Raw genomic sequence first — 461,373 nt, 5'->3', positions numbered from 1 at the left:
TGCCTCTTCTTTTGATATAATATCTGAATCCAGTCGATAGAGGTCCTTTTCTGCCACCTCACCATCTGATGTAACGCTTGTTTTTCCTATAAATCTTTTGTAATCGTTCTGATTACACTTGTTGAGTTTTGATGGATTGTTTTCTATTACCTTAACAGCACGCTCAATTTGTTTATTTCGAATTTTTCTTTGATAGTCTCTATATTTAATTGAATAAGTTACAATTAGCTTTTGTTCCAAACCATTTTCTTTAATCCATCGCTCTTTATAAAAAGTAATATCTGCAAAATTGTCTTCTTCAATATCAGAGATATCGAAAACCTTACTACTACCACTTAAACTCCATCCTTCGCTAGAAAGTGCCCATTCTTTAAGATGTTTTTTAAGTTTTTTGATTGACTGAGTGGTTATAAAAGCACGTCCACCTTGATCATTAAATTTCCTATTGTCATTTGACGCTAGTCCAACATCTGTGCATACGACAAACTTTGAGAGTTTGAAATCATTAAGTATCTTCTGTTCTAAAGGCTTTAAAGTGAGCTGTTCATTAGTATTACCTTTAGTAATGCTAAATGCTAGTGGAATACCATCCCCATCCATAAAAAGACCCATTTGTACGATAGGATTAGGTTTGTGTTCCTTTGAATACCCATACTGTTTTAAGCCTTGCTCTTGCTCAATCTCAAAGAAGTAATTCGTACAGTCATAATAAAGAATTCCTGAATTACGCTTAGAAAGTTTATAACTATTATTATAAAGCTCCGATTGAATATAATCAGTTTCCTTAGAAATAACTTCAAGTGCTCTATAAATATGTTGAATATCAAAATCAGGTTTTTCTAAAAATCTAGTAGATAGGTTATAGGTGGAAAGCTTAGAACCAGGAAAGATAATCCTACCATATAAAAGTCTAGATAGTATGGAGTCAAGATTAAAAGTGTGAATTTATGGCGATTGGAAATCTCTTTACAGATTTTGTGAATTCCTAGATCATGATAAATCTTTTGAAGAAATAGATAGCCTCCATTAAAAGACTGTTGCTTATCTTTACCAATAAGTTTTGTAGGCGAGTATTGAACCATGATTGTACTATTTTCTTCTTTTTCTTTTTTATTAAGTTCATCGATATATTTCTTAGCCCATTCAATAGGGTCTTCCCCGTTTAATTTGTTAAGAAGCTCATCATATGTACCTAGTTTTTCAACAATTTTAGTAGTACGCTTATTTTTTTCAATTATATCCTTTATCACATAAAGTGAAGTAGCATTTTTAGATTTAGAAAGTGATAATCTCATAATAACACCCCCAGTTATCTATATTATAACACAATACGATAAAATACGAAAGGAATATTTGAGAAAATTTACAAAAAAATAAAGCCTTTTCAAAGCTTTAGCGATTTTTTTTATTATTCAACTGTCAAAGACCCGGTTTTGTTTCACTTATTAATCTATTACATAAATGTAAATTATAAATATTATGGTAGCATAGCCAAATAGGCGATAAAACTTAAGTTTTATTAGTTGTAATTATATGAAAAAAAAATTATAATAAAATGGTATAAATAACAATTTTGGGAGGTAAAATTTGAAATATGATTAGATTAAGAAAAATTTCTATAGTCACAGTACTAATTCTTTCCATTATATTTTCTAGTGGTTCTTTTATAGGTTTTGCTAATGGTAAAGTTGTAAAAACAATTACAATAGAAAATGCATTAGAAATGGCTAGAAAAAATAATGCGAGTATTAAGTACACTGAGTTAAATAAAGACAAAATGGCTAATAATATAGGTAATTTATTAACATCATTGAATAATAGTGCATATCATCTAACTCAAGCAATTGAGTTAGAGAATACTAGGTTAAACTTAATCAGTAAACTAGAGGATGAGAGTCTTACATCGTTGCAAAAAGAAAATATACGGGATCAATTATCACAAGTTGAAGCTTTGCTTTCATCTACTACTACTTTAGGAAGTTCAACGAATCAATTACTTGATAGCTTAGAACAATCTAGAATAAGTCAACAGATGTTGATTGACAATGAAGTGCTGGAAGGCCATAAATTTGATTACAGTATAGAAAACCAATATATAGGATTATTAATACTGAATAGAAATATAATAAAACTAGAAAAGAACTATGAAATAACAAAACAAGTGCTTGAGATAGAGCGCCTCAAACAAAGTTTAGGACTATCTAGTTTGCTAAATCTAGAAGATACCTTTCTAAGATTTAATCATGTAGCTAGTCAGTTAAAGCAGCTTAAATTACAGCAAGAAGTTGTAATAAATAACTATAAGAAAATACTTGGTGTCAGTGAAGGTATAGAACTGATATTAGAACCAGTTAGTTATAGTGGGATTAAATACACTAATTACACAGAGGGATTAAAAAATGCCTTATCTGGAAGAAGCATTCAAATTGCAGAAAAAGAAATTCAACGGAGAGAAGAACACTTAATTAATGTAAATGATAGATATCCAGATGGCACAAATAAAAGTTATAACCCACAAGTAGATTTAAGAGAAGCAAAATATAGGCTAGAGGACCTTAAAAATAGCATTGAAATGAGTTATAAGTTATCATATAATGATTTGATTCAAAAAGAGAATGAAATAAAACTTGCTGAACAAAGTTATAATACAGCGAAAAGACTATATGAGTTATCTCAACTGAGATATACGATAGGACTTATGAGTATTGTAGAAGTAGACAATAGAAAAATTGACTATGAAACAAAGGAAATAGACCTTGAAAACGCAAAAGATGAATATTATAAGGCATATAGAGTTTATGAGTATATACAAAAAGGCATAATGGTCAATAGATAAATTACTCAAATGATAGTTTGAAATTATTATGAGACAATTTGACAATACTCCTATAAAATGTGATTTAGATTTATTATATTTTATCAGAGTTTTGTGATTGTCTCATCTTTTTATGCACAAAAATTGGTGCTTGTTATTAACACCATCTATTTAGAAGGCTATAATAGGGAATAAAAATTATAATTTTAATATGAAATGAAAAATTGAAAAAATACGTAGAAAAATGAAGGAATTAAAGATTTTTTGCCGAAAAAGTATATATATGAAAATAATGGAAAAGAGGATTGATTCTTGTGATTTATAAAAACTTAAGCAAAAATAAGATATTAATAGTTACAGTAGTTATTTTTTCATTTACAATTCAATTTGTTTTTGGACAATCTTTTACTGATGTGAGCATTAATCATTGGGCACATAATCATATAAATAAACTTTCACAAAATAACATTATAGGGGGATTCCCTAATGCTACGTTTAAGCCAAATGATTCTGTTAGTAAAGTTCAAATGATAGTAATGATATATAATTTAGTCAATAGATTTGACAATGTAGAAAATATCGACAGAGTAGTAGAACGTCAGAAATACATTTTGGATGCATTGCGTGTTGACGTATATGCCCCTTGGGCTAAAAATGCCCTTGCATATGCACTAGATGCAGAAATTATAAATTATGAAGAGTTAAATAGATTCTTTAGTCAGGGGACTCAAACAAATGCAACTAGAGAAGAGGTCTCGATTTATCTATCCAGGGCATTAAATAAGGGTAAAGAATATAGTAAAGTAATAGCATTACCTTATATCGACACTGAATTGATTCGTGCATCAAATGTAAAATATATTGATTTTCTTCTCAATAAAGGGATTCTAAACTCAAACGGTGACGGTTACGGAAGGTTTAACCCAAATAATACTATATCGAGAGCTGAAATAGCATCAATGCTTTCTAAAAGTTTCGACTATTTAGTGGACAACTCCCACAAAAATAATCTAAATAATGGTATCAATAGTGATAATAGAAATGTTATAACTGAAAAAAAATTAACTATGAAGAGTGGAGTAATAGAATTTATTGACAATAATAGTATACTTATAAAGTTTGATGGAAACGAAACTAAATTATTTCAGAGAAATACAGACGTGGAGATCTTTGTTAATGGAAAGAAATCAATATTTAATCAACTACCATTAAAACAACAAGCTAATGTTACCTTCACAGATGAATATAAGTTAGTAAAGATTGAAACTACTACTAGTTTTATTCCAGATATAGAAGGTATATTTAATGCAGTAACACCAAATGTAGGATTTGATTTAGTAGTATTAAGAAATGGTGCTACTAATAATACACAAACATTAAAGGCTTATCATAGAACTAAAGTACAACTAGATGGGGCTAACGTGTCACTTAATCAATTAAAATCAGGGGATATGATTAAGTTGAAAGTGAGTGGGCAGGATATTGACGAAATAGTAGCAACATCTAAAATTAAAACGTATCAAGGCATATTACAAAAACGAGTTGAATCGTTGCAAAAACCATTAATAACACTTAATATTAGTGGCGAGAGTATAACTATAGAAGCTAAGCCAGATGTAAGAGTTAGGAGGAATGGCGGATCAAACTTAGTTACCAATCTAAAGGTAGGGGATGTTATAACATTGTCAACCGAGTATGAAAAAGCAGTAAATATTCAAGCAACTAGCGTTATTACAAGAAATGTTGGTAGAATAGAAGCAATAAATATACTTAAAGACTCTAGTTCAATTACTATACTAAACGATAATAAATCAGAAACATATAATATTGATAGTTCTGTTTATGTTAAAGTTAACAACATAGAGAAAGACTTATATGATTTGAGGTTAGATCAGATTATAGAGATAGTATTAGAGAACGATGAGATTATAGCGATTGAATCTAGGGATGATTTAAACAGAACTCAAATAAATGGAACAGTAAGTAGTATTGATATCGGATCAAAGTATTTTGTTTTGGAATATTTAGATCGTAGTACTAATAAAATTGTATTTAAAACAGTTTACTATACAAATAATACTAGGATTACATCTTCTTTGGCACAGGTGCCAATTTCAATATATACATTACGAGTTGCTGATCAGGTTTTTGTTATAGGAGATGAGAAGTTTAATAAGTTTACTGCAGACAGAGTATTATTAATTGATTAATAAAATAATGTTACTTTAACAAGACCTCTTTATTTTATTCAAGGGGTCTTTTATTGCTATTAATTAGAAATATATTATCTGGATCAGGTGTTGCTCAATTCTTATGACTATTATAAAATATATATAAGGGGAGCAAAAATTTTGTTGTTTATATACTAAATTACATAAAATTGACACAATTTAATTGGAGGTTTTTATTATGGAAGAAATTAGCATCAGAGAACTAATAGAAATATTAATAAGAAGGAAAGGCATAATTATTGGAAGCACAGTTGTTTGCGTACTAGTGTCATTTATTATGAGCTTTTTTATTCTAGAACCAGTATATGAAACGAAAATGGTTCTTATGGCATCAAACTTTAGTGATAGATTACAGGCAAATAGTGTAGACAACTCAAATATCAACAAGATATTAGATTCACTATCTCAGTATCCATCAATGACGCTTGAAACTTATCGACAACAAATCAAAGCCCCAAGGGTATTAAGAGAAACCATACAGCTACTGGGGTTAGAAGATGAGTATGATATTGAAAGTTTGTCTAGGAATATTACCCTAGAAACGATTAAGGATACAAATCTAATATCGATTAAGATGAAACACAATGACCCTGAGAAAGCAGCACAAATAGTAAATAAAGTTGGCGAAAATTTTATAAACTTTGTATCCTCTAAAGCACAAGAGCATGCATCTAAATCATCCTTATTTATTGAAAATCAAATGGAAGTTGAAAAAGAAAAGTTAGAAGCTGCATTAGAAGAACTAAAAGAATTTTTATCAGAACCTAAAGGAGTTTCAGAACTAGGTTTAGAGTTAGATGCAAGATTATTACAAATAACAGATTATAAACAGAGATTAACTGATTTAGTTATAAGGAAAGAAGCTTTAATATCAGGAATTAATGTTGTAGTTTCTGAAAGTAACAAGGGTGGTAATCAAATTATAATTATGGAGTCCTCAGTTGACGGTGATACAAGTTTTGGGAGTACTGGAAAAATACATTTAGAAAGAACAGAAACACTGCTTAAAATCGAACTTGCTGAAGTTGAATCAAATATTACTCAGTTAGATAAACATATTGGGTTATTACAAAACCAAATAGAGGAACTTCAAGTAGAACTACAAGACAAAAAATACCATGAAAGATTAATAAATCAAAAAGTTGACTTTGCACAAAACACGTATGATGCTTTTATTAAAAAGTATGAAGAACTTAGAGTTACAGAATCCTCACAAGTTGGTGAGGCCACTATAACTGTTATTTCAAAGGCGTTTCCAACTACTACACCAGTCGGACCAAATAAAGCTTTAAATTTAGCTGTAGCGGGAATTTTAGGATTGATGATGGGGGTTTTCATTGCATTTTTCCTAGAGTATTGGAAAACATCAAGTCCTGTAAAAATTAATATTTAGAACTAGACAAGTTAGGAGTGTTTTGTTTTGAAGACAAGAGTTCTTAGTAAAAATAATAAAATAAGAGAAGAAGTAACTCCGAAGAGTAAAGGACTCATCATTTTTACTTTGCTTTGTATAGTTATTTTTTATCCCCCCTTCTTTAAAGGTCTATTCTTTGAAAAAGAGATTCTAATGACACATATTATATCTTTTTTATTATTCAGCATATACTTAGCTAATAAATTACTTAATGGCGAAAAGTTAAAAATCGATAGCCCTTTTGATATTATAGGAGTACTATTAATAATTGCATATATACTACCTATTGCAACTTTAAAATGGGCAAATCTTAGAGTAGCAATTGGATATGTTCTTAGATATATTAACTTCTTCGTTATATATTTAATGATAAAAGACTATGTGAATGAAAAGAAATACAAAAATATTATTATTGATGTAATTATTTGTAGTGGGGTAGTTACAGCTACAATTGGTCTTTTAGCAATTGCAGGATATGTTAACTATACAGACGCTGTTTTAACTGGCAACAGAATATCATCTACTTTTCAATACCCAAATACCCTAGCTGCCTTTATGATGACATTGTTCTTTTTATCTGCAACTATGCAATCAATAGAAGAAAAGCTTTGGAAGAAAAATTTGTATGCCATTAGTGGATATATAATGCTACTTACATTTATTTTTACTTACTCTAGAGCAGCATGGCTATTGTTCCCTATCTTTGCTTTACTATATTTCTTAGTTATAAGAGGGGAAGATAGAATAAAAGTTTTATTATATCTAATTACTGTGGGGATTTCTAACCTAGTCATTCTACAACCATTTATGAGTCAAACAAACTCTGTTATAGATAAAAATATTAAGTCGATAGCTACAGTTTTACTTGGATTAGTTATATTTTCTTTGATGTACAATGGCTGTAATTTGATTATTAAAAAGCTTAAAGATAAGCAATATAAGCTTATTTATGGTTTCGTCGGAATTCTTGTGGCTGTGTCACTAGCTTTTACAGTAGTTGCAATTAATATGACAGAGCCACTGGTTTTTGATAATACTAACGTGGAAGAAAATACAACTAACAGCGTACTTAGATCAATTAATAATATTGTACCGAATAATGAATATGTACTTAAAATTAATGTAGATGGATATAGTGAAGCGGAAGGACATTGGCCCTGGAGAATACATTTAGATAGCATAAATGAAGACGGGGAAAGTTTTAGGTTGCATGAAATATTAGGTGATGATACTAATAATGGGGAGTTAAATATTCCGTTTGCCACTCTAGAAGATACAAAACGCCTAAATATAAGATTAACCAATATGTACCCAAATACAAGAGTAACATTTTATGATGCATTCATATATGATAATGAAGACAACATAATTGAAGAAATAAAGCTTAGTTATAAGTATATACCTGAAGCATTAATTAGCAGGTTTAATTCAATTAATATTAATGAAAGAAGTTCATCTCTTAGGGTAGCCTTTTATAAGGATAGCTTTAAGATTTTCAGAGACTATCCGATATTTGGTGCAGGTGGAGGTGCTTGGAAAAGTTTATATCCAATGTATCAAACTCAACAGTATTTTACTACTGAAGCACATAATTATTATTCAGAAATATTAGTTGAAACTGGTACATTTGGTATATTAGTAATTTCTTCACTAATTTTAGTTATTTTGATTATCTTAATAAATAGTATAAAGATAAAAAACAACCTAAATACAACTATAGTTATAACTATATTGTCTTTGTTAGCCCATAGCGCATTAGATTTCAACTTCTCTTACTTATCAATACCGATTTATTTATGGGTTCTTATTGGTTTGTTAGCTAATGAAGACTTAAAGGAATTTAGCTTTATAAAGTTAAATAGGAATATATCAACAGTTATAGGGCTGTTAGTAATTTTACCTTTAACATTCCTATCTTTTTCGTTTTACGGGGCTAATAAATTAGAAGTGAGCGCAATTGAAAGTTTACAATCAAAAGATATTGAGAAGGGCATAAATAAGCTAGAAATTGCTGTAGTTAGAGATAGATTTAATGTCAATTTACAAAATATCTATGCCGAAATATTAATGTCATTAGGTTCAAGCAATGGGCAATATTTTTTATTTGATAAAGCTGAAGAAGGTCTACTTAGAGCTACTAGATTTGAACCTACTAATTCTAAATCGTTAGAGTTATTATCACGTCTATATATGCAAACAGGAAGATTTGATGAAGCGATAGAGTATGCAAATAAAATTATGGCTACAGAGCCAATGAGAACTTTTGGCTATGAATATATGACTACAACGTTTATGAGTTTGGGAGATTATTATCTACAAGAAGGAGATGAATTAAAGGCGTTTGAAATGTATAACAACACTCTAACAGTTATAGATGATATTTTAGAGACTAACGAAAGAGCAGATGCACCAATAATCTTATCCGACTCTACATTAAGTAATATAAATAAAGCTAGATATTTAGTGGAAAACAAAGAAAATCCTAATTTATTTAGTATATTAAATAACACTGAGTTTATAGCATATTTTGATATTGACTTAGATAACGATGGATTAACAGATAGCTGGAGAAAATGGCAAAGCGTAGATGCCAACTTAGAGACTAAGACTTCAGAAAATGGCATATTTGTTTCTAATAATGGGACAGATCTAGGTTTGATACATTCACAAAACTTTTCACTTGAGCCTGCTACAAATTATGTACTGGAATTTATATTGGAAGGCAATCTAGAGAGCAATGTTATTGTAGCAAGAATTCTTAGTAGAAATGGTACAAGTACTCAACTTGCTGAGAGAATTAATAATAGTTCAGAGGATAATATTTATAGATTTGCCTTTAGAACTAAAGATGATATTGAGCCAGGGGCACAGTATCTACTTTTTGATCACTTGGGCAATTCTGATGAGGTTTTTTTATTTAAAAAAGTGATTATTTATGAACCGGAGTAAGTATTATGCTTTTAATAGAAGTACCTTTACTATGTGAAGATATAATAATAAAAAAATATAAGCATTTAACCTTAATTTATTCATGACGCTTAGCCAAACAGACCTCAATCAAAGTATTTACAGTGGTTTTGTATTATTATTTCTTTCACTCGAAAAGTGAACCTAAAACAATAGAAAAAGAGTTCCAACTTTGTTAAAATTTAAGTGACTAAACCAAAATAATAACAGAGGAGGAACCCTTTATGTCTAGTTTAAGTACACTTAGATTAGAAAGCAATAGAAAAATCAAAATAAATTTTGATGGTGGAGATTTATCCTCTGATTCTGGGCTACTTTTAATTAAAGAATTTGCTCATAAACTTGGGTTTCATGAGCTAATTAAAAATATGTTCAAAACAAAAGATAAAGCTACACGTTTTCATAAGGATGATGAAAACCTTAATTAAATGATTTATCAAATCTTAGCAGGTTATTTTAATGATAATGACGCAGATGAATTATCTAATGAACCGGTATTCAAAAGCATTTTAGATAAAGAGTGTCTTGATTCACAGCCTACTTTGTCACGTTTTTTTAACCGTATGGACTCAGATACTCTAACTCAATTTAATGAAATTTCTAAGGAATTAAGAAAAATAGCTTATATGATCAAGAAGCCAGAAAAGGTACTCTTTGACCTTGATTCTACATTACTCAACACCTTTGGAGTCCAATAAGGTAAAGGATTTAACTTCCATTATAGTGCCAATGGCTATCATCTATTACTTTGTTATGACGGTTTAACTGGAGATCTTCTAAAAGCTCAACTGCGAGATGGTACAGTATACACATCCAATGGTGTTGTTGATTTTATGCAGCCTTTACTAGATGAATATGAAATTAATTATTCCGATAATAGCTTGTATATACGAGGTGATAGCGGCTTTGCTGTGCCTGAATTATTCAGGCAATTGAAACTAACTCGGTGTCGTATGCAATTCGACTAAAGGCAAATCAGAATCTCTATAAACTATCTCGATATGCTACTACTTTATTAGACGAAATTACAGCTCAAAATAAACTTGATTATGCTGTAGTATATGATGAATTTTTAAATAAAGCAGCTAGCTGGAATTATCCTAGACGAGTTGTAGTAAAAGTAGAAAAGAGTATGTGCTGCTAATCGGATGACAGTACAGAGATTGTTTGAGAGTTACCTATTTGAGAATGGTTATGACGTGGATGATTATGAAGATGGCAATCTTTTTAATCAATTTCTTCTTATTAACAATTCGATTCGACGTGAGTATGGTGAAAGGACCAAAACCACAAGATGTAGCATAATGATATATAATAATACACAATTTTATGCAATATATAGTATTTATCCTTTCCACAAACTAATATTGAAGATGAGTATAAGGTAAGGATGAGAGAAAAATGTAAAACACAAGATGTTGCAGAGGGGAAAAATGCTTCTGCTATATCCTGCATAATTTCCAATAAATGATAGCTGGGTTTTCGAGGTGAGTATGGTGAAAGGATAAAGAAGCCTTATCCCAGTGAAATCAATAGTTCCAACAGAAAAGCAAAAATGTACATTTGAAAAGGTCAACCAAATTACATAAATTAGGCAATTAAGGTGCTGTACACATAAGCACCTATACATTATATAGATGAAAAACACAAAAAAACTATTTAAGAGAGGGCGAATAAGATGACTGAATTGAGAAGCATTCCATTTTCACCACCAGATATTTCAGATGAAGAGATCAATGAAGTACTTGATACATTAAAGTCTGGTTGGATTACAACAGGGCCTAAAACCAAATTATTCGAAAAGCTAATTGCTGAGTATTGCAATACATCAAAAGCAGTTGCTCTCAATTCAGCGACAGCTGCCATGGAGATGACTTTGAGACTTCTTGATATTGGACCAGGAGATGAAGTCATTACCTGCGCTTACACTTATTCTGCATCTGCTAGTGTTATCACTCATGTTGGAGCAAAAGTCGTTCTTGTAGACTCAGGAAAGTACTCTTTCCATATTGATTATTATGGGATTGGTGATGCCATTACAGAGAAAACAAAAGCGATCATACCTGTAGACATAGCAGGTGTAATGTGTGATTACGATAAAATTTTTGACGTTGTAGAAAGCAAGAAACATCTATTTAATCCCTCAAATGATCTTCAAAGGGCGTTTGGGAGAGTTATTGTTTTGGCTGATGCAGCTCATTCAATAGGAGCTACTTATAAAGGGAAGATGAGTGGTGAGGTTGCTGACTTTACATCTTTCTCTTTTCATGCAGTTAAGAACCTTACAACTGCTGAAGGTGGAGCTGTTACATGGAAAGATATAGATGGCATTGATAATGAAGAGATTTATAAACAGTATATGCTTCTTTCAATTCATGGACAATCCAAGGATGCATTAGCAAAGACTAAGCTTGGAGCATGGGAGTATGACATAGTGGCTCCTTACTATAAATGTAATATGACAGATATCATGGCATCTCTTGGTCTGGCACAGCTTAGAAGATATCCTGGAATACTTGATAGAAGAAAAGAAATTATAGAGAAATATGATGAATTATTAAAGGGATTAGATGTAACTTCAATGACTCATTACGATGAGAATAATAAGTCTTGCGGTCATCTGTACTTGCTAAGACTTAATGGAAAAGATGAAGCGTTTAGGAATGAAGTGATTATAAAGATGGCTGAAAAAGGAATAGCGACTAATGTTCACTACAAGCCACTCCCAATGCATACAGCCTACAAAGACTTAGGGTTTAAAATGGAAGATTATCCGAATGCGTTTGACATGTATAAGAATGAGATTACACTACCGCTTCATACTTTATTGACTGATGAAGATATTGAGTATGTTGTGGAGAGTTTGAGAGATATATTAAATGAAACTAAGTAGTGGGGTGAAGGTGTGTATCGCAATTTTTTTAAGAGAATCTTTGATTTAGTATTAGCAATTATAGCGTTACCATTTTGGCTTATATTATTAGCGGTTATTGGTCCTATTATATACTTTCAGGACAAAGGGTCAATTTTTTATAATGCACCTCGCTTAGGCAAAGATGGAAAGATATTTAAAATGTATAAATTTAGATCTATGAAAATGAATGCTCCTGATATTAGAAATGAAGATGGTTCCACATTTAATGCAGAGGACGATCCAAGGCTTACAAAGATAGGTAAGTTCATTAGAAAGACAAGTATTGACGAAACGCCTCAGTTTCTTAACATCCTTAAAGGGGATATGAGTATTATCGGTCCTAGACCAGATTTACCAGAGCATATGGAGCTATATGAAGGAAATGAATCTAGAAAACTTGAGATAAGACCAGGTGTAACGGGTTTTAACCAAGCATACTTTAGAAATACAATTCCTTGGAAAGAAAGAATCAAGAATGATATTTATTATATTGATCATTTGACGATGTTGATGGATATCAAGGTATTCTTTAAAACGGTAATATTGGTTCTTAAAAGAGAAGATGTTTTTATAGAACAAAAATCAGATGACAAGAATGGTGAGAAAGCTAATGTCTAGTAAAAATTATGAGTTGAGACCACTACAATGGGATACAGATTACTTTGGCGTAAGCTCTGCTAGAGTTAATCTAAGTGGCATTGTAGATGAGAGAGGTCAAGAAGATATAATAGAGTTTTGCAAAGACTATGACTTTGTTACCATCTCTAATCTTGACAACATAAAAGAGAATAACCACTGGATAGGCAATAGAACAAATGCTTTTCTGGCTGATATGAACATTCAGTTCATAAAAATCTTTGAAGATAAGCCAAACTATCAAGATGAGAAAACCTATGTGGTGAATAGCTTATCAAGGAATGAGCAGATTGTTGATATAGCGAAGAAGTCATTTAATTACTCTAGGTTCTTTAATGATCCAAGGCTTCCTCAAAAACAAGCTGATAACATCTATCTTCACTGGACTGAGTGCGCTTTTGGTCAAGAGAACAAGTACTTTGTAATATCAGAGAGAGATGGAAATGTAGCGGGTTATATACTTTTTTCTTTTAATGAAGATAGCAGTGTAATTGAGCTCATTGCTGTTGACGAGAAGTATCAAGGACAAAAAGTTGGAAAGTCATTGATTCATACTATGGAATCATTTGTTATAGATAGAAGAATTAAAAAAATCAAAGTTGGAACACAGGTGAATAACATATTAGCAGCTCAGTTTTATAGTGCTATAGGATTTAAGTATGTGAGCTATGGGAGTATGTATCATTTGTGGAGAAGATAGTGGGAGCGAATGCAATGAAGAAAATTCTATTCATATGTACTGAAGGATTTGATACGCCAGGTCCCTCTAATCATTTAGTTGGAACCTTAATAGAAGATCTCTTAGAAAATGAATTTCATATTACTTTAATACAGAGTCGAAGGCAGAAAATTAATGGAGATATTCCAGATAATTTAATAGGCAAGTCGAATTTTGAAGCAATTACATTAGACAGGAAAGTAATAAAAAAGAGTTCGTTTATAAAGAGGTACATAGAAGAAGTAACTTATCACTTCAGAGCTTTTAAAAAGTGGAGAAAGGTCAAGGATATTGACGCGGTTTTCGTGCAATCATGCCCTACAGTTATGTTTTCAATATTATTATTAAAACTATTCACGAAATATCCAATCCTTTATAGCGTTCAAGATATGTGGCCAGGTAGTGCGGTAAATAGTGGTGTCCTAACGAACAAACTTATTGCTAGTTTTTTTTACAATCTTCAAAAGATAGCCTATAATTTTAGTGACGTTTTAACGGTTATTTCTGAAGATATGAAAAGAAAAGTTATTGAGCAAGGAGTCAAAGAAGCGAAAATTTACCAGATTGTCAATTGGTTTGATGACAGATCGGTTCATGAAGTTGCTTGGTCAGAAAACAGATTCGTCAATAAATACGATCTAAGTAGAAAAAAATTCTATGTTCAATACGCTGGAACTATGGGTTATGTTTTTGACTATAAAATGGTACTTAATGTTGCAGAAAAATTAAAAAGTTACAACAATATTGAATTTCATATGATTGGGCAAGGTAGTCATAAAGAAAGCTTCATCAAAGAGGCAAAAGAAAGAGGATTAAGTAATATAGTATTCTTTCCACTTGAACCACAACATATGGTTTCTGATGTGTACAGTGCATGCTCTATTTGTTTGATTCCTTTGAAAAGAGGTATTATAGGAAACTCTGTTCCAAGTAAAGCGGGGCTTTTGATGGCATGTAATCGAGCTATTGTGAACTCAGTTGATGAAAATTCAGATTATTATAAGATTTTTAATGAAAATGAAATTGGAATTTCAGTTTCTAATAATGATTCTGATGGTGTGTTTGAAGCAATAATTCGCTTATATGAAGATAAAGATAAACGTGATTCGTTCGCTCAAAATGGACATGAATTTGGTGAAAAGTATTACTCAAGAAGTGTTAATACTAAGAAATTTATAGATATCTTTCATCAAATGATTGAGGAGAATTAGAATGAAAGTACTTATTATTGGTTTTACGAAAATAGCTTACATGCCTTATATGAACTTCTACATTAATCAACTTCAAAAATCAAATTGCGATACTAGTTTACTTTACTGGGATAGAGATTCAAAGCCGGATTTAGAGTTACCAGCAGTAGATAAATTTTATTGCTTTAAAGAAAGCATGCTAGATAGCGAGCGAATGATAAAAAAAATTCCATATTTTATAAAATTTAGAAAATACGCTAAAAAAGTAATAAAGAATCATGATTTTGATCTTATTATAGTACTACATTCAACGCCTGGAGTATTATTATCAGATATTCTGAAAAGAAAATTTAAAGGTAGATATATATTAGATTATAGAGATTTTACTTATGAAAATATTAACTTCTATAAGAAAATTATTCATCAACTTGTCAACAATTCGAAAATGACTTTTGTTAGCTCTAAAGGGTATGTGAAAAATCTACCTGATTCTGACAAAATATACATTTCCCATAATCTACTCTTACATTCTAATGATGAAAGAAATGTTCGAAGAAAATCTCCTAGAGAGAATGACCCAATTAGAATACGATTTTGGGGATTCATAAGACATGTTGAGATAAACAAACAAATAATTGACCAATTGGGAAATGACTGTAGATTTGAATTACATTATCATGGTAGAGAACAAGAATCAGGTCAATTACTAAGACGATATGTAGAAGAAAAAGAAATAGCAAATATTTATTTTCATGGTGAGTACAAACCCATTGAAAGAGTTAACTTTGCTTCAGAAACAGATTTACTTCACAATATATACGAAAATGACACCAAAACAACGTATGCAATGGGAAATAAATACTACGACGGCCTAACTTTTTATATTCCGCAGTTGTGTAACAAGGACTCATTTATGGGTCAAGAAGTAGAATCTAATGGAATTGGTATTATGCTAGATCCATTAGAAAACGGCTTTACAGATGCAATTTTCGAATATTACAAAAGACTTGATTGGAATGATTTCAATATGAAGTGTGATGAAAAAATAGCTAGAATAACTGAAGAATACAATAGTGGAATAGATGTTCTTCATGAACTATTAAGTAGAGAGAAGGTATAGTTATGTTTAACAATAAAACATTATTAATAACAGGTGGAACAGGCTCTTTTGGGAATGTAGTTTTAGAAAAATTTTTACATACAGACATTAAAGAAATTAGAATATTTTCAAGAGATGAAAAAAAGCAGGATGATATGAGAAGATATTATCAGAATGATAAAATAAAATATTATATTGGAGATGTTAGAGATGTATCTAGTTTAAGAAATGCTATGCACAATGTAGATTATATTTTTCATGCAGCAGCATTAAAACAAGTTCCTTCATGCGAATTTTTCCCAATTGAAGCTGTTAAAACTAACGTTATTGGAACAGACAATGTATTAACAGCTGCTATAGATGGGGGTGTAAGGAAGGTAATTTGTTTATCAACCGATAAAGCTGCTTATCCAGTAAATGCAATGGGAATTTCTAAAGCGTTAATGGAGAAGACCTTTATTGCAAAGTCTAGAACAATATCGCCCGATAGAACCTTAATCTGTGGCACAAGATATGGTAATGTTATGGCTTCAAGAGGATCAGTTATCCCGTTGTTTATTGAACAAATTAAAGCTGGACAACCAATAACTGTTACTGATCCTAAAATGACAAGATTCATCATGAGTTTAGAGGATGCTGTAGATTTGGTTCTTTATGCTTTTGAAAATGCTGAAACTGGTGATATTATGGTTCAAAAATCTCCATCATGCTATATTGGAGATTTAGCTCAAGCACTTAAAGACTTGTTTAAGGTTGATAATGAAATAAAAGTAATTGGCACTCGTCATGGTGAGAAAATGTACGAAGTGTTATTGACTAAAGAAGAGGCAGCTAAAGCTATTGACAAGGTTAATTTTTACAGAGTTCCAGCTGATAATAGAGATTTGAATTATGAGAAATATTTAGAACAAGGTTCACCAAAGATTACTCTGACAGATGAATATAACTCAAATAACACAAAAATTCTATCTGTTGATGAGATAAAAGAACGTTTACTGTCTTTGGAGGAGATCAGAGAAGAATTACGTAACTGGGAGGCTAGATAATGAGGATTTTAGTCACTGGGGCAAAAGGATTTATAGGTAAAAACTTAATAGCGGAACTGAGAAATAAGAAGTACGATGTCATTTTCGAGCATGACAGAGATACAGATCCTTCTTTACTTGATGAGTTCTGTAAAGAAGCTGACTTTGTTTTTCATCTTGCAGGGGTAAATCGACCAAAAGAACAATCTGAGTTTATGGAAGGTAACTTTGGTTTCACCTCCGATCTATTAGGTTCTCTTAAGAAACATAATAACACCTGCCCAGTGATGATTTCATCGTCCATTCAAGCTGAGTTGAACAATCCTTATGGTGAAAGTAAGAAGGCAGGGGAAGACCTTCTGCTTTCTTATGGTGAAGAAACAGGCGCCAAAGTTCTTGTTTATAGATTTCCTAATGTGTTCGGTAAATGGTGCAGACCTAATTATAACAGTGCCGTAGCTACTTTCTGTTATAATGTTGCTCATGACTTACCTATTAACGTGAACAATCCAAGCGTAGTAATGAATCTTATATATATAGATGATGTGATTAACGAACTAATTAATGCGTTAGAAGGAAAAGAAAACAAAGTAGATTTATTCTGTGAAGTGGCTGTGATACATACTATTACTCTTGGTGAAATAGTAGATTTGATTAATTCATTCAAGAAGTGCAGAGAAGATAGGTCAGTTCCAAACATGTCGGATGCATTTGTCAAGAAGCTCTACAGTACATACTTAAGCTATTTGCCTGAAGACAAGTTTAGTTATGACTTAAAGATGAATGTGGATCAGAGAGGATCTTTTACAGAGTTCATAAAAACACCTGATCGTGGCCAGGTTTCAGTTAATATTTCAAAACCTGGAATTACAAAAGGGAATCATTGGCACCATACTAAAAATGAGAAGTTTTTAGTAGTTAGCGGTAAGGGCGTTATTCGATTTAGAAAAATAGATTCAGATGTAGTGCTGGAGTACTTCGTAAGTGGTGACAAAATGGAAGTCGTTGATATACCAACAGGTTATACCCACAACATTGAGAATCTTGGAGATTCAGATATGGTAACAATTATGTGGGCCAATGAGCCATTTGACCCTGAAAAACCAGATACTTATTATTTGGAGGTAAATTATGAATAGTCATATTCCAAGAATATCTATTGTGGTTCCAATTTATAAAGTGCAAGACTTATTAGATAGATGTGTTATCAGCTTAATTAATCAAACAAATAGAGATATTGAAATAATATTAGTTGATGATGGTAGTCCTGATGACTGTCCTAAAATGTGTGACTCATATGCAAAACAGGATTCAAGAATTCGAGTAATTCATAAAGAAAACGGAGGACTATCTGACGCTAGAAATGAAGGAATCAAAGCATCAGAAGGTCAGTATATACTGTTTGTTGATTCTGACGATTACATTGATCTAGATACTTGTGAAAAACTTATAAATCTAATTAATGAAAAGCAGTATGACATTATTACGTTTGGTGCAAAAAAAATAGTTGATACTGACGTCGATTTGATGTCACCCTCTAAGAATTTTTTTGACAAAGAATATCAAGGACTAGAATATTTTAAACTTGAGCTGAAAAATAAAAACATGAAAATGGCAGTTTGGCTGAACTTATATAAAAAAGACTTCCTAATTGATAATTCATTATTCTTTGAGGAAGGCCTACTTCACGAAGATGAGCAATGGACACCTAGAGTGTTTTTGAAGGCAAAATCTGTGAGAGTTATCAATGAATTCTTTTATAATTATGTGATACGAAATGAATCAATTACGATGAAGAAAGATAAGTCAAGAAATGGTTTACATATAATAAAGACATGTCATTATTTGGAGGGAATTGCTCGCGATGTAGATGATTATGAATTCAGAGTTTATTTTTATGACTATTTATCGATGCTTTATTTGCATGCAATAAATATTGGAAATTTATATGATAAAACAGAGTCGTATGATGTTAACTTTCTAAATAGAAAACCAAGGACATTAAAAAACAAATTAAAGGTAGTACTATTTAAATTTAACAAGAACATTTATAAATTTATTAATCCAAATTGAATTAAATGAGAACGTAGAGGAGGGCATATTTTGAGCTATATAACTGAGTTTCCATTGACAACACTTTTATACGTTTTTATGCTTAGTATGGTATTGATTAACTCGTATTTAGCTATGCATATAAAGGGTAGAAGGTCGAAACGAATCTTCCTCTTGTTAGTAATTGTATTGTTAAGTGCACTTTCGGGATTAAGAGATAGTACCGTTGGTAATGATACATGGGTTTATATTAGAGCAATCGAAAGTGCGAAACTAAATTATTCTGGTGAGTTATTCTATAATTATTACGATTTTGGATTCCAATTATTAATAAAAAGTTTAGTCAATATTTTTAATGATCCTCATATTGTTATTCTAATTATTTCATTCTTAATAAATTCTTTAGTTATACTTGCGCTTTGGAATTTCAGAACATATATAAATTTTTCGATATCTGTTTTTTTATATTATACAATTTATTATTTTGAGTCATTCAATATTATGAGGCAATGGATAGCTGTAGCTTTAGTACTTTATGGATTAAATTATTTGATAAATAATTGTAGAAACAAGTATATTTTCACTGTCATACTAGCAACATCGATTCATTTTTCAGCAATCATAAGTCTTACTTTTGTACCACTATATGATATTGTTGTAAAAAAGACAGTATTAAAAAAGAAAATAATCTATGTTTTTTCAACATTTATTTTTTCGGTCATTACTTATTATATATCATTGCAAATAGGGTTACTCAGTGAATTTGAAGCTAAATATCATTATTACTTTCAAAATTTCACTTTAGAAAATATACAGATTGGATTCTTTTTTATAATAAGATTAATTGTCATTTTGTATAGCATTTATGTACTAAAAGTCAATATTAGTAAATCAAACGATAAGGAATTGATTAGATTTTTCATTTTTCTAACATTGATAGGAACTTCGTTGACTATGGTTGGTTATGCAGTTACTTATGTTGGGAGAATAGGTTTGTATGCTATGGTATGTGAAGTACTTCTATTATCGATGATTGCAAAAAATAGATCTCATAGCATAATGTTAAAAGTGCTAATTATCGGAATCGGGTTATATGTTTTTGTTAACTCGCTAATGCTCTCAGGGCAAGGGCATGTACCTTACAGTACGTTTTTTAAATGGTAATAATAGGATAACTAAGAGAAAGGAAGGTAGTAAGAACAATGAATATAACTCTTATGATATATGGTTTATGTGGAGGGGGTGCTGAAAGAGTTCTGGTCAATCTAGCAAATAAACTAAGTGAAAATGGCAATGTTGTGAAAATTATTGTTTTTGATGAAGGGCAATCTGATTACGAACTCCAAAAAGGTATTGACGTTGTTTCTTACAAAACTAATACTTCAAACAAATTATTTACTTTTTTTTCAATGATAATAAATATGAGAAGGGCGATTTTAGATACGAATCCCGACTTGCTGATATCTTTTCTTACCACAACTAACATTTATGCCCTCTTAGGGAATTTACTTCATAATAAAACAATAATTATTTCTGAGCGGAATGACCCAAACCAAGATCCGGAGCAATGGTACTATAGGCTCTTAAGGAAATTTATATATCCATTAGCTAGTGGGTTTGTTTTTCAAACAAATGATGCAAAAAAATATTTTTCAAAAAATATACAAAACAGAAGTACTGTAATACCGAATCCTGTTTTTATAGACCTTATAGATAACTTTCATATTGAAAAGAAAAATACAATAGTATGCGTAGGTAGGTTAGAACCACAAAAAAATCAAAAAATGCTAATAGATGCTTTTGAAATAATAAAAGACGATTTCCCAGATTTTTCTTTGGACATCTATGGTGATGGTTCATTAAGAACTGAACTGCAAGAATATATAAATAATAAGAGTCTTCAAAACATTGTTACACTTAAAGGCAGAGTAAAAAACCTGCATGAGCAAATTATTGGAGCATCGTTATTTGTTTTGCCTTCTAATTACGAAGGAATGTCTAATGCTCTAATGGAAGCAATGGCATTAGGAATACCATGTATATCAACTGATTGTCCTATAGGTGGCTCGGCAGATTTAATAAAGAATAATGTAAATGGAATACTTATAGCTGTAAATGATGTTGATCAACTTATTTGCGCGATGAGGAAGATTCTAGGAAACAAAGATTTTTCGACGAAACTTGCTACTGAAGCCACTAAAGTGAAAACTACAAACAACATTTCAAATATCTATATAGAGTGGGACGAATATATAAAAAAGGTTATAAGTAATGAAAACAAGTAAAGGTGGGGGCGGATAGTGAATAAAATTGATAAGTTTATCAAAAATCCGAAGTTATTATGGATATATATATTAAATTCAAAATTGCTCAGAATTGTCCCGGATAAAATTTATCTTGGATTAAAATATAGAACACTGATGAATTCAAAGCTTAATCTTAATAATCCACAAACATTTAATGAAAAACTACAATGGCTTAAAATCAACGACAGAAAAGAATTTTATACAAGCTTAGTAGATAAATATTTAGTTAGGGAATATATTTCGAATAGGATTGGAAGTGAATATTTAATTCCACTATTAGGTGTCTATAAAAAATTTGAAGAGATTGATTTCAATGTTCTGCCAGACAAATTTGTTTTAAAACCAAATCACACCTCTGGAGATATATTCATTTGTGAAAATAAAAAAAATATTGATTATTCTTCACTAAAGAAAATGGTAGATGGATGGCTAAAAAAAGAGTATTTTTGGATTCATAGGGAATGGCCATATAAGAATATTAATCCTGTTATATTATGTGAGGAGTATATTGAATCTAATTCAAGTTACGGGCTAATTGACTATAAATTTATGTGTTTTGACGGGGAACCCAAACTATTATTTTTAGGTTTAAATAGAGGCAGCGAAAAAGGTTTAAATGTTGATTTTTATGATTTTGATTGGAATAAGCTACCTTTTGAGCGCTATTATCCAAGTAGTAATGACGAGGTTTCTAAACCAGAGAATCTTGATAGAATGATAGCATTGGCAAGAACCTTATCAAAAGGTATGAAATTTGTTAGAGTAGACTTTTATGAAGTTAATGGAAAAGTGTTATTCGGAGAACTGACATTTTATCCAGGTTCAGGTTTTGAATATTTTACTCCTTCATCTTATGACTATTTACTCGGCAGTTATATTAGTCTTTATTGATTGTTAAAGTTAAAAAATATCAGAATGAGGGATACTTAATGAAAATTTCAAATGGAGATTATACAAAAGTTGCTATAACAGCAGCTAAATGGTCAACAGCTTCAGAAATAGTAGCAAAATTAGTTAGCCCATTGACCAATATGATTTTAGCTAGAATTATGTCACCAGAAATATTTGGTGTTATTGCAACCATTACAATGATAACCAGTTTTGCTGATGTTTTTATTGATACCGGTTTTCAAAGATTTCTTGTGCAACATAATTTTAATAGTAAAGATGAACTATATAAAAACTCAAATGTTGCATTTTACACTAATATAATTCTTTCAATATTACTATGGGGAATTATTTCTTTATTCAATAATGAATTAGCTTCAATCTTAGGAGTCTCAGGTATAGGGGCAGCAATAATTGTAGCATGCGCCCAGCTTCCAATTACTTCGTTTTCGAGCATACAGATGGCTTTGTTTAGAAGGAACTTTGACTTCAGAATTCTATTTATTGTAAGAGTAATATCAATAATCATACCAATATTCGTAACTATACCATTAGCTCTAATGGGTAAAAGCTATTGGTCAATAATATGCGGGACTTTAATTATGCATTTTATAAGTGCTATTGTTTTGACAATCAAATCCGAGTGGAAACCAAAATTATTTTATAATTTCAATATATTAAAAAATATGTTTACTTTTACTATTTGGTCAATTGTTGAATCAATTTCAATTTGGCTCACTACTTGGGTAGATGCATTTATAATTGCGAGTGTTTTAAACGATTACTACCTCGGAATCTACAAAACTTCTACCACAATGGTAAATTCAATAATGGCATTAATTACAGCTACTATTGTACCAGTACTTTTTTCAACATTATCTAGACTGCAAGATGATAAGACTAAATTTAATGAGACATTTTTCTTAGTTCAAAGAGTTGTAGCGATAATCGTATTTCCTTTAGGGGTTGGTATATTTCTATATAGTGATTTAGCTACTAATATTCTACTTGGAAGTCAATGGGCTGAAGCAAGTAATGTTATTGGTACATGGGCTTTGACTAGTTCCATTGTGATAGTATTCAGTTACTTCTGCAGTGAAGTTTATAGATCTAAAGGCAAACCCAAGCTATCATTTATTTCGCAAATACTTCATTTGATAATACTTATTCCTGCGTGTATAATTAGCTCGAAGTTTGGATTTTGGACACTTGTTTATATCAGATCTTGGATTAGACTTCAAAGTACTCTCGTTCATTTTATCTTAATGAAGAAATTCATACAATTTCCAATAATGAATTCATTTAGCAATGTAATGCCTTCCGTAGTATCAACAAGTATAATGTTCTTTGTTGGTAATTATTTGATACAAATTTCAGACTCTTTAACATGGAGCTTAGTATCAATTCTAATATGTATTATTGTTTATATTTTGGTGCTTTTGAGATTCAAATTAGTGAAAACTGATATAAAAAATTTTCTTACTTATCGATAAATGGAGGAGGATTAAAATGAAAATACTAATAACAGGTGTAGCCGGCTTTATTGGGTTTCACCTTTCAAAAAAATTACTAAATCAATCCTATCAGATAATAGGAGTTGACAACTTGAACGACTATTATGATCCAAGCCTCAAGCAGTCTAGGCTTGAGATTTTAGGAAAATACAATAACTTTAATTTTCATAAAGTAGATTTAAAGGACAAGGCAGCGGTAGATAACATATTCGAAACTTACCAGCCAACTCACGTCATAAATTTAGCGGCTCAAGCAGGAGTGCGTTACTCCATTGATAATCCCTATGCTTATGTGGATTCAAATCTTACTGGTTTTATGAATATATTGGAGGCTTGTAGGAACTATCCTGTAGAACATCTACTTTATGCTTCATCAAGTTCTGTCTATGGTGGTAATAAGGTAGCACCATTTTCTACAAATCACAATGTAGATCATCCAGTGTCGCTGTATGCAGCTACGAAGAAGTCAAATGAGTTGATGGCGCATACCTATAGTCATCTTTATGGTATTCCAACAACTGGACTAAGATTCTTTACAGTTTATGGACCATATGGTAGACCTGACATGGCTTACTTCTCATTCACAAAGGACATTTTAGCTGACAAGCCTATTAAAGTCTTTAATCATGGAAAGATGGAAAGAGACTTCACTTACATTGATGATATTGTAGAAGGTATAGTAAAACTCATTGATAAAGCACCTGTTCCTAATAAAGACTGGGATGAAAGCAAGGATGATTTAAGTACAAGCTTCGCGCCTTATAAAATCTATAACATAGGTAACAACAACCCAGTTAAGCTTATGAGATTTATCAACGCGCTAGAATCAGCTCTTGGAAAAGAGGCTGAGAAAGTATATATGGATATGCAGCCAGGAGATGTTCTTAGAACTTATGCAGATGTGTCAGATCTTGAAAGAGATATTGATTTTAAACCGTCTACTAGTATTGAGGATGGACTAATGAAGTTCGTAGAGTGGTATGAACAGTATTATGAAGTAGAGAAACAGGTTATATGATAATGATAATCACATTCAAAGATGAAGCGGAATTTGTGAGATCTTAGATTAATTGAACTTACATAAATCAAGGGGGTAATCAGTCAATGAAAATAACAGTAGCCGGAACAGGTTATGTAGGATTATCAAACGCTGTTCTATTAGCACAACACAATGAAGTCACCGCTCTGGATATTATCCAGGAGAAGGTAGATTTGATTAACAATCGTAAGTCTCCAATTATTGATGCTGAGATTGAAGACTATCTTGCCAATAAAAGTTTAAACCTTAAAGCCACTACAGATAATTTTGTAGCATTTAAGGATGCGGAGTATATTATCATTTCTACGCCAACAAACTATGATCCAGAGAAGAATTACTTTAACACAAGAACAGTTGAAGCTGTTATTGCTAATGTACTTGCCATTAATCCTGATGCTGTAATGATTATTAAATCAACAGTGCCAGTTGGATATACTGAGGAAATAAAAGCAAAGTTTGACACGGATAATATCATCTTCTCACCAGAATTCCTAAGAGAAGGAAAAGCATTATACGATAATCTTTATCCTTCTAGAATTGTTGTTGGTGAGCAATCTGAAAGAGCTAAAGTGTTCGCTGAACTGCTAGCTCAAGGCGCAATCAAGAAGGACATTCCTATTCTTTATACAGATCCGACAGAGGCAGAAGCCATTAAACTTTTTGCCAACACTTATCTTGCACTTAGAGTAGCATACTTCAATGAGCTTGACTCATACTCAGAGGTGAGAGGACTGGACACTAAGCAGATTATCGAAGGTGTAGGACTCGATCCACGTATAGGTACTCATTACAACAATCCTTCATTTGGCTATGGTGGTTACTGCTTACCTAAGGATACAAAGCAATTATTAGCCAATTACCAAGACGTTCCAAATAATATAATAGGGGCAATTGTTGATGCCAACAGAACTAGAAAAGACCATATTGCGGATATGATCATTAAAAGGCAACCTAAGATTGTAGGCATCTATAGACTTACTATGAAGATGGATTCTGATAATTTCCGTCAGTCTGCTATCCAGGGGGTTATGAAGCGGATTAAAGCAAAAGGTATTGAGGTTGTGGTATTTGAACCAGCACTTCATGAAGACGAGTTCTACAATTCAAGAGTTATCAAAGACTTTGATGAATTCAAGAAAATCTCTGATGTTATTGTAGCGAACAGATTATCTGATGAGATTAAAGATGTTGTAGACAAGGTTTACACAAGAGATTTGTTTAGTAGAGATTAATAAATTAGTTTGTGGGGGAGGTGACCAAACAATATGCCAATACTAATAACTGGAGGAGCTGGCTACATAGGCAGCCATACGGTGAAATATTTTCAAAAACAGAATGAAGAAATTATCGTTGTCGATAATATGCAAAGTGGCCATGAAGCTTCTATAGACGTGGATCATCTTTATAAGATTGACATTAGAGATAAAGACCAATTAGATAAAGTATTTAAAAGGCATAATATCGAAGCGGTTATTCATTTTGCGGCAAACTCTCTAGTTGGAGAGAGTATGGAAAAGCCATATGAATATTATCATAACAATGTTTATGGGATGCTATGTCTTCTAGATGTGATGAAAGAGAACAACGTAAATAAGATTGTATTCTCATCAACAGCAGCAACATATGGAGAGCCTAAGAACATACCAATCATAGAATCTGATGAGACAAGCCCTACTAACACCTATGGTGAGACGAAACTCGCTATGGAAAAGATGATGAAGTGGTTTGACCAGGCTTATGGCACAAAGTATGTATCGCTTAGATATTTTAATGCTGCAGGAGCTTATGAGACGGGTGAAATAGGCGAAGATCATCATCCAGAGACACACCTTATTCCACTGATTCTTCAAGTCCCGTTAGGCAAGCGTGATAAGATTTATATGTTTGGAAATGACTATCCGACTGAAGATGGAACATGCGTAAGAGATTATATCCATGTTATGGACCTTGCTTCAGCTCACTATAAAGCACTTGAGTATCTAAGAGAAGGAAATCACAGTGATATATTTAACCTCGGAAATGGCAATGGTTACTCAGTAAGACAAGTAATTGAGACAACAAGAAAAGTAACTGGCCATCCAATTCCGGCAGAAGTGAAAGAAAGACGTGCTGGCGATCCAGCAACACTAATTGCTTCATCTGAAAAAGCAAAAAGTGTGTTGGGATGGAAACCTGAGTTTGATTCACTAGAGAAGATTATTGAAGATGCTTGGAGATGGCATAAGAGTAATCCTGATGGATATGAGAAGTAGATATTTTAAGCCCTAACACTGTTTAGGGCTGTTTAAACATAGAAGGGCGATCAATACAGCCCTAATTAATCAAAAGGGGAGGTCCAAATCAAATATGAAAGTACGCAAAGCAGTCATACCAGCAGCTGGCCTTGGAACGAGATTCTTACCAGCTACAAAGGCTATGCCAAAGGAAATGTTACCAATTGTAGATACACCTACAATTCAATATATTATACAAGAAGCAATCGATAGTGGAATTGAAGAGATCCTAATAATAACAGGAAAAAGCAAAAGAGCAATCGAGGATCACTTCGATAAAAATGTTGAATTGGAACTGGAACTTGAGAAAAAAGCCAATGAAGAATTATTAAAAGTAGTTAGAGATATCACTGATCTTGTCGATATCCACTATATAAGACAGAAAGAAGCCAAGGGATTAGGACATGCCATCTACCGTGCAAAGACCTTTGTTGGCAACGAGCCTTTTGCTGTTATGCTTGGCGATGATGTTGTATATAATGAGGAAAAACCATGTCTAAAGCAGATGATAGAAGTTTATGATCGGTATAAGACGAGTGTGTTAGGCGTTCAAACTGTTAAGGATGAAGACGTGTGTAAATACGGAATCGTTGATGGAGAGCGTGTTTCGGATAGAGTCTACACCGTCAAGGGGCTAGTTGAGAAGCCTGCTGTAGATGAAGCACCATCAAATGTTGCAATCCTAGGACGATATATCATCAATCCAGGTATCTTTGATATCTTAGCTGAAACAAAGCCTGGTAAAGGTGGAGAGATTCAGCTGACGGATGCTTTGAAAGAGCTGGCTCTTAAAGAAGACATGTACGCTTATGATTTTATAGGCAAAAGATACGATGTAGGAAACAAGCAGGGATTCCTTGAAGCTACTGTTGAGACAGCTCTTAGAAGAAGTGATTTGAGAGATGAATTCTTATCTTATTTAGTGAAGGTAGTTGAGAAAGAAGTAGGATCTTTAGCTGAGGTTGCTGCGGGGAGAGAAGATTAAGAGGATCCTGACATACTATTATGAGCCACTTCCCAAATCGCCAAGAAACTATCTCTCCACATAGGGTGGTGGGGATAGGGAGCGTCTAAACATTATTACCAGGTAGACATGATTACTTTGACACCGAGATATGCAGTGAAAGAGAACGGACATTTTAGTTGCAGAGATGTCCGTTTCTATACAAAGGAAATTTACAGAATAATTTGTTAATAGGTGAATTGTGGGAGGTGATTAACATGGATGTTGATGAATATAGAAATTTGATTAGCGAGTTTTCAGACTTACCATTATTTGATGAGAAGTGCAGCTTCTATTATGATGAGACCGGGAACGTCCGCAAGTTTAGATTGACAGAGGTTGGTGTGAATGCAGAAGAAGTCATTGCCAACGACTTTATTCTCGGTGGTGTGCTGTTTAAAGGTGATACTCTCCCATGCGATGTAGACAAGTTGTTTGATGAGTTGAAAATCAATGCATGGTACTATGTCAAGAAAAAGTACAAGTTAAATTAGGATTTTCTTAATATTTTCATCATTCAACATTATGTCAACTCGCTTCTTGGTATAATTTGCTTAGCTCCTTGTTATATTCAGCTTCATACTGATTTGGAGATAAATATCCACAATGGCTATGTATTCTTACTGTATTATAAAATGCTTCTATATAGTTAAAAACCAATCGATATGCATGATTATAATCTAATATCTTGAATCTATTTATCCACTCTCTTTTAATTAATGCATGGAATGATTCTATACATGCATTATCCCATGGATTAGCTTTCCTAGAATAACTATTTATAAATTTTTCTGTAGATTTTTGATATGCTGTACATGTATATTGCACCCCGCGATCTGAATGCATAACTAATGGTTTACTTATATTCCGTGATGCCTTGGCTTTATTAATTGCTTCTATTACCCATTTTGCTTCTAGGGTAGTACTAAGCACCCAAGATATTATTTTTCTTGAATACAGGTCCATTATACTAGTTAAATATACAAACCCTTCATAGGTCCAAATATATGTAATATCAGAACACCATACTGCGTTTGGTTCGGATGGGTTAAATTCCTTATTCAATATATTAGTAAGTTCCTCACTAAAATTCGAATCTATTGTTGTAACCGTATAAGGCTTTACATATTGGGCTTTTATTCCCATTTCTCTCATATAATTACCTACTGTTTTTTCTGATATGGTTTCTCCATTTTGTTGTAATCGCTGTGTTATTTTAGGAGCTCCATAGTTCTGATAAGACTCATCATGTATTTGCTTAATTTGAACCTTTATATATTCTTTTCTTTTATTCATATCAGAAGGAACCCTTCTCTTAAAGGAATTATAACCACTCCTAGAAACGCCTAGTATTTTAAGCACTCCGCTAACATTAAGCCGGCGTTTTCCCTCTTCATTTAATTCATCTTCCTTTTGGGATGTTTCTATAAAGAGAGCCTCTGTTAGTTTCCCAGAATGCTGATTGCCTTTTTTAGTATTTCTAATGCATCCTGCGCATCTCTTAACTCTTTACGTAGTCTTGCATTTTCTTTAGCTTCATCACTTTGGTAATTACCAGATCCTCTCGTAGGCACCTCACCATTATTTGACTTTGATTCTTTTACCCAAGCTGATAATGCTGTTCTACTTACCCCCAAATTCTTTGCACAAACCATTAATCCTAAGTCTTTATGCTCTAAATAGTACCTAGCTGCATCCTCTTTAAATTCTTTTGTATACTGTTTACTCATGTCTATTCCTCCATCTTTCACTAATTTCATTATAACTTTATTTTTGGAATTTTCCACTTTCAACTTGTACTATTTATATTCTAGCACCAGATTATTTCTAAAGTTAAAGTTGACATACTTATTAATGAGCAAAAATTTGATTTTATACTTTCTAGGGATACATTTGGCAATAAAGTTGTCCACTTCAAAAACTAAATCCGAGCTATTTTTGATATAATTTATAGCTTGTATTTTGGTTGGCACCAGTTTTCTTTATCACATCTTTGGGTAGCTATGAATATAAAATCTACAAAATATATCTGGGTCCAATATTTAGAAAATATAAAATTTGTAAAAAGAAGGAATTTTGAAGTAATTCATAGAATATACAGGTATTTAGTACTATAATGTAAAAACTTCGGTTATATACCGAGGTTCTCTTATGTAACCTCTTGGGGGGAGAAATATGGAAGCTAAAACTTTAGAAAAATATAGGATTTGGGTTGAAGAACCCTGTTTCGATTTAGATACAAAGAAAGAATTAGAGGATATTAAAGAGAATTATAAGGAAATTGAGGATAGATTTTTTAAGGAAATTGAGTTTGGAACTGCTGGACTTCGAGGAGTTATAGGGGCAGGGACCAATAGAATAAATAAATATATGGTTAGAAAGACTACCCAAGGATTAGCTAATCATATAGAAAGTAGTAGTGAAAAAGCTAAAACTAGAGGTGTAGTTATAGCCTATGACAATAGAAGGATGTCGAGAGAATTTACTGAAGAGGCAGCTAGGGTTTTAACTGCTAATGGAATTAAAGTGTATCTATTTAATTCCATTAGGACTACGCCTGAGCTTTCCTTTGCTATTAGGTATTTAAATTGTATTTCAGGAATTGTAATTACGGCTAGTCATAATCCACCGGAGTACAATGGGTATAAGGTATATTGGGAAGATGGAGCCCAAATATCCTCTGAGAAAGCGAAAGATATAATTGAATCTATAGGATTAGTTAATGATTTTGGATCTATTGCAATTATAAGTATAGGTGAAGCTACAGAACAAGGATTAATAGTCAACTTAGATTCTGAAATAGATGACGCATATATTGAGGAAGTAAAGAAGCAAAGTATAAGAGGAAAAATAGTAAAAAACGTTGGGCAAGAATTTAAAGTAGTCTATACTCCATTACATGGAACGGGAAATATTCCAGTAAGAAGAGTTTTAAAAGAAATTGGTTTTAGTAATGTTTTTGTAGTTCCAGAGCAAGAACTTCCAGATTCTGAATTTTCAACTGTCAAATATCCGAATCCAGAAGAAAAGGAAGCCTTTGAGCTAGCAATTAAATTGGCTATGAAGGAGGATGCTAACTTAATATTAGGTACAGATCCGGATTGCGATAGAGTGGGAGCAGTAGTTAAGGATAGGAATGGAGAGTATGTTGTTCTTACAGGAAATCAAACAGGTGCTCTTTTAGTAGAATATATTCTTTCAGGATTAAAAGAAACGGGTAGATTAGGGGATAAAGATGTAATAATAAAAACAATCGTAACTAGTGAATTGGGTACCGATATTGCTAGGAGCTTTGGTATTGATGTTATTAATACCCTAACGGGATTTAAATACATAGGAGAAAAAATAAAAGAGTTCGAAAAAACAGGTGAAAACTTTATATTTGGTTATGAGGAAAGCTTTGGTTATTTAGCAGGAACCCATGCTAGAGATAAGGATGCCGTAGTCACCTCTATGCTCATATGTGAGATGGCAGCCTATTATTACTCCAAAGGGATGAGCCTATATGATGCTCTTATGGAACTGTATAATAAATATGGTTTCTATTTGGAAGATTTAAAATCTATTACCCTTGAAGGTAAGGATGGATTAAATAAAATAGGTAGGATTATGGAGTTTTTTAGGAAAGAGAAACTTCAGTTTATTGACAGTAAAAAAGTTGTAGCTATTGAAGACTATAAAGATTCTTCTATAATATATTTAGATGAAGCTAGAGAAGTAGATGAAATAGACTTACCAAAAGCGGATGTTATCAAATTTATTTTGGAAGATGGAGCATGGATAGCCCTAAGGCCTTCGGGAACTGAACCCAAGCTTAAAATATACGGTGGGGTTAAGGAAGACTCTATGGAAGAAAGCAAAAGTGTTTTATATAAAATTATTTCCTTTGTAGATGACCTAATCCAAGGTGTAATATAGAAATATTACCAGATCCAATTTATAAAAATCAACCAAATTCCTTTAAATATTTGGTATAATTCTTGTTAAGGATATTATAATAGAAAAAATCTAAAATGTAATATATCATAATTGGAATAATTGGTTTAAATATTTATATTTTATAATAGGATGAAATTGGATTAAGAACTGGAAGTAGGTGATGAGGGAATGGAAAAGATAACTATAGATTATCGTAATGTGGTATCAGTATTAAGTAAAAATGATTTAAGTAGTATGGAAAAAAGAATAAAGCTATGCCACAATATGCTACATAGAGGAAATGGTGAAGGAAGTAATTATTTAGGTTGGATAAATCTACCCAGTAGCTATGAACAAGAAGAGACTAAAAAAATAAAGGAAGTTGCAGAAAAAATAAAGAAAGAATCTGATGTCTTAATTGTAGTAGGTATCGGGGGATCATATTTAGGTGCTAGGGCTGCTATTGAGATGCTTAACCACAACTTTTATAATGAGCTTCCTAAGGAAAAAAGGAAGGGCCCTAAAGTATATTTTGCGGGACACAATATTAGTCCAATGTACATAAAGAATCTCTTAGATGTTATCGGGGATCAGCATATATCCTTAAATGTTATATCCAAATCCGGCACAACTACAGAACCAGGAATCGTCTTTAGAATTTTTAAAGAGTATATGGAAAATAGATATGGTAAAAAAGAGGCCATGACCAGAATATATGCCACTACGGATAGAAGTCATGGGGCATTAAGGGAGTTAGCAAGTCAGGAAGGCTATGAAACCTTTGTAATTCCAAATAATATTGGTGGTAGGTACTCAGTGTTAACTCCAGTTGGATTACTACCTATGGCTGTATCCGGGATAAATATAGAGGATGTTTTAGAGGGGGCTAAGAGGGCTCAGGCGGATTTAAGTGATGATAGTTTAAAGACTAATAATTGCTATAAATACGCGGCCTTGAGAAATCTTCTTTATTCTAGGGGTAAAACAACAGAGGTTATGGTAACAAATGAGCCAAATCTATATTATATGGGAGAATGGTATAAACAACTCTTTGGAGAAAGTGAAGGGAAGGATGGAAAGGGTATTTTTCCAGCCTCAATGAACTTTACAACGGATCTACATTCTTTAGGTCAATACTTACAGGATGGAAAAAAGAACATATTTGAAACAGCTATAAATATAGAAAAGAGTCAGGAAGATATAGCTATAAGTAAGGATAAATTAAATTTAGATGGACTAAATTATTTGGAGGGAAAAACCCTGGATTATATTAATAGAAAGGCTATGGAAGGGGCATTGGCTGCCCATACCGATGGTGGAGTGCCTAACATAGTAATAAATCTACCAGAGATTACTCCCTTTTATTATGGATATTTAACTTACTTCTTTATGAAGGCCTGTGGCATGAGTGGATATTTACTAGAGGTAAATCCTTTTGATCAACCGGGGGTTGAAGCATATAAAAGAAACATGTTTAGGCTATTAGGTAAGCCAGGCTATGAAGAGGTATATGAGGAAATAGTTGCTACCTTAGAGAGGGTATAGTAAGGAAAAAAAGTGGGGATGACTTTTATGAAGAAAAAGGTAATGATAGGGTTATTGATGGGAATAGATGCTATTTTAATTAATATAGCATATATTCTAGCATTTTACATACGATTTGATGGACAGTTTAATGGAAGGGTAGCAGGTCCCTACTTTCAGTTATATATTGATAATTTAATTACTGTAACTATGATAAAAGTGGGCCTTTTATTTGTATTTGGCTTATATAGAAATCTATGGAAATACGCGAGTATACAGGAGTTATTTCAAATAGTTATATCATCTTTTGGGGCAAATACGGCAGTAGTAGCATATATGGTTTTAATGCAATATAAATTGCCTCGTAGTATTTACATACTTGCCTTTATTTTAGATGTTATCCTTATAGGTTGTGTTCGAATAGGCTATAGGGTATATTCTAATGCAAAGGAGCATATGTTTAAGGCAAAAGACTCGGATATAAAAAGAGTATTGGTAATTGGAGCAGGGCAAGCTGGGGCTTTAATAATTAAAGAATTAAAGAATCATGAGAATTTAAAAAGTAAGGCCGTGGCAGTTATAGATGATGATGATTCAAAATTAGGTAGTAGAATTAATGGGGTACCAATCCTTGGGGACAGATATCATATAAGAAAGATTGTAGATAAAAAGAAAATAGATGAAATAATTATAGCTATTCCTTCTGCTCCGAAAAGAATAATTAGAGAGATTGTTGAGGAATGCAGTAAAACTAAGTGTAGCTTAAAGATAGTTCCTGGGATTTATGAAATAATCGATGGAAATGTAAGTATTAAGCATGTAAGGGATGTAGAGATAGAGGATTTGCTAGGTAGAGAGGCAGTACAGGTGGATCTAGAGGATATAAGTGACTATTTGTCCGGTAAAGTTGTTTTAATAACTGGGGGCGGTGGGTCAATTGGTTCAGAGCTTTGTAGGCAAATAAGTGGTTTCAGGCCTAAGAAACTTTTAATTCTAGATATTTATGAAAATAATGCTTATGATATACAGAATGAACTCATTAGGATGTTCCCTGAATTGGACCTAGAAGTGTTAATAGCATCAATAAGGGACAGGAAAAGAATTGAGGAAATATTTGCAGTATATAAACCGGAGGTTGTATTCCATGCTGCAGCTCATAAACATGTACCATTAATGGAGAAAAATCCTCAAGAGGCAATAAAAAACAATGTTTTTGGAACTCTAAATGTTGCAGAATGTGCCCATGATTTTGGAGTAAAGAGGTTTGTACTAATTTCTACGGATAAGGCCGTTAACCCAACAAATGTAATGGGAGCAACTAAAAGGGTTGCAGAGATGATAGTACAGTCCCTAAATAAAACAAGTAAAACTGAATTTGTTGCTGTAAGGTTTGGAAATGTTTTAGGAAGTAATGGTAGTGTCATCCCCTTGTTTAGAAAACAAATTAAAGAAGGAGGACCGGTAACTGTAACCCATGAAGAGGTTACCAGATACTTTATGACCATACCGGAGGCAGTCCAGTTAGTAATTCAGGCGGGATCCATGGCTAAAGGTGGAGAGATATTTGTACTTGATATGGGTGAGCCTGTAAAGATTATTGATTTAGCAAGAAATCTAATAAGATTATCCGGATTTGAGCCTGATGAAGATATAGAAGTAAAGGTTGTTGGTTTGAGGCCTGGAGAAAAGCTCTACGAAGAACTTTTATTAGAGGAAGAAGGGCTTGTTACAACTAAGCATGATAAAATCTTTGTGGCAAATCCAATTTTCACAGACCTTAAATTACTACAAAGAGAATTAGCCATACTACAGACACTTCTCGTTAATGAACAAAGTGATATTAAGGAGTATATGACTAGAATAGTTCCTACATATGAGATCAGGAAGGCTTAGAACAATAGTATTCTCAAAATATTATACTATTTAAATATATAAGTTTTTGTGAACTAGAAATTTTTATTTATAAAAAAGCGATTAGTAAAACACTGCTCGGTATTTGTTGTATACAGATGAATACTGTAAATTTCTATATTAGTCGAGACTTTTTGTTTACTATCTTCTGATAAAACAAATATATTTTAATTGACTTTGTTTAAAAGTCGGAGTTTTAAAAATTAACAAAATAAGAAACAAAGAATATTACTGAAAAGGATATGAAATAAGGATTGGTATTGATATTTAAACCTGTTAGTGAAAGTAATATTTTTAATAAAAAACCACAAAACCTAATGAATATTTTAAGATTCAATGGTTTTGTGGTATAATTTTTTCATGTAAGAATATAAAAGAGAATAAAAAAATGAGCTTAATAATAGAGAATTAAAAAAATAAAGTAAAGGTTGACGCAAGAGATAACCAACCAAAACTAAGTGTAACGAGTTAAATAAGATAAGTGATTGGCTACTAAGAATTATTTGTAGAAAATTATTGATAGTTAATCCTTTATAAAATAGAAAAGTAAATGGTTCTTCAAAGTAACTACTAAACCAGGTGCTATTATTTTCATAAGCAGCAAAGAACAGTATCTAAAAATAGCTGAGTCTACAATATTTAGAGCTAACTTTACAAGAGCAAAGTAGTGTTTGAACGTAAGTTTGTAATAAATACTAGTGAATTATTGGTAGTATACAAATTTAAAATATATTTAAAAACATTTTTTCCTAAGTAACTTTTATATTACTTAGTGTTCTAGAAATATAATGTTATTTTTATGGAAAATTATCTAATGTATCTGGGCTGGGGTTTTTGGTATAACTAGGAGTGTAAAAAATAGCTTTTTTTAAAATTTTAGGGGGATTAAACAAATGGAAAAGATAGTAGATGAAGCTTTAGAGCTTAATGAACATCAACTCCAATTATTTATTAAGGGAATAATACTTGGTATAGGAATGACTCTTCCCGGCATAAGTGGGGGAACAATATTGCTGTTATTTGGTATGCACGAACGTATATTAAGTGGAATATTTAAAATCCCTATAAAGTCATACATATCTCTGGGGACAGGTACCCTAATAGGTGGTTTTACAGGCGTATATTTGCTCTCATATTTATTTGAGTTTCATAAAAGTGCTACCTCATCATTTATTTTAGGCTGCATTGTTATGTCAATCCCCTTTATTCTTAAAAGAAGTACAGGATTTTCAAAAAGAAATAACCTTATACTTGTTATCGGAGTAATTTTAGCATATATCATAATGTACATGCCAACTCTAAAAAATGTGGGAAGCATTACAATAGGACAAACCTTTATAGCAGGATTTATATCTAGTATAGCTATGATGATACCAGGAATTTCTGGGAGCTCTATTTTGGTTGTTTTAGGTATTTATGAAGAAATTCTATTAGTTGTAAGAGAGCTTAGGTTCGTAAGCATATCTGTTTTTGTAATTGGAGCAGGGTTTGGACTAATCACAATAAGTCAGGTGTTAAAAACCTTATTTGCTAAATTTCAATCTGAAATTTTGTTCTTTTTTTCAGGCCTTATTTTAGGGTCATCAAAAATCCTTTTTCCTGAACAGTTATCTATAATTTCAATTATTACTTTTATAGCAGGCGTAGGGATTGTATATAAGTGTGGGAACTATCGCTAAATGACAAAGAAATATTTTTAATAACTGCGATCCATATATAATCAATTGCTTTTGAGAAATTAGATTTAATATATATTAAATAGAATATCGTTATAAAAAAGCTTGATTGTTGAAGGTAAAATATATGTATCAGAATTTTTATTGGAAACTATATTATCAAAAGTAATTATTTAATACAATGAGTACCAAAAACAACTATTTGCAAAGTGTGTTGTTTTTGGTTTAAAAAAATATTTTGGCCAGCTTTAATATCCCTTGTTTCCAGGGTACTCTGTGGGATACGCCTGATTGGTTTTCAAAGTTTTCTAGATTTTCTATATACCATTTATAGTTTCTAATTAAAGCATCCTTATTAGAGTATTTAGTTTTAAATCCTAGTATTTTTTCTGCTTTTTCTATAGATACGAATGAATCCTTTGAAGCGGTTTCGTATACCCATTTATATAGGGGTGATAGATTAAGTCTTTCTAGCAATCTCAGAGTAACTATCATAGGAGCAGCTGGAAAAGGCTTAATTCTTTTTCCATAGCCTGCATAATCTAATACTACCTGATAATCCTCTTTCATTGTTGTAAATTCTTTAGCCCCTATATTAAATGTATCATTTACAATTTCCTTATCTAATGTAGCAGTTAAGTAGATTGCATTACATAGATCCTCAACATCTAAAAATTGATATCTATTTCTTCCACTACCTATCATTGGGAAGCCTTTTCCATCCTTTGCCCAATCATAAAATAGTGCAAAAACACCTAGACGTTCAGGACCTATAAAGGACTTAGGTCTAATAATTGGAACACACATCCCTCTTTCCCTATATTCTAAACAAACCTCTTCTGCTAATATTTTAGCTTCACCGTATGGTCCAACACCTACTAATTTATCATCCTCTAATAGCGGATGATGATCTGGAATTCCATATACAGCTGTGGATGAAATATGTACTACTCTTTCAACTTTATGTTTTAATGCGGATTCTAAAATATTTCTAGTACCGTCCACATCCGTTGAAAATATCTCATCCTTTGTATATAGAGGTAGGGCTGCTGCTGAATGGACAACTATATCTATATTTTCCATAGCCTTATCAACTATTTTTTTATCTCTAATATCCCCCTTTATTTCTTTTATTCTATTTTTCTCTTGATAATTAAAATCCTTTATGTCTAAAGAAGTTATTGTATGTCCTTTATCTAAAAGGTATCTAATTAAGTTGATACCTAGAAATCCCGAGCCACCTGTTACTAAGTAATGTTTCTTCTCCATAAATGGTACCTCCATTAGTTTAGTATCTGTAATATAGTTTGTCATAAATACTGTTCATTTATTAAATAAAAGCATAGTTGGGTCAACTTATAATATGTAAGTGTTTGCTTATTTTCATTTTTTATTTTGCTTTTTATTATGTTTTTTATTTTTACCTTATTTTTTATATTTGTTCATATTGAGTTAATATTCCACTGATATACTATGGAAGCATTTATTCCATAGGAAAGCAGGAGGTATTAAAGTGAAAAGAACCGTAATTTATATTATAGTAGTTATAGTTTTAATAGGTGCAGTACTAACAACAAGAAATTTAAGTAAAAAAAATAATGTGGTACAGGAAACGGTGACAGAGAAAGTAGCCTATGTTCCTGTTGAGGTTGAGAGTATAAAAAAGGATACCATAGGAAAAGAAATAAGTTTAAATGGTAAAGTATTTGCAAATGAAGAAGTTATGGTGATACCACAAATGCCAGGTACAGTAGTTAGTAAAAATGTAAATCTTGGTGACTATGTTAGAAAAGGTGATGTGCTATTTGTTTTAAAACAGGATGATATTTTAAGGAGCATAGAACAGGCATCTAATTCATTACAGACAGCGAAAATACAGTATGAAACAACTAGGGAAAGATACTTAGATGCTCTTCTAGCGTTAGAAAGAACAAAGTCACTTTATGAAGCAGGAGCTGTTTCCAAATCTCAGTTAGAGCAGGCTGAAATGGCAGCTTCAGATAAATCTTTACAAACCGCAGAAATTCAAGTTCGTCAGGCAGAGAAGGCCTATGATCAGGCTAGTAGTGCTTTAGATAATACATTAGTTATAGCACCTATAAGTGGTGTAATTTCTAGTTTAAGTGCTATAGAGAGCCAGTTAGTTAGCAGTGCACAACCTGTAGCAACTATAATTGATATAGACAAGGTTAGTTTACAGTTTGATGTAGCGGAAAACATGATTAATAGATTATATATTGGGCAGGAAGTAACCGTAGATATACCATCATCCTTAGAAGGTGAGCTAAAGGGGAAAATAGATTTTATTAGTACCGCTGCAGATGCTAGAACTCAATTGTATAAAGTAAAGGTAAATATTACAAATAAAGACCATAGAATTAAGCCTGGAATGAGTGGATCTATAAAGTTTAATATAGAAAGTCGTCAGGATGTATTGGTAGTAAGAAGTAGGGCAATTATTGACAGTGAAGGTGAAAAATTAGTATATGTTGTAGAAGATGAAAAAGCAGTTCAAAAAGAGGTTGTACTTGGTTTAGACACAGGCTTATATATAGAAGTAAAAGAAGGCCTAAAAGAGGGGGATGTAGTAATTATAAAAGGACAGCAATATGTTGTAGAGGGTCAGTCAGTGAAAGTAGTTAGGGGTGAGTAGTTATGAACTTTTCTAAGTTATCAGTAAAAAGGCCAGTTATGATCACAATGATTATGCTAATAATTGTTTTACTTGGTGGAATATCCTTAACTAAGTTACCCGTAGATTTATATCCAGCTATGGAAATACCCGTGGCTATAGTAAGTACGTCCTATTCAGGAGTTGGACCCCATGAAATAGAAAACCTTATAACTAGACCAATAGAAGGGGCCATATCTACGGTAAGTAATATAGATAATATTTCTTCCAGATCTTCTTTAGGAAGCTCAGTTGTTATAGTTCAATTTAACTATGGAACGGATATGAACTTTGCTACTTTAGAAATGAGAGAAAAAATAGATTTAATAAAAGGGTTTTTACCTGATGGTATTAATAATCCTATGGTATTAACTATAGATCCTAATGCCTTTCCAATTATTCAATTATCTTTAACTAATGGCGAAGATTTAGCTGCATTACAAATTTTAGCTGAAGACACTATTAAGCCTAGAATTGAAAGAATAGAAGGCGTTGCTTCTGTAGATGTAACAGGAGGATATACAAACGAAATTCATGTTAGGGCAAATCAACAGATGTTAAATAGTCTAGGTGTAAACTTAACACAATTAGCCCAGATTATAGGTGCATCGAATATGAATTTACCCGGTGGTAATGTTATTCATGGAGAGAAAGAGCTAACTATAAGAACAATGGGTGAGTTTAAAACTATTGAGGAAATTAGAGAAACTCCCGTAACTCTTCCAGGTGGAGCTATTGTTTTATTAGGTGATTTAGCAGAAATAGAATTAACACCAAAGCAAGTAAGTACAATTTCAAGAACAAATGGTAAGGATAGTATAAATATTTCTATACAAAAGCAATCTGATAGTAATACAGTAGCTGTAGCTTCTTTAGTTCATGAAGAGATAGAGAAGCTTAGAAACGAATATGGGAATGTGGAAATTACGATTGTATCAGATGAATCTAAATATATAACTGGAGCAATAGACAATGTATTTAAAAGTGTTATTTTAGGTGGAATCTTTGCCATATTAGTACTTTATTTGTTTTTAAGAAACATTAGATCTACCTTAATAATAGGTACATCTATTCCTATTGCTGTTATAGCAACCTTTGCACTACTATACTTTGGTAATATTACACTAAATCTTATGACTTTAGGGGGATTAGCCCTAGGGGTTGGTATGCTTGTAGATAATGCAATAGTTGTGCTAGAAAATATTTATCGTCTAAGAACTGAAGGATACTCAAGAAAAGAAGCCGCAAGTCTAGGGGCATCTGAGGTTGCAATGGCAGTTACGGCTTCGACCCTTACTACAATAGCTGTATTTTTACCAATAGTATTTGTAGAAGGAATGATTTCAAGCTTTTTCAAAGAGTTGGCCCTAGCAGTAACCTTTTCATTAGTTGCATCTTTAGTAGTCTCATTAACCTTAATACCGATGTTATCTTCTAAGATGTTAAAGGTTGATAATACTGATGTTAAAGAGAGAAAAGGCATAAGAAAGCTATTTAAATATTTTTACGATACTTTTGATAAAGTATTTATTGGATTAGAAAATGCATATAAAAATGTGCTTAATTGGAGCTTAGGCCATAGAAAAATAACTATTTTTCTAGCTATATTAATTTTTATAGGAAGTTTATCCTCAGTATTTTTTATAGGTTTTGAATTTTTCCCTCAATCTGATGAAGGGCAAGTAAATATAAGTGTGTCATTACCTACTGGGGCTGAGCTTCACGAAATAAATGAAGTACTTTTAGAAATAGAAGAGAATATAAAGTCCGTTGAAGAGATTGATATAGTATTTTCCTCTGCTGGTGGTGGAGGCCTTATGGGCATGGGTGGAGGCGGAGCTAATGTTACAGTTACTCTAACGAAACTTAAGGAAAGGGAAAGAAGCTCAAAGGAAGTAGCTGATGAGATTAGACAGCTAGTAAAGGATATTCCAGGGGCAGAAATAGCTGTATCCGAAGCCTCAAACGCCATGGGGGGTATGGGTGGAGATCCAATTAGTATTAGTATTAAAGGGGATAATCTAGAGACATTACAGGAAATATCAGAGGATTTTAAAAGGCTAGTGGAATCTGTTAATGATACAAGGGAAATAACTACTAGTTTTAGTGAAGGAATACCAGAGGTACTAATATATATTGATAAGCATAATGCTGCTACCTACGGTTTAACAACTGCTCAAATAGCAAATAGTGTTAGAAATGCAACTACAGGGATTACAGCTACTAGGTTTAAAAGCAATGGTGATGAAATAGACGTAATTATTAAGGGAGAAGAGAACGTAAAGGAAAGTCTAAGAAATCTTGAGCAAATGAGTATACCAACAAATACTGGGGGTAATATACCTTTAAATCAGGTTGCTAATGTAGCTGTAGAACTAGGACCTATAAGAATAAATAGGCAGGATCAACAAAGGGTTGTAAGCATTAGTGGGCAAATTGGTGATAGGGATTTAAGAAGTGTTACACAAGATATTGATAATTTACTGAAGACTTATGAAATGCCTAATGGATATAGCTATACTTTAGGGGGTCAAAATCAACAAATGAATGATGCCTTTGCTGATTTAACCTTAGCACTAGTTTTAGCTATAGTACTAATCTATATGGTAATGGCAGCACAATTTGAATCATTACTGCATCCTTTTACTATTATACTATCAGTTCCAATCGCTTTAGCAGGGGCCCTATTAGGACTTTTAATTACTGGGAAGGCCTTAGGTATAACTGCATTAATAGGGGTTATTATTTTAGCAGGTATAGTTGTTAATAATGGTATTGTACTGGTGGATTATATTAATACCTTAAGAGAGGCAGGAAAGGACAGAGCTGAAGCTATTACTACGGCTGGAAGGGTAAGATTAAGGCCTATACTGATGACGACTTTAACTACAATCTTAGGTTTATTGCCACTTTCAATAGGAATCGGAGAGGGAGCTGAGATGCAGGCACCTATGGGAATTGTAGTTATATCCGGATTACTATTATCAACGGTATTAACCCTGGTATTAATACCTATAGTATATACGGTTGTTGATGATATTTCAGTTAGAGTTAAAGCAAAGGTTAAAGGAAGAAAGAAAGAAGAAAAAGAGCTGCTTGGACATCAATAAATAATTATATTTACTATAGGTCTCCCTTAGCTAGCTAAGGGAGTTCTTTGTATGAATAAATTTTTTATTAAATTATATCATTAGTAGATGTGCCGTAAAGGAATTTAGGACATTAGTGTAGAATAATAAAAAATCTGTATTATTTTTCAAAATTACTCATATAAATACAAATCTAACTGTTTAAATTTAACCCATTGCGACTAAAGGAGAAATGACCATGGTGAAAAATGATTTATATAATGAGTATTCCAGTATAGGATATGGAGACCATATCTGTTTATTTTACGCAACAATTGAAGATTACAAATATGTTGCCATTAACTATATTATAGATGGATTAATAAACAACAATAAAGTTGTATGTGTAGTTCACGAATATCCAAAGGACTTATTAATACAGGATTTAATTTATAAAAACATTGATGCCAATAAATTTATTAATGTAGGACAATTAGAGATATTTAGTATTAATGATAAATATTTAGGGGAAAACGGATTTGTAATATCAAATTGGCATGAAAAACAACAATCAGCCATTAATGAGGGATATAAAGGTATTAGAGTAATGGGAGAAGCTATATTTGCCCTTCATGAAGATTATGGGCTAGATAAGCTTATGGAGTATGAACTTAAATGTAATAGTATAGATAGAGATAAACAAGTAGCTATGTGCATTTATAACAAAAAGGAGTTTCCTGAATATGTTTTAGAGGATATGGCTCATAAGCATAGCGTTATAATAAACGAAAGGCAGTTAATAAAGCCTAACCCCTATTTTATTGGATATGATAAGCTAGTAGAGCAATATATGAAAAAAATAGCAATGAAAAAACATCTATCACTGGGAGTGAGTAATAAGTACCCAATCGGAACAAATAGTATAAAGAAAAATAGGGAAGCTGCAATACTAAAGCATGTTATATCCTCAACTGGTGATGGTGTTTGGGAATGGGATTTACAAACAACAAAGGTTTTTCTAAACGAAAGCTTTTTACGTATGCTTGGATATCCAAATAAAGAGGTTATAGTTGAATCAAAAAGACTATTAAGATTAGTACATCCTGAAGATAGTTTTGCATTTAGAAAGCAAGTGGAAGAGTGCTTTAAACAGGAGGTAGAGAATATTGATTACGAGTTAAGAATAAAAGATGCAAAGGGTAACTGGGTATGGTTTAACATAAGAGGGACAGTTACAGAAAGGGATGATGTAAGCGGAGAAGCCCTTAAAGCAGTAGGCGTATTTATTAACATCTCAGAGAAAAGAAAAATTAAAGAAGAACTAGACTTAAAAAATAACCTAGATAAAATAAAAACTGATTATTTCACAAACCTTTCTCATGAGCTTAGAACCCCGTTAAATGTAATCTTCGGTAGTTTACAACTGCAAAATATGTATATGAAAAACGATGCATCCAGTGAATACATTGATAAATATATTAAAATTCATAAACGAATGAAGCAAAATTGTTATAGGCTTTAAGGCTAGTTAACAATATAATTGATATGTCTAGAATCCATTCGGGAGTTTACAATCTAGACCTATATAATTATAATATAGTGGGGCTAATAAATAACATTATTTTATCTATAAAGGACTATAGTAAAGCTCATAACCTGAATGTTGAATTTTTCTCGAATGTGGATGAATGTATTATTGCCTGTGATCCAGAGAAAATAGAAAGGATAATGCTAAATCTGCTTTCTAATGCTATAAAATTTACAGAATCAGGTGGACATATCAAAGTAGACATTCATAAAAGCGAAGATGAAATTAAGATTTCTGTAAATGACTCTGGTATTGGAATACCAGAGGACAAGCTTATGTATATTTTTAATAGATTTTCACAGGTGGATAAAGGCTTACATAGAAACCGAGAAGGAAGTGGTATAGGCTTATCTTTAGTGAAATCCTTTGTAGATATGCATGAGGGTAAAATTAATGTGAGTAGTAAATTAGGTGAGGGGACTGAGTTTACTATTGTACTACCTGTAAGGGAAATTGAGGATAGATCCGGTAATGAACAACCTATAGATATTTCTCAATCAAATGTAGAAATAATGCAGATTGAGTTTGCAGATATATATAGAACAAGCATATTGAAACTTAATAAATTTTTAGGGGGATAAAGGTGGATTCAAAGGAGTTATATAAACTAATTATAGAAACTCAAGATAGTTTGTATAAGGTAATTGACAGCAATAACAATCTAATCGAGCCGGAGGTTGTTAAAAAAAGTCAAGAATTAGATAGACTACTGAATGAGTATAAGCAGCAGAAGGATCTAGAAAGAAGAGCACAGCTATCAGGTAAATAGGTAGAATACCTTCTCTAGTTATTTAAAGAGTCATGGCTAGTATATTAAAAGCTACTAGTTATGACTTTATTTATTTTGGGTAAATAGATTATATGTAGCTATGTACGAGTATATCTAATACACAAGTAGTAGGCGGTACTATAAATAAGCCTCTATACATAAATTAAAGTAAAGATATTTTAGAGGAGGTATATTGAAATGATAAATTCTATTGTTTGCTGGGGAAGAAGCAAGATAGGAAAATGTCATTTATTTAGCCTTGATACAAATGATGAACATGAAATGAAGGAAGCAAAGATATTAAAAAGACATATCTCGCTTTTACAATCTAATTTAAACATATGTATAGATAAAAATAGCTTAGAAGATGTAATAGAATTTAATGGAGATTATATAGATAAAAATTATATAAAAGCGTATAAGGAAGGGCAAACTTATTTTAAAGACTCAGATAATTATTTAGTAGATAAGCTAATAGATAGCCCCTGTGGTGCAATGTGTAAAGTTGGGGAAGTTGAAATAAAAAAACTTATGATTGATATTAAGGAAAGCATTAAAAAGTACAATTCAGATTTATCTATAATAAAGAAAGTACAAAATTATTGTAAGGCTGTTAGTCATAAGGATCATAGTAATGATAGTGTATTTTTCAAATTTGGAAGAGATAAGAATAAGGATTTAATAGCCTTCTACTTTAATATAAAAAGCTTTATTTTAAATGACAGGTATACAGCTGTTGAGCCCGCATTTGTTTTTTCTGGTGATGGAGAATATCCATTTCATAAACATACAGTACTCCATCTAAAGCGAGAGGGAGAGGAACCCAAAGTAATAATATGGGGGTTTCAATCTAATAATAGTAAAAGAGGCCATGGTGCCTTTATGCTCCGAAATTTAGAGGATTTAATAAGAAGAATTAATGAAAACATAAAGGTAATGAATATGTTAAATGGAAATCGTACATATGTAAGGGGACCAATAGAGGTAATATCTGCAGATGTTATACCTGGAAACATTCCATATAACAAATTAGTCGCCTTTTATAACAGAAATGGATTACCGACTATTACTCGAATGAGTGACGGTTACGGAGTAACTATAGAAATATATAAGCATATTAATTAAGGAATAATATTAAATTTAAGTATTATTTTGGTATAATAAACAATGATAATTTATTTTATATTGACAGGAGGTAATCACATTGAATACAAAGGAAATAATGGATATAGCCTTAGAACTTGCTGGTTTAGACCAGGTGCCACCGGACTCTGGTGTTATTGTAGAAGGGGAAAATATTAAAAAGGTAGCTATAGGTATTGATATGGAACTAGCTGAAATGATGCTAGCAAGAGAATTAGGTGTAGATTTGGTTATTACACATCATCCAACAGGAGGAAGTCCAAGAATTGATTTACATAAGGTAATGGATAATCAAATAGATAGGATGGTTCAGGCTGGAGTTCCAATAAATAAGGCCCAGAAGGCTTTAAGTGAAAAAAAGGCAGAGATCCAAAGAGGCTTTCATGTATCAAACTACGATAGAGCTGTTTCAACTGCAAAACTGTTAAATATGCCATTCATAGGAGTACATTCACCAACAGATATTTTAGCAGAAAGAAAAGTCCAGGGGGTTTTAGATTCAAAGCTAGGGGTTAACCCTAAGTCCACACTTCAAGACGTTATTGACGCCCTAGAGACTCTTCCAGAATATAAAAAAACCTTAGCTAAGCCAACAATAATTGTTGGTAGTAAAAATGATTACGCAGGTAGAGTTTTTGTTACTATGGCAGGTGGAACCGGTGGGGGAATAAACGTAGCAAAGGCATATTTTGAAGCAGGAATCGGTACCCTAGTGGTTATGCATATGCCAGAGGATGTAATAAAGGCTATAAAAGAGCAAAATATAGGAAATGTAATTATTGCAGGACATATGGCAAGTGATTCTGTAGGAATTAATGAATTTGCAAATGCATTAGAAAATAAAGGTATTGAAATATTAAGAATGAGTGGATTAATCGATCCAAAATAGAGAATAATAAACCCTTCATTAATTTTTAATTAATTGAGGGGTTTTAACATTTCAATTGCATACTTTTCTTAGAAAAGTATTAAAATTTAATATAGACATTATTTTGAAAGGAAAGTTATATATTGAAAAAAATATTATGGTGGGGTTTTGTTATAGTCTGGGTTATGGTTATTTTCTATTTTTCTAGTAGACCAGGATATATTTCAAGAGATCAAAGCTTAAAAATTGCGGAGCGAGTAGAGGATGTGGCTGCTGTTATAGAGTATAGGTTTGAGCTAGATATTTTAGCTAGGTATAATCTCCATAATATAGTTAGAAAAAATGCACATATTTTTAACTATTTTATTCTATCAATAATTATTATATTTGCCCTTAACCACACAGGGATAGAAGGCATAAAAAAATACACCTACACTTGGCTTATAGGAAATCTAATTGCTGTACTAGATGAGCTATACCAAAGCTTTATTCCAGGAAGAAGCGGTGTTTTAAAGGATGTATTTATTGATAATATAGGGATAATCTTAGGAATTCTTTTATATTTTATTTTAGTAAATATTAGAAATTATAGACGTAAGGAGTTTATATAAAGCTGATTTAATTTTTGAATTTTATCCTTTCGTTAAATTTATATAAATTTATAAAATGTTATAGAAAAACTCTTTCTAACAATTTATTATTAGAAAGAGTTTTCAATTGAATAATTATTTACTTGTAACTATAACTCAGAGGCTTTAATAGCCACTCCTTCACTAAGCTTGTCGCTTGGAGATACAATAACTTCCTCACCTTCACTTAAACCACTAATTATTTCAACTAACCTTTGGGCTTCCATACCCTTTTCAATTTCTCTAATTACTGCCCTATTATTTTCATTTATAAAAACATAATCTTTTCCATCTAAAAAGAAAACGGCATTTTTAGGAACTAATAAAACATTTTCCTTTCTAGAAGTAACAATTTTCATATCTAAATTATAGCCTGGTCTTAGTTTTTCAAAATTATCCTTCATAGTAACTTCTACTTTTACTCTTTTTTGCTGGATACCTAAGTCAGAAACCTTACTAAAGGCCTGGGGATGGATTTTCCTAACAACTCCAGAAGCCCCGTCAATTCCTAAATCTTTACTGTGTATTTCAACGATAGAACCCTCGGATATATTTACTATTTCACCTACTAAAATATCTCCTTCTAAATAGAGCTCACCTTTATCCCCTATACCCATTAAATTAAGTCCTGGTTGAACAAAGCTTCCAACTTCAATAGGCTTTGAGATTACTGTACCATTTATAGTTGATACAAGAGTAAATTCTTTCATCCTTTGGGTTAATTCTTCGATTTGAACATCGATTTGACGAAGCTGTGACTCAAACTGCTTTGATTTATCACCAACAATATTTCTTTTAGCCATTTCTAAATCTAAATTTAAGCTAGTAAGAGTAGACTGTTCAACCTCAAGCTTTGTTTGTGCTAATTGATATTCTTGCTGACTTATAGCTCCTGCATCATAAAGTTTTTTACTATTATTAGCAGTCTTTTCAGCATCTGTCACCTTATTTTCCATAATGCTAATTTGTAATTTTAGCTTCTCAATTTCTTTATTCGTCATGTCAGTAACTTCGTTATATTGAGATAATAAGGCTAATTTACTTTGCTCAAGTATGCTAATTTGAGTTAATATAGACTGATTATCTATAGTTAATAAAATATCACCTATTTTAACTGTATCTCCTACATCTACGAAGACATCATTAACTTTTCCTGCAACGGATGAATATATATTAACTTGATTTTCAAGATTAACCTCACCTAGTTCTTCAACATACTCCGTAATATCACCAAGTACAACTTTAGTTGTATTTACTTCTATTGCTTTATTTTTACCACCTATTGCTATTGATACTACTGTTAGTACTAATATAATTCCAGCAATGACTATTATCTTTTTCTTATTTTTCACCTAATTCACACTCCTTTTTTAGAATAAGCTTCAAAACTAGGAAACTCTATTTTTTAGTGCATCTAAAAAGTTTATTTTATAAATCTTTCTAATTGTTGCAAGCTGAGCAGTCGTTACAAATACAAGTGTTGCAATGGCAGTTATAACATAGGTCTTAGGCTCAATAATTAGTGGTATACCAATCATATCTACTGATATTGAAGATACTATACCCCCACACATTACATATCCTACAGGTATGCCAAGTAAAATTCCTAGTATACTCATAAATCCATTTTCTCGGCTTACCATTTTATAGATTTCTTTTTTATCAAAGCCCATCACCCTTAAAGAGGCAAATTCCATAGTTCTTTCTGTAATACTAATAATTGTAATGTTATAAACTATGGCGAAGCCTAATATACCACCAAATAACATCATTATTCCTACAGAGTAAATAATCATATCCATAAACTCTAAGAAACTATTTATCATATCATCGACTGACTGTATTTGCCTTATATTTTTAACATCCCTAAGCTTTGAAACTACATCGTCCCGAGAGTCCATTAATACGCCTGTTATCATACCTTTTTCGCCTATTAAGTCATTTAAGGCATCAATGCTCATATAGGCGTTTGTTCCTAAATACTGTTCAATAATACCAGTTACTACGATATAAGTATCATCCTTATCAGGCATAAAATTTTTAATGAGTATTTTATCTCCAACCTTAACCCCTAAGGAATTAGCCAAACGATCAGCTAAAATTATGCCATCCTCTGGTAAGATAACAGTCTTTCCATTAGGACTTTTAAAATTGTAGAATTCTGTATTTTCTAATAAACCTACAGTAACTACAGTCTTTTTTCTCCAACCATTACGGAGTTCAAAAGGGACTTCCGCTTTGGGTTCTACCTTATCTATATCAACAATCTTTGATAACTCTCTTATGGCATTACTAGTCATAGGAACTGTGAAGTCAACACTATAACCCATAGTTTGAAATTCACCGTAATGCAGTGAAAATAAATTGGTCCACACAGAAGACATAAAGATTGGAACCATAGTTATACCATATGTTAGTGCAATCCCTAGCACTAAGAAAGCTGCTCTTTTTTTATTTCTCATAATATTTCGGATAACCATTTTCCAGCTAAATGTGATTTTACTCCATAATTTCTTAAATCGTTCTAAAAAGATTCTTCCACCAGACTTAGGGGCCTCTGGCTTCATAGAGTCTGCAGGTAAAATATTAAGTACACTTCTAGCTCCAATTAATCCTGATATTATACAAAAGGCACTTGTTAACAACACACCATAAACAAAATAAATATAATAGACCTTCATTTGAAACGTAGGAATATTCATAAACTGAATATACAGGCTAGTGAACGACATGGATAGTGGGATACTTAACAAAATCCCGAGTATTGATCCTACTAACCCTATTGCTAAGGAAAACTTCGTATAATGCAGCATTATTTGAAAATTCGAGTAACCCAAAGCCTTCATTACACCGATAGACATTCTATCGTTTTTCACTATTCTAGAAAGCATAATATTAATAATTATAGCTGCAACAACTAAAAATAATAGGGTGATTGCAGTGGACATCATATCTAATTGTTCTACTTCCTGCATCATCATACTGTGGCTTAACTGATCTTCTCTCTTTACTGTTCGCCTTACCCCATAGCGGTCTAATTCATCTTCAATTTCGTCAATAATACTATCGATTTTATGGGCATAACCTTCTTTAATCTTAATAACTATTTCATTATAGCTACCCTGGTACCCTAAGACTGTTTGAGCAAAATCCTCAGTTACATATATTACACCAAATTTCTCTGGGGCAGGTAGTAGACTTTGCTCATTTTCCATAAGATATATATACTCTGGGCTACCAACTATACCAACTACATCTAAAGGCACCTCCCGGCCACCTATATAGGGTGTTATTTTATCATCTATTTGAATACCCCTAGCATCGGAAAACTGTTTAAGTACCACTGCAGTTTTCGAGTCATTAGATATACGGTCCCCATCTAAAATATAGAAGTCGTTAATTATAAAATTCTCATCCGGAATGGATGTAAGTCTAACAGTCACCTTCTCCTCAGGATCCTCTACCCGTAAAGGTACGTCACTGCTGATTCTTCCTTGAGCTAGGTCAACCCCTTCGATATTGTGGAGCTGATCAATAGCGGTTTTTGGTACCCTTACAACTTCAACAAAAACATCTCCAAAGTTAGTTGCGTCATAAAACTGGAATATAGAGTCATATAGGTTATCTCCTACCATGCTAAAGGAAACATAGATTGTTAAAGCTAAAATAACCGTTAATGAGATTGAAATAAATTGTCCCTTTGAATTTTTTATTAGCCTTAATAGCCTTATATCTAATTTTTTCACTACCACTCAATCCCTTCAGGATGAATTGGATTCTTATTTATTTTAACTTCCGTAATTTCACCACTTCTCATTTTAATTACTCTATCAGCCATATCTCCAATAGGCACGTTATGTGTAATTATTACAACTGTTTTATTATATTTTTGATTAATTTCCTTTAATAGAGTTAGTATTTTAATACCTGTTTTAAAGTCTAGAGCCCCCGTAGGCTCATCACATAGTAGTAAAGCTGGATTTTTAGCAACAGCCCTTGCTATAGCAACCCTTTGTTGTTCCCCACCACTCATTTGGGCAGGAAAATGGTCTTTTCTATCTCCTAAGCCTACAGCTTCCATCACCTCATCAATATCTAATGCACCCTTACAAATTTCCGTTGCTAACTCAACATTTTCCTTTGCAGTAAGGTTAGACATTAAATTATAGAACTGAAATACGAAACCAATCTTCTCCCGTCTATATGCGGTCAGTTTAGAGTCATTATAATTAGTTATATTTTCACCTTCCATAATGACGGTTCCTTCAGAAGGTAAATCCATTCCACCTAAAATGTTTAGTAAAGTACTTTTCCCTGAACCACTGGGACCTAGAATAACAACAAATTCTCCCTTAAGCAGCTCTAAGGATATATTTTTTGCTGCTGCAACAGTCACTTCCCCCATTTGATATAGTTTACTTACGTTTTCTACTTTCATTATTACATTATCAGTCAACCTTGCCCCCTCCATTTCCAAATAATCCATATTTTAAGAAGTCATAAAAATCTTCAGCAAATGATTGTACTTCTTCCTGACTATTTATTTTACATGCGAACTTTTCTGAAAAGGATTCCACAATCATTGAAAGCATATCTATAGCAAATTCTACGTTTAAATTTCTAATCTCGCCCTTTTCAACACCTTCTCTAATAATGTCGCCGTATATTTTTTTAATAGCTCTTAGTTTTTCAGCCATAACTTTTTCAGTTATTAGGGGTATAGTCATAACATCCTTATAAAATGCCATGGAATAGTCCTGGGAAGCCTCTAAACTATGGGTTAATATATAGTCTATCTTTTCAATTGTCCCATTTTTAGTTTTAAGCTGCTCTTCTAGATAGTTAGTATGAATAGCCATTAAGGACATTAAAACCTCTAAAAATAACTCTTCCTTGGAATTGAAATGTTTATAGATAGTCATTTTACTAATGCCAGCTTCTTTAGCAATTTCATCCAACGTAATATTTTTATACCCATATTCTATAAATAGTTTACTTGCAGTTTCAATTAATCTATTATATTTAATTTCACTTTGCTTAATCATAAGTCAATCCTCCAGATTTAACTTTGTACTATTATAGTATTATAGTACAATTTTATAGTATCATAATTTTGGTGTTCATTACAATAATATTTAATTTAAATGTAAAAATATGTAGATAGTATAAACTTGCCTATATAGTAAGTATATTCTAGCTCGGTACATTTAACTTCCATTGGGTTTTAAATGTATGTTATTTTCTTGATCCTGAACTAAATTTTAATTTTATTCATAAAAAGGTACTAGCTTTGTAACTAGTACCCGTTATAAACACTTTACTAACTAAATTGATTGTTTTTTTTATGTCTAACTATGCTTTCAATCAAACACTTTTGAGTATGGAGAATTTCTTCTTTTAGTTTCTCTAAATCAGCTTTGGTGACTGGATAATCATAAGCAGTATTACTATTTGCTGAGTCCATAAATCTATGACATATGCTTGCCTGGGAATACCTCTTTTTAATAGTATCAACAGAATTTAGACTTTTAATTTTGATGCCATTGTTAAGATATATATAAGGCTTGCTACTACTTATCTCTTTTATTGAATAAAAGTTGATATAGCTTATGGAGGGGTCCTTAGGAACTATTGGAGTTTTTGTCTTTATAGGGATTAATAAGAGGGACTTAGTTATCGGTAAGGGCATGTAGTATTTATTGTGAATATATGTTTGTTGTTTTTTTCTAAGTAACTTTAAATCAATAGCATAGAATTCTGCAATTTCTCTTAAAACAGATGAAACGGATTTATGAATAATTATAGGCTTACCACAATTAAGAATCAGTTTTGTTGAATTGCCCACGTTATTAATTGTTTCTGTTAGAACACAAGCAATTGTTTCATTATTATCTAATATGTTTTGAATTTTAGTCAAAATCTCACCCCTAGAATTTTTAGTAATTACTTAAATTCGAAATTTCAAAATAATATAAGCAGAGCCCATTAGTTTTAACTAGTTGGCTCAATTTTTGATTTAAAGAAGAAGTGGAAATAAAGATTATTTCCTAATGAATTAGTAGATTTGCTAACTGAATTATTTCTAATCTAAAATATGACAATCCTATGGTTTTCGCTACAATATTGTTGCCGGCAAATATTAAAGATATATTTCTAAGGATGTGTAGAGATTGTCAGTTCAAGAATTGGTTGAAAAGGCACTGATCGGAGAACATGTCTCCGTAGAGAGTCTAATAGGGCATTTACGACCACTAATTTTATCTTCTATGAAAAGGTATGGAGGAATAGGTGGTTTTGATGAGGATGCATATAGCGAAGGTGTTCTTATTGTATTAGAAAGCTTAAAGGAATTTGATAAGGATAAGGGCGTTCATTATTTAGGCTTTATTAAAGTAAAGCTTAAGCACTACTTTTTAAATAGGAGTAGAAAAAATAAAAATATCTATTCTTTAGATGCTCCTGTGGATAAAGACGAGGAATTAACATATTTAGACACAATTGTTGATAAGCTTGTGGATATACCCGGGTATTGTGTTAACAAAGAAGAGGTTATCCACATAAAAGAAGCAATTAATGCCTTAACTAAAACACAAAGAGAAATTATTGAGGATTACTATTTTAATGATATGACCTTAAATGACATAGGAATTAAAAGAAATATACATTTAGTTTCAGTTGCAAAGATAAAGGCATCCGCACTAAAAAAATTAAGAAAAAAGTTAAAATATATATGCTAAAGATTATGTCTAGAAAACATTTATTAAGTAGATAGGAGGTGAAGGAATGCCAGTATCAGTAGTAAGTGAAACTTCAAGATTAAGAGTTCGATTAGTAGAAGCCATTGATGATAATGGAAATGAAAAGCTATCAACAAGGACTTTTGGAAACGTAAAACCTGATGTGGATAATGAAACACTATATAATGTAATGCTAGATATTTTAGGACTTCAAGAAAAGCCAGTTAACTCAATTTTTAGAGTAAAAGAGGAAGAGCTTAGAGGATAGATATAAAAGAGTATAAAGCTACTGGGAGGTGAGGGCTTGAGCAGGACTTTAGAGATGGTGTTTAAAAATAATCAAAATAAAATAGTAAGAATTAATATAGTTAACGCAAAGGAAAATCTTACAGGAGCTGAAGTAAAGGCTGTTATGGAAAAGATTATAGCTGAAGGGATATTTATACCGGGAGATCAGCAATTAATTGAAATAGATGGGGCTGTTGTAGTTAGTGTAAATAAAGAGGAGCTTGAATTAGCATAGATTTAAAAAAGCTGGAGAGTAATTTTCCAGCTTTTTTAAATAATTTATAAAACCATCTCGTATTTCAACATCCCTAAGCGCCTACTAGATCGGAAATAAAATAGCCGAAATGATTACATTAGTATCAATCATTATTCTCATATTTTTTCTCCTGAGCTTCTTTCCTCACTTCTTTAACTAAATTTGCAATATCTTCTTCTGAGTAAATACCGACTTATTCCGCCACACTCTTCATTTAATTTTATATTTTCTCGAGAGATATAATTGATGCGTTGGCAAATATAATTTTATCCCCCTCCTGAATAAAAAGAACTTTGTCCCCTTCTTTAAGTTTTAATCTCTTTCTTATCGCTATTGGTATTGTAATTTGTCCTTTTCATGTAATTTTAGCCATTTCCATAATTTTTTCCTCCTTCTTTTTATATTCTCCTTGCTTTCCTTACTTCCGTAATATCATATTATGTGGGATTTTTATTAATATATCTCACAAAGTTTTACTTCAATATATGTATAACGCCTATCTATACATTAATATTTTATAGTTTTTCTTCAAAAGTGAATAATCATTAGATATAATTATAATAATGTGATAATAACGATAGAAAAGAGGATTTAGATGTTTAATATAGATGATGAGCTTTTAAGAGATATTGCAAGCTACCAAGGAGCATACACTAAGGGCGTACAATACTATAGACAAAGAAAAGTAACTAAGCTTACATTTGATCCTATTAAAAATAAATTTAAGGCTCAGGTAAATGGAACATATAACTATAAGGTAGAGGCGGAGTTTGATACGGAAGGGTCATTTTTGGATGGAGATTGCTCATGTCCTGCTCATGATGGTTACTATGGCCACTGCAAGCATATTGTAGCACTATTGTTAGATATAAAGGAGAAGGATCAAAGAGGGCTATTCTCAGAGAAAAAGGTAGAGCTATATTCAAACGAAATATTAGACTATTTTAAAAATATTAATAATGATAGAATACCTGTTAAATTAGAAATTACCCTTGAGATAAGTAAGGGTGGCTTTCGAAACGAAGATTTTAAATGCTTTTTAAGTTTAAGAATAGGGATAGATAGACTTTACATAGTTAAAAATATGAGGACTTTTATAAGCGCTATATATCGGAAGTTACCTATTAATTTCGGAGTTAATTTTACTTTTAATCCTGGCGAACATAAATTTAAGGATAGTGATCAAAAATTAATTGATATGATTGTAGAGATGTATGAGCATGAGCAGCTTGTGGATCACGATTACTATGGAAATAGTTCTAATCATCTATTTATGGGAAAACATATACAGCTTAGTACTAAGTCCTTTGAACGATTCTTAAAACTTCTTCAAACAGAGAATTTTGATAATATTAAATTCGAAATATTAGGTAGACCATATGGTAATTTACCTATTTATGAAGGTGAACTTCCTGTTCAGTTTATATTAGATAAGAAGAATAAAGATATGGAATTAAATCTATCAATAGACAAGAAGCTAATTCCTCTAGATTATGAGTCCAAATTATTTTTAACTGAGGACGGAATTTGTATAGTACCAGAGAAACAAAGAATGGGCATTAGGCCCTTTCTATCTAAAAAAATTAACGAGGATTTTAAATTAAAAATTCCAAAGGAAGAGGAAGAATCCTTTATAACAAATATTTTTCCTAGAATATGTGAAATAGGGGAAGTTGAAATTAGTAGTAGCCTAAAGGAGCAGATTTATAGTCCTGAATTAAAAAGTGAAATATATTTTGATAAAAAAGAAGATCAAATTGTTGCAAAGCTTATATGGTCATATGGGGATATTAAAATAAATCCGTTCACTACATTTAAAAGAGAAGAAAATGATAGAAGAATTTTAATTAGAGATATAGATAAGGAAAAAGCAATACTTGATTACTTCGAAAAAAATGAATTTAAAGTAAGAAATGGAGAGGCCTATTTACAGGATGAGGATTTAATTTTTAGCGTAATTAATAAAGGGTTTAAGGAATTACAAAAAAATACTGATATATATTATTCTGAGTCCTTTAAAACTATGGAAATAAAAGCCCCTTCATTGTTTAGTGGCGGTGTGAGATTTGATTCTGAGCTTGATCTATTAGAGTTTCATTTTGATATAGAGGGTATAAGTGATAAGGAATTAAAGGGTCTATTAAAATCTCTTAGAAAAAAGAAAAAATACTTTAGATTAAAGGAAGGCAGCTTTATTCCATTAGATGATAACTACATGTTAGGTTTAAATCAATTAATGGAAAGACTAGATATAACTGAAGATGATATTTTAAATAAGGTTATAGAACTACCGAAATATAAGGCCCTGTATTTTGATGAATTACTTAAGGAAAATGACCTGAGCTTTATAAAAAGAAATAAAGGTTTTAAGAAATTTATAGAGGATATTAAAGATTTTGATGATGTTGAATATATGGCACCAAAGGAAGTAGAAGGTGTTTTAAGAAAATATCAGCTTCAAGGTATGCGTTGGCTAAAGACCCTAACTAGATATGGCTTAGGTGGAATTTTAGCAGATGATATGGGCTTAGGAAAATCTCTACAAATATTAAGTTATTTGCTTTCAGAAAAAAATGAAAAAGGGAAGTCTACAGCTTTAATTGTTTCTCCTACTTCATTAGTATATAACTGGCTTAATGAAATAGAGAAGTTTACTCCACAGCTAAAAGCACTAGCTATAGTTGGCAATAAGGGAGAAAGAGAAGATATCTTAAAAATAGTAGATGAATATGATATTGTAATAACTTCATATCCATTAATAAGAAGAGATGCTGATTTATATGAGTCTATAAGCTTTAACTATTGTATTTTAGACGAGGCACAGCATATAAAAAATCCACTTTCACAAAGTGCAAAATCCGTAAAGGGCATTAAAGCAAAACATAAGTTTGCATTAACTGGAACCCCAATAGAGAACTCATTAACTGAGCTATGGTCAATTTTTGATTTTGTAATGCCTGGATATTTAGCCTCACATAACAAATTTAAAAATAGATTTGAAAAACCAATTATAAAGGATAGGGATGAAAATTCCTTAAAGGAGCTAGGTAAACTTATAAGGCCATTTCTCTTAAGAAGGCTAAAGAAACAGGTTTTAACAGAGCTTCCTGAAAAAACAGAGAGTAAAATGGTCACAGATTTAACTAGGGAACAAAAACAAGTATATTTAGCATATTTAAAAGAAATAAAGGGAGAAATAGAGGACGAGATTAAAAGAAACGGATTTGAGAGAAGTCAGATTAAAATCCTTGCGGGCTTAACTAGGCTTCGTCAGATTTGCTGCCATCCAGCGCTCTTTCTTGACAATTACAAAGGGGGCAGTGGAAAAATGGAGCTACTAAATGAACTTTTAGAATCCTATATGGAGACTGATAATAGAATTTTACTTTTTTCACAGTTTACTAGTAATTTAGCTTTAATTAAAGAGAGACTAGATGAATTAAATATTGACTATTTCTATTTAGATGGAAGCACTCCAATGATTGATAGGGGAGAAATGGTTAATAGATTTAATGAAGGCAAGGGCAAGATATTTTTAATTTCCTTAAGGGCTGGGGGCACTGGCTTAAACTTAACTGGAGCAGATACTGTTATTCATTTCGATCCATGGTGGAATCCAGCAGTAGAGGATCAGGCAACAGATAGGGCCTATAGGATAGGACAAAAGAACAGAGTACAGGTAATTAAGCTAATTACTAAGGGAACTATAGAAGAGAAAATTTTTGACTTGCAAGAAAAGAAAAAAGAAATGATAAATGCTGTAATACAGCCAGGAGAAACAATGCTATCTAAAATTACCTCTGAAGAGCTGCTGGATATATTAGATACAATTCTAGTTGGAGCTTAAGGAGAAAAACAAAGTATTTTATTTTTTAATTATATTAAATTATAGATAAAAGAGGAGGGAAAAGCAATGGAAAGATCTTTTGTAATGATTAAACCCGATGGAGTTGAGAGAAGATTAATAGGTGAAATTATTAGTCGATTTGAGAAAAAAGGATTTAAGATTGTACAGGGTAAAATTGTAACTGCTGACATAGTTACTGTAGAAAAACATTATGAAGAGCATAAGGATAAGCCGTTTTTTTCTAAATTAGTAGACTACATATTGGAAGGTCCAGTAATGCCGATGGTCTTAGAAGGGGAAAATGTAGTGGAGATTATTCGTCTTATGGTTGGAAATAAAGAGCCAAGGTTGGCTGCTCCGGGTACTATCCGAGGAGATTTTTCACACAGTGTTACTAAAAATATTATCCATGCCTCCGATAGTATAGAAAGTGCAGAGAGAGAAATTAGAATTTGGTTTGCTGAATAAATGTAATCATTGTGAATCTTAAGGGAATTAAGACAATAAAACTCCATCCAGAATAATCTTGGGTGGAGTTTGGAGCTTTTTTGTTTTTTTATTGTTTTTATGTGAAAGTTATTTAGTTTTGAGACACTGGTAGTTAGATTAAGCCCTGTACGATTAAAAACACTTGTCCAAACTTAGTCATAAATGGAACTAATATATTCTTATTAATATTAACCTTACTGAAATCTGTTAAGGTAGTTGGTGGGGTTAGGTTAATAATATAGTTTTCATCAGCCATATTTAGTGTGAATAGTCCATTAGTAAGGTTAAGATACTCTGAAACCGCTGCGTCTGCTAATTCATCTCTTTGGGTAATATTAATTTTAGAGTATGCCGATGCAAATTTGATATATGTATTTTCATCCATACCTAAATATGTATTAAAGGTATAATCCCCAGTAATACCTTGTTTAGCAAGAATGATATTTTCAGGAATTGTGACGTTTGGTTCCGTGTTTAAAAAGCTTTCACTATCAACAAAACGAACTAATTTTCTATAAAATAGGGTTACAAAGTCACATACAATATCTAATGAAATAATTCCTGATAAATCGTATTGAGATTTAATCAATGGGCTAACTAATTCATAAGTGGGGCCCTTATCTAAATGGGTAAGAGAATTATCTTTAACTACATCCTCATTATATAAATTAAGTATCTCTTCTAGCTTTTCTATGGTGAAAATTTCTAAATCTAATAGACTTTGACTTAATTGAACAGTACCGATTTTTTGTTGCTTCAATAAATCTTCTACATCAGCTTCAGATAAATAACCTAACTCTACAGCAATTTCCCCGAATCTCTTATCTGTCTGTTTTTGAATATTGTGTATTTTGTTAACTTGCTCTGCATTCATAAAACCATTATCCATTGCTAATATACCGAGTTTTACCCTAGTCGAACGGTTTTTATCAAGAACCTTGTTTAAGGTCTCCGCATCTATAAATCCTTTATTTAACAAAAAGTTTCCAAAATATTGATGCAACATTTTCTCACCCCTGGTTACAATTTATAGTGTTTCTAGTACTTTTTTAACACCTTCTTCATTCCATGGTTTCTGTATGAAGTTCATAGCCCCCGCCTTTAGGGCTTCTCTTAGCATAACTTGGTTACCTATGGATGAAATAATAACAACTTTCGCGTCCTGATCATAATCTTTTATTCTTTTTAAGCATTCTAAACCATCTACCTGGGGCATTACAATGTCTAAAAAAACTAAATCAGGATTATTGTCAATATACTTTTCAACTGCTTGTTCACCATCTGAGGCCTCAATAATTTCAAATGAAGAATTATAGTTTAACAGAAATTCTTTCAATTGCACCCGAACTAATAAGGAATCATCACATAATAATATTTTCTTACTTAAATCACTCATTAAATACACCCCTCATAATTTTGGAATAATAATGTAAAATAAAAACATATAGTAACATTATCCATGTTTAAATGATCAAGGTTAATAGGTATATTATACCATGATTTTGGATAAATCGTAAATTTTTTAAATAATATAGTAGTAGTATGAGGAAAAATGATGAATAAGGGTATGATATAATTATTATAAATATCACTGTGAGGTGTAAGTAAATGAAAAAAACATTAATTGTTGTTGGAGGTGATGCGGCGGGTATGAGTGCTGCATCAAAGGCAAGGAGACTTGATCTAAATTTAGATATAATTGTATTTGAAATGGGAGAGTATGTATCTTATTCAGCTTGTAGCTTACCCTATTATATTGCAGGAGTAACGACATCTAAAGAAAAACTATTTTCCAGAACTCCAGAAGAATTCGAGAAAAGTGATATTTCTGTGTATTTAAACCATGAGGTTACTTCAATTGATGTGAATCAAAAAACTGTCGATGTTTTAAACCATAACACCGGAGCTACGTTTACCCGGCCATATGATTATTTAATGTTTGCAACAGGTTCCCATTCCTTTGTACCACCAATACCTGGTGTAAAATTAGAAAATGTTTTAACTTTAAAAAATATACCAGATGCTGATTCTATAAAATATATGGTCTCAAAGGATAATATTAGAGACGTAGTAATTGTAGGTGGTGGATATATAGGACTGGAGTTAGTAGAAACTATGCTTCATCTAAATAAGAAGGTAAGGATTTTTCAACGACCAAAAGAATTGATGAATGTTATGGATGAGGAGTTTGGAGAGATAATTCGTGAAGAGCTCGAGAAACATGGTGTAGAAGTACATACAGATGAATCATTGACTGAAATATTAGGGGAAGAAAAAGCCACTGGCATTAAAACTGAAAAGGGAGAGTATTCAGCAGATTTAGTAATATTAGCTTTAGGTATCAAACCAGCTACAGAATTATTAAAGGATAGTGGTGCTGAGTTTTTAAAAAATGGGGCATTAGTAGTGGATGGATTTTCAAGAACCACTATACCATACGTTTATGCAGGCGGAGATTGTGCGTCAATTTATCATAAAATAAAGAAGAAAAATGTTTATTTACCCCTAGGGACTAATGCCAATAAGCAGGGTAGGATAGCAGGAGGACATATAGGTGGAGAAAAAGTAGAGTTTAAGGGGGCATTGGGTACTTCAGTATTAAAGGTAGTGGATTTATCCGTAGGCTTAACTGGATTAACGGAAAGAGAGGCTAAAGATTTAGGAATTAATTATGACACAGTCTTAGTTAAGACATCAAGCCACGCGGGAAGTTATCCAGGCAGAAAAAGAATTACGATAAAGCTTGTGTATAACAAAGATACACTGGTTTTATTAGGGGCACAAATGGCTGGGGAAGATGGAGTCGCAAAAAGACTAGATATATTTGCAGTGGCTATAGATCAGGAAATGACAACGGAAGATATAGGATATTTAGACCTTTGTTATGCCCCACCTTTTGCAACTGTTTGGGATGCAGTACAGGTTGCTGCTAATGCAGCTAAATAACAATAATTATTAAAGTGGAATAAATACCTATTAAGCGTATATTTATTGCACTTTTACTTTTTATAATAATTTAGACCTTTGTCCATGAGTGGAGAAGAATTTTTTATATGCAAATAAGAGTTAAGTTATTAAGAAAGAAGGCTCTAATATGATTTAAATGTAATAGTATATCCTTCGTAGAGTCATGGTTTTAAACAAAACCTACTATTTATTGTAATCACTTAAGTAGAGATATGATATATTTATAGGTATAGTTGAGACCCTGTTCTAGCTGCTCAATATAGAACCCTAATCATCGCTTAGATTGCTCCTCAACATAGTACTACATCTTATTACTGAATTGCAATGTAACTTAATAATAGAAAAATGAAGACCATACTAAGAACATAATCTCCTCATTTTTCTAAACCCTAACAAAAACCTCGTACAATCCAATATCCAATGTTGAATTGTACGAGGTTATTTATTGCTTTATTATAGCTTTACCATATCAATAACGACATCTATAGGCGAATCCCAGAACTCTCCATACATCCGGCCGGTACCGGTCACGCTACCCAGCTTGACAGAAAGTTGTATTTCAATGGTCAGTCCTTCACTTTCATAATACAATTCATTGGTGTTTGCGTTGTAAGAGAGGATCGTTTCTTCTTCATCATCCGATATCCAGGTTACCGTTCCGTCTCCGTTATCTCTTAATGTAATGATTTCGGTTTGGGGTTCCTCATCCGCTACTTTCATTACACAGCTGTAGGTTCCGAAAATATCTTCTGCTACCATCACCGGAGGCTCTTCGGAAACCTCTTCAAAAATGGTTGCAGTCAGGACCTCCATTCGAGCTCTCATGACTTCAATATCCGGATTCCAGGTGTCTTGGATTAGATCAAGGATTTTCATAGACCCTTCAGGGAGCGGGTATCCGGCGGTTTCTAAGGTAGATTTTATAGCCTCCTCACTAAGGTCCGTGACGTCTATTACCTGACCGTTAATGGTTACTTTTCCATCTTTTGAAGTAGATATTTCCATTCCCAGTACCTTGTTTTCAAAGTACAGATCCATCAAGGAATCACTGATATACACCAGGGCATCCCCGGTTCCCTTGGTCTTCTCCTGCAGGTTGGTCAAATCAAAATTCAAAAGCCCAATCACTGAAGTAACAGGAGCTGTTTTTTTCTTTAGTTCATTGAAGCCAACGGATACTTTATTCTTCTCCCCCAGGATAATAGTGCTGCTGGTATCTGCCACTTCAATGGCACATTCAATGCCGCTGGCAATGAATCCGGCACCCTCCAGGACGGAAACGCTAGCGCCCCCTGTGGCTACTAGGGATAGGCCAAAAACCGCTACTTTTGAAGTGGTCTTGGTGGCCTGTAGGATATTGACCACCTTGTTGTTCCAATCTGCATCCGCCATAGCTCCTTCGTGGATGATCTTCTGAGCCACGGTCATCTGTTCATAGGCAGTCTTAGCATCCACTCCAAGCTGTTTGGCAAGCTGGTTGTAACGTTTGGCTCCCTTGAGGGCATCGTACTGCTTCGTCAGTTTTTCTGCCCAGGCTACCTGGTCGAATTCCTTAGATTTTTCTGCTGCATAGGCAACGGACAGGAAAGAAAAGGGGCTCTTTGTTGACATAGGAAGAGAAGCAGTGTTTCCAAGCTCTAGGATCGCCTGGTTGGTCAGCTTTTCCGCGCTGGTCGTGAATTTTGTTGCTGTCTCCCACGCAGATACCAGAGCATCAATCCTTTTTTTTCGTTCTGCTTCAGAAATCTGGCTAAAATCTTCCGTAGCCAGCTGTTCCGTCAGCAACCGGGCATACACATATTGCTTTAGGGCAATAGCAGTGGCTTCATTGCCAGTCTGTAGCACCGTTGGTTCTATCTCTCTCACCACAATGTTTATGTCAAATTTCTCGGAGTTGGATTCCGACGGCCCTCCGCAGGCAGTGAGGCTAAAAATCATTATAAAAGCTAATATTAGGGATATTTTGGATTTCATAAGGGCTCCTCCTTCTAGGATATGCTTTATGAGAATACTAACTAAATTTAAGGTAAGCTTTTAAATACACTGTTCTTCATGGACTTCTAGTTATATTCTGTAACTTCAGTCATTTTAATCATTTGATCAGATGCGTCAGTGTAAACAGCATAGAATTTTCCATCTATATTGACGATATACACTGCATTACTTCCTACTTCGATTTCATAAAAATCTTGAACGGTATCATTGTATTGAGCTTGAAGTTTGCCAGAGTTTGTTCCAACTACTACTATATTGGTACCATCGGTAGAAACGGATTTAACTGTTGAAACTGAGATGTTATTAGTATTAGTAAAGTCAATTGTGCCACCGCTGATTACTAATTCAGATGTTTTAAAAGTTCTTTCCTTATAGAGCACTATGGTCTTCCCATTTTTCGTAATAGAGTTATAGATATCAGCAGTATCTGTATTAGTACTAGATGTGTTCGTGGTTACTCCACTAGCTCCAAAAGTTTTTGCCTCTACTCCATAATGATGTGTTGTTACTGCTGGCATTCCAGAATCCCTATATTGAAAATATCGATGTAATGTGATTATATAATTCCCATCGGAATTTATAGTAATAGTTGATCCTTTTAAATATCTAAATATAAACCAAGGGGAAGTTGAATTATCCCTATATCCTTTTGTAATAACTTGTTTTACAAAGTTACCAGTAGAGTTATTTGCATACATTATATCTTCGTAGTCCCATAATCCATATAGTTCTCCTTTTGTATCAGTATAAGTTATATGTGCATGCCCGTTTCCATCAACAGCAATATCTGGTTTAGAACAAGCCCCACTATTATTGCTTTCAATTAATACTTCTTCTATCCATCCACTCACGTCATACTTTCTATATCCGATTTTATTCTCTGGTGTAGTATAGACCACATGAGGTTTGTCAGAACCATCAATGGCAAGTTTGCCCTCTAAACCTACCCCTATCAAAGCTTCTGTGTCCCAGATTCCATTGTTGTCTTGTTTATTGTAATAAATATTTCCACCCCTTGTGTAAAGAACACCTGTGAAGTTTGTTCCTGCCTCTGCATCGAGCAAGAGTCCTTGAGGAGACGCTATAGGTTCATCTTCAATTTCAACTACTACTGTAGCAGAAGCTGATGGCATTACAAATGTGTAGCTAGCCACCTCAGATATCTCTGTAGTAGCTATAGCTCCACCATTTACTAGGATAGATTTAAATTGTTTACCAGATTGTATGTTAGAGATAGTTACAGATACTATTTCACCTGCTGCAGCTACTGACTTATCTACATTAACCGTAGCTGTACCACCAACTACAGGAGATACGGTTACAGAATAAGTTACTATAGGCTCATCTTCAATTTCAACTACTACTGTAGCAGAAGCTGATGGCATTACAAATGTATAGCTAGCCCCTTCAGATATCTCTGTAGTAGCTATAGCCCCACCATTTACTTGGATAGATTTAAATTGTTTACCAGATTGTATGTCAGAGATAGTTACTGTTATTAACTCTCCTGCTTCTGCAGATGATTTATCTACATTAACCGTAGCTGTACCACCAACTACAGGAGATACGGTTACAGAATAAGTTACTATAGGCTCATCTTCAATTTCAACTACTACTGTAGCAGAAGCTGATGGCATTACAAATGAGTAGCTAGCCCCTTCAGATATCTCTGTAGTAGCTATAGCTCCACCATTTACTAGGATAGATTTAAATTGTTTACCAGATTGTATGTCAGAGATAGTTACTGTTATTAACTCTCCTGCTTCTGCAGATGATTTATCTACATTAACCGTAGCTGTACCACCAACTACAGGAGATACGGTTACAGAATAAGTTACTATAGGCTCATCTTCAATTTCAACTACTACTGTAGCAGAAGCTGATGGCATTACAAATGTGTAGCTAGCCCCTTCGGATATCTCTGTAGTAGCTATAGCTCCACCATTTACTAGGATAGATTTAAATTGTTTACCAGATTGTATGTCAGAGATAGTTACTGTTATTAACTCTCCTGCTTCTGCAGATGATTTATCTACATTAACCGTAGCTGTACCACCAACTACAGGAGATAAAGTTACAGAATAAGTTACTATAGGCTCATCTTCAATTTCAACTACTACTGTAGCAGAAGCTGATGGCATTACAAATGTGTAGCTAGCCCCCTCGGATATCTCTGTAGTAGCTATAGCTCCACCATTTACTAGGATAGATTTAAATTGTTTACCAGATTGTATGTCAGAGATAGTTACAGAAACTATTTCACCTGCTGCAGCTACTGACTTATTTACATCAACCGTAGCTGTACCACCAACTACAGGAGAAACATTTATTGCATAAGTTAAATCTGTTGCTGGGGAAATTGGACCAACTCTATCTGCAATTCTACTATTAATTACATCTTTTAATTTTGCACCAAAATCAATATGTTTTCCTATTATAGATGTACTTCCACCTTCATTTAGTTCAAATGTAGAAGGTATTGTCATCGTATTGGAATTAACAGTGATATAACCTATAGCATTTAGAGAATTCTCAGATTCTTGTACTGCTGCAAAGTATTCAACCCGATCACCCGCTGACTGCCCATCACTCATATAAATATCTAAAGTTAAAGTTTCTCCTACTTTGGCTGTACCAGAAACATTTACATTTAAAATACTTAATGCTGGAGGAGTTATTGTGATATGTTTTTCTCCAAAAACTGATGAATCATTTTTAGAGGTTGCCTTAACAGTTACAGTTCCTTCTTTTACTGCTGATAACAAACCATTTGAATCAATGGTTGCTTCTCCAGTTTCATTTGTTACTGACCATGTTACTTCTTTGTTTGTTGCATTTGTTGGTACTATAGTCAAACCTAATTGCAGTGTTTGACCATCAATAACGGTATCTGAACCGGTCACACTAATAGCACTAACTGGGACTTCTATACCATCAGATACGATTACATCAATGTATAGTGAATTAGTACTATTCATTAAAGCATCAGCATCCAAGGTAATTCTTCCAACTCCTGTATGTGTTAAATTTCCATATAGTGTTGCTGTTATTGTAGTATCATTAGTTCGATCTACATTACTAATGTTTATTCCTTCAAAGACCCCGCCTAATGAAATATGATTTGCATAAACCGAATTTACAACTGTATCATTTTGTATTGTCAATGTAAAGGCTTGATTAAAAAGGCTATCAATGGTTACCTGTGGGGGTGATACTATTAATTTTGGTTCATTATTTATAGGAGCAGTTACTGTTACAACACATGCGGCACTTTTAGTTATATCTGAAGAGGATGTTGCTTTTATTATTGCGGTTCCTTCTGCAACAGGTACTACCATTCCATTAACCACCGTTGCTACAGCCTCATTATCAGATGACCAGATAACATTTTTATTAGTAGCACTATTAGGACTTACTGTTGCTATAATTGTACCCGTTACTCCACCGGCTATTAATGTCATTGTAGTGGGACTAACACTAATAGCATTTACCGCAATTGATGAAGGCCCACCTCCGCCTCCACCACCACTTGATTGGGACGGTGGCCGTGGTTGTAAGTTATCCGGTAAATTACTTTTATAATTTGAAGCTTCAACTGCTGTACCTTCAGCACGAATTATCCTGCCCTCGTTTATAATATTAGTCAAGGTATCAGTTGTTACTAAGTCTATTACAGTATCTTTGGACGTAGAAATAGTTACATCTTCTGCTTTGTTATCTATTTTTATTTCCTTGATTCTGGTATCTCCTTGTATTTTAAGAAAAACACCACTTGTATTAATATCAACTTTATCAAAGGTTCCTTCTAAGATAATCTCCGTGTCTTTTGACTCTTCTGCTACTATTAATGATGCTCCTTTGTCATTTATCATCACTACGCGAAGTTTACCACCCTGTTTTTGTATAATTATATTTTTATAATCTCCACCGTTAATATATATACTGTCAGGGCCTCCACCTCTAATATAGGTGTTTCCCTCTACAATTACATTGTTTAATGTTACTTCTCCTTCTCCAACATCTTCTGTAATAGTTAAATTTCCAGTGATAATTATATTTTGCAGAATAGACCCATCGGCTTTTATTGTAACGTCTCCATAATATATATCCGCACCTGTACTAGGACCATATGTGCCGGTTTCATTAATAATCCAAACTCCAGGATCTAATACCCTATTTAAAGTTACCAATGCCTCAGCTCTGGTTATTGAATTTGAAGCTTTAAAGCTACCGTCTGGGTAGCCGCTCATATATCCTTCATGCACCAATGCTCCGATCTGTCCTTTACTCCAAGTAGGAATACTATTAGCATCAGTAAAGATATTTGAGTAGCTTGGATTATTTTCTAAACCTTTTATCTTTGCAATTATTATTGCTACTTCTTGTCGTGTAATTGAGTTAATAGGTTTTATTGTTCCATCTGGATAACCTCCTATATACCCGGCTGCCTTCGCTATTTTTATAGCCTTTGAATACCATGCATTTTCTGAAACGTCGGAAAAAGAAATTTCTTCTTCTTCTGTAAAACCAAAAGCCTTGTTTGTAAGTGTCATAAATTCTGCCCTGGTAATTAAACTATTAGGCTTAAAGTTACCATCGGGATAGCCATTAGCTAGCCCTTTATTAACCCACTCAGTTATTACCTCTTTTGCCCAATGGTCTTTCACATCCTTAGGCTGGGAAGCATAAGTACTAGTTAGCGGTGTAAGTACTAATATTGTTGATAAAAAAAGGCTTAACAGACGTTTTTTACTACTTAATATTAATTTTTTCATATTGCCCTCCTAACTATGCAAAATTGCATATTATTTATTTACACAGAACCAGTCTTCCTAAAGTTACACCTCCTCGTTTAATTAATATTTTTGAGCTCACATTATGGGTTTTGTTGAGTCTACAAAGCCACCAAATTAGTCCCGTAAAGATTTAAAACAGTTACTTGCGGTCGCATAAAATCTAGTTTTCTAGTCTGACTTTATATCCTACCTTTTTTAAAATTATATAGAAAATTATTAAAAAAATCTTATTCGTAATGGTTTTGTCATTGTCAAATTGATTGACATCAATCATGTCAAATAATGGGATGAAGATATTTTTTATGCTATAATCAAATTAAAGGGGGGATAAGAGTGAAATTTTATGAAAAGCTTGATTTTATAATGAATATAACTAAAACTACAAATAGCACACTGGCAATGTATACCTCATTGGATTCTTCACATATAAGCAGATTACGAAGAGGAGAAAGAAAGCTTGTAAAAAATGCCGGTTACTTAAATAAAATGGCTACATATTTTGCAAACCATTGTACAGAGGCATATCAACATAAGGCACTAGCAGAAGCACTAAAAAAGACACCAGACTTATTTTGTGAACCTGAAAAGGCGGCAGAGCAGATCTATCTTTGGTTAGTTGGTAACGATGAAGTAGAGCATGCTTCAATATCTGGTTTTCTAGATGGAGTATCCAAAATTCAATTATGGAAGAAGTCTGGAGATATTGAAGAATCCTCCGATTCAAATATAGGCAAGATGAAAACGAATATATCTTTGCATTATGGAATAGAAGGGAAAAGAGAAGCTGTATTGACTTTTTTATCTATGGTTTTAAATACTAAGAAACCGAATACATTATTATTGTATAGTGATGAGTCTATGGAGTGGTTAACAGGAGATTTGACTTTTACGGCTAAATGGGGAGAGTTGTTGTCTCGTGTTATCGCCCAGGGCAATAGAATTAAAATTATTCATAATGTAAGTCGTGATTTAAATGAAATGCTGGAAGCTCTCGCTAAATGGATACCCTTGTATATGACTGGTGCTATAGAGCCTTATTATTATCCAAAGAAAAGAGATGGAATTTTCAAACGCACCCTATTTATTGCACCTAAGATAGCGGCCGTAACATCCACTTCAATTGAAATTATGGAGGATAAGGCATTAAACATTTTATTGAAAGATGCAAATGCGGTAAATTCTTTGATTGAGGAATTTAATAGTTATTTTTCACTATGCAAACCCCTAATGCGGATATTCACCCATGATAATCAACAACAATACTTAGATTTATTAAGAGAGTTTGAAAAAGAAGATGCAGATGTTATCCTAAAATCAAGTGGGCTAAGTTGGGCAACGATGCCAAATGATGTAGCAGAATCAATAATAGGCAGATTGGCTGGTGGGGAAAAGGATAAATATACTAATTATTTTTACGAAAGAAAGGAAATACTTGAAAAAGGGTTAGAGCGATATAGCATATATGAGATTTTGCATATTCCAACAGTTTCGGAGGTTAGTAAAGGGAGAGTGAGTATTTCTTTTGCTGGAATTACAGAAACAACAAACATAAATTATACACTTGAGGAATATAAGGCTCATTTAGAAAATACTATTCAGTACTTAATAAAATATGAGAATTATCATATACGATTAATTAACAATAATATAAAAGGGAATTATAGTCTTTACGTCAAGGAGGATCTGGGGGCTATAGTTAGTAAGACAAACCCTCCACAGGCTATTTTTGCAATCAGTGAAAATAACATTACAGCAGCATTTTGGGACTATTTAAAAGATGAGATTGACACATCAGAATTAAGTAAAGAAGAAACGCTCAATAAATTACGGGATCTATATAACAGATTGTAATAAAAGAAGAAGAACACCTTATTTGTACGGTTATTCGTAAAAAAATAAATAAATTATATAATCCAAAATATATGATCAAACTAGATTTTTGACCAAGTCTAACTTGTTGGATGGACTTGGTCAAAAACCTAAACTTGTAGCTATTATTTAAAAGGCGTATTGATTTAGGTAAAAAGATTATTAATCAAAATCATTAAACTATATGCCGTGTGTTATGCTAACACTTCAACTCGATTTCTACCATTATGCTTTGCAAGATAAAGACCTTTGTCCGCCTTGTCTATTAAATCATTTCTATCAATTTCATTAGTAACAATAACAGTATTAATTCCAAGGCTTACAGTAATCACATCACTTACATGAGAATATTCATGAGTAATTCTTAAGTTTTCTATACTACTCCTTATTTTCTCCGCAAGTACTAAGGCACCGGAAGCCTCAGTTTCTGGAAGCAAAACAATAAATTCTTCTCCGCCATAACGGGCAACTAAGTCAGTGCTACGTTGTATATTTAACTGTATTTCCGTAGCTACCTGTTGTAGGCAGACATCACCCTGTAAATGCCCATAATTGTCGTTATAGTTCTTAAAGCAGTCTATATCAATCATAATGACTGAAATAGGTAGACTACTCCTATAGGCCCTTTCCCACTCATGAGAGAGCCTATTTTCAAAATATCGCCTATTATACAAACCTGTAAGTGGATCGAGATTTGAGGTTTGTTCAAGCTTTTTGTTTAACATTTGCAGCTCTGTTGTACGCTCTTTAATTTTTTTCTCCAGATCTTGATTAAGCTCTTGTATTTTTTCGAACATAGATTTATTTTCATTTGCTAGGCTTTGAACCTGTATATAAGAAGAATTGAATTCCCAAGCTAAAAATAAAGCCTGTATGGCAATAAAAATAACTACCCCAAAGGAGAATAGTTCAAAAGAATTTATAATGTCAAATTCTCTTAAAAGGTCGTTTACCGCAGTTAATAACAATACAACTCCACATATAATCATTATTTTATAGCCCTTAGATTTTTTAAATAATTCTTTAGTAGCCAATATATATATTAAATAGAGTGCATTTACAATAAGTAAGTATTGAGCATATTCAAAAACCATATCATATACTTTTACTGAGGTAAGAGCTACTAGAAATATTGAAAAAACAATTACGTATTTACAAAGATAATCAGAGATTAGATTTTCATTTTCTTTAAATAAATTTTTAATATATATAGAAATTAAAGGTAGCAGTATAAATACTGGAAGATACCCAAGTTTCGACATTAGTTTAGCTGAAATATTTGGCATTAACCGTATTAGAACCCTCTCGTTAACAATTATGCCCCTAATTGCAGTAGATAGGGAGATAAGGGCCAAATACAATGATGCCTTTTCTCGTTTTTGTATAAAATAATAAAGTATTCCATAATATATTGCAATTAAAATTAAGCTACCAAAAATAATACTTTCCTTTATAATTCCTAAATTGGTAAACCTTTTAATCTGTTCAGCTTTACCTAGTAATATTTCGTTAAGTCTAATTCTTCTATGATGAAAGTTTGCAATTTGAATTACTATTTCAACATACTCGTTGTTGGGTACGAAATATATCTCTGAAGGAATATATTTAGGAGTATATTCTAATTTATTAGTACCAACTACTCCAGAGGTAGATAGCAGTTTACCATTTATCCATATACTGTTTGAACTTGATAAATATTTAGCCTTTAATCCATATAGGGCGGCTGAATCCTTAAGTTTAACCACTGTTCTTAAGGTACCATAGCTTTCTGCGGGGAATTCCTCTCCATTGTATTGTTGAGCCGAGAGCTCACCTGGGATAGTTATATATTTAGGATCTAAATCGGAATTAGCAAAATCCGAGGGCTCCAGTAGGCTATTAGGATAATATTCCCAATAACCCTTTAATGAAAATATTCCATTTTCATCAAAGCTATAATTAGAGGCATCAAAAAAAGCCTGTGGGGTGGTGGCCTCGCAATATAAAAAAGTATGACTGAATATTAATCCTAAAATTAGTGTAAATATAATACTGACTGGTATACTGTTTTTGTGCATATGCCTACCCCTATCTCGTATTTATAGTTGTTTTAATAAGAAATCTATACCCAATAGTATATACTATAATCTATAAATAGTATAAATTAATGTATAACAAATTTAAAACTATAAATAGTAAAACCAGGACAGGTATTAACTAAATGGTATATTATGTATATAGAAGTTTTGAAATATTGAGAAAATTATAAATAAATATATATTGACAAAAGGGTTAAATAATATTAATATAATTTAAAATACTTTTTCGATTTATCACTTTAATTAATTAAAGTAGACAGGAGTGGAGATTATGGTTTCTAAAAGGGTTCTGTTACCTGAGGGGGTACAGGATATATTAATTGATGATTGCGCGTACAGAAGAAGCCTAGAGGATAGATTAATGGATAACTTTACAAAAATGGGGTATATGGAAGTAAGTAGTCCTACCTTAGAGTATTATGATATGTTTTCTTCAGATTATTTAGCAGCAAGTGGAGATAAGATGTTTAAGCTTATAGATACAAATGGTAAGCTTTTAGTTTTAAGGCCGGATTGTACTATTCCTATGGCAAGAATTGTAGGAACTAAAATGAAAGATTTTATTTACCCAATAAAATTATCCTATGTAGAAAATGTATTTAGAATAGATGAGGAGCAGGCAGGGAAAAAGAGAGAGTTTCGTCAGGCTGGAGTAGAACTATTTGGAATATCCTCATACAAAGGGGATGTAGAGGTTATTATTACGGCCATTGAAAGCTTAATAGATCTTGGATTAGAAAACTTTCAAATAGATATAGGCCAAGTGAAAATATTAAGAGAAGTTTTCAAAAGTATTAATATTGACGAGGAAGAGAAGGAAATAATTGTCCAGTTTATAGAGAATAAAAACTTTATTGAGCTAGAAGAATATGTGGAGGGCTTAGGTTTAGAACCGAATATAAGTTTAATTCTTGCAGAGATACCTAGACTGTTTGGGACTCCAAAGGAAGTACTGGAGTCATTAGTACAATTACCTTTAACAGAGGCAATGAAAGAGGCTGTAGAGGAGCTAAAATTAATATGCCAATCTATTGAAAGGTTGGGTTTAGGTAAATATATTTCTATTGATTTAGGTATGGTTGCAAGGCTTGAATATTATACAGGAATTATTTTTAAAGGCTTCACTAAATCCCTAGGAGTAGTTTTACTTAGCGGTGGAAGATACAATCAGTTAATGGAAGACTTCGGCATTAAATGTCCTGCCACAGGATTTGCATTTTTAGTGGACCAAATTATTAGGGCTCTAAAGCTACAAAACAAGTTAGATAATTCAAAAACTAAAAATTATTTATTAATAGATTCAGGGGATATAGATGGGGCTACATTGGACAAAATTAATGAAATAAGGGCTGAAGGTAATATCGTAGAGATTTGTCTTTTAGAAAATTCCGAGGATATATTAGAATATAGCAAAAGAAGAAAAGTAGATGAAATAATTAAGATTGTTAATGGGAATATAGAAAAGGTGTTCATATAAGGGGGCATAATTGTGGAGAAGGTAAAATTAGCTATAGCTAAAGGTCGGTTAGCTGACTTTGCTATTGATTTATTATCCCAGTCAGGAATGAACTGTGATGAACTAAAGGCAGGCTCTAGAAAGCTAGTGTTTGATATACCTGGGGAAGGCCTGGAGATTATACTTTTAAAAGCAGCGGATGTACCTACATATGTAGAACATGGGGTTGTTGATATAGGAATGGTTGGAAAGGATACTTTATTGGAGGCTGATAAACAGCTTTATGAGGTGCTTGACTTAAAATTTGGAAAGTGTAAATTTGCAGTAGCTGGAAAGGTAAATATGGATTACGACAGTAAAAAACACCTAACTGTAGCTACTAAATATACAAATGTAACTAAGAAGTTTTTTGCACAAAAAGGGCAATCCGTCGAAGTTATCAAGCAGGAAGGGTCCGTTGAGCTAGCCCCAATCATGGGGTTGGCCGATGTTATAGTAGATATAGTTGAAACAGGTAAGACATTAAAGGAAAATGGCTTAGTTGTTTTAGAGGATGTAGCACAAATTAGTGCTAGATTAGTAGTAAATAAAGTGAGCTTTAAAACTAAAAAGAAAAAAATCATGGAGTTAATCCAAAGAATATCCGATGAAGTTAACAAAGGGGAGTAAAATATGGTTGAAATAGTTAACATGAAGCAATTAAATAGAGAGAGAATATTTGAGTTACTTAGTTCAAGAGGCTCTGTTGATTTTACAGATTATAACGATGGGGTACAAATGATATTAGATAAAGTTAAGTTGAATGGAGATAAGGCTCTTATTCAATTTACTAAAGAATTCGATAAAGTAAATTTAGAGGACGTAGGTCTGAAGGTTACTGAAGAGGAATTCGAAAGGGCATATAAGTCAGTAGATGATGAATTTATAAGTGCTATAAGGGTAGCTATAGATAATATTAAAAGCTACCATATGAAGCAAAAACAAAACTCATGGTTTACTTCAGATGATGAGGATATTATTTTAGGACAAAAAATAGGCCCTGTAGGAAGTGCTGGTATATATGTTCCGGGGGGCACAGCACCATATCCTTCTTCAGTGCTTATGAATGCTCTACCAGCTATAGTAGCTGGCGTAAAAAGAATAGTAATGGTAACACCCCCATCTAAAGAAGGCAGTGTTAACGCAGGAATTTTAGTAGCTGCTAAGGAAGTAGGAGTAACAGAAATATATAAAGTTGGGGGAGCACAGGCTATAGCTGCCCTAGCCTTCGGTACTCAAACTGTACCAAAGGTAGATAAAATTGTTGGGCCTGGTAACATATATGTTGCCACTGCTAAACGACTTGTATATGGCTATGTAGACATAGATATGATAGCAGGGCCTAGTGAAATATTAATTTTAGCTGATGAAACAGCTAATCCTAGATTTGTAGCTGCAGATATGTTATCTCAAGCAGAACATGATGAACTAGCATCTTCCATATTAATTACAACTAGTGAAAGCTTAGCAGAGAAGGTGAAAGCTGAGCTAGAAATACAAACAGCACTTTTAGAAAGAAGTGAAATTGCTGAGAAATCCCTAGCTGACTATGGAAAAATAATTATAACTGATACAATGGAGCAGGCAATTGAGCTTTCAGATGAAATTGCTCCAGAGCATTTAGAGGTATGTGTTAAAAATCCTTTTGAGCTATTAAATAAAATAAAAAATGCAGGGGCTATATTTTTAGGAGACTATGCTCCAGAGCCTTTAGGGGATTACATTGCAGGGCCAAATCACGTTTTACCTACTAGTGGAACGGCAAAATTTTTCTCTCCTCTTTCAGTAGACGATTTTACAAAAAAATCAAGTGTAATTTATTATAGTAAGGATGCCCTAAGAAGAGTAAAGGATGCAGCCATGAGGCTTGCAGAGCAGGAGGGATTAACTGCTCACAAAAATTCAATCAAAGTGAGGTTTGAATAATATGATTGAAGGATTATTAAAGGAGAGCGTTAGAAGCTTGACTCCATATAAACCAAAAAGCTATAAGGTATTAGCAAAGCTTGATGCTAATGAAAATAATCATGTTGCATTAAAACTCAATGATAAAATAATAGAAGAGCTTAAAAACTTAAAAATAAATGAATATCCAGATAGTGATTCCACGGTAGTTAGAGGAATGCTAGCTGAAGATTTAGGTGTTTCTATAGATCAAATTATTTTAGGTTGTGGTTCAGACCAAATAATCACTTTAATAATTAATGCTTTTATAGACAAGGGAGATAAAATATTAATTCATACACCAACCTTTGATATGTATAGAATTACAAATCAAGTCGCTGGTGGGGTGACATTAGAGGTACCCTTAGGTGAAAACTTTGAATTTAATTGCGCTGAATTTATTAGGGTTATGAAAGAGGAAAAACCTAAAGTAATTTTTCTAACAAATCCAAACAACCCAACAGGGGGAGTAATTCCAAAGGATGACATTATACAGGTAATTGAAAATTCTACAGGAATAGTTGCTATTGATGAAGCTTATATGGAATTTTATAAGGATAGTGCTATCGACTTGGTTGAAAAATATAATAATGTGGTTGTCCTTAGAACTCTTTCTAAGGCCTTTGGTTTAGCTGGGGCTAGGGTAGGGTACTCTATAGCATCAACGGAGCTTACAGAGGCAATTAACAGGGTAAAACCACCATATAACGTTAGTAGCATTGACCAGTTAGCCGCAAAGGTATGTCTAGAAAATAAAGAATGGTCTAAGGAAATTATTGAGGAAATTATAGATGAGAGAGAAAGAGTGAAGGATAAGCTAAATAAACTTTGTAATATTAAGGTTTATAATAGCGAAGCAAATTTTATCCTATTTAATATAAAAAATGCAAAGGATATTTACGAGCATTTAATTAATAAAGGTGTCCTTATTAGACATTTTGGGGAACAAGGACCTTTAGCAGGCTGCTTGAGGGTTTCTATTGGAACTAAAGAACAAAATGATCTATTTTTAAAGCTATTAGAAGACTATGTTCTGCTTTAAACTTCAGGGGGTATAACAATGGAAAAAAGAGAAAATAGAGTTCAAAGAGAAACTAATGAGACAAAAATTGAAGTATATATAGATATAGATGGTCAGGGTGAAAAAAAGATTGATACTGGCATTGGTTTTTTAGACCATATGCTAGAGCAGGTTTCTAAGCATGGATTTTTTAATATGGATATTAAGGCAAAGGGTGACTTAGAGGTGGATTTTCACCATACGGTTGAGGATGTTGCTATTGTACTAGGGGAAGCAATTGGTAAGGCTCTAGGGGATAAACGAGGAATTAAGAGATATGCTACTGTATTTACCCCTATGGATGAGGCTTTATCGATGGTATCTATAGATATTAGTGGCCGGCCTTTTTTATACTTTGATGTAAACTTTATAAGTCATTCCACAGGAAACTTTGAAGTTCAATTGGTTGAAGAATTTTTTAGAGCCTTAGCCTTTAATAGTGGAATGACCCTGCATATAAAATGCATCCATGGAAGAAATGATCATCATATTATAGAGAGCATATTTAAAGCCTTTGGAAGAGCTTTAGATGAAGCAACTTCAATAGATGAAAGAATAAAAGGAGTAATGTCTACTAAAGGAAAACTTTAATAGAAATAAAAGAGCAATGTCTTATATACCCCCCGGTCTTATTATTCATTTCTTTGACATAAAGCTCTTTTATATAACAAACAGGGAATTATATATGCCAGTATAATTCCCTGATTATAATTATTCTATTTAACCTCTGGCATACAAACAATTTGGCCAATTAAAAGTCTGGTTGGGTCTACATTTGGATTAGCCTTTTGGATGGCATCAACTGTAGTCCTATATTTAATAGCTAAATTGTAGAATGTATCCCCTGCCTTAATCATATAAGACCTAGTGCCAGGTGGACATGTAACCGGTGGAGTTGCTACTGGTATACAAATAATTTGCCCTATTTCAAGTCTTGCAGGATCAAGTAATGGGTTAGCATGAATTAAATCATCTAAGGATATATTGTACCGTATAGCTATCCTATAAAGAGTATCCCCGGGTTGAATAGTATAGTAATTTCCTTCGGGACATGGGGGATGAACCTTTTGAGTAGGGATACAAATTGTTTCACCTATTTTAAGTTTTTCAGGATCTACTAGGGGATTAGCAGATATAATAGCAGCTACAGTAGTATTATATTCCTTTGCTAACTTATAGAAAGTATCTCCAGACTTTATAACGTATGGAATTGTTCCTGGGGGACATGTACGGGTGGTAGTTGCTTCATTTTCCATATAAATTCCTCCTTAAATAAAAAAATTAAAACATAGTTTATATATTTTATTCAAAAGTGCTAAATGTGGTTCAATAAAATTTTAATGGAGTTGATAAAGTAATGATTGCTATAGTAAATTATGGTATGGGTAATTTAAGAAGCGTTCAAAAGGCCTTTGAAACCGTAGGCTATGACGCTATCGTTACCTATGAAAAAGAAGATATTAAAAATTCAAAGGCCATCGTTATTCCTGGAGTAGGAGCCTTTTATGATGCAATGAATAATTTAAAAAACTTAGGGTTAGATGAGGTTATCCGTGAGGAGGTTAGCACCGGAAAGCCCTTTCTTGGCATTTGTCTAGGTATGCAAATTTTATTCTCTTATGGATATGAGGTTGAAAAAAGTGAAGGTCTCAATGTAATAACAGGGGATATAGTAAAAATCCCTGAGGGTAATAAAATACCCCATATGGGCTGGAATAATTTAAATATTAAATTTGAATCAAGTATATTAAAAGGTGCAGATCCTCAGTCGTATTTCTATTTTGTCCACTCCTATTATGCTAAACCGCAAAGTAAGGATGTAGTTATTGCGACAACAGATTATGGTATAGAAATACCTGCAATAGTTCAAAAGGATAATATATTCGGGATTCAATTTCATCCTGAAAAAAGTAGTAGTACAGGATTAAAAATACTAAAGAATTTTGGGGAGTTGATATAGTGGTTATTTATCCAGCAATAGATATTAAAGATGGGAAGTGCGTTAGACTAACACAGGGAAAAAAAGATGAAGAAATAATATATTTTGAAAAACCAGAGGATGTTGCTATTATGTGGGAGAAAAAAGGGGCTAAGATTCTTCACATAGTAGATTTAGACGGGGCCTTTGATGGGGTTTCTAAAAACCTAGAGCAAATCAAAAGAATAAGGGAAGTAGTAAATATTCCAATACAAGTAGGGGGCGGAATAAGAAGCCTTGAAGTTATGAATAACCTTTTTAATGTAGGAGTAAATAGAGTTATTTTAGGAACAAAGGCTCTGCAGGATAAGGATATGCTAAAGGAAGCAGTTAATTCCTATGGGGATAAAATAATTGTTTCAATTGATGCCCATAATGGTTATGTAGCTATTGATGGATGGACTAAAACCAGTGAAGTTTCTGCAGTAGACTTTGCTAGGGAGATGGAGGAATTAGGAGTTAAAACCATAGTATATACAGATATTGCTAGGGATGGGATGCTAAAGGGACCTAACTTTGAAGCTATAAACTATTTAAAGGATAGAGTTAATATCGATATTATAGCCTCCGGTGGAGTTTCTTCTGAGGATGATTTAGTTAAACTTAAAGAAATCGGTGTTGCGGGAGCAATAGTAGGAAAAGCCCTTTATGAGGGAAGGGTGGATTTAGAAAAGATAGAGGTGAAATAAATGCTAACTAAGAGGATTATTCCCTGTTTAGATGTTAATAAGGGTAGAGTTGTTAAGGGCGTAAATTTTGTAAATTTAATAGATGCTGGAGATCCAGTTGAAATTGCTAAGGCATATAATGAGCAAGGTGCGGATGAGATTGTCTTTTTAGATATAACTGCATCTAATGAAGAAAGAGATATTATTATGGATGTGGTTAAAAAAACTGCAGAGCAAGTATTTATTCCTTTAACCGTAGGTGGAGGGATTAGATCCGTAGAGGACTTTCGCGAGGTATTACAGGCTGGAGCAGATAAAGTGTCAATTAACTCTGCAGCTGTAAAAACACCAGAAATAATTACTCAATGTGCTAAGCTTTTTGGAAGTCAGGCTGTTGTAATAGCAATTGATGTTAAAAAGCAGGAAGATGGTAGTCACCATGTATATGTAAAGGGTGGAAGAGAGGATACGGGTCTAGAGGCTGTTAGTTGGGCAAAGAAGGTAGCTGAGCTAGGAGCAGGAGAAATACTTTTAACTAGTATGGATAAGGATGGTACTAAATCTGGATACGATTTAGAAATTACTAGACTTATAAGTGAAGCAGTTAATATACCTGTAATTGCATCCGGCGGAGCGGGTAAGCTGGAGGATTTTTATGAGGCCTTTTCAGAGGGTAAGGCAGATGCTGCCCTTGCTGCATCATTATTTCATTTTAAAGAGGTTGAAATTAATGATCTGAAGAGTTATCTTAGTAATAAGGGAATAGAAATAAGAAAGTAGGGATAGGGATGGCTTTAGAAGAGATGGCTTTAGACAATATTAAATATGATGATAAAGGGTTAATACCTGCAATTATTCAAGATATTAATAGTAAAGAAGTGTTAATGATGGCATATATGAATGCGGAATCTTTAGAGAAAACACTAGAAACAGGAACTACATGGTTTTGGAGTAGGAGCAGAGGAGCACTTTGGAACAAAGGAGAAACCTCAGGACATTTTCAATATGTAAAGGCTATAAACTATGACTGTGACGGAGATACACTTCTTATTAAGGTTGAGCAAATAGGAGTTGCCTGCCATACTGGAGCAAGAAACTGTTTCTTTAATGAGCTTGTAGAGCAAACTAATAGGGAAAATGAAGTGGATATTACTATTTTAGAAAAGATATATAATGTTATTAAGGATAGAAAGCTAAATCCAAAGGAAGGCTCCTATACTAACTACTTATTTGATAAGGGTATAGATAAAATATTAAAAAAAGTAGGGGAAGAAAATGCAGAGGTTATTATAGCTGCTAAGAATATTAATAAAGAAGAACTAATTTATGAAACTTCTGATTTAATATATCACTTATTTGTGTTACTTAATGAGAAGGAAGTTTCTCTTGAAGAAATATATAAAGAGCTGAATAAAAGACATAACTAAGTATAAAAGGTGTTGATTAAGATCAGCACCTTCTTAAATTTAAGAGAAAAGTAAAAAGCACCGAGGTTAGCCGGTGCTTTTTACTTGGTTTTGGGTTTATTGTAATTTTAAGAAAATTACGCTTTTGCTTTTTCAGTAGCTAATTTCTTTCTTGCATCATTCACAGCCCAAACTGCAAATAAGATAATTAATGAAAGAGATCCATAAGCTATTGGTCTAATATTTGGAACGATGTCTTTTAATTTATCAACTAATCCAGTTACCATAACTACAGAAACTGCGATAGGAGAAACATACATAATTAAAACATCAAACCAAGTACCTAATCTAATAGCAGATTTATTAATATTTGAATGTTCTCTAGTTTTCTTAGCTGACCATACATAACCAGCAAATATTGCTGTTAATAACCCACCAACAGGAAGTAAAATACTTTCTTGTAGGAAATCTAAGAAATCGAAGAAGTTATATCCTAAAATCGTGAATCCTGACCATCTACCCATTGATAAAGATGCAGGAATTCCAAGTATGAAAATTAAAGTACCAATAATAAGTGAAGCTTTTTGTCTTGACCAACCTTTTTCGTCAATATAGTAAGCAACAACTACTTCAAGAAGCGATATAGCAGATGTTAAAGCTGCAACAGCTAGTAATAAGAAGAATGCTGCTCCGAAAATCGTTCCACCAGGCATAGATGCAAATACTGCTGGAAGAGTAATAAATGCTAATCCACCACCTGCTGCTGGGTCAAATCCTAATGCGAATACTGCTGGGAAGATAGCGAAACCAGCGATTAAAGCAACAGCTGTATCTAATCCAACTACCCAAGCTGCGTTATCATTAATGTTTTCTTTATCATCTAAATAACTTCCGTAAGTGATCATACAACCCATACCTAAACTAAGTGTAAAGAATGCTTGCCCTACGGCACCTAATATAGACTGTGCAGTAATTTTGCTAAAGTCAGGTTTTATAAGGAACTCTACCCCTGCTCCAGCCCCTGGTAATGTTAAAGCTCTACCAACTAATGCTATTAAAAGTACAAATAATGCAGGCATTAAAATTTTAACAGTTTTTTCAATACCTTTAACAACTCCTAATCCGATAATTCCTAAGGTAAGACCCATAAATACAAAGTGCCAAAATAGTGGCGCCCAGTCACTTGTAATGTGACCAATAAAAGTGCCAACAAAATCAGTTCCAACTCCTAAATCACCAGCTAGTGTTTTAAAGAAGTAAGATAATGTCCAACCAGCAACTACAGAGTAGAATGACAGAATTACGAACCCTGCAAGTACCCCTAGGGCCCCTGCAACCCACCATGGTGTGTTTGGTGCTAAATCTCTAAAGGCACCAATTGCGTTTCTCTTTGTTTTTTGACCAATAGCCATTTCAGTTACCATCATAGGATATCCAATAAGTGCGATTATAAAAAGATAAATAATTACGAACGCAGCTCCTCCATTTGTACCAACAACATAAGGGAAACGCCAGATGTTTCCTAATCCAACAGCAGACCCAGCAGCAGCAAGAATGAATGCAACTCTAGAACCCCATTGTTCTCTTTGTTTCGTTTCTAAACTCATACAATTTACCTCCTTTTTTAATGATATAATAAAAATGATAGTTTATTTAAATTCAATGTTTATTCCATTGATTTAAAAACAGGTATTTAAGCAGAAACAAATATTCATAATGGAGAATATTACCACTCAAATTCGAATATTTAGAAAATTTAAAAAATAACTTTGTTCACTTAAATATTATATAATGGGTATGCCTATTATGCAAGCGTTATTTTATTAACAAAACCTGTAAATTTCAACGTTTATACTACCTATTATATTTTCGAAATATACTAAATATTCTTATAATTTACTCAAAATTACTTGATATCAGAAAGAAAGAGACTTATATTAGAATATAATATATATAAATCTTGTACAAAAAGAAGGATATAGAGGGTGAGTTGGTTAATATAGAAAATGGATATATATGGACATGTTTAAATGCTAACATTAAAATATATAAAGGAAATATAAATTTAGTAAATTGAGTATAATATAAAAAAGTTTAAATATACGATGATTAGAAGGGGGCAATAACAATGAAGTTATTTATTGATACAGCTAATGTTAGTGAGATAGAAGAAATAGCTAAGTGGGGGGTTTTAGGAGGGGTTACTACAAATCCTTCATTAATAGTAAAGGAAGGAAGAGATTTTAAGCAGGTTATTAAAGAAATAACTGAAATAGTTAATGGGCCTATAAGTGCTGAGGTTATTTCTGAAAATGCTGAAGAAATGATAGCTGAGGGTAAAGAACTATACAAAATCCATGAAAATATAGTAATTAAAGTACCTATGACTGCGGAGGGATTAAAGGCGGTATCAGAGTTTAGTAAACTTGGAATACCAACAAATGTAACTCTTGTTTTCTCAGGGACTCAGGCTCTTTTAGCAGCAAGGGCGGGTGCTAGTTATGTTAGCCCATTTTTGGGTAGATTAGATGATATAGGTCAAAGTGGATTAAGTTTAGTTGAAGATATAGTAAATATTTTTGATATTCACGGTATTGATACTGAAATAATTGCAGCAAGCATAAGAAACATAAATCATGTTACTGATTGTGCTAAGGCTGGTGCACATATTGCAACTATACCATATAGTATATTTAAGCAAATGGTTAGTCATCCACTAACTGATATAGGGATTAAGAAATTTTTAGATGATTGGAAATCAGTTAATTGACACAATATATGTTCTTTCGTATACTTAGATGAGTAAATTACAAAGGAGGAATTTTGTTGAATCGTAATCTGGCTGTTGATCTAGTAAGGGTGACTGAAACTGCGGCTTTAGGTGCTGCAAAGCATTTAGGTAGAGGTGATAAAAATGCTGCAGACCAGGCTGGAGTAGATGGAATGAGAAAGATGTTTGATACATTAGATATAGAGGGTATAGTAGTTATAGGGGAAGGTGAACTTGACGAGGCCCCAATGCTATATATCGGGGAAGTTGTTGGAAGTTGTGGACAAAGCTCTGTGAAGGTGGATATAGCTGTGGACCCTGTGGAAGGTACTAATGCTGTAGCTAAAGGACTTCCGAATGCCATAGCTGTTGTTGCAGTAGCCCCTAGAGGATGTCTCCTAAATGCCCCTGATATGTACATGAATAAAATTGCTGTAGGACCTAAGGCTGCAGGTAAAATACATATTGATGCTCCAGTAATCGAGAATTTAAAAGCAACTGCAGAGTCTTTAAATAAAAGCATAGAAGATTTAACTGTTACAATATTAGATAGACCAAGACATGAAGAAATTATTAGACAATGCCGGGAGGCAGGTGCGAGAATTAAGCTATTTAATGATGGGGATGTTGCAGCAGCTTTAGCAACATGCTTTGATCATACAGGTGTTGATATACTACTAGGCATTGGTGGTGCTCCAGAAGGTGTTATTGCAGCAGCAGCACTTAAGTGTATGGGTGGAGAATTTCAAGGAAAATTAATACCATATGAGGACGCAGAAATAGCAAGATGTATAAAAATGGGTGTAGATGTCAATAAAGTGTTATATATGAATGATTTAGTAAAGGGAGATGAAGCTTACTTTGCTGCTACAGGAATTTCTGATGGAGAGCTTTTAAAGGGGGTTGTTTATGCAGGGAATGGAAGAGTAAAAACCCACTCTGTTGTAATGAGATCAGAAACTGGAACTATTCGTTTTATTGAAGCAATTCATAAGTTAAATAAAAAGCCTAAGTATGCTTATTAATTGTTAGTAAATCTAGCAATTGACTGATAAATGTAATAGTGTTAGAATGTGCTAATGACAATTAAGAAAGGGACAAAAGGGATTAATCTTTTGTCCCTATTTATGGGGGGTGTTATATTGAATTTAGAAGAATTAGAAAATATGAAGCTACAGGAAATTAAGGATGTAGCTAAGGAAATGGGATTAACGAATCTATCAAAATATAAAAAGAGTGAAATTATCGAATGGATAGTCGAACAGAAAAAAGATGTTAAACTGGAAGAAAAAAGTAGCAATCTTATAAGTGAAAATCAAAATAGTGAAGTGGTAGTAGAAAAGGCTCAAGTCGATGCAAGAAAGCAGCATGCACTACCACAGCATTTATCAGATGAACTGCCAGAAAGCGGTGAAGTAGAAATAGTAGAGGGTATATTAGAAATTCATCAGGATGGATATGGATTTTTAAGAAGAGATAATTATTTATCTAGTGATAATGATATTTACATATCCCCTTCGCAAATAAGAAGATTTAGTATGAGAACCGGAGATAAGATTACAGGAATTACAAGACCACCTAAAAGTGGTGAGAAATTTAAAGCCCTTCTTTATGTTAAAAAAATAAATAATTTAAATCCAGAGTCTGCAATCCGAAGACCACATTTTGAAGATCTTACCCCAGTTTATCCCAAAGAAAGAATGAGTTTAGAAAAAAATTCCACAGAGTTAGCAACTAGGTTGATTGACCTAATCGCACCTATTGGAAAAGGTCAGAGGGGTGTAATTGTCGCGCCACCGAAGGCGGGTAAAACTATTTTAATGCAAAAAATAGCTAATAGTGTTGCAGAAAATCACCCAGAGATAGAGATTATAGTACTTCTGATTGATGAGCGACCAGAGGAAGTTACTGATATGCAAAGGTCTATAAAAGGTGAGGTTGTATACTCTACATTTGATGAACTACCAAGTCATCATATTAAAGTAGCAGAAATGGTATTAAATAGAGCCCAAAGATTAGTAGAGCATGGTAAAGACGTATTAATTCTTTTAGATAGTATAACAAGATTAGCTAGGGCATATAACTTAACAATTCCTCCTACTGGTAGAACCCTTTCAGGAGGGCTAGATCCTGGAGCACTGCATAAGCCTAAAAGGTTTTTTGGTGCCGCTAGAAAGCTAGAAGAGGGCGGTAGTTTAACAATAATAGCTACAGCTTTAGTTGAAACAGGAAGCCGTATGGATGATGTTATTTTTGAAGAATTCAAAGGTACAGGAAATATGGAGCTACATTTAGACAGAAAGCTTTCAGAAAAAAGAATTTTCCCTGCTGTTGATATTAATAAATCAGGAACAAGAAGGGAAGAATTACTATTAAGCCAAAGCGAAATGGAGGCTGTTTTAAATGTGAGGAGGGCCTTGGGTAATCAACCTGTTCAGGAAGTTACTGAAAAGGTAATTAGTCTACTATTACAGAGTAAGAGGAATGTTGATTTTGTGGAAATGATTAGAAAAACACTATAATGCTAAATACTCTTGCACTGATGAAATCCCTATGCTATAATATAGAAGTTAAATTTGACTAATTCAATTATTAAATATAGCCTTGATACATAGAAAGAGGTGATTAAAGTGAAAAAAGATATACATCCAAACTATAAAGAAGTAGACGTACATTGTGCATGTGGTAACAACTTCAAAACTGGTTCAACTAAAGATGAAATTAGAGTTGAAATCTGTTCAGAGTGCCATCCATACTTTACTGGTAAACAGAAGCAAATGGAAAAAGGTGGACGTGTGGAAAAATTCAAAAAGAAATTTGGAATGTAAGGTTAGAGCTTTTTCTAACCTTTATTTTTATCATTAGTATATCAAAAATTCCCTCTTATAGAGGGAATTTGCGGTTATATCATATTTAAAATTTAGTTGAATTAGTATCAAACTGTTACTTGGGGGAGATAAAATATGGTAGATTTAATGGAGTACTCTCAAGCTGGAAGTATTGAAATGATAGTAGGACCTATGTATGCGGGTAAAAGCGAGGAGTTACTTAGAAGAATTAATCGTGCTAATATTGCTGGTCTCAAGGTATTAGTTTTTAAGCCAGCTATTGATGATAGATATTCCGTAGATAATATTGCTTGTCATAATGGTAAACAAATGAAATGTATTGCTGTAGAGGATGCGCAGCGGTTACAAAGCTACATAAAAGAAAATCCAGACTATGATGTTTTAGCTATAGATGAAGTACAATTTCTTGGAGAAGAAATTATACAAGTATGTAAAGATTCTGCAGATAGCGGAAAAAGGGTTATTTGTTCCGGACTAGATATGGATTTTAGAGGGGAACCTTTTCAAGTAGTACCGCAACTAATGGCATTAGCAGAGTATGTAACAAAGCTAACTGCTGTGTGTGTGGTTTGTAAAATGCCTGCTACTAGAACCCAAAGGTTAGTAAACGGGAAGCCTGCTAAATATAGTGACCCTATAATTCTAGTTGGAGCAGAAGAAGGCTATGAAGCTAGATGTAGAAAATGTCATGAAGTGATAAAATAGAATATAAAAACTATATAACTCCTTTCACTGCGAAGGGAGCTTTTCTTTTACATGTTTAGCACTCAATACCATATTAAAATTGACATAATATGTAATATTAGATATAATTCACATGAGTTATGCAGTTGACTCCATATACTGGGAATTTTGCACAGTAAACCAACCTAACAATAAATTCTTCGGCCAAAATTTATCAATAAGTCTTGCAAATTGCCTAACTTCTGTGTCAAAATGTACTTGTATAGTTTGAAAGCATTGCTGTGCTTTTATAACGATACGGTATGTGGCGTTGAAAAAGTTTCGGACCATTTCGCCGTGGGTGAAGCCTTCTTCAGCGCCTTTATTATTGAGTTCCCATCTTGCATAGACAAGTAAAGTTTCTGCTGTAAAAATGAGCTCAATATGGGCGTAATGATGACTTTCCGACGTTGAGTGGCAAGAATTCAACCCCAGTTCTTGTTTTGCAGTTCTAAAAAACCTCAATGCTCCAACGCTTAATATATGCATCTAAAGCTTCTTCAGGATTATCGACCCTATTACTAATCAAAAGGTAAGCCCCACGATATGTAGCCGCAACCTCTTTGTTTTTCTCAAATTCATCCTTCATCATTTCAGTATCTTCTTTGAGTCTTGTAGCTACAACTGCTTTTGCAATAGGCGTATAACGATACTTAGTTACTACTTTACCCTGCTTTCCAACTAAACGGTAGGGTAACTTGATATAAATATTAGGTATGGATATAGCACTTACTTTATCTTTAAGACCACTAATAAGAAGTTTGAAAAAACTTCTTTAATAAGCATTGAAGGCTTTACAGGGATAAAGCGTTCTCGGCCTGTAATATTCTCAATTTCTTTTCGATAAAGTGCTGTATTACGTTTTGCCTTAGTAACCCAATCATATTGATGATCTGTGAGCCAATTAAAAAAGTCTTTGCATAAAAACCGGGTCCATGGCAACCCATAGTACCCCTGTGTAAATCCGGCGAATATCCATTAGCATTTCTTTTGAAAGATCTATTTTTGTCTGTTTTTCATCGCTATTTTCTACCTTACGCCAAATACGCCAAAACAATGGATATTTAAGTCCGTTCTTTAATACAACAGTTGTAGCAACTATATTCATACACCAGATATTTATTTTAATGGAGCTATCATATAACCAACAAAGGAAAGGGATTTTCTTTCCATGGGCATGAGCCACCTTTGTATCATCAAGTACAATAACATCTCCTTCAGTAAATGCAGTTTCTTCTTCTTGTTGTAGTCTTTGTACTCTTTTAAAACTAAATAAACCCCAATTATAATCAGTTGTAAAAAAGCGGCTAAAGGTATATTGAGCCATTTTAAGATTCCGAAACATCGGTTGTAATAAGCTATCCTTAGTAGCATAATCAGAAATACGTGAGACAGAATTTTTATTAGCAATAAGTCCTACCACATAAGCAAAAGCAATAAGCCAAGTGGGTACACCATTACGTTTTACAATACCCGATTGCGTAAGCAGAAGTGAAAAATCAAATTTATCCCAAATTGCTTTTAAAACTGGCGTTCCGCCCCCATTTCCTTGTTGTAAATTTCTATATTTCGGTTTCCCAAGAGTCATATTTATCACCCATTCATCAAGAGTAATGGCTATTAATACCATTCACTTTGATTATTGGGGCGGGTTTAAAAAGTCAAGTCTTTTTTGCTATTTCAAGACATATAAAACAAAAATATTTTTTAGTATATTATAATATACGATACATCAGTCTTATTTACATTTATTTACACGAACTGCATAACTCATGATAATTCACTTATGTGGTTCCAATGCTAGGAGGTAGAATATGAAATTACCCATACATAGAAAAGAACGTGTTATATTAACAGCAATAGAGATAATTAATGATTTAGGTATACAAGGTCTATCCACTAGAGAAATTGCAAAAAGGGAAGAAATTTCAGAGGGCACCTTATTTAAACACTTTAAAAATAAAAATGAAATATTATTAGGTGTTTTAGAGCACTACTCACAATATGATATGGATATTATTGAGTCTATAAAATTAAAAAAGCTTCCTTTTACTGAAGCAATAAAATATTTTATTGATTCTTACGCTTTATATTATGAAAATTACCCCGAAATAACCGCAATTACACAGATTTATGAAGTGTTAGCAAATGACCAAAATCTAGCTGTAAAGGTTATGGATATTTACAATGTTCGATATAAGTTTATGTATGATACTATTGAAAGTGGAAAACTATCAGGAGAGCTTTCACCTGACATTGATAGTATTATTTTATCTGATACAATTTTAGGTCTTTTTAATGCCATATGTTTAAGGTGGAGGTTTGAAAAATTTAATTTCTCTCTTCAAAATCAGACAATGTTGGCTATGGATATGATTTTAAAATGTATATATAAATAACTAGCATTACTAAATTAAATATCTTAATGAATCAATGAAGAAACTCCTTTTACAAAAAGGAGATTTTTTTGTAAAAAAATACAAAATATTGAAGGATTTTAAATAAATATGTCGAAAAAGAATTTTAAAGAGTATATAGGTATAAGGTACTAATATCACTGTAAAAGGCAAACCTATTTAAAGATAGGGACGCAAAGCCATGGGTCTAAGGATGATATCAATAAATATCTATGATTGCCAGGTTACCGAAGTGTGATTAATAATCTTTAAAATATAAATAAGATTATGTCATATGAAGGTATTTATTAAGTGAATACCTTCATTTTTGTTTTTTGAAAATCATAATTTGTTCTCCATTCAATCAAACAAATATATATGGTAAAGAGGTGAAATATTGAAAAAAGTACTTATTGTTGATGATGCAACCTTTATGAGGATTTCCCTAAGATGCATACTCGAAAAAAATGGTTTCGAAGTTATTGGCGAGGGTAAAAATGGTGTCGAGGCTATAAGTAAGTATATTGATTTAAGACCTGATATATTAACACTAGATATTACTATGCCTGAAAAAAATGGAATTGAAGTGTTGAAAGAAATTATTAATATTGACCCTAAGGCTAATGTTGTAATAATCTCTGCTCTAGGACAAGAAACTTTTGTTACGGAAGCAGTTAAACTTGGTGCAAAAGGTTTTCTAGTAAAGCCATTTAAAGAAGATTTTATAATTAGGACATTAAGTAAATTATAAGGGAACTAATATATACAAAATTATATGATGATGTAAAATAATAGGCGATGTGAAAAAAATAATGTAATGGGGTATTGGGATATGAGAAAGAAGTACGTATTGCTTAGAGATTGTTCAGAAATGGATGTATTAGCAGAGGATATTTTAAATAACTATGGTTTACCACTAGTTGTGAAAAATACTAATATCAACTCTTTTATTAAGGAGAGATTAGAACAGTTTAATGTTGAAAGAGTGTTGATTTATGAATTCGAAAGTGATATTTTTTGCAATGATATAAGTGAGAGAAATGAAATTTATGAACAATATAAAACAAATATTGACTGTTTAAAGGATTTGTTAAATAAGCTGTCATCTGGTAAAGAAATAGAAAAAAAGATGATAACCAATATATCTGATTCAATATATAGCTGGCAAGATGATCAAGAAAAAGTAATCAGCATGTTAACGAAGGTTAAAAGTGCTGATGTATATACATATACACACTGTCTCAATACCGCATTTTACTCAATGCTTATTGCTAAGTGGCTAAGACTTTCACAAGAGGACATAAAAAAGGCTATACAATCAGCTCTTTTGCATGATGTCGGGAAAATAAAAATAGATACAGAGATTTTAAATAAAAAGGGAAGCCTAACAGATGAGGAGTATAATGAAATAAAAAACCATTCATTGTATGGATACGAAATTTTAAAAACCATGGGCAATATTGATATTGATGTTATGAATGGAGTGCTCCATCATCATGAAAGAATAGATGGCTCAGGATATCCTTTTGGAATAAAAGGAAATAAAATAAATATTTTTTCAAAAATTGTTTCCATAGCAGATGTTTATGATGCAATGATTTCAGACAGAGTCTATAAAAGAAGAACTAGTCCCTTTGAGGTGTTTAAACTTTTTTTAACTACAGGAATCGGTGCCTTTGATCCTTCTATACTTGATGCATTTATTAACAATATTTCAGTATACTATACTGGATCAAATGTATGGCTAAATAATGAAAAGACTGGGGAAATAGTATTTATTCCACCTTATGATGTAAGTAATCCAATAATACATGTGGAGTCAGAATACATAGACTTATCTCTACAAAGTGATATGAAAATAGTATGTATTATCTAATTGGTATTAATAGATATTGAAGTAAAATTCAATGTCTATTTTTTATGTAAAAAACACAAACTATATATTATTCACTTTGCAAGTGTAAAAGAGGTGATAGATTGTTTGGAAGCAGTTTAGGAAAAATAGTTCTATTATTATTTCTATTAATTCTTTCAGCTTTTTTTTCTACTTCAGAAACTGCCTTGATGGCTTTAAGTAAAATTAGAGCAAGACACATGGTTGATGATGAGATAGTTGGAGCAGAGTTAGTAAGTAGATTGATAAAGGAGCCTAGCAAGCTCCTAGGTACAATTTTAGTAGGAAATAATATCGTAAATATAGCAGCCTCCGCCATAGCAACATCTCTTGCAATAGATTATTATGGAGACAGTGGTGTGGTAGTTTCAACTGTTATAATGACGTTTTTAGTTTTGGTTTTTGCTGAAATAACCCCTAAATCCTGGGCTGCACAAAATGCAGAAAGAGTTTCTGTAAGAGTTGGCAGACCTATGGCCTTTATTATTACAGTATTACATCCAATAGTTATAGTTTTTACATTTATCACAAGTGGATTAATGAAAATATTAAGAATAAATAATAATCATAATCGCCCTTTTATAACAGAGGATGAACTAAGGACTGTAGTTAATGTAAGTCAAGAAGAAGGTGTTTTGGAAATAGATGAAAAGGAAATGATACATAAAGTATTTGAGTTTGGAGATCTTCAAATTAAAGATGTAATGATACAGAGAACAGATATCGTAGCTATTGATGTAAGGCTTACCTACGAAGAGATTATACAAGTAATTAGGAATGAGAAATATACTCGTTATCCGGTTTTCAAAGAAGGAATAGATAATATAATTGGGATTTTAAATTTAAGAGATTTATTATTTACAGAAAATATAAATGATAATTTTGATATATATAATTATATAAGAACCCCCTATTACACTTTCGAATACAAGAGAATTGCAGAACTATTTAAAGAAATGAAAAAGAAAAAAGTACAAATTGCTATTGCATTAGATGAATATGGGGGAACTGCTGGGATAGTAACAATGGAAGATTTAATTGAAGAAATAGTCGGAGATATACAGGATGAATATGATGAACAGGAAAATGAAATTGAAGCTATAAATCATAACGAATATATTTTAAAAGGAAATATACGTCTAGAGTTAGTAAATGAATTGTTAGGAGTAAATCTAGAGGCAGAGGATATAGATTCCATAGGGGGCCTTATGATCAGTGAGCTGGGAAGATTACCAAAACTTGGTGAATCAATTAAGTATAGTAATACTAAGCTAGTCTTAGAGGAACTAGAAGGAAATAGAATAAAAAAAATAAGAATTTTTATTGAAAATTAATAAAACGGGTATTTTCAACAAATTGTTTGAAAATAACCCGTTTCATTTAAAATAGAATCGGAAGTAGCTATACCAATCTTCATTTAGCTTTGGTGGACCATCTACATTCATTTACCTTATCAACGCTCCTTTTTTATTTTCTTTTGTTAACTACATACTTACTTTTTTTACCTTACTTCTTTTACTACTAACTTACTTTTACTACTAACTTACTTTTACTACTAACTTACTTTTACTACTAACTTACTTTTACTACTAACTTACTTTTACTACTAACTTACTTTTACTACTAACTTACTTTTACTACTAACTTACTTTTACTACTAACTTACTTTTACTACTAACTTACTTTTACTACTAACTTACTTTTACTACTAACTTACTTTTACTACTAACTTACTTTTACTACTAACTTGCTTTTACTACTAACTTGCTTTTACTACTAACTTGCTTTTACTACTAACTTACTCTTACTACTAACTTACTTTTACTACTAACTTACTTTTACTACTAACTTACTCTTACTACTAATTTACTTTACTTACTACCTTTAAATTTGATTGGTAGGGAACTACCGGATTCTATTGTATTATATATATACCATGTTAAACAGGATTTAATCACTAATTTTTAAAAAAAATTAAAATTTTTTAAACTTTTTTTAATTTTCAAAGCATCTGTTAAAAATTAATGTTGTTTGTAATAAGTACATAATAGGTATATAATAATAAAAAGAACAGTTTAGAAAGGAAATTGATATGTCTAATTCAAATATTAAAAGTGTTGGTGGTCAGGCTCTTATTGAGGGAGTTATGATGCGAGGAACAAAAGATATAGCTATCGCCGTAAGAAGGCCTGATAGGACGATTGAAATAAAAAGAGAACCAGTAACTGGTATAGTACAAAAATATAAATTATCAAAAATACCTATATTAAGAGGCGGAATAGCCCTAATTGATTCTATGGTATTAGGTGTAAGGTCCCTTATGTATTCAGCAGAAATTGCAGAAGAAGGAATTGAAACACCAACTGAACCCGATAAATTTGAAAGTTTTATGAAAAAAGTATTTAAAGATCAGGCTGACGATGTATTAATTTATGTTTCAGTTTTCTTTGCCCTAGCCCTATCTGTAGGTATATTTATTTTTCTACCTACGTTGGTTTCAGGTTTTTTAACAACCTATATTAACAAAGGTCTATTCTTAAGTTTATTTGAAGGAATATTAAGGTTAAGTATGTTTGTTATTTATGTGCTTATAATTTCAAGAATGGACGATATGAAAAGAGTATTTCAATATCATGGTGCTGAGCATAAGGCAATTTACTGCTATGAAAATGGTGAAGCTTTAACTGTAGAAAATGCGAAAAAATATACAACTTTACATCCGAGATGTGGAACAAGCTTTGTTTTTATCGTAATGATGGTAAGTATTATTATGTTTTCATTTATTAGCTGGGAAAGTGCTTTAATGAGGATGGGACTAAGACTAGCCTTACTTCCCGTGGTTGCGGGTATTTCATTTGAAATTTTAAAGATTGCTGGAAAAAAACAGTCTTCAATTGTAAAAATCGTTAGCTATCCTGGTTTAATGATGCAAAAACTAACGACATTCGAACCTGATGATGAGCAATTAGAAGTTGCCTTAGAGGCATTAAGAAATGTATTGGAAGAGGAAGATATTGTAGTTCTATAAAGAATAAAGGGTGTATGATTACTTAATTAGTATCATATACCCTTATTTTTAATCAATTAGTTTATTTAAATGTGGAATAAGACCTCTTACACTATTAACTACTATTCCAAGATTCTCATATCCACTGTTGTGATGGTCAATATAAATAGTCTGACAAGATAATTGACTAGCCGGAAGAATTTCATTAATATAATTGTCTCCAATGCTTAATATTTCTTCATATGAAACCTTATATTTTTCCGACAAATATTTTATATGCTCTATAGTTTTAGTAGGTTTTGAGGCTGTGAAAATTTTCTCCGTAAACAAATCCTTCAGTCCTAATTTCTCTAAAATTACTTCACTATCTACTTGAGGGCTATTAGTCATTAAAACTAAATGAATTGTACTTTGAAGACTTGCTAAGCATTCTTTAAACCCTGGGACTGGAATCATATTAAAGTCAGGCCCCATCATATATTCTCTTGTTTTAAAAAACGATTGTTTCGTTTGCGTTCGATTCAAGCCATAATGAGCGGCTATAGCATTAGGAACCCACCATAAATCACCTATACTTAAGTAACGCTGCATATCGATGTTAACAGGTTGGGGGTATAGGTCCTGTATTTTTCCCTGTTCAAGTTGTGAACCACTCCAAGTATAAACATCTTCAATAGAATTATTAAATTGTACAATAACAAGGTCATTGTGAGTATCGTATATGCGACCAAATTTTAATGGATGCTCATTGTTTAAAACTGACTGGTAGTCCTTTAGAAAATTATCCTGTGTAGTTTCAGGGAGCAGACTTTTAATAGAATCTACATAATAATCAAAATGGTGTATATCCTCATATACAGTTCCATCTAGATCTAAAATTATCAGCTTAGGCTTGTTATTCATAAAATTTGACTCCTTTTATCCGTTTTTTTTAATGATACTACATACTCTTTGAAATTTAAAATACAAATTGTTAAATACATGCTTTATATTGCTTAAAAAAAAGCAAAATGTGATATAATAGCATTAAAATTAGCGAGTTGCAAATAATGTACTAATTGGAGTTGAAATAGATGATGAATATATCACAGCTTTTAAAAGAGGCTAGAGAACAATTTGAAAAGCTACAATTACCAACACCTCAGTTAGATGCTGAGGTACTCTTATGTTATTTTTTGAATAAAGACAGAAGTTATGTACATATATATCCGGAAAAGGAGATTTCCCGGGAAATATGTCGGAAATTTTGGGAAGCTGTTGATAAAAGAAAGAATCGGATGCCAATTCAATATATTGTAAACTATCAACAGTTTATGGGTTTAGATTTTTATGTGGATGAAAGGGTGTTAATACCCAGAGGAGATACAGAAATATTAGTTGAAGAGGTTATTGAAATATATAATAAAGAAAAGGCAAATGAGGAAGTAGATATATTAGATATCGGTACAGGTAGCGGAGCTATTACTATAAGTCTAGCTAAATATATTAATAAGGCCCAGGTATATTCAGTGGATATTTCAGAAAAAGCCCTTGAGATAGCTAAAATCAATGCTTTAAACAATGGGGTGTCAGATAGAATTGAGTTTTTATTAGGGAGCATGTTTGAACCTTTAAATAATAAAGGATTAGAAAAAAGCTTTGATTATATTGTATCAAATCCACCATATATTCCATCAAAAGATGTGTTGGAATTAGATGAGCAAGTTAAAAGCTATGAGCCTAAGCTGGCTCTTGATGGTGGAGAGGATGGACTAGATTTTTATAGAAGTATTATTGAAACTGCGCCTAATTATTTAAAAAATGGAGCGTGGCTAATCTTTGAAATAGGTTATAATCAGGGACAGGATCTTGTAAATTTAATGAGAGAGAAGGATTTTAGTGATATAAGTGTTATAAAAGATTTGGCAGGATTAGATAGGGTAGTAAAGGGTAAGTACAAATAAAAAAGAGAATCTCTTGGAGATTCTCTAAGTATAAACCTAAATTTAGCCAATTAATATTGCTTGGGGAGAAAACTCTGGCAAATTAGGTATATAACAATATTTACTTTTTAATCCTGTTTTCTAGGTCTCCAGCAAAGGCCACCCTCAGATTTTGCTATTGGCTGCTGTGTAAAAAGGTAGTTTTTTAGTTCCTTTTCCCATTCCTTTGAATTCCGTCTCAACCATTCTAATGTTAGACACACATGCTTAATTTTTTCATCTCTATTATTTGCTAAAACGGCTTTTAAATCTTCACTATTACTACTGCATACCCTTTGATTATACATATCTATAGATTCAAGGTCTTTTTTTAGACAATTTAATGCTCTAGCCATGTCCTTCGTGAATTCATCTAACTGCTCAACGGGTTCATAATAATTAGACATTTTAAAAACCTCCTTAATATTCTGAATATTAAAACTATTTATATTATTATATACTATTTTACCCGAAAATGGGCAAATATTTAATAAAAAGTTATATTATTTTTTTAGAATGGAAAAATAGTAAAAAAATATTAATTGTGATATAATAGATAAATGTGTAAAATATTCGTAGTCGAGGTGAATTTTAATGCTAGATAAACTAGCTTTTTTACAAGAGAAATATGAGGATTTGGGTAGAAAAATCAGTGACCCGGATGTTATAAACAATCAGAATGAGTGGAAAAAACTTGTAAAGGAACATTCAGATTTAGAGCCTATAGTGGAAAAATATAAGGAATATATTGACTCTGAAAAAGCTTATAAAGAAGCCAAAGAAATTTTGTATGACAAGTCCGCAGATGATGAGTTAAAGGAAATGGCAAAATTAGAAATTGGTGAATTAGAAGATAAAATTGAGCAGTATAAGGAAGAATTAAAAATCTTGCTTTTACCTAAGGACCCAAATGATGAGAAAAACGTTATTGTTGAAATAAGGGCAGGTACAGGTGGAGATGAGGCAGGATTATTTGCTGGAGACCTGTTAAGAATGTATTCTAGATATGCAGAAAAACAAGGTTGGCGTGTTGAACTAATGAGTTTAAATGAAACAGGAGTAGGTGGCTATAAAGAGGCTATCTTTATGATTAAGGGACATGGAGCTTATTCAAAATTAAAATATGAAAGTGGTACTCATAGAGTTCAAAGAATCCCCACCACAGAATCTGGCGGAAGAATACATACTTCTGCTGCAACAGTAGCTGTTTTACCAGAGGTAGATGATGTTGAATTTGACTTAAATATGAATGAAGTTAGAATAGATGTGTTTAGATCCTCTGGTTCAGGTGGACAGAGTGTTAATACGACGGACTCTGCCGTAAGAGCAACTCATATACCAACAGGTATAATAGTATCCTGCCAGGATGAAAAATCACAACATAAAAATAAAGAAAAGGCATTAAAAGTCCTTAAGGCTAGATTATATGATAGACTTGTACAAGAGCAACAGGCAGAAATCGCTCAAAATAGAAAGTCGCAGGTTGGTTCTGGAGATAGAAGTGAAAGAATTAGAACATATAACTTCCCACAGGGAAGAGTTACAGATCATAGAATTAATTTAACGATATATCAGCTGGATAGTTATTTAGAAGGTGAAATAGAGGATATGATAGATGCCCTTATTACTTCAGACCAGGCTGAAAAATTAAAAGAGGTTCAACAGTAATTAACAAGCTCCTGAGATTTCAGGAGCTTTATTAATATTAATATTTAAATTTAGAAATACTATCCTGTAACTCTTCTGCTAGGCGAGATAAAGCCTCAGAGGAATTAGCCAATTCCTGCATTGTAGCAGTTTGTTCCTCAACGGAAGCAGAAGCCTGTTCTGTCCCTGCAGCATTATCCTCAGATATGGAAGAAAGGTTTTGTATAATCTGAATAATTTCTTCCTTTTTATTATTCATTTCTTGGGCGGATCTATTAATTGTTTCAATAATACTCTTCATATTTTCTATAGAAAAACTAATTCCTTCAAACTTTGAATTTGTAACCTCTACTATTTTGGTTTGAGAATCAACTATTCTTCCTACACTTGCCATTGTGTTAACAGCATAGGAGGTTTTATCTGTTAGCTCTTTAATAATTTTTGAAATTTCACCGGCAAATTGATCAGATTGCTCAGCTAGTTTACGAATTTCCTCTGCAACTACTGCAAAGCCTCTTCCAGCCTCACCGGCTCTGGCAGATTCAATAGCCGCATTAAGTGCTAGAAGATTTGTTTGCTCAGATATGTTAATTATCATTTGACTTGCCTGCTCGATTTTACTAGCACTTTCGTTAGTTGTAATAATTATTTGACTAACCTCATGGGCAGCACTGCTACTTTCTTTAGTTTTATTTACTAAGTCCTTAAGAATGTCCAGACCCTCATTTTTAAGTTTAGTAACTTCTTCAGTTGAAGCATTTAAACTTTTAATGTAATTAAGGTCTTTTTCAATTAATTGTCCTAACTCACGGATATTTAAGGCACCCTTTTCTGTATCTTTAGCCTGTTCAGTAGAACCTATAGCTATTTGCTCTATTGTTTTTGCTACTTCTTCTGCGGCAGTTGCTGATTGATGGCTTGTTGCAGTAAGTTCCTCGGAGGATGCAGCTAATAATTGAGAGCTAAGGTATACATTCTTAAAGATATCTCTAATGGAACTTTGCATATTCCTAATGGCTATTGCTATTTCTCCAAATTCATCCCTAGAGTTAGTATATTCTTCAGATAATTCCCCAGAGAAATCACCGGTTGATAGAAGATTTAAATGGGATGTTGTTAATTGTAAATTCTTTAGAATATACTTAGAGATTAAATACATAATTATACCTAGCAATATAAACGTAATTAAACCAAACATAATCGTCGAAATAAGGTTACTTCTAATTGAGGACGAAACATTTCTCATTGAAAAACCAAGACTTAACGCACCTATTAGATTACCATATATAACAACAGGTACATAAACCTCGTAGACATCTATTTTTTCATCTCCATATACAAGCTGAGTGGAATAAATTTGTCCCTCTAATGCTGCTACTTTACTACCTTCATCAGTAAGTGTTAATCCTACTAATTCCTTGTTACTATGGGCGATTGAGTTAAGATCTTTATCTACGAATGATGCATAAATAACTTCCTCATTTTCAGCTAATTTATTAACTAAGTTTTGGTAGCTAAATTGCTCCGTTAGATTATTTATAGTGTTAGCCAAAACCCCTACTTGGACAAAATAACCACTTGAATTCCTTACATACCCATATTTATAGAAATCTTCTGAAGAAGCACTTTTTCTTATTTCTTCAAATAGCTCATTGCTATTTCCATTAAGAAAAATACGTGCCATATGAGTATCAGGTGCCTTCCAACCAATATTCTCTGGATAATTCGAATAAATAACTTCGCCGTTTTGGTTAAATACATTTATTTCATCAGCATCTAATGCTTGTGTTAGCTGAATTAAATAATTATTACTTAAATTATTTTGGTTTGACAAAACAACCCTTCCAACAGACCGAATGTTATTTTCTACAAGGTGAGATATTGTTTGTAAAGCTAAATGAGAATTCTGAATCTTTTCTGTGGCATATGTAGCGAGTTCAATACCATTTCCTTGTATTTGATCTAACAAGCTTGTTCTAGTTAAATACGAGGAAATTGCTCCATTTATAGAGATGGCAACAAGTACAATTATTAAAGGAAGAATAATTAACTTGAACTTAATAGAGCCTTTTTTTTCTTGTAGATTATTTTTTTTCATTGTCCTCCTCCATTCATATATTATTTTCAATAACATGAGTTATGCAGTTGACTCCATATACTGGGAATTTTGCACAGTAAACCAACCTAACAATAAATTCTTCGGCCAAAATTTATCAATAAGTCTTGCAAATTGCCTAACTTCTGTGTCAAAATGTACTTGTATAGTTTGAAAGCATTGCTGTGCTTTTATAACGATACGGTATGTGGCGTTGAAAAAGTTTCGGACCATTTCGCCGTGGGTGAAGCCTTCTTCAGCGCCTTTATTATTGAGTTCCCATCTTGCATAGACAAGTAAAGTTTCTGCTGTAAAAATGAGCTCAATATGGGCGTAATGATGACTTTCCGACGTTGAGTGGCAAGAATTCAACCCCAGTTCTTGTTTTGCAGTTCTAAAAAAAACCTCAATGCTCCAACGCTTAATATATGCATCTAAAGCTTCTTCAGGATTATCGACCCTATTACTAATCAAAAGGTAAGCCCCACGATATGTAGCCGCAACCTCTTTGTTTTTCTCAAATTCATCCTTCATCATTTCAGTATCTTCTTTGAGTCTTGTAGCTACAACTGCCGCAATAGGCGTATAACGATACTTAGTTACTACTTTACCCTGCTTTCCAACTAAACGGTAGGGTAACTTGATATAAATATTAGGTATGGATATAGCACTTACTTTATCTTTAAGACCACTAATAAGAAGTTTGAAAAAACTTCTTTAATAAGCATTGAAGGCTTTACAGGGATAAAGCGTTCTCGGCCTGTAATATTCTCAATTTCTTTTCGATAAAGTGTCAGATTACGTTTTGCCTTAGTAACCCAATCATATTGATGATCTGTGAGCCAATTAAAAAAGTCTTTGCATAAAAACCAGGGTCCATGGCAACCCATAGTACCCCTGTGTAAATCCGGCGAATATCCATTAGCATTTCTTTTGAAAGATCTATTTTTGTCTGTTTTTCATCGCTATTTTCTACCTTACGCCAAATACGCCAAAACAATGGATATTTAAGTCCGTTCTTTAATACAACAGTTGTAGCAACTATATTCATACACCAGATATTTATTTTAATGGAGCTATCATATAACCAACAAAGGAAAGGGATTTTCTTTCCATGGGCATGAGCCACCTTTGTATCATCAAGTACAATAACATCTCCTTCAGTAAATGCAGTTTCTTCTTCTTGTTGTAGTCTTTGTACTCTTTTAAAACTAAATAAACCCCAATTATAATCAGTTGTAAAAAAGCGGCTAAAGGTATATTGAGCCATTTTAAGATTCCGAAACATCGGTTGTAATAAGCTATCCTTAGTAGCATAATCAGAAATACGTGAGACAGAATTTTTATTAGCAATAAGTCCTACCACATAAGCAAAAGCAATAAGCCAAGTGGGTACACCATTACGTTTTACAATACCCGATTGCGTAAGCAGAAGTGAAAAATCAAATTTATCCCAAATTGCTTTTAAAACTGGCGTTCCGCCCCCATTTCCTTGTTGTAAATTTCTATATTTCGGTTTCCCAAGAGTCATATTTATCACCCATTCATCAAGAGTAATGGCTATTAATACCATTCACTTTGATTATTGGGGCGGGTTTAAAAAGTCAAGTCTTTTTTGCTATTTCAAGACATATAAAACAAAAATATTTTTTAGTATATTATAATATACGATACATCAGTCTTATTTACATTTATTTACACGAACTGCATAACTCATGTCAATAATACATAGTTCGACATTTTTTTACAAAAACCTTCTTTTGTACTAAACAAATTATTGCAAACTAAAAAATACTCCTTGAAATTGGAGTATCTTAGTTAAAATCAATGGGTCTATCTATCTCTTTTAGTATTTCTTCGTACGTATTTAATGTGGACCGAGTTGAGAAAAAATATAGAGGGAGGGATAAAATAGTAAGATATGTTAATTGAGTAGAAGTACCCTCTAAATTGAGTATATTGGCGAAGATTATAAAAGTAATTAAAGAAATTGCTAGTGGAATAGTATAACCAAATATTAATCCTATGTCACTTTTAGGCAGCAGTATATTAGACAAGAAAGGATTAAAAGTTAATATAGTGCTCGGAAGACTTAGAAGAAATGTTACTATTACTATACCTATATTAAGAGTTATGAAAAAATCAAATTGTTTTAAACTAAAAAAATATATTATAGAGCAGATAGTTACAAGAAGTAGTGATACAATCATAAATCTAATTATTTTGTAACATAAATTTTGTTTATCTAATGGAAGAGACTTGAGGAGAATTTCATTAAAATAAAAAGATTGGCCTTTGAGCAGTGTATTAATAGTTACTAAAACTACGCTTGGAATAAGAAATATTATAAAGTTATTGTGTAAAATAGCGAGATTATATAATAGTGCCATTAAAAGTATTTGTGCTATTTTTGTATAATAAAATTTAAGTAATTTATCCATTATTAATCTCCTTATTGATGAAAATCTATAGTATTAATTTTTTTAAATACCCAAACAATTTGAACTATTAGAATGATGATTAATAGCGAAGCTATTGTAATAAAAGGGTATTTTAAGCTAAGCTTAATTCTCGGAATATATGGTTGTAAAAAGTAATTTAGTATAATTAAAGCAAATAAAATTCCAGTAACAACTTTATTTCTTTTCTTATTTTCTTCGGATGTCCTTCCGTTTGAAATGCGAACTAACTCTCCTAATAATACACCCCAAACTATAAATAGATAATAACCTAAACCAAATAAAAGAATTTGCTTTGGACCAATGAGGTTTATAGGAAATCTATGTCGAATAAATAATATTGAGATAACACTAGGAGTCAATAGTATAGCTGTAATCAAATTTACTATTAGAATATATAGAACCCTACCCTTGACAAAATCATTTCTTGTAACGGGCAAACTATTTTGTAATATTATCGAATTGTTATTAAAGTCTCTAAAAGCTGAAGGGTTTGAGTAGCTACTTTCAGTATTATATAGGAAGCCAAATATTACAACGCTTCCTATGATATAAGTAAATGGAGCTAATAACATACTTGTTTCAGAGAGAATAGAGAGAGCCACAAAAACAAGATATAAAAAATAAATACCTTTTATTTCCTCGAGTTTTCCACTATATTTTAATAGAAAGAAATTCATCTTTATAAGCTTAGTAACCATAAATACCTCCTATATAGTCAGATTTTTCGATAAGTAAAACATAATATCTTCTATAGTTGGCTTTGCAATGATTATATCTTCCTCATGCTTATTTAAATCATCTCTATTTAAACAAAGGCCTTCGGAACCAAAGCTTCCATATTGAATACCAATAACATTAGCCTTGTTTCTGTCAAAGAAGTCCTTAGGCGCTTTTACTAATCTGTATTTTTCAATTATGTCAATATAGCTATCGGATAAAATAACTTTTCCCCTATCAATAAATGTAATAAAATCCGCAACCCTATCCAAATCCTGAGTTATATGGGTAGAAAATAGTACACTACAATTACCATCTTCAATTACTTCCTGAAGTATTGTCAAAAGTTCTCGTCTAAATATTGGATCTAGCCCTGAAGTTGGTTCATCCATTAAAATAAGCTCTGCTTTATGGGAAAGGGCTATTGCTAAGGCGAACTTAGTTTTCATTCCCTTTGATAACTCATAGATTTTTGAATTGGGATTAAGATCAAATCTATATAGATAATTATCAAAGGTCTGTTGATCCCAAGTTTTATAAAAAGGTGCAATAAGCTTACCTATATGTGAAAGTGGTAATTTTACAGGATAAATATTTTCGTCATAAACAAATCCAATTTTTTCCTTTACAATTTGTTCATTCTCAATATTATCTAAACCAAATAGTTTAATATGACCACCATTTTTAGCTAGTAGATTCATAATAAGTCTGATAATTGTAGTTTTTCCAGACCCGCTAGTACCAACTAATCCCATGATATAGCCTCTATCTAAACTAAAGCTTATATTATCAAGCTTAAAGCCTTTGTATTCCTTTGTAACATTTAAGAGCTCCAGTATTTTGTCCATTACATCACTCCTCATATAATAGTAATTAGTAATTATTTTTAATTATTTCAATAAGCTTATCTAAAGATATGTCCAGTAGCTTTGATTCCTCGATTATTTCATTTAGTTTTTCTTCAATGAGCTCAAGTTTTTTCAGTTTTAATACTTCGCCGTTTTGTGCCTTAACAAAAAAACCTTTACCCGGCACGGATTCTAATAATCCCTCACTTTCAAGTTGAGTATAAGCATTTTTTGTTGTAATAACACTGACATGAAGCTCCTTAGCTAGAACCCTTATGGAAGGCATAGCATAATTGTCATGGAGTTTACCTATTAATATTTGTTTTTTTATTTGATCAACAATTTGTGTATATATAGGCTTAGAACTGGAATAACTTATAAGTATATTCAAATGCTCACACCTTCCTTAAAGTGAGTTTTAACAAAATGAAAACTGTATATACTGTATATACACAGTATATTTTTAAATATTATTATTGTCAATCCTTAAAGCTAAAATCATTGTAATATAATGGGAACTATAATAGTATACATGAGTTATGCAGTTCGTGTAAATAAATGTAAATAAGACTGATGTATCGTATATTATAATATACTAAAAAATATTTTTGTTTTATATGTCTTGAAATAGCAAAAAAGACTTGACTTTTTAAACCCGCCCCAATAATCAAAGTGAATGGTATTAATAGCCATTACTCTTGATGAATGGGTGATAAATATGACTCTTGGGAAACCGAAATATAGAAATTTACAACAAGGAAATGGGGGCGGAACGCCAGTTTTAAAAGCAATTTGGGATAAATTTGATTTTTCACTTCTGCTTACGCAATCGGGTATTGTAAAACGTAATGGTGTACCCACTTGGCTTATTGCTTTTGCTTATGTGGTAGGACTTATTGCTAATAAAAATTCTGTCTCACGTATTTCTGATTATGCTACTAAGGATAGCTTATTACAACCGATGTTTCGGAATCTTAAAATGGCTCAATATACCTTTAGCCGCTTTTTTACAACTGATTATAATTGGGGTTTATTTAGTTTTAAAAGAGTACAAAGACTACAACAAGAAGAAGAAACTGCATTTACTGAAGGAGATGTTATTGTACTTGATGATACAAAGGTGGCTCATGCCCATGGAAAGAAAATCCCTTTCCTTTGTTGGTTATATGATAGCTCCATTAAAATAAATATCTGGTGTATGAATATAGTTGCTACAACTGTTGTATTAAAGAACGGACTTAAATATCCATTGTTTTGGCGTATTTGGCGTAAGGTAGAAAATAGCGATGAAAAACAGACAAAAATAGATCTTTCAAAAGAAATGCTAATGGATATTCGCCGGATTTACACAGGGGTACTATGGGTTGCCATGGACCGCTGGTTTTTATGCAAAGACTTTTTTAATTGGCTCACAGATCATCAATATGATTGGGTTACTAAGGCAAAACGTAATACAGCACTTTATCGAAAAGAAATTGAGAATATTACAGGCCGAGAACGCTTTATCCCTGTAAAGCCTTCAATGCTTATTAAAGAAGTTTTTTTCAAACTTCTTATTAGTGGTGCCAAAGATAAAGTAAGTGCTATATCCATACCTAATATTTATATCAAGTTACCCTACCGTTTAGTTGGAAAGCAGGGTAAAGTAGTAACTAAGTATCGTTATACGCCTATTGCAAAGAGTTGTAGCTACAAGACTCAAAGAAGATACTGAAATGATGAAGGATGAATTTGAGAAAAACAAAGAGGTTGCAGCTACATATCGTGGGGCTTACCTTTTGATTAGTAATAGGGTCGATAATCCTGAAGAAGCTTTAGATGCATATATTAAGCGTTGGAGCATTGAGGTTTTTTTTAGAACTGCAAAACAAGAACTGGGGTTGAATTCTTGCCACTCAACGTCGGAAAGTCATCATTACGCCCATATTGAGCTCATTTTTACAGCAGAAACTTTACTTGTCTATGCAAGATGGGAACTCAATAATAAAGGCGCTGAAGAAGGCTTCACCCACGGCGAAATGGTCCGAAACTTTTTCAACGCCACATACCGTATCGTTATAAAAGCACAGCAATGCTTTCAAACTATACAAGTACATTTTGACACAGAAGTTAGGCAATTTGCAAGACTTATTGATAAATTTTGGCCGAAGAATTTATTGTTAGGTTGGTTTACTGTGCAAAATTCCCAGTATATGGAGTCAATTGCATAACTCATGAGTATATTAATAGAATTCGCTATAGAAAATATAAGCATTAGAAAGGGGAAGAATATGAGAATAAAAAGTATTTGTGTTAAATTAATTGCTATTGGTGTTGCTATACTAATGCTAAATACACCTTTACTCCACTCCTTTGCCAGTGAATCTACACAGACTAATACTATAGGAGTAAGCCAATGGGCTATAGATGAAGTCAATATGGCCTCCTTATATGAAATAGGTTATGAAGGTATGTATTCAAATCTTAAAAGTGATATAACGAATGATGAACTAGTAAATTTGGCCGTAAACCTATACATTAAATTAAATGATAATATGGATAGTGAAGAGTTGGTATTTAAGTTTCAAAATAAAATAATTACAGATACATGGAAAAAGGAGCATGATCCACAGGGATTATCAACTAGAAAGGATGTTATAGAAGTCTTATATAATATCCTTAAAGAAACTGTACCTGATGCTGATGGTAAAGATTCGGTTAATTATTTATTAGAAGCAAAGATCTTGCGAGGAAGAGGAAATAGAGGGTTAGATTTAAATTCCCACTGTAATCGTGAAGAACTGTTAGTAATGGCGAAAAGAGCCTACGAGTTTGTACTCAGGAAGACTAACAGGGCTTCTAAAGGTTATTTTTATAAAATCCATGGGGGTAAAAGTGATGTATATCTGTTAGGCTCTATACATATGGCAGACATAAGTATATACCCACTTGAGGAAAAAATAGAGGATGCTTTTAATAAAGCAGATTATATTGCAGTTGAAGCTGATGTAAGTAATTTAGAAGATACAACAAAGTATATACAACAGAAGGCTTTATTCTATGATGGAACGACAATAGATAAAGTCTTAACACCTGAAACCTTTGAATTATATAAAGAACAAGTAGAACAATATGGCTTCGAGCCAGAGGTATATAATGTACTAAAGCCTTGGTACGCAGCAATGCTACTTCAAAATCTTAGTCTACAGCAATATGATTATGAAGCCGGATTAGGTATAGATTTATACTTTTTATTAAAATCAAAAAATAAAAAAATTATAGAAATAGAGGGTGTAAAGTTTCAAATAGATTTGCTTGATAATTTTTCGCCAGAAATACAAGAAATGTTTCTTTTAGATATATTACTATCTATACAAAATAACGATGAGGGCCAAAGTCAGAGCACTGAGGTAATGCAATATATGTTGGAAGTTTGGAGACAAGGATCTGAGGAAGAGTTAGAAAAACTTGTTGCAGTAGAGGGTTCAGAGTATTATAGCGAGTTTTCTCAGTTGTTTTGGATTCAAAGAAATAAAAATATGACCAAGAGAATTGTAGAATATTTAAAAGATAATAACAAAAAAACCTATTTTGTAATAGTAGGGGCAGGGCATCTAGTAGGTAATTCTGGAGTTGTAAAAGAACTACTAGATCAAGGCTACACAGTGAGTCAGTAGGGACGGTTCTTTTTGACTCATTATTGTTTCAACTAGTTAAGTGAGGTGGGTGTTATAAAAAGTATTAAAAGTGTTTTTGTAATCATAGGGAAAGTCCTTTTGTTTGTAGCATTATTTTTTATATCTTTTATAGTTTTAAGTAATGTTGTCGTCAGTGTATTGCCTGTTGATATAAACAGAGAGCTTATTCAAAAGCTTTCATTCATTCTACAAACTATTAGTGTAATTCTGTCAATCTTACTGATTTATGCAATATTTGATAGAAAGAAAGATCTATACATAGGATGGGGACAAAAAAATAAATTTAGATTATTAATAGAGGGCTGTATTTGGGGAATAGCATGTATAACAACAACTTTTATACTTTTGTGGGCATTAAAGGGCATTAGAGTAACTGCTATAAGTTTTGATAGAAATGTTCTATCAAGCCTATCATTTCCGTTTATATTATATATGTTTGTAGCAGTTAATGAAGAATTACTAAGTCGAGGTTACTTTTATGGTTTAATTAAAAGAGATTTTGGTTGGAGAATTAGTATAATTGCAAGCTCTATAATATTTTCTATTTTACATATCTCGAATCCTAGTATTTTACAAAGTCCATTTCCACTATTAAATCTTTTTTTAGCTGGAATTTTATTTGGAGTAGCTAGAGAGGTTACTGATGGACTTTGGGTACCAATAGGAATTCATTTCACATGGAACTTTTTTTTAGGGAATGTTTATGGATTGGCGGTTTCTGGTATGGATATAGGTGGTTCTATAATTAAAACAGAAGTTGTTGGTAATCAACTAATTACAGGCGGTGGGTTTGGACCAGAGGGAAGCATAATAGCAACTATAGTAATAACAATGTTTACAATTGCAATTTGGAGATGGTACAGGAAAAAAGGTTAAATACTTAAAAAAATTAGAACTTAAACAAAAGTTCTAATTTTTTTATATCTTTATATTTCTATTTTTTCAGGATAAATATAATAGAATATAAAAGAAATAAAGAAGCTTATAGAAGCTAAAATAGTAGTTAAATATATGCCCTGCAGCTGTACAGTACCAGTGCCCTTAACAATACTATCTATTAAATTAATATTCTCTCCATAGGTTAGTAATATTGGGACTAAACCTACAGAAACTAAAAAAGCCATTTTTAAGAAAAAGCCTTGTATACCAAAGTAAAAACCCTCGGACTGCAGATTGTTATCCCTTCTTGAATGGGCTACTATTTCACTAAGCATAGCTGGTGGAAAAATAAATGCAGCCCCGGACACTGGTATACCTATTAGTGCGAAAATTATGAAGCCCCAGGATGTGGGTATTGTCTTCCCAAGTTGAAATAATCCAATAGAAAGAATAATAAGTGCTATAAGGAAAACAAGCATTGGCTTTCTATAACCTATTTTCTTTGAAAGTCTATTGATTGGGTAAAAAAATAATGCTGAAAAGCCAAATAGTATAGCTGAAACTATAGTTAAATATTCCTTTCCTAGACCCATAACATCCTCAACAAAATAATTCATTACTGTTCTTAAGGTATTAAATCCTATGAAGAAAAAAAGCAAGCCTAGTAAGTAATAGATAAAAGATTTATCCTTAAATATAATCCTAAGGGCACGGTTTAAGTCGACTTTTTCTGCCTTCGCTTTAGAATAATTCATTTCTTTAATGGTGAAAACCATAAAAATCATACCTATTAATGCAAACAGGCTTAGGAATATAACCATTTTTCGAAGACCTAGTTCTGGGTTCTCATTACTAAGACTCTTCATTAGAATACCCGGGGAAATCATAGCTATAGCAGTGTAAAGTAGTCTAAAAACTGATTGCCATGTTGAAAGATTTAGTCTATCCTCATAGTTTTGTGAAATTTCAGGAATTAATGCGTTATACGGTGCCCCTACAATCGTATAGAAAATAAAAAATAGAGAGCCCACAATACTTAAATGCCATGGTATTAAAGAAGTATTAGACGGTGGATAAAACAAAGCAATGGTACAAATAACAAGAGGGATGCATCCCACAGCTATAAATGGAATTCTTCTGCCCCATTTTGAATGAAAGTTGTCAGAAATATAGCCAACTAATGGATCGAATATCATATCTACAAATCTTGAAATAATTAAAGCTAAAGCTATATAAATCGGCGCAATAAGTGGTCTTAATCCAGAGTTTTCTGGGGGTAGATAATAGTAAATAACCCACTGGGCAAATATTTGGTCGATAATTGCATAACTAACACCTATTCCATAGCACAATTGGACATACATAGGTAATTTTGTTTTTGAAGCTGCCTGCATTAGAAAACCCTCCTAAATAAAATAAATGCTTTGAAAAGTGAGTCAAGAAGAACCGTCCCTCTGACTCAATGCTCTTCTAAGGCCTTTTTCCTGTCCGTTCCTTATTCTTTGTATATTTGGAATATGATTATATATGCTTAATAGAGCTATTATTGAGGCTATAACTATTGGACCTACTCCATATTCTAAAAACACTGTAGAAATTGTAAAGAAAGTTACAAGTGCTATAGTTCCTAGTGCAATATAATCTGTTAAAACAGTCACTATAAATATTATTCCGATACCTAATAAACCCATAGGAATATTAATAGCTAAAATCATTCCAACTAGGGAAGCAGTTCCTTTACCGCCCTTAAATCCCATGTAGAAAGGATAATTATGGCCTAAAATAACAGAGAGGCCGTTTAGATAAAGCAAAAATATTAATTGATCAAAAGCTAAAGTAGTGTATATATGCCTTACTATCAAAATAGATACAATAGCTTTGGCTATATCTAAAAGAGCAACTAGGACGCCATATTTCCAACCTAAGCTTATGGTAGTATTTGATGCGCCGGCATTTCCGTTCCCTAGGTTTCTTATGTCAGTTTTTTTAATTAGTTTTACTAAAATATATGATGTTTGAAAGCAACCAGCTAAATAGCCAATTATCATAACTAAAATATAGGTCATAGTACAACCTCCTATAAAGACTTTAAATAATATTATTATACCAGAAAAGAGAAATGATCAAATATATTAAAAAGGATTTAATTATTCCCTAATATGCCATAAATTCTTCTCCTTAAGAATATATATATTAGAGATTTCTATAATTAAGCTTTTATTAGCTTGTATATTGGAGGGGAAATAATTGAATACATTATTACAAACCACCCTAATTGGTTTTTTTGTCGGTATTATTGGTACTGGTCTAGGGGGCACTATGTCATTTGTTTTAGATCATCCTACAAAAAAATTTTTAAGTGGTATTATTGGAATATCCAGTGGACTAATGGTAGCCATAGTAACTTTTGAATTAATTCCAGAGGCTTTTATGCTTGGTGGAATATGGGGTACAGCAATAGGGGTTGGACTAGGGACTATTATAGCGGCTTCGTTAGACTCCTTGGTAACGAACACTTATTTCAAAGCTGGGGGACAGTCATATATTAAAACATCATTATTGCTCGGAATAGGAATAGCTATGCATAACTTTCCAGAAGGATTAGCAATAGGATCAGGGTTTATGGCTCATCAAAGATTGGGAGTTGGCTTGGCTATTGTAATAGCCTTACATAATATGCCAGAAGGAATAGCTATGGTAACACCTCTAAGAGCCGGAGGATATTCTAAAATGAAGGCATTCTTTTTAACCTTGTTAGCTGGTGCACCTATGGGCTTAGGGGCATATTTTGGTGGATTAATAGGCGCCATTGCATATGAGTTTATAGGCTTATGTCTTGCCTTTGCAGGGGGGACTATGCTTTACATTACATTTGGAGAATTAATACCTAGATCGAAGACCCTTCACGATAGTAGAGCCACAACTGTTTTTTCTGTTATTGGCTTCATCGTTGGTATGGTTGTTTCCAAAACATTTTAATCTATGTTGTTTAATTACTATAAATTGGTATAGAATATATATATACCCTTAAGAGAATAGGTGATTGAAATGTTTAGATTATTTTCATGGGCTTTAAGCTATATATTTATATTTTTAATTTATTATTTTATATATAGCATTATAAGGCTCATTTATTTAGATGTTAAAAACATGAAAGAAAAGGAAGAAAAAAATGTGGGGGGTCCATTTCTCAAATTGTTAACTTCAATTGAGAAATTGGACTTTCCTGTAGAGTCTCTTTATGCTGTTGGGAACAATACAATTATAGGCAGAGGAACTGAGAGTAATATAAAAATTGAGGACAAGTTTATTTCTACTAAACACGCACAAATTATTATGGATGAAGAAGAATTTTTTTTAGAGGACCTTGGAAGTGTTAATGGAACCTATTTAAATGGAAATAAAATTGAGGATGCAGAGAGACTCAAAAACGGGGACAAAATCGGAATAGGATTGTTAGAATTTGTTTTTGTAAAGGAGACTGGTTGATGCGTCCTATAAATATTGTTGTAATTATTAATAGTTTATTTTTTCTTTTAATATATTTGTTTATAGACCCTTTAAATATAAATATACTTGGGGCAGGGGGAATTTTAACTGCCTTAATTGCTATATGCTCCTACATAATTAAGAAGGCTAAAATGGGTGACTCTTATATTTTTTTAATAATATCCCTTTTGTCAAGCTTAGGAATTATTATAATATATAGGCTAGATAGCGGATTTGGTATTAGACAAATTATGTGGTATGCCCTAGGGGTAGTTTTATTTTTCCTTGGCTACGTTATATTTAGATATATAAGGAATTGGGATGAATATATTTTCCTTTACGTCGGGACAAGTATTTTTCTTTTTTTATTAACTTTTTTTATGGGTACAACTATAAAAGGGGCAACTAACTGGATTAGAATAGGTGGGTTTACCTTTCAACCTGCTGAAATAATTAAGCTAATATTTGTTTTTTTTCTAGCCGCATATATTGCATATCCAGAGAAACTTAAAAATATATACACCTTTTTATTTTTAGTTTACGTGCATATATTATTTTTGTTTTTACAAAGAGATTTAGGCATGGCAATGCTATTTTTTGGTATATTTATAAGTATTTTTTATGTATCAAATAAAAATCTTAAATTACTTTTATATAATTTACTCCCGGCTTTTGGTATAATAGTTATCGGTTATTTTACGATGACACATGTTCAAGTTAGATACGAGGCCTGGGTAAACCCTTGGCGGGATATCGCTGGAAGGGGATATCAAATTACTCAATCCCTATTTGCTATAGCAGAAGGTGGTTTCTTTGGTACGGGTTTAGGTTTAGGAAGACCTGACTCTATTCCTGAGGTACATACGGATTTTATCTTTTCTGCTGTGTGCGAAGAGATGGGAATTTTCGGGGGCATTGGAGTAATTCTGCTTTATTTTATTTTAATTTATAGAGGTTTTAAAATTAGTTTGCAAATTAAGGATATGTTTAAGAAAACCGTAGCATTGGGTATAACCCTAACCTATAGTTATCAAACCTTTATAATAATTGGTGGGGTTACTAAACTTATTCCACTTACAGGTATAACTTTGCCATTTATAAGCTATGGTGGGAGTTCTTTGGTCTCTGCATTTATTGCCTTCGGAGTATTACAAGGTATTTCTAAGGATGTTTCGGAGGGGGCTGAATTGATTGAAGGCTGATTTTAATAAAAGAATAATTCACTTAATTATATTTAGTTCTTTATTGTTTCTATCGATGATCGTGTATTTGACATATTTTCAACTAATTACAGGGCCTAGAATTGTTGATAATCCTTACAACAAAAGGCAATGGGCAAGAGAGGATAATACAATTCGTGGTTTTATCTATGATAGAAATGGAGTAGAGCTAGCGACTACTGAGGTTGTTGATGGAACACCTGTAAGAAAATATCCCTTTGAACGGATATACAGTCATGTTATCGGTTATAGTAGTAAGCAATATGGAAAATATGGTATAGAAAACTATTATAATGATACCTTAATGGCAATAGGTGATAGCACTGTTGCCCGCATAAGGGAACAACTTTCAGGAGAAATGATTAGAGGGAATCATTTGGTTCTCACTATAGACCATGAGTTACAAAAAACTGCAGAGAGACTTCTAAGAGGTAAGAAAGGTTCGATTGTTGCGATAAATCCTTCAAATGGAGAGGTTTTAGCCATGGTTAGCAAACCGGATTTTAGCCCAGTTAATCTAAATCAACAATGGGAAGGATTAATAAACGATGAAAGAAGTCCTTTAATAAATAGAAGCTTGGCTGGATTGTATCCCCCAGGATCTACATATAAGGTTATTATGGCATCGGCTGTTTTAGAGAATTTAAGTATAGTTAATACAGAGCATAATTGTACTGGATCTATAATAATTGATGGGTATGAGCTGTCAGACTATGGAAGGACTGCCCATGGTCTAGTGGACCTAACTAGGAGTTTAGTTGTATCTTGTAATAGTAGTTTCGCTCAGATGGCTTTAGAGCTTGGAACACGAAGAGTTGTTAATGTATCAAACAGGTTTTTTATGGGACGGACTATTAATAGTGATATGCCTTTAAGACAAAGTAGAATTCCGCAAGAAGATGATATACCAACAACAGAGCTGGGGGCTATAGCTATCGGTCAGGGAAGATTACTTATGACACCTATGCATATGGCTTTGGTAGCTGCTGCTATAGGAAATGATGGGGTTATGGTGGAACCATATATAGTGAGAGAAGTACAAAACTTTAATGGTAGGGTATTACAACGGGGCGGTGGACAAAGCCATAGAGTTGTTTCGGATGATATAGCTAGGCAAGTAAAAGAAATGATGGTTGCTGTTGTAAGTCAAGGAACAGGGAGAAATGCGAGAATACAAGGAGTAAGAGTTGCTGGTAAAACAGGTACTGCTCAAACGGCTGGTGGAGCAGACCACTCTTTATTTATTGGATTTGCACCAGAGGATAACCCTAAAATTGCTATTGCAGTAATTTTAGAAAATGAAGGGAAGTCTGGAGGGCAGGCAGCAGCACCGATAGCAAGAGAAATGATGCAACTTGGCTTAAGAAGAGGTGGAGAGTAATTGGATACAAAAGTAATAAATCTATATAATGAAAATGATAATAATTACATAGAGGATTGTGCAAGTATTATAAAAGAGGGTGGAACTGTAGCCTTTCCAACAGAAACTGTCTATGGACTAGGAGCTAACGCCTTAAACGGAGAAGCGGTTAATAAAATATTTATCGCAAAGGGAAGACCATCGGATAATCCACTGATAGTTCATGTAGCATCTATTGAAGATGCAAGAAAACTAGTTATAGAAATTACGAAAGAAGCATTACTTTTAATGGAGTTATTTTGGCCAGGGCCACTTACGATTATTTTAGAAAAGTCAAATATAATTCCTGTTGAAGTAAGTGCAGGATTAAATACTGTGGCTATACGTATGCCTGCCCATTCTATTGCCTTAAACTTAATAAAAGCCGCTGGACTACCGATTGCTGCCCCAAGTGCGAACATATCAGGAAGACCTAGCCCAACAAAGGGAGAACATGTTGTAGAGGATCTTTTAGGAAGGATAGATGCAATAATTATCGGAGATGATTGTAAAGTAGGAGTTGAATCCACTGTTATAGACATGACTGGTAATGTCCCAACTATTTTACGTCCTGGTGGAGTGACAAAGGAGCAACTTGAGGAAGTTTTAGGAGAAGTAGCTGTAGATCCAGCTATTGATAAAGGTATAAATCTAGAAGAGGCTCCAAAGTCTCCAGGTATGAAGTATACCCACTATGCACCCAAGGCGGATGTAGTTATAATAAAGGGTTCGAAGGGATCTGTTATTAAAAAAATTAAAGAAATGATATTTGAAAATAGACAGCTAGGAAAAGAAGTTGGTGTACTTTGTTTTGAAGATACAAGTTTAGAGTACTTAAACGTTATTGTGAAAAGTCTAGGTAAACGAGATGAATTAGAAGTAATTGCATCAAATATATTCAATCTATTACGAGAATTTGACAAAACAAAAGTAGATATAATAATAGCTGAAGCAGTTGATGAGAGGCATATAGGACAGGCCATAATGAACCGATTAGTAAAGGCAGCTGGGTATAAAGTGATTTATGCTAAAGATAATACCTAGGAGGTTAAAAGATGAAAAACATTTTATTTGTCTGTACAGGTAATACCTGTAGAAGCAGCATGGCTGAGGCACTCTTGAAAAATAAAATAGAACAGCTTAGAAATAGTGGGACAAGTATAAACAACTGGGATAACATTAAAGTTATTTCAGCCGGAACTGCTGCTTCACCTAAACAAAAAGCTTCACCTCAGGCTATTGAGATTATGGCAGAAAAAAATATATCATTAAAAGAGCATCAGTCAAAACAATTAACTAAAGGACTTATTGATGAAGCTGATATAATTTTAACTATGACAACAAATCATAAAAAGGTTGTACTAGATATGGCACCTGAGGTGGAAAATAAAGTCTATACTTTAAAGGAATATATCTATACTCTTGAAAAAACTGATTCCATATTAGACCAAATGAATGATATATTTCAAAAGATTCAGCAGAAAAGAGAGCAGTTTATATTTAAAAACCAGAAAAGGCTGGATGATTTAAAGAAAAAAAGGGAAGGTTTAATAAGGGATTTAGATGTAATAACTTGGGAAATAAAAAAGATAGAGGACGATTTTTTAGATGAAATTGGAGAAGAGCAGGATAAACTTGTGCTTTTAAAGAGTAAATTACCAGACTTAGATATAGTTGATCCTTTTGGACAGCCTATTAATGTATATAGAAATAGTGCTAAAGAAATAGAGGAATGTCTTGAAAAATTTGTCGAAAAAGGATTTAATATATAAAGGAGTGTACATAGGAGGAGATTTGAATGAGAATTGCTATAGGAAGCGATCATGGAGGATATGACTTAAAAGAAGAAATTAAATCCTATCTGTCAGAAAAAGGCTTAGAAACTAAAGATTTTGGTACAGATAATAGAGATTCTTGTGACTATCCTGATTATGCCATAGAGGTAAGTGAAGCTGTAGCTAAGGGAGACTATGATAAGGGAATACTTATTTGTGGAACAGGAATAGGTATTTCCATAAGTGCCAATAAAGTACCAGGTATAAGATGTGCATTAGTAGGAGATTGTTTCTCAGCAAAGGCTACTAGACAACATAATGATAGTAATGTCTTAGCTTTAGGTGGAAGAGTTTTAGGTACTGGCTTAGCTTTAGAAATAGTTGATATTTGGCTTTCTACAGAGTTTGAAGGTGGAAGACATCAAAACAGAATTAACAAAATAACTGAGATTGAAAAAAAGTATTCTAAATAATAAGGAGGAATTTCAAATGAGTAAAGTTGTAGTAATTGACCATCCGTTAATACAACATAAATTAACGTTAATAAGAGATAAAAATACAGGTTCTAAGGCTTTTAGAGATTTAGTAAAAGAAATATCTATGTTAATGGGCTATGAAATAACAAGAGAATTACCTCTTGAAGAAATTGAGATAGAAACACCTGTATGTAAAACAAAATCTATGGCTATTGCCGGTAAAAAGCTAGGAATTGTTCCAATACTTAGGGCTGGATTAGGTATGGTAGATGGGATACTACAGCTTATACCTGCAGCAAAGGTTGGTCATGTAGGTTTATATAGAGATCCAGAAACTTTGATGCCTGTTGAATACTACTGCAAACTACCATCAGATGTAGAGGAAAGAGAACTAATAGTATTAGATCCTATGCTTGCTACTGGTGGTTCAGCGAACGCAGCTATACAGTTTTTAAAGGATAGAGGGGCTAACTGTATAAAGCTAGTTTGTTTAATTGCTTCACCAGAGGGAATTGAAGTAGTTCAAAAAGAGCATCCGGATGTTGACATTTATGTGGCTTCTGTTGATGAAAAGTTAAATGATCATGCATATATCGTACCAGGCTTAGGTGATGCTGGAGATAGATTATTTGGAACTAAGTAATAAATATCTAGGGGGATAAAAATGAGACCACCTTGGGATGATTACTTTATGGAGATAGCAGAGGTTGTAAAAAAGAGATCCACATGTATTCGTCGGCAAGTTGGGGCAATTATAGTTTCAGACAAGCGGATACTTGCAAGTGGATATAATGGGGCCCCTTCTGGTATTGAACACTGCGAACAAAGTGGATGTCTTAGAGATAAGCTAAACATACCTTCAGGGGAAAGGCATGAACTTTGCAGAGGACTGCATGCTGAACAAAACGCCATTATTCAAGCAGCCCTACATGGGGCATCAATAAAGGGCAGTACTATATACGTTACTCATATGCCTTGTATTATTTGTGCGAAGATGATAATAAATGCCGGTATTACAAGAATTGTTTTTAAAGGAGAATATCCAGACAGCTTCTCAGAGGAAATGCTTAGAGAGGCTGGTATCTTATTGCAAAAATATGATTGATATAGCAATATAATACATTGAAAGTTATACTTAAGTGATGTAAAATATACATTAGGTATTAATGAGATACTTTGGATAAGGGCCTATGATTAACTGGAGGTTATTTAATGTTAACTATATATTTTATATCATTTTTGATAGCGTTAGGAATTTCATATACATTAACACCGTATGCGAAAAAAATAGCATACAGAATTGGAGCTATAGATGTACCTAAGGACAATCGTAGAGTACATAAGAAACCTGTACCACGTTTAGGTGGCTTAGCTATATATATGTCTTTTATAGCAACAACGATTATAACTATTCTCCTAAATAGAAACTTGCTACAAATTATAGCGAGGGACTATATAGGAATATTTATAGGGGCATCAATGATAGTAGGTATTGGTATTGTTGATGATACTAAACAAATTTCCGCAAAGTTTAAGCTAGCTGTACAAATTGCTGCAGCATTAGTGGCTATATACTTTGGTGTAAGAATAGAATTTATAACTAATATTCTTGCAAAAACAACTGGCACAACTGCAGCAGTTGGAATGTTGAGTATACCTTTGACTGTATTTTGGATTGTAGGAATCACTAATACAGTAAATTTAATAGACGGGTTAGATGGTTTAGCCGCAGGGGTTGCTACTATAGCATCTATTTCCCTAGGTGTAGTTTCATATATTAATGGGATGTATCCTGTTGCTTTACTTTTATTTATCTTAGCTGGTGCAACTGTAGGGTTTTTACCATACAACTTTAATCCTGCTGAGATTTTTATGGGAGATACGGGTTCTCTATTAATTGGATTTTTATTAGCGACAATATCTGTAGAAGGGTTAATCAAAACTGCAACTACTATTGCTGTTGCAATTCCAGTATTAGCTTTAGGAGTACCAATTTTTGATACTGCATTTGCGATACTTAGAAGGTTAATAAACAAACGTCCGATTATGGAAGCTGATAAGGGCCATCTTCACCATAGGCTGTTAGACCATGGATTAACTCAAAAACAGACAGTTTTAACTCTTTACTCAATTAGTATTTTCTTAGGTTGTAGTGCAATATTTATTTCAGATACTCAAAATTCAATTGCCTACTTCGTAATAACAAGTATAGCTGTAGTAGTTGTAACTGGGGCATATTTATTTGGTTTAGTAAAACGTCCGAAGGAAGAAAAAGCAAATCTATAAGAAATTTAAAATACGAATAAAAAAATCTACGATATAAAGTAGGTTTTTTTCTTTTTTTGTAGAATATGTCATAATGGTACTAATATTTGGAATAACTATAATGTTAAAAAAGTATAATATATTTCATAATAAAAAATACATATAAAATTACTATAGAAAAAAAGAAAGCAGAGGATAAGAGATGAAATCAATTAAAGTTATGACTGTATTCGGAACAAGACCAGAGGCTATAAAAATGGCACCTTTAATAAAACAACTTGAGCAAACTCCAGGTATTGAGTCAAAGGTATGTGTAACAGCACAACATAGGGAAATGTTAGATATGGTTCTGGATCTATTTGATATAAAGCCAGATTATGATTTAGATATTATGAAGCATGGTCAAACAATCACTGATATAACTACAAGGGTATTAAAGGGCTTAGGAGAAGTATTCAAAAACGACAGACCTGATTTGGTACTTGTTCATGGGGATACTACAACCACATTTGTTGGAGCATTAGCAGCATTTTATGAAAAAATTCCAGTTGGACATGTGGAGGCGGGCTTAAGAAGTGGGAACGTATATTCCCCATATCCAGAGGAAATGAATCGTATATTAACTACACAACTGGCTACCTTACATTTTGCACCGACTGTTCAAAATTTTAACAATTTAAACAATAATGGAATTTCAACCGATAATATCTATATTACCGGTAACACTGTAATAGATGCGCTACTAAAAGTAGTTAAAGATAGTTATAAATTCAATAATGAAGTTATTGATAATATTGATTTTGAGCATAAAAAGGTAATTTTGATGACTTGCCATAGAAGAGAAAACTGGGGCAAGCCTATGGAAGATATATTTTTAGCAGTGAAAGAAATAGCTGAGACATATAGTGATGTGGAAGTAGTGTTTCCCGTACACTTAAATCCTCAGATACAAACCCTAGCCCAAAGCATTTTAGGGAATATTCCGACAATTCACTTGATAGAACCATTAGACTATGAACCATTTGTAAATATTTTGAACAAAAGTTATTTAATTTTAACTGATTCTGGTGGAGTCCAAGAAGAGGCACCATCCTTAGGAAAGCCTATATTAGTATTAAGAACAGAAACTGAAAGACCTGAGGCGGTTGAAGCGGGAACTGTTAAAGTAGTTGGTGTCAATAAGGATAAAATATTCGAAGAGGCTAGTTGTCTTCTAACAAATATTGAGGCATATAATAAAATGGCGAAGGCTCAAAACCCTTATGGTGATGGGAAGGCTTCAGAGAGAATTGTAAAGGCAATTATTGAGAAATTTGGTATATAGATATAAATTCCAGTAAATAGAATATTCATATAATTTAAAACTGTGTTATAATGATATAAAGTATTTAGGAGTTTTAATACCTAAATACAATAGAAGGAGTTGTTTGAGTTGGGTAGGAAAGGAAATGCCTTGGAAAATCTCTCTTTAATTAGCTATATAGGTATATCTATGGTAGTTCCTATTCTCGGAGGATTATATATTGGGAAGTGGATAGATGCACGTTTTGGAACTGATCCAACATTTCTACTCATATTTATTGTTCTAGGTGTAATTGTCGCATTTATGAATTTATTTAAGATAGGAACAAAGGACGTAAAAAATAAGACGAGGAAGTGAAGGAATGGTAGGAGACACAAAAGCTATTAACGTTCAAGTACAACTTCTAAAAGGTGTGATTATATTTAATGGTATAGTTGCATTATTTGCAGTACTTTTGTTTAAGTTAGGTGCTCCATTCTTAATAGGACTTACCTTTGGCACGCTAATTGCATTGTTAAACTTCAGATTATTACATATTACTTTAAATAAAGCAGTACAAATGCCACCAGGAAAAGCACAGGTTTATGCATCCTCTCAATATTTTATAAGGTACCTATTAACTGGTGTAGTAGTATTTGTTGCTATTAGAAATCCAAACTTGAATGTTATTGGAACGATTATAGGGCTTATATCCATTAAGCTTGTAATAATAAAGCAAAATCTATTAAACAGCAGAGAATTTTTCAAAAACATTTTTAGAAGGAGGGAGGAAGAATAAATGGAAGGATTTGGACCTAGGATTATATTTTATATAGGGAACATTCCTGTGACAGAAACTGTAGTTAATACATGGATAATAATGATTGGACTTATCATTTTTTCCTTAGTCATCACTAGGCAGTTTAAGAAGGTCCCTACAGGAAAGCAAAACGTCGCTGAAGCCTTAGTTGATGTAATGAATAAACTAACGGCACAGACCATGGGTGAAGATAAAAAGGCATTTGCTAGCTATATGGGTACGCTGTTTTTAGTACTTCTAATAGCTAACCTATTTGGTTTGTTAGGTTTAAGACCACCAACGGCGGATATAAATACAACTTTTGCTTTTGCTGGAATTACTTTCGTTATGATTCATTTCTTTGGTGCAAAACGAAAAGGCATTGGAAGATATTTGAAAGGTTTTTTAGAGCCATTTCCATTATTATTACCTTTAAACATTATGGGGGAGCTGGCAACACCCATATCCCTGTCGTTCCGTTTATTCGGTAATATAGTTGGTGGAATTATAGTAGTTTCATTACTATATGGTGGGTTATCATCAATAGGAGCATTTATTGGAATAAATAATATTCCTATATTCCAAGCAGGTATACCTGTAGTCTTTCATTTATACTTTGATCTGTTTTCAGGTGTTCTGCAAACCTTCATTTTTATTATGTTATCAATGGTTTTCATATCTTTAGCAATGGATTAATTTTAAATTTATCACCTAGGGGGGTGAGAATTTGCAAAACACAAACTTTATTATGCAGTTTTTAGAATGGTTAATGTCCTTTGATAGAAGAGCTTTAATTCTATCTGCATCAGCAATTGGAGCAGGATTTGCTATGATAGCTGGAATAGGCCCTGGAATAGGTCAAGGCTATGCTGCTGGAAAGGGAGCAGAGGCTGTGAGCTATAATCCTAAAAGCGGTAAGCAAGCAACAATGGTTATGCTTTTGGGAGCTGCAGTTGCTGAAACCTCAGGTATTTTGGCTTTAGTAGTAGCATTAATTATGCTTTTTGCTAATCCGCTGGTGAACTTAACAGGTAGTGCAATTGTTGTTGCTGCATCAGCAATCGGTGCAGGCCTTTCGATGATAGCTGGTATTGGGCCTGGGGTCGGACAGGGCTATGCTGCTGGAAAAGGTACAGAGATGGTAGGTAAAAGACCTAAACATCAATCTGCTATTGTTAGAACTATGTTTTTAGGTCAAGCAGTAGCACAAACAACAGGGATTTACGCATTAATTATTTCTTTAGTTTTATTGTTCGCAAATCCACTGATTAGACTATTGTAAAATAACTAAACTAAAATAAAAAAAATTCTATGTTAAATAAGGAGGAGTTTTATTATGGAACCAATTACAGGTAGAGCGTTAGTATTAGCTGCTTCAGCTATAGGTGCAGGTTTAGCTATGATCGCAGGTATCGGACCTGGTATCGGACAGGGATATGCTGCGGGTAAAGGGGCAGAGGGAGTAGGAAGACAGCCAGAGGCTCAAGGGGATATCGTAAGAACTATGTTACTTGGTGCAGCGGTTGCGGAGACAACAGGTATTTATGGGCTTATTATTGCCTTAATCTTATTATTTGCTAATCCTCTAATAGGATTATTATAGGCGGTAGGGAGGATATCCTCTCAGTTAAACCCATAAGAAAGGAGGCCGTATAATGCAGCAAGGATTAGTTCAATTTAGTTGGACCTTTGTGTTTCAGATATTTAATACAATAATTATATTTTTAGTACTTCGTCGTATTTTATTTCAACCAGTAACAAACTTTATGGATGAAAGAACGAAGAGTATTGAAAATGCTATAAATGATGCGGAATTAAAAAACCAGCAGGCTGATGAATTAAAAAACGATTATGAAAGTAAGCTGGATAATATTAAAGAAGAAAGAAATCAGATTATTAGAGAGGCTACTAAGAGGGCTGAGGAAAGAAGCGATGAAATCATTAAGGCCGCGCAGACTGAGGCTAAACTTATCATTGAAAGGGCAAATCTTGAAATAGAGAGAGAGAGACAAAAAGCAATAAATCTCCTTAAGGATGAGATTTCAGCTCTATCTATTATGGCAGCTACTAAAGTAATAGAGAAGGAGTTAAATGAAGAAGCCCATCAAGCAATGATCAAAAAGTTCATTGAAGAGGTAGGGGATGAGCAATGGCTGAACTAGTTGCAAAAAGGTACGCTCAAGCTCTATTCGAGGTTGCCTATGAGGAAAATAAGCATAAGGAAATTGAAGAGGAGCTATTGGCTCTAATAAATATTTTTGAAACGAATCCGTCTTTTTTTGAGCTACTAAAAACTCCACTTATTACAGTTGAGGAAAAAAAGCAGGTTTTAACAGAGGTAATTGGCGGAAGAGTTTCAACGGAGTTATTTAATTTCTTAAATATTCTCTTAGATAAAGGTAGGGAAGGCTTTATATTTCACATTAGTAGGCACTTTAAACTGTTAAGTGATAAGGTTGAAAACATTACTGAGGCTATAGCTATTACTGCTATCCCTATGAATCAAGATGACTTAACTAGACTTGAGCAAAAATTATCTGTTGTTTCCAAGAAGAAAGTGAAGCTTGTTAATGAGGTGGACTCTTCGGTAATTGGAGGTATTCTAATTAAAATTGGAGATAAGGTAATAGATGGATCAATTCGTAATCGATTATGGAATATTAAACAGCAGTTAACAGAAATGATAATTTAGGAATAGGGGTGATACTAGATGAATCTTAGACCTGAAGAAATAAGCTCCATAATAAAGGAGCAAATAAAAAGGTATGAAAATAAATTAGAAACAAAGGATGTAGGTACTGTAATTCAGGTTGGTGACGGGATTGCCAGAATTCACGGCTTAGAAAAGTGTATGGCCGGTGAGCTTCTTGAATTTGCTGGTGGAGTTTACGGTATGACATTAAATCTAGAGGAAGACAATGTAGGTTGCGTTCTTTTAGGGTCAGATGACAATATTAAGGAAGGTGATATTGTTAAAAGAACTGAAAGAATAGTTGAGGTCCCTGTTGGTGAAGCTCTACTTGGTAGAGTTGTTAATGCCCTAGGTCAACCTATTGATGGAAAAGGTCCAATCAATGCAACAAAATACCGTGAAATAGAAAGAGTAGCACCGGGTATTATTACAAGAAAATCTGTTCACGAGCCATTACAAACAGGCTTAAAGTCAATTGACTCTATGATTCCTATTGGAAGAGGACAAAGGGAGTTAATAATCGGGGACAGACAAACTGGGAAAACTGCCATTGCAATAGACACTATTATTAATCAAAAACAGACTGGTGTTATTTGTATATATGTAGCTATAGGACAAAAGAAGTCAACAGTTGCGGGTATAAAGGAAACCTTAGAGAAAAACGGTGCAATGGATTATACAATCATTGTATCTGCAACCGCAAGTGAGCTTGCTCCATTACAATATATAGCGCCTTATGCAGGCTGTTCTATGGGTGAAGAGTTTATGGATAATGGTAAACATGTATTAATCATTTACGATGACCTATCTAAACATGCGGTTGCATATAGAGCAATGTCTCTGCTATTAAGACGTCCTCCAGGACGTGAGGCTTATCCAGGAGATGTATTCTACTTACATAGTAGACTGCTTGAAAGGGCAGCTAAACTAAATGATAGTCTAGGTGGAGGATCTTTAACAGCTTTACCAATAATTGAAACTCAGGCAGGAGACGTTTCTGCATATATTCCAACAAATGTTATATCCATTACTGACGGACAAATATTCCTAGAGTCAGAATTATTCCACTCCGGGGTTAGACCAGCAGTTAATGCAGGTATTTCCGTTTCTAGGGTTGGAGGATCTGCACAAATTAAGGCTATGAGAAAAGTATCTGGTAAGCTTAGACTGGAGCTTGCTCAATATAGAGAGCTTGCTGCCTTTGCTCAATTCGGATCTGAGCTTGATAGAGAGACTCAGGAACGATTGGCTCAAGGTGAAAGACTAGTTGAAATATTGAAACAGCCACAGTATTCTCCTATGCCTGTAGAAAATCAGGTTATAGTCATATATGCTGTAACTAATAAATATATGTCTGATGTTAAGGTGTCAGATATTAGAGAGTTTGAAAGAGGATTACTTGAGTATGTAAGTACTTACTATTCAGAAGTAGGTAAGGCTATTGCTACTACAGGTAATTTAGATGAGGATATAGAGGAAAAGCTTAAAACTGCCATCGGTGAGTTTAGAAAACAATTCAATGAACAACAATAGTTCAGTTAAGCTTTAGTTTACAAACTCATTATCCCAGGAGGTGATACATTGGCTGGACTTGGTATGCGAGACATTAAAAGAAGAATTAAGAGTGTTAATAGTACTAAACAAATTACTAAGGCTATGGAATTGGTTTCTTCAGCAAAATTACGAAAAGCCCGTATAAGACTTGAAAAATCAAGACCATATTTTATATCCATTAGAAAAACTGTTGAGGAGTTAGTTTCTTCTGCCAAAGGAGTTAATCATGTTTTTCTAAATTCAAGAGACGTAGAAAAATCATTATATATTGTAATTACAGGTGACAGGGGCTTAGCAGGAGGTTATAACACCAATGCTATAAAGATGGCTTTAGCTCAAATTGAAAATAAGAGCAAGGCTACTATTATCCCTATAGGTCTAAAAAGCCGGGATTTCTTCCACAAAAGGAATTATCATTTATCAGCTGAATATACCCATATATCTGAAAATCCCTGTAGTTCAGATGCTAAAAACATTGCGGATTTATGTATAGACTTATTTAATAAGGGAGAAGTAGATGAGGTTATTTTGATTTATACAGAGTTCGTAAGTACTATAAGTCATAAACCTAGGGCTATTAAACTGTTACCACTAGATATAAAATCAGAGGAAAATGAAAAAACTGCAATTGGTGAAGACGAGTTTATGGAATTTCGTCCATCTGTTGAAGGCTTTTTAAATTACCTTGTACCAAAGTTTGTTCAGAGTGTAATTTATGGGGCATTAATAGAATCAGGGACTAGTGAACAAGGAGCTAGAAGGGTTGCTATGGAAAGTGCTACAGATAATGCATTAGATATGATTGACAAATTACAATTACAGTATAATAGAGCTAGACAGGCTTCTATAACGCAAGAAATTGCAGAAATTGTAGGAGGCGCTGAAGCCCTAAAATGATGTAAAAGAGGAGGTAAAGGAATGCCTGAGCAGAATGTAGGTAAGCTGGTTCAAATAATTGGACCGGTTGTAGATATAAGATTTAAAAGTGACAACCTACCGGCCTTATTAAATTCCATTATAATACAAGGAGCAGGGCGTACAGTTACAGTTGAGGTGGCTCAACATATTGGGGATGATACTGTAAGATGTATAGCTATGAGTTCTACGGATGGATTAGTGAGAGGTATGGATGCAATAGATACAGGAGCTGCAATTACTATTCCTGTAGGAAGAGAGACCTTGGGTAGAATATTTAATGTACTTGGTGAGGTAGTTGATGAAAAAGGAGATGTAAATGCTAAAAATTTCTCTCCAATTCATAGGGAGCCACCGGCATTCGATGAGCAGGAAGCTGCTACGGAAATATTTGAAACTGGAATTAAAGTAGTTGATTTAATAGCACCATATTCAAAAGGTGGTAAAATTGGACTTTTCGGCGGTGCCGGAGTAGGAAAAACAGTAATTATAATGGAGCTAATTAATAATATAGCTAAGGAACATGGTGGACTTTCAGTATTTGCTGGGGTAGGGGAGAGAACTAGAGAAGGAAATGACCTTTACCATGAGATGATTGAGTCTGGGGTTATAGATAAGACAACTTTAGTTTATGGACAAATGAATGAGCCCCCTGGAGCTAGAATGCGTGTAGGTTTAACAGGACTTACAATGGCAGAGTACTTCAGGGATAAAGAAGGACAGGACGTTCTACTATTTGTTGACAACATATTTAGATTTACACAGGCAGGTAGTGAGGTTTCTGCCTTGCTAGGACGTATGCCTAGTGCCGTTGGTTACCAACCAACACTTGCAACGGAGATGGGAGTTCTTCAAGAAAGAATTACATCTACTAAAAAGGGTTCAATCACTTCAGTTCAAGCGGTATACGTGCCTGCAGACGACTTAACAGACCCTGCACCTGCAACTACCTTTGCCCATCTAGATGCGACAACAGTTCTTTCTAGACAAATCGCTGAGCTAGGAATCTACCCTGCGGTGGATCCACTGGACTCTACTTCTAGAATACTGGACCCTGCTATTGTTGGAGCAGAGCATTACAAGGTTGCCCGGGATGTTCAACAGGTTCTTCAAAGATATAAGGAGCTTCAGGATATTATTGCAATCCTAGGTATGGATGAGTTATCTGATGAGGATAAATTAGTTGTATCTAGAGCTAGAAAGGTTCAAAGATTCCTATCACAACCATTCCATGTTGCTGAGCAATTTACTGGTATGGAAGGAAAATATGTTCCTATTAAAGAAACTATAAGAGGTTTTAGCGAAATATTAGAAGGAAAGCATGATGATATTCCAGAATCAGCATTCCTGTTTGTAGGAACTATTGATGAAGCCGTAGAAAAAGCAAAAAGAGGGTAGGTGATTTCAATGGCTTCTAAATTTCTATTAGAAATAGTAACTCCTGATAGAGTCTTCTTTGAGGAAGAAGTTGAAATGGTAATAGTAAGAACCAATGAAGGTGATCAGGGGATTTTAAGGGATCACATGAAAATGGTTTCTGAAGTTGCCGTTGGGAGGATAAAAATTAAAAAAGAAGGACAAATTTCAGAGGCAGCTATTGCAGGTGGGTTTATAAAGGTTGACTTGGATAAAACCACGATATTAACAGATGCTGCAGAATGGCCAGACGAAATAGATCCAAAAAGAGCGATGGCTGCTAAGCAAAGGGCAGAAGAGAGGCTTAAAAATAGAAGAGACGGCATAAATGTTTATAGGGCAGAGGTTGCACTTAATAAAGCACTGAACCGCATACAGGTTTATGAAAGTTTTAAAAGATAATATAAAGTATAAAAAAATCCGATTAGATTTACCTAATCGGATTTTTAATATGCAATAATATCAAAATCATGCTGAACCTCTGTTGATTCCTCTATAGAAATATATAGTTTAATAGGTAATGAAACAATCATTTGGTATGACTCGCTTATCCAGCCCATATCCGCATGAATAGATAAGGGGGAAATATTTTTTGAAAGTCTGTGTAATCTTACAGAGCCTTCTAATAGTTCAAGTCTTCCGGTGTACTCTTCTCCGTTAATAATAAACGGAAAATCTATAAACTTTGATTCCTCTGTATATTCAAGTGGAAAGCGATGTATTTCAGCTCCATCTATGTTAATTACTATCTCCTTAATCTCAGCACCACTTGTTAAAAGTCTAGGTATAGCAAATATTGAAGTTGTACTTAGTATAATAATAACGGCTATAAGAGCAATATCTGCCTTTGTAAAAACCTTCATAAAATCCCTCCATCCCTATATATTATATAATATTTCATTTGTTTTTGCATTAACCATTTAAGTCTAAAAAATGGCAGAAAAAATAAATAAAAAATTGGGCTTTCATATGTATATACTCTTTTTATCATGTCAATAATTAAAATACAAAGGGAAGAGCATAAAGTAAATAAGGAGATGTTTTTTGTCCCCCTTTAACATCAAACTTACATAACTTGCCTCTTCCTTTTTTCATGTAAAAAATTAATTAGGAGGTGTAATACATGAAAAGAACAAAGATTATCGGACTTATTTGTATAATAATAATAACTTCTTTTACAGCTACAACTGTATTTTCACAAGTATTTTCAGAAAAGGTTTATGGGGAGCAACTTTTATTACAGATGTTTGAAAAAAGCAATGCAAATATAAGTGAGACAAATGCATACACAAGCCTATACATAGAAGGTAAATATTTTGAAATGGAGCATATGAAAGCTATATTAGATGAATTAATTTCACACTTTCAATATGATGATGAAATTGAAGACATAGTGGAATTTGAATATATTATAGGAGTCCCAGAAGAGGAACATATAGACTATAAAGAGAATACACTTTATATAACAAAGATATCAGAAATTGGATTAAATAAAATTATTGCTAACTATTGTGATCAAGATAGGAATTTATCAACATTTATAATATATTCCTATGAATATGAAGGAAAAAGTGAGTCGTATATTATTATTGACATTTTGCAGAATAAAAGATATAAAGATATGGTGAGCTTACTAGGTAAGAGTAAAGAATTTCTATTAAAATATGGAGAAGACATTAATACTACATTAACAATTGTAGGGACTTATGATGGAAAGCTAAGTAATAGTGATTCTTATAAAATTATGAAGAAGCTTTTACGTAATATAGATGGTAAAATTGTTGAAGAAGTTGAAGATGAGTTTTATACATCAATAACGGCATATACTCCATATCTTGACGAAGCCATTCAGTTTTTCGATAAAAATATAAATTTGCATATGGCTATACGGTACAATGCTTATAAGGATTTAACCTATATTTGGATTGCAACACCTTTAATCACTACAACCTACTAAAATTAATTGCAGTTTGACAGCTGTTGGAAAGCGAGGAATTACTTTGGCTAAAATTATTGTTGAAAAAAGTGGACCTCTACAGGGGACTGTTCGCGTAAGTGGAGCAAAAAATTCAGTATTACCTATTTTGGCTGCATCCTTATTGTCGACTGAGAAATGTTTGTTGGAAGAAGTTCCTGCTCTAAGAGATGTAGATGTTATTTGTGAAGTTTTAATTAGCCTAGGAGCAGATGTAAAAAGACTGGATAGAGAAAGAATAGAAGTAAATGCTTTAAATATTGACAACTTTGAAGCCCCTTATGATTTAGTAAGAAAAATGAGGGCATCATTTTTAGTTATGGGACCACTATTGGCGAGAACTGGTGAAGCAAGAATCTCAATGCCTGGTGGTTGTGCTATAGGTACTCGACCAATAGATTTGCATTTAAAAGGATTTAAAGCCCTAGGGGCTAAAATAACAATAGGACATGGTTTTGTAGAAGCAAAGGCAGATAAACTTATTGGAAGCACAATATATTTAGATTTTCCAAGTGTTGGAGCTACAGAAAATATAATGATGGCAGCAGTTATGGCTGAAGGTGAAACTATTATTGAAAATGCCGCCGAAGAGCCAGAAATTACTGATTTAGCTAACTTTTTAAATAAAATGGGAGCCCATATTGAAGGGGCCGGAACAGATACTATTAGAATAGTTGGAGTAAAGAAGTTAAAGGGTGCTAAGCATAGTGTAATTCCGGATAGAATAGAAGCAGGTACCTATATGGTTGCTGCAGCAATATCTAAAGGTGATGTTACTGTAGACCATGTAGTAATTGATCATTTAAAACCTATGATTGCAAAGCTAAGGGAATGTGGTGTTGAAGTAATCGAGCAAGATGGAGCTGTAAGAGTTATTGCTACGGAAAGACCAAAGGCTGTTGATATTAAAACACTTCCTTATCCGGGATTTCCAACGGATATGCAGGCGCAGTTTATGGCCTTATTGAGTGTTGCTGATGGAACTAGTGTTATGATAGAAACGGTATTTGAAAATAGATACATGCATGTAAGTGAGTTAAAAAGAATGGGTTCAGATATCAAAATTGAGGGAAGAAGTGCGATAATTGAAGGTAAGGAAGGCTTACATGGAGCACCAGTAAAGGCTACTGATTTAAGAGCTGGGGCAGCACTTATATTATGTGGAATAATTTCTGAAGGAATTACTGAAATTTCAGATGTTTATCATATAGATAGGGGCTATGTAAACATTGAAAAAAAACTTAAAGATTTAGGAGCTAATATTTATAGAATAGAAGATGATAATAAAAAGTTCTAAACCTTAAAATTTGGACATATACCTTTATTAAATAAAAACAAAATCTACCTTTGAATTAGGTAGATTTTGTTAAATTTTATCTGCAGTTTAATGGATAAAATAAAAAATTATAAAGGTGGATGTCACAAATGAGGGGTATTTTTTTTGCAATATTTAGCTTTGTTGTAGTTGTTGTTTTAATTCCTTTAGTTATATTAACCAGTTGTGATATAAATATTTTACCCAGAAACAGGGTTGAGGAGAGAGCTATTATTGAGTCGGATTTATCTATTAAAATATATAATCATGAAACAAAGCAGACTATGGAATTATATTTAGAAGACTATTTATTAAATGTAGTAGCTTCGGAGATGCCCGCAGCTTTTGAAATCGAAGCATTAAAGGCTCAAGCTGTAGCGGCACGGACATATGCAATTTGGCGTTATATGAATCACAGTAAGCAAGGGGGCCATCCGGAACATCCTAGCGCAGTTTTATGTACTAGCCATACCCATTGCCAAGAATGGCTATCTACTGAGGAGTTATTAAAGAGACATGGACAAAAGTGGTTTGATCAATATTGGAGTAAAATTGAAGAGGCAGTTAACTCCACTACTGGAGTAGTCATGACATATAATATGAATCCAATTGAACCTTTATATCATTCAACTAGTGGTGGGGCTACTGAAAACTCTGAAGATGTATTTGCAACTGCTAAACCATATTTAAGAAGTGTATCTAGCCCTTATGAACAAGGATCACCAGTGTTAGTAGATAACAAAGTTATAACTGTAAAAGAGTTTATAAATAGAATGAAAAGAGAAAAATCCTCAATTAAAATAAGTGAGAGAAACTTGGCATCACAAATAAAAATAATACAAAGAACTCAAGGGGGCTCTATTAAAGAAATACAAATCGGTGATCAAACATTTACAGGAAGCCAAATTAGAAGAATGTTTGATCTTAGGTCTGCAGACTTTAATGTTGATATTAATGGAAGTTCTGTTGAATTTACAACAAGAGGCTATGGGCATGGTGTAGGGATGAGTCAATGGGGAGCTAATGGAATGGCAAAACAGGGTAGTGATTTCGAAGAGATTTTAAGTCATTATTATCAAGGAATAACATTAAATAAAATAAAAAGCTACAAATAGAAATATTAACCTTACCTGTATAAATTATGGAGTGATGGACATAATTACAGGTGGAGGTGGGATATATGCCCTTAGAAAACAATAATAACAATAAACGAGGAAAAAAAGGAATATATGCTTTTTTAGACAGACAGGGATTCTATATTATTTTATTACTTTGTGTCTGTATTGTAGGCGTTACCGGCTTCTGGGTAACTAGGCAAGAGCCAGATAATCACTATTTTTCAGAAGAGAATTGGAGAAATGAAGAAAATAACTATAACCGCCCGGATATAACCCTGGTTGAAGAAAATTCTGCTAAGGAAGAGGAAGAGGATGACCAGGTTGTAATGGGAAATGAGACGAAAGAACCTTCGGAAAAGCAAAAGGAAGAGAATAAAAATGAAAGTATTAAACCAGAAGAAAATAAAAATGATATAAAAGAAGAAACTGTGGTAGAAACTGTAGAAGAGCCTGTAGTGGAAACTTCGAATAAAGCAGTAATATACAATATGATTCTACCTGTGCAGGGAAGTATTGGAATGCCTTATGCAGAGGACCATCTGGTTTATCATAAAACACTAAATCAGTGGAAAACACATAGGGGAATAGATATTCATGCAAAGGAAGGAACTCCTGTGAGAGCTGCCTTAGATGGAGAAGTAATAGAGGTAATAACGGATAAACTTTTAGGTATAATTATTACATTGCAACATGATGAATATTTATTAACACGTTATAGTAATCTTGCTACTGGAGCCATGGTTTCTGTAGGGGAGTTTGTAGAAAAAGGACAGGTTATAAGTGCTGTTGGAAAAACTTCTTTAGCTAAATCAGAAGAAGGTCCTTTACTACATTTTCAAGTAATAAATGATACAAAATTAGTAAATCCACAATTATTTTTACCAAAAATTAATTAAATTAGGCGAATTTTAATGAATAATTAATTCTAAAACTATTTAACCCCTCATATTATAGAGTAAGACACTATAATTAGGGGGGTTGCTACGTTGAAAGACTATATAGAAAAGCGGGTTGTGCAGATAGCCAATTTTATTTTAGATGAGAAGGCTACGGTACGGCAAACCGCTAAAGTTTTTGGCGTAAGTAAAAGTACAGTCCACAAGGATGTAACGGAAAGACTTCCTAAGATAAACCCTTTAGTAGCGAATCAAGTGAAAAATATTCTTGATATTAATAAAGCTGAGAGGCATATTAGAGGTGGAAAAGCGACTAGGATGAAATATAAAAAAGCTGTTAATAGCAGATAAGATCATGAGAAGAGTGGATTGATCCACTCTTTTCAGTGTGCTAGCATAAAAATTAAACATTTATAATGGTGAAGAAACAAACTCATTTGAAAAAGTAAATACTGTGTTATACTAAAAAAGTAGATATATTTAATATCTATTTTTCTATTTTAAGCAGAGCATATTACACTTAGATTTATGTAATATAGTCAATAAAAGAAGGTAATAGATATCAAAATAGAATTATACAAAATAGGTTATATTTTTTTAACTTAAGATATATTGGTGGGTTGAAGAAGTTTGGTAGCAAAGTACAAGGAGGGTTATACGTGAATTTCGATAATATTGAGCAAGTTTTTGAAAATGATAATTTTAAAGAAATCATCGATAATCTTCATGACGAAATAATGGTTTTTGATAATAATTATACTCTAGTTTATATAAATAAAGCAAGCTATAGACATTATGGGGTCTCTCCAGAGAGTATGATTGGAAAAAAATTTCAATCTTTTGATGGAACGTATTGGGGACAATCAACTCTTCCGATAGTTTATAAAACGAAGAAAATGGTAGCTCGCAAACAAATTACTAAACTAGGTGCAGATGTTTTAACGGTTTCTGTTCCTATATTTGATGAAAATGGTGATATAAAATATGTAGCAATGAGTGTGAATGATATAGATAGTATTAATAAACTTTCCCATCAACAGTGCGAATTTAATGAAGTAGGGATAACTCATAAAAATTTAGTTGATTCAGATGTGAATTTGATTTATCAAAGTGATCAGATGAGAGAAATAACTTCTTTATGTAAGAAGATTTCTAAAGTTAAATCTCCTTGCTTAATACTGGGCGAGACAGGGACAGGTAAAAGTCTTTTAGCAAAGTATATTCATTCAAAAAGTGATAGACGAGATAAACCTTTTATGAATATTAATTGTGCAAGTATAAGTCATAATCTTATTGAATCAGAGTTGTTTGGATATTGTAAAGGAGCTTTTTCAGGTGCTAATAAGGAGGGTAAAAAAGGCCTAATAGAATTGGCTAATGGAGGAACCTTGTTTTTGGACGAGATATCGGAAATACCAATAGCTCTACAGGCAAAATTACTACAAGTAATTCAAGATGAAGAGTTTATTCCTATTGGTGGACAGAAAAGCATTAGGGTTGATATACGAGTAATTGCAGCAACAAATTGTAATTTATTGCAGATGGTAGACTTAGGGACTTTTAGGAGAGATTTATATTTTAGACTTAATGTTTTTGAAATAGAAATTCCTTCTTTAAGAGAAAGGAAAGAAGATGTACTGGCCTTAACTTATTACTATATTAATTTGTTTAATAAAGCATATAAAAGAAATCATACAATATCAAATGAAGCAATTAAGATAATAGGTTCGTATTCATGGCCTGGTAATATTAGGGAGTTATCTCATACAATTGAAAAGCTTGTAGTTCTAGTTGAGGATATTGAAATTACTGCGCAGCATATACCAAAACATTTATACGTATATGAAAAACCTAAAACTACAATTAATACAGACAACAAGTCTTTGGATGAAATGAAAGAAGAACTAGAAAAGCAAATTATTATTAAAACATATAATAAGTATAAAAATAGTGTTAAGGTTGCTCAAGAGCTTAAAATCAGTCAACCAAAGGCTTATAGACTTATAAAAAAATATATTGATAATGAATTGAATAAATAACTGTTAACAAAGATATTATTATTCAATAATAAAATTTTATTTTCGATTATTCATATTTGAAATCTATTCAAAATTGAATAGATTTTAACTACTTAGGTATTAGCTAATTATCAATATTTATAAGGTGATTTTGAAAAATAGTTATTCAAACTTGAATAACTATTTTTTTGTATTTAAATACTATTTGATTGTATACATGATAAATGTTGGAAAATTAACAATGTATAGATTGGCATAGTTTTTGCTCTATATACTTAACAAAGAAATATACTAGGACAAATATACTAAATGTCAATGTTCTTATAAAGTCTTAGTTAATATTACTATCTAAAAACATTTTAGAGAGGGGAGTTTTAAAATGAAAGCACTTGGAGGAGTTAAGGTACTGGATTTCACAGAAAACCTTGCAGGAAACCTTACAACAATGTATTTGGCTAGTTTTGGAGCTGAGGTAATAAAAGTAGAAAAACCTAACGAAGGCAATAAAAGCAGAAAATGGAAACCGCAAAAGGCAGGGAAAAGCTTATACTTCAATTACTTAAATTCTGGAAAAAAGAGTATGACTTTAGATATTAACAAAAGAGAAGAGATAGAGATATTGAAACAAATTATTGAAAAGGTGGACATAATTTGCGAAAGCTATGGTCCTGGTGTTATGGAGAGTTTAGGACTGGGTTATGATGATGTAATTAAAATAAATCCTAAAATAATTTATGCATCATACTCATACTTTGGACACACAGGTCCGTATAAAAACAAAGTAGGTTCTAGTTGTGTTGCACAGGCTTTAGGTGTTTCTATGGACATGACTGGAACTGTTAATAGTTACCCAATCAAAGCGGGAGTAGCTATGGGCGAGTATTATGGTGCTGGGTACCTAGCGACAGGGATAACGCTAGCGCTAATAAATAAACAAATCAATGGTAAAGGACAAAAAATAGATGTTTCATTATTAGATTCCCTATTCTCGATAATTGAAGCTGCTCCTGCTACATACTCTATGAGCGGAGAAATTCAGACAAGAAAAGGAAATTTTGATCCTGCCTGTGCTCCCTATGATACTTTTAAGACTAATGATGGTTTCGTTGCAATTGGTGTAGCCAATGAAGAACAGTGGAAAAACCTATGTAAGCATGTCATTTATATGCCAGAATTAATTGATGATCCTAGGTTTAGTACTAATGAAGGAAGATGTGATGATTACCTAAATAAATTAAGACCTATTGTAGAGTCGTATACAGTAACTACTTCAAAATACGACATCGAGAAAAGATGTAGAGCCGTAGGCATACCTAGTGGGGAAGTATTAGATGTACCGGGCATAGTAACCCATCCACATATAGTTGAAAATGACTTTATGGTGGAAATAGTAGATAATGAAGTGGGTAAAACCAAAGTACCAAAACTACCAATAGAATTAAGTGATACTCCTATTATACTTGATTCATGTGCACCAGAACTTGGAAAAGATACAGATGACATATTAAATGAATTTGGAATTAATAAAGAGTATATGGAAAGTGCAAAAAATTAAATGATCGGGTAAGTTTCTAAAATTTAAAGCTTTAAGGAGAGGAGAAATAAAATGAATCTTTTAGAAGGTGTAAAAGTAATTGATTTTACCCATGCATATGCTGGGCCATTTTGCACATTAAACTTAGCAGACTTTGGGGCAGAAGTTATAAAGATAGAAAGAATTGAAGGAGATGTTTCAAGGGGGTGGGGGCCATTTAAAAACAATTATAGTGGATACTATAGCTCTTTTAATCGAGGGAAAAAAAGCATTACTCTAAACATTAAAAGTGAAGAGGGTAAAAAGATTATTTTCGATTTAGTCAAAGATGCGGATATAGTATGTTCTAACTTTAAGGCAGGGACCTTAGAGAATTATGGAATTGGATATGAACAGATGAAAGAAATTAAACCAGATATTATTTATGCGTCTATATCGGGATTTGGTGATTCGGGTGTACTATCTAAATTTGCAGCATATGACAATGTTGTTCAGGCTATGAGCGGAATTATGGATCTGACTGGATTTCCAGAGGGGGATCCAACGAAAATTGGACCAGCGATTGGGGATAGTTATACTGGTTTGATGTTACTCTTAGGTATAACAACTGCATATTATAATAAGTTAGAGACTGGAAAGGGACAGAAGGTAGAGGTAACTATGTTGGGATCTCTTATTCAAATGGCAACAAATCCAATATTAGAATATACGGCATTTGGTAAAATAATTAGTAGAATGGGAAATATGAATGCCCACTATGCACCTTGTGATGTTTATAAAGTAAAGGATGGATATGTCAGTATCGCAGTAAAAAATGATAAGATGTGGAAAGAGTTTTGTAATGTATTGAATGGACCTGATATACATTCTGATCAAAAATTCAAAGATAATGAAGCACGTATTAAAAATAATCTTGAGCTGAAGGAAATTATTGAAGACAGTTTTACTGAGAAAACTAGAAATGAAGTAGTAGAGAAGTTGGAGAAAATAGGTATTCCAGTGGCATCAGTTCAGAATATACAGGAAGCTTTCGAAAATCCTCATTTGAAAGCTCGAGATATGATAATTGAACTTAATGATCCTGGATTAGGTAAGATAAAACTAGTTGGAAATCCAATTAAGTTATCCGAGAATCCTCCAGCTATAAAAATTTCTTCACCATTGCTGGGAGAACATACGGAAGACATACTTACTAAAATGGGGTTTACAGTTGAGGAAGTTCAAAATCTAAGAAGTAAAAAGGTAGTTTAAATTATAAAATATTGTAAAGGAGTTGTAATAATGAAAAATAAGAGTAATATAGATTATTCTTTAATGTTACCTGGAATTATTGTAACACTTCTTTTTTCAGTATCATTAGTGGTTAATCCAGAGAAGGGATCCGCTATGGTAAATTCGGTGTTTGCGTTTATAACTACTAATTTTAAATGGTCATTTTTACTATTTGGTTTGTTTTCTGTTCTGTTTCTTGTATGGCTTGGATCTAGTCGGTGGGGGAGAATAAAATTAGGTGCTCCTGAGGATAAACCTGAATTTTCTGATTACACCTGGGCTGCAATGGTGTTTTGTGCAGGTATAGGTATTGCTATAGTATACTGGGCGTTTATAGAGCCAGTTTACTATATGGGAGGACCACCTTTAGGAGTTGAGGCAGGATCAATTATGGCTGCAGAGTGGGCAGGGGTACTAGGTCAGTTTCACTGGGGAATTACGCCATGGGCAATATATGCATTGCCGACAATTCCAATAGCCTACGCTATACATGTTAAAAGGGCATCTACTTTAAGACTCAGCACTGCTTGTAAGGGAGTTATAGGTGGTAGGGCAGAGGGAACATTAGGTAAATTAATTAACACATTGGTAATTTTTGCTATGATTGGTGGGGTTGGAACATCTTTAGGTTTAGCAGTACCTCTAGTAACAGCATTAATTGCTAATATGTTAGGAATACCAGAGAGTTTTCAACTACAATTAATTACATTAACAATTTTCACAAGTCTTATTTCAATTACTGTATACGCTGGATTACAAAAGGGCATTGCAAAACTTGCTGATCTTAATACGTACATTGCTTATTTCTTACTGATATTTGTATTTATAGCAGGTCCATCTATTTACATATTAAATCTCTGGGTAAATAGTCTTGGTTTAATGTTTAATGATTTTATAAGACTTAGTCTATGGACAGATCCAATAGCCAACGCTGGGTTCCCTGAGGGGTGGACAGTATTCTACTGGGCTTGGTGGATTGCCTATGCACCAATGATGGGATTGTTTGTTGCAAGAATATCTAGAGGCAGAACAATTAGGCAGGTAGTATTTGGAGAATTAATTTTTGGAAGTTTTGGATGTTGGGTATTTTTCGCAATATGGGGCGGTTACGCTATAGATGTACAGACATCTGGTGCTTTGGATGTGGCGAAGATTGTTAGTGAAGTAGGTACTCCAGGTACAATTATAGCTATTTTGAGCACTCTACCAGCAGGTAAATGGCTAATTATACCTATATTTACTATTCTTTGTATAGTGTTTCTGGCAACAACTTTAAACTCAGCTGCATTTACTCTTTCAGCACAGGTTACAAAAGAAATTAGTGGGCATGAAGAACCAAATAAATGGAATAGAACTCTATGGGCAATCTTCTTAGGAGTTTTTGCTGTAGGACTTCTTGCTACTGGTGGGTTAACAGCTGTACAACTAGCGTCAATTGTAGTTGCTTTACCATTAATGCCAATACTTATAACTATGCTGTTTTCATTATTAAAGTGGTTAAAAGAAGATTATGGAGCTCAGTTAACACCTAAGACTGTTGTGTTAGAAACCAGTGAAATAATATCTATAGACAAAACAAGTACTGAAGCAAAATATAGCTAGTTGAATTTAGGAAAAGTTGATGTTATTGTAACGGTTAAAGATGAAGTAGCATGCTTTTAACGTTAACATTTTGACAAACCTACAAAAGTGGGTATGTCAATAATCTGAGTGGATTGATCCGTTCTTTTAAGAGTATAAAAATTTGTTTTTACCATTCATATGAATTAAATAATAGAACAATATAGGGCGATGAAAAAAATCCATCGGCCTATATTTTTTCTAAAAAAAAATAATAAAAAAAGTCGATATTTAGAGGAATTTGCAAAAATATATCGAAGTAATATTATTGGTGCTTTTATTAAGGCACAATAGTAAAAATTAAAGACTGTTTCGCTTCCATATAAATTTATCATTAGATATAACAGTCATCATATAAAAATCATAAAGGTGGGAAAGTAATGTTTGGTACGGATATTGGAATTGATTTAGGAACCGCTAGCGTATTGGTATTTGTTAAGGGTAAGGGTATTGTGCTTCAAGAACCTTCTGTTGTAGCTATTGATAATAATACTGGAGAAATACTGTCAGTTGGGCAGGATGCAAGAAATATGCTTGGAAGAACACCAGGAAATATTGTTGCGATTAGACCTCTAAGAGAAGGTGTCATATCTGATTATGAAATTACAGAAAAAATGTTAAAATACTTTATTAGGAAAACAGTGGGAACAAGATTGTTTTTTAAACCCAAAATAATAGTATGTGTGCCGAGTGGAGTGACTGAGGTTGAAAAGAGAGCAGTAATTGATGCTTCTAATGAAGCAGGAGCAAGAATGACCTATTTGATTGAGGAGCCTATTGCTGCAGCTATAGGGGCTGGATTAGATATTGCTCAACCAACAGGACATATGATTGTAGATATTGGTGGGGGAACAACTGATGTTGCAGTTATTTCATTAGGTGGTATTGTAGTTAGTACTTCAATAAAAATAGCTGGGGACAAATTTGATGAGGCAATCGTTCGTTATATGAGAAAGAAACATAAAGTGATGATTGGTGAGAGAACTGCAGAGGATATGAAAATTCAAATAGGTGCTGCATATCCTAGAGATAAAGAAACTAAGATGAATGTTAGAGGTAGAAATTTAATTTCTGGTCTACCAGTAAATATTGAAGTAGATAGTGAAGAAATGCTAGAAGCGCTAGATGAAAATGTCTCAGCTATTGTAGATGCTGTACATGCTGTCTTAGAAAAAACTCCACCAGAATTAGCTTCTGATATTGCAGATCATGGCATTGTTATGACTGGAGGCGGAGCATTACTGTGGGGACTTAACAAATTAATCGAGAAGAGAATAGGGATACCAGTATATATTGCAGAAGATGCTGTTTCCTGTGTTGCAAAAGGAACTGGTAGAGCATTAGACTCTATTCACCTTTTAGAGCAAAAAAATACCAAAAATAGATATAGAGGATAAGCTAAACTAAAAAAGTATAATAGTCGATAATATTATATAGATTTTAATGTGAGGTGAAGGTTGATGCTAAGGGGCTTATACACAGCAACTTCTGCTATGCAAACATCCCAGAAAAAGCTTGATGTTACGTCAAATAACATGGCTAATATGAATACAACAGGCTTTAAAAAGGATGTAGTTGTTACAGAGGCGTTTCCAGAGGTTTTTTTACATAAATTAAAAGGCTCAATTGATAATAAATCTGTGGAGAATAGATTATTTGTTGATGTTAAAAAGACAGGTAATGAATTTAGTTTATCTACAACTGGTGGATTTTTTTCAGCTGATAGTCTAAATGGGGTAAGCTTTAGTAGGTCAACTTTATTTTCTATAGATGAAGAAGGCTATCTAAGAACTTTTGTTAGAGATTCTGATGGAAACCCAAATTTCTCAGAAGGAAACTATATACTAAGCCAGCAAGGTAGTAGAGTATTCGTTGGTCAAGGAAATGTTGACATAAATGACAAGGGACAAGTTATGGTCAATGGACAACAGGTAGGTGACTTAGTTAAGGTTCCACCTAGAGGTGTCATAGGGACGATAAATAGTGGGCTTAGACTAGATAGAATTCAAACTAAGTTCAGGCAAGGAAGCTTCGAGGAAACTGGAAACCCCTTAGATTTTGCAATTGAAGGAAATGGTTTTTTTCAAGTACAAACTCCACAGGGGATTATGTATACTAGAGATGGTAATTTTACACTAAATAACAATGGTGAGATTGTTACGACAGAAGGTTATTTATTATTAGGTCAATATGGCTCCATACTTTTAGACTCTAAGGATTTTCAACTAGGCCTAAATGGAGAAGTAGTTGTTAATAATGAGGTAGTTGACCAGATTAATTTAGTAGGGATAAAAAATCTTCATGATTTAAGAAAGTACGGAGAAAACCTTTATTATATGGATGAAAGTAAGACTTTGGAAATTGAAGAATTTGAAGGGAAAGTAATTCAAGGTTTCTTAGAGGGGTCAAATATTAACCCTATAGAAGAAATGGTTAATATGATAAATATTTTAAGGCTGTATGAATCAAATCAAAAGGTAATTAGATCATATGATGAGATTTTGCAAAAGGCAGCCAATGAAATTGGTAAGTTGTAAAGGGAGGTTTAAATCATGAGAGCTTTATGGACTGCTGCATCTGGAATGAAGGCACAACAATTAAATATTGATACAATATCAAATAACTTAGCAAATGTTAATACAACTGCATTTAAAAAGCAAAAGGTTGAGTTTAAGGATTTACTATATGCAAATTTAAAAAAGCCTACCCTAAGTCAAGGGAATGGTAGTCCAGTTAATTTGCAGGTAGGACATGGGGTTATGCCTGCAGCCACTTCTAGACTTTTTACATCAGGTAATTTAGACAGAACTGATAGACCATTGGATTTAGCAATAGATGGAGAAGGATTTTTTGCAATTCAAGGGCCGAACGGAGACTTTTTCTACACAAGAGATGGTAACTTTAATTTAAGTGTAGATAGTGAAGAACTGAAAATAGTTACATCAGAAGGATACACAGTATTATCTGATTTTGATGATGAAATTATATTACAACAGGGTATGACCGACTTAACTATAACAGACAGTGGTGTAGTTATGGTAAAAAATGAAGATGGTGAGTTTGAAGAAATTGCTACGATTAAATTAGTAAAATTTTTAAACCCTGCTGGACTAGAAGCTGTAGGGCGTAATCTATATAAATCAACTGCCGCATCTGGGGATGAAATCCCTATGGAGGATGAAGGTAGAACTAGTAATATTCTTCAATACTATTTAGAAACATCAAACGTTCAAATTGTTGATGAAATGGTTAGAATGATTAGTGCTCAAAGGGCATATGAAATCAGTTCTAAAACTATCCAAACAGCAGATGAAATGTTGGGAATGGCTAATAATCTAAGAAGATAACATAATTTATTGCTAAGATGGTGATATTATGAAAATAAATGAAATGTTTGGACAACATATAATTAAAGAGCCTACTGATAAGCTTAATCGTGAAATTAAGTCTGATGATGAGAAGAAGATGATGCAGGCTTGTAAAGATTTTGAGGCAATTTTTGTAAACCTCATGTTGAAACAAATGCGTAGTACTATTTCTCACAGTGATTTAGTTGAAAAAAGCTATGCTAGAGAAATATTTGAGTCAATGCAGGACGAAAAGCTAGCAGAAGAAATGACTAAAGGGCAAGGCGTAGGTCTAGCCCAACAGTTATATAAACAGCTTTCCAGGAATATGAGAAAGGAGTAGTGTAGATGGAATTGAATAATATAGAAATACAAAAAAGAATTCCTCATAGATATCCTTTTTTGTTAGTTGATAAAATAATTGAATTAGAACCGGGAAAAAGAGCAGTTGGAATTAAAAATGTTACTTTTAACGAACCTTTTTTTCAAGGCCACTTTCCAGGAAATCCTATAATGCCAGGAGTTTTAATGACTGAGGCCTTAGCTCAAGTTGCAGGAGTATGTTGTATGGAGCTAGAAGAAAATAGAGGTAAGCTTGGGGTATTTGTTGGAATCGATAACTGTAAATTTAGAAGACAAGTTGTACCAGGTGATGTATTGAGACTTGAAATCGAAATGATATCCTTAAGAAGAGGCATCGGAAAGGCAGAAGTGAAAGCGACTGTAGATAACGAATTAGCTTGTTCTGCTACTTTATCATTTGCTTTAATTAATCCAAATCAGTAATCAAGAAGAAGATATTATTATTAAAGTAATATCTTCTTTTATTTCTGTAAATAATACAGTTAAAGGGTATTATTGATTAATATTTTGTATTTATTGATTCGTATAAAAAAATTTATCAGATTAATTTGAATTGCATTACTTTAATTAAAAGAAATAGTTAGCAATTTTTATTGTTTAATTCTTAAAAATACATGATTACTGTAAGATTAGAGGCTAGTTAATTGGCCTTATTGTTAGTTTTTGTAACTTTTACATATCGAAATAGGTTACCAAGTATAAAAGCTTATGGAGAGGCATAATAGGCCATATTGATTGGAAGTAGTGAACAACGAATTAAGAAAGCCCCTTAAAGTATAAATAAGTTTCGATTAAGAATTGTAAAGTTAGTAATAATACGTGTATTATAAAAATAAAACTACAAAACAATATAATTTATTTCAAAATAATATAAATATTGATAAATAATATAAAGATGTATAATTATATTCAAAGGGGTGTTCGTATAAAAAAGCCATTAAACCAAAATTTTTGCCTATTAATATTTCTGATAAAGATCTTATTGATATACTAAAGTTAGAAAATGATGCAAGGGCTAAAGTTGAAAAGTTTAGCTCTGTGCTGAAGATCTACTTAAGGAAATACCTATTTCTACTAGAATGTTTCTAAGATTACATAAAGTTATATTAAGGGAAAGTAGAGTAAAAACTAGAAGTCCTAGTGAATACAGGAAGGTACAAAATTTTATTGGTCCCACAACAAAAATAGAAGATGCTACATATATACCTCCAGAACCTCAATTTGTTACTCAGTATATGAGTAATTTAGAAAAATATATTAATGACGAATTCGAAGATAATTTTGGAGTTTTATCAAGAGCAGCTATAATACATGGTCAATTTGAAACTATTCATCCATTCTTAGATTGTAACGGAAGATTAGGTAGAATATTAATAATTATTTATCTGTTAGATAAAAAAGTAATTACTCATCCAACATTTTTTGTAAGTGAGGAACTCGAAAAGAATAAGTATAAGTACTATGTACTATTAAACGGTTTAAGGACTGAGAACCCAAAGTGGAAAGAATGGATAATTTTTTACCTACACGCATCAATAAAACAAGCGGAAAAATATATAGCAAAACTACTGGATATCGAAAATATGTACAATATATTAATAGATTTTGCTAAGAAAGTGAAGATAAGCTTAGATACGATTTTATTTATCTTTAAAAAACCAATTTTCACAGTAAATGGTATGAAAGATGATTTAGGTATAAGTTATAATATTGCTAAAAGATATACTAATAAATTACTTGAATCTGGTAAAATTTATGCTGATGATAAGAAAAGGAATACAATTTATAGATTCTATGATTTGATAGATAAATTGTAAGTTAAGAAATACAGGGCAAAACCCTGTATTTCTGTCTTATCATGCCTATATACTTAACACATCTTGAATAAATAAGTCACTATTTCTACTAAGGTCAATATACTTTTCGTTAGATTTGATTAAAGGCCTAGTTGGGCTAGTAGGAATTTTCATTATTATCTGTCCTACTTCACCAGTATTTAATACTACGGTAGACCCTATATAAAAGTCTGCAAGTTTTCTAATAAAGGTTGTAACTATGTATGGGTCTAACTCGCCAAAAGAATTCTCTTGAAGCTGCTCAGCTGTTCTAAATGGAGACTGCTTTCCTTTATATGCCCTTTCTGATGTCATGGCATCAAAAATATCTGCAACGGCAATTATCTTACCAAATAGGTGAATGCTTTTGCCTGAAAGACCTAAAGGGTAACCAGAACCATCTTCTTTTTCATGATGCTGTAGTACACCCATAGCAATATCTAAACTGAATTTTGTATTACTCCTAATTAGTTCGTATCCGTAAATAGGATGCTTTTTGATTTCGATATATTCAGCATTAGTTAGTTTTCCGGGTTTTTGAATTATATTTTTCGAAATTCTTTCTTTTCCTATATCATGAAGTAGGGCGGAGTATGAAAGTTTTTTTAGGGCAGACTTTTCTAAATTAAGCCATTTGCCTATAAACATAGAATAGATACTAACGTTTATACAGTGTTGGTACGTATATTTATCTTCTTGCCTTAATCTGTTGATTGTATCCATTGTGCGATAGATGTCTGTATATTGCATAATTTCATCGACAACTGATCTTATTTCATCGAGCTTTAGCTTACTACAACCCCTTAATCCATCGATAAATTGTACAACTTTTTCTGTTGAGCTTATATATCTGTTATCATATTCCTGATCTCTACTGATTTGTCGGCTTTCTTCAGGTATATTAGAATCTATTACTTCCATATCATTTTCAATATTAATGGCTGGAAGGTCCCACCTATTTAAATACTCGATTAGATTATCTGAAATAAAAGTTCCTTTAGGCAAAAGTTTAAGACCACTATTATTGTAGAGGTCTTCTTTTAAACGCATTCCTGAAGCAAGCATGTGAAAAGGAATAAATGGCATATAATATCTCCTTTATATAATGAATACAATTAAGGGAATAATAATTAAATGGAAATAATTTGTTTTATTGTATCACTAAAAACATATTTTTACAATTACTGATATGCTCTATATATACCCAAAATATAAAGGAAATAACTTATGATATAATTGAGAGTAAGTAAGAATAACAGGAGTGAAAAAATGAAAATTTTGCTTGTTGATGATGAGAAAATTTTAGTTAAAGGTCTGAAAAAAAGTCTAGAGACAGAAGGGTTTAAGGTAGTTGATGTTTATGATGGTGAAGAGGCCTTAAAAACCTTTGCAAGTGATGGCTTCGATTTTATAATTCTTGATTTAATGCTTCCCAAAATCGATGGTATTAGTTTGTGTAGAATTATAAGGCAAAAAAGTAATGTACCAATAATTATGCTTACAGCTAGAGATAGTGATATAGATAAAATTCTAGGTTTGGAGCTAGGGGCTGATGATTACATGACTAAGCCCTTTAATACTAGGGAGTTAATTGCAAGAATAAGAGCTATAAAAAGGCGATTGGAGTCAAAAACGAGTCTAGTTGATAAGGTGGAAGGAGAATATGCTGCTGGAGATTTGCATGTAAATGTTAATTATAGGTCAGTGAAAAAGGATGGGCAGGAAATAGATTTGACTCCAAAAGAATTTGAGATATTAGAGCTACTAATAAGAAATAAGGGGAGAATATTTCCTAGAGAAGAAATATTTCAAATAATTTGGGGTGAACCATGTTATGATACAAGAACTATAGACGTTCATATTAAAAACCTTAGGGAAAAGCTTAAGGATCCAGATGATGAGGAAATTCCTATGATTCAGACAAAATGGGGAGTAGGCTATTATTTTAGGAGGGATTAAATTTTGTTAGCAACAATTAGACGAAAGCTTATGATCATATATATTGTCTTAATAATGGTCCCTTTGCTATTAGTAAACTACTTATCTACTGCAAATATGAGAACTACCATCTTTAGAGACATTGAAATGAATCAATTAAAGACCGCAAATATACTATCAAATATTGCTAGGACTAATATCAATGATTTAATTGAGTTAAAGATGGCGATTAAACAATACCCTATACCTATGGATGGCCGTGTTATAGTCACAGATAATAATATGTTAGTCATCTCAGATAGTTTTAATTATTTTGAAGGTAGTCAAATTAATAATGCTGAAATAAGGGGTGCTTTAATTAAAGAGGAGAGACAGGGCTACTATTTTCAGGAAAAGAATATACTGCATACGGCAGTTCCTATAATAGAGGCTAGAGGTGAAGATAGATTTGTACTAGGTGCAGTGCTAATTTCGACATCTATGGATGAGCCCTTTACTCAAATAGAAGATTTTAGAAGACGATTAATGGGACTATCCTTTGGCGCTGCTTTTATAGGTTTTCTTGCTGCCCTTTGGGCAAGTAGAAGGATGGCAAAGCCAATTGAAGAACTTTCAAGAGTGGCCATTTTAATTGGCCAAGGTAATTTAGGTGAGGAAGTCAATATTACTTCTAAAGATGAAATTGGAAAGCTATCAGAAAATTTTAATAAAATGAGTAAAGAGCTACAGCGTATAGATAGGGGAAGAATGCAGTTTATTGGAGATGTGTCCCATGAACTAAGGACCCCCTTAGCTTCTATGAAAGCATTGATTGACTCTCTTTTATATGGTGAAAATGACATAGCAGTATATAAAGAATATTTAAGGGATATGGATAGTGAAATTGACAGATTGGCTAGTCTTGTTAAATCCCTATTAAACCTTACTAAAATTGAAGAGGTCGGCATTAACAAAGAATTTGTCCCTATACAAAAACTTATTAACAACTCAAATAAAGTAATATATCCACTTGCTGAAAAATTACAGGTTAAAATAGATATTAGCATAAATGATAAAATAAGTGTTAGCTGTGATGAACAAAATATAATAGAGGTACTTATAAATCTTATTGATAATGCAATTAAATATATGGATGTTAAAAAAGTTTTTCATATGTTAAGATTTATGATAAAAAAGAAAAAGAAGATTACTTTGTTATTGTTGAAGATAATGGGGTAGGAATAGAAAAGAAGGATTTAGATTTAATATTTGAGAAATTTTATAGGAGTGATTTTTCAAGGTCACGGGATACAGGTGGAGCAGGGATTGGTTTATCAATTGTTAGCAGAATTATTTCTGTTCATAAATGGACTATTGGGGTAGAAAGTGAACTTGGAAAAGGGACTAAAATAATAATTAAAATTCCTAAAAAATCTTTTAGAGAATCTTTATAATTTCTTTACAATTCTTTATACTAACTTTAAATTTGAGTTTTATAATATAAATGTACAATAAATTATAAACAAAAAGAGAGGAGCATAATAATGTTTAAAAAATTAGGAGCTTTGTTATTAATTTTTATAATAGTTTTTAGTTTAGCCGCATGTTCTACTAAAAAGGATAATCCACCCCCAAACGGAAATGATGTTGTAGTGGACCCTGATCCACAAGAGAGTGAAGAGGTAGAGGCAACTGTTTATTATGTAAGTGAAGAGTACATTATGACAGGAAGCGGAGAGCAATTAATTCCGACACAAAGGGTAGTTAAAATAGGAAAAGAATCCTTAGAAGAAGCGGTAATTGCTGAGCTTCAAAAAGACCCTGAGGAAGAAGAAATAACTACTATGATACAGGATATTAAAGTTATAAGTGTTGAGACATCAAATAATATAGCATATGTAAATTTATCTAGTGAAGGACTAAATTCAGTAGGTGGTTCGTTACAGGAAATAGCTATAATATCTCAAATTGTATATACATTAACAGAGATTGAAGGTATTGATAAGGTACAAATACTTGTAGATGGTAGTAAAAGAGAAACTTTAATGGGACATATAAGTATTGATACGCCAATAGGAAGATGATATAAACAAATATAAATTCTTATGAAATAAGGCTCTAAAAATGGAGTCTTATTTCTTTTTTGATATCCCCCTTAATATAATAGTAAAAATGGAGGGGATGCTTTGGAAACATTATTTGAGCTAATAAATAAAGAACTGTTAATAATATTAATAGCAGCTATGCCATTAATGGAATTAAGGGCAGCTATTCCAATAGGGGTTTCCCTAGGGATGAATCCTATTCATGCAACAATATTAAGTATTATTGGGAGTATATTGCCTGTACCCTTTTTACTAATGTTAATAAAACCTATTGCTAATTACTTTAAAAAAGTAAGGCTATTCAAATTTTTTATTAATAAAGCAGTTAGACGAACCTTAAGGAAGAGTGATAGAATTAAAAAATATAAAGTTATAGGCTTAATGTTATTTGTAGCAGTACCATTGCCGACTACAGGAGTATATAGTGGTTGCTTAGCTGCAATACTATTTAATATACCTTTTAAATATGCTTTCCCAGCAATTGCTATAGGAACATCAATAGCTGGTTTAGGTATGTTTATATTAAGTTATGTAGTGGTAAATTTATGGTAGGAAAAGCTTGACAGTAAATTTGTATGATGATATTATATAGCCAATTGAAAAAATCTTGATCCTTATCAAGAGCGGTGGAGGGATGGGCCCGATGATACCCGGCAACCATAGGCAGAAATGACGTATGGTGCTAAGTCCCACAGAATTTTTATTCTGGAAGATGAGGAGACGCAAAATATGCGGCCTCTTCTTGTGTGGAAGTGGTTTTTTTATTGTTAATTTGCTAATTCCAACTAGAGTCTAGGTTTGAATAGAAGGAATTAAAAAGGGTATAGTAATAAAAGAAAAAGTAAATGGGAGGTTTAACGAATGAAAAGATTATTTACTTCAGAATCTGTTACAGAAGGTCATCCGGATAAAATTTGTGATCAAATTTCAGATGCTGTTTTAGATGCCATATTAGAACAAGATAAAAATGCTAGGGTAGCATGTGAAACATCTGTAACTACAGGATTAGTTTTAGTAGCTGGAGAGATTACTACTAATTGTTATGTGGATATCCCTAAGGTAGTTAGGAAAACTATAGAGGAAATAGGATATACAAGAGCAAAATATGGATTTGATAGCGATACTTGTGCGGTGCTTACTTCAATTGACGAGCAATCAGCTGATATAGCAATGGGTGTAAACGAAGCATTAGAAAGTAAAAAAGGTGAAATGAATGATGAGATTGAAGCTATTGGGGCGGGAGACCAAGGTCTTATGTTTGGATTTGCTTGTAACGAAACTCCTGAATTAATGCCATTGCCTATTTCCTTAGCTCATAAGTTATCAAAAAGATTATCAGATGTAAGAAAAAATGGGACTTTAGAATATTTACGTCCTGATGGAAAAACTCAGGTTACTATAGAATATGACGGAGATAAGCCTAAAAGAGTAGACACGATCGTTATTTCAACGCAACATGGCCCAGAAGTTGACCAGAAAACTATCGAAAAAGATATGATTCAACATGTAATAAATAAAGTAGTACCAAGTAACCTATTAGACTCAAATACTAAGTATTACATAAATCCAACGGGAAGATTTGTTATTGGTGGACCTCAAGGTGATGCAGGATTAACAGGAAGAAAAATAATAGTTGATACATATGGTGGATATGCTAGACATGGTGGTGGGGCTTTCTCTGGTAAAGATCCAACAAAGGTAGATCGTTCTGCTGCTTACGCTGCAAGATATGTAGCTAAAAATGTAGTTGCAGCGGGATTAGCAGATAAATGTGAAATTGGACTTGCTTATGCCATAGGTGTTGCTAGGCCGGTATCTGTTTTAGTTGAAACCTTTGGAACTGCAAAGGTTGCGGAAGAGAAAATTGCAGAATTAGTGCAAAAACATTTTGATTTAAGACCGGCTGCAATCATTAGGGACTTAGACTTAAGAAGACCAATATATAGACAAACAGCAGCATATGGACATTTCGGAAGAACAGATATTGATTTACCTTGGGAAAAAACAGATAAAGCTGAAATTTTAAGAAAAGAAGCATTTTAATTAATATCCATAAAATATGAGCCTGGTGTTTATGCGCCAGGCTTTACTTATAGATTTTTGTGCTATAATTAAATAATATATCTAACGAAAGTTTTTAGGAGGGCACTAAAGTGATTGAATTAGAAGGCCAACTGGTTGAAATTATATTCTCTAATGATACTAATGGATATACTGTAGCCAGTCTGCTATTTGATGAGGATGAAGTTACTATAGTAGGATATATGCCTACTGTCAAAATAGGTGATAAGTTAGCACTTAAGGGAAAGTGGACTATGCATCCCATATATGGCCAACAGCTAGAGGTAAATCAATATAGACTTGTTATGCCCTCTACGGAAAATGAGATAGTTTCATATTTATCCTCTGGGATGATTCCAGGGGTAGGTGAAAAAATGGCTAAAAGAATAGTGGATCATTTTGGCCTAAAAACTATAGAGATATTAACTAAATCACCTGAAAAACTTCTAGAGGTTTCTGGGATTGGAAAATCAAAGCTAGTAGGAATTAAGGAAGCTTTTCTAGAGCAGCACGAATTACGTGAAATTATTTTATTTTTGAATAAGTATAATATTCCTACAAACTATGGGGTAAAAATTTATAAAAAGTATGGTGGACAGACTATAGATATAATTCAAGAAAATCCCTACAGGCTTGCGGAAGAAATACGGGGTATTGGATTTAAAACAGCAGATGAAATAGCTAGAACCCTAGGTATTCCCTTTGACTCAAAGTATAGAGTTTACGCAGGTACTAGGTATATAATTAACGCCTTTAATTTAGAAGGACATACTTATATCCCCGGAGAGATATTGGTTGAGAGGGCTAAGAAACTATTAAATGTGAAAGAAGATTTAATAGAAGAAGCAGTACAATACTTAGCTTTAGATCAAAAGATTCAATTAGAGAGGCTGTGTGACGAAATAATTGTTTACTCTATGCCCTATTATTATGCTGAAACTAATGTATGTAAAAAAATTATAGAGTTGTCTAAGGTAGAATTAGACGAACAAAAAATTGATAAAGAAAAGGTAATCGAAGAGCTAGAAAGTGTAACTATATCTTTAGCAAAAAAGCAAAGAGAAGCTATACTTCAAGCAGTTGAAAATGGTATTTTAGTTATTACTGGTGGTCCTGGAACAGGGAAAACTACGACTGTAAATACATTGATTAAAGTATTTGAAAAATTTAAGCTGAAAGTTATTTTGGGAGCGCCTACTGGAAGAGCTGCTAAGCGAATGACTGAGGCAACAGGTAAAGAGGCAAAAACAATCCATAGACTGCTAGAGCTGGGTTATGTCGGGGACGATGTAGAGATGACTTTTAATAGAAATGAAGAAAACCCCCTAGACTGTGATGTCTTAATTATAGACGAAGTATCTATGGTAGACATATTGTTAATGAATAGTTTATTGAAGGCTATAGCTCGAGGGACGAGAGTTATTTTAGTTGGGGATGTGGATCAGTTACCTTCGGTTGGTGCTGGTAATGTTTTGAGGGATATAATTGAAAGTAATATAGTTAAGGTCGTAAAACTAGATGAAATATTTAGACAGGCCCAAGAAAGTATGATAATAGTTAATGCCCATAAAATAAATCAGGGTCTCTATCCTGAATTGAATGTAAAAGATAAGGATTTTTTCTTTATGTCTAGGTTTGATGAGGATAAGCTCTTAAATACGTTAGTGGAACTGACGACTGATAGATTACCAAAGCATTATAAAATAGACCCAATGAAGGATATTCAAATATTAGCACCTATGAAAAAAGGTCGAATAGGAACAGTAAATCTAAATAAGCAGCTGCAGCAGTATTTAAATCCGCCTAATAAAAATAAGAAGGAAAAAACCTTAAAGGAAAAGTTATTTAGAATAGGCGATAAGGTAATGCAAATTAAAAATAACTATACTTTAAAATGGCATAATATTGATCCGGATGCAATAGAGCAACGGGGTGAAGGTATTTTTAACGGGGACATCGGTTATGTTTTTGATATTGATAAGGATGAAGATAAACTAACCATTGTATTTGATGAGTGTAGACTTGTAGAATACGATTTCTCCCAACTTGATGAAATAGAATTGGCTTATTGTGTAACTATACATAAAAGCCAAGGGTCGGAATTCCCAGTTGTGGTAATTCCTATGGGTTGGGGACCACCGATGCTACTGACTAGAAACCTACTATACACTGCGGTTACAAGGGCTAAAAGTTTAGTAGTATTAGTTGGGAATGAGAAGTATTTAAAGAGCATGGTCGATAATAATCAAATTACAACTAGGTATTCGGGTTTGGACTTTAGATTGAAAAAATTTCATGATTTTCATATGAATATAAAGAATAATTAAAAAAGAGGAAAATGTCAAATTATGTAGAATTTATTTAATTGGGTGATAGAAAATGTTAATTGATCAATTACTTGATTATTTTGATGTATTACTAGACCTCATATATCCTCGAAATGTCAAGTGTATAGTTTGTGGCGAGGAGTTAGTTGGAAGTGACATATTCGACATTTGTAAAGTATGCTATAGTAAAATTGAGTTTGTATATGGCTATGAAGACTCTTTAGATTTTTTATCCTTTGAAAGAATATATGCTGTAGCCATATATAAAGATGTTGTTAAGAAGATGATATATAATTTAAAATATTACGATAAAGTATACATTGCTAAAACCATAGCTGAATTAATGAAAGAAAAATTAATTGAATATAATGTTGAATTTGACGTAATAGTAGCCGTCCCACTACACTTTACTAAGGAAAAGCGGAGGGGCTATAATCAAACCCATTTAATATGTAAGCACCTTAAAAGGCTTTTAAATAAAAAATATAAAGCAAGAGTCATTGAGAGAATAAAAAATACAGAGGATATGAATAAGCTTTCTAGGATACAAAGGTTTGAAAATATAGAGGGTGCTTTTATAGTTAAAAACAATGAAGCTATTAAAAATAAAAGAGTGATTTTAGTAGATGATGTATTGACTACAGGGGCTACAGCAAATGCTTGTAGCAAAGTATTAATTGATGCGGGAGCTCAGTCGGTTAATCTATTAACCTTTGCAAGAGGATATTATTAGATATATTTAAAGGGAGGATAATTTATGGACTTAAGGAACTGTTCTAAATGTGGTAGAGTATTTTCTTATAATGGCTTTGATATGTGTTCTAGATGCTCCAGTAATACTGAGGATGATTTTAAAAAAGTTAAGGAATACTTATACGATAATCCTGGAGCCTCTGTAACTGAAGTTTCAGAGGGAACAGGGGTAGCCGAAAAACAAATTTTAAGGTTTTTGAGAGAAAATAGAATAGAAATTAGAGAAGAGAATAATTGTTTACTAGATTGTGAAAGATGCGGCGTTCCTATAAAATCCGGTAGATTTTGTGAGAAATGTGTTGCAGAGCTTAAAAAAGAGTTTCAATCTGTCATGAAAAAACCAGAAGACAAGAAACCAACGACTTCGAGCAATAACAATCGAATGTATGTTGCAGAAATGAGAAAAAAAAGATAAATAATTGTAAAGAAAAACCTCAATTTATCCGATAATAGTTGTAGAAGACTAAATATGGAAAGTTGAGGTGTTTTTATGAAGATTTTTAATAATCCGAACGTACAAAAAGTCATGAATATATATAATAAATCTAATAGCAAATCTGTTGAAAAGACTGAATCAACTAAATTAGCTAAGGATAGAATTGAGATTTCAGAAAAGGCAAAAGAATATCAAGTAGCGTTAAAGGCCTTTAAACAACTGCCAGAAGTAAGAGAAGAGAAGGTTAAAGAGTTGAGAGAAAAAATTCAGTCAGGCAATTATCAAGTTTCTGGAAAAGAGATTGCAGATAAAATAATTGAAGGACTTATAATTGATAAGAAAATATAAATTGCTCAGGCAGTGAGGTGAGAATCAATGAAGTCTATTGAACAGCTTCAAGAAGCATTAGAAAAAGAATTAAATATGTACAAAGAAGTAGCAAAGCTAGTTGATGGTAAAACTAACGTTATTGTAAAGGGTAAAGTAAAGGAACTAGATGAAATAACTAAAAAAGAGCAACAACTAATTTCTCAAATGGGTACTTTTGAAAAGATTAGAAGAGCTATATTTGTAAATATATCAAATGAAATAAATATTAAGGAGCCGACTAGTTTATCCGAGCTCCTACTTCATTTAGAGGAAAAAGGAATCGACTCTAATATATTAAATGGGATTGATAAAATAAGGAATGATCTATTAGAAGTAATAGGTCAAATAAATGAAATTAACAAATTAAACGAGAAGCTTATAAAACAAAGCTTGGATTATATAAACTTAAATATGGAATTATTGACAAGTTTGAATGAACAAGTTAACCATTATGGGAGCAAAGCAACTACTGAAAATACAAAGGCAAATAAAAGCTTACTAGATATGAGGGTATAGCTTTAATACTATTTATAGGAGTGTTTATATGCGTTCAACATTTTTTGGTTTTAATATAGCTAGATCTGGACTATTCGCAGCTCAAAGGGCTTTAGATATAACTGGACACAATATAGCCAATGTAAATACAAAGGGATATACTCGTCAAAGACTGGATCAGGCCCCAAGTAACCCATTATCACTACCAGGTGGACAAGGGATGATTGGAACAGGAGTAAGTACATTAGGCATAAAGCAAATAAGAGTAGATTTCTTAGACTTTAAATATCGTGGGGAAGCAAATGCTCAAGGACATTGGGAAGTAAGAAGAGATGGACTTCAATTTATTGAAGCTATAATGAACGAACCATCTAAGACGGGGATTTCTACAGTGCTGGATGAGTTTTTTTCTTCTATTCAAGAACTAAGTAAGAACCCACAAGAGTTAACTAATCGTTCTTTAGTGAGACAAAGGGGTGTTGCATTTACAAATTCTTTAAATCATATGTATAACCAACTAGAAAAGATGGTTAAGGATGTTAACTTTGACATAGTTACTACAGTAAACACAATAAATAGCTATAGTGATCAAATAGCAGTTTTAAATGAACAGATTCTAAGATCTGAAATTGGTGGTTCTAGTGCAAATGATTTGAGAGACCAAAGGAATTTATTAATTGATGAACTATCAAAGATAGTAAACGTTGAAGTTCTTGAAGTAGTTGACCCAAATGATCTTCAAAATGGTGGTAAAAAAACTGTTATACAAATAAATGGACAGCCATTAGTTAATCACAATAGAACTTTTAAACTTAGCGCAGAGGATAAAAAGTTAGATGACCCTGTAAGAAACGAAGTTAAATGGGCAAATGGGTCTTCACTTAATGTTTTAGCACTTAAGGGAGAGTTAAGGTCTTTATTAGATTTAAGGGATGAAACTGAAGGCAAAAATAAAGGCATACCTTACTATATGAATCAATTGGATGAGTTTGCAAGAAAGTTTGCAGAAGAAGTAAACAAACTTCATTTTAAAGGTTTTGGTTTAAATGGGGATACTGGAATACTTTTCTTTACTGCAAATGGTGTAAGTACTGAAGATATGATGGGTACTGCGACTCAATTAACTAATGCGATTCATCAAGGAATAACTGCGAAAAATATTGGTGTTGCCTTAGATTTAGATGATCCAAATAAAATTGCAGCATCCAGTGCTGCAACTCTGTTACCAGGGGATGGATCCATAGCTTTAAAAATAGCTCAAATAAGACATGATTCCGGTATGTATGAAAAAGGTAAGCCAGAGGACTTTATAAAATCTTTGATATCAAACTTAGGGGTAGATACTAAAGAGGCTATGAGGAATGCAACTAATCAAATACAATTAACAGAGTTAATAGATAATGAAAGACAAGCTATATCTGGAGTTTCAATGGATGAAGAATTATCAAGAATGGTAATGTACCAGCATTCATACAATGCTTCAGCTAGGATGGTAAACACAATGGATGAAATGTTAGATACTATCATAAATAGATTAGGTTTAGTTGGAAGGTAGGTAATAGGCAATGAGAATAACTAATAATATGATGATTACTAATATGATGAGAAACCTAAATCGTAACATGCAGCGTCTAGATCAACGGCAGATGCAAGTTTCAACGGGTAAACGTATTCACAAACCCTCTGATGACCCTATTGCTATTTCAAGAAGCTTGAAAATACGTGCAGATATTAGTGAATTAGACCAACATAGAAAAAATGTGGAAGATGCAGTATCCTGGCTTGAAACTACTGAAATTTCAATTAAAAACATGGGAGATGCTATGCAAAGAGTTAGAGAGTTAACTGTACAAGCTTCTAACGGAGTTTTAACCTCTGAGGAGACATTTAAAATTCAAAGTGAAATAAAAGAGCTTAAGACTCAAATAATAGGGCTATCAAATTCCACATATGCGGGGAAATATATTTTTTCTGGTAAAAATTCAGACAGACCTTTATTAGATAGTCAAGGAAACTATATTGTATACCCTTACAATACAAAGAATCCTAATTTAGTAGACCATAGAATGAAATTTGAGGTTGGGGTATCGGAGCTTATAGACATTAATATTTTAGGAATCGAAGTGCTAGAAAACATAGGAAGACCAAGTAGTTTAACACTAGAATTTCCTAAACAATTAGGGGAAGATAAGTCTACAACTTTTAAATTAGAGGGGTTAGAAGTAAATATTGAAATGATGGAAGCTGAAAGTGATGATCCTCCAGTCACTGCGAAATATAAAGCAACATATAAATTCACAAATGAAGATGGTAGTGTTTTAGAAAATGACATAAATATTTTCAATCTAGATGTGGATGGTAATATTGTTGGGCTTCCTACAGGTATACCGGGTGAAAAAGAAGCTGTTTCAAAAAGCATAGTGAAATTTATGTCAGAGTTTGTTTTAGATGAAAATATAGTAAGCATAGACCATCCCCTTAGAAATTATATGTTTGATGCAGTTGATTTAAAGTCGAATGTATTGAATTCTGACGGTGATTGGAATATAGTTGCTACACCTCAAAAGGCTGGATTAATAAATTTATTAGATAGAATAGAAAGAAATATGATTGATGGCAAACATGAACAGTTAAGTAAGCAGCTAGCAGATATAGATATATTCCTTAATAGATTGTTAAATTCTAGATCTGAGGTTGGTGCAAAGGTTAACCGTATGGAGTTAGTACATAATCGTATACTAGATGATAAAATAAACTTCAGAACATTACAGTCACAGTTAGAGGATGCGGATATGGGCGAGACTCTTATGGAATTAATGAACGAGGAAAATGTGTATAAAGCTTCCCTATCTGTTGGTGCTAGGATTATACAGCCAACTTTACTTGATTTTTTAAGATAAAATCTAAAAAAAATCTAGAAAACTAGAGTAAGATTAATAAATACAAATATGGGTATGACTAGACCAGCACAGAATTATTCTGCAGCTGGTCTTATAAGTACATATAACGAAAAAAATAGGAGGTAATCGAATGTTAATAAATTCAAAACATTTTGGTGAAATAGAGATAGAAAAAGAAAAAATCTTAAAATTTGTTGATGGTATACCTGGTTTGAATAACTTAACTGAATATGTGATTTTAGATAATGAGGATGCAGATATTCCGTTTAAATGGCTACAATCAGTGGAGGACGAAGATGTTACATTTGTAATTTTGAATCCATTTATATTTAAGCCTGATTATGATTTTGTAATTAACGATAGTACAATAACTAGACTTGAGATAGAGAATGAGAAAGATATAATAGTGTATAGTATAGTTGTGGTTCCAGAGGATATAACCAAAATGACTGCTAATTTGGCAGCTCCAATTATTATTAATTCAATGAACAAAAAAGCTAAGCAAGTAATATTAGAAGGAGATAAATATAGCATAAAACATTATATAATGGATGAACTAAATAACAACTCTACTAAAAATTCTGGGAATGATATATATGAAGAGAAGGTAGAGGAGGCGTTGTAGATGCTTGTTTTAACTAGAAAACAAAATGAAAGTATTGTGATAGGGAAAGATATTGAAGTTAAGATATTAGCTATAGAGGATGGCAAAGTTAAGCTAGGTATAGAAGCACCTAGAGATATAGAAATATATAGAAAAGAAATTTATGTTGAAATAGAGAAGGAGAATGTATCTGCAATTAATCAAAGTATTAATATGGATGCATTGAAAAAAATGTTAATAAAAAAATAAAAAAAATGTAGTAAAAGGTCTAAAGTTAGTTTAATTTATTACCGATAATATTAATGAAAGCGAAACTTCTTATTTCATTTAGCCGGCAAAAGAAAAAGGAGTTTTATAAATAACCTTACGGCAAGGATGCTGAAGGAAAAACTAAAATTCAAGGAGGAATTACAAATGAGAATTAATAACAACTTAATGGCAATGAATACCCACAGACAGTTGGGAGCTGCAGGTGCAAATGGTGCCAAATCAATGGAAAAATTATCATCAGGATTTAGAATTAATAAAGCTGGGGATGATGCAGCTGGTCTTGCGATCTCGGAAAAAATGAGAGGACAAATTAGAGGTTTAAATCAAGCTTCTAGAAATGCTCAAGATGGTATCTCTATGATTCAAACAGCTGAAGGTGCATTACAAGAATCTCACGCAATTCTTCAAAGAATGAGAGAACTTGCAGTACAATCTTCAAATGATACAAACGTATCAGTTGACCGTGGAGAGATCCAAAAAGAAATGGATGAATTAGCTAAAGAAGTAACAAGAATAGCTAATAATACAGAGTTTAATACTCAAAAACTTATAAATGGTGGAATAAAAGATGACGGAATAAAGTCAGCAAAATTCCATGTTGGAGCAAATTCTAACCAAGATATAACTTTATCAATTAATGCAATGGATGCTAAGTCTCTCGGAGTGTCTAGAGATGTATCAAAAGCTACGATTTCAGCGGCTACTGATGTAACAAGTGCTGAACTTTCTGGAACATTAGGTACTGCATTGACTGATGGGGCGAGCTTAAGCTTAACAGCTAATGCTACAGCAGCTAAGACTGCTTGGACAGCTGGAGCTTTGGGGATAACTGGAACATCTTTAGAGTCAACTGCAAACTCTTCACAATATAATGATTATACAATCACTGTTACAAAAACCGGTGGAGCTGGTGCTGATGTTACTGCCGCAATTGATAATACGACGAAGAAAATTACAATAAATTATTCATCAGATGTTGCTGCAGGAGCATCTACAGCGGCGAAGTTAAATACTGCATTAACTGGAGCTGGTATAGCTTTAACAGCTACAGGAGATGCAACTGCAGTTGCAGGTGCGGCAGATGCTGCAGCAACTACTGCTGGACTAGCAGCTGATGAAGTTAGACTTACAATTGGTTCAGAAAATGTAGTAGTTAAAAATACAGCTACATCAGCTACATTTACAAGTGCTGCTAATAAAGGGCTCACTGTAAATCTAGATGGAAGTTTAACAGCAGCTACAGCAGCTACAATAGCCATAGAAGTAGATGCAGCAACAGCAGCAACATTTGCTGGCGGAGAAAAAACTGCTGATGCAAACGCAGCCGCAGGTATTGATGTATCAACTCAGTCTGCTGCTAGTTCAGCAATAACAACTATTCAAACTGCAATTGAAACAGTGTCAGCTGAAAGATCTAAACTTGGAGCATACCAAAATAGATTAGAACATACTATTAAGAATCTAGATACAGCTTCTGAAAACCTACAAGCTTCTGAAAGTAGAATCAGAGACGTAGATATGGCGAAGGAAATGATGGAGTTCACAAAGAACAATATCCTTCAACAAGCAGCTCAAGCTATGTTGGCTCAAGCAAACCAGGCTCCTCAAGGAGTACTTCAGTTATTAAGATAAGCATTGAGCTATTTTAGAATCAGTCTAAAAATGATCAAGTGCTTACCCTGATGAACAATGTAAAGAAGGGTTTTATAACTAAGTCATAATAATTAGAGAGTCAGAGATATTTTCCTCTCTGACTCTTTTTTTATTCTATAGGAAATTATAAAATTAAAAATCTGTGGATAACATATGGTATGATTGAGATATGAATAGAAAAAAGATAACAGTTAAAGAGATATTGGTAGATAGATATGAGGACTTTAAAAACACATACTGGTCTAGAGTTCCTAAGGTTATGAGAGAACATATAGATGATCTAGTAAATAAGGCTATAAATTGTAGCGATGTTAAAAATGGATATGCCGAATATATATGTGAGGATTGTTTTAGTGTAACGAAAGTACCATTTACATGTAAAAGCAAGTTTTGCAATAAATGCGGAAGAGTATATACACTAAAATGGGCCGAAAAGCAAAGAACAGAACATGTTAAGGGTAGGGCATAGACATAGTGTATTTACAATGCCTAAGGAACTGAGAAACTTCTTTTATGCAAGGAGAGAATTATTAAAAGAATTGCAGGATGCAGTATACAACGTAATTTCATATTGGTATAAAAATAATAGGAAATGTGATTATGAAGTAGGTATAATAGCTGTAGTGCACACCTTTGGAAGAGATTTGAAATGGAACCCACATATACATGCATTAGTAACAGAGGGAGCAATAGATAGAAATAATAATTGGTGGAAGAGTGTTGAATATATACCATATCCATTTTTGAAGAAAGCATGGCAGAAGGTGCTACTAGAAATAATTAAGAAATATTTTAATAGTTATGAAACCAGGCAGCTAATAAGTGAGATGTATAAAAGATATCCAAATGGGTTTTATGTTAATGCAAAGAGAAAACTGAATGATACAAGACAAGCAGTAAAGTACATAGGAAGATATCTTGCTAGAGCAAATATAGCAGAATATAGAATAGAGGAATATGATGGAGAAAAGGTTACGTTTTGGTATGAAGATCATAACGATGGAAAAAAAGTAAAGATAACTATGGATGTGTTAGAATTTATAGGAAAAATAACACAACATATAGTACCTAAAGGATTCAAGACAGTAAGAAGATATGGACTGTATTCAAGGAGAAGAAATAAGATATCCAAGGATATAGTGCATCTATATAATTTTATGAAGGAAAAGTCTATAGAAAAATTGCTTAGGGATAAGAGAAAAAGTTTTGAAAAGAAAAAGACCTGGAAAGAGAGGATTATAGAGAATTTCGGAAGAAATCCACTTTTATGTGTAAAATGTACCACTGAAAAAATTTTATGGAGAATATGGCATAAAGACTATGGGGTGATATATGATATAAGAGAATCTAGGGATATGGAGGAAATATTATATGAGCCCATTAGTAGAGCGCCATTACAAAGAAAAGTTGTACAAATATCATTGTTTGAAGTGTAAGTATTTGGAGTGGGCTCCCGCAGATATTGTGGATGAGTTTGCAGATTTGGATACCTACTGTGACGAAGAGTACGACGAAGAACAAAATAAAAATAGAAAAGGTATGCCGATTATGGTATGCCCTAATTGTAATGAGGATTTTTATTATTTTGGTGAACAAAAAGAAGAAAAACACTCATACCTAGAAGAAGATGATGAGTGTATTCCTTTTTAAACACAGTCCCCGTCAGGGGATTTTTTTATGCATCCTCTGGTCTAAGCTTACCCTTACCTGGGAATGCATTTTCTCCATGGATGCTATATTGCTTTACCCATCTTCTGATACTTGTAGGGGTAACAACTATATCTTTAGCTACATCAGTTGGTTTTTTGCCTAATTCTGTTACAAGTTTGACTATTTCTTTCTTATAATCTTCAGTAAATTCATTTTTGTTACTCATTGCTGTAACACGTCCTTTCTAGGTTTATTATAACAACCTTTATACGTGTCCAGCAAATCTAATACACTCTAGGTCTCCGGTTGAACAAGCTAATTTTTTAGCTAGAAGTCAGGGATTCCGTATTATGATCCCTTCTTAAGTTTTAAATCTATACTTTTAAAAAAAGTCATCCAGCGATGGCTTGTTTTACTATACTCATTTATTTTTCGGACGATTCTAGCTACTTATTTCAGACTTTGTTTCCTTTAAAAAGTCTAGTCCGACCACTTTAGCAGTTTAAAATAGTATGGTCATTTAACCATAGAAATAAAGAATCCAAAGAGCATTATCAAGAGAGCATTATAAAGTTATTCCAATAAAAACAGATCTTATTACAACTATTTTGTATTGGTACAGATTCCATTATTAAATTGCTTAAAAACTATATTTTATCTAGTTTTATTGGACATAACGTTGAATTTATCTAATGTTGTGAAAATTTCAAAAAATATCCATAAAAAAATGTTTTGAAAAATCTAAAAATTTGTATTATACTTATAAATATTAAATATTTGTGAACATATGTATATGATATGTGAACAAACAAAAAGTTAAATATTTAAGTGGAAAGTACGTATTATTTCTTATTGACTATGAGCTTCCCTTTAGGGAAGCTACATATATAAAAATTATAATGAAAACGAAAAATCAAAAAAGGGGAGATTACGACATGAAAAAAGGATTATCATTATTAGTAATCCTAATGCTAGTTTTATCACTTGCGGTAACTGGCTGTGGCAAAAAACAGGAGGCAACAACACCACCACCAGCGGCGGCTGATGATGTAATTAAAATTGGTATCTTTGAACCAATGACTGGTGCAAATGCAGCAGGTGGAGCTTTAGAAGTAGAAGGTATTCGTTTAGCTAATGAACTTTACCCAGAAGTTTTAGGTAAAAAAGTTGAATTAGTTTTAGCAGATAACAAGTCTGACGTAGTTGAAGCAGCAAGTGCAGCAGCTAGATTAGTTGATAGAGACAAAGTAGTAGCTATCATTGGAAGCTGGGGAAGCTCTTTATCTATGGCAGCTGGAGATATCGTAAGAGATGCAAAAGTACCAGCAGTAGCAGCTTCTGCAACAAACCCACTAGTTACTCTAGGAAATGATTTCTATTTCAGAGTTTGCTTCTTAGATCCTTTCCAAGGAACTGTAATGGCTAACTATGCTTACAACAATCTTGGAGCAAAAAAAGTAGCTATTATTAGAGAAGTTTCAAGTGATTACTCAGTAGGTTTAGCGAAATTCTTTGAAGATGCATTTAAACAATTAACTGGAGATCCAAATGCAGTAATCGAAGTTTCTAACTATAATACTGGGGATAGTGATTTCTCATCTCAATTATTAAACATTAGTGCAAAAAATCCAGATGCTATATTTGCTCCTGGTAACTTTACTGAATCAGCTTTAATTATTGCACAAGCAAGAAAATTAGGAATTCAAACTCCATTCTTTGGTGGAGATACTTGGGAAACACCTGAGTTCTTAGAACTTGGTGGAGCAGCTGTAGAAGGCGCTGTGTTCTCTACATTCTTCTCATCTGATGTTCCTATAACTGAAGAATCTCAAATCTTCTTAGATGCTTATAGAGCAAAATTTGGTAAAGAGCCAGCGGCTGTTACAGCTTTAGGTTATGATGCATATTTAGTTATCTTAAAAGCTATCGAAAGAGCTGGAACAACAGATCCAGAAGCTATTAGAAATGAAATTGCAAAAACAGCTAACTTCCCTGGAGCAGCTGGTATGATCACACTTGACGAAAATGGAGATGCAGTTAAGAGTGCGGTTATCAAAGTTGTTAAAGATGGAGAATTTGTATATTCAACAACAGTAGAACCTTTCTAATTAGTAAAAATAAAATGTTATTGGCTTCCTTCCTATTCAGGAAGGGAGCCATAATTATGAATGAGAGTTTATGGGATATTTATGTAATTTAAGAAAACTAAAATTTTAGGTGGTGTACTTATGACGCTTGATTTGTTAATGCAGCATTTGACAAATGGTATATCTCTTGGAAGTCTTTATGCACTAATTGCAATTGGCTACACTATGGTATATGGTATATTAAGATTAATTAACTTTGCCCATGGTGAAATATTTATTATGGCATTATATTTTGCATTTTATGGTGTTGCAGTATTTTCACTGCCATGGTATGCAGCATTTATTATTGCAATAATTCTAACAGCATGTCTAGGTATGCTAGTTGAAAGGGCTGCATATAAGCCTCTAAGAAATTCGCCAAGAATTACAATAATGGTTTCTGCCATCGGTGCTTCTTTCTTTATACAAAATTTAGCAACAGTTATTTTTGGTGGAAGACCAAAGGCATTTCCTACAGTAGCATTTTTTACTGATGTAATTCAAATTGGATCAGTTTCTATGCAACAATTAACTTTAGTAATTCCAACTGTAACAATTACTTTATTATTTGCACTTTCATTTTTAGTTAACAAAACTAAAGTAGGTATGGCAATGAGAGCAGCATCTAAAGATTTTGAAACTTCAAGACTTATGGGAATTGATGTTAATAGAATTATAACTCTTACCTTCGCAATAGGATCTGTATTAGCAGCAGTAGGGGCAATTATGTGGGGGATGAAATTCCCAACAATCGAACCGGCAAGAGGGGTTATGCCTGGTCTTAAATGTTTTATAGCCGCTGTTGTTGGAGGTATCGGAAGTATACCTGGAGCAGTTATTGGAGGTTTTATACTTGGATTAGGAGAAATTCTAATTGTTGCATTTTTACCTCAGTTAACTGGATATAGAGATGCCTTTGCATTCATTTTGTTAATCATTATCTTATTATTTAGACCCACAGGTATTATGGGTGAAAAAATATCGGAGAAGGTGTAGACATGAAAAAGAGAAATATAATTTTAACTTTATTATGTATAGTAGCATTAATAGGCTTTATTGTTTATGCTAATGGAAATTTTGGACCATATCAAAGAAGGGTTTTAAACCTTTGTGCAATTTATACAGTATTAGCACTAAGTATGAATTTAATTAATGGATTCACTGGTTTATTCTCCTTAGGACACGCAGGATTTATGGCTGTAGGTGCGTATACCACAGCTATATTAACTATGTCTGAGGCATCTAAGCAGCAAAACTTTTTTATGACACCTATCGTAGGGCCTTTAGAAAGTATATCTTTACCTTTTCTACCAGCACTTATCATTGGCGGACTTTTATCAGCATTTGTTGCATTTTTAATTGGTGCGCCTACATTAAGGCTAAAGGGAGACTATTTAGCAATTGCAACATTAGGATTTTCGGAGATTATTAGAATTATTTTTACTAATACTCAAAGTTTAACTAACGGATCACTAGGATTAAAAGGTATACCAAACACTACTAACCTTTGGTGGAGTTTTGGGTGTGCTGCTTTCACTTTATTATTTATAGTTGCATTAATTAATAGTAGTTATGGTAAAGCATTTAAAGCAATTAGAGAAGATGAAATTGCAGCAGAAAGTATGGGTATAAACCTATTTAAACATAAAATATTATCTTTTGTTATTGGAGCATTCTTTGCAGGAATTGGTGGAGGACTTTTGGGAAATCTATTAGGTTCAATTAATCCAAATATGTTCAGATTTATTTTAACATTCAACGTTCTATTAATTATTGTACTTGGTGGAATGGGAAGTATAACTGGAACAGTTTTATCATCTTTTATTGTAACATCAGGATTAGAGTATCTAAGATTCCTAGATGAATCAGTTAATTTAGGATTTATTAAACTAGAAGGTGTTGCAGGTTTAAGGATGGTTGTTTTTTCAACTATACTAATGGTTGTAGTTATATTCTTTAATAATGGTTTGATGGGGAATAAGGAATTTAGTTGGGATAAGTTTATAAACTTCTTTAAAAGAAGACCCTTCCAAAAGAAAGGGGTGCAGCAATAATGGCCTTATTAAAAACAAATAATATGACTATGAAATTTGGTGGGTTAACTGCAGTAAAAGATTTTAATCTTGAACTGAATAAAGGTGAAATAGTTGCCCTAATTGGACCAAATGGTGCAGGAAAAACTACGGCTTTTAACATGATTTCAGGGGTATATAAGCCGACAATTGGAACTATAAATTTTAAAGACACGAATATAACGGGAGTAAAACCCCATGAAATAACTAAGCTTGGTTTAGCAAGAACTTTTCAAAACATACGTTTATTTAAAGAATTAAGTGTATTAGACAATGTACTAATTGCTAATCATTTAAATGTTAATTCTGGGATTTTATCTGCATGCGTTAACAATATGGCAGAATATGTTTCATATTTTTCACATTTACTACCGGAATCAGTTGCATCTAAAATCTTGAAATCTACTTCTGCCCTAGGCTATAAAAAAGAAGAAAATGAGATTTTAGAAAAGTCATTATTTTTACTCGAAAAAACTGGGTTAGTAGATTTGAAAGATGAGAAATCAAGCAGTTTACCTTATGGTTTACAAAGAAGACTAGAGATTGCTAGAGCACTAGCAACAAATCCTGAGATATTACTTTTAGATGAGCCAGCAGCAGGAATGAACCCAAAGGAAACAGATGATTTAACGGATTTTATTCAAGAAATTAGGGATGATTTTGAATTAACTGTATTTATGATAGAGCATCATATGCAGGTTGTAATGGGAATATCAAACAAAATATATGTTTTAGACTATGGTGTTACTATAGCTGAGGGTACTCCCCAAGAAATACAGAATAATGACAGGGTAATACAGGCATATTTGGGGGTGAGTGAAGATGCTTAAAATAAGGGATTTACATGTATCATATGGTGGAATAAAAGCTCTAAAGGGAATAGATTTAGATGTTGAAGAAGGAAAAATAGTTGCTCTAATAGGTGCCAATGGTGCTGGTAAAAGTACTACACTTAGATCTATAGTAGGTCTTACAAAACCTGAGAGTGGAACTATAACATACAACGGCGTAGATTTACTAAAAATGGATACAAAGGATATGGTTAAGTCTGGAATAACATTAGTTCCTGAGGGTAGAAGAGTATTTGCCAACTTAACTGTGCTGGAAAACTTAAAAATAGGTGCGTACTATCGTAAAGATAGTAAACAAATAAAGGAAGACTTAGAGTGGGTATATAGCCTGTTTCCTAGGTTAGAAGAAAGAACTTGGCAGTTAACGGGGACTTTATCCGGCGGGGAGCAACAAATGGTTGCAGTAGGTAGAGCCCTTATGTCTAGACCTAAACTTTTAATGATGGATGAACCTTCCCTAGGATTAGCACCTTTAATAGTTAAAGAGATCTTTAATATTATAAAAGAGATTCACAAACAGGGTGTAACAGTACTTTTAATTGAACAAAATGCTAATGTTTCTTTAAGAATTGCTGATGAAGCTTACGTTATGGAAACTGGTAAAATAATGTTAAAAGGAACTGGGCAAGAGCTATTAAATAATGCTGAAGTTAAGAAAGCATATTTAGGTGATGGTGCACATTAATAAAAGAAAACGATTATCTTAGTGAAATTTAAGATAATCGTTTTTCTAAATACTTTTCAGCAATATTTTTTAAAAATCAGGCTTTACTGCATTAAATAGATAATTTAATAAAGAGGAGGGACAGTATGAGTCAAAAAAATGAACAATGGGGTAGCCGCTGGGGATTTATTATGGCTGCAGTAGGTATGGCTATAGGTACAGGTAACATATGGCGTTTTCCTAGAGTAGCAGCAGCTAATGGTGGTGGACCATTTATAATTGCATGGACAATAGCCCTATTTGTGTGGGCCATACCATTACTTATGGGTGAAATGGTTATGGGAAGAAAAACAGGCCTAGGTACTATAGGTGCCTTTAGAGATTTTGTTGGTAAAAAGTACACTTGGATGGGTACTTGGATAGCCGTAGTTTGTTTAGGAATTATGTTTTATTATTCAGTAGTAATGGGTTGGTGTGTTAAATACTTTACTTTAGCAGTATCAGGTGAATTTAAACCAGGAATGGATACTGTAGCGACAAAGGCTATTTGGGATACATTTACTACAACACCATCACAAACAATTTTATTTCACTTCATTTCAATGTTAGTAGCTGGTTTTATTATTTATAAAGGGGTAACGGGTGGGATTGAAAAGGCATCTAAAATTATGATTCCAACTTTATTCGCCTTACTAATAATTGCGGTAGTTAGAACATTGACTTTACCTGGGGCTACACAAGGCCTAGAATATCTATTTAGCCCTAAGCTATATATGCTAAAGGATTATAACATATGGTTACAGGCTTTTGCCCAGGCTGCTTGGTCAACGGGAGCTGGTTGGGGCTTTATAATTACCTATGCAGTTTATACAAAAAAGAAAGAAGATATTGGTGGTAACTGTTTAATCATGGGCTTTGGTGATAATCTAGGTGCATTAATTGCGGGTATGACAGTACTTCCTGCTATTTATGCTCTTTCTCCAACTCAACAGTTTGCGGAGCAGGCCTTAGCTTCAAATAATACTGGTATAACTTTTATATATTTAGCACAGCTATTTACACAATTACCAGCAGGTAATATTTTAGCTGCTGTCTTCTTTGGAGCAATGGCAATAGCTGCCCTTTCATCTCTACTACCTATGATAGAAGTAGGGGTTAGAAACCTAATGGATATGGGAATGGACAGACAAAAAGCAACAATAATTATTTCAGTTTTTGGTTTTATTCTAGGAATACCTTCAGCGTATAGTTTGAACTTCTTAGATAACCAAGATTGGGTATGGGGAGTAGGTCTATTACTAAGTGGTCTATTCGTAGCGTTTGCTATGATGAAATATGGATTAGAAAGAGCAAGAGCTGTAATCAACCTTGATGGAGCAGACTTTAAAATAGGTAAATGGTGGTCGAATTGTGTTAGACTTTTCCCAGTTCTATTTACAATAATTGTAGGATGGTGGATATGGCAGTCAATTACTTGGTACCCAGATAATTGGTGGGATCCATTTGAAATATTTAGTGTAGGCACGATTATTGTTCAATTTGCAATACTAATAGTAGTAGCACTTGTAACTAATAGTTGGCTTGCTAAAAAAGTGGGTAAAGGTAGAGATATAACTGAAGGGGAAAGCAGTACGATTTCCTAAATAGGAGGTAATTAAGTATGTCAACAACATCAGTAATTATGATGGTTTGTACTTTGGGTTTTTATGGATTTGGATTTATATATTTATTAAATAAAGCATATAAATCTGGTAAGGAAGATAATGAGTAATCATAATATAGAAGAAGAGGGCGACCTCTTCTTTTTGTTATACATAATCTTTTATATAATTAGAAATTAAAAAATTATATTCATCTATTATTTTAAGGATTAACGGATGAACATTAGAATTAAATAGTAAATCATCTACAGATGCTATTGGAAGAACTTTAGGTGATGTGCCAGTCATAAATAAGCCTTCGGACTCTTTAAGGAAGTCTACTGCGATAGTTTTTTCAATTACGCAAATGTTTAGGCTATTACATAATTCAATAATTCGTTTTCTGGTTATACCTTTTAATACATCATCAGCCGGTGGTGTAAATACTGTATTGTCTTTAACTAAAAATATATTTGAACGGCTACCTTCCGTAATTTCATTAGAATGATTTACTAAGATAGCTTCATAAGCTTGGTGTTTATCGAGTTTTTCTTTTATGCTTTCTCTAAATGAAGTATGAATAACTTTAGCATTCGGATTATCTCTTACGGCTTTGAATAAAACAGCGTTAACACCATTTGAATATTCTTCTTTTGTAGGATAATTACTCACTATGAAATATATTAAAGAATTTGGCTCTTCATTTATATCTGTAACAACTATTTTTATGTTTTTGTTATAACAATCATTTAATTTAATTAAATTATCAATATAGCTAATTAATTGTTTTTTTTCTAAGGAATAATCACTTCCAATAAGTTTAAAAGATTCATTTAACCTGTCTAAATGCTCTTCAACAAAAAGTGGAACCCCATTTAATACCCTTATAACTTCATAAACGGAATTTTGTAAATTTATTTCATGATTAAATTTTTTAGTTTCATTTTTAGTGCCATTTAATATATAATATTTTTCTTGTATTTCATTCATTATTATCCTCTCCCTACGTACCAATTCATTAATAGTATTCTATCAAATAGCAATAAAATTATCTAAATATTTTTTATTAATTTTGTTTGTTTTACGACAAAATAATTAAACTTTTTATGAATTTCATCCGATAAATAAGTATAAAGTATGTTCAGGAGGGATCCGTATGAAAATTGAAAGTGTGAGCTCGAATCACTTAAGCCTTTCAAATAAAGTAGCTGGGCAAGGAAGTCGAGACGTTAAACCTAATATTGAAACACAGCAACAAAGTGGAAGTCAACTTAAGGAAAAAAAAATTGATGATGAGCAACTAATAAAAGCATTAGAAAAGGCTAATAAAAGCTTTGAAGCTTTTGACAGAAAATTTGAGAGGTCAGTACATGAAAAAACAAATACTTTCATGGTTAAAGTCATTGATTCGTCAACTGGAGAGGTTATTCGTGAGCTGCCACCTGAGAAGTTGTTAGATATGGTAGCTAACATGCTGGAAGTTGCAGGTATATTAATGGATAGAAAGCTTTAGGTTTAAGGGGGTAGTAAGATGAGAATTGGTGGCATAGCGTCTGGAATGGATACTGAGCAAATGGTTAAAGATTTGATGAAAGTTGAACGCGGCCGTGTAGATAGACTATTGCAACAAGAACAGAGGGTAAAATGGCGTCAAGAGGCCTATAACGATATAAATCGTAAAATGGCTAATTTTATATTAAATACAAGAAAAGCTTTTTCAGGTAATGAAAGAGCTATTACAAGAGGAACTGTTGAGAGATTTGACTGGGTAAAAAGTGCTAACTCATCAAATGAAGGTATAGTTAAAGCAACTGCTACAACTGGAGCAATAAATGGCACACATACAGTAAGAGTAGATCAACTTGCAGAAGTAGCATCTTTCACAACAAATATTAACGATATGCTAAACTCTGACGGCACATTTAATGTAAATAAAGAAATTACAATTGCTACTAAAATTGGCGATTCATTAAAGGAGGTCAAATTAGAAATTGACCCAGGTAAGATATCTAATATAGGTGAGCTAGTTTCGGCTATTAACAGTGCTACATATCAAGAAACAGAAAATTCACCTAAAATAAACCTAGGCTTACGTGCAGCATATGATAAGGATTTAGGTAAGCTAATGGTTACTACTAGAGAGACCGGTGCAAAGCAAGAAGTTTCATTAAAAGAAGGAACTGAATTTTTTGGCACTGCCGGCAATGCTAAACCAGGCAAAGATTCTGTTATATATTTTAATGGTTTGGATGCACAAAATCGTATAGAAAAAGGTACTAATAGCTTTTCAGTATTTGGTATAAACTTACAACTCGAATCTATTAGTCCTCCTGGGACTAGTATTAATATTAGTGTAAATGCTAATGTAGATGGCATATACAATAAGGTACAAGAATTTGTTAAAAGCTATAACGAAATGATAGATGAAATAAATGGATTGACAGGCCAGAAAATTTTTAGAGACTTTTTACCATTAACTGAAGAGCAAAAGAAGGCTATGTCAGAAGATGACATTAAAAGATGGGAAGAAAAGTCTAAAAGTGGTTTACTTAGACAGGATGAAGGTTTAACTAGAATTCAGCAAAGTATGAGATCTAGTCTATATAATCAAGTACAGGGAACTATAGGGCAGTTTAACCATATAACTAGTATAGGTATTACAACTGGTACATATCAAGATGGTGGTAAACTAGTTATTAATGAAGAGAAACTAAAAGCAGCTATATCTAATGACCCTGAGGGTGTTGTAAACCTATTATTTAAAACTTCAGACACTGTTGTTCCAACCAGTGGCAGTCAAGAGGAAATTAGGGCTGCTAGACAGAAACAGGCAAATGAATCTGGCCTAATACAACGGATATATAATGATATGATTACAGGCATGAAGGATATAATTAGGCGTTCAGGAACCAGTACTGATGCTTCCTTATTTAGAACAGTACAGTCTAATATGCTAATCGACTTTGTTACTTCAAACTCAAATATAAGTGTTATAGATAAAGATTTAAGCGATATTAATAAAAGGATTGCACGGGAAGAGCAAATAATTGCAGGAAGAGAAGATAGGTATTGGAAACAGTTTGCTGCTATGGAAAAAGCTATGAATCAAATGCAGCAACAAGGTAACTGGCTAATGTCTCAGCTTGGAATGGGTAAGTAAGAAAGGTGAGGTGACTTAATGTGGCAATGCAAAATCCATATAATAATTATAAAGAGAATAGTGTAAAGACAGCTAGTCCCGAAGAATTGACCTTAATGCTTTATAATGGAGCAATTAAATTTATTGGGCAAAGTAAAATACATATAGAGAATAAAAATATCGAAAAAACAAACGAGACAATTGTAAGAGCCCAAAGTATAATACAGGAGTTAAATGTTACACTAAACATGGATTACGAAATTTCGAAGAATTTAAGAATGCTATATGTATTTATTCTAGATAAGTTAGTTGATGGTAATATTAAAAAGGAAATTGCCCCGCTAGATGAAGCATTAGAAATAGTTACTTCACTAAGAGATACGTGGAAAGAGGCAATGAAGGTTTCTAAATTAGGAAATAGGTGATTAAATGGAAGAAATAGTTAGCTATTTAATAAAGCTAAGTGATGGAAAATTTCAATTACTTAATTCTATGTACGATATAACTTTAAAACAAGGAAAAGCCTTGAAAGAAAATAATGTTGAGTTATTAAATAAAGCTATAGGTGAAAAACAAGATATAATTGAAAGAATTGATATTCTTGATAAGGAATTTTTAGAAAAATATGAGCTAGTTAAAAGAGGTTTAGGAATAGAAAATATTGAAAAATTAACAGAACCAGTTATTGGTTTTAAATCTTTACAAAGTAAAATTAGAGATATTATGGATATGCTAAACAAGATTAGACAAGTGGATGATAGTAATGTGAAACAAGCTAAAATCAATATGGACGAGTCAAAAAAACACTTGCAAAATGTGCGGATAGGAAAGAAAGCATATAGTTCATATAATAGAAAACCTATGGAAGGTGCCTCTATTTTTTTAGATAAGAAAGAGTAGACTATTGTTTAAAATCTAAATTTCGGTTATAATTTATTAAGGTGCATAGAAGGTCTGTGGTTGTAAGTCCAGGCCAGTCGCAGGCAAAAGGACCCACGTAAGTTAGCAAAAAAGTTGCTATCGATCATGGTGCGGCTTAGAGGTAAGACCTGCCGGGTATACCGAGAGAGGTAATAGTAAGGCAACCCCGAGCGAACCCTCCAGCAGGCGAGTGTGGGGTCAAAGACCAGGTCAGCTTCACTGTACTTATTAAAAAAGCTTTGAAAAATTCAGAGCTTTTTTATTTTTTTGATTTTTCATTTTCGAAGGTAAATATTTGAAGGTAATTTATGTATTTTTGTCGAATGAAAAAAGTAGACATAATAGTGAAGGAGATGAACTAAATGATTAAGAAAATAATTATGGCGACAATAATGACCATATGTCTATTTACTACGTCTGTTTTTGCGAGTTCAAATAATTTATATATAAGAAATGGTATGCAAGTGACAAATAATCAGTTTACAAAACAAGATGATTTTAAAGTAATTATACCTGGAAGTACGAATGAATATATTGATTATTCAAACGGATATTCGATCAAATACCCAAATCATATGTGGGTGGATGTATCACTTTCGGATGTTAGAACAGTAATTGCTGATGGTGATACTCGTTTTGAAATATACTATGACAACTTTAACGGTACGATACATACGGCTAATAGCTATATAAGCTATAGTAGTAGATTTAAAAATAATAGAAAAGATCATATGATTGAAAAGGATGTAAATATAACCGTAAATGGATTTAGAACACATTTACTAAAATGGCATAGAGAAAAAATTAATAATATAACAAATGATAAAAACTATTATAAAAATGCCAAAATTGTTAAAAATCAGAAAGAGGTTTATACTATTTTTATTAAATCTTCAAAGCCAATAGAAAACTATATGGGTATAATTAATAGCTTTAAACTAGTTGATAAAAAGGCAACCCCTACAATTAATAGAACATTTAAATTATTAGATAAGAGTTTTAATGAAGAAACAGCAAGATTCTATAGAGAAAATTTTTTAGAAGCAGATAGGCTGAAGTGGGGAATTTTTGAATGGACATCTTCTACACACTATGATTTTTTAAATAAGCTAGAGGAAAGACTAGACTATCCCTTTGGGTTTCTTGTTAGATATCAAACATTAAAAACAGAATTTCCAATGAAAGAAATGCAAAGGGCTTACAATAATAATAAGTATGTTGAACTTACACTTCAAACTAAATATACCCATCATAGTGATACAGATAATACTAGCATCACATACGATATACTAAATGGTAAGTATGACGATTTTTTAATAAAATATGCTCAGGATATGAAAGAGTTTGGTCATCCTGTTTTATTTAGATTAAATAACGAAATGAATGGTGATTGGTGCATATACTCTAGTTATTTTACATCTAATGACACTGAACTGTTTAAGGCTAAATGGATATATATTTATAACATTTTTAAGAGTCAGGGTGTAGATAATGCTATTTGGGTATGGAATCCACATGATGGTTCTTTTCCAGGCTTTAAATGGAATCACTATTTAACCTATTATCCCGGTGATGAGTATGTTGATGTAGTAGGCTTAACTGGATACAATCCAGGTACTCATTTTAAAGGGGAAAGTTGGAAGGAGTTTCATGAAATTTATCCACATTTATATGAAGAGTATGCTAATACTTTTGAGCATCCTCTTATGATAACCGAATTTGGTTCTAGCTCTATAGGTGGGGATAAAATTAAGTGGATAAAAGATATGTTTAATACTATTGATCAATTTGATAGAATTAAAGTTGCTATTTGGTGGAATGGCATTGATTGGGATTCAGAAGGTAATCCTGGAAGGATATATAGATTAGATGAAACTGAAGAAATGTTGGATGTATTTAGAACTGGACTTTCAAAATATAAAGAGGTACAAGAATAGTAAAAATAACTCTCTGAATTAATTTAGAGGGTTATTTTTCATATGAGAACAAAAAATTAGCAATATATTGGGGATAAATAATTTCAAATCCAGGAATAAATAGGTCTAGAGACGGATATTTCAAGTTTTAAAGTTAAAAATATTTTTATTAATTCACATACATATTAACAATTAATTAACATATAAAATTGACTATTTTAAGGTTATCAACACGTTTATAAACATTATCCACAATATAAACATAAACATATCCACAATTAAAAGAAAAAAAACATTCATTTTTAAAATAAATGAGCATAACTTTTTAATATATAAACATTAAATGAAAATAGAACTCCATTAAATAATTAATGTAGATTATTATAGTTTAATTAATCTTATAAATGAAATACTATAAAAAAGCACTTCTTTATTTCTTAGAGACTTCTCATAAAGATTCAGCAAAAAAATGTTTTAAGGACAAACACTTGGGTAAATATGTTATAAGTAGCTATAATAGTTATACAATTAAGTTAATAATATTAGCTTAATTTTTATAGAAGTGAAGGGAGCTGAATTTATGAATATCATGATTAGTGGAAAAAATGTAGAAGTTACAGACGCATTAAGAGACGCTGTTGAATCAAAAGTTTCAAAGCTCACAAAATATTTCAGCAAAGGGGCTGAGGTTAAAGCTACTCTGTCGGTAGAGAAAAATAGACAAATTATTGAGGTGACTATCCCTATAAATGGCTCTGTTTTAAGAGCAGAAGAGGCTACTGAAGATATGTATATGTCCATAGATAAGGTTGTGGACAAATTAATTAGACAACTTAGAAAGCATAAAACAAAATTAGAAAATCGTTTAGTTAAATATGAGACTATAAGATTTGAAAATATACCTGCATTTGAAGAGGTAAGAGACGATGCAGATGCTAAAATAGTAAAAACAAAACGTTTTGCTATAAAGCCTATGAGTAGTGAAGAGGCCGTATTACAAATGGAGTTAGTGGGACATAACTTCTTCGTATTTGCAAATGCTATTACTGATGAAGTTAATGTTGTATATAAAAGAAAAGATGGTAACTATGGTTTAATTGAGCCAGAATTTTAAAGTAAAAGTATAAAAGAATATATAGAAGAACAATATCCATCCAGTGGATATTGTTCTTGTTTTTTGTCACAATTTATACTTATTTTTATACTAAAGCAGGAAATGTACTATTTTTATCGAAATATAGAGGATACTTGTGTTTTTATCGGTAAATTTAAAATAATCTATAATTTAGAAGGGCGTGAAAAAATGTTATTAGAGGCTCTATTATTAGGTATAATATTTGGGAAACTTCGGGGTGGAAGGATAAATAGAATAGGACATTTGTCTTTTAAAATACCTATACTTGCATATGTAGCTCTCATTATAAAGCTAGTTACATATATAATGATTACATTGGGACATGAGTTTTTTATTCAACAAAGATTAATTCTAAATATTGCATATTTCTGTTTTTTATTTTTGGCCCTATTTTTTAATTTACATTATAAGCCTGTCTGGCTAATTTTAATCGGTACAATATTAAATTTTGCTGCTACTACGTTAAACTCAGGTAGTATGCCAATAGATTTAGCTCTTTTAGAAAAATTAGAATTGAAGAATTTACTTACATCAATTAATTCAGGGGCACTACATTATTACATACCTTTAGAACAAGCTAAATCCTTTACTATACATTTAGGTAGAAAAATAATTTTACCGGATTTTTATCCCTTTAAGCCTATACTTAGTATCGGTGATATATTAGTATCCCTTGGTCTATTTTTCCTAATACAAACAATGATGGTTTCATCTATGCATCGCAGAGCTTCAAAGACAATTAAGTTTGATTACAAAAAAGGAATGTAAAAAGTCAGATAATTGTGTTAAAAACTAATTAATGATACAATAATAATGTTATACAGTAAACTAACAATGAGGTGGAAATTTTGAAGAGAATTTTTGAAAAGGTTTTTGGAACCTATAGTGAACGTGAATTAAAAAAATTAGATAAACATGTTAAGGCAGTACTTAGTCTAGAGTCAGAATTTGCAAAGTTAACTGATGAACAGTTAAAAAATAAGACAGTTGAGTTAAAAGGACGTTTAAATAAAGGAGAAACATTAGATGATATTTTACCAGAGGCCTTTGCCAATATTAGAGAGGCTTCTTGGCGTGTATTAGGAATGAAACATTATCCAGTACAGATTTATGGTGGTATCGTATTACATCAAGGAAGAATAGCAGAAATGAAAACTGGGGAAGGTAAAACCCTAATGGCTACCTTACCAGTATACTTAAATGCTTTAGCTGGTAAAGGGGTACATGTTGTAACAGTTAATGATTACTTAGCAAAAAGGGATAGGGACTGGATGGCAAAAGTATACAGTTTCTTAGGTCTTTCAGTTGGAGTAATTATACATGGACTTTCACCTCAACAGAGAAAAGATGCATATAATTGTGATATTACTTATGGAACGAATAATGAATTTGGGTTTGATTACTTAAGAGATAATATGGTTATCCACCAAAAAGATATGGCTCAAAGAGATTTAAATTATGCTATCGTGGATGAGGTTGATAGTATATTAATCGATGAGGCTAGAACACCACTTATTATTTCTGGACAGGGTGAAAAATCAACTAATATGTATGCTATAGTTGATCAATTTGTTCGAACCCTGAAAAAAGAAGTGGATTTTAATGTAGATGAAAAGGCCCATACAGTTACTTTAACTGAAGATGGTGTGGAGAAGGCAGAAAAGTTTTTTGGACTTGAAAATTTATCAGATATAAATAATATGGAAACATCTCATCATATAAATCAGGCATTAAAAGCAAATACATTGATGAGAATAGATAAAGACTATGTCGTTAAAGATGGGGAAGTAGTTATTGTAGATGACTTTACAGGAAGGCTAATGTTTGGTCGTCGATATAGTGATGGCTTACACCAGGCTATCGAAGCTAAGGAAAAGCTAGAGGTGCAAAGAGAGTCTAAAACCCTTGCAACAATTACATTCCAAAACTATTTTAGAATGTATAAAAAACTAGCAGGGATGACAGGTACTGCTAAAACTGAGGAAGAGGAATTTGTTGCAATCTACGGTATGGATGTTATAGAAATACCGACGAATAAGCCTGTTGTTAGAGAAGACAATGCAGATGTAATATATAAAACCGTTAAGGGTAAATTTAATATGTTAGCTGAAGAAATTGAGGAGAAGAATAAAACAGGACAACCGGTTTTAGTAGGTACTATTTCGATTGAAAACTCAGAAGAGATTTCTAAGTTATTAAAAAGAAGAGGCGTACCCCATGAGGTTCTTAATGCTAAGCATCATGAAAGAGAAGCGGATATTGTTGCTCAGGCTGGTAGAAAGGGTGCTGTAACCATAGCAACTAATATGGCTGGTAGGGGAACTGATATACTACTTGGAGGTAACCCAGAGTTTTTAGCTAAAAAGCAAATGAAGGCTAAGGGATATACTGATCATGTTTTAGCAGAAGTAACAGGTTTTGCAGACCTTCAAGATGAAGAAATTATTGAAGCTAAAAAAGTTTATGAGGAAACATATAAGTCATTTAAAGAACAGACAGATAAAGAGCATAATGAAGTAATTTCCTTAGGCGGACTTCATATTTTAGGTACAGAACGTCATGAATCTAGACGTATTGATAATCAGTTAAGAGGACGTGCTGGCCGTCAAGGGGATCCTGGTTCAAGTAGATTCTACATTTCCCTTGAAGATGATTTAATGAGGCTTTTCGGTGGAGATAGAATACAAGGAATTGTTGAGAAACTTGGTATAGAGGAAAACGACGCTATAGAACATTCACTACTTTCTAGGTCTATTGAAAATGCTCAGAAAAAAGTAGAGGGAAGAAACTTTGGTATTCGTAAACATGTATTACAGTATGACGATGTTATGAATAAGCAAAGGGAAGTAATATATACAGAGCGTAAAAAAGTTCTAGCTGGTGAGAATATGCGAGAGCATATCTTCAATCTGATAGAAAACATTGTAGAAGATGGTATTGCAATATATACAGAGGGTATTCAGTATCCAGAAGAGTGGGATTTAGATGGATTAGTTCATCACCTTGAGACTCAGTTTTTACCAAAGGGAGCTTTGAGCTTTGAAAATATTGAAGAGTTAACTATGGAGTCCCTAAAGGATAAGGTATTAGAAGTATGTGAAAAACTATATAAAGAAAAAGAAGAAGAAATAGGACAAGAACAGATAAGAGAAATAGAGAGGGTTGTATTGCTTCAAGTAATAGACTCTAAATGGATGGATCATATTGATGCAATGGATCAATTAAGACAAGGTATTGGGTTAAGGGCTATCGGGCAAGAAGATCCAATTAGAGCATATCAAATGGAAGGCTTTGATATGTTCCAAGAGATGATTAAGAACATTCAAGCTGATACTGTAAGATATATGTTTAGTATTGAGAAGGAGTTCAAAGTGGAAAGAAAAAGAGTTGCAACTCCAACGTCAGCTAGTCATGGACATGGTGAACAAAAACCTGTTACTAAAGAGGATACAGCTGGTAGAAATGAACCATGTCCTTGTGGAAGTGGAAAGAAATACAAAAAATGTTGCGGTCAATAAATGAGGTGTATTAATTGATACAAATTGAAGGAATAAAACAAAAGCTTTCAAAAATAAATGAAGATTTAAATGAATTAAAGGTGTCTCTTTGACATAGAAAGGCTAAATATTATTATTGAAGAATTAGAAGCAAAGATGTCAGAGGAAACCTTCTGGAATGACCCTGAAAAGGCACAGGATGTAGTGAAAACTACTAAAGCTCATAAAGATAAAATTGAGGAATTTAATAGTCTAGTTAAGATGCATGAGGACATAGAAATGATGATTAGCTTCATAGAGGAGGGAGACTCCTCTTTTGAAGCTGAAATGAAGGAAACTTTAGCTAAAATAGAAGATAACCTGGATATATTAAAGCTAGAAACTCTTCTAAGTGGTGAATACGATAGCAATAATGCAATATTATCTATTCATGCTGGAACCGGTGGCTTAGATGCACAGGACTGGGCTAAGATGCTTCTTCGTATGTATTTAAGATGGGCTGAGAAAAAGGGGTATAAGGTGAAAACCCTTGACCTAATTGATGATCCTGAGGCTGGAATTAAGAGTGCGACGCTTTTGATAGAGGGAATTAATGCATATGGTTATCTAAAGTCTGAAAAGGGTGTCCATAGGTTAGTTAGAATATCACCTTTTAATGCATCAGGAAAAAGACATACTTCGTTCGCTTCAATAGATGTTATGCCAGAAATTGATGACTCTGTACAAATAGATATTAATCCTGCACACTTAAGAATAGATACCTTCAGATCAAGTGGGGCAGGGGGACAACATATCAATACAACAGATTCGGCAGTTAGAATAACCCACATACCTACGGGTGTTGTGGTTGCATGTCAGAATGAAAGATCACAGCATAGCAACAAGGATACTGCAATGAAAATGTTAAAGGCAAAACTTTTGGAGTTAAAGAGACTTGAACAAAAAGAGAGAATTGAAGATATCCAAGGAGAATATGGACAAATTGCTTGGGGAAACCAAATAAGATCATATGTTTTTAATCCATACAATTTAGTTAAAGATCATAGAACAAATGCAGAGACAGGAAATTTACAAGTTGTAATGGATGGGGAAATTGATTTGTTTATAAATGCATACCTAAAGAGTAATATTAATATTTAAGCAAAAACCTAGATATTGGGTAACCAAAATCTAGGTTTTAACTTTATTCAAAGCTACTAATACTATTAATAAAAATTTCAACTAGGTTTGGATCAAACTGCTTACCTGAACATTTCTTAAGTTCTTCGAGTGCCTGTTCAGTTGACATTGCTTCACGATAGCTTCTTTTGCTCGTCATGGCATCATAGGCATCAGCTATTGATATAATTCTAGCCTGAAGAGGGATTTCTTCACCCTTTAGCCCCTTAGGATAACCAGTTCCATCCCAGCTTTCATGGTGAGCTAGAACATATTCAGCAATATCAGACATTTCATTAAGGGAACTTAAAAGTCTATAACCGATTTCAGGGTGTCTTTTTATTTCTTTCCACTCTTCGTCAATTAATTTACCAGGCTTATTTAAAATATCTCCCTCAATAGCAATTTTTCCTATGTCATGGAGAAGACCAACTATTTTTAATTCATGTATTTTCTCATCAGACAAATTAAGGGCTTCCCCAAATGATCTACATAAACTAGATACTCTATGGGAATGGGCCTCTTCACGAGCACATTTTTCATTAAGTGTTTTTATAATTAAATTAATATTTTTGCTTCTAATACTTGGGCTTTCATAAAGTTTTTTCTTGTACATATCATCTTCCGCATTTCTTAAAATCTCATGAATATTTTGGTATTTACATGACTTAGTTGAAATACCAAAGGAAATAGAAAGATTAATGGATTGGACAGTTTCGTCTAATGCATTTTTTTTCAGTGTTTTTACGATTTCTTCGGCTTCCTGAAAATGGGTGTTAGGAAGAATAATAATAAATTCATCTCCGCCGAGTCTTGCAAGAATATCACTTTGTCTACATCCTCTTTTTAAAACACTGGCTACTTTAATGAGCAGTTCATCACCAGCAGCGTGGCCAAAAGCATCATTAATAAGCTTTAAACCATTTACATCTGCCATAACTATTGTTAAAGGTAGGGCGCTTGGAATATCAACTTTTATTAACTCATTTTCGAAATATCTCCTATTATATAAGCCTGTTAATTGATCGTGGTAGCTTAAAAACTCAAGTCTTTGCTCCATTCGTTTTCGGTCAGAAATGTCTCTACATACTATATGTAATAATTTTTTATCTTTCATAGAAATAGAGGTCATTATAATATCCATAGGAAGGATTGTTCCATCTTTTTTCTTATGCCACCATTCAAATCTATTTTTACCTTCCTTATTGGCATGATCGATAATTTCTAAGGCTCTTTCCTGTGAAGATTCTCCGCAAAGCTGTCTCTCCGGGGATAGGTGCCAAGGGTTTTTACCTATTATGTCACCTTTTTTATCATAACCAAAGGTGGTAACTGTTGCTGTATTACAGTCAATAAATTTATTATCACTGTCCATTAGAAGAATAGGGTCTGAAGAGCCTTCAAATAGCATTCTAAAGTTTTCTTCACTTAATTTTATTAATTGCTCAATTCTTTTTCTTTCAGTTATATCTGACAGAATAATTGCAAACTTCATCGGTCTAGGCCTGTAGGCAACTATCTCGAAAAATTTATTTAAATCATTATTGAATTTTTCAAAGTGAGCTACGTTGCCTGTAAGGGCAACTTGTCCAAGTTTTCTAATCCAATATTTTTGAATATTTGGGAAAACTTCTGTAACTTTTTTTCCGATAAGATCTTCTCTATTTATACCAGTTAATTTTTCATAACTTCTATTTACATCCACAAATATATAATCTATAGGTTCACCATTTTCATCTACAACTATTTGATGAAGGGCTAGACCTTGATGCATTTCCGTAACTAGCTTTTTATATCGTTCTTCGCTATCCTTTAGCTTGTCATATTGATATCTTAACTCTTCTTCTGTTGCGAGTAATTGTCCTAAACTAGCTTCTAATTCTTCGTTAGAAGCAGCAAGTTCTTCTTGATTCTGCTGTAATTCTAGGTTGAGATTCATAAGCTCCTTTGTACGAGATGATACGACTTTTCTTAATAGTATATTCCATATAAAAAGCCCAAAAACTAACAATATAATAGTGTAAAGAAGCCAATAATACTTCCTAAAAAAACTCAAGATACTAGTATCTTCTGTGTAAACTCCTAACCATCTATTATATATCTCCCTATACTGACCAGTGGCATTTAAAATAACAAGACCTTCATTTAAAGCATTAACTAAATCATCATTCCCTATCTTAACTGCAAAGGAGTAGTTTTGAGGGTTCAGATGTAAACTATTAGACTTCAAATTATTAAGATTATGATGATTAATAACATAGTGTCCAGAAAGTTTCAATACGGCAGCATAATCGTATTCCCCTGCAGATATTAATCTTAGAGCATTAGATACTGTATCTACCTCTATAAACTCTATATCGAGGTTCTGAGATAATAGAAACTCGTGTATAATATCATTTTTCACAACAACTACTTCTAAACCCCTTAATTCATCTATAGATTTTATAGAATAGTCCATCCTAGTAAAAATGTCGCTACTAGCAACAGAATGGTTACTAGAAAAATTAAATTCCTTTTCTCTTTCGGCTGAGTAAAACATACCAGATATTATATCTATTTTCCCTTCTCTAAGATTATTCTTGGTCTCATTCCAATTACGTAATTGAAATTCAACTTCGAATCCCATAACTTTGGCAACTCCCTGAATTAACTCAATATTAAAACCTGTAGGACGATTATCCTTATCTAAATAACTAAAGGGTGGATAATCAATATCATCCCCTACAATAATAACTCTTTCAGAAATTTTGGGAGTAGGTTCATTATTTATACTATTGAGTGCTGAGGGCTGAGAGGATGTAATAATAATTGTAATAACACCAATAAAAAAACTAACTAGGAGTTTTGTAAATCTATTTAAATGCATAAACCCATCCCCCTTTTACCTATAACTACCATAACACTGATATAAGAATTTTACCCTAAATGTATAAGTTAAAACACTATTACAATAAAGAAAGGATAACATCCAGACCGATATTATCCTTTCTTTATTGTTTTATTAAATAGGTTTATTTATAGATTATTATCCCACGAGTTTGCCCAGGGTAGCTTAATAACATTATGGGAGGGCTAACCGTTCTAATGAAGTCTCCTTCTTTAATTGTATTTTGGAAAATAGTTTCTTTTGTTGCATGAATAATTAAATGTACTTCGTCTTCTTTATCATTAGATAGGTGATATTCAACTGTATTTTCAGCCTCATTAATTTTAGATACATAACCCATATGAGTAACTAAGGTATCTACATCTTCATTTGGATAAAAAGTGATTTGACTATTCTCTATTTCAAAATAGATATTTAAAACCTCATGGAAAAATTCTATTGGTACTAGGGTTCTTCCATCAACAATTATTGGTTCAGAGCTTAGGGTAAAGGGTGCCATTTTATGTTTAAAATATGAGTTTTTACCTATGAAAACCTTTGCATAGTTTACACCTTTACTTAATTCAACTGCTCTTTCCTCATTGTTCCAAGTAATTATATAATCCATTTTTTCTAGTGTCGTTCTAAGTGGGAGCATAAGCTTTCCATAAATGAATTGGGGTTGAACATCGAATTGAATAGATTGGCCTTCAACAAGTAATGTATATTCCGTAAGGCTAACATCGTCCTTTGAAGCAAATACAAAACTAGTAAATAAAAGCAGAAAAGTTATACATATAGTTATAGTTTTTTTCATTTACACCACTTCCTTTTATTATTTTAGTTTTATTACTTATATAGACGAACCTAAAATAGAATGGGTTCCATAATTATGCAAAAAAATAAAGCCTCGTTTATTAAAACTTAGCTTTTTCACATAAATATATCTAAGAGTAAACCCCTTATATCATCTAATCTTTTAACTATAGATATTCTATCATTTTCTTGGTTTAAAAAATCTTTAGTAAGAGATTCTAGTTCCCTATCCACTCTCTTTACAATTCCGTATACTCTATGACGGCCCCTTCTATCTAAAAAGTTTTGCTTAGTAAACTTATGGGAATTTTTTGTGGCAACATCAAGAAACTCTCTAACAAGCTGCTTGTATTTAACTACCTCACTAAGGTGAATCCTTTCTCCAACCTTCTCAGACTGTTCTACTATTTTAGTATAAAGAGACTCTAAATGAGCTCTAACCTGCTCTGACTGCACATTTTGAAACTTATTTATAAATTCCTGCTTCTGAATATCTTTTCGTTTTGGTGCATTGTCTATAAAACTAATTGGATCATTAGGATTAATAGCGTTAATTCCATTCATAGTTACTTATCACCTCTTTGCATATAATTCTACATTAAAGCATGATTTTAATCAACTCAATTAATATATCGGCAATATAGTACAAATTATTCAGTTTTTAAATATGAAAATCCATTTATTAAAGATGTAGAGTAGAACTGTCGATAAATATGTTGAAGGAAGGTGGTCTTTGATGAATCAGATTTTTGGTCAATCCCTTTTAAGGGTATTTAAACATTCCTATGATAAAATTCCTAGCTCCTCTAAAATAAGAGGGGTTTTAGTAGATATAAATGGAAGCAATGTAAAACTTGATTTAGGTGGTAACAAAACATTGGAAGTTAAACTTAAAGAGGAAATCTCTGCTGAAATTGGAGATACAGTAGTTATAGATAAAAGTAATATAGAAAAATCAGAGGTTGTAGATAAAGAAGCAAGTAATATAGAGGACGAAAAGTCAATTAATATATTAAGAGCTTTACAAGTACCAGAGACTAGTGAGTCTGAAGAGGCATTGAAGGCACTTGAAAAGTTTAATCTGACTATTAATAAAAGCAATATTCAGTCCTTTGTTGCAATTAAGAGACAGTTAAATAAATTAATAGATGGATTAGACTATGATACAGCAATTAAGCTAATAGAAAAGAATGTTAACATACAAAATGATTCTATTCAAAAGATAGCTGAGGAAATAGAGAATGTTAAAAATGAGAAAAAGAGTTTTTCATTTTCAGATTTATTTAAGTTTAAAAAGGAAATGAAAACAGAAGAGGCAGAGCAATTATCAATAAAAATATTTGGTAGTAAAATGGGTAAAGATGTTGTCGATGCTATTAAGTCCCTACATAAATCTGGTGTAGAAATAACTAAAGAAAATATATATAGAATTAATGATATTTTAAATAAAGTTGATGATATACAGTCGATAAAAGAAGAGACATTAATCGAATTAGTAAAAAATAAAGTTACTACTTCAATAGATAACCTTTATAAAATAAAAAATAACATTATTAAAGGTTCGATTCAATCAATTGGTACGATGGCTTCCTATGCAAATAGAGCATATGAAGGTTTAAATATTAGCCCGAAGGTTAGCGAAAAGGACTTAAGATTATTAGAGGATGATATTAAAACTTTATTGAGCAGAGAAGAGATAGAGATTTCAGAAGACACGGTTAATCTTTCAAAAAACATTGTAAAGCAGGGGCTTGATTTAACAAAGGAAAATATTAAATTAATAAAAGGGCTTAAGGATGCAGTTAAAGAACTTACAGGTCTGGTAAGTGGGGACAAGGCATCTATTTTAATAAAAGCTGGACTAGAAATAGAAAAGATAGATATTAGAGAAATAGCAGAAAAGCTAAAAAACATAGATCAGGAAATAAATAGACAGGAAGTAGTAGAAAAAGACAAATTAGATAAAACAATAGAGGTAGAAAAAATAGTAAAAGTATTGGAGAAAATGGATGATCAACAATTAATTAACCTTATCAAAAGGGGTGGAGATATAAAACTAGAGACCTTAAATAGACTATTGAAGCCACAGATAGAAAATAAGGTTGTAGAATCCATAGAGAATGAAAGCAGTGAAATAAAAGTAGGTATTCCATATAGCTTTAAGTTATCTAATTTAATTGATCGGGTTAAAAATGTAAATGATGAAACCATAGCTCGAGAGATCAATTTGAAAAGACCGATTACTTTAGAAAGCCTAAGTAATAGAGTGGTAGAAAATAAAGAAGTGATTAGTACAGAGCAAGAGCTAAAAGCATTAGACTCAAATGGTATGAGTGAGCTTCAAAGTACAAATAACAGTTTAAAGTATATAAAAGATAATTTATCAGTTCAAATGGCTATTAGGGCATCTAAGGAAAATATAAAACTTGAGGGATTAGAATTAGTAAAGCTCTCTCAATTTATTAATGAATATGAGCAAAATTTAAGTCCAGTTGTAAACCTAGATGAAAGTGATTTATTTAAGACAGGATTTGAAAAGCTTAATATTATTGAAACTATAAGTTCTATAGAGATTGATACCTTATCATATCAGATAAATAATAAGCTTCCGATGACCCTCAATGCCTTAAAACTAAGTCAACAGTTTTTAGACGGCCTAATATCTAAAGAAGACTATATAAAGCAAATGGATATGATAACTGAAACAAAAACAACTATTAATATGCCTAGAGTAATAAGCCCGGAAATAGAAAGTAGAATTAATGCCTATATAAATGAAAATGCAGTAAAACTAGGTCAACTATCTGAGGATATAAATATTAAGCAATATGCAAAGAGTTTAATTCAAAATAATATTCCTTTAAATACTACAAATTTGTTAAATTTACATGAAAAGCATAAACAATTAGAGTTTGCTCTAGAGAATATTACAGATAATTTTAATAAAATTACAATGGAAACTAAGGATATATTATCATTAGATATTAAAGAGCTAGCAAAACCATATGATAATGAAAAGAAACCAGACATCCAAAGCTTAATAAAAAATATCAGTAATATAAAGGAAGGTCATAGGGATAGTATTATATCTCTATTGATGAAAAATGCCCTGCCAGTAAATTTAAAAGAGGTAACTGGACTATTCAACTTTTTAGGTAACAAAGAGCAGATAGGGAGTAATATAAATGAAATTTTAAATATACTAAAGGGTGCTGAAGGTAAGGAAGGATTTAAAGAATTAGCTGCAAGCTTAAAAGATATACTAAATGATTTATCAATAAGCTTAAAAACAGGAAAAGGGATACCTGAAAAACCATATCATGATTTAGGGAAAGTATTGCAATCAATCGAAAGCAAGTCACACTTATTAGAAAAAGAAACAAAGGATCAGTTAAGACAAGTAGGAGAAAAGCTTTTTGATTCCCTAGAACTTCAGGTTAAACTTAATAAAGAGGATAATGTTTATCAAGTGCCATATATGTTTAACGACCAACTGAAAAACCTTCAACTTTATGTTATGAACAACAAAAAAGGCAGCAAAAAAATTGACCCTAATAATATGTCCATATTATTAAACTTTGACACAAACAATATGGGTAACTTGAATATATATGTAGGGGTTAATCATAAGAGGGTAGTTATGAAGATGGGTCTACAAGCCCATGAGGATAAGGCCTATATAGAGAAATATACCGATAAGATTTCTAATACCTTAAAGCAACTAGGATATGAGCTTAAGGATATTTCATATAACATAAGTGAACAGAACAATATACTAGAAATTTTACCAGAGACAAATGATAGCGGGAACCTCAATAGAACAAAATTAGACATTAAAATCTAGGTGATGATATGGAAAAAATGAAAAAAGCAGTTGCATTAAAATATAACTTAGCAAAGGATAATGCTCCTAAAATTACTGCAACGGGACAGGGTGTAGTTGCAGAGAATATTCTACAGAAAGCTAAAGAAAATGAAGTATTCATATATGAAGATGAAAGGCTGGTGAAGGAGTTGATTCAGTTTAAAGTAGGGACAGAGATACCAGAGGAACTGTATGAATTAGTTGCACAAATATTAGTTTTTGTAGAAGGAATAGATAAGGAGAAAGGTAGTAATAAGAAATCTTTCTTTTAATAATAATTAAAGATTTTTTAGAAATTAGTCGATATATGTAATAAGAGTTTAAAAGGTGAACATTAAATATCATAAATACTAATGAAAATGCAAGGGGGATAAATGTTAAATGAGAATTAATAATAATATACCAGCATTAAATGCACACAGACTTTTAAGTCATAATACGAATAAATCTTCTGGAGTATTAGAGAGACTTTCTTCAGGAAGAAAAATAAATAAAGCTGCAGATGATGCTGCAGGAATGGCAATATCTGAAAAGATGAAAGCTCAAGTAAGGGGTCTAAAGAAGGCATCTCAAAATACTTTAGATGGTATTTCTTTAATTCAAACTGCAGAGGGTGCAATGAACGAAGTTCACTCTATGCTACAAAGGATGAGAGAGCTTGCAGTACAATCTGCAAATGGAACATCAACTGATGAAGATAGAAAAGCTATTCAAGATGAAATTAACCAATTAACTTCTGAAGTAAATAGAATTGCAAATGGTACGGAATTTAATACAAGAAATATATTAAGAGGAAATATGGCACCTAATTCAAATACTACTGTACATAGAATGTCCACAGGAGCACCCGCAACTTTCACTTCTGGAAAACCCTTTGGTATAGCAGCAACTGGGGTATTCAGTGTAAATGCTTCTGATTTACCGCAAAATGGAGATACATTAACTATTAATGGATTCGTTATTGGTTTTCATGATTTAGGTACGCCAGTTACTGGAGCAAATGTTACTATAAATAGAACCGGACTTGCAGATGAAGAGGATTTTAGGGATGCGATTAGAGCTTTAACAATTCCAGGTGTAACTTTAAGTGCTGGGCCTGGAGTTGGTGATTTTAGGGTAACTGCTACAAGTATAGGGGCCAATGCTAATGATGTGGAGGTGGAAAGTTCAGCTGCCTCACGTTTTGGTGGTATTACTGTAGATAATACTCCTGTTACATTAGTTGGTGATAATGGGGACTCACAAGTAGCGGCATTAGGAAACCTAACATCCCAACAACTTTCAATTTGGGTTGATGGTAAGGAGAGAATTGTGAACCTTAATAAATTAGATGGTACAGCACAAAATGCAACTACTACTAGTTTATTAGAGGCCTTTAATAACGCTCTAGGGGATTTAGGGGATGCGGTTTGGACAGATGCAGGGACAATAGAATTTAGAACGACTTCCATTGGGGGGGCCAGTGAAGTAAAAATTACCGGAACTGATAATATATTAAATGCAATTTTCGGGACTACAGTTGCAGATAATCTTATTGTAAGAGGCGAGGCAGAAAGAGACACGGGAAATGCTGTCGGATGTTTTTATTTTAACGATGTACCTGAAATAGGGTCAACTCTAACAATAGGAAACGAAAAAATCGAGTTCTATGATAGTAGAATAGGGCCGTACACAGGTTCTAATAGACCTATTAACTTGGCAGATGGACAAAACTCAAAGACTATAGAAAGCTTAGTTAGTGAGTTATCTGGACTAGGGTTTGCTGGAGTGGATCTTGATGTTGATCCTGATGTTCCACAAAGATTAATAGTAACTGCAGATGCAGAAGGTTTTAAAGGACAAGCAATCTTTATTGAAGGTACACCAAAGGAATTTATAACTAATTTACAAATTGGACCTAATCAAGGCCAAGGCTTTAGATTGTCTATTGGAGACATTCGTGCAACTAAACTTGGGATTAGCTGGACTACTCCAGAGGGTAATACTGGAGTCAAGGGCTCAGCCTTCAGAAGTGTAATCGAGGTTACAAATGGTCTTTCTGAAGGAGTTATTGAATATGCCCTAGACGTATCCACAGAAGACAGAGCAACAGCGGCTATTACTGTATATGATAATGCTATCTTAAAGGTTGCACAGCTTAGAGGAGCTTTAGGAGCTATTCAAAATAGATTAGAATATACAGCAGCTAACTTAGATAATACTACAGAAAACTTAACAGCAGCATTATCTAGAATTGAAGATGCGGATATGGCTTTAGAAATGTCAGAGTTTACTAAGCTTAACATTTTAATGCAGTCTGGTACTGCAATGTTAGCTCAAGCTAATCAAAGACCACAGTCTATTCTGCAATTAATTGGTGGATGATAATATAATATTTTAAATTAAATACAAAGGGAGAGTGTAACTCTCCCTAAGTTTTTAAAAATTTCTAAGATTTTAGGAGAGGTGAACTAAATGATAGAAAAGGAGTACTTAGCTAGCCGAGTTGCTCAAGCTAATCCAGCTCAGCTAGTAGAAATTGTTTTTGAAGGGTTATTAGATACTATTAATGAAGCAATTGTTTCAATAAAAGATAACGATGAAAATAAACTAAAAAAGTCAGTATACAAGGCTAGAGAAATAATAGCAGAACTACTATCCACAGTTCAGGGTCAGTCAGAAATAGCTCAAAATTTAAAAAGTATGTATATCTTTTTAAATAAGCTAATAACTGAAGGTGAAATAGAAAGGGATATTGAGAAGCTAGAAAAAGCAGTAAAAATTGTCAATCCACTATATGAAGCATGGGGAGAACTAGGCGCTAAAGAGGTTGCTGTAGCGACTGAAAATAAGGGGCCATCAATTGTTGCTGGTGTAACATACGGTAAGGGTCAGTTAAACGATTATGTAGTAAATAATGAGGCCCGTTGGGAAAAAGGTTGATACCATTTCTTTGAAGTTTATTTGTTTATATAGTGTTTTATTAACTTGAATTTTGTATAAAAATTTAAATTTTAGAAAATAAAACTCCTCCACAATGTAGTTAGAAATAATTGCAATATTGGAGGCTGTTTTATTTATATGATTTATAGTATTTTTAGTAGTAATTATCGTAGATTAAGGTTATTAATATAAATAATATAAATATTCTATTACTTATGTTTTTCACTAGATTATATAATATTGATATATAAATGGACATGATGTATGATTAAGATATATTTCTAATGCAAAAAGGGAGTGTTTTGTTTGGGACAGGATAACTTATGGAAAATAATTGTTCTATTTTTACTTTTGGCTTTTTCGGCTTTTTTTTCAGCAGCAGAGACAGCACTAATGTCTTTAAGTAAAATTAGAACTAGAAATATGATGGAAGAGGGCGTAAAAGGCGCTGTTTTAATAAATAAGCTTGTGCAACATCCTGCTAAGCTACTAGGAACTGTACTCTTGGGAAATAATGCTGTAAACATTGCGGCCTCAGCACTAGCAACATCATTAGCAATAGAATATTTTAGAGATAGTGGTATTGCTATAGCAACAGCAGTTATGACTATTATAGTGTTAATTTTCTGTGAGATTACACCAAAATCTTTAGCAGCACAAAATTCAGAAAAGGTTGCACTCAAAGTTATAAAATTATTATCTTTTATTGTAACAATACTAAATCCAGTCGTAGTTGTTTTTACTTATTTAACTAATGGATTAGTAAAGTTAATGGGTGGAAATATTCAAAAAAAACATCCATTTATTACAGAAGAAGAATTAAGAACTATTGTAAATGTGAGTCAAGAAGAAGGTGTATTGGAAGTTGAAGAAAGAGAGATGATACACAACGTTTTTGAATTCGGCGACCTACAGGTTAAAGATGTTATGGTCCAAAGAACAGAAACTGTTGCTATTGATGTAGATTACAGCTATGAGCAGGTAATTAATATAATTAAGAGTGAACAATTTTCAAGATATCCTGTGTATAGAGATAAAATAGATGACATAATTGGAATTCTAAATGTTAAAGATATAGCTTTCAATGATGAAGCAAAAGAAAACTTTAGACTTGAAAATTTTATACGAGAACCTTATTATACCTTTGAATTCAAAAAAATTACTGAGGTTTTTAAAGATATGAAGAAGAAGCGCGTTCATATTTCAATTGTACTGGATGAGTATGGAGGCACTGCCGGAATAGTAACAATTGAAGATCTTATTGAAGAAATTGTTGGGAATATCGAAGACGAGTATGATGATAATATAAAGGATATAGAAGTAATTAAAGAGGACGAATTCATAATTAATGCTAGTTTAAGAATAGAGACAGTAAATGAAATGATAGGTACAAACTTTGAGTCACAGGATGTTGACTCAATTGGTGGGTTTATTATAAAAGAGCTGGGAAGATTACCTGAACTAGGAGAGAAGTTAGAGTTAGAAAATACCAAAATTATAGTAGAACGAGTTGACAAGAATAGAATTAAGTGCATTCGCATCCTCACGATACTATAGATCTAAATGATAAAACCATAATCCAACAATAAACTATGCAAGTAGTCAACTTTGTTCTACATGTGGCAATAAATCAAGTCAAATAAAGGATTTGTCATGTAGAACCATTACTGCCCTGAATGTGGCTTAGAAATAGATAGGGACTATAACGCAAGTCTAAATCTACTAAAATTAGCTATGTAAATATAAGATATGTAGCTAATCGGGGCAGGTACTGTTCTTAGAGCTTGGGTAAACTTGTAGCAACTGTGGGGATTTGTAAATATAAAGTAAAAGGTTCATTTATAATGAGAGGCAAAAACAAATGAGGGGGACATTATGCTCGAGTTTTATGAAAAACATCAAAAAAATATTCTGAAAATTGTGATTTTATTGGTTTGCTTAGCTATAACATATTATTTTGGTTCAATTTTTATTTCCGCAACTTTGCCTTTTGTTTTAGCATGGGGGATTGCGTTTTTTATCGAACCATTAATTAGATTTCTTCAGAAAAAACTTAGAGTATCACGTTCCATTGCAATATATTTTAGTTTATCTTTATTAGTAGGAACTTTTCTTTTAGTTATATTTATAATAGGAGGGTTAATAACAATTGAGACTATAGAGTTCTCTTCTATGTTATCTGAAAATAGAAATTATTTCTATGATGAAGCTAGACTTATATTTGATAAAGTTCATGCTTTTTATAATTTACTTCCAAAGGAAATAAGTCAAAGTTTACTAAATGGAATTAATATCCTAGCAGATAAGATAACTCTATATATGAGTGTTGTTTTGTCTTCTATTCTTAGTTTACTGACTTTTGTTCCGGAGGCTTTTGTATTTTTAATTGTTACAATTATAGCTGCCTTTTTCTTTGCAAGAGATAAGGAACAAATACAAAGTTTTGTGCTGAAGCATACTGAGCCATCATGGAGGGAAAAGGCAGGGGCACTTAAAAAAGATTTACTTCTTGCCTTAATGGGATATATTAAAGCCCAATTAATTCTAATGACTGTTACATTTTCTGTAAGTATTATTGGATTATATATTGTAGGGATTGAGTATGCGGCTATAATAGCTTTAATAGTAAGTCTAATTGATGCCCTACCGATATTAGGAGTTAGTGTTGTATATCTACCTATGATTGTGTGGAATATTCTGCAAAGTGATTATAGTGTTGCAGTATATATAAGTATTGTTTATGTAAGTGCTATGACTATAAGACAATTATTGGAGCCAAAAGTACTAGGTAAACAAATTGGTATTCATCCACTTCTTACTTTAGTATCTATGTATGTAGGATTAAAGACTTTGGGTGTATTAGGATTAATTATTGGACCTGTAGCAGTTGTAATTGTCATGGCATATTACAAAATAGAAAATAGTCCAGATAAAACAAAATTAGTCGAGTAGGTTATAATATATAAAACTTTATAGTAGAGAAAATTCACTGGTATAAGATAACTAGATTATCTTATACCATTTTTTTTAACATTAGGCATAGTACGTAAGCCACTCAATAATATCTATTTTTATCTTGTTATTAAATATTATTTTCTTTCCAAATGGATAGAATAAATGGAAAATCTATTTAAGGAGATATATATGACTAGAATTAGGTATTGATATGTGGGTGGATATATGACAAAATGGCTAACTATAGCAACTATTATGGGCTTATGTGGGGGGTTAGCTGCACTAATATTAAACTTTTCGATAAATATTGTAAGTAGATTAAGTTTGTCTCTTCCTCTATGGATTTCTCCAGCTATAGGTGGACTATTAGTTATTATAATTTATAGGTCTGATAACATAGCTTCAGGCTTTGGCCAGATAAATATATAGAAACCGTAAATAGAGGGTGTTAGATTAAGTTTAGAAACGCATGGAGTAAGATTGTAGCTACAGCCATAACCTTAGGTTTAAATTAAAGGGCGGCGTAGAAGGATCTATGCTAGTTATAGGAAGTTCAATGACAGAAGGAATATTAAAAATAATTAAAATAAACGAGTTATTTACTGATGAGGAAAGAAGAACTCTTATGATATGTGGAGCAGCTGGTGCTATTGGTGCAATTTTTAGATCACCCTTAGGAGGTGGGGTATTTGTTGTAGAGGTTTTATATCGTTCATCCCTACACTATACTGAACTTTTTCCAGCTATGTTATCATCTACGATGGGATATGTCATATACAGCATGGTATATAAATCCACACCATTTTTCCAATTGCCTAACTATTTACCTAATGTTTTTAACGTCCCTTTATTTATATTTGCGTCTATTTTGGCCGGGATAGTTTCGTTAATATTTATTAATATATTTAAGTGGACTCAAGATCTGTTTAATAATAGGATAAAGAGTAATATAAACCCTTTTATTTGGGGTTTATTAACTGGAATAGTATTAATATTTATCCCAAAAGTTGCAGGAAAAGGAACGGATATTATACAAGAGCTAATTACTGGTCAAATGACTTTAGGATTTTTAATGCTTATTATTATAGGTAAAATGCTTGCAACCTCATTTACAGTAGCTTCTGGTGGAAGTGCGGGATTAGTAATAACTGCTCTATTTTTAGGTGCAGCTACGGGTAACTGTTTATCTGTAATTGTAGGGGCTGAAAGTGGGTTATCATCCTCTTTAGTAATTGCTGGTATGACTGCAAGCTTAGCGGGTATTGCAAATGTGCCCTTAGCTGCTGCAATTATGTTAGTAGAGATGGTAGGTTTAAGAATTGCTATACCAGCAACCTTGGGAAGTATTATAGGATATGCAATTGGTCATAATCGCGTTATTTATGGAGTTACAAATCCAGACCATTGGCAATATGAATATATGAATAAATGGAAAGAGGATGACAGAAAATTAAAGGAACATTAGCTTTTTAAATAACTAAAACCAGTTATGGAAAAATTTATTTAAAACTCAAAAGAAAACCTACATCTTCTAAAAGTGGGGGATGAATTATGTAAATATGGGGTTGAGACACATATTTTTACTATGTTAAAATATAATCAGTCTTAACGAACAAAAAATATTATGGTAATTTGAAAATAGAGCCAAATAGTCAAATAATCACTCGGTATTTAGCATTCATCTGATTTTTGTAGTAAAGTATAGACGACAAGTTATAGATGATGAGATATCGTCTAGATTAAGAGAAGTGTTTGAAAGAGTAGCACCTAGCTACAACATAACTCTAACTGAGTGGAATCACGACAAGGACCATGTCCATGCTCTGCATAGCTGTCATCCCAACACCAACTCATCAAAGTTGTGCAAGAGCATTTTGGTTGGTCTAAAAGCTTTTGCTTGATTTCAACTGGCGGAGCCACTATCGAGGTAATCGAGCAGTACATCGAAAGTCAGGGAGAAAAGTAATTGTAGGAAATCAAAAAATATTAAAGGGGGGTGAAATCATGGAAAAGAAAAAAGATGAAGATAAAATTTTGAGAACTCAAAGCATTAGAATTAAGAAGGGACATAGGCTGTATACCTATTGCGATAGCATGTGTTTCCTATCTAAGAACCTATATAACACGACTAACTTCTATATTCGCCAAATTTTTAGTGGGCTAAAAAAAGATAAAGTAAGCAGACAAGATAATGAAGTTAAAGTGATAAAAGAAATAAATGATGTTATCCAGACTTTAAATGACATCAAGATAGCCTATGTTGAAAAAAGAAGATTAAAGGAACTTCAAAAACCTGAAAACCAAAAGAAGAAAATTGCAGATGCAAAGCTGTTCGAATCTTTGACTGAAGAAAACTCTTATCCAAGCTATGGTCTACTGGATGGTGTCTTTAAGACCAGAAATCAAGTTGATTACATAAGTTTACCATCACACAGCAATCAGCATGTGATAAAGTTGGTATTTCAAGACTGGAAGAGCTTCTTTGAGGCATCAAAAGATTACAAAAAGAATCCTGATAAATACAAAGGCAAACCAAAGCCCCCAAGATACGCTAAAAAAAATGGCCGAAAAATAGCTTTTTTCTCAAATCAGACCTGTGTAATTCAGGATAATAAGTATCTTAAGTTCCCTAAGACTAAGGAAAAAATCAATCTAGGTAAGCTGGGTCAGATTGAAGGCTCGTTAAAGCAGGTTCGCATAGTACCAGGGCATACATACTACACAATCGAAGTCGTATTTGAGCTTCAAGAGAAGCGGGTGCCCTTAAAGGAAACTCCTGAAAGAATTTTAGGCATTGACTTAGGTATTGATAATTTTGCAACCATCGTAAATAATGTTGGCCAGCAGCCAATTATTATTAAGGGCAAAGTGCTTAAGAGTATAAATCAATACTACAACAAGATGAGAGCTCATTATTATGGAATCCTAAGACAAGGTAAAACTGAGAAACAAGGGCCCTTCACCTCTAGTCGATTAGATAAGTTAGATAGCAAAAGACGAGATAAAGTAAAAGACTTTCTACATAAGGCTAGCTTTAATATTATCCAATATGCCGTAGGCTTAAATATTGACACCATTATTATTGGTAAAAACAAGGACTTTAAAGAAAATGTTAATTTAAGAAAAGACATAAAGCTTAATTTTAAGGGTATACCATATAGCATGTTCATTGAAATTTTGATCTACAAGGCTAATATGAAGTGCATAAAGGTGATAATAACTGAAGAGAGTTACACCTCAAAAGCGTCTTTCTTAGATAATGACCATATTCCTAGCTATAAAGATAAGAAAGAAGAGAAGTTACAATTCTCAGGTAAAAGAATTAAACGAGGTATGTACAAAACAAAGAACGACATTTTAATAAATGCAGATGTGAACGGTGCTGCCAATATCATTAGAAAAGTAGTTCCTGATGCCTTCGGCAAAGGGAATAGAGGCGTCGTGTCCACGCCACTTGTGTTAAGCGTTGCCTAGAGATAGTGAAATCTTAAATTCGATACACAAGAAACCCACACTTCAAAATCCGATAGGATTTAAGTGGTGGGAGGTTCATGCTATAATATCCTTAGTGTTGTAAAGGGGAGGAAAAGATAATGTCTATTTTAAAACAATTGATAAATGAGTTTAAACTTAAGGAATTTCAGGTTTCAAACACAATACAGCTTATTGATGAAGGGAATACAATCCCATTCATAGCTAGATACCGTAAGGAAATGACCGGTGAATTAAGTGATACTGTTTTAAGGGAGCTTTCAGAAAGATTAATATATTTATGAAATTTAGAAAATCGTAGAGATGAAGTTTTTAGACTAATTAGCGAACAGGAAAAAATGACAGAGGAAATAGAACAAAAAATTAAGAAAGCTGTTACTCTACAAGAGATTGAGGATATATATAGACCTTTTAGACCTAAGAGAAGGACTAGAGCTACAATTGCTAAAGAAAAAGGGCTAGAGCCCTTAGCGAATATAATAATGGAGCAAAAAATTGTTGATGGTCAAATAGAAACTATTGTTGAACCCTTTATCAATCCAGAATTGGATGTTAACACTATGGAGGATGCTATCAATGGAGCAATGGATATTATTGCGGAATTAGTTTCAGATAATAGTGATTATAGGAAAGTGGTTAGAGATATTACCTTGAATGATGGTCTTATAATTTCAAAGGCTACAGATCCAGAAAACAAGTCTGTTTATGAAATGTATTATGACTATAAGGAAAGGGTAAAAACTGTTCTAGAGCATAGGATTTTAGCTATGAACAGAGGAGAAAAAGAGGAGTTTTTGAAGGTTAAAATTGATATAGTAGAAGATAAGATAATTAGCTATTTAAGAGGTAGGCTTGTAAAAGCAGGAAACACTATAACCTCCCCATATGTAGTTTTAGCTATAGATGATGCATATAAAAGATTGATTTCACCATCTATTGAAAGAGAAATAAGATCCTTACTTACGGAGAAAGCTGAAGAGAAGGCTATTAAAGTATTTGGGGAAAATTTAAAAAAACTATTACTTCAACCACCGATTAAAGGGAAGGTAGTAATGGGCTTTGACCCTGCTTATAGAACTGGTTGTAAAATTGCTATTGTAGATGAGACTGGTAAACTTTTGGATACAACCACAATCTATCCTACAGCACCACAGAATGATGTGGAAGGAAGCAAAAAGGTTTTAAAAGCAATGATTGGAAAGTATGGTGTAGAAATAATTGCTATCGGTAATGGGACAGCCTCTAGAGAATCTGAAACCTTTGTAGCTGAAATGTTAAATGAAATGGATCAAAAAATATTCTACATGATAGTAAGTGAAGCAGGGGCATCGGTTTACTCTGCATCAGAACTAGCATCTAAGGAATATCCAGACATAAATGTTTCCTTAAGAGGTGCAATATCAATTGCTAGAAGGCTACAGGACCCATTAGCTGAACTTGTTAAAATTGATCCAAAACATGTGGGTGTGGGACAATATCAACATGATGTTAATCAAAAAAGACTAGATGAAACTTTAAAGGGTGTAGTAGAGGACTGTGTTAACAGTGTAGGAGTAGATTTGAATACTGCATCTGCTTCACTACTTCAATATATTTCGGGTATAAGTAAGTCTGTTGCTGATAATATAGTTAAATATAGAGAGGAAAATGGGAAGTTTGAATCAAGAAAACAACTAAATGATGTTAAACGTTTAGGACCATCATCCTTTGTACAATGTGCAGGCTTCTTAAGAATTTCCGACGGAGATGAACCTCTAGATAATACAGGAGTACATCCTGAATCATATAAGGCTGCTAAAAGCCTACTTAAAACTTTAGGCTATGACTCTTTACTAGATAAAGATGGAATTCGAGCTATAGATGAAAAATTAAAGGGGATATCCGAGGAAAAAATAGCAGAGGATTTAGGAGTGGGTATACCTACTCTAAGAGATATTATTAAGGAACTAAAAAAGCCGGGTAGAGACCCTAGGGAAGAGCTACCAAAACCAATTTTTAGAACCGATGTATTAAAATTAGAAGATTTAAAAGTGGACATGGTATTAACAGGTACTGTAAGAAATGTTATTGATTTTGGGGCCTTTGTAGACATCGGTATTAAAAACGATGGATTAGTACATATATCTGAATTAAGCGATAAATTTGTTAAAAATCCAATGGATGTAGTTTCAATTGGAGATATTGTACAAGTTAAGGTTATTGGCATAGATCATAATAAAGGAAAAGTAGCCTTAAGTATGAAAGGCATTTAGTTTACTTTTAAGTAAGGAGTACAAATGATAAAAGACCAAAATACAAGAAAGCTATTAAAATATAGATGGGCTATTTGGAGTGTATTAATACTTGCTTATATAATTGTTTTTTTTCATAGATTAGCCTTAGGGGTAGTAAGTGAACAGTTAACCACTACATTTAAAATGTCGAGCACTACCTTTGCTAACTTAGGTTCAATGTATTTCTATTCCTATATGGTTATGCAAATACCATCGGGTATTCTTGCGGATTCAATAGGTGCTAGAAAAACCGTAAGCATAGGTACGGTTTTAGCTGCTATTGGCTCTGTTATGTTTGGGTGGTCTCCGAATATTACTATTGCCTTTGTTTCAAGATTTATCGTTGGTATTGGTGTATCTGTAATATTTATATCTATTTTAAAGGTTCAGTCCCAATGGTTTTTAGAGCGGGAGTTTGCAACTATGGCAGGTTTGACAGCTTTCATGGGAAATTTAGGTGGAGTTTTAGCCCAGGCACCCCTGGCCTTTATGGTACTTTATTTAAGTTGGAGGGAAACCTTTATATATATAGGGATTGTTTCCTTATTTGTTGCGATACTCTGCTACATTATAGTTAGAAATACACCTTCACAAATGGGTTTACCTAAAATTGAAGAAATTGATAAGGAACGAAAAAAAGTAGAGATGATAGAAACGCCTCCATTATTTAAAGCCTTAATTCAAGTGCTAATGAATAAGCATATTTGGGCTCCATTCTTTTTATTCGTAGGAGTACATGGGGCATATATAGCACTAACCGGAACATGGGGTATAAAATATTTACAGGACGTTTATAAAATGACTTCTAGAACTGCTTCGAATTATACAAGCGTTTCAGTTTTAGGATTAGGAATTGGATGCTATGTCATAGGAAAAGTGTCGGACTCAGTTAAAAAAAGAAAGATACCGACTATAGTATATACAGGAATAGCAACAATCAGTTGGGCAGCTTTAGTTTTTATAAATGGAGGCAAGCCCCCAGTATTTATGTTATATCCTATCTTTTTCTTAATAGGATTTTCTTGTGCAGCCTTTGTTATGTGTTGGTCCTGTGGAAAGGAAACTAGTCATCCATCTATAACAGGTATTGCTACTTCTGTAGTAAACACCGGGGGATTTTTAGGGGCAGCTATACTGCCACCAATACTCGGAAAAACCTTTGATAAATATGTGGGCACTGAATTAGATGTTGTAACGATATACCAACGGGCCTTTATTTATTGCTTTGGATTTGCTTTTGTAGCTTTAATACTTTCCCTATTTGTTAAAGAAACTCATTGCAAAAATATTTATAATAAATTACAATAAAAGGGAAATATATGGAACTTTTTTAGGTTTAGTTTAGTCTAATAGTAAAATAGTTGCATTTGAAAAGGGGTATTTTATGATAGATCCTATGCCGCTTAATTTCCATCTACTTTGTTTAGTTCCAGAGGCTTTTTTAACTATCACTCTAGGGACGATGTTCATAGGTATTAATGTAAAATGGAGCAAAACACTAATTACTTCATTGGCACAAAGTATGTTTATGTATATATTAGTTGTAAATTATAATATTGATATCATAGCTATTTATAACTATATAACTCTAGTAATTTGCACAATATTAATAATGAGAATTGGAATAAAGAATTCTATAATTTCTATTGGATTTGCTATGGCTATAGGAATACTTTTAAAGGGAACTAGTACTCTTGTATTGTTATCAATAACCGATATCTCAGTTATTGAAATATATTTGAAGAATTGGGTAAGATTTATATTCCTTATTCCTTATTTTCTAGAGCTATTACTAATTATTATATTAGTTAGAAAATATAGGTTTAATTTAGAACCTAGGCTTAATCTTTAATAAATCCTTAAAACTAACATATACTAATGGTCTTAGATGGTTTAAGACCATTTTTATTTTGATAGTACAAAAGTATATACGAAGGTGATATCAGAAGATCGGAAATTATATGACTATTAGGAAGGAAAAAATAAAAGTCTTTTCCTTGAAGTTGTGTTAGAATAAAGAAGTGACTATAATTGAAGGTATAACAAAAGAGTAATTTAAGAAGGTGAAATATGTTATCAAAAAATATAAATAATTTAGAAGAGACACAAAAATTAGCATATAAATTAGGTAAATTAGTTAAATCTGGTGATGTTATTTGCTTGATAGGAGACTTAGGCGCGGGTAAAACAACCTTTACTCAAAGCCTAGCAAAGGGTATGGAGGTTAATGATTATGTAACTAGCCCAACATTTACTATTGTCCAGGAATATGAAGGACGATTACCCCTATATCACTTTGATGTATATCGCATATCAGATGCAAGTGAAATGTATGACATAGGCTTTGATGAATATGTATATGGACAAGGTGTATGTGTTATTGAGTGGGCTCATTTAATAAAGAATGTTTTACCAAAAAATTATTTGTGGATAGAGTTAACCCATGTTGAGGAAGACAAAAGAAAAATCCATTTGGAATATACCAATGATTATTATAAAAATCTAGCAGAGGAGATGTTAGCTGAATGAACATTTTAACAATAGATACATCTTCTATAGTTGCATCTGTTGCAATAGGTGATGAACAAAAACTTATAGCCGAATATACAATTAACCATAAAAAAACCCATTCTCAAAAACTATTACCAATGGTTGACGAAATGCTAAAGAGCTGTGATTTAAAAGCAAAGGATATTGATGTATTTGGGGTATCCTTAGGTCCAGGTTCCTTTACTGGATTAAGAATAGGTATAACTACAACAAAAGTAATGGCTCAGGCCTTAGATAAACCTGTAGTAGGCATATCTACATTAGAAGGCTTAGCATATAATGTGCCATACTTTGGTGGATTAATTTGTCCAATTATTGATGCCCAACGTGAATCGGTTTATAGTGCTATATATAGCTGGAAGGATAATGAATTACAGACCTCGCGGGAAGCGGATGTCCTTGAGATTAATGACTTAATAAACATTCTTAAGGATATGAATAGACAAGTAATCTTTTTAGGTGATGGAGTAGAAAAGTTTAAACCTATAATAGATGACAATATACCGGAAATAAGCTCCTTTGCTACTTCAAATTTAATGTTTCCAAGAGCAGGGGCTATACTTGAATTAGTAAGAAAAAAATACGAACATGGATTATTTAATAAAGCTCACGAAATACTTCCGATATATATGAGAAAATCACAGGCAGAAGTACAATATGAAGCGAGGATGATGAGCTGTGAAGGATAGAGTAAATATAAGGCCTATGGTCTTAGATGATATAGAGCAGGTTGTAGAGATTGAAAAACTTTGCTTTGCAATACCTTGGACTTTTCATGCCTTTAATCAGGAGCTTCGTGAAAATAAGCTAGCAATATATTTTGCTGCAGAACAGGACGATAAAATATTGGGATACGGTGGGGCTTGGCAGGTGTTAGATGAGTTTCATATAACAAATATTGCGGTACATCCACATTTTAGAGGACTTAGTATAGGTAGAGAGATAGTTGAACGAATAATAAAAGTTGCTTATGAAAAGCAGATTAAAAATATTACCTTAGAAGTCAGAAAGTCTAATATAGTAGCCCAAAACCTATATAAAGATTTAGGGTTTAAGCTTGGGGGCATAAGAAAAGAGTATTATGATGATAATCGTGAAGATGCATTTATAATGTGGAAGGAATTGTAGAATTAAAATACTCACTTGCATATTGAAAGGGGAGACAATATGGAAAGAAATAAGAAAAAGAAATTTATTTATGCTTCAATTTGTATTGTTATAGTGTTAATCGCTTCCTTAGGCATGGTATATTCTTCAAAAAACAATCAAAAACTTGTATCTGTAACTGCAAAGGTAGTTGAAACTGGAGATATTGTAGTTAGGGTTCCTGCTAATGGTGTTATAGAAGAGGTTAATCGTCATCTAGTAGTCCATGAAAGTGTTGCAAAGGTCCTGTCCGTTGAAGTTAAAGAAGGGGAATCGGTTGTAGAAGGCCAAGTGCTAGCACATTTAGAACCAAATGATGTTTCTGTTAGAAAACAAATTAAAGAAAGTCAGCTAGCTATGGAAAAGTTAGATCTAGAAAAGCTAGAGAATACTAGGGAAAGAACTAGAATAAATTTATCTCGTGCAAAAACAGAAGCTAAGGAAACTGCTGAGAGAAGTAAGGCCCTATATGAGGCAGGGGCAATTTCTAAAATTGAGCTTAACAAAAGTATTGAGGCCTTAGAAAATGCAGAAAGAGAATATTTAGATTTTAACGTTTTTAGAGACGGATTATCAATAGATATAGAAAAAATGAAAAGAAAGATTGATGTAACAAAATTAGAAATTAAAGAACTAGAAAAGGAGCAACAAAGGGCAGGTACACTGATTACTAGTCCTATAAATGGTATAGTGACTAAAGTTAATTTAGAGAGAGGGATGACCGTTTCTCCTACAAACCCTAGCTTTATAATCTCCGATTTAAGTGAACTAAAAATAGAGATTAATGTAAGTGAATATGATATATCAAAAGTGAAAGTTGGACAACTTGTTGAAATAAATTCAGATGCCATAGGGGACGGAACCCTTTTTGGTGAAGTTGAAAAAATAGCTCCAGTAGCTACAAGAATAGCCTCTGGACAAGTTAACGAGACCGTAGTTCCAGTAACTATTAAGGTAGATGGAACTCATGAAGGGGTTAAGCCTGGGTTTAGTGTTAGAACGAGAATTGTTAGTGAGCAAAAAGAAAATGTTATAATAGTGCCATTTGACACAATTGTTTCAGAACAAAACGGAGCAAAGATTGTATGGATTGTTACTCCAGATAATATACTGAAGAGAGTTGAAGTTCAGACAGGAATAGAATCAGACTTCGAGATAGAAATAATTTCTGGAATTAATAAGGGTGACACTGTTGTCTTGAATCCATCCTCTAATTTGAAAGAAGATATTAAAGTCAATGTTAATCTTAGGGACTAACTTATAGGGGAGGGGACCTATGAATATTATGGAAAATGTAAGATTAGCCTTATCTTCAATAGGTGCTAATAAAATGCGCTCCTTTTTAACAATGTTAGGTATTATTATTGGTATTGCAGCAGTTGTGGCTATATCAGCCATTGGAAATGGTGGTAAGTATCAAATACAAAAAAGTATGGAACAATTCGGTACAAATCGTTTAATGATATATATGAATTGGGCCAAGCAATCAGAGATTACTCGAAGGGACTTCCTTACGGACAGGGATATTGAGGCACTTAGAAAACTTGAGGGTATAGAGGCAATAACACCTATATTAGAGGAGAATTCTGCCTTAAGTGTAAAGGGTAATAGGATAAGTGTAATTCTAGTTGGAGCAAATGAAGATAGCCAGATTATTACAAATGTAGAGTTATTAAAGGGAAGGTTTATTACTGATGATGATGTAGCCCGTAGAACTAATAACATAGTTATCTCAGAAAGAGAAGCAAGAGAATTGTTTGGGACAATAGATGTTATTGGGGAGCAGGTTACTATGAATACCTTTAGGGGTCAAATAGAGTTAGTTATAGTCGGAGTAAGTAAGTATGAAGACAATATGTTCAGTGGTGCTATGAATAATGGCAGAGCCCAAATATATGTTCCTATTTCCACTATTATGCGTATATATAATTTAACGGATTATTACGGAGTAAATATTAAGGTTACAAATAAGGATAATATGGAGCAAATATCGGAACAAGCAATTAAGCTATTGGAAAGGCTTCATAACAATAAAGACAAATATACGGCCTTTAATATGGAGCAAATGCTACAGACTGTTAATAAAGTTCTGGGAACCGTAACAAGAGTACTAGGGGCTATAGCTGCTATTGCATTGCTGGTTGGAGGAATTGGAATTATGAATATAATGCTAGTTGCAGTTTCTGAGAGAATAAGGGAGATCGGAATTAAAAAGGCAATAGGTGCAAAAAGAAGTACTATACTTCTTCAATTCCTTACAGAATCTGCAATTATATCACTTTTAGGAGGCATTATTGGAATTATAATTGGATATATTATTGGTTTTATTATTTCTTCATTTTTAAATCTTCCACCACTTATTCAGCTAAAGGAAGTCCTTATTGCATCTTTTGTTGCTATTGGCATTGGAATTATATTTGGAGTTTATCCTGCTAATCGTGCTTCAAAATTAGATCCCATTGAAGCCCTTAGATACGAATAGTAAACGAAATAATTTGATTATGGGGGCGTAGCTATGATATTATTTGAAACTTTCATAATTGCCATATCAAGTATTTGGTCAAATAAATTACGTTCCAGTTTAACTATGCTTGGTTTAATAATTGGTATATTATCTGTAGTTGTAATTACTACTCTTGGTAACGCAGCTCAGGCGGATATGACAAATGCCTTCGATAAATATGGTAAGGGAAAACTAAATATGAATCTAAGATTTAACGCGGATAGGCCTGTAACCTATAGAGACTATTTTAGTGCTGAAGACATAGAAGCTATAAATCTACAACATGAAATAGTAGCCATATCTCCGGAATTAAGAAGGTGGATGACATTAAAATATAAGGATAAAGAAATTAGAATAGATATAATGGGTGTTAATGATAAATACGATCAAGTAGAAACCATGGATCTTATAAGTGGAAGGTTTCTGACAGACCAGGATTTAGTTGGTAGAAGAAATGTTATTATTATTGATGAGAGAACGGCTAGAAATTTGTTTGGTACTACAGAGTGTATAGGTGAAATAGTAACTCTAACAAGTTCAGCATATACAACGGAAATGATGATTATAGGTGTAGATAAAATGTCGGACTCAGCACTTATTAATATGGCACAAGGGGATTATTCTTACGGCTTTATGCCTTTAACCTTAGCTGCAAGACACTATGTAAATGATAGATATCCACGATTTATGATACAGGCTGTAGAGGGCTTAGATTTAGGTTACATTGGTGACCGAATATTAAATTTACTTGAACGTAGAAATAAAGAAAGAGCCATGTATAGAATCTTTACTAGGGAAAATGAATTCAGTCAAGTATCTACCGTAATTACTCTTTTAACTAGTATTATTGGTGGAATAGCTGCTATATCCTTATTCGTCGGTGGAATAGGAATAATGAATATTATGTTAGTGTCTGTAACTGAAAGAACGAGGGAAATAGGCATAAGAAAGGCTCTAGGTGCAAGACGGGGAGTTATACTACTACAATTTTTGGTAGAGGCCGTAATACTATCCTTTTTAGGAGGAGCAATTGGACTTATTTTAGGCCTATTGATTAGCTTAGGTATTGTAAATATATTTGGTTTATCCTTGGTTATTTCAGTTAAATCAATAGCATATGCATTTATTTTTTCTATAATGGTAGGAGTAATATTTGGTGTTTATCCTGCAAATAAAGCATCAAAATTAGATCCAATTGATGCCCTTAGATATGAGTAATAACTTAAATTAGATTGAGACTAACTATATGAAGTCAAGAAAAATTTCGTATTTAAAGAAGTCATGAAGAAAATAATTTTAAAGACATCTATTACAAAAAAATGCATGACAAACAGAGCAACTCAGTTGCTCTGAAAAAAATAGATTAAATTAGACTTGTGGAACAAATGCAGTATTGTTTTTTAGGAGGTAGTAAATTACCCTAATTAACTTTTTACCGACATGGCATCTGGCAACATTGAAGTGTTTGCCTTCAGAACGCTTTTTGACCATATAATCACTAAAGACTTTATCGCGCATAGCAACAAGTCTAGATGCTTGCATAATAGCCCACCTAAGGTATGTAGAGCCTCTCTTAACCATTGGAGTTTTAGATGCATTGTAAGTCCCAGATTGGTAAGTAGAAGGATCCATACCTGCAAATGCAAGAAGTTTAGTCAAGTTGGAGAAACGATCAATATGACCAATTTCGGCTAATATAATGGCAAATAGAGTATATCCAATGCCAGGAATAGTAATGAGTGGGGTATTGAGTTCTTGTACGACTAATTTAATTTGATTATCTAATGCATCTATTTCTGTTTGTACAGATTGTATGAGGCGAATAGTTTGTTGTAATTCGAAGGTCAGAGAGCGATTGCTTGACCCAATAGATTTGATAGCAAGCTCTTTTAAAGCAATTGCTTTCTCTTTGCTATATTTACCTTTAGAGGTCGTTCTTATTAGGTTTGTCAACTTTGTCAGATTGCAGTTGTAAATACTATCGGGGGTTGGTAATTCAATTAATAATGCATAGCCGAACTTTGGTGTATAGACCAAAATAAGCTTGGCAATTCAGGAAAAATGATATCTATTAAGCGACTAACTGAAAGTTTAAGTCTAGAACGGTAACTAACCATTCTATGACGGTGTCTTGTTAGTGACTTTAGCTCCTGAATCTGATATGATACTGGTGAATAGGATTTAGATTCATCAGTAAAGAGCATAGTTGCAATGACCTTAGCGTCGGTCTTATCTGTTTTAGTTTTCCTAAGGGTTTGAGCCTTACGGAAAAGATTAGTAGCCAATGGATTTAGGATGGTGACCTGAAAGCCTTTGGAATACAGATAATTTGTGATATTTGTCTTTGTAATGACCTGTTGATTCAAGTCCTATTTTTACGTTGTTAATACTCTTGGGCCAAGAGCAGAAAGGATAGAAGAATATAGGGTATCAAAACCTTCCTTAGAATTAGAAATACGTAAAGAATTAGTATGAATAACACCATCAGAGTCTAAGATACAGCAATCGTGTTTAGCTTTGGCAACATCAATGCCCACAAATAACATAGTAATCAACTCCTTAAATATAGTACGCTATGTTTCTACAAACCCTATGTTAAATGTATCCTTGCTATATATAAAACGTCAAAGCGTTATCTAACTAATTAACAAATGAACATAGAGCTGTGGTTATAGCCTCAAAAGAAACAGTCGGCTGTATAGGGACAGCTGCCGTAGGTGAACAAACTAATCCACAGCGCCTATAAAGATTATATAGAAAATAATCTAGAAAGGAAAATGTATAATGACTTCCCCTATGTTTTCATTATACAAGGTGAACTCATGATTGAAATTAAAAACTTATTTAAGACATATAAAAATGGAAGTATATCTGTCCAAGCCTTAGACGGAGTAGATCTAAGGATAGAAGAAGGTGAGTTTGTTGCTATTACCGGTCCATCCGGCTCAGGTAAATCCACATTTATGAATATTCTAGGTTGCTTAGATAGAGCTACTGAAGGATTGTATGTTTTAGCAGGAGAGAAAATTGAAGCATTATCGGATAATGAGTTGGCGGATATTCGTAATCGTAAAATTGGATTTGTTTTTCAATCTTTTAACCTATTACCAAGAACTACGGCCCTAAAAAATGTTGAACTCCCTATGCTTTATGCGGGAATAAATAAAAAAGAAAGAAAACAAAGATCCTTAGATGCTTTAGCTAGAGTAGGATTAGCAGACAGAGTAGACCATAAGCCAAATGAGCTTTCAGGTGGACAAAAGCAAAGAGTTGCCATTGCAAGGGCATTAGTAAATAATCCATCTATAATCTTGGCAGATGAGCCTACTGGAAACTTAGATTCAAAGTCAAGTCAAGATGTTATGGAGCTATTTAAACAATTAAATAATGAGGGGGCAACAATAATTATTGTTACCCATGAAGCAGAAATTGCTGAACAAACAAATAGGATAATTAGTTTTAGGGATGGTAAAATGCTAGAGGATATTAAGGTAGCAGAACCTGGAAAAGGATATGCTTTATAGGAGCGATATTTATAGTATATAATATATGGTGTTGGTAATTAAAAACCAGCACTTTTTTCATGTATTAAACATAAAATAAGAACTCCCCTAACTTTAAAAATAAAGTGGGGGGAGGTTCTTGAATGCAAGAATCAAAAATTGTTTTTTGTAAGGGAATATATTATAGAATCCATAGTTTATATATATTACTTTTTATCTTTACCTTGTTTGCTTTGATTTTCGGGGGAATGTTGTGCTATATTCATAATAGTTAAATCCGTAGCACTTATTGGATTTAGCATTCCATCAGATAATATATTATTTTCAGCAATTGCTTCAGTAAAGGATTTTTTATCATTATCATTTTCATCAAAATTACTCATAATATAAATACACTCCTTTTAAAAATATTTTGTCCTAATTTTAGTATTACAAAAAAACTAAAAATAGTTTATAGAAATTTTTGTTTAAATTATTTAATATGTAGGAGAGAGATAAATGGAACAGTTAAGTAAATGTAAAAAAGAAGTTATTACCTTAGCTATAGAGACTAGTTGCGACGAAACTTCAGTTAGTGTACTTAAAAATGGAAGAAGGGTACTTTCCAATGTAATCCATTCACAAATAGATCAGCATAAAAAATTTGGTGGTGTTGTACCTGAAGTTGCATCGAGACAACATATAGAACTCATAAATCAAATTATTGAAACTGCACTAAAAGAGGCTGAAGTTACCTTTGACGATTTAACCCATGTAGGAGTAACATATGGTCCAGGATTGGTTGGAGCTCTCTTAGTTGGTTTATCCGCAGGAAAGGCCATTGCCTTAGCAAAGGATATTCCTTTAAATGGAGTTAATCATATCGAGGGTCATATTTATGCGAATTTTATTGAACATCCAGAGCTAGAACCGCCATTTATTGCATTAATAGTATCCGGTGGACATTCTCATTTAGTGTATATGAAGGATTATGGTGATTATGAAATATTAGGGAGAACAAGAGATGATGCTGCAGGAGAGGCCTTTGATAAAATTGCTAGGGCATTAGAACTTGGCTATCCTGGTGGACCTTTAATAGATAAGCTAGCAAAGGAAGGGAATAAGGATAAAATAAAGTTCCCTAGAGCCTTTTTAGAAGATAACTCATTCGACTTTAGCTTTAGTGGCCTCAAATCAGCAGTATTAAACTATATTAATACACAAAAAATGAAAAACGAGCCGATTATTGTAGAAGATGTAGCCGCAAGTTTTCAACAGGCTGTAATAGATGTATTAGTTCATAAAACAGTACAATGTGCAATTGATAAAAAAGTTAAGCAAGTGGTTTTAGCAGGTGGCGTAGCGGCAAATAGTGGGCTTAGAACCAATTTAATTGATAAATGTAAACCCTATGAAATTGATGTTAAATATCCGTCTCTAAATTTATGTACAGATAATGCAGCAATGATTGGTTGTGTTGCTTACTATGAGTATATTAGAGGTATAAGGTCAGGATTAGATTTAAACGCAATACCTAATTTAAAATTATGATCAAAAGTAACATTACCATAAATTACAAGTTATAGATAACATTACTTGTATTATTCCCCTAACTATTCATATATAATTTACTATGTATAAAAATATCGGATTGGGGGAACTTTTTATGGAAAAATTGGCATGGATGCGAAAGATTGATGGAAGCATGGAAAAGCTATCATTACTACAATTAATTGATTCAATGCACGAAGTGATTGATGTCTTAATTACTAATAATCAAGAAAAAGAAGCCTTAATTAAGCAACTTAAGGAGTCATTAGAACAAAAGTCTTTATAACTACATATTATTTTGGTTTTATGTCAATTTTATTTTTCCCGTTCAATAATAGAATGGGATTTTTTATACCCAATTTTATAAAATTTATTCACAGTATTTTTGTTAACAAAAATGTGGATAATGGGGAAAAAATGTTATTAAACTTATATACACTATTCTATCTGTGGATAAAACTGTGGAAACTGTGGAAAAGATGTGGATTAGTGTGAATAAAATATTTTAGAGAAATTTGTAAAAAAATCAAACAAAAAAAAGAATATTGAAAAGTTAACATAAATTGCAGTATAAATAAAAAAACAGGGGTTAGATACTATTCTAACTCCTGCCATTCCTCATAAAGATTATCTATTTTTTCCTGTAACTGTTGAAATTTCTCGTGGGCTTCTTTGCTTCTATCAGGATTTGAATAAACCTCTTCTTCGCACATAATAGATTTTAACTCTTCTAATCCCGTTTCTAGTCTACTAATTTCATCTTCAATATCTTCTTTTCTCTTCTGCAACTGTCGTATTTTAGCTTTTTCTTCTTTTTCCTTTTTTCGGTCCTCTTTTATTTGAGTTTTTGTTTTCGATTCTGTGGATAAAGTGGAGTTGTTTAAAAGTTCCTGTTCTCTTTTTTTCTCAATATAATAGCTATAGTTTCCTAAAAACTCTTCACAGTTATTTGGAGTTAACTCTATTATTTTTGTTGTAACTCTGTCCAGGAAGTATCTATCATGGGATATAACAAATATAGTGCCATCATAGTCAATAAGGGCATTTTCTAAAACTTCCTTTGAAGAAATATCTAGATGATTCGTAGGCTCATCTAATAGTAGCAAGTTAGAATTAGAAAGTATTAATTTTAAAAGTGATAAACGGGCCTTCTCCCCACCACTTAAGGATTTGATTTGTTTAAATACATCATCTCCTGGGAACAAAAATGCTCCGAGAAGAGTACGAATTTCAGTTTGATCTAATTTTCTATATTCATCCCAAATTTCGTCTAAAACTGTATTCTCTGGATTTAAATTATTTAGTTCTTGGTCATAGAGGGAAGTTGTAACCTGGTGTCCAAAGGAAATGGACCCGGAGGTACTATTCACCTCATTTGTTAGTATTTTAAATAAAGTGGATTTACCTATGCCATTTGGACCAATTAATCCAACTTTTTCTCCTCGATATAAAGAAAATGAAATATTATCAAATAAATTATTTCCTTCGAAGGACTTGGATAGATTATCAACATTTAATACATCTCTGCCACTTTGACTAACTGATGAGAAACTTAGATTAACGGCTTTTTTTTGTGACATTGGAGTTTGAATATTATTTTCTAGTTTTTCAAGCTGTTTTTCTCTGCTTTGGGCCCTTTTAACTAGTTTTTCTGTTCCATGCTGCTTTAATTTTCTAATAATATCCTTTTGTCTCAAAATTTCACTTTCCAGGGCCTCAAACTCCCTGGCCCTTTGCTCTAACAGCTGTTCTTTCTTTTTCATAAATTGTGAATAGTTTCCGGTAAAGCTCAGTAGCCCCATGTTTTCTATTTCCATTATTTTATTAATTACTTGGTTTAAAAAGTATCTATCATGGGAAATTATTAAGACTGTGCCTGAATAATCTTTTAAGAAACCTTCCAACCATTCAACAGAGCTAATATCTAAATGGTTCGTAGGCTCGTCTAGTAAAAGAATATCTGGTTTAGAAAGCAATAGTTTTGCTAAGGCTACTCTAGTTTTCTGACCACCACTTAGGTGACCAATAGGCTGGGAATAGTTTTCCTCAGTAAAGCCTAAGCCCCGGAGAACACCTCTGACTTCACTACGAAAACCATAGCCGTTTAAATTATTAAATGTTTCTAAAATTGTAGAGTATTCTTCCATTTTTGCTTCCAAAAGTCGGGAGTTAGGATCCTGAACACCTAAATCAGCAATTTCATTTTCTAATTTTTTTATATTTTTTTCCATTTCTATTAAAGCAGAAAAAACTTTTTCCGTTTCCTCGTAAATAGTATTTGAAATATCAAATGTATGGTTTTGTTTTAAATATCCTATTTCTGTTGATTTAGAAACAAAAATATTTCCACTATCAGGTTTAAGTTCACCAGTAAGAATTTTAAATAAAGTAGTTTTACCTGCACCATTAGCACCTATTAAACCTACTTTATCACCGTGGTTAATACTAAAGGTTATATCTTTAAGTATATCCTGTATTCCATAGGATTTACTAAGTAAATGACAAGAAAGTACAATCATTATTTATAAAGCCTCCTAAAAATATGATATATATAGTTTACCAAAAGAAAATAAATAAATAAACTGCGGACTAAATACAATTGTTTAAATTGTGATAATTTTGGACAACATAATTTAGTAGGTAAACTATATTCATCATAAGAAGTTTAAGGACAAAAAAACAGGGGATAATACAATTATCCAATTGCAGGGATTTTACATGTTTTTAAAGTATGAAAACATTGATTTAAACGGTTTTTAGAGTACTAATTGATTAATCATTGTTACCATAATACAATTTTTTTGTCGAAATATGTGGAAAACCTGAGTGTAAAGTGTTAATATTATTATTGTCGTCTTATATCCTCTTGATTAAATAACTCCATAGAAAAAAACTAACATAAATTTTTCGTAGTTTTAGTTACAGTTAAGGAGGTGGAGATAGAGGGGTTAACTCGAGGTATGACAGAACGTATTTTTAAATTTTAGAGGAGGTTAAGTATATGTTATTGTTAACTGCATTTAGTGCTATAATTGCACCGTTTTTATTTTTAGTTATTCTAAGAATGCCTGCAAAAAAAGGGATGTTATATAGTGCAATTATCGTATTGTTACTAGGCTATATGGTTTGGGGAGTAGAAACTACTGTTATTGCAGCTTCATTTTTACAAGGTTTGCATAGAGCTATAACGATATTATTAATTTTATTTGGAGCAATTGTTCTATTAAATACTCTTAAAAATACTGGAGCTGTTGATAGAATTAATGAAGGTTTTAGAGGCATTTCTTCAGATATGCGTGTTCAAGCAATCATCGTAGCATATTTATTTGGTGCATTAATCGAGGGAGCTGCAGGATTCGGAACTCCAGCAGCAGTAGCAGGACCACTTCTTGTTGCACTTGGATTTACACCTTTAGCCGCTGCAACTCTATCTTTAGTTGCTGATAGTGTTCCTGTATCATTTGGTGCTGTAGGAACTCCAGTAATTGTTGGATTAAGTAATATTGAAGGGGTAAATCAATCATTTTTACAAGATATTGCTGTAAGAATTACTAGAATGGATTTTCTTGTTGGACTATTTATACCTTTTATGCTAGTATTCCTTTTAGTATTCTTCTTCAGTAAAGGTAAAAGAAATATGAAAGATGCATATGTAATGTTACCTTGGACTTTAATGGTTGGTGTTGTATATACTGTATCAGCTGCTATATACGCCGCTTTATTTGGACCAGAGTTTGTTTCTATACTAGCATCTCTTACAGGTTTAGCAGTAGCTTCTATTACTGCAAAAAAAGGTATTTTACTACCTAAAGAAACTTGGAATGATGCATTAGTTGAGGGGTTCAAAGTTGAAACTAAAAAATCAGATATGGGTCTAATAGCTGCATGGACTCCATATTTAATAGTAGTAGCCTTATTACTTGCTACAAGAATAGTTCCAGCAGTAAAAAGTTTTACACAAACATATGTAGATTTAAGCTGGAGAAACATTCTTGGAATTCAAGGTATCAACTCAGGATGGCAAGTGTTATATTCACCTGGAACAATTTTAGTTATTGCCGCAGTTTTAGCTGTATATATACAAAAGAGTTCTTTCTCAGCTTTTACAGAGGCTTCAAAAGTATCTATGGGTTCAGTAATGGGAGCTGCTTTAGCTTTAATACCAACATTAGCACTAGTACAAGTATTCACAAACTCTGGAATGAATACAAGTGGATTAATACCGATGCCTCAGTACATTGCTAATACAATGGCAGATACTCTTGGTGGTGTATGGTTATCAATTGCTCCATTCCTAGGAATTCTTGGGGCGTTTATTACAGGTAGTGCGACTGTTTCTACATTAACATTCTCACCAATTCAATACAGCGTTGCTCAACAAATGGGATTAAGTACAAACTTAGTATTAGCACAGCAGGTAATGGGTGGAGCTGCAGGTAATATGATTTGTGTACACAACGTTGTTGCTGCTACTGCAGTAGTTGGATTAGTAGGTAAAGAAGGAGATGTTATTAGAAAAACATTAGGACCATGCATCATCTACGGTATTTTAATAGGTATCGCTGGTATGGTAATGTCTACTATGATGTAATTCTATAGACATTGATAATTGTTTTAAAGATATAACAAAAAGGGAATTCCGTAAAAGGGATTTCCTTTTTTAAATTAAAAATATATTTTTTTTACAGGAGTATATATACAAAGTTATCCTTTTACTATCTCGGGCAAATTTTGTTAAATTTGTGGCATAATAAGTGATTATACTAATTTACACATTATTAAAAATTTGTTATAATCGGTATTAATTCGAAGAATAATCTTTATAATAAAGGTATGTGAAATGAATAGCTTGGACGGATTATAATAAGAATGTAAGGAGAAGATACACATGGGTAAACAATATGGAAAAATTTCGATGGCTGTAATTAGGCGTCTACCAAAGTATCATCGCTATTTGAGAGATTTACTAGACAAAGATGTGAACAGGATTTCTTCTAAGGAGCTAAGTATACTAACAGGCTTCACTGCATCCCAAATAAGACAAGACCTAAATTGTTTTGGGGAATTTGGACAGCAAGGTTACGGATATAATGTGGAAGAGCTATTTCATGAAATTAGAAAAATTATTGGGCTTACAAAAACATACAACACAATTATAGTAGGGTACGGTAATATGGGTAGAGCAATTTCAAAGTACACTAACTTTACTAAATCAGGTTTTACGTTACGAGGAATTTTCGACAATGATCCGGCAATGATAGGAAAAGAAGCTGAAAACATTACTATTCAATCTGTCGATGAGCTAGAAGCATATTTGAAAAATAATAAAGTTGATATTGCAATTATAAGTACACCTAGAGATTATGCTCAGGAGATTGCTACTAAATTAAGCAATGGTGGAGTTTCAGGTATATGGAACTTTGCTCCTGTAGATTTAAAGGTTTCAAGTGATATCTCAGTAGAAAATGTTCACTTAAGTGATAGTTTATATACATTATCTTATTTGTTAAGTCAAAAAGATGATAAGACAGAAAAATGATTATATATTGAACAATAACACAAGAAATTGATTGTTTTTTATACAAAGTATATTTTAATATACTTATTGAATAATAAAATAGTGTAATTTGCTTAGTGTAATTTGGAGAAGTGTCTGATTTTGCTACAAAAGTATTATAAAAAATTTTTTTTATAGTTTTATAACAAACCATTTACACATTATATAGTTTTATGTTAAACTATCTATGTTGTTATTTTTATATCAAACTTGCATTACATATTATTGTAAGGCTACATATTACAAAACAAATTATGTTTAGTTTATAATTGAATACTCAATTATTAGTGAGTTGAGTCCAGCCAGCCATAGTATTGACTTTAATTTATTAATGTTTTTATTATTAAAGGAGGGTAGATATACAATTCAACAAAAGACTAGTGTGCCAAAGGTTATGGTACTGAGTGTAACGATTTAAGCTATACAGCATAATAAAAAACAAACTCGAATTATTACATATTTATTTAATGGTTCGAAATATCTATTACTAACAATATTTAAGCAGAAACCTTTATAATAATGGCCATAACAGAGATTTTTAAAGGGAGTAATTAGTAGTACAAATTAACTCAAAAAATTCCTTATTTGATGTTTCTAAAATTGATTTCTCTATAGCTCACATTTATCAAATACTTAAGAAAGATTTGTATTATGTAAGACTAGAAATAATCTATCAGAGAATAGAATAGGGGTTTATAGCAATGAGGCGCTAGGTAGCTGAAGGGCTTAAAGCTAGGCTTATAGTTATTTTAGGTTAGAGGGTTAAATATGTTTGGGAAAGACAACAATTTAACAAACTTATATAGCCAAGTTAAGCTATCTATTGTAAAATTTGCAAAATATGAAAGTATTAAGTTTAAGCATATTACTTATTATTAAAGTAATAACTGTAAGGTAAGTAATAAGACTGTATAACAATTTAGCATCCTAGGCAAAACTATTTGCATCTGAAACTGCAATGTAGGTTACACTAATAGCTGTACATTTTACATGTAGTTTATAGATATACTGCAAGGTAATGGCAGGAAATGTAATTAAATAATAAGGGAGGTCATACAAGTGAAAATTATAGTTTGTGTAAAGCAAGTACCAGATACAAATGAGATTAGAATCGATCCAGTTACAGGTACATTAATCCGTGATGGAGTACCAAGTATATTAAATCCAGATGACAGAAATGCTGTTGAAGAGGCGTTAGTTCTAAAGGATAAAAACCCAGGTTCTCATGTAACAGTAGTAACAATGGGACCACCTCAAGCAAAAGAAATTCTTTTAGAGTGTTTAGCAATGGGAGCAGATAGAGCTATCCTAGTAAGTGATAGAGCGTTTGCTGGAGCAGATACATGGGCAACATCAGAAACATTAGCAGGAACAATCAAAAAAATTGGTGAGTATGACGTAATCTTCTGTGGAAGACAAGCTATCGATGGAGATACAGCTCAAGTAGGACCACAAATCGCAGAAAGATTAAACTTACCACAAGTAACTTATGTAGAGTCACTTGAAGAGCAAGGTGCAGAATTATTAGTGAAAAGAAAATTAGAAGATGGATACGAAATGATTAAAATAGCTAAACCAGCATTATTAACAGCTATTAAAGAATTAAACGTACCAAGATACCCATCAGTAGGTGGAATCGTAACTGCAGTACAAGAAAAAGAAATTGAAGTATGGTCAGTGAATGATATTCAAGTAGATCTTGATCAAATAGGATTAAAAGGATCCCCAACAAAAGTTAAAAGATCCTTTACACCAGAAGTAAAAGGAAAAGGTGTAATGTTAGAAGGTACGCCTCAAGAAGTAGCAGTACAATTAGTAGCAAACTTAAAAAGTAAGCACTTAATCTAGGAAAAGGGGAGGTTAAAGAAAATGTCAAAAGATCTAACAGCATACAAAAATGTATGGGTATTTGCTGAGCAAAGACAAGGCCAAATAATGCCTGTAGCTATAGAGTTATTAGGAGAAGGAAGAAAGCTTGCTAATGAAATCGGAGTAGAATTATGCGCGATGTTATTAGGAGATAACGTAGAAGGATTAGCTAAGGAATTAATAGCATTCGGAGCAGACAAAGTATACTTAGCACAATCACCATTACTTTCAACATTTACAACTGATGGATATGCAAACGTAATCACAGATATGATTAACGAGTATAAGCCAGAAGTAGTATTATGTGGAGCTTCTCATATCGGAAGAGACTTGGCGCCAAGAGTAGCTGCTAAAGTAGGAACAGGATTAACTGCAGACTGTACAAAATTAGAAATAGATGCAGAAGATAAAAAATTACTTCAAACAAGACCAGCATTTGGTGGAAATATCATGGCGACAATCATTTGTCCAAACCACAGACCACAAATGGCTACAGTAAGACCAGGAGTTATGCAAAAAGCTGCTAAAGACGAGAGCAGAACTGGTGAAGTAGTAACTGTAGATGTTAAACTAGCTAAAGAAGATATCAGAACAACTGTAGTAGAAGTTGTTAAAGAGAAAAAAGCTAAAGTTAATTTAGTAGAAGCAGAATTTATCGTATCTGGAGGAAGAGGAGTTGGAAGTAAAGAAGGCTTCGAACTACTTCAAAAACTTGCAGATAAATTAAACGGGGTAGTAGGAGCATCTAGAGCGGCAGTAGATATCGGATATGCTGAATATCAAAGACAAGTAGGTCAAACAGGGAAAACTGTAAGACCACAAATCTATATCGCTTGCGGTATCTCTGGAGCAATTCAGCATTTAGCTGGTATGCAAGAATCAGATTATATTATCGCAATCAATAAAAACCCAGATGCACCAATCTTTAAAATTGCTGATTACGGAATAGTTGGAGATTTACACCAAGTAATTCCTCAAATAATTGCAGCTTTAGATAACAAAGAAAATATTTTTCTATAAGATTTAAAGATTAATAAATAAAAGGTAGATATTCTTTTAAGAATATCTACCTTTATTTTTTTGCAAAATTCTAAAATATGGCATAAAATTTGCACAAACAACTGGTAAGACCAAAAATAATTATAAAAGTAATTAGTTTTAAGTATTAAATATTCTAAATATTTTTTTAAAATTTAAAGGGAGGGAAAATTATGAATTTTAATTTAACTGAGGAGCAAGAAGCAATTCGAGAGTTGATTAGAAATTTTTCGTTAAATGAGGTGAAACCTCTAGCTGCAGAGGTGGACAAAAATCATAGGTTTCCAGAAGAAACTGTTCAAAAACTTGCTGAAACAGGATTTTTAGGAATGGTTATTCCTACGGAATATGGTGGAGCTGGGACGGATGACTTAAGTTATATTATATCCGTGGAGGAATTGTCTCGTGTGTGTGCCACAACAGGAGTAATAGTATCGGCCCATACATCATTATGCTGTTGGCCAATATATAAGTTTGGTACTAAAGAACAGAAGGATAAGTATTTACACGATCTAGCATCGGGTAGAAAGCTTGGGGCCTTTGCCTTAACGGAGGCAAGTGCTGGTACAGATGCGGCGTCTCAGCGCAGTGTAGCGGTATTAGATGGTGAAGAATATATAATAAATGGTTCAAAGGTGTTTATTACTAATGGTGGGAAAGCTGAAACCTATATAGTATTTGCAATGACAGATAAAACTAAAGGTTTAAAGGGAATAAGTGCTTTTATAGTAGAAAGTACAACTCCTGGGTTCTCAATTGGTAAAAAAGAAGATAAACTTGGAATTCGTGGTTCCTCCACCACGGAGTTAATATTTCAAGATATGAGAATTCCTAAGGAAAACCTACTGGGTAAAGAGGGTGACGGGTTCAAAATAGCTATGCAAACTCTAGATGGTGGAAGAATTGGTATAGCAGCTCAAGCCCTTGGAATTGCACAAGGGGCTTTAGATGAAACTATAGAATATGTTCTTGAAAGACAACAGTTTAATAAACCAATAGCATCATTTCAGGCAATACAATTCGAAATTGCAAATATGGCAACACAAATCGAAGCAGCAAGACTTCTTACTTATCAGGCTGCTACGGCAAAACAAGAGGGTAGACCATACAGTAAACTAGCTGCTATGGCAAAACTTTTTGCAGCAGAAACAGCCATGTATGTTACTACAAAAGCAGTTCAACTTCACGGTGGTTATGGTTATACTACAGATTATCCAGTAGAAAGAATGATGAGAGATGCAAAAATTACCGAAATATATGAAGGTACTTCGGAAGTACAGAGAATGGTTATTGCAGGGAGCGTAATTAAGTAAAGTCCTATTCCTATTTGATTCTCTATAGAGTCTAACTATGGTAATAAGATTTAGGGGTATTTATATGATGAATATTAGTAAAACACAGATAGATATTCTATGAATATCTACTATAAAATAGCCTGTTGCATTATTGCAAACGTTTGCTTAAATGCAACGGGCATATAATTTATTGAAATATTAAGCTTTTATAATCTGGAAATAAAGTTTGTCCTAGTTTGGGTGCAAGTTTGCAACTTATTTGATTTGAATATTAATTGAATTACTTATTAGTAAAGCAGTAAAAAATGTTTAAAAATGTGTAAAATTCAGTATTGTCAACTACCTAATTTTTAAAATGACTAGATGAATTGATTATTGGCATACAAATTGCAACTCTTATTTTTATTAGTTTAAATGCTAATTATATATACTGGGTTACTTTTAAATAACTATATAAATAAGGGGAGGAAAAGTACATGAATTTTAATTTAACAGATCAACAAGAAGTAATTAGAAAAATGGTAAGAGACTTTGCTCAAAAAGAAGTAAAACCTATCGCATCTGAAATTGACAAAAACCATAGGTTTCCAATGGAAACAGTTGAAAAATTAGCTGAAATGGGCTTGATGGGTGCAATTATGCCTGAGGAATATGAAGGGTCAGCCCTTGATGATTTAAGCTATATTATGGCTATAGAAGAGTTATCCAGAGTATGTGGGACTACGGGATGTATTATATCAACTCATAACTCTTTAGTTTGTTGGCCAATATTAACATATGGAACAAAAGAGCAAATAGATAAGTATTTACCTGACGTGGCAAGTGGTAGGAAAATAGGTGCATTTGCGTTAACTGAGCCAAGTGCCGGTACTGATGCAGCTTCACAACAGACTAATGCTAGATTAGAGGGTAATCACTATATTATAAATGGTTCAAAGATATTTATAACTAATGGTGGTGTGGCTGAAACTTTTATTATTTCAGCTATGACAGATAAGTCAAAGGGTTTAAAAGGAATCAGTACATTTATAATTGAAAAATCATTTCCTGGATTCTCAATTGGAAAGATTGAGGACAAATTGGGAATTAGAGGTTCAAGTACTACAGAATTAGTATTTCAGGATATGAAAGTACCAAAAGAAAATCTATTAGGTGAAGAGGGACAAGGCTTTAAAATCGCTATGACTTCATTAGATGGTGGAAGAATAGGAATTGCGGCACAGGCCTTAGGTATTGCTCAAGGGGCATTAGATGAAACAATTAAATACGTACAAGAGAGACAACAGTTCAACAAACCTATCTCTAAGTTCCAAGCTATTCAATTTGAAATTGCTAATATGGCAACTCAAATTGAAGCAGCTAGACTTTTAGTATATCAAGCTGCTTCTGCAAAAAATGAAGGTAGACCATATGGTAAATTAGCTGCTATGGCTAAACTGTTCGCAGCAGAAACGGCAATGTATGTTACCACGAAAGCAGTTCAACTACACGGTGGATATGGATATACTACAGACTATCCGGTAGAAAGAATGATGAGAGATGCAAAAATAACAGAAATATATGAGGGTACGTCTGAAGTACAAAAAATGGTAATAGCAGGTAGTGTGATTAAATAGTAAAAAAATTTGAAGAAAAAGTTTGTGTGGTCTAGAAAGGAATTCTACAACCTTTAATGCAATTGATAATAATAAGAATTTTATACTATAACTGGAAAATATTGAAGGGCAAGGATTTGAGCCCTTTAATATTTTTTTAAAATATTTATTTGATTTTCAACTGCAAATAGATTATAATAATTATTGTAATTAATACATAACAATTAAGGGGGAAATATAAATGGCTTTTGTTATTAAAGATGCCTGTATTAGCTGTGGAGCATGTCAACCTGAGTGTCCAGTAGATGTAATCGCTCCAGGAGACGGAATTTACGTGATTGATGAGAACGGATGTATTGACTGTGGAGCTTGCGCAAGCGTTTGTCCAGTTGATGCAATTCACCAAGCGTAATTAAAAACAATTAATTTTATTAAAAGAAAAGGTATTCATATGAATGCCTTTTCTTATTTTTTTGTGTAAGACTTGCATTGTCATTAGCAAAAAAATAAATGTTGGACAATTTATCCAACATTTATTTTCAACTAATTCGGAACAGGTGCGTCAACAGGGCATACATTAGCACATGCGCCACAATCGATACAACCATCTTCGTCGATTACATAAATACTATCTCCTGCTGAAATAACATCAACTGGACATTCTGGCTCACAAGCACCACAACTAATGCAAGTGTCTTTTATTACATAAGACATAAATTACTTCCTCCTCTTAAAGATATAAAGTAAATTGTTACTTTATTAGTTAGTATAACAATATAAAACGATAATAATCATTAGATTAAAAATTTATGTTTAAAATATATTAAATTGCTAATTATGATACAATATATATAATATTTACCATTAATAGGGGTGTTTTAAATGAGAGTAGTTGTATTGGTTGGACCAAGTGGTACAGGAAAAAGTTATCAGGCTATGTCTTTAGCTAATAAAGAAAGAATAGAATATATAATAGATGATGGACTTTTGATTAGTGGAAACAAAGTATTGGGAGGTTCATCTGCTAAAAAAGAAAAGACTAAGCTAGCTGCAGTAAGAAGGGCCTTATTTTTGGATAATGAACATAGAAATAAGGTTATTTCAATCTTAGATAGAGAAAAGCCGGAATCTATTTTAGTGATAGGCACTTCTAATAAAATGGTTGAAATGATTGTGGATGCACTTAAGCTCGGTGAAATTAGTAAAAAGGTAAATATAGCAGATATTTCTACAAATGAAGAAATAAAAATTGCAAGTAAAGTTAGAAAAAAAGAAGGAAAACATGTTATACCAGTTCCAACATTCGAGATAAAAAAGCAATTCTCTGGTTACTTCTTGAATCCACTAAGAATTTTCAAACGTTTAAGCAAGGATGAAATACAGGAAATGGATGAACATTCTGTTGTAAGGCCTACATTTAGCTATCTAGGGAAGTACACTATTTCTGATCGCGTAATTAGGGAGCTTATACATTACACATCTAATAAAATAATTGGCATCTATAAAATTGAAAACATCTATATAACAAACTTTAATGTCGGTATAATAATAGAAATGGATACACATATAGTCTATGGAAACCCTATAAGACCTATAATAGAGCTTGTACAGGAAAGAGTAAAGGAGGAAATTGAAGAGATGACCTCCCTAAATGTAATTGCAGTAAATATATTTGTAAAAGGTTTAGTAGACCTATAGTCAAAAAATTCAATCATAATTACAAAAAAATTTATAGCCTACAAAAAACGCATTAATATTTTCTATGTTATTTACAAGTACTTAATTGGGGTGTATATTGAAGTTAGAAAGGAGCATATTTCATTTAAATAAAATAGCATTTTAATGCTAAGAATAAGTTTAGACAATACATATTTAAAATGGAGGTTTTAAAAATGTCTGAAAAAACTTTAAATCCTTTTGAAATAGCTCAACAACAAGTAAAAGTAGCTTGTGATAAACTAGGTACTGTACCAGCGGTATATGAAATATTAAAAAACCCATTGAGAGTAGTAGAAGTAGCAATCCCTGTCAAAATGGACGATGGTAGTATAAGGACTTTTATTGGCTATAGGTCCCAACACAATGATGCCATAGGGCCCTTTAAGGGTGGGTTAAGATTTCATCAGGATGTTCATATGGATGAGGTTAAAGCCTTATCAACTTGGATGACATTTAAGTGCGGAGTAGTAGGGATTCCTTATGGTGGGGGTAAAGGTGGGATTGCTGTTAACCCGAAGGAGCTTTCTCAAAGAGAACTTGAAAGGCTTGCTAGGGGCTATGCAAGGGCGATAGCCCCTGTAATAGGGGAGAGAAAAGATATTCCGGCTCCAGATGTAAATACAAACCCTCAAATTATGGCTTGGATGGTTGATGAATATGAAAAAGCTACGGGGCGTTTTGAACCAGGGGTATTTACTGGAAAACCAGTGTCCTTTTATGGTTCATTAGGAAGAACTGAGGCAACGGGTTATGGTGTTGCTATAATGGCAAGAGATGCAGCCAAAAAACTAAACATTCCTATTGAGGGTGCCAAAGTAGCAGTTCAAGGTTTTGGCAATGTAGGTAGCTTTGCGGCTTTGTATATGAGTAAAATGGGAGCAAAGGTTGTTGCTGTATCCGATTCATCATCCTGTATTATAAATAAAAGCGGTTTCCATGTAAAAAGCTTAATAGACTTTGTTAACAAGACAGGTCAAATATTAGGATATGATGGGGCTCATGAGTCACTTGAACGGGATGCTGTATTAACTATGGATGTTGATATTTTAATGCCTTGTGCCTTAGAAAATCAAATAACTTCAAAGAATGCCCATAATATTAATGCGAAAATTATAAGCGAAGGTGCAAATGGACCAACAACGCCTGAAGCTGATCAGATTTTAAATAATAAAGGGATTGTAGTTGTACCTGATATTCTTGCTAATGCAGGTGGAGTTACTGTATCCTATTTCGAATGGGTACAAAACCTAATGAGATATTCATGGTCCTTTGAAGAAGTTCAAGAAAAACAAGAAAAAATTATGGTAAAGGCCTTTGAAGAAATTTGGCAATTAAAATCAGAACATGGTGTAGATATGAGAACTGCAGCGTATATGATGTCAATTAAGAGGATTGCTGAAGCTATGAAATTAAGAGGTTGGTACTAATAAGTATATATAAATCGCCTACGATTAATATTTTTTGTAGGTGATTTTTTTATTCTATAGGAAATTATAAAATTAAAAATCTGTGGATAACATATGGTATGATTGAGATATGAATAGAAAAAAGATAACAGTTAAAGAGATATTGGTAGATAGATATGAGGACTTTAAAAACACATACTGGTCTAGAGTTCCTAAGGTTATGAGAGAACATATAGATGATCTAGTAAATAAGGCTATAAATTGTAGCGATGTTAAAAATGGATATGCCGAATATATATGTGAGGATTGTTTTAGTGTAACGAAAGTACCATTTACATGTAAAAGCAAGTTTTGCAATAAATGCGGAAGAGTATATACACTAAAATGGGCTGAAAAGCAGCAACAGAACATGTTAAGGGTAGGGCATAGACATAGTCCTGAGTTTAGAACTTAGAGGCGAATAAAACGGTATAAACGTTAATATATAAACATTTATACCGCTTTATACTTGTCCTATTATTTAAGATTTACTGATAAATCAAGTTTTGTGCAAGCTCTGAACTTCGTTAATGTCATATTACTTTTTAGTGTAGATAATTTTAGTATCTCAGCTAAGACAAGATAAGATTGAGAAATTCGTGTAGGTGTGACAACAACTTTTGGAAACTTGCCTTGAACCAAGACTAGTGGTTCTCTTATCGCTTCCATAATTTCAGCCACTGACACCTGCCTACCTTGTTCACTTGATAAAAGGTATTGCATATATCGTAAAATACATAAACATAGAAAGCACATTGTAAAATGCCCTTTAATATGATTATCACTCCACACGAATACTGGACGAGCTCTTAGGTCTGTCTTTAATATACGAAAGCTTTCTTCTATTTTCCAAAGTCCCCGTATATTTTCATTACTTCTTCTGTACTTAACTCTAGGTTGTTTGTTATTATTGCATAATAACCATCATAGCGTGATGCTTCATTTATTTTATTTTCATCTAATTTCCAGCCCTCTGTATCTAATTCCATTTCAAGATATTGATTACATCCTCTTCTTAGAGCTGCTTTTAATTGGTATGGCTTATCCAATTTCTTTTTTAATTTTTCAAGCATTCTTTCTCTATCTTGGTTATCTTTTTTAGCGCGTTTAGACGACCATGTCAGATGAATCTTTACTGGTATTTCTTCAATTCTATATTTTTAGGCCTACCCCGTTTGCCAATTTCTGAAATTTCATCTTCTTTTAGAGGAACTTTAACTTCTATATTTTGATTAACAACCTTACTGCGATATATGATTTCACCACTCATTGGATCTGTAGTGTTATTCCAGTTACTTTCATCCCAAACCATTTCTTTGAATCGTTCTTTAGAACGTTTCAAAGTATAACTAATTACAAAGTCTTGTCCACCTTTGATAAGGTATTCTAAGTTACTTCCACTATTAAGTCCTCTATCTGCTACCACGGTAATCTTCTCTAACCCATATAACTTTTTAGTTTTTCAACAGATTGTACTAAAGTATTTTGGTCCATTGTGTTCCCTGGAAAAAGCTCAAATGTTATTGGAATGCCGTTATTATCCATCAAAAGCCCCATTACTACTTGAACTTCATTATTTTTATGATCTTTTGAAAATCCAAACATTCTAAGTTCGCCCCATTTGGTACTTTCGAAGGAATATGTCGTTACATCATAGTAAGCTTCAGACTCTTTTCGGTTCGTTTTCTTTTGAAAAAGTCTGCTAAATGGGCTACCACACTTCTTTTTGGTCGGCAAGAACGTCTAAAACATCATAAAATATATCGTTTCCCAGAATTGGTACTCCAGCATAACGTTTTTGCTCTGAAGCCGCTAGATTAATGCTTGATGGGTGTGCGCAGCGATGAGCAATTAAATAATAAAGTGCTTGGGCCACAGTCTTTGCATTGCGCTTTCCAGAACTAACTTCAAAGAAGTTATCAAGGGCCATATTACTCCATAGTTGGTTGATTAGTGCATGACCGAAGTTATAGGAAGGAACAACATCAGTAGGAGACAAAATATCCATAACGGGTACTTCAAGAGCTAAAGGTGCAGTAGAAGTTTTCTTTGCCTTAGTAATTTCAGCTGCTTCGGCTTTTAATTTTGCAATAATATCTGGATCTTCTGCAAGCATACGTTCATAGTTGCCAATAGTTTTTACAACATGAGTTTTCTTGCGATTAGTTCCCGGAATGCGAGTATCTTCTCTAAATTGAATTACACGAGCCTTTCCTGAACCTGTTATTGCAACGTACATAACCTGTTCCCCCTGAATAATTATTTATATTCCTATTATACCATTTTTAAGTATAAATGGAAAGAAAATAATAGGAAATAACAGGACAAAATATATAAAAATTTTACAAATAAAAAGATCTCTGAAAACCGCTTCATTAGCAATCCTCAGAGATTCCTATTAAATTTAATGGGCATAATATCTTCTAAAGTCAGGAAGTACCATTTACATGTAAAAGCAAGTTTTGCAATAAATGCGGAAGAGTATATACACTAAAATGGGCTGAAAAGCAGCAACAGAACATGTTAAGGGTAGGGCATAGACATAGTGTATTTACAATGCCTAAGGAACTGAGAAACTTCTTTTATGCAAGGAGAGAATTATTAAAAGAATTGCAGGATGCAGTATACAACGTAATTTCATATTGGTATAAAAATAATAGGAAATGTGATTATGAAGTAGGTATAATAGCTGTAGTGCACACCTTTGGAAGAGATTTGAAATGGAACCCACATATACATGCATTAGTAACAGAGGGAGCAATAGATAGAAATAATAATTGGTGGAAGAGTGTTGAATATATACCATATCCATTTTTGAAGAAAGCATGGCAGAAGGTGCTACTAGAAATAATTAAGAAATATTTTAATAGTTATGAAACCAGGCAGCTAATAAGTGAGATGTATAAAAGATATCCAAATGGGTTTTATGTTAATGCAAAGAGAAAACTGAATGATACAAGACAAGCAGTAAAGTACATAGGAAGATATCTTGCTAGAGCAGCTATAGCAGAATATAGAATAGAGGAATATGATGGAGAAAAGGTTACGTTTTGGTATGAAGATCATAACGATGGAAAAAAAGTAAAGATAACTATGGATGTGTTAGAATTTATAGGAAAAATAACACAACATATAGTACCTAAAGGATTCAAGACAGTAAGAAGATATGGACTGTATTCAAGGAGAAGAAATAAGATATCCAAGGATATAGTGCATCTATATAATTTTATGAAGGAAAAGTCTATAGAAAAATTGCTTAGGGATAAGAGAAAAAGTTTTGAAAAGAAAAAGACCTGGAAAGAGAGGATTATAGAGAATTTCGGAAGAAATCCACTTTTATGTGTAAAATGTACCACTGAAAAATTTTATGGAGAATATGGCATAAAGACTATGGGGTGATATATGATATAAGAGAATCTAGGGATATGGAGGAAATATTATATGAGCCCATTAGTAGAGCGCCATTACAAAGAAAAGTTGTACAAATATCATTGTTTGAAGTGTAAGTATTTGGAGTGGGCTCCCGCAGATATTGTGGATGAGTTTGCAGATTTGGATACCTACTGTGACGAAGAGTACGACGAAGAACAAAATAAAAATAGAAAAGGTATGCCGATTATGGTATGCCCTAATTGTAATGAGGATTTTTATTATTTTGGTGAACAAAAAGAAGAAAAACACTCATACCTAGAAGAAGATGATGAGTGTATTCCTTTTTAAACACAGTCCCCGTCAGGGGATTTTTTTATTGAAAAAAATAAAATTAAACAAGTTTCTCTAATGGAAATTTGTGATATAATTCAACTATATAATTATTTTTAAAAGGGTTATAACATATGATGAGGGGGATTACTAATGGAGTACGTAAAGGAAAATTTGACCGGAGTAGAGGAAATAGAGATAGTTGAGTTTAAAATTGGTGACAATTATTTTGCAATAAATGTGTCTAAGGTGAGAGAAATAATCCCTTATTTACAAGTTACAAAGATACCGAATTCTCATCCGTGTATAAAAGGTATATTTAAAATTAGAGATTCAGTTATATCGGCTATAGATCTTCCAAAATATTTAAATCTACCGGTTATCGATACTAAGGATAGTTTTTATATTATAGCTCATTTTAATGGTACTTCAGTGGGTTTCGAGGTACATGAAGTTATAGGGATACATAGGCTTTCACCAGGAAGCATTGAGAAGCCAGATGAAAGTTTTTATGGTGCAGAAAGTGGTATTGCCTCAGGAATTGTTAAACTAGAGGATAAATTAGTTATATTGTTAGAACTTGAAAAAATACTATATGATATAAGTCCGAAAATGGTAAAGCAAGTAGCAAATATTTAAAATCTAATGATCTTAAAAATAGTTCTATACTTTAAGTATGTGAACTATTTTTGTGTAAATAACTATTATTATTAAAAATGTATATTATCCTTTTATCTAGGAGAAAATGTCTGTTGTTTAGGTGTGAAATTTAAACACTCTTTGCCTGAAGATTCATAAACAGCTATAGACGGAATTTTGGTTGTTTTAAAGTTGAAAAATTTACAGCCCTTTGGAAAGCGGGGATCCCAGGTAGTAAAATAGTATTTGCATTTTAAACAATTAATTCTTTGTTGCACATCACACACCACCTTAACTATTTGTTTATAAATAATTATATATAATAAACAAAATAATGGAAATAGGCTAAAGTGATACTGTATTGGAATTAATAGGGTTTTGTGATATGATTATATGTAAGTACCTAAAATAGGAGGCAAACATATGAAAAAATATTTTTATTTTTTCCTAGCAGTCTTATTGGTAGTTAGTATAACTTTTAATTTATCATTAAATACAAAATTGAATGTCGCTAATAATAAAATAACTGAGATAAATGAAAATACTGCTTTAATTGTTGAAAGAAATATTAGACAAAGCATTGTAAACACAAAAGAATTAATAGATACAAACTCAAAAGAGGCGTTGTTCGGGCTACAAAGAACAGTTGAGGACTTAGCTGTATCCCTTATGCAGTGGTACCAATTAAACCAAACTGAAGAATTGACTAGCAGTACTACTATTCAAAAAGGGCTAAATGGAATTGAAGCTATTAGAAGTACAATTATTCATCACTTAAACAGGCAATATATAGTAAATGGAGACCAGCTACAGGTTGAAGATATCGAAATGTTAGAACGATTCAATGAAAATATGAATCGATTGTTACTGGTATATCATAATATTTAAAATTCTAAAAATCCTTTTTCAGCAGATAGTGGTTTGTGGCAAATAGCTAATAACTTTGAGGAAATGAGTAGATTATATAGGCATAGTAGTATTCCAAACAAGCATCCTGAATATATAAGCTTTGAAAAAGCTGTAAATAGTATAGGAGAGCAGTTGACTGAGTTAAAGGATTATGATATTAAAGTAGATAGTAAAAATGTATTTGTTAAAGAAGGGGTACACTATTATCAATTTAACCTAGGAAAGGAAAATGAGTTAGTGTACACAGTTGCTATTGATGCTAGAAGTGGAGCAATTAGAAATTTAGAATATAAAAAAGCAATAGACGGAAACAAATTACTTTCTAGCTATGAAACCTTAAACATTGCAACTAACTTTCTGAAGAAATATTATACCGGTGATTTTCAAACGGAAATGCTTTATATAAAAAATGATAACGATAATACATCACTTTACTCATTCAGATTCATTCCTATAGAGGATAATATAAAAATTTTGTCTGATGCATATATTGTTAATGTGTGTCCGCAGTCTGGTAGAATCTTAAAGTACTCAAATGATTATAATAATACAAAAGTTGTTTCGACAGAACAATACTTTTCTCAACAGGAGATTCTTACAAAAAATCCAAGTGATTTGGGTGTGTTAACCTATGAGGGTTTGACCTTAGTTAGATCATTTAGGACTAGATTTAGGCCAACCTTAACTCATAGTTTTAGAACAACTCAAAAAGATCAACAATTAATACTATATTATGATGTAAGAACAGGAGTATTAGTTCACCAACTATATCATCTTTATGAACAAATGCAACTTTAAAACATGCCCCCGGGTTCCGAAAGGAAATACCGAGGGGTTTTCTACATGGCAGAAAGGGGATAAAACCTATGGAAATAACCTTTTCCAATAATAAAGCTATTATTGAAAATATAGATCATTTTGACTTGAAGCATACCTTTGAATGTGGACAATGCTTCAGATGGAATGAGGAAGAGGATGGGAGTTATACAGGAATAGCCTTTGGAAAAATATTAAATGTAAAAAAAGATAATAACGTATTTGTTTTTAGTGATACAAACAAAGAGGATTTTGAAAATATATGGTTTAATTACTTTGACTTAGGTAGAAATTATGGAGAAATAAAGAGCTGTATAAATAGGGATGAAATGATAGAACAAGCAATAGAGTTCGGAAGTGGAATTAGAATTTTAAATCAAGAACTTTGGGAGACTATAGTGTCCTTTATTATATCAGCAAATAATAATATACCTAGAATTAAAAAGAGTATAGAAATGATTTGTGAAAGGTATGGAGAGTATATTGGAACATACAAGGGGCAAAAAAGATTTTCTTTCCCTGATGCTAATATATTGAAAGAGCTAAGGGAAGAGGATTTGAAGGAATGTAATACTGGCTACAGAGCAGGATATATTATTGAGTCTGCTAAAATTTTTTCTAATGAAAGGACTACATTAGACTTATTCAAAGAGTTAAATTCGGAAATGAGTTTAAAGGAATTAACAAGGTTTTCTGGGGTAGGGCCAAAAGTTGCCCATTGTATAAATGTTTTTGCCTTAGGGAAAAGAGATGCTTTTCCAGTGGATGTTTGGATTAAGAGAATTGTAGAGCATTTGTATTTTAAAGAGATAACAACTCCTCGAAAAATTCAGGACTTTGCATATGAAAAGTTCGGTCTGAATGCAGGATATGCTCAGCAATATTTATTCTACTACGCTAGGGAACTAAATCTAGGAAAAGAGAAATAAGGGGGGATTTTTATTTATGCTTGGAACAGTGGTTAATTCATTAGCTATTATTATTGGAGGACTAATGGGTATTTTGCTTAGGAAGGGAATACCTGATACCTACAAGGAAACAATTATGCAAGGCCTTGGGCTTTGTGTTTCTGTAATAGGTCTTATGGGTGCTTTTAAGACTCAGAACCTACTATTAGTAATATTTAGTATTGTTATTGGTATTATTATTGGAGAGGCCTTGAAAATTGAAGAGAGATTAAATTCCATAGGCGGTCATATGGAAAGGGCTGTAATGAAAATAAGTTATTGGTATAAAGCAATCTTGAAAAGAATAGGTAAGGAAATAGGTCAAAATGGCGGGCAAAATGAAGGCAGAATCACTAAGGGCTTTGTTACGGCGAGCCTTATTTACTGTGTTGGGGCTATGGCTATAGTCGGTTCCTTAGAAAGTGGTTTAACAGGGAATCACGAAACTCTATTTGCAAAATCTCTATTAGATGGAGTATCTTCTGTAATCTTTGCTTCCTCATTGGGTATTGGAGTTGTATTTTCTTCAATCGCAGTTTTTGTTTATCAAGGGTTTATTACCTTAACAGCAACATATGTTAAGTCCCTTTTAGTTGAAAGTGTAATTATAGAAATGTCAGCTATCGGGGGACTTTTAATTGCGGGTATTGGAATTAATATATTGGAAATAAAGAGAATAAAAGTAGGGAATATGCTTCCGGCGGTATTTATACCTATTGTATTTATTATATTTCAGCCTTTTCTTATTACAATAAGTGAGTTTTTTAAAAATCTAATGTAAAAATGCAAAAAACAAAGAAAAATAGAAAAATAATTTAAAATAGCTAGATAATGATTAATATTTCCGCATAATTGGCAATAATAGCATATAATCGGATTTGCTACCATTTAAGAATTTATATAACATATAAATGTAATTAGCACTCGCTCTAAGTGAGTGCTAATAAAGTGGCAAAATATAATTTTAATATTATAAAAATATAAGGAGGGTACTTTAATGAGTATTAAACCGTTAGGAGACAGAGTAGTAATTAAAAAGCTTGAGGCTGAAGAAAAAACAAAAAGCGGTATAGTATTACCTGGTACAGCGAAAGAGCAACCACAAATGGCAGAAGTTGTTGCAGTGGGCCCTGGTGGAGTTGTAGATGGAAAAGAAATAGTGATGGAACTAAAAGTTGGGGATAGAGTTATCTTCTCTAAATATGCAGGTACTGAAGTGAAATTCGACGGAACTGAGTACACAATTTTAAGACAAAGCGACATTCTTGCTATCGTAGAGTAGTTATAAATAATACATAGAGAAAACGAGGAGGTTATTAAATATGGCAAAAGAAATTAAATTTAGTGAAGAAGCTAGAAAGTCTTTAGAGGCTGGAGTTAATAAATTAGCTGATACTGTTAAGGTTACATTAGGACCTAAGGGAAGAAATGTAGTTATAGATAAAAAGTTTGGATCTCCACTTATAACTAATGATGGAGTAACTATTGCAAAAGAAATAGAGCTAAGTGACGCTTATGAAAATATGGGAGCTCAATTAGTAAAAGAAGTTGCTACTAAAACAAATGATGTAGCAGGGGATGGAACTACAACAGCTACACTTTTAGCACAGGCAATTATTAGAGAAGGTTTAAAAAACGTTGCAGCTGGTGCAAACCCTATGATTATGAAAAAAGGGATTCAAAAAGCTGTAAATGTAGCAGTTGAAGAATTAAAGGCTATTTCTAAGCCAATCGAAAGTAAAGAAGCGATTGCACAAGTTGGAGCAATTTCTGCTGCTGATGAAGAAATCGGAAAACTTATTGCAGATGCTATGGAAAAAGTAGGAAAAGATGGAGTTATTACGGTTGAAGAGTCAAAATCCATGGGAACTACTTTAGATGTAGTTGAAGGGATGCAATTTGACAGAGGATATTTATCACCATATATGGTTACTGATACAGAAAAAATGGAAGCAGTTTTTAATGATGCATACATTTTAATTACTGATAAAAAGATATCTAATATTCAAGATATTCTACCTGTTTTAGAGCAAATTGTTCAACAGGGTAAGAGATTAGTTATTATTGCTGAAGATGTTGAAGGTGAAGCATTAGCAACACTAGTAGTAAATAAATTAAGAGGAACTTTTGAGTGTGTTGCGGTTAAAGCTCCAGGTTTTGGAGATAGAAGAAAAGCAATGCTTGAAGATATTGCTATTTTAACTGGTGGAACTGTGATTTCAGAAGAGTTAGGCTATGACTTAAAATCTGCAACAATTGATATGTTAGGTAATGCTAGAACAGTAAAAGTAGGAAAAGAGAATACTACTGTTATTGAAGGCAGTGGAAATCCAAAAGCTATTGCAGATAGAGTTAGTCAATTAAGAGCTCAAGTTGAAGATACTACTTCTGAGTTTGACAAGGAAAAACTTCTTGAAAGATTAGCAAAACTTTCTGGTGGAGTTGCTGTAATTCAAGTTGGTGCTGCAACAGAAACAGAGTTAAAAGAAAGAAAACTAAGGATTGAAGATGCATTAAATGCTACAAGAGCTGCAGTTGAAGAAGGAATCGTTTCAGGTGGTGGAACTGCTTTAGTGAATGTTATTCCAGCAGTAGAAGCAATCATCAGCACTGTAGAAGGAGACGAAAGAACTGGGGTTAAAATTGTAAGAAGAGCATTAGAGGAGCCATTAAGACAAATAGTTGAGAATGCAGGACTTGAAGGTTCTGTTGTAGTTGAAAAAGTTATGAATGCAGAAAAGGGCATTGGTTTTGATGCATTAAACGAAAAATATGTAAATATGATTGAAACTGGTATAGTTGACCCTACAAAAGTAACAAGATCTGCATTACAAAACGCAGCATCTGTTTCTGCTATGCTATTAACTACTGAAGCAGCTATAGTTGATATTAAAGAAGATGTGCCACCTATGGGTGGAGGAATGCCTGGAATGGGCGGAATGGGAATGATGTAATTCCATTAAAAATTAAATATCTTGGGATAGTTAAAATTAATAAGTCGGGTATTTTAGAATACCCGACTTTACAATTTATTTCAATTCAGTTTTCATTTGTTGGTACTTAGTTTTTGCACTTTGTACATCTTGTTGTTGGGCTTGTTTTGTTTGATACCAACCTCTTTGTTTCATCGCATCAAATAATTGATATTGAATTTCTTGAGTTTCAGTAAGACATTTTGTAAGCTCTTGTCTTAAATTAGGGCAAGAAGTCTCAGTAATACCAGTGTTATAAGCAGAAGTAACTTGTTTCTCTGAAGCAATTAGATCATTCATTAATTCTTTCTCTGAAAAAGCAGGATTATTTGTAGGCATATAAAAACCTCCTTAAAATTATTGGTGAGAATTTAAATAATTTAATAAGTTATTATAGTGTTGCTTATGCTTTTGCGCTGCCTGTTGACAAAGGTTTTTTAGCTCTGTGTCAGTACAGTAATCCGCATAATTATTAAATTTTTTATTCATTAGAGATTCGTAGTTTAATTGATCCTCTAGAACCTTCAGGTTATTAGAATCTAATTTTTTTTGACCATTATTGTTTTGCATTGTTTGATTATTATTCATATCTGTATTAAACAATGTATAAACCTCCTTTTAATGAATATCTAATTGTAATTATAAAAAATTGTTGTCTTGATCTAAGTTATCACCATATTTTTTTCTTAAACTTTCATCATTTATTACATTATTGTTGTTATTGTTCTCAAATCCATTTGAAGAATGCTCATATAGAGCATGCTCTGTAATTAAATTACTTAATGGATATTCAGAACGGGAAGCAGAATTTAGCGCATTGATTAATGAGACGCTTTGAAGATTATTTTTAGGCTCATTCTTATCACTTTCTTTCATTTCTCACACTCCTTTTGCTTTTTTAATAAATCGCCTTATTATTATTAGCATTTCGGAGAAAATAAATTATGCATTTATCGATTAGATAAAGACCATATTATGTTGTATAATGAAAAAAAAGTAAAAAACTTAAAAAAGGGGAGAAATACTTTGATATACCGGCAATATGGAAAAACAAATAAAAATATTTCTGTGCTTGGTTTAGGTGGTATGAGATTTGGGAATGATGAAGACTATGCTGTTGAAGTAATAAGAAAGGCAAATGATTTAGGAATAAATTATTTTGATACTGCGCCCTTTTACTGTAGTGATAGAAGTGAAGATATTTTTGGAAAAGCATTTAAAAATATGACCGGTGAATTCTATGTTTCAACGAAAAGTGGAATTTTTAATGAGCCAACAGCAGATGATGTTAGAAGAAGAATAGAAAAATCATTAAAGAGATTAGGAGTAAATAAAATAGACTTTTATCATATGTGGTGCATTATGGATTTACGACAATATGAGAAAGTTATGGAGCAGGGTGGACCCTATGAAGGCGCTGTAAAGGCAAAGGAAGAGGGTTTAATAGATCACTTAGTTTTTTCTACCCATTGCAGTGGAAATGATATACGTAAAATAGTGGAAGACAATAGTTTTGAAGGAGTTTTACTAGGGTATAATGTAGTTAACCATCCATACAGACAAGAGGGTATTAAGGCAGCCCTTGAAAATAATATCGGAGTAAGTGTTATGAATCCATTGGGTGGGGGACTTATACCTAATAGCCCAGAATATTTTAATTTTTTAAAAGAAACAGAAGATGAGACTGTCTGTCAATCTGCACTAAGATTTATTTTAGCAGAGCCAGGGGTAACAACTGCATTAATAGGAGCATCATCAATAAAAGAATTAGAAGAAAATATTGGGGTTTTAAATTATCCACTAGTAGTTTCTGAGGCTAAGCGTAAGGAGATTAAAAGTAATATAAATGAAAGTATGGATAAACTATGTACTACATGTGGATACTGCTTAAAATGCCCTAAAAAAATAAAAATAAATAGATATCTAGAAGCATATAATATGAGTATTTTTAAAGATCACAAGGAAATGGAAAAATATTTAGAGTTTTTAAAAACACAAGGTGCACTAAAGGATGAAGAGGTTTTTGCTAAGGATTGTATTGAGTGTGGCAAATGTGAGGAATTATGCACACAAAAAATACCTATAATTAAAAGGCTAAAAGAAATTAGTTGCCTAAATCCAGCACATTAAAAATATTTAATATATAGAATATCTATAATAAATTATGTTGAAAGGATGATAATTTTGGAATTTAATTTACAAACAGGTATGAAGGCAGAAGTTGAAATTACAGTAGAGATGAAGGATACTGCACTAGCATTTGGTAGTGGTGGGGTAAAGGTCCTTGGTACTCCAATAATGATAGGTTTAATGGAGAATGCTTCATTAAAAGCCGTAGATCCTCATCTACCAGAGGGATTTGCAACCGTAGGCATAGATTTAGACGTAAAACATATAGCTTCAACCCCAATTGGAATGAAAGCCTATGCTAAGGCTGAATTAATTAAGATTGAAGGTAAGAAACTTCTATTCAAGGTTGAGGCATTTGATGAAATGGAAAAAATAGGTGAAGGTCTGCATAATCGCTACATAATTGAGCTAGAAAAATTTATTAAAAAATCAGAAAACAAAGGGAAATAATTGTTTTGATTTTAGAATAGAATTAGATATGTTTTGATATGAATGGATGTGAATTTATGGAATTGATCGATGCCATTAGAGAAAGAAGGAGTATAAGGAAATTTTTATCAGACCCTGTAGACGAAAAGGATATAATAGAAATTGTAGAAGCCGGAACCCTAGCCCCTAATGCTGAAAATCATCAAATGTGTAAATTTGTTGCTGTAACTAATACAGACTTAGTAGAAAAAATAGGAAAAGTTGTATCAAACAGAGTAAATCCTATTATCATTGCATGTAAGGACGTTGAGTACGAAAATATTAATCATCACAAATATTTTTTAACATTTTTTTAAGGATGCACCTGCTGTTATTTTAGCTTTTTCACGGCCATCTGCAAATGAGGTTGATTTGGCTTTAGATAAGTTAAACATGAAGGTGAATACTCCTATTCCGATAGATCCAATGCAGCAAAGTATGGGAGCTGCTATTCAAAATATTTCTTTAGCTACTCATGCAAAAGGGTTTGGTACTACTTGGATGTATGCTCCAGTTATAGCATATAGAGAAATAGGAGAAATTGTTATGTTTCCGAGCCATGGGTATTAACTGCCTTATTACCAATAGGAAGACCTGCTCAACAGCCTAATGCAAGGCCTAGGAAACCCATTGAAGAGGTATTTTCAATAATTAAATAAACATGTAAGCTTACTTCAAAATACAAATGTAATCTAATTATGATTTCTGCTCCAAAGTGTACGGAGTAGTAGGGTTAGCTTTCTACTGCTCCAGTACTAAATTAAAGTAGATCAGAATATAAACTAACACTAATTAGAAAAAAATAAAAGTAGACATTTGGTTTTATGGTTGATACTTTGTTAATTTTTTAGAAAAAACTTAATAAATTGCTTGACATTTTTTAAATTATTTGATAATTTAGATAATGGATACACACTAAATATTACATAAAATATCCCAAATAGGGATTATTTTTATTATAACGGCGGGGTTGTGTAGAGAAGAGTTCTATGTGGTTTCGCTGAAAAAAATATTGACTATATAGCCAATATTTCCAACGAAGCGTATAAATATTTTACTTTGAGATAGACTTAAAAAGTAAAATACTTATGCGTTTTTTATTGCTAAAATTTAAATTTCAGAAAATTATATATATTCTAACATTAGTGTTTAACTAAATTTTAACTTGCTAAAAATTTTATCGAGCAGTATAATAAGTGATAATTTATTAAATAGGAGGGTTATACATGGAAGATAAAATTGTGAAAGAAGGATTAACCTTCGATGATGTGCTTTTAATACCTGGTAAATCGGACATACTTCCAAGTCAAGTACAGCTTTCAACATATTTAACTAAAAAGATTAAGTTAAATATACCACTTATGAGTGCGGGAATGGACACTGTTACAGAAGGTAAAATGGCAATATCTATGGCGAGGGAAGGCGGAATCGGAATTATTCATAAAAATATGACAATTGAGCAACAGGCCCTAGAGGTTGATAAAGTTAAACGAAGTGAGCATGGAGTTATAGTTGATCCTTTTTATTTAGCTCCGGACAACTCTGTTGCGGATGCATTAGAATTGATGGAAAGATATCGTATTTCCGGGGTTCCAATCACAACAAAAGGTAAGCTTGTTGGTATCATTACAAATAGGGACATCAGATTTGAAACTAATTACGATAGACCAATCAAAGAAGTTATGACTAAAGATAATTTAGTTACAGCAATGGAAGGCATTACTATGGACCAAGCATTAGAAATATTAATGCAAAATAAAATTGAGAAGCTTCCTATAGTTGATAATGAAGGATTTTTAAAAGGTCTTATTACAATAAAAGATATAGAAAAGGCTATAAAATTTCCTAATTCTGCAAAGGATAGTAAGGGAAGACTCCTTGTAGGTGCGGCTGTTGGTATTACGAAGGATATGATAGAGAGAATTGATGCACTATACAAGGCAAAAGTTGATGTGGTTGTTGTAGATACAGCCCATGGACATTCTCAAGGAGTTATTGATGCAGTTAAAAAGATTAAGGCTATCTACCCAGAATTACAGCTAATTGCAGGAAATGTAGCAACTGCTGAAGCCACTGTTGAGTTAATTAAGGTTGGAGCAGATTGCGTTAAAGTAGGAATTGGGCCAGGTTCTATTTGTACAACTCGTGTTGTTGCAGGTATAGGAGTACCGCAAATTACTGCAGTTTATGATTGTGCAAAGGCTGCTAAGGAATATAATATACCTGTTATTGCAGATGGTGGAATTAAGTACTCTGGGGAAATAACTAAGGCTATAGCTGCAGGAGCTAACGTAGTGATGATGGGTTCTCTGTTTGCTGGAACGGAAGAGAGTCCAGGGGAAACAATTATCTATAAGGGAAGAAGCTTTAAATCATATAGAGGTATGGGTTCCATAGCCGCAATGCAATTAGGGAGTAAAGATAGATACTTCCAAGAAGATGATAAAAAGCTAGTACCAGAGGGTGTTGAAGGTAAAGTTCCGTATAAAGGACCGGTAAAAGATACGATTTTCCAATTAATTGGTGGTCTAAGAGCGGGTATGGGATACTGTGGAACAGGTAGTATAAAAGATCTTCAAGATAATAGTAAATTTATTAGAATTACAAATGCTGGACTTAAAGAAAGTCATCCTCATGATATAGCTATAACAAAAGAGGCTCCAAACTATAGTTTACATGATTAATTTCAGCCGAGTAAAATACTCGGCTTTACCATATTTAACTAATTAAACAAAGAAGGGAAGAACGATATGACAAATGAAATGATTTTGATAATTGACTTTGGTGGACAATATAGTCAATTAATTGCTAGAAGAGTTAGAGAAAAAAATGTTTTCTGTGAAGTAGTTTCATATAAAACACCCTTAGAGAAAATCAAAGAGAAAAACCCTAAAGGAATAATTTTTAGTGGTGGGCCTGCAAGTGTATACAGTGAGAATTCTCCTACTGTGCCAGTTGAAATATTTAAAATGGGTATACCTATTTTAGGAATCTGCTATGGTGGTCAATTAATGGCCCAAGTATTAGGCGGAAATGTTAATAGAGCAAATAAAAAAGAGTATGGAAAAACAGCATTAAAATTAAACAGTAAGTCTTTATTATTCAATAATCTACCAAGTGAATTAGTGTGTTGGATGAGTCATACGGACTTTATTGAAATAGCACCAGAAGGCTTTGAAATAACAGCTACTACACTAGATTGTCCAGTAGCTACAATGGAAGATGAGGCTAATAAATTATATGCGGTACAGTTCCACCCAGAGGTTGAGCATACAGAATTTGGAAGGGAAATTATACAAAATTTCGTATTTGGAATTTGTCAGTGCGAAGGAACTTGGACAACTGAAAATTACATCAAGGAAGAAATTGAGAAAATAAGAAATGTTGTTGGTGACAAAAAGGTACTTTGTGCATTATCTGGGGGTGTAGACTCCTCAGTTGCGGCTGTTCTTGTTCATAGAGCAATTGGAGACAATTTGTCTTGTATATTTGTTGATCATGGAATGTTACGTAAAGGTGAAGGTGACCAGGTAGAAAAGCTATTCAAAAACGAGTTTAAAATGAATTTTAAAAGAGTTAATGCTAAGGAGCGTTTTTTAGGAAAATTGGCAGGAGTAAGTGACCCAGAGACAAAGAGAAAAATTATCGGTGAAGAATTTATCCGTTTATTTGAAGAAGAGGCGAGCAAAATAGGCCAGTATGACTTCTTAGTTCAAGGAACTCTTTATTCAGACGTTATAGAGAGCGGTACTGATACAGCAGCGGTTATAAAAAGTCATCATAACGTAGGTGGTTTACCAGAGGATATGACTTTTAAATTAATAGAGCCATTTAGATTATTATTCAAGGATGAAGTTAGAGCTGTTGGAACTGAACTTGGACTAGCTGATGAAGTGGTTTGGAGACAACCATTCCCAGGACCTGGTTTAGCTGTTCGTGTTTTAGGAGAGTTAACTGATGATAAGCTAGAAATAGTTAGAGAAGCAGATGCTGTAGTTAGAGAAGAAATTAAAAATGCAGGATTAGATAGAGATATATGGCAATATTTTGCCGTACTTCCAAATATTCAGAGTGTAGGGGTTATGGGTGACGAAAGAACCTATGCTCATACGATTGCCATTAGAGCAATCACTAGTACAGATGCTATGACCGCAGACTGGGCTAGAATACCTCATTCCGTATTAGAGAAAATTTCAAACAGAATAGTTAACGAAGTAAAAAATGTAAATAGGATTGTATACGATATTACTTCAAAGCCACCTGCAACTGTAGAGTGGGAATAAATGCAAAATGCCTAGACTTAAGTGTTCTAGGCGTTTTCACTATAAATACGAAAAAAAGAATAAAAATATAAAAAAATGTTTGACCTTTTTTAAAGCATTTGTTATTATATAGTTGTAAATTAAATATCGAAAAGAAACTCATATAATGTCGAAAATAAGGTTCGACAGTCTCTACAGGATGACCGTAAATCATTCTTCTATGAGTGAAAGTGTATCTAGGGTTCCGTTCATTTTTGAAGCTGGTCCGAGCGATACAGGCATCGTTGATCATCGTTGATGTCACACCGAAGGGACAAAAGCCCGGGCGGATAGGTTTCACTTATAAAATAACCTATCCATCCGAGCTTTATTTTTTTGTAAATCGGGTATTATATATACAATTGGGATTGTTATTCAGCTATGAGTTGACTTTTCAAAAAACTCAATGGGGTTATAAAAAAAAGGAGGCTACATCAATGAATGAATTTTTCAAGCTAAAAGAGCACAACACAACTGTAAAAACTGAAGTTATTGCAGGGATCACAACGTTTGTAACAATGGCTTACATTCTAATTGTTAACCCACTAATGTTATCTGAAACTGGTATGAACTTTAATGCAGTATTTATGGCAACTTGTTTATCAGCAGCAATTGGTACTTTAATTATGGGACTTTATGCTAACCTTCCATTTGCTCAGGCACCTGGTATGGGATTAAATGCTTTCTTTACGTATAGTGTTGTATTTGGTTTAGGTTACTCTTGGGAAGCAGCTTTAGCAGCGGTATTTATTTCTGGTTTATTTTTTATTTTTCTAACAGTAACTGGAGTTAGAGAGTTAATTGTTGAAGCTATACCAAATTCTTTAAAGCATGCGATTGCAGCAGGTATTGGATTATTTATAGCACTTATCGGATTCAAAAATGCAGGAATTGTTGTACCAAGTGGAGCAACTCTTGTAACTTTTGGAAACTTCTTAGAAGCACCTGTTTTATTAGCGGTTATTGGTTTAATAATTACAGCATTTTTAATGGCTAAAAATATAAGAGGCGGATTATTATTCGGAATCATTGCTACAACATTAATTGGAATTCCTATGGGAGTTACAGATACAACAATGACAAGTTTTTCATTAAATATTGGAGACACTTTATTTAAAGCCTTCAATCCTGGATTCAGAGATTTAATGGGAATGCAAGGTGGATTTGGACCTGTATTACTAAGTATTTCAACAGTAGTTATCTCTTTCGCATTAGTAGATATGTTCGATACAATTGGAACTTTAATTGGAACTGGAGCTAAAGCAGGAATGCTTGATGAAAAAGGTAAACTGCCAAACATGAATAAAGCATTATTGGCAGACGCAGTTGCAACTTCTGCAGGGGCATTACTTGGAACATCAACTGTTACAACTTATGTTGAGTCAGCAGCAGGGGTAGCAGAAGGTGGAAGAACTGGTTTAACAGCAGTAACAACTGGTATTATGTTTATTCTTGCAATCTTTATTGCACCATTTGCCCTAATGGTTCCAGGAGAAGCGACAGCACCAGCATTAATCATTGTTGGGGTTTTAATGATGAGTACAATTAAAAATATTAACTTCGAAGATTTTGAAGAAGCAGTACCTGCATTCTTTACAATAGCAATTATGCCGTTTTCATTCAGTATTGCAAATGGTATTGGAGCTGGATTAATTTTCTACCCTATCACTAAATTAGCGGCAGGAAAATCAAAAGATGTTCATCCAGCAGTCTATGTATTGGCTTTACTGTTCATCGCAAAATTAGCATTTTTACCTCGTTAAGTTATAGAGCAGCTAAGTTACTCTTAGCTGTCTTTTTTTACAAAAAATCAGGGTATTTTAAGTGGGGGTGTAGTAATCTATGCATAAAAAAATTGGAATAATCGGTGGTGGACAGTTAGGAAAAATGAGCATTTTAGAAGGTAAAAAACTTGGACTTAGCTTTGTAATACTAGATCCCTCTTCTGATTGTCCAGCGTCGACTATAGTTGACGAACAAATAGTCGATAACTACTTTAATGAAGAAAAAATTAAAGAATTAGCAGATAAGACAGATATATTAACCTTTGAATTTGAACATATTAATGCAGACTATCTTATGAGGTTAGAGTCAATGGGCTATAAAATTTATCCGTCACCATCTACATTAAAGATGGTTCAAGACAAATATCAACAGAAAACATTTTTAAATAAACATGATATACCTACCCCTAGGTTTATGAAAGTAGATTCAGTTAAAACTATTACTGAAGCTATAAAAGATTTTGGACTACCATTAGTATTAAAAAGCTGTACAGGTGGCTATGATGGAAAGGGTAACTATTTAATTAGAAGTCACAATGAAATAGAGCTTGCATACGAAACTCTAAGTAAAGGTTCAGAAAATCTAATGGTAGAAGAGTTTGTAAAATTTAATATGGAAATTTCCGCATTAGTTGCAAGAGACATTAATGGAAAAATGGAAATATACCCTCTGGCAGAAAATATTCATAAGGATAATATTCTAATAAGAACTATTGTGCCAGCAAGAATTAATAAAGAGATAGAGAAAAAGGCTAAAGCCCTTGCATTAAAAACTATGGAGCATCTAAAAGGTGTAGGCGTATTTTGTATAGAAATGTTTGTAAGTAATGACGGAGATGTTTTAATAAATGAAATAGCACCTAGAACTCATAATTCTGGTCACTATACAATCGAGGCCTGCAGGACATCACAATTTAGTCAGCATTTAAGAGCAATTCTGGAATTACCCTTAGGAAGTACAGAGCTACTAAAACCAGCCGTTATGGTTAATATTTTAGGGGAAGAGGGTTTTGAAGGAAAGACCGAAGTTATTGGTTTAGAGGAAACTTTAAAAATAGCAGAATGTAATGTCCATATATATGGCAAGAAAGATACCAGTGGAAAAAGAAAGATGGGACATGTAACAATACTAGAAGAGAATCTAGATAAAGCTTTAGAAATTAGTGATATGGTTTTAAATACATTAAAGGTAATAAGTAGTTAGGAGGAATTTTATGAGAGATCCATTAGTGAGTATTATAATGGGAAGCGATTCAGATTTACCTATTATGAAAGAGGCAGCACAAATCTTAGATGAACTTTCGGTACCCTATGAATGTACTATAGTTTCGGCTCATAGGACTCCTGACCGAATGTTTGATTTTGCTAAGGTAGCAGAATCTAGAGGAATTAAGGTTATTATTGCTGGGGCTGGTGGGGCTGCTCATCTTCCTGGAATGGTAGCATCTTTAACGAACTTACCGGTTATAGGAGTACCAGTAAAAAGTAAATCCTTTAGTGGAGTGGATTCACTATACTCTATAGTCCAAATGCCTCCAGGAATTCCAGTAGCAACTGTTGCAATTGATGGAGCAAAAAATGCAGGTATATTAGCAGCTCAAATTGTGGCCCTTGAAAATAGCAGTGTGAAGGACAAAGTTAAAGAGTACAAGGATAGTTTAAGAGAAATGGTTGAGGATAAAGCCCAAAATTTAGAGAAAATAGGCTATGAAAAGTATCTAAGTAATAACAAATAATTAAATATCAATATTTGTGGAGGTGTTAATATGGGAGAATTACAAAGGTTAGAGAAATTATATGAGGGTAAAGCTAAAAGAGTATATAAAACTAATATCGAAAAGCAATTTATAGTAGAGTACAAGGATGATGCAACAGCATTTAATGGTGAGAAAAAAGGTACAATCTCTAATAAAGGATTAATAAATAATGAGATGTCTGCACACTTATTTAAAATACTAGCTGATGCAGGAATTGAAAACCATTTCATCGAGCTTTTAAATGAAAGAGAAATGCTTGTAAAATCAGTAGAAATAATTCCGATTGAGGTAATGATTCGAAATGTAGTGGCAGGATCCTTAGCAAAAAGACTAGGACTAGATGAGGGGACTGAGTTAAGTAAAACAGTAATCGAATTTGCATATAAGAGTGATGAGCTTGGAGATCCAATGATAAATGACTATCATATTGATGCCTTAAACTTAGCAACTAAGGAGCAGTTAGATACTATAAAGTCCTTAAGTATAAAAATTAATGAGGTTTTAGAGAAGTACTTTTTAGAAAAAGACTTAAGATTGATTGACTATAAATTAGAATTTGGATTATTTGAGAACAGAGTTATTTTAGCAGATGAAATATCTCCTGATACTTGTAGATTGTGGGATGTTAATACTAATGAGAAATTAGACAAAGACCGTTTTAGAAGAGATTTAGGTAATGTTGAAGAGTCATATATAGAAGTATTAAGAAGATTAAAGGCATAGGAGGAATAAATAATGAAGGCTAAGGTGTATGTAACATTAAAAAATAGTATCGCTGACCCACAGGGTAACGCAATTAGAGGTGCACTTAATAAAAAAGGTTTTTCAAATGTTGAGGATGTAAGAATTGGAAAGCTAATCGAAATTGAATTAGGGGATATTACGAAAGAAGTAGCAGAAAAACAATTAAATGAAATGTGTGAGAAACTTCTAGCAAATACAGTAATTGAAAAATACGAGTTCGAAATAATATAAATTTAACCAATAAGCCTTATTATGAGGAGTGATAAAAATGAAGTTTGGGATAATTGTATTTCCTGGATCAAATTGTGATATAGATTGTTACCATGTTTTAAAGGATATTTTAAAAAAAGATGTTGAATATGTATGGCACGACACTGATAACTTAGATAAATATGACTGTATTGTAATACCTGGAGGATTCTCCTACGGGGATTATTTAAGATGTGGGGCTGTTGCACAGTTTTCTAAGGCTATGGAACAGGTTAAAGTCCATGCAAGTGAAGGAAAACTTGTAATAGGAATATGTAATGGATTCCAAATTCTAACAGAGGCTGGATTATTACCAGGAGCACTAGTTAGAAATAAAAATCTAAAGTTTATATGTGATACTGTAAGCCTTCAAGTTGAAAATACTTCAACACCTTTTACTAATCTTTGCAAAGAAGGTCAGATTATTGATATTCCAATTGCCCACGGGGAAGGGAATTATGTGGTTGATGAAGATATTTTAGAAAATATGAAGAAGAATAATCAAATCATATTTACCTATAAGGATAATCCTAATGGCTCTCTTTTAAATATTGCTGGTGTATGTAATGAGAACAAAAATGTTATAGGAATGATGCCACATCCTGAAAGAGCAAGTGAAGCACTACTTGGAAATAGTGATGGTTTAGTAATTTTTGAATCTATCATTAATTATTTTGAAGGAGGGGCAAAAAATGAGTAATGCATATGAATTAGTAGGACTTAAGAAAAGTGAATATGATAAAGTTTTAGAAGTTTTAGGTAGAGAACCAAATGAGCTCGAGCTTAATATGTATGGAGTTATGTGGTCAGAGCATTGTAGCTACAAACATTCAAGAGCATTATTTAGACATTTCCCTACTTCTAATGAAAGAGTACTTCAAGGTCCTGGAGAAAATGCAGGAATTATAGATATAGGAGATAACTTAGCTGTTGCTATGAAAATAGAAAGTCATAATCACCCATCAGCTATTGAGCCATATCAAGGGGCTGCAACAGGGGTAGGGGGAATTATTAGAGATATATTTGCCATGGGAGCTAGACCTATTGCATTACTTAACTCCCTTAGATTCGGTGAAATAGAAAATGATGTTAGAGTTAAATATTTATTTGAAGGTGTAGTAGAGGGTATAGCAGGTTATGGAAACTGTATGGGAATACCTACTGTTGGTGGAGAAGTATATTTTAATAAATCATATCAAGGTAATCCATTAGTAAATGCCATGTGTGTAGGTATTATTGAGCACGATAAAATCCATAGAGGTAACGCCTCTGGTGTGGGTAATTCAATTATGTACGTAGGAGCTGCAACTGGTAGAGATGGTATGGGTGGGGCTAGCTTTGCATCTGTTGAACTTACAGAGGAATCAGAAGAAAAAAGATCCGCAGTGCAGGTTGGGGACCCATTTATGGAGAAACTTTTATTAGAGGCTTGTCTTGAGTTATTAGCCACTGGGTGTGTAGTAGGTATTCAGGACTTAGGGGCAGCGGGACTAACTTCTGCATGTTGTGAGACAGCAACTAGAGGAGAAGGGGGCATGGAAATTGATGTCTTAAAGGTTCCAAGACGTGAAAAGGGAATGATTCCTGTTGAAATTATGATTTCCGAGTCTCAAGAGCGAATGCTTCTAATAGTCGAAAAAGGTCGTGAAAACGAAGTAAATGAAATAGTTGAAAAGTGGGGCCTACATTCAGTAGTAATAGGTAAAGTAACAAATGATGGAATGCTTAGGGTTATGGAAGGGGACAAGGTAGTAGGAGAAATGCCTGCTAACTCCTTGGATTCTTCAGGAGCACCTAGATATTATAAGGATTATGAAGTGCCAGCCTATTATGAAGAGCTAAAAAACTTTAAATCATCGGATGTTAAGGAGCCTGATAATCATAATGAAGTTCTATTAAATATGATAGGTTCTCCAAATTTGTGTAGTCGTGAATGGATATATAAACAATATGATCATATGGTTAGAACTAGTACTGTAGTAAAGCCTGGTTCAGATGCAGCAGTAATGAGAGTTCGAGGAACAAATAAAGGAATCGCCTTAACAACGGACTGTAATAGTAGATATTGCTATTTAGATCCTAGAGAAGGAAGTAAAATTGCTGTAGTTGAGGCTGCAAGAAATGTTGTATGCAGTGGTGCTTTACCATTAGCTATTACAGATGGACTTAATTTTGGTAGTCCTGAAAAGCCTGATAGATTCTGGCAATTTAGAGAGTGTATATTAGGAATTAGTGAAGCCTGTAGAGAACTAGACACTCCTGTAATAAGTGGAAATGTAAGCTTCTATAATGAAACAGAAAAGGATGCAATATACCCAACCCCAATGATTGGAATGGTAGGAGTACTTGAAGATGTTGAAAAAGCATGTACAATGGAGTTTAAGAAAGAGGGAGACATTATAGTTCTTTTAGGTGAAACGAAGGACGAGATTGGCGGTAGTGAGTATTTATCTAGAATACACGGGCTTGAGAAAGGTAAGGTTCCGTTCCTTAACCTAGCATTAGAGAAGAAAATCCAAAAAGTATTATTAAGTTCAATCGAAAAAGGGTTTATAAAGTCTGCTCATGATTTAAGTGAGGGTGGCCTAGCCGTAGCCTTAGCAGAGAGTGCAATAAATTCTGGACTAGGTACTAAAATTGCAATCAACTCAAACCTAAGAAATGATGTTGAGCTTTATTCAGAAAGTCAATCAAGATTTTTAGTTACTTTAGAAGATAGCAGTTTAGAACTTTTAAAGAAAGCATTAGAAAGTGAAAATATTCCTTATAGTATATTAGGAAAAGTTGAAGGAACAGAATTACAAATAGATATAAATAATAATAGTGTTGTTAAATTGCCTATTAATCAAATGGAAGAGGTTTGGAGAGGGGCTATCCAATGTTTAATGGAATAAATGACGATAAACTAAGAGAAGAATGTGGAGTAATTGGAATTTATAAAAGTGATACAGAAAGTGTTGCTCAGCATGTTTACTTTGGTCTCTATAGTTTACAGCATAGAGGACAGGAAAGTGCTGGAATTGCAACGAATAACGGAACACAAACCCATTATCATAAAGGTATGGGTTTAGTTCCAGAGGTTTTTAATGATGAAACACTAGGTAAGCTAAAGGGACATATTGGAATAGGACATGTTAGATATTCTACAACTGGGGAGAGTTATGTCGAAAACGCTCAGCCCCTATCTGTTAGATATAAAGGTGGGAGTATTTCATTAGCCCATAATGGTAATTTAGTAAATACTAAGGCAATCAGGAGTCAGTTAGAGGACGATGGAGTAGTATTTCAAACAACAATAGATAGTGAAGTAATTGTAAATTTAATCGCAAGATATAGTAATGATGGAATTGAATATGCAATAAAGAGAACGATGGATCAAATTAAAGGGGCCTACGCATTGGTTGTAATGACAGAAGATTCTGTATTTGGGGTAAGAGATCCTCTTGGTTTAAGGCCTCTATGTTTAGGTAGCATAGAAGGTGGATACGTACTAGCCTCAGAAAGCTGTGCACTAGAAACTATGGGTGCAACATTAATAAGAGATATAGAGCCAGGTGAAATAATACGAATAAGTAAAGAAGGCACATTTTCTATCTATTACACAAAAGAATCTAAAAAGAATGTCTGTATTTTCGAATATATTTATTTTGCTAGACCTGACAGTGTAATGGAAAACATCAGTATATATGAATCTAGAAAAAATGCAGGAAGAATTTTAGCTAAAGAGCATCCAGTTGATGCAGATATGGTAATAGCTGTTCCAGATTCATCCATACCTGCTGCAATTGGCTATGCAGAAGAATCTGGCATTCCTTTTGGAGAGGGACTGATGAAAAATAGATATGTAGGAAGAACCTTTATACAGCCAACTCAATCCATGAGGGAGTTAGCCGTAAGATTAAAGCTTACTCCACTAAAGCAAAATGTTAATGGAAAAAGATTAATAATGATAGATGATTCTATAGTAAGAGGAACAACTAGCAAACAAATAGTGGAGAGTTTAAAGGCTGCAGGAGCAAAAGAGGTTCATGTAAGAATAGTCTCGCCGCCAGTAGCTTATAGCTGTTACTTTGGTATTGATACACCGGATAGAACGCAACTTTTAGGTGCAAATAAAACAATTGAAGAAATTAGAAATTTTATTGGAGCGGATAGCCTAGCTTATATAAGTTTAGAAGGATTAGTTGAATCTACTGGTTTAAATAATGAACAATTTTGTTTAGCATGTTTTAACGGTAATTATCCGATAGAAGTTTCAAATATATAGACTATAGAAACACTATTAAACCAGGAGGGGAAGTCGGTAATGGATAATAATATGACATATAAGAGTGCTGGAGTTGATGTTGAAGAGGGTCAAAGAGCAGTTCAACTTATGAAAAGGCACGTTCAAAGTACTTTTAATGAAAATGTATTAGATGATATAGGTGGATTTGGTGGTCTATTTGCCCTAAATTTAGACGGAATTAAAGAGCCGGTTTTAGTATCGGGAACGGACGGGGTTGGAACAAAACTAAAGCTAGCATTTTTAATGGATAAACATGATACTATTGGTCAAGATTGTGTTGCTATGTGCGTAAATGATATTCTTTGTCAGGGTGCAACTCCGTTATTTTTTCTAGACTATGTTGCTACGGGTAGCCTGAAGGCTGAAAAAGTAGCAGATATTGTTAAAGGAGTAGCAGTGGGCTGTAAAGAGGCGGGTTGTGCTTTAATTGGCGGAGAGACTGCAGAAATGCCAGGTTTTTATGCAGAGGGTGAATACGATATGGCAGGATTTGCAGTAGGGATTGCTGACAAATCAAAGGTTATAACAGGGAGAAGTATAAGACCTGGGGATATAATTATTGGACTTAAGTCCAGTGGTATTCATAGTAATGGTTACTCATTAGTTAGAAAGCTACTTTTAGAAAAAGAACAAATGGATTTAAATAGCTATGTAGAAGTACTAAATGGAACTTTAGGTGAGGTATTACTTAAACCTACTAAGATATATGTAAAACCAGTGATAGAAGTAATTAGAAAAGTTGAAGTAAAGGGGATTTCTCATATAACCGGTGGTGGATTTTTTGAAAATATACCCCGCATCCTTCCAGAAGATGTAGACGCCCAAATAAATATTGATAGCTGGGACAAACCTGAGATTTTCAACCTTATCCAAGAAAAAGGTAATATATCTTTAGAAGAGATGTACAGTACTTTTAATATGGGTATTGGTATGATGCTAATTGTTAGCCCTGAGGATAAAGAAGATGTTTTAGATATATTGTTATCAAAAGGTGAAATAGGATTTGTTATTGGAGAAATAAGTGAAGGAAATAAACAGGTGAAGCTATGTCAAGAGTAAAAATAGCTGTTTTAATTTCAGGTAGTGGCTCAAATCTTCAAGCTCTTATGGATTCAATTAAACTAGGCGAAATTGATGGAGATATTAAATTAGTTATATCTAATAAAAAAGGCGTTTATGGATTAGAAAGAGCTGAAACTAATAACATCAAAACATATGTAATTGATAGAGAAACATATGCTGAACAAAAGCAACGGGATAATTTATTATTAGACTTATTAGAGAGTAATAAAATTGACTTAGTCGTTTTAGCTGGATATTTAGCTATGGTACCAGAAAACGTTATTAATAGATATAGGAACAAAATTATAAACATTCATCCATCATTAATTCCTAGCTTCAGTGGCAAAGGTTTTTATGGTGGGAATGTACACAGAGCCGCTGTAGAGCGTGGCGTAAAAATAACCGGAGCTACGGTACATTTTGTTAACGAGGAAACCGATGGTGGTCCAATTATATTACAAGAAATTGTTAAAGTTGATGTTAAGGATACAGCAGAGGATGTTCAAAAAAAAGTATTAGAAGTTGAACATAAAATTTTACCTTATGCAGTAAAGCTATTCATAGAACGTAGATTAAGGGTAGTTGATAACAAAGTTGAAATTTTACAATGATAAGTAAAGGGGTGCAGCTTTTATGATAAAAAGAGCATTAATTAGCGTTTCTGATAAGACAGGAATTGTTGAATTTTCTAAAAAACTTGCAGATTTAGGTATAGAAATTCTATCTACGGGTGGTACAGCTAATCTATTAAGGCAATCCGGAGTGGATGCAATTGATGTTTCATCGGTTACTAGCTTTCCAGAATGCCTAGATGGAAGAGTTAAGACTCTACACCCTGTCATTCATGGTGGGATACTTGCTATCAGAGATAACGAAGAGCACATGAGTACTTTGGAGAAACTTAATATTACACCAATAGACCTAGTTGTTATTAATCTATATCCATTTAAAGAAACAATTCTGAAAGAGGGAGTAACTTTAGAGGAGGCAATTGAGAATATTGACATTGGTGGGCCAACGATGCTAAGGTCATCAGCAAAAAATTATAACTTTGTTACAGTTGTTACTGACCCAACAGACTATTGCAGAGTTCTTGAAGAGATTGAAAAAGATGGTGATACTAAATATGACACTAGATATGATTTAGCTTTAAAAGTCTTTAGACATACAAGTCACTATGATACTTTAATTGCTAATTATTTAGGTAAAGATAAAGAAGCCTTTCCAAATACTTTAACTATGACTTATGAGAAGGTTCAGGATTTAAGATATGGAGAAAATCCCCACCAAATGGCTGCTTTTTATAGAGAAATTGGAGACAAAAGAGGAACATTAGTTGAGGGCGAACAATTACAGGGAAAAGAATTATCCTTTAATAATATTAATGATGCAAATGGAGCCTTAGAGCTTTTAAAAGAATTTACTGAACCAACTGTAGTAGCTGTAAAACATACAAACCCTTGTGGTGTAGCTTCTGATTTAAATATATATGAGGCTTATAAAAAAGCATATGAGTCAGATCCTCAATCAATTTTTGGTGGAATAATTGCAGCAAATGAAGTTATAGATGGAAGAACTGCAGATTTAATGAAGGATATATTTTTAGAGGTAATAATAGCTCCTGACTTTACTGAAGAGGCTTTAGAAATATTTAAAGCAAAAAGCAATTTAAGATTAATTAAAATTAATGATATTACCCTAAAACTTGAAAAAAATATGGACTTTAAAAAGGTGGCAGGTGGATTATTAATACAAGATTCAAATAATGAATTAGTGGATGAACAAAAAGTAGTTACTAAAAATATCCCAACAGATGAGGAAAATGAGGATTTAATATTTGCTTTTAAAATAGTTAAGCATGTTAAATCAAATGCTATAGTTATAGCTAAAAATAAACAAACCTTAGGAATCGGACCAGGACAAACTAGTAGAATATGGGCATTACAAAATGCTATAAGAAATGCTGAGCATAATCTTGTTGGATCAGTACTAGCATCTGATGCATTCTTTCCATTTAAGGATGTAGTTGAGGAAGCTATTAAATCTGGAGTAAAAGCAATCATTCAACCAGGTGGTTCTGTTAGAGACGAAGAGTCTATTAATGTTTGTAATGAAAATGGAGTTTCGATGGTATTTACAGGTAAAAGACATTTTAAACACTAATATAGTTTTGTATTTACTATTTTGAAGGCGGTGAGATAATGAAGGTATTAGTAATAGGTAGTGGTGGAAGGGAACATACCTTAGTTTGGAAACTAAGTCAAAGTCCATTGGTTACGGAAATATTTTGCGCTCCTGGAAACCCAGGAATCGCAAACTTAGCGAAATGTGTTGACATAGAGGTAGAGAATATTGAAAAGCTTGTAGAATTTTCCCGGGAAATGAAGATAGAGTTTGCTATTGTCGGCCCGGAGGCACCTTTAGTGTTAGGGATTGTCGATGCCTTTAGAAAAGTGGGTATTAAGATCATTGGTCCTTCGAAACACGCTGCTAGGTTAGAAGGAAGTAAGTCTTTTTCAAAAGATTTTATGATGAAATACGGTATTTCAACGGCTAAATATAATGAAGTAGACAATTATGATGAAGCAATTAAAGTATTAGAGAATTATAGCTATCCAGTAGTTATTAAGGCCGACGGTTTAGCTTCAGGAAAAGGTGTCCTTATTTGTGAAAATAGAGAAGAAGCTATTAATGGACTAACAGATATACTTAAAACAAAAGTATTTGGTAGTGCTGGGGATAAAGTAGTTATTGAAGAGTTTTTAGAGGGTATAGAAACTTCAATTTTGTGCTTTGTTGATGGAAAGACCATTGTTCCAATGGTGAGTTGTCAAGATCATAAAAGAATATTTGATGGGGACAAAGGACCTAACACTGGCGGTATGGGTACTTATTCTCCAAACTATGTATATACTGAAGAGATTTCAAAGATAGTGGATGAGGACATATTAAAGCCTACATTAAAAGGGATTCAAGAGGAGAATATGGATTATAGGGGAATTCTTTTTATAGGTCTTATGATAACCAAAGAGTGTCCGAAGGTATTAGAATATAATTGTAGATTTGGGGATCCAGAAACTCAAGTAGTTTTACCAAGACTGGATAGTGATTTAGTAGAAATATTTTTAGCCATGCTAGACTATAAATTATCAGAAATGAATATAAAATGGAATGATAAAGCAGCTGTATGTGTGGTTTTAGCCTCCGGTGGATATCCTGGGGATTATGAAAAAGGAATACCTATATATGGCCTAGAGAATAAAATAGACAATGCTATAGTATTTCATTCAGGGACAAAAATGTTAGATGGAGAAATTGTTACGAATGGTGGACGAGTTTTAGGTGTAACAGCATGGGGAGATGATATCGAAACAGCTCGAAAAAATGCCTATTATAATGTAGAAAAAATAAATTTTGTTGGAAAAACCTATAGAACAGACATAGCTACAAGATAATAAATTATAAACCCACTCTTAGTGGGTTATTTTTTTTATTTTTGACTATTTTTGTATTCTTCATATAAAGTATTAACTAAATTACTTGGATAAAAATGCTTCGAATCCGTTACATCCACATCTCTAACCATATCTAATGGCATAACATATGGATTCATACTTTTTTCAACTATTTTATAATCTCTCTTATTGTAAGTATCGTCAATGATGTCTTGTGGATTTCTACTATGATTAGGTGTTTTATTGTTCATATTAATTCTCCTTAAGGTAATTTAATTATAGTATTTACATAGTTATAAAAATTAGAAATGGGAAATAATACAAATGGTTGTCTAATTTAGAGCAAAAAAGAGGAAAAGTGCCAACAGTAGAGAATTATTAATAAATATAAATAAACAAACAAGAGGTGATTTTGGTGGCCTACGAATCAAAAATAAAAGATGAGTTTACTGAAGAGCTTTTTAAAGCTATTTTGAAACTAGAAACTATGGAGGACTGCTATCGTTTTTTTGAAGATATATGTACCATAAAAGAAATACAGTCAATTTCTCAGAGACTTGAAGTGGCTAAGCTTCTAAAGGGTGGAAAAACATATAATGAAATTGAGGATAAAACCGGAGCAAGCGCAGCTACAATTAGCAGGGTAAGCAGATGTCTTCACTATGGATCCGATGGTTATAAGCTAATTTTACAGAGACTTGAAGAAAACTAAAAAAGGTAAGAATAAGAGAATAAGTATATTTGAATTATATATTTATTCTCTTAATTATTTTTTGATACTATAAATAATTAATTATCATCTAGTGAAAATGCTTTGTGAAGTATGTTAACTGCTTTTTTTGCATGCTCTTTGGCTACTAAACAGGATATAGTCAAATGGGAGTCGGAACTTTGGAAAATTTGAATATTTTCACTTCCTAAGGCTTTTACTATTGTAGCCATTACTCCCGGAATTCCTGTAATTCTACTTCCAATAATGGTGACCTTACTACAACCATCTAAGTAAATATAGTTTAAAGTGAGGTCATTTAAAATATTCTCAAGGGCTTCTAGGTCCTTCGATTCTATAGTGAATACCTTTTTATCAATAAAGAAGTTTATCATATCAATACTAATATCACATTCCGTAAGTCTAGATAATAATGAAGATTCTTTGTCGGATTTACCTTCTGTATAGACTGTAACCTGTACGATATTATCCTTATGTGTAATTGCCGTAAGCAGTGTAGTTCTTAATTCTGAGACACTATATAGTTGTTTGTAGTGAGAGTGTATAGTTGTACCAGGATGATCAGATAAGGTATTTTTAATTTTTAGTGGAATATTGCCATACTGTGCGATTTCTACAGCTCTAGGGTGTATAACTTTAGCGCCTTTTTCAGCCATTTGGAATATCTCCTCGTAATTTATTTCCTCGATTATTTTTGCCTTAGGTACTACATTCGGATCCGCAGTCATTATTCCGTCCACATCTGTATATATCTCTACACATTTTGCTCCTAAGGCAGCCCCTAGGGCTGTTGCTGTAGTATCACTTCCTCCACGGCCAAGGGTGGTTACTTCCCCAGACTCTGTAATACCTTGAAAACCAGTTACAATAACAATATAGTTTTCATTTAAGTAGTTCATTATTTTACTTTGATCAATTGATATTATTCTAGCATCGCTAAAATTACTATTTGTAGTTATCCCTGCTTGAAAACCCGTGAGTGGCAATGATTTATATCCTAATTCTTCTAATTCTGATGATAGTACTACTGAAGAAATAGTTTCACCACAGCTCATTAAAAGGTCTAAATGCTTTAAATTACATTTGGGATTACTATCAGTAATTAATCCTCTTAAACTATCTGTAGCGTAAGGCTCACCTTTTCTACCCATAGCAGAAACAACAACCACTACTTTATTTCCCTCATCATATGTCTTTAATATTTTATCAATGGCCAGTTTTCTTCTCTCCTTAGTAGAAACAGAAGTGCCACCAAATTTTTGAACTATGATATTCACATTTATCACTCCAAGCTAATATAGGATCGTATAATACTAAATTATGCTAGTTTACTATAAAAGTGATTATTTTTTTAGTCTCAAATTTGCACACTTTAATATGGCCCTTCATAGTATGAATTGAGTAAATATAGTAAATGAAAGGAGATTGTGAATATGAGTAATACAGCATGCTGCCCACCAGGAGGTCCAATAACTAGTCCAATAACTAGCCCAATAACAAGTCCGATTACAGGCCCAGGAAGAGGAATATTTGGAGGAACAACAAGTTTATTATTCTTCTTCTTGTTGTTAGTGATTATTTTCTTAAATTGTAGATTGTTTACAGATTCAAGTAGTTTATTATTCTTCTTCCTACTACTTGTTGTAATATTCGGTGGAACTGGTTTATTCGGTATCACCATTTAAAGTAAAGCAACATAGTATATAGTGAGAATAAGTAAATCAATATTTTATATAAGGAGGTTAAATAAATGAGTGAATTAGTTAAAAAAGAAAGTTTAATTGGCGGTATTTTTGGTGGAAAGAGTAGTTTATTATTCTTCTTCTTATTGCTAGTTATTATCTTCTGTAACTGTGGAATTTTCAGAGGAACAGATGGCGATAGCTTATTATTCTTCTTCTTATTATTAGTATTTTTATTCAGCTATGGCGGAAGAGGATGCTGGTAGTTAATTAATAGGGTAGAGAAATCTACCCTATAATCCTAAATATAATTTTAAGGAGGTAAGATTATGGGTGCTGAAGGTTTAAGAGGTATATTTGCAGGTCAAAATACAGCTGTGTTATTCTTTTTCTTAATCTTAGTTATAATTTTCTGTAACTGTAGATTATTTACAGATTCAGACAGCTTATTATTCTTCTTCTTGTTACTTGTAGTTTTATTTACAGGCGGAACATTGTGGGGAATCTAGATTGTAAGGGGGGAATAAAGCCCCCTTGTACAATTTATAGTAGAAATGTAAAGGACGTAGGTCCTTTTATTTTTTGACTTCAAGCTATATCTGTATAGAATAAACCCAGTATATGGTATAATTAATTCAAATTCTAAATTTTTTTAGAAGGAAGTGAGATAATGGAAAAGGAAAAGGATATAAAGAAAGGGTTAAACCAATTAGCAGGCTCTATTAATAAGCATGATTTATTTATAGATAGTAAAGTAATTAAAATAATGGAAAAACTCTTTGACCCAATACCTGTACCAATTATCCTATTAGATAAAGATACAACAGTGCTTTTAATGAATAAGGCATGGTTAAGTTATTTAAAAATTAGTAGAAGAGAGGCTTTAGGAAAAAAAATACTTGAACTAGACAATAATTCAAGATTTCCATATGTATTACAAAATAAAAAGCAAGAGATCGCTTGGAAGCATACATTTCAAAATGGACATACAGGTATAGTACATAGAATACCGGTTTTAAATGAACAGGGGGAAACTATATATGGTTTTGGAATGATATTGTTTCAAGATATGGATGAAGTTCGCTCTATGGTTGAAAAAAATAAGCTTTTGGAAACGGAACTACATCATTATAAAAAGCAACTAATAAAAATGCAAGGGGCTATTTATAATTGGGATAATATAATTGGAGTAAGCAGAAGTTTAAATGAGACTAAAATCATTGGAAAGAAGGCGGCTAAAACAGAATCCACCGTACTATTAACAGGTGAAAGTGGAACGGGAAAGGAGCTGTTTGCCCACTCGATACATAATGATAGTAAAAGAAGTCATTATCCATTTGTTAAAATAAATTGTGCTGCTATACCAAGTGAGCTATTAGAATCTGAATTATTTGGATACGATGAAGGGGCCTTTACAGGTGCTAAAAAGGGTGGGAAAATCGGAAAATTTGAGCTGGCAAATAAGGGTACAATCTTTTTAGATGAAATAGGTGATATGCCAATAAATATGCAAGTAAAATTATTGAGAGTACTTCAAGAAAAAGAGGTTGAAAGAGTAGGGGGAACTAAGCCTATTAGTATCGATGTTAGAATAATTGCTGCAACCAATAAAAACTTAGAAAGTTTAGTGAAATCCGGAGAATTTAGAGAGGACCTATATTATAGAATAAACGTCATGGTCGTAGAAGTACCGCCCCTTAGGGATAGAAGGGATGATATTGAGCCTTTGGTAAAAAGCTTAATAGACAAAATCTCAAATAGATTAGGTAAGTATGTCGTGAAAATTTCATTAGAGGCTATGAACGTGTTAAAAAGCTATGATTGGCCTGGTAATGTAAGGGAGTTGGAAAATACAATCGAAAGAGCTATAAATCTAGTAGACGGGGATACAATTTTACCAGTACATTTACCTTTTAATATTACTAAAAGTGTTATTAAGGAATACATTGAACCCATAAGAGAGTTAAGTGATATAGTTGCAGAGGCTGAAAAAGAGGCTATAATTCAATGTCTAGCATATACTAAGGGAAATAAGCTTAGAACATCTAAAATATTAAATATATCCCGTTCAAGTTTGTACGATAAAATAGTAAAGTACAATATTGAAGAATAAAAAATGTTAAATAATTAAGTCTTATTTACATAAAAATATAAAAAAATGAAATATTAATTTAAATAAGTTGCAGTTTAACTAAAATTAGATGAGGTAGAGCTCTCCTTAAGGGAGAGCTTTACCTTTAAAACTAATCGTTCATATTGGAAATTTTAGTTATGGAATTCATTAGTCGATTAAATTTTTCTGGCTTAAGTGATTGGGCACCATCTGATAGAGCTAGCTCTGGTTCGTGGTGTACTTCAATTATTAGGCCATGGGCACCGATAGCTATAGATGCTTTAGATAATGGTTCAACTGTAGACCATTTACCAGTTGCGTGACTTGGATCAACAATAATAGGTAAATGACTTAGTTCTTGGATTATTGGAATTGCACTTATGTCTAAGGTATTTCTTGTGTATGTTTCAAAGGTCCTAATTCCTCTTTCACATAGAATAACATTTGGGTTTCCTTCAGACATAATATATTCTGCGGACATTAGGAATTCTTCTATAGTTGCGGATAATCCTCTTTTAAGAAGTATTACCTTATTACTTCTACCAGCTTTTTTTAGTAAAGGGAAGTTTTGCATATTTCTGGCACCAATTTGAAGAATGTCAGCATATTTTTCTACAGTTTCAAAGGTTTCTGTATCCATAACCTCTGTTACAATTGGCATACCTGTTTCCTCTTTAGCTTTAAGTAATAACTTTAATCCTTCCTCACCTAGACCTTGAAAGCTGTATGGTGAAGTTCTTGGTTTGTACGCTCCACCACGTAATAGTTGTGCTCCGCTTTCTTTTACTGCTCGAGCAATAGTTAATAGTTGGTCCTCACTTTCAACAGAACAAGGCCCTGCCATTATACAAGGTTTGTTTTTTCCACCTATTTTATGTCCTTCGATGTCGATAACTGTGTCTTCAGGATGGAAAAGTCTACTTGCTAATTTAAATGGATGTTGTACTCTAAGGACTCTATCTACATAAGGATTGGCTAATAACTGTGACTCCTGTATTTTACTTGTCTCGCCTACTAAGCCTAGTAAACAATAGTTTTCGCCCTGTGATTTATGAACCTTACATCCCAACTCAACCATTTTATTGTGAATCTTTTCAATTATTTCTTGTGGTGCAGCATGCTTCATTACTATTACCATTTTTAATTCCTCCCATTTTATATTTTAAACTATTTTTCCATAATTATCTTCAGTTTTGTAAAATATATAAAAAAAGAGAACCCATCTAAGAGTTCTCTTTTATCTTTCAATATAATGCTTAGTGATTAAGCATAACAATTTATATTTAGAACATATTTTCTTAGAAAGTTTTCATTCCTATTAAATTTTTCGTATGCAAAATAACCAGCGCTATAAAAATAAAAGCCCCAGTAAAAGTTAAAATAAAAGTTATTAAGTTTTGTAAGCTTTCTAAGATTCAACATGTTTTTCACCTCTTTTTTAATTTATTGTAATTGAGTATATAAGAAATAATTTTAAATGTCAACAGTAAATTTGTTAAAATTAGAAAAATAAAAAAATTCTGAATAATAATTATCTTGACATCTAAAATTTCATAAGTTAAAGTATTGTAAACATCAAGGTACAAAAATGTATTTTAGATAGGGGTAATATGATGAATGACTTTAAAAAAATTAGCATTATAGGTTTAGGACTTATAGGGGGATCAATAGCCTTAGCATTGAAAAATTCAGGGTTTAAGGGTCAAATCATTGGAAGAGATTTAAATTCTGATAATATAAAGGTTGCGAAGGAGTTACAGGTAGTTGACATTTTTGCTGATAGTATAAAAGAATCAGTCGAGCATGCAGATCTAATAATAATAGCTACACCCTTAAGATATTATGAATCTATATTTAAAGAAATGAGTACACATATTAAAGGAGATACAATTATAACTGATGTTGGAAGTGTTAAGGGCTATGTCCATAAGCTGGCGAATACATATTTACCAGCAAATACTAAGTTTATAGGCGGACATCCTATGGCTGGGTCAGAAAAATCAGGGATAAGTGCATCTAATCCTTATATGTTTGAAAATGCATATTACTTTTTGACTTTAGATAAGCAAGATGTTTTGTCAGAGGAATTAGATAAATTAAAGAAAGTTATAGAAGCCATAGGGGCCTATCCCGTAGTAACATCCTTACAAAAGCATGATAAGATTGTGGCTCGAATAAGTCATACGCCACATTTAATGGCAGTAATTTTAGCAAATTTATTAGATTTTGATAAAAATATTTCATATATACCCTATGTAGGTGGTGGATTTAGAGATACTACTAGGATAGCTTCAGGTAATCCAGATATGTGGAGAGATATATTTCTTTCAAATAAAGAGGAGTTAATTAGTAGTATTGAGTCTTGTGAAATTTTAATTAAAGAATTTAAGGATTTATTAGTTAAGGATGACTCAAGGACCATGGATGAACTTCTAAGAAAAGCTAAGCTAATAAGGGAAAGTATACCAAAACATAGAAAAGATTCAATGCCACAAGTATTTGAAGTATTTATAGGGGTAGAGGATAAGCCAGGTATGTTAGGTGACTTAACGAGATTACTTGGGGAACAGAAAATTAATATTAAAGATATTGAAATCCTACACGCTAGAGAAGATGAACAAGGGGCAATTAAGATAGGATTTAAAAATAAAGAGGAACAAATGAAGGCTTACACTGTGTTTAAAAATGCAAATTATCACTTAACTTTTATTAGGGAGGAGAATGAAAGTGCTAATAACGAGTAAGGTAAGTAAAATTCAAGGTAAAATAAAAGTTCCGGGAGATAAATCTATATCTCATAGGGCAATTATGCTTGCAAGTATAAGTGAAGGTAAAAGTGTGATAGATGGTTTTCTATTTGGGGAAGACTGTTTAAGCACAGTTTCTTGTTTTAGAAAATTGGGCATTTCAATTAATATTAATGAAGGTCAAATTGAAGTAGAAGGTAAGGGGCTTTATGGTTTAAGTGAACCTGAAGATATACTTGATGCAGGAAACTCAGGCACAACTATGAGATTGATGACTGGAATATTGGCAGGACAATCATTTCTCTCTATAATTACAGGAGATGATTCCTTAAGAAAGAGACCTATGGAACGTATTGCTTTACCATTAAGAAAAATGGGTGCTTCAATAAATGGTCGTAAGGGTGGAAAATTAGCCCCAGTGGTAATAGAGGGAAAAAACTTAGAAGGGATTGAATATATATTACCTGTTTCGAGTGCTCAAATAAAGTCTGCAGTGTTATTAGCAGGACTTTATGCTGATGGAGAAACAACTGTAGAAGAGGATGTTCAATCAAGAGACCATACAGAAAAAATGCTTGAGTTTTTCGGAGCAAAAATTACTAAAGATAATAATAGGGTAACCGTAAGTCCTTCAGTATTAAAGGCACAGAATATAACAGTGCCTGGGGACATATCTTCTGCTGCATTTTTTATGGCTGCGGCGGCTGCGATTCCGGGCTCATATTTAATAATTGAAGGAGTAGGAATTAATCAAACTAGAAGTGGGATTATTGATGTTCTAACGGAAATGGGAGCCAAAATTCAAGTTGAAAATATTAAGCATAGCGGTGGAGAAGAAATAGGAGATATTCATATTGAAGGTGTAAATCTAAAGGGTGTGAACATATCCAAGGCAATCATTCCAAGACTAATTGATGAGATTCCAGTGTTAGCTGTAATTGCAGCGAAGGCTGAAGGTATTACGAGAATTACAGGGGCAGAGGAGCTTAAGGTTAAAGAAACAAATAGAATATCAACTATGGTTAGTGAAATGAAGAAAGTTGGAATAGAAGTTAATGAATTACCAGATGGTATGGAGATCATAGGTGGTTCTAAAATAAATGGTGGTACTGTTGAGAGTCATGGTGATCACAGGGTTGCAATGGCAATGGCCATTTGTGGACTTTTAGCTGATGAGCCAATTAAAATTTTAGGTAATGAATGCATTGATATATCCTTCCCTGACTTCGAAAATATCTTAAAGAGTGTTTGTAGTTATTGAGAATATAAGGGGGACACTATGAATAGACTAGGTTATTTAGGCCCAGAAGGGTCCTATAGTTATATTGCAGCTAAACTGTATGATGATAGTAGCGAGCTAGTTGCTAAGTCAGATTTCTACGATGTTTTTGATGGGGTTGAAAATGGTGAACTTAACTATGCAATATTGCCAATAGAAAATTCTACTGAGGGGGCTGTTACCTTAGTTATGGACGCATTATTAAAAACAAAAAAGTCTACAATAGTTGGTGAAATCACTATTACTGTAAAACACCTATTATTAGGAGTTGGAGATAGAATTGAGGATATTAAATATATATTGTCCCATTCCCAGGCATTACAACAGTGCAGACAATTTTTAAAGGACAATTATCCTCATATTCAGCTAATTAATTGTAGTAGCTCATCCGAAGCATGTTTTATTGCGAAGGAGAAGGGGAAAGAATATGGGGCTATTGCTAACAGGCAGGCTGGAGAACTAAATAAATTAAATGTAATATTATCCGAATTACAGGACAATGAATTTAATCAGACTAGATTTATAGTTATAGGTAATGAAAAAGCTAAGCCAACAGGGAATGATAAGACTTCTATTGCATTTTCTCTAAGGGATGATTCACCGGGTAGCTTATTTAAGGTTTTAGAAATATTTGCAAAAAACGAAATTAATTTAACTAGGATAGAATCAAGGCCTGCAAAGGCTGAAATGGGTAAATATGTGTTTTATATTGATCTTTTAGGTCATGTAATGGAACATAAAGTAAGCGAAGTGTTAGGTATGATCGAGAAATATATTAGCTATTTAAAAGTTTTTGGATCTTACGCCATAGGTGAAATTAAATAGTATAAATAAAATAGGTAGGTGATCGGAATGCTAAGGGTTATGACAGCTGGGGAATCCCATGGTAAATGTTTAATTGGAATAATTGAAGGATGTCCGGCAAATTTTGAAATAAATATTGAAGAAGTGAATAAGGATTTAGCAAGGCGGCAAAGAGGATATGGTAGAGGTGGAAGAATGCAAATAGAGACGGATAGAATAGAAATTCTATCTGGTGTGAGGGGGGGACTAACCCTAGGAAGCCCTATTTCATTTATGATTGTCAATAAGGACTATGAAAATTGGGAACAGTTTATGAATCCTACTGAAGTTGATAGAGTAGAAAGAAGTGTTACTAAGGCTAGACCAGGCCATGCAGATTTATCAGGAGTAATAAAATATGATTTTGACGATGTAAGAAATGTTCTAGAAAGAAGTAGTGCGAGAGAAACTGCTGTAAGGGTAGCTGCAGGTAGCATACTAAAGCAAATAATGAGTAATTTTAATATAGAGGTCTATAGTCATGTTTCTGCTATCGGGTCTGTAAAGCTTGACGAAAAAGTAACAGATATAAATGAAATAAAGAAAGCCGATTCTTCAGAGGTAAGATGTATAATTAAAGACAAAGAGGCTTTAATGATTGAAGAAATACGAAAAGCAAAGGAACAAGGAGATTCAGTAGGAGGAATCTTTGATATACATGTAACTGGAGTACCGGTAGGTTTAGGAAGCTACGTTCAATGGGATAGAAAACTTGATGCGAAGCTAAGCTATGCTTTAATGAGTATTCAAGCAATTAAAGGAGTAGAAATAGGTTGGGGATTTGAAAGTGCTGTAACAAGCGGATCTTTAGTGCATGATGAAATATATTATGATGAACAGAATAAGAATTATTATAGAACAACTAATAATGCAGGTGGAATAGAGGGTGGAATGTCAAATGGTGAAAACATTGTAGTTAGATGTGGTATGAAACCAATTCCAACATTATATCAACCTCTTAAAACAGTTGATATTATAACAAAAGAGACAGTGAGTGCATCTATAGAGCGAAGTGACACATGTGCTGTTCCAGCGGCCTCAGTTGTAGGAGAAATGGTTGCGATTACTGTTATAGCTGAGGAATTTTTGAAAAAATTTGGCGGAGATAATAAAAGGGAGATTGAGAAGAGATGGAAAGACTATATATTAATTTAGGTAAGAAAAGCTATTGGATTAATATAGGAGAAAATCTACTAAGCTCTATTCTTAATTATACGGGCCACGCTGATAAATGGGTAATAATAACTGATGAAAATGTTGACCGAATTTACGGAGAGGAAGTTATGAAAGCCTTTAACGGAAAAGAGGTTTTCAAATATGTAATTCCCCCTGGGGAGTCTTCAAAAAATATAGTAACGGTTACAGAGATAATGTCATTTATGTTAGACAACCAATTAACTAGAAAATCCAAACTAATAGCTTTAGGTGGAGGAGTTGTTGGAGATTTAGCAGGTTTTTGTGCATCCATATATATGCGTGGTATGGAATGGATTCAGGTTCCTACAACATTGTTAGCACAAATTGATAGTAGTGTAGGTGGTAAAACGGGTGTTAATATGCCACAGGCAAAAAACGTAGTAGGAACATTTAGTCAGCCTAAGGCAGTAGTTATAGATTTAAACGTACTGAAAACTCTGTCTAACAGAGAATTGATTAGTGGAATTGCAGAGGTAATTAAATACGGAGTAATTTATGATTATCAATTTCTAAACTATGTAGATGAAAATTATAGAAACATATTGTCCCTTGAAGATGATGTTATAAAGTATGTAATCAAAAAATGCTGTGAAATAAAGGCGTATATTGTTTCAAAGGATGAAAGGGAAGATGATCTTAGAAAAATACTAAACTTCGGTCACACAATTGGTCATGCTTTAGAATCTATAACTAAATATGAGGATTATACTCACGGAGAAGCAGTTATTGTTGGGATGTACTATGAGGCTAAAATGGCATTAATAATGGGACTAATAAATAATGAGTATTTTGAAGAAATAGTTAAGGTATTAGAAAAAACTAATATAAATCCAGATATTAATAGATTTGATAAAAATACTTTAATAGATATAATGTCTAATGATAAAAAGAATCTTAAGGATAAGATTTCATTTATTCTCCCATACGAACCAGGGAAGGTAAATGAGTTGCTTTTGTCTAAGGAAGAAATAACCTGGGATAAGGAGTGATTTTTTGAAAAACCTAGATGATATTAGAGATCAGATAAATTCAATTGATAAGGAAATTGTAACTTTATTTGAAAAGAGATTAAATTTAGTCATTGATGTTGCAAATGTGAAAAAAGAATTAGGTATACCAATACTTCATTTAAATAGAGAGCAGGAGGTTTTAAATAAAGTAGCTGATGAGGTAAATAACAAAGAGTTTATTGATCCTGTTCAGAAATTGTTTGTTGAGATTATGAGAATAAGCAAAGGTGTTCAAACTAAGCTTCTTTTTCCTAACAATATTGTATTAGTTGGGTTTATGGGTACAGGTAAAACCTCTGTAGGGAAGCAATTAGCCTCGATGCTAGCTATGGAATATATAGATATAGATGAAACCATAGAAAAAAGCCAAGGAATGTCTATCGGAAGTATTTTTGAAAGTAAGGGCGAGCAATACTTTAGAGAACTAGAAAGTAAATGTGTTATAGAACTAGAGGCAAAGAGCTCCTCTGTTATATCCTGTGGTGGTGGAATAGTTTTAAATAACAATAATATTTTAAGCTTAAAAAAGAATGGAAAAGTTTTTCTGCTAACTGCTAAACCGGAGACTATATATACTAGATTGAAGCAAGATAGTAGTAGGCCTCTATTAAAATCAAAATCGGAAGATGAAATTAAAGAGTTACTGGAAAAAAGAAGAAAATTATATATGGATTGTGCAGATATTATAGTTAATACTGATAATAAAAGTATTGAAGATATATGTATGGAAATTGTGAGTCAAAGGGACGGTTCTTTTTGACTCTTTTTCTTTGAGTCAAAAAGAACCGTCCCTACTGTCTCATTGCTAAACCCGTATAAATAAGGTAACATATATATAGAAAAATATTAGGGATTTGAAAGGAAGTTAAAAATGAATTTAGATCATTTAAATAAAGAGCAAAAAGAAGCAGTTCTACATACTGAGGGACCCCTATTAGTTTTAGCAGGGGCAGGTTCAGGCAAAACTAGAGTTTTAACCCATAGAATTGCATATTTAATAAATGAAAAAGGTATTTCTCCAGACAATATACTAGCCATAACCTTTACAAATAAAGCAGCTAAAGAGATGAAAGAAAGGTTAAATTCCCTTCTTGGATATAACTATAGAAGCCTTTGGGTTAGTACTTTTCACTCAGCCTGTGTAAGGATTTTAAGAATGGAAATCGAAAAGTTAGGGTATGGAAAAAACTTTGTAATATATGATACTACAGACCAGCAAGTTGTTGTTAAAGACTGTTTAAAAAAGTTAAACATGAGCGATAAGGATTATGATCCTAAAAATATACTATCTGTTATTGGTAGTGCAAAGGATAAGCTAATAACTCCTGAGGAGTTTTTAAAGTCTGCTGATGATTTTAGAACTGAAAAGATAGGAAAAGTGTATGAAATGTATCAAAAAAGGCTCAAAAAAAATAATGCTTTAGATTTTGATGACCTTATTATGAAGACAGTTATTTTATTTGAACAATTTCCTTTGGTTTTATCCTTTTATCAAAATCAGTTTAAATATATACTAGTTGATGAATTTCAGGATACAAATATGGGTCAGTATAGATTAGTAAATCTATTAGCCAAAAAACATCAAAATCTATGTGTAGTTGGTGATGATGACCAATCAATTTACGGATGGCGTGGGGCTGATATTAGAAATATTTTAGGATTCGAAATGGATTTTCCTAAGGCAAAGGTAGTTAAACTTGAGGAAAATTATAGATCTACTAAAAATATTCTTGAAGCTGCTAATTGTGTTGTAGCTAAAAATATGGGTAGAAAAAGTAAGAAATTATGGACAAGCAATGAAGAAGGAACTGTTATTGGCTACTATTGTGCTGATAATGAACATGATGAGGCAAGATATATAGCCCAATCAATTGAGAGTATTATAAGGAAAGAAAATAAAATTTATTCTGACTGCTCTATTCTTTATAGAACTAATGCGCAATCCAGGGTTTTAGAGAATGCCCTTATGAAGGAAGGAATACCATATAAAATTTATGGGGGTACACCCTTTTACTCTAGAAAAGAAATTAAGGACATTTTAGCATACTTAAATATTATTGAAAATGCAATTGATGATGTAAGTATCAATAGGGTTATAAACGTACCTAAAAGAGGTATTGGAGCAAAGGCTATTGAAAAGTTAGAGCAATTTGCAGAAGAAAATGAAATTAGCTTCTTTGAGTCATTATTAAAGGCGGATAAAGTTGTTGGATTAAGCTCAGCCCAAAGAGAAAAGGTTATGCAATTTGCATTTTTAATGGTGGACTTACAAAAGAAAAAGGATAGTCTTTCAGTTACTGAATTAACTGAAGAAGTTTATTCAAAAACAGGGTATATTGATTCTCTAAAGGCTGAAAATACGGTAGAGGCCTTAGGTCGTATAGAAAACTTAGAGGAGTTTAAATCCTTAACATTAGATTATGATAAAAACTCAGAAACTAAAACTTTGGAAGATTTTCTAGCAAAAACTTCATTAGAGTCTGCTACTGATCATTTAAGTGAAGAGGATAATGCTGTTGTGTTAATGACAATGCATAGTGCTAAAGGTCTTGAGTTTCCAATAGTATTTATGCCTGGTATGGAAGAAGGAATTTTCCCTTCACCAATGTCATTGAGAGAAAATAATGAAGAAGAGGAAAGAAGATTATGTTATGTGGGCATAACTAGAGCAATGGAAAGATTATATATGACCCATACTAAAATGAGAACATTATATGGTAGAACAAGTTTTCATGAAATCTCTCGATTCATTGATGAAATTCCTGCTGAACTAATAGATAGAAACAAACCAACATACAATAGAAAGCAAGGGGTTAGGGATATGCAATTCTCGCCTGTTTTCAAAGGCCAATTGCATCATACTACTAATTTTACTAGTAACAAGGAGACTGCAAGTTCTAATACTTCTATTAAAGCAGGTACAAAAGTAAAACATCCGAAGTTTGGAATTGGAACCATTGTTTTATTAGAAAAAACTGTTGCTACTATCGCCTTTGATGGTATGGGACTTAAAAAGATAGATACTGCATTTGTAAATTTAGCAATTGTTGAATAGAGAGGTGCACTGATGGATAAGCGCGAAAGAATGAAGGAATTAGTTGAAAAGCTAAATAAGTATAATTATTCCTACTATGTCATGGATAATCCAGTTATTAGTGATAGTGAATATGATAAATTATATGATGAACTTGTGGTTTTAGAGAATGAAACTGGTACTGTATTAAAAAACTCTCCAACCCTTAGGGTAGGGGGAGAAATACTAAAAAGTTTTACTCAGCATACTCATTTGATGTCATTATGGAGTTTAGATAAGGCAAAAACCTATGAAGATTTAACGACATGGGATAACAGGGTGAAAAAGCTATTAGGCAGTTCTTTTGATATTGAGTATGTTGTAGAATACAAATTTGATGGATTAACTATTAACTTGACTTATGAAGAGGGGGAGTTAGTTCAAGGGGCTACTAGAGGAAATGGAGCAGTTGGTGAATCAATTTTAGAACAGGTTAAGACCATTAAAACAATACCATTACTGATAAATCATAAAGGCCGGATTGAGGTTCAAGGTGAAGGTATTATGAAATTGTCAGTTCTGGAAAACTACAACCAAACTGCAGATGAACCCTTAAAAAATGCAAGAAATGCTGCTGCCGGGGCGTTAAGAAATTTAAATCCAAAGGTTACAGCAAAAAGAAATCTAAGCGCCTATTGCTATAATGTTGGATTCTATGAAGAAATCGAGTTTAAAACTCATATGGAAATGATAGAGTTTTTAAAAGATAATAGTTTTCCAGTAAACAATTATATAAAGCTATGTAAAAATATTGAAGAAGTAATAGAAGAGGTTGATGCACTAAAGGAAACGGTTAAGGATTTAGACTATTTAACGGACGGGTTAGTTATTAAAGTAAATGATATAGAATTAAGAAAGCAGCTTGGATATACACAAAAGTTTCCAAGATGGGCTATAGCATTTAAGTTTGAGGCTCAAGAAGTGACTACTGAACTTAAGAATGTAATCTGGCAGGTTGGTAGAACCGGTAAGATTACTCCATCTGCTGAGCTTGACCCTGTTGATATTGGGGGTGTTACGGTTTCAAGGGCTACACTTAATAATTGGGATGACATACAACGTAAAAAAGTGAAAATAGGGTGCAATGTATGGCTAAGAAGATCGAACGATGTAATACCTGAAATTATGGGAATCGTTGACGACTGTAATGAGGGTATAGAAATAGAAAAACCTACATTCTGTCCTGCCTGTGGAAGTGAAGTAATTGATAAGGGACCTAATGTTTTTTGTCCGAATACATTATCCTGTAAACCACAGCTAGTGTCTTCAATTGTACATTATTCTAGTAGAGATGCTATGGATATTGAAGGGTTTAGTGAGAAAACAGCAGAGCAATTATATGAAGAGTTGGGAATGAAAGATATTTCTGATTTATATGAATTAACTTTTGATGATTTGATTAAATTAGACAGATTTGGTGAAAAGAAAGCACAGAACTTACTTCATGCTATCGAGAAAAGTAAGGACTGTAAATTAGATGCCTTTGTTTATGCTCTTGGAATACCTAATGTTGGTAGAAAAACTGCATCGGATTTGGCCAATAATTTTCAAACACTTGATAATATAAGTAAGGCTACTTACGAGGAATTAATAGGTATTCCTGATATTGGTGGGATTGTAGCTCAAAGTATTATAGAGTTCTTTAAAGACAATAAAGTTCAGGATATAATCAATAAGCTTTTATATAAAGGTGTTAAGCCTATATTTAATAAAAAGATGGAAACTAATAATTTATTATCAGGTAAAACCGTAGTAGTTACTGGTACTTTAACTCAATATTCGAGGAAAGAAATTAAGGAGTTATTAGAAGGCCTTGGGGCAAATGTATCAGGAAGTGTGAGTAAAAAGACTGATTATGTTATTGCAGGAGAAGATGCAGGTTCCAAGCTCGACAAAGCTAATGAAATTCTAAATTCTGGTGTGGAGACTGAGTTAAAGATTTTGACTGAGGAAGAGTTTATAAATATGATTAAGTAGAAAAAAATTATTGAAATACAGCAAAAATAGTCTAACTATATATGCTGTATTTTAAGAGAGTGTATTTAAATACAGAGGAATGTTAATGTTCAAACACAATAAGGAACGTCTAAGAGAAGTAAGAGTTGAAAGACCCAACCCTCATATGCAGCACTATTACGATAGCAAACTGAGAGCTAAAGGCGGCATTACAATACTTGTCTCAAAGCTTTAGAACTAAAAACCAGGGATTAAAGATTTATTTATGGATATTGGAGCGAAATGGTAGCTCAAACAATTAATCTATTAAATGGACATGATTTGAATGTTGAAGGTGTCGCATCAGGAGAAATTGAAAATCATGTTCTAAGTCGTCTGGCACAAATGCTGGTGAATGCATCAGGTGCTCCATTCACAGCAAACTATATAAATGTGACAGGGGATTTAGTTGCAGACCTGTTATCAATATTGCAGCTGAGCAAAGAGCAAAGGTAGTATATGAGTATTTATATAGACAAATTGATGATAGATATGTTAAGGAAACGATAGACTTCCTACTAAATAGAGAAGAAGCACATAATGCTTTATTTAGAGAAGCACTAAATAAAATTGAAGATACTGGTTTGAATAGGGACTTTGGAGTAACTGCGTATTCAAAACTATATTTTGATCTATCTTCTCCAGGTAAACACTTTAATGCACCAAATCCGAACCCACCAAGCTTTAATAATCCTAATAAATCTAATTAATACTGAATGTACAAAGTAATAAGCCATGCTATAGTATGGTTTATTATTTTTTTTTACTAAAAATGTTAATAATAAATAGGATTTAATAAGGTGACAAGGAGGAAAAAAATGAAGAAAATAAAATATGTAGTTTTAGGACTGTCTCTCTCTCTGTTTCTACTACTTACAGCAATGGAATTAGTTACATTCAATACAAATCACTTTATGAAACAATATGAAAGAAACAATATTTTTGAAACAGTGGTAATTGACGAATCAAATTTAGAGTATATAACTTTACAAATAATATCTTATTTAAGTAATGACTTAGACAGTTTAAAAATAGAAGCCCTATGGAATAACGAAATTAGGGAAGTTTTTTCCGAAAGAGAGTTAGAACATATGAAAGACGTTAAAAATTTATTTGTATTAGGGAGAAGAGTAAAACTTCTTTCCTTAAGTATACTTATCTTTGGGATCACATTTATATTAAGATATGATAGTCTATGGAGTAAAAATATAAGTAAAACCTTATTATGCACAAGTATATGTAATTATGGATTAATGTTAGGGCTTTATATATGCATTAAAAGTGATTTTACAAAATACTTTGATAAATTCCATTACGTGTTTTTTAGTAATGATTTATGGATGCTAGACCCAAACACAGAGATTTTGGTACAAATTCTACCTGAACCATTTTTCTATAATACTGCAATAAAAATAGCCCTCATGTTTTTTATACCATTAACAATCCTAGGGCTATGTTCAACATATTATTTATTTACTAGAAAAGTTTTTGAGTAAGGCTAAAAATTTTCTTTCATGCTCGGCCTCGATCTTTGCAATTTCTCTGAAAAACTTCGCGATATCTTCCAATCCCTCCTGTAGGGCTACACGCTCATATTCCTCATACATAGTATTGGCTTCATAGTTTTCACTTTGTGCTGAGATTTTTAAATTAGTCTCAGTATTATTTTTTTCATTCAGAAATTGAAATATTAGCCTAGCATGCTCTTGCTCTTGCTTTGAATTCTCCATAAAAACCTTAGCAACATCTTCTCGTCCTTCTCTTTTTGCCATTTCAGCGAAATAGGCATATTTATTTTGTGCCTGACTTTCACCGGCGAAGGCAAGCCAAAGATTTTTTTCAGTTTGAGTCCCCCTAAGCATAATTTAATTCCCCCATTTATATATATGTATATATATATTATAGAGAATATATACTGTTTTTTCTATATAAATATAAACATTTTTAAATTTTTACATACTATTTTCCGTGTTTTTGGCATAGAATATATTGATTTTTAAAGTTAATTGTGATAAAATTCTAGTATAAAATGATAATTATTTTCAATTAAGGGGTGATTTTATGCTACTATATAAATTAAAAACAAATAGTAAATGTATAATTGAGAAATTACCAATGGGTGGATTATTAACTTCTCTTGGCGTAAGGGAAGGAATTGTAGTTTCAGTAAAATCCAAACAACCATTAGGTGGGCCAATTGTTATTGACCTAGGCTTAAGAGATATTGCTATTGCAAAGGATGTTGCAGAGCACATTCAGGTTAAGGAGGTTTATTAGTTGAGTTGTCATTCAGATGAAGTAAAGGTACATAATGAAAAGGGAGAATTAAACGTATTATTAATGGGTAATCCTAACGTTGGAAAAAGTGTAATTTTTTCTAAATTGACTGGTAAAGAAGTTTTATCATCAAATTACGTTGGGACTACAGTAACTTTTATGTCAGGTAAAATAAGTCACAACGGTAAGCCTGGTCAAATTATAGATGTACCAGGCACCTACTCTTTAGAGGCTACTTCACCTGCAGAGGAAGTAGCCATTAAGTTTTTAGAGGAATATGATGCGGATGTAATAATTTGCGTGTTAGATGCAACAAATTTAGAGAGAAACCTTAACTTTGCTTTGCAGTTAAAGACTTATGGGATTCGGACAATATATTCTTTAAACTTAATTGATGTTGCTGAAAGAAAAGGGGTTTATATTGATATAGAAAAGCTCGAAAAAGAATTAGGAGCCCCGGTTATTCCAACTGTGGCAATTCGAAATGTAGGGTTGAACGAACTCTTATCAAAGGCTTGGGAAGTTTCAAACTCAGAAAATGAAGTAGAAGTTGAAATTGTTTTAGATCCAGATGAAAGATGGAAAAAAGTTGGAAGAATAATTCAAAAAGTTCAAAACGTTGAGCATAGACATCCAACTGCGATTGAAAAATTGGGAGACCTATGTCTAAAGCCTTTCCCTGGCATACCAATAGCTATATTGGTTTTAATAACTGCACTTGCAGTTGTGGTAGGTGGTGGTAAAGGACTACGTACTTTAATTTTTCTTCCGATTGTAAATAATGTAATAGCTCCTTTTTTCACTTCTATAGTTTCTAGATTTGTTACTGAAGGTATAGTTTTTAATGTTTTAGTTGGAGAATATGGAGTTTTAATTAAAGGATTTGAGTGGCCCTTTGGATTAATTCTACCGTATGTATTTTTATTCTATATTGTCCTTTCATTCCTTGAGGATAGCGGATATCTTCCAAGATTAGGGGTTTTAGTGGACGGTGTTCTTACTAGATTAGGAATACATGGGGGCAATATTGTTCCATTTATTATGGGATATGGATGTGCGGTACCAGCAATTTTAGGAACTAGAGCGTCTACTAGTAAAAAGGAAAGACTTATTGTAGCATCATTAGTTTCATTAGCAGTTCCTTGTGTAGCACAAACTGGTGCTTTTATATCTTTACTTGGAGATCATTCTGTATGGGCATTAATATTTGTATATATGATTTCTTTCGTAGCTATGGTTGCTGCAGGTTTAATTTTAAACAAGCTTATACCAGGGAAATCAGATCCGATGTTATTAGAAATACCTAACTTATTATTACCGGATAGACATTCGTTACTAAAGAAGATTTGGATTAGAACCAAGCATTTTATGACTGAAGCAGAGCTGCCTATGTTATTTGGTATTCTATTTGCGGCTTTTGTTGCGGAAACAGGTGTTTTAAATAAATTAAGTGTATATATTGCTCCGATAACTACTGGGTGGTTAGGCCTTCCAAAAGAGGCTACTGTAGGACTTTTACTTGGGGTTATTAGAAGAGAGTTAGCAGTTTTACCACTTTTAGAGTTAAACCTTACAACCCTGCAGCTAGTAGTTGGATCTACAGTAGCATTATTCTATATTCCATGTTTATCAGTTCTTGCTGTGCTATTTAAAGAATTTGGAGTTAAAATAGCAGTAATTATAGGAATAACAACTGTAGTAGGGGCATTTTTAATTGGTGGCTTAATTAATCATGTGGGAAGTTTATTAAGTATAATAGTTTAAAGTAACGAAGGTGTGATAAAAATGGATTTAGTATCGGTATTTACTAAAAAATTAGAAATATTATCGTCTTTTTTTCCTGGACTAATTGGTTTCTATAAATGGTACTATGAAAAAATTGTAGATGAAGAAATTAGTCTTGGATGTATTTCGGAAAATGACAGGGTTCTAGTTATAGGTGGGGGGCCATTCCCTTGTACAGCAATAGAGATTGCCAGAAAAACAAAAGCTAAAATCCATATAGTGGATAAGGACCCTGTGGCTGTAAATTCTGCTTGTAATTTAATTAAAAAATTAAATTTAGAAAAGCAAATATGTATTACATGTACTCAAGGTCAAGAGGTGGATACAGAAGACTATTCGGTTATCCATGTTGCTCAACAAGTATACCCTAAGGAAGCAGTTTTAGTTAATTTGTTAAAAAAGACTAAGATAGGAACTAGGATACTTTTAAGAAGTAGGGCTCGCGGATTAGATAGCTTTTATAATAGAAATTGTAATTTGTGCTTAGCAACAGACTGCAAAGAGATAAAACAAGGAAAATATTCAGAGAAGAGAACTTTCCTTATTACTAAATTAGGAAGAGGAAATGAAGATGAAGTCAAGATTAAAAAGGATAATACTATCTCTGATAGGGCTCATAATGATATTAGGGATATTAAGGCTTGCTGATTTTTCTGAATTAAAGATTCATTTAAAGAATTTTGGAATAGTAAACTTAGCTATAGTTTGTTTTTTACAAGTAATAACTATGGTACTAATAAATATTCAGTGGTTTACTATCTCTAAAGAAATAGGTCAGAAAATGCCTATAGGTAAGCTAATACATATTAACACTATCTCAACCTTTGTAGAGAGTATAACCCCTTCTGTAAAGGCTGGTGGAGAGGCTGTTAAAGTATACTTATTAAAATCAGATTTAGGATTCACTACTGCTAATGCCATTGCTTTAGTAACTATACAAAAAATAGTTAGTTTCTTTGCATTTTTAGTACTAAGCTTTATATCGATTTTACTAACAATAAATAAAATATACTATAACGAGTATTTTAACTATATTATTGTTGTGTTTGTTATATTGCTTTCAATTTTTGCTATGGTGTTGTTCACAGTAATTTTTAGTAACAGTACATTAAGAATAATTAAAAGGCTATCTATTAAGGATAGCATAAAGTTTAAAATAGAAAAGGGTATTAATCAGTTTAATATTACATTTAACTTGTTTACGAAAAATAAAAAAGGTTTATTTTTTCAAATATTTTTCTCTATAGTAATTTGGTCATTTTATGCTATAAAAAGTACTATCATCGCAAATATGCTTGATTTACAATTAAGTGTAATTACTATATCTGCTTTTACTTTTTTATCATATATGGCTGGTATGATTCCATTACTTCCCGGGGGACTAGGGGCATTTGAGGGAAGCATGGTATTTTTGTTGAGTATAATGCAGGTTCCGATGGTAGAAGGAATTGCATTTACTGTTATTTTAAGGTTTGTAACTTTTTGGTTTGTGTGTATTGTAAGCATTACGTATTTAGCAATATACTATTTGATTAATATTATTGATAGAAAAGAGTTTAAAAAGTGGTTATATAAAACCACATAATAAACTAATGAATGAAAAATACTATTGCTTGAGAGGTTTCCTCTCAGGCTTATTTTTTTCTTTATAATAGGCACAAATATTATTAGTAGAATTAGTAACGGAAGTAACATGAGTTAACGTACATTGTCCTTCATTTTCATACAAACATGATTGAGTACAATGAATGGCTATCATAAAGTCCGCCTCCTTCTTTTATATCAATATTATGTTTAAACAAAGCCTTAACAATACTATGTAAATATTTCATTTAGAGAGGAGATTATATGTTTTTCGATGATTACACAAAAACAGGTTATATATATCACATAGCGCCAATAAATGATTTAAATAAAATATTAAATGATGGAATAAGATATGATGATAAAGTATCATATATGGAAAAATATATTGATTTCCATAGGTTTATTGACGAGCGTAGACCAGATTATATACCAGAGTGGGTAGAAAGAAAGAAGGCTATATTTGCTTCAATGAATTATAGAGATAATCCGGGATTTCATTCTCATACGGTAGTTTTAGCCATAAAAGTTAATCCTGAGAGATGTTGGGTGGCAAATGAAAGCCGGGCAAACCAAATATATGAACCATTTGTTCTCAAAGATATTAGAGGTTTTGAGTCCGTAAAAGAGTACTTAAACAAAAAAGGGACTGACTTAATAAAGGAATATTGGGCTTCATCCTTAAGTTTTACGGATAATTTAAAGGAAAGAAAGGATCTAATTGATGGTTATGATGGAGAAGTGCTAATTTTTCATCCTATTCCACCGGAGGATATTAAACTGCTATTTATTGTTTCGGATCATAGAGTATTAACATTAGAACAATGGACAACAATTTTCGCTAGATAGATTATAATTATGGTATAATACGATTATATAAATTGGGGGGAAGTAAAGGGATGAAAGCAGGAAAACTACAAGCTCAGCAGTTAAAAGATATCGTATTTAAAAATATTAAGCATCAAAGACCTGAGGTTTTAATGAGAGGTAATATTGGAGAAGACTGTGCAGTAATTGATTTCGATAAATACGCCTGTGTTGTAAGTATGGACCCAATAACTGGTGCATCCAACAATGTAGGGAGTTTAAGTATACATATATCTTGTAATGACGTGGCATCAAATGGTGTAGCCCCATTGGCTATACTTTTAACTATATTAGCACCACCGGGTACAACTGAAAAAGAAATAGCTGATATTATAAAAGACGCAAATCAAACTGCAGCCTCTTTAAATGTTGAAATAGTTGGGGGCCATACGGAAATTACTGATGCTGTGAATAAAATTGTTGTAACCACAACCGCAATTGGAAGGCAGTTAAAAGAAGAAATGGTATTTACTAAAGGTGCACAAATTGGTGATGCAGTGCTTATGACAAAGCATGCAGGTATTGAGGGTACTTCCATATTAGCCCACGATTTAGAGGATAGATTAATAAAGCTAGTAAGTGAGGAAGTTATCAATAGAGGAAAAGCTTTTTCATCGGAAATTAGTGTGGTTAAAGAAGGGGTCCTTGCAGGTAAACTCGGAGTATCAAGTATGCATGATGTTACAGAAGGTGGAGTGCTAGGTGCATTATGGGAGTTAGCAGAGGCATCAGGACTGGGCATAGAAGTATACGAAGATAAGATACCAATAAGACTGGAAACTATAGAAATATGTAGGGCCTTATCTATTGACCCTTTGAAGTTAATTTCTAGTGGTGTAATGCTAATGACTATTTCTCAGGAGAAGAAAGAAGACCTAATAAAAGTTTTTCATAATTATGATATAAATATAAGGGAAGTTGGCAAAATACTGGAATCTGAAAGGATAGTAATTTCTAATAATATGTCGAAAAAGTTTGAATCAAACACTGAGGATGAATTATATAAAGTAATATGACAACGATATTACATCTTCTTAACAATTCTCTACATTCGTTGACATAAAACTCCACTTAAGTTATAAATAAGTTATAGAAGTAGTAGTTCATTTGTTATATACTCTAAATTAGCACTATTAAAGGATATCTAATATTACTACTAAATTAACTATTTTACTAGGGGGAGGCAACATGAAAAAAATTATTGCACTAATACTGACTATAAGCTTTTTATTTGCAAGTATAGTTACTTCTTTTTCAAATACTACAAATACGAAGTTTGCAGACAATAAGGACATCGCGGATTATGCTAAAAATGCTGTAAATTGGGCTGTAAATAACAATATAATAGCTGGCTATGAAAATAATACTTTCCGCCCTAGAGTAGAAATGCAGGAGGCCCACTGGACTATTATATTAACAAGATATGTTAGTTTAGGACAAGTTCCAGTAGCAAAGGGGAATGAACATTGGGCAGATCCAGCCTACAGAGTAGCACAGGACTTATTATTGCCATTTAAAGGGTTAAATAGTGCTAATGTAAGAAGTAATGCTATTAATCGTGGAGATGTAGCAAGAACAATAGCTGCAGCTTTTGGATTTAACTTAAACTTAGAGCAAGCTGTGGAGTTTATGTATGATAACGAGTTTTCGGCAGGAACAAATCCAAATCTAAGAAACTATAGTACATATGGAGTAAATAGTAGCTTAACACGTCAAGATGCGGTTGTATTTATACAAAGGATTAATAATCTTGTTGCCCAAAGAGGTGGAGTAAATTACCGAGGAACTTTTTATCCTATCCAAATAGGAAATGTTCCTGGGATTAAAAATGGCGGTAGTACATTTACTACACAACCTGATTTCACTAGATTTGCAATTAAAAGTGCAAATGAGACAATAAGTGATGTAGTAGTGCTTGTAAGAGATAATAAACCTGAAATTAGGTTAAAAACTACAAATGCATTAACTCATAAAGTGACAAATCTACCTTCAACTGATAAATCAGTAACACCAGATAGATTAGTATTCGATTTTGATAATGCTAAATTTGACATAACTAATAAAAGCAAGTTGCTTTCAAATAATACTATGGCAATAGATATAAATAATGAAATTGTAAGAAGGGTTCGGGCTTCTCAATTTGAAGTTAACCCATTTAAAACTAGAATTGTATTAGAAGTAAATACATTTGCTAATTACAGAGTTTTTTATGATGAAGTAAATAAAGAAATGGTAATCAGCTTTAATTTAACCGATGCTCCTCCGATAAATAGGGGACAAGATAGAACATATGGGACTTTAAATTCGATTAATTTAAATTATGTTCAAAATAGAGAGGTATTATCTATTGATGGATTAAGTATTGATGATATAAATGTGACTACTTTGGAATTTCCGAAGAGATTAGTTATTGATATTAAGAATACTGAAGTAGCAACCTCACTACTTAATTCTAATACAATGAATTTTAATGGTAGAGTCGCAAAAGTAGTGAGAGTATCACAATTCCAACCGGAACAGAACTATGCTAATACAGATAAGGTAGCTAGAGTGGTAATAGATTTAAGTGAAAATGTGGATACAAAAGACTTTACTTTTGAAATCAGTAAAAATAGTCTTGCAATTTATTTAGAAAAAGCAAACCAAGCAGTTATTTATAGGGAAACTGGTACAAGTAATTCGACATTAACTTTAAATGCAAACCAAACAACTAATTACACAACTAATTATGATCAGTTTTCAAATATTTTATCTATTTTCGTACCTAAAAATGACATTAATCTAGCTCCTACACTAACATCAATTAATGACTCGTATATTCAGCATATCAATATAGCAGACTTAAGTGATCAATTTAGAGTAGAGATTAAGCTAAAAAACAGAATAGAGCATATAATTTTATCTCCATTAAACACAAAAGAATTTACAATTCAATTTAATAGAAGTGCCACAAAGTATAGTGATATACTTATAGTAATTGACCCTGGTCATGGGGGAACACAACCAGGGGCTGTGTCACCTAACTTAAGATTATTTGAGAGCCATATAGTTTTAGACGTTTCACATAGACTAAATAATATGTTACTGAACGCAGGTTTCCAAACATATATGACTCGTGTTGGGGATACAACAGTTGGGCTACAAGAAAGAGCTGATATTGCAAATATGTTAAATGCAGATTTATTTGTAAGTGTACATGCCAATGCCTTTACAAGACCAGATGTAAATGGTATAGAAACCCACTATTATCCTAGTGAAAAGAATCCAATGGATTTTAGAGATAATAAATCATTAGCACAAATATTCCAAAATGAGATGTTAAAGTCACTCATAGGAAATAATAGAGGTATTTTTGCTAGAGAGAATATTGTTGTACTAAGAGAGACAAAGATGCCTGCTGTATTATGCGAGCTTGGATACTTAACAAATCCAATAGAAGAGGCAAGATTAGCAACAGACGATTATAGACAAAAATCTGCGGAAGCTATGTTTAATGCCATAATTAAATACTTTGAATAACAATAAATGCAAAGACCATAATTAATTATGGTCTTTGACTTTTATAATTTCTACATATTTTGTAAAATATAATTGTACGTAAACAAATTAAGCCGAAAGGGTGTTTTAATGGATTTATTATTTGGATATTTATTTATATTTTTTGCAAGAGTAACTGATGTAAGTATGGCAACAGTTAGAATGCTTATGGTTGTCAAAGGAAAAAGGATACAAGCTGCCTGTATTGGTTTTGTCGAAGTAACTATATATATTTTAGCCATAGGAAGGGTTTTAAGTGGCTTGGATAATCCTATTAATATATTTGTTTATGCCCTAGGCTTTGCCTCAGGTAATTTCTTGGGAGTTTTTGTAGAAGACAAATTAGCTCTAGGAAATAATATTATTCAAATTATTACACATCATAGCGCACAGCCAATTGTTGATAGATTTAGAGAAGAAGGTTTTGGTGTAACAGTAATGGAAGGCTATGGAAGGGATGGAATACACCATTTAATATACATAACAATTAAAAGAAAAGATGTTCGCAGAATATATGCAATTTTAGACGAGTTCGATAGTAAAGCATTTATCACAATAACAGATGCTAGGTCGATTCGTGGAGGATATTTTAATCCAGCTAAAAGAAAGTAGACATATTATGAATAGCCCCTATACATCATTAATATAATTATATAAATAGATGTATAAGGGGGGATATTAAACGTGCGACGTAAACCAATAATGCTAATATGTGTTATATTATTAATAACCATGCTAATTTCAGCCTGTGGAGATCCTATTGCTAAATTAACTGGAAAGCCAGCCGATGCAGGGGTGTTTACAGATAAAGAGCTATTAGAAGAAGAGGAAGCAGGATTAAGGAGTACGGTGCTTTACTATAGAGATAATAAGGGATTATTAGTACCTGTGATGAGAAGAATTCCTTGGGAAGAAGGTATTGCTAAGTCAGCAATAAACCAACTAATAGATAGTCCAGCCATAAGAGATTATTTATCATCCTTTGGACTATTGCCCGTATTACCTGCTAGTACAAATATACTTGGTATGTCTATAAATGAGGGTTTATGTAAAGTAGACTTTAATAAAGGGATTTTAGACTATTCCAATGAGTCAGATGAAAAGAGCATAGTAAGTTCTTTAGTATATACTCTCACGGAATTTGAGTCTATCGATCGTGTTCAAATTTTAGTAAATGGACAATTAGTAGATAAATTAAAATATGGAACTAAAATTAAGAATCCTCTAGAAAGAGAAAAAATTAATCTTAGCTATGAATTATCAAAAGAACATATACCTGTAATTGTATATTATAAAGGGACAGTAAATGGTGAAAATTCATTTTATGTACCCGTTACTAAAGGAATAGCTGTAATCAAAGCTGATGTTAAATCTGTGCTAAATGCTTTATTAGAAGGGGCTCCAGAGGGTAGTGGCTTATTTAGTGAGATACCAGCAGGAACTAATATAAATGATATATATGTAAAAGATGGTATCGCCTATGTGGATTTCTCGGAAGAGATTAAAAGGGTGCCTCAAAACAGCGAGACACAACAATCAATTGTGTACGAAGTAGGTCTAACTCTTAAGGAAATAGAGCCGTCTATAAGTCAAGTAAGGTTACTATCTGGAGGGCGTGAAATAGAGTTAGATAAAAGTGTAAGTCTAAATATACCTAGATATTCAAATAGCCATTAAAATTTGGATAGGAGTAAATCTCCTATCCTTTATTAATTAGTACAAATTTTTTGTCTGCAGTAATCACTTTTTTGTATTTTTTACTTATGTTTAGGAAAACTAAAAAAAGTATAGCAATAATTCGAATATTAGGATAAAATTTCATCTACAGGGACTGGCTACCCATGACTTCAGTCATGCAGGGGAAAAGTCTAGTTTTTAATAAAAAAGCATTGCTTTTTTCATTGATTATGGGTACTATTACCATAATAGTGAAAGAGGACTTGAGTTATGAGTAGTTGACAAAAGTAATATTTAAATATGGAAAGGGCGATTACATTGAACAATAGATATGATGGTAGACAATATGATCAAATTAGACCTGTGAAATTTACTAGAAACTTTACAAAGCATTCAGAGGGTTCTGTTTTGATTGAAATGGGAGAGACTAAAGTTATTTGTACCGCGACAATAGAGGATAAGGTACCACCTTTTATGAGAAACTCAGGAAAAGGATGGTTAACAGCAGAATATTCTATGCTACCTAGCTCAACTCAAACAAGAAAAGTTAGAGATTCGAGTCGAGGAAAAGTTGATGGAAGAACACAAGAGATTCAGAGATTAATTGGACGAGCACTTAGGGCTGTAGTAGATTTCAGTAGTATGGGGGAAAGAACAATTTGGATTGATTGTGATGTAATACAAGCAGATGGTGGGACAAGAACTGCATCTATTACTGGAGCATTTGTTGCTTTAGTAGATGCTATTAATAAATTACAGGAAAAGGAAGGATTTAAGCATTTTCCTATTAAAAATTTTGTATCTGCAATTAGTGTAGGAATCGTAAACGATATGGCGATGCTTGATCTTTGTTATGAGGAGGATTCAAAGGCTATTGTAGATATGAATGTTGTTATGACGGATGCAGAGGAGTTTATTGAAGTACAAGGCACAGGAGAAGAGGCACCTTTCTCAAAAGCTAGTTTAATGGAGCTATTAAGGCTTGCAGAAAAAGGAAATAAAGAATTAATAGAGCTACAAAAAAATGCATTAGGAGAAATTGCAAATAAAGTTGGAAAAAACCTAGAAGAAATGTTGGAGGCTAATTATGGAAAGGGAAATTGTGGTCATTGCAACTAGTAATACTCATAAGCTCGATGAAATAAAGGAAATTTTATCGGATTTTCAATTTGATATAAAATCTATGTCTGAAGTAGGTTTAGGTGGCCTTGAAATAATAGAAGATGGTAGTACCTTTGAAGAGAATGCAATGATAAAAGCAAAAACGGTTATGAATAAAACTGGCTATGCTTCTATTGCTGATGATTCAGGCCTAGAGGTAGATGCAATAAACAAAGCCCCAGGCATATACTCTGCAAGGTTTGCTGGAGAAAATGCAACTGATGCTCAAAATAACGAAAAACTTCTGAATCTTATAGCTAATGTTCCTGAAGATCTTAGAACTGGGAGATTTATTTGTGCAATTGCTATGGTATTTCCAAATGGGGAAAGTATAATTACTAGAGGTACTTGCGAGGGTAGTATTGGGTTTGAGCCAACAGGTAATGGTGGCTTTGGATATGACCCATTGTTTATCGTACCAGAATATAACAAAACCTTTGGGGAAATACCTGCTGAAATCAAGAATAAAATTAGCCATAGGGCTAATGCATTAAATGAACTAAAGTCTTCATTAAAAGTCTATCTTGAGAGGATTTAACATGCGAATAGGTATATTAGGTGATAGCCATGAGCAAGTTAAGGATATAGATAGATGTATAAAAAAACTAAATAATGTCAATATAATTATACATACGGGAGATATGCTTAAGGATGCACTGTATATAACTAGAAAGCATAATATACCAGTAATAGGGGTAAGAGGTAACTGTGATCCCTATAACGCTGGGGAAGAAGAAATATTGTATACTGCAAATAATTATAATATCCTTATATGTCATGGGCATAACTATGGAGTTAAGAGTTCTTTAAAGATGATATTACATAGAGGTAAGAATGCAAATGCCCATATTATTGTATTTGGGCATACGCACATACCATACTATGAGCAAGTAGATAGTATTCATTTATTGAACCCGGGAAGCCTAGCTTTCCCGAGAGGGTTCTCAAAAAAAAGTGTAGCAATTATTGAAATAAATGAAAGAATTTCCATTAAACATATTGAAGTTTAAATGATTACTGGGGTTGACAACCTACTACAAAGGTGGTAATATTATTAATTGTTAGGACATTGATGCGGGTGTAGTTCAGTGGTAGAACTTCAGCCTTCCAAGCTGACCGCGAGGGTTCGATTCCCTTCACCCGCTCCAACCTTTATTTTGTGCCCATAGCTCAGCTGGATAGAGCAACGGCCTTCTAAGCCGTGTGTCCGGGGTTCGAATCCCTGTGGGCACGCCAAAATAAATTATATACACAAAAAATATGCGGAAGTGGCTCAGTGGTAGAGCATCGCCTTGCCAAGGCGAGGGTCGCGGGTTCGAGTCCCGTCTTCCGCTCCAATATATTTTGTGCCCATAGCTCAGCTGGATAGAGCAACGGCCTTCTAAGCCGTGTGTCCGGGGTTCGAATCCCTGTGGGCACGCCAATCAAGAGTTAGATTATTCTAACTCTATTTTAAAATCTATAATAAAGTATGCGCCCTTAGCTCAATTGGATAGAGTGGCTGGCTTCGAACCAGTAGGTTGGGGGTTCGAGTCCCTCAGGGCGCACCAAGGTTTCTAATACTAGCTTAAACGCTTGTTATAAGAATGTAATAAATGTACGACTATTTTTTGGAAAATATCCAAATTGTTAGTGGTATTTTTTTATGCTCAAAACTCTATATTATTAAATATTAAATAAAGGACTTAAAAGGCTATATAGACATTGTAGCTCTATAGATAGTAAGCAAATTTTAAAAGGGAATGACACTGTCATCCCCTGAATAGAGTCTTTATACTTGTTTAAGAAAAGTAGGCTTAGGGTATATAAAGGATATTTTGTGGTTAATCTTCTGAGGTAAAGAAATAAACTATGTCAAAGTTTTTGTTTTCCAATTCATTCAGTATCGGTTTTAGGTTTGGTGTGTTTACTCTTAGCATAATCGTATCTCTGAAAAGTGCCATGTGGGTAATGTTTACGTCAAAGTTTGCAATTAGCCTAGTTATATCTGCCAGTACACCCGGCTTATTGTCTTTTACTTTTATATGAATTTTACTATCGTTATCTTCAAGTCCCAATACTTCTACAAATGCACCGAAAATATCTGTTTCTGTAATGATACCCACCAATTTATCATCTTCTACTACAGGAATACCTCCGAATTTATTTTCTTTCATAATTGAGGCTGCTACTTCTAGCAAGGTATCTGGTGATACGGTAATTACGTCCCTTGTCATCATTGACCCAATTTTTGTTTTTGAAAGGAGGTAATTCAACTCAAACACACTTAAAGTGGTAGCAGGAGAAGGTGAGACTTCTAAAAGCTTTCTTTCAGTAATGATTCCTACTAAATTATCCCCATCTAAAACAGGAAGTCTTCGTACGCCTTTTTCTCTCATAATTTCCAGTCCCTCTGCAATTGTTGTGTCTCGAGTAACTGTATAAGGATTTGTTGTCATAATATTTTTTACATACATTATTAAATCCCCCCATCATTATAATTTCCTAACATGAAAATCAATCCTATGTACTTAGATAAGCTTTTTGATTTCATCATCGCTTTATGTCGATATATATAGCATCAACGCAAAGAACAAAACCTTCTATTTGTAATATATACCCAAGGTGAGTAATAAATAACGCCATATATGTATTTTTTTTTGCAAAATTACTTGAGCTTTCACAATAGCCACTTGCAAAATACATGAAATATTTGAACTTAACAAGTTATGTGATATTTTTTTATTTTAGTAAAATATTTTACATTGGTCGCATATATATTGGATACAACTATTGATTCTTTTGATTTCTGCTTTGAGTTTTTCATTTTCCTTTTTCAGCTCATTTATACTAGAATTTAATTTTAGAAGTTCTAAGTGATAATTATCTGATTTAGCAACTTTTTGATTTTTATTAGGTCTCTTAGTAGCTAAAAATACACTACTTATAATAAACAGAATGGTACATATCCATAAGAAATTTAAATTACCGTCTAAGACAAACATTTTTTTAATTAACCCCCTTTTTTAATATATATGTACAAGTTAGATTCTAAATTCGATATAATTATAATAGGAGTTTACTAAAATTTTTTCTGAAGTTTATAATATTCTTTTTTTGTCTATTATGGATAAGGAAGAAAGATTAGTTAAATTGGTATAAGTTCAATATATTATAATATATGTACAAAATGGAAATTTTTATTATAATATGTTTCGCAATTGACAAATTTAGATGATAGAGATATATTATATAAGTAATTGAAAATACCTATCATTTAAGATGATAAGTGAGTTATATAATAAAAGGAGGGGTTAAAGTGAGTCACATTCATTTACCAGATGGCATTATTTCACCATTTTTGTGGATACCAGCATTTCTTATTACATTTTGTATAGTCTATTATATTATAAAGAGCATAAAGCAAGATGAAGTTAGGCATAAAATTCCTCATACAGGAGTAGCTGCTGCAATTATGCTACTAGGGATGTCCGTACCAATATTTATAGTTCCAGTACATTTGAGTTTAGCAGTTCTTACGGGTATCCTTATAGGGCCGAAATTAGGTTTTTTAGCAGTACTTGTAGTTAATTTTATACTTGCATTTATTGGTCACGGAGGCATAACTCTAGTTGGTATAAATACTTTGATAATTGGTTCTGAAGTTGTTGTTGGTTTTTATATTTTTAAATATGTAAGTAAACATGGTAATTATAGATTTGGGGCTATGATAGCTACATCCATGGCGGTAATTATTTCTATGACTTTAATGGTGAGTATGGTAAGTGCTACAGCAGGATTCGAAGAAGCCCTACCACATCATCATCATGGTGAGCATCATCATGAAGAGGTTAGTGAAGAACGTGTATTGAAAGAGGTTATAGCTGAACAAGAAGTTTCAGAAGAGAAAATAATTGAAGAGGAAGTTATCAATGAAAAAATTACTAATGAAATAGAAACTGAAGATACTGACCTTGACCATAACCATATGGAATTTCATACTGCTGTTAGCAATATTAAATATTTTGTATTTACGGGATGGACAGCTGTTACTCTAATACTATTTGTGGGTATATTACTTGAATCAATAGGAACTACGTTGATCGTTAATTATTTCGTAAAGGTGAGACCAGGAATTGTATCTTCTGTTCAAAATAAAAACATGTAGATGAAAGGACAAAACTATGCATTTAGCAGAAATAGATTATATATCAAATAATGGAGAAAGTATGTTGCATAGGTGTAGAGTTTTTTCTAAATTCATCCTAATTCTATGCTTATTAGCTAGTCTGTTGTTGACAAGCAGCCTTTTAAAGCTATCTGTACTTATTGCTATAATTTTAATGTTGTTTATAATAAGTAAAGTTTCTTTTAAAAAAATAGTTCATTTAGCCCTTTATCCTGTATTTTTTAGTTTAATTTTTGCCCTTATTATGAGCAGACAATCACTTGTTTTGGCAGGAGTAATAATCTTAAGGGCTCTAGGTGCAGGTTTAAGCATGCTTCTTTTAATTACTACAACACCATATGTTGACGTTTTTGCTTTTCTTTCTTTGTTTATGCCAAGCCTATTAGTAGATATTTTTATATTTACATATAGATCCTTTTTTATATTGATAGAAAAAATTGGAAGTTTAATGAAAAGTATTAAACTAAAAGGCGGTCACAAGCCACTAAATATTTGTAAAAACCTAAGTAATATTGCAGGGGCTATAGGAGTACTTATAATTCACTCTTTTGAAATGAGTGAGCGTATGTATAAAATATATACTTTAAGAGGATATAACGGACGTATTCCGTTAAATGTAGAGCTTTTTCCACTAAAGGCTTTTGATTTTGCTATAATTAGTGCTTCGATTATTATTTTAGTTGGGACGGTGATACCATGGAGCCTTTAATAAAAGTACAATGTTTAAAACATATCTATCCAGATAAAACTGAGGTTAATTTATGCGGTTTAGATTTTATTGTAAAACCAGGGGAACGGGTAGTGGTCTTGGGGCCTAATGGTTCAGGGAAAACTACATTAATCTCACATATATTGGGACTATTATCTCCAGTAGAAGGTACTGTGGAAGTTTTAGGTTTAAGCCCAGATAAAAACTTTAATAAAATACGAAAAGAAATAGGCGTTGTTTTTCAAAATGTAGATGAACAAATAATCGGGCCTAGAGTATATGACGATATTGCTTTCACTCCTCGAAACGAGGGATTGAAAAAAGATGAAGTGGAAAGGATAGTAAGTTCGGCTGCAAATATGCTAAACATAGAGCATTTATTAAATAAAATTCCTCATTATTTGAGTGGTGGCCAGAAAAAAAAGGTAGCTCTAGCCGGTGCTCTTGCTACAATGCCACAAATACTAATTATGGATGAGCCTTTTGATGCTTTAGACCCAAAATCGAAAAAAGAGATGGTTAATTTATTAAATAAATTAAATAAAGAAAAAAATATAACTCTAATTTTAACAACCCATGATATAGATGTAGTACCTCAATTAGCAGATACAATTTATGTTATCAACCATGGTAACATTGTAATGAAGGGCACACCTGAGGAAGTATTTTCTAATGTTGATGTATTGAGGTGTGCTAATTTAGAACCACCTATTTTAGCGGAATTATTCAGTAGATTATGTAATAACGGTTTTAAGACTAATATACCTAAGGAGATAGATGAGGCGGAGAAATTGTTAATGATGCTTTTGGAAAAAAGACAGATAGTGTAGATAAAGAAAATGTTAATAGATAAAAGATATATTTACGTTGGGTGGATATGTCTTTTTTATTGCTAAAAATCATACTATGATTTTAGTAGCTATACCATTAATAAACTCATTATGTTAAAATGGATTTTAGAAAAACATGTAAGGGGGATATTTGTGGATTTAATAGAGAGTTTCAATAGAAAGATTTTCAAGGATATTATACTACTTACTTTGTTGACTTCCATGAAGGTCTTTATATTTCATCATTTTATTGGAATAGAAAGTAATCTTTTGTTTATTAATGTAAAAAACCTTTTTATAATTTTTACGTTATATTCACTAGGGGCGCTACTTATGGAAGAAAAAAGAAAAGGGGCATTTATATGTATTAATTTTATAGTATCTCTACTATTGTTCATCGATGCCATGTATTTTAGCCATTTTTTTACATTAATACCCTTTCATAGCATTTTTCAGGCTAGACAACTTGGTCCAGTGTCAGATAGTATCTTTTCGCTGGTAAAGTTCAAATATCTTTTGTTTTTTGTTGACTTCTTTTTACTATGGTTTATTTATAGGTTTAAAAATAATCATGTAACTCAATACAAAACCGTAGAGAAAAGGTTTATGTTATATGTTTGTGTTATATTGATAATAGTTTCTGGAACAATGAATGAAAGCGTTATATCCTCTGCAAATGGGATATATACTCCACATAACCTGGGTATAGTTAATTTTCATATTTATGATGTATATAACTTTTTCTTTAGAAAGCCCTTTGATATTGCTAGGGCTGAGGCATTAATACCAGTAATAGCTGATGTTGAAGTCCCTACAAAACAAGGATTTGGTATAGGTAAAGGTAAAAACTTAATCGTAATACAAGCTGAGTCAATTCAAAATTTTGTAATTAACAGAGAGATTAATGGACAGGTAATTACTCCTAATTTAAATAAATTAATTAATGATAGTAGCATATATTTTGATAGGTATTATGAGCAGGTTGGATGGGGAAATACTTCCGATGCGGAGTTTATTTCTAATAACGGGTATTATCCTTCTACAAAAATTTTTAGTTACAAAGCATATGAGGGTAACGAATTTTATTCTTTACCTATAGCACTTAAAGAAAAGGGCTATTCTACCATGGCATTCCACGGGAATGAAGCGGGTTTTTGGAACAGGAATAATATTTATGAGTATCAAGGAATAGATAGGTTTATTAGTCTTGAAGATTTTGAAGCTGATGAATTAATAGGAATAGGATTAAGCGACGGGTCTATGTTTAGACAGTCTATGAAGTTTTTAAAGGAACAAAGGAAACCTTTTTATTCATTCTTTATTACGCTTACATCCCATCATCCATTTCTTATGGAAGAGGAATACTTAAAGCTTAATGTAGGAGAACAATATAAAGATACTATTTTAGATAATTACTTACAGACTGTACATTACTTAGATTTGCAAATAGGGATGTTTATAGAAATGCTAAAAGAAGAAGGATTATATGAAGATACAATAATTGTAATTTACGGAGACCATCAGGGACTAAATATGCAAAACGAAGAAGCTAATCAGTTGATGACTGACTATTTAGGTGAAGCATATGAAGAGGATGAAATGTTTAGAGTGCCTTTAATAGTACACATGCCAAATAGTGGATTTGAAAAGAGAATTAGTGTTGCGGCGGGCCAAATTGATTTCTTCCCTACTATTTTAAATATTTTAGGTATTGATTCCGATATAAGAATGAATTTTGGTAAAGATTTATTAAATACTGAAGATGGGTTTGTTGCAAAACAAGTTAAAGTTACTCGTGGATCATTTATTGATAATGAAAAGATATTTGTTATGTCTTCTGATGGAATCTTTGAAAATTCTAGGGCTTGGAATATCTATACAAAAGAACCTGTAGACTTAGAAAGCTGCAGAGAAGGATATGAGAGGGCTTTACTAGAAGTTGAGCTTTCTGAGTACATTATGCAAAATAATTTAATACCAGTTGTAAAAGAAAAAGGAATAGGCTATTTGATAGAGGAGTTTATAGAATAAGCTTAAATGTTAAACGGGATTATGGACATAATAGATATATAAATTTCTGTTTTTAAGGGGATGAAATAATGTCTGAAATAACATATAAAGATATTGTAAAAAATGAAGAAATAAGGACTTATCTTGAAAAGGGAGACGAGTTGTTAGGGGTATTAGGGTTTACTGAACATGCAGTGGTTCATGCAGGAAAAATAGCTGAAATTGCAGCTAGGATTTTAGTTAGATTAGGTTTTAGTGATAGAGAAGCAGAACTAGCAAGAATTGCTGGGTATATACACGATATTGGAAATATGGTTAACCGTGTGGATCATGCACAAACAGGTGCAATTATATCCTTTAATATTTTAACTAGAATGGGTATGAAACCTGAAGAAATAGCAACTGTTGTATCAGCAATTGGAAACCACGATGAAGGCACTGGAACTGCAATAAATAATGTGTCAGCAGCATTAATTTTAGCTGATAAAACGGATGTAAGAAGAAGCAGAGTAAGAAATAATGACTTTGCGAAGTTCGACATTCATGATAGGGTGAACTACGCAGTGGAACGTTCGGAGGTTAAAGTTGATGGGGAGCATAGAACTATTTTATTAGATTTAAAGATTGACACACAAATAATAACCCTAATGGAATATTTTGAAATTTTTTTACAGCGTATGATAATGTGTAGACGTGCAGCAGATTTTCTAGATGCAAAGTTTGAGCTTGTAATGAATGGCGCTAAGTTAATCTAAAATGTGAAGAATCTTAGAATAACTGAGATTTTTTGTTATTATTATAATATATTATAAAAAATAAATTATTGTAGGTGGGACTATTGAGTTTTAATAGTGAGAATATAATAGAAGAATATATTGTTAAGGAAACAGATACGTTGGTAGATATTGCTAGTAAACTGGATTTACCAATACTTGAACTAAGGCTTATTAATGGCTTGTATAATAATGATATTTATGTAGGACAAAGATTAAAAGTGTACCCAAAAAAAACTTATATAGTTAAACCTAATGATTCTCTATTTTCAATAGGGAAAAAATTTGGTGTAGCAGAAGATAAACTCAAGCACATTAATAATATAGATGAAGGAAAGCTATATGAAGGCAAAAGGCTGGTAATCAGTGATCCAATAGTAAAATACACTGTAAAACAGCATGATGATATAGAAAAAATAGCACAAACTTTTAAGATTTTGGTTGAGGAATTAATTGAATATAACGGTATTAATGATTACCAAATCTTCACTGGCCAAGAACTGTATATAAAGATGCCTTCAACTGTTAATAATCCAAGCTTTTTTCATGTACTAGTAAATAAAAGCTTTACTTTACCACAATATTATGTGCCAGAAAAATTAACAGTTCCTAATGTATCCTTTCCATTTGAGTATTTTCATGAGAAGAAACTTATGAGAGAGGATGGAGCCAGAGCATTAGAATGCTTATTTAAAAAGGCTAATGAAGATGGAATTGATCTATATGCCCTTTCGGGCTATAGATCCTATAGCAGGCAAAAATTCATATTTGAGTCAGGTGTTAAAGAAGAAGGCTTTGAAATTACTAATAGACTTAGCGCTAAACCGGGTAATAGCGAACATCAAACTGGATTAGCCATGGATGTAACTTGTCCACAGATAAAATATTCCTTAGATCAATCTTTTGAAAATACAAAGGAAGGTCATTGGATTAAAGAAAATGCACACAAATTTGGATTTATACTTAGGTATTTAAAGGGTAAAGAACATATTACAGGATACCAATATGAGCCATGGCATATCCGATACGTAGGAAAGGAAACTGCAATTAGTATAAAAAATCTAGGACTAACCTTTGAAGAATATTTAGGTATTGAGTAAGGAAGATATATATTAACTTACTCAATACCTTTAAATTTTATCTCTATATATTGGACAGTATCAAGATGCATAAATTCCCGTATCTTGGGCATATTAAAGGCTAAAACCACAACGAAACTCTCATCTGAGTACAATAAATTTGAAGCTATTTTTTCAACTGCTACTGCATCAGTTCTGGCACTAATACCAATTGCAACAACTTTTTCAGATAAAACTAAATATCTCCACCCTCAATTGGATGACTTTTATCCCTATTGTACCACCTTGCTACATCAATAAATCTAGGATGAAAATCAAATAGATATTTTGAAAAAAGAGTTTCTCTATTTGTCGTAGCGGAAGACATAACATTTAATGTTACACCATTTCCTATAGAAGCAAAGGGGTCTCTTTGAAAGTATAAATTAGGTATCGGATCTAAATAAAAGGGGTAAGGATTTTTTATCATATCAGCTAGAGATTTGTTTCTAACATGCCTAAGCTCTGTTTTTTGAATTCCTGAAATACATTTTTTAATCATATAAATTGCCGGATGCTCATAAAAAATTCTCTTAAAATCTCTCTTAAACCTTCAGTAGGTACTTTTCCTTCATTCATAAATTCTTCTAAAAACTTGATTCTTATATCTTTATCTTTTAATATTTCTTCCATCAAATTAACAAGATATAGAACTTCAACCCCTTTATCTGTTAATAATTTAGCAAATTGGTTGTGTTCCTTTTGAGCTTGGTGCTTGTATACTATTTCATCAAATAAAAGCTTACGTAAGTATGTAGGAACTATGTTTTCTACTTCGTTTCCAGGGCAGTGAAGTAGAACGCTTCTAAGTTTACCTATTTCACTGAAAATACTAATATTATTGTTATATTTCACAAAATCCACCTCCCCTTATAAAACTATTAATAGTTTTAGTTTATTCACAATTATTTATAGGCAGATTTCGATATCTTAAAGATATTGTAGCAAAACGGAATAAAAACTGGTTATATTAAAAAGGATTTATTGTATAGGCGAAATTATTAGATCAAAGCATAACCCATATTGGAAATCCATAGAATGGAAAGAGGTTTGTGAAAAAGCAAAGATTAATGTTGAAATAGAGATTAAAACTGAATTTTTGGTTCTATTTACTAATTAAGTTGCAAAATAATGCAGATTGAAATTGAAATAAACAGTTTGACTTAATAAAACTTAAGATACAAAAATGCAAGTTTTTTAAGAGGTTCAATAAAATATAATCTCTTTTCAAATTTAATAACAAGTGTTAAAAAAAATTGCACTATAGCTATAATATAAAAAAACTTAGATTTTCAATCTTTATAAAAAAATAGACATATATTTTATTTGAGTGCATAAAACTTAGTTAGACAACACTTGTGATTATTTATGAAATATGATATAATTAAAATTGCATAAAATAGCAAATTTAAAGTTAATCAATGCCTAATTAAATTTTATAATTTATTCAATTTAAATTAAATTACATCCTTAATTTGAAAAAAATATATAAATAAAATCCAAATAACAGAATTTTTTATAATTGGCATTGAAGAAAAACTATAATAACTAATTAGGGGGAGATACGAAAATGAAGAAGAGTAAAGTATTATCGTTATTACTTGTATGTATTATGATGACATCTGTAGTTTTAGTTGGATGTGGTGGAAGTAGCACTGGAACTAATAACAAGGTTGAGCGTTTATCTATTGCAACTGGAGGAACTTCAGGTGTGTATTATCCTTTAGGTGGTGCCTTTGCAAATATCCTTAACGATAAAGTGAGTGGTGTTACTGCAACTGCTGAGTCTACTGGTGCATCATTAGAAAATGTTAACTTATTAAATAATGGTGATGTTGATTTTGCATTAATTCAAAATGATATTTCACACTATGCCTTTAACGGAATTGAGATGTTCTCTGATAAAGAGGCTATGAAAAATATTAGAGCAGTAGCTTCTTTATATCCTGAAACTATTCAAATTGTTGCAAATACATCTGCAAATATTAATACTGTAGAAGATTTAAAAGGTAAAAAGGTAGCTGTGGGTGCTCCTGGTAGTGGAGTTGAAGTAAATGCACGTCAAATACTTGCAGCCCATGGTTTATCATATGATGACTTACAACCAGATTTCCTGTCTTTCGGCGAAGCTGCGGATGGAATTAAAGATGGACGTATCGATGCAGCGTTCTTAACAGCTGGTACGCCAACTGCTGCTGTAACGGATTTATCAACTACACATAGTGTTAATCTTGTACCTATTACAACTGAAAAAGCACAAGGACTAATCAATCAATTTCCATTTTATTTCGAAACAGTTATTCCTGCTGGAACATACAGAAATCAAGATGAAGAAATAAGTACATTAGCAGTAATGGCAATGTTAACAGTTAATGCTAATTTAAGTGATGACCTAGTTTACAATGCAACAAAAGCATTTTTCGAAAATCTTGATACTTTAGCCGCAGCACATAAAAGAGGAGAAGATATTAGCTTAGAAGGAGCTAAATATGGTATCTCTTTAGAGATTCATCCAGGTGCTCAACGCTACTATGATGAAGTTAAACAATAGATTATTAGGAGATGGGCATCGTTGTAATACATGCCCATTTCTTTTATTAATTGTTTTTACGGTTATAATTGTTTTGTCAATATATTTAGTTAAACCTGTATATGCGGTACAAATTATATATAATAACGAAGTATCCCAGACATTGGTTGTTGATCCTCATAAAGAAATATATATAGATTACACACACTCTGTTGCAAGAACGAACATTAGAGATGTCTTTGTTTTTAAAAAAAGTGAACGCTTCTTACTAATAAGAACAGAATATAGCTCCTTCGGAGCTGGCTTACCTACGGAGAGCTTTGGAAGATTTACTCATAGAGATGGATTATATATAAATGAAGGAATTAATTTAGAATTACAAGAGATACCTATAAGAATAGGTACAATAGCTAATCATAAGTTAACTTTCCAGGATGGAAGTAATATTGTTTTTTCAGATTTTTTTAAGACTGGAGAATTAGTAGTTTTGAAACCAGCAAAGATCAATAGGTTAGAGGCGTTAGTAGTTAAAGGAGGAATGTAAATTGGATAAGAAATTAATATCTGTTCAAGAAACTGTGGAAGAGCAGATTAACATAGAAGAAACCTTAGCAGAATATGATACTTCTTCTAATACCCGTAATTTAAAAGGAAACGTTGCAAAATTAGTGGGAATTTTAGCAATAGCTATGTCCTTATTTCATCTATATACTGCGGGTTTAGGAAGTTTATTAGTAATGAAACAACGTTCAACCCACTTGTTATTTGTTCTTTCAATAGGGTTTTTACTATACCCAATAAGCAAAACTAGAAATAAAAATAAAATACCGTTTTACGATTGGATTTTTGCAGGTGCTGGAGTTGTAGTTACATCGTATATTTTTCTTAATTTTGAAAGTATAGTAAGACGTGGGGGTATGCCTACAACATTAGATATTGTTTTTGGAATCACAGCTGTACTACTAGTCCTCGAAATGACTAGACGTAGTATAGGTCCAGAGCTACCTATTATTGCAGTAATATTTATTGCATATGCATTTGCTGGTCCATATTTACCAGGTGTTTTAGGACATAGAGGATATACCTTAAGAAGACTTGTAAATCAATTATATATGACAACTGAAGGTATTTTCGGTACACCTTTAGGTGTTTCAGCGACTTTTGTATTTATGTTCATTTTATTTGGTTCATTTTTAGAGATAACAGGTGTTGGTCAGTTTTTTATAGACCTAGCATTTTCTATAGCAGGACATAAAAAAGGTGGCCCTGCTAAGGCAGCTGTTTTAGCTAGTGGCTTTATGGGATCTATATCAGGTAGTTCTATAGCTAATACAGTAACTACTGGAGCATTTACAATACCTCTTATGAAAAAGGTAGGATATAAGCCAAACTTTGCAGGTGCAGTTGAGGCAGCAGCATCAACCGGTGGTCAAATACTACCACCGGTAATGGGAGCAGCAGCATTCATTATGTCAGAGTTTACTAGTATCCCTTATATTACAATTGTGAAAAGTGCAGTTGTTCCAGCCTTGTTATATTATTTAGGTGTAACTGTAATGGTTCATCTACAAGCATCAAAGCAAGGACTTGTTGGTATACCAAAAGAGGAGTTGCCAGATTTAAAGGCAACGTTTTCTAGTGGATTCCATTTATTACTACCACTAATTGCAGTAGTTGGATTCTTAGTAAAGTATTCGCCATTAAAGGCTGCATTTAATAGTATTATTATAGCATTAGTTGTTTGTTTATTTAGAAAGCACACAAGAATTAAACCGGCTGCGATTTTATATGCATTAGAAGATGGAGCAAAAAAAGCTATAAGTGTGGCTTCTGCATGTGCATGTGCAGGTATAATTGTAGGAATAGTTACACTAACTGGACTAGGACTTACTTTTGCTAACCTTATAGTAAGTTTTGCAGGTGGGAAGCTTCTACCAACATTAATATTAACTATGGTTGCTTCTATCATTTTAGGAATGGGACTTCCGACTACAGCTAAGTATATAGTGCTAGCTACAATGGCAGCTCCAGCTCTAGTTCAACTTGGAGTACCATTAATAGCAGCCCACTTATTTATATTATATTTCGGGGTAATTGCAGACGTAACTCCACCAGTAGCATTAGCTGCTTATGCAGGAGCAGGAATTGCAGGTGGAGACTCCTTTAAGACCGGTCTTCAGGCTCTTAAGCTAGGTTCAGCAGGTTTTATAGTACCATTTATATTTGCTATTAATCCATCACTACTGTTAATAAATGTTTCACCAATTGGAGCTATTGTAACTATTGCAACAGCATGTGTTGGGATAATTAGTTTTGGGGCAGGTATTCAAGGATATTTATTTACACATGCTAGACATTATGAAAGAGCCCTATTACTAGCAGCAGCATTAATGTTAATACATCCAAATGTTGTGATTGATGGTATTGGATTAGGAATATTAGCAGTTATAGCGATTACTCAACATAAAAGATATAAAAGTGAAAATGAAGATACAAGAGAAGTAATTGTTGAAAATAGAGTGATATTAAGTAATAGTGGAAATAAGTAGTTTAAATTAAGAATAAAAAGCTTTACAATATAAATGAGTTGACTTCGTATAATTGCGCTGTCAACTTTATTTTTTTATAAGTCATAGGAATTATATATTTAATGTTGAATTAATTTTTTATGGGCAAAAGGATATTATTAGAAAATAAAATACAATAAAAATCTGATAGAATATTGGCATGAGAATTTCTTTTTTAAGGGGGAAATAGTGATGAAAATACTTCACACTGGAGATTGGCATATAGGGAAGATAGTAAATGAATTTAGTATGATAGAGGATCAGGAATTTGCTCTAGGACAGATGCTGGATATTATTAGATTAGAGAAACCAGATGCTGTAGTTATAGCCGGAGATATTTATGATAGAAGTATTCCACCTGTTGAAGCAGTAGAGTTACTTGACAAAATATTTAGTACTATATTACTTGAATTAAATACGCCGATACTAGCTATTGCAGGCAATCATGACAGCGCAGAAAGATTGTCATTTGCTAGTAGGGTTTTAACTGAAAAGGGATTACATATTGCAGGTTTATTCGACAAGAATATAAAAAAAGTAAAGTTAACTAGTGATAAGTGTACAACAAATTTCTATTTAGTCCCGTATGCAGACCCTAGGGAGATAAAATCAGTATTAGAAGATAATGAAATATTTAATCATGATGAAGCCATGAAGAAGACTATACATAAGATCAAAGAAGGACTAGATAGTAGCTGTAAAAATGTATTAGTTGCCCACGGTTATGTTGCAAATATTAAACTTGATTCTGAGGAAAGTAGCACTCTAAAAGAAGAAATAGATGTTATAGTTTCAGACTCTGAAAGACCTTTAAGTATTGGTGGGACAGATATAATAAGAGCAGAACATTTTAACTGTTTTCACTACACTGCATTAGGGCATCTACATAGCCCTCAAAAGATTGGTAGTGAAAGGATGAGGTATTCAGGTTCTTTATTGAAATACTCCTTTTCCGAAACTAAACATAAGAAAGGATTTACATTAGTTGAATTTGATGAAAATGGTGAAGTTAATGTAAGGCTAATTGAACTTAAGCCAAGGAGAGATATGAGAATAATTAGAGGGCCTTTAAATAGCTTAATTGACCCCAAAGTATATAAGGATACAAATGTAGAGGATTATATATATGCCATATTAACTGATGATACAGAGCTAATAGATCCAATATCTAAATTGAGGGCTGTATATCCTAATATTATGGGGCTTAGTAAGGATATATCATCTAGTAGAGAGGAAAGTAGGACCTCAGCTGCAAAAGGATATGAACAAAAATCAAAATTAGATATATTCAATGAGTTTTACTATTCTATACATGGTCGCCAATTGGACGAGCAAAGAATTGAATTATTAAAAAGTGTTATGGAAGAAGCTGAGAGGGGGGAGAGATAATGAAGCCATTAAAACTGACAGTGAGTGCTTTTGGTCCATATTCAAACCTTCAAACTATTGACTTTACCCAATTAAATGGAAATAATATCTTCCTTATTACAGGTCCTACTGGAGCCGGTAAAACAACTATATTTGATGCTATTAGCTATGGTCTTTTTGGAGAGGCCTCAGGCACAAGTAGAACAAAGGATAGTCTTAGAAGTGATTTTGCGTCAGATAATATTTTGACCTATGTGGAACTAGAATTTGATTTAAGAGGAAAACAATATAAGATTAAGAGAGTACCTCAACAAGAAAGAAATAAGCTTAAGGGAGAAGGGACAGTAGTTAAAAACTCCGAGGCAGAGTTATACCTTCCTAATGGTGATTTAATTACTAAGGTAAATGCAGTTGATGAGAAAATAACTGAGATACTGGGTATAAATAAAAATCAATTTAGACAAATTGTAATGCTGCCCCAGGGAGAGTTTAGAAAATTATTGGAGGCTGATAGTCAGGAAAGAGAAACGATATTTAGAAAGATTTTTGGGACTGAGGCCTTTGAAAATATACAGAGAAGGCTAGATGATCACAGAAAATCCATTAATAAGCAAATAAGTGAAAAACAAACCCAAAGGGATACATATATTAAAAATATTGAATCTGACAGTGACGCTTTAGCTCAGCTTTTGAGCTCAAAGGATCTGAATGTTTTCGAAATATTGAATAGAACGTTACAACTAATAGAAGAAGATACAACTAAAAGTGAAGAGATTGCTGCCAAAGTAAAAGAAATAGAACATGAGCAAAATCATCTTCAAAAAATGATAGCTATAGGCAACGAGATTAATAAGAAGACTAAGAACAAAGAGGATATTGAAAATTCCATTGAAGAGTATATAAAGAGGAAAGACGAATATAGAAAAAAAGAACAAAAAGTTGTTATGGCAAGAAAAGCCTTGCCTTTAATTGAATTAGAAAGCACATTTATGCTAAGACAAAATCAATATAATAATAAAAAAATAGATTTAGAAATAGCAGAAAAGACTGTTTTTGACGCGGAAATCAATTTAGACAAGGCTATAATTCAACTAAAGGAAGAAGAGGAAAAGGAATCAGATAGAAAAAAATACTCAGATACTATTGTTACTTTAAGAAATCATGAAGGAAAGGTCAGGGAATATGAGCTAAAGAGTAAAGAGATAAATGAATATAAGAAGAAATTAGAGGTTAGAGAAAATTCAATAAGTGATTTAAGAACTAATATCAACAACGAAAAAATTAAAAAAGATAGTATAGTAGAGAGTATAAAAGTAGCTCAAAGAGCGGAAGTAGATTTAGAAAAATCTAAAACAGATATGGATTCAAAGCTAAGAGATGTTCAAGAGCTCTTGGATTTGAAAAAATATACAGAGCTCTATATAAGCAAAAAAAATAAATATAATATTGAGAGTAATAGGTTTGAACAGATCGATAGTGAATACAAAGGGTGTAAAGACATCTATGAAGCCATGGAAACACACTTTATGAGAGGACAAGCAGGTCTATTAAGTAAAGATTTAATAGAAGGTGTTGAATGTCCGGTTTGTGGGTCAAAAGAACACCCTAGAAAGGCACAGATTATAGAAGGGATGCCATCAGAGACTGAACTTAAATCTATAAGAGAAGAGCTGGATAAACTAGCTTCTAAACGAGAGAAAAAATTAAGAGAATTGATGGATATAAATGGGGATCTAAAAGCTAGCAAAGAAGAACTGGAGGAGCGTAAGAAGAAGATTTCGAAACTATATAGTGAAATAATTACTTTAGATAAGGACGCAGTTGTAACATTTAGTGGTTTAAAAATAGATAAAATAAATAATGACATATTTATTTTAAAGGATCAAATAAGTACACTGCAATTTAAAGTAAATAAAAAGGATAATTTAGAGGATGCTTTGAAAAAATGTGAAATTTGTATTACAAGTCAACAAAAGGAATTGGAAGAACTCGAGGAGATATATAAAGATGAGTTTAGCAGTATAAAGGTTCTAGAAGAGGTGCTCATACGCATAGAAAAGGATATTCCATTAGAAATAAGATCAGTTGATAAACTTCTTTTATCAATTAAAGAATATGAACAATTATATGATCAGTCAAATAGTAGCTTAAAAAATGCACAACAAAATCATATAAATTCGCTAAATATATGCTCTACCTCTAAGACAAACTTTGAGTTGCAGAAGGAGTCACTAGTAGAAATGCAAGGAGAATTAGAAGTATTAAGGGAGCAATTTTATAAAAGAATCCTTGACTCAGGATTTAAGGATATTAACGAGTATGAATCTTTAAAACTAAAAGATGATGAGAGGATTGAGCTAGAGGAAGATATAGCTGAATACAATCAGAGCCTTAGATCATTAAAGGATAGATTAGAAAATTCTATTGTGGAAACCCAGGATTTAAAAGAAGTGGACATTGAAAAGCTAAAAGAAGAGTTTAATAGTTTTAATAATATTAGACATTTACTTGATATTGAATCAAAAAAACTTTTTTCAAGAATTAGTAACAATACTAAGGCTATAAATGAAATAGAAAAAATAAATATGGATATAGGAAAGGACGAGGAAAAATACGGTATTATAGCAGACCTTTCTAAAACTGCTAATGGAGATAATAATGAAAGAATAACATTTGAAAGATATGTTTTAGCTGCCTACTTTGAAGAAATTATTAATGCATCTAATATAAGATTAAGTAAGATGACAGGTGGAAGATATAGACTTAGAAGAAAAGAAGAAAAGGGTAAGGGTAGAAGACAGGAAGGCTTAGAGTTAGAAGGCTTTGACAACTATACGGGAAAAGCAAGACATGTTAAAACCCTTTCCGGCGGAGAGAGCTTTAAAGCATCCTTAGCTTTAGCCCTGGGTTTAGCTGATATAGTGCAATCATGCGCTGGTGGAATAACGCTAGATACAATGTTTATTGACGAAGGGTTTGGAACATTAGATCCTGAATCCTTAGATAATGCTATTAATTGTTTGTTAGAGTTGCAGGAAGGTGGTAGGCTAGTCGGTATTATATCTCATGTACCTGAATTAAAAGAAAGAATTGATTTGAGACTAGAGATAACACCTGCAAAGGAAGGTAGTAGAGCAACTTTTATACTTTAGGACAAAAGCAGTTTTTTTATGCTGTGATCTTAAATAATTTAATTAATAATAATACAATCGGCTTAGGATTACTCCTAAGTCTTTTTGTATATATAATAATTTGTAATTATTTATTAATCTATAGTCATAAAAATTTTTTTTAATCATATATTGAATATTGTGTTGAAAGTAGAATTAAATTTTTATGAATATAAAATATGTAGATTCAACGTGGTTCAATTGTTTTGAATATTTTAGAAGAAAAAATAGACATTGCTTTAGAAAAATGTTTTAAATAAAAAAAATTTATTCGACACTAGGTTTTTACAAATTATTCAATATTTTTTTTATATAATAATTAAATGTAGAAAAATAATTAGGCAGAGCAAGCACTTGATAGAAAACAATTACAATTACAAAATGCATAATTATACATACGTAGTTATTTTTAAAACTTTTTATTAAAGATAAATTTATTGGGTATATAATAACAATGAAACATGATTGTCTGATTATTAATAGTAATTAGTAATCGAAAATAGTTTTTATTCGACAACATCATTTGACATTCTGGTTAATGGACTTTATGTATAATACAATAATAGAAAGGGGGAATAAAAAGAATATTTAGAAATTATATAAGGTTTATTAATTAAAAAAATATAAAAAAATATAAAATATTTAATTACAGGGGGATAAAAAAATGGCAACAAACCTTAATATGTTTAATCAATCAATAGAGGCACAAAAAAATATGTTTGAAGTGTGGCAAAAAATGTTTAATCCAATTAGTGAAGAAATACTAGAGAAAAATAGTAAAGACCTAATGAACTATAATCCATTGAATTACTTTAAAGAGATTATAGAATTAGGTAATAAGTTAAATAGCAACTATATGGGTGATCCATACCAAGTATTAAAGAAAATGAATGAAAGCACAGATGCGTACTATAGTGTATTTAAAATCTGGCAGAAGCTAAAAGAAGATACATTTGAGCCAACAGCAGAAGCTATGAAGGTAGCTTTTGAAGAGTGGAGAGAGCAATATTCAGAATACATGAATAAACACTATATACCACTGTTACCAGAGCCAATGAAAAAAGTACTAGAGCAATCCATGTCAGTAATGGAATCATATAGATCAGCAACAAATAAGTTCTGGGAACCATGGATAGGAAATGAAAAAGAATTAAGTGATGCATTTTTTAGAGGACTATTAAATGATCCTTCAGCATACTTAGAATACTTAAAGCTATGGAAAGAAAACTATGATAACTCCTTTAGTAAATTCCTAAACACACCAATGATGGGAATAAACAGAGAGCTATTAGAAAAACAATTTGATAGTCTAGATAAATACATTAGATTTAATGTACATTTAAATGAATACTTAGCAAATATATATAAATTAGGTCAAGAAACAATGAAAAAGACATTAAATGATTATGCAGCAATGTATAAAGAAGGAATGCAACCAAAATCCTTTGAAGAGTTTTATAAATATTGGACTAAAGAAATAAATAATGCCTTTGATAGATTATTTTTTTCAGATGACTTTAGTAAGTTAGTAGGCCATACATTAGATGCAATGACAAGTTTTAAAATAGAAGTAGATAAGTTATGGGAAGAGTACTTAACATTTATGCCAATAGCAAAAAAATCAGAGATGGACAGTTTATATAAAACAGTATACGAAATGAAAAAAGAAATAAAAAGCCTAAGAAAAGAGTTAGATGAATTTAAAGCATTAAAAGAAGTAAATAGCGAAAAAGAAAAAAGTAAAAAGTAATTAGAAAAAAATAGATAAAAAAGACTATAACAACAAATTAAAAGAGGTGGAGAATTTTGAATCAAGCTTCTAACACAGACATCTATCTTTGAGGCAATGTCAAAGGTATTACAAAAACAACAAAAGTTAATAGATGGAATAGATGTTTTAATGAATATAGAGTATGAGGACCATGATAAGACACCGAAGGAACTAGTGTATCAAGAAGATAAAATGAAGCTATACCGCTATATTTCAACAACAAAACCTAAAACCAAAATACCAACATTAGTAGTTTACGCCCTAATGAATAGATCCTATATAATGGATATACAAAGAGACAAAAGCTTTATAAAGAAGCTGCTAGATGAAGGTCTAGACCTATATATAGTAGATTGGGGATATCCGACAGCAGAGGATAGATACATAACTATGGAGGACTATATAGAGGGATATCTAGGAAATGCAATAGACTATATAAGAAAGACACACAACCTAGATAAAATAAACATAATATCCAAATGCCAGGGTGGAACCTTCTGTACAATTTACTCAGCCCTATACCCAGAGAAAATAAAAAACCTAGTAACAATAGCAGCGCCCTTTGATTTTAGTACAGATGACGGACTACTATTTAAATGGGCAAAGGATATGAATGTAGATGGGCTTGTGGATGCATACGGAATAGTACCAGGAACATTTTTAAATTCATGTTTTGTATCCTTAAAGCCATATAGCCTACTAGTAGATAAGTATATAGGATTAATAGATGGATTAGACGATAAAAACTTCTTATCAGACTTTTTAGGTATGGAAAAATGGTTATTTGATAGTCCAGGTCAAGCAGGAGAAGCCTATAGAAAATATATGAAGGATCTATGGCAGGATAACAAATTAATAAAAGGGGAATTTACATTAGGAGGCAAAAAAGTAGACCTTAAAAATGTAACAATGCCCCTATTAAATGTAGTAGGAGATAAAGATAATTTAATTGTACCAGCTGCATCAAAACCATTAAATGATGCAGTAGGAAGTAAAGATAAAGAATTAGTAACATATCCAGTAGGTCATGCTGGAATAGTAGCAAGTTCCCGTTCACAAAAGGAGATTGCCCCGAAAGTAGCAAAATGGCTATTAGATAGAAGCAAATAATAACTAAAGCATTTTAATAAAAAATAAAAAATAACTGCTATGAAAATGGAGACTTGTTTCTCCATTTTTCTATTTTAATCAAAATTTATGAACGATATAATAGAGTTTTTATATTACTTAACCTTTAGTACAATTATATTATTAGCATATAAGCATAGTTTTACGTATGGAAAATAGCAAGTGTCTATAGAAATCATTGCTATTATAAAAACAAAATAATTACAAACAATATATAGGAAGATTTAATCTTCAAATAACTATGGTAGGGGGATTTTTATGAAAATCAATAAAAGTATAGGCTGTACAATTGATGAGTGTAAATATCATGCTAAAAATGAATCTTATTGTAGTTTAGATCATATTAATGTAGTAAAACATGAAAATAAGGCAACAAGCCAAGAAGCAACAGATTGTGGAAGTTTCGAATCTAAGAAATAAGTTAGTCCCCGCTTAAATTATTAGGCGGGGATTACTTTTACAAAAATAAAAATATGAAAATTTTATACATTTAATATACAATTAGTTAATAAACAACTTAATTTAAAGAGGTGAAGGACACTGAATAAAGTACAAATAATTCTATTAGCCATCTTCAAATTTAGATGATTTAGGACTAGGTTTTTATCTAGGATTAAAACAACGTATATATAATAGATACATTTTAATTATAGCTTTAATATCAGCAATTACTATGCTGGTGGGTTTAATATTTGGACAGAAGGTATCTAGTTATATTACTGACACAACTGCATCATATATTAGTGCCTTAATTTTTAGGCTATAAATCAGCTATAAATCAGAAGATAAGGAAGAAGAAACTACCAAAGCTACAAATTGGACTTACAAAAGTGCTATTATGCTTGGATTAGCTTTAGGGATAGATTCTATTTCCCTAGGTGTTTCTGCTGGGTTTGCACATTATCCGATTCTATTAACTAGTTTTTTTGCTGGAATAACAAGTTTTTTATTTATATGGACTGGTTCAAACTTTGCAAATCGGATTACATTTACATTAATAAAAGATAAATCTGACATAGTATCTGGGATTCTACTTATTACACTTGGTATTTGGCAAATAATTTAACACTCAAAATTATTAATAAAAATATATAAAAAGTAAACAAAGTCTGAAATAGAAAATTAAATTTATATATAAGTAACATTGGATACAGATTAAAATGTTCTCTAAATGATATTATTATTACAAAATAGCAAGGAGGAAATCAAATGGAGCACATTATAAAAAATGTAGAACTTTCAAAAGTTCTAAATATGGAGTCATTAGTTGAATATCAAAAGGGACAGGTAATTAGCAGAACCTTAGCCCAGGGGCAAAATTTAAGTTTAACTTTATTTGCCTTTGACAAAGGGGAAGAAATTAGCTCTCATTCATCTAGAGGAGATGCAATGGTTTATCTACTGGATGGGGAAGCAGATATAACCATAGGTGATGAAGTTTTTAATGTAAAGAAGGGTGAAACCATTGTTATGCCAGCTGGTATACCCCATGCATTATTAGCAACGGAACAATTCAAAATGCTTCTTGTGGTTGTGTTTAAACCATAAAATTGTAAATAAAATCTATATTAAAGTAGTAGCCTTACATTTTGTAGGGCTATTTTCCATTCAAACTATTTAAAATAAAAAATAATGTTGACAATTAGCTTGACAATTGATAATATTTGCTTTATGAAAATTAGTATCAATATAATTGTTAATTTCTAAATTTTGATAAACCACTGATCTGATCCCCACACCCCGTATTAACCAGTGGAATAAAAGGTATAGGTCCTAAGACTTATGCCATTTTATTTTTTTTGAATTAAAAAAATTATATTGACAAACAAAATAACACATGATAACCTTTAACTAATGATAATGATAACTATTATCAAAAGTGAGTTGTCATATATCAATGAAAACAGAATTTGTAGTTGCAATAACAATAAATTAATGGAGGTACATAAAATGAAAAAAGTTGTGGTTATTTATTGGAGTGGAACAGGAAATACAGAAATGATGGCTAAATCAATTGTTGAAGGGGCACAAGAGGGCGGTAATGAAGTTAAACTTTTAAGTGTCGATCAAGCTACTTTAGAGGATGTAAATAAGGCAGATTATGTTGCACTAGGTTGTCCTTCTATGGGGGCTGAGGTGTTAGAAGAGGTAGAAATGGAACCTTTCGTAGAGTCATTACAAAGTGTTATTACAGGAAAATCTGTTGCACTATTTGGGTCTTACGATTGGGGTAATGGTGAATGGATGAAGGATTGGGAAAAAAGAATGGAAGATTACGGTGCTAGCTTAGTTGCTGAAGGGTTAATTTTACATTTAACTCCTGATGACGAAGGTTTAAAACAATGTAAAGAATTAGGGGCAAAGTTAGTTAAATAGTAATATGTAAATAAAGCTAAAAGTAAATCACTTCACTTTTAGCTTTATTATTTAGACTAATTACTTATTCTGCACAAATATCTTCAAGTCTTTCGGAAGAATGAATCTCAATAGTCTTTTTAGTAAAAGAGAGCATACCTTTTAGTTGCATATTTTTAAGCTCTCTTGATAAGGTAGGTCTTGAAACATTAATATGCTCCGCTAAAGTTTTCTTTGTGAATTTTAATTGAATCGTATTACTATTTTGCTTTTTCTGTTCTAATAATAAAAAATAAGATATTTTTGCAGGAACAGAATTTAAAGAAAGTATTTCAATTGTACTATTGAGAGCCAGGATTCTATTTGAAACAGATTCTAAAAATTTAGTCATAATGCGTTCATCCATAGTAAATAATTTTAGAAGATTACTTTTTTCTATTAATAAAATATTACTATTTTCAGTTGAAACAACTGTAGAAGGATAGCAGTCTATGTTTGCAAATATAGACGCCTCTGCAATTAGATCCTGTTGATACCTTCTACTTACAGTAACGGCTTTTCCTGAAGCGAATATTTTTTGAACATCAACGCTTCCAGTTAAAATTATTCCTAAAGTATCGGAGGACCTGTTAGGAGAAAAAACCATTTCATTTTTTTTATATGATTTAACAGTATAGCTAATATTAGACAAAAAAGATTTTAGCTCTTCAAATGATAGGTGGTTAAATAATATACAGTTAGTAAGTACATTTATATTTTCATTCATATATACCTCTCCATTTAAAAATTATATAAAAAGTGTATCGTGAGATACATTTTTAATTGATAGTTAATAGTATAATTTATTATAGCATATTGAAAATGATAATCATAGTCACAAAAATACTGTTATCAATGTAACTAAAAATGGAGGTATTGAATTGCATAGCTTAGGAATTGATATCGGATATTCTTCCATAAAATTCTTACTAATAGATGAAAAGATGGAAGTACAGTATAGTACCTATGTTTTACATAAAGGTAGAGTTAAGGAAGAAATAGATAAAAATATAAAACAATTAACTAGTAAATACGGAAATAGCATAAGATATGGAGCTGCAACAGGTCAGGGCAGTAAATATATATCAGAAAAATATGGACTGTCATGGATAAACGAAGTTACTTCTTTGGTAGAGGGTAGTAAACAAGTTAATTGTGATATAGGTTCTATTGTAGAGATTGGTGGTCAAAGCTCAAAGTTTCTAACTAATATAAGTGATTCGGACAATTCAAATATATTAATATCTATTAATTCTAATTGTTCTGCAGGTACAGGTTCGTTTATAGAGGAACAGGTATCTAGATTAGGAGTTAATTTAGAGAGTTACTCAAATCTTACTCAAAATGCAACCTTCATACCCCGTATAGCTGGAAGATGTAGTGTATTTGCTAAAACAGATATTATACATCATCAGCAAGAGGGGGTAGACTCAAAGGATATTTTATTAGGTTTAGCATATGCGCTTGTTAAAAACTACAGAGCTAATGTTGTAAAGAAATATCCAATACGAACACCTCTATTACTTACTGGAGGAGTTATATATAATGAATCGATTGTAAAGGCTTTAATCGATGTATTAAAACTAAATAATGAGGATGTAATAATACCTAAGGATTGTGGCAATATTTCAGCTCTTGGGGCAGCAATTATAGGACTAAAGGATAATCTATCCATTGATCTAACTAGTTTTGTTAATCTAAGTTTAGAAAACGAAAGGTTACTAGCATCCTTTGATAATACAGTTATTTTATCCTCTTTATCCCAGTATGGAAGCAATGATAGTAGCAACAAACACAACTGTAAAGCAATAGGCTCCGAAGGGGCTGTTAGTGGATATATAGGTATTGATATCGGTTCAACAAGTACAAATGTTGTATTTATGGATGAAAATAATGATGTTATTAGTTTTAAATATTTAAGAACCCGGGGTAATCCAATAAAGGTAGTAACCCAAGGCCTACAGGAAATACAAAATGATCTTGGAAAAAAAATAAATGTACTAGGGGTAGGAACTACTGGCTCTGGTAGGTATATGATAGGTAAGTTTGTAGGTGCAGATGTAATCATAGATGAAATAACTGCACAAGCAAAGGCCGCAAATTTTATCGACCCTGAAGTAGATACGATAATAGAAATCGGTGGTCAGGACTCAAAATTTATAAAATTAGAGAATGGTGTTGTTTCAGATTTTGAGATGAATAAAATTTGTGCAGCAGGGACTGGATCATTTATAGAAGAGCAGGCATTAAAATTAAATATTCCTATAAATGATTTTGGGGATTTAGCAATGAAGTCCAAAAGCCCTATAGATTTAGGGGATAGATGTACAGTTTTTATAGAAACAAATATAGCAGCAAGTTTGAGTAACGAAGCAAAATTAGAAGATATAGCCGCCGGATTAGCTTATTCAATTGCAAAGAATTATCTTAATAAAGTAGTTGGAAACAAAGTAGTTGGAAATAAAATATTGTTCCAAGGTGGAGTGGCATACAATCAGGCAGTAATAAATGCTTTTAAGGCCATATTAGGCGAAAAATTAGAAATACCTAAGTTTTTTAGCGTAACAGGAGCATATGGCGCAGCAATTTTAGCAAAGGAAGATATGAAAGGCCAGTCTTCATTTAGAGGCTTTAATTTAGATGAAAATGTAGTATATGAAAAAGAACGTAAGCATGAAATTGTAAAAGAAGCTAAAAGAACAGAAATATTTGAAGAGATTGAAAGACTCTATTTAGCAGGATATGACCGTAAGTTAGATCCTTCTAAAAAGACAGTTGGGATACCAAGAGTGCTTTTCCTACACAAACTATTTCCGCTATTTAATACTTATTTTAAAGAGCTAGGTTTTAATGTCATATTATCTGATAACAGTAGTGAGAAAACTGTAGAGCTAAGTCAAGAGTATTCAATGGATGAAACTTGCTATCCAATTAAACTTATAAATGGCCATATAGCTGAATTAATTGAAAAGAAAGTAGATTACATTTTTTTACCAAGCTTATACACTATGTCCCATTCAGTTTCAACAACTAGACAAGATTATGGATGTGTTTATATGCAATGTGTTCCAAAGCTTATAGATATAACCATGGACCTTGATAGAAAAGGAATAAAATTATTATCACCAGAGCTTTCCTTTAAGTTTGGCAAGAAATATTTGATGAAGACCTTAATGGAGTTAGGGAAACAGTTAGGTAAGAATCCAATTCGAACAGGCTCAGCCTTAACGAAAGGAATGAAAAGCCTAAGACGCTTTGAATTAAAGGTTGAAAAACAAGGGGAAGAAGTTGTTAGTAGCTTAGGGAAGGATGAAAAAGTCTTTGTGATAGTGACTAGGGGTTATGGCATAGTAGATCCAATATTGAATATGGGTATACCTGAAAAGCTAGAAAAGTTAGGTTATAAAGTGTTAACACTATCTAATTTGCCAGCTCATGATCATGATACATCTAAGGAACATCCTAATATGTATTGGCCCTTCGGGCAGCATATTTTATCTGGAGCTCAAATAATTAAGCAGCATCCTAATCTATATCCAATTTATATAACAAATCATGGTTGTGGACCTGATACTGCCTTAGTTCATTATTTTAAGGAAGAAATGAGTGGAAAGCCTTACTTAAATATTGAAGTAGATGAGCATTTTTCAAGTGTAGGAGTATTGACAAGAGTAGAGGCCTTTGTAAATAGCATTAAATCCGATAAGGTTGAAGTGGCTAATGATTTAACTTTAAAAGATTACTCAAATAAGGTTACTCACAAACCAACTTATATAAAAAATAACTTGGATGAAGTAGATAAGAACACTATACTATATTTGCCATTTTTATATCCTTACTCTGAGCTATTAGCAGCTTCGCTTCAAGGAAAAGCCTATGATGTACATGTACTTCCTATGACTTCAGGTAAAACACTTGATGTAGGACGTAAAAATACATTAACTAAAGAGTACCTATCCTTTACTAGCATTTTAGGGGATATTTTGTCCAAAGGTCTAGAGAGTAATGAGCAAAACCAGAATATTGGTTTTATAATACCTACCTGTGAGGGCGCGGAAATAGGTGGACAATACAATAGATTATTACGAGATAAGTTAGATAATGGAAATATGCAGAATGCAGAAATAGTAGCTCCTTTCATTGAGGATGTAATAAAAGATAGGCAATTGTCTGAACAGATATTTCTATTACTTCTGGGGGGAGATTTAGTAAATCTCTTACGAAGAAATAGAAGAGAAGAGTACGTAAATAAAATTATTTGTTTAATTAAAAATAATAAATTATCTATTGATAGTTTGCAGGATATAGCCATGGAAATTAGTAAAGAGCTAAAAAGTAATGCACATACAAGTAAGCTATTTGTTATAGGAGAAGCAAGTATTATTTTTAACGATTTCTTAAATAACAATAGATTTAAAGCCTTAGAGGAAAAGGGTATAAACCTTTTATTTGCACCTCTTAGCGAGTATATGTGGTTTTTATGGAGAGATTACTTAGCACATAACAAGACTCAAAAAGCGGATGAACTACTGAACAATTTAACAACGCTTTCTAATTATATGAAAGTAATATCTAATATAGTCGAGCCTATAAACATATTTGAAAAGGATATGAATGACCTTGTTAGAAGAGCTGATGAGGGATTAGGCTTATATACTGGAGGAAATGGTAGATATAGATATGCAAAAACTTTAGGTAATTTAGATTTTGTAAACGGAGTTATTTCTGTTTCTTCGATGTATGAAAATACAAACACTATCTTGAATATATTTACTCAAGATCAGAAAAGGTTATCAAAGCTACCGATATTAAATATGACCTTTGATGGAAATGAAAATGAAATAGATAACTCAAAAATAGATTCATTTATATACTATGCAATGAAGTGAAGTCTAAATAGTCAAAGTCAGGAAGGGGTGATTCTATGTTTCTAGATGGTATTTATAAAAGTTATGATGAAATAAATGTACTGCACAACTTTAATATGGAAATCAAAGATAATGAAATAACCTGTATTTTAGGTCCTTCAGGTTGTGGTAAGTCTACCTTACTTAATGTAATGGCGGGGATTATTAATCCAGATAAAGGTAGTATAAAAAATAATCATAAGAAAATCGGATATGTTTTTCAGGAGGATAGATTACTGCCATGGAAAACTGTATTTGAAAATATTAAAATTGTTAACAAAATTGCTTCGGATAATAAAATCCAAAACTTAATCGATATTGTAGGTCTGAGCAATTTTGAAAACAAATACCCTAATCAATTAAGTGGTGGCATGAGACAGAGATGTTCCATAGCCAGAGCTTTTAACTATGAATGCCAAATGCTTTTAATGGATGAGCCATTTAAATCTTTGGATTATGATTTAAGAATAAATATGGTAAAAAGCTTAATTGATATATGGCATAAATGGAAGAATTCGATTGTGTTTGTTACTCATGAAATTGATGAGGCGTTACTATTAGGGAATAGAGTTGTAGTACTTACGAAAAACCCTTGTACTGTTGAGACTGTTATAAAAATAAATACCCCACAAAATTTAAGGAGCCTAGATGATAGGGAGTTATTTGAAGTAAGGAGTAAGTTAATAAAAACTCTTTCTAAACAACAGGATAAAGGCACCTATAAAAGTGCTTAAAAATAAAAATATAAAATATAAGGAGTGTAAAACAATAATGAAAAAGGTGATTAGTCTTATTTTAATTTTAGGTTTAGCAGTAATGTTTTTAGTTGGATGTTCTTCAAAGGTTGACAATCCAAAGGTAGAAGAAGTTAAAGAACTAGAGAACTTAAGTTTAAATGTTGCTGCCCCAACTGGAGCTCCAAATTTAAGTATGATTAAAATGTTTAAAGAAAACCCTTCCTTTGGAGATCATATAGAAATAAACTATGAAACTATAAAGTCACCAGATTTATTAGCTTCTAGAATAATTTCAGGTGAAATCGATATTGCTGTAGTACCAACAAATTTAGCCGCAACTCTATATAATAGAGGTGTAGACTATAAAATTGCAGCATCAAGTGTATGGGGTGTTCTTTATTTAGTTGGAAATGAAGAAATTAATGGATGGGATGATTTAAGGGGAAAAGAAATACATACTATGGGTAGAGGTCTTACTCCGGATGTAGTTTTAAGATACCTATTAACTAGTAATGGTTTAGATCCAGAAAAAGATGTGACTTTAACTTATGTGGGTGAGGCTGCGGAGCTTGCTTCAACATTTATAGCAGGGAAAAGTGCCATATCCGTTATACCAGAACCAGCACTTTCAAATGTAATGATGAAAAAAGAGGGTACTAATATACTATTTGATTTACAAGAGGAGTGGGCTAAACTAAACAAAATCAATTCAAGTTATCCTCAAGCATCATTAATAATTAAAAGCGAGATTATTGAGAAAGATCCAGAGTTTGTACAAAACTTTTTAATGGAATATGAAAACAGCATTAAATGGTTACATTCAAATGCTCCTAAGGCAGGAGAATACAGTGAAGAACTTGAAACAGGATTATCAAAAGGAGCTGTAGTAAATGGCTTAGGAAGATCAAACATAGAGTATAGAGATATTAAGAGCGCTAAGGAATCTATAGAGAAATATTTAAACGTGCTATTTGAATATGCACCAGAAACAATAGGAGGGAAGCTTCCTGATGAAGGCTTCTATTTCCAAAAATAAAGAACCGAAGGAACCTTTATATACTCTATTGTCAGTAATTGTACTAATAATTATTTGGAATATAGCAGCTAATATAGTAGATAGAGAAATATTAATTCCATCTCCAGCAAGTACTTTAAAAGAATTAATTAGGATTATCAGCTCTCCTAACTTTATTACCTCCTTAATTAATACTTTGAAAAGGGCATTAATAGGATTTGTATTTGCCTTAGGGGCAGGGGTTAGCTTAGGGATGATGGGTGGTTTCTCAAGACCGATTTATTACCTATTAAGACCTATTATCTTAGTAAATAAAGCTGTGCCGACAATGGCTATGATTTTACTTGCACTTATCTGGCTACAGTCAGAAAAGGCACCAATTTTAGTAGGGTTTGTAGTTATATTCCCTGTTATATATGAGAGTGTTGTACAAGGGATTAGAAATGTTGATATAAAGATTGTTGAAATGATGGATATATATCATATTGGTATAATAGATAAGTTTATGGATTTATATATACCATCTATAAGTTCATATTTATACGGTGCAATGTCTTCTGCTATGGGATTGAATCTTAAAATAATAATAGCCGCAGAGGTTTTAAGTCAACCCAGAATCTCTATGGGTACAAATTTTCAAATCGAAAGGGCTAGTCTTAATACTGCTGGAGTATTTGCATGGTCTCTAATAACAATTGTATTAGCGGCAATGTTAGAACAAATAATAGAAGTAGCAAAAAAACATAAAGATTGAATAAATAATATTTATTAAAGAAACATAGTGAACAAACTGTAATACACAATAAATTCGCTTTTCATCCACATTTTAGATCGTGGTTGAAAGGCGTTGTTTTTTGTTTTAAAATGCCCTCTGAATTATTTGTTGACTATATGTGGTATAAGTGGTATATTATACTCTGTTAACGATAATGATTATCATTATTACTACTAAATAAGAACGGAGAGTGATGAGGAGTTGGGCTGCCATAGTGTTATTAATAATATAAGTAATACGGAAAAGGAAGAAATACGAATTCTATTAATCGGGAACCCTAATGTGGGTAAAAGTGTTATATTTTCAAAACTAACAGGTATGCAAGTTATGATTTCTAATTATCCAGGCACCACTGTTGACTATTCACAGGGCAAAATAAAGCATTTAGGTAAAACCGGCATTATAACAGATGTTCCAGGTATATATTCATTAGAGGCTACCTCAAGTGCTGAAGAAGTTGCAATAAAGTTTTTAGAGGAAGGCCGGCCTGATGTTATAATATGTGTGTTAGATGCAACATTCTTAGAAAGAAGCATTAATTTAGCATTTCAGGTTATGGAATATGAAATTCCAGTTGTATTTGTTTTAAACTTACTAGATATAGCTGATTCCAAAGGGATTAAAATAGATATTAAATCATTGGAAACAGAATTAGGTGCGCCTGTAATATCAACAATTGCAACAAGAAACATTGGAATTAAAGAAGTTTTACAAAAAACATGGGAGCTAGGGCAAAATGATTATTATGCACGAAGGGAAGAAGGCTTAAGTAAAGAAGAAATATGGGATAAATCAAAGGCGATTGTTAAAAAAGTTCATTTAAATTCAGTTGAATCGAGAGTATCCAAATTAGATAAATTTAGTGATTTATGTATTAATTTTTATACTGGATTACCTATTGCAATAGTTGTTTTACTATTTTGTCTAGCTATAGTTGTAGGTGGAGGTAAGGCTTTAAGGACTCTAATACTACTTCCTATATTGAATAACTGGTATGTTCCTTTAATTTCTAAGCTTATTGAAAGTATTATCTCGGAAGGTATAATTTTAAATATTCTTATTGGAGAGTATGGCATGCTAATCAAAGGAGTTGAATGGCCCTTTGCACTAATTCTACCTTATGTAGCCTTATTCTATGGAGTATTATCTGTATTAGAGGATACTGGATATTTGCCACATTTAGGTGTCATAGTGGATGGTATATTAAGGCGTATTGGTATTCAAGGGAGTAGTATAGTCCCTTTTATTATGGGTTATGGGTGCGCAATCCCAGCGATTTTGGGATCTAGGGTAGCTACATCTCAAAAAGAACGATTGATAATTTCTACTCTCGTAACATTAGCTGTTCCTTGTATTGCCCAAACTGGAGCTTTTATTGCCCTTCTAGGGAACCACTCAATGTTAGCAATTATATTTGTTTATTTAATTTCCTTTTGTTTTATTCTATTAGGCGGTATCGTACTAAACAAAATGTTAGATGGGTTTGTAAACCCAATGCTTTTAGAAATACCGTACTTGCTTGTACCAAATGCACAGGCATTATTAAAAAAGATTTGGTTTAGAGTAAGAAGCTTTATGATTGAAGCAGAACTTCCAATGGTATTAGCCGTAGGTATAGCTGCATTAGTCGCTGAGACAGGATTACTAAATTCTGTAGGTGTATTAATTCAACCATTGGTTGTCCAGTGGCTTGGACTACCTGCTGAAGCAAGTATAGCTTTAATCTTAGGAATTGTTAGAAGAGAAATGGCAGTTCTACCATTATTACAATTAAATTTAAGCACATTACAGATGGTTGTAGGCTCTGTAGTCGCATTGTTTTATCTTCCTTGCCTTTCAGTTTTTGGAATTTTAGTTAAGGAATTTAGTATAAAGGTAGCGATTCAGATTAGTATTTTTACAATTTTCACAGCTATTTTAGTGGGAGGAATTATAAATCAAAGTGTAAGTTTAATTAATGCTCTCCTCCATTAAATATGCAATAATCCGTACGGTATAAGGCCATTAGAAAGGTTTTATATCAGAAGCTACATTACTTATAATTTCAAAAGGAGTGTAATAGATAATGATGAGAAACTATAAGGTAAGAAATAAAATACTAGTAATTTTTGTTGTTACAAGCTTATTGCCATTACTACTAATAGGTTTTTTAACATATATAAAAATAAATAATTTAGAAAATATTATATTTAGTGTAATTACAATCTTTCCATTGTACGGAATGATTAGTGGAATATATTTATCAAAAGAAATAACAAATGGAATGGAAACAATAACTTTACATACAAAGCTTATTTCTAATGGTGATTTTAGTATAGATTTACCTAATGAATATCTAGATATGAAAGATGAACTAGGGGTAATGTCTAGAGGAATAGATACAATGCAAAAAGCCATGAAAAGTATCTTTATAAAGATTACTGATGCAAGTAGAGACCTAGAGAGTTCATCTGAAAAATTATTTAAGAGCTCAGATGAAACCAGTGAACTAGTAAATTCAGTAACGCAAGCTATAAAGGAAGCAGCCTCAGGGGCGGATAATCAGTTGTTTAGAACAGAAGTAAGCTCTCGAAACTTAGAAAACATGGTAAAGGATGTTAGTAAAGTTGCTCATACTTCAACTAGTATATTAAAATCTACTAATACTATAATTGACAAGACCGAAGAAGGGAGAAAAGCTGTAGATATTGCAATTGAACAAATGAACAATATTCATTTAAGTACTAATTTAACAGGGGGTGTAATTCAGGAACTTAAGAAAGACTCAGAAAAAATAAGTGAAGTGTTGAGGCTAATTTCTAATATATCAGATCAAACAAATTTATTAGCACTTAATGCTGCAATAGAAGCCGCTAGGGCAGGTGAAGCTGGCAGAGGTTTCGCTATAGTTGCAGATGAAATACGGAAACTTTCTGAACAAACCTTGAAAGCAACTGAGAAAATCAATTTGATAGTAGAAAAAATTGAAAGGAATTCAGAGAATGCTGTACAGTCAATTACTTTAAATACAAATAGCGTTGAAAAGGGAAGGGATATTATCGGAGTGGTTAATGAAACTTTTACTGGCATCTCTCATTCAATTAAAAGTACAACCTTAGAGATTAAAGAGTTAGCCACAGTAGCAGAGAAGATGACTATAGGGGTAAATGAAGTTAGCAGCTCAATAAATGAATTAGAAACTATAGCTAAAGAATTTTCAACTTTAATGCAGAATATAGAGGAATCCTCTAAAGAGGAGCAGACATTTATTTTAGGAATAAAAAGCTCTTCAGAAAACCTAGCAAAGATGTCAGATGAACTCCAACAACTAATACCAAAGTTTAAAATATAATTATCGATATATTTATGAAAAGATATAAAACTCCTCTAAGTACAGAAGAGGAGTTTTATAAGATTCGTTATATATAAAGAACAATAACTATTGTGCTTTTAAAAGATGATAGAAGCTATTGCATTGATTATAGAACTCTTCATGATCAAATGTTTTAAAAAATTCCCATTCTGGATAAAGCAACTTACAATCATTTTCCATTGCAAAGGATGATATAGATAGTTCTGGGTGAGATGGAATTATATCACCAGCATTTTTTAACTGTAATTGAAATTCTTTACCTAGTATATTATCAACAAATAAACTAAAATCCTCTTCAGAGACATTGTTTTTGCATGCAACATAGGAGGGTATAGGAATTGCACCTTCTTTTGGCCAGATTGCTTTTATTCCATTAACCCCCTTTCTAAGGGCAAAAATTGTTGGCACTATAGCGACTTCTACTTGACCAGTCATAACCTGTTGAAATGCCTGAGCTGGCATAGTAGTAATAGTAGCCCCAGATAGAAATTTCTCTACAGTTTTTTTTCCATACATATACCAGAGTGATTTCAATAAGGATCTACCTGCAGAGTTATGTATTCCACCAAATGCATATCTGTATTTAAAGTTAGGGCTTATTAAGTCTTCAAACGCTTTTGGCATTTCAGATTCTTTGACTAAATTACTGTTAACGACCATAACTAGAGGAATAACTACAAAGGGGTGAAAGTATTGTTCAGGATGAGGTATAGTAGTGTTAAATAGATGCTCATTAATAGGTAAAAGGGAAGAACTTTTTTTAAATTCATTCTGTAAATATTTAGCAATCGTTACATCTTGATATATATCTAAATCCGTTGAAACTATAATATCTCCACCTATGTTTCCGGCTTGTATATCCTCTTTAATTTTTACAGTCATTGATGAAGGTTTTCCTAAACCATAGTACTCAAAGGTGAACGGAAAATGCTTCTGTATTTTTTGTTGGGTGTTAATAAAAGCCTCTTCCATATTGCTTAATAAACATATATTATTCCAATAAACTTTATAAGACAAGGTCATTCACTCCTTTTAATGATTCTCCATTACGAATTTGTAGACGCATTTTTTCCATTTTATCATTTACTGCAATTAGTTGTTCCAATATGGCTTCTTCTTCAGATGAGCGTTCAATTATTTTACTCATACCACCGTTGCTTAGTACAATTCTTTTATTACCGTATAGAGCTAATAGTGGGTCATGGGTAGCTACTAAAACAATCTTCTCATGCTTTATTAATAAAGACATTGCCTTAATTCTATCTATACCAGCATTTTCAACCTCATCTATTAGTATAACTGGAGCTGAACTGTTTAGTGCCACATCAGTTATCATCAATGCCCTTGATTGTCCACCACTTAATTTAGTGAGGAGCTGCTGGGGTTGTATCTCTTCTCCACTTAATAAATTAGCTGTTTCAAGGGTTTTAATAGGGTTTACATTAAATTCTTTAGAAGTATGAAGTTGATTTCGTAAATTTAGAAATTCTAGTACTGGCATATCTAGAATATAGTTCATATTTTGAGAAAGGTGTGCTATTAATCTACTTCTGTATCCTACATAGAACGAATCACCAGGCTTTTCACCATCAATAAGAATTGTCCTCTTAGTTATTCCTTCACCATCGTTAAGGCATTCAATATCTTCCATTAACAATGTTTTACCTGAACCAGTTTTACCAACAATGGTATAAATTTGGCCTCTTTCAAATACGACAGACTCAACAGATTCTTTAATACCTTTTTTGTCATAGCCAGCTATTATTTCAAGTTTATTTAGCATATATTTTCCTCAACTTCCTCATTAAAAGCCATTTTATTAACTATACCTTGTTGATAACTACGGCCAATACGTATTTCCCCAACACAATAAGAGCAGTTGGCTGCAGGCATAGAGTATCTAAGCTGGTCTTCCTCTAAAGTATGAGTGGATTGACCTTTTTTCGCGATTAATTGAACTAGTCTTTGTACTCCAAAGCCAGAAAGACCGTTAACTTCCAGGATTATTGCTTTGGAATTTAAGCTAGATAGATGATATGATAATACTTCACGTTCAGCTTGAGAGACTAAATCAGATTTAGTTAGAACTAGAATATCTGCTGTTGTAACAAGGGGACCAAGCTTTTCTGGTCCTTTTATACTGCCCATACAATCTATAACGCATATATTTAAGGCCCTATTTATGAATGGAGCACAACGATTACACAGGCCTGCTGTTTCAATAAACAAATGACTTGATTTTTTCTTTATACCCCACTCAAAAATATCAATAATATTAGTAGCTAAAAAATGATCTGGGCATATATTTTGACTTAATCCTTGAATGACAGGAATATTTAATAATTTATAGTTTTGTTCATCATTACTTTCAATACAATCGATCTTACATACTGCAGGATAATCATTCTGAAGCTGTAAAAACTGTACAATATGTTTTACTACACTTGTTTTTCCAACAGCAGGGGCTCCACCAATAATAATTGTTACCATAGTATACTCCTCCTTTGAAACAATAATGAAATTCATTATTGTTTATCTGTTGTTATTATAATACAATCAAATTATAAAAAATGTATTATATAAGACATTTATAAAATAAATATATTTATATTTTTCTAGACGAGGGGGATAGAAATGAGCAATCAATTACAAAAATCCTTTCTTTTTAAGCATCTACATATTGATAAACTGACTAATATTTTTAAAGCGATTAATTATAGAACTGTAATATATGCAAAGGGTTCTTATATAGAAAACTGTGATAGAGAAATTGGTATAGTTCTTAGTGGTAAAATTGAAATACAGAAAAACCTTATAACAGGTAAAAAAATTATTATGAATAAAATAAAAGGTGGGGATGTTTTTGGCTTAGCCAATCTTTTTCAGGAAAGTGTTAGTAATGTAACGTCTTTATATGTAAAGAGTGAATCGGTTGTTATGTTTATTAATGAAGAAGGTTTATTAAAATTATTTCAATTAGATGAGAACATTCAAAGAAATTATTTAGGATATATAAGTGGGAGAATACACTTTTTAAATCAAAGGGTAGAGTGTTTTACGCAAGATAATATTGAAGAGAGAATTATTAATTATATAAAACAATTAAAAGTACAGCAAAATAATAAAAAACAAGTGACCTTAAACCTCAGTAAAAGTGAGTTAGCGGACTACTTGGGTATTAGCAGACCTTCTTTATATAGAATATTAAAAAAATTGGAAGAAGATAAATATTTAATACTTGAGGCAAATAAAATTATATTATATGATTGACAGAGAAACAATGTTGGTGCTAATATGAAAATGATTATCACTAATACTATCGGGAGGTTTTAAATTGACAAAATATGGGTTTAAAAAAGTGTTGATTTTAATGATTGTTATAGTTTTGACGTTAGGTACTGTAGTGGGCTGTAGCCCCAAAAATGAAATTGGTCAACAAACAACAGGTAATGAGAACATAGAGAAAGTAAAAATAAAAGTTACAACTCTTAAAGGTCCTACAGGGATGGGTATGGCAGAATTAATGGAAAAAAACGAGCTTGGAGAAACTGATTTAGATTATGAGTTTACTTTACTGGGAAGCCCAGATGATTTAGTAGGTAAAATTTTAAGTGGTGAGGTAGATGTAGCCGCAGTTCCAACTAATTTAGCTTTAGTATTATATAACAGGACTCAAGGAGCTATTCAATTAGCAGCTGTTAATACTCTTGGGGTACTTTATGTAGTAGAAAATGGGGCTAGCATTAATTCTGTAGAAGATTTAAGAGGTCAGTCTATATATTCTAGCGGAAAAGGTGCAACGCCGGATTTTGTATTTAATTATATTTTAAACGGGAATAACCTAACACCTGATAAAGATGTTATAATTGATTATAAATTACAGCATTCAGAGTTAGCAGCAGCATTGGTAGCAGGGGATGTTAAAATGGGACTACTTCCTCAGCCCCATGTGACTACAGCATTAATGCAAAATCCAAACCTAAGAATAGCTTTAGATATTACGGCTGAATGGAATAAGTTAACAGGAGATAGACAATTACCCATGGGGTCAATAATTGTTCAAAAGGAATTTGCTCAGAATAATAAAGAGGCTCTTAATATATTTTTGGATGAATATAAACAGTCAGTTAGTTTTGTAAATGAGAATAATGAAGAAGCTTCGGAATTAATTGAAAAATTTGAAATACTACCTAAGGCAGCCATAGCTAAAAAAGCAATTCCATTAAGCAATATTGTATACATAGATGCACAGGATGCTAAAGCATATTTAGAGGAATTTTATCAGGTACTATTTGATTTTGATCAAAAATCAATTGGGGGTAAATTACCAGATGAAGGGTATTACTACAAAAAATAAGAAATCAATTAAAAATATATGCATTTTTATATTTTGGGTTCTAATTTGGCAGATAACTCATGTGATTATTGGAAGGGACATTTATGTCCCTTCTCCATTTAACGTATTTTTAAGCTTGAGACAATTAGTTTTGCAGCCTTACTTTTGGAGATCTATTACTTTCTCCATATATAGAGTATTAAGTGGACTCGCTTGGTCAATTCTTTTAGGAATTACTATTGGAATAATCTCTGCTATGAATGAACATGTGCATGACATAATAAATCCACTTATTATTGTTATAAAATCAACTCCAGTTATATCCTTTATTATCCTTGCTGTAATATGGCTTAGCTCCTCAAATGTACCTATATTTATATGTTTCCTGTTGTGTTTTCCAATAATTTGGACTAATGTAGTTACGGGAATAAGGAATGTAGATATAAAACTTTTAGAGATGGCTAAGATGTACGGTATTAAAAGATTAACTGTAATAAGAAAGATCTATCTTCCATCAATCATTCCATATGTATCTGCTGCCTGTTTAACGGCAGTGGGGTTAGGGTGGAAGGCAAGTGTAGCAGCAGAGGTCCTAAGTCTCCCCAGAAATGGAATAGGTAGTTACGTCCATAGTGCTAAGGTTTATTTAGACACTAATGAATTATTTGCCTGGACATCCGTAGTAATAATACTAAGTGTTGTATTTGAAATTATGTTAAATAAACTAATCAAAAAGTCCACTTCTAACGGCTTTTGTACGGTTAATAATTCTTATAAAAGGGATGATTATAGTGAAGCTACAAGTAAAGAATCTGCATAAGAGTTATGGGAACCTTCAAGTTATTTCTAATTTTAATATAGATTTTTCATCTGACGGAATCCATTGTCTATTTGGTCCCTCAGGTTGTGGAAAAACAACATTAATAAATACCCTAGTTGGGCTTTGCTCATATGAAAAAGGTAATATTATTGGGTTTAAGGATAAAAGGATTTCATATATTTTTCAAGAAGACAGATTATTACCTTGGGCTACTATAGAAGAAAATATTAAGTTTGTGTTAGAGAATATAGAAAAGAGAAAAATAGATGAAATAGTGGATAAGTATTTATCCCTTGTGGATTTAATTGATTTTAAAAAATGTTATCCCAATGAATTAAGTGGTGGAATGAGGCAACGGGTTTCAATCGCTAGAGCATTCGCATATGATGGTGATATTTTGATAATGGATGAGCCTTTTAAGGGTTTACACTTTGATATTAAGAAAGTATTAATAGATTATATTATAGACTATTGGTACGAGAAAAAAAATGTAGTTATTTATATAACCCATGACATTGATGAGGTTTTGTATATGGCAAATCACATACATGTGTTATCTGGTATACCACTAAAGATACAAAAACAATTTACTATAGACATTCCTCATAATGATAGGGATGATGTGAATACAATGAATAAATATCGACTATTATTAGTGTAACTTGAATTATAACATTAACAAAATTTGCTATATAATATTGACAGCTCTATAACTAAAATGTAATATACAATAATAAATATTCTCATTAAAACATAAGTAAGCTTGGAGTGATTATTATTCTAAATTATCATATGCAAAATAAAGAAGTACATAGATTAAATAATAAAATTAAAGAATTAGAAGATAAACTAAGTGAGCAGTCCTTTCTTGTAAATATGACAAATTTATTAATGCGAGATGGAGATTTGAACACTACTATTAAAAGCACATTACAGCTTGCTATGGAAATTACTAATAGTGAGGCTGGTTGTCTATTTATGATAGAAACTAGTAGTTATAAAGTAAAAGCTGTGGAAATTAACGGGCAAATATCTGAGGAACTAGTTAAGGCTTTCAGTAAACTAAATAACATATTATCTAAGCAGCAATTAAATAGAATTGTTGAAGTGAATAAAAAAAATGAGTATTTTCACAGGTTTTATAAGTTAGATGAAAAACTAGAATCATTTATTTTTCTACCATTGGTAGTTGAAACCGACCCTATAGGATACGCAGTTGTAATGCATAGACATGAGGATAATGATAACCATTCTAGTAGCTATTCTGTCAGAGATCAAATAAATCTAAAAATATTCTCTCATCAGGCAGCATTGTTACTAGATAATATTCGAAAGAATATAGAGCGTAAAAAAAAGGAATTATATTTAAAAACAATTAGCAGTTTAGTAGCAGCTATAGATGCAAAGGATATATATACTCAAAATCACTCCTCTAGAGTAGCAATGATAACTGTTGAATTCGCAAAGTTTCTTGATTTTACAGAAGAAATGGTTGAACTAATTCATTATGGGGCAATTCTACACGATGTTGGAAAAATAGGTATTTCTGATGTAATTTTAAACAAAAATACTGCTTTAACTGATGAGGAATATGGGATAATAAAAGAACATCCAATAAAAGGTGTTAACATATTAAAACCTATGGATCTGAATAAAGGCATTGTAGATGTAATCAAATATCATCATGAAAGATATGATGGAAATGGCTATCCAGATAGGTTAAAAGGAGAGGAAATCCCTCTAACTGCTAGAATTGTTAGTATAGTGGATGCATGGGATGCAATGACAAGTAGTAGAGCTTATAGAAAAGGTTTATTAAAGGAAGAGGCTATAGGTGAATTAATAAAATGTAAAGGAACGCAATTTGATCCACATTTAGTAGATGAGTTTTTAAAACTATTATATAAAAATCCATTATATTAAGAGTTGAAAAGGTTACATATAAACATATGAAAATATTTAGCTAAAAACACTAAGACTGAATAGTGTTTTTTTACATTTAAGTATTAGGAAGGAGAAGTCCCTAAGTTTATAGAAAATAAAAATAACATATTGACATTTTAGGAACAGGGTGATACCATTTAATTAATGATAATGAAAACTAATATCATTAGATAAAGGAGTAATTCTATGAAATTGGTAAATATTAATTTATGTGTAGATATAAACGAAGAAATAACAGAGAATAATTGTAGCTGTACTGATTGTAGTTGCCATCAGTCCGGAGGTTGTGGCTGTAGTAACTAGAACTTATAAGAGGTTTTACATAGTTAATATAAGTATAAACCACTAAACTATACTCCCCCCTTTTTTGTTTATAGATAGTGGTTACAATATTAAAAGCGACAGTGAACTTAGAATATAGGTTTAATGTCGCTTGTTTTTATAAAACACCGCTTAAGAAGGTAAGTTTTGTTTTATTTTAATATCTTTATTTGGATGGGTCATTATAAAGCCATTTTTAATCTCAATTTCACTTCTATTTCTTCCATTCTTCTTTGCTATATATAAGGCGTTATCAGCTCGTTTATATATCGTATCTGTTGTATCATTTTCATGTAATTGGGTTACCCCGAGACTAATAGTTATTTGTCCAACCTGGTGAAAATTGTGTTGAGATACAATATTTCTAATCTTTTCTGCAAAACTAAAACCATCATTAATGTCACAATTAGTTAATACTATTGCAAATTCTTCGCCACCAATTCTAGCTAAAATATCACTTTTTCTAATGTTTGAGTTAACTAATTTAGCCAAGTCTTTTAGTATAATATCCCCTACATCATGACCATAGGTATCATTAACGTTTTTAAACCGATCAATATCTAGTATAACTAGAGATAGCTTAGAGGGGTACCTATTGAATTTTTCTATTTCCTTTAACAAATATTCATTAAAAAAGCGCCTGTTAAATATTCCTGTTAGATCATCATAATTCACTAAATATTCCAGGGTATCTTTGACATACTTCTTAATTAAATAAATTATAAAGATGCCAAATATCAAATTTATGGTTAACATAAAAAAACTATTATCAAGTTTTGCGACTTTGTTTTGTGAAGTTTGTTGATATATATAAACAAGATTGTTTGATCTAACCCAAGCTAATTCGCTCAACTCAATTATAATACTTGAATTAGTTGATGTTGGGTTAGTCCTATATGTATACATTGCTTCACTTAGGGAAATCCAGGTTTCTTCAAGTTGAGTTAAGTATAATAAAAGTTCATCATTTTTATCATAGACTCTATATTTATTATTTTGAAAATCACTAATGATAGTGTTAATATTACCAATTAATAGATCATCCTGAATACCATTTAGTTCCAGTTGAGTAGAACGTTGAATAGAACCTCTAATTATTCCTAATTTGTTTATTATTTCTGCATCAGCTTTAATTGTATGTGTTATATACATAGTGTATAATCCATTACTGCCGATTAGTATAAGTAAGCAAAAAAGAACAACTGTTAAAATTGTAGATCTCTTTTTCAAAACAGTCAAAATTATACACATCCTCTACAAGGTTTATAAGGAAATTATATTTGAAATATAGGTAAAAAACAACAGTTTCAATTTATACTTGTTTATAAAATTGTGATATATATCATATAACTATATATATTTGAGTGTTATATTTAAATTATCATTGGCAGGATAAATAAAACAAATATGGGAGGAATAAAAATGTCAAAAATATTAGGAAACGAAGTTCCACAGGAAGTTATAGAATTTATAAATAATGAGGAAGCGTTTTATATTTTGGCAACAATAAATAGTGAAACTGGATTTCCACATACTACACCTATAAATTTAGTTAAATCTACAACTCCATCAACTTTAAATGCATGTATAGCAACTGGGCATCAGGACTATGAAAATATTAAAAAGGATAAAAGAGCAATGATTTCCTTACTAGGCGCAGGGGATATAGCTATAAGTATTAAAGGGGAAGGATTTATAGTGAAGGAAAAAATGGAAGGTAATGAATTTATGGCTGGTATAAAAATAAATGTATTAGAAGTTAAAAATGATACAACTGCTCTAGTGAAAATTGAGCAGGGTATACAAGTAACACAGAGATCACAAAAAACACCTCAGTTATTCAGAGTACTTTATGATGAATTGGCAGCCCTATAATAATTAACTATAAATACTTAAAATATTAATATAAAATAGAGAGCCCTGGGCTCTCTATTTTATATTATAGCATTAGTAAACATGCTAGTTTAGTCTTTTTATTAGATTATTTTGTGTGCAAATATCTAAATCTATAATTTTTTCGCCTGTTGGAAAAACTATAGTAGCAATATGCTTATCTATACTCTTTATTTTTCCAATCCCAAACTTTTTATGATCTATTTTAGCATTTTCATAAATGGTTTTTAGCTTTGAACTGTCATTTATATTTAATATACCTTCGATTTCTTTTACAAACAGGGATTTATTAGCCATATTAGAGTTTTTATATAATAAAGAGAGGAAAAACAATTTTTCTTTGGCTCTTGTTATAGCGACGTACATTAATCTTCTTTCTTCCTCTAGCTCATCAAAGCTTTTTTCATCTTTAGCTTTTTTTATACTACTATAGTTTGGAAAAATATCTTCTACTATATCAACTACATATACATTATCAAATTCTAATCCTTTGGCTGAATGTACTGTTGAGAGTGTTATATTAGCATCTTTATTATAGCTTGATCTTTTAAGAAGAAGCTCTAATTCATTTAGTTTAGTTTTTACTTCTCTTATATTTTCTACATCTACTGTTATTAATTTAAAAGTACCTAATATATTTTTAAAATTCCCCAAGGAGTTGCTATTATTTTTAGAATGCCTTTTAAGGTAATTTTCATAGCCAAGTTGGTTTTCAATTATTTTAATAAATCGTTCACCGTCGGAAATTTTAAGGGCATTAAAATTAGATTTTACTTTAATAATATTAATTTTTTGCAAATCAGTTAAATTAGGATAAGAAAGCATTATATTAAATATGTTTTTCTGTGGATATGAGTTATTTTTAGCATAGGTCAAAATTTCTTTAGAGAGATAGCTGTTTGTCTTATAGTAAATATTAAAGAAACTGTTAATGTCTGAGGGGTCTATGGCTACATTTATGAAATTTAATATATCTTGTATTATCCAATGCTTAAAAAATTTATTTTTAAAGTCCTTTATATAAAAATTGAAACCATTTTTATTTAGTTGATCCATTAAATATATAGCTGATTGATTGTTTCTAAATAATATGGCGGTAGAATCATTTACCGAAGTTGATTTTAATTTATCTATAATAAACTCTATTTGTTTAACTTCATCCTCACTATATATAACCTCTGGATTTACTAATTCACTTTTTTCTGTAAAAATAGTTTTTTTGTATCGTTTTTCATTTTGTTTAATAAAAGAGTTAGCAAGGTTTATAATATTTTCTGTACTTCTGAAATTTTGCTCCATAAAATATGATTTAGTATTATTAAATTGTTTAGGGAAGTTTAACATTATCTCAGGTTTTGTTCCTCTAAACCTGTAAATTGATTGATCATCATCACCTACAAAAACTATGTTGTTTTTAGGGTAGGCTAGTAGCTTGATTATTTCGAATTGAATAGGGCTAGTATCTTGAGCTTCATCAACTTGTATATAGCTATACTTATTTCTAAGATAATCTAATAACTTCGGATTATTTAACAATATTTCATAGGATATAGTTAGCATATCGTCATAATCAATCAAATTGTTTTGGCTTTTAAATTGTTCATATTCCAAATATATTTCTTTAAAAGATGTAAAGGTAATATCATGATTTATAAAATCAGTTTCTTTAATCATCATATTTTTAACGTAACCGATATTATTTATTAACTCTTCTAATTGATCTTCAGTAATATATTCATTTAGATATTTAAAGGCTATTTGCCTAAGAATCCTATATTTATTTAGAGTATCATTCTCTTTATTCTTATCTTTTTCGTCCTCTATTAGAGAGAAACTTCGACCGGTTCTTTTAGAATATATGTACAGGATTCTGTATGTAAAGGAGTGTATAGTTGAAAACTCAACATTATTGGATCCTATATCATTTCCAAAGAGTTCATTAAATCTATTTTTCATATCCTTAGCTGAAGCTTTGGAAAAAGTCATTGTTAGGATAGTCTCAGGAGCTATTCCATAGTTAAAAATTAAATTACCAATTCGAGACACAATACTCGTAGTTTTTCCTGCTCCAGCAACGGCTAATACAACAGCAGGGCCATTAATATGATTTACTACTTGTTCTTGTTGTGCATTTAATTTCAAACCATATTTAGTTTTAAAGCTATTAAAATCATTCATTTAATCACCTAACTTATACCATTAATTTTTATTAACTATATATAGAATACCATAATATTTAAATGTTTTTGATATTGAATATTTATCACTATAAAAGGTGTTTGTCGATTAATACAAATACGTGACTATAACTATATTTTGACTAAAATACCAAAATATGATAAAATGTTAGAAATTTAAGAATATTTAGAATATATTGAAAATATCTATTAAAAATAGTATTTAAAATGAATTGGGTTAACAATTAAGCTTGAGGGGGATGGAGATGAGGATTGTTGTTTTGATCAAACAAGTTCCGGACATGGAGAAAGTAAAGTTCAATAGTGAAAAAGGTATTGTTGATAGGGCTTCGGCTGGTACGGAGATAAATCCATTTGATTTAAATGCCTTAGAAGCGGCTTTAGTTATTAAGGAAATCATTGGTGCAGAGGTTGTTGCCTTAACTATGGGACCACCCAAAGCAGAGGAAGCGCTAAGGGAAGCTATAGCTAGGGGTGCTGATAAAGCCGTATTAATTAGTGATAAATATTTTGGAGGATCAGATACAAAAGCCACATCTCATGTGATTTCCTCAGGAATAAAGAGATTAGGGAATTTTCATCTAATTATCGCAGGTGAAAAAACTGTTGATGGGGATACAGGTCAGGTTGGAGCTCAAGTATCAGACTATTTAGATATACCTTATATTACATATGTAAGTCGAATAGAAGAAGTTAGTGAAAGTGTCATTAGATCAGTTTCGGAAATATGGGGCGGAGAGTATTTAAAAGAAATGAAATTACCTGGGCTTATAACTGTAACTAAAGATATAAATACTCCTAGATTACCTTCATTTAAACAGAAAATGGCTTCACGTAAAGCTGAAATTATAAGGCTTAGTTATGAGGATCTAAAGGAGTACTTCTCATCAGATGAGGTCGGTATAAAGGGTTCTCCTACATGGGTAAGTAAAATTGAGGTGCCAGAAGTGATTAAAAGGGAGGGTAAGATTTATAGAGATGACATAGACGCTGGTTTGGAAACTATATTACATATTATTGCAGAAGAAAGAATTTAAATTGGTGGTGAGAAGATGAACATTAGCGAGTATAAAGGGATTTTAGTATTTGCAGAACAGAAGGATGGGATTATACATAAGGTAAGCTACGAGCTATTAAACAAAGCGTCCCAATTATCTAAGGAACTAAAGGCACCAATATATAGTATAGTGCTTGGACCTAATAACATGAAAGTAGATGAGCTTATCTACAGGGGCGCACAGGAGGTTTTTTATGTAGAAGGGGATGAATTTAACGAGCCTCAGGAGCTCCTTTACAAAGAAAATATAGTAGCTTTTATAAAAAAATTAAAACCTGAAATATGTTTATTTGGTGCTACCTCATTTGGAAGGTCCTTGGCACCTAGAATAGCTAGTGGATTAGGAACTGGATTAACTGCAGATTGTACGGATTTGATAATAGATAGTGATCGTAAATTAGTACAGATAAGGCCTGCCTTTAGTGATAATATTTTAGCACATATAAAAACCAAGACTTATCCGCAAATGGCAACTATTAGATATAAAGAATTTGAAGAGGCAGAGAGAAATATAGGGGCTATAGGAAAGGTAACAAAAATAGAATCTGTTGACTATAAAAATAATCTTATTAAAGTTATTAAAGAAATAAAAAGTGATACTACTGATATTACTGAAGCTGAAGTTGTAGTGGCTGGGGGAAGAGGAGTAAATACAACAGAAGGGTTTAACATGTTAGAAGAGTTAGCACGATTATTAGGGGGTGTAGTTGGGGCTAGTAGGACTGTTGTTGAAGAAGGATATATATCAAGTAGCCAGCAAGTAGGCTATAGTGGCAATCGAGTTAAACCCAAATTATATATAGCCTGTGGAATTTCTGGGGCTCCACAGCACATAGCAGGAATGAAGGAGTCCTTAAATATAGTTGCTATTAATACTGATCCTTCAGCACCTATATTTAATATTGCTAATGTTGGGATTGTAGGAGATATTTATGAAATTTTACCAAAGCTAATTAAAAAATTAAGTAGTCGAGTATGTGAAGCTTAAAAGTATAAGAGATATTATTAAAGGTATTTATGGGGGGATATACAATGAATGCAGGTGTAGTTGGAACTTTAAGGAAACTAATTGGTGAGGATTGGGTGTTAGATAATCTGGAGCAGACAAAGGGATATTTATATGACCAAACTGAAGAGTTAATACGGCCAAGGGCTGCGGAGGATTCAATAGTTGTAAAACCAGGTAATACAAAAGAAGTATCAGAAATACTAAAGTATGCAAATGAAGTAAAGATACCAATTGTACCTAGAGGTGGTGGTACAGGGCTTTGTGGAGCTGCAATACCTACAAAAAGTAGTATTATACTCTCCGATGAAAGGTTAAACAAAACTATTGAGGTTGATGAGCTAAATTTAATGGTGACATGTGATGCTGGGGTGACATTAGCAGCTCTTCTAGAGAAATTAAAGGAATACGATAATCTATTTTTTCCTGTACACCCGGGAGATGAGGGAGCACATATAGGTGGAATGGTAGTACAAAATGCTGGGGGTGCTAAGGCTGTTAGACATGGGATTATGAGAAATCATATTAAAGGCCTAGAAGTTGTATTTCCAACAGGAGAAATTACAAATTTAGGCGGTAAACTTATAAAAAATAATTCTGGATTAGACTTACTGCATTTGATGATCGGCAGTGAAGGTATATTAGGTATAGTTACAAAAGTTATATTAAAGCTATATCCAGAGCCAAAGTATAGTGGAACATTATTAGTATCATTTAATAACAGAGAGGATGCAATTGCAGTAGTACCGCAAATTCTTCAACGGGGTATCATTCCCTTGGCAATAGAGTATATGGAACGGGATGTAGCATTAGAATCAGCGGAGCATATAGGCGCAAAATGGCCTGCAGTGGATGGATCTGTTGATGTAATTATTATTCTTTCTGAAGATAAAGAGGATACCTTATATGAAAAAAGTGAGGAGATAGTAGAAATATGCGACAGTAACAATGCAGTATATACATCTATAGCTGAGTCTGCAAGGGAGCAAAATACGATTTTAGCAGTAAGAAGTAATGTTTATACAGCTGTTAAGCATAATGCTGTTGATGGGTTAGATATGGCAGTTCCTATAGGTTCAATACCAGATTTTATGAGAGAAATATTTAGATTAGCTGATAGATATGGGGCTAAAACTCCTTCAGTTGGTCATGCTGGTGACGGAAATATTCATAATTTTATTATGAGAGAAAATGGAGAAATTCCGCCATATTATGAAGAATTAAAAGAAGAAATGTATAAAACTGCCGTTAAGTATGGGGGTACAATAACTGCAGAGCACGGAATAGGTAAAACAAGAGTACCAAATCTAGCTTTACAGCTAAGCCATAAGGAGATAGAGCTAATTAAAGCTATAAAGAAGGCCTTTGACCCTAATGGTATTTTAAATCCTGGTACTGTTGTAAATATAGAATAATTAATAAAAGGGTGGGGGATTTATGAAAAAAGGTGAAGTATCGGGGATACCAGCATTTTTTGCAGTCGCGTTCGTATGGTTTACAACACATTTTGGAGGTGGGTTTGCCTCAGGGCGACAATTAATTCAGTTTTTTGTGAGATATGGTTGGTATGCATTGTTTACTCCAGTTATTGCAATTCTTCTAAATGCAATCGTATTTTATTATGCATGGGAATATAGTGTAGAACATAAAAAGTTCCAATATAAAAGTTGGTGTGACTCTTTCTATAGGCCCCACGAGAAAATTTTTTCAAATTTATATGAACTAGTTTTTAATCTAACACTAGTTACTGCTACTGCTGTAGCATTTGCTACTGGTGGGGCTACAATGACTAAAGTCCTTGGGACACCATATATTGTAAATACCGCTATTATTGCTATTATTATGTTAGTCCTTACAATATTCGGGGCGGACGTCATTAGATCCGTTGCATCTTGGGTTGCGATTGTTATAATACTAGGACTTTTAATCATTTATGGAACAAACTTTTTTGTCGTACTTCCAAATTTAAAGGATGTACTTAGTGCTCCTCCGGCCCCTTATGGATTTTTACCAGCATTATGGGAAGCTATTAAATATACCAGTTTACAAGCAGCAGTAGTAGGGACATATATTGCAGTAGCAGATGTATTGAAAAATAAAAGTGATATTAAAAAAGCAGCCATAACAGGATTTTTACTAAATGCAGTTATTATTACCTTAGCCTCGGCTGTAATATTAAGTCATTACCCAACTATTTTGACCGAAGCAGTACCAGTTATTTATGTTTTAAATAATGGTATAGGTGGTAGTATTGGAGAAATGCTTGTTTCACTTTTAATTTTTCTAGGTGTAATTTCAACAGGTGTGAATTTAATTTACGGGGGTACTAAGAGAATATTAAGTGTATATACTAAAGATGGAGTAAAGGAGGATAATAGGAAAAAAGACATTATCGCCTCTTCTATTTATGTACTAATAACATGGGGGATAGCATTATTTGGTTTAATACCACTAATTGCAAAGGGATATAGTTATATATCATATATAGCATTGCCAGTAGTTGTAATTCCAATAATTTATAAGGGCATTACAAGAAAAAGAAATGTTCAAGAAGTTCCTTCTACTAATTAGGAGATGTAGTATTTAGTATAGGTATTTAATATTAAATCATAAAAAAATGTAACAGGTCATAAGTATTTAATATCAACTTAAGTAAGGTGGTATAGCTATGACCTGTTTCTATATTTATAATTGTGAAAATAGTAAAAAAGTTGATTTCACAAGAGATAGTCAAAATATGCTTAACGATATACGTAGCTTTCAATTATTATTTTGGGAAAATTCTAACATATGTCTCAATATTATATGTGATGGCCCAGAAACGGTTTTATCGACATATGATCCCCAATTAGATGAGTGGGTACAATTTTCTTTTAGATTTTGCAATAATTATAGAGGAATAGAGTTGTTATTTCTAATACTACCTGACTACCTTAAAAGAAAAGGACTGGGTACATTTTGTGTTACATGGTTTAAAGAGTTTTGCTATAAATACGGCTTTCAATATATTATATTAAGGGCTTGTGATAAAGCAGTAAATTTTTGGATTAAAATGGAGTTTAGTAAAATAGAATGTGATGATGAAATTATATACCTTAGAAGTTATTCTAATTTATCAGGGTTTAAAAATGTAATGATTGATCAAAAAACATATGATAAAAAAACTGAAGGTAATGATAATAGAATTAATAAAGTAATAAAAAGAACATGTGTAATTGCATCTATTATCCTTGTTTTAATCTGGATAATTAAAAAGTTTTATTTATTAAGTAGCGATGGAATTGCGATATTAAACTATATAACTTTATAGAGTAAATCTGTAATCGCTTATTTTAAGGAGCTTTTTTTATTTCTTTTTTATTAATATTTATTTAATTAGTTTGCACATTGGACAAGTATGTAATAAAATTTCATGAGTTATGCAGTTCGTGTAAATAAATGTAAATAAGACTGATGTATCGTATATTATAATATACTAAAAAATATTTTTGTTTTATATGTCTTGAAATAGCAAAAAAGACTTGACTTTTTAAACCCGCCCCAATAATCAAAGTGAATGGTATTAATAGCCATTACTCTTGATGAATGGGTGATAAATATGACTCTTGGGAAACCGAAATATAGAAATTTACAACAAGGAAATGGGGGCGGAACGCCAGTTTTAAAAGCAATTTGGGATAAATTTGATTTTTCACTTCTGCTTACGCAATCGGGTATTGTAAAACGTAATGGTGTACCCACTTGGCTTATTGCTTTTGCTTATGTGGTAGGACTTATTGCTAATAAAAATTCTGTCTCACGTATTTCTGATTATGCTACTAAGGATAGCTTATTACAACAGATGTTTCGGAATCTTAAAATGGCTCAATATACCTTTAGCCGCTTTTTTACAACTGATTATAATTGGGGTTTATTTAGTTTTAAAAGAGTACAAAGACTACAACAAGAAGAAGAAACTGCATTTACTGAAGGAGATGTTATTGTACTTGATGATACAAAGGTGGCTCATGCCCATGGAAAGAAAATCCCTTTCCTTTGTTGGTTATATGATAGCTCCATTAAAATAAATATCTGGTGTATGAATATAGTTGCTACAACTGTTGTATTAAAGAACGGACTTAAATATCCATTGTTTTGGCGTATTTGGCGTAAGGTAGAAAATAGCGATGAAAAACAGACAAAAATAGATCTTTCAAAAGAAATGCTAATGGATATTCGCCGGATTTACACAGGGGTACTATGGGTTGCCATGGACCGCCGGTTTTTATGCAAAGACTTTTTAATTGGCTCACAGATCATCAATATGATTGGGTTACTAAGGCAAAACGTAATACAGCACTTTATCGAAAAGAAATTGAGAATATTACAGGCCGAGAACGCTTTATCCCTGTAAAGCCTTCAATGCTTATTAAAGAAGTTTTTTTCAAACTTCTTATTAGTGGTCTAAAGATAAAGTAAGTGCTATATCCATACCTAATATTTATATCAAGTTACCCTACCGTTTAGTTGGAAAGCAGGGTAAAGTAGTAACTAAGTATCGTTATACGCCTATTGCAGCAGTTGTAGCTACAAGACTCAAAGAAGATACTGAAATGATGAAGGATGAATTTGAGAAAAACAAAGAGGTTGCAGCTACATATCGTGGGGCTTACCTTTTGATTAGTAATAGGGTCGATAATCCTGAAGAAGCTTTAGATGCATATATTAAGCGTTGGAGCATTGAGGTTTTTTTTAGAACTGCAAAACAAGAACTGGGGTTGAATTCTTGCCACTCAACGTCGGAAAGTCATCATTACGCCCATATTGAGCTCATTTTTACAGCAGAAACTTTACTTGTCTATGCAAGATGGGAACTCAATAATAAAGGCGCTGAAGAAGGCTTCACCCACGGCGAAATGGTCCGAAACTTTTTCAACGCCACATACCGTATCGTTATAAAAGCACAGCAATGCTTTCAAACTATACAAGTACATTTTGACACAGAAGTTAGGCAATTTGCAAGACTTATTGATAAATTTTGGCCGAAGAATTTATTGTTAGGTTGGTTTACTGTGCAAAATTCCCAGTATATGGAGTCAACTGCATAACTCATGAAAATTTAACTATATATACAAAATTTTACATAAACATTACATGGATTTAAAAGGGAGTTAATACTGCTATTTTATACTTACATAAGAGATAATTAACAGAAGATAAGAACTGTGAGAAGTTTAAAAACAATAAAAAAATACAAATAACCGGGAGGAAAAGGTATGAAAACAAGTACAGGTATTAATATGTTCAGTCAGTCGATGGAGGCACAAAAAAATATGTTTGAAGTGTGGCAAAAAATGTTTAATCCAATTAGTGAAGAGGTATTGGAAGCTAGTAAAGACATAAATAATAAACCTTTAAGTTTTTTAAAGGATATAATGGAACTAACTAATAAACTAAATAGCAACTATATGGGTGATCCATACCAAGTATTAAAGAAAATGAATGAAAGCACAGATGCGTACTATAGTGTATTTAAAATCTGGCAGAAGCTAAAAGAAGATACATTTGAGCCAACAGCAGAAGCTATGAAGGTAGCTTTTGAAGAGTGGAGAGAGCAATATTCAGAATACATGAATAAACACTATATACCACTGTTACCAGAGCCAATGAAAAAAGTACTAGAGCAATCCATGTCAGTAATGGAATCATATAGATCAGCAACAAATAAGTTCTGGGAACCATGGATAGGAAATGAAAAAGAATTAAGTGATGCATTTTTTAGAGGACTATTAAACGATCCTTCAGCATACTTAGAATACTTAAAGCTATGGAAAGAAAACTATGATAACTCCTTTAGTAAATTCCTAAACACACCAATGATGGGAATAAACAGAGAGCTATTAGAAAAACAATTTGATAGTCTAGATAAATACATTAGATTTAATGTACATTTAAATGAATACTTAGCAAATATATATAAATTAGGTCAAGAAACAATGAAAAAGACATTAAATGATTATGCAGCAATGTATAAAGAAGGAATGCAACCAAAATCCTTTGAAGAGTTTTATAAATATTGGACTAAAGAAATAAATAATGCCTTTGATAGATTATTTTTTTCAGATGACTTTAGTAAGTTAGTAGGCCATACATTAGATGCAATGACAAGTTTTAAAATAGAAGTAGATAAGTTATGGGAAGAGTACTTAACATTTATGCCAATAGCAAAAAAATCAGAGATGGACAGTTTATATAAAACAGTATACGAAATGAAAAAAGAAATAAAAAGCCTAAGAAAAGAGTTAGATGAATTTAAAGCATTAAAAGAAGTAAATAGCGAAAAAGAAAAAAGTAAAAAGTAATTAGAAAAAAATAGATAAAAAAGACTATAACAACAAATTAAAAGAGGTGGAGAATTTTGAATCAAGCTTCTAACACAGACATCTATGCTGAGGCAATGTCAAAGGTATTACAAAAACAACAAAAGTTAATAGATGGAATAGATGTTTTAATGAATATAGAGTATGAGGACCATGATAAGACACCGAAGGAACTAGTGTATCAAGAAGATAAAATGAAGCTATACCGCTATATTTCAACAACAAAACCTAAAACCAAAATACCAACATTAGTAGTTTACGCCCTAATGAATAGATCCTATATAATGGATATACAAAGAGACAAAAGCTTTATAAAGAAGCTGCTAGATGAAGGTCTAGACCTATATATAGTAGATTGGGGATATCCGACAGCAGAGGATAGATACATAACTATGGAGGACTATATAGAGGGATATCTAGGAAATGCAATAGACTATATAAGAAAGACACACAACCTAGATAAAATAAACATAATATCCAAATGCCAGGGTAACCTTCTGTACAATTTACTCAGCCCTATACCCAGAGAAAATAAAAAACCTAGTAACAATAGCAGCGCCCTTTGATTTTAGTACAGATGACGGACTACTATTTAAATGGGCAAAGGATATGAATGTAGATGGGCTTGTGGATGCATACGGAATAGTACCAGGAACATTTTTAAATTCATGTTTTGTATCCTTAAAGCCATATAGCCTACTAGTAGATAAGTATATAGGATTAATAGATGGATTAGACGATAAAAACTTCTTATCAGACTTTTTAGGTATGGAAAAATGGTTATTTGATAGTCCAGGTCAAGCAGGAGAAGCCTATAGAAAATATATGAAGGATCTATGGCAGGATAACAAATTAATAAAAGGGGAATTTACATTAGGAGGCAAAAAAGTAGACCTTAAAAATGTAACAATGCCCCTATTAAATGTAGTAGGAGATAAAGATAATTTAATTGTACCAGCTGCATCAAAACCATTAAATGATGCAGTAGGAAGTAAAGATAAAGAATTAGTAACATATCCAGTAGGTCATGCTGGAATAGTAGCAAGCTCCCGTTCACAAAAGGAGATTGCCCCGAAAGTAGCAAAATGGCTATTAGATAGAAGTAAGAACTAGAAAAGAATTTATATTACAAGGCATCTATTAATAAAGATAGGTGCTTTTTTGTTTGGGTATTCTTTATCAATTTACTATCATAGAAGGGGTAATTAAATAAGTATTCTATAAGTTATACATTGAATAATTTGGGTATATACAAAAAATGAATTATCTTATGAATGATATAGGGATGTGGTGCATTTGGATGAAGATCATAGGAAAATCAAAGAAATGGCAATTATTGCAGTTGGTGTAGCTACAATAATTGGTGGTGGAATAGCTATTTTTGTAGCTAGTTCTATAATTCCGATGCCTGGTGTTAAGTATATACTTTTGTCTCCGTACTTATCTATGGTGACCTATGTTATCCAATTAAAAGCTAAATCAAAATTAATACTACTCAAGTTTGGAGTTGTTTTTGCAATAACCATGACTATGATAAGTTTATTTATGGGAGGAGCTATATTATTAACCGCTTTTCTTGCACAGTTTTCAATAATTGGTATAAAGAGCAATGAAATAAAGGTATTTTAGGGAAGTGTAATGTTTTCTGGGTATATGGGTGTATGTGCTTTAGCGATAACTAGATTGTTTACTAATAGTAGAGCTGATATTTTACCAAATTGGTGGATATTAGTTGTAGGCCTGCTTAGTGCAGGACTAGGTATAGTAGCCGTAAATCTTTCGAAATCTGTTTTAAAGCGCATAAATATATTGCAATCGGGAAATGAATAAAAATTTTAATTTGGAAAGGAGAATGTTATGAGTTCAGAAGTAAAATGTCCAGTTACAGGTACAAAGAGCAAAGAAAGGAAAGGGGGTACAACTAATCGAGATTGGTGGCCAAATCAGTTAAATTTAAAGGTATTGCAGCAACACTCTAGCAAGGTTGATCCAATGGGTGAAGGTTTTAATTACGCTGAGGAGTTTAAAAAACTAGATTACGATGCTTTGAAAAAGGATATTTTTGACCTGATGACAGATTCACAGGAATGGTGGCCTGCGGATTATGGGCATTATGGCCCGCTTTTTATTCGTATGGCATGGCATAGTGCAGGTACATATAGATCAGGAGATGGACGTGGAGGAGCTGGAACAGGTACTCAACGCTTTGCACCACTTAATAGTTGGCCAGATAATGCTAATCTTGATAAAGCCCGTAGACTCTTATGGCCAATCAAAAAAAAATATGGTAAGCGCATTTCTTGGGCAGATTTGATGATTCTAGCCGGAAATTGTGCATTAGAATCAATGGGCTTTAAAACCTTTGGGTTTGGAGGCGGACGTAAAGATGTTTGGGAACCAGAGGAAGATATATACTGGGGCGAAGAAAAAGAATGGCTTGGGGAAAAGAGATACAGTGGAGAGCGTGAACTAGATAATCCGCTGGCTGCTGTTCAAATGGGTCTTATTTATGTAAATCCTGAAGGACCAGACGGTGTTCCAGATGCAGTGGCATCAGGTAAGGATGTACGTGATACCTTCGCTCGCATGGGGATGAATGATGAGGAGACAGTGGCATTGGTAGCTGGAGGGCATACATTTGGAAAGTGTCATGGTGCAGCAAGTCCAACCCATATAGGTCCTGAACCTGAAGCAGCAAATATTGAAGCAATGGGGCTTGGATGGAAGAATAGTTATGGTACAGGAAAAGGTGATGATACAATCACAAGCGGTATAGAAGGACCTTGGAATTCTACACCGACAAAATGGGATATGGGGTATTTGAACACATTGTTTGAACATGATTGGAACTTAGTTAAAAGTCCAGCAGGTGCTTGGCAATGGGTACCAGCAGACCCTGAAACCCATAATATTCCTAAAGCCCATAATGCATCAGAAATACAACCCCCTATTATGACAACAGCTGATTTGGCCCTTCGTATGGATCCAATATACAAACCAATTGCGAAAAGGTTCCACGAAAGTCCAGAGACTTTCAGAGATGCTTTTGCACGAGCTTGGTTTAAGTTAACACATAGAGATATGGGACCTAAATCCCGCTATCTTGGGCCAGAAGTACCTGAAGAAGATTTAATTTGGCAAGATCCTATTCCAGCGGTGGATTTTGAAATTATAAATGATGATGATATTGAAGAGTTGAAGGAAGCTATTCTTAGAACGGGACTTAGGGTTTCACAATTAGTGACCACTGCTTGGGCTTCGGCATCGACCTTCCGTGGTTCTGATTACCGTGGGGGGGCAAATGGAGCACGTATTTGTCTTGCTCCGCAAAGAGATTGGGAGGTTAATCAACCAGAAGAATTGAACAAAGTACTGACTGCCCTAACTGATGTACAATTACAATTCAACGAAAAACAAAGTGGTTCAAAAAGAGTCTCAGTAGCAGACTTGATAGTTCTTGGTGGCTGTGTGGCAATTGAAAAGGCTTCTAAAACTGCAGGTGTTGATGTGAAAGTACCATTTACACCTGGTAGAACAGATGCAACTCAGGAGCAAACTGAAATTCAATCCTTCTCATTATTGGAACCCGTAGCCGATGGTTTTAGAAATTATCAAAAAAACAAATACTCTATAAAACCAGAAGAGTTATTAATTGATAAGGCTCAGCTTCTAGGGCTGACGGCACCTGAAGTGACAGCCTTAATTGGTGGTATGAGAGTGCTTAATGCGAATTATAAGGGTTTACCTTTTGGTGTGCTTACTGACCGTCCTGAGGTTTTAACAAATGATTTCTTTGTGAATTTACTTGATATGAATACTATGTGGAGGCCAGCCGATGATGATCAATATGTTTTTGAAGGAGTCGAACGTTCAACTGGAAAACATAAATGGATCGCAACACGTATAGATTTGATTTTCGGTTCACATTCACAGCTTAGGGCTTTCTCGGAAGTCTATGCCAGTGATGATGCCCATGAAAAATTTATTAAAGATTTCATAGGAGCATGGAATAAGGTAATGAACGCTGATCGCTTTGATATAAAGTAAAAGCATAAGTTTTTAGTGGCAAGACTTTTATGCCTTCTCTAACTAATAATAGTTTGAGAAGGCGCTATTTTATTAGCCCTTGTTTTAAAATTTAAGTAAAAAACGTATAAGAGCAATAGAGAAAGCTTAAAAAGAGCTAGACAAATTAAGTTTACTAATCTAATCCAAGCTCTCAAAATTTTGAAAAATAGCAAGTATTGAGTAATATTTTGAACTAAATATCAGTAAATTAGATAAGAAACTAAGGAGAGAATAGGTTTGATAGGTTTAATTTATTATGTGGAATATTCATATAAATTAAGTGGGTAAAACCAGTGGTGCTCAATCAATAATATTTTGGGTGAGATACTAATATAGCTAAAGATAGAGTAAATAATGGAGATCTATAATATCAAATACTCTTAAACAATATAAATTGAAGGGGCGAGCGGCTATTATAAAAAGAAAATTTTTAATATATAGACTGTTATGTTGTACGGAATTTTCTGAGTTTACTATAATTTACAGACCACTTAATAATAGAGTAGTCTTAAAGAAATATCATGATACTAATGAGTATGACGGTATTTTTGATGAAATTTTAAAAAATTCAATAGTAAGATATAGGTATAAAGCTCTATGTGAACCTTATACCTATGAAGTTGATATTTACCAGTGTGAAAAGAGTTTAATGGTTATTTGTGTAAATTTCAAAAACCTTGAGGAATCGAGAAATTTTCAGAAACCTAGTTGGTTTGGAAAAGAGATAACTGATATAGAAGACTTTAACCGTAAAGAATTTTTTATTATAGATTAAAGTATCTGAAGCTTACTAGTTAGTATTTGTGTTTTTATGATGGATTTATTTCTATAAAAAATGCTATTTTTTTATAGCTACTACAGTTCCGATTGGAAGGTTTGTAAATAACCATTCTACATCTTTATTGTGCATTCTGATACATCCTTGGCTTACATATTTTCCTATTGAGTAAGGCTCGTTTGTTCCATGTATACCGTAAATGGTTCCATTGGAATCCGCAACATCTAAACCTAACCACCTTGTACCTAGGGGATTTTCAGGTGAACCACCGGGTATGCCCTTTGGAGAATACCATGGATTCTGTATTTTGTTTACTATTTTAAAGGTGCCAGTTGGTGTTGAATTATTTTTACCAGTGGCGACTTTAAAAGTACGAACTATTTTATTATCACTTAAAATAGATAGAGAATTATTAGAGATACTTATTTCAACAATATACGATTCTTTTTGTTGATTAAGAGTATTTGCTGTGATTGTATTTATTTTAATTGGTCTTTTTTTTATAATAGTATCTTCAACAAAAAAGGGGTTTGGAATCTCTAACACAGTCCCAGATTTTAATAGATCTGGGGCAGTTATATTATTATGTTTTACAATATATTCCTGAAAACTTGAGAGTTCAAAGTGTTTTGAAATGATACTATATAGAGTTTCTCCAGGCTGAACAATATACTCTAAAGTATTGTTAATCAAGGGCAATTTTAATTTCATTCCCGCTTTTATGTCTGTATTTGGATTGTTTATCCCATTTGTACTCTGTATGAAATTAGTGTACAATGCTCGGCTAAAGTAATGCTTAGTTATACTAAAAATCGTATCTCCAGTTTTAACTGTGTACACATCTAAAATTTTAGGATTTAATATATTTAGTGTACTTCCTGCCTTTAAATCTACACTAGAGTTTTTAATGTTATTATCAACTTCTAATTTATTAACAAACTTCGCGGAGTTATAATGTTTTTTAGATAGACTAAATATTGTATCTCCCGGAGTTAATTGGTGATAAACAATAATTTGTTTATTTAAAACATCAATTGTTGAAATGCCTATTCTTTCCTCATCAATAAGTTTTTCCTCTATCTGTTCTACCTTGGACTCTATTTTAGTGGTAACAACAGGTACTGAGTTGTTAAATGCTGTTGTATTAACAGCATTACTATTACTATATTCCTTAATATTTTCAGCTTGCTCACTATGTGTATTAACTAGACTTTCTTCCTCTAAATTAGGGGTAAAGTTCTCTGTTTGAGGGTATGAGTTGGTTGAAGCTGAGGTTATACATACTAACGTAGTATCTTTAGTAAAGATAAATATAAAACTTAGAAGAGACAATGCAGTTATAAGTAGAAGGATACATAATTTATTACGCATTTTTTTCTTGAGATTTCTATACTTTCTAAAACGTGTTAATTCATTTTCTGTCACACTACTCATTAATTATGTCGCTCCATTCTGCAAATAATTTAAGCTTGTATAATTCGACAATATTTTAGAAACACCTTTACTTATTACTTCTAATATGTAAAATAGGAAAATAGTAGGATTAATTATTCATTAGTAAAAGAATTTATATATTGAAAATACTACAAGGAATAATAACAATAGAAACAAAGGTGATAAGGAGTTGATAATCATAAAATGAACGAAGACCATAAAAAAACTAATGATACTATAATTGAGCGAGGTACAATAGAAGACCTAAATAATCTATATAAAAGCTATTGTTCTGATTTTCCTGAAAATGAAAGGAAGAGCTTTGAATATTTAAAAACACTTATGGAAACAGGAAAATACAGACTATTATTAATTAAAAATTATGGTGAAAGTGAAAGAATAGGATATGCGTTTATATATACAATTGAACATGAGAGGACACTATGGTTAGATTTTTTTGCTATAGAAAAAAGATTTAGGTCTAAGGGATTAGGATCATTAATTATGGACCAGATCATTTCATATTTTGGAAGTGCATACCAGGGTATGTTTATAGAAGCTGAGATACCAAATGGCTTAGATTCTAACCAAGAAAGAAGGCTAGAGTTTTACAAAAGAAAAGGCGCGCAAATTTTATCATTAGAATATGAACTGCCAACATTAGAAGGTGGATTTCCAATGTATCTTATGTATTTGTCTGAAAATAAAAATTTACAAAGGGAAACTATCGAAAGGTCGATAAAATCTGTATTTGATGTAATACATTCAAATATTATGGACAGGGATAAACTATACAAAAAGGTTATTGGTACTATAAAAATAACTAATTAATTAAGTTCCATTTTGAAAAACTTTTTAATAAATAGTATTAAAAATGACAATCTATTTTCTTAACAGACTGGCATTTACTTTATTATTTTTATATTCTAATCATCGGGGTTTTCTTCAAAAATATAACTTAAAGCATTAATATCCATATAGGATACACCGTTTCTAACAAAAAAGCATTTTTCCATAGTTTTTTAACAACCTCATTTACTTGCTTTCACCACCTTAATAAATTTAGTATTATAGTAAAATTAAACCATTGGAGTCCAAGAAGGTAAAGGATTTAATTTCCATTATAGTGCTAATGGCTATCATCCATTACTTTGTTATGACGGTTTAACTGGAGATTTTCTAAAAGCTCAACTGCGAGATGGTACAGTATACACATCCAATGGTGTTGTTGATTTTATGCAGCCTTTACTAGATGAATACGAAATTAATTATCCCGATGCTAGCTCGTATTTACGAGGTGATAGCGGTTTTGATGTACCTGAATTATTTAAACAATGTGAAACAAGCTCGGTGTCATATGCAATTCGTCTAAAGGCAAATCAGAATCTCTATAAACTATCACGATATGCTACTACTTTATTAGACGAAATTACAGCTCAAAATAAACTTGATTATGCTGTAGTATATGATGAATTTTTATATAAAGCAGCTAGCTGGAATTATCCTAGACGAGTTGTAGTAAAAGTAGAAAAACCAGCTAATCAATTTATATATCAGCATACCTTTATAGTAACCAACATGAGTCTATCTCCAACAAAACTTTTCGCTTTTTACTCAAACAGGGGGAACATGGAGAATTTTATTAAAGAGTGTAAAAACGGTTTTGATTTCTGCTCTACCAGTAGTCAGAGTAAAATAGTTAACGCTAATCGACTGCAATTACATGTATTAGCTTACAATCTTTTTAATTTGTTTAGACGGCTGGTACTTCCTAAGCATATGAGAAAAATGCAGATAAATACCATACGTTTAAAACTTATTAAGATAGCTTCGAAAATCGTTAAATCAGCAAGATACCTTACATTTAAACTGTGTAGTAGCTGCCCGTATCAAAAGGAGTTTAATGAGATATTTGATAACATAATGAAAATCCCTAAGCTAGAGTAATAAAAAATAAAGTTCTTTACAACTTCAAAAATCATAATTGACTATTCGGGGATAAGTCTGCCCATTTTTAAGTCTCTTATAAATGTAGAGACCTTTTACATTAACAAACAAGTCATTTTTGAATTAGAAGTTGTATTAAATTTTTCTCATGAATAATTCAGGTTAAATATTAATATGATACTATGTGATACTAGGTTGCACAATATCTTTTTAAATGTTAGGAGTAGCTTATAGAAAGGTGATTAGATGAAAAATACAGTATAGACTTCGTCCAAATAACTATTGGGATATCCGTGAGCATGAAATATGGTTGTCAGCTATGGCATCAGAAGGCTTGTAAAAAGGAGAAAAACCAATAGAGCATTTGCCTTAGGATCTGCAGCCTATATTATATCAATTGTTTTTGTACCAAGTATATCTAATAGAATCTATCAGTTAAGGTTTTCATTTATGGTTAAAGGGCTAACTGAAAATCTAGCAAAGTTTTATGAAAGTGAATTTCTTAAACTTGAATATACGGAAATTTTGATAACTTAATGGTTTATGATACAGAAGAATTCAAGATTGTAGGTGCATTAAAAGGGAAGAGCGTAATGGAGTAATATATCTAGGTCATGAAGACGTTAATAATATAATAGAGAGTGTAGCTAATAAAATAAATATTATTTCTGAATAATTAAAGTAACAAAATAGTTTTAAAAAACTATTGTGCCAATTTGATTAATAATTGACTACAATAGTCTTTTTTTTATAAAAATTTGTAAATATATGAAATATTCTCATTCATTATGTATACTGTATAGTTAAGTTGCTTGAGCAGATAATAAAGTTAAGTATATTAATTTAAATTTGAGTATATTGTATTTTTATGGATATTAATTAAATAAAAAATTTAAAGGAGAAAAGGAATATATGATAAATAAAAATCATAGTGGGTGGAATTTAGACGATAGTTATACTAGTTTACCAAAACAGTTTTATTCAAAAGTAAATCCTACGCCAGTAAAATCCCCTGAACTTGTTATTCTTAATATTCCTCTAGCCTTGTCCTTAGGATTAAATCCAGAGTTTCTGGAAAAAAAAGAAGGTATAAATGTACTAGGCGGAAATCATGTAATTGAAGATACAACTCCAATAGCCCAGGCCTATGCTGGTCATCAGTATGGTGGTTTTACTATGTTAGGTGACGGTAGAGCAATACTTTTAGGTGAACAAATTACTCCAAAGGGGGAACGATTCGACATTCAGCTTAAAGGGCCCGGTGAAACTCCATACTCTCGGGCTGGGGACGGACGTGCTGCAATTGGTCCAATGTTAAGAGAATATATTATTAGTGAAGCCATGCATAGCTTAGGCATACCAACAACAAGAAGTTTAGCTGTAGTGACTACTGGAGAAACCTTATATAGACAAACTAAACAACTAGGAGCAATTTTAACGAGAGTGGCCAGTAGTCATATAAGAGTTGGAACATTTCAATTTGCTGCTGAATTTGCTGCTGATAATCTTAAAGCTTTGGCAGACTATACATTAGAAAGACATTTTCCAGAGTACAAATCACAGAGTAATCCGTACTTATATTTATTAAAAGAAGTTATAAATCGTCAGGCAAAGTTAATTGCTAAATGGCAGCTAGTTGGATTTATTCATGGTGTAATGAATACTGATAATATGACAATAAGTGGTGAAACCATTGATTATGGACCATGTGCATTTATGGATATTTACGACCCTAAAACGGTATTCAGCTCCATTGATAGATTTGGACGTTATGCTTATGTAAACCAACCCTATGTAGCTGGATGGAATCTTGCTAGATTAGCGGACGCTCTATTACCAATATTACATGAGGATCGGGATAAAGGAATTGAAATGGCTCAAGAAGCAGTTTCTAACTTTACAGAAATATATCACGGTCATTGGATGAGAGGAATGAGAAATAAGCTAGGAATAATTAATGAAGAAGGTCAGGATGAACCTCTAATTGAAAATCTTTTTAGCTTAATGCATAAGTATAAGGCTGATTTTACAAACACTTTTAGAGCCTTAACATTACAAGAACTTGAAGGCGCTGAAATTTTTGAAAGTAGTGGATTTAAAGAGTGGAATGAACTATGGCAGTCTAGATTAGATAGACAGCAGGAGTCTAAAGAAAAAGTATATGAGTTAATGAGAAATAGTAATCCTTCAGTTATTCCTAGAAACCATAGGGTAGAAGCTGCTTTAGAGGCTGCATCGAATGGTAATTATGATGTAATGAAAAGGCTATTAAGTGTTTTGTCGAACCCCTTTGCATATACAACTGAGCAGGAGGAATATACAAGTTTACCTACAGAAAATAGTTGTGACTATAGGACTTTCTGTGGTACTTGATAAAAAAAAGAAACAGAGGTGATGACTTTGAACAATAGTTTTATTCCAGATGAAGTAAAAGAAAGAGTTAAAAACTCAAATTATGAGATTTCAAAGGATATGGCAGATTTACCTTCTAGAAAAAATGGTTTTATTGGTGGAAGTCTGGGCGGCACAATGACTCGAAGATTAGTAGAAATGGCAGAAAAGGATTTAGCAGAGAAAAATAACTAGATTAAGATGGCCAATTGGCCATTTTTTTCTTCTATAGGAAATTATAAAATTAAAAATCTGTGGATAACATATGGTATGATTGAGATATGAATAGAAAAAAGATAACAGTTAAAGAGATATTGGTAGATAGATATGAGGACTTTAAAAACACATACTGGTCTAGAGTTCCTAAGGTTATGAGAGAACATATAGATGATCTAGTAAATAAGGCTATAAATTGTAGCGATGTTAAAAATGGATATGCCGAATATATATGTGAGGATTGTTTTAGTGTAACGAAAGTACCATTTACATGTAAAAGCAAGTTTTGCAATAAATGCGGAAGAGTATATACACTAAAATGGGTGAAAAGCAAAGAACAGAACATGTTAAGGGTAGGGCATAGACATAGTGTATTTACAATGCCTAAGGAACTGAGAAACTTCTTTTATGCAAGGAGAGAATTATTAAAAGAATTGCAGGATGCAGTATACAACGTAATTTCATATTGGTATAAAAATAATAGGAAATGTGATTATGAAGTAGGTATAATAGCCGTAGTGCACACCTTTGGAAGAGATTTGAAATGGAACCACATATACATGCATTAGTAACAGAGGGAGCAATAGATAGAAATAATAATTGGTGGAAGAGTGTTGAATATATACCATATCCATTTTTGAAGAAAGCATGGCAGAAGGTGCTACTAGAAATAATTAAGAAATATTTTAATAGTTATGAAACCAGGCAGCTAATAAGTGAGATGTATAAAAGATATCCAAATGGGTTTTATGTTAATGCAAAGAGAAAACTGAATGATACAAGACAAGCAGTAAAGTACATAGGAAGATATCTTGCTAGAGCAGCTATAGCAGAATATAGAATAGAGGAATATGATGGAGAAAAGGTTACGTTTTGGTATGAAGATCATAACGATGGAAAAAAAGTAAAGATAACTATGGATGTGTTAGAATTTATAGGAAAAATAACACAACATATAGTACCTAAAGGATTCAAGACAGTAAGAAGATATGGACTGTATTCAAGGAGAAGAAATAAGATATCCAAGGATATAGTGCATCTATATAATTTTATGAAGGAAAAGTCTATAGAAAAATTGCTTAGGGATAAGAGAAAAAGTTTTGAAAAGAAAAAGACCTGGAAAGAGAGGATTATAGAGAATTTCGGAAGAAATCCACTTTTATGTGTAAAATGTACCACTGAAAAAATTTTATGGAGAATATGGCATAAAGACTATGGGGTGATATATGATATAAGAGAATCTAGGGATATGGAGGAAATATTATATGAGCCCATTAGTAGAGCGCCATTACAAAGAAAAGTTGTACAAATATCATTGTTTGAAGTGTAAGTATTTGGAGTGGGCTCCCGCAGATATTGTGGATGAGTTTGCAGATTTGGATACCTACTGTGACGAAGAGTACGACGAAGAACAAAATAAAAATAGAAAAGGTATGCCGATTATGGTATGCCCTAATTGTAATGAGGATTTTTATTATTTTGGTGAACAAAAAGAAGAAAAACACTCATACCTAGAAGAAGATGATGAGTGTATTCCTTTTTAAACACAGTCCCCGTCAGGGGATTTTTTTATAGAAATATGGTGTTTTGTGACTGTAATCACGGAAATATATCCTTTTTTTCTTTACAATTAACTTAAAGAATAAAGGGGGCATAATAATGAAACAGTCGGAGCTATTAAAAAGACAGCATACAGAAATAATGGATTTAATAAATGAAATAGAAAGTAGTATAAAAGATAAAAGTAATAATCAAAATGAGAATATTGTAAAGCTAATAAATTCCCTTTCAGGAAAACTAAAGGTTCATCTTAGTATAGAGGATAAACATTTATATCCAGAACTATTAAATAGTACGAAATATCGAGAAATTGCCTTTAAATACATGGATGAAATGGGTAACTTAGTAAATGAGTATAATTCATTTAAAACAAAATTCAATACACCTAGTAAGCTAGCTCTAGGTATTAAGGATTTTGAAAAAGAATCAGAAAAAGTTTTTTCTCTCTTAAGAAAGAGAATTATTAAAGAGGACAATGAGCTATATCAATTATGTTCTGAATAAATAAAATTATATGAGGAGTGTTAAGTATGAAGAAATTAATTAAGAATATTGATTTATCAAAAAAGTATGAATTAGCTTCATTGGTGGATTATCAAGAGGGTAAAGTGATAAGTAGAACATTAGCCCAGGGAAGACCATTAAGCTTAACTGTATTCGCCTTTGATAAGGACGAGGAAATAAGCTCGCATACGGCATCCGGGGATGCAATGGTAGTTATTTTAGATGGGACAGCAGAGATAACTATAGGTGAGGAAAAACTAGTACTAACAAAAGGAGAAACAGTAGTAATGCCAGCGGGAGTACCACATGCCCTGCTTGCAGTAGAGCAATTTAAAATGCTATTAACTGTAGTATTTAGTTTAGAATAAAGGGTCAAAAGAGAAAAACGGATGCTTATAGCGTCCGTTTTTTCTATCTAGATCCTCTAATATATGTACTGCCCTTAATATGTACTTTAACTTCTGAAGTCAGATTTGTTATCATAATTGGATTTTCAACATTTGACTTTGGATACCTTATATCTACATCATGTTTAACATCTAGAAGATCTATACCCTTTTCTTTAAATTTAGCAAATAGAGCCTCTGTACCATCCTTAATTTTAACTGCAGCTAAATGCTCGATCTTCTCTATTGTCTCCTTATTCCAGTCTAAACCACTTTGTGCATCTGCAATAACAACATCTGTATCAATATTCACCTTCATCAGGATTCTTCGTCCATCATAATCCATTTTAGATTTTGTTTTACTTTTACGGATTTCTAATGTAAGGGTTTTATCCTCGTGTTGCGGATGTTGTATTTCTATAGCACCGGATTGTATTCTATCATATAAAAAATTACAATAAATTGTCTCATCTAATGTTAACATATCTACCATAATGTCATTCTCAAATACCGCCGCCCCTTGTGCAGATACAAATTGGTCAACAGTTTCCTGTTCAATTTTGATTGCATTCATTTTATCTATATGTTTACCCATTAATCTAGTATTTACATTATCGCTAAACCTATAATTAACAAGAATAGAAGATAGAAGACTATCTTGGAACAGCTCATATAAGTATATTCCAATATATTCATCCTGCTTAATTTCAGCTGTTAACAATTCTTCAGGTGGACCTAAATATACTGCTAAAAAGGCTCTTATTAAAAATTCCTGATCTCTTATAAGAAAATCAAGGAAATCAGCTATACCATTTTTTGCTGCCTTCTCTGTAAAAACGTACATCTTACACTGGCTATAATCTATTTTGTATCTAGAGGCAACATTTAGCTTACGTATCGTACCAAATAATGAGGGACCAGTTGCATGAAAAACAAGCCTTTGGCCTTGCTCCGTATTGTTTTTATTACTTCTATAGGAATGGAAGGCTTCAGCATATACTACTATATTATCCTGATCATCTATATCTATAACGAGCATTGTAACAAAAATTGCTCTATTTAAGTCCCTGTAATTAAAACAACCTGTTAAAATTATTGTTACAATAATTAGTAATATAGTTAAACGTACTTTTAACATCTATTTTTCATCTCCATGAAGAATATTATTTGAAATGTCCTTGAGTTTTTTTCTGTAAAATATATCTCTGAATTTAAAGGTTGTGAGTGTGCCTAGGGGATATAAAAATGGGTAACCACAAGTAGTTAGACCAGCTATATGAGATATAAACATTATAAAGGCAATATAAAAGCCAGGAAGCCCTGATAAGGCAGTAAATAATAAAAGAACGCTAGTCCATACAACCGTAGCATTAAATAAAGTCGGAATTAAAAATGTACAAATAGATGATAATGCAACAACTAATACGGTTATTTGTGACGTTAGGCCAGCGCCAATAGCGGCATCACCTAATATAAGTGCTCCGAATATACTTATTGCTTGTCCGATTGGGGATGGAAGTCTAATCCCTGCCTCCCGTAAAATAAGGAAGAAAAAATACATAATAAATATTTCTATAACTGTATTGAATGGTACACCAGACCTTAATACAGCTACCCTAAACACAAGTACCGTTGGTATTAGCTTGAAATGATATGTAGTTAGGGCTAAATATAGTGCTGGTAGAATCATTGCTATAGAAAATGCTAACCATCTTAAAATTCTATCGAAGCTACCAATGAACATATTGTTATAATAGTCATCCGGAGACATAAAGTGATCTATAAAAAAATATGGGGCAATTAAAACAAAGGGTGTACCATTGACCATAACACAAACTCTACCCTCAGATAGATTTGATGCTATTATATCCGGACGCTCACTATATCCAATTGTATTAAAAAAGGTATTTTTACTTCTTAGTTCCTCTTCAATATTGTTTATTGCAAAGACGAAGTGTCTATTTTGCATCATTTTAATTTTAGTTCTTATAAAGGTTACAAGCTTTTCTGGGGCATGCTGCTCAAGATAAATCAGAGCAACCCCTATTTGAGAGTGCCCACCTAAACGAAAATCTTCTATTTTTAAACCTGGATTCATAATTCTCCTTCTAATTAAAGAAATATTTATAGCTAAATCCTCTACAAATCCTTCCCTAGGTCCTTTGATTGTCGTTTCTGTTATAGGTTGTTCAATTGCTCTACGATTCATTCCTTTAACTTCACAGTAAAGTATTCCTTCGCAAAAGCTAAAGAAAAGAATTACATTACCTGAAAGAATATTAAGAATTGCTTCGTCTATAGTTTGTACCGTATCCGTAACATTGGATTCAATAACTTCTTTTTTTAGTTGTTCAATATTTTCAGGCAGAGTTTCAGAATCTAAAAGTGGAGCAAGAATATTATCACTTAAAAAAGCATGGTCAACCATATTATCTATAAAAATTGCACAGACAAATCCTTTAGAGGTAGTAATTTCCCTATATTTCACATCATACGCATTTTTAAGTTTTTCCTTAATTGTATTTATATTATTTTCATACTGATTTACTAAAATATGTTTTCGACTCATACAATCACCCCATGTATATTGTTTTACGTAGAAAGAATAATATGCATTTTTATGGCAAATAATGAAATATATGATTTTAACAGTAAGGGGGTTAGTCCATGGACAAATTTAATACTAAACATTTGGCATTTTTAATAGCTGCTACATGTATAGTTTCGCTTAAAACGTATCCAGAGGTGTTTATACGAAATAGTGGTAGAGACTCCTGGGTAGCTATGATAGTTTGTTCTCTTATAATTTTGGCTTTCACACAATTTATATTCAGAACTAATAAAAAAGGACAAGAATTTAATATTTTTAAAATTTACGAAGATGTATACGGAGAAAAATTAGGAAGATTTTTAATAGTCTTATATGCTTTAACATTATTTATAACATTAGTAGAAAGCGCTTCAGTTGAAGCAAATGCAATGCAAATAAATATGCTACTTGAAACACCATCTTGGTACTTTATGATTTTTTTAGTATTTCCAGCTATTTATACTATAAGAAAAGATTTGGTTGCAGTAGTAACTGTAGCCTTGGTAGGAATTACTTTGATTACTATAGCTGGTATACACTTAGCATTTTTAACTACAAGATATAAATCAGCGAGGCTACTACTTCCGGTTTTTGATGATGGTTTAACCCTAGGCTTTTTTGTAACTATGATAAAGATATTAGGATTATATGGCAGTGTAGCTATTGTTTTTCCTTTTTTAACACAAGTAAAAGATAAAAGTAAGTTAGTACTACATGGGGCAATAGGTTTAATCTATGTCATTCAAATGCAAATAGTATCTATTACAGGTGCTATTTCAACCTTTGAAATAACTAGGCTATACGAAATGCCATACCCTAAACTTCTCCAAACACAAATGATAAGCTATGCCAGATTTTATGAATTTGGTGAGTTGTTTGTTATGCTGCAAATAGTAGGAGGATGGTTTTTAAAATATGTTATAACCTTTTATGCTTTGCTTTTAACCTTGAAGCACTTGGGTATAACTCATAAGTATAGAATATATTTATTAAGTGTAATAATTTATGCAATTGGATTTTGGTTAGTATCCGATTTAGACCTTTTATTTGATTTTCTTAATTACTATACATATATAAGCTTTGCAAACTTCTTTGTTATACCTTTAATTTCGTTTATTGTGTTTTCGATTAAAATTAAGGGTAAAACTAGTAAGAGCTATTAATTATTTTTATTAAATGAAGGGAGTATTTACATGAAAAGACAGCATTGGATTATATTATTAATAATTGCTTTAATTGTTGGGGGTATTTTCTTTTATAATAGGGGCATTAGAGGACGAGATCAGGTTGGAGAGCAACCAGGTCCAGGACAAGTACAAGATGGTGATACAGAGGAGCCGGATGTTAACGGAGAGGAGAGGTTATCTCTAAGTAACTATTTTTTAACGGAACCTGGCTTACGCTTAAGTTTTAGTGGGGAAGGTTATGCCCATGCGGATAGAATAACATGGGTAGCTCACACAAATAATAATATAGTTCAGCATATGGAACAATCAGCAGCTACAACAATAGCTAAGGTTTATGATATAAGCGATACAGAAATTGTTTTAATATTTGCTCAGGAAGAGGTTTATGACGAGGAAGACTATACGGAAGTAGGTCAGAGAAATAGAAGTAAATCAATTTTAAGAAGCCCTATAGAAGTAGGTAATACATGGGAAGACGATGAGATGACCTATGAAATAGAGGCTGTAGATGAACCCTTAACAGTGCCCTATGGAACATTTGAAACTATAAGGGTTAGGGAAAGAAATATAGATGGTGAAAGTGAGTCAGTTAATTATTACGCAGTAAGATATGGTTTAATAAAAAGCATTTTTACTGGAGAAAACTATGAGGTAATAATTCAGTTAGAGTCAGTAGAAGAATAAAAAATGTAGAAAAATAAAAGAAAAAGTATGAGAGGGCTATATATGTGTTTACAATATGTGTTAGAATACTTATAATAAAGGACATAGACTTTTTGGTGAAATAAAAGGAGAGATTTTGGATGAGCACTATTGTAAATTTTGACCAGGATAAAAAGACTAATCAGCGAGGTAAGGCATTTATAGTGGTTGGTTCAGCTGGATCTGGTAAAAATACACTAATTAAAAGAGCTTTAGATAAAGGTTTAAAAATAACATTTATACCATCTTTCACAACAAGACAAATGCGTGCAGGTGAAAGTATGGGAAATCCATACTACTTCACAGATATTGAAACATTTCAAAAAATGATAGATAATGATGAATTTTTGGAGTATGAAAAGGTCCATGGAAGGGATTTCTATGGAACTCATTTAAAGACTTATCAATACGCTGTTGAAAACGGATATCATATTATAACGGATCTAGATGTTAAGGGAGCCACAAAGGTTAAATCTATTTTTAAAGATGATGCTGTATTAATTTTTATTAAAGTACCAAATACAGAAACCTTAAAGGAAAGATTAATTCACCGTGGAGAAACAACTGAAGAAATAGAAAAACGTATGGAAAGAGTTGCCTTCGAGGAGGCTAAAAGTGGTGAATACGATTATATAATTCTTAACGATGATTTGAATAAGGCTTCAGGAGAATTTTGTGACGTAATAGAAAAATATACAGAAAAATAGGTTCTAAATTGTTTTTTATTTCATATATTATATTTAACAACAAAAATTAAAATGTTGGGGTGTATACACTTCAGCATTTTTAATTTTTTCAACTGTAAACTAGGTTATTCAAACATGGGGAACAGAGGTTGGCTGAAAAACAATTTAGGGGGAATTAAAAATGAAAGAAGAAAAAATGCAAGAAAGTTTTGTAGGACAGTGGGTTAATAACCAGAAAAAACTTGTTGAGTACTACCAAAATAATAGCTTATCTAGGTCATATATAGATATGTATAATAGTTGGTACGAATCTGTAAGTGATATTTATAAGAAGAATTATTCTAAGTTTGTTGAGAAGAATGATTATTTTGACATTAATAATACACTAGTAACGGCAGAAAAGGCATACAGCAATTTAAAGAGATTTTATGAAAACATTTTAGAAAATGTAAGCTATAAAGATATAAGTACGGAAAATATAAAAATGTTTCAAGAGAATACAGAAGAGTATATAAAATATCTATCTATAAACTTCATACCTTATTTACCAAAACCTATACAAGAAATTTTTGCTGAGGCATTACAAATACAAAGAATTTTTATAAAGGGTACAGAAGAATTATACCAGTCACTTTATAATAACAGTAAAGAACTACAAAGTATTGTATTTAAGAGTATGCTCGGGGATAAAGATGCTGCTTTTAAATATATGAATTACTGGAATGAGAATTGGAAAAAGTCTATTAAAACTATGATGGCTTTCCCAAAAGTAATAACAAATAATGAACTTTATGACATGCAAATAAAAAGCATAAACAATTATATTAGTTACAATAATAGTTTAATCGAATTTAATGAAAAATTACTTAAAGTTGGATATGACTGTATGGAAGAGACTATTGAAAAATATCAAAGTCTTATTGAAAAAGGATTACAGGATACCACCTTTGAAGACTTTTATACATTCTGGTGGAAACTAAATGAGAAAGCATATAAAGAATTATTTAACTCCAGTGAATTTATTGATTTAACTGATAAGGTAACTGAAGCAATAAATGAGTTTAAGTCAAATTATGAAAATATTATAGATATGCAATTGAATATGCAACCCTTTGCTACTAAGAAAGACCTAGAAGGGATTAAAGAAGTGATTGGAAAATCTAGAAAGAAATAAATTCAGCCTGTTTAATCAAAATTTTACAATAAAAATAAAGAGAAATATATGGGGCTGTCGGGAAATAATTAGCTAAAAAAACAAAAAAATTATAATTCAAAAAGGAAATCCTCCTGCAAATGTCGAATATACATTGTAGGAGGATTTTTGCACGAAAAAAAGATGGTATCTGACCCCCATCTTAATTTCGATTTGCTATTGCAACATTCGTGCAAAACAAAAAACATGTATAATTTTTATAACAAATTTTTTGAATTTGGGCAACTCCGAATTAATTATAATTTATACCAAATTGGTGTTCCATTAGATGATCCTGTACACGTAGTGAAACGTATTATGAAAGAGCTAGATTTCTCTAGTTTGTTAAATCAGTACAACAGATTGGGACGAAAAGGTTATAATAACCCCATCATGTTATTTTCTGTATTAGTCTATTCTGCTCTTAGCGGTGTAAGAGCAGTAGATAGAATTGTAGAGTTGTGTGCTAGAGACATTGCCTACATTTGGCTTGCTCAAGGCGAAAGGCCACAGCGCGATACTTTCTATGACTTCATCAATAACAAACTATCGAAGGACATTCTTAAGGATTTATATTATCAGTTCATGAGACGTCTCCAAAAGGAAGGTTTGGTCTCTCTTGAAGCTCTTTTTATAGATGGCACCAAAATCGAAGCAAATGCTAGTCGTTACACTTTTGTTTGGCGTGGTAGTCTAAATTACCACCTTGTAGTGCTACTATATGCTATTGAGAATGGCTACCACCTCGCTTGTTTTTTCAATTCAATTTTAACATAATATTTATTGATTAACGATAAATATCTATTATTAAATTAATTATTATATTATTATCGATATTTTCCATACCAATAAATATGAAAGGTAAATATGAAAGAGAAATTTTGATTTATACAGAAATACTCTCCTAATGATAATAGGATGAGTATTCATAATGGGAGGCTAAATAGAAATAAATAAATAAAAACAAAACTAAAGAGAAACCTAAAATGGTTTCTCTTTGTTTTGATTATAGGTTTTTTATTAAGGCATCTGCGAATTCAGAAGTTTTAAGTTCTGTAGCTCCATCCATCATTCTTGCGAAATCATAAGTTACGGTTTTATTAGCTATAGTTTTTTCTATAGAGCTAATTATTAAATCTGCTGCTTCGTTCCAGCCAAGATGTCTAAGCATCATTTCAGCTGATAATATTACCGAAGAAGGGTTAACCTTATCTAAACCTGCATATTTAGGAGCGGTACCATGAGTAGCTTCAAAAATTGCATGACCTGTCATATAATTAATGTTTGCTCCAGGTGCTATACCAATTCCACCTACCTGAGCTGCTAAGGCATCTGATATATAGTCACCATTTAAATTCATAGTAGCAACTACATCAAATTCATCTGGTCTAGTTAATATTTGTTGTAAAAATATATCTGCAATAGAGTCTTTTACAATAATTTTCCCAGAAGCCTCCTCTTGTTTTTGTGCTGCATCTGCTGCAGCTGTTCCTTCAGCATCTTTAATTTGATCATATTGGTTCCAAGTAAAGGTCTTATCGGCAAATTCAGTTTCAGCTAATTCATAGCCCCACTTCTTAAATCCGCCTTCAGTAAACTTCATAATATTACCCTTATGAACTAGAGTAACACTTTTTCTATTTTCAGTAATTGCATATTCAATGGCAGCTCTAATTAGACGTTTACTTCCTTCTTCAGAAATTGGTTTAATACCAATAGCTGAAGTTTCTGGGAATCTAATTTTCTTAACTCCCATTTCATTTTGAAGAAAGCCTATTACTTTTTTAACTTCATCAGTTCCTTTAGCATATTCAATTCCTGCATAGATATCTTCAGTATTTTCTCTAAAAACAACGATATCTGTCAATTCAGGACGTCTAACCGGGGAAGGAACCCCAGGAAAATATCTAACTGGTCTTAAACATACGTATAGGTCTAATTCTTGTCTAAATGCAACATTTAAAGATCTAATACCCTCTCCGATAGGAGTAGTAAGAGGCCCTTTAATAGCAATTATATTTTCTCTAACTGCTTCTAAAGTCTCTTCAGGAAGCCAATCTCCTGTTTGGTTAAATGCCTTTTCGCCCGCAAGTATTTCCTTCCATGCTATAGATTTAGTTCCAGCGTATGCTTTATCCACAGCTGCATCTATAACTCTTACAGAAGCTGCCCAAATATCTGGACCTGTACCGTCACCTTCAATAAAAGGAATTATTGGATGATTAGGAACATTTAATTTTCCATCTACTACAGTAATTTTTTCTGGATTACTCATAACTAACCCTCCAATCCTTGTTTAGTGTAATTTAATTTACCACCTGCAAGTAAAATATCAACGTCTCTTGAAGAACCATTGAATTTAACTTCAAAAGTTATATCTTTAGTTTTGTTATATACTTTAATATTTTTACCTTCTTTTAATGAAGTAACCAAGTCATTAATTACTAACTCATCCATTTGATCTTGTCCGTCATAATCCTTCTCATTAACAAGCTCTAAAGGTACAATACCGCTATTAATTAGGTTTGCCTTATGAATTCTTGCAAAGGTTTTAGTTATAACTACTTTAATTCCTAGGTGAAGTGGTGCTAAAGCAGCATGCTCACGGCTTGAGCCTTGACCATAATTGTCAGCCCCTAGAATTATACCACCATTATTTTCTTCACATCTTTTCCAGAAGTTTTCATCTATAGTACTGAAACAGAACTTAGAAAGATGAGGGATATTTGATCTAAATGGTAGTAATGCTGCATTTGATGGCATAATATCATCTGTAGTTATATTATCCCCAGTTTTTAAAACAATTTTACCCTCAACTGTATCTGTTAATGGTCCATTGATAGGGAATGGTTTAATGTTTGGTCCCATTTTAACAACAGATTTTTTACCTTCTTCAGAAGGGAAGATAAAGTAGTTTTTATCAGTATAATATTTTTCTGGCTCTTCTATTTTAATATCAATATTAGTATCTAAAGTTCTTGGGTCAACCATAGTACCTTTAATAGCAGCAATAGCAGCAAGCTCTGGACTAGCTAAATATACACTTGCACTATTAGTTCCACTTCTACCGTAGAAGTTTCTATTAAATGTTCTTAAGGAAACTGCATCAGTAGCTGGAGCTTGGCCCATACCTATACAAGGACCACAGGCACATTCAAGTATTCTTGCTCCGGCTTGTATCATGTCTCCTAAAGCTCCGTTGTCAGCAAGCATTTGAAGGATATTACTTGAACCTGGAGATATTCCTAGACTTACATCAGGATGAACTTTATTACCTTTTAATATAGCTGCAACCTTCATTAAATCGTTATATGAGGAGTTAGTACAACTTCCAATTAAAACCTGGTCTACTTTAGTACCCTCAAGTTGAACAATTGAATCAACTGCATCAGGACTATGAGGTTTAGCTAAAAGCGGTGGAATATCTGATAGATCTATTTCAATTACTTCATCATATACTGCATCATTGTCTGCCTTTAATTCCTGCCAAGCATCTTCGCGGCCTTGAGCCTTTAAAAATTCATATGTTGATTTGTCACTAGGGAAAATTGAAGTAGTTGCCCCTAGCTCTGCACCCATATTAGTTATTGTAGCTCTATCTGTAACAGAAAGTGATTCAACACCTTCTCCAGAGTATTCAATAATTTTGCCTACTCCGCCCTTTACTGTAAGCTTTTGTAGAACATAAAGGATAACATCTTTTGCTGATACCCATTTGTTAAGCTTACCAGATAATTTAATATTAACGATTTTAGGTACCTTTACAAAGTAGCTACCACTTGCCATACCAATTGCAACGTCAAGTCCACCAGTTCCGATGGCAATCATACCGATACCACCGCCGGTAGGGGTATGACTATCAGAGCCTATAAGGGTAGCTCCGGGTTTTCCGAAATTTTCCAAATGAAGTTGATGACAAATTCCATTCCCAGGCTTGGAGTAAACGATACCATATTTTGCAGCAGCAGTTTTAATGAATTCATGATCATCAGCATTTTCGAACCCTGCTTGAAGCGTATTATGGTCAACGTAGGCAACAGAAATATCAGTTTTTATCTCATCAATATTCATTGCTTCTAATTGAAGATAAACCATAGTACCAGTAGAGTCTTGAGTTAATGTTTGATCAACTTTAATCTCGATTTCTTCACCGGTTTTAAGATTTCCAGACAGAAGGTGGTTTTCAAGTATTTTGTAGGTTAAGCTTTTTCCACTCATATTATCAAGCTCCTTTAATATATTTTTAATTTTAAAATAAATTTAAATATTCAGTATATTTCGGACGGATTTTGGCTATTGTACAAATAGTAGATAGGGGCTACCCGTGTTTATATTATACCATAACAAAAACATTTATGTATTATTATACTGTTTATGTTCGTGTCAGTCAAGAAAATACAAGTTAAGAAACTAATAAATTACTTGACATTGTTTAAAATATAATTATATAATTTTCTTTGATAATAAAAATTAAATTAACTATAATACTATGATAGGGAAAGTAGTAAAAAGTCCGTTGACTACAGAGAGATAATCCTAGGTTGAGAGATTATTGTAACGTTTTTTATGAATATCACCCTTGAGTTTAAGAACTGAAAAAAAGTAAGTTCTTACGTTATAACATGCGTTAACTGTTTTAAGTGGCACATTTTGTGCAAAAAGGGTGGTACCGCGATTATTTCGTCCCTAAAGTAATTATTTGCTTTAGGGACTTTTTATATTTAAAAATTTAAAAAATGAAAGGATGAATATAATGGATGGATTTAAATCCTTATCAAATTTACCTGTAGCTGAACGGGAAAATGCAATAGGAGAAAAGTGGAATAAAAATAATATACTTGAAAAAAGTATTGAAAATCGTGAAGGAAAAGAGCAATTTGTATTCTATGAAGGACCTCCTACAGCAAATGGAAGACCTGGAATTCATCATGTTATTTCTAGAACATTAAAGGACTCTGTTTGCCGTTATAAGACGATGAAGGGGTACCAGGTTAAAAGAAAGGCTGGTTGGGATACTCATGGTCTTCCAGTTGAAATTGAAGTAGAAAAGCAATTAAAGCTGGCAAGCAAGTTAGATATCGAAAACTACGGTATAGCTGCATTTAATGACAGATGTAGAGAATCTGTATTTACTTATGAAAAGCAATGGAGAGAAATGACAGAAAGAATGGGTTACTCTATAGATTTAGATAATCCATATATTACATTAGATAACGACTATATCGAATCAGTTTGGTGGATATTAGATAAGTTCTTTAAAGAAGGATATATTTATGAGGGTCATAAAATTCTTCCTTACTGCCCTAGATGTGGAACTGGTTTAGCATCCCATGAGGTTTCTCAAGGATATAAGGAAATTAAGACCAATACAGTAATTGTTCCTTTTAAAAGAAAGGATGCGGATGAGTATTTCCTAGTTTGGACAACTACTCCTTGGACATTAGCATCGAACGTTGCTTTAGCAGTTCATCCGGAAGTAACATATGTAAAAGTTAAATTAGAAGACGGAAAAGTATATATTCTAGCAAAAGATTTAGCTAAAAAAGTTGTTGGTGAAGAATTTGAAGTTTTAGAGGAATTAAAAGGAAAAGACTTAGAGTATGTTGAGTATGAGCAATTAATGCCATTCGTTACTCCAGATAAAAAAGCCTTCTTTGTAACAAATGCTGAATTTGTTACTACAGGAGATGGTACGGGTATAGTTCATATGGCCCCAGCCTTTGGTGAGGATGATTACCAAGTTGGAAGAAGATATGACTTACCAGTACTTCAACCTGTAAATGAAGAAGGAAAATATACTGCTACTCCATGGGAAGGTCGTTTTGTAATTGATAGCGATGTAGATATTATCAAATGGTTACACGGAGAAGGAAAACTATTTAAAAAGGAAAAAATGGACCATAACTATCCACATTGTTGGAGATGTTCTACTCCACTTTTATATTACGGAAAACCAAGCTGGTATATTGAAATGACTAAACTTAAAGACAAGCTTATAGAAAACAACAATACGGTAAACTGGTATCCAGATTATGTGGGTGAAAAAAGATTTGGAAACTGGCTAGACAACTTAAACGATTGGGCTATTTCTAGAAGTAGATATTGGGGAACTCCATTGAATGTTTGGAGATGTGACTGCGGCCATACCCAATCAGTAGGATCTAGAAAAGAATTAATCGAAAAGGCTGTTGATAAATTAGATGAAACTGTAGAGCTGCATAGACCATATGTAGATGATATTAAAATAAAATGTGATACTTGTGAAGGTGTTATGACAAGAGTTACAGATGTTATTGACTGTTGGTTTGATAGTGGGGCAATGCCTTTTGCACAACATCATTATCCATTTGAAAATAAGGATAGTTTCGATAAATTATTCCCTGCGGATTTTATTTGTGAAGGTATTGACCAAACAAGAGGATGGTTCTATTCCTTATTAGCTATTTCAACATTTGTTATGGGTAAATCACCATACAAAAACGTATTAGTGAATGATTTAATTTTAGATAAAGACGGAAGAAAAATGTCTAAATCTAAAGGAAACACTGTAGATCCATTTGAGTTATTTGATAAATATGGGGCAGATGCTTTAAGATGGTATTTATTATACGTATCACCAGCATGGACACCTACAAAATTTGATATAGAGGGATTAAAGGAAGTACAAAGTAAGTTCTTTACAACCCTACAAAATGTATATACATTCTTTACTATGTACGCAAATACAGATAATATTGATCCAAATAGCTTCTTTATTCCATTTAATGAAAGACCAGAGCTTGATCAATGGATTTTATCTAAGTACAATAGCTTATTAGTTGAAGTAGAAAAAGAATTAAATATATTCGATTTAACAAAGGCAGTTAGAAAGATACAAGACTTTGTTAATGAAGACTTATCTAACTGGTATATTAGAAGGGCTAGAAGAAGATTCTGGGCTTCAGATTTAACGGATGATAAAAAGTCTGTATACAACACAACCTATGAAGTACTAGTAGGAGTTACTAAATTAGTTGCACCATTTGCTCCATTTATATCTGATGATTTATTCCAAAAGCTAACAGGAGAAGAATCAGTTCATTTAGCTGATTATCCTGAAGCCAATAGGGAGTTAATCAAAGCTGAAATAGAGGAAAGAATGGATTTAGTAAGGGATCTTGTAGGATTAGGAAGGGCCGCTAGAGCTCAGTCTAAAATTAAAGTTAGACAGCCACTTAAAAAAATCCTTATTGATGGAAAATATGAGGAGTTAATATCAGATTTAGTACCTTTAATTCAAGAGGAATTAAATATTAAAGAAGTATACTTCGAAAAAGATTTAAAAGACTTTATGGATTTCAGTTTAAAACCAAACTTTAAGGTAGCTGGTTCTATATTAGGAAGTAAAATAAAGCTTCTTGGAAATGCTTTAAATCAACTAGATGCTTCTGAAGTAGTACCTAAGCTAGAGGCAGGAGAAACTATAGAAGTTGAATTAGATAGTGAGAAAATACAAGTTCAAAAAGACTATGTAATGATTTCAATTTCTGCTAAGGAAGGCTTTATGGTAGAAATGGAAAATAACCTGTTTGTTATATTAGATACTACTTTAACAGAGGAATTAGTAAACGAAGGCTTTGCTAGGGAGTTTGTGTCTAAAGTACAACAAATGAGAAAAAGTAGTGGATTTGAAGTAACCGACCAAATCAAAATTGCTTTCAATGGTGATGAAGAGGTTACGAGGGCAGTTAATGAATACAAAGATTATATAATGCAAGAAACATTAGCCGTATCTATAGATAGTGTTCAAGTTGCTGAGCTAGAACAACAAAACTTAAATGAGCATATGACTGGCATTAAAGTAGAGAAAATATAAATAAAAAATAGACTCATGACTTTTAAAGATATAATATAGGGATAGATAGTTAAATTTAAACTGTCTATCCTATTTTTATGCCAAGTAATCAGAAAATCTAATGGAGTGGTAGTTAAGAGGGTTTTAAAAAAGATGTCTTAGGGGTATATTCCATGTGCTGAAAAAAGGTTGGTATTTATATTTTCAAATTATCTTTCTTTTATGAGTACATGGAATTAGTAATGAATAAAAAAGGAGAGACGATATGAGAAATATAAGGATGGAAGAGTCGGTGGAAGAGAGTCAATTACAGCTTCTGGAGGAGCTGGATTATATTAAACTTTTACAAAATATGAGCACTGAACTCATATGGGAAAATAATATTCAAATACTGTTTGAAAAAATTATGGATATAGCAATACAAATAATGAAATCGGATTTTTCCAGTATACATATGCTACACGAGGATAATGACAAACTTGAACTATTAGCTTTCAGAGGATTTAATGAAAAAGCAGCTAAGTTTTGGGAGTATGTATATATTGAGGATGCTAGATCTTTCTGTGGGGAGTCCTTACGAAGAGGAGGACGTATTATTGTACCAAATGTTAATGAATGTGAGTTTATAAAGGGTTCAGAAGATTTAGATATATACCTTAACACGGGTATTAATTCCGTACAGTCCACACCATTATATTCACGCAGCGGTAAGATGTTAGGCATGATATCTACTCATTGGAGAAAACCTCATCAGCCTTCAGACCGTGAATTGAGACTATTTGATTTACTAGCAAGGCAGGCAGCAGACTTAATCCAGCAAAAAAAATCTGAGGAAAAATTGCGTGAGAGTGAAAAAAGGTACAGAGAACTATTTGAGTTTACAAGTGATGGTTTTTTCTTAGGAAAAGTTATTTATGATCAAGAGAACAAACCTATTGACTATAGTTACTTAGCAGTAAATCCAACATTTGAGACAATCACTGGATTAAAACGAGAAGATATTGTGGGTAAGAGTAGCCTCGAACTTTGGAGTTCTAATAGAATTAATGTTATTGAAGATTTTAATTTAGTCGCAACAACGGGTATTCCAACTTCTTTCGAGAGGCACTTTGAACCGCTTGATAGTTATTTTCTATTTAAGGTTTTTTCACCTAAATCAGGGCTATTTGCCTGCCTTATTCAGGATATTACGGAACGAAAGAAAGCTGAAAATAAAATGAAATGGGAAAAAGACAAAGCAGAAATTCTTTATGAAGTTACAGATAAGCTTCTTGCAAGCACTAATCCTCAAGAAATAATTGATGAGCTTTGTATAAAGGTTATGAAATTCCTTAAGTGTGATGTATACATTAATTATTTAATCGACGAGGTTTATGGAAAACTTTTTATTAATTCATGTTCGGGGATACCTGAAGAGACTATTAGAGATATGCAATGGCTTGACTTTGAAACTGCTATTTGTGGTTGTGTTGCAAGCACTGGTAAGAGAATAATTGCAGAAAACATTCAAATATCCACCGATAGCAGATTAGATATTGCAAGGTCCTTTGGATTAAAGGCTCAAGTATGTCACCCATTGATGTGTCGAAATAAAGTAATAGGAACTCTATCCTTTGGTACAAGATTAAAAGGTATTTTTAATGAAGACGAAATAGCTTTATTGAAAGATGTTTCTGAGCATGTTTCAATTGCTTTGAGTCGAATAAGAACAGAGCAAATGTTGAGAAGGCAGCAGGAAATGTTAATACAGGCTGAGAGTGAGAAAAGAGAAGCTCTAGAAAAAGCCATGGATATGAAGGATGAATTTCTTTCCTTAGTATCTCACGAATTAAGAACTCCTATAAATGTAATCAATACAGCAGTTCAGGCCCTTAACTCTATCTACGCCGATGAAATGTCTGATAAAGTTAAGAAATATATAAGAATAATTAGACAGAACACCTTTAGACAATTAAGACTTGTAAATAACCTTCTTGATATTACTAGAGCGAATGCAGGGCTTATTAACATTAATAAAAACAATATAGATATAGTATTTCTTACAAAAGCAATTACTGAATCCGTATATCAATTTGCCAACCAAAAGGGAGTAGAATTGACATTTGTAACATCCGTTGATCAGGAGATAATAGGAATAGATGAAGAAAAATATGAGCGAATAATCTTAAACTTGCTATCTAATGCTATTAAGTTTACACCTAAGGGAAAGGCAGTAAAGGTAAGTGTACATTCTTCAATAGACAATATAAAGGTTGATATAGAAGATGAGGGAGTAGGTATTCCAGAAAGTAAGTTGGAGTTAATCTTCGAGCGTTTTGGACAAGTAGACAATTCCTTATCAAGACAGGCTGAAGGGGCAGGTATTGGGTTATCTCTAGTTAAAAATTTTGTAGAAGCATTAGATGGAAGTATAGCTGTGAAAAGCAAATTGGGTGTGGGCAGTACCTTTACCATGCTACTACCTAATAAGCAAGTAATAGAGGAAAGACATGAGAAACAAATGATAGATTTATTAGATAATCGACTTGTGCATGTTACGAATGTAGAATTTTCTGACATATACTTATAAGAGATAGTCGTATTAAAATATATATAGTAAAACTAGAAAGTAAGAATTATAAAGTATATGGATGTTTACTTCTATATTTACTAATAATTGACAACTACTAGGTCTACATATATACTGTTTGTATATATTGGGTACGGTAGTTGTTTTTCTGTATATAACTACAATTTGAATAATATTATATATTAGTAGGGGGGACTTAATATGGTAATGGAAATGATAACATTGACAATTGATAATGTAAAAACAGAAGTGCCGAAGAATTACACAGTGTTAGAAGCCGCAAAAACTGTAAATATAGATATTCCAACTCTTTGCTATTTAAAGGGAATAAATGAGGTAGGGGCCTGTCGTGTCTGTCTAGTGGAAGTTCAGGGTTTTAAATCCCTTCAAACTGCTTGTGTTCTACCAGTTCAAGAGGGAATGGTTGTTAGAACAAATACACAAAACTTAAGACAAACTAGAAGAGAAGTATTGGAGTTAGCATTAGCTAGTCATAATAGAGATTGTCTAACTTGTAATAGAAATACAAAGTGTGAGCTGCAGAACTTAGTGGAAGAACTAGACATCAAAGATGTGACATTTGAAAATAGAATGACTACAAGTATTATAGATGATAAATCAGAAGCTGTTGTTAGGGATAAAAGCAAATGTATTTTATGTGGAAGATGTGTAAATGTTTGTAGGGATGTTCAAAAGGTAGGTATACTTGATTTTACAAATAGAGGGATTAAAACTGAGGTTTCAACTGCATTTAATAAAAATTTAAATGAAACCCCATGTATTTACTGTGGTCAATGTATTGTTGCCTGTCCAGTCGGTGCATTAACAGAAAAGGAAGATATAGATAGGGTTTGGGCAGCTATTGAAGATCCTGAGGTACACGTGGTAGTTCAAACGGCCCCGGCTGTTAGAGCAGCTTTAGGTGAGGAGTTTGGATTACCTATAGGAACTAGAGTAACAGGGAAAATGGTTGCTGCTTTAAAAAGACTTGGATTTGATAAAGTGTTTGATACTAATTATGCAGCGGATTTAACTATTATGGAAGAAGGCCATGAGTTTTTAAATAGGCTTGAAAACAATGGAACTCTTCCAATGATTACTTCCTGTTCTCCTGGGTGGGTAAGATATTGTGAGTATAACTATCCTGACTTTCTTGAAAATCTATCAACCTGTAAGTCTCCACACCAAATGATGGGTGCTATAGTTAAGTCATATTATGCAGAAAAAAACAATATAGATCCTAGTAAAATATTTGTAGTATCTATTATGCCATGTACTGCTAAGAAGGCAGAATCTAATAGACCTGAGCTTCAAATTCATGGTTTAAAAGATGTAGATGCAGTTTTAACTACTAGAGAGCTTGCAAAAATGATTAAACAGTCCAGATTAAACTTCTTAAAATTAGAGGATGAGAATTTCGACATAGATTTAGGTGAATATAGTGGGGCTGGAGTAATTTTTGGTTCTACTGGTGGGGTAATGGAGGCTGCCTTAAGAACTTTAGTAGATGTACTAGGTACAGATGTTGAGAAATTAGAGTTTACAGAGGTTAGAGGTATAGAGGGTATCAAGGAAGCAGAGATAAATCTAGGTGGTAAAGATGTAAAAGTAGCAGTTGCTCATGGTACTGGTAATGCATCAAATCTGTTAGAAATGATTCGTTCAGGAAAAAAAGAATACCATTTTATTGAGATAATGGGATGTAGCGGTGGCTGTGTTACTGGCGGTGGTCAACCACATATAAGCGCTCAGGAAAAAATGGATAAGGATATAAGGGTGCTAAGAGCAAAGGCCTTATATGAGGAAGATCAGTTAAAACTATTCAGAAAATCCCATGAAAACCCTTTAATAAAAAAACTGTACGAGGATTATTTAGATAAGCCGAATAGTCATAAGGCCCATGATCTATTACATACTCATTATAGTTCAAGGGAAAAGTATGCTATTAAGGGAGAAGTAAAAATTTAGAAAATTCAAAAAACTCTTTCTGAACTTTAAAAGATTTGATATTATATTAAAAATCAACTAAATGAATCAGGTAGATAAAAATCTACCTGATTTTTTAAATAGGGAGGGAAAGAGAATGCAAAAAACTAAGCTACTGGATACTACTTTAAGAGATGGAGAGCAAACTGCAGGTGTGGTATTTTCAAAGGGAGAAAAGATTTACATTGCACAGATGTTAAATGAAGTAGGAATTGAACAAATTGAAGTTGGAATACCTGCGATGGGCAATGAAGAGAAAGATACAATTAAGGAAATAGTTAAGAAGAATTTATCAGCTAGCTTAATTGGTTGGAATAGAGGGAAAATTGAAGATATTCAGCATTCTATTGATTGTGGTCTGAATGCAGTGGCTATTTCAATCCCAACCTCAGATATACACATTAAGCACAAACTAAAGTCAAATAGAGAAAAAGTAATCCATATGATGATAACTGTTTTAGAGTACTCAAAAAAAGAGGGCTTGTATGTTTCTATAAATGCAGAAGATGCCTCTAGGACAGATGATTTGTTTCTATTAGAATTTTTTAAAGTAGCGGAACAATTAGGTGCGAATAGGGTAAGGATAAGTGATACATTAGGGATACTAAACCCGATAGATACTTTTAATAAAGTTAAATACTTCAAAGAAAATTTAAATATAGAAGTAGAGGTACATGCACATAACGATCTTGGAATGGCTACAGCTAATGCTATAGCAGGGGCCATGGCAGGGGCAGATTATTTAAGTGTAACTGTTAATGGTCTAGGAGAAAGGGCTGGAAATGCAGCTTTGGAAGAAGTTATTATGGCTTTGAAATACTCAGTAGGTGTTGATACGGATTATGATATGAGAAGATGTAAGGAGTTATGCGAATATGTTGCAATGGCAAGTAATAGATATATTCCAGATTGGAAAGCTATTACTGGAGAAAAAATATTTTGGCATGAGTCAGGTATACATGTGGATGGGATATTAAAAAATCCACTCACCTATGAGTTTATGAATTTTGAAGATTTAGGTTTAAAGAGAGGGATAATACTGGGAAAGCACACAGGAACTTCAGCAATAAAATATAAATTACAAGAGTTAACGAATGAAGTAGTAGATGATATTAGTTTGAGAAAAGTCCTAGAATTATTAAAAAGCAAGGCTATTTTTCTAAAACGAGCATTAAGTGATGAAGAATTATTAGATATTTATCAAAAATTATAAAAAATTATAAAAATAATTTTATAGAGTTTAATAGGTGAACCCTTTCTCAAATCTAGCTTATAGAGAGAATGGGTTTTTTTATGGAAAATTAAATTGAAAAAATATTCTGAAAATTGTTGCGCAAAACATAAGTCTGTGCTATATTATTAAAATAACGAACTATAAATTAAAAATATTAAACATAGTTCGCATTAATACGAACTATAAACAACTAAAAACATCGACATAGTTCAGTTATTTTAAAATCTATAATTTAAATATTAAATTTAAAGAAGGGGGTTTTTATTATGAGACAAATAGCTATTTATGGTAAGGGTGGTATTGGAAAGTCAACAACTACACAAAATCTTACATCAGCTCTAGGGGAGATGGGAAAGAAAATTATGATAGTTGGTTGTGATCCAAAGGCGGATTCTACTAGATTACTTTTAGGGGGTCTGTGTCAACAGACAGTTTTAGATACTTTAAGAGAGGAAGGAGAAGATGTTGAATTAGATGATATCTTAAAACCTGGGTTTGCGGATATTATGTGTGTAGAGTCTGGTGGCCCTGAACCAGGGGTAGGTTGTGCAGGTAGAGGGATTATTACTTCAATCAACTTATTAGAAAGTTTAGGAGCATATGAAGCAGACCTTGATTATGTTTTTTATGATGTATTAGGAGACGTTGTATGTGGTGGGTTTGCGATGCCTATACGTGAAGGAAAGGCACAGGAAATATATATAGTTGCCAGTGGTGAGCTAATGGCCCTATATGCTGCAAACAATATAGCAAAAGGTATTCAAAAATATGCTAAAACTGGAGGAACAAGACTAGGGGGAATTATCTGCAATAGTCGTAAAGTAGATAACGAACTTGAATTACTTCAAGCCTTTGCTAATGAATTAGGTACTCAACTTATTTACTTTGTTCCTAGAGATAATTTAGTACAAAGAGCTGAGATAAATAAGAAAACTGTTATCGATTATGATCCTACATCAGGCCAAGCAGATGAGTATAGAAATTTAGCGAGAGCTATAGATCAAAACAAAATGTTCGTCGTTCCAAAACCTATGGAACAAGACAGATTAGAAGAGTTAATGATAACCCATGGAATATTAGGGTAAGTGAGAATTCAAAAATTCTAAAAAACATTTTGTGGAAGCTACGCCTAACTAACACAAAAGAACTTTGAATTCTCACCCTTAATACTAACATAAAGTTACATTCTAATCAAATATTTGATTATTTAATAAAAGTTTAATTAATAGGTTTAATCGATTATTAAAAGGAGGAGTACGGAATGAAAATGATTAGAGCGATTGTTAGACCTGAAAAAACAGTTGAAATTCTCAAAGAGTTAAATGATGGAGGATTTCCTGCTGTCACTAAAATAGATGTAGTTGGACGTGGAAAGCAAAGAGGAATAAAAGTTGGGGATGTCTACTACGATGAAATCCCAAAGGAGCTATTAATGCTAGTAGTTGAAGATTTATATAAGGATGATGTTATAGATATTATAAAACGAGTTGGTAAAACTGGTCAAAAGGGTGCTTTTGGAGATGGGAAGATATTTGTGACAGAGGTACTAGAAGCTTATACCGTAAGTAGTGGAGACAAGAAGCTATAAGGGGGTTAAGGATATGAAGGAAATTATGGCAATTATTAGGATGAACATGGTAAATAGAACTAAAGAGGCTATTGCAAAAGAAGGTTATCCTGGCATTACCTGTCGCAGGGTATTTGGTCGTGGCAAGAAAAAACTAGAAGATACCTTAACTGAGGAGATCCTACAGGGTGAAGTGGAGGTTTGTCATATTCTAGGTGAAACATTATCTGAAAACCATAGGTTATTACCTAAACGGCTAATAACCTTAATGGTTAAGGATGCGGATGTAAGTAGAATTGTTGAAACAATTATAGACGTAAATCAAACTGGAAACTTTGGTGATGGAAAAATATTTGTACTTCCTTTGGATGAGGTTATAAGAATTAGAACAGGGGAATTAGGAGAGGAAGCTATATAGAAGGGAGAGATTAGGATGAGTTGTAAAAAATGTCTAGATAAAGTCATTGATACCTACCCTAGTAAGGTTAAAAAGAATAGACAGAAACATATGCTAATAAAGCAATCGGATGAAACCCAAGAAATACAAGCTAATACTAGAACCATTCCTGGAATTATTACAAATAGAGGGTGTGCGTTTGCAGGATGTAAAGGTGTAGTTATTGGTCCACTTAGAGATATGGTACACATAGTTCATGGACCTGTTGGATGCTCCTATTATGCATGGGGAACGAGAAGAAATAAAGCTAAAACAAAAGGTGATGAGAAAAACTTTATAAATTACTGCTTCACAACGGATATGCAAGAAAGTGATATCGTATTTGGTGGAGAGAAGAAGCTAAAGGAAGCAATTCGCGAGGCTGTAGAACTTTTCAATCCTGCGGCAATCACAATATCAGCTACCTGTCCAGTAGGTCTTATTGGAGATGATATTAAATCCGTTGCAGCGGAAGCAGAAAAGGAGTATGGAATACAGGTGCTAGCCTTTGACTGTGAAGGGTATAAAGGGGTAAGTCAATCCGCAGGACACCATATTGCAAATAATATTTTAATGAGAGATGTAATCGGTAAGGTAGAAAAATCAGAAAAAGAGATTCCTAAATACTCTGTAAATATATTAGGTGAGTACAATATCGGTGGAGATGGTTGGGAAATCTCTAGAATATTAAACAAAATAGGCTATGAAATTGTATCTATTATGACGGGTGATGGAACCTATGAAGAATTAAAAAATACACATAATGCCAATTTAAATGTTGTTCAATGTCATAGATCTATAAACTATATTTCAGAAATGCTAGAAACTAAATATGGTACTCCTTGGCTTAAGGTTAACTTTATCGGTGTAAATGAAACTATTAAAACTTTAAGAAACATGGCAGAGTATTTTGGTGATCAGGAGCTTATTGATAGAACTGAGGAAGTTATTGCAGAGGAGTTAAGTGAAATAGAGGAAACATTTGAAATGTTTAAAAAGATGTGTGAAGGAAAAACCGCATTTTTATATGTTGGAGGTTCAAGAGCCCATCATTATCAAGGGTTATTAAAAGAAATCGGAATCGATACTGTTATGGCAGGATATGAATTCGGACATAGAGATGACTATGAGGGAAGAGATGTCATTCCATACATTAAATTAGATGCAGATACAAGAAATATTCCTGATTTACATGTAGAGAAGGATGAGAAGCAATATAGACTATATCTTTCACCTGAAAGATTGCAAAAGTTAAAGGAAAAAATGCCTTTAGGTCAATATGCGGGTTTAATAAAGGAAATGAAGGATGGAACTATGGTTATTGATGATTTAAACCATCATGAAACAGAAGCATTACTAAAGGCAGTAAAACCAGATGTATTTTGTTCAGGTATAAAGGATAAATTTATTTCTCAAAAAATGGGGATTTTCTCTAAACAGTTGCATAGCTATGACTATAGTGGGCCATATGCAGGATTTAAAGGGGCAGTAATATTCGCTAAAGACATTTCTGCAGGAATTAACACTCCAACATGGAGTTATATAACCCCACCATGGAAAAAAGAACCGATTATAGAAGGGAAAATAAATGAGGAGGTGAACGTACTATGTTAAATCATACCCCGAAGGAAATATATGAAAAAAGGGGCTTAGTAATAAATCCAGCTAAAACCTGTCAGCCTATAGGTGCTATGTATGCTGCACTAGGAATACATGGTTGTTTACCTCATAGCCACGGCTCTCAGGGTTGCTGTTCATATCATAGAATGCACCTAACAAGACATTTTAGAGATCCAATTGTGGCATCTACCAGTTCTTTTACTGAAGGCTCCTCTGTATTTGGAGGACTTTCTAACTTAAAAACAGCTATTAATAACGTGTTTTCAATATATAAGCCGGAAGTAATCGCTATTAATACTACCTATTTGTCTGAAACAATCGGAGATGATATTGGTTCAATTATACAAGATGCAGAAATACCTGAAGGTAAGGTTGTGTTACATGCTAATACTCCAAGTTATGTAGGTTCACATATAACTGGATTTTCAAATATGGTGAAGGCGATGGTAACGTATTTAGCTAAAAGTGAAAAAGGCATCAGCAATGGAAAGGTAAATATAATTCCTGGCTTTGTTAATCCAGGAGATATGAGAGAGATTAAAAGAATTGCAAAATTGTTAGAAGTTCCAATTACAATGTTTCCTGATACTTCTGGGGTGGTAGATTCCCCAATGACAGGAAAGTATGAGATGTACCCTAAGGGTGGTGCGAAGGTTGAGGAAATAACAGACTCAGGAAATTCAGATTTAACTATCGCTTTAGGTAGATTTGCTTCTGAAGCTGGAGCCTTCGAGTTAGAAAAGAAATGTAAGGTAAAACCAAGTATTTTAAAAACTCCAATTGGTATAGAGGCTACAGATAAACTTATTATGGAGCTTGTAAAGGCAACGGGTGTTGATGTTCCGTACGAGTTAGAAGAGGAGAGAGGTCAACTTGTAGATATTATGACTGATACTCACTACCACTACCACGGAAAGAGAGTTGCTATCTTTGGAGATCCAGATACTGTTATTGCCCTAACGGAGTTTGTGCTAGGAATAGGTATGAAGCCAATACATGTATTAACTGGAACTCCTGGTCAAAGCTTTGAAATAGAGATAAAAGAAATGCTTGAAGAGGCTGGGGTTGAAGGAAGAGTAAAAAGTGGTGGAGACTTATTTGAATTCCATCAATGGATTAAAAATGAGCCTGTAGACCTCATAATTGGTAACACCTACGGTAAATTTATCTCTAAGGCAGAAGATATTCCTCTAGTGAGAATAGGGTTTCCTGTTTTAGATAGAAGTGTTCATAGTTATCTTCCTGTAGTTGGATATAAAGGGGCCATGAGAGTTTTAGAGATGATTAGTAATGCCTTATTAGACAAGGTTGATATTGATTCCTCGGATGAGGATTTTGAATTAGTACTTTAGGGTTTATGAATGTGATAGTATCTCTGTCACATTCATAAAACATATTTTAAACTCTAGTTGAGAAAGCGGTGATATGTTATGAATAGAGGATGTTGTCTAGAAACGTTAGATGAAAGAAAAGAATTTATATTAGAAAAAAATAGCTCTGATAAAAACAAAATAATAGACTGCGAAAAAAATAGCATTGCTGGATCAATTAGTCAAAGAGCCTGTGTATACTGTGGTGCTAGGGTAGTTTTAAACCCGATAACCGATGCTTACCACATTGTACATGGTCCAATTGGATGTGCAGTCTATACTTGGGATATAAGAGGAAGTTTAAGTAGTAGAGAAGAGGTTTATAGAAATAGTTTTTCAACTGACCTGAGGGAAGAAGATATTATTTTTGGTGGAGAGAAAAAGCTGGCTGCCGCTATAGATGAAATAGCTGCTAAGCATAGTCCAAAGCTAATATTTGTATATGCTACCTGTGTTGTAGGGGTAATAGGGGATGATTTGGAAGCTGTGTGCAAAGAGGCAGAAAGAAAGCATAATATAAAGGTTGTACCTGTTCAGTCCTCAGGCTTTGCTGGGAATAAGAAAGATGGATATAAGGCGGCCTGTCATGCCTTACTACTGGGTCCTAAGGTAGAAAAGAAGAAAGGTATTAACTTTTTAGGTGATTTTAATTTAGCAGGGGAAATGTGGATTGTTACAAGTTATTTAAAACAATTAGGTATCGAGGTAAATGCGAAAATAACAGGGGATTCAACCTTTGAGGAAATCAAAAACGCTGCTAAATCTGAACTAAATATAGTTCAATGTGCTGGATCAATGACGTATCTTGCTAAGCAAATGGAGAAGGAATATGGAATTCCTTTTATAGATGTAAGCTTTTATGGTATTGAGGATACGGTAACATCCTTTGAAAAAGTAATCGAGGCCTTAGGGGATAAATATAATGAGGAATTTTTGGATCTTATTAAAAAAGAGGCTTTAGAGACAGAAAAATCCTTAATGACATATAAGGAGTTACTAAAGGATAAGAAGGCTGCTATATATGTGGGTGGAGGGTTTAAAGCAATTTCTTTAATAAAGCAATTTAATGAGCTTGGTATGAAAACTGTTATGGTAGGAACCCAAACTGGAAAGCGAAATGAGTATGAAACAATTAAATCTCTAGTGGATGAAGGGACTGTTATTTTAGATGATAGTAACCCTAGTGAATTAGAGAAGTTTATGAAAGAAAAGGGCGCAGATATATTGGTAGGGGGAGTAAAGGAAAGACCTCTAGCATATAAGCTTGGAATTGCTTTTTGTGATCATAATCATGAGAGAAAGCATCCATTAAATTGTTTTGAAGGATCTATAAATTTTGCTCAAGAGGTTCATACATCCGTTAATAGCCCCGTATGGAAATCAATTAGAAAAGAATTGAGGGATGTACATGAAGACTAGAAATTTTGTAAATTTAACTGTTAATCCATGTAAAATGTGTATGCCTATGGGGGCTGCTACAGCCTTTAAAGGTATTGAAAATACAGTAATTATTCTTCATGGCTCTCAAGGGTGTAGCACATATATTAGAAGACATATGGCAACTCACTACAATGAACCAATCGATATTGCATCATCATCCTTAAATGAAAAGGAAATAGTTTATGGGGGCGCAACTAATCTTAAGCAAGGTCTTAAAAATGTCATTAAACTATATAACCCCAAGGTAATTGGCGTAGCAACTACTTGCTTGGCTGAGACTATAGGTGAGGATATTAATTCGATTGTTACTGATTTTAAAGAACAGGAAAATATTAAGGATATATCTATTATTACAGTACCCACCCCTGGATATGGACCTTCTGAGCATGAAGGGTACTATTTAACTCTTCGTAGAATTGTTGAAAGTATAACTGTAAAGTCAACAACTACGGAAAAAGTAAATATTGTGGCTGGGAATTTAACACCCGGCGATATCCGAAGGATAAAAGAGATTTTAGAGCTATTTGATATAGGGTACACTTTACTTCCAGATATAAGTGATACATTGGATTCTGGATTTACAAGTAAATATAATAAGCTTTCTTCTGATGGAACTAAAATTGAAGATATAAAAAACATGTCAGGGGCAGTGGCAACCATTGAAATGGGAATGCTCGTTTCAGACAAATCATCACCAGGTAAATATTTAGAAGATAAATATCAAGTGCCTCTATATAGATGTCCATTACCTATTGGATTAGAAAATACTGATACTTTTATAGAATTAATTAGTAATATAAGTGGCAGAAAGGTTCCAGAAAAGCTATTAAAGGAAAGGGCAAGAATGCTTGATGGCATGATAGATTCCCACAAATACAACGGTGAAGGCAAGGCTGTAATTTTTGGAGATCCAGAACTGGTATATGCAGTTAGTAAATTATGTAGTGAGAACGGAATTAAACCTGTATTAATAGCTACTGGAGCTAAAATTTCAAACTTTAAATTGAAAATAGAAAATAATATTGACACAAAGGATAAACCGATTATTTTAAACGATACAGATTTTGAAACTATATATAGCTATGTTAAAAAGCTTGATGTGAATATTCTTATAGGAAACGGAGACGGAAAATTTATGGTGGAGAAGGAAGGAATACCATTAGTGCGTATAGGCTTTCCAATCCATGATAGAGTAGGGGCACAACGGAGGGTTTTTATAGGATATGAAGGCTCTATTAGTTTTTTAGATGATATAACGAATACATTAATTGAGCAAAAGTTTAGCTCCTACAGAGAAGATTTATTTGATAAATATTATTTAGGATAAGGCTAGGATTAAAGAAAGGGGGAGTCTTTATGGATGAAAGACATCCGTGTTTTAATAGTAATGCAGCTAATAATGCTAGAATGCATATTCCGGTGGCACCACAATGTAATATAAAGTGTAACTATTGTAATAGAAAATACGATTGTTTAAATGAGAGTAGACCTGGTGTAACTAGTGAAGTTTTATCTCCCGAACAATCCTTAGTTAAATTTAAAGAGGTAAAAAGTAAACTTTCTAATTTAACAGTGGTAGGAATAGCTGGACCGGGAGATGCTTTAGCAAATTTTAAAGAGACTAAAGAGGCTATTGAACTCATTAAAAATGAAAGTCCAGATATTATTATTTGTCTATCAACAAATGGGTTGCTAGTAGAAGAATATGCAGATGAACTAAAGGCTTTAGGGGTTTCCCATATTACTATAACAATAAATGCTATCGATCCTGTAATCGGATCCCAAATATATGATAGCGTGATTTATGAAGGGAAGGTTTTAAAAGGTATTGAAGGGGCAAGTTTACTAATCGAGAAACAACTAAAAGGTTTAAAAGCTATGAAGGAAAGGGACATGGTCTGCAAGGTTAATATCGTTATGATTAAAGGGGTTAACGATAGTCATATAGAGGATGTTGTAAAAAAGGTTGAGAGTTTAGGGGCCTTTATGACAAATATAATGCCACTTATACCTGCAGAGGGAAGTAAGTTTGAAAATATGCCCTTAACCAGTAATAGGGAGCTAAACCTAACTAGAATGAAGTGTAGCTCTTCAATTAAACAGATGTATCACTGTAAGCAGTGTAGAGCAGATGCAATTGGAATACTTGGGCAAGACTGTTCTATTGATTTTAGAAATGTTGGTTGTTCTGGCCAAAAGAAAGAAAAGATTGATAATAAAGAATATGTGGTTGCTGTAGCTACTAAAACAGGAAGACTAATTGATCAGCATTTTGGGCAAGTCGATAATTTTACTATATATAAATATAAGCAGAATGGAGAAGTGGAGTTTTTAAGCAAACGGTCAGTACCTCAATATTGTGGGGGACCTGAGGAGTGTCATAGTGAAAGTAAAATAGATTTAATTTTAAAAACAATAGAAGATTGCGATACTGTATTTTGTTTAAGAATAGGGAATAGCCCCAAACAGAAGCTTAAGGAAAAAAGTATTAAAGTGATTGAGACCTATGATTTAATTGAAAGCGGTATTAAAAAAGCTATGGATGGGATTAGGGAAGCTATTTAAAAGGAGGGGACTATTATGATACTGAAGCCAAAGTTTCATATTTTTGTCTGTGCTAGTTCAAGGCTTACAGGAGAACAAAAAGGAATGTGTATGACAAAGGGAACTGTAAGAATAGTGAATGAATTTATCTCAGAATTTCAGGAGCGAGAAATTGAAGATGATGTAATGATAACTACAATGGGTTGTCTAGGTATTTGTGGGAAGGGTCCGGTAGTTATTATATATCCAGAGGGTATATGGTACGGAAAAGTTACTCCTGATGACGTAGAAGAAATAGTAGAGTCACATATAGAGAAAGGTAAAGTTGTTGAAAGATTATTAATATGATAGTTAATACTTGTAAAAAAAATTATAATAAGATGTCTTATAAATAGAATGTGTAAGACATCTTATTTCATAGGGAAAGGAATACTCATGCATAAAAAAATATTAAAGATAATAATAGGGATGTTAGTATTAGGCATAGTTTTAACCGGATGTAGTAATAAAAAAGTAGAGAATATTCATAAAGAGGATTTAGAACTACATGTTGCTGCTGCATCTAATTTTAAATTTGCCTTTGAGAAGATAGGAGAATTATTTGAACAGGAATTTGGTTGTAAAGTTATTTTTCAGTTTGGTTCCACAGGAAACTTGACACAACAAATTATTAATGGGGCACCAATTGATGTTTTTGCTCCTGCTAGTGAAAATTTTATAGATGAGCTAATAGATAGAGGAGATATATTAGAGGAAACTAAAGATTTGTATGCTATAGGTAGAATAGTATTAGTTACAAATGAAAAGTTAAATGTAAAAGTTGAATCTCTTGAGGATTTGAAGTTAGATGAAATTACTAGTATAGCAATTGCAAACCCTAATCACGCCCCTTATGGATTAGCTGCAAAGGAGGCCCTTATAAGTTTTGGTTTATGGGATTTAATAGAACATAAAGTTGTATATAGTGAAAATGTTTCCCAAGCGTTGCAATTTGTTGAAACTGGAAATGCCCAAGTAGGTATTACTGCCTTGTCTTTAATTACAGAAGATATGAATTATCTATTAATTGATAAACAGCTTCATAATCCTCTAAATCAAATTATAGGTATTGTAAGTCATTCTAATAACCAACAGTTAGGAAAAGCGTTTACTGACTTTGTTAAAAGTCCTAAAGCAGAAGTAGTTTTAAAAGAATACGGGTATGACATACCATAGGAAGGGGGAGGCAGATGAATTGGTCGCCAATGTATTTATCAATAAAAGTAGCATCTTATTCAACTTTATTTACGGCTATTATAGGGATTTTAATTGGTTGGGTATTGGCCAAGTGCAAATTTTATGGTAAAAGTGTCTTTTCTGCCTTGGTAACATTACCAATGGTTTTGCCACCAACAGTTCTGGGTTACTACTTATTAATTACTATTGGTAGACAGAGTTTTATTGGAAAAATTCTTATTGAAAGGTTGAATATTAATTTAATATTTACGTGGAAGGCCGCGGTAATTGCTTCAATTATTGTATCTCTACCTTTAATGATACGGTCTGTCCAATCTAGCATAGAGAGCGTAGATACTACTTTAGAAGATGTGGCAAGGACTCTAGGAAAGTCAGAATTGAGCATATTTTTCAGAATTACATTACCTTTAGCATGGAAAGGAATAGTTGGGGGAATAGTACTTGCATTTGCTAGATCGATGGGAGAGTTTGGAGCAACATTAATGGTCGCAGGAAATATTCCAGGTAAAACTCAGACATTATCAATTGCAATATATGATGCGGTTCAGGGGGGAAAGTATGAACAGGCAAACTTTCTAGTTTTATTAATAAGTAGTATAACAATAATTGCATTACTTTTTATAAATAAGATTAATATGGAAAGGAAGGGATGAGGATGCTTAAAGTAAAAATAACAAAGAAATTCGATGATTTTAAAATTGATAAAGAATGGGAAGTAGGAAATGGAGAAGTAATAAGTCTTTATGGACCTTCTGGGTCAGGAAAGAGTATTACAATACAATCCGTTGCAGGACTTATTAATCCCGATTATGGTTTTATTGAAATAGATAAAAAAATAATTTATGACAAAGAAAAAAATATTTGTATACCACCTAAGGATAGACATATAGGTTATGTACCACAAAATTATGGTCTTTTCCCACATATGAAAGTCATAGATAATATTATATTTGGAATGAAAGATAAAGATAGAGATTTAAAGATAAGAAAAGCTATAGATTTATTAAGGATTACAGGATTGGATAATAAAAAGGACAAATATCCTATGGAGTTATCTGGTGGACAAAAACAAAGAGTAGCAATAATGAGAGCTTTGGCTACAAATCCAAAAGTACTACTATTAGATGAACCTTTTTCTGCTTTAGATATTAATGTTAAAGAAAATTTAAGAAAAGAGATTAAAAGATTTTTTTCTTATTGGAATATTCCGGTAGTATTAGTAACCCATGATAAAAGAGATGTAGAAGTATTGGCAAATAAAATAGCATATTATTAAATAATAAGCCGAGCAAGTAAGAATCTTGTTAGCACCCTTAAAGATATTTTACCACCTAAGTATGATCTTCCGACCATAAATAAGCAGAATCAACACCCGTAAGAATGGTTCACTCGACCCTAGAGGATATCTTAACAGCTATATAGAACCATACCCTTACGGCCATATATAACCATTAGCTCAATAAATAAGCCTGCGACACCCAATAGAATCTTAGCTCGACCCTATAAAATAAGTTGGGATCCCATTATAATCGAAAAAATCATTGAAACAGCTAGCCGACTATAATAAAACCTTTCCTAACCCTATAGAATCTTCCCTCCGACTATATACTAGCCGCCGTGACCAATATATAATCTTTGGCCGACCCATAGACACCTCTTTCAAAGCGAAATATGAATCTTGGCTTAACCCTTACTTACCCGACACTATTATATTGTCCAATTAGATAAGATAAAACACTGGTAATATAATGTAATTTTTTATTTAAATAGAATAATATATAACCAAAATGTTATCAAAAAATAGTTAAGCCGAGCAAGTAAGAATCTTGTTAGCACCCTTAGAGATATTTAACCACCTAAGTATGATCTTTCGACCATAAATAAGCAGATTCAACACCCATAAGAATGGTTCACTCAACCCTAGAGGATATCTTAATAGCTATATATAACCTTACGGCTATATATAACCATAAGCCCAATAAATAAAGCCTGCGACACCCAATAGAATTTTAGCTCGACCCTATAAAATAAGTTGGGATCCCATTATAATCGATAAAACAAACGGTATAAGTTAGCCGACTATAATAAAACCTTTCCTAACCCTATAGAATCTTCCCTCCGACTATATACTAGCCCTTATGTTGACCAATATATAATCTTTGGCCGACCCATAGACACCTCTTCCGAAGCGAATATGAATCTTGGCTTAACCCTTACTTACCCGACACTATTATATTGTCCAGCAATATAAATTAAAATACTGGTAATAAAATGCAATTGCTTTTCCTATATAAATAACTGCATATTACTTTCAATAGCATCATTTATATAATGTTTTGCATCTGAGACTTCCATCTCAGGAATAAGCTCTGATTCTTTCAATCCCATAATTTCTAAGGATAGCTTGCAACAAGAGAATTTAACACCTTTTTTTCTAGCACCATTTAAAAAATCAATTAAACGAGGTGCCTTGTTGTCTTCAATCATTTCTAAAAGCATTTCTTTTCCAAAGCCAGCAAAATTCATTTTTGATAAAGGTAAATCTTCTGCACCCTTAGGAGTCATCATACAAAACATTTTTTCATAATTTGTTTTATCCTCTAAAGTCATTTTTTCAGGGTCTCTAACTAAAAATAGCCCCCAGAATGCAAAAAACATAGAAACTTCTATATCCATTTCTCGAGCTGCATTAGCAATTATTAAAGCCGCCATAGCTTTATCATAATCACCACTAAACATTACTAAGTTAATTTTTTTGCTCAATCTTATGTACCTCCTTGTTTAAGCTTAAGTAGAATACTTCTGAATATAGTGTGCTTTATTTTTAATTATTTTATAAAGAATTTCTGTGAAAAAATCTATTTCTTCAATAGTATTATAAAGACCAAAACTTAGACGTACCATTCCAGGAATTAATGAATGCCTATTTTTAATATGTTCCTCTATTTCTTCTGGAGTAACTTTTAAAAGTTTTTGCACATAGGGATGAGCACAAAAACAGCCACTTCTTACCGCTATACCTACTTCATATGAAAGAATTTTTGACAGAGTTTCGTGATGAATCCCTTCCACATTAAAAGGAACTATAGCTACTCTATTTTCTTTAAATTGTTGATGTCCGTATATTGTTACATCGGGAAGATTTTTTATATTATTTTGTGCATAGCTAGTCAATTGCTGTTCATAATAGTGGATACTTTCAATATCTAAGCTGTTTAAAGTTTTAATAGCCGCAATTAAAGCTACAACTCCAAATATATTTGGGCTGCCTGCTTCTTCTCTAAACGGGGCATGATCCCATCTAACATAATCTGGAGTTACGATCTCTACAGTACCACCACCAACATAATCCGGGTCTCCAGCTTCAAAAGTATCCTTCCAACCAATTAGTATACCAGTACCGAAAGGTGCATACATCTTATGAGATGAAAATACTAAGTAATCTATATGTTCAGGCGAATCAACTGGTTTCATATCAACTTTGGAGTGGGGTACTAGCTGTGCTCCATCTACTAAAATTTTAGAGCCGTATTTATGAGCCATTGTAGCTATTGTATGAATAGGATTAACAATACCAGTAACATTAGATGCTCCAGTAACAGCTACAAGTTTAACTAATCCACCGTATTGGCTCAGTTTACTTTCTAAGTCCTCTAGGGATAGGTTGCCTTCATCATCCACTGAAACAAAATCTACTTTATATTTTCCTCTCCATGGCAAATCATTTGAGTGATGTTCCATTTGAGTAGTCAAAATAATCCCATCTTTTATATTATTTAGTAAGCTATAGGAGAGTTTATTAATGGCATGGGTTGTGTTGTTAGTGAAAATAACCGTTTTGTGATATAGGTCTGCACTAACAAAGTTTGCAATAATAAACCTAGCCTGTTCATAGAGGTTTGAAGAAAGTTGTGATTTATAACCCATTCCTCTATGTATAGATGAGTAAAGGGGAGCAAAATTCATTACTTCATTAATAACTGATTGAAAAGCTGGAGTTGTAGCAGCATTATCAAAATTTATACCTCTTACATGGTTACCGTCTATTATAGGAATCTCGATATTTGCCCCGCATATTAGATCTCTAAGATTAGAACCTGTATTGCCAAATTCCATATGGATCACCTTCTTCCAAAATTCTTCTTCTTATTATTTTATGAAATGACAAATAAATTGTTACTTGTAAATGAAGGTAGTATAAAGTATTTTGATTTAACTTAGATTTAATATTAAGTTAATCACTAATTAATAATTGTAAAATATAATCTAATTAGAAAATAGATAAATGGAGGTGCTCAAATGAAAGAATTAAACATTTGTATCGACATTGATGGAACCATTACTGAGCCATATTATTGGGTTGATTATGCAAATATGTATTTTAATTTAAATATTAAAGAAGCTGATGTAACAAAATATGAAATATGTGATGTCTTAGGAATTAGCAATGAAGAAGTAAATGAGTTTTACAAAATGTATGGAGAAGAAATGCTCTTTAATGCTCAAGTGAGAAGTAATGCAAGAAATATCCTTTGGGAATTATATAATAAACACAATATTTATTATGTAACGGCAAGAGACAATAGCTTAAGGGCTTTAACAGAAGAGTGGTTTAAGTATAATGACCTTCCAAAAGGTGAGCTATATATGTTAGGTAGTCATTACAAAGTAGATAAAGCCAAGGAATTAAATTGCAATATTTTTCTAGAAGATAGATATGAAAATGCAGTAGAACTGTCTGGAGCTGAATTTAAGGTTTACTTACTAGATTGTAATTACAATAGAGATAAGTTATTAAATGGAATACAAAGGGTTTCAAATTGGGAGCAGGTAAATAGACTTATTAAAATAGAAGAGAGAATTGAAAAAATTATTGCATAAGAAGAAGTATAAATACCAATTATAAAATTAAACCAATTTTGATATATAAATAAAAAACATATACTGATAACTTATAACTTCCTTTTTTAGAATTAAGATCTTAACTCCCCTAGACCTTAGTTCTTTTTTTTTATTCAAAAACTCTTTAAAATAGTCGAAATATATCGTATTATTATAAATAACTGAATATTCAAATATTTTTCGTTGGTTAATATTCGTGTTTTAGTGTATTATCTGGTGTGTTCGTAGAAAAAAATACAAAGGGGGAGGCAATATGTTGTTTAAAAATAGAAAAATTGAGGTTTTAATAGAACAGGTCAAAAAGTATGCTGAAGGAAATTTAAATGCTAATTTAAGAGAGGATGATTATCCACTGCAACTCAGATTACTAGTAAAATATATTATGGAATTAATAGAAACTTTAAGACGATTTACTGGAGAGGCACAGGTTGCATCGAGTAAAGTTTCTTCTGCGGTTAAACAAGTTAATTCAGTAATATCAGATTCAACTACTTTAGCACAAGACGTGAGGGTTGCATCTAATTATACAAAGGAGCTAACAAATAAAATTGCCTTTGGTGCGGAGCAGGCAACTATTAAGATAGAAGAAGTAAAAAAGGCATCAGAGACCATTACTGAGCTAGCAGAAACTATTTATGAAGATAGTATAGTTACGAAATCTATAGCTGAAAAAGGTGGTAAATCCGTAGAAGAAGTAAATAAAGCTATGATGAAAATTCAGCAATCCTCTCAGGAAGTTGGGGAAAGAATAAGGATATTAACTGAAAATACTAGAGAAATAGATGGATTACTAGCTAATATACAAGAAATTTCTTCAAAGACAAACTTACTTTCATTAAATGCTACTATAGAAGCTGCTAGAGCAGGAGAATACGGTAGGGGTTTTGCGGTAGTTGCCAATGAGATACAAAAGTTAGCAGAGGCCAGTGCAGTAGCAGCAAACTTAGCTAACCAACTATTAATAACAATAGAAAAGGGAGTGTCGGAAGCTGACAGAGCGATGATAAGTGGGACTGAATCTGTTGAATTAGGGATTAAGGCAATGTATTCTGCTAAAGGGAGCTTAGATGAAATAATACAATCTACAGCTAAAGTTGAAACTAAATTATCACGAGCTAGTGAGGCAAGAAAAATACAAGCAGAAACTAATGAAAGTATTTTAAATTTTATTAATGAGATGTCAATGATGTGTAATGAGGCAGATGCCCAGGTTTTTAAAGTAGTTGACTACATAGGAAAACAGGAAAAAAATCTAAAAACAACTGAGAAAATGGGAGAAATTTTAGTAAAAGTTGCAGACGATTTAGTTAATACAACCAATAGTATAACCTTAGTTGATTTATCAGATAGTGAAAAAATTAATTTGGAAAATAGAATAAAAATATTAAGAAAAACACTTGAGGTAATTGTATCTACTGAAGAAATAGTTTCAGTTGAGCCAAATAAACATGAACCTTTATTAACTGAGCTATTTAAAACAAATTCTGAATTTGAAGCAGTATGGTCAAACAATTTAAATGGTGAGTTTATTGTTTCGATTCCACCTGCTGGAATAGCAAACGCTTCTAATAGGGATTGGTTTAATGAAGCTATTAAAGATAAGTTTTATATTTCCTCAATTTATATATCTGCTATTTCTTATAGGCCATGTTTAACAATTTCTCTACCTATTAAAGACATAAATAATAAAGTTATAGGAGTTTTAGGTGTAGATTTAAAGATAGTTAAATAAATAAGATATAATATACAATTTAATAGATTTTTATATTATGTCAATTTGTAAAATAAACTGTTTTGTTATATGATAAACATATCAAAATTTTTAGGGAAGAAGGAGGAGATTTGGCTTGGAGTTATTAGTTATCGTTTTAAACAAGACAGAATTATTAACAGAGCTTTTAGATGGATTTATTGAAAAGGGAATATCTGGTGCTACAGTTATTGATAGTTCTGGTATAGGTCATTTAGTTGCTGACCATATTCCATTTTTTTCACAGTTTATTGATTTTGGTAGTGAAGATAAAAATCATAGTAAAACTATTTTTATGGTAGTTAGTTGCGTAGAAGAAAGAAATTTAGCAGTAAAAAATGTTGAAGAAGTGTTAGGGGATATTACCGAACCTGATTCTGCATTTTTATTTAGCGTTCCAGTAAACTTTGTTAAAGGTATTTCAAGTGATAAGTGTGGTGTATGCAAGTGAATTCACCATTGTATATAGCTGTAACACTACTAATTGGACTAATTGGTGGTAAAATCGCAGCAATAATAAAGCTTCCATCTGTTACAGGTTACATTGTTTTTGGAATGATAATTGGTCCTTCATTCCTAAATATTATAACAAAGGAAATGATAAAAAGTTTCTCATTTATAAATGACTTAGCATTGGCAATTTTAGCTTTCTCTATTGGTACAGAATTACACCGTGTTGTTTTTAAGAGATTAGGTAAGACATTATTCTTAGTTTCCTTAGGTGATATTTTATTAACATTTACCTTAGTTTGTGGTAGTGCGTTTCTTTTAGGAATTTCAATTAATTTTGCTATAATACTTGGAATATTAGCTATGACAGTCTCGCCATCAGGTGTATATTCGATTGTTAAAGAATACGGAGCAAAAGGGTTATTTACTAAAAATGTACTAGCACTAGTAGCTATTGATAACTTGTTGTGTATAATTCTATTCGGTTTGGCAACCGCAATATTACAAGGAGTTGAAACAGCAACGATTAGAGGAATGGATTTAGTAATAATATTAAGTAAAGAAATAGGTTTTGCTATTTTAATAGGAGTATTCTCAGGAACGCTTATTTCCATTATTCTTAAACGAAAACAAAATAATAATAAGTTTCTCGTATTATTACTAGGGATAATATTGTTAAATACCGGTTTGGCTATAGAGTTAAATCTCTCTGCATTATTAATAAATATTGTCTGTGGTGCGGTTGTTACAAATGTAATTAATCGTAAATTCATTATATCTTCTACATTAGAAAGAGTAGAGCTTCCTATATTTGTAGTTTTTCTTACTTTAGCGGGAGCAAAGCTAGATATAAATATTTTATCAAGTGTAGGATTTATTGGAGTAGCTTATGTACTAGGTAGACTTATTGGCAAAGTATTTGGCACCTACATCGCTTCTGGTTTTACAAATCTACCCGGTAAAATAAGAAACAATATAGGAATGGCATTAACTCCCCAAGCAGGTGTTGCAATTGGACTGAGTATTGTTGCGGAACAAAAACTTACAACCTCTAATGGAATTATTACTGGAATTGTTTTAAGTGGGGTTATTGTTTTTGAAATTATTGGTCCACTGTTATTAAAACAGGCATTGAGGAATACAGGTGAGATATAAAAGGTTAGGGGGCATGTTAAATGTATGTATTATTTGTAGTGTTAAATAAAACTGAGTATTTAGATGATATTCTTACTGAGTTTGTAAAGATTGGCATAAAGGGTGCAACAATTTTAGACAGCCAAGGGATGGCAAGTGCTTTAGTTGAAAATAGAAGTCAAATACCTATAATAGGGACCTTGCGGGGAATTGTAGATAACTATCATCCATATAACAAAACTATTTTTACAATTCTAGAAAGTGAAGAAATGGTTGATAAAACAATTAGGCTTGTAAATGATGTCGTTGGGGATATGAATAGCCCTGGAACTGGAGTAATGTTTACAATGCCTGTAGGTAACATATATGGAGTAAATAACTATATTAAGAAGTGAAGATAAAATAGGAGGCGCAGTATATTGAATGTATTAGTAAAAATAAGTATTGTCTTGCTAGTAGGTATTTTGGGTGGAAGATTATCGAAAGTTCTACATCTTCCATATGTTACGGGGTATTTATTAGGAGGGCTTTTAGTTGGACCATCATTTACTAATGTTATAACAGATCAAAATGTAAAGGTATTTTCCATTGTAAATGAAATTGCCTTAGCTACAATTGCTTTTACTATTGGCAGTGAGTTCGTAATAGAAGAATTGAAAAAAATAGGTAAAAAAATTTTTATTTTAACTTGCATGGAGTCTTTTGCATCTATTATTGCTGTATTCATTACTGCTTATTATTTGCTAAATCAATCCTTTGCATTAAGTATTATTTTAGCTAGTATTGCTGCTGCAACTGCACCTGCAGCTACCACAATGGTTATTAGACAATATAATACGAATGGACCTTTGACCAAAACTATACTTCCTGTTGTAGCAATTGATGATGCTATATGTGTTATGAGTTTTGGACTTGCTATGGCATTAGCTAAGATGTCTTTTGCTAGTTCGAATGTTTCATTTCTACGAATGATAAGCCATCCAATTGTTGAAATAACAGGTTCTATACTATTAGGTTTTATTGTAGGGTTACTATTAACTTTTCTTGCTAATAAATCAAATAGTGATGAGGAAATGTTAGGATTAGTGTTGGCATGTACTATAGCTGGCGGTGGAATTGCAATTGCATTTAATTTATCTCTGATTTTAACATGTATGACGATTGGTGTAACACTAACAAACCTTATGAGAAGTCATAATAGGGTATTTAATGTGCTTAGTAGATTTACTCCGCCAATATACTTATTCTTCTTTACTTTAGCTGGAGCAAGTTTACATTTAAATATATTAGGTAAAATTGGAGTAATGGGTGTGGGTTACGTAGTATCAAGATCAATTGGAAAAATTCTAGGTGCAGGTATGGGTGCTAAGATGGTTGGCTATGAAGATAAGATAGTTAATAACATTGGACTAAGTTTATTACCTCAAGCTGGGGTCGCAATAGGTCTTTCTATGATTGCTAAACAACAAATTCCACAAATCGGGAATACAATAAGTACAGTTATTCTAGGAGGGGTTTTTGTCTTTGAGATTATAGGGCCAATTGCAGCAAAAATTGCCTTAACTAGAGCTGGTGAGATAAATAATACAGATAACTTAGTATTAGAAGAGGTTAATGAAGCATAGAATAGGTATTTTAAAATTATTTAAGTAAGGACTATAATAAAAGAGTAGTTTATCTTTGTAAATATATAATAAATGGGTGTTGGAAATAAACCAACACCCATTTTAAATAAAATTTTTAAACTATATTAACCCTTTAGATTCTAAAAAGTCTCTTGCAACTTGTTCTTCAGTTAATCCTTGCTCATCTATTGAGTAATTTAATTGTCTCATTTCCTCATCGGTAATTTTTCCTTCTAATAATGAAAGAACTTCACGTAATTCAGGATGTTTTTCTAGACTAGCACCATTTATAAGTGGAGCGGCATAATACGGTGGGAAAAATTGTTTGTCATCTTCTAAAGGGTATAAATTAAATGCTTTAATCCTTCCATCAGTAGAAAATGCATCAATAACATCGACGTGCCCATTTCTTAATGAGCTATATGTTAGTCCCGGGTCAAATCCTTTTGTATCAGCAAATTGGAATCCATAATGCTCTTGTAAACCAGGATATCCATCGGATCTTTCTAAAAACTCGAAAGTAGATCCTAAAATCATATCTTCATCATGATCAATTAAATCAGAAAATCTATCTAAATTAAGTTCATTTGCCATCTCTTCTCTTACTGTTAAAACATAGGTGTTGTTAAATCCTAATTGTCCAAGCCATTCTAGATTATAGTCTTCTTGGAATTTTTGCTTAACAATATTATATGTTTCATCAGCATCTGAGATAGCTGGTAGGTCTAACATTACAGTATATGCAGTACCAGTATATTCTGGATATACATCCACATCTCCACCTCTTAAAGCTCTAAAAACTAATTGTGTCCCACCAAACTCTTTTACTTCTACACTCAAATCAGTTTTTTCCTCGATTAAAACTTGAAACATAGTTGCTAAAAGTCTTGACTCTGTAAAGTTCTTAGCACCTATGGTTATTTTGTCTTCCTTTTGACTACAACCAACTATAGTAAATATTAGTAATACAAGTGCTAATGATACAGTAATAATTTTCTTTCCTTTTGTAAAATTCATATAATATCCTCCTTTAAAATTCTCTTAATATATAAATAAGATTTTACAATTTTAAACCTTTCGGTGTTAAAAGTCGTTCTACTATTCCTAAAACCCAATCTACTAATAGAGCTAAAAGTGCAGCCGGAATCGCACCAGATAAGATTAGGTAAGCATTATCCATAGAAATTCCCCTAAAGATTAGGTCCCCTAACCCCCCGGCTCCAATAAGAGCAGCTATAGTAGTTGTACCGATATTAATAACAGTTGCAATTCTAATACCAGCCATAATTACAGACAGGGCTAGCGGAAGTTTTACCATTCTTAATATTTGTGAATTAGTCATACCCATACCCTTACCGGCTTCTATAATGGCAGGGTCAACGTTGTTAATTCCAGTGTAAGTGTTTTTTATAATTGGAAGCAGTGCATATAAGAATAATACAAAAATCGCAGGAACTCTGCCGATACCCATAATTGGGATTATTAGACCGAATAATGCTAAACTTGGAAGTGTTTGAAAAACATTAGCTATTCCTAAGATGGGGTTAGCCAGACGCTTATAGCGAGTAATTAGTATTCCTAATGGAACTCCTACTAGAATAGCCAGAATTACTGCAGTACCTGTTATTTGTAAATGTTCTAAAGTTAAATTTAAAACTTGATCTTTTCTGTTCATAAAAAACTCAAAAAATCCTACTTTCATATTTAATCATCTCCTTCAGAATCGTCAAATACCGAAATGGCATCTGTAAAAAGATTCAGAATGCTTGTTTGGGTTACTAAACCCTTTAAATACCCTGCTTCATCAATTACAGGTATATTTTTTACTTTTCTGTCCTTCATAATATTAAGAACTTCTACCATATTAGTTTTTAAACCAACAGTTACAAAGTTAGTATTCATAATTTCTTTCATTTTAGCATTTTCTTTAGCTCTAAGTTCTCTAGGTTTTACAAATCCTAATACCTTTTTAGGATTTTCGCCAGGTTTGTCCACAACAGGCAGGTATTCTACTCCTTTTTCCTTCATTATTTCAAGGGCCTTAGCTGTAGTTCTTTCTAAAGATATTGTTGCAGGGCGTTTAACCATAATATCTTCTGCATATAGTAGCTCTGGGGATTTCCATATTCGATCTTTACCTACAAAGTTTTCAACAAACTCATCTACTGGGTTTTTAAGAATGTTCTCGGGTGTATCGAATTGAACAATATTACCATCTCGCATAACGGCTATTTTATCACCTATTTTTAGAGCTTCATCCATATCATGAGTTACAAAAACAATGGTTTTGTGTAGCTCATCTTGAAGCTTTAATAGCTCTTCTTGAAGTTGTTCTCTAGTTATAGGATCTAAAGCACTGAAGGGTTCATCCATAAGGATGATATCTGGATTGACAGCTAGAGCTCTTGCAACTCCAACTCTCTGTTGTTGACCACCACTTAGTTCATTAGGGTAACGATCTAAGTAGATGTTAGGATCTAGATTTACCATTTCTAATAATTCATGAGCACGTTTACGTCTCTTTTCCTTATCCCATTTTTTTAAATAAGGAATAAGCTCAATATTATCTGCTATTGTCATATGTGGGAATAAACCTACTTTTTGTATAACATATCCGATATTTCGCCTAAGTTCAATGATGTTAGCATCCATAATGTCATGGCCATTAATTAAAATAGAGCCAGATGTCGGCTCATGAACACGATTAATCATTTTCATTGTTGTTGTTTTTCCGGAGCCACTTTCTCCAATCAAAACAACTAGTTCTCCACTATTTATTCTAAGATTTAGTCTTTCGATAATGTTAGTTTTTCCATCATAAGACTTGGAAACATTAATGAATTCTATCAAGAATATCACTTCCTTTCAAAGCTCATGTTATCCATGTTAACATAATACTTTTTTTATGTCAAATTAACCCAGGTATATTATTACAGTTGGCTGTTGGAATTACAGTAGTTTCAAGTAAATTAAATTTTAAAAAAATTATGGTTAAATCCATTAAATAAACTTTCAACTTAAATATTCGTAAAATATTAAAATTATAAGGTAATAATATTGACATTAGATTGCAAATTAGATACTATTAAATTTAAAGGAACAATATATGTTAAGACATCCAAAATCTATGGATGTCTTTGTTTTTAAATTATTTTTTTGTTATAATTATATTATGGTTGTCAAGAATAGGAATTGAGTGATTATTCTTACATAATATACAAAATCAAAAGTAAAATTAAATAGAGGAGGACCATTTACATGAGTTCAGAAATTATTAAAAAAGAAGATAATAAAATAACGTTAAAAATTGTTGTAGATGCTGCTAAATTTGAGGAAGCAACTAATATAGCATACAACAAAATGAAAGCAAGATTCAACATGCCAGGTTTTAGAAAAGGCAAAGCACCAAAAAAGATTATTGAAGCTAGTTATGGGGTAGAAATATTCTATGAAGAAGCTATTAATATTTGTTTCCCAGATGCATATGAAGCTGCTCTAGCTGAACATAGTATTGAACCAATTGATCATCCACATATAGATATCGTAGATGAAATTGAAAAAGGCAAAGATGTTGTTTTTACAGCAGAAGTAGAAATAATGCCGGAATTTACTATAGAAAACTATAAAGGTATAGAAGTAGAGAAAAAAGAGTATAATGTACAGGAAGAGGATGTACAAAATGAGTTAGATATGCTTGTACAAAATAGTGCAAGAATGGTTTCTGTTGAAGATAGACCGGTTAAAAATGGTGATATGGTTATCATTGATTTTAAAGGTATGGTTGATGATGTACAATTCCCAGGTGGAACAGCGGAAAAACAAACTTTAACTATTGGTTCAGGTCATTTCATTCCAGGATTTGAAGAACAGTTAATTGGTGCAAACATTGGTGATGATGTTGTAGTTAATGTAACTTTCCCAGAAAAATATCATTCTGAAGATTTAGCAGGAAAAGATGCAGTATTCCATGTTAAAATACATGAAATAAAAGAAAAAGAGCTACCTACAGTTGATGATGAGTTTGCTAAAGACGTTTCTGATTTTGACACAATAGAGGAATTAAAAGCAGATATTAAGAATAAACTTGTAGAGGCTGCGGAAAATAAAGAGAAACAAGAATTTGAAAATGCAGTTATAAACGCAATCGCTAGCAAAGTTGAACTTAACGTACCAAATGCTGCAATTGAAAAACAAATCGATCAAATGATTAGAGAGTTCGCGTTTTCTTTAAGTTATCAAGGAATGAAACTAGAAACATATTATCAAATTACTGGAACTAACGAAGAAGATTTAAGAAGTCAAATGAGAGAAGATGCAGCAAATAGAGTAAAAAATGACCTAGTTGTAGATAAAATAAGTAAATTAGAAAATATCGAAGTAACAGAAGAAGATTTAAATGCAGAATTTGAAAAAATGGCAACACTATATAAGCAAGAAGTAGAAGCATTAAAATCACGATTAAAAGAACAAGATATCAACAATATAAGAGATAATTTAGTAATGAAGAAAACTGTTGATTTCTTAGTAGATAATGCTAAAGTGATTTAATAAACGTATTGGGAGGAGATAGTATGGCTTTAGTGCCAATTGTTGTTGAACAAACGAATCGTGGTGAGAGATCCTATGATATTTTCTCAAGGCTTCTAAAGGATCGTATTATTCTATTAAATGATGAAGTAAATGATACAACAGCTGGGCTTATTGTTGCCCAACTATTATTTCTAGAAGCTGAGGATCCAGATAAGGATATTCAACTGTATATAAATAGTCCTGGGGGATCTATCACAGCAGGTATGGCTATATACGATACTATGAATTATATCAAGCCTAATGTCTCGACTATTTGTATAGGTATGGCAGCAAGTATGGGTGCATTTTTATTAGCAGCTGGGGAAAAAGGCAAAAGATATGCATTACCAAATGCTGAAATTATGATACATCAACCTTTAGGCGGAACTAGGGGTCAAGCTGAAGATATTCGTATTCATGCTGAACGAATTCTAAAAATGAGAGATAAGTTAAATGAAATATTAACTGAAAGAACTGGGCAGCCTTTAGAAAGAGTAAAGAGAGATACTGATAGAGATTTCTTTATGGAAGCTCAAGAAGCTAAGGAATATGGAATTATTGACGAAGTGATTACCGCGAGAAAATAGATTGTATTGCATTGAAAGAGGTGTATAAATGTCTAGATATGAAGATAAAAAACAATTGAAGTGCTCTTTTTGCGGTAAGTCCCAGGATCAGGTAAGACGTCTAATTGCCGGTCCCAATGTATACATTTGTGATGAATGTATTGAATTGTGTCAAGAAATAATTCAAGAGGAATTCGACGAAAACGTAGATATCGATCTGATGGATTTACCTAAACCTAAAGAGATTAAAGATATTTTAGATCAATATATTATTGGTCAAGATCAAGCTAAAAAAGCTTTAGCTGTTGCTGTATATAATCACTATAAAAGAATTAACTATGAAGGTAAGGACGATGTTGAGCTACAAAAAAGTAATATAGTAATGATTGGACCTACTGGTTCAGGAAAAACATTACTAGCTCAAACATTAGCTAAACTTCTTAATGTACCCTTTGCAATTGCAGATGCAACTTCTTTAACAGAAGCTGGATATGTTGGGGAAGATGTTGAAAATATCTTGTTAAAGCTAATTCAATCTGCTGATTATGATATAGAAAAGGCCGAAAAGGGAATTATCTATATTGACGAGGTAGATAAAATTGCTAAAAAATCAGAGAATCCTTCAATTACTCGAGATGTTAGTGGTGAAGGGGTTCAACAGGCTCTACTTAAAATTCTAGAAGGTACTGTTGCAAGTGTTCCACCTCAGGGTGGAAGAAAACATCCACATCAGGAGTTCATTCAAATAGATACTACTAATGTTTTATTTATTTGTGGTGGGGCATTTGATGGGATTGATAAAATAATTCAAAAAAGAACTGGCCAAACATCAATGGGATTTGGTGCAGAAATTAAAAGTAAGCAAAATCTAGACATTGGTGAACTTCTTAAAAAGCTTCAATCTGAGGATTTATTAAAGTATGGATTAATTCCTGAGTTTGTTGGAAGATTACCAGTAATAGTAACATTAGATGCATTAGATGAAGAAGCGTTAATTAAAATATTGACGGAACCTAAAAATGCTCTTACAAAACAATATCAAAAGTTATTTGAAATTGATGATGTAAAAGTAGAATTTGAAGGGGATGCTTTAGAATTAGTAGCAAAAAAAGCTATTGAAAGAAAAGCAGGAGCCCGTGGATTAAGAGGTATTCTAGAAAATATAATGATGGACATTATGTATGATGTTCCTTCAAGAGAAGATATTGAGAAGGTAGTCATTACAAAGGACACTGTAGAAAATGGTGTTCAACCTACAATTATACTTAAGAAGGCTTCATCTAAAAGAAAGAAAACAACAAAAGACGAAGAAGAATCAGCATCATAAAAATACTAAGTGCCTTTGATTAATATCTCAGGCACTTTTATTTAATTCAGGAGGGGATTTAAATGGACAAACTAGAGAAAAAGGTTCTATTTGATAGACTTAAAAATGAAGTAACAAGTTTATTCGAAAAAGAAAGTAATATGGATAACATATATAAGGGCATAGTGCATATATTAGACACAAATATTCCGTATTTTAATTGGACAGGCTTTTATATGATAGAAAACGGCAAACTAAAATTAGGGCACTACATAGGCGCCCCGACTGATCATGTAAGTATAGAAATTGGTCAAGGAATTTGTGGACAGGCAGCAGAAAAAAAAGAAACCTTTATTATAGATGATGTAACTAAAGAGAGTAATTATTTAGCTTGTAGCTTTGAAACTGCTTCGGAAATTGTTGTTCCAATAATGAAAGGTTCTGAAGTATTGGGAGAAATAGATATTGATAGTCATGAACTTGCAGCCTTTGATGACAACGATAAGGAATTATTAGAACTAATTGCAGAAATGATAGCTAAAAGATTATAAGGGTCCAGATTTGGACCCTTATAATCTTTAGCCTTATCTATTAATTTCAAATATTTCTTCCTTTGAATATAGCATTTTTATGTATTGAACTCGTTCAAATGCCCATGGATCCTTCATATTCTTTTTACTCAATTTCCCTTTGAAACTTTTAATAGAATTGTAATTCTTACTTTTCATCCAATTCTCTATGCCTTTAATAATAGTATTTAAGTACTCAATCTTATTTTTATATAATGTACTAACTATCTGAACAGATGCGGCTCCAGTCAATAGCATTTTCACTACATCCTCTGATGTCATGATTCCAGTGCTACTACTAATATCTGTTTTTAATTGATCACTTAAAAGAGCTGTCCATATTAGTGGCAGACGATTATCAGATTCATTAGATAAAGTAAAACTTTTTACCTCCACTTCGTTTTCTACATCTATATCAGGTTGGAATAAACGATTAAATAATACTACACCGTCCACCTTTGCATCATCTAATCTTTTTAAGAAATCTGTAATATTTGTATAGTAAGGACTTAGCTTTACAGAAACAGGGATCTTAACAGACTCTTTAACCTTTTTTAAGATTTGTACTTGTTTTTCTTCAATATCTTCTCCAGTTAATTGAGCATCCTTTGGAATATTGTAAAAATTTAGTTCTAAACCATCAACCCCTGTTTCTTCTAGAGCCTTTGCATAATCTATCCAAGTATGCTCATCTATAGCGTTTATGCTAGCAATAACTGGGATATCTACCGTCTGTTTAACTTGCTTTACCCAGTATAAATGTTCCTTTGCACCAGCATGTCTAATATTAGGGTAATGATTAAGCATTTCTGCGTGTAGATCATTATATCTATTTAAATATTCATCGAACTTTAAATTTTCCAATTGTATTTCTTCTTGAAACAATGATTTAATTACAATTGCAGCTGCACCGTTTACTTCTAATTCTTTTATTGATTCTAAATCACTTGTTAATCCACTGGCCCCTACAATAATCGGATTTTTAAGAGTTAAACCCATATAATTTGTTTGTAAATTCATTTTATCATCCTCCTAGAAAAATTAGTAATTTGCTATTATTTCTTTTTTACCTAATTTTATAAGAGGCTAAACATAGTTAAATAAAATTTTAATTAAGATGAATAAAGAAGAGTGGGGTATTTAAAACACTACAATCACTTATGGTTATAAGAATATAGTGGATTATTTATTTAATCAAAAAAATGGTGCTGGTTTTATTCCACCAACACCATTTATAATGTGTATTTTAACTATATTGAGTAAAAAAGAATTCCTAGGAAACCAGAAAAAATAATTGCACCAATTGGGTGTAGTTTGAATTTATACAGTGCTATTAAAACAATTACTGCTATTGCAAGACTTTTTAAATCTATTATAGAAGTATTAAATAAGGAAACACATGCGGCACCGATTAAACCTATTACCGACGGACGGATACCCTTAAATATACCTTCTATTATAGGTATATCTTTATGTTTAGTAATTAGTTTTGCTAGTGAAGTTACTAAGAAAAAAGAAACGATTACAACACTGGTAGTAGCTATAACTGCCCCTAAAATACCAAACTGAGTATATCCTACAAAAGTGGCAACATTAACAGAAATGGGTCCTGGAGACATTTGTGATATGGCTACAATGTCGATGAACTCACTTTCTGTAAGCCATTGATTTAAATTTACAACTTCTTCTTGTATTACTGGCAACATTGCATATCCGCCACCGAAACTAAATGCACCTATTTTCAAAAAAGAGATAATTATTCTAAATATGACCATTGGTATTCTCCTTATTTCTACTGTATAAGTATCCTATTGTTCCACAAATAATAATAACGAATATGGGATGAATTTTTAAAAGAATTATTCCAACTAATGCAATAACCATTATTAATACGTTAAATTTTGTTTTTTCAATAGGCTTAGATAATTTAACAGCAGATAAAAAAATTAAAGATACAATCCCTGGACGAACACCCATAAAGAACTGTTGAATAGCCTCTATATCCTTTATTCTATTATAAAACATTGCTAAGAGAATAATGGAAAGTAGAGAGGGTAGAACAGTTCCTACAAGTGCAACTAATGAACCTTTTCTACCTTTTAATTTATAGCCCACATAGACTGAGGTATTAACAGCTATTGGGCCAGGTAAGCTTTGGGCTAGAGCTGCTATATCTAAAAAATCAATTTCATCCAACAGTTTTTCTCTATCTACAAACTCTCTTTGCATAATAGCTAGCATTGCATAGCCACCACCAAAGGTAAATGCTCCTATTCTAAAAAAAATAAAAAAAAGCCTGAAATACTCCTGCATATCAAAAAACCTCCTATGAAATTATTCAGTTATGCCAATATTATTATTATAACATATTAGAAATAATGACAATTCCTATTATTTCATATAATAACAATCTTTTTTTAGTCGGATAAATCATTATTGGGTGCAAATAATAATTTTATCAGATGAAAAATCTATTACAGCTAAGTTAAACGGAGAGGAGATAGGAGATTGCCAAACATAATATTTTTAATTCAATTTTTCTTTGCTGTTGTTATAGGTCTCTATTTTTTAAGTTTACTTAAAACTCAACAGGGAAGTAAATTGGCTATAGAAAAGGAATCTAGAAAGGAAGTAGAGAGACTAAAACAACTAAGGGAAAATGCATTAACTGTGCCATTATCTGAACATACAAGACCAAGTACTTTTGATGATATTATTGGTCAACAAGATGGATTAAAGGCTTTAAAAGCAGCTTTATGTAGTCCTAATCCCCAACATGTAATAATCTATGGTCCACCAGGAGTTGGTAAGACGGCTGCAGCAAGAGTAATTCTTGAAGAAGCAAAAAAAAGTATCCATTCACCCTTTGACCACAAGTCAAAATTTATAGAAATGGATGCTACTACATTAAGATTTGATGATAGAGGGATTGCTGATCCATTGATGGGATCGGTTCATGACCCAATTTATCAAGGAGCAGGACCTTTAGGACAGGCAGGAATTCCTCAACCTAAGCCAGGGGCTGTAACAAAGGCACATGGTGGAATACTTTTTTTAGATGAAATTGGAGAGCTTCACTCAGTACAAATGAATAAACTCTTAAAAGTATTAGAGGATAGAAAGGTATTTTTAGAGAGTGCCTACTATAATTCTGAGGATTCCAACATACCTAGACATATACATGATATATTTCAAAATGGCCTACCAGCAGACTTTAGACTTGTTGGGGCTACAACAAAAGGCCCTGAAGATTTACCACCGGCCTTAAGATCTAGGTGCGTTGAAATTTATTTTAGACCCCTTTTGCCAAAGGAGGTTGGTATAATAGCAAAAAATGCCTGTGAGAGAAGTGGATTTGAAATAGATGCGAGGTCTATTGAAGAGATTAAAAAGTATGCAACAAATGGGAGAGAAGCGGTAAATATCATACAAATAACAGCTGGATTGGCCTTAACTCAAGGCCGAAAAACTATTGAAATTGAAGACGTAGAGTGGGTTATAGAAAGCGGACACTATAGTCCTAGGCCAGATAAAAAGATTGGACAGGAGCCCGCTATTGGATGTGTAAATGGACTAGCTGTTTATGGTGCGAATTTAGGCATGTTAATTGATATTGAGGTTACTGCAATTAAAATACCGAAGAAGCGAAAAGGAAGAGTAATAGTAACTGGTATTATTCAATCTGAGGAAACGAATACTCCTGGTCGAACTTTAAAAAGAAAGAGCACGGCTTCGGACTCAGTAGATAATGTATTAACCGTAATAAAAAAAATATATAGTTTAGATCCTAAGGACTATGAAATACATCTAAACTTTCCAGGTGGAATTCCGATTGATGGGCCATCAGCAGGTATAACAATGGTTACGGCTATATATTCCGCTTTAACTAACCAGCTTGTTGATAACGAAATTGCTATGACAGGTGAAGTTTCTATAAGAGGAAATGTAAAACCAGTTGGAGGTATATCAGCTAAAATAAATGCTGCAAAACAAGCAGGATGTAAAAAAGTATTAATACCTAAAGATAATTATCAAGATAGATTTAAGCTTCTAGATATAGAAGTTATACCTGTAAGTACTATCGAAGAGGTTATTAACTTAGCTATTTGTAAAGAAAAGGGAAGTAGCAAGCATAAACAAAATCCAGAAATTATTGATTTAGTCGCTGCATTAGGTAGGGATGATAGAAAAAATAGTATATAGATAGTAAAAAATACGGCTTGTACTTAAAAAAAATATAAGTATAAGTCGTTATTTTCATCCTATTATGATAAAATGTTTAAATCTAACTAAATTTTCCGAGTTAGCTGTGGTATAAAGTATAAATTAAGGGTAAAATATTGAAAAGAAACACAAGTAAAGGTATAATGTATTCGGCTAACTGTATTTAAATACATATGAGGAGTGAGTAAGATGGAAGAGAATCGTAAAAATAATAGAGTACGTTCAATTCCCTTAATTCCGTTAAGGGGTTTGACAATCTTTCCATATATGGTGTTACATTTTGATGTTGGGAGAGAAAGGTCAATAAATGCATTAGAAGAAGCTATGGTAAATGATCAATTAATTTTTTTAGTATCACAAAAAGATATAGAAATAAATTCTCCTAAGCCTCAGGACTTTTATCAAGTTGGTACAATTTCAAAGATTAAACAAATGCTAAAACTACCAGGGGATACTATAAGGGTTTTAGTTGAAGGTATATCTAGAGCTAAAATAACAAATATCGTTCAGGAAACACCTTATATTATGGTAGATATAGAGGAACAGGATTATACTCAAGAGACAGAAATGAGTCATGAAATTGAAGCCCTTATGAGAGGTGTACTTGAAAGTTTTGAAGACTACATAGACGTAAGCAATAGAATTTCCCCTGATGTCCTCATAGCAATGAATGAAATTGAAGTTCCGGGAAGATTAGCAGATACTATTGCATCAAATCTTGTTTTGAAACCAACACAGAAGCAAGATATATTAGAGGCTTTTAAAGTAGCTGATAGATTAGAGTTGATTTACAAATTTATTCTGGAAGAAATTCAAATTCTAGAAATCGAGAAAAATATCAATAATAGAGTGAAAAAACAGATTAATAAAGTTCAAAAAGAATACTACTTAAGGGAACAATTAAAGGCAATTCAAAAAGAATTAGGTGAAGATGAAGGTTTAGTTGAAGAGGTTGATAAGTATAAAAATGAATTAAAGAAATTAAAATTACCTAAGGACATACACGAGAAAATAAATAGAGAAGTTGAAAGACTACTAAAACTTTCTCCGTCCTCAGCAGAACTAGGAGTACTTAGAAATTATATAGATTGGATTTTTAATTTACCTTGGAATAAGGATACGAAAGATAGACTGGATTTGAAGCTTTCAGCTGAAATTTTAGATGAGGACCACTATGGGTTAGAAAAAGTTAAGGAAAGAATATTAGAATATCTAGCTATCCGTCAATTGGCTAAATCTATGAAGGGACCTATATTATGTTTAGTAGGGCCACCTGGAGTAGGAAAAACTTCAATCGCAAAGTCTATAGCTAGATCCCTAAATAGAAAATTTGTAAGAATGTCTTTAGGTGGGGTAAGAGATGAAGCTGAAATAAGAGGACATAGAAGAACCTATGTAGGAGCTTTACCTGGGAGAATTATTTCATCTATGAGACAAGTAGGATCTAAAAATCCAGTGTTTCTATTAGATGAAATAGATAAGCTAGCAAGCGACTTTAGAGGTGACCCAGCAGCAGCTTTATTAGAAGTTTTAGACCCTGAACAAAATAGCGACTTTACGGATCATTTTTTAGAGGTTCCATTCAATCTATCTAAAGTTATGTTTATAACTACAGCAAATTCTTTAGATACTATACCTAGACCTCTATTAGACCGTATGGAAGTCATACGTATACCAGGATATACAGAGGAAGAGAAATTAAAGATTGCTGAAAGATATCTATTCCCTAAGCAAATTAAAGATCATGGATTAGCTGAAGAACAAGTACAAATCTCTGAAAAGGCTACTCGAGACATTATAAACTATTATACAAGAGAAGCAGGGGTTAGAAATCTTGAGAGACAAATAGCAAATGTTTGCCGAAAAATTGCTAAGAGAGTTGTAGAGGAAAAAGTAAAGACTGTTAGGGTAATGCCAAATAATTTAGATAAGTATTTAGGAAAACCAGTATTTGCATATGAAATGATAAATCAAAAAGATGAAGTTGGAGTTGTTAGAGGCCTAGCTTGGACAGCAGTTGGAGGAGATACTTTATCTATCGAGGTTACACCTATGAAAGGCAAAGGAAAGCTATCCTTAACTGGACATTTGGGTGATATTATGAAGGAATCCGCCCAAGCAGCAATTAGCTATATAAGATCTCGAGCAGAAGAACTAAAAATTGACCCTGAATTCCATGAGAATATAGATTTACACATCCACGTTCCAGAGGGTGCAACACCAAAGGATGGTCCTTCTGCTGGTATAACTATGGCAACGGCTGTAATATCTGCATTAACAAACACACCAGCCAGAAAAGATGTAGCTATGACAGGAGAAATTACACTGAGAGGTAGAGTATTAGCTATTGGTGGAGTTAAAGAGAAAGTTTTGGCAGCTAATAGAGCAGGTATTAAGAAGGTTCTACTACCAATGGAGAATAAGAAAGATATAGATGATATACCTGAGAATGTAAAGAAAAAGATTGAAATGGTGTTTGTTGATCATATGGATCAAGTATTAGAGCACGCATTAATAAGGGGAGAAAATAATGAAGGTTAAAACGTCAGATATAGCAATAACAGCTGTTATGCCATCTCAGTATCCTGCAGATGATTTACCTGAGATAGCGATGATTGGTAGATCTAATGTAGGGAAGTCATCAACAATAAATACTATTTTAAATAGGAAAAATCTAGCCAGAGTTAGTGCAAATCCTGGTAAAACAAGAACAATAAACTTTTATATAATTAATAAAGAATTTTATCTAGTGGATTTACCGGGTTATGGTTACGCGAAGGTTGCAAGGTCTGATAGGGCAGCCTGGGGAAAAATGATAGAAACATATCTTTCTACTCGCAATGCACTTCAAGAGGTATTGTTACTAGTGGATATTAGACATACCCCATCAGAAGATGATGTGCTTATGTATAATTGGCTTAGACAATATGGATATGGTAGTATTGTAATCGCTACAAAGTCAGATAAAATATCAAAGAACCAACAGCAAAAGAGTATGAAAGTTATTAGGGAAACATTAGGAATGCCTACTAATGCCCAAATTGTACCTATATCTTCATTAAAAAAACTTGGAATTGATAAACTGTGGGGGGCTCTTGAAAGTCTATTCATAGAAAATCAATTAAACATAACAATTGAAGAACAGGGAGAAATATAAAAAAGAGTGGAAGATGACTATCTTCCACTCTTTGTCGTAATAGCTTGATTTTTTAAATTATTAGCTATTGAAATAAATAACTCCCTATTTTTTAAATAGTGTAATATATTGTTCCAATCTAACTCTGATATTAACATACCTGAAAGAATTAGTGCACTACCCAAAATGCCTCCAGAAGGTAGCATCTCGCCGGCTATTAAGAAGGCAAAGAAAGCAGAAAAAACTGGTTCGGCACTTAAAATTAGAGCTGTATGAGTGGCTGTTGTATACTTTTGCATAGTAGTTTGTATTAAAAAGGCAATTGTAGTAGCTAGAACTGCTAATATTACAATATTTATCCAAATATTTATGCCCGTTGGAATTGTGGGTTTTTCAAGCACAAAACTAAATAATAGACTTAAAATACCAACAACGAATATTTGAATTACAGCCAAATTTATTGAGTCACATTTCACCGTAAATTTACTAATTGAAATAATGTGTAAGGCAAATGCTAAAGCACAAATTAATGTGTAAAGGTCTCCTATATTAAGACTAATATTTGAATCTAAGGTTAAGAAGCCTAAACCAATAATTGCAAAGATTACTCCAATTATAGCAGGTTTAGTAGGTTTTGATTTTAGAAGAAATGCAGAAAAAACTGGTACGATAACCACACTAAACCCAGTAATAAATCCAGATTTTGATGCAGTTGTGTAATTTAATCCCACAGTTTGAAATGCATATCCGGCAAACAAAACTAAACCTGTTAATATACCGTATTTAATAGTGGGCGCATCAACCGATATAAGTTTTTTTCTAAATATTATTATGGATATGAAACTAGATATAATAAAGCGAATAGCTAAAAAATTATATGTGGGTAGGTGATTCAATGAATTTTTAGTTAATATAAATGATGAACCCCAAATTATTGTAATAAATAAGAGTGATAAATTAGCTTTCAGTTGTTTAGTCATGCAATGCCTCCTAACAGATTAAAAAATACAAAGCTTTTTAAGTACTGATACATTAAACCATATTCAGTATATTCTATACAAAAATAATAATATTGTAAATATTATTAAAAAATAAAACAAAGAAAATCCAAAAAAATAAAAAAGAAGAGAACATTCTCTTCCTTTCTAATTATTGAACTGGCTCAAACATATCCTTTGTAACTCCACATACTGGACAAACCCAATCATCTGGAATATCTTCAAATTTAGTTCCTGGTTGAATACCTGAGTCTGGATCACCTACTGCTGGATCATAGATGTATCCACATGGTGTACATTCATATTTCATATTGATTGCTCCCTTCTGTCTATAGATATATTTATTATATTTATTTACATGTGTAAGTATACCCAGGATTATTAGGTTAAAACAAAAAATGCATTATTGTAAATAACATACTAAAGATAATTTAATGCATTAATCGACAAAACTTTATTTTTTATCTAAAAACATGCCAAATAGGACAAAAAAATGACCACTTATGCACAACATATTGAAAAAAATGTAATAGATGTTATATTTAAATAAAAAACAGGGGGATTAAAATGATTGAATTTATCGTTAATGAAACTTTAAAAAAATTTAATGATAATCAAATTATAGATAATGACAATGAAGATATATACCGATATGGGCTACAGTTGTTAGTAGCAACTATAGTAAAGGGGATAGTAATACTCCTCATAGCTTTTATTCTAAAAGTAGTCCCAGAGACCATATTGTTTTTAAGTGTTTTTGCATCATTAAGAGTTAACGCTGGTGGGGTTCATGCAGATAACTACTTTACTTGTTTATTAGTTACAATAGTTTTTAATTTTGGATCTATATATTTGGCACCGCTGCTGACTAACGGGTTTATTCTTTTTGCCATATTATATATTTGCGGAATTCTTATATATATTTATGCACCAGTAGACACACCGAATAAACCTTTGAATAAAGATGAAATTATTATATATACAAAAAGAAGCAGAATGGTATTTATAATTTTACTCATTTTAATTACAACAGCCTTTTTTGCGAACCCAAGTTTAAATAAATACTGCAGCATTGCAATACTCGCTATATTAAGTGAAACATTTAGCATAACTCCCTTTGCAACAAACTTATATAAATGGGTTACAAAAACTAATATAAAGGAGGTGGAGTTAAATGAAAAATAAGAAATACTTATTAGGAAGTTTCGCCGCTTTAGCTTTAGTTGTAGCAAATTTAGGAGCGGGTATCAACTGTTGGGGATTCTATCATCAACCAAAGTTCCCAGAAAAATTAAGAAAATTTTAGTAGTAATCATTCAATAATAAAAGAAGTGGATTTTATTTAAATCTACTTCTTTTATTATTTTTATCTTTAATTGATGTTGGTCAGTAGTATTGGCTTATTTTTTAAAAAGACTTGAATACAAATGCAAAAAAGATTATTATTAAGATAAAATGTATAAATATAACATAAGGTGTAAAATATGTATAAATTGCTTTTCGAAGTACTTCAAGGACTATTGCTAATGGAGTGATTAGAATGTATCTTACTATAGCTATATGTGATGATGATCATGTACAAGTAGATTTAATTTACAAGTATATATTAAAGAGTCCAATTAAAAGATATGATAAAGAAATAATTAAGACATATGAAGGCGAAAAACTTTTAGAAATAATAAGGTGTAAGAAAATTGATATTATTTTTCTAGATATAGAAATGAAGGGTATGAATGGCATTGAAGTTGCTAGAGAGATTAGAAAAATAAATGATGAGATAGTTATTATATTTTTAACAGGCTATAAAGGGTATGCTTTGGACGCATTTTCAGTCAAGTCTCTAGACTATGTAATAAAACCTATATATGAGGATGAGTTTAATATTACGCTGGATAAGGCTTTAAGAAGAGTAGATGAAAGTAGGGCATACAAAGGTAAAAATGACTATTTTGTTGTTAGAAATAAAGATGAAATTATTCGTCTAAAATACGATGAAATTTTTTTCTTTGAAAAACAGCAAAGGAAGATAAAGATTTATTCTCATAAAGGAAATTTTATGTTTAATGGAACAATTCGAGATTTAGAATGTCAGTTAGAGGATGTGTGTTTTTTACAATGTCATCAAGGTTATTTGGTAAACATGAATAAACTTTTTTTGTTTAGAAAAGATGAGATTTTTTTTAGAGATATTGAAAAGACTGTCCCAGTAAGTAGAAGATATAAAAAGAGTGTAGTAATGCAACTTGAAAAGCAATTAATCTAAGGGGTGGTTCAGTGCCTAATTCTATCTTTTTTTCACTTTTAATAAGTATTATTGATGTAGCATTAATTTTCTACTTTCTAGTTATAATCTTTAATGTTAGAATAAACAAACTATTAAGTGCAGTATACATTGTATTACTTCAAGCTGTATTTAATACAGCTGTGAACGTTTTTTTAGGATATGCCAACTTTTTAGGGTTTGTTATCATGTACGTAACAGCAGGAATCATTTTTTATTTGTATTTTAAAAAAAACATATTAAAACTATACTTTTTTATTATTGTTGGATTAATGTTAAACTTTGTTATGGAGATAATTTCCATAGGATTAATTGTAGCAATATTTAGAATATCACCGAGTATATTAACAGAGTCAAATGTATATAGAATTATAGGCATAGTAATATCCAAATCATTATTTTTAATAGTAGTAAAATATCTTATTAGCAAATTAGATATTTTGCGACATGTAGAAAAAAAACAATTTTACCTATTTTTATCTCTATTATTTTTTAATATTTTAATAATATTTGTGGCTTTCTCTGTTTTAGTCAAGACTGGTTCGTTTAGTTTTACTTCTTTCATTAAGTTTACAGGAGTAATTATTGGGGTGATAGTATTTAGTGCATTGGTCTTTTGGAGTATAAGAAAAATCCTTATCCAATCACAAAAAGAAATGCTTTGGGAAATGAAAGAAAAGGAATATAAAAATCAGTTAGTTTACACTAAAAGTATAGAAGAGATGTTCGACACAATGAAGGCTCAAAAACATGATTTTAATAATTATATTAGTACAATTTACGGACTTATCTATTTAGATAAAATAGCTGAAGCTAAGGAATATTTAAAATCCTTAGCTGAGCGTGTTTCATGGAATAGTAGAATAATTGATATAAATCACCCTATTATAGCCGCCCTTATAAATGTGAAAATGGAAAGGGCATTACGTGATAATATAGATATGGAAATAGATGTAAACATACCTAAAGAACTACCCTACGATTTAATTGATTTAACTGTAGTATTAGGAAATTTATTAGATAATGCTATTGAAGCCTGTTTGAAAAAAGAAGAAAACGAAAGATATATTTTTGCAAATATCTATATAAAGGAAACAAATTTTATTATAAAAATAGTTAATAGTAAACTGGCAGATGTATTTGTTTGTAATGAGAATAAGGAAAGATATACTACTAAAGAAGATTCAACTAATCATGGTTATGGTTTGTTCAATATTAAGCAGGTCGTAAAGAAATATGAAGGTTCAATAAAAATTCAAGATTTAGAAAATGAATTTAGCGTTAAAATTGCATTGCCTATACAATATAATTATGAATATACACCGATTAAGGCTAATTAAAATTAAATTGACATAAAAACTGATTTTATATATAATATAACAAATATAATTTGATAATTGATAAATGCTTTGACGGAGAATATTAAAAAAGTGATGTTTTACAGAGAGTAGGATATTGGTGAAAGTCCTATAAACTTAACTTTTTGAACCCACTCTTGAGCATATGATGATATAAGTCATTACGAGGGTAATCACGTTACGATTACATAGAGTGAGCTATTTTAGCTACTCAGGGTGGTACCGCGGGTAATATAACTCTCGTCCCTGTTTTTTCAGGGATGAGAGTTTTTTGTGTCTTTAAAACAAATAATAAATTGGAAAAAGGAGTGAAGAAAATGTCACAGTTAATAGAGACCTGTAAGAAATTAAAAAAAGCAACTCAAGTTTTAGTTATTGCAGATACTAGGGAAAAAAATAAAGCATTAGCACAAGTAGCTTTAAGTTTACAAAAAAATACTGAATTTATTTTACAAGAGAATAAAAAAGATATAGAAAATGCTCGAGCAACGGGGATGAAAGAAAGTCTAATTGACAGGCTGAGTCTAGACAAAAAAAGAATAGAAGATATGATTGAAGGGATTAATACAATAATTGATCTTAAGGATCCAGTTTGGAAAAGTAACGATGTTTGGACTTTAGAGAACGGATTAACTATTAGCAAAATGACAGTACCAATTGGGGTAATTGGTATAATTTACGAATCAAGACCTAATGTAACTATAGATGCATTTGCATTAACTTTAAAAAGTGGAAACTGTATTTTACTTAGAGGAAGTTCAACAGCGATTCATTCAAATAGAGCTTTAGTAATGGCTGTTAAGGAAGGCTTAAGAAATAGCTCAATTACAGAAGATGTAATAGGATTTATTGATGATGTAGATAGAGCTGTGGTTAAAGAAATGTTAATATTAAATCAATATATCGATTTAATAATTCCTAGAGGTGGAGATGAGCTTATCCAGTTTGTAGTTAAACATGCAACAGTTCCTACAATCGAAACAGGGGTTGGGAATTGCCATGTATTCGTTGACGAATCTGGAGATATTGGGAAGGCATTAAATATTATAGAAAATGCTAAAACTCAAAGGGCAGGAGTATGCAATGCCTGTGAAACAATTTTAATTCACAAAAATATTGCTAATGAGATATTGCCAAAACTTAATAATAGAATTGCAGATAGGGTGGAACTAAGGGGTTGTGAGAAAAGTCGATCCATAGTGAATATGAATGAGGCTACAGAAGAGGATTGGTCTATAGAATATTTAGATTTTATAGTTGCTGTAAGAATTGTAGATAGTATCGATGAGGCGATCGAGCATGTAAATAAATATGGTACTAAGCATTCGGAAGCAATTGTTACAGAGAATTTAAATAATGCAAATAGATTTCTAAGAGAGGTTGATGCGGCGGCAGTATATGTGAATGCATCTACTAGATTTACAGATGGATCTCAATTCGGTTTTGGTGCAGAAATGGGAATAAGCACACAAAAAATGCATGCAAGAGGGCCTATGGGATTAAACGAATTGGTTACTGTTAAGTATACTATTATGGGTAATGGACAAATAAGAGAATAGAGGTTGAGTATGATAGCAGAGTTATTAAAGAAGAGCAGAAAAATTGTAATAAAAATAGGTAGCAATACTTTATCTAACGATGATGGTACAATAAATAAAGAGTTTTTAGATAGATTAAGTTCACAAGTTAATGATCTTATGAAGCTTGGTAAGCAAATCGTAATAGTTTCTTCTGGTGCTAGAATAGCAGGGGTATCAACTATTGGCCGTTGGCTAAGAAAAGAAGATATTCATTATAAGCAGGCTTTATGTGCAATTGGGCAGGTAGAGCTTATGGACGCCTATAGAAGAGAATTTGAAAAGCATGATATCCATATAGGGCAATTACTTTTAACAAGAGATGATTTTTCTTATGGGAGTAGAACATTAAATATTAGAAACACTTTATTTACTTTAGTGGATGAAGGAGTTATTCCAATAATTAACGAAAACGACACCGTGTGCGTTGAGGAAATAAAAATTGGAGATAATGACACATTAGCGGCATTAACTGCAAATTTATGGAATGCTGATTTACTTATTTTATTTAGTGATATAGATGGAGTATATAATAAAAATCCAAAGGTTTATGCAGACGCAAAGTTTTTGGAGATAGTAACTGATCCAGTAGAGTTACTAAAGAATATTGAAATTGGTGAGACAAATGGTTTTGGAACAGGCGGTATTGCCACTAAAATCGAAGCAGCAAAAACCGTAAATAGCTATGGTATACCGATGATCTTAGCGAATGGTAAAAAAGAAAATATTTTAGCAAATTTAATAAATGGTAATGAGAGAGCAACTGTTTTCCTACCAAAGGAATAAAAATAGCGGAGATATTGATGATCTCCGCTATATTACTATAGTTTATATTCTGTTAACTCCTCACAATAACTACATTTATATTTTCTTCTTGAATTTTTTGCTAAAGTAAACTCTGGTTCAACGTAAGTATCTATTGATGTAATACATCTAGGATTTTTACACTGAAATAGGCCCTTTACTTTTTGTGGGAGTTCAACTTTCTTTTTCTCTACTATTTGATCTTTTTCAATGATATTAATAGTAATGTTTGGATCAATAAGACCTAATATTCTAAGGTCAAGGTCGATAAAGTCTTGGATTTTTATAATATCTTTTTTTCCTAGTTCTTTGCTTTGTACATTCATTAATAGAACTACAGGGGTATTCAATTTGTCTAAACTAAGCTTTTGAAAAATCTTAAGCCCTTTTCCAGATGAAATGTGGTCTATAACAATACCTCTTTCTATACTAGTAACCTTTAACATTACTAAATCACCCCCAAAACTAATGCCATAAGTGCCATTCTAGCGTAGACCCCTAATTTTGCTTGCTCGAAATATTTAGCCCTAGGATCACTATCTACATCATAATTAATTTCATTAACTCGAGGAAGGGGATGTAATATTAATAAATCCTCTTTTGCATTTTTTAATTTATCCTTACACAATACATAGCTATCCTTTAGTTTAACGTATTCTTCTTCATTAAAGAATCTTTCCTTTTGGATTCTAGTCATATATAAGATGTCAACTTCATTAATATGATCTTCAAGTGATTGAGTTTCTATAATTTCAACATTGGTGTTTGAAATAATTTCATCTCTAAGATGAGAAGGTATTTTAAGCTGCTCAGGAGATATAAGAACAAAGCTTATATGTGGAAAACGACTTAAAGTTTTAAGCAATGAGTGCACAGTTCTTCCAAATAATAGGTCCCCACAGAATGCAACCTTAAGATTGGATATTTTTCCTCTATAATGCTGTATAGTAACTAAGTCAGTCAATGTTTGAGTTGGATGCTGATGACCACCATCTCCCCCATTAATTACAGGGACTGAGGAAAACTCAGAAGCCAGTTTAGGGGCACCCTCTCTAGGATGTCTCATAACTAATACATCAGCATACCCATCTAGTACTCTAATTGTATCTGCAATAGTTTCGCCCTTGCTAACAGAGCTAGTGTTTGAATCAGAAAAACCAAGCACACTACCACCCATTCTAAGCATTGCGGATTCAAAGCTTAAACGAGTTCGTGTACTTGGTTCGTAAAATAATGTACCCAAAATTTTTCCCCTGCAGATATCTGAGTAATTAGAAGGATTGTTATAGATATCTAACCCTAAGTCTATAACTTTTTGTAATTCTTCAATAGTAAAATCATTAGGGTCAATAAGATGTCTTCCTGTTAAGTTCATAAAAAAACCTCCCTATTTAGTATTGGGAGCGTACACTCCCTTATTAGCCTCTCTGGACTAATTTAAAGGTAAATTTAAAGAATTACATAGGTAATCGATTAAATTTATTAAAATATATCATCTTAATTTATAAAAGTCAATATAGTTAGATAACAAGTTATGAATGATACTTTTAATGTGGTAAATTTTAATATAATATATACTTAAGGGGCATAATGAAATAAGTCAGGGATAGTGCGGATAATTACTTAATTTAAATTATTATATTAGTTTAAGAGGTGCATAATATGTATTTGGAATTATTAGAACAATTATATAGTTTTTTGATTAATGAAATCCATATGCCTAAATTTTCTAATTTAATTGAAAAAAATAATTTGGTTCCAAAATCAAATATAGATTATTTAGATAAAATCCGAGGTGCATTTGTAGGACTTGCCCTAGGAGATGCCTTTGGTAATTTTATAGAAGGTCAAAATAGTAGTGAAATTGACTACGTATTAAACTTGTTTAAAAGTGATAAACATTCAATTTCTCTAGACGTTTCAGATGATACAGAAATGACTATTTTGTTTTCAGAGTCTTTAATCATTAATCAAGGATTTAACCCTGAGGATATAGCTAACCGCTTTATAAGGCAGCCTATAACTAGAACAGGAAAAACTATAAATGAATTCATTATTAATTACAGGGACCGTAAATTAGAGTGGTATAAGAGTGGAGTTGAATCGGCCGGTAATGGGGCTGCAATGAGATGTGCACCAGTGTCCTTTCTCAATTATGGCGACTACAATTCACTTAAGCTTATGGCAGGTATTCAGAGTACTATTACGCATGTAGACCAAATGGCTATTGCATCAAGTATTGCCCTAAGCTATTCTATTGCCTATTTAATGAATTTAGAACCGTTCTCTATAAAAGAAAGTGAACAGATTAATGACTTAATTAGTGCTGTCGGTGATAGTATTAAGGGCATCGAAACCTCAGTATATAGGTCAAGGACAGAGGATGAAATAGAGAATCTCTATACTAGAATTAATATTGTTCTACCAAAGATAATTAAACAGCAGGAAGATATGGATAAAGTGAAAATGAAATGGGGGAGTAGTGCTTATGTCTTAGAGTCGCTTCCTTATGCACTATATGCTTTTTTAAAGCAGCCTAATGATTTTGAACAGATATTAAATAATTGTATAGGTGCAGATGATACAGATACGGTTACTAGTATGGCACTTACTTTAGCTGGAGCCTATATTGGCTTTAAAAATATTCATAAAGTGTATGTAAAGAAACTAAGAAATCTTGAAGAAATCCTGACACTTTCGGATAGATTATTTGAGTTATCTATAAAGAATAAACTAAACAATCCATATAGAAGAATGCGAGATCAAATAAGGACTAATAATGATTCTCCAGAAAACCTCCAAGATGAATTAGATCAATTAATATGGATGGCAATAAAACATACTAAGCAGGAACAGTTTGAATTAGCAGTAAAATATTTTGAATTATTAATAGAAAAAAATCCTGAATTTAAGAAGAATGAAAAGTTAAAAACTAATATTATAGAAGCCTATGAAGGGTTAGGTAACAGATTTTTAGAAAAAGGACAATTTGAAGAGGCGTTGAAATACTTTAAAAAGGCGTTAGAGCACGATTTAAATCACCCTAGTATTTTATGTAATCTAGCAATTACATATTTAAACTTGGATGACTTAAATAAAGCAGAGAGATATTCCAGGAGAGCCGTTGAGTTGGCTCCTGACTTTAAGATCGGTAAAGAAGTCTTAAATGCGGTTAAAAGTTTAAATAAGGAAAAATAGAACTAACTAAATACTGAAAATAAAAAGTAGGATCTTCACTGAAAAGTGAGGATTTTGTTTTTTACATATAAATAGCACTTTTAGGAAAATACTATAATTGTTTACTTACAAAATTAGGGGTGCGTCTTGTGATTCAAGTATTTATAATTTTAACTTTTATAGTTTTTCTAGTCGTTTTTTTCTTTAATCTGTTCAATGTTATTCCACAAATAGTTTTTATAGGTTTTTATCCATATGCTCTATTTATAACAGTTTTTTTGGGCATTTTACTTTTCTCTGCTAGCTATATACAAAGTAGATTTTGGCTAATCACAATTAAGGCTATGATTTCTATTGTATTAGTCATAAGTTTATTTACATTAATTTTAATAGTAATAAATGCTAGACACTTAAATGGATATAAGAAAAAGTATAGTGAGTATATTAGGACTGTAAATGAATTTACTAAAGTAGAGGGAGTAGATAAGTTTTATAAGGAGGATTTTAATAGATCAATAGCAACTTTGATTGAGAAAAGCACTGGCATGTCACCAACCTTTAAAAATAACGGAATTTTAATAAGTGATAATGAACACTATTTTGACGAAATAATTGAGGCCATAAGTAAAGCGGAAAAGCATGTTCACGTTTTGTTTTATATTATGAGGGACGATAATATAGGTCAGAAACTAAAAACTGTTTTAATAGATAGAGCAAAGCAGGGGGTAGAAGTAAGAGTTATTTATGATGCCCTAGGAAGCTTTAAATTAAGCCGTAAATATATAAATGAATTAAAAGAAGTAGGGGTAGAAATAGTTCCATACAATACTGTATTTAAGTCATTGGTCACTGGTAAGTTAAATCATCGTACTCATAGAAAGATGATTATCGTTGATGGAGTAGTAGCCTTTACAGGCGGTGTAAATATTGGAGATGAGTATTTAAATCGAGATAAAAATATAGGAATATGGCAGGATATTATTGTGGAAATGGAAGGGGATTCAGTTAATTATCTTCAAAAGATATTTTTAGCAGACTGGTATTATGTAACGGACAAAAAAATTACTGATATTTATTACTATGGAAAGACTAGTGTGGAGAATTACTTACCTGTACAAATGGTAGCTGGAGGATTTGATACAGGGTGGCATGAAATACATCAAATGTACTTTACACTAATAAATTCAGCTAGGGGGAGGTTATATATTGCAACACCATATTTTGTATTAAATGATGCTATGTTAGAATCCCTTCAAACTGCAGCATTAAGAGGTGTTGATGTAAAGATTGTAATACCCGAAAAAACTGAATCCTTTTTAATAGATTGGCTAAATGAGTCATTCTTTAAGGAGATATTAAGATCTGGGGTTGAAGTATATAAGTATAAAAATGGATTCATGCATGCTAAATCAATGATAGTCGACAACAGAGTAGTATCCGTAGGTTCTGCAAATCTAAATATGAGAGGCTACTACTTAGACTATGAGATGAATGTACTACTTTATGATGAACAGTTATGTTTGAGGATGGAACAAATTTTTAATAAATATATGAAAATGAGCGAAAAACAGAAATATAAGGATTATGAGAAGCTCTCATTAATGCGTTCAGTGAGATATATTATTGGTCGATTAATATTACCAATATCTTGAAGTATATGTATAAAACAAAAAGGCAATAATATACAAATGCTGAAGGGAGGATTTATTAATGACAGTAAAAATCGGGATACCAAGAGGTCTATGGTTCTATGACTATTTTCCACTTTGGAAAACCTTTTATGAGGAGTTAGGAGCAGAAGTTATTATATCTAGTCCTACAAACAAACAAATTCTTGACTTAGGAACAAAAAATACAGTAGATGAAGCTTGTCTGCCTGTTAAAATATTTCATGGACATGTGTTAAATCTTAAAGACAAAGTCGATTATATTTTTGTTCCTAAGGTGATGAGTGTTTATGAAAAGGAATATATATGTCCAAAGTTTTGTGGGCTACCTGAGATGGTAAGAAATTCAATTCCAAATTTACCACCTTTTATTGATATAGAAATAAATTTCAATAAATCACGAAAAGGCTTAAAAAGAACTATATATAAATTTGGAAGCTATGTTACTAAAAATCCTATTAAAATCTTTAGGGCCTATGATAAGGCTCTTAAAGCGTACGAGGACTATAAAGAAAAAGTAAGATATGGTCATTTACCTCTTGATGGACACATAAATGAAGTTTTAAGGCAAAAAAGGATTAAAATACCTGGGGAAATGAAAATAGCAGTATTAGGGCATTCATACAATGTATTTGACAATTATGGATCTATGAACTTAATAAATAAACTTATGGAAAATAAGATAGATGTTGTTGTACCTGAAATGTTAGATATGAATGAAATCAATAAGTTTGCTGATCAGTTACCAAAAAAGATGTTTTGGAGTTTTGGTAGAAAACTTTTGGGCTCTGCCATGTATTTAGCTGATAGAAAAGATATTGATGGCATTATATTTCTATCTTCCTTTGGGTGTGGCATAGATTCGATAATTGAGGATCTATCCGAAAGAAGGGCAAGAAGAGATGCTGAGATTCCCTATCTATTAATAACTATAGATGAACATACAGGGGAAGCGGGGGTCAATACTCGTCTAGAAGCATTTTTAGATATGATTGAATGGAGGAAAAGAAATGAAAGTGACCTTTCCGCACATGGGCAACCAATATGTTGGCACTAAAGTTCTTTTAGAAGAAGTAGGTTTAGATGTAATTGTTCCAGTAGATTGCAGTAAGGAAACTCTAAATATAGGGACAAAGTATTCCCCTGAATCAATATGCCTTCCACTTAAAATTAATATTGGAAACTTTGTTGAGAGTATTAATGAAGGGGCAAATACTATTGTGATGATCGGTAGCTGTGGGCCTTGCAGATTTGGGTATTATTCAATACTTCAAAACGAAATTTTAAAAGAGATGGGGCATGAAGATGTAGAAATCATATTATTGGATGCTCCGCAAGGAAACTTTAAAGGTTTATTAGACTCAATCTATAAATTAACTAAAACTAAAAACCCGTATAAAATAATAAATGCTTTAGTAAAGGCTACTCGAGTTCTTTACCAAATAGATGATTTAGAGGATTTAATGTATTACAAGAGACCAAGACAGAAAAACATAGGAGAAGCAGACTTATATTATGATGAGCTACATAAGAAAATTAGAGGTGTTCGTGGATATAGGGAAGTTTCTAGACTAATAAAAGAAACTAAAGAAAAGATTTTAAGAATTGAAGAAGATCCAGGCAGAGAAGTATTAAGAGTTGGTCTTATTGGAGAAATTTATACAATTCTTGAGCCTTCGGTGAATGTATATATTGAGAAAAAATTAGGGGAAATGGGAGTAGAAATTGAGAAGTCCCTAAGACTAAGTCATTGGATTACAGAACACCTATTTTTAAATCCTTTAAATATTACTATGGACTCAAAAATTAGAAAAGAGGCTAAACCATATTTAAAGACTATGATAGGAGGACATGCCAGAGAGACTATTGGTTACGGCATACATTATGCTAAGAGAGGTTTTGATGGACTAATTCAGGTATATCCATTCACCTGCATGCCAGAAATAGTAGCACAAAGCATTATGCCTCAGGTGGAAAAAGAATATGATATACCATACTTATGTCTAATTGTCGATGAAATGACTGGTGAGGCTGGATTTAACACGAGACTTGAAGCTTTTGTTGATTTACTTGGAAAAAGGAAGGAGATGAAGGTCAGTTGAAAAACTGCTACTTAGGAATTGATGTTGGATCCGTGAGTACAAATGTTGTACTAATGGATGACAATAATAATATAATGGGAAAAGTATATACGAAAACACAAGGAAAACCTATAGATGCGATTCAAAGAGGCATGAAGGAAATAAAAACAGCTATTAAGGAAGAAATCAAGGTTAAAGGTGTAGGTACAACCGGCAGTGGTAGACAATTAGCAGCAATGATAGTAGGAGCCGATGTTGTAAAAAACGAAATTACAGCCCATGGTATAGCAGCTTTGAACTTTGTAGACGGCGTAAGAACTATTCTTGAAATAGGTGGGCAGGATTCAAAGATAATTTTACTTAAAAACAATGTAATAAGTGATTTTGCAATGAACACTGTATGTGCTGCAGGAACAGGGTCTTTCTTAGATAGACAAGCATCAAGATTAGATATTGCAATTCAGGATTTTGGCAAAATGGCTTTATTATCAAAAAATCCTGTGAGAATTGCGGGTAGATGTGCAGTATTTGCTGAATCAGACATGATTCATAAACAACAATTAGGACATAATCAAGAAGATATAATTAAGGGTTTATGTGATGCATTAGTAAGAAACTTTTTAAATAATTTAGGTAAGGGTAAAGAAATTGTAGGGCCTATAGTATTCCAGGGTGGGGTTGCCGCAAATGTTGGTATTAAGCAATCCTTTGAAGAAGCTCTAGGACAAGAAGTGTTAGTACCCCCACATCATGATGTAATGGGTGCAATTGGTTGCTGTTTACTTGCTAGAGAGCATGCTGCAAAAGGGCATCTTACAGAGTTTAAAGGCTTTGATATTATTAATTCTGGATATAATGTTAAAGGAATAGAGTGTCAGGATTGTGCTAACCTATGTGAGGTTATAGAAATTGTTCAGGATGGACAGATTATGGCACGATGGGGAGACAAATGCGGTAAATGGAATAGCTTAGTAAAGAAAAAAGAGAAATTAGCATAATAAAAAAGGATGTCCATCGAAATGATGGGCATCCTTTAATTTTATAAATTATGCATTTAATTTTTTAAGTAATTCTTCAAGGTTAATACCATGTACACCTGCAGCTTGTTCTAAAGTTTCCATTTGAGCCCCTGGGCATCCTAAACATCCCATACCAAAAGCCATTAAGATACCTGCTGCATTAGGATTTACTCTAAGTATATCTGAAATTTTAGTATCCTTAGTAATTTGCATATATATTCGCCTCCTATCTTTATACAAAACTCATAAACACTTTATGGTAATTTTAGTATAACCTACAATTAATAAATGTCAAATGATAAATATCACATTTTCATTTAAATTCCCAACTCTTTACGTTTTTTCTCTATATGATCTACATAGATCTTAATAGTTTTTTCTGCATCTAATTCAACCATTAATTTTCCTAAACCTAAAGTCTCAGTTGTTTCAGTTAAAGTTTTTACAACTACATCACTTCCTGTTACTGAAGGAACTGGAGCAACGTGTACTAACCAACCTAGGGCAATTGCTGTACATGCATCTGCTACAGCTTTTTGTTCTAAGTACTCAGGTGCCCCAATAACTAATGGAAGCTTGTTAGTATCTACATTTAAAGCATCAGCTAACTCCATAGCAGTATGTGTCATTTTACCTATATCAACACATGCACCATAAGATAGCACTGGTGGAATACCAAGTTGTTTACATACAGCCTTTAATCCTTCACCAGCTTCTTCAGCTGCAGACGGGTGTGTTAATCCTGTGTATTCCATTACGGAGGAAGTACAGCCACCTGAAAGCACTAATATATTATTTTCTATTAGTCCTTTTGTAATTTTGAAAATATTACTTCCACCTTGTCCATATCTAGCTGTAGTACAACCAACTATTGTAGCAATACCACGAATGTTACCATTAGCAATTTGTTCGATTAGAGGGTTGAAAGTACCACCTAAAGCCTCTCTTACTGATTCTGTACTAAAGCCTACCATACATTCAGATGTATATTTAGGAATGTATACTTTTCGGTTTTCATCTCTTCGTTTACTGAATGCCTCTAAAGCCATATTTAAAACCTTTTCAGCTTGCTCATTCATTTTTTCTGGAACAAAGTCTAAGGTTTCTGTACCTTGTAGCTTAATAACTGGATGGGTACTTACTAATTTAGTTCCAAATCTTTTCGCATATATAGGTAGTGTTGGTACTGTACAGTTATAGTCAAACATAAATAAGTCGATAACACCAGTAGCAAGTAAGTATTCTTCTGATAACCATTCACCCTCTTGTCCACCATAAGCTCTCATGTTTTGAGTACCAGAATAGTTAAGTAATTGCTGACCCTCACAAACATGGCCAAAGATTTGTATACCATTAGCTCCTACTTGTCTAGCTTTTTCCTGCCATTCATCGGATGATGCCATTTCAATTGCAACATGAGCTAGTAGAGGCATATGGCCATTAGTAACTATATTAATCATATCTGCACTCAGAAGTCCCATATTTTGTTTTTGCATAGTAATTTTTTGTGTGCCCATTAATATTTCTTGTAAAATATCTAATGTAAATAATCCTTGGTATTCGTTTGCTACACCTAAACGAACGGAGTTTAATAGAAAATCAATTGGATCTGAAGTAAAGTTTGTCATACATTTTGTTTGAGTTTGAGCAACTTCACTATAACCACCACCAGGGAATAAACCTAAGCTATTCCAAAGTTCTTTACGTTTTGTAGGTGCAAATAATTCAACTAACTTTGATGGGTCATGGGCAGGTCTATGAATGTCATCAATTACAAATTGAGCAAAATCAATAGCTAATTTATCAATAGGTTGATTTGCATTTAATCCACACATATCTGCATATTTTTTTAGTTTTTCAGGGTCTCTAATTTTAAGTCCACTATTTGGATGCTCTCCTGCGGCTTTTAAAGTTCTTGCTGCCTGGTGAGCATGAAAAATATTTGCAGATGTTCCAATTGTCACATGCCTATAGGTAAAGTTTCTCGCTACCATTGTATGTGCATCTACTCCACAAACGCCTCTAGGAGCCTTTGGATGTATACGACATGGACCATTAGCACATAATTGACAGGATAGTCCTTCAACACAGAATCTACATTGTGGTTGTTGCTCTGAAAAACGGTCAAAAACGTTTGTTAAAGTGGAATTATGTACTACTTGATACATTTCTCTCATTGCTGGATCAACTATAACGTTTAAAGGATAGCCTTCAGGGCTTTGATCGTCAACTTTTATATGTTCTCTTTGCCATTTATGAACGTCACTAGGTGCGGGGGATTTTTTAATATTCTCGTAATTGATTTCCACCTTATTATGAATGTCTTCGTGGTAGGCAGGGTCATTGGTTCCACTAATACCAGTTACATCAGCCTTTAAGCTTACTTTACCTTGGCCAATGGTATTAGAGCTATTTGCTAAATCTTCTTTTGTATAATCTGACATTTAATAACCTCCATTCTTATATAGCTTTGCTACATTCAATTATAGGATTTGTAAATTTAGTAAAGTATATTCAAATTTCATTTTTAATAAATTTTAAAAAATGATATAATATCAAAATGGACTAGCTTTTAGAAAAGAGGTATGTTATGAAAAAAACTACTGTAGAGTATTTGAAGAAGATCCCTGTTTTCAATGGATTAAATGAAGAAGATCTCGAAAGGATAAGTAAAATCTCCATATATAATGTATTTCAAAAAGGAACTGTTATGTTTATGGAAGGTGACCCTGGAGAAGCTTTTTATTTTGTTAAGAGTGGAAAGGTAAAAATATATAAAACTGCATTCGATGGAAGAGAACATATATTTACAATTATTAATGAAGGTGGAGTATTTGCGGAGGTGACCCTTTTTAATAATATACCTTATCCAGCTTCTGCAGAAGTCTTAGAGGATTCTGAAATTGGAATGATTAAAAATAAAGATTTAGAAAGTTTAATTAGGCAAAACTCTGATATTGCTTTACAAATAATTAAAATATTTAGTAAAAAACTTTTTCAATCTCAACAAAAAGTAAAGGAACTAGCATTAGGCGATACCTACGGTAGAACAGCCCAAACTATTTTAAAATTGGCTAAAGAGCATGGAGTAGAGACTCAAAATGGAATACAGCTAAAATTAGATTTGTCACGCCAAGACTTAGCAAATATGATTGGTACTGCTAGAGAAACTGTAAGTAGGGCTCTAAGTCAATTTAAAAAAGATGGACTGATTGATATAAACGGTAAGAAAATGATTATTAAGGATAAAGCGAAACTTCAGGATTCGATTAATTAATAAAAAATCTATATTAAAAACCTTTGGGCTAATACAAGCCCTTATTTTTTTGTCAAAATAAAAAAATATTTTTCTGTATTTTAAGAAGGAAATTTATTGGATTATATCGAATAAAGAGAAATTGAGGGAAATTATGGGGGATTTCTATTGCTCGGTAAATTTGCACTAAAGGGGTTTTGATTAAATGAACAACGGTTCTGAAGTAAAAGTATTAAATTTAGAAGAGTTAATAAACAATATTTTTGACGTTGTTTCTTCAAAAGTAGTAATGAATGGTGATGAAATTGAAGAAATACATGTATTAGCTTCTAATCGCAGGGGACCCAAACAAATATCTAGAGATATACAATCAGCCTTAAACGCTAAATTTAATATGAATATTGACTACAAGAAAATTAGTGTTGCACAAATAGATGATAAACATAGCTATACAAATGAATTTAGGTTACAGGTAGAATCAGTACAACTGTCTATTACAGGTAATATAACTGAAATTAAAGTAGTTTTAGTAAAAGACAATGAGAAAATAGAAGGTATTGCAAAAGGACTAGGGTCTAAAAATAACAGCTATAGGCTTGTAGCCCAAGCAACTATAGACTGTATACATAAGATACTAAATGTAGAGGACATTTTAATTGTAGAAGATGTTGAAAAAATTTACTTAGCAAAAGAACAAATCATGATAGTTGCAGTAAGTTATATATCAAATAGATCAGAAACCTTAATGACTGGTACAGCAATAATAGTTAAGGATGAATATGAGACCATAGTAAAAGCTACTTTAGATGCAATTAACAGAAGGATTTCTAAAATATCTAACTTGAGTTAAATTTTTAGGTCGGCATGGAATTTTTCATAAGCGAAGCGATATAGCCTGTATAAATAGCGAAAAACAGAGCCTTTGAAAAAAGGGGGCTGTATCAATGAAAAGAATAATGGCACTTTTACTTGCGTTATTATCACTAGTGTTAGCTGGTGGAGCATCTTTTACATGGGTATAATATAAAATAAAAGTTGCCGACCTAAATAATATAAAGGGGAAAACTAGTATGTATGATAAAAATATTAGATTAAAGATATATACAGTAAGTATTATTTTAATGGGAGTAGCCTGTTTTTTATTTGGTCTGAAAGAAAGCGTATATAGTGCCCCACTAGAAATTTCTTTTTTTATTCTAATAGGTGCTATTACACAATCACTCCAAATTAGAGTTAAAGGTAATACTGCTTTCTCTATTAGTTTCGCAATAGGATTAGCAACAGTGTTTATTTTTAGTCCAAGTATTGTAGCAGTAATTAGCTTTATTACAATGTTAATTTATATAGATAGATACAATGGAAAATCATATCACTTTTTTAATAGTGATAAACATAAAAGACTTTTTAATGCTAGTGCATATGCAATTGCATTAGCTCTATCAAGTGTGGTGTATAACTTAGTGGAAACGAATATCGTGGGTATTAGACTATTGGGATTTAGTATAATTGGAATTATTGCATCAACACTTACTTATACAGCAATAAATCCTTCAATATTTATTGGTTTAATGTGCATAATTGAAAATAAAAGGTATAAAGATGCACTTCGTGAAAAAGTATGGCCAATTATTAATATAATTGCTTTATCTCCTTTAGGAGTTGTAACTGCAATAGCATATGCGCATTATGGTTGGTTTGCTGTTGTTATGTTTTTAGGACCTTTATTAGTAGCAAGATACTCATTTAAACTTTATATAGATATGAAGAGTGTATATTTTGAAACGATTAAAGCCCTTTCCAATGCTGTAGAGGCAAAGGATGAATATACTAAAGGCCATTCATATAGAGTAGCACAATATGCGGTAGGTATAGCTCAGGAGATGGGGCTTACTTATGAGGTTGTAGATAAAATAAATACTGCAGCTATTCTACATGATATAGGCAAAATAGGAATATCCGACACAATACTTAACAAACCAGATAATCTTTCTGATGAAGAGTATATCAGGGTTCAAAATCACCCTGAGATTGGAGCAAAAATATTGTTTGAGGTTGATTTTTTAAAGGATGTAGCTGAAATTATTAAACACCATCATGAACGTTATGATGGTAAGGGATACCCGTTACATTTAGAAGGTAATAAAATACCTTTAGAAGCAAGTATATTAGCTGTTGCAGATGCTTATGATGCCATGACTTCAGATAGGGCATATCGAAAAGCTATGAATTCAATTATTGCATATAAAATTATTATAAAAGAGTCTGGGAAGCAATTTGACCCTAGGGTAGTTGAAAGTTTTATGAAATATATGAAGAAACAAAAAAATATTTGGTTAGAAGATATACTAGAAAGTGAGAAGGTGTCATATGTTAGCTGAGCCTGTCAGTAGTGCACTTGTGATAGGAAAACTTAGGGGTGGAAAGTTAAATAATTTATTGAGATTAAAAATTAATTGGATGGTTCTAATAATAATAGCTGCGTTAGTACAGTCTTTAGGTGCAATTATAGTTGCTAAGGAATTGACACCCTATTGGAAACTAATAAATGATTATGGCATATGGCTGCAACTTGTAGTCTATATTCTGCTTTTTTGTGCTGTAATAAAAAATTATCATCTAAAAGGAATGTCATTTATTCTAATTGGTATTTTATTAAACTTTATTGTTATTATGTCAAATGGTGGAAGAATGCCTGTTGATATTAAAGGAATTGAGCATATGCTTTCGGCGGAAAGCTTAAATATATTGCAAAATGCAAAAAGTTTAACTCATGTAGCAGCAAGTGAATCAACTAAGTTTTTAATCTTAGGTGATATTATTCACTTGAAGAGGCCATATCCTTTACCGAAGTCATTAAGTATCGGAGATATTTTTAAGATGATAGGTATATTTAAATTAATCTATAAAGGATTATTTAACGAAAAATATAAAAAACGTATTAAATTATTTAAATATAATCTCCATTAATTATTAATTCTTTAACTTTAATCTGTCTTTTAAGAGCTGCTCCAAGCTCTTTTTTTAATGAGTTTTTTTGTTGTGGATTTAATGATACATATTCTTTGAAATGAATATTTAGTGAATATTTCAAGAAAAATGCTCTTAAAAAGGATTTAATAAATCCTTCACCTTTATATTTTTCTTCAGTTAATATAATTAAGTTATAATTAATAAATAGAGCCATATAGTTATAGTCTGGGTTTTCAAGATCAAAGGGATAAACAAAGTTGATATTATCTCTTAATCTTTCCCAAACAATATTTGGGCCATTAATTGGATCTTCTTTACAAAGTCTAACAGTATCCTCGTAGGACATGTTTAATAGTTCTTTAAACATTTTATGCATTTCGGGGAATTCAACAAAGCTTGTATTTTCCGACTTTCTGGAAGGTAATGTACCTATAATAGATTCCTTAAAATTCTGTTCAGTCTCACCTACATTAAGTATGTTGCCTTTCTTATTAAACATAATAATTCCATGTATAGACTCTTTAATCGATAGGTCTCTTATATTAAGTGTTACTAAGCTATCTTCTATAGTTATATTCACATCTAAGTTCATAAAACAAACCTCACTTAAAACTAGTATTAGTATCCTTATTTTTTTCAATCATACACAATTTATACAAAATCCAATAATAGTGGTATAATTATTAGTAATAATTAGAAATAATCATAAGAGGTTATGAACGGTGGGAGGAAGAATTAATGTTTATTAATGAAACAATAATTGTACCAAGATATAATGAAACTGACCAGATGGGGGTAATTTATCATTCCAATTACTTTGTGTGGTATGAAGTTGGGAGAACTGATTTTTTAGAGAAGTTTAGCATGAGCTATAGGGATATGGAAGAGATGGGTGTAATGCTACCTGTAATAGAAGTAAACTGTAAATATAAGGTGTCTGCTAAGTATGCTGATAAGTTAATTATAAAGACAGCTATTGAAAACCTAACACCTGTTAGAATAAAATTTAATTATATAATAGAAAGAGAGACAGACAATGTTTTAATATCAGAAGGGTTTACTGAACATGTTTTTTCTAGTACCTTAAATGGAAAACCGATTAATCTAAAAAAGAAATATCCTGACTTATTTAATCTACTTGAGAAAAGTAAATAGAAGGGAGTATGATATCAATGTGGATAGATTCCATAAAAAAAAGAACGTCTACACGTACCTATGATCAAAGGCCATTAGAGAGCTCTATAAAACGAGAAATATTAGATTATTTAAATTCTACTACGGGCCCTTTTGGTGCAAAAGTTAAGTTTTATCTAGTAAATATTGAAGATTCCTCTAATAAAAAACTAGGTACATATGGGGTAATAAAATCTGCTAAAAATTTTATTGCTGCTGTTACTGAAAAAAAAGAACCTAGAAGCTTAGAGCAATTAGGATATGTATTAGAAAAAGGAATACTATATGCTACATCCTTAGGCCTAGGCACCTGTTGGCTAGCAGGTACCTTCAAGAGACAGGAATTTATAAATACAATTGAGCTTAAAGAAGAAGAGGAGTTACCGGTAATAACCCCTATTGGTTACCCTAGAGACAAAAGAAGCGTAGTAGATTCATTTATGAGATTTGCAGCGGGTTCTAACAATCGTAAGGACTTTAAAGAATTATTTTTTGAAGGCAGTTGGAATAATGAAGTAAATCAAAAGGATAAAAAGTATATACAAGCACTTGAAATGCTTAGACTTGCCCCATCTGCATCAAATAAACAACCTTGGAGAGTTTTAGTGGATAATGAAAAATTTCATTTCTATCTTGCTAGAAATAAAGGGTATGGAGAGGGACTAGGCTATGATGTACAAAAAATTGATATTGGTATAGCTATGTGCCATTTTGAACTTACAATGCAGGAATTAGGCTTTAAAGGGAAGTGGAAAGAGGATAATCCTAAAAAAGATAAGGAGTCCTGTGAATATATAATATCATTTATAATAGAATAGAACTGTTCTCTAATATAAGTAGTGCTATATTAAAATAGTACTACTTTATTTATTTTATAAAATGAACTTTTTTAGTATATAGATACTCTTATGTATGAAAGTGAGGTGCAAAAATGCAGACGGAGGTACTTATAAGTAGGGCTAAACTAGGGGATAAGGAAGCTTTAATTAAACTAATTATGTTAAAACAACAGGAATACTATAAATTGGCATATGTATATATGAAAAATGAAGCAGATGCTTTAGATGCACTTGAAGATATGATAGTTATCTTATATGAAAATATCTCAAATCTAAAGAATGAGGGGTCCTTTTATAGCTGGAGCAAAACTATTCTAGTAAATAGATGTAAAAAAATTCTTAAGGAAAAGAGCAAGGTAATTCTAGTAGAGAAATTTCAAGAAAAAGGTTGTGAATCAGATATAAACCAAAAAGATGATCAGCTTCTTTTAGAAGAGGAATTGTCAAAGCTTAGTGAAAAGCATAAGGAAGTTACATGAGTTATGCAGTTGACTCCATATACTGGGAATTTTGCACAGTAAACCAACCTAACAATAAATTCTTCGGCCAAAATTTATCAATAAGTCTTGCAAATTGCCTAACTTCTGTGTCAAAATGTACTTGTATAGTTTGAAAGCATTGCTGTGCTTTTATAACGATACGGTATGTGGCGTTGAAAAAGTTTCGGACCATTTCGCCGTGGGTGAAGCCTTCTTCAGCGCCTTTATTATTGAGTTCCCATCTTGCATAGACAAGTAAAGTTTCTGCTGTAAAAATGAGCTCAATATGGGCGTAATGATGACTTTCCGACGTTGAGTGGCAAGAATTCAACCCCAGTTCTTGTTTTGCAGTTCTAAAAAAAACCTCAATGCTCCAACGCTTAATATATGCATCTAAAGCTTCTTCAGGATTATCGACCCTATTACTAATCAAAAGGTAAGCCCCACGATATGTAGCTGCAACCTCTTTGTTTTTCTCAAATTCATCCTTCATCATTTCAGTATCTTCTTTGAGTCTTGTAGCTACAACTGCTGCAATAGGCGTATAACGATACTTAGTTACTACTTTACCCTGCTTTCCAACTAAACGGTAGGGTAACTTGATATAAATATTAGGTATGGATATAGCACTTACTTTATCTTTAGACCACTAATAAGAAGTTTGAAAAAACTTCTTTAATAAGCATTGAAGGCTTTACAGGGATAAAGCGTTCTCGGCCTGTAATATTCTCAATTTCTTTTCGATAAAGTGTCTTTGTATTACGTTTTGCCTTAGTAACCCAATCATATTGATGATCTGTGAGCCAATTAAAAAGTCTTTGCATAAAAACCGGCGGTCCATGGCAACCCATAGTACCCCTGTGTAAATCCGGCGAATATCCATTAGCATTTCTTTTGAAAGATCTATTTTTGTCTGTTTTTCATCGCTATTTTCTACCTTACGCCAAATACGCCAAAACAATGGATATTTAAGTCCGTTCTTTAATACAACAGTTGTAGCAACTATATTCATACACCAGATATTTATTTTAATGGAGCTATCATATAACCAACAAAGGAAAGGGATTTTCTTTCCATGGGCATGAGCCACCTTTGTATCATCAAGTACAATAACATCTCCTTCAGTAAATGCAGTTTCTTCTTCTTGTTGTAGTCTTTGTACTCTTTTAAAACTAAATAAACCCCAATTATAATCAGTTGTAAAAAAGCGGCTAAAGGTATATTGAGCCATTTTAAGATTCCGAAACATCTGTTGTAATAAGCTATCCTTAGTAGCATAATCAGAAATACGTGAGACAGAATTTTTATTAGCAATAAGTCCTACCACATAAGCAAAAGCAATAAGCCAAGTGGGTACACCATTACGTTTTACAATACCCGATTGCGTAAGCAGAAGTGAAAAATCAAATTTATCCCAAATTGCTTTTAAAACTGGCGTTCCGCCCCCATTTCCTTGTTGTAAATTTCTATATTTCGGTTTCCCAAGAGTCATATTTATCACCCATTCATCAAGAGTAATGGCTATTAATACCATTCACTTTGATTATTGGGGCGGGTTTAAAAAGTCAAGTCTTTTTTGCTATTTCAAGACATATAAAACAAAAATATTTTTTAGTATATTATAATATACGATACATCAGTCTTATTTACATTTATTTACACGAACTGCATAACTCATGGAAGTTATTAAGCTAAGGTATTTTTTGGATTTAGATTATGAAACAATAGGGAGAATACTTAAAATTCCTATAGGGACTGTGAAATCCCGAATTTCTGTTGGAATTAATAAATTAAAAGAAAGTCTTGGAGGTGATATTAATGAGAGATATTGATAAACTACTTATGGATAAGAAGGAAGATTTAGATAATATAGTTGTACCAAAAGAGCTAGAAGAGAGACTATCAAATGCATTGAAAGATAAAGAATTTCCTAAGAAAAGATTTATTAAAGCAAATCGAATTATAGTAGCTTGCATTTTAATGTTTTTAATTACTTTTAATTTTAATACACTCGCATACTATAGTAAAAAGCTCATTGGCTACGATCAACTTATGAACACAACGTTAAAAAATCTTAATGATTTAGGTATGGGTCAAATTATAGGGGAGAGCCATACTTTTAGTAATGGTGTTCTTTTTACATTAGATGGCATAATGATAGATGATAATCAGTTATTAGCATTTTATACTGTTACAGATAATACGGGAGAAAATGACTTTATTTCATTAGATCCAAGCTTAAACCTAAAGGGGCTATACAAAAGGTATTTCATGAGAAGTGGGCATGGTGAAATACTTGGAGAGAGTAATCAAACTAAGTGGGTTATGAGTTTCGACCCTCCTGCTTTCTATGAACGAACTCTCTATTTAAATGTATATATGAATATAGATGGGATGATGGAGGAGGGGGAAATACCCTTTAAGTTAGATAGGAATAAAGCGATGAAAAGTACATTAAAGCAGGTTATTAATAAAACTTTCAAAAATGATGGTGTTAATTTAAAACTTAGCTCAATCCATGCTTCCCCTACGTCGACAGTTATAGAGGGTTCAATTCAAAATATATTACAATTAGCTATTGATAAAATTAGTGGAGAGAGAATTAGACCTAATAAATTAGAAATGAAATTAATTGCAAATGGTGAGGAAGTTGAAAAGAGAGGTGGAAGTATGTCAACTGATATAAATGGAATTAGGTTTACAAAAGAGTTTGATGCTCTACCATCCAACTTAGAAAGTGTACAAATCCACCTAGAAAGTTTATCTATTGATAAGGATGTAAATAAATTCATTGAATTAAATAAAGATGACAGAGAAATTAATATTGAAATAGAAGGACAGAATATATTAATTGACGAAATCAAAGAAATAAATGGAAGTACGTATATTACTTTTAGTACCGTTGAAGATGTAGTATTAACTGGGGTTTATTTAATTATTGATGGAGAAAAAATTAATTTAAAGGAAACCCTAAATAGTGAATACGATAAGCTTTATGATGGAAGAGTTATGCATAGAAGAACTATGCATTTTAATAGTAGTGGATTAAATTACCAATTATCTATCGAAAGAATGAGCTTTTCAGAAAAGTACAATGAAGTTATTGATGTTAAATAAAAGAGGCTTGGTTTAGAAAATCTGATGTGTTCATAAATTAAAAGAATATTAATTTGTAAAATAACTTAGTATAAATAGAGGCTTAAATTAATTAAGCCTCTATTTTATTTTTTGTATTGCAATTTTTGTAATTATAATATGATATAATTAAATTTGCACGATTTAGTAAAAGAAAAGAGGAATTATAATGAAAAAGGCTTTCGTACTTCTTTGCAGACTATTCTTTGGATTATTTTTGGTAGCACTCGGAGTAGTTATAACAATTAAAGCTAATTTAGGACTTGCACCTTGGGATGTTTTTCATCAAGGCATCTCAAAAATAACGAATATTACAATAGGACAAGCAAGTATAACTGTTGGATTAATACTAGTTCTAATAAATTTTCTTCTTGGGGAGAGGATAGGTTGGGCTACAATATGTAATATGATTTTTGTAGGTGTTTTCATTGATTTACTTATGATTAGCGATTTGATACCAACTTTTGATAGTCTTCTACTAAGATTAGGCATGATGATTTTAGGGATGTTTGTGTTTGGTTTTGCAAGCTATTTCTATATTGGAACAGGCTTAGGTTCTGGTCCAAGGGATGGGCTAATGATTTATTTAACTAAAAAAACTAATAAGTCAGTTAGATTTGTCAGAAATACAATGGAAATTTCTGTATCAATATTAGGATTTATTTTAGGTGGGACTATCGGAATAGGAACGATTATTACAGCAGTTGGAATCGGTTACTTCGTTCAACTAGCATTTAAAATGATGAAATTTGATGTCAATGAGCTTAAACATAGATTTATAGATGATGATATAGTATTATTAAAAAATCTATTGATAAAACCTAAAGAACAGAAAATGTAGATAGGTACACGAATATAAACAAGACCCTTTATTAAAGGGTCTGAAAAAAATAAAAAAAAATGAGGAGAAGGTGATACAATGAAAAATGAAGTATACAAAAACATTTATCAGTATGAAATACCATTACCAAATAACCCATTAAAATCTACAAATACATACATAATTACATCCGAAGAAAGAAATCTTATAATAGATACAGGATTTAATATACCAGAATGCGAAGAAGCTATGATGAATGCCATTGAAGAGCTAGGTATAGATTTGAATAAAACGGATTTGTTTATAACACATTTACATTCTGATCATTCGGGATTAGCTGGTACATTACATAAAAAAGGAATAAGTAAAGTGTATGCTGGGGTTATAGATGGAGTAATGATAAATCAGATGACTACAGATGAGTATTGGCAAAAATTTAATGACTATGAGATAATGTTTGATTTAAAACGAGACAATGTAAGCTTTACTAATCATCCAGGTTATAAATATTGTCCAAAAGAGCAATTAGACTTTATTTACGTTAAAGAAAATGATGTTATAAATATCGGAGATTACTCTTTACGAGTTATTGATATCCCTGGACATACTCCGGGGCATATAGGTTTACATGAAGAAAACCATAAGCTTTTATTTTGCGGTGATCATATTTTAGGAAAAATTACTCCAAACATTACTTTCTGGAGTTTTGATACTGACTACTTAGCAGTTTACTTTGAAAGTTTAAAGAAGGTTTATGCATATGATTTAGAATATGTTTTCACAGCTCATAGATTTATTGTTCGTGACCATAGAACAAGAATTGATGAACTTATGGAGCATCATAGAGTCCGCTTAAATGAAGTTATTACTATAATTACAGATAAAAAGCTATCTGTTAGGGATACAGCAGCTAAAATGAAGTGGGAGCTTAGAGCGAAAAATTGGGATGAGTTTCCTATACCTCAAAAATGGTTCGCATCAGGTGAGGCTATGTCTCATTTAGAGCATTTAGTTTCGATTGGCAAGGCAGAAAAAAGTATAGAAGATAAAGTAATTTATTATAGAGCAATATAAACGTATACCTCAAGCAGTGGCTTGGGGTATTTTCTCTTTATTGTTATAAAAATAAAAACTTTTATTTCATTGAATTATTTGTTAATATACGTTACAATATGTATGTGAAAAACGTATTTTAAACTTGAACTGTATTTTAATATTCGGTTTAATATAAAAAAGATGTATAAACTATACTCTTGTTTTTTTTACTTCTAGAAAAACTAGCATACATTATCTATGCTCTACTATACAAAAGGGAGATGGTTATATGAATTTCGATATAGTTATTGTTGGGGCGGGGCCTGCAGGTATTTTTACTGCCCTAGAGCTTGTTAAACAAAAAAGTGATAAAAAGATTATTATCGTTGAAAAGGGAGCTAGTATAGAAAAAAGAAGTTGTCCTAAAGAGATAACTAAGACATGTGTATTCTGTAAGCCTTACTGTCATATAACTACAGGTTTTTCAGGTGCAGGTGCATTTTCAGATGGAAAACTATCCTTAAGCTATGAAGTAGGTGGCGAGCTACCAGAACTTATAGGTAATAAAAAAGCTGATGAGTTTATAAAATATACTGATAATATTTATTTAGAATTTGGTGCTGATACAAAAGTAGAAGGGCTAGAAAATACAGAAGCTATTAAGGAAATAAGATTAAAGGCTATAGAGGCTGGGTTAAAGCTTGTAGATTGTCCTATAAGACATCTAGGAACCGAAAAAGCTCAAGACCTTTACTTTAGAATACAGAACTATCTTATGGATAATGGTGTGGAAATAAGGTTTGGTACAATAGTAAAAGATTTAGTTATTGAAAATGGAGCAATTAATGGAGTAATAGCTTCTGATTTAAAGAAGAAGGAAGAAGATTACACTATTTTAGGTGAAAACATAATTGTTGCTGCTGGAAGAAAGGGTGCAGATTGGCTTAAGGATATGTGTTTAAAGCATGATATAAGTCATTGTGCTGGTACGGTGGATATAGGTGTTAGAGTAGAGGTTAGAAATGAAGTAATGGAAAAAGTAAATAGTGTTCTTTATGAATCAAAGCTTATTGGTTATCCAGCACCTTTTAGAAATAAGGTTAGAACTTTCTGTCAAAACCCAGGTGGATTTGTAAGTCAAGAAAACTATGATAACGATTTAGCTATAGTTAATGGACATTCATATAAGGATAGAAAATCAAATAATACTAATTTAGCTATTTTAAGTTCACATAATTTTCTAGAGCCCTTTAATCAACCAATTGAATACGGTAAAAAGGTTGCAGAATTAGTGAATATGCTAGGTAATGGAAACATTTTAGTACAAAGATATGGGGATATATTAGACGGTAAAAGAACATGGCAAAAGGAATTAGATCAATCAAATGTGGAGCCTACATTACCGGATGCTGTAGCAGGAGATATTACATCTGCTATACCTTACCGCCCAATGATGAATATATTAAACTTTATTGAAGCTATGAATGTAGTAGTACCTGGTTTTGCTAGTAGAGAAACTTTATTATATGGACCAGAAATAAAGTTTTATAGCAACAAAATAAATGTTGATAAAAATGATTTTCAGACAAATATTGAAGGACTATATTGTCTAGGGGATTCCAGTGGATGGACTAGGGGTCTTATGATGGCTTCTGTTATGGGAGTAATAATGGGAAGGAACCTAATAAATTCATAAAATAAAGTAAATTATTTTAGGCACTCTTTTGAGTGTCTATTTTTGTCGATATATATATTAAATACACATTGAAGGGGAATTATGTAGATGTTATAATTAAGACAAAGTTTTTGGAAAATACTGCTACGATATGGGGGTGTGTTCTGAGACAATGTTAAATAATTATAATTTTATTATTATAGTTTGCTTTTCGTTTTTAATAGTCACTTTTAACTTTTCTTTAGTTAGAAAGAACAGTCTTCTTAGAAATATAGGACATACTTTCTTTATACCTCTCTATTTTGCTATTTTCTTTTTTCTTTATTTTAATGAGATTCCATCGATAAAAGATATACTATTTATTGAAATGGTCCATATGTTGACCTTTTTATTCTGTCTTGTGAAAAGGCCTAATAGTAATAATGTACTGAATCCAGTGTTGATTTGTAGTATTTTTATTTTATTAACAGGAATTTTTGGTATATATGGTTTAGTAGGAATTTATCAAAATGGGTTATTTATAAGCATAATCTTAGTTGGTACATCAATACTTAATATTTTAATATTGTGGTTGAGAAAAAATAATGAAAGAGGATTAATAAATGGATTACTATGGTTATTGTTAAGTAATTTATTTATTTTATTAGTAACTCATGAATTATTTAAATATGGCGGTATTCCTTTAAGAGGTATAAGCTATTTATCCATATATTGTCACTTCCTAAAGGGTATTAAGAAAAAAATAGTCATTAATAGGACTGAAGCAGATTCTTTAAAAGCATCTTTAATCGAGGAATATAATCAAAAAATGGAGAAGCAGTTATCAAATATGCAGCTGAAACAGGAGAGTATTATTGTATCAAATCAATATGATACTATGACTACGGCATATAATAAGAAGGCAATTCTAGAAGTTTTAAATAGTTTGCTTTCCTTAGTAAAAAAACCAATGTCTGTATTAATGATAGATATAGATAATTTTAAACAGATAAATGATACGTATGGACATATTGTTGGGGATAATTGCATTAAGAATGTGGTTGATATTATGCAAAATAGTGTAAGAAAGGCTGATTATATTGGAAGATATGGAGGAGATGAATTTTTAGTAGTTTTACCTAACACTAGTAGTGACGAAGCTAAAAGTATTGCTGAAAAACTTAGGACAAAAATTATCCAGCAAAGTGATTATAATATTACTATTTCTGTTGGAATAGCTTGTTATCCAGAGGATGGTAATAAGACCACTGAGCTAATTGAAAAGGCGGACAAGGGATTGTATGCATCCAAAAGAAAAGGGAAAAATTCAGTATGCTATATTAAGTAAAAACATGGAATTAATTTGGAACTTATTTAAGTTTATACTCGTCAAATGAAATAAATACTTGAAGGAGGTAAAAAAATGAATAAAATTAAGTTTTTTAAATTTTTAACAGTAGTAGTAGTTTCAATACTTCTAATAGCTTCGTTTGTTTTAGGTAGTCAGAATAATACAAGCATAGCAAATGCTACTAGCAAAGAACAAAATGGTGTAATTACTGTTAGTGGTGAAGGGGTTATTAAGGTAAAGCCTGATATTGCTTATATTTCATTGGGGGTACAAACACAAAATTCAAATGCAAAAGTTGCACAATCGGATAATGCAACAAAAATGAATAACGTAATGGCTGCTCTAAAACAACAGGGCATTAAGGATGAAGATATTCAGACAATTCAGTACAATATATATCCGAATCATAGATATAATCCTAATACAGGGCAATCGACGGTAGATGGATATGTAGTGCAAAATACAGTAAGAGTTATAATTAGAGATATAAATTCAGTAGGTACTGTAATTGATGCTGTAGCAAAAAATGATAGTAATATTTTAAATAGTATAGAGTTTTCAATAAGTGATTCAAGTAAATACTATGCTGAAGCATTAACGAAGGCAACTAAAGATGCTAAGGCAAAAGCAGAGGTTATAGCCAAATCTGTAGATGTTAAAATTTCTAAACCTACAAAAATAATAGAGGCTGGTCAATCAGAGCCAGTGTTATACAATACTAGAGCTTTAATGGATGCAAAGTTAGAAACAGCAACAGCCATTTCAGCAGGAATGCTTGAAGTTAAAGCATCAGTTATTGCAGAGTATTCATATTAAATTCAATTTACCCACTCAAAAATAAGGTCTTCGACGAAGACCTTATTTTTATATAAAAATTTTTTTCACTATATTCTTTTTACATTATACCTTAAAACTGTCTTCAATTTATCAGGTTCAACTTTTCTAGCATCCGAAAGATAAATTTCTCTATGTATAAGGGTTACTATTTGAAGTTGGTTTTCTTCAATAAATTCTTTCATTTTTTTAAAACTTCGTGGTTCATCATCATAGGGCCCCATGTGAAGGATTTGAACTGATAAACCATCTTTAATCGTATCAAATGATACCTCATCAAGTAGTGGATTAGGTTTCTTTTTTCTTACGTTTTCAAAAGCCCTATCTACTATTTCTTTCGTTACAAAATCAGGTTGCCTAATCATAATAGTATATAATAATTCATCTTTATCGAGGGTATCCAATTTCCTCCCCTTTTCTGTTAAATCCCATAGTCCTTCTAATGGATATACTGTATATTCAAAATAACCTTCAGGGGTGTATCCTTGCTTTGGCATCATTCTTATGGCATAAGATAATGAATAAAGAACTTCGATTCTGTTTGAAAAGTCTTCACTATTTGGATTTCTGTTGCCTTTTATCATTAAGAATTTTTGCTCTGGAACTGTTATTAATTCTGGTTTTTGCCCTGATATATATAAATTTTTTTGTTGCTTTCTCCACTCATGCTTCATTTTTTCACCTTTATTTCATAATTTTTCATCTAACCAAATAATATAAAGTTCTAATTAAAAGTTGTCACCAATGGAAATGTTTTCTAACACTAATTCTCCACTTTTAAAATTATATACTATATAGACCATTGATTTTGTATATTACTTATATCTTGTTCACTTAAACCCCTAACATCAAAAATAGTGTATTCCATACTTTCCGCTATATTTTTAGAACAGTACCAAGAATATTCTGGCAAGTGGTTCCACCACTAGTAGATCTAACTCTATCATATCTGTCAATAATGTATAAATTTTCAGATGGAGATTTTTCTTTCTTCTCGAGCTTCATCATTTAAAAAGCATAATCAGTCAAATTTACATTTTCATGTCATCAAGTATACAAAAGGGCCATAATTCTATACTTTCAGATAGTTTTGTTTGATTAAAGAGTATATAGAAGGGTATTATCATTAGGAGCATTATATTATACTTATATTATAGAATAAAGCTACTTGTATAAATACGAAAATATTACTTAAGGAGAGACGGTTTTGAAATTAATTTCTTGGAATGTAAATGGTATTAGAGCATGTGTAGAAAAAGATTTTTTAGGCTTCTTTGAAAGAGAAGACGCAGATATATTTTGTATTCAGGAAACTAAAGTGCAAGAGGGCCAAATAATACTAGAGTTAAAAGATTACTATCAATATTGGAACTATGCTGAAAAAAAGGGTTATTCAGGTACTGCCATATTTTCAAAAATAGAACCTATAAGTGTCAAGTATGGAATAGGTGTTAATGAACTTGATAATGAAGGAAGAGTTATAACTTTAGAGTTCGAAAGCTTCTACTTAATCACTGTATATAGCCCCAATTCTCAAAGGGGACTTGCTCGGTTAGGATATAGGATGAAGTGGGAAGATGAGTTTATTAAATACTTAAAAACAATTGAACAACACAAACCAGTTATATTTTGTGGAGATTTAAATGTTTCCCATAAGGAAATAGATCTTAAGAACCCCAAAAGCAATAGGAAGAGTGCAGGGTTTACAGATGAGGAAAGAGGTTGCTTCGATAAATTAATTGAAAATAATTTCATTGATACATTTAGGTACATTTATCCGGATAAAGAAGATGCATATACATGGTGGTCCTATTTCAGTAAAGCTAGAGAAAGAAATATTGGTTGGAGAATTGATTATTTTTGTACATCTGACAAACTTAAAGATGATTTAAAGGATGCTATTATCTATAGTGATGTTTTTGGCTCAGATCATTGTCCTGTTGGAATAGAAATTTTTTAGTATGATTTAATTTACTTTTCATTATTAACATAAAAAAGAGATAGACTTTTTTCTATCTCTTTTTTATCTATATAATATTAAACTATTTTAGTTGTCCAATTTTCGCAATTCCAAACGTCAGTAACAATATCATGATAAAAATCAGGTTCATGACAGATAATTAATAGACTACCTTTATATGCTTTAAGGGCTCTTTTGAGTTCTTCTTTAGCATCAACATCTAAATGGTTAGTAGGCTCATCTAATATTAGAATATTAGATTCTCTATTTATTAATTTGCAAAGTCTAACTTTTGCCTGCTCTCCACCACTTAGTACAACTACTTTGCTTTCGATATGCTTTGTCGTTAAACCACATTTAGCAAGAGCAGCTCTAACTTCATATTGAGTATAGGAAGGGAAGTCCTGCCAAACTTCATCTATACATGTTTTATAATTTGCTTCCTTTATTTCCTGTTCAAAATATCCAATATGCAGATAATCACCTAATTCTACAGAACCAGTAATTGAAGGTATTTGTCCTAGAATACTCTTTAAAAGTGTTGTTTTCCCTAAACCATTAGCACCTATAAGTGCAATTTTTTGACCTCTTTCCATTCTAAGGTTTAGAGGCTTAGAAAGTGGTTCAGTATACCCTATAACTAAATCTCTAGTCTCAAAAATTAGTTTGCCAGAAGTTCTAGCTTCTTTAAAGCTAAACTCTGGTTTAGGTTTTTCTTTAGCAAGCTCTATAACGTCCATATTATCAAGTTTTTTCTGTCTAGACATTGCCATGTTTCTTGTAGAAACTCTAGCTTTGTTTCTAGCAACAAAATCCTTTAAATCAGCAATTTCCTGTTGTTGTCTTTTATATGCAGACTCAAGTTGTTGTTTTTTTGCTTCATAGACCTGCATAAAGTTATTGTAGTCACCCACATATCTGTTAAGCTCCTGATTTTCCATATGGTATATTAGATTTATTACACTATTAAGGAATGGGATTTCATGGGATATTAATATAAATGCGTTTTCATATTCTTGTAAATATCTCTTAAGCCATTCAATATGTTGTTCATCTAGGTAGTTTGTAGGTTCATCTAGAAGAAGAATATCAGGTTTTTCTAATAGAAGCTTTGCAAGTAAAACTTTTGTCCTTTGTCCACCACTTAAATCATGAACGTCCTTATCTAGACCAATGTCTTCTAATCCCAAACCTCGACCAATTTCATCGATTTTAGCATCTATAATATAGAAATCATTGTTGGTTAGAGTATCTTGAAGTGTACCTAATTCTTCAAGTAACTTTTCTAATTCTTCTGGTGATGCATCAGCCATTTTGTCACATATATTGTTCATTTCGATTTCCATATCAAAAAGATATTGAAATGCTGTTCTTAAAACGTCCCTGATGCTTTTACCTTTCTCAAGTACTGTATGTTGGTCTAAATATCCTATTCTAACATTTTTTGCCCATTCAATATTTCCTTCATCTGGCTCTAGCTTTCTAGTAATTATATTCATAAAGGTAGATTTACCTTCACCGTTAGCACCAATTAATCCTATGTGCTCTCCTTTTAATAATCGGAAGGATACATTATTAAAAATTGCCCTATCTCCGAACCCGTGACTCAAGTTTTTTACAGTTAAAATACTCATTGGTTTCCCCTCTCTAAATTGTAAACATTATAATTTATTTATTTTGTAATTAAAATTCATTAATAATTTTTCCAAATAAGAATAAAAAATAAAATTTGCATACATAATAGATTATATATGAGATAAAAAAAATTTAAAAGAAAAAAATAATGTTAATTTTGTTTGCTTTATTATAATTAACGTGATACAATTACTTTGGTGTTAAAAAGTCATGAAAGCTAAGAAAAACAGTTTGACGGCCTCTTATTGTTGGCTTTAGGTTTAAATTAGTTTAGTAAGTTTTCTACTTTTTATCGAATATTATTTTTAAGGAGGCCATAAAATATGGTAGGAAAAGTAAAATGGTTTAATGCAGAAAAAGGTTTTGGATTCATCGAGCGTGAAGATGGAGATGACGTATTCGTACATTTCACAGCAATCCAAGGATCAGGATTCAAAACTCTTCAAGAAGGTCAACAAGTTGAGTTTGATATCGTTGATGGAAACCGTGGACCACAAGCTGCTAACGTAACAGCGAAATAGTTTAATTATATATATAAATAAGCTAACATTAAAAGGTCTTTATCCCAGTCATTTGGAATAATGACCTTTTTTTCTGGGTATCATTAATATAGAATAAACTGTACTAGTTTAGTTTTATTGAAATAAAAGGAGATTGATAATTATTGAAAACATTTGCAGAGTTTGAAATTAGTAAAGAAATACTTAAAGCCATTACAGATATGGGCTTTGAAGAAGCAACACCTATTCAACAACAGACTATTCCTACTGCACTAGAAGGAAAAGATGTTATTGGGCAGGCACAAACAGGAACTGGAAAAACTGCAGCCTTTGGAATTCCACTTGTTGAGAAGGCAGATAGTAATAATCCACAAATACAAGGATTGGTTTTAACGCCGACTAGAGAGTTAGCTATGCAGGTTGCAGAGGAGCTAAACAAAATTGGAAATATAAAAGGAATTCGTGCACTGCCTATTTATGGTGGACAAGACATAAATAGGCAGATGAAGGCTTTAAAAAAGAACCCACAGATTATTGTTGCAACACCTGGTAGATTTATGGACCATATGAGAAGAAAAACTGTCCAGCTTAAAGGAATCAACTTAGTTGTATTAGATGAGGCTGATGAAATGTTAAATATGGGTTTTGTTGAAGACATAGAGACAATATTAAAAGAAGTGCCAACAGAAAGACAAACCTTACTATTCTCAGCAACAATGCCAAAACCAATTCAAGCATTAGCGCATAAATTTATGAGTGAGCCTGAATTTATTGCTGTAAAATCTTCAGAGATAACTGTACCGAACATAGTACAAGAATATATAGAAGTGCCAGAGAAACAAAAATTCGATGTTCTTTGTCGTTTGCTAGATATTCAAGGTCCAGAGCTTGCAATTGTCTTTGGAAGAACTAAAAGAAGAGTTGACGAACTATCAGAAGCTTTATCTAAAAGAGGATATGGTGCAGAAGGTATACATGGGGATTTAACACAGAGTAAGAGAGATAGCGTATTGCGTAAGTTTAAAGAGGGAACGATAGAAGTGCTGGTAGCAACAGATGTGGCTGCAAGAGGTCTGGATATTTCTGGAGTAACTCACGTATATAACTTTGATATACCTCAAGATCCTGAGAGTTATGTTCATAGGGTAGGGAGAACTGGTAGAGCTGGTAATACAGGTTTAGCAACAACTTTTGTTTCTCCTAGAGAGATTAGCTTCCTAAAAACTATTGAAAGAGTTGCTAAAAGAAAGATTGATAAAAAGCCTATTCCTTCTTTCGCTGAGGCTATAGAAGGTCAACAAAGATTAGCTGTAGAAAAATTACTTCAAATTGTAAGAGAGAATTCTCTTAAAGCATACAAAGCTATAGCTGAACAATTACTTGAAGAAACTGATTCTGTAACCTTAGTGTCAGCTGCATTAAAAATGATGACAAAGGAACCGAATACAGCAGCGGTAATGATTACCGAAGAGGCCCCTCTTAGAACTAAGAAGCCAAGACCAGAAGGTAGTGGTGGCGGACGACATAGATCAAATAAAGGTCGATCTGATAATAAGTCCGATAGAAATGATAGAAATGATAGAAATGACCGTGGCGATAGAAATGACCGTGGCGATAGAAACGACCGCGGTGATAGAAATGATCGTAACAAGAAGCCTCGCGGTGGTTCCAATGAAAATTTCGGAAACAAAGGAAACTTCCCTAAGAAGAAGAAAAAATAATATAAATATTAAAGGAAATCTAATTGGGCTAGGTTTCCTTTTTATATTACTAAAATATTCTGACTATTTCGTGTATTTCTTGGTTGATTGACACTAACTTTCTAACAATGATAAAATATTATAAGTATAAAATTTATTTCCATTTCTAAATAGAGGTGCAATATTTAATAGTATTTAAGTGGAGTGAAGCGACTGTGAAGCTTAAAGAAAGGAAATGTTGCCGAAATATATAGTTGATTGCTTTAAGGCTATATATTGGTTTTACTCAAAATATGTGTAAAACTGTCACAATGTTATTTGTGGGGCGCTATTGAATTAATAAGGATGCATAGAGGATTTACAACATACCCTTTGCGCTCTAAACCTTTTGCAATAGCATAAGGTTTTTTTTATTTTTACGATTGGAAGTGGATAGGTTATTTATATAAAACAAAGGAGGAAACAGAGTGAAGAGAAAAGCATTATTTATAACTGTTTTAATGATACTTTTATCATCTGCAACTAGTTATGCTTCTGATGCTCAAATGAATGCTGACAAATTTGGTATATGGACATTAATTCCCCCGTGAGTAGCTATCGTTTTAGCATTTGCAACTAAAAATGTTGTAATTTCATTATTTATTGGGGTATTTTCAGGTGCATTTATTTTAGGATTAAATGATTATGGTGTTGGCGGAGCTTTTGTTCAAGGATTTTTAGGTATTATTGGTTATATTATTGATTCTTTAGCGGATTCTTGGAATGCGGGTATTATACTTCAGTGTTTAACTATTGGAGGACTTATAGCATTAATTTCTAAAATGGGTGGTGCAAGGGCCGTAGCTGAGGCCTTAGCTAAAAGAGCAAAATCACCTATTAGTGCTCAATTAGTAACTTGGGTATTAGGTTTATTTATTTTCTTTGATGATTATGCAAATGCATTAATCGTTGGTCCAATTATGAGACCAGTTACAGATAAAATGAAAATTTCTAGAGAACGTCTAGCTTTTATTATTGATGCTACTGCGGCCCCAATTGCTGGACTTGCATTAATATCTACGTGGATAGGTTATGAGATTGGATTAATAAAGGATGCATATGGAAGTATAGGGCAAGAGGTTAATGCATATGGAGTGTTTATTTCAACAATTCCATATCGTTTCTACAACATATTAATTTTAGCATTTATAGTAATATCAGCTGTGCTTTTAAAAGAATTTGGTCCAATGTATAATGCAGAAAAACGTGCAAGAACAACAGGTAAGGTTTTAGCCGATGGTGCAAAGCCTATGGCAACAGAAGAAGCCACAGACCTTGAGCCAAAACCAGGCACAAAGCTTAGTGTTTGGAATGCTATTATACCTATTGGTGTATTAATAATATCTGCTTTTGCTGGATTCTATTATAACGGTTATTTAGAATTGCTTGAAGATCCAGAAATGATTGAGATGATTAAAAACGCGCCACTTTCAATGGCTGCTATTAGAGAAACTTTTGGGGCGTCTGATGCGAGTATAGTATTATTCCAGGCTGCGTTATTTGGAAGTATAGTTGCCCTAGTAATGGGTATAAGGCAAAAAATATTTACTATTTCTGAAGGAATTGAAACTTGGATTACAGGTATGAAATCCCTTGTAATTACAGGAGTTATATTATTACTAGCTTGGTCATTGTCTGGTGTAATTAAAGAATTAGGTACTAACTGGTATTTAGTTTCTAAACTAGGAGATGCATTGCCAGCGTTTATTTTACCATCGTTAATATTTATTTTAGGGTCTGCTATTTCATTTGCGACAGGAACGTCTTATGGAACTATGGGTATTTTAATGCCATTAACAATTCCATTAGCTTTTGCAATAAATCCAGATCAAAACTTTATAATTATGTGTGTTGGGGCGGTTTTAACAGGAGCAATTTTCGGAGATCATTGTTCACCAATATCCGATACAACAATTCTATCTTCTATGGGGGCTGCCTGTGATCATATGGATCACGTAAAAACTCAAATAGTGTATGCTTTAACGGTAGCGCTTGTTACAGTAGTATTTGGATATATTCCAGTTGGATTAGGTTTACCTGTAATACTAGTTCTTCCAGTAGCTATAGTTGTTATTGCTGGTATTATTCATGTATTCGGTAAATCGGTTAAGGAAAAAGATCTAGAAAAGGCTACAGCTTAGAAATAAATAATTAAATTATCGAGGGTTAAATTCCCTCGATTTTTACGTTTATTTGTATTTAATATGTATTACATATAAAAAAGGTAGATCTCCTGGATCTACCTTTTGTGCATAGAAATTTGCATTCATTTAAATAATTTAATTATTTAAAATATAATATGAGCAGCTAAAGCAACGATTGGTAAAGTAATTAAAGTACGTTGTATGAATATAAGTATTAAGTCTTTGATTGAAACCGGAATCTTAGAACCTAATAGTAATCCACCAACTTCTGACATATAAATTAATTGGGTTACAGAAACTGTAGCAATAACAAAACGAGTTAACTCACTTTCTATTCTAGCACCAATTACTGAGGGAAGAAACATATCTGCAAATCCTACAACTAATGTTTGTGAAGCTTCTGTGGCCTCAGGTATACGTAACAGATTTAGAATGGGAATAAAAGGCATACCTAACCATGTAAACAATGGAGTAAATTCAGCGATAATTAGAGCTATTGTACCTAATGCCATTACAACAGGCATAACTCCAAACCACATTTCAAAAACGTTTTTCATTCCACCCTTCATGAATTGCTTTAGAGACATTCCTTCACTTGCCTTTTCAATAGCTTGATTTAATCCCCATTGGAATGAGGTAAATCCTTTAGGGATCGTTTCATTAATATTGTTACTTGTATTCTCATAGTAGTTATTAGGCTTTTTAGATAAGGGTGGTATTCTAGGAATAATGATTCCTGCTACGATACCAGCAATAATAATAGTTAAATAGTATGGAACAAACAAATGTGCTAAGTTTACTTGAGAAATTACAACTAAACTGAATGTAATAGATACTGCAGAGAAGGTTGTCCCTATAACAGCAGCTTCTCTTTCTGAATAGTAACCCTCTTCATATTGCTTACTAGTCAAAATAACTCCAATAGTCCCATCTCCTAGCCATGAAGCTACACAGTCAATCGAAGAGCGACCTGGGAGTGTAAAAATAGGACGCATTATTTTAGTTAGTAAAGCACCGAAAAATTCTAATAACCCAAACTCTAATAGTAAAGGTAAGAAAAGACCTGCGAATAAAAATACAGCAAATAGTATTGGTAGTAAATCTAATAACAATAACCCACCAGTGTACTCAAACCAAATAAATTCCGGTCCAATTTCTAATAGTGTAGAGATTGCAAATAATGCACCGAATACCCTCATCATTAACCAAAAAGTAGTTACATGAAATAATCCTTTTAAAAAAGATTTATTTAATGTATATGATGGTTTAAAGATACTAGTTATTAAGCTGATAATTGCTGTTGAACATATTAATATTGTAATGATTGTTGGTAATATGTCTGCTAATAAATTTTGGACGTATTTTGAAAAAATAGCGACAGGAATAGTAATTTCACCTAAATATGAAATTGGAGTCATGAAAAGAATTACACCTATAATTGAAGGTATAAGAAATCTTAACAAATTTCCAGTACTAAATTTAGAATTTTGTTTTATCATTTTATTCTTTGTCTCCTTTTGTGTAGATTGTATTTATGCAACTGGAATATTTTAATATAAATCCTATTAGAATACAACAGTTATTATATTACATAAGATTTTTTAAATGTAAAAACAGTTTAATTAAAACTAAAGAATAAAATTCCAGGAGATTTGGTTCTGTATTTAACATGGTTTCAAAAAAGTAGGTGATCTTATTTGGTTAAAACCCGTACTTGCAAAATACTTAATTTTACATCCAACATCTTGGAGAGAAAAGAGTGGTAAAGGAGTAAATATTATTACATAAAAAGTATATATATACTCTAATTTAATTAATTACTAATTGGCCCATATATTACAAATAGAACAATAGGATAATGTATTATACAATTGAGTCTAGAAATGATGCTCGCAAACTCAAGATGCATATATCAAAATAGTCTCTAATACATATATAAATCTGAATCCTTAATATTGAGCATTATTATCAAGTTGATAACATTAATCCTTAGGATTTTGTTATAGATTAACTAAAAAACTACTATCACAAAAAAGAAAGGAGGAGGGATTATGCCCTCTATTAAAAAAGCATTAGTGTTGTTATTAGTTCTAGCTTTAATGGTACCAGGTGTATCAGTATTCTCCTTTGCTGAAGCAGGAGAAACAGGAAATGAGCCTGTAGAAGTAACTGAGCAAGAAGGAACCGTTGAAGAAGAAGAAACAGAGGAAGAAATAGACGAAGAACAAGAAACAGACGAAGAAGATGAAGAAGGTGAAGAAGAAGCAGATGAAGAAGAAACAGAAGAAGTAGTAGTGTTTAATGATATTAATAACCATTGGGCTAAAGATGTTATTGAAGAAATGGCAGCTAGAAATATTGTTAATGGTGTAGGAAACGGAAGTTTTGAGCCTAATAGAAATATTACAAGAGCTGAGTTTGCTACTATTGTTCTTAAATCTTTAGATTTAGAACCTCATACAAGCGAGATTCCATTTAAAGATGTAGCTACAGGAAGTTGGTACTATGAAAATATAGTTAGTGCTTATCATTATGGACTTGTAGCAGGTTATGGAGACGTATTTAAGCCTAACCAAACAATTACTAGACAAGAGGCATTTACAATAATTACAAATGCTGCGAAATTTGCTGGAATGGATACAGAAATATCAGCGGAAGCTAAAGAAGCACGATTAAGCAAATTTACAGATAGAAATCAAGTAAGTACATGGGCTAAGAATACAGTTGCTTTCTGTATAGAAAATGAAATTGTTGTAGGATATAATAATTTATTAAGACCTACGGATAACATTACTAGAGCAGAGTCAGTAACTATTGCAAAAAGGTTGTTAGACATAGTTGAAGAAGATCTAGAGACTCCAGAAGATCCAGAGACTCCAGAAGACCCAGAGACTCCAGAAGACCCAGAGACTCCAGAAGACCCAGAGACTCCAGAAGACCCAGAGACTCCAGAATATCCTGAGAACCCAGAAAACCCTGAGAATCCAGAAAACTAAATCTATAAATAATAAAAGTGGCTCAATACTATTGAGGCACTTTTACTTTAGATGGTATGTATACATAAATTAATATATAAGACATATAATAAATTTTATTATAAGCAATAATTTAACAGAATATATATTGACAACTATCTATGTTTTTTATATTCTATACATAGATACATTTAAATGTGTCTATAAAATACTCAAATAGGAATAAAATTAAATATAAGGAAGGACGTATATGAAATGAAAGACTATGCAGAGATATTTAAAGCGTTATCGGATGAAGGACGTTTAAAAATATTAAAATTTATTTCAGGTTGTGAAAGATGTGCCTGTGAAGTACAAGAGCAACTAGATTTGACACAGCCTACTATATCTCATCATATGAAAATACTTACACAAGCAGGAATAGTTAATTGCGAAAAAAAGGGAAGATGGATGCACTATTCCGTTAATAAAGAAAAAATGTTAGAGGTTTCAGAGTTCATACAAAGTGTCGTTGTATGCAGTGATGATACAATTATAAATAATTTTAAGGAGTGTGACTAAAATGGCTAAGAAACAAGAAAATACAGGTGCAGAATTAGGTTTCTTTGGAAGGTATTTAACACTATGGGTAGCCCTGTGTATTGTTATAGGTGTAGCTGTTGGACAATTTCTTCCGGTTGTTCCAGAAACCTTAAGTCAGTTTGAAAGAGCAAATGTATCAATACCTGTGGCTATACTTATATGGCTAATGATATATCCTATGATGCTAAAGATTGATTTTTCAAGTATAGTAGAAGCAACTAAAAAACCAAAGGGACTCATTGTAACCTGTGTAACTAACTGGCTTATTAAACCTTTTACTATGTATATAATTGCTGCCTTTTTCTTCAAAGTAGTTTTTAGTCACCTAATACCAACTGGATTAGCAGATGATTATTTAGCGGGGGCAGTTTTACTTGGAGCTGCACCATGTACAGCTATGGTATTTGTTTGGAGTCATTTAACAAAAGGAGATCCTGCCTATACATTAGTTCAAGTAGCAGTTAATGACCTTATTTTACTAGTAGCATTTACTCCGATTGTTGCTTTTTTATTAGGAATTACCAATGTAGTAGTACCATATGAAACCTTGTTCTTATCGGTTTTTCTATTTATAGTAATCCCTTTAGCAGGTGGATATATTTCTAGAAAGTACATTATTAAACATAAAGGATTAGATTATTTTGAAAACGTGTTTTTAAAGAAATTTGATAATGTTACTATAGTAGGTTTATTATTAACCCTAATTATTATATTTACTTTCCAAGGTGAAGTTATTTTACGTAATCCATTACACATTTTATTAATAGCAATACCTCTAACTATACAAACCTTCTTTATATTTGCTCTTGCCTATGGCTGGGCTAAAGCTTGGAAGTTACCTCATAATATAGCATCCCCAGCTGGAATGATAGGAGCTAGTAATTTCTTTGAATTAGCCGTAGCTGTTGCAATATCTTTGTTTGGGTTAGAGTCTGGTGCGACATTGGCCACAGTTGTTGGAGTGTTAGTAGAAGTTCCAGTAATGCTTGCATTAGTTAGAATTGCAAATCGAACGAGACATTGGTTTAAAGAACCAACATCAATATAAATATATTAAGTATATAGAATAGAGAGGAGATTTTTTATGAAACCAAAGGTAGGCTTTATATGTGTGCATAATTCTTGTAGATCACAGATGGCAGAAGCTTTAGGAAAGCATTTTGCAGGAGAAGTTTTCGAATCATATTCAGCAGGTACGGAATTAAGGCCCCAGATAAATCAAGATGCGGTTAGAACAATTAAGGACTTATATAGTATTGATATGAATGAAACCCAATATTCAAAGCTACTAAATGATATACCAGAAGTAGATATTATCGTTACAATGGGCTGTAATGTTGCTTGTCCATTTCTACCATCTAGACATTCGGAAGATTGGGGATTAGATGATCCATCTGGAAAAAGTGATGAGGAATTTATTAATACGGCTAAAATAATTGAAGAGAAGGTAAAAGATTTAGTTAGAAGAATTGAAAGTGGTGAAATAAATTTAAACTCTTAAATTGAAAATGACATATTTATTAGTATTATTGAAAATAATATAATAGATATATTTTTAGGAGGAACAAATGAAAAAAGCTATTTTCTTTGATCGAGATGGAGTTTTGAATGTAAATAAGCAGCATGTTAATAAACCTGAACAGCTTATGTTGTATGATGGAGTTAAGGAAGCATTGAAAAAAGCTTTTGATGTGGGATATGAAGTTTTCGTTGTTACAAATCAAGGTGGTATTGAGCTTGGACATCTTACTCATGAAAAATTAAAAGAGATTCACGACTGTTTAGAGGAACAATTAATAGGGTATTGTAAAATTAGGGAGATAGTTTATTGTCCAGATTTTAAAAAACCGAGTAAGTTCAGAAAACCAGAACCAGGAATGATACTATATTTAATTGAAAAGTACAATATAGATTTTAAAAATAGCTGGATGGTAGGAGATATGGAAACAGATATAACTGCTGGAATTAGTGTTGGGTGTAAAACAGCTAAAGTTGGTAAACTAGACCCAAGAGCGAACATTAATGAAATGGCTTTAGAAAGCAGACTTAAAAATAGGAAAGTGGATTTAGAAGCAATTGTTGAAAAAATTATTGAAATAGGGTAATACATTTAGGTATGATATGGTAAAATATGATATATTTATTAGTGATACTAATATAATATTAAAAGGCATAAAAAAATACGATATTAAAAACTTAGTTATTATTAAGGAGGAAATAAATTATGGCAAAAGAAGTTGTTGTTTTCACAAGTACTACATGTCCCCACTGTTATACAGCTAAAGATTACCTTGCAGAAAAAGGGGTAGAGTTCGTAGAGAAAAATGTTCAAAAAGACCCTGAGGCAAGAAAAGAGTTAATGCAAAAAGGTATTATGGCAGTTCCAGTTATCAAAATCGATGGAGAAATGGTACTAGGTTTTGATAAAGCAAAAATTGATAGTTTATTAGGCTAGAAAAACAACAAGACAGCAGTTAACCTGCTGTCTAATCTTTTTTATTAAATCTTATATTTTTTTAATTCTAATCTAAAGTTATTAGTTAAGGTTTCAAGCATAGATACATTATCAGTCAAATCCTTAACCTTTTCCGAATATTGAGTTACTGTTGCACTCATTTCTTCAGATGCAGCTGAGTTTTCCTCTGAAATAGCTGCTAAGGAGTGAATGTTCTCTATAACATTTGTCAATTTATTTGTCTCTGTAGACAATTGGTCTATAAGTTTTACAATAATATTTGAAACTCCAACTATTTGATTTGTAGAGTTCTGATTGTTTATTGTTACTTTATCTAAAGTGGCATTACTGCTTTCTAAGTTATTATATTGTGTTTGAATTTCATTAACAAACCCTTCAATTTGTTTAATGAAAAATACAAGATTTTTATTTATTTCACTTACTGCATCTTTCGAATCTTCAGCTAGTTTCCTAATTTCTTGAGCAACAACAGTAAATCCTCTACCTGCATCTCCGGCACTAGCAGCTTCAATAGCAGCATTTAGTGCTAGAAGGTTAGTTTGATCTGCAATGGCTTCTACTGTTGAGCTAATATGCATAATTTTAGATGCTTGAGAAGATAAGTCTTTTCCTTGGCGATTAACATTTGCAAAGTTGTTTTTTACATCATTTATCATTTTAGTTACTGACTGTACATCTCTAAAGGACATTTCAAGATTTTCAATTGAACTTTCTAGTTGATTTTTACTATCTGTTTCTTCTTCAACTATTTTATTCAATGTAGTTATATATTGATCAAGTGTAGCAACAGATCTTTCTGTTTCCTCTGCTTGATGAGTTGCGCTCATGGCTACTTCGTGTACCACACCTGAAATGGAATCTGATAATTCCTTCATATTATTTGCTATTAATGAGAATTCGTGAACAAAACTACTCATATCATCAGTTCCACCCTTGAGGAAAAGAAAATCTGTTTTTATAGTGTGTTTTGCTTCATTTAACACATCAAGCAGAGCTGAATATGAGTCTTTAGTAGTCAATGTAGTTTTGCTACCCAAATCCAAAGATTTAAATTTATTTATTTCATCTTTTACAACATCATTAGGTTTTGTAGCTATCATACCAACAATATATGTGAGAATAAAGGAGCTTACTGGTATTGCAAGTTTAAACCCAATATTTAATGGATTGTCTACTAACATTAACATTGCAAACAAAAATAATGAAGGTATAAAACTTATTTTAAAAGGAATACTTTCAATAACCCCTAAGCCTAAGATTGATGAAGTTGAGATATTTACGATTTTATCCGGGGATTTTTCTAACTTTATATTTACTACCGCATAATGTTTGTTGTCAGTTGTTTTTCCAGAATCTATAACCTTATATTCAAACTTTTCGTTAAAATAAGCAGCACTGCCTTCTAATAGGCCATAAAAATAATCAAATAATCCTCTTGATGAAACATATCTTATTTCTATTTCTTTATTGTTAATTTCCTTTGCAATAAGGCCTGGAGGGTTAGCGCCCTTAACCATCTTAGTCAATTGTTTATGTACATCATCCATCATCATTAGAAAGCCTTTTAAGCTATATCTTTCAAAGTATGATGGAAACCATTTTTGAAAAGAACTAATGTTTTGCCTACCGACTTCTCGCCAAATTTGATTAACTGGCTTATTAATTGTTTTTGAAATAGAATCAAATACTTTGAAAATTTCATTATCTGGAATATCCTCTAGTGGTGTTATAATCCTATCTTTATCCCAGTTTACTGCTAGTAATGCTTTTTCAAAAGTTTCGTTACCATAAATTGCTTTTAAGCTGTTTAGCCAAGTTGTAACCACTGTTCCCTTCATAAATTCACCCCTTAGTAGACTTAAAAATACATATTATATTAAAATTAGACAATTCTATTAATACAAATTATATCAAATAAAATATTAATAAAAAAGAAATTTAGTTGCTGAATAGATTATATTTCCAGAAAATTTGTATAAGTTATGTTATAATATGTTTATTATCTTACTTAAGGATGTGAGACTTAATTGTCAGCCATATTGTTTCAAATGTTTAATTTAATATTAGTTTTGGCTTTATTAACTGTACCAGTTGTAATAACTGTACTGTTACTTCGCCATTTTAGCAGAAAAGATAAACCAGCTATCCAACATGAGGACTACCTTATTCAAAAAATAAGAGAACTAGAAAAACGCATTGAAGAATTAGAAGAACGACTATAGGGAAGGATGAAGAGAAATGGAAAAACAAAAAGTAATATTTAGTGGTGCTCAACCAACAGGGAGTTTAACTCTAGGTAATTATATAGGAGCTATACAAAATTGGAAGGCCTTAGAAAAAGACTATAATTGTCTATACTCTATTGTAGATTTACATTCATTAACAGTAAGACATGACCCGAAAGCTTTTATGCAAGCCAATCTATCTTTCTTAGCACAATATTTAGCTAGTGGTTTAGATCCTGAAAAAAATATCATCTTCTTTCAATCCCATGTGCCTCAGCATGCTGAATTGAGTTGGATTTTAAGCTGTAATACATATATGGGTGAGCTAAATCGTATGACTCAGTTTAAAGAAAAATCTGATAAACACAAGGATAACATAAATGCAGGGTTATTTACATACCCAGCACTTATGGCAGCAGATATATTATTATATAAAACAAATCTTGTTCCGGTTGGGGAAGATCAAAAACAGCATTTAGAGTTAACTAGAGATATTGCTTTGAGATTAAACAATGTTTATGGTGATATATTTGAAATTCCAGAAGTATACATACCTAAAGTAGGGGCTAGAATAATGAGTTTACAAGAGCCTACTAAAAAAATGTCTAAATCTGATGATGATGTAAACGGTACCATATATCTACTAGACCCTAATGATGTTATAATTAAAAAATTTAAAAGGGCAGTAACTGATAACGAAAATAAAGTAGTGTTCAGGGATGAACAACCAGGTATTAAAAATTTAATGACTATATATTCAAAGCTAGGAAATCTTACATTAGAAGAGGTTGAAGCAAAATACCAGGGCAAAGGGTATGGAGCATTTAAAACAGACGTTGGGGAACTAATCGTTGATTATATTAGTCCGTTTAAGCAAAAATATGAAGAGTACATGAATAATAGTGATTACTTAGAAAAAATATATAAAAGCGGAGCAGAAAGAGCGAGAGAAATAGCAGAGAGAACTATGGTGGAAGTAAGAGAGAAATTAGGTTTAGTTAAGTTATAAATACATAATATTCCAACATAAATAAAAAATTGCGAGTTAGAATACTACTGAGGTGATATAAATGTCAACTAGAAAAAACCCAGTAGTACCAGAAGCTAAACAGGCACTAATGTCCTTTAAGTATGAAATGGCCAAAGAACTAGGTCTAGAAAATCAAACCTATGCTGGTTATGTTGGTGGACATATGGTAAAGAAAATGATTGAAGAAGCTGAAAAATCTTTAACTCATCTTGGAAGGTCTTAGGACCTTCCAAATTTTTAAAGTCTGTTATATTGTTACATTGACTAATTTTATATTAGAGCTTATTATTGAATTAATATTATAAATTTATTTTTAACTAGGGGAAGTGATAAAGTTGAATAATATAAGGATGCATATTATTATACTTTTGTCCTTTATAATTGTTGGGGTTGCCTTAGTTCTACAGTTAGAGCAGGATTTTAATGTACCTGATGAACCGGGGTCACCTTTAAATAGAATTCAAGATCAGGAAATAATAGATTTGCGTAAAGTAAATGAGGACATGCGTACTCGAATAGTTCAACTAAGACAGCAAGTAGATGAATATGAGGAAGAGAGCAGTTCAGAGAACTTAATTCTATCGAATTTAAAGGCTCAAGTAAGAGGATATAGATTAATAGCTGGAAATGTAAATGTAAAGGGCCCTGGAGTCATTATAACAATTGAAGGTTCAACCGATGATAATATTGCATACATTGTTGAACAAAGAAGATATTTATTAAATCTTGTTAATGAACTTAAGGTATTTGGGGCGGAGGTTATTTCTATTAATAATCATAGAATCATTAATAGAAGTGATATTGTTTTAGCAGGAAACCATATTAATGTTAATGCAACACCAATTGCACCGCCATATGTAATTAGAGTTATTGGGGATACACAGAATTTAAGAAGATATATAGATTATAGGACTGTTTTATTTGAGCTAATGCAGCGTGACAATATTAATTATGATATAAAATTTACTGATGATGTGGAAATACAACCTATAACAAGGGAAAAATCTATTCAATTTCTTCAAATTGCTGAAGAAA

At 32.4% G+C, this 461,373-nt stretch carries 427 protein-coding genes, 5 tRNA genes, 15 pseudogenes, 4 riboswitches and 2 other annotated features (2 of these 453 only partly in view); of the genes and pseudogenes, 356 read left to right on the top strand and 91 right to left on the bottom strand.

Annotated features, from left to right (window positions below; translation table 11 throughout):
- Positions 1 to 1,295: pseudogene (locus tag HZR23_RS04140) on the bottom strand (IS1634 family transposase); it reaches 420 nt to the left of the window's first position.
- A gap of 299 nt (positions 1,296 to 1,594) precedes the next feature.
- On the opposite strand from HZR23_RS04140, the gene HZR23_RS04135 reads away from it, so the two are divergent.
- The 22 genes and pseudogenes from HZR23_RS04135 to HZR23_RS04015 all read left to right on the top strand — a co-directional run bounded on the left by HZR23_RS04135 (position 1,595) and on the right by HZR23_RS04015 (position 28,578).
- Positions 1,595 to 2,836 carry a TolC family protein gene (locus HZR23_RS04135; protein WP_132849387.1) on the top strand — a complete coding sequence of 414 codons (1,242 nt, stop codon included), beginning with the start codon at positions 1,595 to 1,597 and terminating at the stop codon, positions 2,834 to 2,836.
- A 293-nt stretch (positions 2,837 to 3,129) separates the two neighbouring features.
- Entirely contained in the window at positions 3,130 to 5,025 is a 1,896-nt protein-coding gene (locus tag HZR23_RS04130) for an S-layer homology domain-containing protein (protein ID WP_165913753.1), read from the top strand.
- 199 nt (positions 5,026 to 5,224) lie between these two features.
- The gene (locus HZR23_RS04125) at positions 5,225 to 6,439 is read left to right on the top strand and encodes a GumC family protein (protein WP_132849385.1); all 1,215 of its coding nucleotides are present in this window, start codon (positions 5,225 to 5,227) and stop codon (positions 6,437 to 6,439) included.
- Positions 6,440 to 6,466: 27 nt separating this feature from the next.
- Positions 6,467 to 9,409: an O-antigen ligase family protein gene (locus tag HZR23_RS04120; RefSeq protein WP_132849384.1), complete on the top strand. Its 2,943-nt coding sequence runs from the start codon at positions 6,467 to 6,469 to the stop codon at positions 9,407 to 9,409.
- A 242-nt stretch (positions 9,410 to 9,651) separates the two neighbouring features.
- Positions 9,652 to 10,571 (top strand): annotated as a pseudogene (locus HZR23_RS16855) (IS1380 family transposase).
- Between the two features lie 534 nt (positions 10,572 to 11,105).
- Positions 11,106 to 12,320, top strand: coding sequence for a DegT/DnrJ/EryC1/StrS family aminotransferase (locus HZR23_RS04095; RefSeq protein ID WP_207667920.1), 1,215 nt, complete (start codon positions 11,106 to 11,108; stop codon positions 12,318 to 12,320).
- 12 nt (positions 12,321 to 12,332) lie between these two features.
- Positions 12,333 to 12,959, top strand: coding sequence for a sugar transferase (locus HZR23_RS04090; protein ID WP_132849380.1), 627 nt, complete (start codon positions 12,333 to 12,335; stop codon positions 12,957 to 12,959).
- Positions 12,952 to 13,677: a GNAT family N-acetyltransferase gene (locus HZR23_RS04085; protein ID WP_165913750.1), complete on the top strand. Its 726-nt coding sequence runs from the start codon at positions 12,952 to 12,954 to the stop codon at positions 13,675 to 13,677. Before HZR23_RS04090 ends, HZR23_RS04085 begins: the two co-directional genes overlap by 8 nt.
- A gap of 14 nt (positions 13,678 to 13,691) precedes the next feature.
- Complete coding sequence (locus HZR23_RS04080; protein WP_213050322.1) at positions 13,692 to 14,906, top strand: glycosyltransferase family 4 protein; 1,215 nt, start codon at positions 13,692 to 13,694, stop codon at positions 14,904 to 14,906.
- Between the two features lies 1 nt (position 14,907).
- Positions 14,908 to 16,005 carry a glycosyltransferase family protein gene (locus HZR23_RS04075; RefSeq protein ID WP_132849377.1) on the top strand — a complete coding sequence of 366 codons (1,098 nt, stop codon included), beginning with the start codon at positions 14,908 to 14,910 and terminating at the stop codon, positions 16,003 to 16,005.
- A gap of 2 nt (positions 16,006 to 16,007) precedes the next feature.
- On the top strand, positions 16,008 to 17,030 hold the full coding sequence (locus HZR23_RS04070; protein ID WP_132849376.1) for a polysaccharide biosynthesis protein: 1,023 nt from the start codon (positions 16,008 to 16,010) through the stop codon (positions 17,028 to 17,030).
- A complete protein-coding gene (locus HZR23_RS04065) occupies positions 17,030 to 18,148 on the top strand; it encodes a capsular polysaccharide biosynthesis protein CapF (protein ID WP_132849375.1) in 1,119 nt (372 codons plus the stop codon). The genes HZR23_RS04070 and HZR23_RS04065 overlap by 1 nt, the downstream gene beginning before the upstream one ends.
- Complete coding sequence (locus tag HZR23_RS04060) at positions 18,141 to 19,082, top strand: glycosyltransferase (protein ID WP_132849374.1); 942 nt, start codon at positions 18,141 to 18,143, stop codon at positions 19,080 to 19,082. The genes HZR23_RS04065 and HZR23_RS04060 overlap by 8 nt, the downstream gene beginning before the upstream one ends.
- A gap of 30 nt (positions 19,083 to 19,112) precedes the next feature.
- A complete protein-coding gene (locus HZR23_RS04055; protein WP_132849373.1) occupies positions 19,113 to 20,225 on the top strand; it encodes an EpsG family protein in 1,113 nt (370 codons plus the stop codon).
- Positions 20,226 to 20,263: 38 nt separating this feature from the next.
- Positions 20,264 to 21,346 carry a glycosyltransferase gene (locus HZR23_RS04050; protein ID WP_132849372.1) on the top strand — a complete coding sequence of 361 codons (1,083 nt, stop codon included), beginning with the start codon at positions 20,264 to 20,266 and terminating at the stop codon, positions 21,344 to 21,346.
- 15 nt (positions 21,347 to 21,361) lie between these two features.
- A complete protein-coding gene (locus HZR23_RS04045) occupies positions 21,362 to 22,258 on the top strand; it encodes an ATP-grasp fold amidoligase family protein (RefSeq protein WP_243098266.1) in 897 nt (298 codons plus the stop codon).
- A gap of 38 nt (positions 22,259 to 22,296) precedes the next feature.
- Positions 22,297 to 23,748 (top strand): lipopolysaccharide biosynthesis protein, encoded by a 1,452-nt coding sequence (locus HZR23_RS04040; protein ID WP_132849370.1) that lies wholly within the window; start codon positions 22,297 to 22,299, stop codon positions 23,746 to 23,748.
- 16 nt (positions 23,749 to 23,764) lie between these two features.
- Positions 23,765 to 24,787: an NAD-dependent epimerase gene (locus tag HZR23_RS04035; protein ID WP_279229905.1), complete on the top strand. Its 1,023-nt coding sequence runs from the start codon at positions 23,765 to 23,767 to the stop codon at positions 24,785 to 24,787.
- Positions 24,788 to 24,873: 86 nt separating this feature from the next.
- Positions 24,874 to 26,040: a nucleotide sugar dehydrogenase gene (locus HZR23_RS04030; protein ID WP_132849368.1), complete on the top strand. Its 1,167-nt coding sequence runs from the start codon at positions 24,874 to 24,876 to the stop codon at positions 26,038 to 26,040.
- A 33-nt stretch (positions 26,041 to 26,073) separates the two neighbouring features.
- Positions 26,074 to 27,060, top strand: coding sequence for a UDP-glucose 4-epimerase GalE (gene galE, locus HZR23_RS04025; RefSeq protein WP_132849367.1), 987 nt, complete (start codon positions 26,074 to 26,076; stop codon positions 27,058 to 27,060).
- 94 nt (positions 27,061 to 27,154) lie between these two features.
- Positions 27,155 to 28,066, top strand: a complete 912-nt coding sequence (gene galU / locus HZR23_RS04020) for a UTP--glucose-1-phosphate uridylyltransferase GalU (RefSeq protein ID WP_132849366.1) — start codon at positions 27,155 to 27,157, stop codon at positions 28,064 to 28,066.
- Between the two features lie 236 nt (positions 28,067 to 28,302).
- The gene (locus HZR23_RS04015) at positions 28,303 to 28,578 is read left to right on the top strand and encodes a ubiquitin family protein (RefSeq protein ID WP_132849365.1); all 276 of its coding nucleotides are present in this window, start codon (positions 28,303 to 28,305) and stop codon (positions 28,576 to 28,578) included.
- A gap of 34 nt (positions 28,579 to 28,612) precedes the next feature.
- Here the strand turns inward: HZR23_RS04015 and HZR23_RS04010 are convergent, their stop codons facing one another.
- Positions 28,613 to 29,512, bottom strand: a complete 900-nt coding sequence (locus HZR23_RS04010) for an IS3 family transposase (RefSeq protein WP_249536765.1) — start codon at positions 29,510 to 29,512, stop codon at positions 28,613 to 28,615.
- A gap of 14 nt (positions 29,513 to 29,526) precedes the next feature.
- Entirely contained in the window at positions 29,527 to 29,814 is a 288-nt protein-coding gene (locus HZR23_RS04005) for a transposase (RefSeq protein ID WP_213050260.1), read from the bottom strand.
- Between the two features lie 445 nt (positions 29,815 to 30,259).
- Between HZR23_RS04005 and HZR23_RS04000 the strand changes: the two genes are divergently transcribed.
- The 4 genes from HZR23_RS04000 (at position 30,260) to HZR23_RS03985 (ending at position 37,116) form a co-directional block, all read left to right on the top strand.
- On the top strand, positions 30,260 to 32,002 hold the full coding sequence (locus tag HZR23_RS04000) for a phospho-sugar mutase (RefSeq protein WP_132848368.1): 1,743 nt from the start codon (positions 30,260 to 30,262) through the stop codon (positions 32,000 to 32,002).
- A gap of 189 nt (positions 32,003 to 32,191) precedes the next feature.
- Positions 32,192 to 33,547 carry a glucose-6-phosphate isomerase gene (locus HZR23_RS03995; protein ID WP_132848369.1) on the top strand — a complete coding sequence of 452 codons (1,356 nt, stop codon included), beginning with the start codon at positions 32,192 to 32,194 and terminating at the stop codon, positions 33,545 to 33,547.
- 27 nt (positions 33,548 to 33,574) lie between these two features.
- Positions 33,575 to 35,419 (top strand): polysaccharide biosynthesis protein, encoded by a 1,845-nt coding sequence (locus HZR23_RS03990; RefSeq protein WP_132848370.1) that lies wholly within the window; start codon positions 33,575 to 33,577, stop codon positions 35,417 to 35,419.
- Positions 35,420 to 36,330: 911 nt separating this feature from the next.
- A complete protein-coding gene (locus HZR23_RS03985; RefSeq protein ID WP_132848371.1) occupies positions 36,331 to 37,116 on the top strand; it encodes a DUF368 domain-containing protein in 786 nt (261 codons plus the stop codon).
- A 222-nt stretch (positions 37,117 to 37,338) separates the two neighbouring features.
- Here HZR23_RS03985 and HZR23_RS03980 read toward each other — a convergent pair whose 3' ends face one another.
- The gene (locus tag HZR23_RS03980; protein ID WP_132848372.1) at positions 37,339 to 38,382 is read right to left on the bottom strand and encodes an NAD-dependent epimerase/dehydratase family protein; all 1,044 of its coding nucleotides are present in this window, start codon (positions 38,380 to 38,382) and stop codon (positions 37,339 to 37,341) included.
- 244 nt (positions 38,383 to 38,626) lie between these two features.
- Between HZR23_RS03980 and HZR23_RS03975 the strand changes: the two genes are divergently transcribed.
- The 8 genes from HZR23_RS03975 (at position 38,627) to HZR23_RS03940 (ending at position 47,831) form a co-directional block, all read left to right on the top strand.
- Entirely contained in the window at positions 38,627 to 39,766 is a 1,140-nt protein-coding gene (locus tag HZR23_RS03975) for an efflux RND transporter periplasmic adaptor subunit (protein WP_243098215.1), read from the top strand.
- A 2-nt stretch (positions 39,767 to 39,768) separates the two neighbouring features.
- Complete coding sequence (locus HZR23_RS03970) at positions 39,769 to 42,894, top strand: efflux RND transporter permease subunit (RefSeq protein WP_132848374.1); 3,126 nt, start codon at positions 39,769 to 39,771, stop codon at positions 42,892 to 42,894.
- A gap of 217 nt (positions 42,895 to 43,111) precedes the next feature.
- Positions 43,112 to 44,374, top strand: a complete 1,263-nt coding sequence (locus HZR23_RS03965; RefSeq protein ID WP_165913675.1) for an MEDS domain-containing protein — start codon at positions 43,112 to 43,114, stop codon at positions 44,372 to 44,374.
- A 77-nt stretch (positions 44,375 to 44,451) separates the two neighbouring features.
- Positions 44,452 to 45,021, top strand: a complete 570-nt coding sequence (locus HZR23_RS03960; protein ID WP_207667872.1) for a sensor histidine kinase — start codon at positions 44,452 to 44,454, stop codon at positions 45,019 to 45,021.
- Positions 45,022 to 45,023: 2 nt separating this feature from the next.
- Positions 45,024 to 45,209 carry an aspartyl-phosphate phosphatase Spo0E family protein gene (locus HZR23_RS03955; protein ID WP_132848377.1) on the top strand — a complete coding sequence of 62 codons (186 nt, stop codon included), beginning with the start codon at positions 45,024 to 45,026 and terminating at the stop codon, positions 45,207 to 45,209.
- Positions 45,210 to 45,407: 198 nt separating this feature from the next.
- The gene (locus tag HZR23_RS03950) at positions 45,408 to 46,334 is read left to right on the top strand and encodes a hypothetical protein (RefSeq protein ID WP_132848378.1); all 927 of its coding nucleotides are present in this window, start codon (positions 45,408 to 45,410) and stop codon (positions 46,332 to 46,334) included.
- 79 nt (positions 46,335 to 46,413) lie between these two features.
- Positions 46,414 to 47,241 carry a Nif3-like dinuclear metal center hexameric protein gene (locus HZR23_RS03945; protein WP_132848379.1) on the top strand — a complete coding sequence of 276 codons (828 nt, stop codon included), beginning with the start codon at positions 46,414 to 46,416 and terminating at the stop codon, positions 47,239 to 47,241.
- A 122-nt stretch (positions 47,242 to 47,363) separates the two neighbouring features.
- Positions 47,364 to 47,831, top strand: coding sequence for a VanZ family protein (locus HZR23_RS03940; RefSeq protein WP_132848380.1), 468 nt, complete (start codon positions 47,364 to 47,366; stop codon positions 47,829 to 47,831).
- A 128-nt stretch (positions 47,832 to 47,959) separates the two neighbouring features.
- On the opposite strand, the gene HZR23_RS03935 is transcribed toward HZR23_RS03940, so the two are convergent.
- The 5 genes from HZR23_RS03935 to HZR23_RS03915 all read right to left on the bottom strand — a co-directional run bounded on the left by HZR23_RS03935 (position 47,960) and on the right by HZR23_RS03915 (position 53,766).
- Positions 47,960 to 49,201 (bottom strand): efflux RND transporter periplasmic adaptor subunit, encoded by a 1,242-nt coding sequence (locus HZR23_RS03935; RefSeq protein ID WP_132848381.1) that lies wholly within the window; start codon positions 49,199 to 49,201, stop codon positions 47,960 to 47,962.
- A 36-nt stretch (positions 49,202 to 49,237) separates the two neighbouring features.
- The gene (locus tag HZR23_RS03930) at positions 49,238 to 51,601 is read right to left on the bottom strand and encodes an ABC transporter permease (protein ID WP_243098216.1); all 2,364 of its coding nucleotides are present in this window, start codon (positions 51,599 to 51,601) and stop codon (positions 49,238 to 49,240) included.
- A complete protein-coding gene (locus HZR23_RS03925; RefSeq protein WP_132848382.1) occupies positions 51,595 to 52,320 on the bottom strand; it encodes an ABC transporter ATP-binding protein in 726 nt (241 codons plus the stop codon). The genes HZR23_RS03930 and HZR23_RS03925 overlap by 7 nt, the downstream gene beginning before the upstream one ends.
- Positions 52,298 to 52,894, bottom strand: coding sequence for a TetR/AcrR family transcriptional regulator (locus HZR23_RS03920; RefSeq protein WP_243098217.1), 597 nt, complete (start codon positions 52,892 to 52,894; stop codon positions 52,298 to 52,300). The genes HZR23_RS03925 and HZR23_RS03920 overlap by 23 nt, the downstream gene beginning before the upstream one ends.
- A gap of 275 nt (positions 52,895 to 53,169) precedes the next feature.
- Positions 53,170 to 53,766 (bottom strand): hypothetical protein, encoded by a 597-nt coding sequence (locus tag HZR23_RS03915; RefSeq protein WP_132848383.1) that lies wholly within the window; start codon positions 53,764 to 53,766, stop codon positions 53,170 to 53,172.
- A 253-nt stretch (positions 53,767 to 54,019) separates the two neighbouring features.
- Between HZR23_RS03915 and HZR23_RS03910 the strand changes: the two genes are divergently transcribed.
- The 3 genes from HZR23_RS03910 to HZR23_RS03900 are packed head-to-tail and all read left to right on the top strand — an operon-like array spanning position 54,020 to position 55,109.
- Complete coding sequence (locus tag HZR23_RS03910; RefSeq protein ID WP_132848384.1) at positions 54,020 to 54,586, top strand: sigma-70 family RNA polymerase sigma factor; 567 nt, start codon at positions 54,020 to 54,022, stop codon at positions 54,584 to 54,586.
- Positions 54,587 to 54,632: 46 nt separating this feature from the next.
- Entirely contained in the window at positions 54,633 to 54,854 is a 222-nt protein-coding gene (locus HZR23_RS03905; protein WP_132848385.1) for a DUF1659 domain-containing protein, read from the top strand.
- A gap of 36 nt (positions 54,855 to 54,890) precedes the next feature.
- Complete coding sequence (locus tag HZR23_RS03900; protein WP_132848386.1) at positions 54,891 to 55,109, top strand: DUF2922 domain-containing protein; 219 nt, start codon at positions 54,891 to 54,893, stop codon at positions 55,107 to 55,109.
- Between the two features lie 241 nt (positions 55,110 to 55,350).
- Here the strand turns inward: HZR23_RS03900 and HZR23_RS17995 are convergent, their stop codons facing one another.
- The gene (locus HZR23_RS17995) at positions 55,351 to 55,476 is read right to left on the bottom strand and encodes an AbrB/MazE/SpoVT family DNA-binding domain-containing protein (protein WP_408641303.1); all 126 of its coding nucleotides are present in this window, start codon (positions 55,474 to 55,476) and stop codon (positions 55,351 to 55,353) included.
- Positions 55,477 to 55,725: 249 nt separating this feature from the next.
- Between HZR23_RS17995 and HZR23_RS03890 the strand changes: the two genes are divergently transcribed.
- Entirely contained in the window at positions 55,726 to 58,977 is a 3,252-nt protein-coding gene (locus HZR23_RS03890; RefSeq protein WP_132848387.1) for a DEAD/DEAH box helicase, read from the top strand.
- Between the two features lie 66 nt (positions 58,978 to 59,043).
- On the top strand, positions 59,044 to 59,445 hold the full coding sequence (gene ndk, locus HZR23_RS03885; protein WP_132848388.1) for a nucleoside-diphosphate kinase: 402 nt from the start codon (positions 59,044 to 59,046) through the stop codon (positions 59,443 to 59,445).
- Positions 59,446 to 59,578: 133 nt separating this feature from the next.
- On the opposite strand, the gene HZR23_RS03880 is transcribed toward ndk, so the two are convergent.
- Together HZR23_RS03880 and HZR23_RS03875 are read right to left on the bottom strand one after the other, a co-directional pair.
- Positions 59,579 to 60,472, bottom strand: a complete 894-nt coding sequence (locus HZR23_RS03880) for a hypothetical protein (RefSeq protein WP_132848389.1) — start codon at positions 60,470 to 60,472, stop codon at positions 59,579 to 59,581.
- A gap of 21 nt (positions 60,473 to 60,493) precedes the next feature.
- Positions 60,494 to 60,862, bottom strand: coding sequence for a response regulator (locus HZR23_RS03875; protein WP_132848390.1), 369 nt, complete (start codon positions 60,860 to 60,862; stop codon positions 60,494 to 60,496).
- Between the two features lie 212 nt (positions 60,863 to 61,074).
- Between HZR23_RS03875 and HZR23_RS03870 the strand changes: the two genes are divergently transcribed.
- Positions 61,075 to 62,412, top strand: coding sequence for a CoA-disulfide reductase (locus tag HZR23_RS03870; protein ID WP_132848391.1), 1,338 nt, complete (start codon positions 61,075 to 61,077; stop codon positions 62,410 to 62,412).
- 474 nt (positions 62,413 to 62,886) lie between these two features.
- On the opposite strand, the gene HZR23_RS03865 is transcribed toward HZR23_RS03870, so the two are convergent.
- Together HZR23_RS03865 and HZR23_RS03860 are read right to left on the bottom strand one after the other, a co-directional pair.
- Positions 62,887 to 64,407 (bottom strand): hypothetical protein, encoded by a 1,521-nt coding sequence (locus HZR23_RS03865; RefSeq protein ID WP_132848392.1) that lies wholly within the window; start codon positions 64,405 to 64,407, stop codon positions 62,887 to 62,889.
- Positions 64,408 to 64,493: 86 nt separating this feature from the next.
- The gene (locus HZR23_RS03860) at positions 64,494 to 69,203 is read right to left on the bottom strand and encodes an S-layer homology domain-containing protein (protein ID WP_132848393.1); all 4,710 of its coding nucleotides are present in this window, start codon (positions 69,201 to 69,203) and stop codon (positions 64,494 to 64,496) included.
- Between the two features lie 354 nt (positions 69,204 to 69,557).
- On the opposite strand from HZR23_RS03860, the gene HZR23_RS03855 reads away from it, so the two are divergent.
- Complete coding sequence (locus tag HZR23_RS03855; protein ID WP_132848394.1) at positions 69,558 to 71,075, top strand: transcriptional regulator; 1,518 nt, start codon at positions 69,558 to 69,560, stop codon at positions 71,073 to 71,075.
- Positions 71,076 to 71,287: 212 nt separating this feature from the next.
- Here HZR23_RS03855 and HZR23_RS03850 read toward each other — a convergent pair whose 3' ends face one another.
- The gene (locus HZR23_RS03850; protein WP_132848395.1) at positions 71,288 to 73,150 is read right to left on the bottom strand and encodes a sensor domain-containing diguanylate cyclase; all 1,863 of its coding nucleotides are present in this window, start codon (positions 73,148 to 73,150) and stop codon (positions 71,288 to 71,290) included.
- Between the two features lie 292 nt (positions 73,151 to 73,442).
- Between HZR23_RS03850 and hisZ the strand changes: the two genes are divergently transcribed.
- From hisZ to hisB, 5 genes are read left to right on the top strand one after another with little or no spacing between them, the layout of a single operon-like run.
- Positions 73,443 to 74,648, top strand: a complete 1,206-nt coding sequence (gene hisZ, locus HZR23_RS03845; protein WP_132848396.1) for an ATP phosphoribosyltransferase regulatory subunit — start codon at positions 73,443 to 73,445, stop codon at positions 74,646 to 74,648.
- Between the two features lie 12 nt (positions 74,649 to 74,660).
- On the top strand, positions 74,661 to 75,296 hold the full coding sequence (gene hisG, locus HZR23_RS03840) for an ATP phosphoribosyltransferase (protein WP_132848397.1): 636 nt from the start codon (positions 74,661 to 74,663) through the stop codon (positions 75,294 to 75,296).
- A 3-nt stretch (positions 75,297 to 75,299) separates the two neighbouring features.
- A complete protein-coding gene (gene hisD / locus HZR23_RS03835) occupies positions 75,300 to 76,592 on the top strand; it encodes a histidinol dehydrogenase (protein ID WP_132848398.1) in 1,293 nt (430 codons plus the stop codon).
- A gap of 1 nt (position 76,593) precedes the next feature.
- On the top strand, positions 76,594 to 77,652 hold the full coding sequence (gene hisC, locus HZR23_RS03830; protein WP_132848399.1) for a histidinol-phosphate transaminase: 1,059 nt from the start codon (positions 76,594 to 76,596) through the stop codon (positions 77,650 to 77,652).
- Positions 77,653 to 77,670: 18 nt separating this feature from the next.
- The gene (gene hisB, locus HZR23_RS03825) at positions 77,671 to 78,261 is read left to right on the top strand and encodes an imidazoleglycerol-phosphate dehydratase HisB (RefSeq protein WP_132848400.1); all 591 of its coding nucleotides are present in this window, start codon (positions 77,671 to 77,673) and stop codon (positions 78,259 to 78,261) included.
- Between the two features lie 125 nt (positions 78,262 to 78,386).
- Here the strand turns inward: hisB and HZR23_RS03820 are convergent, their stop codons facing one another.
- Complete coding sequence (locus HZR23_RS03820) at positions 78,387 to 78,926, bottom strand: muramidase family protein (protein ID WP_132848401.1); 540 nt, start codon at positions 78,924 to 78,926, stop codon at positions 78,387 to 78,389.
- Positions 78,927 to 79,027: 101 nt separating this feature from the next.
- Between HZR23_RS03820 and hisH the strand changes: the two genes are divergently transcribed.
- Genes hisH through hisIE form a run of 4 tightly spaced genes read left to right on the top strand, consistent with a single transcriptional unit; the run spans position 79,028 to position 81,743 of the window.
- Positions 79,028 to 79,630 carry an imidazole glycerol phosphate synthase subunit HisH gene (gene hisH, locus HZR23_RS03815; RefSeq protein WP_132848402.1) on the top strand — a complete coding sequence of 201 codons (603 nt, stop codon included), beginning with the start codon at positions 79,028 to 79,030 and terminating at the stop codon, positions 79,628 to 79,630.
- The gene (gene hisA, locus HZR23_RS03810; RefSeq protein ID WP_132848403.1) at positions 79,630 to 80,337 is read left to right on the top strand and encodes a 1-(5-phosphoribosyl)-5-[(5-phosphoribosylamino)methylideneamino]imidazole-4-carboxamide isomerase; all 708 of its coding nucleotides are present in this window, start codon (positions 79,630 to 79,632) and stop codon (positions 80,335 to 80,337) included. The genes hisH and hisA overlap by 1 nt, the downstream gene beginning before the upstream one ends.
- Positions 80,338 to 81,096, top strand: coding sequence for an imidazole glycerol phosphate synthase subunit HisF (gene hisF / locus HZR23_RS03805; protein ID WP_132848404.1), 759 nt, complete (start codon positions 80,338 to 80,340; stop codon positions 81,094 to 81,096).
- Positions 81,097 to 81,104: 8 nt separating this feature from the next.
- Complete coding sequence (gene hisIE / locus HZR23_RS03800; RefSeq protein ID WP_207667873.1) at positions 81,105 to 81,743, top strand: bifunctional phosphoribosyl-AMP cyclohydrolase/phosphoribosyl-ATP diphosphatase HisIE; 639 nt, start codon at positions 81,105 to 81,107, stop codon at positions 81,741 to 81,743.
- Between the two features lie 116 nt (positions 81,744 to 81,859).
- On the opposite strand, the gene HZR23_RS03795 is transcribed toward hisIE, so the two are convergent.
- Complete coding sequence (locus HZR23_RS03795) at positions 81,860 to 83,329, bottom strand: sodium-dependent transporter (RefSeq protein ID WP_132848405.1); 1,470 nt, start codon at positions 83,327 to 83,329, stop codon at positions 81,860 to 81,862.
- A 521-nt stretch (positions 83,330 to 83,850) separates the two neighbouring features.
- On the opposite strand from HZR23_RS03795, the gene fsa reads away from it, so the two are divergent.
- The 5 genes from fsa (at position 83,851) to HZR23_RS03770 (ending at position 88,046) form a co-directional block, all read left to right on the top strand.
- Positions 83,851 to 84,492 carry a fructose-6-phosphate aldolase gene (gene fsa / locus HZR23_RS03790; protein ID WP_132848406.1) on the top strand — a complete coding sequence of 214 codons (642 nt, stop codon included), beginning with the start codon at positions 83,851 to 83,853 and terminating at the stop codon, positions 84,490 to 84,492.
- A 56-nt stretch (positions 84,493 to 84,548) separates the two neighbouring features.
- Positions 84,549 to 85,517, top strand: a complete 969-nt coding sequence (gene glpX, locus HZR23_RS03785; RefSeq protein ID WP_132848407.1) for a class II fructose-bisphosphatase — start codon at positions 84,549 to 84,551, stop codon at positions 85,515 to 85,517.
- Positions 85,518 to 85,619: 102 nt separating this feature from the next.
- Positions 85,620 to 87,014, top strand: coding sequence for a transcription termination factor Rho (gene rho, locus HZR23_RS03780; protein ID WP_132848413.1), 1,395 nt, complete (start codon positions 85,620 to 85,622; stop codon positions 87,012 to 87,014).
- 108 nt (positions 87,015 to 87,122) lie between these two features.
- A complete protein-coding gene (gene rpmE, locus HZR23_RS03775; RefSeq protein WP_132848408.1) occupies positions 87,123 to 87,320 on the top strand; it encodes a 50S ribosomal protein L31 in 198 nt (65 codons plus the stop codon).
- Between the two features lie 135 nt (positions 87,321 to 87,455).
- Complete coding sequence (locus tag HZR23_RS03770) at positions 87,456 to 88,046, top strand: thymidine kinase (RefSeq protein ID WP_132848409.1); 591 nt, start codon at positions 87,456 to 87,458, stop codon at positions 88,044 to 88,046.
- Positions 88,047 to 88,163: 117 nt separating this feature from the next.
- On the opposite strand, the gene HZR23_RS16845 is transcribed toward HZR23_RS03770, so the two are convergent.
- From HZR23_RS16845 to HZR23_RS03760, 4 genes are all read right to left on the bottom strand, one after another.
- Positions 88,164 to 88,553: a hypothetical protein gene (locus tag HZR23_RS16845; RefSeq protein WP_249536742.1), complete on the bottom strand. Its 390-nt coding sequence runs from the start codon at positions 88,551 to 88,553 to the stop codon at positions 88,164 to 88,166.
- Positions 88,516 to 88,656, bottom strand: coding sequence for a hypothetical protein (locus tag HZR23_RS16840; RefSeq protein ID WP_249536741.1), 141 nt, complete (start codon positions 88,654 to 88,656; stop codon positions 88,516 to 88,518). The genes HZR23_RS16845 and HZR23_RS16840 overlap by 38 nt, the downstream gene beginning before the upstream one ends.
- Before the next feature lie 137 nt (positions 88,657 to 88,793).
- Positions 88,794 to 89,006: a hypothetical protein gene (locus HZR23_RS16835; RefSeq protein WP_249536740.1), complete on the bottom strand. Its 213-nt coding sequence runs from the start codon at positions 89,004 to 89,006 to the stop codon at positions 88,794 to 88,796.
- Positions 88,969 to 89,694 (bottom strand): hypothetical protein, encoded by a 726-nt coding sequence (locus tag HZR23_RS03760; protein ID WP_213050321.1) that lies wholly within the window; start codon positions 89,692 to 89,694, stop codon positions 88,969 to 88,971. Before HZR23_RS03760 ends, HZR23_RS16835 begins: the two co-directional genes overlap by 38 nt.
- A 184-nt stretch (positions 89,695 to 89,878) precedes the next feature.
- Here HZR23_RS03760 and HZR23_RS03755 point away from each other — a divergent pair, with 184 nt between their 5' ends.
- The 5 genes from HZR23_RS03755 (at position 89,879) to HZR23_RS03735 (ending at position 95,382) form a co-directional block, all read left to right on the top strand.
- The gene (locus tag HZR23_RS03755; protein WP_132849732.1) at positions 89,879 to 90,463 is read left to right on the top strand and encodes a TetR/AcrR family transcriptional regulator; all 585 of its coding nucleotides are present in this window, start codon (positions 89,879 to 89,881) and stop codon (positions 90,461 to 90,463) included.
- Positions 90,464 to 90,619: 156 nt separating this feature from the next.
- Positions 90,620 to 90,713: riboswitch (cyclic di-GMP riboswitch) on the top strand.
- Between the two features lie 144 nt (positions 90,714 to 90,857).
- Complete coding sequence (locus tag HZR23_RS03750; protein WP_132849731.1) at positions 90,858 to 91,211, top strand: response regulator; 354 nt, start codon at positions 90,858 to 90,860, stop codon at positions 91,209 to 91,211.
- Between the two features lie 81 nt (positions 91,212 to 91,292).
- Positions 91,293 to 92,336, top strand: coding sequence for an HD-GYP domain-containing protein (locus HZR23_RS03745; protein ID WP_165913785.1), 1,044 nt, complete (start codon positions 91,293 to 91,295; stop codon positions 92,334 to 92,336).
- A 101-nt stretch (positions 92,337 to 92,437) separates the two neighbouring features.
- Positions 92,438 to 93,688, top strand: a complete 1,251-nt coding sequence (locus HZR23_RS03740) for an HlyC/CorC family transporter (protein WP_132849729.1) — start codon at positions 92,438 to 92,440, stop codon at positions 93,686 to 93,688.
- Positions 93,689 to 94,446: 758 nt separating this feature from the next.
- Entirely contained in the window at positions 94,447 to 95,382 is a 936-nt protein-coding gene (locus HZR23_RS03735; protein WP_132849728.1) for a DUF1385 domain-containing protein, read from the top strand.
- Positions 95,383 to 95,430: 48 nt separating this feature from the next.
- On the opposite strand, the gene HZR23_RS03730 is transcribed toward HZR23_RS03735, so the two are convergent.
- The gene (locus tag HZR23_RS03730; RefSeq protein ID WP_132849727.1) at positions 95,431 to 96,264 is read right to left on the bottom strand and encodes an HAD family hydrolase; all 834 of its coding nucleotides are present in this window, start codon (positions 96,262 to 96,264) and stop codon (positions 95,431 to 95,433) included.
- 170 nt (positions 96,265 to 96,434) lie between these two features.
- Between HZR23_RS03730 and prmC the strand changes: the two genes are divergently transcribed.
- Entirely contained in the window at positions 96,435 to 97,304 is an 870-nt protein-coding gene (prmC, locus tag HZR23_RS03725; protein WP_132849726.1) for a peptide chain release factor N(5)-glutamine methyltransferase, read from the top strand.
- Positions 97,305 to 97,411: 107 nt separating this feature from the next.
- Here the strand turns inward: prmC and HZR23_RS03720 are convergent, their stop codons facing one another.
- On the bottom strand, positions 97,412 to 97,729 hold the full coding sequence (locus HZR23_RS03720) for a ferritin family protein (RefSeq protein WP_132849725.1): 318 nt from the start codon (positions 97,727 to 97,729) through the stop codon (positions 97,412 to 97,414).
- Positions 97,730 to 97,916: 187 nt separating this feature from the next.
- Between HZR23_RS03720 and prfA the strand changes: the two genes are divergently transcribed.
- Entirely contained in the window at positions 97,917 to 98,990 is a 1,074-nt protein-coding gene (gene prfA / locus HZR23_RS03715) for a peptide chain release factor 1 (protein WP_132849724.1), read from the top strand.
- Between the two features lie 37 nt (positions 98,991 to 99,027).
- Here the strand turns inward: prfA and HZR23_RS03710 are convergent, their stop codons facing one another.
- The 3 genes from HZR23_RS03710 to HZR23_RS03700 form a co-directional block, all read right to left on the bottom strand.
- Positions 99,028 to 101,067 carry a methyl-accepting chemotaxis protein gene (locus HZR23_RS03710; protein ID WP_165913784.1) on the bottom strand — a complete coding sequence of 680 codons (2,040 nt, stop codon included), beginning with the start codon at positions 101,065 to 101,067 and terminating at the stop codon, positions 99,028 to 99,030.
- 39 nt (positions 101,068 to 101,106) lie between these two features.
- Positions 101,107 to 101,601, bottom strand: coding sequence for a transposase (locus HZR23_RS03705; protein ID WP_249536676.1), 495 nt, complete (start codon positions 101,599 to 101,601; stop codon positions 101,107 to 101,109).
- Between the two features lie 256 nt (positions 101,602 to 101,857).
- Complete coding sequence (locus HZR23_RS03700; protein WP_213050320.1) at positions 101,858 to 102,637, bottom strand: hypothetical protein; 780 nt, start codon at positions 102,635 to 102,637, stop codon at positions 101,858 to 101,860.
- Positions 102,638 to 103,089: 452 nt separating this feature from the next.
- Here HZR23_RS03700 and HZR23_RS03695 point away from each other — a divergent pair, with 452 nt between their 5' ends.
- The gene (locus HZR23_RS03695; RefSeq protein WP_165913809.1) at positions 103,090 to 103,293 is read left to right on the top strand and encodes a hypothetical protein; all 204 of its coding nucleotides are present in this window, start codon (positions 103,090 to 103,092) and stop codon (positions 103,291 to 103,293) included.
- 223 nt (positions 103,294 to 103,516) lie between these two features.
- Here HZR23_RS03695 and HZR23_RS03690 read toward each other — a convergent pair whose 3' ends face one another.
- Genes HZR23_RS03690 through HZR23_RS03680 form a run of 3 tightly spaced genes read right to left on the bottom strand, consistent with a single transcriptional unit; the run spans position 103,517 to position 105,482 of the window.
- Positions 103,517 to 104,224, bottom strand: coding sequence for a hypothetical protein (locus HZR23_RS03690; protein ID WP_132849897.1), 708 nt, complete (start codon positions 104,222 to 104,224; stop codon positions 103,517 to 103,519).
- 9 nt (positions 104,225 to 104,233) lie between these two features.
- Positions 104,234 to 105,091, bottom strand: coding sequence for an ABC transporter ATP-binding protein (locus HZR23_RS03685; RefSeq protein ID WP_132849898.1), 858 nt, complete (start codon positions 105,089 to 105,091; stop codon positions 104,234 to 104,236).
- A 25-nt stretch (positions 105,092 to 105,116) separates the two neighbouring features.
- Positions 105,117 to 105,482, bottom strand: a complete 366-nt coding sequence (locus HZR23_RS03680) for a GntR family transcriptional regulator (protein WP_132849899.1) — start codon at positions 105,480 to 105,482, stop codon at positions 105,117 to 105,119.
- 285 nt (positions 105,483 to 105,767) lie between these two features.
- On the opposite strand from HZR23_RS03680, the gene HZR23_RS03675 reads away from it, so the two are divergent.
- From HZR23_RS03675 to HZR23_RS03660, 4 genes are all read left to right on the top strand, one after another.
- Entirely contained in the window at positions 105,768 to 106,805 is a 1,038-nt protein-coding gene (locus HZR23_RS03675; RefSeq protein WP_249536739.1) for a transposase, read from the top strand.
- Complete coding sequence (locus HZR23_RS03670) at positions 106,765 to 107,301, top strand: transposase (RefSeq protein ID WP_249536738.1); 537 nt, start codon at positions 106,765 to 106,767, stop codon at positions 107,299 to 107,301. Before HZR23_RS03675 ends, HZR23_RS03670 begins: the two co-directional genes overlap by 41 nt.
- A gap of 60 nt (positions 107,302 to 107,361) precedes the next feature.
- On the top strand, positions 107,362 to 108,747 hold the full coding sequence (locus tag HZR23_RS03665) for a TraB/GumN family protein (protein ID WP_165913672.1): 1,386 nt from the start codon (positions 107,362 to 107,364) through the stop codon (positions 108,745 to 108,747).
- Between the two features lie 99 nt (positions 108,748 to 108,846).
- Positions 108,847 to 109,644, top strand: coding sequence for a CPBP family intramembrane glutamic endopeptidase (locus HZR23_RS03660; protein ID WP_132848309.1), 798 nt, complete (start codon positions 108,847 to 108,849; stop codon positions 109,642 to 109,644).
- A 50-nt stretch (positions 109,645 to 109,694) separates the two neighbouring features.
- Here the strand turns inward: HZR23_RS03660 and HZR23_RS03655 are convergent, their stop codons facing one another.
- A complete protein-coding gene (locus tag HZR23_RS03655; protein WP_132848308.1) occupies positions 109,695 to 111,041 on the bottom strand; it encodes an MFS transporter in 1,347 nt (448 codons plus the stop codon).
- Positions 111,042 to 111,083: 42 nt separating this feature from the next.
- A complete protein-coding gene (locus tag HZR23_RS03650) occupies positions 111,084 to 111,713 on the bottom strand; it encodes a glycerol-3-phosphate acyltransferase (RefSeq protein ID WP_132848307.1) in 630 nt (209 codons plus the stop codon).
- A gap of 181 nt (positions 111,714 to 111,894) precedes the next feature.
- Here HZR23_RS03650 and HZR23_RS03645 point away from each other — a divergent pair, with 181 nt between their 5' ends.
- The 22 genes from HZR23_RS03645 to HZR23_RS03540 all read left to right on the top strand — a co-directional run bounded on the left by HZR23_RS03645 (position 111,895) and on the right by HZR23_RS03540 (position 129,331).
- Entirely contained in the window at positions 111,895 to 112,626 is a 732-nt protein-coding gene (locus HZR23_RS03645) for a ZIP family metal transporter (RefSeq protein ID WP_243098211.1), read from the top strand.
- Between the two features lie 69 nt (positions 112,627 to 112,695).
- On the top strand, positions 112,696 to 113,136 hold the full coding sequence (locus HZR23_RS03640; protein WP_132848306.1) for an FHA domain-containing protein: 441 nt from the start codon (positions 112,696 to 112,698) through the stop codon (positions 113,134 to 113,136).
- Complete coding sequence (locus tag HZR23_RS03635) at positions 113,136 to 114,338, top strand: FtsW/RodA/SpoVE family cell cycle protein (RefSeq protein ID WP_132848305.1); 1,203 nt, start codon at positions 113,136 to 113,138, stop codon at positions 114,336 to 114,338. The genes HZR23_RS03640 and HZR23_RS03635 overlap by 1 nt, the downstream gene beginning before the upstream one ends.
- Positions 114,328 to 115,737, top strand: coding sequence for a peptidoglycan D,D-transpeptidase FtsI family protein (locus tag HZR23_RS03630; RefSeq protein WP_243098209.1), 1,410 nt, complete (start codon positions 114,328 to 114,330; stop codon positions 115,735 to 115,737). The genes HZR23_RS03635 and HZR23_RS03630 overlap by 11 nt, the downstream gene beginning before the upstream one ends.
- Positions 115,738 to 116,799, top strand: a complete 1,062-nt coding sequence (locus tag HZR23_RS03625; protein WP_132848304.1) for an L-threonylcarbamoyladenylate synthase — start codon at positions 115,738 to 115,740, stop codon at positions 116,797 to 116,799.
- A gap of 11 nt (positions 116,800 to 116,810) precedes the next feature.
- Positions 116,811 to 117,527, top strand: coding sequence for a low molecular weight protein arginine phosphatase (locus tag HZR23_RS03620; RefSeq protein ID WP_132848303.1), 717 nt, complete (start codon positions 116,811 to 116,813; stop codon positions 117,525 to 117,527).
- Between the two features lie 26 nt (positions 117,528 to 117,553).
- Positions 117,554 to 118,003, top strand: coding sequence for a ribose 5-phosphate isomerase B (gene rpiB / locus HZR23_RS03615; protein WP_132848302.1), 450 nt, complete (start codon positions 117,554 to 117,556; stop codon positions 118,001 to 118,003).
- A 16-nt stretch (positions 118,004 to 118,019) separates the two neighbouring features.
- Positions 118,020 to 118,649, top strand: coding sequence for a uracil phosphoribosyltransferase (gene upp, locus HZR23_RS03610; protein ID WP_132848301.1), 630 nt, complete (start codon positions 118,020 to 118,022; stop codon positions 118,647 to 118,649).
- 21 nt (positions 118,650 to 118,670) lie between these two features.
- Positions 118,671 to 119,111, top strand: coding sequence for a deoxycytidylate deaminase (locus HZR23_RS03605; protein WP_132848300.1), 441 nt, complete (start codon positions 118,671 to 118,673; stop codon positions 119,109 to 119,111).
- Positions 119,112 to 119,218: 107 nt separating this feature from the next.
- Positions 119,219 to 120,292 carry an MraY family glycosyltransferase gene (locus tag HZR23_RS03600; RefSeq protein ID WP_132848299.1) on the top strand — a complete coding sequence of 358 codons (1,074 nt, stop codon included), beginning with the start codon at positions 119,219 to 119,221 and terminating at the stop codon, positions 120,290 to 120,292.
- Positions 120,293 to 120,473: 181 nt separating this feature from the next.
- Positions 120,474 to 121,595 carry a non-hydrolyzing UDP-N-acetylglucosamine 2-epimerase gene (gene wecB, locus HZR23_RS03595; RefSeq protein WP_132848298.1) on the top strand — a complete coding sequence of 374 codons (1,122 nt, stop codon included), beginning with the start codon at positions 120,474 to 120,476 and terminating at the stop codon, positions 121,593 to 121,595.
- A 108-nt stretch (positions 121,596 to 121,703) separates the two neighbouring features.
- Positions 121,704 to 121,931: an AtpZ/AtpI family protein gene (locus tag HZR23_RS03590; RefSeq protein WP_132848297.1), complete on the top strand. Its 228-nt coding sequence runs from the start codon at positions 121,704 to 121,706 to the stop codon at positions 121,929 to 121,931.
- 4 nt (positions 121,932 to 121,935) lie between these two features.
- On the top strand, positions 121,936 to 122,352 hold the full coding sequence (locus tag HZR23_RS03585) for an ATP synthase subunit I (protein WP_132848296.1): 417 nt from the start codon (positions 121,936 to 121,938) through the stop codon (positions 122,350 to 122,352).
- Positions 122,353 to 123,048: a F0F1 ATP synthase subunit A gene (atpB, locus tag HZR23_RS03580; protein WP_132848295.1), complete on the top strand. Its 696-nt coding sequence runs from the start codon at positions 122,353 to 122,355 to the stop codon at positions 123,046 to 123,048.
- Positions 123,049 to 123,079: 31 nt separating this feature from the next.
- Complete coding sequence (gene atpE, locus HZR23_RS03575; RefSeq protein WP_243098208.1) at positions 123,080 to 123,634, top strand: ATP synthase F0 subunit C; 555 nt, start codon at positions 123,080 to 123,082, stop codon at positions 123,632 to 123,634.
- Between the two features lie 54 nt (positions 123,635 to 123,688).
- Complete coding sequence (atpE, locus tag HZR23_RS03570; RefSeq protein ID WP_090439255.1) at positions 123,689 to 123,955, top strand: ATP synthase F0 subunit C; 267 nt, start codon at positions 123,689 to 123,691, stop codon at positions 123,953 to 123,955.
- A gap of 52 nt (positions 123,956 to 124,007) precedes the next feature.
- A complete protein-coding gene (gene atpF / locus HZR23_RS03565; RefSeq protein WP_132848294.1) occupies positions 124,008 to 124,514 on the top strand; it encodes a F0F1 ATP synthase subunit B in 507 nt (168 codons plus the stop codon).
- Positions 124,502 to 125,044, top strand: a complete 543-nt coding sequence (locus HZR23_RS03560; RefSeq protein WP_132848293.1) for a F0F1 ATP synthase subunit delta — start codon at positions 124,502 to 124,504, stop codon at positions 125,042 to 125,044. The genes atpF and HZR23_RS03560 overlap by 13 nt, the downstream gene beginning before the upstream one ends.
- Before the next feature lie 18 nt (positions 125,045 to 125,062).
- Positions 125,063 to 126,577, top strand: a complete 1,515-nt coding sequence (gene atpA / locus HZR23_RS03555) for a F0F1 ATP synthase subunit alpha (protein ID WP_132848292.1) — start codon at positions 125,063 to 125,065, stop codon at positions 126,575 to 126,577.
- Between the two features lie 48 nt (positions 126,578 to 126,625).
- Positions 126,626 to 127,495, top strand: a complete 870-nt coding sequence (gene atpG, locus HZR23_RS03550) for an ATP synthase F1 subunit gamma (RefSeq protein WP_243098207.1) — start codon at positions 126,626 to 126,628, stop codon at positions 127,493 to 127,495.
- Positions 127,496 to 127,516: 21 nt separating this feature from the next.
- The gene (gene atpD / locus HZR23_RS03545; protein WP_132848291.1) at positions 127,517 to 128,911 is read left to right on the top strand and encodes a F0F1 ATP synthase subunit beta; all 1,395 of its coding nucleotides are present in this window, start codon (positions 127,517 to 127,519) and stop codon (positions 128,909 to 128,911) included.
- Positions 128,912 to 128,920: 9 nt separating this feature from the next.
- On the top strand, positions 128,921 to 129,331 hold the full coding sequence (locus HZR23_RS03540) for a F0F1 ATP synthase subunit epsilon (protein WP_132848290.1): 411 nt from the start codon (positions 128,921 to 128,923) through the stop codon (positions 129,329 to 129,331).
- A gap of 44 nt (positions 129,332 to 129,375) precedes the next feature.
- Here HZR23_RS03540 and HZR23_RS03535 read toward each other — a convergent pair whose 3' ends face one another.
- Positions 129,376 to 129,792, bottom strand: a complete 417-nt coding sequence (locus HZR23_RS03535; RefSeq protein ID WP_132848289.1) for a NusG domain II-containing protein — start codon at positions 129,790 to 129,792, stop codon at positions 129,376 to 129,378.
- Between the two features lie 260 nt (positions 129,793 to 130,052).
- Here HZR23_RS03535 and HZR23_RS03530 point away from each other — a divergent pair, with 260 nt between their 5' ends.
- The 15 genes from HZR23_RS03530 to HZR23_RS03460 all read left to right on the top strand — a co-directional run bounded on the left by HZR23_RS03530 (position 130,053) and on the right by HZR23_RS03460 (position 146,204).
- A complete protein-coding gene (locus tag HZR23_RS03530; RefSeq protein ID WP_132848288.1) occupies positions 130,053 to 130,886 on the top strand; it encodes a YwmB family TATA-box binding protein in 834 nt (277 codons plus the stop codon).
- Positions 130,887 to 130,929: 43 nt separating this feature from the next.
- Positions 130,930 to 132,201 carry a UDP-N-acetylglucosamine 1-carboxyvinyltransferase gene (murA, locus tag HZR23_RS03525; RefSeq protein WP_207667866.1) on the top strand — a complete coding sequence of 424 codons (1,272 nt, stop codon included), beginning with the start codon at positions 130,930 to 130,932 and terminating at the stop codon, positions 132,199 to 132,201.
- A 128-nt stretch (positions 132,202 to 132,329) separates the two neighbouring features.
- Positions 132,330 to 133,334 carry a stage II sporulation protein D gene (spoIID, locus tag HZR23_RS03520; protein WP_132848287.1) on the top strand — a complete coding sequence of 335 codons (1,005 nt, stop codon included), beginning with the start codon at positions 132,330 to 132,332 and terminating at the stop codon, positions 133,332 to 133,334.
- A 65-nt stretch (positions 133,335 to 133,399) separates the two neighbouring features.
- The gene (locus HZR23_RS03515; RefSeq protein ID WP_132848286.1) at positions 133,400 to 134,233 is read left to right on the top strand and encodes a M23 family metallopeptidase; all 834 of its coding nucleotides are present in this window, start codon (positions 133,400 to 133,402) and stop codon (positions 134,231 to 134,233) included.
- Positions 134,234 to 134,323: 90 nt separating this feature from the next.
- A complete protein-coding gene (gene spoIIID / locus HZR23_RS03510) occupies positions 134,324 to 134,584 on the top strand; it encodes a sporulation transcriptional regulator SpoIIID (protein ID WP_132848285.1) in 261 nt (86 codons plus the stop codon).
- Between the two features lie 308 nt (positions 134,585 to 134,892).
- Positions 134,893 to 136,272: a sigma-54 interaction domain-containing protein gene (locus tag HZR23_RS03505; RefSeq protein WP_132848284.1), complete on the top strand. Its 1,380-nt coding sequence runs from the start codon at positions 134,893 to 134,895 to the stop codon at positions 136,270 to 136,272.
- A gap of 358 nt (positions 136,273 to 136,630) precedes the next feature.
- Positions 136,631 to 137,806: a CaiB/BaiF CoA transferase family protein gene (locus HZR23_RS03500; RefSeq protein WP_132848283.1), complete on the top strand. Its 1,176-nt coding sequence runs from the start codon at positions 136,631 to 136,633 to the stop codon at positions 137,804 to 137,806.
- 51 nt (positions 137,807 to 137,857) lie between these two features.
- Positions 137,858 to 139,036: a CaiB/BaiF CoA transferase family protein gene (locus HZR23_RS03495; protein ID WP_132848282.1), complete on the top strand. Its 1,179-nt coding sequence runs from the start codon at positions 137,858 to 137,860 to the stop codon at positions 139,034 to 139,036.
- A gap of 30 nt (positions 139,037 to 139,066) precedes the next feature.
- Complete coding sequence (locus tag HZR23_RS03490; RefSeq protein ID WP_132848281.1) at positions 139,067 to 140,659, top strand: BCCT family transporter; 1,593 nt, start codon at positions 139,067 to 139,069, stop codon at positions 140,657 to 140,659.
- A gap of 398 nt (positions 140,660 to 141,057) precedes the next feature.
- A complete protein-coding gene (gene mreB, locus HZR23_RS03485; protein WP_132848280.1) occupies positions 141,058 to 142,074 on the top strand; it encodes a rod shape-determining protein in 1,017 nt (338 codons plus the stop codon).
- 63 nt (positions 142,075 to 142,137) lie between these two features.
- Positions 142,138 to 143,214 (top strand): flagellar hook-basal body protein, encoded by a 1,077-nt coding sequence (locus tag HZR23_RS03480; RefSeq protein ID WP_132848279.1) that lies wholly within the window; start codon positions 142,138 to 142,140, stop codon positions 143,212 to 143,214.
- Between the two features lie 15 nt (positions 143,215 to 143,229).
- Entirely contained in the window at positions 143,230 to 144,024 is a 795-nt protein-coding gene (gene flgG, locus HZR23_RS03475; protein ID WP_207667865.1) for a flagellar basal-body rod protein FlgG, read from the top strand.
- A 28-nt stretch (positions 144,025 to 144,052) separates the two neighbouring features.
- Complete coding sequence (locus HZR23_RS03470) at positions 144,053 to 144,367, top strand: rod-binding protein (RefSeq protein ID WP_132848277.1); 315 nt, start codon at positions 144,053 to 144,055, stop codon at positions 144,365 to 144,367.
- Between the two features lie 5 nt (positions 144,368 to 144,372).
- Entirely contained in the window at positions 144,373 to 144,810 is a 438-nt protein-coding gene (gene fabZ, locus HZR23_RS03465) for a 3-hydroxyacyl-ACP dehydratase FabZ (protein WP_132848276.1), read from the top strand.
- Between the two features lie 656 nt (positions 144,811 to 145,466).
- Complete coding sequence (locus tag HZR23_RS03460) at positions 145,467 to 146,204, top strand: Fic family protein (protein ID WP_132848275.1); 738 nt, start codon at positions 145,467 to 145,469, stop codon at positions 146,202 to 146,204.
- Positions 146,205 to 146,249: 45 nt separating this feature from the next.
- Here the strand turns inward: HZR23_RS03460 and HZR23_RS03455 are convergent, their stop codons facing one another.
- On the bottom strand, positions 146,250 to 147,308 hold the full coding sequence (locus HZR23_RS03455) for an HD-GYP domain-containing protein (RefSeq protein ID WP_132848274.1): 1,059 nt from the start codon (positions 147,306 to 147,308) through the stop codon (positions 146,250 to 146,252).
- A 183-nt stretch (positions 147,309 to 147,491) separates the two neighbouring features.
- Here HZR23_RS03455 and HZR23_RS03450 point away from each other — a divergent pair, with 183 nt between their 5' ends.
- The 18 genes and pseudogenes from HZR23_RS03450 to HZR23_RS03360 all read left to right on the top strand — a co-directional run bounded on the left by HZR23_RS03450 (position 147,492) and on the right by HZR23_RS03360 (position 163,762).
- The gene (locus tag HZR23_RS03450) at positions 147,492 to 148,181 is read left to right on the top strand and encodes a response regulator transcription factor (protein WP_132848273.1); all 690 of its coding nucleotides are present in this window, start codon (positions 147,492 to 147,494) and stop codon (positions 148,179 to 148,181) included.
- A gap of 3 nt (positions 148,182 to 148,184) precedes the next feature.
- Positions 148,185 to 149,378: a sensor histidine kinase gene (locus HZR23_RS03445; protein ID WP_132848272.1), complete on the top strand. Its 1,194-nt coding sequence runs from the start codon at positions 148,185 to 148,187 to the stop codon at positions 149,376 to 149,378.
- Complete coding sequence (locus tag HZR23_RS17990) at positions 149,321 to 149,593, top strand: ATP-binding protein (protein ID WP_132848311.1); 273 nt, start codon at positions 149,321 to 149,323, stop codon at positions 149,591 to 149,593. Before HZR23_RS03445 ends, HZR23_RS17990 begins: the two co-directional genes overlap by 58 nt.
- A 90-nt stretch (positions 149,594 to 149,683) precedes the next feature.
- The gene (locus HZR23_RS03435) at positions 149,684 to 150,223 is read left to right on the top strand and encodes a GerMN domain-containing protein (protein ID WP_132848271.1); all 540 of its coding nucleotides are present in this window, start codon (positions 149,684 to 149,686) and stop codon (positions 150,221 to 150,223) included.
- 102 nt (positions 150,224 to 150,325) lie between these two features.
- Positions 150,326 to 150,796: a COG2426 family protein gene (locus HZR23_RS03430; protein WP_132848270.1), complete on the top strand. Its 471-nt coding sequence runs from the start codon at positions 150,326 to 150,328 to the stop codon at positions 150,794 to 150,796.
- A gap of 59 nt (positions 150,797 to 150,855) precedes the next feature.
- Positions 150,856 to 150,963: riboswitch (SAM riboswitch) on the top strand.
- 142 nt (positions 150,964 to 151,105) lie between these two features.
- Positions 151,106 to 152,287, top strand: coding sequence for a methionine adenosyltransferase (gene metK / locus HZR23_RS03425; protein WP_132848269.1), 1,182 nt, complete (start codon positions 151,106 to 151,108; stop codon positions 152,285 to 152,287).
- Between the two features lie 110 nt (positions 152,288 to 152,397).
- Positions 152,398 to 154,632 (top strand): SF1B family DNA helicase RecD2, encoded by a 2,235-nt coding sequence (recD2, locus tag HZR23_RS03420; RefSeq protein WP_132848268.1) that lies wholly within the window; start codon positions 152,398 to 152,400, stop codon positions 154,630 to 154,632.
- A gap of 52 nt (positions 154,633 to 154,684) precedes the next feature.
- Complete coding sequence (locus tag HZR23_RS03415; RefSeq protein ID WP_132848267.1) at positions 154,685 to 155,365, top strand: ComF family protein; 681 nt, start codon at positions 154,685 to 154,687, stop codon at positions 155,363 to 155,365.
- Between the two features lie 24 nt (positions 155,366 to 155,389).
- On the top strand, positions 155,390 to 155,800 hold the full coding sequence (locus tag HZR23_RS03410; RefSeq protein ID WP_132848266.1) for a TIGR03826 family flagellar region protein: 411 nt from the start codon (positions 155,390 to 155,392) through the stop codon (positions 155,798 to 155,800).
- Positions 155,801 to 155,875: 75 nt separating this feature from the next.
- Positions 155,876 to 156,169: a flagellar biosynthesis anti-sigma factor FlgM gene (gene flgM / locus HZR23_RS03405; RefSeq protein WP_132848265.1), complete on the top strand. Its 294-nt coding sequence runs from the start codon at positions 155,876 to 155,878 to the stop codon at positions 156,167 to 156,169.
- Positions 156,170 to 156,196: 27 nt separating this feature from the next.
- Positions 156,197 to 156,706 (top strand): flagellar protein FlgN, encoded by a 510-nt coding sequence (locus tag HZR23_RS03400; RefSeq protein ID WP_132848264.1) that lies wholly within the window; start codon positions 156,197 to 156,199, stop codon positions 156,704 to 156,706.
- Positions 156,707 to 156,734: 28 nt separating this feature from the next.
- Positions 156,735 to 158,240 (top strand): flagellar hook-associated protein FlgK, encoded by a 1,506-nt coding sequence (flgK, locus tag HZR23_RS03395; RefSeq protein ID WP_132848263.1) that lies wholly within the window; start codon positions 156,735 to 156,737, stop codon positions 158,238 to 158,240.
- A gap of 10 nt (positions 158,241 to 158,250) precedes the next feature.
- Positions 158,251 to 159,585 (top strand): flagellar hook-associated protein FlgL, encoded by a 1,335-nt coding sequence (gene flgL, locus HZR23_RS03390; protein ID WP_132848262.1) that lies wholly within the window; start codon positions 158,251 to 158,253, stop codon positions 159,583 to 159,585.
- 130 nt (positions 159,586 to 159,715) lie between these two features.
- On the top strand, positions 159,716 to 160,210 hold the full coding sequence (gene fliW, locus HZR23_RS03385) for a flagellar assembly protein FliW (protein WP_132848261.1): 495 nt from the start codon (positions 159,716 to 159,718) through the stop codon (positions 160,208 to 160,210).
- Complete coding sequence (csrA, locus tag HZR23_RS03380) at positions 160,211 to 160,438, top strand: carbon storage regulator CsrA (RefSeq protein ID WP_132848260.1); 228 nt, start codon at positions 160,211 to 160,213, stop codon at positions 160,436 to 160,438. It abuts the gene before it with no gap.
- Positions 160,439 to 160,603: 165 nt separating this feature from the next.
- Complete coding sequence (locus HZR23_RS03375; RefSeq protein ID WP_132848259.1) at positions 160,604 to 162,091, top strand: flagellin N-terminal helical domain-containing protein; 1,488 nt, start codon at positions 160,604 to 160,606, stop codon at positions 162,089 to 162,091.
- Positions 162,092 to 162,281: 190 nt separating this feature from the next.
- A pseudogene (locus HZR23_RS03365) lies at positions 162,282 to 163,548 on the top strand (IS91 family transposase).
- Positions 163,549 to 163,552: 4 nt separating this feature from the next.
- Positions 163,553 to 163,762: a hypothetical protein gene (locus HZR23_RS03360; protein WP_213050207.1), complete on the top strand. Its 210-nt coding sequence runs from the start codon at positions 163,553 to 163,555 to the stop codon at positions 163,760 to 163,762.
- 25 nt (positions 163,763 to 163,787) lie between these two features.
- On the opposite strand, the gene HZR23_RS03355 is transcribed toward HZR23_RS03360, so the two are convergent.
- Complete coding sequence (locus tag HZR23_RS03355; RefSeq protein WP_132848702.1) at positions 163,788 to 163,988, bottom strand: transposase; 201 nt, start codon at positions 163,986 to 163,988, stop codon at positions 163,788 to 163,790.
- Between the two features lie 709 nt (positions 163,989 to 164,697).
- Here HZR23_RS03355 and HZR23_RS03350 point away from each other — a divergent pair.
- The 6 genes from HZR23_RS03350 to HZR23_RS03325 all read left to right on the top strand — a co-directional run bounded on the left by HZR23_RS03350 (position 164,698) and on the right by HZR23_RS03325 (position 171,118).
- A complete protein-coding gene (locus HZR23_RS03350) occupies positions 164,698 to 165,870 on the top strand; it encodes an ABC transporter substrate-binding protein (RefSeq protein WP_132848703.1) in 1,173 nt (390 codons plus the stop codon).
- Between the two features lie 120 nt (positions 165,871 to 165,990).
- Entirely contained in the window at positions 165,991 to 166,884 is an 894-nt protein-coding gene (locus tag HZR23_RS03345; RefSeq protein WP_132848704.1) for a branched-chain amino acid ABC transporter permease, read from the top strand.
- Between the two features lie 2 nt (positions 166,885 to 166,886).
- Positions 166,887 to 167,942 carry a branched-chain amino acid ABC transporter permease gene (locus HZR23_RS03340; RefSeq protein WP_132848705.1) on the top strand — a complete coding sequence of 352 codons (1,056 nt, stop codon included), beginning with the start codon at positions 166,887 to 166,889 and terminating at the stop codon, positions 167,940 to 167,942.
- On the top strand, positions 167,942 to 168,790 hold the full coding sequence (locus tag HZR23_RS03335; protein ID WP_132848706.1) for an ABC transporter ATP-binding protein: 849 nt from the start codon (positions 167,942 to 167,944) through the stop codon (positions 168,788 to 168,790). Before HZR23_RS03340 ends, HZR23_RS03335 begins: the two co-directional genes overlap by 1 nt.
- A complete protein-coding gene (locus HZR23_RS03330; RefSeq protein ID WP_132848707.1) occupies positions 168,783 to 169,496 on the top strand; it encodes an ABC transporter ATP-binding protein in 714 nt (237 codons plus the stop codon). The genes HZR23_RS03335 and HZR23_RS03330 overlap by 8 nt, the downstream gene beginning before the upstream one ends.
- Positions 169,497 to 169,621: 125 nt before the next feature.
- Positions 169,622 to 171,118 carry a sodium-dependent transporter gene (locus HZR23_RS03325; protein WP_132848708.1) on the top strand — a complete coding sequence of 499 codons (1,497 nt, stop codon included), beginning with the start codon at positions 169,622 to 169,624 and terminating at the stop codon, positions 171,116 to 171,118.
- 165 nt (positions 171,119 to 171,283) lie between these two features.
- Here the strand turns inward: HZR23_RS03325 and HZR23_RS03320 are convergent, their stop codons facing one another.
- The gene (locus HZR23_RS03320) at positions 171,284 to 172,105 is read right to left on the bottom strand and encodes an aminotransferase class IV (protein WP_132848709.1); all 822 of its coding nucleotides are present in this window, start codon (positions 172,103 to 172,105) and stop codon (positions 171,284 to 171,286) included.
- A gap of 166 nt (positions 172,106 to 172,271) precedes the next feature.
- Here HZR23_RS03320 and HZR23_RS03315 point away from each other — a divergent pair, with 166 nt between their 5' ends.
- From HZR23_RS03315 to prfB, 9 genes are all read left to right on the top strand, one after another.
- Positions 172,272 to 172,628, top strand: a complete 357-nt coding sequence (locus tag HZR23_RS03315) for a flagellar protein FlaG (protein WP_132848710.1) — start codon at positions 172,272 to 172,274, stop codon at positions 172,626 to 172,628.
- 18 nt (positions 172,629 to 172,646) lie between these two features.
- Positions 172,647 to 174,275, top strand: a complete 1,629-nt coding sequence (gene fliD, locus HZR23_RS03310; protein ID WP_132848711.1) for a flagellar filament capping protein FliD — start codon at positions 172,647 to 172,649, stop codon at positions 174,273 to 174,275.
- Positions 174,276 to 174,301: 26 nt separating this feature from the next.
- Positions 174,302 to 174,679 (top strand): flagellar export chaperone FliS, encoded by a 378-nt coding sequence (gene fliS / locus HZR23_RS03305; protein WP_132848736.1) that lies wholly within the window; start codon positions 174,302 to 174,304, stop codon positions 174,677 to 174,679.
- Between the two features lie 4 nt (positions 174,680 to 174,683).
- The gene (locus tag HZR23_RS03300; protein ID WP_132848712.1) at positions 174,684 to 175,154 is read left to right on the top strand and encodes a flagellar protein FlgN; all 471 of its coding nucleotides are present in this window, start codon (positions 174,684 to 174,686) and stop codon (positions 175,152 to 175,154) included.
- Between the two features lie 383 nt (positions 175,155 to 175,537).
- Positions 175,538 to 177,112 carry a glycoside hydrolase family 26 protein gene (locus tag HZR23_RS03295; protein ID WP_132848713.1) on the top strand — a complete coding sequence of 525 codons (1,575 nt, stop codon included), beginning with the start codon at positions 175,538 to 175,540 and terminating at the stop codon, positions 177,110 to 177,112.
- A 559-nt stretch (positions 177,113 to 177,671) separates the two neighbouring features.
- Entirely contained in the window at positions 177,672 to 178,205 is a 534-nt protein-coding gene (hpf, locus tag HZR23_RS03290) for a ribosome hibernation-promoting factor, HPF/YfiA family (protein WP_132848714.1), read from the top strand.
- Between the two features lie 63 nt (positions 178,206 to 178,268).
- The gene (locus HZR23_RS03285; RefSeq protein WP_213050319.1) at positions 178,269 to 178,994 is read left to right on the top strand and encodes a DUF5317 family protein; all 726 of its coding nucleotides are present in this window, start codon (positions 178,269 to 178,271) and stop codon (positions 178,992 to 178,994) included.
- An 80-nt stretch (positions 178,995 to 179,074) separates the two neighbouring features.
- Complete coding sequence (gene secA / locus HZR23_RS03280) at positions 179,075 to 181,744, top strand: preprotein translocase subunit SecA (protein WP_132848716.1); 2,670 nt, start codon at positions 179,075 to 179,077, stop codon at positions 181,742 to 181,744.
- A 14-nt stretch (positions 181,745 to 181,758) separates the two neighbouring features.
- Positions 181,759 to 182,863 (top strand): peptide chain release factor 2 gene (gene prfB, locus HZR23_RS03275; protein WP_132848717.1). Its coding sequence is split into 2 segments (ribosomal slippage): positions 181,759 to 181,833 and positions 181,835 to 182,863, totalling 1,104 coding nucleotides; the frame shifts between segments, so codons are not numbered across the junction.
- A gap of 43 nt (positions 182,864 to 182,906) precedes the next feature.
- Here the strand turns inward: prfB and HZR23_RS03270 are convergent.
- From HZR23_RS03270 to HZR23_RS03260, 3 genes are all read right to left on the bottom strand, one after another.
- Positions 182,907 to 185,747, bottom strand: coding sequence for an HD domain-containing phosphohydrolase (locus tag HZR23_RS03270; RefSeq protein ID WP_132848718.1), 2,841 nt, complete (start codon positions 185,745 to 185,747; stop codon positions 182,907 to 182,909).
- 145 nt (positions 185,748 to 185,892) lie between these two features.
- Entirely contained in the window at positions 185,893 to 186,564 is a 672-nt protein-coding gene (locus tag HZR23_RS03265) for a stalk domain-containing protein (RefSeq protein WP_132848719.1), read from the bottom strand.
- A gap of 116 nt (positions 186,565 to 186,680) precedes the next feature.
- Entirely contained in the window at positions 186,681 to 187,127 is a 447-nt protein-coding gene (locus HZR23_RS03260) for a YaaR family protein (RefSeq protein WP_132848720.1), read from the bottom strand.
- 172 nt (positions 187,128 to 187,299) lie between these two features.
- On the opposite strand from HZR23_RS03260, the gene HZR23_RS03255 reads away from it, so the two are divergent.
- The 20 genes and pseudogenes from HZR23_RS03255 (at position 187,300) to HZR23_RS03155 (ending at position 209,487) form a co-directional block, all read left to right on the top strand.
- Positions 187,300 to 190,407 carry a DUF6240 domain-containing protein gene (locus tag HZR23_RS03255; protein ID WP_132848721.1) on the top strand — a complete coding sequence of 1,036 codons (3,108 nt, stop codon included), beginning with the start codon at positions 187,300 to 187,302 and terminating at the stop codon, positions 190,405 to 190,407.
- Between the two features lie 8 nt (positions 190,408 to 190,415).
- Positions 190,416 to 190,700 (top strand): EscU/YscU/HrcU family type III secretion system export apparatus switch protein, encoded by a 285-nt coding sequence (locus HZR23_RS03250; RefSeq protein ID WP_132848722.1) that lies wholly within the window; start codon positions 190,416 to 190,418, stop codon positions 190,698 to 190,700.
- Positions 190,701 to 190,809: 109 nt separating this feature from the next.
- The gene (locus HZR23_RS17520; RefSeq protein WP_279229894.1) at positions 190,810 to 192,792 is read left to right on the top strand and encodes a flagellin N-terminal helical domain-containing protein; all 1,983 of its coding nucleotides are present in this window, start codon (positions 190,810 to 190,812) and stop codon (positions 192,790 to 192,792) included.
- Between the two features lie 90 nt (positions 192,793 to 192,882).
- A complete protein-coding gene (gene fliS, locus HZR23_RS03235; protein ID WP_132848723.1) occupies positions 192,883 to 193,350 on the top strand; it encodes a flagellar export chaperone FliS in 468 nt (155 codons plus the stop codon).
- A gap of 306 nt (positions 193,351 to 193,656) precedes the next feature.
- Positions 193,657 to 194,907: an HlyC/CorC family transporter gene (locus HZR23_RS03230; protein ID WP_132848724.1), complete on the top strand. Its 1,251-nt coding sequence runs from the start codon at positions 193,657 to 193,659 to the stop codon at positions 194,905 to 194,907.
- A 108-nt stretch (positions 194,908 to 195,015) separates the two neighbouring features.
- Positions 195,016 to 195,090, top strand: a pseudogene (locus HZR23_RS17985) (zinc ribbon domain-containing protein); the annotation flags it as partial.
- A gap of 135 nt (positions 195,091 to 195,225) precedes the next feature.
- Positions 195,226 to 196,302, top strand: a complete 1,077-nt coding sequence (gene ytvI / locus HZR23_RS03220; protein WP_132848725.1) for a sporulation integral membrane protein YtvI — start codon at positions 195,226 to 195,228, stop codon at positions 196,300 to 196,302.
- A 228-nt stretch (positions 196,303 to 196,530) separates the two neighbouring features.
- Positions 196,531 to 196,734: a hypothetical protein gene (locus tag HZR23_RS03215; RefSeq protein WP_132848726.1), complete on the top strand. Its 204-nt coding sequence runs from the start codon at positions 196,531 to 196,533 to the stop codon at positions 196,732 to 196,734.
- Between the two features lie 106 nt (positions 196,735 to 196,840).
- Entirely contained in the window at positions 196,841 to 197,770 is a 930-nt protein-coding gene (locus HZR23_RS03210; RefSeq protein ID WP_132848727.1) for a chloride channel protein, read from the top strand.
- A 211-nt stretch (positions 197,771 to 197,981) separates the two neighbouring features.
- Positions 197,982 to 198,271: pseudogene (gene tnpA / locus HZR23_RS03205) on the top strand (IS200/IS605 family transposase).
- 38 nt (positions 198,272 to 198,309) lie between these two features.
- On the top strand, positions 198,310 to 199,779 hold the full coding sequence (locus HZR23_RS03200; protein WP_132848728.1) for an RNA-guided endonuclease InsQ/TnpB family protein: 1,470 nt from the start codon (positions 198,310 to 198,312) through the stop codon (positions 199,777 to 199,779).
- A gap of 119 nt (positions 199,780 to 199,898) precedes the next feature.
- A pseudogene (locus tag HZR23_RS03195) lies at positions 199,899 to 202,049 on the top strand (Tex family protein).
- A 24-nt stretch (positions 202,050 to 202,073) separates the two neighbouring features.
- A complete protein-coding gene (locus HZR23_RS03190; RefSeq protein WP_132848729.1) occupies positions 202,074 to 203,378 on the top strand; it encodes an MFS transporter in 1,305 nt (434 codons plus the stop codon).
- A 76-nt stretch (positions 203,379 to 203,454) separates the two neighbouring features.
- Positions 203,455 to 203,922, top strand: a complete 468-nt coding sequence (locus tag HZR23_RS03185; protein WP_132848730.1) for a hypothetical protein — start codon at positions 203,455 to 203,457, stop codon at positions 203,920 to 203,922.
- A 218-nt stretch (positions 203,923 to 204,140) separates the two neighbouring features.
- Positions 204,141 to 204,599: a tRNA (adenosine(37)-N6)-threonylcarbamoyltransferase complex ATPase subunit type 1 TsaE gene (tsaE, locus tag HZR23_RS03180; protein WP_132848731.1), complete on the top strand. Its 459-nt coding sequence runs from the start codon at positions 204,141 to 204,143 to the stop codon at positions 204,597 to 204,599.
- The gene (gene tsaB, locus HZR23_RS03175) at positions 204,596 to 205,309 is read left to right on the top strand and encodes a tRNA (adenosine(37)-N6)-threonylcarbamoyltransferase complex dimerization subunit type 1 TsaB (RefSeq protein WP_132848732.1); all 714 of its coding nucleotides are present in this window, start codon (positions 204,596 to 204,598) and stop codon (positions 205,307 to 205,309) included. The genes tsaE and tsaB overlap by 4 nt, the downstream gene beginning before the upstream one ends.
- Positions 205,299 to 205,748, top strand: coding sequence for a ribosomal protein S18-alanine N-acetyltransferase (gene rimI / locus HZR23_RS03170; protein ID WP_165913699.1), 450 nt, complete (start codon positions 205,299 to 205,301; stop codon positions 205,746 to 205,748). Before tsaB ends, rimI begins: the two co-directional genes overlap by 11 nt.
- Before the next feature lie 39 nt (positions 205,749 to 205,787).
- The gene (locus tag HZR23_RS03165) at positions 205,788 to 207,023 is read left to right on the top strand and encodes an efflux RND transporter periplasmic adaptor subunit (RefSeq protein WP_132848733.1); all 1,236 of its coding nucleotides are present in this window, start codon (positions 205,788 to 205,790) and stop codon (positions 207,021 to 207,023) included.
- A gap of 19 nt (positions 207,024 to 207,042) precedes the next feature.
- Positions 207,043 to 208,248, top strand: a complete 1,206-nt coding sequence (locus HZR23_RS03160) for an ABC transporter permease (protein ID WP_132848734.1) — start codon at positions 207,043 to 207,045, stop codon at positions 208,246 to 208,248.
- Positions 208,249 to 208,281: 33 nt separating this feature from the next.
- Positions 208,282 to 209,487, top strand: coding sequence for an ABC transporter permease (locus tag HZR23_RS03155; RefSeq protein ID WP_132848735.1), 1,206 nt, complete (start codon positions 208,282 to 208,284; stop codon positions 209,485 to 209,487).
- 150 nt (positions 209,488 to 209,637) lie between these two features.
- Here HZR23_RS03155 and HZR23_RS16825 read toward each other — a convergent pair whose 3' ends face one another.
- Complete coding sequence (locus HZR23_RS16825) at positions 209,638 to 210,222, bottom strand: transposase (protein ID WP_249536737.1); 585 nt, start codon at positions 210,220 to 210,222, stop codon at positions 209,638 to 209,640.
- 47 nt (positions 210,223 to 210,269) lie between these two features.
- Positions 210,270 to 210,815 (bottom strand): annotated as a pseudogene (locus HZR23_RS16820) (IS110 family transposase).
- A 276-nt stretch (positions 210,816 to 211,091) separates the two neighbouring features.
- On the opposite strand from HZR23_RS16820, the gene HZR23_RS03145 reads away from it, so the two are divergent.
- A complete protein-coding gene (locus HZR23_RS03145; RefSeq protein ID WP_132849583.1) occupies positions 211,092 to 211,793 on the top strand; it encodes an ABC transporter ATP-binding protein in 702 nt (233 codons plus the stop codon).
- Between the two features lie 185 nt (positions 211,794 to 211,978).
- On the opposite strand, the gene HZR23_RS03140 is transcribed toward HZR23_RS03145, so the two are convergent.
- Positions 211,979 to 212,155 (bottom strand): hypothetical protein, encoded by a 177-nt coding sequence (locus tag HZR23_RS03140; RefSeq protein ID WP_165913776.1) that lies wholly within the window; start codon positions 212,153 to 212,155, stop codon positions 211,979 to 211,981.
- A 115-nt stretch (positions 212,156 to 212,270) separates the two neighbouring features.
- Between HZR23_RS03140 and tsaD the strand changes: the two genes are divergently transcribed.
- Entirely contained in the window at positions 212,271 to 213,302 is a 1,032-nt protein-coding gene (gene tsaD / locus HZR23_RS03135) for a tRNA (adenosine(37)-N6)-threonylcarbamoyltransferase complex transferase subunit TsaD (RefSeq protein ID WP_132849584.1), read from the top strand.
- A gap of 115 nt (positions 213,303 to 213,417) precedes the next feature.
- Positions 213,418 to 213,588 (top strand): hypothetical protein, encoded by a 171-nt coding sequence (locus HZR23_RS03130; RefSeq protein WP_165913777.1) that lies wholly within the window; start codon positions 213,418 to 213,420, stop codon positions 213,586 to 213,588.
- A 310-nt stretch (positions 213,589 to 213,898) separates the two neighbouring features.
- Here the strand turns inward: HZR23_RS03130 and HZR23_RS03125 are convergent, their stop codons facing one another.
- Complete coding sequence (locus HZR23_RS03125; RefSeq protein ID WP_132849585.1) at positions 213,899 to 215,821, bottom strand: ABC-F family ATP-binding cassette domain-containing protein; 1,923 nt, start codon at positions 215,819 to 215,821, stop codon at positions 213,899 to 213,901.
- 482 nt (positions 215,822 to 216,303) lie between these two features.
- Between HZR23_RS03125 and HZR23_RS03120 the strand changes: the two genes are divergently transcribed.
- From HZR23_RS03120 to HZR23_RS03090, 7 genes are all read left to right on the top strand, one after another.
- On the top strand, positions 216,304 to 217,893 hold the full coding sequence (locus HZR23_RS03120; RefSeq protein ID WP_132849586.1) for an L-lactate permease: 1,590 nt from the start codon (positions 216,304 to 216,306) through the stop codon (positions 217,891 to 217,893).
- Positions 217,894 to 218,190: 297 nt separating this feature from the next.
- On the top strand, positions 218,191 to 218,841 hold the full coding sequence (locus tag HZR23_RS03115; protein ID WP_132849587.1) for a redox-sensing transcriptional repressor Rex: 651 nt from the start codon (positions 218,191 to 218,193) through the stop codon (positions 218,839 to 218,841).
- Positions 218,842 to 219,918: 1,077 nt separating this feature from the next.
- A complete protein-coding gene (locus tag HZR23_RS03110) occupies positions 219,919 to 220,707 on the top strand; it encodes an electron transfer flavoprotein subunit beta/FixA family protein (RefSeq protein ID WP_132849588.1) in 789 nt (262 codons plus the stop codon).
- Between the two features lie 21 nt (positions 220,708 to 220,728).
- The gene (locus HZR23_RS03105) at positions 220,729 to 221,748 is read left to right on the top strand and encodes an electron transfer flavoprotein subunit alpha/FixB family protein (protein ID WP_132849589.1); all 1,020 of its coding nucleotides are present in this window, start codon (positions 220,729 to 220,731) and stop codon (positions 221,746 to 221,748) included.
- A 191-nt stretch (positions 221,749 to 221,939) separates the two neighbouring features.
- Complete coding sequence (locus HZR23_RS03100; protein WP_132849590.1) at positions 221,940 to 223,079, top strand: acyl-CoA dehydrogenase; 1,140 nt, start codon at positions 221,940 to 221,942, stop codon at positions 223,077 to 223,079.
- Between the two features lie 458 nt (positions 223,080 to 223,537).
- A complete protein-coding gene (locus tag HZR23_RS03095; protein WP_132849591.1) occupies positions 223,538 to 224,677 on the top strand; it encodes an acyl-CoA dehydrogenase in 1,140 nt (379 codons plus the stop codon).
- Positions 224,678 to 224,897: 220 nt separating this feature from the next.
- On the top strand, positions 224,898 to 225,068 hold the full coding sequence (locus tag HZR23_RS03090) for a DUF362 domain-containing protein (RefSeq protein ID WP_132849592.1): 171 nt from the start codon (positions 224,898 to 224,900) through the stop codon (positions 225,066 to 225,068).
- A 131-nt stretch (positions 225,069 to 225,199) separates the two neighbouring features.
- Here HZR23_RS03090 and HZR23_RS03085 read toward each other — a convergent pair whose 3' ends face one another.
- Positions 225,200 to 225,370: a DUF362 domain-containing protein gene (locus HZR23_RS03085; protein ID WP_132849593.1), complete on the bottom strand. Its 171-nt coding sequence runs from the start codon at positions 225,368 to 225,370 to the stop codon at positions 225,200 to 225,202.
- Between the two features lie 168 nt (positions 225,371 to 225,538).
- On the opposite strand from HZR23_RS03085, the gene HZR23_RS03080 reads away from it, so the two are divergent.
- The 3 genes and pseudogenes from HZR23_RS03080 to HZR23_RS03070 form a co-directional block, all read left to right on the top strand.
- Complete coding sequence (locus HZR23_RS03080) at positions 225,539 to 226,354, top strand: Asp23/Gls24 family envelope stress response protein (RefSeq protein ID WP_132849594.1); 816 nt, start codon at positions 225,539 to 225,541, stop codon at positions 226,352 to 226,354.
- A gap of 194 nt (positions 226,355 to 226,548) precedes the next feature.
- Complete coding sequence (locus HZR23_RS03075; protein ID WP_132849595.1) at positions 226,549 to 227,802, top strand: Glu/Leu/Phe/Val family dehydrogenase; 1,254 nt, start codon at positions 226,549 to 226,551, stop codon at positions 227,800 to 227,802.
- Between the two features lie 109 nt (positions 227,803 to 227,911).
- A pseudogene (locus HZR23_RS03070) lies at positions 227,912 to 228,217 on the top strand (transposase zinc-binding domain-containing protein); the annotation flags it as partial.
- 445 nt (positions 228,218 to 228,662) lie between these two features.
- Here HZR23_RS03070 and HZR23_RS16815 read toward each other — a convergent pair.
- The 4 genes from HZR23_RS16815 to HZR23_RS16800 form a co-directional block, all read right to left on the bottom strand.
- Entirely contained in the window at positions 228,663 to 228,869 is a 207-nt protein-coding gene (locus HZR23_RS16815) for a hypothetical protein (RefSeq protein ID WP_249536736.1), read from the bottom strand.
- Positions 228,870 to 228,952: 83 nt separating this feature from the next.
- A complete protein-coding gene (locus HZR23_RS16810; RefSeq protein ID WP_249536735.1) occupies positions 228,953 to 229,246 on the bottom strand; it encodes a hypothetical protein in 294 nt (97 codons plus the stop codon).
- 11 nt (positions 229,247 to 229,257) lie between these two features.
- Positions 229,258 to 229,557, bottom strand: a complete 300-nt coding sequence (locus tag HZR23_RS16805; protein WP_249536734.1) for a hypothetical protein — start codon at positions 229,555 to 229,557, stop codon at positions 229,258 to 229,260.
- Positions 229,532 to 230,059 (bottom strand): hypothetical protein, encoded by a 528-nt coding sequence (locus HZR23_RS16800; RefSeq protein ID WP_249536733.1) that lies wholly within the window; start codon positions 230,057 to 230,059, stop codon positions 229,532 to 229,534. Before HZR23_RS16800 ends, HZR23_RS16805 begins: the two co-directional genes overlap by 26 nt.
- Before the next feature lie 194 nt (positions 230,060 to 230,253).
- Between HZR23_RS16800 and HZR23_RS03060 the strand changes: the two are divergent.
- The 9 genes and pseudogenes from HZR23_RS03060 to groL all read left to right on the top strand — a co-directional run.
- Positions 230,254 to 231,326: pseudogene (locus HZR23_RS03060) on the top strand (IS91 family transposase); the annotation flags it as partial.
- A gap of 4 nt (positions 231,327 to 231,330) precedes the next feature.
- The gene (locus HZR23_RS03055) at positions 231,331 to 231,540 is read left to right on the top strand and encodes a hypothetical protein (protein ID WP_213050207.1); all 210 of its coding nucleotides are present in this window, start codon (positions 231,331 to 231,333) and stop codon (positions 231,538 to 231,540) included.
- Positions 231,541 to 231,675: 135 nt separating this feature from the next.
- Positions 231,676 to 232,161 (top strand): chemotaxis protein CheW, encoded by a 486-nt coding sequence (locus tag HZR23_RS03050; protein ID WP_132847971.1) that lies wholly within the window; start codon positions 231,676 to 231,678, stop codon positions 232,159 to 232,161.
- 423 nt (positions 232,162 to 232,584) lie between these two features.
- Positions 232,585 to 233,049: a hypothetical protein gene (locus HZR23_RS03045; RefSeq protein WP_132847973.1), complete on the top strand. Its 465-nt coding sequence runs from the start codon at positions 232,585 to 232,587 to the stop codon at positions 233,047 to 233,049.
- Positions 233,050 to 233,082: 33 nt separating this feature from the next.
- Positions 233,083 to 233,868: a YcdB/YcdC domain-containing protein gene (locus HZR23_RS03040; protein ID WP_132847974.1), complete on the top strand. Its 786-nt coding sequence runs from the start codon at positions 233,083 to 233,085 to the stop codon at positions 233,866 to 233,868.
- Positions 233,869 to 233,936: 68 nt separating this feature from the next.
- Complete coding sequence (locus HZR23_RS03035) at positions 233,937 to 234,815, top strand: DNA-3-methyladenine glycosylase family protein (RefSeq protein WP_132847975.1); 879 nt, start codon at positions 233,937 to 233,939, stop codon at positions 234,813 to 234,815.
- A gap of 16 nt (positions 234,816 to 234,831) precedes the next feature.
- The gene (locus tag HZR23_RS03030; RefSeq protein ID WP_132847976.1) at positions 234,832 to 235,614 is read left to right on the top strand and encodes a DUF554 domain-containing protein; all 783 of its coding nucleotides are present in this window, start codon (positions 234,832 to 234,834) and stop codon (positions 235,612 to 235,614) included.
- Between the two features lie 216 nt (positions 235,615 to 235,830).
- On the top strand, positions 235,831 to 236,115 hold the full coding sequence (groES, locus tag HZR23_RS03025) for a co-chaperone GroES (RefSeq protein WP_132847977.1): 285 nt from the start codon (positions 235,831 to 235,833) through the stop codon (positions 236,113 to 236,115).
- Between the two features lie 40 nt (positions 236,116 to 236,155).
- Positions 236,156 to 237,787: a chaperonin GroEL gene (groL, locus tag HZR23_RS03020; RefSeq protein WP_132847978.1), complete on the top strand. Its 1,632-nt coding sequence runs from the start codon at positions 236,156 to 236,158 to the stop codon at positions 237,785 to 237,787.
- A gap of 75 nt (positions 237,788 to 237,862) precedes the next feature.
- Here groL and HZR23_RS03015 read toward each other — a convergent pair whose 3' ends face one another.
- Genes HZR23_RS03015 through HZR23_RS03005 form a run of 3 tightly spaced genes read right to left on the bottom strand, consistent with a single transcriptional unit; the run spans position 237,863 to position 238,681 of the window.
- Positions 237,863 to 238,144: a spore coat protein gene (locus HZR23_RS03015; protein WP_132847979.1), complete on the bottom strand. Its 282-nt coding sequence runs from the start codon at positions 238,142 to 238,144 to the stop codon at positions 237,863 to 237,865.
- An 18-nt stretch (positions 238,145 to 238,162) separates the two neighbouring features.
- Positions 238,163 to 238,408 carry a hypothetical protein gene (locus HZR23_RS03010; RefSeq protein ID WP_330571395.1) on the bottom strand — a complete coding sequence of 82 codons (246 nt, stop codon included), beginning with the start codon at positions 238,406 to 238,408 and terminating at the stop codon, positions 238,163 to 238,165.
- Between the two features lie 36 nt (positions 238,409 to 238,444).
- On the bottom strand, positions 238,445 to 238,681 hold the full coding sequence (locus HZR23_RS03005) for a hypothetical protein (protein ID WP_132847980.1): 237 nt from the start codon (positions 238,679 to 238,681) through the stop codon (positions 238,445 to 238,447).
- A 150-nt stretch (positions 238,682 to 238,831) separates the two neighbouring features.
- On the opposite strand from HZR23_RS03005, the gene HZR23_RS03000 reads away from it, so the two are divergent.
- The 18 genes from HZR23_RS03000 (at position 238,832) to purD (ending at position 258,043) form a co-directional block, all read left to right on the top strand.
- Positions 238,832 to 239,935 (top strand): aldo/keto reductase, encoded by a 1,104-nt coding sequence (locus tag HZR23_RS03000; RefSeq protein WP_132847981.1) that lies wholly within the window; start codon positions 238,832 to 238,834, stop codon positions 239,933 to 239,935.
- 45 nt (positions 239,936 to 239,980) lie between these two features.
- Positions 239,981 to 240,385 (top strand): thioesterase family protein, encoded by a 405-nt coding sequence (locus HZR23_RS02995; RefSeq protein WP_165913640.1) that lies wholly within the window; start codon positions 239,981 to 239,983, stop codon positions 240,383 to 240,385.
- 56 nt (positions 240,386 to 240,441) lie between these two features.
- Positions 240,442 to 240,720: a nitroreductase family protein gene (locus HZR23_RS17510; RefSeq protein ID WP_165913641.1), complete on the top strand. Its 279-nt coding sequence runs from the start codon at positions 240,442 to 240,444 to the stop codon at positions 240,718 to 240,720.
- 16 nt (positions 240,721 to 240,736) lie between these two features.
- Positions 240,737 to 240,973 (top strand): nitroreductase family protein, encoded by a 237-nt coding sequence (locus HZR23_RS17505; protein WP_132847983.1) that lies wholly within the window; start codon positions 240,737 to 240,739, stop codon positions 240,971 to 240,973.
- 656 nt (positions 240,974 to 241,629) lie between these two features.
- On the top strand, positions 241,630 to 243,087 hold the full coding sequence (gene guaB, locus HZR23_RS02980) for an IMP dehydrogenase (protein WP_132847984.1): 1,458 nt from the start codon (positions 241,630 to 241,632) through the stop codon (positions 243,085 to 243,087).
- A 66-nt stretch (positions 243,088 to 243,153) separates the two neighbouring features.
- Positions 243,154 to 244,686, top strand: coding sequence for a glutamine-hydrolyzing GMP synthase (gene guaA / locus HZR23_RS02975; RefSeq protein ID WP_132847985.1), 1,533 nt, complete (start codon positions 243,154 to 243,156; stop codon positions 244,684 to 244,686).
- A gap of 118 nt (positions 244,687 to 244,804) precedes the next feature.
- Positions 244,805 to 244,906: riboswitch (purine riboswitch) on the top strand.
- Between the two features lie 235 nt (positions 244,907 to 245,141).
- Positions 245,142 to 246,467 carry an NCS2 family permease gene (locus HZR23_RS02970; RefSeq protein WP_132847986.1) on the top strand — a complete coding sequence of 442 codons (1,326 nt, stop codon included), beginning with the start codon at positions 245,142 to 245,144 and terminating at the stop codon, positions 246,465 to 246,467.
- Between the two features lie 79 nt (positions 246,468 to 246,546).
- Positions 246,547 to 247,692: a 5-(carboxyamino)imidazole ribonucleotide synthase gene (locus HZR23_RS02965; protein WP_132847987.1), complete on the top strand. Its 1,146-nt coding sequence runs from the start codon at positions 246,547 to 246,549 to the stop codon at positions 247,690 to 247,692.
- A gap of 10 nt (positions 247,693 to 247,702) precedes the next feature.
- Positions 247,703 to 248,224 carry a 5-(carboxyamino)imidazole ribonucleotide mutase gene (purE, locus tag HZR23_RS02960; protein ID WP_132847988.1) on the top strand — a complete coding sequence of 174 codons (522 nt, stop codon included), beginning with the start codon at positions 247,703 to 247,705 and terminating at the stop codon, positions 248,222 to 248,224.
- Positions 248,225 to 248,254: 30 nt separating this feature from the next.
- Entirely contained in the window at positions 248,255 to 248,968 is a 714-nt protein-coding gene (purC, locus tag HZR23_RS02955) for a phosphoribosylaminoimidazolesuccinocarboxamide synthase (protein WP_132847989.1), read from the top strand.
- Between the two features lie 12 nt (positions 248,969 to 248,980).
- The gene (gene purS, locus HZR23_RS02950; RefSeq protein ID WP_213050315.1) at positions 248,981 to 249,220 is read left to right on the top strand and encodes a phosphoribosylformylglycinamidine synthase subunit PurS; all 240 of its coding nucleotides are present in this window, start codon (positions 248,981 to 248,983) and stop codon (positions 249,218 to 249,220) included.
- A 37-nt stretch (positions 249,221 to 249,257) separates the two neighbouring features.
- Entirely contained in the window at positions 249,258 to 249,938 is a 681-nt protein-coding gene (purQ, locus tag HZR23_RS02945) for a phosphoribosylformylglycinamidine synthase subunit PurQ (RefSeq protein WP_132847991.1), read from the top strand.
- Positions 249,931 to 252,132, top strand: coding sequence for a phosphoribosylformylglycinamidine synthase subunit PurL (purL, locus tag HZR23_RS02940; RefSeq protein ID WP_132847992.1), 2,202 nt, complete (start codon positions 249,931 to 249,933; stop codon positions 252,130 to 252,132). The genes purQ and purL overlap by 8 nt, the downstream gene beginning before the upstream one ends.
- A complete protein-coding gene (gene purF / locus HZR23_RS02935) occupies positions 252,117 to 253,505 on the top strand; it encodes an amidophosphoribosyltransferase (RefSeq protein ID WP_132847993.1) in 1,389 nt (462 codons plus the stop codon). Before purL ends, purF begins: the two co-directional genes overlap by 16 nt.
- A 39-nt stretch (positions 253,506 to 253,544) precedes the next feature.
- Entirely contained in the window at positions 253,545 to 254,585 is a 1,041-nt protein-coding gene (purM, locus tag HZR23_RS02930) for a phosphoribosylformylglycinamidine cyclo-ligase (RefSeq protein WP_132847994.1), read from the top strand.
- Complete coding sequence (gene purN / locus HZR23_RS02925) at positions 254,573 to 255,199, top strand: phosphoribosylglycinamide formyltransferase (RefSeq protein WP_132847995.1); 627 nt, start codon at positions 254,573 to 254,575, stop codon at positions 255,197 to 255,199. The genes purM and purN overlap by 13 nt, the downstream gene beginning before the upstream one ends.
- 22 nt (positions 255,200 to 255,221) lie before the next feature.
- Entirely contained in the window at positions 255,222 to 256,751 is a 1,530-nt protein-coding gene (gene purH, locus HZR23_RS02920) for a bifunctional phosphoribosylaminoimidazolecarboxamide formyltransferase/IMP cyclohydrolase (protein WP_132847996.1), read from the top strand.
- Positions 256,752 to 256,789: 38 nt separating this feature from the next.
- Positions 256,790 to 258,043, top strand: coding sequence for a phosphoribosylamine--glycine ligase (gene purD / locus HZR23_RS02915; RefSeq protein ID WP_132847997.1), 1,254 nt, complete (start codon positions 256,790 to 256,792; stop codon positions 258,041 to 258,043).
- Between the two features lie 35 nt (positions 258,044 to 258,078).
- Here purD and HZR23_RS02910 read toward each other — a convergent pair whose 3' ends face one another.
- Complete coding sequence (locus HZR23_RS02910; protein WP_132847998.1) at positions 258,079 to 258,294, bottom strand: hypothetical protein; 216 nt, start codon at positions 258,292 to 258,294, stop codon at positions 258,079 to 258,081.
- A gap of 164 nt (positions 258,295 to 258,458) precedes the next feature.
- Between HZR23_RS02910 and HZR23_RS02905 the strand changes: the two genes are divergently transcribed.
- Positions 258,459 to 258,755, top strand: a complete 297-nt coding sequence (locus tag HZR23_RS02905; protein ID WP_132847999.1) for a YerC/YecD family TrpR-related protein — start codon at positions 258,459 to 258,461, stop codon at positions 258,753 to 258,755.
- 77 nt (positions 258,756 to 258,832) lie between these two features.
- Here the strand turns inward: HZR23_RS02905 and dapG are convergent, their stop codons facing one another.
- Positions 258,833 to 260,050 carry an aspartate kinase gene (dapG, locus tag HZR23_RS02900; protein ID WP_132848000.1) on the bottom strand — a complete coding sequence of 406 codons (1,218 nt, stop codon included), beginning with the start codon at positions 260,048 to 260,050 and terminating at the stop codon, positions 258,833 to 258,835.
- Between the two features lie 156 nt (positions 260,051 to 260,206).
- Here dapG and HZR23_RS02895 point away from each other — a divergent pair, with 156 nt between their 5' ends.
- From HZR23_RS02895 to HZR23_RS02880, 4 genes are all read left to right on the top strand, one after another.
- Positions 260,207 to 260,458 carry a hypothetical protein gene (locus tag HZR23_RS02895; RefSeq protein WP_132848001.1) on the top strand — a complete coding sequence of 84 codons (252 nt, stop codon included), beginning with the start codon at positions 260,207 to 260,209 and terminating at the stop codon, positions 260,456 to 260,458.
- Positions 260,459 to 260,523: 65 nt separating this feature from the next.
- On the top strand, positions 260,524 to 260,721 hold the full coding sequence (locus tag HZR23_RS02890; protein WP_132848002.1) for a hypothetical protein: 198 nt from the start codon (positions 260,524 to 260,526) through the stop codon (positions 260,719 to 260,721).
- A gap of 63 nt (positions 260,722 to 260,784) precedes the next feature.
- Complete coding sequence (locus HZR23_RS02885; RefSeq protein WP_132848003.1) at positions 260,785 to 260,964, top strand: hypothetical protein; 180 nt, start codon at positions 260,785 to 260,787, stop codon at positions 260,962 to 260,964.
- A gap of 161 nt (positions 260,965 to 261,125) precedes the next feature.
- Entirely contained in the window at positions 261,126 to 262,568 is a 1,443-nt protein-coding gene (locus HZR23_RS02880; RefSeq protein WP_132848004.1) for a sigma-54 interaction domain-containing protein, read from the top strand.
- Positions 262,569 to 262,698: 130 nt separating this feature from the next.
- Here HZR23_RS02880 and aroF read toward each other — a convergent pair whose 3' ends face one another.
- On the bottom strand, positions 262,699 to 263,706 hold the full coding sequence (gene aroF, locus HZR23_RS02875) for a 3-deoxy-7-phosphoheptulonate synthase (protein WP_132848005.1): 1,008 nt from the start codon (positions 263,704 to 263,706) through the stop codon (positions 262,699 to 262,701).
- A 472-nt stretch (positions 263,707 to 264,178) separates the two neighbouring features.
- Between aroF and HZR23_RS02870 the strand changes: the two genes are divergently transcribed.
- From HZR23_RS02870 to HZR23_RS02825, 12 genes and pseudogenes are all read left to right on the top strand, one after another.
- Complete coding sequence (locus tag HZR23_RS02870) at positions 264,179 to 265,312, top strand: prephenate dehydrogenase (protein WP_132848006.1); 1,134 nt, start codon at positions 264,179 to 264,181, stop codon at positions 265,310 to 265,312.
- On the top strand, positions 265,296 to 266,576 hold the full coding sequence (aroA, locus tag HZR23_RS02865; protein ID WP_132848007.1) for a 3-phosphoshikimate 1-carboxyvinyltransferase: 1,281 nt from the start codon (positions 265,296 to 265,298) through the stop codon (positions 266,574 to 266,576). Before HZR23_RS02870 ends, aroA begins: the two co-directional genes overlap by 17 nt.
- A gap of 18 nt (positions 266,577 to 266,594) precedes the next feature.
- Positions 266,595 to 267,419, top strand: coding sequence for a prephenate dehydratase (gene pheA, locus HZR23_RS02860; protein ID WP_132848008.1), 825 nt, complete (start codon positions 266,595 to 266,597; stop codon positions 267,417 to 267,419).
- A gap of 27 nt (positions 267,420 to 267,446) precedes the next feature.
- Positions 267,447 to 268,592: a chorismate synthase gene (gene aroC, locus HZR23_RS02855; protein ID WP_132848009.1), complete on the top strand. Its 1,146-nt coding sequence runs from the start codon at positions 267,447 to 267,449 to the stop codon at positions 268,590 to 268,592.
- Positions 268,568 to 269,623: a 3-dehydroquinate synthase gene (gene aroB / locus HZR23_RS02850; protein ID WP_132848010.1), complete on the top strand. Its 1,056-nt coding sequence runs from the start codon at positions 268,568 to 268,570 to the stop codon at positions 269,621 to 269,623. Before aroC ends, aroB begins: the two co-directional genes overlap by 25 nt.
- A 4-nt stretch (positions 269,624 to 269,627) precedes the next feature.
- Positions 269,628 to 270,404, top strand: coding sequence for a chorismate mutase (locus HZR23_RS02845; RefSeq protein ID WP_132848011.1), 777 nt, complete (start codon positions 269,628 to 269,630; stop codon positions 270,402 to 270,404).
- 111 nt (positions 270,405 to 270,515) lie between these two features.
- Positions 270,516 to 272,699, top strand: coding sequence for a DNA helicase PcrA (gene pcrA / locus HZR23_RS02840; RefSeq protein ID WP_132848012.1), 2,184 nt, complete (start codon positions 270,516 to 270,518; stop codon positions 272,697 to 272,699).
- A 12-nt stretch (positions 272,700 to 272,711) separates the two neighbouring features.
- Positions 272,712 to 274,694, top strand: coding sequence for an NAD-dependent DNA ligase LigA (gene ligA, locus HZR23_RS02835; protein WP_132848013.1), 1,983 nt, complete (start codon positions 272,712 to 272,714; stop codon positions 274,692 to 274,694).
- Positions 274,695 to 274,779: 85 nt separating this feature from the next.
- Entirely contained in the window at positions 274,780 to 274,908 is a 129-nt protein-coding gene (locus HZR23_RS18185; RefSeq protein WP_330571397.1) for a hypothetical protein, read from the top strand.
- Positions 274,909 to 274,955: 47 nt separating this feature from the next.
- Positions 274,956 to 275,236, top strand: a pseudogene (locus tag HZR23_RS18180) (manganese catalase family protein); the annotation flags it as partial.
- A 60-nt stretch (positions 275,237 to 275,296) separates the two neighbouring features.
- Positions 275,297 to 275,422, top strand: coding sequence for a hypothetical protein (locus HZR23_RS18175; RefSeq protein WP_330571399.1), 126 nt, complete (start codon positions 275,297 to 275,299; stop codon positions 275,420 to 275,422).
- A 108-nt stretch (positions 275,423 to 275,530) separates the two neighbouring features.
- Positions 275,531 to 276,208, top strand: a complete 678-nt coding sequence (locus HZR23_RS02825; protein ID WP_132848014.1) for a TIGR01906 family membrane protein — start codon at positions 275,531 to 275,533, stop codon at positions 276,206 to 276,208.
- Here HZR23_RS02825 and HZR23_RS02820 read toward each other — a convergent pair.
- A complete protein-coding gene (locus tag HZR23_RS02820) occupies positions 276,182 to 276,574 on the bottom strand; it encodes a rubrerythrin family protein (RefSeq protein WP_243098181.1) in 393 nt (130 codons plus the stop codon). The genes HZR23_RS02825 and HZR23_RS02820 overlap by 27 nt on opposite strands.
- A 199-nt stretch (positions 276,575 to 276,773) precedes the next feature.
- Here HZR23_RS02820 and HZR23_RS02815 point away from each other — a divergent pair, with 199 nt between their 5' ends.
- From HZR23_RS02815 to HZR23_RS02800, 4 genes are read left to right on the top strand one after another with little or no spacing between them, the layout of a single operon-like run.
- Positions 276,774 to 276,989, top strand: a complete 216-nt coding sequence (locus HZR23_RS02815) for a FeoA family protein (RefSeq protein ID WP_132848016.1) — start codon at positions 276,774 to 276,776, stop codon at positions 276,987 to 276,989.
- Positions 276,990 to 278,753, top strand: a complete 1,764-nt coding sequence (locus tag HZR23_RS02810) for a ferrous iron transporter B (RefSeq protein ID WP_132848017.1) — start codon at positions 276,990 to 276,992, stop codon at positions 278,751 to 278,753.
- A gap of 21 nt (positions 278,754 to 278,774) precedes the next feature.
- Positions 278,775 to 279,422, top strand: coding sequence for a nicotianamine synthase family protein (locus HZR23_RS02805; protein WP_132848018.1), 648 nt, complete (start codon positions 278,775 to 278,777; stop codon positions 279,420 to 279,422).
- A complete protein-coding gene (locus HZR23_RS02800) occupies positions 279,346 to 280,359 on the top strand; it encodes a lysylphosphatidylglycerol synthase transmembrane domain-containing protein (RefSeq protein ID WP_165913644.1) in 1,014 nt (337 codons plus the stop codon). The genes HZR23_RS02805 and HZR23_RS02800 overlap by 77 nt, the downstream gene beginning before the upstream one ends.
- A gap of 21 nt (positions 280,360 to 280,380) precedes the next feature.
- Here the strand turns inward: HZR23_RS02800 and HZR23_RS02795 are convergent, their stop codons facing one another.
- On the bottom strand, positions 280,381 to 280,533 hold the full coding sequence (locus tag HZR23_RS02795) for a hypothetical protein (protein ID WP_165913645.1): 153 nt from the start codon (positions 280,531 to 280,533) through the stop codon (positions 280,381 to 280,383).
- Positions 280,534 to 280,622: 89 nt separating this feature from the next.
- Between HZR23_RS02795 and HZR23_RS02790 the strand changes: the two genes are divergently transcribed.
- The 12 genes and pseudogenes from HZR23_RS02790 (at position 280,623) to HZR23_RS02730 (ending at position 289,150) form a co-directional block, all read left to right on the top strand.
- Positions 280,623 to 281,207 carry a hypothetical protein gene (locus HZR23_RS02790; RefSeq protein ID WP_132848020.1) on the top strand — a complete coding sequence of 195 codons (585 nt, stop codon included), beginning with the start codon at positions 280,623 to 280,625 and terminating at the stop codon, positions 281,205 to 281,207.
- Positions 281,208 to 281,257: 50 nt separating this feature from the next.
- Positions 281,258 to 282,241 (top strand): AIR synthase family protein, encoded by a 984-nt coding sequence (locus HZR23_RS02785; RefSeq protein WP_132848021.1) that lies wholly within the window; start codon positions 281,258 to 281,260, stop codon positions 282,239 to 282,241.
- Positions 282,242 to 282,413: 172 nt separating this feature from the next.
- A complete protein-coding gene (locus HZR23_RS02780) occupies positions 282,414 to 284,744 on the top strand; it encodes an N-acetylmuramoyl-L-alanine amidase (protein WP_132848022.1) in 2,331 nt (776 codons plus the stop codon).
- Between the two features lie 108 nt (positions 284,745 to 284,852).
- The gene (locus tag HZR23_RS02775; RefSeq protein ID WP_132848023.1) at positions 284,853 to 285,374 is read left to right on the top strand and encodes a DUF2179 domain-containing protein; all 522 of its coding nucleotides are present in this window, start codon (positions 284,853 to 284,855) and stop codon (positions 285,372 to 285,374) included.
- Positions 285,375 to 285,446: 72 nt separating this feature from the next.
- A complete protein-coding gene (locus HZR23_RS02770; protein WP_243098182.1) occupies positions 285,447 to 286,439 on the top strand; it encodes a GerMN domain-containing protein in 993 nt (330 codons plus the stop codon).
- Positions 286,440 to 286,739: 300 nt separating this feature from the next.
- Positions 286,740 to 288,138: pseudogene (gene rph, locus HZR23_RS17975) on the top strand (ribonuclease PH).
- 1 nt (position 288,139) lies between these two features.
- The gene (locus HZR23_RS02755) at positions 288,140 to 288,610 is read left to right on the top strand and encodes a metallophosphoesterase family protein (protein ID WP_132848026.1); all 471 of its coding nucleotides are present in this window, start codon (positions 288,140 to 288,142) and stop codon (positions 288,608 to 288,610) included.
- 64 nt (positions 288,611 to 288,674) lie between these two features.
- A tRNA-Gly gene (locus HZR23_RS02750) sits at positions 288,675 to 288,748 on the top strand.
- A gap of 11 nt (positions 288,749 to 288,759) precedes the next feature.
- Positions 288,760 to 288,836 (top strand) — tRNA-Arg (locus HZR23_RS02745).
- Positions 288,837 to 288,862: 26 nt separating this feature from the next.
- Positions 288,863 to 288,937, top strand: a tRNA-Gly gene (locus HZR23_RS02740).
- A gap of 9 nt (positions 288,938 to 288,946) precedes the next feature.
- Positions 288,947 to 289,023, top strand: a tRNA-Arg gene (locus HZR23_RS02735).
- Positions 289,024 to 289,073: 50 nt separating this feature from the next.
- Positions 289,074 to 289,150, top strand: a tRNA-Arg gene (locus HZR23_RS02730).
- 273 nt (positions 289,151 to 289,423) lie between these two features.
- Here the strand turns inward: HZR23_RS02730 and HZR23_RS02725 are convergent.
- Entirely contained in the window at positions 289,424 to 290,056 is a 633-nt protein-coding gene (locus HZR23_RS02725; RefSeq protein ID WP_132848027.1) for a CBS and ACT domain-containing protein, read from the bottom strand.
- An 842-nt stretch (positions 290,057 to 290,898) separates the two neighbouring features.
- Here HZR23_RS02725 and HZR23_RS02720 point away from each other — a divergent pair.
- From HZR23_RS02720 to HZR23_RS02695, 6 genes are all read left to right on the top strand, one after another.
- Positions 290,899 to 291,747, top strand: coding sequence for an energy-coupling factor ABC transporter permease (locus tag HZR23_RS02720; RefSeq protein WP_165913646.1), 849 nt, complete (start codon positions 290,899 to 290,901; stop codon positions 291,745 to 291,747).
- 16 nt (positions 291,748 to 291,763) lie between these two features.
- Positions 291,764 to 292,477, top strand: a complete 714-nt coding sequence (locus HZR23_RS02715) for an energy-coupling factor transporter transmembrane component T family protein (protein WP_132848029.1) — start codon at positions 291,764 to 291,766, stop codon at positions 292,475 to 292,477.
- Entirely contained in the window at positions 292,465 to 293,307 is an 843-nt protein-coding gene (locus HZR23_RS02710) for an energy-coupling factor ABC transporter ATP-binding protein (RefSeq protein ID WP_132848030.1), read from the top strand. The genes HZR23_RS02715 and HZR23_RS02710 overlap by 13 nt, the downstream gene beginning before the upstream one ends.
- Positions 293,308 to 293,460: 153 nt before the next feature.
- On the top strand, positions 293,461 to 295,338 hold the full coding sequence (locus HZR23_RS02705) for an LTA synthase family protein (protein ID WP_165913647.1): 1,878 nt from the start codon (positions 293,461 to 293,463) through the stop codon (positions 295,336 to 295,338).
- A gap of 68 nt (positions 295,339 to 295,406) precedes the next feature.
- A complete protein-coding gene (locus HZR23_RS02700; RefSeq protein WP_132848032.1) occupies positions 295,407 to 296,072 on the top strand; it encodes an HD domain-containing protein in 666 nt (221 codons plus the stop codon).
- 83 nt (positions 296,073 to 296,155) lie between these two features.
- Entirely contained in the window at positions 296,156 to 297,190 is a 1,035-nt protein-coding gene (locus tag HZR23_RS02695) for a M15 family metallopeptidase (RefSeq protein WP_165913648.1), read from the top strand.
- A gap of 17 nt (positions 297,191 to 297,207) precedes the next feature.
- On the opposite strand, the pseudogene HZR23_RS17970 reads toward HZR23_RS02695, so the two are convergent.
- Both HZR23_RS17970 and HZR23_RS17495 read right to left on the bottom strand, forming a co-directional pair.
- Positions 297,208 to 297,710 (bottom strand): annotated as a pseudogene (locus HZR23_RS17970) (arginine deiminase family protein).
- Entirely contained in the window at positions 297,707 to 298,063 is a 357-nt protein-coding gene (locus HZR23_RS17495) for an arginine deiminase family protein (protein WP_279229882.1), read from the bottom strand. Before HZR23_RS17495 ends, HZR23_RS17970 begins: the two are co-directional and overlap by 4 nt.
- Positions 298,064 to 298,778: 715 nt before the next feature.
- Here HZR23_RS17495 and HZR23_RS02685 point away from each other — a divergent pair.
- The 11 genes from HZR23_RS02685 to HZR23_RS02635 all read left to right on the top strand — a co-directional run bounded on the left by HZR23_RS02685 (position 298,779) and on the right by HZR23_RS02635 (position 312,118).
- Positions 298,779 to 299,759: a TAXI family TRAP transporter solute-binding subunit gene (locus HZR23_RS02685; protein WP_132848034.1), complete on the top strand. Its 981-nt coding sequence runs from the start codon at positions 298,779 to 298,781 to the stop codon at positions 299,757 to 299,759.
- The gene (locus tag HZR23_RS02680) at positions 299,740 to 300,282 is read left to right on the top strand and encodes a DUF1850 domain-containing protein (RefSeq protein WP_132848035.1); all 543 of its coding nucleotides are present in this window, start codon (positions 299,740 to 299,742) and stop codon (positions 300,280 to 300,282) included. The genes HZR23_RS02685 and HZR23_RS02680 overlap by 20 nt, the downstream gene beginning before the upstream one ends.
- Position 300,283: 1 nt before the next feature.
- Entirely contained in the window at positions 300,284 to 302,287 is a 2,004-nt protein-coding gene (locus HZR23_RS02675; protein ID WP_132848036.1) for a TRAP transporter permease, read from the top strand.
- A gap of 210 nt (positions 302,288 to 302,497) precedes the next feature.
- On the top strand, positions 302,498 to 303,694 hold the full coding sequence (locus tag HZR23_RS02670; protein WP_132848037.1) for an exonuclease SbcCD subunit D: 1,197 nt from the start codon (positions 302,498 to 302,500) through the stop codon (positions 303,692 to 303,694).
- On the top strand, positions 303,694 to 306,825 hold the full coding sequence (locus HZR23_RS02665) for an AAA family ATPase (protein WP_132848038.1): 3,132 nt from the start codon (positions 303,694 to 303,696) through the stop codon (positions 306,823 to 306,825). The genes HZR23_RS02670 and HZR23_RS02665 overlap by 1 nt, the downstream gene beginning before the upstream one ends.
- A gap of 682 nt (positions 306,826 to 307,507) precedes the next feature.
- Complete coding sequence (locus HZR23_RS02660) at positions 307,508 to 308,593, top strand: poly(R)-hydroxyalkanoic acid synthase subunit PhaE (RefSeq protein WP_213050314.1); 1,086 nt, start codon at positions 307,508 to 307,510, stop codon at positions 308,591 to 308,593.
- Between the two features lie 60 nt (positions 308,594 to 308,653).
- A complete protein-coding gene (gene phaC, locus HZR23_RS02655; protein WP_330615943.1) occupies positions 308,654 to 309,724 on the top strand; it encodes a class III poly(R)-hydroxyalkanoic acid synthase subunit PhaC in 1,071 nt (356 codons plus the stop codon).
- Between the two features lie 276 nt (positions 309,725 to 310,000).
- Positions 310,001 to 310,162 carry a DUF1540 domain-containing protein gene (locus HZR23_RS02650; protein ID WP_132849303.1) on the top strand — a complete coding sequence of 54 codons (162 nt, stop codon included), beginning with the start codon at positions 310,001 to 310,003 and terminating at the stop codon, positions 310,160 to 310,162.
- 346 nt (positions 310,163 to 310,508) lie between these two features.
- A complete protein-coding gene (locus HZR23_RS02645; protein WP_132849304.1) occupies positions 310,509 to 310,808 on the top strand; it encodes a manganese efflux pump MntP in 300 nt (99 codons plus the stop codon).
- Between the two features lie 143 nt (positions 310,809 to 310,951).
- Positions 310,952 to 311,290, top strand: coding sequence for a cupin domain-containing protein (locus tag HZR23_RS02640; RefSeq protein WP_132849305.1), 339 nt, complete (start codon positions 310,952 to 310,954; stop codon positions 311,288 to 311,290).
- Positions 311,291 to 311,692: 402 nt separating this feature from the next.
- Positions 311,693 to 312,118, top strand: coding sequence for a flavodoxin (locus HZR23_RS02635; protein WP_132849306.1), 426 nt, complete (start codon positions 311,693 to 311,695; stop codon positions 312,116 to 312,118).
- 64 nt (positions 312,119 to 312,182) lie between these two features.
- Here the strand turns inward: HZR23_RS02635 and HZR23_RS02630 are convergent, their stop codons facing one another.
- Positions 312,183 to 312,863, bottom strand: coding sequence for a Crp/Fnr family transcriptional regulator (locus tag HZR23_RS02630; protein ID WP_132849307.1), 681 nt, complete (start codon positions 312,861 to 312,863; stop codon positions 312,183 to 312,185).
- 154 nt (positions 312,864 to 313,017) lie between these two features.
- Here HZR23_RS02630 and HZR23_RS02625 point away from each other — a divergent pair, with 154 nt between their 5' ends.
- The 6 genes from HZR23_RS02625 to HZR23_RS02600 all read left to right on the top strand — a co-directional run bounded on the left by HZR23_RS02625 (position 313,018) and on the right by HZR23_RS02600 (position 322,901).
- The gene (locus HZR23_RS02625) at positions 313,018 to 317,025 is read left to right on the top strand and encodes an acyl-CoA dehydratase activase (RefSeq protein WP_132849308.1); all 4,008 of its coding nucleotides are present in this window, start codon (positions 313,018 to 313,020) and stop codon (positions 317,023 to 317,025) included.
- 35 nt (positions 317,026 to 317,060) lie between these two features.
- Positions 317,061 to 317,777 carry an ABC transporter ATP-binding protein gene (locus tag HZR23_RS02620; protein ID WP_132849309.1) on the top strand — a complete coding sequence of 239 codons (717 nt, stop codon included), beginning with the start codon at positions 317,061 to 317,063 and terminating at the stop codon, positions 317,775 to 317,777.
- Positions 317,778 to 317,814: 37 nt separating this feature from the next.
- The gene (locus HZR23_RS02615; RefSeq protein WP_132849310.1) at positions 317,815 to 318,816 is read left to right on the top strand and encodes an ABC transporter substrate-binding protein; all 1,002 of its coding nucleotides are present in this window, start codon (positions 317,815 to 317,817) and stop codon (positions 318,814 to 318,816) included.
- Positions 318,791 to 319,549 (top strand): ABC transporter permease, encoded by a 759-nt coding sequence (locus HZR23_RS02610; protein WP_132849311.1) that lies wholly within the window; start codon positions 318,791 to 318,793, stop codon positions 319,547 to 319,549. The genes HZR23_RS02615 and HZR23_RS02610 overlap by 26 nt, the downstream gene beginning before the upstream one ends.
- Before the next feature lie 222 nt (positions 319,550 to 319,771).
- Positions 319,772 to 321,544, top strand: a complete 1,773-nt coding sequence (locus HZR23_RS02605; RefSeq protein WP_243098263.1) for a ferrous iron transporter B — start codon at positions 319,772 to 319,774, stop codon at positions 321,542 to 321,544.
- A gap of 91 nt (positions 321,545 to 321,635) precedes the next feature.
- Positions 321,636 to 322,901 carry a methyl-accepting chemotaxis protein gene (locus HZR23_RS02600; RefSeq protein WP_132849312.1) on the top strand — a complete coding sequence of 422 codons (1,266 nt, stop codon included), beginning with the start codon at positions 321,636 to 321,638 and terminating at the stop codon, positions 322,899 to 322,901.
- 87 nt (positions 322,902 to 322,988) lie between these two features.
- Here the strand turns inward: HZR23_RS02600 and HZR23_RS02595 are convergent, their stop codons facing one another.
- The 3 genes from HZR23_RS02595 to HZR23_RS02585 are packed head-to-tail and all read right to left on the bottom strand — an operon-like array spanning position 322,989 to position 325,412.
- Complete coding sequence (locus tag HZR23_RS02595) at positions 322,989 to 323,939, bottom strand: ABC transporter substrate-binding protein (protein WP_165913742.1); 951 nt, start codon at positions 323,937 to 323,939, stop codon at positions 322,989 to 322,991.
- Positions 323,929 to 324,705, bottom strand: a complete 777-nt coding sequence (locus HZR23_RS02590; RefSeq protein ID WP_132849314.1) for an ATP-binding cassette domain-containing protein — start codon at positions 324,703 to 324,705, stop codon at positions 323,929 to 323,931. Before HZR23_RS02590 ends, HZR23_RS02595 begins: the two co-directional genes overlap by 11 nt.
- A complete protein-coding gene (locus HZR23_RS02585; protein WP_132849315.1) occupies positions 324,699 to 325,412 on the bottom strand; it encodes a GTP-binding protein in 714 nt (237 codons plus the stop codon). The genes HZR23_RS02590 and HZR23_RS02585 overlap by 7 nt, the downstream gene beginning before the upstream one ends.
- A gap of 144 nt (positions 325,413 to 325,556) precedes the next feature.
- On the opposite strand from HZR23_RS02585, the gene HZR23_RS02580 reads away from it, so the two are divergent.
- The 5 genes from HZR23_RS02580 (at position 325,557) to HZR23_RS02560 (ending at position 330,001) form a co-directional block, all read left to right on the top strand.
- A complete protein-coding gene (locus HZR23_RS02580; RefSeq protein WP_132849316.1) occupies positions 325,557 to 326,192 on the top strand; it encodes a Crp/Fnr family transcriptional regulator in 636 nt (211 codons plus the stop codon).
- Between the two features lie 64 nt (positions 326,193 to 326,256).
- On the top strand, positions 326,257 to 327,279 hold the full coding sequence (locus HZR23_RS02575; protein ID WP_243098264.1) for an ABC transporter substrate-binding protein: 1,023 nt from the start codon (positions 326,257 to 326,259) through the stop codon (positions 327,277 to 327,279).
- Positions 327,254 to 328,078 carry an ABC transporter permease gene (locus HZR23_RS02570; RefSeq protein ID WP_132849317.1) on the top strand — a complete coding sequence of 275 codons (825 nt, stop codon included), beginning with the start codon at positions 327,254 to 327,256 and terminating at the stop codon, positions 328,076 to 328,078. Before HZR23_RS02575 ends, HZR23_RS02570 begins: the two co-directional genes overlap by 26 nt.
- Positions 328,050 to 328,739, top strand: coding sequence for an ABC transporter ATP-binding protein (locus tag HZR23_RS02565; protein ID WP_165913743.1), 690 nt, complete (start codon positions 328,050 to 328,052; stop codon positions 328,737 to 328,739). Before HZR23_RS02570 ends, HZR23_RS02565 begins: the two co-directional genes overlap by 29 nt.
- A gap of 131 nt (positions 328,740 to 328,870) precedes the next feature.
- Positions 328,871 to 330,001 carry an HD domain-containing phosphohydrolase gene (locus tag HZR23_RS02560; protein ID WP_165913744.1) on the top strand — a complete coding sequence of 377 codons (1,131 nt, stop codon included), beginning with the start codon at positions 328,871 to 328,873 and terminating at the stop codon, positions 329,999 to 330,001.
- Between the two features lie 474 nt (positions 330,002 to 330,475).
- On the opposite strand, the gene HZR23_RS02555 is transcribed toward HZR23_RS02560, so the two are convergent.
- Positions 330,476 to 331,495: a GGDEF domain-containing protein gene (locus HZR23_RS02555; protein ID WP_213050312.1), complete on the bottom strand. Its 1,020-nt coding sequence runs from the start codon at positions 331,493 to 331,495 to the stop codon at positions 330,476 to 330,478.
- A 270-nt stretch (positions 331,496 to 331,765) separates the two neighbouring features.
- Here HZR23_RS02555 and HZR23_RS02550 point away from each other — a divergent pair, with 270 nt between their 5' ends.
- Positions 331,766 to 332,218, top strand: coding sequence for a pyridoxamine 5'-phosphate oxidase family protein (locus HZR23_RS02550; RefSeq protein WP_165913746.1), 453 nt, complete (start codon positions 331,766 to 331,768; stop codon positions 332,216 to 332,218).
- 84 nt (positions 332,219 to 332,302) lie between these two features.
- Here HZR23_RS02550 and HZR23_RS02545 read toward each other — a convergent pair whose 3' ends face one another.
- Positions 332,303 to 334,414, bottom strand: coding sequence for an ATP-dependent helicase (locus HZR23_RS02545; protein ID WP_132849322.1), 2,112 nt, complete (start codon positions 334,412 to 334,414; stop codon positions 332,303 to 332,305).
- A 265-nt stretch (positions 334,415 to 334,679) separates the two neighbouring features.
- Between HZR23_RS02545 and HZR23_RS02540 the strand changes: the two genes are divergently transcribed.
- The 14 genes from HZR23_RS02540 to HZR23_RS02475 all read left to right on the top strand — a co-directional run bounded on the left by HZR23_RS02540 (position 334,680) and on the right by HZR23_RS02475 (position 347,699).
- Positions 334,680 to 335,471: an electron transfer flavoprotein subunit beta/FixA family protein gene (locus HZR23_RS02540; RefSeq protein WP_132849323.1), complete on the top strand. Its 792-nt coding sequence runs from the start codon at positions 334,680 to 334,682 to the stop codon at positions 335,469 to 335,471.
- 15 nt (positions 335,472 to 335,486) lie between these two features.
- A complete protein-coding gene (locus HZR23_RS02535) occupies positions 335,487 to 336,479 on the top strand; it encodes an electron transfer flavoprotein subunit alpha/FixB family protein (protein WP_132849324.1) in 993 nt (330 codons plus the stop codon).
- Positions 336,480 to 336,523: 44 nt separating this feature from the next.
- Positions 336,524 to 337,912, top strand: a complete 1,389-nt coding sequence (locus HZR23_RS02530; protein ID WP_132849325.1) for an FAD-binding oxidoreductase — start codon at positions 336,524 to 336,526, stop codon at positions 337,910 to 337,912.
- 22 nt (positions 337,913 to 337,934) lie between these two features.
- A complete protein-coding gene (locus HZR23_RS02525; RefSeq protein WP_132849326.1) occupies positions 337,935 to 339,068 on the top strand; it encodes a YkvI family membrane protein in 1,134 nt (377 codons plus the stop codon).
- 97 nt (positions 339,069 to 339,165) lie between these two features.
- Positions 339,166 to 339,807 carry a hypothetical protein gene (locus HZR23_RS02520; RefSeq protein ID WP_132849327.1) on the top strand — a complete coding sequence of 214 codons (642 nt, stop codon included), beginning with the start codon at positions 339,166 to 339,168 and terminating at the stop codon, positions 339,805 to 339,807.
- A 246-nt stretch (positions 339,808 to 340,053) separates the two neighbouring features.
- A complete protein-coding gene (locus HZR23_RS02515; protein ID WP_213050311.1) occupies positions 340,054 to 340,890 on the top strand; it encodes a hypothetical protein in 837 nt (278 codons plus the stop codon).
- A 199-nt stretch (positions 340,891 to 341,089) separates the two neighbouring features.
- The gene (locus HZR23_RS02510; protein WP_249536676.1) at positions 341,090 to 341,584 is read left to right on the top strand and encodes a transposase; all 495 of its coding nucleotides are present in this window, start codon (positions 341,090 to 341,092) and stop codon (positions 341,582 to 341,584) included.
- Positions 341,585 to 341,752: 168 nt separating this feature from the next.
- Entirely contained in the window at positions 341,753 to 342,838 is a 1,086-nt protein-coding gene (locus tag HZR23_RS02505; protein ID WP_213050310.1) for a poly(R)-hydroxyalkanoic acid synthase subunit PhaE, read from the top strand.
- A 56-nt stretch (positions 342,839 to 342,894) separates the two neighbouring features.
- Positions 342,895 to 343,422 (top strand): hypothetical protein, encoded by a 528-nt coding sequence (locus HZR23_RS02500; protein WP_213050309.1) that lies wholly within the window; start codon positions 342,895 to 342,897, stop codon positions 343,420 to 343,422.
- Complete coding sequence (locus tag HZR23_RS02495; protein ID WP_213050354.1) at positions 343,361 to 343,969, top strand: hypothetical protein; 609 nt, start codon at positions 343,361 to 343,363, stop codon at positions 343,967 to 343,969. The genes HZR23_RS02500 and HZR23_RS02495 overlap by 62 nt, the downstream gene beginning before the upstream one ends.
- A 183-nt stretch (positions 343,970 to 344,152) precedes the next feature.
- Positions 344,153 to 344,485: a hypothetical protein gene (locus HZR23_RS02490; RefSeq protein ID WP_132849800.1), complete on the top strand. Its 333-nt coding sequence runs from the start codon at positions 344,153 to 344,155 to the stop codon at positions 344,483 to 344,485.
- Between the two features lie 9 nt (positions 344,486 to 344,494).
- Entirely contained in the window at positions 344,495 to 344,686 is a 192-nt protein-coding gene (locus HZR23_RS02485; RefSeq protein WP_132849799.1) for a hypothetical protein, read from the top strand.
- 27 nt (positions 344,687 to 344,713) lie between these two features.
- Positions 344,714 to 346,903, top strand: coding sequence for a catalase/peroxidase HPI (gene katG, locus HZR23_RS02480; RefSeq protein WP_132849798.1), 2,190 nt, complete (start codon positions 344,714 to 344,716; stop codon positions 346,901 to 346,903).
- 415 nt (positions 346,904 to 347,318) lie between these two features.
- Positions 347,319 to 347,699: a CYTH domain-containing protein gene (locus HZR23_RS02475; RefSeq protein ID WP_165913792.1), complete on the top strand. Its 381-nt coding sequence runs from the start codon at positions 347,319 to 347,321 to the stop codon at positions 347,697 to 347,699.
- A 63-nt stretch (positions 347,700 to 347,762) separates the two neighbouring features.
- Here HZR23_RS02475 and HZR23_RS02470 read toward each other — a convergent pair whose 3' ends face one another.
- On the bottom strand, positions 347,763 to 349,136 hold the full coding sequence (locus HZR23_RS02470) for a L,D-transpeptidase family protein (RefSeq protein ID WP_132849797.1): 1,374 nt from the start codon (positions 349,134 to 349,136) through the stop codon (positions 347,763 to 347,765).
- A 204-nt stretch (positions 349,137 to 349,340) separates the two neighbouring features.
- On the opposite strand from HZR23_RS02470, the gene HZR23_RS02465 reads away from it, so the two are divergent.
- From HZR23_RS02465 to HZR23_RS02420, 9 genes and pseudogenes are all read left to right on the top strand, one after another.
- Complete coding sequence (locus HZR23_RS02465) at positions 349,341 to 349,967, top strand: GNAT family N-acetyltransferase (RefSeq protein ID WP_132849796.1); 627 nt, start codon at positions 349,341 to 349,343, stop codon at positions 349,965 to 349,967.
- Positions 349,968 to 350,225: 258 nt separating this feature from the next.
- Positions 350,226 to 351,083 (top strand): annotated as a pseudogene (locus HZR23_RS02460) (IS1380 family transposase); the annotation flags it as partial.
- 306 nt (positions 351,084 to 351,389) lie between these two features.
- Entirely contained in the window at positions 351,390 to 351,620 is a 231-nt protein-coding gene (locus HZR23_RS02455) for a hypothetical protein (protein ID WP_132849794.1), read from the top strand.
- A gap of 375 nt (positions 351,621 to 351,995) precedes the next feature.
- On the top strand, positions 351,996 to 353,456 hold the full coding sequence (locus HZR23_RS02450) for a protein adenylyltransferase SelO (RefSeq protein ID WP_132849793.1): 1,461 nt from the start codon (positions 351,996 to 351,998) through the stop codon (positions 353,454 to 353,456).
- A gap of 27 nt (positions 353,457 to 353,483) precedes the next feature.
- On the top strand, positions 353,484 to 353,669 hold the full coding sequence (locus HZR23_RS02445; protein ID WP_165913791.1) for a small, acid-soluble spore protein, alpha/beta type: 186 nt from the start codon (positions 353,484 to 353,486) through the stop codon (positions 353,667 to 353,669).
- A gap of 86 nt (positions 353,670 to 353,755) precedes the next feature.
- Positions 353,756 to 355,020 (top strand): annotated as a pseudogene (locus HZR23_RS18170) (IS91 family transposase).
- A gap of 4 nt (positions 355,021 to 355,024) precedes the next feature.
- Positions 355,025 to 355,234, top strand: a complete 210-nt coding sequence (locus HZR23_RS02430) for a hypothetical protein (RefSeq protein WP_213050207.1) — start codon at positions 355,025 to 355,027, stop codon at positions 355,232 to 355,234.
- A gap of 115 nt (positions 355,235 to 355,349) precedes the next feature.
- Positions 355,350 to 355,754 (top strand): hemerythrin domain-containing protein, encoded by a 405-nt coding sequence (locus HZR23_RS02425; RefSeq protein ID WP_132847967.1) that lies wholly within the window; start codon positions 355,350 to 355,352, stop codon positions 355,752 to 355,754.
- A gap of 26 nt (positions 355,755 to 355,780) precedes the next feature.
- The gene (locus HZR23_RS02420; protein WP_132847966.1) at positions 355,781 to 356,122 is read left to right on the top strand and encodes a cupin domain-containing protein; all 342 of its coding nucleotides are present in this window, start codon (positions 355,781 to 355,783) and stop codon (positions 356,120 to 356,122) included.
- Positions 356,123 to 356,165: 43 nt separating this feature from the next.
- On the opposite strand, the gene HZR23_RS02415 is transcribed toward HZR23_RS02420, so the two are convergent.
- Positions 356,166 to 357,278, bottom strand: coding sequence for a Ger(x)C family spore germination protein (locus HZR23_RS02415; RefSeq protein WP_132847965.1), 1,113 nt, complete (start codon positions 357,276 to 357,278; stop codon positions 356,166 to 356,168).
- A complete protein-coding gene (locus HZR23_RS02410) occupies positions 357,279 to 358,709 on the bottom strand; it encodes a spore germination protein (RefSeq protein WP_132847964.1) in 1,431 nt (476 codons plus the stop codon). It abuts the gene before it with no gap.
- 98 nt (positions 358,710 to 358,807) lie between these two features.
- On the opposite strand from HZR23_RS02410, the gene HZR23_RS02405 reads away from it, so the two are divergent.
- The 5 genes and pseudogenes from HZR23_RS02405 to HZR23_RS02385 all read left to right on the top strand — a co-directional run.
- The gene (locus HZR23_RS02405) at positions 358,808 to 359,893 is read left to right on the top strand and encodes a GerAB/ArcD/ProY family transporter (RefSeq protein ID WP_132847963.1); all 1,086 of its coding nucleotides are present in this window, start codon (positions 358,808 to 358,810) and stop codon (positions 359,891 to 359,893) included.
- Between the two features lie 30 nt (positions 359,894 to 359,923).
- Positions 359,924 to 360,601 carry a hypothetical protein gene (locus HZR23_RS02400; protein ID WP_132847962.1) on the top strand — a complete coding sequence of 226 codons (678 nt, stop codon included), beginning with the start codon at positions 359,924 to 359,926 and terminating at the stop codon, positions 360,599 to 360,601.
- Between the two features lie 119 nt (positions 360,602 to 360,720).
- Entirely contained in the window at positions 360,721 to 361,326 is a 606-nt protein-coding gene (gene gmk / locus HZR23_RS02395) for a guanylate kinase (RefSeq protein WP_132847961.1), read from the top strand.
- 160 nt (positions 361,327 to 361,486) lie between these two features.
- Complete coding sequence (locus tag HZR23_RS02390; protein WP_132847960.1) at positions 361,487 to 362,479, top strand: poly(R)-hydroxyalkanoic acid synthase subunit PhaE; 993 nt, start codon at positions 361,487 to 361,489, stop codon at positions 362,477 to 362,479.
- Between the two features lie 162 nt (positions 362,480 to 362,641).
- A pseudogene (locus tag HZR23_RS02385) lies at positions 362,642 to 363,064 on the top strand (transposase); the annotation flags it as partial.
- Between the two features lie 439 nt (positions 363,065 to 363,503).
- On the opposite strand, the gene icd reads toward HZR23_RS02385, so the two are convergent.
- Both icd and HZR23_RS02375 read right to left on the bottom strand, forming a co-directional pair.
- On the bottom strand, positions 363,504 to 364,772 hold the full coding sequence (icd, locus tag HZR23_RS02380) for an NADP-dependent isocitrate dehydrogenase (RefSeq protein ID WP_132847958.1): 1,269 nt from the start codon (positions 364,770 to 364,772) through the stop codon (positions 363,504 to 363,506).
- Between the two features lie 2 nt (positions 364,773 to 364,774).
- Complete coding sequence (locus tag HZR23_RS02375) at positions 364,775 to 366,715, bottom strand: aconitate hydratase (RefSeq protein ID WP_132847957.1); 1,941 nt, start codon at positions 366,713 to 366,715, stop codon at positions 364,775 to 364,777.
- Positions 366,716 to 366,977: 262 nt separating this feature from the next.
- Positions 366,978 to 367,188, top strand: a binding site (T-box leader).
- Positions 367,189 to 367,250: 62 nt separating this feature from the next.
- Here HZR23_RS02375 and ileS point away from each other — a divergent pair.
- The 16 genes from ileS to HZR23_RS02300 all read left to right on the top strand — a co-directional run bounded on the left by ileS (position 367,251) and on the right by HZR23_RS02300 (position 387,609).
- Positions 367,251 to 370,352, top strand: a complete 3,102-nt coding sequence (gene ileS, locus HZR23_RS02370) for an isoleucine--tRNA ligase (RefSeq protein WP_132847956.1) — start codon at positions 367,251 to 367,253, stop codon at positions 370,350 to 370,352.
- A gap of 244 nt (positions 370,353 to 370,596) precedes the next feature.
- Positions 370,597 to 372,900 carry a sensor histidine kinase gene (locus HZR23_RS02365; RefSeq protein ID WP_132847955.1) on the top strand — a complete coding sequence of 768 codons (2,304 nt, stop codon included), beginning with the start codon at positions 370,597 to 370,599 and terminating at the stop codon, positions 372,898 to 372,900.
- Positions 372,901 to 373,101: 201 nt separating this feature from the next.
- Complete coding sequence (locus tag HZR23_RS02360; RefSeq protein WP_330571394.1) at positions 373,102 to 374,868, top strand: NADH-dependent [FeFe] hydrogenase, group A6; 1,767 nt, start codon at positions 373,102 to 373,104, stop codon at positions 374,866 to 374,868.
- Positions 374,869 to 374,983: 115 nt separating this feature from the next.
- Positions 374,984 to 376,099: a homocitrate synthase gene (gene nifV / locus HZR23_RS02355; RefSeq protein WP_132847954.1), complete on the top strand. Its 1,116-nt coding sequence runs from the start codon at positions 374,984 to 374,986 to the stop codon at positions 376,097 to 376,099.
- Positions 376,100 to 376,386: 287 nt separating this feature from the next.
- Positions 376,387 to 377,205 (top strand): nitrogenase iron protein, encoded by an 819-nt coding sequence (gene nifH / locus HZR23_RS02350; RefSeq protein WP_132847953.1) that lies wholly within the window; start codon positions 376,387 to 376,389, stop codon positions 377,203 to 377,205.
- A 176-nt stretch (positions 377,206 to 377,381) separates the two neighbouring features.
- On the top strand, positions 377,382 to 377,708 hold the full coding sequence (locus HZR23_RS02345) for a P-II family nitrogen regulator (RefSeq protein WP_132847952.1): 327 nt from the start codon (positions 377,382 to 377,384) through the stop codon (positions 377,706 to 377,708).
- Positions 377,709 to 377,721: 13 nt separating this feature from the next.
- On the top strand, positions 377,722 to 378,105 hold the full coding sequence (locus HZR23_RS02340) for a P-II family nitrogen regulator (protein WP_132847951.1): 384 nt from the start codon (positions 377,722 to 377,724) through the stop codon (positions 378,103 to 378,105).
- A gap of 15 nt (positions 378,106 to 378,120) precedes the next feature.
- Entirely contained in the window at positions 378,121 to 379,737 is a 1,617-nt protein-coding gene (gene nifD / locus HZR23_RS02335; protein WP_132847950.1) for a nitrogenase molybdenum-iron protein alpha chain, read from the top strand.
- Positions 379,731 to 381,095: a nitrogenase molybdenum-iron protein subunit beta gene (gene nifK, locus HZR23_RS02330; RefSeq protein ID WP_132847949.1), complete on the top strand. Its 1,365-nt coding sequence runs from the start codon at positions 379,731 to 379,733 to the stop codon at positions 381,093 to 381,095. Before nifD ends, nifK begins: the two co-directional genes overlap by 7 nt.
- A gap of 78 nt (positions 381,096 to 381,173) precedes the next feature.
- Positions 381,174 to 382,532: a nitrogenase iron-molybdenum cofactor biosynthesis protein NifE gene (gene nifE, locus HZR23_RS02325; protein ID WP_132847948.1), complete on the top strand. Its 1,359-nt coding sequence runs from the start codon at positions 381,174 to 381,176 to the stop codon at positions 382,530 to 382,532.
- Positions 382,522 to 383,880: a nitrogenase component 1 gene (locus HZR23_RS17695; RefSeq protein WP_330571393.1), complete on the top strand. Its 1,359-nt coding sequence runs from the start codon at positions 382,522 to 382,524 to the stop codon at positions 383,878 to 383,880. The genes nifE and HZR23_RS17695 overlap by 11 nt, the downstream gene beginning before the upstream one ends.
- A 29-nt stretch (positions 383,881 to 383,909) precedes the next feature.
- Positions 383,910 to 385,118: a nitrogenase cofactor biosynthesis protein NifB gene (gene nifB, locus HZR23_RS17690; protein WP_330571392.1), complete on the top strand. Its 1,209-nt coding sequence runs from the start codon at positions 383,910 to 383,912 to the stop codon at positions 385,116 to 385,118.
- A 15-nt stretch (positions 385,119 to 385,133) separates the two neighbouring features.
- Positions 385,134 to 385,445, top strand: a complete 312-nt coding sequence (locus HZR23_RS02315) for a 2Fe-2S ferredoxin (RefSeq protein ID WP_330571391.1) — start codon at positions 385,134 to 385,136, stop codon at positions 385,443 to 385,445.
- Between the two features lie 87 nt (positions 385,446 to 385,532).
- Positions 385,533 to 386,312, top strand: coding sequence for a molybdate ABC transporter substrate-binding protein (gene modA / locus HZR23_RS02310; protein WP_165913639.1), 780 nt, complete (start codon positions 385,533 to 385,535; stop codon positions 386,310 to 386,312).
- A 14-nt stretch (positions 386,313 to 386,326) separates the two neighbouring features.
- On the top strand, positions 386,327 to 386,986 hold the full coding sequence (modB, locus tag HZR23_RS02305) for a molybdate ABC transporter permease subunit (RefSeq protein ID WP_132847946.1): 660 nt from the start codon (positions 386,327 to 386,329) through the stop codon (positions 386,984 to 386,986).
- A 2-nt stretch (positions 386,987 to 386,988) separates the two neighbouring features.
- Complete coding sequence (locus HZR23_RS02300) at positions 386,989 to 387,609, top strand: ATP-binding cassette domain-containing protein (RefSeq protein WP_165913638.1); 621 nt, start codon at positions 386,989 to 386,991, stop codon at positions 387,607 to 387,609.
- A 1,010-nt stretch (positions 387,610 to 388,619) separates the two neighbouring features.
- On the opposite strand, the gene HZR23_RS02295 is transcribed toward HZR23_RS02300, so the two are convergent.
- Together HZR23_RS02295 and HZR23_RS02290 are read right to left on the bottom strand one after the other, a co-directional pair.
- Positions 388,620 to 389,096, bottom strand: coding sequence for a DsrE/DsrF/DrsH-like family protein (locus tag HZR23_RS02295; RefSeq protein ID WP_132847944.1), 477 nt, complete (start codon positions 389,094 to 389,096; stop codon positions 388,620 to 388,622).
- A gap of 24 nt (positions 389,097 to 389,120) precedes the next feature.
- Positions 389,121 to 390,449 carry an aminotransferase class V-fold PLP-dependent enzyme gene (locus HZR23_RS02290; RefSeq protein ID WP_132847943.1) on the bottom strand — a complete coding sequence of 443 codons (1,329 nt, stop codon included), beginning with the start codon at positions 390,447 to 390,449 and terminating at the stop codon, positions 389,121 to 389,123.
- A gap of 183 nt (positions 390,450 to 390,632) precedes the next feature.
- Here HZR23_RS02290 and HZR23_RS02285 point away from each other — a divergent pair, with 183 nt between their 5' ends.
- From HZR23_RS02285 to HZR23_RS02260, 6 genes are all read left to right on the top strand, one after another.
- Positions 390,633 to 391,214 carry a 5' nucleotidase, NT5C type gene (locus HZR23_RS02285; protein WP_132847942.1) on the top strand — a complete coding sequence of 194 codons (582 nt, stop codon included), beginning with the start codon at positions 390,633 to 390,635 and terminating at the stop codon, positions 391,212 to 391,214.
- A 274-nt stretch (positions 391,215 to 391,488) separates the two neighbouring features.
- Positions 391,489 to 392,967: a methyl-accepting chemotaxis protein gene (locus HZR23_RS02280; RefSeq protein ID WP_132847941.1), complete on the top strand. Its 1,479-nt coding sequence runs from the start codon at positions 391,489 to 391,491 to the stop codon at positions 392,965 to 392,967.
- A gap of 115 nt (positions 392,968 to 393,082) precedes the next feature.
- Entirely contained in the window at positions 393,083 to 393,436 is a 354-nt protein-coding gene (locus HZR23_RS02275) for a hypothetical protein (RefSeq protein ID WP_132847940.1), read from the top strand.
- A complete protein-coding gene (locus HZR23_RS02270) occupies positions 393,433 to 394,590 on the top strand; it encodes a cation:proton antiporter (RefSeq protein WP_165913637.1) in 1,158 nt (385 codons plus the stop codon). The genes HZR23_RS02275 and HZR23_RS02270 overlap by 4 nt, the downstream gene beginning before the upstream one ends.
- A 20-nt stretch (positions 394,591 to 394,610) precedes the next feature.
- A complete protein-coding gene (locus HZR23_RS02265) occupies positions 394,611 to 394,964 on the top strand; it encodes a P-II family nitrogen regulator (RefSeq protein ID WP_207667850.1) in 354 nt (117 codons plus the stop codon).
- Between the two features lie 24 nt (positions 394,965 to 394,988).
- Positions 394,989 to 396,194 carry a cation:proton antiporter gene (locus tag HZR23_RS02260; RefSeq protein WP_132847938.1) on the top strand — a complete coding sequence of 402 codons (1,206 nt, stop codon included), beginning with the start codon at positions 394,989 to 394,991 and terminating at the stop codon, positions 396,192 to 396,194.
- Between the two features lie 120 nt (positions 396,195 to 396,314).
- Here HZR23_RS02260 and HZR23_RS02255 read toward each other — a convergent pair whose 3' ends face one another.
- The 3 genes from HZR23_RS02255 to HZR23_RS02245 are packed head-to-tail and all read right to left on the bottom strand — an operon-like array spanning position 396,315 to position 399,044.
- Positions 396,315 to 397,211, bottom strand: coding sequence for an ABC transporter substrate-binding protein (locus HZR23_RS02255; RefSeq protein WP_132847937.1), 897 nt, complete (start codon positions 397,209 to 397,211; stop codon positions 396,315 to 396,317).
- 43 nt (positions 397,212 to 397,254) lie between these two features.
- Positions 397,255 to 397,896: an ABC transporter permease gene (locus HZR23_RS02250; protein WP_132847936.1), complete on the bottom strand. Its 642-nt coding sequence runs from the start codon at positions 397,894 to 397,896 to the stop codon at positions 397,255 to 397,257.
- Positions 397,897 to 397,898: 2 nt separating this feature from the next.
- The gene (locus HZR23_RS02245; protein ID WP_132847935.1) at positions 397,899 to 399,044 is read right to left on the bottom strand and encodes an ABC transporter ATP-binding protein; all 1,146 of its coding nucleotides are present in this window, start codon (positions 399,042 to 399,044) and stop codon (positions 397,899 to 397,901) included.
- A gap of 408 nt (positions 399,045 to 399,452) precedes the next feature.
- Between HZR23_RS02245 and tig the strand changes: the two genes are divergently transcribed.
- The 4 genes from tig (at position 399,453) to HZR23_RS02225 (ending at position 403,186) form a co-directional block, all read left to right on the top strand.
- Positions 399,453 to 400,742, top strand: coding sequence for a trigger factor (gene tig / locus HZR23_RS02240; protein ID WP_132847934.1), 1,290 nt, complete (start codon positions 399,453 to 399,455; stop codon positions 400,740 to 400,742).
- 23 nt (positions 400,743 to 400,765) lie between these two features.
- Complete coding sequence (gene clpP / locus HZR23_RS02235) at positions 400,766 to 401,350, top strand: ATP-dependent Clp endopeptidase proteolytic subunit ClpP (RefSeq protein ID WP_132847933.1); 585 nt, start codon at positions 400,766 to 400,768, stop codon at positions 401,348 to 401,350.
- Positions 401,351 to 401,378: 28 nt separating this feature from the next.
- Positions 401,379 to 402,656, top strand: coding sequence for an ATP-dependent Clp protease ATP-binding subunit ClpX (clpX, locus tag HZR23_RS02230; RefSeq protein ID WP_132847932.1), 1,278 nt, complete (start codon positions 401,379 to 401,381; stop codon positions 402,654 to 402,656).
- Between the two features lie 62 nt (positions 402,657 to 402,718).
- Positions 402,719 to 403,186, top strand: coding sequence for a GAF domain-containing protein (locus HZR23_RS02225; protein ID WP_132847931.1), 468 nt, complete (start codon positions 402,719 to 402,721; stop codon positions 403,184 to 403,186).
- Positions 403,187 to 403,219: 33 nt separating this feature from the next.
- Here HZR23_RS02225 and HZR23_RS02220 read toward each other — a convergent pair whose 3' ends face one another.
- From HZR23_RS02220 to HZR23_RS02210, 3 genes are all read right to left on the bottom strand, one after another.
- On the bottom strand, positions 403,220 to 404,224 hold the full coding sequence (locus HZR23_RS02220) for a dihydroorotate dehydrogenase-like protein (RefSeq protein ID WP_132847930.1): 1,005 nt from the start codon (positions 404,222 to 404,224) through the stop codon (positions 403,220 to 403,222).
- Positions 404,225 to 404,454: 230 nt separating this feature from the next.
- Positions 404,455 to 404,979, bottom strand: a complete 525-nt coding sequence (locus HZR23_RS02215) for a chromate transporter (protein ID WP_132847929.1) — start codon at positions 404,977 to 404,979, stop codon at positions 404,455 to 404,457.
- Positions 404,966 to 405,517 carry a chromate transporter gene (locus HZR23_RS02210; RefSeq protein WP_132847928.1) on the bottom strand — a complete coding sequence of 184 codons (552 nt, stop codon included), beginning with the start codon at positions 405,515 to 405,517 and terminating at the stop codon, positions 404,966 to 404,968. Before HZR23_RS02210 ends, HZR23_RS02215 begins: the two co-directional genes overlap by 14 nt.
- A gap of 195 nt (positions 405,518 to 405,712) precedes the next feature.
- On the opposite strand from HZR23_RS02210, the gene lonB reads away from it, so the two are divergent.
- The 3 genes from lonB (at position 405,713) to yihA (ending at position 410,585) form a co-directional block, all read left to right on the top strand.
- Positions 405,713 to 407,407 (top strand): ATP-dependent protease LonB, encoded by a 1,695-nt coding sequence (lonB, locus tag HZR23_RS02205; RefSeq protein ID WP_132847927.1) that lies wholly within the window; start codon positions 405,713 to 405,715, stop codon positions 407,405 to 407,407.
- Between the two features lie 210 nt (positions 407,408 to 407,617).
- The gene (gene lon, locus HZR23_RS02200; RefSeq protein ID WP_132847926.1) at positions 407,618 to 409,969 is read left to right on the top strand and encodes an endopeptidase La; all 2,352 of its coding nucleotides are present in this window, start codon (positions 407,618 to 407,620) and stop codon (positions 409,967 to 409,969) included.
- Complete coding sequence (gene yihA / locus HZR23_RS02195; protein WP_132847925.1) at positions 409,959 to 410,585, top strand: ribosome biogenesis GTP-binding protein YihA/YsxC; 627 nt, start codon at positions 409,959 to 409,961, stop codon at positions 410,583 to 410,585. Before lon ends, yihA begins: the two co-directional genes overlap by 11 nt.
- Before the next feature lie 17 nt (positions 410,586 to 410,602).
- On the opposite strand, the gene HZR23_RS02190 is transcribed toward yihA, so the two are convergent.
- Positions 410,603 to 411,544 carry a DMT family transporter gene (locus tag HZR23_RS02190; protein WP_132847924.1) on the bottom strand — a complete coding sequence of 314 codons (942 nt, stop codon included), beginning with the start codon at positions 411,542 to 411,544 and terminating at the stop codon, positions 410,603 to 410,605.
- Positions 411,545 to 411,713: 169 nt separating this feature from the next.
- Positions 411,714 to 411,872: a rubredoxin gene (rd, locus tag HZR23_RS02185; RefSeq protein ID WP_132847923.1), complete on the bottom strand. Its 159-nt coding sequence runs from the start codon at positions 411,870 to 411,872 to the stop codon at positions 411,714 to 411,716.
- 257 nt (positions 411,873 to 412,129) lie between these two features.
- Between rd and HZR23_RS02180 the strand changes: the two genes are divergently transcribed.
- The 6 genes from HZR23_RS02180 to proB all read left to right on the top strand — a co-directional run bounded on the left by HZR23_RS02180 (position 412,130) and on the right by proB (position 417,564).
- Complete coding sequence (locus tag HZR23_RS02180; RefSeq protein ID WP_132847922.1) at positions 412,130 to 412,747, top strand: accessory gene regulator ArgB-like protein; 618 nt, start codon at positions 412,130 to 412,132, stop codon at positions 412,745 to 412,747.
- A complete protein-coding gene (locus HZR23_RS02175; RefSeq protein WP_132847921.1) occupies positions 412,737 to 412,868 on the top strand; it encodes a cyclic lactone autoinducer peptide in 132 nt (43 codons plus the stop codon). Before HZR23_RS02180 ends, HZR23_RS02175 begins: the two co-directional genes overlap by 11 nt.
- A gap of 234 nt (positions 412,869 to 413,102) precedes the next feature.
- Positions 413,103 to 413,825, top strand: a complete 723-nt coding sequence (locus HZR23_RS02170; protein WP_132847920.1) for a LytR/AlgR family response regulator transcription factor — start codon at positions 413,103 to 413,105, stop codon at positions 413,823 to 413,825.
- Between the two features lie 11 nt (positions 413,826 to 413,836).
- Positions 413,837 to 415,183: a sensor histidine kinase gene (locus HZR23_RS02165; RefSeq protein ID WP_132847919.1), complete on the top strand. Its 1,347-nt coding sequence runs from the start codon at positions 413,837 to 413,839 to the stop codon at positions 415,181 to 415,183.
- Between the two features lie 60 nt (positions 415,184 to 415,243).
- Positions 415,244 to 415,452, top strand: a binding site (T-box leader).
- A 66-nt stretch (positions 415,453 to 415,518) separates the two neighbouring features.
- A complete protein-coding gene (locus HZR23_RS02160; RefSeq protein ID WP_132847918.1) occupies positions 415,519 to 416,760 on the top strand; it encodes a glutamate-5-semialdehyde dehydrogenase in 1,242 nt (413 codons plus the stop codon).
- Positions 416,761 to 416,769: 9 nt separating this feature from the next.
- Positions 416,770 to 417,564, top strand: a complete 795-nt coding sequence (gene proB, locus HZR23_RS02155) for a glutamate 5-kinase (RefSeq protein ID WP_132847917.1) — start codon at positions 416,770 to 416,772, stop codon at positions 417,562 to 417,564.
- 35 nt (positions 417,565 to 417,599) lie between these two features.
- Here the strand turns inward: proB and HZR23_RS02150 are convergent, their stop codons facing one another.
- Together HZR23_RS02150 and pyrB are read right to left on the bottom strand one after the other, a co-directional pair.
- Complete coding sequence (locus HZR23_RS02150) at positions 417,600 to 418,028, bottom strand: aspartate carbamoyltransferase regulatory subunit (RefSeq protein WP_132847916.1); 429 nt, start codon at positions 418,026 to 418,028, stop codon at positions 417,600 to 417,602.
- 2 nt (positions 418,029 to 418,030) lie between these two features.
- Positions 418,031 to 418,957: an aspartate carbamoyltransferase gene (gene pyrB, locus HZR23_RS02145; protein ID WP_132847915.1), complete on the bottom strand. Its 927-nt coding sequence runs from the start codon at positions 418,955 to 418,957 to the stop codon at positions 418,031 to 418,033.
- Positions 418,958 to 419,244: 287 nt separating this feature from the next.
- On the opposite strand from pyrB, the gene HZR23_RS02140 reads away from it, so the two are divergent.
- The 5 genes from HZR23_RS02140 (at position 419,245) to HZR23_RS02120 (ending at position 425,505) form a co-directional block, all read left to right on the top strand.
- A complete protein-coding gene (locus HZR23_RS02140; protein ID WP_132847914.1) occupies positions 419,245 to 420,780 on the top strand; it encodes an ADP-ribosylglycohydrolase family protein in 1,536 nt (511 codons plus the stop codon).
- A gap of 128 nt (positions 420,781 to 420,908) precedes the next feature.
- Positions 420,909 to 422,411, top strand: a complete 1,503-nt coding sequence (cls, locus tag HZR23_RS02135) for a cardiolipin synthase (protein ID WP_165913636.1) — start codon at positions 420,909 to 420,911, stop codon at positions 422,409 to 422,411.
- Positions 422,412 to 422,469: 58 nt separating this feature from the next.
- Positions 422,470 to 423,483 (top strand): acyl-CoA dehydratase activase-related protein, encoded by a 1,014-nt coding sequence (locus HZR23_RS02130; RefSeq protein ID WP_132847912.1) that lies wholly within the window; start codon positions 422,470 to 422,472, stop codon positions 423,481 to 423,483.
- A complete protein-coding gene (locus HZR23_RS02125) occupies positions 423,437 to 424,528 on the top strand; it encodes a CoA protein activase (protein WP_132847911.1) in 1,092 nt (363 codons plus the stop codon). Before HZR23_RS02130 ends, HZR23_RS02125 begins: the two co-directional genes overlap by 47 nt.
- Entirely contained in the window at positions 424,525 to 425,505 is a 981-nt protein-coding gene (locus HZR23_RS02120; protein WP_132847910.1) for an acyl-CoA dehydratase activase, read from the top strand. The genes HZR23_RS02125 and HZR23_RS02120 overlap by 4 nt, the downstream gene beginning before the upstream one ends.
- A 48-nt stretch (positions 425,506 to 425,553) precedes the next feature.
- Here HZR23_RS02120 and HZR23_RS02115 read toward each other — a convergent pair whose 3' ends face one another.
- Together HZR23_RS02115 and cooS are read right to left on the bottom strand one after the other, a co-directional pair.
- The gene (locus HZR23_RS02115; RefSeq protein WP_132847909.1) at positions 425,554 to 425,739 is read right to left on the bottom strand and encodes a DUF1858 domain-containing protein; all 186 of its coding nucleotides are present in this window, start codon (positions 425,737 to 425,739) and stop codon (positions 425,554 to 425,556) included.
- 104 nt (positions 425,740 to 425,843) lie between these two features.
- A complete protein-coding gene (gene cooS, locus HZR23_RS02110) occupies positions 425,844 to 427,970 on the bottom strand; it encodes an anaerobic carbon-monoxide dehydrogenase catalytic subunit (protein WP_132847908.1) in 2,127 nt (708 codons plus the stop codon).
- A 146-nt stretch (positions 427,971 to 428,116) separates the two neighbouring features.
- Here cooS and HZR23_RS02105 point away from each other — a divergent pair, with 146 nt between their 5' ends.
- The 4 genes from HZR23_RS02105 to HZR23_RS02090 all read left to right on the top strand — a co-directional run bounded on the left by HZR23_RS02105 (position 428,117) and on the right by HZR23_RS02090 (position 431,749).
- Entirely contained in the window at positions 428,117 to 428,803 is a 687-nt protein-coding gene (locus HZR23_RS02105; RefSeq protein ID WP_132847907.1) for a Crp/Fnr family transcriptional regulator, read from the top strand.
- Positions 428,804 to 428,987: 184 nt separating this feature from the next.
- Positions 428,988 to 429,632 (top strand): hypothetical protein, encoded by a 645-nt coding sequence (locus tag HZR23_RS02100; RefSeq protein ID WP_132847906.1) that lies wholly within the window; start codon positions 428,988 to 428,990, stop codon positions 429,630 to 429,632.
- A gap of 220 nt (positions 429,633 to 429,852) precedes the next feature.
- Positions 429,853 to 431,160 (top strand): HD-GYP domain-containing protein, encoded by a 1,308-nt coding sequence (locus HZR23_RS02095; protein ID WP_132847905.1) that lies wholly within the window; start codon positions 429,853 to 429,855, stop codon positions 431,158 to 431,160.
- On the top strand, positions 431,150 to 431,749 hold the full coding sequence (locus HZR23_RS02090; protein WP_132847904.1) for a DUF5317 domain-containing protein: 600 nt from the start codon (positions 431,150 to 431,152) through the stop codon (positions 431,747 to 431,749). Before HZR23_RS02095 ends, HZR23_RS02090 begins: the two co-directional genes overlap by 11 nt.
- Here the strand turns inward: HZR23_RS02090 and HZR23_RS02085 are convergent.
- Positions 431,730 to 432,344 carry a hypothetical protein gene (locus tag HZR23_RS02085; RefSeq protein ID WP_132847903.1) on the bottom strand — a complete coding sequence of 205 codons (615 nt, stop codon included), beginning with the start codon at positions 432,342 to 432,344 and terminating at the stop codon, positions 431,730 to 431,732. The genes HZR23_RS02090 and HZR23_RS02085 overlap by 20 nt on opposite strands.
- Before the next feature lie 146 nt (positions 432,345 to 432,490).
- On the opposite strand from HZR23_RS02085, the gene HZR23_RS02080 reads away from it, so the two are divergent.
- From HZR23_RS02080 to HZR23_RS02070, 3 genes are all read left to right on the top strand, one after another.
- Positions 432,491 to 432,907 carry an acyl-CoA thioesterase gene (locus HZR23_RS02080; RefSeq protein WP_132847902.1) on the top strand — a complete coding sequence of 139 codons (417 nt, stop codon included), beginning with the start codon at positions 432,491 to 432,493 and terminating at the stop codon, positions 432,905 to 432,907.
- Positions 432,908 to 432,915: 8 nt separating this feature from the next.
- A complete protein-coding gene (locus HZR23_RS02075; RefSeq protein WP_132847901.1) occupies positions 432,916 to 433,743 on the top strand; it encodes a nitroreductase family protein in 828 nt (275 codons plus the stop codon).
- Between the two features lie 113 nt (positions 433,744 to 433,856).
- Complete coding sequence (locus tag HZR23_RS02070; RefSeq protein ID WP_132847900.1) at positions 433,857 to 434,243, top strand: RNA polymerase sigma factor; 387 nt, start codon at positions 433,857 to 433,859, stop codon at positions 434,241 to 434,243.
- A gap of 1 nt (position 434,244) precedes the next feature.
- On the opposite strand, the gene HZR23_RS02065 is transcribed toward HZR23_RS02070, so the two are convergent.
- Complete coding sequence (locus tag HZR23_RS02065; RefSeq protein ID WP_249536676.1) at positions 434,245 to 434,739, bottom strand: transposase; 495 nt, start codon at positions 434,737 to 434,739, stop codon at positions 434,245 to 434,247.
- A gap of 198 nt (positions 434,740 to 434,937) precedes the next feature.
- The gene (locus tag HZR23_RS02060; protein WP_213050306.1) at positions 434,938 to 435,777 is read right to left on the bottom strand and encodes a hypothetical protein; all 840 of its coding nucleotides are present in this window, start codon (positions 435,775 to 435,777) and stop codon (positions 434,938 to 434,940) included.
- A gap of 142 nt (positions 435,778 to 435,919) precedes the next feature.
- Here HZR23_RS02060 and HZR23_RS17895 point away from each other — a divergent pair, with 142 nt between their 5' ends.
- From HZR23_RS17895 to HZR23_RS02025, 7 genes are all read left to right on the top strand, one after another.
- Complete coding sequence (locus HZR23_RS17895; protein ID WP_132848111.1) at positions 435,920 to 436,075, top strand: RNA polymerase sigma factor; 156 nt, start codon at positions 435,920 to 435,922, stop codon at positions 436,073 to 436,075.
- Positions 436,062 to 437,360, top strand: a complete 1,299-nt coding sequence (locus HZR23_RS02050) for a DUF4179 domain-containing protein (protein WP_132848112.1) — start codon at positions 436,062 to 436,064, stop codon at positions 437,358 to 437,360. Before HZR23_RS17895 ends, HZR23_RS02050 begins: the two co-directional genes overlap by 14 nt.
- Positions 437,361 to 437,547: 187 nt before the next feature.
- On the top strand, positions 437,548 to 438,219 hold the full coding sequence (locus tag HZR23_RS02045; RefSeq protein ID WP_132848113.1) for a YczE/YyaS/YitT family protein: 672 nt from the start codon (positions 437,548 to 437,550) through the stop codon (positions 438,217 to 438,219).
- Positions 438,220 to 438,297: 78 nt separating this feature from the next.
- Positions 438,298 to 439,272, top strand: a complete 975-nt coding sequence (locus HZR23_RS02040) for an MBL fold metallo-hydrolase (protein ID WP_132848114.1) — start codon at positions 438,298 to 438,300, stop codon at positions 439,270 to 439,272.
- A 250-nt stretch (positions 439,273 to 439,522) separates the two neighbouring features.
- Entirely contained in the window at positions 439,523 to 440,929 is a 1,407-nt protein-coding gene (locus HZR23_RS02035; protein WP_132848115.1) for an NAD(P)/FAD-dependent oxidoreductase, read from the top strand.
- A gap of 379 nt (positions 440,930 to 441,308) precedes the next feature.
- Positions 441,309 to 442,235: a GGDEF domain-containing protein gene (locus tag HZR23_RS02030; protein ID WP_165913659.1), complete on the top strand. Its 927-nt coding sequence runs from the start codon at positions 441,309 to 441,311 to the stop codon at positions 442,233 to 442,235.
- Between the two features lie 75 nt (positions 442,236 to 442,310).
- Positions 442,311 to 443,054, top strand: a complete 744-nt coding sequence (locus HZR23_RS02025) for an SIMPL domain-containing protein (protein ID WP_132848117.1) — start codon at positions 442,311 to 442,313, stop codon at positions 443,052 to 443,054.
- 68 nt (positions 443,055 to 443,122) lie between these two features.
- On the opposite strand, the gene HZR23_RS02020 is transcribed toward HZR23_RS02025, so the two are convergent.
- Both HZR23_RS02020 and HZR23_RS17490 read right to left on the bottom strand, forming a co-directional pair.
- Positions 443,123 to 443,746, bottom strand: a complete 624-nt coding sequence (locus tag HZR23_RS02020) for a GyrI-like domain-containing protein (RefSeq protein ID WP_132848118.1) — start codon at positions 443,744 to 443,746, stop codon at positions 443,123 to 443,125.
- Positions 443,747 to 443,948: 202 nt separating this feature from the next.
- The gene (locus HZR23_RS17490) at positions 443,949 to 444,080 is read right to left on the bottom strand and encodes a hypothetical protein (RefSeq protein ID WP_279229884.1); all 132 of its coding nucleotides are present in this window, start codon (positions 444,078 to 444,080) and stop codon (positions 443,949 to 443,951) included.
- A gap of 199 nt (positions 444,081 to 444,279) precedes the next feature.
- Between HZR23_RS17490 and HZR23_RS02015 the strand changes: the two genes are divergently transcribed.
- Positions 444,280 to 445,032 carry an exodeoxyribonuclease III gene (locus tag HZR23_RS02015; RefSeq protein ID WP_132848119.1) on the top strand — a complete coding sequence of 251 codons (753 nt, stop codon included), beginning with the start codon at positions 444,280 to 444,282 and terminating at the stop codon, positions 445,030 to 445,032.
- A 77-nt stretch (positions 445,033 to 445,109) separates the two neighbouring features.
- On the opposite strand, the gene HZR23_RS02010 is transcribed toward HZR23_RS02015, so the two are convergent.
- A complete protein-coding gene (locus tag HZR23_RS02010; protein ID WP_132848120.1) occupies positions 445,110 to 446,666 on the bottom strand; it encodes an ABC-F family ATP-binding cassette domain-containing protein in 1,557 nt (518 codons plus the stop codon).
- A 324-nt stretch (positions 446,667 to 446,990) separates the two neighbouring features.
- On the opposite strand from HZR23_RS02010, the gene HZR23_RS02005 reads away from it, so the two are divergent.
- From HZR23_RS02005 to HZR23_RS01995, 4 genes are all read left to right on the top strand, one after another.
- The gene (locus HZR23_RS02005; protein ID WP_132848121.1) at positions 446,991 to 447,188 is read left to right on the top strand and encodes a cold shock domain-containing protein; all 198 of its coding nucleotides are present in this window, start codon (positions 446,991 to 446,993) and stop codon (positions 447,186 to 447,188) included.
- A 143-nt stretch (positions 447,189 to 447,331) separates the two neighbouring features.
- Positions 447,332 to 448,888: a DEAD/DEAH box helicase gene (locus tag HZR23_RS02000; RefSeq protein WP_132848122.1), complete on the top strand. Its 1,557-nt coding sequence runs from the start codon at positions 447,332 to 447,334 to the stop codon at positions 448,886 to 448,888.
- Positions 448,889 to 449,030: 142 nt separating this feature from the next.
- Positions 449,031 to 449,206: riboswitch (Lysine riboswitch) on the top strand.
- A 128-nt stretch (positions 449,207 to 449,334) separates the two neighbouring features.
- Positions 449,335 to 449,457: a hypothetical protein gene (locus tag HZR23_RS17965; protein ID WP_330571405.1), complete on the top strand. Its 123-nt coding sequence runs from the start codon at positions 449,335 to 449,337 to the stop codon at positions 449,455 to 449,457.
- A gap of 231 nt (positions 449,458 to 449,688) precedes the next feature.
- Positions 449,689 to 451,047, top strand: coding sequence for a Na+/H+ antiporter NhaC family protein (locus HZR23_RS01995; RefSeq protein WP_330571406.1), 1,359 nt, complete (start codon positions 449,689 to 449,691; stop codon positions 451,045 to 451,047).
- A 146-nt stretch (positions 451,048 to 451,193) separates the two neighbouring features.
- Here HZR23_RS01995 and HZR23_RS01990 read toward each other — a convergent pair whose 3' ends face one another.
- The gene (locus HZR23_RS01990) at positions 451,194 to 452,549 is read right to left on the bottom strand and encodes a YjiH family protein (protein WP_243098194.1); all 1,356 of its coding nucleotides are present in this window, start codon (positions 452,547 to 452,549) and stop codon (positions 451,194 to 451,196) included.
- Between the two features lie 552 nt (positions 452,550 to 453,101).
- Here HZR23_RS01990 and HZR23_RS01985 point away from each other — a divergent pair.
- The 6 genes from HZR23_RS01985 (at position 453,102) to HZR23_RS01960 (ending at position 457,062) form a co-directional block, all read left to right on the top strand.
- Positions 453,102 to 454,046 (top strand): S-layer homology domain-containing protein, encoded by a 945-nt coding sequence (locus tag HZR23_RS01985; RefSeq protein WP_132848123.1) that lies wholly within the window; start codon positions 453,102 to 453,104, stop codon positions 454,044 to 454,046.
- A 234-nt stretch (positions 454,047 to 454,280) separates the two neighbouring features.
- A complete protein-coding gene (locus HZR23_RS01980) occupies positions 454,281 to 454,586 on the top strand; it encodes an ArsR/SmtB family transcription factor (RefSeq protein WP_132848124.1) in 306 nt (101 codons plus the stop codon).
- Between the two features lies 1 nt (position 454,587).
- Entirely contained in the window at positions 454,588 to 455,655 is a 1,068-nt protein-coding gene (gene arsB, locus HZR23_RS01975) for an ACR3 family arsenite efflux transporter (RefSeq protein ID WP_132848125.1), read from the top strand.
- Between the two features lie 36 nt (positions 455,656 to 455,691).
- On the top strand, positions 455,692 to 456,108 hold the full coding sequence (locus HZR23_RS01970) for an arsenate reductase ArsC (RefSeq protein ID WP_132848126.1): 417 nt from the start codon (positions 455,692 to 455,694) through the stop codon (positions 456,106 to 456,108).
- Between the two features lie 67 nt (positions 456,109 to 456,175).
- Positions 456,176 to 456,712: a D-glycero-alpha-D-manno-heptose-1,7-bisphosphate 7-phosphatase gene (locus HZR23_RS01965; protein ID WP_132848127.1), complete on the top strand. Its 537-nt coding sequence runs from the start codon at positions 456,176 to 456,178 to the stop codon at positions 456,710 to 456,712.
- A 119-nt stretch (positions 456,713 to 456,831) separates the two neighbouring features.
- Positions 456,832 to 457,062: a glutaredoxin family protein gene (locus HZR23_RS01960; RefSeq protein WP_132848128.1), complete on the top strand. Its 231-nt coding sequence runs from the start codon at positions 456,832 to 456,834 to the stop codon at positions 457,060 to 457,062.
- A gap of 44 nt (positions 457,063 to 457,106) precedes the next feature.
- On the opposite strand, the gene HZR23_RS01955 is transcribed toward HZR23_RS01960, so the two are convergent.
- Complete coding sequence (locus HZR23_RS01955) at positions 457,107 to 458,921, bottom strand: heme NO-binding domain-containing protein (RefSeq protein WP_132848129.1); 1,815 nt, start codon at positions 458,919 to 458,921, stop codon at positions 457,107 to 457,109.
- Positions 458,922 to 459,110: 189 nt separating this feature from the next.
- Here HZR23_RS01955 and HZR23_RS01950 point away from each other — a divergent pair, with 189 nt between their 5' ends.
- The 4 genes from HZR23_RS01950 to HZR23_RS01935 all read left to right on the top strand — a co-directional run.
- Positions 459,111 to 459,305 carry a hypothetical protein gene (locus tag HZR23_RS01950; protein WP_132848130.1) on the top strand — a complete coding sequence of 65 codons (195 nt, stop codon included), beginning with the start codon at positions 459,111 to 459,113 and terminating at the stop codon, positions 459,303 to 459,305.
- A 16-nt stretch (positions 459,306 to 459,321) separates the two neighbouring features.
- Positions 459,322 to 460,317: a tryptophan--tRNA ligase gene (gene trpS / locus HZR23_RS01945; RefSeq protein ID WP_132848131.1), complete on the top strand. Its 996-nt coding sequence runs from the start codon at positions 459,322 to 459,324 to the stop codon at positions 460,315 to 460,317.
- Between the two features lie 61 nt (positions 460,318 to 460,378).
- Positions 460,379 to 460,561 carry an alpha/beta-type small acid-soluble spore protein gene (locus HZR23_RS01940; protein ID WP_132848132.1) on the top strand — a complete coding sequence of 61 codons (183 nt, stop codon included), beginning with the start codon at positions 460,379 to 460,381 and terminating at the stop codon, positions 460,559 to 460,561.
- A 127-nt stretch (positions 460,562 to 460,688) separates the two neighbouring features.
- On the top strand, positions 460,689 to 461,373 hold the 5' portion of the coding sequence (locus HZR23_RS01935) for a DUF881 domain-containing protein (RefSeq protein WP_213050305.1). 5 nt of this gene lie beyond the right edge of the window; the window shows 685 of its 690 coding nt (coding positions 1–685); its start codon is at positions 460,689 to 460,691; its stop codon lies beyond the right edge, outside the window.

Origin of the sequence: Serpentinicella alkaliphila, assembly GCF_018141405.1 — a bacterium.
Classification (GTDB): domain Bacteria; phylum Bacillota; class Clostridia; order Peptostreptococcales; family Natronincolaceae; genus Serpentinicella; species Serpentinicella alkaliphila.
The sequence above is the reverse complement of the archived record's forward strand: the minus strand, read 5'-3'. Positions and strand labels throughout refer to the sequence as shown.

Excerpts from the sequence above, each read along its gene's own strand:
- HZR23_RS04135 (WP_132849387.1), top strand. The coding sequence starts at position 1,595 with ATGATTAGATTAAGAAAAATTTCTATAGTCACAGTACTAATTCTTTCC.
- HZR23_RS04125 (WP_132849385.1), top strand. The coding sequence starts at position 5,225 with ATGGAAGAAATTAGCATCAGAGAACTAATAGAAATATTAATAAGAAGG.
- HZR23_RS04095 (WP_207667920.1), top strand. The coding sequence starts at position 11,106 with ATGACTGAATTGAGAAGCATTCCATTTTCACCACCAGATATTTCAGAT.
- HZR23_RS04085 (WP_165913750.1), top strand. The coding sequence starts at position 12,952 with ATGTCTAGTAAAAATTATGAGTTGAGACCACTACAATGGGATACAGAT.
- HZR23_RS04080 (WP_213050322.1), top strand. The coding sequence starts at position 13,692 with ATGAAGAAAATTCTATTCATATGTACTGAAGGATTTGATACGCCAGGT.
- HZR23_RS04075 (WP_132849377.1), top strand. The coding sequence starts at position 14,908 with ATGAAAGTACTTATTATTGGTTTTACGAAAATAGCTTACATGCCTTAT.
- HZR23_RS04070 (WP_132849376.1), top strand. The coding sequence starts at position 16,008 with ATGTTTAACAATAAAACATTATTAATAACAGGTGGAACAGGCTCTTTT.
- HZR23_RS04065 (WP_132849375.1), top strand. The coding sequence starts at position 17,030 with ATGAGGATTTTAGTCACTGGGGCAAAAGGATTTATAGGTAAAAACTTA.
- HZR23_RS04060 (WP_132849374.1), top strand. The coding sequence starts at position 18,141 with ATGAATAGTCATATTCCAAGAATATCTATTGTGGTTCCAATTTATAAA.
- HZR23_RS04050 (WP_132849372.1), top strand. The coding sequence starts at position 20,264 with ATGAATATAACTCTTATGATATATGGTTTATGTGGAGGGGGTGCTGAA.
- HZR23_RS04040 (WP_132849370.1), top strand. The coding sequence starts at position 22,297 with ATGAAAATTTCAAATGGAGATTATACAAAAGTTGCTATAACAGCAGCT.
- HZR23_RS04035 (WP_279229905.1), top strand. The coding sequence starts at position 23,765 with ATGAAAATACTAATAACAGGTGTAGCCGGCTTTATTGGGTTTCACCTT.
- HZR23_RS04030 (WP_132849368.1), top strand. The coding sequence starts at position 24,874 with ATGAAAATAACAGTAGCCGGAACAGGTTATGTAGGATTATCAAACGCT.
- galE (WP_132849367.1), top strand. The coding sequence starts at position 26,074 with ATGCCAATACTAATAACTGGAGGAGCTGGCTACATAGGCAGCCATACG.
- galU (WP_132849366.1), top strand. The coding sequence starts at position 27,155 with ATGAAAGTACGCAAAGCAGTCATACCAGCAGCTGGCCTTGGAACGAGA.
- HZR23_RS04015 (WP_132849365.1), top strand. The coding sequence starts at position 28,303 with ATGGATGTTGATGAATATAGAAATTTGATTAGCGAGTTTTCAGACTTA.
- HZR23_RS04005 (WP_213050260.1), bottom strand. The coding sequence starts at position 29,814 with ATGAGTAAACAGTATACAAAAGAATTTAAAGAGGATGCAGCTAGGTAC.
- HZR23_RS04000 (WP_132848368.1), top strand. The coding sequence starts at position 30,260 with ATGGAAGCTAAAACTTTAGAAAAATATAGGATTTGGGTTGAAGAACCC.
- HZR23_RS03995 (WP_132848369.1), top strand. The coding sequence starts at position 32,192 with ATGGAAAAGATAACTATAGATTATCGTAATGTGGTATCAGTATTAAGT.
- HZR23_RS03990 (WP_132848370.1), top strand. The coding sequence starts at position 33,575 with ATGAAGAAAAAGGTAATGATAGGGTTATTGATGGGAATAGATGCTATT.
- HZR23_RS03985 (WP_132848371.1), top strand. The coding sequence starts at position 36,331 with ATGGAAAAGATAGTAGATGAAGCTTTAGAGCTTAATGAACATCAACTC.
- HZR23_RS03980 (WP_132848372.1), bottom strand. The coding sequence starts at position 38,382 with ATGGAGAAGAAACATTACTTAGTAACAGGTGGCTCGGGATTTCTAGGT.
- HZR23_RS03970 (WP_132848374.1), top strand. The coding sequence starts at position 39,769 with ATGAACTTTTCTAAGTTATCAGTAAAAAGGCCAGTTATGATCACAATG.
- HZR23_RS03965 (WP_165913675.1), top strand. The coding sequence starts at position 43,112 with ATGGTGAAAAATGATTTATATAATGAGTATTCCAGTATAGGATATGGA.
- HZR23_RS03950 (WP_132848378.1), top strand. The coding sequence starts at position 45,408 with ATGATAAATTCTATTGTTTGCTGGGGAAGAAGCAAGATAGGAAAATGT.
- HZR23_RS03925 (WP_132848382.1), bottom strand. The coding sequence starts at position 52,320 with ATGGAGGGGGCAAGGTTGACTGATAATGTAATAATGAAAGTAGAAAAC.
- HZR23_RS03920 (WP_243098217.1), bottom strand. The coding sequence starts at position 52,894 with ATGATTAAGCAAAGTGAAATTAAATATAATAGATTAATTGAAACTGCA.
- HZR23_RS03905 (WP_132848385.1), top strand. The coding sequence starts at position 54,633 with ATGCCAGTATCAGTAGTAAGTGAAACTTCAAGATTAAGAGTTCGATTA.
- HZR23_RS03890 (WP_132848387.1), top strand. The coding sequence starts at position 55,726 with ATGTTTAATATAGATGATGAGCTTTTAAGAGATATTGCAAGCTACCAA.
- ndk (WP_132848388.1), top strand. The coding sequence starts at position 59,044 with ATGGAAAGATCTTTTGTAATGATTAAACCCGATGGAGTTGAGAGAAGA.
- HZR23_RS03880 (WP_132848389.1), bottom strand. The coding sequence starts at position 60,472 with ATGTTGCATCAATATTTTGGAAACTTTTTGTTAAATAAAGGATTTATA.
- HZR23_RS03875 (WP_132848390.1), bottom strand. The coding sequence starts at position 60,862 with ATGAGTGATTTAAGTAAGAAAATATTATTATGTGATGATTCCTTATTA.
- HZR23_RS03870 (WP_132848391.1), top strand. The coding sequence starts at position 61,075 with ATGAAAAAAACATTAATTGTTGTTGGAGGTGATGCGGCGGGTATGAGT.
- HZR23_RS03865 (WP_132848392.1), bottom strand. The coding sequence starts at position 64,407 with ATGAAATCCAAAATATCCCTAATATTAGCTTTTATAATGATTTTTAGC.
- HZR23_RS03860 (WP_132848393.1), bottom strand. The coding sequence starts at position 69,203 with ATGAAAAAATTAATATTAAGTAGTAAAAAACGTCTGTTAAGCCTTTTT.
- HZR23_RS03850 (WP_132848395.1), bottom strand. The coding sequence starts at position 73,150 with ATGCACAAAAACAGTATACCAGTCAGTATTATATTTACACTAATTTTA.
- hisZ (WP_132848396.1), top strand. The coding sequence starts at position 73,443 with ATGGTTTCTAAAAGGGTTCTGTTACCTGAGGGGGTACAGGATATATTA.
- hisD (WP_132848398.1), top strand. The coding sequence starts at position 75,300 with ATGGTTGAAATAGTTAACATGAAGCAATTAAATAGAGAGAGAATATTT.
- hisC (WP_132848399.1), top strand. The coding sequence starts at position 76,594 with ATGATTGAAGGATTATTAAAGGAGAGCGTTAGAAGCTTGACTCCATAT.
- hisB (WP_132848400.1), top strand. The coding sequence starts at position 77,671 with ATGGAAAAAAGAGAAAATAGAGTTCAAAGAGAAACTAATGAGACAAAA.
- HZR23_RS03820 (WP_132848401.1), bottom strand. The coding sequence starts at position 78,926 with ATGGAAAATGAAGCAACTACCACCCGTACATGTCCCCCAGGAACAATT.
- hisH (WP_132848402.1), top strand. The coding sequence starts at position 79,028 with ATGATTGCTATAGTAAATTATGGTATGGGTAATTTAAGAAGCGTTCAA.
- hisF (WP_132848404.1), top strand. The coding sequence starts at position 80,338 with ATGCTAACTAAGAGGATTATTCCCTGTTTAGATGTTAATAAGGGTAGA.
- hisIE (WP_207667873.1), top strand. The coding sequence starts at position 81,105 with ATGGCTTTAGAAGAGATGGCTTTAGACAATATTAAATATGATGATAAA.
- HZR23_RS03795 (WP_132848405.1), bottom strand. The coding sequence starts at position 83,329 with ATGAGTTTAGAAACGAAACAAAGAGAACAATGGGGTTCTAGAGTTGCA.
- fsa (WP_132848406.1), top strand. The coding sequence starts at position 83,851 with ATGAAGTTATTTATTGATACAGCTAATGTTAGTGAGATAGAAGAAATA.
- rho (WP_132848413.1), top strand. The coding sequence starts at position 85,620 with ATGGGGGGTGTTATATTGAATTTAGAAGAATTAGAAAATATGAAGCTA.
- HZR23_RS03770 (WP_132848409.1), top strand. The coding sequence starts at position 87,456 with ATGGTAGATTTAATGGAGTACTCTCAAGCTGGAAGTATTGAAATGATA.
- HZR23_RS16845 (WP_249536742.1), bottom strand. The coding sequence starts at position 88,553 with ATGCATATATTAAGCGTTGGAGCATTGAGGTTTTTTAGAACTGCAAAA.
- HZR23_RS16840 (WP_249536741.1), bottom strand. The coding sequence starts at position 88,656 with ATGATGAAGGATGAATTTGAGAAAAACAAAGAGGTTGCGGCTACATAT.
- HZR23_RS03760 (WP_213050321.1), bottom strand. The coding sequence starts at position 89,694 with ATGGTATTAATAGCCATTACTCTTGATGAATGGGTGATAAATATGACT.
- HZR23_RS03755 (WP_132849732.1), top strand. The coding sequence starts at position 89,879 with ATGAAATTACCCATACATAGAAAAGAACGTGTTATATTAACAGCAATA.
- HZR23_RS03745 (WP_165913785.1), top strand. The coding sequence starts at position 91,293 with ATGAGAAAGAAGTACGTATTGCTTAGAGATTGTTCAGAAATGGATGTA.
- HZR23_RS03735 (WP_132849728.1), top strand. The coding sequence starts at position 94,447 with ATGTCTAATTCAAATATTAAAAGTGTTGGTGGTCAGGCTCTTATTGAG.
- HZR23_RS03730 (WP_132849727.1), bottom strand. The coding sequence starts at position 96,264 with ATGAATAACAAGCCTAAGCTGATAATTTTAGATCTAGATGGAACTGTA.
- prmC (WP_132849726.1), top strand. The coding sequence starts at position 96,435 with ATGATGAATATATCACAGCTTTTAAAAGAGGCTAGAGAACAATTTGAA.
- HZR23_RS03720 (WP_132849725.1), bottom strand. The coding sequence starts at position 97,729 with ATGTCTAATTATTATGAACCCGTTGAGCAGTTAGATGAATTCACGAAG.
- prfA (WP_132849724.1), top strand. The coding sequence starts at position 97,917 with ATGCTAGATAAACTAGCTTTTTTACAAGAGAAATATGAGGATTTGGGT.
- HZR23_RS03710 (WP_165913784.1), bottom strand. The coding sequence starts at position 101,067 with ATGAAAAAAAATAATCTACAAGAAAAAAAAGGCTCTATTAAGTTCAAG.
- HZR23_RS03705 (WP_249536676.1), bottom strand. The coding sequence starts at position 101,601 with ATGATGAAGGATGAATTTGAGAAAAACAAAGAGGTTGCGGCTACATAT.
- HZR23_RS03700 (WP_213050320.1), bottom strand. The coding sequence starts at position 102,637 with ATGGTATTAATAGCCATTACTCTTGATGAATGGGTGATAAATATGACT.
- HZR23_RS03695 (WP_165913809.1), top strand. The coding sequence starts at position 103,090 with ATGTCACTTTTAGGCAGCAGTATATTAGACAAGAAAGGATTAAAAGTT.
- HZR23_RS03690 (WP_132849897.1), bottom strand. The coding sequence starts at position 104,224 with ATGGTTACTAAGCTTATAAAGATGAATTTCTTTCTATTAAAATATAGT.
- HZR23_RS03685 (WP_132849898.1), bottom strand. The coding sequence starts at position 105,091 with ATGGACAAAATACTGGAGCTCTTAAATGTTACAAAGGAATACAAAGGC.
- HZR23_RS03675 (WP_249536739.1), top strand. The coding sequence starts at position 105,768 with ATGGTATTAATAGCCATTACTCTTGATGAATGGGTGATAAATATGACT.
- HZR23_RS03665 (WP_165913672.1), top strand. The coding sequence starts at position 107,362 with ATGAGAATAAAAAGTATTTGTGTTAAATTAATTGCTATTGGTGTTGCT.
- HZR23_RS03655 (WP_132848308.1), bottom strand. The coding sequence starts at position 111,041 with ATGCAGGCAGCTTCAAAAACAAAATTACCTATGTATGTCCAATTGTGC.
- HZR23_RS03650 (WP_132848307.1), bottom strand. The coding sequence starts at position 111,713 with ATGACCTATATTTTAGTTATGATAATTGGCTATTTAGCTGGTTGCTTT.
- HZR23_RS03640 (WP_132848306.1), top strand. The coding sequence starts at position 112,696 with ATGTTTAGATTATTTTCATGGGCTTTAAGCTATATATTTATATTTTTA.
- HZR23_RS03635 (WP_132848305.1), top strand. The coding sequence starts at position 113,136 with ATGCGTCCTATAAATATTGTTGTAATTATTAATAGTTTATTTTTTCTT.
- HZR23_RS03620 (WP_132848303.1), top strand. The coding sequence starts at position 116,811 with ATGAAAAACATTTTATTTGTCTGTACAGGTAATACCTGTAGAAGCAGC.
- rpiB (WP_132848302.1), top strand. The coding sequence starts at position 117,554 with ATGAGAATTGCTATAGGAAGCGATCATGGAGGATATGACTTAAAAGAA.
- upp (WP_132848301.1), top strand. The coding sequence starts at position 118,020 with ATGAGTAAAGTTGTAGTAATTGACCATCCGTTAATACAACATAAATTA.
- HZR23_RS03605 (WP_132848300.1), top strand. The coding sequence starts at position 118,671 with ATGAGACCACCTTGGGATGATTACTTTATGGAGATAGCAGAGGTTGTA.
- HZR23_RS03600 (WP_132848299.1), top strand. The coding sequence starts at position 119,219 with ATGTTAACTATATATTTTATATCATTTTTGATAGCGTTAGGAATTTCA.
- wecB (WP_132848298.1), top strand. The coding sequence starts at position 120,474 with ATGAAATCAATTAAAGTTATGACTGTATTCGGAACAAGACCAGAGGCT.
- HZR23_RS03585 (WP_132848296.1), top strand. The coding sequence starts at position 121,936 with ATGGTAGGAGACACAAAAGCTATTAACGTTCAAGTACAACTTCTAAAA.
- atpB (WP_132848295.1), top strand. The coding sequence starts at position 122,353 with ATGGAAGGATTTGGACCTAGGATTATATTTTATATAGGGAACATTCCT.
- atpE (WP_090439255.1), top strand. The coding sequence starts at position 123,689 with ATGGAACCAATTACAGGTAGAGCGTTAGTATTAGCTGCTTCAGCTATA.
- atpF (WP_132848294.1), top strand. The coding sequence starts at position 124,008 with ATGCAGCAAGGATTAGTTCAATTTAGTTGGACCTTTGTGTTTCAGATA.
- HZR23_RS03560 (WP_132848293.1), top strand. The coding sequence starts at position 124,502 with ATGGCTGAACTAGTTGCAAAAAGGTACGCTCAAGCTCTATTCGAGGTT.
- atpA (WP_132848292.1), top strand. The coding sequence starts at position 125,063 with ATGAATCTTAGACCTGAAGAAATAAGCTCCATAATAAAGGAGCAAATA.
- atpD (WP_132848291.1), top strand. The coding sequence starts at position 127,517 with ATGCCTGAGCAGAATGTAGGTAAGCTGGTTCAAATAATTGGACCGGTT.
- HZR23_RS03540 (WP_132848290.1), top strand. The coding sequence starts at position 128,921 with ATGGCTTCTAAATTTCTATTAGAAATAGTAACTCCTGATAGAGTCTTC.
- HZR23_RS03535 (WP_132848289.1), bottom strand. The coding sequence starts at position 129,792 with ATGAAGGTTTTTACAAAGGCAGATATTGCTCTTATAGCCGTTATTATT.
- HZR23_RS03530 (WP_132848288.1), top strand. The coding sequence starts at position 130,053 with ATGAAAAGAACAAAGATTATCGGACTTATTTGTATAATAATAATAACT.
- spoIID (WP_132848287.1), top strand. The coding sequence starts at position 132,330 with ATGAGGGGTATTTTTTTTGCAATATTTAGCTTTGTTGTAGTTGTTGTT.
- HZR23_RS03515 (WP_132848286.1), top strand. The coding sequence starts at position 133,400 with ATGCCCTTAGAAAACAATAATAACAATAAACGAGGAAAAAAAGGAATA.
- HZR23_RS03500 (WP_132848283.1), top strand. The coding sequence starts at position 136,631 with ATGAAAGCACTTGGAGGAGTTAAGGTACTGGATTTCACAGAAAACCTT.
- HZR23_RS03495 (WP_132848282.1), top strand. The coding sequence starts at position 137,858 with ATGAATCTTTTAGAAGGTGTAAAAGTAATTGATTTTACCCATGCATAT.
- HZR23_RS03490 (WP_132848281.1), top strand. The coding sequence starts at position 139,067 with ATGAAAAATAAGAGTAATATAGATTATTCTTTAATGTTACCTGGAATT.
- mreB (WP_132848280.1), top strand. The coding sequence starts at position 141,058 with ATGTTTGGTACGGATATTGGAATTGATTTAGGAACCGCTAGCGTATTG.
- HZR23_RS03480 (WP_132848279.1), top strand. The coding sequence starts at position 142,138 with ATGCTAAGGGGCTTATACACAGCAACTTCTGCTATGCAAACATCCCAG.
- flgG (WP_207667865.1), top strand. The coding sequence starts at position 143,230 with ATGAGAGCTTTATGGACTGCTGCATCTGGAATGAAGGCACAACAATTA.
- HZR23_RS03470 (WP_132848277.1), top strand. The coding sequence starts at position 144,053 with ATGAAAATAAATGAAATGTTTGGACAACATATAATTAAAGAGCCTACT.
- fabZ (WP_132848276.1), top strand. The coding sequence starts at position 144,373 with ATGGAATTGAATAATATAGAAATACAAAAAAGAATTCCTCATAGATAT.
- HZR23_RS03460 (WP_132848275.1), top strand. The coding sequence starts at position 145,467 with ATGTTTCTAAGATTACATAAAGTTATATTAAGGGAAAGTAGAGTAAAA.
- HZR23_RS03455 (WP_132848274.1), bottom strand. The coding sequence starts at position 147,308 with ATGCCATTTATTCCTTTTCACATGCTTGCTTCAGGAATGCGTTTAAAA.
- HZR23_RS03450 (WP_132848273.1), top strand. The coding sequence starts at position 147,492 with ATGAAAATTTTGCTTGTTGATGATGAGAAAATTTTAGTTAAAGGTCTG.
- HZR23_RS03435 (WP_132848271.1), top strand. The coding sequence starts at position 149,684 with ATGTTTAAAAAATTAGGAGCTTTGTTATTAATTTTTATAATAGTTTTT.
- metK (WP_132848269.1), top strand. The coding sequence starts at position 151,106 with ATGAAAAGATTATTTACTTCAGAATCTGTTACAGAAGGTCATCCGGAT.
- HZR23_RS03415 (WP_132848267.1), top strand. The coding sequence starts at position 154,685 with ATGTTAATTGATCAATTACTTGATTATTTTGATGTATTACTAGACCTC.
- HZR23_RS03410 (WP_132848266.1), top strand. The coding sequence starts at position 155,390 with ATGGACTTAAGGAACTGTTCTAAATGTGGTAGAGTATTTTCTTATAAT.
- flgM (WP_132848265.1), top strand. The coding sequence starts at position 155,876 with ATGAAGATTTTTAATAATCCGAACGTACAAAAAGTCATGAATATATAT.
- HZR23_RS03400 (WP_132848264.1), top strand. The coding sequence starts at position 156,197 with ATGAAGTCTATTGAACAGCTTCAAGAAGCATTAGAAAAAGAATTAAAT.
- flgK (WP_132848263.1), top strand. The coding sequence starts at position 156,735 with ATGCGTTCAACATTTTTTGGTTTTAATATAGCTAGATCTGGACTATTC.
- flgL (WP_132848262.1), top strand. The coding sequence starts at position 158,251 with ATGAGAATAACTAATAATATGATGATTACTAATATGATGAGAAACCTA.
- fliW (WP_132848261.1), top strand. The coding sequence starts at position 159,716 with ATGTTAATAAATTCAAAACATTTTGGTGAAATAGAGATAGAAAAAGAA.
- csrA (WP_132848260.1), top strand. The coding sequence starts at position 160,211 with ATGCTTGTTTTAACTAGAAAACAAAATGAAAGTATTGTGATAGGGAAA.
- HZR23_RS03375 (WP_132848259.1), top strand. The coding sequence starts at position 160,604 with ATGAGAATTAATAACAACTTAATGGCAATGAATACCCACAGACAGTTG.
- HZR23_RS03355 (WP_132848702.1), bottom strand. The coding sequence starts at position 163,988 with ATGAGTAACAAAAATGAATTTACTGAAGATTATAAGAAAGAAATAGTC.
- HZR23_RS03350 (WP_132848703.1), top strand. The coding sequence starts at position 164,698 with ATGAAAAAAGGATTATCATTATTAGTAATCCTAATGCTAGTTTTATCA.
- HZR23_RS03345 (WP_132848704.1), top strand. The coding sequence starts at position 165,991 with ATGACGCTTGATTTGTTAATGCAGCATTTGACAAATGGTATATCTCTT.
- HZR23_RS03340 (WP_132848705.1), top strand. The coding sequence starts at position 166,887 with ATGAAAAAGAGAAATATAATTTTAACTTTATTATGTATAGTAGCATTA.
- HZR23_RS03335 (WP_132848706.1), top strand. The coding sequence starts at position 167,942 with ATGGCCTTATTAAAAACAAATAATATGACTATGAAATTTGGTGGGTTA.
- HZR23_RS03330 (WP_132848707.1), top strand. The coding sequence starts at position 168,783 with ATGCTTAAAATAAGGGATTTACATGTATCATATGGTGGAATAAAAGCT.
- HZR23_RS03325 (WP_132848708.1), top strand. The coding sequence starts at position 169,622 with ATGAGTCAAAAAAATGAACAATGGGGTAGCCGCTGGGGATTTATTATG.
- HZR23_RS03320 (WP_132848709.1), bottom strand. The coding sequence starts at position 172,105 with ATGAATGAAATACAAGAAAAATATTATATATTAAATGGCACTAAAAAT.
- HZR23_RS03315 (WP_132848710.1), top strand. The coding sequence starts at position 172,272 with ATGAAAATTGAAAGTGTGAGCTCGAATCACTTAAGCCTTTCAAATAAA.
- fliD (WP_132848711.1), top strand. The coding sequence starts at position 172,647 with ATGAGAATTGGTGGCATAGCGTCTGGAATGGATACTGAGCAAATGGTT.
- fliS (WP_132848736.1), top strand. The coding sequence starts at position 174,302 with ATGCAAAATCCATATAATAATTATAAAGAGAATAGTGTAAAGACAGCT.
- HZR23_RS03300 (WP_132848712.1), top strand. The coding sequence starts at position 174,684 with ATGGAAGAAATAGTTAGCTATTTAATAAAGCTAAGTGATGGAAAATTT.
- HZR23_RS03295 (WP_132848713.1), top strand. The coding sequence starts at position 175,538 with ATGATTAAGAAAATAATTATGGCGACAATAATGACCATATGTCTATTT.
- hpf (WP_132848714.1), top strand. The coding sequence starts at position 177,672 with ATGAATATCATGATTAGTGGAAAAAATGTAGAAGTTACAGACGCATTA.
- HZR23_RS03270 (WP_132848718.1), bottom strand. The coding sequence starts at position 185,747 with ATGCATTTAAATAGATTTACAAAACTCCTAGTTAGTTTTTTTATTGGT.
- HZR23_RS03265 (WP_132848719.1), bottom strand. The coding sequence starts at position 186,564 with ATGAAAAAAACTATAACTATATGTATAACTTTTCTGCTTTTATTTACT.
- HZR23_RS03260 (WP_132848720.1), bottom strand. The coding sequence starts at position 187,127 with ATGAATGGAATTAACGCTATTAATCCTAATGATCCAATTAGTTTTATA.
- HZR23_RS03255 (WP_132848721.1), top strand. The coding sequence starts at position 187,300 with ATGAATCAGATTTTTGGTCAATCCCTTTTAAGGGTATTTAAACATTCC.
- HZR23_RS03250 (WP_132848722.1), top strand. The coding sequence starts at position 190,416 with ATGGAAAAAATGAAAAAAGCAGTTGCATTAAAATATAACTTAGCAAAG.
- HZR23_RS17520 (WP_279229894.1), top strand. The coding sequence starts at position 190,810 with ATGAGAATTAATAATAATATACCAGCATTAAATGCACACAGACTTTTA.
- fliS (WP_132848723.1), top strand. The coding sequence starts at position 192,883 with ATGATAGAAAAGGAGTACTTAGCTAGCCGAGTTGCTCAAGCTAATCCA.
- ytvI (WP_132848725.1), top strand. The coding sequence starts at position 195,226 with ATGCTCGAGTTTTATGAAAAACATCAAAAAAATATTCTGAAAATTGTG.
- HZR23_RS03215 (WP_132848726.1), top strand. The coding sequence starts at position 196,531 with ATGACAAAATGGCTAACTATAGCAACTATTATGGGCTTATGTGGGGGG.
- HZR23_RS03210 (WP_132848727.1), top strand. The coding sequence starts at position 196,841 with ATGCTAGTTATAGGAAGTTCAATGACAGAAGGAATATTAAAAATAATT.
- HZR23_RS03200 (WP_132848728.1), top strand. The coding sequence starts at position 198,310 with ATGGAAAAGAAAAAAGATGAAGATAAAATTTTGAGAACTCAAAGCATT.
- HZR23_RS03190 (WP_132848729.1), top strand. The coding sequence starts at position 202,074 with ATGATAAAAGACCAAAATACAAGAAAGCTATTAAAATATAGATGGGCT.
- HZR23_RS03185 (WP_132848730.1), top strand. The coding sequence starts at position 203,455 with ATGATAGATCCTATGCCGCTTAATTTCCATCTACTTTGTTTAGTTCCA.
- tsaE (WP_132848731.1), top strand. The coding sequence starts at position 204,141 with ATGTTATCAAAAAATATAAATAATTTAGAAGAGACACAAAAATTAGCA.
- tsaB (WP_132848732.1), top strand. The coding sequence starts at position 204,596 with ATGAACATTTTAACAATAGATACATCTTCTATAGTTGCATCTGTTGCA.
- HZR23_RS03165 (WP_132848733.1), top strand. The coding sequence starts at position 205,788 with ATGGAAAGAAATAAGAAAAAGAAATTTATTTATGCTTCAATTTGTATT.
- HZR23_RS03160 (WP_132848734.1), top strand. The coding sequence starts at position 207,043 with ATGAATATTATGGAAAATGTAAGATTAGCCTTATCTTCAATAGGTGCT.
- HZR23_RS03155 (WP_132848735.1), top strand. The coding sequence starts at position 208,282 with ATGATATTATTTGAAACTTTCATAATTGCCATATCAAGTATTTGGTCA.
- HZR23_RS03145 (WP_132849583.1), top strand. The coding sequence starts at position 211,092 with ATGATTGAAATTAAAAACTTATTTAAGACATATAAAAATGGAAGTATA.
- HZR23_RS03140 (WP_165913776.1), bottom strand. The coding sequence starts at position 212,155 with ATGAGTAATTTTGATGAAAATGATAATGATAAAAAATCCTTTACTGAA.
- tsaD (WP_132849584.1), top strand. The coding sequence starts at position 212,271 with ATGGAACAGTTAAGTAAATGTAAAAAAGAAGTTATTACCTTAGCTATA.
- HZR23_RS03130 (WP_165913777.1), top strand. The coding sequence starts at position 213,418 with ATGGAAAAATTGGCATGGATGCGAAAGATTGATGGAAGCATGGAAAAG.
- HZR23_RS03125 (WP_132849585.1), bottom strand. The coding sequence starts at position 215,821 with ATGATTGTACTTTCTTGTCATTTACTTAGTAAATCCTATGGAATACAG.
- HZR23_RS03120 (WP_132849586.1), top strand. The coding sequence starts at position 216,304 with ATGTTATTGTTAACTGCATTTAGTGCTATAATTGCACCGTTTTTATTT.
- HZR23_RS03115 (WP_132849587.1), top strand. The coding sequence starts at position 218,191 with ATGGGTAAACAATATGGAAAAATTTCGATGGCTGTAATTAGGCGTCTA.
- HZR23_RS03105 (WP_132849589.1), top strand. The coding sequence starts at position 220,729 with ATGTCAAAAGATCTAACAGCATACAAAAATGTATGGGTATTTGCTGAG.
- HZR23_RS03100 (WP_132849590.1), top strand. The coding sequence starts at position 221,940 with ATGAATTTTAATTTAACTGAGGAGCAAGAAGCAATTCGAGAGTTGATT.
- HZR23_RS03095 (WP_132849591.1), top strand. The coding sequence starts at position 223,538 with ATGAATTTTAATTTAACAGATCAACAAGAAGTAATTAGAAAAATGGTA.
- HZR23_RS03090 (WP_132849592.1), top strand. The coding sequence starts at position 224,898 with ATGGCTTTTGTTATTAAAGATGCCTGTATTAGCTGTGGAGCATGTCAA.
- HZR23_RS03085 (WP_132849593.1), bottom strand. The coding sequence starts at position 225,370 with ATGTCTTATGTAATAAAAGACACTTGCATTAGTTGTGGTGCTTGTGAG.
- HZR23_RS03080 (WP_132849594.1), top strand. The coding sequence starts at position 225,539 with ATGAGAGTAGTTGTATTGGTTGGACCAAGTGGTACAGGAAAAAGTTAT.
- HZR23_RS03075 (WP_132849595.1), top strand. The coding sequence starts at position 226,549 with ATGTCTGAAAAAACTTTAAATCCTTTTGAAATAGCTCAACAACAAGTA.
- HZR23_RS16800 (WP_249536733.1), bottom strand. The coding sequence starts at position 230,059 with ATGTACGTTGCAATAACAGGTTCAGGAAAGGCTCGTGTAATTCAATTT.
- HZR23_RS03050 (WP_132847971.1), top strand. The coding sequence starts at position 231,676 with ATGGAGTACGTAAAGGAAAATTTGACCGGAGTAGAGGAAATAGAGATA.
- HZR23_RS03045 (WP_132847973.1), top strand. The coding sequence starts at position 232,585 with ATGAAAAAATATTTTTATTTTTTCCTAGCAGTCTTATTGGTAGTTAGT.
- HZR23_RS03035 (WP_132847975.1), top strand. The coding sequence starts at position 233,937 with ATGGAAATAACCTTTTCCAATAATAAAGCTATTATTGAAAATATAGAT.
- HZR23_RS03030 (WP_132847976.1), top strand. The coding sequence starts at position 234,832 with ATGCTTGGAACAGTGGTTAATTCATTAGCTATTATTATTGGAGGACTA.
- groES (WP_132847977.1), top strand. The coding sequence starts at position 235,831 with ATGAGTATTAAACCGTTAGGAGACAGAGTAGTAATTAAAAAGCTTGAG.
- groL (WP_132847978.1), top strand. The coding sequence starts at position 236,156 with ATGGCAAAAGAAATTAAATTTAGTGAAGAAGCTAGAAAGTCTTTAGAG.
- HZR23_RS03015 (WP_132847979.1), bottom strand. The coding sequence starts at position 238,144 with ATGCCTACAAATAATCCTGCTTTTTCAGAGAAAGAATTAATGAATGAT.
- HZR23_RS03005 (WP_132847980.1), bottom strand. The coding sequence starts at position 238,681 with ATGAAAGAAAGTGATAAGAATGAGCCTAAAAATAATCTTCAAAGCGTC.
- HZR23_RS02995 (WP_165913640.1), top strand. The coding sequence starts at position 239,981 with ATGATAATTTTGGAATTTAATTTACAAACAGGTATGAAGGCAGAAGTT.
- HZR23_RS17510 (WP_165913641.1), top strand. The coding sequence starts at position 240,442 with ATGGAATTGATCGATGCCATTAGAGAAAGAAGGAGTATAAGGAAATTT.
- guaB (WP_132847984.1), top strand. The coding sequence starts at position 241,630 with ATGGAAGATAAAATTGTGAAAGAAGGATTAACCTTCGATGATGTGCTT.
- guaA (WP_132847985.1), top strand. The coding sequence starts at position 243,154 with ATGACAAATGAAATGATTTTGATAATTGACTTTGGTGGACAATATAGT.
- HZR23_RS02970 (WP_132847986.1), top strand. The coding sequence starts at position 245,142 with ATGAATGAATTTTTCAAGCTAAAAGAGCACAACACAACTGTAAAAACT.
- HZR23_RS02965 (WP_132847987.1), top strand. The coding sequence starts at position 246,547 with ATGCATAAAAAAATTGGAATAATCGGTGGTGGACAGTTAGGAAAAATG.
- purE (WP_132847988.1), top strand. The coding sequence starts at position 247,703 with ATGAGAGATCCATTAGTGAGTATTATAATGGGAAGCGATTCAGATTTA.
- purC (WP_132847989.1), top strand. The coding sequence starts at position 248,255 with ATGGGAGAATTACAAAGGTTAGAGAAATTATATGAGGGTAAAGCTAAA.
- purS (WP_213050315.1), top strand. The coding sequence starts at position 248,981 with ATGAAGGCTAAGGTGTATGTAACATTAAAAAATAGTATCGCTGACCCA.
- purQ (WP_132847991.1), top strand. The coding sequence starts at position 249,258 with ATGAAGTTTGGGATAATTGTATTTCCTGGATCAAATTGTGATATAGAT.
- purL (WP_132847992.1), top strand. The coding sequence starts at position 249,931 with ATGAGTAATGCATATGAATTAGTAGGACTTAAGAAAAGTGAATATGAT.
- purF (WP_132847993.1), top strand. The coding sequence starts at position 252,117 with ATGTTTAATGGAATAAATGACGATAAACTAAGAGAAGAATGTGGAGTA.
- purM (WP_132847994.1), top strand. The coding sequence starts at position 253,545 with ATGGATAATAATATGACATATAAGAGTGCTGGAGTTGATGTTGAAGAG.
- purN (WP_132847995.1), top strand. The coding sequence starts at position 254,573 with ATGTCAAGAGTAAAAATAGCTGTTTTAATTTCAGGTAGTGGCTCAAAT.
- purH (WP_132847996.1), top strand. The coding sequence starts at position 255,222 with ATGATAAAAAGAGCATTAATTAGCGTTTCTGATAAGACAGGAATTGTT.
- purD (WP_132847997.1), top strand. The coding sequence starts at position 256,790 with ATGAAGGTATTAGTAATAGGTAGTGGTGGAAGGGAACATACCTTAGTT.
- HZR23_RS02910 (WP_132847998.1), bottom strand. The coding sequence starts at position 258,294 with ATGAACAATAAAACACCTAATCATAGTAGAAATCCACAAGACATCATT.
- HZR23_RS02895 (WP_132848001.1), top strand. The coding sequence starts at position 260,207 with ATGAGTAATACAGCATGCTGCCCACCAGGAGGTCCAATAACTAGTCCA.
- HZR23_RS02890 (WP_132848002.1), top strand. The coding sequence starts at position 260,524 with ATGAGTGAATTAGTTAAAAAAGAAAGTTTAATTGGCGGTATTTTTGGT.
- HZR23_RS02885 (WP_132848003.1), top strand. The coding sequence starts at position 260,785 with ATGGGTGCTGAAGGTTTAAGAGGTATATTTGCAGGTCAAAATACAGCT.
- HZR23_RS02880 (WP_132848004.1), top strand. The coding sequence starts at position 261,126 with ATGGAAAAGGAAAAGGATATAAAGAAAGGGTTAAACCAATTAGCAGGC.
- aroF (WP_132848005.1), bottom strand. The coding sequence starts at position 263,706 with ATGGTAATAGTAATGAAGCATGCTGCACCACAAGAAATAATTGAAAAG.
- HZR23_RS02870 (WP_132848006.1), top strand. The coding sequence starts at position 264,179 with ATGATGAATGACTTTAAAAAAATTAGCATTATAGGTTTAGGACTTATA.
- pheA (WP_132848008.1), top strand. The coding sequence starts at position 266,595 with ATGAATAGACTAGGTTATTTAGGCCCAGAAGGGTCCTATAGTTATATT.
- aroC (WP_132848009.1), top strand. The coding sequence starts at position 267,447 with ATGCTAAGGGTTATGACAGCTGGGGAATCCCATGGTAAATGTTTAATT.
- aroB (WP_132848010.1), top strand. The coding sequence starts at position 268,568 with ATGGAAAGACTATATATTAATTTAGGTAAGAAAAGCTATTGGATTAAT.
- pcrA (WP_132848012.1), top strand. The coding sequence starts at position 270,516 with ATGAATTTAGATCATTTAAATAAAGAGCAAAAAGAAGCAGTTCTACAT.
- ligA (WP_132848013.1), top strand. The coding sequence starts at position 272,712 with ATGGATAAGCGCGAAAGAATGAAGGAATTAGTTGAAAAGCTAAATAAG.
- HZR23_RS18185 (WP_330571397.1), top strand. The coding sequence starts at position 274,780 with ATGTTCAAACACAATAAGGAACGTCTAAGAGAAGTAAGAGTTGAAAGA.
- HZR23_RS02825 (WP_132848014.1), top strand. The coding sequence starts at position 275,531 with ATGAAGAAAATAAAATATGTAGTTTTAGGACTGTCTCTCTCTCTGTTT.
- HZR23_RS02820 (WP_243098181.1), bottom strand. The coding sequence starts at position 276,574 with ATGCTTAGGGGGACTCAAACTGAAAAAAATCTTTGGCTTGCCTTCGCC.
- HZR23_RS02815 (WP_132848016.1), top strand. The coding sequence starts at position 276,774 with ATGCTACTATATAAATTAAAAACAAATAGTAAATGTATAATTGAGAAA.
- HZR23_RS02805 (WP_132848018.1), top strand. The coding sequence starts at position 278,775 with ATGGATTTAGTATCGGTATTTACTAAAAAATTAGAAATATTATCGTCT.
- HZR23_RS02800 (WP_165913644.1), top strand. The coding sequence starts at position 279,346 with ATGAAGTCAAGATTAAAAAGGATAATACTATCTCTGATAGGGCTCATA.
- HZR23_RS02795 (WP_165913645.1), bottom strand. The coding sequence starts at position 280,533 with ATGATAGCCATTCATTGTACTCAATCATGTTTGTATGAAAATGAAGGA.
- HZR23_RS02790 (WP_132848020.1), top strand. The coding sequence starts at position 280,623 with ATGTTTTTCGATGATTACACAAAAACAGGTTATATATATCACATAGCG.
- HZR23_RS02785 (WP_132848021.1), top strand. The coding sequence starts at position 281,258 with ATGAAAGCAGGAAAACTACAAGCTCAGCAGTTAAAAGATATCGTATTT.
- HZR23_RS02780 (WP_132848022.1), top strand. The coding sequence starts at position 282,414 with ATGAAAAAAATTATTGCACTAATACTGACTATAAGCTTTTTATTTGCA.
- HZR23_RS02775 (WP_132848023.1), top strand. The coding sequence starts at position 284,853 with ATGGATTTATTATTTGGATATTTATTTATATTTTTTGCAAGAGTAACT.
- HZR23_RS02755 (WP_132848026.1), top strand. The coding sequence starts at position 288,140 with ATGCGAATAGGTATATTAGGTGATAGCCATGAGCAAGTTAAGGATATA.
- HZR23_RS02725 (WP_132848027.1), bottom strand. The coding sequence starts at position 290,056 with ATGTATGTAAAAAATATTATGACAACAAATCCTTATACAGTTACTCGA.
- HZR23_RS02715 (WP_132848029.1), top strand. The coding sequence starts at position 291,764 with ATGCATTTAGCAGAAATAGATTATATATCAAATAATGGAGAAAGTATG.
- HZR23_RS02710 (WP_132848030.1), top strand. The coding sequence starts at position 292,465 with ATGGAGCCTTTAATAAAAGTACAATGTTTAAAACATATCTATCCAGAT.
- HZR23_RS02700 (WP_132848032.1), top strand. The coding sequence starts at position 295,407 with ATGTCTGAAATAACATATAAAGATATTGTAAAAAATGAAGAAATAAGG.
- HZR23_RS02685 (WP_132848034.1), top strand. The coding sequence starts at position 298,779 with ATGAAGAAGAGTAAAGTATTATCGTTATTACTTGTATGTATTATGATG.
- HZR23_RS02680 (WP_132848035.1), top strand. The coding sequence starts at position 299,740 with ATGATGAAGTTAAACAATAGATTATTAGGAGATGGGCATCGTTGTAAT.
- HZR23_RS02670 (WP_132848037.1), top strand. The coding sequence starts at position 302,498 with ATGAAAATACTTCACACTGGAGATTGGCATATAGGGAAGATAGTAAAT.
- HZR23_RS02665 (WP_132848038.1), top strand. The coding sequence starts at position 303,694 with ATGAAGCCATTAAAACTGACAGTGAGTGCTTTTGGTCCATATTCAAAC.
- HZR23_RS02660 (WP_213050314.1), top strand. The coding sequence starts at position 307,508 with ATGGCAACAAACCTTAATATGTTTAATCAATCAATAGAGGCACAAAAA.
- HZR23_RS02650 (WP_132849303.1), top strand. The coding sequence starts at position 310,001 with ATGAAAATCAATAAAAGTATAGGCTGTACAATTGATGAGTGTAAATAT.
- HZR23_RS02640 (WP_132849305.1), top strand. The coding sequence starts at position 310,952 with ATGGAGCACATTATAAAAAATGTAGAACTTTCAAAAGTTCTAAATATG.
- HZR23_RS02635 (WP_132849306.1), top strand. The coding sequence starts at position 311,693 with ATGAAAAAAGTTGTGGTTATTTATTGGAGTGGAACAGGAAATACAGAA.
- HZR23_RS02630 (WP_132849307.1), bottom strand. The coding sequence starts at position 312,863 with ATGAATGAAAATATAAATGTACTTACTAACTGTATATTATTTAACCAC.
- HZR23_RS02620 (WP_132849309.1), top strand. The coding sequence starts at position 317,061 with ATGTTTCTAGATGGTATTTATAAAAGTTATGATGAAATAAATGTACTG.
- HZR23_RS02615 (WP_132849310.1), top strand. The coding sequence starts at position 317,815 with ATGAAAAAGGTGATTAGTCTTATTTTAATTTTAGGTTTAGCAGTAATG.
- HZR23_RS02610 (WP_132849311.1), top strand. The coding sequence starts at position 318,791 with ATGAAGGCTTCTATTTCCAAAAATAAAGAACCGAAGGAACCTTTATAT.
- HZR23_RS02600 (WP_132849312.1), top strand. The coding sequence starts at position 321,636 with ATGATGAGAAACTATAAGGTAAGAAATAAAATACTAGTAATTTTTGTT.
- HZR23_RS02590 (WP_132849314.1), bottom strand. The coding sequence starts at position 324,705 with ATGCTAAATAAACTTGAAATAATAGCTGGCTATGACAAAAAAGGTATT.
- HZR23_RS02585 (WP_132849315.1), bottom strand. The coding sequence starts at position 325,412 with ATGGTAACAATTATTATTGGTGGAGCCCCTGCTGTTGGAAAAACAAGT.
- HZR23_RS02580 (WP_132849316.1), top strand. The coding sequence starts at position 325,557 with ATGAGCAATCAATTACAAAAATCCTTTCTTTTTAAGCATCTACATATT.
- HZR23_RS02570 (WP_132849317.1), top strand. The coding sequence starts at position 327,254 with ATGAAGGGTATTACTACAAAAAATAAGAAATCAATTAAAAATATATGC.
- HZR23_RS02560 (WP_165913744.1), top strand. The coding sequence starts at position 328,871 with ATGCAAAATAAAGAAGTACATAGATTAAATAATAAAATTAAAGAATTA.
- HZR23_RS02555 (WP_213050312.1), bottom strand. The coding sequence starts at position 331,495 with ATGTATATAACACATACAATTAAAGCTGATGCAGAAATAATAAACAAA.
- HZR23_RS02550 (WP_165913746.1), top strand. The coding sequence starts at position 331,766 with ATGTCAAAAATATTAGGAAACGAAGTTCCACAGGAAGTTATAGAATTT.
- HZR23_RS02545 (WP_132849322.1), bottom strand. The coding sequence starts at position 334,414 with ATGAATGATTTTAATAGCTTTAAAACTAAATATGGTTTGAAATTAAAT.
- HZR23_RS02540 (WP_132849323.1), top strand. The coding sequence starts at position 334,680 with ATGAGGATTGTTGTTTTGATCAAACAAGTTCCGGACATGGAGAAAGTA.
- HZR23_RS02535 (WP_132849324.1), top strand. The coding sequence starts at position 335,487 with ATGAACATTAGCGAGTATAAAGGGATTTTAGTATTTGCAGAACAGAAG.
- HZR23_RS02530 (WP_132849325.1), top strand. The coding sequence starts at position 336,524 with ATGAATGCAGGTGTAGTTGGAACTTTAAGGAAACTAATTGGTGAGGAT.
- HZR23_RS02525 (WP_132849326.1), top strand. The coding sequence starts at position 337,935 with ATGAAAAAAGGTGAAGTATCGGGGATACCAGCATTTTTTGCAGTCGCG.
- HZR23_RS02520 (WP_132849327.1), top strand. The coding sequence starts at position 339,166 with ATGACCTGTTTCTATATTTATAATTGTGAAAATAGTAAAAAAGTTGAT.
- HZR23_RS02515 (WP_213050311.1), top strand. The coding sequence starts at position 340,054 with ATGGTATTAATAGCCATTACTCTTGATGAATGGGTGATAAATATGACT.
- HZR23_RS02510 (WP_249536676.1), top strand. The coding sequence starts at position 341,090 with ATGATGAAGGATGAATTTGAGAAAAACAAAGAGGTTGCAGCTACATAT.
- HZR23_RS02505 (WP_213050310.1), top strand. The coding sequence starts at position 341,753 with ATGAAAACAAGTACAGGTATTAATATGTTCAGTCAGTCGATGGAGGCA.
- HZR23_RS02485 (WP_132849799.1), top strand. The coding sequence starts at position 344,495 with ATGTTTTCTGGGTATATGGGTGTATGTGCTTTAGCGATAACTAGATTG.
- katG (WP_132849798.1), top strand. The coding sequence starts at position 344,714 with ATGAGTTCAGAAGTAAAATGTCCAGTTACAGGTACAAAGAGCAAAGAA.
- HZR23_RS02470 (WP_132849797.1), bottom strand. The coding sequence starts at position 349,136 with ATGAGTAGTGTGACAGAAAATGAATTAACACGTTTTAGAAAGTATAGA.
- HZR23_RS02465 (WP_132849796.1), top strand. The coding sequence starts at position 349,341 with ATGAACGAAGACCATAAAAAAACTAATGATACTATAATTGAGCGAGGT.
- HZR23_RS02455 (WP_132849794.1), top strand. The coding sequence starts at position 351,390 with ATGGTTGTCAGCTATGGCATCAGAAGGCTTGTAAAAAGGAGAAAAACC.
- HZR23_RS02450 (WP_132849793.1), top strand. The coding sequence starts at position 351,996 with ATGATAAATAAAAATCATAGTGGGTGGAATTTAGACGATAGTTATACT.
- HZR23_RS02425 (WP_132847967.1), top strand. The coding sequence starts at position 355,350 with ATGAAACAGTCGGAGCTATTAAAAAGACAGCATACAGAAATAATGGAT.
- HZR23_RS02420 (WP_132847966.1), top strand. The coding sequence starts at position 355,781 with ATGAAGAAATTAATTAAGAATATTGATTTATCAAAAAAGTATGAATTA.
- HZR23_RS02415 (WP_132847965.1), bottom strand. The coding sequence starts at position 357,278 with ATGTTAAAAGTACGTTTAACTATATTACTAATTATTGTAACAATAATT.
- HZR23_RS02410 (WP_132847964.1), bottom strand. The coding sequence starts at position 358,709 with ATGAGTCGAAAACATATTTTAGTAAATCAGTATGAAAATAATATAAAT.
- HZR23_RS02405 (WP_132847963.1), top strand. The coding sequence starts at position 358,808 with ATGGACAAATTTAATACTAAACATTTGGCATTTTTAATAGCTGCTACA.
- HZR23_RS02400 (WP_132847962.1), top strand. The coding sequence starts at position 359,924 with ATGAAAAGACAGCATTGGATTATATTATTAATAATTGCTTTAATTGTT.
- gmk (WP_132847961.1), top strand. The coding sequence starts at position 360,721 with ATGAGCACTATTGTAAATTTTGACCAGGATAAAAAGACTAATCAGCGA.
- HZR23_RS02390 (WP_132847960.1), top strand. The coding sequence starts at position 361,487 with ATGAAAGAAGAAAAAATGCAAGAAAGTTTTGTAGGACAGTGGGTTAAT.
- icd (WP_132847958.1), bottom strand. The coding sequence starts at position 364,772 with ATGAGTAATCCAGAAAAAATTACTGTAGTAGATGGAAAATTAAATGTT.
- HZR23_RS02375 (WP_132847957.1), bottom strand. The coding sequence starts at position 366,715 with ATGAGTGGAAAAAGCTTAACCTACAAAATACTTGAAAACCACCTTCTG.
- ileS (WP_132847956.1), top strand. The coding sequence starts at position 367,251 with ATGGATGGATTTAAATCCTTATCAAATTTACCTGTAGCTGAACGGGAA.
- HZR23_RS02365 (WP_132847955.1), top strand. The coding sequence starts at position 370,597 with ATGAGAAATATAAGGATGGAAGAGTCGGTGGAAGAGAGTCAATTACAG.
- HZR23_RS02360 (WP_330571394.1), top strand. The coding sequence starts at position 373,102 with ATGGTAATGGAAATGATAACATTGACAATTGATAATGTAAAAACAGAA.
- nifV (WP_132847954.1), top strand. The coding sequence starts at position 374,984 with ATGCAAAAAACTAAGCTACTGGATACTACTTTAAGAGATGGAGAGCAA.
- nifH (WP_132847953.1), top strand. The coding sequence starts at position 376,387 with ATGAGACAAATAGCTATTTATGGTAAGGGTGGTATTGGAAAGTCAACA.
- HZR23_RS02345 (WP_132847952.1), top strand. The coding sequence starts at position 377,382 with ATGAAAATGATTAGAGCGATTGTTAGACCTGAAAAAACAGTTGAAATT.
- HZR23_RS02340 (WP_132847951.1), top strand. The coding sequence starts at position 377,722 with ATGAAGGAAATTATGGCAATTATTAGGATGAACATGGTAAATAGAACT.
- nifD (WP_132847950.1), top strand. The coding sequence starts at position 378,121 with ATGAGTTGTAAAAAATGTCTAGATAAAGTCATTGATACCTACCCTAGT.
- nifK (WP_132847949.1), top strand. The coding sequence starts at position 379,731 with ATGTTAAATCATACCCCGAAGGAAATATATGAAAAAAGGGGCTTAGTA.
- nifE (WP_132847948.1), top strand. The coding sequence starts at position 381,174 with ATGAATAGAGGATGTTGTCTAGAAACGTTAGATGAAAGAAAAGAATTT.
- HZR23_RS17695 (WP_330571393.1), top strand. The coding sequence starts at position 382,522 with ATGAAGACTAGAAATTTTGTAAATTTAACTGTTAATCCATGTAAAATG.
- nifB (WP_330571392.1), top strand. The coding sequence starts at position 383,910 with ATGGATGAAAGACATCCGTGTTTTAATAGTAATGCAGCTAATAATGCT.
- HZR23_RS02315 (WP_330571391.1), top strand. The coding sequence starts at position 385,134 with ATGATACTGAAGCCAAAGTTTCATATTTTTGTCTGTGCTAGTTCAAGG.
- modA (WP_165913639.1), top strand. The coding sequence starts at position 385,533 with ATGCATAAAAAAATATTAAAGATAATAATAGGGATGTTAGTATTAGGC.
- modB (WP_132847946.1), top strand. The coding sequence starts at position 386,327 with ATGAATTGGTCGCCAATGTATTTATCAATAAAAGTAGCATCTTATTCA.
- HZR23_RS02300 (WP_165913638.1), top strand. The coding sequence starts at position 386,989 with ATGCTTAAAGTAAAAATAACAAAGAAATTCGATGATTTTAAAATTGAT.
- HZR23_RS02290 (WP_132847943.1), bottom strand. The coding sequence starts at position 390,449 with ATGGAATTTGGCAATACAGGTTCTAATCTTAGAGATCTAATATGCGGG.
- HZR23_RS02285 (WP_132847942.1), top strand. The coding sequence starts at position 390,633 with ATGAAAGAATTAAACATTTGTATCGACATTGATGGAACCATTACTGAG.
- HZR23_RS02280 (WP_132847941.1), top strand. The coding sequence starts at position 391,489 with ATGTTGTTTAAAAATAGAAAAATTGAGGTTTTAATAGAACAGGTCAAA.
- HZR23_RS02265 (WP_207667850.1), top strand. The coding sequence starts at position 394,611 with ATGTATGTATTATTTGTAGTGTTAAATAAAACTGAGTATTTAGATGAT.
- HZR23_RS02255 (WP_132847937.1), bottom strand. The coding sequence starts at position 397,211 with ATGAATTTTACAAAAGGAAAGAAAATTATTACTGTATCATTAGCACTT.
- HZR23_RS02250 (WP_132847936.1), bottom strand. The coding sequence starts at position 397,896 with ATGAAAGTAGGATTTTTTGAGTTTTTTATGAACAGAAAAGATCAAGTT.
- tig (WP_132847934.1), top strand. The coding sequence starts at position 399,453 with ATGAGTTCAGAAATTATTAAAAAAGAAGATAATAAAATAACGTTAAAA.
- clpP (WP_132847933.1), top strand. The coding sequence starts at position 400,766 with ATGGCTTTAGTGCCAATTGTTGTTGAACAAACGAATCGTGGTGAGAGA.
- clpX (WP_132847932.1), top strand. The coding sequence starts at position 401,379 with ATGTCTAGATATGAAGATAAAAAACAATTGAAGTGCTCTTTTTGCGGT.
- HZR23_RS02225 (WP_132847931.1), top strand. The coding sequence starts at position 402,719 with ATGGACAAACTAGAGAAAAAGGTTCTATTTGATAGACTTAAAAATGAA.
- HZR23_RS02220 (WP_132847930.1), bottom strand. The coding sequence starts at position 404,224 with ATGAATTTACAAACAAATTATATGGGTTTAACTCTTAAAAATCCGATT.
- HZR23_RS02215 (WP_132847929.1), bottom strand. The coding sequence starts at position 404,979 with ATGGTCATATTTAGAATAATTATCTCTTTTTTGAAAATAGGTGCATTT.
- HZR23_RS02210 (WP_132847928.1), bottom strand. The coding sequence starts at position 405,517 with ATGCAGGAGTATTTCAGGCTTTTTTTTATTTTTTTTAGAATAGGAGCA.
- lon (WP_132847926.1), top strand. The coding sequence starts at position 407,618 with ATGGAAGAGAATCGTAAAAATAATAGAGTACGTTCAATTCCCTTAATT.
- yihA (WP_132847925.1), top strand. The coding sequence starts at position 409,959 with ATGAAGGTTAAAACGTCAGATATAGCAATAACAGCTGTTATGCCATCT.
- HZR23_RS02190 (WP_132847924.1), bottom strand. The coding sequence starts at position 411,544 with ATGACTAAACAACTGAAAGCTAATTTATCACTCTTATTTATTACAATA.
- rd (WP_132847923.1), bottom strand. The coding sequence starts at position 411,872 with ATGAAATATGAATGTACACCATGTGGATACATCTATGATCCAGCAGTA.
- HZR23_RS02180 (WP_132847922.1), top strand. The coding sequence starts at position 412,130 with ATGATTGAATTTATCGTTAATGAAACTTTAAAAAAATTTAATGATAAT.
- HZR23_RS02175 (WP_132847921.1), top strand. The coding sequence starts at position 412,737 with ATGAAAAATAAGAAATACTTATTAGGAAGTTTCGCCGCTTTAGCTTTA.
- HZR23_RS02170 (WP_132847920.1), top strand. The coding sequence starts at position 413,103 with ATGTATCTTACTATAGCTATATGTGATGATGATCATGTACAAGTAGAT.
- HZR23_RS02160 (WP_132847918.1), top strand. The coding sequence starts at position 415,519 with ATGTCACAGTTAATAGAGACCTGTAAGAAATTAAAAAAAGCAACTCAA.
- proB (WP_132847917.1), top strand. The coding sequence starts at position 416,770 with ATGATAGCAGAGTTATTAAAGAAGAGCAGAAAAATTGTAATAAAAATA.
- HZR23_RS02150 (WP_132847916.1), bottom strand. The coding sequence starts at position 418,028 with ATGTTAAAGGTTACTAGTATAGAAAGAGGTATTGTTATAGACCACATT.
- pyrB (WP_132847915.1), bottom strand. The coding sequence starts at position 418,957 with ATGAACTTAACAGGAAGACATCTTATTGACCCTAATGATTTTACTATT.
- HZR23_RS02140 (WP_132847914.1), top strand. The coding sequence starts at position 419,245 with ATGTATTTGGAATTATTAGAACAATTATATAGTTTTTTGATTAATGAA.
- HZR23_RS02130 (WP_132847912.1), top strand. The coding sequence starts at position 422,470 with ATGACAGTAAAAATCGGGATACCAAGAGGTCTATGGTTCTATGACTAT.
- HZR23_RS02125 (WP_132847911.1), top strand. The coding sequence starts at position 423,437 with ATGAAAGTGACCTTTCCGCACATGGGCAACCAATATGTTGGCACTAAA.
- HZR23_RS02115 (WP_132847909.1), bottom strand. The coding sequence starts at position 425,739 with ATGCAAATTACTAAGGATACTAAAATTTCAGATATACTTAGAGTAAAT.
- cooS (WP_132847908.1), bottom strand. The coding sequence starts at position 427,970 with ATGTCAGATTATACAAAAGAAGATTTAGCAAATAGCTCTAATACCATT.
- HZR23_RS02105 (WP_132847907.1), top strand. The coding sequence starts at position 428,117 with ATGAAAAAAACTACTGTAGAGTATTTGAAGAAGATCCCTGTTTTCAAT.
- HZR23_RS02100 (WP_132847906.1), top strand. The coding sequence starts at position 428,988 with ATGAACAACGGTTCTGAAGTAAAAGTATTAAATTTAGAAGAGTTAATA.
- HZR23_RS02095 (WP_132847905.1), top strand. The coding sequence starts at position 429,853 with ATGTATGATAAAAATATTAGATTAAAGATATATACAGTAAGTATTATT.
- HZR23_RS02090 (WP_132847904.1), top strand. The coding sequence starts at position 431,150 with ATGTTAGCTGAGCCTGTCAGTAGTGCACTTGTGATAGGAAAACTTAGG.
- HZR23_RS02085 (WP_132847903.1), bottom strand. The coding sequence starts at position 432,344 with ATGAACTTAGATGTGAATATAACTATAGAAGATAGCTTAGTAACACTT.
- HZR23_RS02080 (WP_132847902.1), top strand. The coding sequence starts at position 432,491 with ATGTTTATTAATGAAACAATAATTGTACCAAGATATAATGAAACTGAC.
- HZR23_RS02075 (WP_132847901.1), top strand. The coding sequence starts at position 432,916 with ATGATATCAATGTGGATAGATTCCATAAAAAAAAGAACGTCTACACGT.
- HZR23_RS02070 (WP_132847900.1), top strand. The coding sequence starts at position 433,857 with ATGCAGACGGAGGTACTTATAAGTAGGGCTAAACTAGGGGATAAGGAA.
- HZR23_RS02065 (WP_249536676.1), bottom strand. The coding sequence starts at position 434,739 with ATGATGAAGGATGAATTTGAGAAAAACAAAGAGGTTGCAGCTACATAT.
- HZR23_RS02060 (WP_213050306.1), bottom strand. The coding sequence starts at position 435,777 with ATGGTATTAATAGCCATTACTCTTGATGAATGGGTGATAAATATGACT.
- HZR23_RS17895 (WP_132848111.1), top strand. The coding sequence starts at position 435,920 with ATGGAAGTTATTAAGCTAAGGTATTTTTTGGATTTAGATTATGAAACA.
- HZR23_RS02050 (WP_132848112.1), top strand. The coding sequence starts at position 436,062 with ATGAGAGATATTGATAAACTACTTATGGATAAGAAGGAAGATTTAGAT.
- HZR23_RS02045 (WP_132848113.1), top strand. The coding sequence starts at position 437,548 with ATGAAAAAGGCTTTCGTACTTCTTTGCAGACTATTCTTTGGATTATTT.
- HZR23_RS02040 (WP_132848114.1), top strand. The coding sequence starts at position 438,298 with ATGAAAAATGAAGTATACAAAAACATTTATCAGTATGAAATACCATTA.
- HZR23_RS02035 (WP_132848115.1), top strand. The coding sequence starts at position 439,523 with ATGAATTTCGATATAGTTATTGTTGGGGCGGGGCCTGCAGGTATTTTT.
- HZR23_RS02025 (WP_132848117.1), top strand. The coding sequence starts at position 442,311 with ATGAATAAAATTAAGTTTTTTAAATTTTTAACAGTAGTAGTAGTTTCA.
- HZR23_RS02020 (WP_132848118.1), bottom strand. The coding sequence starts at position 443,746 with ATGAAGCATGAGTGGAGAAAGCAACAAAAAAATTTATATATATCAGGG.
- HZR23_RS17490 (WP_279229884.1), bottom strand. The coding sequence starts at position 444,080 with ATGATGAAGCTCGAGAAGAAAGAAAAATCTCCATCTGAAAATTTATAC.
- HZR23_RS02010 (WP_132848120.1), bottom strand. The coding sequence starts at position 446,666 with ATGAGTATTTTAACTGTAAAAAACTTGAGTCACGGGTTCGGAGATAGG.
- HZR23_RS02005 (WP_132848121.1), top strand. The coding sequence starts at position 446,991 with ATGGTAGGAAAAGTAAAATGGTTTAATGCAGAAAAAGGTTTTGGATTC.
- HZR23_RS01995 (WP_330571406.1), top strand. The coding sequence starts at position 449,689 with ATGGGTGGTGCAAGGGCCGTAGCTGAGGCCTTAGCTAAAAGAGCAAAA.
- HZR23_RS01990 (WP_243098194.1), bottom strand. The coding sequence starts at position 452,549 with ATGATAAAACAAAATTCTAAATTTAGTACTGGAAATTTGTTAAGATTT.
- HZR23_RS01985 (WP_132848123.1), top strand. The coding sequence starts at position 453,102 with ATGCCCTCTATTAAAAAAGCATTAGTGTTGTTATTAGTTCTAGCTTTA.
- HZR23_RS01980 (WP_132848124.1), top strand. The coding sequence starts at position 454,281 with ATGAAAGACTATGCAGAGATATTTAAAGCGTTATCGGATGAAGGACGT.
- arsB (WP_132848125.1), top strand. The coding sequence starts at position 454,588 with ATGGCTAAGAAACAAGAAAATACAGGTGCAGAATTAGGTTTCTTTGGA.
- HZR23_RS01970 (WP_132848126.1), top strand. The coding sequence starts at position 455,692 with ATGAAACCAAAGGTAGGCTTTATATGTGTGCATAATTCTTGTAGATCA.
- HZR23_RS01965 (WP_132848127.1), top strand. The coding sequence starts at position 456,176 with ATGAAAAAAGCTATTTTCTTTGATCGAGATGGAGTTTTGAATGTAAAT.
- HZR23_RS01960 (WP_132848128.1), top strand. The coding sequence starts at position 456,832 with ATGGCAAAAGAAGTTGTTGTTTTCACAAGTACTACATGTCCCCACTGT.
- HZR23_RS01955 (WP_132848129.1), bottom strand. The coding sequence starts at position 458,921 with ATGAAGGGAACAGTGGTTACAACTTGGCTAAACAGCTTAAAAGCAATT.
- trpS (WP_132848131.1), top strand. The coding sequence starts at position 459,322 with ATGGAAAAACAAAAAGTAATATTTAGTGGTGCTCAACCAACAGGGAGT.
- HZR23_RS01940 (WP_132848132.1), top strand. The coding sequence starts at position 460,379 with ATGTCAACTAGAAAAAACCCAGTAGTACCAGAAGCTAAACAGGCACTA.